Origin of the sequence: Sulfitobacter sp. R86518, from assembly GCF_042466275.1 — a bacterium.
GTDB classification, from domain to species: domain Bacteria; phylum Pseudomonadota; class Alphaproteobacteria; order Rhodobacterales; family Rhodobacteraceae; genus Sulfitobacter; species Sulfitobacter pontiacus.
Map to the genome: position 1 here is coordinate 1,075,434 of NZ_JAXHCA010000005.1, position 453,212 is coordinate 1,528,645.

Sequence of the window (453,212 nt, forward strand, 5' to 3'; positions counted from 1 at the left end):
TGGCCTCGACTGGTTCCGCGAGATGATAGAATCCGAGCGGATGTGGAACGCCTTGGGCCGTCAGATCGCCTTTTCGGTGATCATTCTGGCGATTGAAATCCCGTTGGGGATCTTCGTGGCGCTGAACATGCCCAAGAAAGGGTTCTGGGCCTCGCTGTGTCTGGTCCTGATGTCGCTGCCGCTACTGATCCCGTGGAACGTTGTGGGCACCATCTGGCAAATCTTTGGCCGCGTGGACATTGGCCTGTTGGGCTACACGCTGTCGGCCTTGGGCATCGACTATAACTACACCCAGGATTTCTATGCCGCATGGATCACTGTGATCGTGATGGATGTCTGGCACTGGACGTCACTGGTGGCGCTGCTGGCCTATGCCGGTCTACAATCCATCCCCGATGCTTACTATCAGGCGGCCAAGATCGACCAGGCGAGCCGCTGGAAAGTCTTCCGCTATATCGAGCTGCCCAAGATGATGGGCGTTCTGATGATCGCGATCCTGCTGCGGTTTATGGACAGCTTCATGATCTACACCGAACCGTTCGTCGTGACGGGCGGGGGGCCTGGTAACTCTACCACCTTCCTGTCGATCGATCTGGTCAAGATGGCGCTCGGACAGTTTGACCTTGGTCCTGCGGCGGCGTTCTCGATCATGTATTATCTGGTGATCCTGCTGATCTCCTATGTGTTCTACACCGTGATGACGAACCTTGACAAAAGGGATGGCCACTGATGTCCGATCTTGCACAAAAAAGAGGGTTTGCCCTGCCCAAGATCAAGGGCAATGCGATTGTCATGGCGCTCTATCTGCTGTTCTTGCTGCTGCCGATCTACTGGCTGCTGAACATGAGCCTCAAGACCAACACAGAGATCCTCAACAGCTTTACCCTGTGGCCGCGTGATCTGACCTTCGACAACTATATGACGATCCTGACGGATGCGTCATGGTACACGGGCTATCTGAACTCGATGGCTTATGTGGTGATGAATATGGTGATCTCGCTCGCGGTGGCGCTGCCGGCGGCCTATGCCTTCTCGCGCTACAGCTTCATGGGCGACAAGCACCTGTTCTTCTGGTTGCTGACCAACCGGATGGCCCCGCCCGCGGTTTTCGCGCTGCCGTTCTTCCAGCTTTATAGCTCCGTCGGGTTGTTCGACACGCATATTGCTGTGGCGCTGGCACATTGTCTGTTCAACGTGCCGCTGGCGGTGTGGATCCTCGAAGGGTTCATGCGCGGCGTCCCGAAAGAGATCGACGAGACGGCCTATATCGACGGCTACAGCTTCCCGCGCTTCTTCATCCGCATCTTCACGCCGCTGGTCGCCTCGGGGATCGGGGTCACGGCCTTCTTCCTGTTCATGTTCAGCTGGGTTGAGCTGTTGCTGAGCCGGACATTGACCAGCGTTGACGCCAAGCCGATTGCCGCCACCATGACCCGTACTGTCGGCGCCGCCGGGATCGACTGGGGCGTGCTGGCCGCGGCAGGGGTGCTGACCATCGTGCCCGGTGCCCTGGTGATCTATTTCGTGCGCAACTACATCGCCAAAGGCTTTGCCTTGGGCCGCGTTTAACAAAGAAAGACCGGAGGAAACACTATGGACTGGATGGCTTGGACTTGGCCCACCGCCGCTTTCTTTGGGATCATCGCGGTGACGCTGATCACCTTTACGATCCTTGCAATCAAATTCCCCGAAGTGCCGCGCGCCGGTATACTGGGGATGGAAACGACGCGCGGTGACCGGTTGTTCATCACGCTTCTGGGCTCGGCCTTTATCAATCTGGCTTGGCTCGGGCTGCTCAGTGCGCCCCAATGGGGGGCATTGGTCGTCTGCCTTTTCTATGCCATCGCGGTTTTCCGCTGGGTCTAGGACAGGAAAATAAGGGGGGCCGGCCTGCAAGAACCGGACCTCTCAAATGTTCAATTCTAGGGAGGAACATCATGAACTTGCGCTTAAAGGGAACGACTGCGATCGGGCTTGCGGCTTGCATGTTTGCCGCACCTGCGTTCGCCGACATGGAGGCCGCAAAGGCTTTCCTTGATAAGGAAATCGGCGATCTCTCCGCGCTGTCGCGGGAAGACCAGGAAGCCGAACTGCAGTTCTTTATCGACGCTGCAAAACCGTTTGAAGGCATGTCGATCAACGTCGTGTCCGAGACAATCGGCACGCACACCTACGAATCCACCGTTCTGGCCCCCGCTTTCGAAGCGATCACCGGCATCAAGGTCACCCATGACCTGATCGGCGAAGGGGACGTTGTCGAAAAGCTGCAGACGCAAATGCAGTCGGGCGAGAACATCTATGACGCCTATATCAACGATTCCGACCTGATCGGGACGCACTGGCGCTATCAGCAAGCCCGCAACCTGTCCGACTGGATGGAAGGCGAAGGCAAGGCCGTGACCAACCCCGGTCTTGACCTTGAAGACTTCATCGGCCTGTCGTTCACGACCGGCCCCGATGGCAAGATCTACCAGCTGCCCGACCAGCAGTTCGCGAACCTGTATTGGTTCCGCTACGATTGGTTCAACGACGAACAGAACAAGGCTGATTTCAAAGAGAAATATGGCTACGATCTGGGTGTTCCGGTCAACTGGTCCGCATATGAGGACATCGCCGAATTCTTCACCGGTCGCGACCTGTCGCGTCTTGGCGTCGAAGGCGAAGTCTTTGGCAACATGGACTACGGCAAGAAAGACCCGTCGCTTGGCTGGCGCTACACCGATGCGTGGCTGTCGATGGCCGGTGCCGGTGACGTGGGCGAGCCAAACGGTCTGCCCGTCGACGAATGGGGTATCCGCGTCAACGAAAACTCGCAGCCTGTGGGGTCTTGCGTTGCGCGTGGCGGTGCCACAAACGGGCCAGCAGCGGTCTATGCTGTGACCAAAGCGATCGAATGGCTGCAGAAGTATTCGCCTCCGGCGGCTGCGGGCATGACCTTCTCTGAGGCGGGCCCAATTCCGGCGCAGGGCAACGTGGCCCAGCAGATGTTCTGGTACACCGCCTTTACCGCCGCGTCGGTAGAGCCTGACCTGCCCGTGATGAACGAAGATGGCACGCCCAAGTGGCGCATGGCACCTTCGCCCCACGGTGCATATTGGACCGAAGGCACCAAGATCGGGTATCAGGATGCCGGGTCGTGGACGCTGATGAAATCCACGCCGGTGGACCGTGCACAGGCCGCATGGCTCTATGCGCAGTTCGTCACCTCCAAGACTGTGGACGTCAAGAAAAGCCACGTTGGCCTGACCTTCATCCGTGAATCGTCGATCCAGCACGAAAGCTTTACAGAGCGTGCACCGAAACTGGGTGGTCTGGTTGAATTCTACCGTTCGCCCGCGCGCGTTCAGTGGTCCCCAACTGGTACCAATGTGCCTGACTATCCAAAGCTGGCGCAGCTGTGGTGGCAGAACATCGGCGACGCCATGTCCGGTGCGAAGACCCCTCAGGAAGCGCTTGATGCCCTGTGCGCCGATCAGGAAAAAGTCCTGATCCGTCTGGAGCGTGCCGGCGTTCAAGGGGACATTGGCCCCAAGATGAACGAAGAGCGTGACCCAGAGTACTGGCTGTCCCAGCCCGGTTCGCCCAAAGCGAAACTGGAAAGCGAAGACGAAGAGCCACAGACCATCGCCTATGATGAGCTGATCAAATCCTGGCAGTAAGCCACTCTTTCCGGGGCCGGTTCGCTGGCCCCGGAATCTTTGATTTTCCTACAACGCCGACATCCGCCATTGCCCTGACATCTGGTCGGGCCTGCCGACCCTTGCTAGGATACGGCACCATCTGACGGTTGCTACACTTCCAAAGGGACGCGCATGACGTATATCCTTGCCATTGACCAAGGCACCACCTCCACACGGGCCATCGTTTACGATGAAACGATGACGTCGATTGCCAGCGCCCAGGAAGAATTCCCCCAGCATTTCCCCCAGTCCGGCTGGGTTGAACATGATCCCGATGATCTGTGGCGCACCACGCAGGCGACCTGCCGCGGGGCGATCGACAAGGCAGGGATCACGGCGGGCGATATCGCCGCCATTGGCATCACCAACCAGCGCGAGACCGTTGTGGTCTGGGACAAGGAAACCGGCCGCCCGATCTATAACGCCATCGTCTGGCAGGACCGCCGCACCGCCAGCCAGTGCCGCACCCTGCGCGACGCGGGCCACGAAGAGATGTTCACCGACCGCACCGGCCTGTTGCTGGACCCGTATTTCTCAGGCACAAAGCTGGCGTGGATATTGGACAACGTCGAAGGTGCGCGCGACCGTGCCGCCAAGGGCGAGCTGCTGTTCGGCACTGTCGATTGCTTTTTGATCTGGAAGCTGACCGGCGGAGCCTCCCATGCGACGGATGCCACCAACGCCGCGCGCACCATGCTGTATGACATCCGCAAAGGCCGATGGAGCCGTTCGATCTGTGACCTGCTCGACATCCCGATGGAGATGTTGCCAGAGGTCAAGAATTGCGCCGATGATTTCGGCAGCACCGATCCCGATGTTCTGGGCGCTGCCGTGCCGATCCACGGGGTCGCGGGCGACCAGCAGGCGGCCACGGTGGGGCAGGCGTGTTTCGAGCCGGGGATGCTGAAATCCACCTACGGCACGGGCTGTTTCGCGCTGATGAACACGGGCGACACGCCGGTACGGTCGGAAAACCGGCTGCTCACCACCATTGCCTATCAGTTCGATGGCAAGCCGACCTACGCGCTCGAAGGATCGATCTTTGTCGCGGGGGCCGTGGTGCAATGGCTGCGCGACGGGTTGCAGATCATTCAGGATTCGGCCGAGACGCAAGGGCTGGCCGAACAGGCGGACCCGCATCAGAACGTGGTGCTTGTCCCTGCCTTTGTCGGGCTGGGTGCGCCCTATTGGAACCCCGATTGTCGCGGCGCGGTGTTCGGGTTGACCCGTGGCACGGGGCCCGCCGAAATGGCCCGCGCGGCGCTGGAAAGCGTCGGCTACCAGACACGCGACCTGCTTGAAGCGATGTCCGCCGACTGGAAAGCCGATGGCGTGCAGCCCACCTTGCGCGTCGATGGTGGCATGTCTGCCAGCGACTGGACCATGCAATTCCTGTCCGACATTATTGCCGCACCCGTTGACCGGCCCACCGTGCATGAAACCACCGCCCTCGGGGTCGCGTGGCTTGCGGGGATGCACGCGGGCGTTTATCCTGATCATGAACAGTTCGCGAAATCGTGGACACAGGAAACCCAATTCACGCCGAAAATGGACGATGACCAGCGCGACGCGAAATATGCGCTCTGGAAAAAGGCCGTTGACGCGACCCTGAATTTTTAAGGAACTCCCCATGACAGCCCCAACGCTTCGCCGGTATCTGACCCAAAACAGCTTTGACCCCGATCTGGTGTTTCTGCTGGAAGACATCGCATCGGCGTCGCGACTGATCGCCGGTCTCGTGCGTCGCGGTGCCTTCGAGGGCAACCTTGGTGCCGCCGGAGAGATCAACGTGCAGGGCGAAGCGCAAAAGACGCTCGATATCATGGCCAATGACGTGTTCGAGCGTGAGTGTGCCAACAGCCCGCGTGTCGCAGCACTTGTGTCAGAAGAGGTGGAAGAGGTTACTTGGCTGAAAGAGCCGCAAAAGGGCGACTACCTGCTGTATTTCGATCCGCTGGACGGGTCGTCGAACCTTGATGTGAACCTGTCGGTGGGGTCGATCTTCTCGGTCATGCAGGTGCAGGCCGATGGTGACCGCAACGTGCTACACAACGGGCGCAACCAGATTTGCGCGGGCTATGCGATCTACGGTCCCTCGACCATGTTTGTGGTGACCAAGGGCGACGAGGTTGCAGGCTTCAGCAGCGATCCCGACACCGGCGAATTCAGCCTGACGCACCCCAAGATGACTGTGCCCGCCGAGACGTCGGAATATGCGATCAATACCTCGCGCGCACGCTATTGGTATGCGCCCGTCAGCCGCTATGTGGACGAGGCTGTCGCCGGCAAGGAAGGCCCCCGTGGCCGGTCGTTCAACATGCGCTGGACCGCGTCCATGGTCGCGGATGTGCACCGTATCCTCACGCGTGGCGGCGTCTTTCTGTACCCCGCCGACAGCAACAACCAGAAAACCGGCGGCAAGCTGCGTCTGATGTACGAGGCGAACCCGATGGCGATGGTAATCGAAGCGGCAGGCGGTGCTGCATCGACAGGGCAGGGCGCGATTATGGATGTCGCCCCCACGGCACCGCACCAGCGTGTCCCGGTGATCCTTGGCTCGCGCGACGAGGTTGCCGTGCTTGACAGCTACCACAAAGACGCCGCTGACAGCTAAGCCGATGTTCTCGTTCTTCTCTCCGCAAGCGCTGCATTTCGGACGTGGACAGGCCGCGCAGACGGCCACGCTGGCCGCTGGGTTTGGGACGCGTGTGCTGATCGTGCACGGCTCCAATGCAGCGCGCGCGGCTTGGGTGGTCGAGGATTGCCGCGCGGCGGGTCTGTCGGTCACCACACAAATCTGCGGGGCCGAGCCGAGCCTGCCTGCGTTGGAAGCCGCACTCGCCGGTGTGTCAGCAGATCGGCCGGATGTGGTTGTAGCACTTGGCGGCGGATCGGTGATCGACTTTGCCAAGGCGCTCGCGGCGCTGATCCCCTGCGCGGGGGCACCGCTGGACTACCTCGAAGGGGTGGGGGGCGGTAAACCGCTCGATACATCCCCTTTGCCGATGATCGCGCTGCCGACCACGGCGGGCACGGGGGCAGAGGTCACCAAGAACGCAGTGATTGCCGTGCCGGAACATGGGGTCAAGGTCAGCCTGCGCGATGCGCGGATGATTCCCGATATCGCCATCGTGGATGCCGGGCTGATGCAGGGCGCACCGCGCCGCGTCACCCTTGCGGCGGGGCTGGATGCGGTCACGCAGGTGATCGAACCTTATCTGTCCATCAAAGCGACGCCGATGACGGATGCGCTGTGTCAGGCGGCGATCCCCAAGGGGCTGGCCGCCCTGCGCGCCGTGGTTGAACAAGACGCAGCGGAAGCCTGGGACGACATGGCTTGGGTCAGCACCTGCGGTGGCTTGGCCTTGGCGAATGCGGGGCTGGGGGCGGTGCATGGTTTTGCCGGTGTGCTCGGCGGCCAGACCGGTGCCCCCCACGGAGAGATTTGCGGCGCGCTTCTGCCCGCGGTGTTGGCGTCTCACTTCGACAAGGCAGAGGCCGGCACGCAGGTTCACACGCGGTTGATGTGGGTGCTTGGGCTGATCGACAGCGCCTTCGGCGTCGAAAACGGGGCCGGGATCACCGCCCTGCGCGATTGGTCCCGTCAGATGGGGCTGCGGTCATTGACCGAGATGGGGTTGAACCCCGAGGATCACGCAGAGGTGGCGCGCTTGTCCGCCGGTGCATCCTCGATGAAGGGCACGCCCTTCGCGCTGACGCAGGACGAACTGATCGCCATCCTGCGCGCCTGACGCCTGTCGGGGCGGATTACAGCCCCAGCGATTTGCGCAGCATGTTCAGCGCCACGAGGATCAGGAAGACCGCGAACACCCGTTTCAACGGTTTCGGGTCCATCGCATGGGCCAGTCTAACCCCCAGCGGCGCGGTGATCAGCGTCATGGCGATGACAATGGCAAAGGTGGGCAGGTTCACCGCCCCCACCGTCAGGGGCGGGCTGTTGGGCGTGGCATCCACCAGCAGGAACCCGATGACAGAAGGGCACGGCGATCAGCACGCCAAACCCCGCAGCCGTCGCCACGGCACGGTGGATCGGCACGTTGAACAGGCTCATCAGCGGCACGCCGAAACTGCCGCCGCCGATCCCCATCAGCACCGACAGAAACCCGACAGAGGGTGACAGCGCCGCGCGCGCGGCCCCACGGGGCATCGCCTGTCCCAAACGCCAATGCGCCCGCCCAAAGGCCATGTATAGTCCGACGACCAGCGCCAGCCCGCCAAAGATGCCCTGCAAGACGCTCGTGCGCAGCTGTGCCACCACCAGCATCCCGATGATGGCCCCGATCACGATCCCCGGTGCCCATGTCTTGAGGATCGCCCAATCGACCGCGCCCTTTTTATTGTGGCTGTGCACCGACCGCAGCGAGGTTACGATGATCGTCGCCAGCGAGGTCGCCAGGCACATCTGCATGAGCTGCGGGCTGTCATAGCCAAGTGCTTGGAACGCATAGAAAAACGCGGGCACCAAGACGATGCCGCCACCGACACCCAGCAGCCCCGCCAGCACACCGGCAAAGGCACCGATGGCCATGATCATAAGGACAATCTGCAGAAGGAGGGTGGGGTCTTGCATGGGGGCGATCCTGAATGTCGAGTGGTTGCCCCTGTTGCTATACCGCTTCTTGCGCCTCGGCCAGTGTTTGCATAGCGTCCAGCGCCTCTAGCAGCACCTGACGGTCGGCACCGGGGCGGGAGGCTTGCTCGGACAGGGTGCGCCGCCAGACCCGTGCGCCGGTGCGACCGGCAAAGAGCCCCATCATATGGCGGGTGATCTGGTTCAGCTTGCCGCCGCCGTCGATATGCGCGTCGATATAGGGCAGCATCTGCGCCACGACATCCTCGGGTGTGGTGTCTGCGCCGGTGCCGTAAATGCGGCGATCCGCCTGCGCCAGAATATCGGTCGGGTTATGATAGGCGCTGCGCCCGATCATCACGCCATCCAAACCGGCGTCCAGAAACGCCTCTGCCTGATCAAGCGAGGTGATACCCCCGTTGATCGAAATATGCAGGTTCGGGAACAGCCCCTTCATCCGGTGCACCAGCTCGTAGTCCAAGGGGGGAATGTCGCGGTTTTCCTTGGGGCTGAGCCCTTGCAGCCAAGCCTTGCGCGCGTGGATTGTCACCCGTTCACAACCCGCGCCGACGATCTGCGCCAGAAACTCGGGCAGCACCTCGGCGGGGTTCTGGTCATCCACGCCGATCCGGCATTTGACGGTCACGTCCACATCCACCGCGCGGCGCATCGCCGCGACGGATTTCGCCACCAGCGCCGGTTGCTCCATCAGCACCGCGCCAAAACAGCCCGATTGCACGCGATCCGACGGGCAGCCGACGTTCAGGTTGATCTCGTCATACCCCGCCTGCGCCCCGATCCGCGCCGCCTCGGCCAGCTCGTCCGGGTCAGACCCGCCAAGCTGCAAGGCCACGGGATGCTCCGAGGTATCGTGATCCAGCAAATGCAACGCGCCGCCGCGTACCAAGGCAGGCGAGGTCACCATTTCGGTATAAAGCAACGTCTGCTTTGAAAACAGCCGGTGCATGTAGCGACAATGCCGGTCGGTCCAGTCCATCATAGGGGCGACCGAAAGCCGTGCGGCGCGGGTGAGATCGGATCTATGTCCCATGATGGTCTAAGCCTTATCGTCTATCGAGCTGGAAATATGGGGGTTCGGGAGGGTCAATGCTATAGCGGGGCGGGCATGGCAAGGGGCAGGGGGCCGATATCACGCGCCCGTTGTTTGCCTAAATCCGCGGCATTGGGCCGGAATGTGCAGGGCCTGATACGTTTATTACCCTGATTTTGCCCAAATACTGCCATATCTTAACACTTATATCACACTGTCGGAGCCAAACTACCGACAGGCGACCGAGAATCGAATCGACCGGCGCACAAATTGAACGACCCGAGAGATGGCAGAGATGGACATGACAGATACAGCGCAAGACCCGCAGACCAATATCCTTCGCTTCGTGCCCGCAGCGGCGACCTGGCAATGCGTGACCGTGGCGCAGCATTTTGGGGCGACCCCCGTGGTGCCAGCGGCGAATGACAATTACGCCCCGCAAGATCACGAAGGGGCCCAGACCAGCAGCGAAATGCTTGATTTTCTGTACCGCGTGGCCCGCTAAATCCTCTTCAACGGTCCAGACGGTTCGCCAGATCAGCCGGTGCTGTCACGCTTGAGCCGCGCAGAACGGCCCCCCCGCCGCTTCGTCAACGCACCCGCTCGCGATGGTAGCGCTGCCATGATGCTGCGACGCTCTTCGGGCGTCATACGCGACCACGCGCCGATCTCGTCAATGGATCGGTAACAGCCTGTGCACAGGCGCGTCTCGGGGTGCACCACGCAAAGTTTCACGCAGGGGCTTTCGACTTCGTTCCGCTTCCAGATCTCGTCACTCATCGCTTTATCCTCGCGCTGTCGCGCTTATGTGGCCTCAGGCCGACGCGCCCTGCGCCTTGATCACACGCAAACGGTCCAGCACCCCTTGCAGAATATAGCCCGCGGCCACGTGGTCGATCACCTCGGCGCGGCGGCGACGCGATGTATCGGCCTCCAGCAGCGCACGTTCCGCGGCGACCGTGCTCAGCCGTTCGTCCCAGAACCCGATGGGAATATCTCCCAGCCGGTCAAAGTTCCGCGCAAAGGCCCGTGTCGACTGACAGCGCGCCCCTTCCGATCCGTCCATATTGCGCGGCAGGCCCAGCACCACCCCGCCGATCCCGCGGGCGGCAATGATCTCTGACAGGCGGGCGGCATCAACCCCGAATTTCTTGCGGCGCACGGTTTCCAGCGGAGTGGCGATCGACAGAAAACTGTCGCTGACCGCAACGCCGATGGTCTTTTCTCCAAGGTCCAACCCGATCAACGCCTGCATCGGGGGCAGGGCGGCGGCAAAATCTGATATGTCGTCATAGATCATTCGGTTACCCCGGCGCGTTCGCCCGCGCGTTGAATATCATCCATCGCGGCGGGGTCATCGGCAAAGACCTCTACCGCATTCTCGTAAATAGCCCGCGCCCTTGCCGTTTCCCCAAGAACGCCAAGCGATGTGATCAACCGCGCCCAATCCTCGACCGGCCCGCCCTGGCTGGCAAGCCGCGACGACAGGCTTTCGACCATGCCGCCGATCATCTCCATCCGTTCGGCAGGGGTCATATCCTGCGCCGCGTCGATATCTTCGGCCGAGGGGCCGCGCAGCGCGCCGCTGCCAATCTCGGGCACGGTATAGTCCACACCGGCCATCGTGGCGATAGGGGTGATCTGCGCCAGGATAGGCGCGATCCACGGGGCATCTTCGGGGCCGCGGCGCAGCAACCCGTCCCACATGCGGAACGCCAGATCAGGGCGCCCGGTTTGCACCAGCATCAGCCCCCAATAATACCGCGCCGTGCCGTTTTCGACATCACGGGTCAGCACCGCGCGCAACACCGCCTCGGCTTCGGGCGAGACATAGCCCCCCGCCGCCATCACCAGCAGCTCCGCATAGCCCGACACGTCGTCAATCGAGGCCTCCGCCCCCTTGAGGCGCACAACCTTGCCCTGCGCGGCGGCTGCGGCGGCATAGTTGCCAACGCGCGCCTCGTTCTGGGCCAGCAGGACATGGCCCTGCACATCATCGGGCCGCGCGGCAACCGTTTCGCGCAGGCGGGTCAGCAGCGCTTCATATTCGGGGCTGAGCTCGGGCGGCAAATCGGCGTCGGGCAGCTCTGCCTCGGCGGTGGCCTGATCGGGTCGGTTCCGGCGCATGTCTTCGGCCCGCGCGATACGGTCCTGCAACGCCAGATCCCCATAGCCCGGCGCACCCAACTGCCAGTAGAGCCCAAGGCTGCCGCCCAGCAAGACCAGCGCGATCACCGCGATGACGATAGGCGACGGCGTGCCACTTGCGGCGGGCGTATTTTGTCCGGCAGCATCCGCGGCCAGAATACGGCGCGAGATTTCGGTGCGCACGCGGATGGCGTCGGCTTCGGGCAACACCCCGCGCGCGACATCGCGTTCAACCTCGGCCAGCTGGTCGCGATAAACCTGCACGTCATGGGCGGCACCGGTTTCGGAAGGCGCGCTGGCCCCACGGGTCAGGGCACGCGCCAGCAACACGGTCACAAGGGCGGCTCCGGCGGCGGCGATGATCCAGAAACTCATAAAGATGCGGTCCAGTAATTATAGGTGCTGCACACCTAACCGCTGCGGCGACGTGACAAAAGAGGCCATATTGCTGCACCTTGTCGCGGCGGCGGCTAGGTTTTTGCCAGATTGCGGCGGATGTCGTAAAACTGTTAAGGAATGCCGCGCCGGGTATCCTCTTTTTCGCCCGAAGACCCAGAAAGAAGCCAAGCCTACGCCACGGCGTACGAATCTTTGCCGGAGACCGCTTTCATGAAGAAATACTCAGCCTTTGCCGTCGCCCGCGAAGCCCTGCGCCATCATATCGGCTGGCAGCGGGCCTGGCGCGATGCACAGCCGAAGAAACGCTATGACGTGATCATCGTCGGGGCCGGGGGGCATGGTCTGGCGACGGCCTATTACCTGGGTAAAAACTTCGGCATCACCAATGTCGCCATTCTGGAGAAAGGCTGGCTCGGGGGCGGCAACACGGGCCGCAACACCACGATCATCCGGTCCAACTACCTGCAAGACCCCTCCGCCGCGATCTATGAAAAGGCGCGCTCGCTCTACGAGACCATGAGCCAGGATCTGAACTATAACGTGATGTTCAGCCCGCGCGGCGTGATCATGCTGGCGCAGACCCATCACGAAGTGCGCGGCTACCAGCGCACGGCCCATGCCAACGCGCTGCAGGGGGTGCAGACCGAATTCATCGGGCCCGAAAAGGTCAAGGAACTGGTGCCGATCATCAATATTGACGGGCCACGTTATCCGGTTCTGGGCGGGCTCTGGCAGCGCCGTGGCGGCACGGCACGGCATGATGCGGTGGCCTGGGGCTATGCGCGGGCCTGTTCCGATATGGGCATGGACGTGATCCAGAAATGCGAGGTCACCGGCATCCGTCAGGAAAACGGCAAGGTGACGGGCGTGTCGACCAACCGTGGCGATATCGACTGTGACAAGCTGGGCATGGTGGTCGCCGGCCACTCTGGTCATCTGGCTGATATGGCGGGCTTCCGGCTCCCGATCGAATCCGTCGCCCTGCAAGCGCTGGTGTCAGAGCCGATCAAACCCTGCATGGATGTCGTGGTCATGGCCAATACGGTGCATGGCTACATGAGCCAATCCGACAAGGGTGAGATGGTGATCGGCGGCGGCACGGATGGCTATAACAACTACACCCAACGCGGCTCTTTCCACCATATCGAGGAAACGGTCCGCGCCTTGGTCGAGACCTTCCCGATGGTGTCCCGTCTCAAGATGTTGCGCCAATGGGGCGGTATTGTGGATGTGACGGGGGACCGCTCTCCGATCCTGTCTAAAACGCCGGTCGAGGGCGTGTTCGTCAACTGTGGCTGGGGCACCGGCGGGTTCAAGGCGATCCCCGGCTCGGGCTGGGCCATGGCCGAGCTGATGGCCAAGGGGCGGTCGCCGCTGACGGATGCTTTTGGCCTGAACCGGTTCCAGGAAGGGCGGTTCATCGACGAATCCGTGGCCGCCGGGGTGGCGCATTGATCGGCGCGCGGAAACCTGCCCGCCCAATGGGGCTGTGGAACTTTTTGCCTGTGAACGGGGTTTGCACTTCATATCAAGTTTATGAAGGACCATTCCCATGGCTACGCCTGACAACAACCAAGCGCCACACACCACCGTCAACAAAACCAGCGGCACCGGATCGGGGATCGTCATCGGCGTTCTCGTCGTTCTGGTCCTTGGCTTCGGCTTTTACTTCTTCGCCGGTGGCAACCCGATGGACAACTCTGGCGACATCAACGTCAATGTCGAAGGCGCGGCTGATGGTGCTGCCGATGCCGTTGAAGGCGCGGCCGAGGAAGCAACCGGCAACTAAGCCGCTTTCCACTCTATCCAATATGATCAAGGCTGGCCCTCGCGCGGGGGCTGGCCTTTTTGCGTTTCAACCGACCCTAGAAAGGAGCGCCCCATGCTGACCCTGACATGCCCCAACTGCGGCATCACCGCCGAGGAAACCGAATTCCACGCAGGCGGCGAGGCGCATCTGAAACGTTTTGGTCCGGGGTCCTCTGACAGCGACTTCGAAAAATACCTGTTCATGCGGGAAAACCCCAAGGGCGTGCATTTTGAACGCTGGCGGCATGTCTATGGCTGTGGCAAATGGTTCCACGCCGCGCGCGATACCATGACGCTCGAAGTCTTCGGCACCTATACCGCCCAGACCAGCACGGTCCCGCAAGAGATCATCGACAAGATACAGGACCGTCGCCCCGATTGGCAGGCCGCCGCCGCCCCATGACCGCTGCCGTTCTTCATTTTGCCAAGAAAACTCCCGCCGGAGGCGCCCGCGCTTTCGCCCCACACCAAGGTTTGACTTCATGAGCACCAGAATTGCCACAGGCGGCCGCCTGCTGAACAAATCAAATGCTGTCAGTTTTTCGTTCAACGGAAAGCAGCTGCGCGGCTTCGAGGGCGATACCCTGGCCTCGGCCTTGCTGGCGAATGACCAGATGCTGGTGGGGCGGTCGTTCAAATACCACCGTCCGCGCGGCATCGTGGCGGCGGGCCCGGAAGAACCCAACGCGCTGGTGAACCTCGGGCAGGGCGACCGGTTTGAACCCAACCAACGCGCCACGACCACCGATCTTTTCGACGGGCTCAAGGCGGAAAGCCAAAACCATTGGCCCAGCCTCGAATTCGACGTTGGCGCGATCAACAAACACCTGAGCCGCTTTCTGCCCGCGGGCTTCTACTACAAGATGTTCATCCACCCGCGCCCCTTCTGGAAGCATGTCTACGAGCCGATCATCCGCCACTCTGCCGGTCTGGGCAAAGCGCCCAAGGAGACCGATGGCGATACCTATGAGCATTTCCACGCCTTTTGCGATGTGCTGATCATCGGCGGCGGTGTCGCAGGGCTAGAGGCCGCGCGCACCGCGGCCCTGTCCGGTGCCAAGGTCATCGTGCTGGAACAGACCGCCCATTGGGGCGGCCGCGCGCCCGTGGATGGCGGCACGGTCGATGGCACACCTGTCGCCGATTTCATCGACGCGCTGGTGGCAGAGCTGTCGGGGATGGAAAACGTCACCCTGCGCACCCGTGTCATGGGGGCGGGAGTTTATGACCACGGCTACGTGCTGGGCTATGAACGGCTGACGGACCACGCGCCCGAGACTGCCGGACCGCGCCACCGGCTCTGGCGCATTCGCGCCGGTCATATCGTGACCGCCACCGGCGCGATTGAACGGCCTTTGTCCTTTGCTGGCAATGACATCCCCGGCGTGATGCTGGCCGCCTCTGTGCGGGATTATCTGGTGAACTATGGCGTGTCGGTCGGGGATCGCACGGTGGTGGTCACCAATAATGACGACGCCTACCGCACCGCCATCGCCTTGACCGAGGCCGGTCTGACCGTGCCCGCCATTCTGGATGCCCGTGTGCTGCCGCAGGATTCCGCGCTGATGACGCACGCTAAAGATCTGGGCATTCGCGTGATGATGGGTCATGCCGTGGCGCGGGTCACAGGCGGGAAACGCGTGACCGGCGTAGAGGTGTGCAGCCAAGCGGGCGAGGGTGCGGTGCTTGAAACCTTCCCCTGTGACGCCGTGGCCATGTCGGGCGGCTGGTCGCCGGTGGTGCATCTGTGGTCCCATTGCGGCGGCAAGCTGACCTGGGATACTGCGGGGGCCATGTTCCGCCCCGATGTGAACAATCCGCCGCTGGGGGCGGACGGGCATGGTTTTGTCACCGCTGCCGGTGCCGCGGGCGGGTTCTTTGCGCTGGATGATATCTTGCACGACGCCCATGCCGCCGCCGATGGGGTGGTCACGACACTGGGGTTCAAGCTGCCCGCCGATGCTGTCTCGCCGAATGCCGACCGGCAAGAGGAAGCGCCGCTCGCTTCCGTCTGGATGATGCCGCAAGGCGCAAATGTGAAGCTGCGCGAGAAGACGTGGCTGGATTATCAGAACGATGTCAAAGTGTCAGACGTGCGGCTCGCCGCGCAAGAAGGCTTTGTCAGCGTCGAACACGCCAAACGCTATACCACGCTCGGCATGGCAACGGATCAAGGGAAGCTCAGCAATATCAACGGGCTGGCAACGCTGGCGGGCGCGATGGATGCGGATATTCCCGCCGTTGGGACCACCACCTTCCGCCCGCCGTACCACCCGATTTCGATGGGCGCGATCGCGGGCGAGGCGCGTGGCGATGTCTTCCAGCCGATCCGCCGCACCCCGCTGCATGACTGGCACGACGCGAACGGTGCCGAATGGGAACCCGTCGGCCAATGGCGACGCCCCTATGCCTATCCGCGCAAGGGCGAAACCACCCATGACGCGGTGATGCGCGAGGTCACCAACACGCGCAGCAAACTGGGGATGCTGGATGCCTCCACCCTTGGCAAGATCATCGTCAAGGGACCGGACGCGGGGCGCTTCCTCGACATGCTTTACACCAATATGATGAGCACGCTGAAACCGGGTAAATGCCGCTATGGCCTGATGTGCTCGGAAAACGGGTTCCTGATCGACGATGGTGTCGTTGCGAGGATCGATGACGACACCTTCCTGTGCCATACAACGACGGGCGGCGCGGAAAGCATCCACCAGCATATGGAAGAATGGCTCCAGACCGAGTGGTGGGATTTCAACGTCTATGTCGCCAATGTCACCGAGCAATATGCGCAGATCGCCGTGGTCGGCCCCAATGCACGCAAATGTCTGGAAAAGCTGGGCGGCATGGATGTCAGCAAGGAAGCGCTGGCCTTTATGGAGTGGGCGGACGGCACGCTGGGGGGCTTCAAGTGCCGCGTTTACCGGATCTCTTTCTCGGGCGAGCTGAGCTACGAGATCGCGGTGGATGCAGGGCAAGGACAGGCCTTCTGGGATGCGCTGATGGTGGCGGGCAATGATCTGGGCGTGATGCCCTATGGCACGGAATGTCTGCACATCCTGCGCGCCGAAAAGGGCTTTATCATGATCGGGGACGAAACCGACGGCACTGTGATCCCGCAGGATCTGGGGCTGAACTGGGCGATCTCGAAAAAGAAAGACGACTACTTGGGCAAGCGCGCGCAGCAGCGGTCCCATATGGTGGACCCGACGCGTTGGAAACTGGTGGGGCTGGAAACAACCGACGGCAGCACCCTGCCGGACGGGGCCTATGCCGTGGGCGAGGGCGAGAACGAGAACGGCCAGCGCAATATGATCGGGCGTGTCACCTCGACCTATCATTCGCCGACCTTGGGTAAGGGGATCGCTATGGGGCTGGTCCTGAACGGGCCGGAGCGCATGGGCGAGGTGATCGACTTCCCCGGGACCGACGGCAAGACCTATCAGGCGAAAATCGTCGATCCGGTGTTCTATGACAAAGAAGGGGCCAAGCAAAATGTCTGAGGCGGTAAGCGCATTGAAAGCGGCGGAATTCACCGGCGGCATTGCCGAGGTGACCCTGATGGACCCGATTGGCATGATCTCTGTCCGCGGGGATCTGGGGGCGGGCTATATGAAGAAGGCGCTGAAAAAGGCCGTTGGCCTGGGCCTTCCCGATACCCGCAGTGTCCAGATCAACGGGGATCGCGGTGTCGCGTGGATGTCACCGGACGAGCTGTTGTTGCTTTGCCCCTACGATCAGGTCAGCGACACCATCGACATGCTGACCAAATGCTTTGGCAGCAATCACACGTTGGCGGTCAATGTATCCGATGCGCGGGCGGTGTTTCGCATCAGCGGGACGCACAGCCGCGATGTGCTGGCCAAGCTCGCCCCGGTGGATCTGTCGCCAGACAGTTTTACCCCCGGCATGATCCGCCGCACGCGGCTGGCGCAGGTGCCGGCGGCGTTCTGGATCGAGGACGGCGACAGCTTCCGTCTGGTCTGCTTCCGCTCGGTCGCGCAATATGTGTTTGATCTGCTCAAAACCGCGGCACAGGCCGGGTCCGCCCCCGAATATTATAGCACCGCGCGGTAAGCCGCTGGTCAGGGGCAGGGCGGCAGACTGGCGGGAACATTCGCCCCAGCCAGCCGTTTTACCCTTAAGCGGGTGACGATAGAAGCGCCCCGTCGGCTGTGCCGGTTTCCCCCTTGCGGGTCGATCAGCACTTGACCTTATGACGGGACGGGCTTCATGTGACCCAGACGCAATTCAATAACGGAGGCTTTTCTCATGGCTTTTACTCTTCCTGATCTTCCCTATGCCCACGATGCGCTTGCATCCAAAGGTATGTCCAAGGAAACGCTGGAATATCACCACGATAAGCACCACAACGCCTATGTCACCAACGGCAACAAAGCCATTGAAGGCACCGAGTGGGAAGGCAAGACCCTCGAGGAAATCATCAAGGGCACCTACAACCCTGATGCGGTTGCGCAAAGCGGTATCTTCAACAACATCAGCCAGCTGTGGAACCACAACCAGTTCTGGGAAATGATGTCCCCCGAAGACAGCAAAATGCCGTCCGAGCTGGAAAAAGCGATCACCGAAAGCTTTGGCTCCGTCGATAAGTTCAAGGATGAATTCAAAGCAGCCGGCGGCGGTCAGTTCGGCTCCGGTTGGGCATGGCTGGTCAAGGACACCGACGGTGGCCTGAAAGTGACCAAGACCGAAAACGGCGTGAACCCCGTCTGTTTCGGCCAGACCGCACTGCTGGGCTGCGACGTTTGGGAACACTCCTACTACATCGATTTCCGCAACGCGCGCCCCGACTACCTGTCGAACTTCCTCGACAATCTGGTCAACTGGGACAACGTCGCATCGCGCATGTAATCGCGATATGATGGGTTAAGGCATCGCGCCAACCTGTTGAAATATTTATGTGAAAGGCCCTGCAGCATTCCGCTGTGGGGCCTTTTCTTGTGGAACCGCGGGCGTGATTGGGGCGTTTTACCCATGAACCCACAAGATGAGAAGGAGACCACGATGGCAGAGCGTCACAGATCGCAGGACGGCGTCAAGGAAACCGACAAATACATCAGCGAAGCCGATGATGTTGACCATCAGGGCCGCTCGGGTGGCGGGCTGCAACGCGATGTCGGCACACAGGACGAACAGAAACAGGTGGTCGACAAACCCGGCGCTGACACCCGCGTCACTGGCGAAGACAAACGCAACCACGGAGAAGACGCATGACCAAGATTGAAAATGGCACTTGGGTGCTGATCGCAGACGGTGAAAAAGCGCTGTTCATGGTGAATGAAACCGACGGAGAGGATCCGTTCCTGCAGGTCTTCCGTGAGGAAGAGCAGGAAAACCCGCCCAACCGCGATCAGGCCGCCAATCGTCGTGGACGCTTCAACGATGGCCCGTCTGTGCACCGCTCGGCTGTGGACGACACCGACTGGCACCAGCTGTCCAAGGACCGCTTTGCCAGCGAACTGGCGGATATTCTGTACAAACAGGCGCATAAGGGCAAGTTCGACAAGATCATTCTGGTCGCACCGCCGAACACTCTGGGCGAGTTGCGTCACGAGATGCACAAAGAAGTCGCAGACAAAGTCGTGGGCGAAATCCCCAAGACGCTGACGAACCACCCCATCGAAGAGATCGAGAATATCGTGAAATCGACGCTTGAAACAGCGTGATGATGTGGCCGCATAGCAACAGTCGAACTCTGGCTATGCGGCCGGATCAATAGGTATTCGGGTTGCCGCAGGGCGGTGATTTGAAAGGGCATCCAGACGTGGGTGCCCTTTGCTGTATCGCGCGTGCTCGCGGCGAACAGGGAGTATGGCGTTGGCCGCTTTAACTTACCGCCCATAACACTCCTGATCCTGCTTCGCCGCCGATCAACCCGTTGCCGCGCAGGCGCTTTCTGCACTGCCGCGCGAGCTGACGCGCGTACCTCTACGCGGTCAGGCTGCGGCGCAGAACGTCCAGCGCGCCGTCAACGTCATCGACCGTATCCACATAGCCAAGCAGGCTTTCTTCGGCAAAGCCGCGGGCGACGACATGATCCAGAAGCGCTGTGAGAGGATCCCAGTAACCATTTGTATTCAATAGGATTACCGGCTTCTGATGTAGCCCCAACTGGCGCCAGGTCAGCACTTCGAACAGCTCGTCCAGTGATCCGGCACCGCCGGGCAGGACCACCACGGCATCGCAATTCATGAACATCACCTTTTTGCGTTCATGCATGGTTTCGGTCACGACATAGGTGGTCAGATCGGTCTTTCCGACCTCCCATTTCACCAGATGATCGGGGATCACGCCAAAGGTCGTGCCGCCCGCCGTTTGCGCCGCGCGTGCAACGGTGCCCATCAGCCCCACGTCCCCCGCGCCATAGACCAGCCGCCAGTCGTTCTGCGCCAAAGCGCGCCCCAAAGCGTCGGCTTGTGCGGTATATTCGGGGTCATCACCGGGGCGCGAGCCGCAGTAAACACATACGGATTTCTGGATCATAAACGGGGGTCCTTTTTGCGAATATGCACATGGCATGCAGCTGCATTTTGACCCGTGATAGCCTGCTTGGTACAAGTCCTCAATGTGGGGAAGTTCAAAGGGATGAACGGGATGTGGGTGTTTCAAACGCGGGGTGCTCAGTTTGCGGGCGCCGCGCTGGTCGTGGCGGTTGCCGTTGCGGGATATATCTGGTCGCAAGATGCGGGTCCCGTCGTGCCGGACACGAGGAAAGACACCGCCGCCCAGCCGAAACCCGCGGCCCAGCCCCCCGCGCAGACCGCCACCGCACCCCAAGACACCAAGGCCGCCGCCACCGTTCCCCCTGGGCCGCAAACGCCTGACCTTGCCGCATCGCCCGCCACCCCCAGCTTTGACGAGGTGCGCCGCGAGGGAGACGGGATGACCGTGATCGCAGGCCGCGCAGCACCAGGGGCCCGCGTCAGCGTCATCAGCAACGGGGCAGAGGTCGCCAGCGCGCAGGCCGATCGCTCTGGCAAATTCGCCACGCTTGCCATTTTGCCGCCCGATGGCAGCGGCAAGATCCTGAGCCTGAGCGCGGATGCCGAAACAGGCCCTGTCGCCTCGGTCGAGGAAGTCATCTTGGCCCCGATCACTGCACCTGCCGTGGCGCAGGTGGCACTGGCGGATACATCAGACGTATCCATAGACACCACATCAGTTGCCACGCCAGAGACCACGCCCGACGACACGGCCCCTGAAACAGCCTCCGCTCCGGTCGCGGAACCGCTGGGGGAAGCACCCGATGACAGCGCCCCCGAGATGACCGAGGTCGCCGCCGTGACGCCGCAGCCCGATCCCGCGCCCCCGTCTGCTGATACCCCCGTCGCCGTGTTGAAATCCGACGCCGACGGTGTGGAATTACTGCCCGGCACCGCGCCCGAGGTGACAGACCGCATCGCGCTCGACACGATCACCTATTCCGATGAGGGCGAGGTCCGGCTGGCGGGGCGCGCACAGGCGCAGGCGTCTTCCGTGCGGGTCTATCTGGACAACCGCAGCGTCGGTGCGCTTGAGGTGGACCCCCAAGGCCGTTGGCGCGGCGATATCGAGGATATCAAGACCGGCATCTACACCCTGCGCGTGGATGAGCTGGATCAGGGCGGCGACGTGATCAGCCGCGTGGAAACCCCGTTCAAACGTGAATCCCCCGAGGTGCTGGCCCGTGCCACCGCAGACAACGACGGCCCGATCAAGGCGGTGACCGTGCAGGAAGGGGCCACGCTTTGGGCCATCGCGCGCGAACGCTACGGCGACCCGACGCTCTATGTGCGCGTCTTTGCCGCCAACCGCTCATCAATCCGCGATCCCGATCTGATCTACCCCGGTCAGGTCTTTGATCTGCCCGATTGACGAGCGGCTATGCAGACAGATGAAACTGCTGCACTGGCATGATCCGGCTGACGGCCCTATGTAAGGGGCAACCACACAGGATCGTTCATGTCAGCCGATAGCCCGCGCACTGCCAGCCAGCCCAAACCCGCCACCCGATATCCCATGACAGAAGAGGAGATCGCCCAAGCTGCAGAGCGGCAGTCGAACTTGCTTGTCCTGCGCAAGGTGGCCCCGTACCTGTGGCCCGACGATATGCCATGGGTCAAGAAACGGGTGGTCTGGGCGCTGATCTTCTTGGTGGTGTCCAAGCTGATTTCTGTTGTTATTCCCGTACTTTACAAAGACGCGGTGGATGCTCTCGCGAATGAGGGCGTGCCGTTTCTGGCGCTTGGCGCGGTGGGGCTGACGATCGCCTATGGTATGGCCCGCGCGATGAACGTGGGCTTTCAACAGCTGCGCGACGCGGTCTTTGCCCGTGTCGGCCAGCGCGCCCTGCGGATGCTTGCGCTGGAGACGTTCGAGCATATCCACAAGCTGTCGATGCGCTATCACATCACGCGCAAGACCGGCGGGCTGAGCCGGATCATCGAACGCGGGGTCAAGGGGGTGGAATTCCTGCTGCGCTTCTTGCTCTTCTCGATCGGGCCGTTGATTCTGGAGCTGCTGCTGGTCGGCATCATCCTGACCGTGCTGTTTGACGCATGGTATCTGCTGATCGTGACAGTCACCATCGGGCTTTACGTCTGGTTTACCTTCGCGGTGACCGAGTGGCGCGTGAAGCTGCGCCGCCAGATGAACGACCGCGACACAGACGCCAACCAAAAGGCCATCGACAGTCTGCTGAACTATGAAACCGTCAAGTATTTCGTCGCCGAACAGCGCGAGGCGCAGCGCTATGACGCGGCGATGGCGGGCTATGAAGAGGCGGCGATCAAGACGAACTACTCGCTTGCCTTCCTGAACTTCGGCCAGTCGTTGCTGATCACCTGCGGGTTGGTCGGCGTGATGATCCTGGCCGCCATCGGGGTGCAGAACGGTGATCTTACCGTGGGGGATTTCGTCATGGTCAACGCTTATATGGTGCAGTTGACCGTGCCGCTGAACTTCCTTGGCACCGTCTATCGCGAAATCCGGCAGGCGCTGGTCGATATGGGGCAGATGTTCACGCTGCTTGATCAACCGGCCGAAATCTCGGACAAGCCTGATGCCCCTGCGCTGCAAGTCTCCGGCGGGCGTGTCACGCTGGACAATGTGCGCTTTGGCTATGACGACGACCGACAGATCCTCAAGGGCGTGTCGATCGAAGCCGCCCCGGGCGAGATGGTGGCGATTGTCGGCTCTACCGGATCGGGGAAATCCACCATCGGGCGTTTGCTGTTCCGGTTCTATGATGTGCAGGGCGGTGCCGTGCGTGTGGACGGGCAAGATGTGCGCGATGTGACCCAAGACAGCCTGCACCGCGCGATTGGCGTGGTGCCTCAGGATACCGTGCTGTTCAACGACACCATCGGCTATAACATCGCCTATGGCCGCGATAACGCCACGCAAGAAGACATCGAAGCGGCGGCGAAATCGGCGCAGATCCACGACTTTATCCAGCGTTTGCCCCACGGGTATGAAACCGCTGTGGGTGAACGCGGGCTGAAACTGTCGGGGGGGGAAAAGCAGCGTGTCGGTATCGCGCGGACCCTGCTGAAAAACCCGCCGATCCTGCTGCTGGACGAAGCAACAAGCGCGCTGGATAGCGAGACGGAGCACGAGATTCAGGATGCCCTGCGTCAGGCGGGCAAGGGGCGCACGGTGCTGACCATCGCGCACCGCCTGTCCACCGTGGCCGAGGCCGACCGTATCGTCGTGCTGGAGCAGGGCGAGGTGGTAGAACAGGGCACCCATGACGATCTGCTGGCACGCAACGGGCGCTATGCGCAACTGTGGCAACGCCAGCAATCCGAGGGCGAATAGCTGGCGTTACAAAGGTTTGGTCGGCGCGGGGGTTATTCCTCCGCGATGGCCTTATCGGTGAGCTTGTCCAGCGCGCCGGTCATTTTGGTCAGATATTCCGCGTCATCGGGCAACCCGTGGTCTGCGGCCAATGTGGCGGGGTCGTGGTAGCTGACATGCACCATGCCGCTGTCATCGGCATAGGCCAGCACGCGCATGGGCAGGTCTAGACCAGCGGTCTGACCGTCCAGCATCGCAGGCGTGCCCAGCTTGGGGTTGCCAAAGATCAGCAGTGTGGTCGGGCGCAGCTCCATATCCACTTTGGTCGCGCCTTCGGCGTGGTCCACGCGGGCAAAGACCGTGGCACCGGCTTCGGTCACGGCAGTTTCCAGACGGTCGATTGTGTCGGGAACGGAATGGGGGCTCATCTTGGTGATAATATCGGCGCCGGCTGGTAGGGCGGCCAGCGCCGTGAGGGCGAGCGTTGTCGCGGCGAGTGTCTTGCGGATCATGTGGTCTCTCCTTCGGTTTGCGCGGCCCGCGGGGCCACGGCTTCCCGCTGGAACCTAGTACGTCTTGCCCCCATGAACGAGCAAAATTCGATCAACAAGCAGTGAATTGCCGGCATATGCATACAAACAACATGGTGCATTCTTGCCGTCGGGTGCATATGTGCTAGCTCAGCGCTGGCCGAGCGCCACGACGCGCGGCACCCCCACAGCCTTGCCCATAAATTTGAAGGACTACCCATGCCTGCCGGAATGTTCCGTACCGCCCTTATTCTTGGCTCTATCTGTGTGACAGGTCCTTTTGCCATCGACATGTATCTGCCTGCCTTGCCCGCGATCGAAGAGGCGCTGGATGTCTCTGTCTCGGCGGCCCAGATTACGCTGGTCGCCTATTTCCTCGCCTACGGCGTGTCGCAGCTGGTCTATGGGCCGCTGTCCGACCAGATCGGGCGCAAAAAGACCCTTGCCATCGGGATGAGCATTTTCTGCGTCGGCGCGGTGATCTGTGCTGTGGCCCCCGACATCGAGACGCTGGTGCTGGGGCGTCTGGTGCAGGGCATCGGGGGGGCGACGGTGATGGTCATTCCCCGTGCCATCGTGCGCGATATGTACACCGGTGCGCAGGCGACGCGGTTGATGTCGTCGATCATGCTGGTGATCTCGGTCTCGCCCATGCTGGCCCCCTTGGCGGGTAGCGCGGTGGTCAGTTTCGGCAGCTGGCGCGAGATTTTCCTCGCCCTTGCTATCCTTGCGGCGGCGACGTTGACGATGGCGCAAATCGCGCTGCCCGAGACGCTGACCGCAGACAAACGCCGCAAGGTCAATCTGCGCGAGCTGTCGCGCAGTTGTGGTATCCTGTTCCGCGATCCGGTGTTCGTCGGCCTGACCTTCATCGCGGGTTTCGGCATGGCGAGCTTCTTCTTGTTCATCTCCAGCGCGTCCTTCGTCTACACCGGTCAATTCGGGCTGACCCCGACCGAGTTCTCGCTGGCCTTCGCCTTTAACGCGGTGGGGTTCTTTATCGCCACGCAGGCGGCCGGGCGTCTTGCTGATATGTGGGGGCTTGCCACGCTGATCGGGCGCGGTGTCACCGGCTTTGCCGTCTGCTCTGCGCTGTTGACGGGCGTTGTGCTGGCCGGTTTCGGCACGCTGCCGGTGCTGTTGATCGGGCTGTTTCTGGCCTATTCCTTTCTGGGGGTCGTTGTGCCTTCGGCCATGGTCGCGGCACTTGATGCGCATGGGCGGCGCGCGGGTATGGCGTCCTCGCTCAGCGGAAGCCTGACAATGCTGACGGGGGCCTTTTGCATCGCTGCGACGACGCCGTTCTTTGACGGCACCGCTGTGCCCATGGTGGTGAGCATCGCGCTTTGTGGTGTGGCCGCATTGGGGCTGGTGATCTTTACCATGCCCAAGCTGCGCCAGCAGCAGGATGCCGCGGCGGCCGACCAGATGCCCGCCGCGGCCTAAGGGTCATTCCGCCGGTGGGGTATGGGCCGGCGGTCCGGTGTCCTCCCACTGGATCACGGTTGTTTGCAGCCTGCGTGCGTCGCGCGCCAGCGCCCAGTCCTGCGCGGATTTGCTGGCGCGCCCCAGCGACATCTTGGCCAGCAGCCGCGCGATCCAGCGGGCGTAGGTGGTGGCCCACACGCGGATCGCCAGCATGGACGGGGTGACCAGCAGCGTCAGCACCGTCGCAATGCCAAGACCAAAGACCACCGCCGTTGCCAGCTGTTTCCACCACAGCGCTGTGGGGCTGTCGATGGTGTAGCCGCCATTGGCAAAGTCGAGGCTAAGCCCGAACATCATCGGCGCAAGCCCTGCCATCGTGGTGATGGTGGTCAGCAGTACGGGGCGGATACGGGCCTGCGCCGTGCGAATGATCGCCTCGATCCGCGGCATGTACTGGCTGAACTCCTGATAGGTATCGATCAGGATGATGTTATTGTTCACCACGATCCCCGCCAGCGCCACGATCCCCGTGCCCGTCATGATGATCGAAAACGTCTGATCCATCACCAACATGCCAATCAACACGCCCGTGGTCGATAGCACCACCGCCAGCAGCACCAGCACCGAGTTGTAGATGCTGTTGAACTGCGCCAGCAGGATGATGAACATCAACCCCAGTGCCGCGGTAAAGGCCGAGGACAAGAACGCCTGACTTTCGGCCTGATCCTCTTGGTCGCCGGTCCATTCATAGCTGACGCCCGCGGGCAGGGGCCGGGTTTCCAGCCATTTGGTCAGCTCCGCAATCCGTTCGTTGGCATTGATCGGGATCATGCGCAGGGTGCCATTGTCCAGCTCTTGTTGCAGATCGACGCCTTGGGCGGCATTGGTCCGGTTGGTGATCTTGAAGGCCGCGCCCTCGGGCCCCGTGATATCGCCCGCGTCCCCCGCAGGGCGCATCGTAGCGAGGGTGATTGTCGTCTCGCCCGCCTGTGCCGTGCCCGTCTGTGCCGTGCCCGTTTGCGCGGCGGCCTGGGAGGCATCCACCGTGCGCACCAGTTTGACCAGCCCGGGGAAGACATCGGCCTTCACATCAAGATAGCGTTTCTGGTCGATCCGGTTGATCTCTGCCAGCTTAGGCACGGGGGTCCGGGTGATGAAGTTCGACAGCGGCACCAGCCCATCCACCGTGCGCACCTTCAGCGTGTCCAGCGTGCTGAGCACACGATCTTCTTGCGGCAGGCGCACCCTGATCTCGATCTCTTCGTCCGAACTGTCGACCCGCATCGTGTCCAGCAGCAGCCCGCGGGTGACCAGCTGTACCATTGCGCCGACGGTGACCACATCAGCCCCGTATTGCCCCGCCTTGGCGACATCCACGTCGATCTGCCAGTCGATGCCGGGCAGGGGGCGGGTGTCTTCGATCAGGGTCAGGCCGGGGGTTTTCTCGAAGGTGTCACGGGCCTGTGCCGTCGCGGCGATCAGGTCCGTGAAACTGTCGGATTTCAGACGCAGATGCACCGGCTTGCCCGACGCAGGGCCGCGCGCCTGTGCGAGGATTTCGATCTTGATGCCGGGGATCGCGCTCAGCGCTTCGGTGAGCTCTGCGATCACGATGTCGCCGTCCAGTTCCGGGCGCAGGGCGCGGTCTTCCCACGGGATGGTTTCAAGCTGCACCTGACCGATGCTGTCCTTGGGGGCCTGCGCCCCGCCGGTATTGCTGTCGAGCCCGCCCTCACCGGCAAAGGCAAAGGCGGTAGAGACACCGGGATGCGCCAGCACGATCGCCTCCGCCTGCTGCATGATCGCGTCTTTTTCCGCCAGCGACAGGTTGCCCCTTGCCAGCACATAGACGATCGCCTGCTCGGGTTCGGATTCAACAAAGAATTCCACGCCTTTGCTGTTGTTGCCAAAGAAGATCATCGTGGTGCCGACAAAGACAAAGACGACCCCCGCGACCACCAGCGGCATCACCGGATTGCCCGCGATAAAGGCAATGACCCGCCCGAAGGCTGATCGACGGTAGCCCGCCTTGATCACGGTGGGCTCTTTGCGGAACAGCCGTGATGTGACCCAGCGGCCCCCGCGGCCCATGCGGGTGAACAGTGCGAAAAAGCTGGTCAGCCCCAAAAGCACGCCCGATATCGCCACCGCCACCAGCGCGCAGAGCACGGCGATGCAGATAAAGACCACGGCAAAGACCGGAATGACCGAGCCAAGGATATCCAGCCCGTCCATGCCCGCGAACTGCGCCGAGATCACGGCAAACAGCGGCTGCATCAGCGCCAGCGGCAGGGCGATCATCGCGGCGACAATAGGAAACAGCAGCAGATGCAGATAGAACCGCAGTTTGGCGATGGCAGTCATATTCTGCGCCATCCAGCGTTCCAGCCGTCCGGTGACACCGCCCATGACGGGCAGATAGATCAGCGCCACCACCAGCGAGGCGGAGAGCACAAAGATCAGCGTGACCGGCAACATGCCCATGAACTCCCCCGGGACGCCGGGCCAGAACAACATGGGCAGGAACGCGCAAAGCGTGGTCGCGGTGGACGAGATGATGGGCCAGAACATGCGTTTGGCGGCCTCGACATAGGCGGCCATGGGGCCTTCGCCCTGTTGCTGGCGCGCGTCGGCATATTCCACCACAACAATCGCGCCATCCACCAGCATCCCCACCGCAAGGATCAGCCCGAACATTACGATGTTCGAGATGGAGATCCCCATCAGCGCGAGAAAGGCAAAACACAGCAGGAACGACGTGGGAATCGCAAAGCCCACCAACAGGGCCGCACGGATCCCCAGGGCGGCAAGCACCACGATCATCACCAGCGCAATAGCGGTAAAGACCGACCCCAGAAGCTGCTGCACCATACTGTCGACAATGCGGCTTTGGTCGTTCGAGGTGCCAAGCGTGACAGCGGCTTTCAGCCCTTCTGGCCAGGCGGCGCTTTGGGCGGCGACGATCTCTTTCACCTGGGTGGAGGTGTCGATCAGGTTATAGCCCTTGCGTTTGACCACCTGCAGCGCCAGCGTCTTTTCCCCGTTGAACCGAGCGGTGCCTTCGCGGTCTTCAAAGGTCAGGTTGATGGTTGCCAGATCGCCCAATGTCACCACGCGGTCGCCGTTGGTTTTGACCGGCAGCGCATAGACATCGCGCGGTTCATCAAAGGAGGACGGGATCTTGACCGAGAAACTGCCCTGATCCGATTGCACTTCGCCCGCGGCAATCAGCTGGTTGTTATTCTGCACCACATTGATCAGCTCGCCCGCGGTCACGTCATAGGCTTCCAGCCGCAAGGGATCGATCAGCACCTCAAGCATCTCGTCACGGTCGCCCGCCAACCCTGCTTCAAGCACCGCATCCACGCCTTCCAGCGCGTCCTGCAGATCACGCGCGACGCGGGCCATGGTGCGTTCGGGCACGGGGCCGGTCAGGTTGACGATGATGATGGGAAATTCGGAAAAGTTGATCTCTGTGATCGAATATTTCTCGTAGCCTTCGGGGAATTTGGATTCCGCCGTGCTCATCGCGTCGCGCACATCGGCCATGATCTTGGACTTGTCCCAGCCGAATTCGAATTCCAGCGCGACACCGGCGTAGTTTTCGGCGGCGGTGCCGGTCATGGTCTTCAGGCCGTCCAGATCGGAAAGCTCCGTCTCCATCGGTTTGACCAGCAGGGTTTCGCTATCCGCGGCAGAGATGCCCGGAAACTGGACCGAGACGAAAAGCGCCGGGATCTCGATGTCGGGCTCGCCCTCTTTGGGCAGGGTGGAATAGGCATAGCCCCCCACCACAAGGCTCAGCAGGATAAACGCCATGACCATGCGGGCACGGCCCGCGGCCCAATCGACCATGCCGCTCATTCCGGGGCCTCGTCGCGGAAGGTCGGGGTCACGGTCACGCCAGCGGTGACATATTCCTGTCCCAGCACGATGACATCTGCCTGTTCAGGCAGGCCGGTGACCCAGATGCCTTCGGGCGTGTCGCGCACGAGCGTGACTGCGGCGAAACTTACGGTATTCTCGGCGTCGATCAGACGCACGCCAAGGGTGCCGTCATCATTCAGCGTCAGGGCCGATTGCGGCAGCAGATGCGCCTCGACCCCGGCCGAGGCGATGGCGATTTCGGCGGTCTGGCCGTCACGGATGCTCAGATCGGGGTTGGGCACCTCGATTTCCACCTGAAAGGTGCGCGTCGTCGGATCGGAGGCGCGCGAGATAAAGGTGACGGTGCCTGCGATCTCGCGGTCGCCCGCGGCCAGCCGCGCCTGCGCCTGCGCGCCCAGGCTGACGCGGTCAACCTCGGTCTCGGGGACAAAGCCCACCAGTTTGATCGGATCAAGCTGGATCACCTGCGCACAAAGCGATCCGGTTTGCAGCAGGCTGCCAAGCTCTGCGGTGTCGCTTTCCAGCAGCCCTTCGAACGGCGCGGTGAGGGTCAGCCGGTCAATCTCGGCCTGGGTGCTGGCGACGGCGGCCTCCGCCCCCTCAATGCCGGAATGGGCCGCATTCAGCCCCGCCTCGGCAGAGCTGAGTGCGGCGCGCGCGGCGGCGACAGCAGCTTCGGCGGTGGCCAGCGTGGTCTGCGACGAAAACCCGCCTTCGCCCAGTTTTTGTGCCGCGTTCAATTTGATCAGTGTTTCATCCAGACGGGCCTGCGCCTCGGCCACGCGGGCCTGTGCCTCCGGGACGCGGGATTGTGCTTCGTTGCGGCGGGCTTGCGCCTCTGCCTGTTGCGCGCCACGAGTGCCGGGGTCCAGCTCGCACAGCACATCGCCCGCGTTCACGGTCGCGCCCTTGCGCAGCGGGGCCGATACCACAACGGCAGAGGTTTCCGCCTTGACCGCCACCTGCCGCGCCGCCGTGGTCTGACCGCGCACGATCACGGCAGAGGCGAGCGGTGCCTCCGCGCTGCGCTGCACCACGACCTTCACCCGCGCGGGCTCTGCCACATCGGACGGGGACGCGGTATCGGCGCTGTCGGCATCCACCGCAGGCGCCGGAGGTTGCGCGGCCCCCTGTGCCAGCCCCAACAGGGCGTCACGTTCGAAAATTGCCATATACATCAGGGCGGAAACGGCGATGGCCGCCAGTAGGGGGAAGATGCGCATTCGGGCCTCGGTTCAGTGAAACGCGGGCGTTGCGGCACCGCAATATGTCGTATGCTATAGGGCCAAATGCTTAAGCGAATAAAACTGAACTGCATAGTTCACTATTGAAAAAAACTTGCGACATGCGACCTTGTGAACAACGCGTGGGTCACTTGCTGTGCAGCCAAGCCCTTGGCAGCCCCGCAGCCGCAGGTTAAGAGGGGCGTTAAATCAGGCGGGACGGGTACCACATGAGCGATACAGACAGTTTCATCGACGAAGTAAACGAAGAGGTCCGCCGCGACCGGTTCTACTTTATGCTCAAGCGCTATGGCTGGATTGCGGTGCTGGCCGTGATCCTGCTGGTCGGTGGGGCCGCGTGGAACGAATACCAAAAAGCGCAGGCCCGCGCAGAGGCGGAAACCCTTGGCGACGCGATGTTTGCGGCACTTTCCGCCGAGGATACAGCCGCCCGCGCTGCCGCCTTTGAAAAAATCGAGGCCACAAACGCCCGCGCCGGTGCCATGCTGGGCCTGCTGACCGCCGCCGAACAAGCCCAAGCAGGCGAGACCGACGCCGCCGTCGCCACCTTGAACGGCATCGGGCTGGATGCGGATGTGCCCGCGATCTATCGCGAAATCGCCCAGTTCAAGGCGATTACCCTGCAAGGATCGGATATGCCCGCCAATGAACGCCGTCTGGCGTTGGAAAATCTGGCGCAGCCGGGCAGCAGCCTGCGCTTGCTGGCGCAAGAACAACTGGCCATGATCGACATCGAAGAAGACGCCCCCGAGGCGGCAATCGAACGCTATCAGGGTATCCTGAACGACGCGGATGTGACCTCGGACTTGCAACAACGCGCCCTTCAGGTGATTGTCGCCTTGGGGGGGGATCCGCAAATGGGTACCGCAGCCCCCGCGCCGCAAACGGACACCGTGCCGGCGCTGGATGCAGACAATAACTAATCCTGCCTGAACCCTTCAGGTGACACGGACTTAAAGAGCAAAGCGAGCAGGGCCATGACCATTCTCCACAGCATCTCCTTGAAACCCACGTCGACGCGCCGTGCCTCACTTGGGATGGGGGCGGTGGTGGCATCGCTGCTGCTGTCGGCCTGCGCCGAACCAGAGGTGATCCTGCCCGGCGTGCGCGAGGATGTGCGATCGGTCCTGCAAGGCAGCGATGGCTTTGCGGCCCCCGCCGATGCGCCGGTGCCAGCCAATACAACACGCGCGATTTCACTGCCCGCAGCGACCACAAACGCGAGCTGGTCGCAAAGCCCCGGCACGCCAAGCACCCGCGTCAGCCACCCCGCGCTTGGTGCGGCACCGCAGCTTGCGTGGTCCGCCTCTATCGGGAAGGGCGACAGCCGCAAGCAGCGCATCACCGCGACGCCTGTCGTGTCGGGCGGGCGTGTGTTCACCATCGATTCCGGCGCGACGGTCACCGCGACCTCTGCCACATCGGGGGCGACATTATGGACCCGTGACCTGACGCCGCAAAGCGACGGGCAGGGCGATGCGACGGGCGGCGGCTTGGCCGTCGATGGCAACACAGTCTATGTCTCGCTCGGCTTCGGGTCGGTCACGGCGCTGGATGTCGACAGTGGCGGCACGCGCTGGACGCAGGATATCGACGGCACCGGATCGGGGGCCCCGACAGTCTTTGGCGATATGGTCTATTTCACCTCCGGCGACGATACCGGTTGGGCGCTGGATAAATCCAATGGCCGCGTGCAATGGCAGACCGGATCGACCAGCAGCATCAACAATGTGCTTGGCGCACCGGCCCCCGCCGTGGGGTCGCAGATCGCCGTGCTGGCCTTTGGCTCGGGCGAGGTGCAAGGGCTCTTCCGTCAGGGCGGGCTGGATCGTTGGAACACGTCTGTCGTGGGCAAACGCCCGGGGCGCGCGCTGGCCAATATCTCTGACGTGACAAGCGCGCCGGTGATCTCTGGCGATACCGTTTACGTGGGCAACCAGTCGGGCCGTCTGGCGGCGCTGAGCCTTGGCGGCGGCGAACGCCAGTGGACCGCGCGCGAAGGCGCGATTGGCCCCGTTTGGCCCGCAGGCGACAGCGTCTTTGTTGTGACCGACCTGAACGAGCTGGTGCGTCTGGATGCCAGCACCGGCACCCGCATCTGGGGCACACCGCTGCCGAATTTCGTCAAGGACAAGCCCAAGCGCCAGTCCGAGGTCTTTGGCAACTACGGCCCCATCCTTGCCGGTGGCCGCGTGATCGTGGCCTCTAGCGATGGCACGCTGCGCAGCTTTGACCCCACCAATGGCGCGCTGGTTGCACAGGTGACGATCCCCGGCGGGGCGACCACTGCGCCGGTCGTGGCGGGGGGCGTTCTGTACGTCGTATCCGCGAAAGGGCAATTGCACGCTTTCCGTTAGGCCGCAAATAGGCTAAGCGGCGGGCTTGACCTAGTCTTCGGAGCCGTTCCATGTCTTTCACCCTCGCCATTGTGGGCCGTCCCAACGTCGGGAAATCCACGCTGTTCAACCGTCTGGTCGGTAAAAAGCTGGCGTTGGTCGATGATCAGCCCGGTGTGACGCGCGATCTGCGCGAAGGCGCGGCGCGGCTTGCCGACCTGCGATTCACTGTGGTGGATACCGCCGGACTTGAAGAAGTCACCGACGACAGTTTGCAGGGCCGGATGCGCCGCCTGACAGAACGTGCCGTGGATATGGCGGACATCTGCCTGTTCATGATCGACGCCCGCGTCGGTGTCACGCCGTCCGATCTGGTCTTTGCCGATATCCTGCGCAAGAAATCCGCCCATGTCATTCTGGCCGCCAACAAGGCCGAGGGCAAAGCCGCCGACGCCGGTGTGATCGAGGCCTACAGCCTTGGCCTTGGCGAACCGATCCGCCTGTCTGCCGAACACGGCGAGGGGCTGAACGATCTTTACACCCATCTGATGCCAATCGCCGACGGTTTCGCCGAGCGGGCGCAAACCGATGCGCCGGAAACAGATGTGGACCTGACCGAGGAAGAAGCCGAACTGGGCGACGAAGAGGCACCCGTGCCCGTCCCCACCAAGAGCAAGCCCTTGCAGGTGGCCGTCGTAGGGCGTCCGAACGCGGGTAAATCCACCCTGATCAACCAGATTATGGGTGAGGATCGTCTGCTCACCGGACCAGAGGCGGGGATCACCCGTGATGCGATTTCGCTGCAAACCGACTGGTTCGACGTGCCCATGCGGATCTTTGACACCGCCGGGATGCGCAAACGCGCCAAGGTGCAGGAAAAGCTCGAAAAGCTGAGCGTCAGCGACGGTTTGCGTGCGGTGAAATTCGCCGAGGTTGTGGTGGTTCTGCTCGATGCGGACATCCCCTTTGAACAGCAAGACCTGCGCATCGCCGATCTGGCCGAACGCGAAGGCCGTGCCGTTGTGGTTGCGGTGAACAAATGGGACCTTGAGACCGACAAACAGGGCAAGTTGAAAGACCTGCGCGAAAGCTTTGAACGGCTTCTGCCGCAGCTCAAGGGCGCGCCTTTGGTGACCGTTTCGGCCAAGACCGGGCGCGGGATGGACCGCTTGCACAACGCGATCATGCGCGCCTATGAGGTCTGGAACCGCCGTGTCACCACCGCACAGCTCAACCGCTGGCTGTCCGGCATGATGGAGGCGCACCCGCCCCCCGCGCCGCAGGGCAAGCGTATCAAGCTGCGCTATATGACCCAAGCCAAGACCCGCCCGCCGGGGTTCGTGGTCATGTGTAGCCACCCCGATAAGGTGCCGGAAAGCTATAACCGCTATCTTGTCAACGGGTTACGGCTGGACTTTGACATGCCGGGCACGCCGATCCGCCTGTGGATGCGCGGCCAGTCGGACGCCAACCCCTATAAGGGGCGCAAAAAAGCGAAACCGTCGAAGCTGCGCAAACATACCGACGGGCACCGCAAGGACCGCTAGGGACTGTAGAAATCGGGACCGGAGTTTTCAGAACTCCGGTTCTTTGCGTTTAACCGCGCCGCCATGACCGGTAGGTGGGCAGGATCAACGCAATGGTGCCCCCCGCGGCCAGCGCCGCAACGGTCGGGGCTGTCGCGACATTCGCCACCACCACAGCGACCAGCGCCCAGATCACCCCGATCCCATAGGTCGGCGCGCGCATCAGTGACGATTGCACCCCCGCTGCAATCACAATCGCCAGCCCGACAAAGACCAGCCCCGCGGTTGGCCCGCTCATCCAGCCATAGCCGGCCGCCAGCAGCCCCAAAGACACGCAGGAGGCAGCGCTCAGCCAGCCCGCATAAAGCCCCACGGGCAGGGCGGCAAAGCCGCGATCCTCACGCGGGGCGCGGAACAACGCGTAAAGCGCGGCCACCAGCATCACCCAGATCAGCACCGACGCCCAGATCGGGCTTGCCACGGCCACGGCAAGCCAGAAACAGCCCACAAACAGCGATAGCGCCAGCGGCAGACGCATGTCGTGCCAAAGGAAATCCTCGCGGCGTTTCCACAGGCCCCAGCCCATGCCGACGATCAGCCAGACATAGATCAGCCCCCAGATCGAGAACGCATAGCCCGCAGGCTGCACTGGCGGGTTGTCTTGGGGAATGGGGAACTGGTCCGGCGAAAAGCCGTTGAAGCCGGAGACAAAAAAAGGCGACACGGCAAAGCCGATCGCCAGCAGAAAGGTCAGAAGGGCAATAAGAGAACGGGACATCGGGCTACCTTGCGAAAAGTGGTTCTCGCCTCAGATAGCCCGATGATCCCAGCGTTCAATCAGCTGAGCGTGCCGTCGACGGACAAAGTGGTCTTGCCGCCCAGATAGGGGGCCAGCACCTCGGGCAGTTTGACCGACCCATCAGCCTGCTGGCCGTTTTCCAGCACCGCGATCAGGCAGCGCCCGACGGCCAGACCGGACCCGTTCAACGTGTGCACGAACTGCGGTTTGCCGCCATCTGCGGGTTTGAACCGTGCGTTCATCCGCCGCGCCTGAAAATCCCCCGTGGTCGAGACAGAGCTGATCTCGCGGTAGGCGTTCTGACCGGGGAGCCAGGCCTCGATGTCAAAGGTCCGGCGCGCGCCAAATCCCATGTCACCGGTGCACAGGATCACGGTGCGGTAAGGCACGCCCAGACGTTCCAGCATGTCTTCGGCACAGCGCAGCATACGCTTTTGTTCGTCGTCCGATTGATCGGGGTGGGTGACCGATACCATCTCGACTTTCTCGAACTGGTGCTGGCGCAGCATGCCCGAGGTGTCGCGGCCCGCGCTGCCCGCTTCAGAGCGGAAGCAAAGGGTGTGGGCGGTCATCCGGCGGGGCAGGGCGGCTTCTTCCAGCACGTCACCGGCGACCGAATAGGTCAGCGTCACCTCGGAGGTGGGGATCAGCCACCAGCCGTTGGTGGTCTGATAGCTGTCGTCGCCGAATTTGGGCAGCTTGTCGGTGCCATACATCGCCTCGTCGCGCACCAGCACGGGGGTCATATGTTCGGTCAGCCCGTTTTCATCGACATGGGTGTCGATCATGAACTGCGCCAGCGCACGGTGAATCCGCGCCACGGCCCCTTTAAGCATCACAAAGCGCGCGCCGGAGGTTTTGGCGGCGGTTTCGAAATCCATTGACGCCGCGACGCTGGCGATCTCGAAATGCTCTTTCGCCTTGAAATCAAACGTTGGTACATCGCCCCAGCGGTTCACTTCGACATTGTCAGCCTCGTCCGCGCCGTCGGGGGCATCATCGGCGGGCAGGTTGGGGATGCGCGCCAGCATGTCAGTCAACTGCGCGTCCAGATCCTTGGCCTCTGCCTGCATGGCGGTGACTTCGGCCTTCTTGTCGCTGACCAATGTGCGCAGACGTTCGAATTCTGCCTCGTCGCCCTTGGCCTTGGCCGCGCCCACCAGTTTGGAGGCTTTGTTCTGCTCGGCCTGCGCCGTTTCCGCTGCTGAAATCTTGGCCCGCCGTGCCTCGTCCAGTGCCAGTACCTGCGCGCTCACAGGGGTGTCGCCGCGCCGTGCGAGGGCCGCGTCGAAAGCATCGGGGTTTTCACGGATGGCTTTGATGTCGTGCATGGGCTGTTCCTTTGTCGTCCGAGTCGCATGATCTGCGTTGCGCGCGTTATGCCCGATTGTGGATCGCGGTGCCAGATGTGGTTGCGCCGCGGGGGGATCGCGCCCTTGGATGCTTGCGCAAACAGCTTATTGCAGGCTGCGACACCGGGCAGCGCCATTTCCCCCCGGAACCCACCTTGCAAAGCCCCGCGTCTGACCATAGGTTCCGCCAAACTTAGACGGCAGGCCGTTTGCGGCATGCGCCCAACACAAAGGACGACCTCCATGGAAGCCATTCAGCAATTTGTACCCCTGATCCTGATCTTCGCGATCATGTATTTTCTGCTTATCCGCCCTCAGCAAAAGAAGGTGAAAGAGCATAAGGCAATGGTGGACGGTCTGCGTCGTGGTGATCAAGTGGTCACCGCTGGCGGTCTGATCGGCAAAGTCGTCAAAGTCAAAGATGACGGCGAGCTGGAAGTCGAACTGGCCGACAACGTCAAAGTGCGCGTTGTGCAATCGACCATCGCCACCGTCGTCTCCAAGACCGAACCAGCCAAGTAAGCGCCCCTTCGGGCGTGTCGAGAAAAGGGCAGTACCATGCTTCAGATTGATCTGTGGAAACGGGTGTTGATCATCCTCACCTGTGCCGCTGGCCTGTGGCTGGCGCTGCCCAATGCGTTTTACGGTCCCGTCGAACAGCATAATGATGCGGTCAAGGCGATCAGCGTTGCTGGCTCCACCCCCGAGCTTGAGGCGCAAAAGGCGCTTTGGCCCGAGTGGATGCCGGAACGTCTGGTCAACCTTGGCCTCGATCTGCGCGGCGGGGCCCATTTGCTGGCCGAAGTGAATGTCGAAGATGTTTACGCCAACCGGATGGAAGCCGCCTGGCCCGAGGTCCGCGATGCGTTGCGCTCGATCACGCCGGTCCGCCGTGTTGACGCCCCCAAAGGCGAGCTGCGCGTGCGCATCAACGATGCCTCTGTCATGACACAAGCTTTAGAGGCGACCCGTGCCTTGGCCCGCCCCGTGCAGTCGCTGACGGGCACAGGGCAAAACGACATCGTGGTGAACGGTGCCAATGACATCATCACCATCACGCTGACCGATGCCGAGAAACAGGCCACGGACGAGCGCACGATGCAGCAGTCGCTGGAAATCATCCGCCGCCGCATCGACGAGGTGGGCACACGCGAACCCACGATCCAGCGTCAGGGCGCGGACCGTATCCTTATTCAGGTGCCCGGCATCGGGTCGGCCGCAGAGCTGAAAGCGATCATCGGGACCACCGCGCAGCTGACGTTCAACCCCGTGGTGAACCGTGGCGCCAATGAAAACGCGGCACCGGGTCTGGGCAATTCGCTTTTGCCCGACGCCGAAGCGCCCGGTGTCTTCTACATCATCGAAACCGCGCCCGTCGTGACCGGCGAACAGCTGGTCGATGCGCAGCCCAGCTTTGACCAGAACGGCCGCCCCGCTGTCAGCTTCCGCTTTGACACCACCGGCGCGCGCAAGTTCGGCACCTACACGGCAGAGAACATCGGCGCGCCTTTCGCCATTGTGCTGGATGACGAGGTCATCAGCGCCCCCACCATCCAAAGCGCGATTCCCGGCGGGTCGGGCATCATCACCGGCAACTTCACGGTCGAGGAATCCACCAATCTGGCCGTCTTGCTGCGGGCAGGGGCCTTGCCCGCGGGGCTGACCTTTGTCGAGGAACGCACCATCGGGCCGGAACTGGGCCAAGACAGCATTGACGCGGGCAAGATCGCAACCAGCGTCGCCTTTGGCGCGGTACTGTTCTTTATGTGGGCCAGCTACGGGCTGTTCGGGCTGTTTGCCAATATCGCGCTGATCATCAACGTCGGCATGATCTTTGGTTTGCTAAGCCTGATTGGTGCCACGCTGACCCTGCCCGGTATCGCGGGGATCGTTCTGACAGTGGGTATGGCGGTGGACGCCAACGTGCTGATCTTTGAACGCATCCGCGAAGAGCTCAAGACTGCCAAGGGACCGGCCCGCGCCATCAGCCTTGGCTATGAACGCGCGCTTAGCGCCATTCTGGACGCCAACATCACCACCTTCATCATTGCGACGATCCTCTTTGTGCTGGGCTCCGGCCCTGTGCGCGGGTTCGCGGTGACGCTGGCACTTGGCATCGTCACGTCGGTCTTTACGGCGTATTTCGTCACACGTCTGATCGTGGTGTTCTGGTTTGAACGCCGCCGTCCCAAGACAATCACGGTATAGGAACGCGCACCATGCGGCTGAGACTGATCCCCGACGATACGAATATCGACTTCTTCAAACACGCCAAACTGACCTTTGGGGCGTCCTGTGTGGCGGTGCTGCTGGCCTTGGCCGTGTGGTTCACTATGGGCCTGAACTACGGCATCGACTTCCGCGGCGGCACGACCCTGCGCACGCAAAGTGACGCAGCCGTGGACGTGGCGGCCTACCGCACGGCGCTGGATCCGCTGGAGCTTGGCGATGTGTCCATCTCAGAGGTGTTTGACCCTGCCAGCGACAGCACCAAACATGTCGCGATGGTGCGCATCCAGGCCCAGGAGGGCGAAGAGGCCGCATCCCCCGAGATGATCCAGAATGTCGAGGAAGCGTTGAAAACCGTTGCCCCGAACATCGTCTTCACCTCGGTCGAATTTGTTGGCCCCAAAGTGTCGGGCGAGCTGATCCAGACCGCGTTTCTGGCGGTTGCTGCCTCCCTCGGGGCGATCCTGATCTACATCTGGCTCAGGTTCGAATGGCAGTTCTCTGTCGGAGCGGTCGCGGCGCTGTTCCACGATGTGGTGTTGACCATCGGCGTCTTCTCGGCGTTGCAGATCCGCTTCGATCTGGCGGTGATCGCGGCAATCCTGACCATCATCGGCTACTCGATCAACGACACCGTGGTGATCTTTGACCGCCTGCGTGAAAACCTGCGCAAATACAAGAAACGCGACCTGCGCGAGATCATGAACCTCAGCGTTAACGAGACTCTGAGCCGGACCTTGATGACATCGGGCACCACCTTGCTCGCGCTCATCGCGCTGCTGGTTCTGGGCGGCGATGTGATCCGTGGCTTTGTCTTCGCGATTACATGGGGCGTTGTTGTGGGCACCTATTCCTCGGTCTATGTGGCCAAGAACGTCGTGCTGTTTCTGGGCGTCAAACGCGACTGGTCCAAGAAAGACAACAACAATACCGGCCAATACGCCAACATCGACGCGTAATATATTTCGCTGCCAGCAGGGCACCCCTTGCTGGCAGCACCGTTCCGCGCCCGCATCCGGCGTGACGCTTGGCCCCTAGGGCCGCCCCATTTCACCGCCAGTTGATCTGTATTGTCCGCGCGTGATCCGCTATGATCGCGCAGCCCCCGCGAGAAGGAGAACATCATGCGTTTGAACGAGGTCGTGTATTCGGATGCCAAACCCGTCGAAGGCTATGGCCCCGGTTTCTTCCGTATTGGCGGCACTGTGTTCGAAGGGCCGGTGATCGCAGGCACTTCTGGGGTTTCTGCGTGGCAGGGCTTCGACGATCACGCACCGTTGCTGGCGCTGGCGGGCAAGATCGACATCCTGTTCATCGGCACCGGGGCCGAGATTGCGCATATCCCGGCCGACCTGCGCAGCACGCTGGAAGATGCGGGCATCGGGGTTGATGTCATGTCGTCCCCCGCGGCGGCGCGGACGTATAACGTCCTGCTCAGCGAAGGCCGTCGCATCGCTTTGGCGATGATCCCCGTCTGATATGACCCTGCGTGTCACCGACCTTGCCGTCGCGCGCGGCGGTGTGCCCGTGCTGGACGGGGTGTCCTTTGCGATCGAACCGGGGGCTGCCTTGATCCTGCGAGGGCCGAACGGGGCGGGCAAGACCACGCTGCTGCGCAGCATCGCGGGGCTGCAACCGCCCTTGTCGGGGCAGATCGACGGGGCAGAGGAAACCATCGCCTACGCCGGGCACGCCGACGGGCTGAAAGCGATGCTGAGCGTGCGCGAAAACCTCAGATTCTGGGCACAGGTCTTCGGGCAACGCGATATCTCTGACGCATTGACCGCCTATGACCTCGAGCCGCTGCAAGACCGGCTGGCAGGCACCTTGTCGGCGGGGCAAAAGCGACGCTTGGGGCTGGCGCGGTTGATGGTCACGGGGCGGCCCATCTGGGTGCTGGACGAGCCGACCGTGTCGCTGGACGCCGCCGCCGTTGGGCTTTTCGCCGCGGCGGTGACGGCGCATCTGGGGGCCGGCGGCACGGCGCTGATCGCGACCCATATCGACCTTGGCCTGAAGGCGGATAGCTTTGACATCACCCCGTTTCGCGCCAAACCATCACAGCGCAGCGGTGCCAGTGACGAGGCTTTCCTGTGATCGCCCTGCTGCGCCGTGACCTGATGCTTGCCTTTCGGGCGGGCGGGGGCTTTGGCCTCGGACTGGCGTTCTTCTTGATTGTGACCGTACTGGTGCCCTTCTCGGTCGGGCCGCACCCCGATCTGTTGGGGACCATCGCGCCCGGTGTGCTTTGGCTGGGGGCGCTGCTGGCCTGCCTGCTCTCGCTCGACCGGTTGCTTGCGCTGGATTACGAGGATGGCACGCTGGACCTGCTGGCCACGGCACCGCTGCCGCTTGAGGCGGCGTTGAGCGTCAAGGCGCTGTCCCACTGGGTGACGACAGGGCTGCCGCTGGTGCTTGCGGCGCCTGTGTTGGGGGTGATGCTGAACCTCGCGCCTTCGGGGTATCTGTGGCTGGTGGCCTCGCTGGGTCTGGGCACGCCCGCGCTGTCGGTGATCGGCACCTTTGGCGCGGCGCTGACCGTGGGCATCAAACGCGGCGGGCTGCTGATGTCGCTGCTGGTGCTGCCGCTGTACGTGCCGACGCTGATCTTCGGGGCAGAGGCCGCGCGCCGCGGCGCAATGGGGCTGGATGCCACGACCCCGCTGACCCTGCTGGCTGGCATCACCTTTGGCACCATCGCGCTCATGCCCTTCGCCTCTGCCGCGGTGCTGCGGATGACCTTAAGGTGAGTGCGCGCTTTTGACCATTGAGTGCCAGGAAACGGAGCGATAGAACCCCGCCATGTCTTTATGGGAATACGCCAATCCGGTGAAATTTTTAGGCCTCTCGGCCCGCGTACAACCCTATGTCTGGGGGGGGGCGGCGCTGTGTCTGATCGTCGGTCTGGGCTGGGGTTTTTTCGGTACGCCGGATGATTACCGTCAGGGATCGACGGTCAAGATCATCTACCTGCATGTGCCCGCGGCGCTGATGGCGATCAACGCATGGTTCATGATGCTGGTGGCCTCGCTGGTCTGGCTGATCCGCCGGCATCACGTCAGCGCCCTCGCGGCCAAGGCGGCGGCCCCTGTGGGCGTCACCATGACAGTGATCGCGCTGATCACCGGTGCGATCTGGGGGCAACCGATGTGGGGCACCTGGTGGGCATGGGATCCGCGGCTGACGTCCTTTCTGATCCTGTTTCTGTTCTACCTCGGCTATATCGCCCTGTGGGAAGCGGTCGAGGACCCCGATACCGCTGCAGACCTGACCTCGGTCCTGTGTCTGGTGGGCTCGGTCTTTGCGGTGCTGTCGCGCTATGCGGTCAAGTTCTGGAATCAGGGGCTGCATCAAGGCACCTCTGTCCCGCTGGCCACCGGTGGGCGTACCGTGTCGGATGTGTTTTTCTACCCGCTGCTGATCAGTATGGTCGGCTTTGGCCTGCTGTTTCTGGCGCTGGTATTGTACCGCACAGGGACCGAAATCCGCCTGCGCCGCGCCCGCGCGCTGCTGGCGCGCAGCGAAAGGGGCGCATGATGCCGGACCTTGGGAAATACGCCGCCGAGGTGCTGGCCGCCTATGGGGTGTCGCTGCTGCTGCTGGCGGGGCTGGTGGGGCTGAGCCTGAACAAAGGGCGCAAGGCCCGCGCCACACTTGCTGATATAGAGGCCCGTAAAGATGGCTAAAATCTCTCCGCTCATGATCGCGCCACCGTTGGTCTTCGCCGGTTTCGTGGCACTTGCCGCCTTTGGCATGTTCCGCCCCGATCCCGAAGGGCTGCCTTCGACGCTGGTGGGGCAGATGGCCCCCGCGCTGCCGGAAAAACCGCTGGAAGGGTTTCCCGCCGCGGCACCGGATGTGTTGACCAATGGCGAGGTGACGCTGGTCAACTTCTGGGCCAGCTGGTGCCCGCCCTGCCGCGCCGAACATCCGCAGCTGCTTGATATGCAGGCGCAGGGGCTGTCGATCATCGGGGTCAACTTCAAAGACACGGTCGGCCCCGCAACCAGCTACCTGACCAATGATGGCAACCCCTTCGAAGGCGTCGCCTTTGACCCGCAGGGGCGCACGGCCATCAACTGGGGCGTCACCGCCCCGCCAGAGACGTTCATCATCGCAGGCGACGGCACGGTTTTGTTCCGCTATGCTGGTCCGCTGGTCGGCAGTGACTACGAACAACGCTTCCTGCCGGCGCTGCAAGACGCTCTGAAGAACTGACAGCCGCTTCCAAATGGCCCTAAATCCTCGCCGAAGGCATGGCCCGTAGCAGGCTGCGCCCCGGCAGCGGGCCTGTGCGCCACGCCGCCGGTTTCGCACCGGCTTCGCACCCGGCTGGCCCTCATCCGCTGACCAAATAGGAGACCTCATGCCCGTGATATTGCAAACCAGACTACCGGACGCGCAAACCGGCACGCCCGGATTGCCGGGCACGGGGCCTTGCGGGGCGGAGGACTGGCTGCTGATGGACGAAGCCTACGCGCCGCAGATGGTCTACCGCGAAGCGCTGCTGGCGGAACGACCCGAGGCTGTTTTCTACCAAAGCGAGGCCGCCAGACCCGCCGCGGCAGAGCTGCTGTCCGAGGCGCTGACCCTTCTGCCGCGTTTCGGTTTCACCCTCGGGGCTGATGCGGTGGTTTGTCCTGACGGGCGCAAGGTCACGCTGGACCGGTCGCAACCGCTGTGGACGTTGGCGCATCTGGTGCAAGAAGACCTCTGCATCCTGCAAAAACGTGGCGATGAACATGTGCTGACCGCTGCGGCACTGTGCTTTCCGGCGAACTGGCGTCTGGCGGATAAGATCGAGCAACCCCTGACGGGCATTCACACCCCGGTCGAGGAATATGACGCCGATATCGCGCGGCGTGTGCAACGTCTGTTTGACGGCGTGCGGGCAGGGCGGCCCCTGTGGCGGTTCAACAAGCTGCGCTATGCGGATGCGGATCTGCACCAGCCGCGGCGGCGCGAGACAGGCAGCGACATGCCCTTTATCCGGTCAGAGCGGCAGTGCATCCTGCGTCTGCCCGAAAGCGACGCGGTGGTCTTTACGATCCACACCTATGTGGTGCGCGACGGAGATGCGCCTGCCTGAGCGGACCCAGACAGGCGCGATGCTTCGGGATTGATGGCGCTAGGTCAGAACCAGATGCGGCTGCCCGTCAGAGGTCTTGCGCGGGGAGACCCCCTGCGCATCGACCACCGCATTGATCTGCCGCCGCATATTGCTGAACAGGGGCGAGGTCACAACGTCAATGGCCGTGTTAAAGCGCAGGGTCAGCGACCACATGCCACTGCCCGATAGCCGCGCCGCCTTGACCACGCCAGTAAAAGGATGCCCTAGATAGCGGCCTTGCACGCGGTCCCCGGGCGTCCAGCCCTGCGCAGGGGCCGCGGCCTGGGCGCTCAGCGTGTTCCAGTCGCGCGCGCCCCATTGGTGGGCCACCATTTCCAGCGTCGCCGCATGGGACAGTGCTGTGCCTTGGGCTGCAAGGTCCGCGCGTAGCCGTTTGGCTTGGGATTTCAGCACATCAGCCGAAGGTACGGCGGTGGGATGGTTTTGGGTTGTCATCATAACACTCCTGCTCTCGCAAAAGTCGAAGGGGGTCCGCGTTGCCCGTCAATCCGCGAGATTGAAGGTGTGTTCTTGGTCAAGGACTTCACCGATATGCGGACGGCAGGGGCCTTTCCCTATTGGCGCTATATGGCGCTTGGGTGCTGCAATTGCAATGGGGCGGTGCGGGTGGCACGGGGCGGATGCCTTCGGCGAGGATTTTCAGCCATTTGGAAGCAAAACGCGCGCGCCGCAGGACCGGCGCGCGCGTGGCGGTTGTTTTTACTTTCGAGGGGGTTAGCCGTCGATGCGGGCGGCCATGATGGCGATGGCTTTCTGGTACACGCCGGCAGCGTTCCACTGTTTGATCACATTGAAGTTGGTTTGCCCCTCCTGATAGCCGGCACCGGGTTGCCAGCCTTTCTGACGCAGGAAGTTCGCGGTCGAGGCCAGCGCATCGGTCTGGTTGTAGAAATCAACGCGGCCGTCGCCGTTACCGTCCACCCCATAGCGCAGGGCATTGCCGGGCAGGAATTGGGTGTGGCCAAGCTCGCCATGTTTTGCGCCTTTGGTGCCGCCGTTGATCGCGCCGGTATCAACCAGTTTCAGCGCGCCGATGGCGTGGGGGGCAAAGAAATCGGAGCGGCGGCAGTCATAGGTCAGCGTTGTGATCGCAGAGACCACCGAGGTATCGCCCATGAAGCCACCAAAGGCAGTTTCCATCCCGTGGATCGCGATGATCACCCCCGCTGGCACGCCGTAGCGCGCTTCGAGTGACTGGTAGAAGCTTGCATTGCGGGCTTTGCGCTTGCGGCCTTGGGCGACGATCGTATCGGCACCGCGCACCTGCATGAATTTATCAAGCGAATAGTTGAAGGATTTCTGGTTGCGGTCGGCGGCGATGGTGCTGCTGGCATAGCGCGCGTTGGCCAGTGCATCGAGCCCCCGTTGACCGACACCCGCGGCGGCGGCCTCTTTCGCGAAGGCGGGTTTCCAGGCGTCGAAGCCTCCCGCGTTGTTGCCACATTGGGCCGCTGCAACTGGGGCGGCGAAGCCCAAAGAAAGCATAAGTGCCGTGGCAAGACGTTTGGTGGGGCGCATGAAATAACCTCTGACTCTATTAAACTTCGGCTGACTCTAGCTCAGCTGTTTCGAACTTCAAATAGCAAGACGCATTCCAAGCGAAAGGGCGCCCCGATAGGGACGCCCTTTGCTGTTGGTCTGGCCACCCGTCCGGGTGGAGACCGCGTTTAGCAGCTGTAGTACATGCCGAATTCAACAGGGTGGGGGGTGTGCTCGTATTTGTGCACTTCTTCCATCTTGAGTTCGATATAGCCTTCGATCTGGTCTTTGGTGAATACGTCACCGGCCAGCAGGTAATCCATATCCGACTGCAGCTCTTCCAGCGCTTCGCGCAGGGAACCGGAAACGGTCGGGATATCGGCCAGTTCTTCGGCGGGCAGATCATACAGGTTCTTATCCATGGCTTCGCCCGGATCGATCTTGTTCTTGATCCCGTCAAGGCCGGCCATCAGCAGCGCGGCAAAGCACAGGTAGGGGTTTGCCGCCGGATCGGGGAAGCGGGCCTCTACGCGTTTTGCCTTGGGGGATTCGGTCCATGGGATACGGACACAGCCCGAGCGGTTGCGTGCGGAATAGGCGCGCAGAACGGGGGCTTCGAAACCGGGGATCAGACGCTTGTAGCTGTTGGTCGCCGGGTTGGTGAAGGCGTTCAGCGATTTCGCGTGGGACAGGATACCGCCGATGAAATACAGCGCTTCCTGGCTCAGGTCGGCGTATTTGTCGCCTGCGAACAGGGGGTTGCCGTCTTTCCAGATCGACATGTTCACGTGCATGCCGGAGCCGTTGTCGCCATAGATCGGCTTGGGCATGAAGGTTGCGGATTTACCATAGGCGTGCGCCACGTTGTGGATCACGTATTTGTATTTCTGCAGCTCGTCCGCCTGTTCGGTCAGCGTGCCGAAGATCAGGCCCAGTTCGTGCTGGCAGGACGCCACTTCGTGGTGGTGTTTGTCGACCTTCATGCCAAGACGTTTCATGGTCGACAGCATTTCGGCGCGCAGGTCCTGTGCTTCGTCCGTGGGGTTCACGGGGAAGTAGCCGCCCTTGAGGCCCGGGCGGTGGCCCATGTTGCCCATTTCATAGTCGGTGTCGGTGTTCCAGGACGCGTCGGACGCATCAACTTCGTAGGATACCTTGTTGATCGAGTTCGAGAATTTGACGTTATCGAACAGGAAGAATTCGGCTTCCGGACCCATATAGGCCACATCACCGATACCGGAGGCTTTCAGATAGGCTTCGGCTTTTTGCGCGGTGCCACGGGGGTCACGCTCATAGGCTTCGCCTGTGTCGGGCTCTACAACAGAGCAGTGCACGCAGATGGTTTTTTCGGCATAGAACGGATCAACATAAGCGGTGTCCGTGTCGAGCATCAGCTTCATGTCGGAGGCTTCGATGCTTTTCCAACCCGCGATGGAGGAGCCGTCAAACATGAACCCTTCTTCGACAAAATCTTCGTCAACAAGATCGGAGACGATTGTCACGTGCTGCAGTTTACCGCGTGTATCGGTGAAACGTACATCAACGTATTCGATGTCCTCGTCCTTGATCTTCTTCAGGAAGTCCTTGGTGCTCATTGGATGATATCCTTTTCTTGAATCTCGTAAATTCGATTAAAGCGCGTCTGACCCGGTCTCGCCGGTACGGATGCGGATTGTTTGTTCGATGGGGCTGACGAAGATTTTGCCGTCGCCGATCTTTTCGGTCTTCGCCGCCGATACGATCGCCTCGATGGCGGCGTCTACCTGATCGTCGTCCAACACGATTTCGATTTTTACCTTGGGCAGAAAATCCACGACATATTCAGCGCCACGGTACAATTCTGTATGGCCCTTTTGACGCCCGAAGCCTTTGACTTCGATAACGCTAAGGCCCTGAACGCCAACCTCTTGGAGCGCCTCCTTGACTTCATCAAGCTTGAACGGCTTGATTACAGCTTCGATCTTTTTCATCTGAGGCCTCCCTGCCAGACGGGTGATTTTCGGTCTACATCGGTGTCATCTCACCGTGCGGGCCGACGGTCTACCAGACGCGCGATGGAGTCCACCGAAAGAGGCGAAAATTTGTGCGCATCGGCTGTTTTATGTGCGTTGCGATTAAAATCTGTGCAGTTTGAAAATCCATGTGCTGGCAGGCTTGGCTATCGCTTGGGCAGGTGGTTTATCTTTGGGCAAAAGACGGACCAGAAAGGGGCTGCCATGCAACCGAGTGCCATCACAGCAGACACGCTGGACTTTGATCAATTGACCAAGGGGCAGGGGCATAAGTTCGATCACGGGCATGCGATTGTCGTGACCGGTGGGGCCGGGCGCACGGGTGCTGCGCGGCTGTCCGGGCGTGCGGCGTTGCGGATGGGGGCGGGGCTGGTCACACTGGCCGTACCGCCCGCCGCGCAGATGGAGGTGGCGATGCAGATCACCGCCCTGATGCTGTCGCGCGTCACAGGCCCCAAGGATTTGGCAGAGCTGGCCGGTGACAAACGCGTGCGGGCGCTGTGCATCGGGCCAGGCTTGGGGCTGAAACCGGCCCATGTGGCGCTGGTGCAGGCAGTGCTTGAACGCGGTAAGCCCTGCGTGCTGGACGCCGATGCGCTGACCCTGATCGCGCAGGAGCCCACCCTGTGGGAGCGCCTTGGCCCACACTGCGTGCTGACCCCGCATGGCGGAGAGTTCGCGCGCCTTTTCAAGGAGATATCCGAGGGTGACGCCGATAAGGCGCAGGTCTGTCTGATGGCGGCACAAAAGGCGGGGGCGGTTGTTCTGTATAAGGGGGCGACCACCCTGATCGCGCATCCCGACGGTCGCGTCGCGGCGCATCACGGCACGGGCGATCGCGCGGCCCCGTGGCTTGCCACCGCAGGCGCGGGGGATGTGCTGTCGGGCATGATCACCGGTCTGCTGGCCCGCGGCATCGCGCCTTTCGAGGCGGCGCAATACGCCACGTGGCTTCATGTAGAGGCAGCACGTCAGTTCGGACCGGGGCTGATCGCCGAAGATCTGGTCGAAGAAATCCCCCGCATCTTCAAGGCGCTGGACCTCTAGCGGCCGTCGGGTGCAGGCACGCGTGGCAGGTGAGAAAAACTATACGTCATGCGCGTTTTTCCCCCTCGCCACTGGGAAATTTCTTTGATAGTGAACGCGCAATGCGGGTGTGGCGGAATTGGTAGACGCACCAGATTTAGGTTCTGGCGCCTATGGCGTGGGGGTTCGAGTCCCTTCACCCGCACCACTTCAACTTATTGATAATCATACATAATTCGCGCGCTGTAGCGCCTGCGTTTTGATGTCTGTCTTGGTTGTGAACCATGCGCCGCGCCCGAAGGGTGTTCGGGCGCGGCGGGGCTGCGTGGGTTACGCGGCGGCTTTGAGCGCTTTGTCGGCCTTGTCGGCGACGGGCTCAGCGGCGGATTTGGCCGTTGATGCGGCCTCTGTTGGCGCGTTCGATTTCAGCAGGGCCGACAGGTAGGATTTGCTGGCCTGCTGGGGCGAGCTGCTGACCGGCGCGATCGAGTCGATCAGGCTGCGGGCCTGTGCGGCTTCGATCCGGGCTTCGGCTGCGGCGCGGGCTTGCGCCTCGCTCATGCCGCTGTCTTCGGCGTCCGAGGTGGCAACCGGGGTTGGGGCGACGGGGGCCGGAGCCTCCGCAGCGGGGGCTTGCGCTTTCTGCGCAGGGGCGGCGGCCTGAGACGACTGCGCAGGGGCAGTTTCAGCGGTGGGCTGCGTCTCTTGCGCTGCCGGCTGTTCGTCTTTGGCTTTGGCGGTGTTCTTTTCGGTGTTACCGGTCTCGGACTTATCTTTCTGTTTCTCGGCCCCTTTGGGCTGAGACTGCTGGCTGCCGCCAGAGAAAAGTGAACTTATTAACATAGATGTGCCTTTTCAGTTGGTTACCTACATGACTGAAGCAACTGCCTGACCGGTGTGGCGAAAAAATGGTCCAATTAAGGTTAATGCAAAGCTGAAATACCCGCGCAGATAGTATGCTGCGCGGGTGGGTGTGGTCTGATCACTCCTCCGGCGGGCGCAGAGCGATAACATGGATGCCATCGCCGCCCTTGAACTCCTCGTTCTTGCGCATGAACTTGATCTCGCCGCTGGTGGTGATCTGGGCGAGCAGCCGCGCCTCGGGGCTTTCGGCGCGCCAGTCTTCCAGCGTGAACTCCTCGGACAGACGCGTGCTGCGGAAGCGCCAGCCTTGGGCGATCAGATCACGCAGTTCGGCATGGGTCGCCTCTAGCCCCAAGGGCCGGCCGCCAAGGGTGCGGGGCAGTTGGTGGCGGCTGCTTTCGGATTTCTCGCGCATCACCTGAAACACATTCTCGCGGCCAAATTCCGGCGCCAGGTCGGTGGTAACCAGCGTGTTGTAAGCGTCGTTATCCGTGGCAGCGATCAGCGTGGCGTAGCTGACGAGTTCCACGCGCTGCTCTGCCGCCTCTGACAGAATGTCGCCCGAAAATGTATCGATCCCCGCCGCACGCGCCTTGCGCAGGCGGATGAAGTTGGGGTCGGTCATCAGCACCGGAATCTTCGCTTTCTTCAGCACTTCGGCCAGCTGCGTTGTCCAGTCCGAGCCGCCGATGATCACCACGCCGGGCGTGTCGGCACCGGTCAGCCCCAAAAGCCGTGCAAAGGGGGCGAGGGTGAAGCCGTTGACCACCACGGTCACCGCCACAAGCGCAAAGGCAAGCGGCGCGATCAGGGCGGCGTCCTCGAAGCCGAGGCTGAGCAGGCGTTCGCCAAACAGACCCGCGACCGCGACCAGCACGACGCCGCGCGGTCCGGTCAGGGCCACCAGCAATTTTTCGCGAAACGGGATGCCCGACCCGATGAGCGAGATAAACACCGTCACAGGCCGTGCGACCAGCACCACCACAGCGACAAAGGCCGCCGCGCGCCAGTCAAGATTGCCAAGCGCCTCGACATCCAGCCCTGCGGCCAGCAGGATGAACACGCCCGACACCAGCAGCACGGTGGCATGTTCCTTGAAGCGGCGCATTTCCTCGTAGCTGGGCAGTTTGGAGTTCGCGATCACGATCCCCATGATGGTCACCGCCAGCAGCCCGCTTTCATGCAGCACGGCATCGGAGGCGGCAAAGACCCCCAGCAGCAGGGCAAAGAGCACGGGCACCTTCATATACTCGGGCACCCAGCCGCGTTTGAAGGCGCGCGACAGGCCGATCCCCGCAGCGACACCAGCGGCAGTGGCGACGGCGGCACCGATAAACAGCTCCAGCATCGCCTCGGACGCGGTGGTGGCGGTGTTCAGGGCGATCACGACCTCGAAGGCCAGCACGGCGGCCAGCGCGCCGATGGGGTCGTTCAGGATCGCCTCCCATTGCAGCAGGGTGGCAGGGCGGCGCGACAGCCGCGCGGTGCGCAACAGCGGCGCGATCACCGTGGGGCCGGTCACGATCATAATCCCGCCAAAGACGGCAGAGCTGGACCAGCTGAGCCCCGCCACATAATGCAGCGACAGCGCCGACATCAGCCAACCAAGCGGCGCGCCGATATAGACCAGCCGCCGGACACCGCCGACCGCGTCCTGCAGCGTGTGAAAGTTCAGCGACAGACCGCCCTCGAACAGGATAATCGCCACGGCGATAGAGATCATCGGCCCCATCAATGGCCCGATATCCCGTGCGGGGTCGAAGATGCCCAGAACCGGCCCGATCAGGATACCGGCCACCAGCATCAGCACGATCGCGGGCATGCGCAGCCGCCATGCGATCCATTGAGACCCCACCCCGATCGCGCCGACCAATGCGATCGCAGTTACAGGATTTAGCGCGCCGAGTGTTTCTGTTGCCACAATGTGAACCCTTTATAATCAAAGCGATGACGTAACGCGGACCATCCCGCTGACAATGGCCGGTGTGAAATTTTAGGGGGTTTCCCTGTCGCAAGCCAGCGATCTGTCGTGTTCAACGACAAAAGGCCCCGACGTCAGGGGCCTTTTACGCGAGGGTATGGGGCAGGGCGCGTGGCCCCGCGGGGTCAGTCGTCGACGCGGCTGTCGGCCAGCGTGCTAAAGGCGAGGTTCTTGAAGATCAGCCGCAGCGGCCCACGATTGGCGGGCGACTGGATCATCAGCAGCGCGATCATATCTTCGGCAGGGTCCGCGTGATAGCCGGTGCCCGCTGCACCGCCCCAGTTGTATTCACCGGCGGAGCCCATTGACGGGGCGTTGCCGGTTTCAAGTCGCACACCGTACCCCAGACCAAAGCCGTAGCCGGGGCCGGGCAGGTAGTATTTACCGGGTTTGATGCCTTCAAGGTGGTTCGAGGTCATCAGCTGCACCGACTTAGGCGACAGCAGCCGCGTACCGTTCAACTCTCCGCCATTCAGCATCATCTGCGCGAATTTGGCGTAGTCATGCACGGTGGACATCAGCCCGCCGCCGCCCGACTGGTTCGGCTTGCGCACGCGCGGGTCAAAAACATCGCGGCTGCCCAGTTTGGCCTGATCGGCGAAGGGTTCGGCGATCCGCGGGAAATCCGCAGCGTCATCGATGTAGAAGGCCGTATCCTCCATCCCCAGCGGATCGAAAATACGCGCCTTCATGAATACTTCAAGCGTCTGGCCTGACGCAACCTCTACCACCGCGCCCAGAACATCCGTCGCGCGGGAGTATTCCCATGTGGTGCCGGGGTCATGCTCCAGCGGCAGGGACGCCAGCAGATTGGCCTGTTCGATCGCCGTGTTCTCGGGCGAGGCGACCCCGGCCGCGTTATAGGCCTCGCGCGCGGGACCGGCCCCGAAGAAGCCATAGGTCAGCCCCGAGGTATGGCGCATCAGGTCGCGGACGGTCATCACGCCTTTGGCGGGGCGGGTCACGGGCTTGCCCTCGGCGTCTTTCTCGCCGGTGACCACACTCAGGGTCTTATAGGCGGGCAGATAGGTCGAGACGGGCGCGTTGAGCAGCAGTTTGCCTTCTTCGACCAGCATCATCGCGGCGACGGATGTGATGGGTTTGGTCATGGAGTAGATGCGGAACAGCGTGTCTTCGGTCATCGGCTCCCCGTCGGGGGTGCGTCTGCCCATGGTGGACAGATGCGCGATCTGACCGTCGCGGATCAGCATCAGCACGGCCCCCGGCGTCATCCCCTTGTCCACAAGCGCGCCAAAGGTGGCATCCATTCGCGCCAGTCGGTCTGGGTCGAACCCCAAGGCGGTCGCATCGCCGCGGGGCAGCTCTTGGGCCCATGCGGGGGTTAGGGTGGCAAAGGCGGTACCAAGGGCCAGCGCCCCGGCAACCAGACCTGATCTGAAATGTCTCATTATATCTCCTCCCGGTTGTTGTGATCCGGTGGGACCACGACCCGAGGTTAGGAGTGTGCACGCCGCTGTGGCAACCTGCCTGACGGCTGTCAGGGCGGCGGTGCGGCTTTGTGACGTGGGGTAACTTGTGCCGCGATGCAGCGTACGCGGGGGCGGGGCAAGGGGGTTGTCGCCCTAGGCAGGAAAGACCGTAGGCGCGTCGCCCTCTGCCCATTGCGGGTATTTATCCATCACGGCGGTGAAGGCCTGCGCGGTCAGGAACCGCTCCAACCACGTCTGCAACTGCGGCCAGGGCTGCGCGTCGAACCAGGGTTTGTCGATGAAGGCGAACTGCCGCACGAAGGGGGCAATCGCCATGTCGGCAAGGCTGGGGGTGTCGAAAATATAGGTGCCAATTTGCGCGTCCAGCGCCGCCAGATGGGCGGCGGCTTTGGCCCGCTCTGCCTCCGGATCGGCGTCGGGGTAGCGGGTGGCGTATTTCGTGCGGTCCAGTGCGTGTTTGAACGGCCCGTCGCAGCGGTTGATCCAGTCCCATCCCGCGTCAGGCATTTGCAGCAGCCCTTCGGGATCGTGTCGGCGCAGGGCCCAGATCATGATGTCGAGGCTTTCGTCAATGACCTCGCCCGTATCCAGCGCCAGACAGGGCACTGTCCCACTGGGCGAGGTCGCCAGAAAGGCGGCGGGCTTGTCGCGTAGCACGACCTCGCGCAGCTGCACCTGCTGGCGGGCCGACCGCAGCGCCAGCCGCGCGCGCATGGCATAGGGGCAGCGCCGGAAAGAATAGAGCACGGGCCTCATGGCAGCACGCTGAGCCAGAGCCACGCGGTTAGCACCGACCCCACCGTCGCCACCAGCACCGAGCTTGCCGCGACCCGCCGCGCGCGGCCATACATATTGGCGAAGATATAGGCGTTGAACCCCGGTGCCATCGCTGCCGTCAGCACGCCCGAGCGGAACAGATCCTGCGGCAGGCCAAAGCCGCCGCCCATGAACCAGACAATCGCGGGATGCACGATCAGTGACAAAAGGCAGACCATGGCGATGGTCTTGCTGTCGCCCTCGGGGCGGTACTGGATCAACACGCCGCCCAAGGCGAACAAGGCCGCGGGCAGGGCGGCGCGCACGACCAGCGACAGCGCGTCGTCGATCACACCGGGGATTGCCAGCCCGCTAAAGTTCACCGCAAAGCCCGCGAGGATGCCCAGAACCAGCGGGTTGTGGAACATCGCCCGCGCCACATTGCGCGCAAAGGCCGGACCGGATTGGCCCCGGTTGCGCACGAACTCCATCACCGTGATCCCCAGCCCGTAGCAAAACGGCGAGTGGATGGCGATGATCGCAAAGTTCCCGATCAGCGCCTCGGGCCCATAGGCGCGTTCGGTGATCGGCAGCCCCAGCAGGACCGAGTTGGAAAAAAGGCTGCAGAACCCGATGGCCACACAGTCTTCCCAGTCGCGTTTGAACAGGATGCGCGCGCCGAACAGACCCAGCGTGAAGCAGACCGCCGCGCCGGTGTAGAAGCTGAACAGCAGTCGCGGGTCGAAAGAGGCCGAGATATCCAGATGCGCGATCGATTGGAACAGCAGGCAGGGGATCGCGAAGCTTTGCGCGAACCGCATGACCCCGTCGATGCCCGAGACCGGAAAATAGCCTCGCCAGACAGAGACATAGCCAAAGCCGATGACAAGGAAGACGGGCAGGATGACTTCGAGAAGCGTTTGCACGAGAGATATGGCCTTGGGTGCGGGTGGCGCTGTCGGAGTGGGGGTTTCACACCCCCACGCCCCCGTGGAGTTTATAGAGCAAAATGAAGTCCGGACCCCGCGGGCGGGGGCTAGACCGGAAAGCTCAGGGTCATGCCATCAAAGGCGGGTTCGATATGGTCGGGGGTTTCCGCGGCCAGCGTGTCATAGTCGAGGTCGTTGTGCATATTGGTCAGCACAGCGGTTTGCGGTGCCATCTGTTCGATCCAGTCCAGGGTCTGAGCCAGGTGGCTGTGGGTTGGATGCGGGTCGCGGCGCAGCGCGTCGACGATCCAGCAGCGCAGGCCCTTGAGGTGGGGCCAGATGTCATCGGGGATCTGCGCCACATCGGGCAGATAGGCCACATCATTGACGCGGAAGCCAAGCGCATCCATCCCGCCGTGGTTCACCAGAAAGGGCGTGAAGCAGAGCGTGCCACCGGGCCCGTCGATCGTCACGTCGCCGTCAATATGGTTCATCTCGAGGATCGGCGGGTAGGACGATCCGGGGTGCTGGATGAACACGTAGCCGAAACGGTCCAGCAGCGCATCGCGCGTGGGCGTGTCGGCCCAGACCGGCAGACGTTGGCGCATGTTGATCACGATCATCCGCAGGTCATCCAGCCCGTGCACATGATCGGCGTGGGAGTGGGTATAAAGCACCGCGTCCAGCCGTCCGACGCCCGCATCCAGCAGCTGGCTGCGCATATCGGGGGAGGTGTCGATCAGCACCGATGTCGTGCCAGCATCCGTGATCCGCTCGACCAGGATGGAGCATCTGCGTCTGGCGTTCTTGGGGTTGGCCGGATCGCAGGCCCCCCAGTGCCCGCCAAGGCGCGGCACCCCGCCAGACGAGCCGCAGCCCAGGATGGTGATCTTCATCTCGGCCATCAGGCGGCGTCCTGATATTGGGCGGCCTTGGTAAACAGCCGGTCGAAATTCGCCTGCGTCTGCGCGGCAAAGCTGGCATAATCGATGCCGAAGGTTTCGGCCCCACGCCGCGCCGTATGGGCGGTAAAGGCCGGTTCGTTGCGTTTGCCGCGATGGGGCGGCGGGGCCAGATAGGGGCTGTCGGTTTCGACCAATATCCGGTCCAGGGGCGCGTCGGCAAAGATGTCGCGCAGGTCCTGGGATTTGGGGAAGGCGGTGATGCCCGACATCGACAGGTAGAACCCCAGATCCAGTGCCGCACGGCCAAGCGCCTGTGTCGAGGAGAAGCAGTGCATCACGCAAGGGTAGGCCCCGTTGGCATGTTCCTCTCTGAGGATGCGGGCCATATCATCATCGGCGTCGCGGGCGTGGATGATCAGGGGCAGGCCGCTGTCACGGGACGCGGCGATATGGGTGCGCAGGCTGGCTTGCTGCGCCTCGGCGCTGTCAGCGGTGTAGTGGTAATCCAGCCCCGTTTCGCCGATGCCCACCATCTTGGGGTGTTTGGTCAGCGCCATAAGGTCGTCATAGCTGGCCATCGGCTCTGTCGCGACGCTCATCGGGTGGGTGCCGGCGGCATAGAAAACCGGGGCATGCGCCTCGGCAATGGCGCGCACGGCGGGTTCGTTCTTGAGCTTGGTGCAGATGGTGACCATGCGTGTCACTCCTGCGGCTTGGGCGCGGGCGATCACATCGGGCAGTTCACCGTCGAAATCGGGAAAGTCCAGGTGGCAGTGACTGTCGGTGATCGGGTGAATGTCGCGGGTGCTGTCTGTCATGCCTGGGGTCCTGCCTGTTCGTCTTGCGTGGGCTAGCGCGGTGCGGCGTCGCCCATCTTGAACAGGGTATCTAGGACCAGTGCGGCAGGGTCAAGGTTGACCGCCATCCCGTGGCGCGCGCGGGTGCCGATGTCTTGCGCGGTCTCGGCCCAGACCCGTCCTTGGGCGGGGGTGGGCGACAGGCGGGTCAGCACCGCGGCCTCGTTCTGGGCGGCGGCGGTTTCGGGTGGGCCGCCAAGGGCACCGGTGCGGGCCAATCGCAGCATCAGCAGATCCACCAGCGTGAACAGCAGCGACAGTTTTTCTTCGGCCCCGCGGGCGGCTGCGGCCTCTGCCAGTTTGAGCGCGCGGGCGCGGTCCAGCCGCGGCATCGTATCTAGCAGGGCGACCAGTTCGCCATACATCGCGAGCCCGCCCATCAGCGACAGGGATAGCGCGCCGCCGACAGACCCGCCGGAAAGCGCCGCGAGCGCTGCGGGATCGCCCTGAATATCCACCTCGGACTGCCCGAGCGCCTGCGCCATATCGTCCGGCGTCAGGGTGCCAAGCCGCAGGGTCCGGCAGCGCGAGCGGATGGTGGGCAGCAGGCCGGAGGGGCGGTGGCTGATCAGCAGCATGATTGCGCGGGCGGGCGGCTCTTCCAGCATCTTGAGCAGCGCGTTCGCGGCATTTGGGTTCATCAGGTCGGCGTCATCGACGATCACGACACGGCGCCCGCCATCGGCAGCGGACATCTGGAAGAACCCGTTCAGTTTACGGATGTCATCCACAACGATCTGCTTGCGCAGCCGTTTGGTTTTCTCGTCAACAGAGCGCGTGATCGCCTTCAGCGCGCCTTCGCCCCCGGCCGCGATACGGCGGGCGACGGGGTGGTCGGGATCGATATCAAGGCTGGTGGGGGCGGGGGTGTCGAACACGCCGCCGTCCTCTGCATCGGGGGTGGCCAGCAAAAACCGCGCAATACGCCACGCCAATGTGGCCTTGCCCACCCCACGCGGGCCGGTCAGCAGCCAGCCGTGATGCAGCTTGCCCGAGTTGAAAGCATCGAGAAACGCCGCCTCTGCCGCCGACTGGCCGAAAAGCTGCGGCGTGTCGCGCGGGTGGCGCGCGCCGTCGATACGGTCGGGCTGGGGGGCGTCATCACTCATGTCACGTGGTCTAGCAGATTGCGGCGGCAGGAAAAGGGGTCAGCGCGCATCAAGACGCGGGCGCACCTGCGCAAACACATCCGCCGCAACCGCATCGATGGATTGTGCGCCGTTGATGGTGACGAAACGGTCGGGGAATTCAGCGGCAAGCGACAGGAAACCGGCGCGCATGGCGACCTGCAGGCTTTCGCCGAAATCCTCGAACCGTTCCTCGACCGTGTTGCGCGACAAGGCGCGGCTGAGCCCTTCGCCAGGGTCCATATCGATCAGGACGGTGACATCGGGTTCGACGCCGATCATCAGGCTGTGCAACTGGTCCACGGCACCGCGCAGGTCACCCCGGCTGAGCCCCTGATACATGCGGGTGGAATTGGCAAAGCGGTCGCAGATCACGATCTTGCCCGCCTCGAGCGCAGGCAGGATCGTGCGTTCAAGGTGATCCCGACGGGCGGCGGTGAAAAGCAGGATCTCGGTTCGGGCGGACCAGCGGTCGGGGTCGCCCTGCAAGACCAATGCGCGAATTTCCTCGGCCCCGGGGGAGCCGCCGGGTTCGCGGGTTAGCACGACCTGATGCCCGTCGGCCTCAAGCCGGTCTTTCAGTAATTTGGTCTGGGTCGATTTGCCCGAGCCGTCGATACCTTCGAAGCTGATGAACAGGCCCTTGGCCGCGGTGCTCACGAAGCGGCCTCTGGCCCTTCGTTCAACCGGGTCAGCAGATGGCGGGCCGCGGCTTCAAGTTTGACCATGAACCCCCCTGCGGCAACGCTGTCGCGGGCAACCAGCGGGGCACGTACCTCTGGCAGATCACCACGGGTCAGTACCAGTTCGCCGATGTTCTGGCCCTTGGTGATGGGCGCGCGCAGCGGGCCGGTATAAACCACCTCGGCCGAGACATCGCTGCCGCCGGACACAGGCACCAGCACCGACAGATCGCTCTCCAGTTCAAGGCCAACGGCACCCTGCGCCCCAAGCGCCACGGGGGCTTCGGCAATCATGGTGCCGGCTTTGCCCATGGACCGTTGCGAGAATTGGCGAAAGGCCCAGTTCACAATCGATTCCGATTCCTGCGCGCGGGCCGCGGCGCTTTCGAGACCGGACAGAACAAACACAACGCGGCGGTCGCCCTGTTTGGCAGAGCCGACAAGCCCGTAGCCCGCTTCTTCGGTGTGGCCGGTTTTCAGCCCGTCCGCGCCAATGCCAAGCCCCAGCAGCGGGTTGCGGTTGGTCTTGTTCTGCGGTGCGCGCCCGTCAAACAGGAATTCGCGCTGCGAGAACATCGGGTAATACTGCGGGTAATCCTCGATCAGGCGGGTGGCCAGCAGCCCCAGATCGCGCAGCGACATGCGGTGACCGGCGGCAGGCCAGCCGTTGGAGTTCGCGAAGGTCGAGTTGGTCATGCCCATCTGCTGCGCCCGCTGGGTCATCAGGCGGGCAAAACCGGCCTCTGACCCATCGGGGCTCAGCGCTTCGGCGATGACGGCGCAGGCGTCATTGCCAGACAGCACGATAATGCCGCGCAGCAGGTCTTCGACCTTTACGCGGTCGGTGGTGTCCAGAAACATGGTCGACCCGCCGTAGGACATGGCGTGCTGCGACACGGGCAGCTCCTCTGTCAGATCCAGCCCGCCATTGCTTTTGCCCCGCTCGATCGCCTCGAACGCCATATACAGCGTCATCAGTTTCGACATGGAGGCCGGCGGCAGCGGTTCATCCGCGTTCTTGGTCAGCAGCACGGTGCCGGTGGTCTGGTCGACCACATAGGCCGCGCGGGCCTGTGTCTCGAACGCCTGCGCTGGCAGGGCCAACAGAAGGGTCGCAATCGTGGCTGCAAAAATACGGATCATGGCAGTTTCCTTTGGCGGTGGGTCAGTTCGACACGGCGTAGGCGTCAGAGAACCCTTCGGTCTTGATGGATTTCAGCAAATTGGTCAGTTCGGATTTCGTAGCGGCAGGGCCGACGACCACGCGCCAGAACGGCTTGTCGTTGATCTCGCTGCGTTTGACGGTGGGCAACATGCCCGCGCTGCGCATCTGGTTGGCCGCGCGTTCGGCATTTGCCTCTACGCTGAAAATGCCGATCTGGACAAAGGGTTTGGCCAGCGAAGACGCAGGTTTGGGGGCTGCGGGTTTCGGGGCCGTAGGGGCTGCGGGTTTCGCCGCAGCGGGGGCGGCATCAATCGCGGCACCTGCCGTGACAGCGACCGGATCAAGCGTGGTTTCTGTCACTTCCGACGGTGTTTCGATCGTGCCTTCGGGGGCTGCGTCGGGGGCAGGGGTGTCGTCGACCTCCTGACGGCGCAGGGCAGTGACGTTCAATGGCGCAGGGGCACCCGCCAGAATACCAAGGGCCGCCGCCGCATCAGAAGACATCTGCAGTTTGGGCCCGGGCAGATCGCGTTCACGGCGGAACAACGCGCCGATGACGAATTTGCCATTGGCCTCGTTGCGGATGATCACCCGTTCGGGATCGGTGACATCGGGATGCGCGACCCAGACACCGCCAAGGCTGGGGCGTCCGTCCCAAAGCCCCTGATCACTGACCGAGAAAACCTCGGGCGCTTCGACGTCACGCTCCACCAGCTTGGTCGAGCTGGACGGTGCCGCAGCAGAGCCTTTCTGACCGCCGGTCAGATTGCCGACCGCATCGCAGCCCGCCAAAGTCGTCATCATCAGCAAAACCCCTACCGTGCACCGCAGCGGCCGGTTGCCAGAAAAAGGGTGTAGCCTGAGGCTGTTCATGTCCGTCGTCCTTGCCTGCTGGCGCGGCGTTGTCCGCCGCCGCCTGATCGCGCCGTCAATACGGCATGTTTGATGCCCCATTGCCGGGGTCTTTGCGCTACACTAACGCGGGTACAGGGGTTTTGGAAAGGCTGACAGGACGGCATCGGCAAATTTCCCCACCCGGTCGGAACCCGCCCAACACGGGCTGCCGCTGTCTTGCGTTACGGTGCCACAGTGCGCGTCATTTCCAGGTTTGCAGAATTGCTGACACCCCTCTATGCGGTGCTTGCTGCGGAGGAGTGGCAGAGTGGTCGAATGCACTGGTCTTGAAAACCAGCGTGCGTGAGAGCGTACCGTGGGTTCGAATCCCACCTCCTCCGCCAGTGGAATATTAATTATAGAGTAAAATCAATATCTTGGTGTGTATTGATTTTCTTTTGTCCCCCAATTTGACCGCCAATTTGATTTAGCATGGCTAGCTTTTTTGTATGCATTTTGACGGTGTGCAGACTTGGCGAATGGATGCGGTCTCGTACTCACTGAGGATGCCTCCTAACCCGCCCCGTCTGTACGCCAAGGTTTCCCCAACGTTGGATCACTCAAAGGCTTAGCTATCTGCTTGAAGATAGACGGGTTCACCTTCCACCCAAAAACGGATGACCTAGTTTCGACTTCCTGACCTGCCCCCAGGGCTCCCTCATTCATATCGAGAGTTTGCGGCCATCACTCAGTTGGATCTGGTGCTTCTTTACGCAAACCTAGTGTAGTTGCATTCTGGGGTGAAAATTTAGTGACTGAATCTAACATCTTCTTTTGAAAGATAATCTCTCTTTCAAAGTGCTCTTGGTACTTTGAAGTTAGAACGGGAAAGGATTTGCGCGGTTCCCATTGAGCCACATAGCCACGTCCATCCTTTGAAGAGCTTTTTTGAAATAAGCTACGGTAGCGGACGGGGGTTATTCCGACAAACTGCTCAAAAACGACTAGCCCATTCTTCTTGGTTACAGGGTCAATCAATATTGAATCTGGGTAAAGATAATCTGCAAAGCTTTTGGGGTAAGGTTCAAGGTAGACCACCTTTGAAACACCGGATGCGACGATGTGTTTTGAGCAATTGTGGCAGGGGAACGTAGTGCAATAAAGGGTCGAACCTAATGTTGAGATCCCCAGCCTTGCTGCTGTAGAAAGAGCCGCCATTTCAGCATGGACCGCACGCCCAAATTCGAGAGTATCCATAATCTGGCTATCTTGGAGGGGAGCATTTTCGTCATCCAGATATTTCTTAGAAATCTCAGCATCGGTGATTTCATTGTCTGAGAGTTCATTTCTTTCGCGAAGAATCTGGACTACTTCGGTCACCATTTGACGCTTGCGAATGGTATTCAGATCCATCCCTAGCGCTACATCACGGGCGTCAAAACCATCATTTGACCAGTATGTGCCGCCACCTGCCTTTGGTGCTTCATTATAACCAGTTGCCGCTATGTCACCTTGTCGTTCGATTGCTGCACCGACTTGCCGCGCTGTGTCGCAAGACGTTAGTGCAACGTTCATTGCAATGTTCTGAAAAAATTCTGGTCGTGTCGGGGAAACTGTCGGATTGCCGAATAGGGCTTCAAAAAACCGTTTCAGGGTATGCTTTGAACCAGTTTCTGATGAGCAGTCGATAATCATATCGGCCAAATGGAAGACCTTACCAACCCGCTGACCGAAGTCCTTTGAAGCTTCTGAATTATCAATGTCGATAAGATGTTTTGCCGCTGAGGCCCATGTGTCTGGCTTAGGTTTCCCTGCATGGCCGCCAGCGATCTTTCCAGCTAAAGAAGAGATGCGCTCTTCCATTGGAGTGTGGCAAGACACCAAAATAAACTGCTCGCCATAAACCTCACGTAGCGCTTTGGCTTCCTCGGGTCGCTTTATCTGATCTATAATATAGGCTTGGCGGGTGGGGCCATCTGTAGAAGGTGTTACGTTCTCGCGAGTGCTTGTGATGCCGCTAATTGCGACGGAAGCGAAGAAGTCTTTTCGGTTGGCGAGTTCACGCACCTTGTTGCATGCGTCAATTCTCGTCTCATAGCGCTGTTCAATCGGTTCATCTACAAGTGTCACACCGACGTCTACCTCCGCCAGATAGTCTGTCAGTTTTATCACATGTGACCGGTAGTGTAAGGAATGCAATGTCGCATCAATCCACTTAGCTGCTGTGACGGTATCAACCCCCATGCGACCAACGATGCCAATAATGAGCTCAGGATAGACGTCGGACATTATAGCGCACTCTCTGTTCATTTTCTACGTTTCAATTTTCGCGAAGCTGTGTTCAAACAAGATAACAGGGGAGAAAAACCATGCAGTCAAAACAACAAAAAAAACCAATCAACTTCTCAAATTCTTTCGAAAAAACAGTAGCCCACTTCGATACGCTAAGCGAATCCAAAAAGCGCGATGTCGATCTTTCAGAGCGTCTTCAAGCTATGCAAAATGCCGATAGGGACCAGGCTGTTCTGGTTGAGTGAGGGATTTTCGTTACGTTCTAAAGCCCTCACGATCACAGGGTCGACAACGTGGGGCAAATAGGTTCACTTTCCTTTCCACTTATCAGGCGGCTAAATTTCCCTCAAACTCCAGCGGTATTCATTATCGTAACACCTGAGAAGTTGAGCTGCTTTCTATAATATGTTGTTTGCAGCGTGCTCTTGGATTAGGTGAAACTCCGGACACCTTGGTGGGTTAGTTACCCATCGAAAGGCTGTGTTGTTCGCCCAATTCAACATGTTGACTTAGTGCGGATTTGGCGCGCTGGCTTTATTCGACTACGTGTCACCTCAGAAGTTAGACCATACCTTGATTTTTACTCTTTCGGCGAACGAGTATTCCCGATCTTTCAAAAGATCTTCGGCCACCTTCCATGGTGAAATTTTCCGCAAAGCCGCGCATTGAGACCCTCCCTGGCGAGGAGACTTCACTACAGCATCAAACGCGCTGTCTAGCTGTGCCTCAGGTGCGCTCAGCGCCTCAGACAACCAAAACAGCATGGGTGCGCACTGGATGCGGTTATATGCATAGGAAGCACCTCTGAGCACTTTGGTTTCACGCCTATACGCGCCGAGACCATCATATTCAGATAGCCATCCAATCCAGTGCTCTTTTTGAGACCTATACCAAGCACCAGAAAACCCAACGCCAACTCCGATTGCTTTTTCAAGTTCTGTGCAGCGGGTGCAACTGTACGGCAGGGGGCGGATATGCGCCAACAGGCCCATGGGTGAAAGCTCTTTCAATCTAGCCTTCCCTCAAATCTCGCGCGCGGTTGATAAGTTCACGGAAGACTTCCTCATGAGTTTTCAAATCCTTGTCGGTGACACGAATTCTATAGTTCCCCCAACGGGCGCTGTATTCAAGGGTCTCAACGCCTGCATCTGCTAGCAGTGCATCCACCTCACCCGTTTGGGGCAGTTTAGGCTCGAAAATCATAAAGGATTTTTTCGGACGGAAGGCGACATAGTTGTTTGCTCTGCCATCTTTGATGAGGCCTACATAAAACTTATTGTATTTAAGCTCGCAAATTGGATCACCTTCCTGCACGATTTTGAACATTCGATCCATCAGTGCGACTGTCTTTGGAGTTCCTTTTTCTTTCTCCCAGTAAGAACGGTCGGTTGGGGCGCTTATGGCATCTTCATCTTCATCGACCAGACCAAGCCGCATCTCGTCCAGCACTTTCGTGAACACAAGCGTCACGTGTTCGCCCACCTCAAAAGCCTGCATTTGAATGGCAACGACTGGCATTGCACCGTTGAACAGAGATATAACGTTCAGGAAGCGGCTGGTGATGTTTTCGGCAACGATGACAGCGCAGTGCTCATATTGAGGGTAGCGTTTCCGTTCAATATCCCAGTACTCAATGGTCCGGATGATGTGGGTTTCGTCAGTAGATCCAAGCTGCAATTCGACCTCATAGCGTTTGTAGGTCTCCGGGTCTTGCATCAGCAGATCCAACCGCCCGGCACGTGGATGAATGCGTTCACGGTCACGCAGAACGATTTCACCCAAACCAAGGATGGACGGATCATCTGCAATGATGTCCTGAACCCAGTTTTCGGAATAGACAGGGTGGTTCTTGAGAGAAATTGGTTTTGGGCGGGTGAAATTGATCATTTTTTTGATTTGGCCTTTGCTTTGGACTTTGAGGGCTTCTTGGTGGTTGCTTTGCCCTCAGCCGCTGCGCGCTCTTGGTTCAGCTTGAATAGGCGGGACAGGATTTCGTCTTCTGTCAGCAAGCCAGCGCGCCAGTGGTCGCCCCAGCTGTAGGCCTCCGCCACCGCTTCATCGAGCGCCTTATGGGCGTGGTCGAGCCATGCGGGGCGGGCATTGTAGAGGTTGGTCAGGGTGCGTTTCTTGAGTTTCTTGGCGGCGGCTTCGTCTTTGGGCAGGATGCGGTCGGGGTAGCCCGGCGCCACCTCTGGCACGCGGTCCACCAGATCAGCGGGGTTGAGCCAGTTCTCGCGTAATTCGTTCAGACGGGCGGCGGCGGACGCGATTTTGACGGCGCGCGGGTCGTCGGCATAGTCGGCGGCGGGTATGTTGGGGGTGAGGCCTTCGGGGAAGGGGAAAGTTTCGAATGTGGTTGAGGGGGTGTAGCGGGGGTCGTTTCCTTTGCCTAGGAATGTACCCATGCGCAGGGACCAGAGTTCGTGGAAGGAGGAATGTAGTATGCCAAACGTAGTGTCGTCGTCGCGGGCGATTGCAACTACTGCTGAGTCTGGCACGACATCCGAGGATGCCCAGACAAAAATACGATATTTTGCAACGCGTGGACTGAATATCGCTCGGGTGCAGTTTGTAGTAGCCTTTTTGAAGCCTGGAACTGTTTCGCCGTGCTGCCACCAAAATTTCTTACGTCGTTCGCGTCGGTTCTTGTCTCTGAGCGGTTTCACTTCTCGAAGTGTATACTCAAAAGGTGCTTCAAACAGGCATGCCTCTGTTTCAGGCAAAACACCAAAATCTACTATCCAACGTCCAGATGGCCGTCTTGTAATGTCAGCTCCATTCAAAAGCGGTTTCACGACAGCGATGTTCGACTGGCCATTTGGGTTTTGAGGGCCTTTGATCCAAGTTCGGGCCAAATCACCGTTTATGTCAAAGGGGCCAATTTTCACAGGTCCTTGAAAAGCAGAACTCTTGTTTTCTAACAGACGAACCGAATCTGTTAGGTCGAAGTCACCAACTTTCGCCGTAAGGTCCGAAAAAACCTGCTCGACATCGCTTCCATTCAATTTCGTTTTTTCAGCCTTCAATCCATCGAAGCAGATTAAGGAGACCCTGACTGCGGCTCCATCAACGGTCCATTCCTCATCTGCCCATGCCTCGAATATCTGCCCACCTTCCACAATGGGTTTCAAAACCTCTCTATTGGCACCGCCACGAATTGAATTTGTGCAAACTAGGCCTGAGCGAGTTAAGTCTCCTGATTGAATTTGTGCCCACGCCTTCACAAACCAATAGGCTACCAGATCAACACCGCCTGACGCTTCCGAAAATGCCTTTCTTAGCTCCTGAGTGTAGTCCTCGCCAAGCTCTGCAATCATTCGCTTGTTGCCCAAAAACGGCGGGTTCCCAATCACCACATCCGCCTTGGGCCACTCCGCCCGCGTCCCGTCTGGCGCAAGCACGGCGTCCCTGTTCTCAATCGTATTCAGAGTGCGCAAAATCGGATTCTTGGCCGCTTCAAACCCGTTGCGCCGCATCCACTGGATTTCACCAATCCAGACAGACACCCGCGCCAGCTCCGCCGCATAGGAGGACAGCTCGATCCCCAGCACCACCTCCGGCCCCAGTTGGGGAAAGCCGCGCGGCAGGCCCAGCGCCTTTGCCTCCAGATTGACGCGATGCTCGATGTTTTTGAGTTCCAGCAAAGCGATATAAAGAAAGTTGCCAGAGCCGCAGGCAGGGTCCAGCGCGCGAAACGCCTTCAGCCGTGCGATAAAGCCAAGATGTAGTTTTTCCGCCTTGTCGAGTGCGCGGGTTCGGGCGGCAAGCTCTTTGTCTCGCAAAAGTTTAGCCTTGGTCTCTTTCGGCGCTTTATCTAGGAGAACTTCAATCTGCGCTTTTACCTCTGCCCATTCGGCCAACAATGGTTCGACAATCACGGGATTGACGATTTGCATGATTTTATCGCGGTCGGTGTAATGCGCGCCAAGTTGACTACGTTTCGCCGGGTCCAGCCCACGTTCAAACAAGGTGCCAAGTATCGAGGGGTCAATGTCGGACCAATCCAGCGCAGAGGCGCGTATCAGGTCGTCTAGGTCTTCCCATTCCAGTGGCAGCACGTGGTCACTGTCAAACAGACCGCCGTTGAACCATTCGACGGTTTCAAATCCGACCAGCCCGCCGACTTTCATGGCACCGAATAGCGCCTTGGCATGGATGGCAAAGGTTTCGGGTTTCGGGCGTGCAGTCTTTATCATCCGCTCAAACATTTTGTTGGGCAGCAGGTCCACGTCTTCGGCGAACATACAGAACACAAGGCGGTTGACGAAATGCGCGACCTCTTGCGGCTCATGGCCGCGTTCACGCAGGCGCTGGGCAAGGTTAGCAAAATTCTTTGCGGCCTGTTCGGTCAGCAGTTGTCGGGTTTTGACAGGTTTCAGCTTTTCGGGATCAAGAAAGGCATTGCGCAGCAAGTCACGGTTGGCGGCGTCCGTTAGGTCTTCTAGGGCAATTTTGTGGACGTTCTGGACAGTGTTGGTCCAGTTGGTGTGGATGCGTATCACATCCATGTCCGACACAATCAGTAGGGGAGGGTTTTCCAGTGCAATTGCGTATTGCAGCAGTTGGTCAAACGCCCTGTCGAGGTTGGCGCGCTTGCCTTTGTATTCCCATGCAAAGCAATCTTTGCGCCAGACGTCTGCCCAGCCTTCGCCGCCGCTTGTTTTGGAAGCGCCTTTTTCGAATGTGAACCAGTCGCCTTTTTTATCAGATGATACTGGGTCTTCGACCCCCAACAAGCCGCACAGGTCGTTGAAATGTGATTGTGAAGCGGTGCGTTCTTTCAGCTCAACGTTGCGCCATTTTTTGATAAATTCTTGCGGCGTCATTATTATTCCCACGAATACCAATACGTTCCACTAGACGGTGCGTAGTTTGCAACGTCAACCAGAGGTCGTGTGAAAAATGCTATTTGGTGTCCGGCCGTAAAAACATCTCACGTTCCTCAGCGCTGAGAAGGTGGTCAAATTTGCTGAGAAAATGATAGTCCGCTTGGCTCTCGTAGCGCTCAATCTTGGAACGCTTTTTTCGATACGTCTGTTGCCACATGCCCTTTGGTCTTGGGGGAATGCTTTTGGCCATCCCCGGCTCACCACCTAGCGATGCGCGGATTTTGCTTGCTTGGCGTAACTTGCGCTCATGACTGGGTTTTGTTTGGCTTGTGTAAGTGACGTTTGCACAGTGGCGGCAAAAAAAATACTTGTCGACTGAGTAAAGCCTACCAACGCGGCGGCCGCAAGGAATGCGGTTTTTGACGCTTGGGCAGATGAAGTAGGGACGCGTTCCACCAAAATGGCAGCGGGTTCGAGCAATTGCGATGATTAGAGTGACATGCTCCCAATCGCCCCCGTTTTTTCGCGCTTTGTATTCTAAGATAAAGCGGTCAAACTCAGCCCTGTAACCCACTCGGCTAACTTCTATGCCATTTACAAAATATGACCAGCAGCCCCCACTACCGGGGCGCAAGCGGCCTGATCGGTGAACATCCTCTATACTTAATGAGATGCAATCCTCAGCCTTCTGTTTCCTTGGACGGTGTACTGTACCAACTCTGCTCATCAATGCTCCTGATACCTGCCGAAATCATTAGTGGATTTCTTGGTTTTTTGTGAAAAAGTGCTCCAAGTCTTGGATAGTTAAAGTCTGTTTCGGCAGACTCCATTCATAGGATATCTCGTTCCTGAGAGTGGTTAGTATTAGTGTCCCACCTGAGTACCCAGCCGCGACTGTGAAATGGTCCTGACGGGTTCTTTAATGGACCCAGAGGCGGGCTATGGGTATCGAGGTGGTCCCATCGGCGAAGGTGCCGGGTACTCAGGTGGACCGTCTTTTGTTTTTGCGCGCCACTTCTGCCAATCGTTTGTCGCCACTTGAATGCCCTTGGAAGTCTGCATCCGCTTGGTGGTGAGCCGCCATTCATGCGCTTTTCGGTGATACCAGTTCCCAGGGTTTTGCAGGGCAATGAACCCCTTTTCCTCAAGTTCGACAAAAGCGCGCTGGGCGGTGCCTTTGGATATGCCCAGCGCCTTAACCGCCTCATTCATAGACAGCCTCACATTACCGTTGTTGCCGCCGTTAAAACGAGTGTGCAGTTCCAGCCAAACCTTGATAGCGGCCCCCGAAAGAGACCGCCATGCTTCAGACTTTAGCTGCGCATAGGGCAAGGTGGTGTATTGTTCTTTGTCAGTCTTGCGCTGGCTTTTGCCCATTAGCGATGCCCCCCGCGTAGTTCGTTGTAGGTGCGCGCCCAACGGTCTGGCAGTCTGCGCTTGTGCATAAGGTGGCGCTCAAATGGGGTGACAGGGGGCAGAGGCGGTGTGGTGGGTTCGGTTCTCATGTTAGCACCTCAGACCCTAGCAATTGCACCTGAGCGCTACAGGACAGGACGTATCTGGCGTGAGCGCCGGGATAGTTGCCTTCGTGCGGTTCCATGATGGTTTCTATCGGGATGCCAAGTTCCCTCAGGCTAAAGACGTAGCTGGACCAACGCGGCGCAGGGTGCGTAAAAGGGGTGACGCCTTTTGCGCCAGCTTCAACAAGCTTTGTTGTTGCCCAGCCTAAACGGCCATCAAGTTCAAACGTGCGGGGTTGCTCGCTCAGGAGCGTTACTCGGATTTTCATTTACTGAATCCTTGTTTTGTGGATTGCAGCGCGGTAATTGGAAGGTGTCTAGACTACCCAGCGCCCGCGCCAGTTTTGTTACAGCGTGGGCGTTGCTTATTTGTTGGCCCCATGGGACGTAGGCCGATTCGCCAACCAATCAGTTATGTCTCTTTCTGACCAAGCCACGGCGCGTTTGCCGATGCGGATAGGTCTAGGAAACTCACCCTTTTTCATCATGTCATAGATTGAGCTACGGCTAAGTCCTGTGGTCGCTTCAACTTGCGGGCGGCGCAGATGTCTTTTGGTCATTTCTTATTTCTCCGGTATTGTTGATACCGCTTTGAAATGACTTGGAATGTCACTTCGAAATAGCCAGCAGGATTTAACTTTTGTTTCGATACTCTGTCACGATATGGTTCGGGCAGGCTTTCGACCGGGTTTTGATATGTCAGGACGATGTAACCTTGCCATGTTCCAAGCGAACCTGAATTGACGAACGCTCATTTCCTTGCCTAGTTGGTCCTTTGCGTCATCAAATTTACTAAGCTCGCCATTATCAAAGAGCTGAATGATACCCTCTGAGACCGCTTTAGGTGAGAGGTTCGGAGCAGGAGAGAGGTTCTGAACTGAACTAACAGAAACCGTATCTGGATCGTTGGAACTTCGCGACGTTCCTTGTAGTTGTTCACAGAATTCCGTGAAGCTAGCTTCCAAGAAAATGACTGGCAGATGCAGAAATGGTCCATAGCGGTTTTTTAATTCAAATTCTGACAGTGGTTTCGTTGATTGCTTCGCTGCATGAGCGGAACCTATTGTCCCCACAATCAGGTCAATATGATCGTTTGCACTAAGGCTAGGATCTGATGTGTGTAATAGCATTCTGGACGCTGGAAGTGCTTCACCGCTCGGAAGGCAAACTGCAATCTCATCTGTTTCCAGCGTAAACAACCAAACTAACTCAAAGATATCTTCGCCATCATAATCGATCAGACCGTAGTATAAGTCTTCAGCAATTATCCATTTGAGTTGGCTAACGATGTCATTAAGGCTTATCCAGCCCACTGGAGCAAACACTAAGAAATCCTCACGATAGAGTTTTTGAGACCGTTCAAATATGCATGCCAGCGTTCCATCAGATTTCTACGCTTGTCAAAGAAATCCGACCGCGCATATGCGGCCTCTGCCTTGTCCTTTACCGTATGGGCAAGTGCGGCCTCTGATACATCGCGGGGCGTGTTGGTGCGCTCTTGGGTCCATGTCTTGAATGAGGTACGAAACCCGTGCACGTCAACGTCATACCCCAGCGCCTTGGTCAGCTTTGATAGTGTCATGTCAGACAGTGGCTTGCCATATTTGGTACCGGGAAACACCAGACCATCGCTAGGCCCCAGTTTGCGTGCCTGTGACAGCACCTCAAGTGCGCGGGGCGATAAGGGGACCCGATGCTCTTTCTTCGACTTCATGCGGTGCGCTGGGCGCGTCCAGATGGCTTGGTCCAGATCAAACTCCGACCATTCCGCCAAACGCACCTCGCCAGACCGTGACGCCGTTAAAATAACCAGTTCTAACGCCAGCTTGGTGGCGTCCCCTGCATCAGACGCTTTGAGAGCGTCGAGAAATTCAGGCACCTTGTCATAGTGCAGGGCTTTGCGGTGAGCTTGGGTCTTGTCCTGTTTAGGCAGGGCTTGGGCGATGGCGTCCGCTGGGTTGTCTTGCCGCCATCCGTTTGCCACGGCCCATTTCATGACGGTGCCGATGCGTTGACGTACCCGCCGCGCCGTTTCTGGCTTTTCCAACCAGATGGGTTGCAGCACTGCCAAGACGTCCGCCGTGGTTACCTCTGAGACTTTCAAATTGCCGATGCGGGGGAAGGTGTAGGTTTCCAGCGTCGATATGAATTGCGCAGCGTGTTTCTTGTTGCGCCATGTTGGTTCGTGGATCTTGTGAACTTTGCGCGATGCTTCCTCAAACGTCAGCAAAGCCTCTGAGGCGCGTTTGGATTGTAGTGGGTCACCACCCGAACGCGCCAGCTTGCGATTCTGCAGGGCGGCTTCCCGCGCCTCTGCCAAGGTGACAAGCGATGCGCTGCCCATGCCTATCTCTGTCCGCTTGCCGCGTATCATGATGCGCTGCACCCAACGCTTTGCACCAGACGCATCGACCTTTAGAAGCAGCCCGTGGCCATCGGTGTATTTGCCGGGGGCGGTGACGCTACGCACGAATGCAGCGGACAGCACCTTTTCTGCCCGCTTGCTTGGTTCGGTTCGTTCGATTGCTGGTTTCTCGTCCGCCATTCCGTCCCCCATTATTATCTGGAATATGGGGGGCGGCGCTGGAACAATCAAGACTTATATTGTTGTTAAGTTATTGAATTTAGTAATTTACTGGAATTTAGTGGAATGTTGAAAGGCGGACACCTCCTCCGCCATTATCCCACCTATCCATCGCGCCTCTCCCCAATTCCGCGCCTGTCGTGGAACCGTCACCTTTGCGTTACGCGGCTGTTACCAGAATCGCGCATCAGGGGCCGTCTTTAACGGAGAGCCCTAATGAAACACCCTATTGTTCCTCTTGCCTTGTCCCTTCTGGCCGTCCCTGCTGCCGCGCAAGAGACGTTTGACGCCACGCTTGCGGGCCATGCCTACCTGCCTGCGCTGAGCCTTGTCGCGCCGCCTGCGGATGCGCCGAAGGATGCGTGGATCAGTGGTAAATTCACTGGTGGCGCGCGCAATGGCGTGCCGATGTCGGTGCCGGGCGATACGGGCGGGCTACATGGTAAACGGTTGACGGGGCTGAACCTGCCCTTCATTGGCCAGCCGTTGCAGGGGTTTTCCGGTTTCGCGATGAACCGTGCCGAGGATGGGTCGGTCTATGTACTGACGGACAACGGCTTTGGCTCCAAGGCGAACAGCCCCGATACACTGTTGTTCTTCAGCCGGATGGACGCTGATTTCGACACAGGTGAGGTCGAGATCAAGGAAACGGTTTTTCTGCATGATCCCGATTTCAAAGTGCCCTTCCGCATTTCCTATGGCGGGACAGACAGCCGCTATCTGACCGGCGCGGATTTCGATCTCGAAAGCATCCAGCGCGTCGGCGACAGCATCTGGATCGGCGAGGAGTTCGGCCCCTATCTGATCGAGGCCACATTGGACGGGCGGATCAAGGGCGTCTATCCGACGATGGTGGATGGTGTTCAACTGAAAGGGCCGGACACGCCCGGTATCTCGGCCACATCGGTGAAGGGGACGGATTGGACCGTGCCACGCTCGGGCGGGTACGAGGGCATGGCGCTGCAGCCTGAAACGGGTTTGCTGTGGGCCATGCTTGAGAAACCTCTGCTGGCCGCGAGCGGCGAGAACGAAGGTGATTTCCTGCGCGTCATGGCCTTTGACCCCGAGGCACGCGACTGGACGGGCGAGGGCTTTAAGTTCAAGCTGGCCGAAGGGGCCACGGCGATCGGTGACTTCAACTTCATCGACGAGACCCGCGCGCTGGTGATCGAGCGTGACAATGGCGAGGGCGAGCCTTCGTTGAAATGCGCTGGTGACCCGCAGGCGGATTGTTTCCCGAACCCCGCGATGGTCAAGCATGTGGTTCTGATCGATACTGCCGATGTGGATGCCGAGGGCTATGTGCGCCGCATTGGTCAGATCGACCTGATGAACATCGCCGACCCCGAGGGTAAGGCCCGCATCGAAACCGATGGCGGCGAGGCAGGGCGGTTCAGCCTGCCGTTCTTCACCATCGAGGACGTGATGCGGGTGGACGAGACGCATATCATGGTCGCCGTGGACAACAACCTGCCGTTCTCATCCGGGCGCAAGCTGGATGCCGCTGCGGATAACGAAGTGGTGCTGCTGAGCGTGCCCGACCTGCTGGCCGCGCAGTAACCTGACGCGCCCCTGTCGCAAAGGATGCCGAAGGGGGCGTTTCACACCCTAGACACACCCTAGGCCCCGCCATTGCCCGCGCATCCCAACCTTTGGGAGGATGCCGGTTGATGTGCGGGGCTTTGCCGTGTCAGAAAAAGCGAACGCCCGCCTGCTGGCATCAATGGGCCCTGACCCCCGCGCCTTGGGTTAGGGCACAGGGGTGGTACGGTGGGCCTTGGTAAAAGGATCTCCCCCCATGACGTTTCAGATCGGCATTGGCCCGAATAATCGCAAATCCGCCTATTTCGACGCGACTGTCGCAGAGGGTGTGGCTTGTTTCTCGGTCTATAATCACATGTTCATACCAGCGCATTACGGCGACCCCGAGGGGGAATATGACGCGCTGATGAACGGTGTGGCCATGTGGGATGTCGCGGCGCAACGGCAGGTCGAGCTGTCCGGGCCGGATGCGGCGCGGCTGATCCAGTATCTGACCACGCGCGATATGTCGAAAACCCGGATCGGGCAGGGGCGCTATGTGCCCATGTGCGACCATCAGGGGCGGCTTATCAACGACCCCGTGCTGCTCATGCTGGCGCAGGATCGATATTGGCTGTCGATTGCGGACAGTGACATCGCCTTATGGGCCAGCGCCATCGCGGCGGAGCGCGGGTGGGACGTGACCGTGGCTGAGCCAGACGTCTCCCCGCTGGCGGTTCAGGGCCCCAAGGCCGAGGCGGTGATCACCGCGCTGTTCGGCGACTGGGTGCGCGATCTGAGGTATTTCGGGTTCAAGCAAACGCAGTTGGGGGATATCCCGCTGGTGCTGGCGCGGTCGGGCTGGTCGAAACAGGGCGGCTTCGAGATGTATCTCCAGGACAGCAGCCGCGGGGGCGAACTATGGGCAATGGTAAAGGCCGCAGGCGCGCCCTTTGGCATCCGCCCCGGTGCGCCCAATGACGTTGAACGGATCGAAAGCGGGCTGGTGTCCTATGGTGCGGATGGTCGTCTTCAGACCAACCCTTGCACCCCGTATGACATCGGTCTGGGCAAGCTGGTCGATCTCGAGACCCCCGAGGATTTTATCGGCAAAGAGGCGCTGCGCCGCATTGCGGATGAAGGCGCACAACGGGAAAGGTCAGGCTTTGTCATCGCGGGCGCGCCACTGACGGGGGCGGCACATTCGATTCCCGTGCTGGACGATAAAGGCCAGCCGCGCGGCGTGCTTAGCGACTACGTCTATTCCAAACGTTTCAAGGCCAATATCGGCGTCGGGATGATCGCATCGGATGCAAAGCAAGCGTCGCTCCACGTGGTCATTGCGGACGAGGCCCGCAAGGTAACCCTGCGCAGCCTGCCATTTGAAAGCTGACCTTAGACGGTGGTCCCGCCGTTATGGCAGGATCACCCGCACGCCGGGAATTTCCTGAATGCGCGCAACGTCTTCGTCGTAAACCTCGGTCATCTCTTCGACCAGCTCTTCGGTCCAGCTGGGCATGTCCAGCTCTTCCTCAAGCGCGTCGTCGATCACGTATTTGTCCAGAAACGCCGCGATCACGCGCGGGTGCTCTGCCGTCGTCATCTCGGGGTGGGAGGCGAGATAGGATTTGAACCGTTTCATGCCTTCGGGGCGCATGATCGTTTCCAGCAGGTCGAATTCGCCGTCCAAGGGTGCCATCGTGGGCAGGCCCGCCATCTCGCGCATGATCTGGCCCCAGATCAGGGGGGCGTCTTCGTTGCACCATACGGTCACGGGAATCTCGGGCGCGGAATCACGTAGCAGCGCCAGCGTGTCGGACCAGCGCACATCCAGCGGATCCTTGTCGCCCCAGAACTGCGGCGGAGATTTATCGGCCGACACATCATACAGCACCGGCAGCAGGGTCGCGGGATTGCGGATGCCCATGAAAATCTGCAGTTCATCCTCAGGGAAAAGCTGCGCCATGCGCATCATCCGGACGGGGGCAGCGGGATAAAGCATCCCTTCAACAACCGCCGTCGCAGGGGTGCGAAAGAAGTTCGCGTCGGAAAAGATCACCCGATCCGCGTCGGAATCTCCCATGACCGCGTCCAGCAAGACATCCCGCGCCCCGTCCGAGGCGGATGTTTTATACATCGCATTCAACGTATCGCGAAACAGACCACGATAGGTCGCGGGGCTCGGCACATGGGTGCCCGCTTGCGTCAAAAGATCGTGGTTCGACTGGAGGCTTTTCAGCAGCCTGTCTTCTTCGGTGTAATGGGCACCTGTGTGCAAAATCAACTGCATGAACGTCTTCTCACCCTTACTGATACCGGCTTTCCAATAGCCTTTCCTGCGACTTGTGTAAAACTGCAAAAAATTGACATTTCCCCTCTTGCACGGCTCGCAGCAATCTCTTAAACGCTCCCTCAGTGCCCCTATAGCTCAGCTGGTAGAGCAACTGATTTGTAATCAGTAGGTCCGCGGTTCGAGTCCGTGTGGGGGCACCATCGTCATAAAATGCGTTAAGATGCAGTCAGTAGATACCATATTTGGTGCGTGATTGTTATTTCTGGCCTATATATTGACATCTTCGCCCATAAGATTTTTATCCATCCCGACAATCACTAATGTTGTGCGTTAATTGTTTTAGCAGCGTCGCCACCGATTTTCATCCGATATCGCTTCGGGTGCAGTAATCATCGTCCGGTGTTCATCGAGGCCAGTTAGCGGTGGTCAATGGCATGATCTACCAACATCTTGGAATGCTGCGCGGAATGTCGCGCCGTGCTGGGTGCTTAGGCAGCTAAAGATCACAGAAGAAGTATACTTCCGGGATGCATTGAAAAGTTTCGGTTTGTCGAAATATTCGTACACCATGTGAGAATATGTCCCACTGGGCCTCATGTAGGCGTGCAGGATACACGAAAACGACAAGCTCGAGGTAGCATTGACGTTAGCTGTGTACCTCGGTGATCCCTTTGGTGCAGCGCGCCAATCACGTGCCAGTAGGGAGCAATGTCTATCCCAAACAGACGTTGCGAGGCGTGACCTCAAAATGTTGCAACATCCCGCACCGGCCATCAATAGCCGAGCCGTTTGACCTTCGCTTGCACAATCTGACAGTCCAAGGATAGGTGCGTTGGAGTGAGCGCGCTGTGAAACAATCAGTGTCCCTGATGTTTTATACCTGACAGGGTCGGAGGCAATAAAGTTGCGGAGCGCAGATTGCGCTGGAATGGCTGAGGCAGATTGCAGCTCCATATCGCATCGATACACAAATCCGCAGCATGCCCTCATCGTAAAGGTTGGCTGTCCGAATAGACACATCCGTTCCGATCTTCGCGAACTTCAAAAACTGGTTGGCACAGGGAAGGGGGCAGGTCTCAGCTCAATCCCCCCTTCTGGCGCGATCCTCAAACACATTGCAAAACAGTGGGGTGTGGTGATCCTGTTTCTAACCGACGGAACGATTGAGAAGGACCACAACAAAGTCGAACGCACCATCCGGCCCATTGCCATCTGTCGTCAATACAAGATCTTTGCCGGTGACCAAGCCGGGGTGCAAAACTGGTTCATCCAAGCCTCTCTCATAGAACCCTGCCAAGTAAATGGGATTGAGCCGCATGGCTACATGACCTGGAGGATCACCGCTTTCGCGAACGGGTATAGGTTAACCCAGATCAGCAAGCTCCTGAAATCGGACCGCAACCTGACCGTGTGTTCGGAACTTCGCTTCCGAAGCGCTTGTTGCCAAGGCAGCTTCTATCATTAAACATGGATGCCGATTGCGTGGTAATCCAGGTAGCGCAATTTTGAGCTGCAGCCCACTCCGGACAAGGCGTCATACATTCCTTTATCAATAGCAATCCGCGAGGCGTGGCCTTTTGGGGCTTCCTCGTTCCCAGTATCTGGCCAGTTTTTGAGTGGCTGTTCTTACATAGGTAGAGGTTCGGAGATTTCCGCCTCAAAGGAAGTCAAAATGGCATCCGCATCTGTCGCCAACCGATCGCAGGGCCGTGCATCACCGAGGTTGCGGTTGGGCAGGGTGAGCCAATGTAAGAGCGCCATCTGACCACCCCAGTCTTCTGGGCGCATCTTCATTACCTCTATAAGTGCCGGATAGACGCGTAGCTTGGCTACGTCGAACTGGAACAATGGATAGGCCGGATGCCCATCAATGTTGAAGCGAAAGATCTTAAATCTGACTTGTCGACGAAACAATATGTCAGAGGGGTCCGGTTCCGATAACCCCAGCAAAACGGCAGCTTTATCTTGATCTACCATTTGGACCGAGGCCATGATTTCATCTCGCACTTCCGCGACACGCCGCATTCGCTCAAAGAATTCTTCTTCTCTGGGGCCGGGTTCTTCCATTTTTTTGGCGAACCAATCAGACCACCCTGGGTCCGATTGGTTCGGCTTTGTATCGTCCATCACAGCGTTCTCCCTCCGCTTAACCAACTCTACCACAATATTTGCTTTAAGAATAAGCGATACGCACACAGCGCGATCAAGGCCTCGGCCATAGCGCGGTAGCACGGCTTATCGTTGTGGTTGTGAATGAGATTCAGTGTATTTGGCTACACCACGATGACGATGGTGCGCCGTCTGGGGGCCTGCGATCACTGTTGCAAATAGTGTATTACTTACACGTCCATAGAGCCAGAACGCCCGGCGTTTCATCTTTAGAAACCGAACGCTTCGTCACTGCCCCTCAAGAGTTGAAATTCCTATTGTCAAACACCCTCAAAATGCCTATGACTACAACCATGACACGCAGCATCCTCATATCATTCAACGTTTGATATACCCCTTACGGGGCTTTGCGGAACTGCGCATACATTTTCCAAGCTACAGTCCTGCGAAGCTCCATCTGTCTATTTTTTCGGATGGCCTGCATGAAATCGAAAATCCCCTTCCTTACTCGTCTCCGCTACTTCTCCGTAGAGAATGAATCCGTCGTGGATCGCCTGACCGGCCATCTGCTGCGCCTTCGGGCCTCGAATGGCGATCAAATCGATATTGACCTAAGTTCGAAGGACGAGGCAAAAATTAGACGGCGGGCAAAACTTATTTGGGACATCCGGGAAGGCTATGTTTCATCTCGGACTCTGAAACGCGAAGATCGAGAAAGGCTGAAGAGTGCATCTACGGGGGTAACACTTCGCGGTCCAGCCACTGAGCACGAGGTTGATCTCATCGGAGCAGCCCTTCACGATGAAATGCCTTGGATGCGGCCTGTAACCGAAAAGATTTGGCTTGATATGCGCAGCCATCTCCAGTCTGGCGGAGTTGGGGTGAAGTTCTCGCCCACCCTGATCGTCGGTCCGCCAGGGATTGGCAAATCGCATCTTGCCCGACGCTTAGGAGAATTGAGCAAATCCCCATCTATGGCTATTGACGTTTCGGCTACTACGGAAGGTTTTAGTGTAGTAGGCAGTCAGCGAACTTGGGGCAGCTCCACTCCGGGTCGGCCGGTACAAGCCATTCTTGAGACGGGAGTTGGTAACCCCATCGTCGTAATCGATGAGATTTGCAAAGCAAGGATTGTAACTTCATCCAATGGCGCAAATACGTCTGTATTGCACGGCCTCTTGGGCCTTTTAGAGCCGGTTAGCGCTCGGAACTGGGATTGCCCCTACCACCAGACCAGCTTCGACATGAGCCATGTCAACTGGATCCTGACTGCGAACCTCAACGATCGGCTGCCTGATGCCCTCCGCTCTCGCATGCGCATTGTATCGGTGCCCCCCTTAACGACAGATCACCTCGTACAGTTTGCCGAGAAGGAGGTACTCAAACGCGGCTTGTCGAACGAAATCGTTGAAGACATTCTGCGGCTCCTCTCCGCTTATCCGGATCAGCATCCGTTGAGAAACCTCCGTACCGTGACAAAGCATCTCAATGACATTGAGGCTTTGTGCAAAATGCCAATCTTGGTGTGAAGGATTACCATCAATGACAAACTGGTACACCGCCGACCTCCACTTTAATCACGCCAACATTATTCGGCATTGCACACGCCCGTTCGCATCAGCCGAGGAAATGGATAAGGAGATTTTGCAACGGCTGCAGTGCGTAGGCGAGGACGAGGACCTATGGATCTTGGGAGATTTTGCATTTGCAAAGAATGCCGAAAGCAGACGTTATGTCGCGGAACTCTTCGAAGCCATTCCCGGCCGCAAACATCTTGTTCGAGGAAATCACGACCACAAGAGCACGCGAAATCTCCCGTGGGCATCAGTACAGGATTTGGTTGAGATCAGGGATCAAGAGCAAGATTTAGTCTTGTGTCATTACCCTCTGATCACTTGGAATAAGGCGAGATATGGGGCCCTGCATCTGTTTGGTCACGTACACGATGACTTCACAGGGTATCACGGCGCACTAAACGTCGGGGTAGATTGCTGGGGCTTCAGGCCAGTTAGATTGCGCGAAATCCAATCTCGAGCAGCGCGGTTTGAAGCTCAACCACCAATCGGGATTGATGCAAACGGCAACGTAGAGAAGCTAAGCAAATGAGTTACCCCCTATTTATCGACGACGAACGGGATCCACCTGCGGACCGCCAACAATGGCGTACCGCTCGTAACCTGAGAGAAGTCGCCTTGATCATCAAGGAACTCGGGCCACCCAACTTCATTAGCTTTGATCACGATCTTGGAGAGAATGAACCAACCGGCTACGACATTGCGAAGAAACTCGTCGCAGGAGACCTTGGCGAACTTGGAGGCAAAGAGTTTGAACGGGGATTACCCACCGATTTCTCGTTTTACGTCCACAGCCAGAACCCGGTCGGTGCGGGAAACATTCGGACTCTGCTGGTCAACTACCTTACGTTCCGTAATAGGCAGGGGTAGCCAGCAATGTTGATATCGAAGGGCTTTCTCAAAAAATGTGGGTGCCAGCGCATTTTCGCTTCCGAGCATGCGAACGGTAAGAACTGGGAGGCGCGCGAACCATATCAAGTGATGCGCGGTCACAACACATCGAGCACTAATTGGGTGCGCTATAGCACCATAGTTCAATTTTTCCCTGCGTTTCTTTAAGCGTTTGCTCCTGAGTAAAACGGCAGGATATCAAAAACTATGATTAAGTGGATATATCGCAAAATTAGGCCAAGTGCCCCATTCGCTGTATTTACTTTTTTTATAATACTTTGGGTGCTGTTTGGCATATTGCCCGGCGGCTGTGAAAGCGAGATTGCCGAATGTCTACCCGACGGGGAGTCTGGAACATTAATTCGTGCTATTACCAAATTTAAAAAAGCCGAGTTTGGTCCATTCGAAGCTTTAATGGCTGCCCTCGCATTTGCTGGGCTTATTCTCACCCTGGTAATGCAGCAGCATGAGCTTCGCCTCGCGCGGGCGCAGACAGAAGAGCAAACAGAGATCTTTAATCTACAGAGCTTTGAAACAAGCTACTATCAAGCGGTCGATCAATTCAGAACATTTCACTCTGAAATCGCAACGGAAATCGACCCCGCGACTTAAAAAATTGCGGAGCTGTACCAAATCGGGGCTCTTCTCGATAATACCCAAAAGCCCGTTCGAGAGGGTAGCGGAATAGAGATCTTAAACGGAAAAGTTCGTGCAGTTGTGCTTGCGCATCTGGTTGTGAACTTCTGTGATGGAGTAATTGAAAAATTGGGGGATGAGGACCCAGTCTCGCCCGAGGATGTTGAAGTGGGAAAACATAACCATTTGCGAGGCAAAAAACTCTGCGATCTTGAGATAGCACTTGAAAACGAAGTAAAGAGCCCATCTGACTTTGAAAATATTGGAAAGACGGTAATTTGGTACGGGGGACTCTCTACCCGCTTATCAAAAGAGTAAGAGGCATACTCAAGATCCTACATGCCCAACCGCTACAAAGACGACTGCAGTATATTGATTTCCTCCAAGTAGAACTGAAGCCGATGGAAATGGGACTGATTGCACTCTGCGCACTACATCAAGCACCGTATGGCAAGGTGAAGAGTGCGAACACTCCAAGCTTTCGGGAACTGGTACGGGAAAGTGGGCTACTGAATGATTTTCCAGCCGGCACTGCAAAATTATTACGGTCCATGTTGTCTCAAGACGACTGGCGCACTCTTGTGAATAAGTGCGGCCTGAGCGTTGCTACAACTGAAGGTATCGATGCGACATAAGTGTCGGGAAAACCGAACATGTCTTCGGCCTTGCGCCTCTCAGCAGCTATCGATCTATTTGGATTGACGTCGACAGAGACTGGGCGCGTTAATCGACATTTGACACGATGGCGTATGATGGTTTGTGGAAGCCCCTCAGGCGGTCATCTCGTGGGCATAACTTACCTTGGCCAAAGACATCGAAAATCTTGACGCCGCTCGGCCTGGCGCAAGAAAACCGGATGCCTCAGTTGAAGTACGACCAATCCACGTCCGCGGCAATAGGATTTTGTCAACGGCGGAGTAAAATTCGGCCATTGTGGCGGAGCAAAAGTCGGCCAGTTTGGGGCGAGCGCCTTGGAGCGTGCGGCCCTCATATAGCAAGCCCGGTCCAAGGCGCATTGGCCGTCAGGCCAATTCTGTGAGGTTCATTTGTTAGCGGCGGCGAGGCAGGCGCGGCTTTGATTGAGGCGGTAGCTTTCGCCGTTCATCTCGAGGATGTTGACGTGGTGTGTCAGCCGGTCCAGCAGCGCGCCGGTCAGGCGTTCGGTGCCGAAGGTTTCGGTCCACTCCTCGAAGGGCAGGTTGCTTGTGATCAGGGTCGACCCTCGCTCGTAGCGCTGTGAGATCAGCTCGAACAGAAGCTCGGCGCCGGTTTTGCTCAAGGGGACGAATCCCAGCTCGTCGATGATCAGCAGTTTGACCTTGGCGAGTTTGCGCTGGAGTTGCAGGAGGCGTTTTTCGTCGCGGGCCTCCATCATCTCGTGCACGAGGGCTGCGGCGGTCACGAAGGCGACAGGCAATCCTTTCTGGCAGGCAGCCAGTCCCAGCCCGAGGGCGACATGGGTCTTGCCGGTGCCGGAGGGACCGAGCGCGATCACATTCTCCTTGCGTTCGATCCATTCGCAGCGCGCCAGCTCCAGCACCATCATCTTGTTGAGCGACGGGATCGCCTTGAAGTCGAAGCTGTCCAGGCTTTTGATGGTCGGGAACTTTGCGGCCTTGATCCGGCGTTCCACCATGCGCCGTTCCCGGTCGATCAGTTCCAGCTCGGTCAGCCGGGCCAGGTAACGCACGTGATCTACGCCTTCAGCGGCGCAGATACGGGCCTGCTTGTCATGTTCACGCAAGAACGTGGGCAGCCGAAGCGTTTTGAGATGGTGGGCCAGCAGCAGTTCGGGTGCATCCGTCATGCCCCACCTCCTGCCAGCAGGCTCATGTAGGATGCGGCGGAGGTGGTGGTGATGTTGGTTCTGGGCAGGAAGGGATAGACATCCAGATCCAGCCTCGGAGGCCTTTGCTCGACCCTGCACAAGATCAGGTGCTTGATTGCATCGAAGCTGACCGCTCCCATTCGCAGGGCATCTTTGACGGCAAGATGCAGCACGTCAATCTCGAAGCGCTCCAGAAGGCGCAGGACCTGCACATACTCGCGCTTGCCGGCCTTTCCCTGCCGGGCTTCCAGCAGTCGGCGCAGGGTTTTGAACGCTTCGGGCAACTCCCAGCCCTGCAGAGGCGCGGCCTGATCGAAGGACATGATCTTGCGTTCGATCAGCGCCAGGTAATGCAGTGGATCAAACACCATGTCGCCGGTGTCGTAGGAGCGCGAATGCTCAGCGATCACCTCGGCGCCGCAGCCGATAACAACCCGGGTCACGAAGCCCTTGATCCAGACCGCACGGTGGCCGTAGGCAACCGGCACCGAGTAATCATTGCCGCGATAACGCACCACCGATGTCGATGTGACCTGGCCACTTTGCAACTCACAGGCCTCAAAGGGGGTGCCGGGCAAATCCCGCATCGCCGCGAGATCGGCCTTCAGCCGTTCCCCGATGCTGACCTTGTGGCCACGCAGAACATCACCCTGGCGCTTGCGGCACTGCTCTTCCAGGTGAGCGTTGAACGCGTGCCAGTCCGGAAAGGACGGGATCGGCACCATGAAGTTGCGACGTCCGTAGCCGACCAGCCCCTCCACGGCCCCTTTGTCATTGCCCTTGCCGGGACGGCCATAGCGGTCCCGGATCACGTAATGCGACAACATCGCGCTGAACCGCTGGGTTCTTTGCCGGGAGCCATCCGGCAGAATCCGGGCTACCAGGCAGCGGTCATTGTCATAAAGAACCGACTGGGGAACCGCGCCGAAGAACGCAAAGGCATGGACATGGCCGTCAAGCCACGCCTCGGTATTGGCCGCAGGATAGGCCCGGATGAAGCATGCGTCGCTGTGCGGCAGATCGAGGGCAAAGAAGTGTGCCTTCTGCTCGACGCCGCCGATCACGACAAGCGCTTCACCAAAATCGGCCTGTGCATGACCGGGCGGATGGCTCAGCGGCACGAACATCTCCTTGCCGGTCCGCTTACGGTCTCGAACGTAATCCTTGACGATGGTGTAGCTGCCATCAAAACCGCACTCGTCCCGCAACCGCTCGAAAATACGCTTGGCGGTGTGACGCTGCTTGCGAGGGCGGCTCCTGTCTTCAGCAAGCCATTGGTCCATCTGGCTGGTGAACGCATCCAGCTTCGGGCGCCTGATCGGCGCTGTCCGCCGATATCCCGGCGGTTCCGAATAGGCCAACATCTTCGCAACACTGTCCCGGCTGATCCCAAAATCCCGGGCAATCTGACGCCCGCTCAATCCATCCTGGAAATGAGCGTGACGCACCTTCAAATACAAGTCCACGGTGTATATCCCCAAGCCCTCCCGAAATCCGAAAGGGCAAAAGTGGACGACTTTTACGCCGCCCGCGACAACACTATGCCGTCGCTACCGTGGCCGAGTATTGCTCCGCCGTTCACAGCTGGAGGCGTCGCTGAAACGCGCGCCCCGTCCGGTGCTGGTGGGCAATCCCGATCTGGTGGCACCGCGTGAAACGGGCCTCTCGCGGGAACCGGGCTGGTTTGCGCACCGGCTGGCCGATCGCACCGGTGTGATGCCTGTGTTTCTGGGCAAGCCGTTCGGGCAGGTCTTTGACATCGCCCTCGGCCGGTTCAATCGCGCCCTTGCTCCCGAACGGGTGCTGATGGTCGGCGATACGCTGCATACCGATATTTTGGGCGGCGCGCAGGCGGGCTTTGCCACGGCGCTGGTCACGGGCTATGGCTCGCTCACGGGGCTGGATGTGACGGATGCCATCGCGCAGGCCGGTCTGTCGCCCGATTTCATCGTGCCCAACATCTGACGCCCGCGCATCGGCGGATCGGCGGATGATGACCCCTTGCGCGATATCACGGTTTATTTTGTGGCCCCCACAGGCTACCACCGAACCCGAGGCTATCAGAACAAGGGCAAGAAAAATGCGCAAAGCAGTGACCGCCGCCGTATCGGCAATCGTGATCGCGACCACCTTGGGGGCCACCCCCGCCACCGCAGGATCGCTGGGCCGTTTCGAGGTAACGGGCGTGGATGAGGATGACATGCTCAAGATGCGGGCAGGGCCGGGGACGGGGTTCATCGTGCTGCTTGGTCTGCCCAACGGCACCATTTTGCAGGTGCACGATTGTCAGCAAACCGGCGGCACGCGCTGGTGCGACGTCTCGCTTGATCAGGCCCGCCGCGTGCGCGGTCACGTGTCCTGGGCCTATCTGCGCAAGCTTCGGTAACGCGGGCGGCGCAGACTACCTTTGCGGTTTGTCGCCGGCGCATGCATTCCTGAATAGTTGATTGTTAAAGTCAGGATTGCGCCTTGTCGTGATCTTTGCTAGGCACGGCGCAATCGCGCTGTGCCAAAAGGGCTGTTTGCCCGCTGCGCCGCGCCAGAGCCAAAGGTACCCATAGCGCCTTAGCCAAAAATCTCATCGTTTCATCCCACGGTCAGGAGGTCCCATGTCCCGTTTCCGTACCGCTATTCTGTCGCTGCCCTTTGTGATCGCAGCCCCGCTGGTCGCCGCGCAAGAGACCGATATCAAGGATCAAATCTCGGTCGAGCTGAACGCGGCAGAGACCACCGAAGATGCCTGCAAGCTGACCTTCATGATCACCAATGGCTTGGAGACGCCGGTCGACAAGATCATCTACGAGGCGGTGCTGTTTGACACCGAAGGGCAGGTGGACCGGCTGACGCTGTTTGATTTCGGCACCCTGCCACCGGCCCGCCCGCGCGTGCGCCAGTTCGTCGTGCCGCAAACCACCTGCGAAGGGCTGGGCCGCATCCTGTTCAATGGGGCCAACGCCTGCGAGACCGGCGGCAGCGCCAGCGGCATCTGTGACACCGGCCTGCTGCCCACATCGCGCACGTCAATCGAGGTTCTGGGCTGATGGATATGTTCTCTGCACTGATCGCATCGTTCCGCCAGATCGCTGAAACCGGCGGACCGGTTGTTGTTGTCCTGATGGGCGTCGCCGTGCTGACGTTGGCGGTGGCGATCTATAAGGTCTGGCAGTTCTGGCGCTCTGCCGTGGGGCGGCACAAGGCGCTGACCGAAGCGGTAGAGGCATGGGACCGTGGCGACAAACCCGCCGCCCGCGAGGCTTTGGGCCGGTCGAAAAGCTACCTCGCCCCCGTGATCAAGATGGCGATGGTGTCGAACGGCAAGGGCAGCGGCGCAGGCGTAGAGCGTTTGCAAGCCGAGGCAGAGACGCGTTTTGCCAAGCTCGAAACCGGTTTCCGCCTGCTCGATTCCGTGGCGCAGCTGGCCCCCTTGTTGGGCCTGTTCGGTACGGTTCTGGGCATGATCGAGGCTTTCCGGTCGCTGCAAGCCGCCGGTTCGCAGGTCGATCCGTCGATCCTTGCGGGCGGTATCTGGGTGGCGCTGCTGACCACGGCTGTCGGTCTGGTGGTGGCGATGCCCACGGCACTGATCCTCAGCTGGCTGGAACAGCGGATGGAGGCAGAGCGGGTGATCGCGGATAAGGCGATCCTCACGGTGCTGAACCCGTCCAACGACGTGCCAGCCCCTGCCGCCGCCACGCCAGCGCCGACGCCAGAAATGGTCGCCGCACATGGCTAGGCCGCGCACGCGCAGACGGCGGCTGTCGATGACCTCCCTGATTGATGTCATCTTTCTGCTGCTGCTGTTCTTTATGCTGACCTCGACGTTCTCGAAGTTCTCCGAGGTGCCGCTGGCCGCTGCCGGTTCGGGCGCGGTCGCGCAGGCCAGCGATGCCAAGCCGGTGTTCTTGCAGCTTGGCCCCGATACCCTGCGTCTGAATGGCGACGAAATCGCACTGGACGCGCTGGCCGGATCATCCTTGGCCGAGGCCGAGACAGGCACCGTGCTGCTGGTCTCGCTCGGGGCGGATGTGGATGCGCAGCGGTTGACGGATGTGCTGGTCAAACTGCGCGAGATGCCTGCCTTGCAGGTGTCGGTATTGGGGGGCTGACAGATGCGCCGATTTGCCAAATCCAAACCGCAGCGCGAACCGACCATCGCGTTGATCAATATCGTCTTTCTGATGCTCGTCTTCTTCATGGTCGCGGGCACGCTGGCGCAGCCGCTGGACCCCGATCTGAAACTGGTCGAGACCCGCGCGCTTGAGGGGCAGGCCCCGCCGGACGCTTTGGTGATCTACCCCGACGGGCGGTTGACTTACCAAGGCGCGGCGCAGGTGGATGCCGCGTCCTATGTCGCCAGCCTGTCTGACGAAGACCGCGAGATCATACGCCTTGTGCCGGATCGCGCCTTGCCTGCCGAGACGCTGGTCGCGCTGACCCGCGACTTGCGTGCGGCGGGGGCGCAGAAGGTGATGCTCGTCACGCAAAGGGCACTGCAATGATATCGCATTCTCCTACAGCCAAAGTGGTCTCTTTCGCGTTGGCGGTCGGGATCGTCGCGGGGGCTGTCACCATCGGTCTGCCGCAAGAAGAGATCGCGATCGAAGGGGGCGGTGCGCCGGTCGAGGCGATGATGGGCAGCAGTTTCGAGGATATGGCCGTGGGCACGCTCACGCCGGAACCGGCAGCACCGGCAGAGACGCCCGTGGCCGAGGTGCCCACCGCCGCAGAACCCCTGCGCCCCACTACAGCAGAACAAACCCCGCCCGAGCAGGCCGAGCCGGTCACCCCGCCCGAACAAGCGCAGCCCGTGACCCCGCCCGATGTGGCAGCGGTGACGCCTGCGGCCCCCGCAGCATCCGCCGCCTTGGTGCCCGCGCCGCTGGCCGTGCCCCCCTCCGAGAGCGCGCAAGTCGCGCCGCCGCCTGAAACCCTGCAGGCGCAAGACCCCGACAGCGACGCCCCCGTCCTGTCGCGCCGCCCCATGCGCAAGAACCCTGAAACCGCTGCCAAGATCGCTGAGGCCCGCGCCAAGCAAGAGCAGGCAGAGCGTGAACGCCGTCAGGCAGAGCAGCAAGCCGCCAAGAAGAAAGCAACGCAGCAAGCCGCCGCACGTGGCAATGCGCAGCGCAATGCGACCAAGGGGTCTTCGTCGGGTCAAAGCACATCGGCCAAATCCACGAACACCGGCAAACGCCAAGCCGCCGCATCGGCGCAAGGCAATGCCGCCGCCAGCAACTACCCCGGTCAGGTCATGCGCCGCATCTCGCGGGCGGGCAAGCCGCGCGTTCGCACCACGGGCACCGCGACGATCGCTTTTGCCATCGCCAGCAATGGCGGGTTGGCCTCTGTGTCCGTGGCACGGGGGTCCGGCTCTGCCGCGCTGGACCGGGCGGCGGTATCGGTGATCCGCAAGGCCGCCCCTTTCCCGCGTCCCCCCGCTGGCGCGCGGCGGCAGTATTCCATCAAGATCAAAGGGCAATAGGCGGGGCGTTCAGCCCCCTACGCCTTGCTTGAAGTGCAGCCGTCGCGGCGGCATCAGCCCTTAAATACTGGCCATTTCCGCCGGATTGGTACCCTGCAAGCTGTTGTTTCCCATGATAAAAAAGACCGAAAATTTTTCTTGGTTACCACCAGTATAACGTAAACACGCCTCAAATCTGCCGTTTTCTCCGCCGATTAACTGTCCGGTAATCAACAGGTAGAGTGCGCCGACATGTTCAAAGTAGCCCATACGATCCATCATGATCACGACCTTGGTCTCGTGCTTCTGGCCGGGCTGCTTTGCGCCTTTGGCTGCTGGGTGGTGTCGCGTTTGTATCAGCACGCCTTAGGGCGCCCGCGCAGACAGGCGCTGATCTGGTACTTCCTCACGGCGATCACGGCGGGCGTTGCGGTCTGGTGTACGCATTTTATCGCAATCCTCGCGTATCAGCCTTCGGCACCGGTAACGTTTAACTTGCAACTGACCTTTGTCTCGCTGTTGATCGCGATTGCAGGGTCGACCGTGGGCATCATGGTGGCGGGCATGTTCCGGTCGCTCGCGAGCACGATCATCGGCGGCACGATCTTTGGCGTTGCGGTATCGGCGATGCACTACACCGGCATGGTGGCCTACCGCGTCGAAGGCGTGGTGACCTGGGACCGTGGCTACCTCATCGGGTCTGTTATTCTGGCGGTGGTCCTGTCGACTGCCGCGCTGTATCTGGGCAGCCGCAGCGCCCGGTGGAGCGGGCTGCAAATGACCGGCGTCTTGACGCTCGCCATCATCGGGCTGCATTTCACCGGCATGGCCGCGTTCAGCGTGGACTGCATCGGGCTGAAACCCGGCTATACCAACCCCGAAGAATACAAGCTGCTCGCACTGGTGATCGCGGGCACGGCGACGACAATCACCCTTGGCGGCCTGTTCACCTATTTCATCGAAAACCGGACCCGCATGGAAAGCATCGAGGAGTTGCGCAAAGCCCGCGACGCTGCCGAAGGGGCGAGCCGCGCGAAATCCGAATTCATGAGCGTTCTCAGCCACGAACTGCGCACGCCGCTGACCATCGTGATCGGCTATGCGGGCTTCTTGACCAAGCTCAAGACCACGACCACGGCCAAACTGTCGCCGGGTGAGCCGATCACCGAAAAACACTATAATATCATCGGGGATCAGGCAGAGCTTTATGGCCAGCGCGTCAAATTCGCGGGCAACCACCTGCTGACGATCATCAACGATATTCTCGACTATACCAGCATCGAGCTGAACGACATCAAACTGGCCAAGACGACATTCCCCACACGTGCGCTGCTGGCGCAGGTCGAGGACCAGTTTCAGGGCATGGCGCAGGGCAAGGATGTGACCCTGCATATCCCCGACGGCAGCCTTGACGTGATCGCTGACCGTGGCCGCTGCTTGCAGATCCTGATCAATCTGGTGGGCAATGCGCTCAAGTTTTCCAAGGGCAAGGATATCTTCCTGCGGGCCGAAGTGGACGGCGGCGGCTTCCGCTTCGAGGTCGAAGACAATGGTGTCGGGATGGAGCAGAAAGATCTGGAATCGATCTTTCAGGCCTTCACGCAGATCGAAAGCGCCGACAACCGGTCAGAAGGCGGTACAGGGCTCGGGCTGGCGATCTGTAAGAAACTGGCGCTGGCGCATGGGGGCGATATCTCGGTCTCCAGCACGGTGGGCAAGGGCACCAAATTCTCGGTCTTCTTCCCGCATAGTCTGGTGAGCACCGGGCGTCCGTCGCAGTCTTTCGCGGCAGCCGCTTGATCGAATAGGGTCACCCCCGAAACAGCAAGGGCCGCAGCGTGATGCTGCGGCCCTTGCTGTGTGTGCAGATCAGCGCCTAGCGTTTCAGCAACGGGGCCACGCCGAGAGGACAACATGAAAAGCACCGCCGCGACGCTGACGATGCTGGGCCCCGTCGGCGTGTCGAGCGTGAAGGACGCGGCCAGCCCGCCCAAGGCGGCGATCATCCCGATGATGCAGGCCGCCATGGCCATGACTTCGGGCGTGCGGGCAAAGGGGCGGGCGGCGGCGGCGGGGATGATCAGCATCGCCGCGATCAGCAGCGCGCCGACCACCTTGATCGCGACCGCAACCGTTACCGCAAGCGCCAGCGTCAATATCAGCTGTTCACGGCGCGGATTGACCCCGCTGGCGGTCGCCAGATCGGGGTTCAGCGTGGACGACAGCAATGCCTGCCAGCGCCAGACCAGCAGCGCGATCGACAGGACGGCGCCGCTCCAGATGATCGCAAGGTCGGCCTTGGTCACGGCCAGAATCTCTCCGAACAGATAGGCGCTGAGGTCGACACGCTGGTTCGGCAGCAGCGACACCGCCACAAGACCGATGGCCAAGGCCCCGTGGGCCAGCACCCCCAGCAGCGTATCCGTGCCCAGGCTGCGCCCGTTCAGGGCCGTCACGATCAGCGCCATCGACAGGGCCACCAACAGCACCCCCGCGAAAATCGGCAGCTCGAACGCCAAGGCCAGCGCGACCCCCAGCAAAGCCGCGTGCGAGGTTGCATCGCCAAAATAGGCCATGCGCCGCCAGACGACGAAACAGCCCAAAGGCGCGGCTGCAAAGGCCACACCGATACCGGCAAGCCCGGCACGTATCAAAAAGTCATCAAGCATCTTGGTCCCCATGGGCGTGGTTGCAGCCGGCACCATGGGTATGGCCCTGCGCATGGTCGTGGTCGTGGGTGTGGCCATGATCATGTGCATGATCATGCGAATGCGAATGTTCGTGCCGGTAAAGCGCCAGCGCCCCTTGGGTGCCGGTGCCGAACAACGCGCGGTATTCCGGCGCATCGGCGACGATCTCGGGGGTGCCTTCACAACAGACATGACCGTTCAGGCACAGCACCCGGTCCGAAGCCGCCATCACCACATGCAGATCGTGGCTGACCATCAAGACGGCACAGCCCATGTCGCGGCGTACCTCTTCGATCTGGCGGTAAAACGCGGCAGAGCCGGGTTGATCCAGCCCCTGCGTCGCCTCGTCGAGGATCAGGATATGGGGTTTGTTCAGCAGGGCCCGCGCCAGCAACACGCGCTGGAACTGGCCGCCCGACAGGTCGGTCATCTGCTTTTTCGCCAGATCCGTGACCCCCGCCTGTAGCAGCGCCTGCGCGATGGTCTCGCGGGGCTGGCGGCGGGGCAGGTTCAAAAAGCCATGCACCGTCAGCGGCAGCGTCGCGTCGATTTGCAGCTTCTGCGGGACATAGCCGATGCGCAAATCCGCGGCACGGGTGATCGTGCCTGACGCGGGTTTCAGCGCGCCGATCAACGCCCGCAGCAAGCTCGACTTGCCCGACCCGTTGGGGCCGACGATGGTCACGATCTCGCCGCGCTCAACGGCGATATCAACGTCGCGCAGCACCGTTTGCCCGCCAATGCGCAGGGTCAGATTCCGGGTGGCGATCAGGCTCATGCGGTGGCTCCGTCCTGACAGGAGGGGCAGAGGCCCTGCGCCTCGATCACCGTGCGTTCAATCTGGAACCCCGCCGCGCGGGCCGCATCGCCCAAACGCCCTTGGGTCAGCGCCGTGTCGCTTTCGGCAACCGATTGGCAACTGCGGCAGATCAGGAAGGCCGGCGTGTGATCGGCACCGACGTGGCTGCAGGCGATATAGGCGTTCAACGCCTCGATCCGATGGGCAAGCCCCGCTTTCACCAGAAAGTCCAGCGCGCGATAGGCGACGGGCGGCTGCGCCCCGAGCCCTTCGGCAGAGAGATGCCCCAGAATATCATAGGCCCCCAAGGCGCGGTGTTCGGCCAGCAGCAATTCCAGCACGCGGCGACGTATCGGTGTCAGCCGAAGGTCCGAGGCCGCGCAACGCGCCTCTGCGGCGGCCATCGCGTCGTCGACGCAGGCCCCGTGATCATGCGTTTCAAATCCAATGGTCGACATATTTCGCCTCCGTAGCAGGGTTCGGTATTGATATGTTATAACGTGTGATCTATCAAGGTTATAGTATAACATTAATAGGAGCCCGCCAATGCGCCGCCTGCTTTGCACAACCCTACTTTTCTCTGCCGGTCTGGCCCATGCAGAGGTGCCCCGTGTCGCCACCGATATCGCGCCGGTACATTCGTTGGTTTCTATGGTCATGCAGGGTGCAGGCAGCCCCGATCTGATCATCCCGCCCGGCGCGTCTCCCCACAGCTATGCCATGCGCCCCAGCGAGGCGCGCGCGGTGGCCAAGGCCGATCTGGTGGTCTGGGTCGGTCCGTCACTGGCTCCGTGGCTTGAAGAGCCGATGAGCAGTCTGGCGCAGGGGGCCGAACGTCTGACCTTGCAAGACGTAGAGGGTATCCGCCTGCTGACCAACCGCAGCGGCGTTGCGTTCGAAGCCCATGATCACGGAGATCACGAAGGTCATGATGATCACGACGGTCATGATGATCACGCGGGGCACGTTGATCACGAAGGGCACGACCATTCGGCTCACGAAGGTCATGGCGACCACGAGGATCACAAAGATCACGACGGTCATGACGACCACGCGGGGCACGATGATCACGGGGATCATGAAGGGCACGACCACGCCGATCACGAAGGCCATGATGACCACAAAGGTCACGATGACCACGCAGATCACGATGGCCACGACCATGAGGCACATGAAGAGGCAGACGCCCACGAAGGGCACAATCATGCACCCGGCGCGCTGGACCCGCATATCTGGCTAGATCCGCAGAACGCAATCGTCTGGCTGGATGCTATTGCTGTAAGATTGTCCGCGCAAGACCCTGAAAACGCAGAGCTTTACGCAGATAACGCTGCGCGGGCCCAAGCGCAGCTGGTAGATCTTCAAGCCGGTATCCAGGCCGAGCTGACGCCGCTTCGGGGGCAGAAGTTTGTCGTCTTCCACGACGCCTATCACTATTTCGAAGCCCGCTTTGATGTCGAGGCAAGTGCTGCGATCTCGCTGAGCGATGGGGCCGCCCCCAGTGCCGCGCGTCTGGCCGAGGTACGCGATGTGGTAAAGGACACGCAGGCCGCCTGCGTCTTTACGGAGCCCCAGTTCAACGCCGGTCTGGTCGAGGCGCTGCAAGACGGCACGGCGCTGAAATCCGCCTCGCTTGATCCGATTGGCGCCGCGCTTGAGCCGGGGGTGGACATGTACCCCGCTTTGCTGCGCGATCTGGCAGCAGCTTTTACCAGCTGTCTGGCAGAATAAGCCCCGCTTCGGGCGTCACAGCGACGCCCAAAGTTGAAACAGCAGCCCCGAGGCAAATGACCCTGTCAGTGCGATCCCGATATACAGCGCGAAGACAGGGCGTTTGACCAAGGCCCAGACGGCGATGGCCGCGGGCAGGGAGGTCACCCCGCCCGCGACCAGAAACGACAAACCTGCACCGGGGGCCATGCCCTGTCCGATCAGCCCGCCCACCAGCGGCAGCGCGGCATAGCCGTTCAGATAGGCCGGCACCCCCACCAAGGTCGCGATCCCGATCGGGGCCAGCCCGCTGCCGCCAAGGGCGCGGGTCACCAGCTCTGCGGGAATCCATGCCAGCATGAGGCTTTCCAGCAGGAACGCCAGCGTCAGCCATTTGGTCAGGAAGATCGTGGTCTTGGCGGCCTCGCGCAGAAATTTGGCGGATCGCGTCTTGTCGTGCCAGAAGGCCCAAACCACGGGGTGCGATGTGCGGACCTTCGACGCGCCACAGCCGCCATTGCCCACGCCGTCGCGCAGCGGGTCGGCCAGCGCACCCGCGCGGGACAGCAGATGTACAATGATCCCGCCAAACACCCCGAGCCCGACGGCCGCGATGGTCTTGGCCACCGCGAACTCCACCCCAAGAACGCCGGTGGTCAGCACGAACATCGATGGGTCCATGACGGGCGACGCCAGCCAGAAGGCCATGACGGCGGACAGGGGCACCCCCATCGCCAGCAGCGCCGCGATCAAGGGGATCACCCCGCATGAACAGAAGGGCGAGACGCCACCGGCCAGTGCTGCAATGGCGATCATCACGGCGGGTGATCCGGTAAAGGCCCGCGCGATCAGCCCGTCGGCTCCCGTGGCTCCCGCGTAGGCGGCAACCGCGATGGACAGGATCAGAAACGGCGCGACATCCAGCAGGTTGGTCGCGGTAAATTGCGCGCTGGTCACGGCAAGCGGCGCATCAAGGGCTGCGACAGCGGCCAGCACCGCGATACAGACCAGCCACACGCGTTCTTGCGTCCAGATGTGATGGGCCAGCGACCTGAGCGGGCTGCGCGCGGGGTGGGGCAGGTCGGTCATGCGGCGGACTCCTTCTTGAGCGAAACGCCGGTGCAGCATTCGGAGGTGAGAAATGAAAGCGTCGCCCGCATCACGTCGAAATCGACGCGGTTGACGATGTTGCGCCCGTCACGGCGCTGGATGATCAACCCCGCATCGACCAACGCCCCAAGGTGATGGGCAAGGGTGGAGGGGGCCGCGTTCAGATGGGCACCGATCTCCCCCACGGTCAGCGCGTCTTCACCGGCGCGGACAAGCAGGCGAAAGATCGCGAGGCGGGTATCATGGCCAAGGGCGGCGAGGGCGCGGGCAGTTGTTTGATGTTCTGTCATAGCATCAAACAAAACTATAAAACTAGTTTTGTAAAGATGATTCGCATTTACCGGAGCGACAAAGAAATTGCGCCCAAGGGGGGGAACCCTTGGGCGCAGAGATTTTGAAATGAATTTGGTTGGAATAGGGTCGGGGCGTCAGACGGCGATCTTGCCGCCGCCCTGTTTGGTGACCACAACCACCGCAGGGCGCGGGGGCATCTTGGGATCAAAATCGGGCCAGCGGGTGGCGGGATCTTCAAAGGTGCTTTCACGCTCGAACCCGGGGATGTTCTTGGTCCCGTCCGTGCCGGGGTGCTGCACGGCGACAAACAGCGTCTCGCCGTCGTCGGTAAAGTAGGGGCCGCACATCTCTCCGCCGACGGGGCAGCGGAAGAACAGCTTGGACGTGCCGCGCGCCTCGCCTTCGGTTTCGACCGCATAAAGCCCGTCCGACTTGCCCGTCTTGGCCCAGTTGCTGCCCTGATCCGTGCTGACCCACAGGCGGCCATCTGCGTCGATGGCGCAGTTGTCGGGGCTGCCGAACCACCCGTTGTCGGAGGTTTCAGGGTTCCATTGTGCGCCCACGTCCGACACCGACGGATCACCGCATTTCACAAGGATCGACCAGCGTCCTTTCGTCGCCGCGTGGTTGCCGCCGTCTTCCTTGATCTCGATGATGTGGCCAAAGCTGCTGTCGGCACGCGGGTTGGCGGCGTTCACCTCATCCTCTTTGCGTTTTGTGTTGTTTGTCAGCATGATATAGGCCGTGCCGTCACCACGGGGCTGCGCGTCTTCGGGGCGGTCCATCGGGGTCGCGCCCAGCAGATCGGCGGCGATCCGCGTGTCGATCATCACGTCGCCTTGGTCATTGAAACCGTTTTCAGCCGTCAGCGGACCGGTGCCGTGGGTCAGGGGCAGCCAGGTCACCGTGCCATCTTCGTCAAAGCGCGCGACATAAAGCGTGCCATCGCTCAGCAGTTTGGCGTTGGCCGCCCGGTCGTCCGAGACCTTGCCCCCCGAGACGTATTTATACTGGTAATCAAAGCGGTTGTCGTCGCCCATATAGATCACCAGACGCCCGTCACTGCTGACCGTGGTTTCCGCACCTTCGTGGCGGAAGCGGCCCAAAGCGGTGTGTTTGACGGGGGTAGAGGTCGGGTCCATCGGGTCCACCTCGACCACCCAGCCGAATTTATTGGGGGCGAGAGGCTCTTTATCGATGTTGAAACGGTCGTATTGCGCGCCCCAGGCGTACCACATGCCCGGCACGCCATAGCGTTTGTAGGACGCGGCTTCGGGATGGTCATCGGCGATCACTGGTTTGCCTTCGGCGTCCAGCTGGTCGCTCCAGAAATAGCCGTGGAAGTTCTCTTCGGCCATGAGCCACGTCCCCCAAGGGGTCAGCCCGCCGGCGCAGTTGTTCAGCGTGCCGATCACATTCACCCCGTCGGGGTCGTCGTTGGTCTTCATCCGCGCATGGCCCGCGGCGGGGCCGTCGATGGTCATCGCGGTGTCCAGCGGGGTGATGCGGCGGTTCATCTTGCCGTCGCGCACCACCTGCCAGACCCCGGCGTCGTCCTTGGCGATCTCGACCACCGAACCACCGTGGGCGGCCATTTCAATGTCGATCAGCGCGGGCGTCATGCCGGAAAACTGCGCGCGGTCCTGACGGCCAAGACCGGGGAACATCACCTCTTCGTTGGTGTATTCGTGGTTCACACAAAGCAACCCGCGGCTGCCATCGTCATTCAGCGGGACAAAGCCCACGTAGTCGTTGTTATAGCCGAACTGCTTGAGCTGCGCCGCCGCGGTCTGGTTCATCACGTCGAATTCGGGCGCGTCGGCGGTGATCGGATCGCCCCACCGCAGCAGCACATTGGCGTCATAGCCGTCGGCCACATGATGGGTTTCGTCATTGCCCCATGCCAGTTCGTCAAAGACATAGCGGCTGTCGGCGGTGGCGGCACTTGCCTGACGCGGCGCGACCATTGCCGAGGTCCCGAACAATGCGGTTGTCGCCGTGACCCCCAGCATGCCGCGCAAGATGTCGCGGCGTCCGTAGCGCGCGTTGATCACATCGCCGATGGTGCGCTGCAGATTGGGGTTGGTGGGGATGTCGTCGAAGGCTTCAAAGGCTTCGGCCTTGTTGCCGATTTCGGGATCATCGAGGATTTGGCGACGTGTCATGGCTATTCCTTTATTGTGTCGGGCAGTGCGTCTGGCGAGGTGACTCGCGGTTGCGCCTTATGTCGTCGCGATGTGCTACAAATGTGTTCCGCTTTCATGACAGTTCTGTGACAGGGCGCGCGGCGGTGGGCCGTACTGCGCGCCACCCTAGCGCAGGAACGGGCGGGATGTGGGCGAAAATTGGCTGCCGGTATCCGCGGCACAGATCAGCGGGGCAGGGCGGTGGCGCAGGGCCAAATCCAAAGCCAAGGGGATGATCGGTCCTGCCCCCCTTGAACCCCCTAGGTGGCGCGATTAATCTTAAGCCAAGGTTTCGCGGGTATGGTCCGGCGAACGGCAATATCAGGCAGGCTTTATGAACGATCCACATGATACATATATGAACACGCTGGTCCCTATGGTGGTTGAACAAACCAGCCGGGGCGAACGTGCGTACGACATCTTCTCGCGTCTGCTGAAAGAGCGGATCATTTTCCTCAACGGGCCTGTGCATGACGGCATGTCGTCGCTGATCGTGGCACAGCTTCTGCACCTCGAGGCAGAGAACCCCTCCAAGGAAATTTCCATGTATATCAACAGCCCCGGCGGCGTTGTGACCTCTGGCCTGTCGATCTACGACACGATGCAGTACATCAAACCAAAGGTGTCCACGCTGGTCATCGGGCAGGCGGCATCCATGGGGTCGCTGTTGCTGCAAGCGGGCGAAAAAGGCATGCGATTCTCGCTGCCCAACAGCCGCGTTATGGTCCACCAGCCCTCCGGCGGGTATCAGGGTCAGGCGACGGACATCATGATTCACGCGCAGGAAACGCAAAAGCTGAAAACGCGCCTGAACGAGATCTATGTCAAACACACCGGCCAGCCGCTGGAAAAAGTCGAAGCAGCGCTTGAGCGTGACAACTTCATGTCGCCCGAAGAAGCCAAAGACTGGGGCCTGATCGACGAGATCGTCGAGAACCGCGGCAAGATGGATGATCCTGATGCGCCTAAAGATGGCGACAAAAAAGGCAAGTAAATAAGGCGTGCGTGGCCCGTTATTTTGCGATTGTGGACCACGCACCGCTGGCCTAAGCTGGCACCGAGCAAAAAAATATATAGATGGCTGCCCTATGGCGGACACGATCAAACGACAGACCTGAAAGGGTTGAAATGGCTAATACTTCGAGCGGCGACAGCAAGAACACACTTTATTGCAGCTTTTGTGGCAAAAGTCAGCATGAGGTGCGCAAGCTGATTGCAGGTCCGACTGTCTTCATTTGTGACGAATGTGTCGAACTTTGCATGGATATCATCCGCGAGGAAACCAAAGCCTCGGGGCTGAAAGCCACCGATGGTGTGCCGACCCCGAAAGACATCTGTGATGTTCTGGACGATTACGTGATCGGGCAGGCGATGGCCAAACGGGTGCTGTCGGTTGCCGTGCACAACCACTATAAACGTCTCAACCACGCCCAGAAGGGTGGGGACATCGAGCTGGCGAAATCCAACATCCTGCTGATCGGGCCCACGGGCTGCGGTAAGACGCTGCTAGCGCAAACGCTGGCGCGTATTCTGGATGTGCCCTTTACCATGGCCGATGCGACGACACTGACCGAAGCGGGCTATGTCGGGGAAGATGTTGAAAACATTATCCTCAAGCTGTTGCAGGCGTCTGAATACAATGTCGAGCGTGCACAGCGCGGCATCGTCTATATCGACGAAGTTGATAAAATCACGCGCAAATCCGAAAACCCCAGCATCACCCGTGATGTGAGCGGCGAAGGCGTGCAGCAAGCCTTGCTGAAACTGATGGAAGGCACCGTGGCCTCTGTCCCGCCGCAGGGCGGGCGCAAGCATCCGCAGCAGGAATTCCTGCAGGTGGATACCACGAACATCCTGTTCATCTGCGGCGGTGCTTTCGCCGGTCTGGACCGGATCATTGCCGCGCGCGGTAAAGGGTCCGCTATGGGCTTTGGTGCCGATGTGCGCGATCAGGATGCCCGCGGCATTGGCGAGATTTTCACCGACCTCGAACCGGAAGATCTGCTGAAGTTCGGCCTCATCCCTGAATTCGTAGGCCGTCTGCCGGTTCTGGCGACGCTTGAGGATCTGGACGAGGACGCGCTGGTCACCATCCTGACCGAACCGAAAAACGCGTTGGTCAAACAGTATCAGCGCTTGTTCGAGATCGAGGATACGCAGCTGACCTTTACCGATGACGCGCTGTTGGCGATCGCGAAACGCGCCATCGAACGCAAAACCGGTGCCCGTGGTCTGCGCTCTATCCTCGAAGACATCTTGCTGAACACGATGTTCGATCTGCCCGGCATGGACAGCGTCACCGAGGTGGTCGTGAACGAAGAGGCGGTGACCTCTGACGCGGCACCGCTGATGATCCACGCCGACGCCGAGAAAGAGCCTGCAACCGCCGGCTAGGCATCGCATGCATGTTATCTGATCAAGGCGCGCCAGCGATGGTGCGCCTTTTTCGTATCTGGCAGGGGGCCGCCGCTTTGTCGCTTGACCTTAGCAAGGGCAGGCGCTTTGACAGGGTCAGGCATGACAGACAAGAGGCGCATCATGACAAGACGTATTTTTTCCGGCGGTGAATTCGAAGCCAAGATCGGCTACTGCCGCGCCGTTGTGGCGGGGGGCTTTGTCCATGTGGCGGGCACCGTGGGGCAAGGCGACACCGTGACCGACCAGTGCCGCGCCGCCCTTGCGACCATCGAAGGGGCCCTGCGCGAGGCAGGCTGCACCATGGCGGATGTGGTGCGCGTGAATTATTATCTGCCCGACCGCGCAGAGTTCGAACCCTGCTGGCCGATCCTGTCCGAGGTCTTTGGCGACGCGCCGCCCGCCGCGACAATGATCGAATGCGGGCTGATCGACGACAAATACCGCATCGAAATCGAAGTCACCGCCTGCCTACCCGGCTGAAAACCGCGGCTATGTGCCCCGAAGCCCGCTAGACCTTTGCGCGGCCTTGGTGCATATATCCATCAAAGCTTCAGGAGACCTCTATGGGCATTCTCAACTCTCTTTTGCGCGGCGTGACGTGGTGGAACGGCCAGACGCTGAACACGCAACTGTTCACGTGGCGCAAGGGCATCAAGGTCGGCGAAGACGCCGAAGGCAATGTGTACTACCGCAACGCGGACAGCAGCAAACGTTGGGTGATCTTCAACGGCGAGATCGAGGCGACGCGCGTCAACGCGGATTGGCACGGCTGGCTGCACCATTCGTGGGATGAAACCCCCGAGGCGCGTCCGCTGGCGCATAAGACCTGGGAAAAGCCCCACCAAGAGAACCTGACCGGCACCGCCCTGGCCTATGCGCCCGCAGGATCGATCCGCCGCGAAAAGCCTGCGGACCGCGGTGACTACGAGGCGTGGCAGCCCGAATAAACGCCACGCACGCGCCCCGTGATCGGGCGCGCGCTACTGCGGCAGCCCGGCTGTGCTGGCAACGCCCTTTGACGTTCAAGGAACCCATGTGATGCGCAAGATATTGATGATGCTCGCCATATTGGCCGCACCGGTGCAGGCACAGCAGGTGGCCAGCGCTGAAGGCGGAGTTTTGCGGGCGCTCGACAAGGTATCGGGTGTGTCGCGTGACGTTGAAATGCGCCGTGGCGAAACGGCGCGCGTGGGCAATCTGAATGTGACGATGAACGAATGTCGCTATCCGTCGGGCAACCCTGCGGGCGACGCCTATGCCGAGCTCGAGATCGTCGAGACGGGCGACGAGAACCGGCTTTTCGCAGGCTGGATGATCGCCTCTGCCCCCGCGTTGTCGGCGCTGGAGCATCCGCGCTATGACATCTGGGTCATCCGCTGCACTACGTCCTGAGGGCTGGCCGCAGCGGGCGCTGTGAAATCTGCCGTTTTCATCAACGCCATCTCTAGCCGTGCGTGATAGGCCGCGCGGGTGATCTCTTGCGCGCCAAGGGACGCCAGATGCGGGGTCAGGAACTGTGTGTCAAACAGGGTAAACCCGCCGCGGTTCAGCCGGTCTACCAGACAGGCCAGCGCGATCTTGGACGCGTTGTCGCGCCTTGAAAACATGCTTTCGCCAAAGAACGCACCCCCCAGCGTGACGCCATAGACCCCGCCCACCAGCATGTCATCCTCCCAGACCTCAAGGGCGTGGGCATGACCAAGCGCGTGTAGCTGGGCATAAAGGCTAAAAATCTCGGCGTTGATCCAAGTGTCGGCGCGGTCAGCGCAGCCGGTGACAACGTCGTTGAACGCGGTGTTGGTGGTGATGGTAAAGCGCGTGCGCCGCATCGCGCGCGACAGGGACCGCGAGATATGGAACCCGTCGAGGGGAAAGACGCCCCGACGCCGCGGATCGACCCAGAAAATCTCTGGGTCGTCGCGGTGTTCGGCCATGGGGAAAATCCCGATGGAATAGCCGTGTAATAACAGCTCGGGCGTGAGGTCAGGCATTGCCCAGGTTGGTTTCAAGCCAATGCTCTAGCCAGTGGATGTTGTAATCCCCTGTCAGCACGTCCTGTTCGTCCAGCAGCGCGTGGAACAGCGGCACCGTGGTATCGACCCCATCCACGATCAGCTCGCCCAAGGCGCGACGCAGACGCGCCAGCGCTTCGGGGCGGTCGCGCCCGTGGACGATGAGCTTGCCGATCAGGCTGTCGTAATAGGGCGGAATTTTATAGCCGTCATACAGCGCGCTATCCATCCGCACACCAAGCCCACCTGGGGCGTGATACTGCGTGATCTTGCCCGGGCAGGGCGAGAAGTTCGGCAGTTTCTCGGCGTTGATCCGGACCTCGATCGCGTGGCCGTTGATCTGCAGGTCTCCTTGCGTAAAGGACATTTCCAAACCGGCAGCAACGCGGATCTGTTCACGCACCAGATCGACCCCGAAGATGCCTTCGGTCACAGGGTGTTCCACCTGCAAACGTGTGTTCATCTCGATGAAGTAGAATTCGCCGTTTTCATAGAGGAATTCGATCGTGCCGGCACCGATGTAGTTGATGTTGGCCATCGCATCGGCACAGACTTTACCGATCCGCGCGCGTTCTTCGGCGGTGATCGACGGGCCGGGGGCCTCTTCGAAAACCTTCTGGTGACGGCGTTGCAGCGAACAGTCACGCTCGCCCAGGTGGACAGCACGGCCCTTGCCGTCGCCAAAGACCTGAATCTCGATGTGGCGCGGTGTGGTCAGGTATTTCTCGATATAGACTTCGTCATTGCCGAAGTTCGATTTACCCTCGGCGCGGGCGGTCATGAAGGCACGTTCCATTTCAGCGGCGGATTGCGCCACTTTCATGCCCTTGCCACCCCCACCGGCGGTCGCCTTGATGATCACCGGATAGCCGATTTCCTCGCCGATACGCTTGGCGTCGGCCAATGTGGGCACGCCGCCGTCAGAACCGGGAACGCAGGGCACGCCAAGCTCTTTCATGGTGTCTTTGGCGGTGATCTTGTCGCCCATGATGCGGATGTGTTCCGCTGTGGGGCCGATGAAGGTCAGGTCGTGGTCTTCGACGATCTGCACAAAGCCCGCGTTCTCCGACAAGAAACCGTATCCGGGGTGGATCGCTTCGGCACCGGTGATCTCGCAGGCGGCGATGATCGACGGGATCGACAGATAGGATTGCTGCGAAGAGGGCGGGCCGATGCAGACAGATTCGTCTGCCATGCGTACATGCATCGCATCGCTGTCAGCCGTCGAATGGACGGCGACAGACCCGATGCCCATCTCGCGGGCCGCACGGATCACGCGCAACGCGATCTCGCCGCGGTTTGCGACTAGGATTTTTTTGAACATGGGTTTCGCCTTATTCCAGGATCACCAAAGGCGCGCCGAATTCAACGGCGGCGCCGTCTTCTACCAAGATCCGCTTGACCGTGCCGGAGCGTGGCGCAGGAATGTGGTTCATGGTTTTCATTGCTTCGACGATCAACAGCGTGTCGCCTTCGGAAACGCTTGTCCCGCCAGAGATAAAGGCGGGCGCGCCGGGTTCGGCTTGCATATAGACGGTGCCCACCATCGGAGAGACGACTGCGCCGGGGTGATCCGCCGGGTCGCTGTTGTCTGCGGCAGGGGCTGCTGCCGCTGCTGGGGCGGAGGCCGCGGGGGCAGGCGCTGCATAGTGTGCAGGGGCCGACTGCGCCTGTTGCGGCGCGACGATTTGTTGTGGGGGTTTACGGCTAACGCGCACATTCAGGCTGTCATCCTCGGCGTAATCCCGCTTGACCTGCAATTCGGTCAGATCGTTTTCATTCAGCAACTCGGCGAGCGCCTGGATAAAAGCCACATCGGCGTCATGGGTGTTTTTTGTCATATTTTCCTCAGCCAGTCTAAGTCGATCGGGCGCTGCCTGTGCCCTTGAATTGCTGCCTTATAGGGCATGGGCGCAGCCATGAAAAGCAAGCAGTTGCCTAACGTAAGCTTGGCCGCGCAAAGCGCGGGATCGGGCAGCGGATCGGGGCGAGGGATATGGGGGATGTGACAGGGGGACGCGGGCGCGGGAAAATGCCGGTGTGAAACATATGTTTCGTCTAGTTTTCCCGCGCGCGTCGAGGCTTGGCCGTCAGATTGCCAGATATTCGGCACGCAGTTCGGCGTTGTTCAGCACCTCTTCGGCGGTGCCGTCAAACACCACGCCACCGGTATCAAGGATCACCGCACGATCCGCGAGTTTAAGCGCACGCACCGCGTTTTGTTCGACCAGAATGGTGGTGATGCCTTGGGATTTGATCAGCGACAGGGTCTTTTCGATCTCGTCCACAATGACGGGGGCAAGCCCTTCATAGGGTTCATCCAGCAGCAGCACCTTGATGTCACGGGCCAGCGCACGGGCAATCGCCAGCATCTGTTGTTCGCCGCCCGACAGGGTCACGCCCTCTTGCTTGCGGCGTTCCTTGAGGCGGGGAAACAATTCGTAGATGCGGTCAAGCGACCAGCCGATGGGCGGGGCGATCTGCGCCAGTTGCAGGTTTTCCTCGACCGTGAGACCCGCGATGATGCGGCGGTCTTCGGGGACCAGCGCCAGACCGTTGGCGGCGGCCTCGTGGCTGGCCATCTTGTGCAGCGGCTGGTGGTCGAGCCAGACCTCGCCTTTGCGCAACTCGGGGTCGCCGATCTGCGCGATGGCCCGCAGGGTCGAGGTTTTCCCCGCCCCGTTGCGGCCCAGAAGCGCCAGGATCTCACCTTCGTGCACGTTAAAGCTGACGCCCTGCACGATGTAGCTTTCGCCGTAATAGGCGTGGATGTCCCAGACCGAAAGATAGGCGGGGGCGGTAGCGGCGTGGTTGGCGCTGTTCGAGAAATCGGGTTTCGTGTTCATAGTCTTGTCCTTGCAAAGCCTCTGGTGCGGGGCGACGCGGGAGGGGGAGCCCCCACGCGTCAGGCGGCGTCCTGGGATTCGCCCAAATACGCCTCGCGCACCTTGGGGTGGCCTTTGATGTTGTCGGGGGTGTCTTCGACCAGCGGGGTGCCTTGGGCCAACACGGTGATCCGTTCCGCCAGCGAGAACACCACATGCATGTCGTGTTCGATGATGGCGATAGTAATGTCGCGTTCGTCCTTGATCTGTTTCAGCAGGTCGATGGTATTGTTGGTATCGGCCCGCGCCATGCCCGCTGTGGGTTCATCCAGCAGCAGCAGGCGCGGATCTTGCGACAGGCACATCGCGATTTCCAACCGACGTTTGTCGCCGCGCGACATAGAGGCCGCGTGCATGTGGCGTTTGTCGGCGAGCTTCATCTCGACCAGCATCTCCTCGGCTTTTTCGATCACGTCACGTTGGCTCGACATGGCGGTGAGCGCGTTCATCTGGAACGCCCCGTCACGTTTGGCAAAGCAGGGGATCATCATGTTCTCCTGCACGCTGAGATCACCAAAGATCTCGGGCGTCTGGAATACGCGGGAAATCCCCATCTGGTTGATCTCGTAGGGTTTGCGCCCCAGCACCGACTGCCCGTCGAACATGACCGATCCGGTATCGGGGATCAGCTTGCCCACCAGACAGTTCAGCAGCGTGGATTTGCCCGCCCCGTTCGGCCCGATGATCGCATGGACCGAGTTTTCCGCGACGCTGAGGTTCACGTCGCTCAGCGCTTGCAACCCGCCGAAACGTTTGCCGACATTTTTGACTTCGAGAATGGCCATCTGTTCAGCTCCTTCTTATTCGGCTGGGGGTGTGTTGCGTTGTGCGGCGGCGTCTGCCTCGACCGATCCGGCGTTCCGGTCCTTGCGGCGGAACACGCGACCGATACGTTGACCGCCTTCGACCAGACCACCGGGCAGGAAGATCACGACCAGCATGAACAGCAGGCCCAGCGTCAGGTGCCAGCCCTTGCCCACAAAGGGGTGGATCAGCGTGATCAGCGTGTCTTCCAGCCCGTCGGGCATAAAGGCGAACCAACCGTGCAGGACGTTATCGTTAATCTTGGAAAAGATGTTTTCGAAGTACTTGATAAAGCCCGCGCCCAGAACCGGCCCCAGAAGGGTGCCCGCACCACCAAGGATGGTCATCAGAACCACCTCGCCCGAGGCCGTCCACTGCATCCGTTCAGCACCGGCAAGCGGGTCCATCGCGGCCAGCAGGCCACCGGCCAGACCGGCATACATGCCAGAGATGACAAAGGCCGCCAGCGTGTAGGGTTTGGTGTTCAGGCCGGTGTAGTTCATCCGTTGCTGGTTCGATTTCACCGCCCGCAGCATCATGCCGAAAGGCGACCGGAAGACGCGGATCGAGATATAGAACGCCAGCAGCATGATCACGGCACAAAGGTAATACCCGACCGAGAAGGTGAAGGACCAGGCCCCGAAATCCAGCGTCGTCGCCGCATTCATTTGCGCCCCGAACAGATTGGGGTAGCTGGGTGCATTCGCCCCATCAAGGATACGCGGATCGCTCAGCGCGATTTGCAGGCCGGTTTCGCCATTGGTGATCGGCGTCAGCACCGAATAGGCAAGGTTGAACGACATCTGCGCAAAGGCGAGCGTCAGGATCGAAAAGTAGATCCCCGATCGGCGTAGCGAGACAAAGCCGATCACGACAGAGAAGAGCCCCGCCACGATCACCGACAAAAGGATCGCGGGGATCACGTTCATCGACAAGAGCTTCATCATCCACACGGCAGAGTAGGAACCGACCCCCAGAAAGGCCGCGTGACCAAAAGAGAGATATCCGGTCAGTCCGAACAGAATGTTGAACCCGATGGCAAAGATGCCAAAGATCACAAAGCGTTGCATCAGGTCGGGGTAGCCCGCGTTGAACTGCGCCAGCCCTGATCCGGCGGGGAAGGGGTTGAGGATGATAGGGGCTGCCATGGTCAGGAATGCCACCACCAACAGCAGGAGAAAGTCTTTTTTCGTGAGTGAGTGCATGGGTTATTCCTCCATCACGCCTTTGCGGCCCATCAGGCCACGGGGGCGTGTCAGCAAGATGAGTATCGCGACAACGTAAATGATGATCTGGTCAATACCGGGCAGGATGTTCTTGACCTCGTTCATAGAGGCAAAGCTTTCCAGAATGCCCAGCAAGAACCCCGCCAGCACGGCACCGGGCAGCGACCCCATGCCGCCGACCACGACGACCACAAAGCTCAGCACCAGAAAATCCATACCCATGTGGTAGTTGGGCGAATTGATCGGCGCGTACATGACACCGGCCAGACCGGCGACCGCGGCGGCGATGCCGAACATGATGGTGAAACGTTTGTCGATGTTGATGCCCAGCAGACCGACGGTCTCGCGGTCGGCCATACCGGCGCGCACAACCATCCCAAAGGTGGTGAACTGCAAGAAGGCAAAAACGCCGCCGATGATCACGGCCGAGAAAGCGAAATAGATCAGGCGCCAGTAGGGGTAGATGATCGCATTGGGATCAAAGCCCAGCATCACGCCAAAGTCGAACGACCCGCGAAACGCCTCCGGGGCGGAGGTAGGGATCGGGTTCGCGCCGTAGAAATACTTGATCACCTCTTGCAGCACGATCGCCAGACCGAAGGTCACCAGAATCTGGTCGGCATGGGGGCGCTTGTAGAAATGTTTGATCAACCCGCGCTCCATGACAAAGCCGATGGCCAGCATGATCGGCACGGCAAAGAGGATCGACAGGGGAACGGACCAATCCAGCATCCAGGCACCGGCGGTCTCTCCGAACCAGTCCTTGATATAGAGAATGTCCTCGTATTTCGGCTTGCCCAGAAAATCGACGCCGGAGGGTTCCGATGCCTTATGGCTGAGCGTGAAAATCTTGCTTAGCGTGACGGCGCAGAAGGCACCGATCATGAACAGCGCCCCATGGGCAAAGTTCACGACACCCAGCGTGCCGAAAATCAACGTCAGACCAAGCGCGATGAGCGCATAGGCTGAACCTTTGTCCAACCCGTTAAGAAGTTGCAAAAGAATGGCGTCCATCGCGGTGCCCTCGAATTTTTAAGAAGTGAAAGGCGGAAAAGCCCGCCGGCAAGGTAAGGCAGGGGTCGCCCCCTGCCTTAGACTTGATTTACGCGCCGGGGTTGCAGTCGCCCAACTCGCCGCCCGCAAACATCGGGTGGTCAGGTGCATAGGTGACCTGATCGGCTGGGGTGACTTCGACGATTTCCACGAGATCGAATTCATTCTCGGGGTTCTCTTTGCCGCGCACGACCACAACGTCCTTGAAGCACTGGTGGTCATCGGCACGGTACAGCGTCGGGCCGTTGCCCAGACCGTCGAATTCGAACCCGGCAAGGGCTTCGCCGACGGCGCAGGGGTTGAACGATCCGGCACGGGCCACCGCATCCGCATACAGCAGCGTCTGCGCATAGCAGGTCTGAGCCGCCTGGCTGGGGGGGAAGCCGTATTTTTCGCCGAAGGACTGAACGAAAGCGTTGGTCCCTTTGTAGCGGTCGCCCATCTGGTTCTCGAGCTTCCAGTCCCAGTTCTGCGAACCGACGATACCGGTGATATTCTCACCCGCACCACGGGCCATCAGCTCTGAATAGAGCGGCACGACGATCTCGAAGTTCTTGCCGTTCACCTGCTTTTCGCGCAGGCCGAACTGCACGGCGTTGGTCAGCGAGTTGACCATGTTTCCGCCGTAGTGGTTGAGCACCAGAACATCCGCACCGGAGTTCAGGACAGGCGCGATATAGGACGAGAAATCGGTCGCGGCGAGCGGCGTGCGCACGTCGTTGATGGTTTCCCAACCCATGGCTTCGGTCGCGGCCTGAATGGATTCCTGTTGCGTCCAGCCCCATGTGTAGTCGGCTGTCAGGCTGTAGACCTTGCGATCATCGCCGTAGAGGTTTTTCAGCACCGGTGCCAAAGCGGCAGCGGACATATAGGCGTTGAAGAAGTGACGGAAGCCATTGGCTTTCTTGTCTTTACCCGTGGTGTCATTCGAGTGTGTCAGACCCGACATAAAGATCACGCCGGCCTCTTGGCACAGGCCCTGCACTGCAACCGCCACGCCCGAGCTTGAGCCGCCCGAGATCATGATCGCGCCGTCTTTCTGGATCATCGACTGCGCCGATGCGCGGGCCGCGTCCGATTTGGTCTGCGTGTCGCCGGTCACGAACTGGACTTTCTTGCCCATGATCCCGTTACCTTCCAGCGCCTTCGAGCTGAAGGTGTTCAGCATTCCGCCGTCGCCCTGACCGTTCAGGTGCTCGACCGCCAGCTCGAACGCGCGCAGCTCGTCTGCGCCTTCGTCCGCGTAGGGGCCTGATTGGGGTACGTTAAAACCAAGCGTCACCGTGTCGCCCGTTGGCGCGTTGGTAAAGCCGGAATGCGCGGCCGCGCTTAGATACGTCGGCAGCGCCAGACCGGCCCCGGCAGCAGCGCCGGTTTTGATCACGCCACGACGCGTCAAGTTAGAAAATGACATGTATTTCCTCCCAAATGTTGAAATCACGGCCCGATTATTTTTCCGGGTCCATGATGCACAGAGGTGCAAATATGATATGAGAGGAAAACTGAAAACCGATCAACAAGCCCCTTGATAAAAACAACTATTCTGTAAATATATTCGCACAGGTTGAGGGGGAGTTGTAAATTTAATGATATTGCAGCGCAGAAAGCCGTTGATAACGCGATATAATTCGCGCGGGGGTGCCGCGTGACCCGTGATGCGCTGACCGGCAGCCGCATCCGTGAACGTCGGGTGATGGCGGGGCAGAAACAGGCGGACCTTGCCAAGCGCATCGGCATCTCGGCCAGCTATCTGAATCTTATCGAACACAACCGTCGCAGAATCGGCGGGAAACTGCTTCTTAACATCGCCGCCGCCCTTGGGGTGGAGCCGACGGCGTTGACCGAAGGGGCGGAGGCTGCGCTGATCGCCACCCTGCGCGAGGCGGCGGATGATGCGCGGCTCAGCGGGCCGGAGGCGACCCGCGCCGATGAATTCGCCGGACGGTTCCCGGGCTGGGCCGATGTGCTGGCCAACGCGCAGCGCCGGATCGCCACGTTGGAGCGTACGGTCGAAACCCTGACCGACCGGCTGGCCCATGACCCGCATCTGGCCGCCTCTATGCACGAACTGCTGACAACCGCTGCCGCGATCCGGTCCACCGCGTCGATTTTGGCCGATACCAAAACGCTAGAACCCGAATGGCGCGACCGGTTTCACATCAACATTGATCAGGACAGCCGTCGCCTTGCCGATAGCGCGCAGGCGCTTGTGGGCTATCTTGAGGCCGACCCTGAAATCACCCCCGCCGCCGATTCACCGCAAGAGGAGGTAGAGGCGTTTCTGGCCGCACATCGCTATCGTTTTGCTACGCTCGAGGTCACCGAAGGGGATGCGGATGCCATCGACAAGCTGATCCAGACCGCCCCGGAGTTGCAAAGCGTGGCCGCGCGTCACATCGCGCGCGATGTGTTGCAGCAGATCGCCATTGATGCCGAAGCCCTGCCGATCACACGGCTGACACAGGCGCTTGACCGGCTTGGACCCGACCCCGTGGCGCTTGGTGCAGAGCTGCGCCAGCCCGTGGCCCGCGTCTTGCGGCGCATGGCGACGGTGCCGGAACTGGGGGCAGGGCTGGTGATCTGCGACCGGTCGGGCACGTTGATCTTTCGCAAATCCATCGACGGTTTCGTCGTGCCGCGCTTTGGGGCCTGTTGCCCGCTTTGGCCGCTGTTCGCCGTTCTGGGCAGCCCGGGCATGGTACAGAAACAACGGGTCGCGCAACTGGGGCGGGGCCACTCTGCCTTTGACTGCTTTGCCACCTGCGAGACACAGAATGTGCGCGATTACAACGCGGTACCCTTGCTTCATTCGGTGATGTTGATCCTGCCCGCGGGGCCAGACAGCGCGCCCGCGCTTGATGTGGGGGCCACCTGTCGCGTCTGCCCGCGCGCGGCCTGTCCGGCGCGGCGCGAACCGTCGATCCTGAACGACGGGGTCTAGCGCGGGGCAACAGGCTTTTGACAGGGCAGGGTTTTCCGTGCATCTTGCCGCTCGGCCTACCGAGATCGCGGCACAAGCGACCAGGGCCACAGGGAGGGATTTTGCCAATGGGCAAGCATGTGGTGCTCGTGGAAGACGAGACGAACATCGCCGAGGCGATACGATTTTTACTCGGCCGTGAGGGCTGGCGCGTCGAAACGCTGGCCAATGGCGCGACAGCCGTGGAGGTGATCCGCAACGCCAGCCCCGATCTGGTGATGCTGGATGTGATGCTGCCGGGCAAAAGCGGTTTCGAAATCCTGAAGGAACTGCGGGCGGATGCCGCGCTGGCCGATCTGCCGATCCTGATGCTGACCGCCCGCGGTCAGACCCGCGACCGCGAAATCGCACTAGAGGCCGGGGTCAGCCGGTTTATGACCAAACCGTTTTCCAACGCCGATATGCTTGCAGCCGTGCGCGACCTGACCGCCGCAGGCACCGCAAAAGCATGAGCAAGCCCCCCGGCTCGCCGCTGTTTCTGGAACGGCGCAGCTACCGGTTTCGCCGCATGATGGATGCCGTCCGGCTGCTGCCCTTGCTGGTGCTGGCCTTCTGGATGGTGCCGCTGCTCTGGCCCGTGCAGGATGCCCCCGTCGGCGCGGCCGTGCCCATGTCGCACGCGCTGCGCTATGTCTTTGGCGTCTGGCTGGCGGGCATCGTCTTGTGCTTTCTGCTCTGGCGGCGCACGGCGCGGCAGATTGCTCAGGAAGCTCAAGACTGATGGTGTCGCTGAACCAGTTGGTCGCGGTCTGTCTGCTTTATGTGGTCGGGCTCTTTGCCGTGGCCTTCGCGGCAGAGCGTGCGGCGGCACGGGGGCGGGGCGACTGGCTGTTGCGCTCTCCGCTGGTCTATACGCTGTCGCTGTCGATCTATTGCACCGCCTGGACCTTTTACGGTGCCGTTGGCTATGCCGCGCGGTCGGGGTTGGAGTTTGTGACGATCTACCTTGGCCCGTCGCTGGTGATGATCGGCTGGTGGTGGGTGCTGCGGCGGTTGGTGCGCATCGGGCGGTCGCATCGGGTGACCTCTGTCGCGGATCTGATTTCCTCGCGCTATGGCAAATCGAACCTGCTGGCGATCTTGGTCACCATCATGGCGGTGATCGGGGTGACGCCCTATATCGCGCTGCAACTTCAATCGGTTACCCTGTCCCTGTCGATCTTTGCCAGCGCCGAGCCGGGGGTGACACCGGGCAGCGATCCGCTGAATTCCGCACAGGCGGCCTTTTGGGTCGCGGTGGGGCTGGCGCTATTCACCGTGCTCTTCGGCACCCGCAATCTCAACGTGAACGAACGCCACCACGGCGTGGTCATCGCCATCGCTGTCGAGGCGGTGGTCAAGCTGCTGGCCCTACTGGCCGTCGGCGTTTTCGTGGTTTGGGGGCTGGCAGGCGGCGTCGATCAGGCGCTGGCGCAGATCGACCGGTCGGCCCTTGGTCAATGGCAGGTCGAGGGCGGCCGTTGGGCCGCGCTGACGCTGCTGGCCGCAGCCGCCTTCATCTGCCTGCCGCGGATGTTTCAGGTGCTGGTGGTGGAGAATGACGACGAACGTCACCTGCAAACCGCCAGCTGGGCCTTCCCGCTGTATCTCATGCTGATGAGCCTGTTTGTCGTGCCGATTGCCGTGGTCGGGCTGGACCTGCTGCCCGAAGGGTCGAACCCCGATCTCTTCGTGCTGAGCCTGCCGCTCAGCCAAGGGCAGAACAGCCTTGCGATGTTTGCCTTTCTGGGGGGCTTTTCCTCGGCCACGTCGATGGTGATCGTGGCGACTCTGGCGCTGTCGACAATGGTGAGCAACCATATCGTCATGCCGATCTGGCTGACCTACGGGCAGAACACGGTGCAGCAATCGGGCGATGTGCGTCATGTGGTGATCCTGTCGCGGCGGCTGTCGATCCTGCTGATCATCTCACTGGGGTATTTCTATTACCGGCTGTCGGGCGGCGGCGGTGCGTTGGCGGCGATCGGGACGATCTCTTTCGGGGGGGTCGCGCAGTTCCTGCCGGTGTTGCTGGGCGGTATCTTCTGGCGCGGGGCCACGCGCACGGGGGCCGTCTGCGGGCTAAGCGTGGGCTTCGCGATCTGGGTCTATACGATGCTCTTGCCCAGCTTTGGCGCAGGCGCGGCGCTATCGGTTGCGACCTTTCAGGACGGGCTGTTCGGTATGATCTGGATGCGCCCCGAAGCCTTGTTTGGAATCAACGGTTTGGACCCCACTGTTCACGCAGTGATCTGGAGCCTTTCGCTCAATGCGCTGGTCTTTGTCGCCGTGTCCCTGTTCAGCTTTCCCGCCCCTGTCGAGCGGCTGCAAGGCGCGCAATTTGTCAATATCTTCGACCATTCCACCGCCGCCCGCGGGTGGAGCGCGTCCGTCGCGGCCAGCGAGGATCTGATGATCATGGCGCAGCGGATTTTGGGCCCCGCCGAGGCGCAGGGATTTTTCCGCGCGCAAGCCCAGTTGCAGGAAAAATCGGATGGTTTGCCAGAGCCAACGCCGCGTTTTGTTCAGGCGCTGGAGCGTGAATTGGCGGCCTCGGTCGGGGCGGCGACGGCCCATGCGATGGTGTCGCAGCTGGTCGGCGGTGCCTCTGTCTCGGTGCAGGATCTGCTGGCGGTGGCGGACGAATCGGCGCAGATGCTGGAGTATTCAAGCCAGCTTGAAATCAAATCGCGCGAGCTGACCGATACCGCCGCGAAGCTGCGCCGCGCCAATGACAAGCTGACGCAACTGTCGCATCAGAAAGACAGTTTTCTGAGCCAGATCAGCCATGAACTGCGCACGCCCATGACCTCTATCCGGTCGTTCTCCGAGATTCTGCGCGACGCCCAAGGGCTCGGGCCCGAAGAAAAGACGCGCTATGCCTCGATCATCCACTCCGAAACCATCCGGCTGACGCGGTTGCTGGACGATCTGCTGGACCTGTCTGTGCTGGAAAACGGCGAGGTGTCGTTGAACCGTCAGCGCGGGTCGCTGCGCGATGTGCTGGATCAGGCCGTGACCACAGCGCGCGCCGCCAATACCCGCGCGATCACCATCGACCGCGATCTGGCGGGCGAGGAGGTGATGCTGGAGACGGATCTGGACCGGCTGGTGCAGGTTTTCATCAACCTTATCACAAATGCGCAGAAATATTGCGTTGCCGACGAGCCGAAGCTGTCGATCCGCGCCCACCAGCGGGGGCCCCGCATCATTGTGGACCTGATCGACAATGGCGCGGGGATCGATGCAGCCTCTCAGGAACTGATTTTCGAAAAGTTTAGTCGTTTGCCCGGGCAGGGCGGCGAGGGGGCCGGTCTAGGCTTGGCGATATGCCGCGAGATTATCAAACGTTTACAGGGGGATATCTCGTATCTCACCGAGGTGTCGGGCACCGGTTTCCGGGTTGAGCTGCCGTTGGCGCAGTACGGGGCCTAGCGATTTTTTCGGTTCTCTAAAGGGAATCGTAACTTTTCTGCGTCATTTCATAGGGTGAAATGGCAGTGAAGGAGGCGTGCGATGGGGTAAGGGATGTGAGTTTCGTCAAATGATGCCGGTGACATCAGTCGCGGGGGGACAGCGCCGTTTTGGCGCTATCCGTTGGTATGGCTTCCGCAACGGCGCGGTTGGCCTGATCCTTGGCGGATCGACCCGTGGGGCGTTGACCGGTGGCGCGTTGCGGTTACGCGTAGGGGGCGCTGAGCACGCCGCGCATGTGGCTTAGGTCGTAGCCACCGGCCCGTGCGGCCTCAATCAGCGCGTCTGCCGGTTGTTCGCCTGCCTGACCCAAGGCCCAAGCGATGGTCGACCGTGTGCCCGAGGCGCAATAGGCCAGAACAACCTCGTCCTGCGCCACGCCGATCTCGCGGTTACGGGCAATGACATCTGGGGTCATCGTTTGGTGCGTCAGCTCTTGCACCGCAAAGCGCAAGCCAGCCGCCTCTGCCGCGGCCTGGATGGCGGCATGCTGATGGCTGGGGGGCACTTCCGCGTCGGGACGGTTGCACAGGATCAAGGTAACGCCAGCCTCTTTGATCGCCTCCATATCGGAGGGGTCGATCTGAGGGGCAGCAAAGAAGCGGGGGGTGATTTGACGAATATCCATAGTTTGACTTATCCAGCCGCCCGCGTTGTGTCTAGTATCCGCCGCGCTTTGGGGGCGATCATCATACCCGCCAGCATGGTGATCAGAAAAATCAGGCCCCCCAAGCCGCCAAACCCAAGCGACGCCAGCGCAGGCCCCGGGCACAGCCCGACCAGCCCCCAGCCCGCGCCAAAGAGCACGGCCCCCACGATCAGCTTGCGGTCCAGCCGCGGGTCGGGGCGTTCGGGGAAATCACCGCCCACCACGGGCCGCCGCCCACGGGTCAGCGCCCAAGCGACCGCCATCGGCAAAATGGCCCCGCCCATGACAAAGGCGAGCGTCGGATCCCAATCCCCGAAGAAATCCAGAAACCCCTGGACCTTTCGGGTGTCGGTCATGCCCGACAGATATAGCCCGGTGCCAAACAAGGCCCCGGCGAGGGCGGCAAGCATATTGCGCATCTCAGACCCCTCCGACCAGGGCGCGCAGGGCGACAACCATCAACGCGCCTGCCGCGATATAAACCAGCGTCGCAACGATACCGCGTGGGCTCAGCCGCGAAATGCCGCAGACCCCGTGACCCGAGGTACAGCCATTGCCGATGCGCGTGCCCAGCCCGACCAGAAGACCGGCCGCGCCGACCAGCCACAGGTTCTCTGTCAGGTTGGTGGTCGCAGGGACGGGGGCAAAGAATGCGATCACCGCAGGGAAGATGATCAGCGCCGCGAGAAAGCTGCCGCGTTCGGCCCAAGCGCCGCGCGCCGATCCGTCCACCAGCCCGCCGATAATGCCGCTGGCCCCCATGATGCGGCCGTTCCCCAACAGGTAGACCGCAGCGCCGCCGCCAATCATCAGCCCGCCAATCAGGCCCCAAATCCAATCTGCTTCAATCATATGCTATATAGCCCTTTCGTACCGCCGTAAGCGGCGGGTGTCGGGAAAACATATAATGAATGTTGAATGTGTGGCAAGCCGCAAGCGCGAGGTTGACGCTGTGTCGGTCTCGGGGCGCTTGTTATCTATAGAGACAGGGGCAGAAAGTGGCCGTCACCTGCCTTAGCCGAGGATGATACCGACCACGACCATCATCAGCCCGATCACCGACAGCAGCAATGCGCCAAGGTTCATCGGCAGCACTTTTTGCAGGACGATCCGCATCTCTTCTTCGGGCAGGGCGGCGCGTTTGGCACGGGCCACGCGCAGGATACACCAGACAAGCCCGACCAACCCTACAAAGGAGATCGCCGCGCCCGCCCAGATCAAGACGTCAAAGAGTGAAAGAGATGCATTTTCCATAGGCCGCGAGCTATCCGAATTCCGCCCAATGGGCAAGAGTGGCTTGCGGCAGCGCAGGCACGCGGGTAGTCAATGCGCTGACCCATTCAAGACATAGGACGCCCCAGATGAGCGACAGTGCCACCAATCCCGAATCCCAAGACGCCATCGGTGATGCCACATATCGCGTGACCGCGAATGAGCTGCGCCAGTTCGTAGAGCGGATCGAACGGCTGGATGCCGAGAAGAAAGACCTCGCCGAACAGCAAAAAGAGGTCATGGCCGAAGCGAAATCCCGCGGTTACGACACCAAGGTGCTGCGCAAGATAATCGCTCTGCGCAAGCGTGAAGCCGATGATATCGCCGAAGAAGAAGCCGTGCTTGAGATGTATAAAGAAGCGCTTGGCATGTCCTGAGCCGGATGCGGTGCCTCGGGGCTGATTATGCGCCCACTGGACGCCGCGCGAGACGTTTAATGCCATCGGTACGCGGGGGCAGGGGGCAATTCGCCCCGTCCCACGGGACCCCGCCGCCAAATCCGCTTGCGCCCAAGCGCAGGCCCCAATAGAAGAGCGGAAATTTTTCCGCCCGCGCCCCGCAATGCGCGGCCTTACCCTATGGAGCAAACATGCAGGTCAACGAGACGCTGAACGAAGGTCTGAAACGCGGCTATGCCATCACTGTGACAGCAGCTGAGCTGGAGGCCAAGGTCAACGAAAAGCTGGCCGAAGCGCAGCCCGAAGTCGAGATGAAGGGTTTCCGCAAAGGTAAAGTCCCAATGGCGCTGCTGAAAAAGCAGTTCGGCCAAAAGGTTATGGGCGAAGCAATGCAGGAAAGCATTGATGGCGCCATGCAGGAGCATTTTGAAAAGTCCGGCGATCGCCCTGCGATGCAGCCCGACGTCAAAATGGCGAATGAAGACTGGAAAGAAGGCGACGACGTCGAGGTCACCATGACCTACGAAGCACTGCCCGAGATCCCAGAAGTAGACCTGTCGTCCATCACGCTGGAAAAAATGGTTGTCAAAGCCGATGACGCCGCCGTTGAAGAGGCGCTGGCCAACCTGGCAGAGACCGCACAGGACTTTGAAGCCCGCGAAGAGGGTGCCAAGGCAGAAGACGGCGACCAGATCACATTCGATTTCCTCGGCAAAGTAGACGGCGAAGCCTTTGAAGGCGGCGCGGCGGAAGATTACCCGCTGGTGCTAGGCTCCAACTCCTTTATCCCCGGTTTTGAAGAGCAGCTGGTCGGTGTTGTGGCAGGCGACGAGAAAGACGTAACGGTTTCCTTCCCGGAAGATTACCAGGCACCTCACCTCGCCGGCAAAGAAGCCGTGTTCGAGTGCAAGGTTAAAGAAGTGAAAAAGCCTGTTGCCGCGAAAGTGGACGACGAGCTGGCCAAGAAATTCGGTGCAGAAGATCTGGCTGCGCTGAAATCCCAGATCGCAGAGCGTCTGGAAGCGGAATATGCCGGTGCGTCGCGCGCTGTCATGAAACGCGGTCTGCTGGACGAGCTGGACAAGCTGGTCAGCTTTGACCTGCCGCCGTCGCTGGTCGAAGCCGAAGCAGGCCAGATCGCGCACCAGCTGTGGCACGAAGACAACCCTGACGTTCAGGGTCATGACCACCCGGAAATCGAAACAACAGACGAGCACAAGAAGCTCGCCGAGCGCCGCGTGCGTCTTGGCCTGCTGCTGGCCGAGCTGGGTCAGAAAGCCGAAGTTCAGGTCACCGACGCGGAAATGACGCAAGCGATCATGAACCAGGCACGTCAGTACCCGGGTCAGGAACGTCAGTTCTTTGAATTCGTTCAGCAAAACCAGCAGATGCAACAGCAGATGCGCGCTCCTTTGTTCGAAGACAAAGTCGTTGATCACGTGTTTGAGCAGGCGACATTGAACGAGAAAGAAGTGTCGAAAGAAGACCTGCAGAAAGCCGTGGAAGAGCTGGAAGACGAATAAGTCTTCCCCTTTTTCGGTATCACAAAGATCAAAGCCGTCCCGATTGGGGCGGCTTTTTTCGTTAGACGGCTGGGGAGTTATCCGTTTTAGTGCAGCAAAATGCGGCAGTTCCGGTCAAGGGGAGGGTGGTAGACACATGTCAGATCAAGCCAGCAACAGGGCGCGCCGCGCCGCGCGAGCAAAAACACCCCTGACCGAGGAGGAGCGCAAAGCCCGCCGGCGTGCGAAGCGGAACCTGCGTCAGGCCGAGGCTATGGGCTTTCTCAAGGGGGTAACGGCGATGCTGAAGCCTGGCGATCTGGCAATGGATTGCGGGGCCAATGTGGGTGTCGTGACCCGTTTGTTGGCCGACACAGGCGCCGAGGTGATCAGCTATGAACCCGATCCCTACGCGTTTGAACAGCTCACGACGGCTGTGAAAGACCGCGCGAACGTGCGTCTTGTCAACGCGGCGGTTGGGGCCAGCTCGGGCACTGTGCGGCTGATGCGGGCCGCGAACTTTGACGACAATATGAAGGGGGCATCGGTCAAAAGCACAATCGTCGACGGCGGGCGTACGATTGACGCAGACAATTATGTCGATGTCGCATTGCTCAATTTTCTGGAAATCATCAGGGCTGAAATCGATAAACGCGGCGAGATCGCTTTTGTGAAGATGGACATCGAAGGCGCGGAGCTTGATCTGCTTGAGGCGATGGATGCAGCGGATTTGATTAAGGGGATCAGGTGCTTGGTGGTGGAAACCCATGAGCGCAAGTTCGCGGATCTCAGACCGAGGTTCCGCGCGCTGCGCGAAACCTTTGCTGCGAAATACCCTGCGCGACAGGTGAACCTCGACTGGATCTGAGAGAGGCACGCCTGCGCCCATGGGGCAGCGCGGCGCGCCTTAGGGGGCTCAGCCTTTGCGCAGGCCGGTTTCAACCAGCATACCGCGCCGTTTGGCCTCGTAGTAATAGCCGCGGGCGTACCATTTGATTGCTGTGGCGTGATCGCCATCAGACAGCAGCCAAGCGCCGCGCAGGTATTTGACGCCGTATTTCAAGTTTACATCAGGATCGAGAAGATCGCCGGCATCGCCGCGAAACCCCATGCCGCGTGCGGTGGCGGGCAGGATTTGCAGCAGGCCGAAATAGGGCCCATTGCGGGCCTCTGGACGGTGGGTGCTTTCACGGATGGCAAGACGGTGGACCAACGGGCGGGGGACTTCGTAGTGGTCGGCCCATTTGTTGATCAGCCCGCGCAGCTCGGGCGTCTCGTTGGGATAGAGCGGCAGCTTGCGGGGCGCGGGGGCGGGCTCTGGTGCGGTACTGGCGCAGGCAGAGAGGGCAGGTGTGCAAAGCAACATCTGGCAAAGGGAACGACGTGTGAGGGCGATCATGCGGGTGACTCGCATCGTTGACGGGAGCCAAATGCTTACAACGCCGGGGGCACCGTGCAACAAGGCCAGCGCCGGATGGGCAGAGGGTCGCTTAGCACAGGGCGGCATATTGCCGATCGCGCAATGAAAAACGCCGCCGCTGAGAGGTCAGCGGCGGCGTTTCATTTGGAATCAGATCGGAAGGCTTAGGCTTGCGCTTCGTCTTCGTCTGTTTTCTCGACAGCTTCTGCCAGATCGTCGTCGTCGGACGCGGCGGAGCCGATATCGTCGAACAGTTCAGAGATTTCGAATTCGGCTGCAGCTTCTTCTTCTGCGGCCAGTTCCTGGATCGACTTGCCTGCGGCCTGAAGCTCGGCCTCTTCAGGGGAACGTGCAACGTTCAGCTGAATGGTGGCTTCGACTTCGGGGTGCAGGATGACGGTCACGTCATGCAGGCCCAGGTCTTTGATCGGGCTGCCCAGAACGACCTGTTTGCGGTCGATGGTAAAGCCTTCGGCTGTGGCAACGTCTGCCGCGTCACGGGTCGTAACCGAACCGTAAAGCGCACCCGAATCGGAGGCGGAGCGGATGACGATGAACTGCTGACCGTTAAGCTTGTCGGACAGTGCTTCGGCTTCTTTTTTGGTCTCGAGGTTTTGTGCCTCAAGCTGGGCTTTCTGACCTTCAAAGGCTTCGATGTTGGCCTTGGAAGCCGACAGCGCTTTGCCTTGGGGCAGCAGGAAGTTGCGTGCGTAGCCGGGCTTTACGTCCACGACTTCGCCCATTTGGCCCAGTTTGGCCACACGTTCCAGAAGGATAACTTGCATGTGCTTTCTCCTTACTTAACGGCGTAGGGCAGCAGGGCGAGGAAGCGGGCGCGTTTGATGGCACGGGCCAATTCACGCTGCTTTTTCGCGGAGACTGCGGTGATGCGGGAAGGAACGATTTTGCCGCGCTCAGAGATGTAGCGCTGCAGAAGACGTGTGTCTTTGTAATCGATTGCCGGTGCGTTGTCGCCCGAGAAGGGGCAGACCTTACGACGGCGGAAAAATGGTTTAGCGGCCATGGTTTATGTCCTTTATTGCAAGCTGATGATCAACGACGTTCGCGGCGTTCGCCACGCTCGGGGCGTTCGTCACGTTTCTGCATCTGAACCGATGGCAGCTCTTTGTGCTCATCAACTTTGATGGTCAGAACGCGCATCACGTCATCATGCAAACGCATCAGGCGTTCCATTTCCTGTACGGCGGTCGCTGGTGCGTCCGAACGCAGGAAGGCATAGTGGCCCTTGCGGTTTTTGTTGATCTTGTAGGCCATCGTTTTGACGCCCCAGTATTCGCTGTCGACGAGCTTGCCGTCGTTGTCAGCCAAAACTGTGCCAAAATGTTCGATAAGGCCTTCTGCTTGCGTGTTGGACAAGTCCTGACGCGCAATCATAACATGCTCATAAAGCGGCATGTGCACTCCTATTTATATCAAGGCGCATTTCATAGGCAGGGCATTTGCGTTTTGCGGCCCCACCACGAGAGTCTGCGCGGTTCAAAAGATGATGCAAAACGAAGGGCCGATATACACGGTTTTGCAGGCAGGGCAAGGGTGCGTTGGCGCGATGGCACGGGCGTCTATCGATTTGGGGCGGATGATCCTTTGAAAAGTACCACTTCGATCACGGTCGCGCCTCTTTTTCGTCATGAACCCATACGAGAACTGAAGGGGAGATCACACGGTTAAGCAAGGTTTATCAGAGCAATGGGCGCAGTTACGAATTTCTCGGCGGATAGTCTTCAGTTTTCGGCACAGGCCGGGATGGTAGATGGCTCTCGGGCGGTGGTGCGCAGCGTCCAGCGGTTGTTGGGGGCGGCCTTGGTACTGGCGGCGTCGGGGTTGTGGCTGACGCCGGGGTCGAACTTTGGGTCAGATGTGATGCTGTTCAAGGTCGGGCTGTCGGCGTTGTCTGTGATGTTGGGGGCAAGCCTTTTGCTGTCGGGGCAAAAGCCCGCGCTGCCCGAGATCCAGATCGACACGCTGCGGCGCGAGCTGCGTCTGGTGCGTCCGCGCACGGTGGGGGCGCAACGGGTGCTGCAACGCTGCAGTTTTGGCGACCTGGGGCGGGTGGAGCGTGTGGGCCGCAACTTTCACTTCTGGGACGGGCGCGGCAATTTCATCGTTGATGTCCATATCGCAGAGCGCCGCGTGGTCGATAACCTGACCTTTAGCCTGCGCGACTCCGGTCAGGCGATCTGATCGTAGCTTGATCGATATGTGCGTGTTTATCGCATGTCTGACGCGCGACTGTTCGCCAATGCGCACTAACTGTTGAACACTGCTGGGTTGCTGAAACGCTGAAATGCTTCATGTATGGTGCAGACAAACGCCAACAGGAGTATTCCAATGACCATGAAGTCTGTCCTTCTTGCCACCGCCCTGACACTGGGTGCCACCTCTGCTTTCGCCGCCGAGAAATATGTGCTGGACGCAAGCCACAGCCAGATCGTTTTCACCTATAACCACCTTGGGTTCTCGACCACCACGTCGATGTTCAGCGGTTTTGACGGTGAAATCATGCTGGACGAGGCAGAGCCCTCGAACTCCTCTGTCTCCGTATCTTTCCCGGTCAAAGATATGATCACCGGCTGGCAGCCCCGCACCGAACACTTCATGACCGAGGAATTCTTTGGCGCTGAAGACGGCGACATGGTGACGTTTGAATCGACGGGTATCGAGGTCACAGGCGAAAAGACCGCGTTGATCACCGGTGATCTGACCATGAACGACGTAACCAAATCCGTAGTGCTGGATGCCAAGCTGAACCAGATGGGCGAGCATCCAATGGCCAAGAAGGCTTGGGCCGGTTTCGACGCGACGACCACGGTCACACGCACCGATTTCAACCTTGGTCAGTTCGCGCCTTTCGTAAGCGACGAAGTGCAAGTGAACATCTCTATCGAAGCGATGAAGGCTGAGTAAGCTTTTCACCGTATATTAAGAAACGAGAACGCCGGGGCAGGACCCCGGCGTTTTTGCGTTTATGGGGGGCGGGATTACTGCCCGCGTGTGGCGGTGAGGTCGATATTCACCGTGACGCTAAAGCCCAGCGTGCTTTCGTCCGTCACCGTTTCCCCGATGCCGAAGTTGCGGCGGTCCAGCGTGGTGGAGCCTGTCATCCGGGCAGTGTCTCCCTCCAACGTCAGGGTGAAAGGCAGGTCGATCGGCATCGTCTGATCTTTGATCGTCAGGCTGCCCGCTGCGACATAGCCGTCGGCGGTGGCATTGATATCGGCCTGAAACGTCGCGGTGGGGAAGGCCTCGCTGTTGAAGAAATCGGCCCCCATCGCCTGATCCGTCACCGACCCGAGGCTCAGCGACGGGATCGCGACCGTGGTCGTTACATCGCCCGCTTTGCCGGATTGTACGGTGTCGTCAAATGTGATCGCGGATGTCCAATCGGCAAAGCTGCCAGCCACGACGGACCCGAACTGCGTGACCTCCAGCGCGATGGTCCCATCCTGCACTTGCCAGTCAGAGGCGACGTCCTCTAGCGCGGCGGTTTCGGTCGGGGCGGGTTGATCGCTTTGTTGGCCCAAGCCAAGGCCCAACCCCAGCCCAACCGCAATCGCGGCGACCCAGACGACGGTGGCGGTGATCACCGGCGCGGCAGTGTGGTGCTGCGCAGGCAGCGGGCCGACGACGGCTTCGCCCGGCAGCATCCGCCGCAGGGTCGAATTGCGGTCCACAACGTGGTGCTTCACCGCGCCGGCGATATGCAGGATCAACGCGCCGATCAGCAGTTTTCCCGAGATGACGTGCAGCGCGCCAAAGGCGTGCTCTACAGTTGTGTTCTTGGGGATAAACGGCAGCGACTGCCCCAGCGGCCACCAGATTGGCGCAAAGCCAGAGGCGGCGGCGTGGTTGATCCAGCCGGCCAGCGGGACGATCACCAGCGACCCATAGAGCACCCAATGCACCGTTTCCGCCAGCCAGCTTTCAAGACGGTGATCCGCATTCAGCAGCCCCGGTTTGGGTTGGGTAAAGGCCCAGACGATGCGGGCAAGCGCGACAAAGAAGACCGTCACGCCCAGTGTTTTGTGCAGCGAGAACAGCCACGCTTTGCGGGTCAGCTCCGCTTGCGTATCGTGGGGCAGATCGCTGGCATAAAGGCCAAGGGCGATCAGGGTGAGGATCAGCAGCGCGGTGAGCCAGTGAAAGAACTTGGTCACCCCGCCGTAGCGGATTGAGGTATTGGTTAAGGCCATCTGGGTGCTCCGTCGCGAAATGGGGTGGTTTCTCCATACTGCAACGGGGCTTGGGGACCAATGCGGATCAGCGCACAGTCGCCGTGCAGGCTTGTTTGACGGCCACCCACGCGCTAAAGCGCTGGAAACGCAAATTCGGGGGACTTTATGACCATTGCATTCGTATATCCGGGCCAAGGCGCGCAAACCATCGGTATGGGCCGCGATCTGGCCGACGCCTATCCGGCGGCAAAGGCCGTGTTTGACGAGGTGGACGAAGCCTTGGGCGAAAAGCTGTCGACGCTGATCTGGGAAGGCGAGGCGGACGAGCTGACGCTGACACAGAACGCGCAGCCCGCCTTGATGGCGACATCAATGGCGGCGATGGCGGCGTTGAAGGCCGAAGGCGTTACCGTCGATAAGGCGGCCTATGTCGCGGGCCATTCGCTGGGTGAATATGCGGCACTATGCGCGGCGGGGACATTCTCGCTTGCCGATACGGCGCGGTTGCTGCGCATCCGGGGGCGGGCGATGCAGGCGGCTGTGCCCGTGGGGCAGGGCGCTATGGCCGCCCTTCTGGGGCTGAGCTTTGATCAGGCCGAGGCCGTCGCCGCAGAGGCCGCACAGGGCGAGGTCTGTCAGGTCGCCAACCAGAACGATCCGGCGCAGAATGTCGTTTCGGGCAGCAAGGCGGCCGTGGAACGCGCGATTGATCTGGCGAAAGCGGCTGGCGCCAAGCGCGCGCTGCTTTTGCCTGTGTCTGCCCCGTTCCACTGTGCCCTGATGGCCCCCGCCGCAGAAGAGATGGCCGGTGCGTTGGCGGATGTGACAATGAACGCCCCTGCCGTGCCCGTGGTGGCGAATGTGGTGGCCGAGGCGGTCACCGATCCCGAACAGATCCGCAAGCTGCTGATCGAGCAGGTCACCGGTCAGGTGCGCTGGATGTCGTCGGTTGAATGGATGGGCGCGCAGGGCGTGACCGAGGTCTGGGAAATCGGCGCGGGCAAGGCGCTGTCCGGCATGATCCGCCGTATCAACAAGGAAATCACCTGCGTGAACATTGGCACCGCTGCCGATGCCGCTGCCGTGAAAACGGCCTGAGACAGGCTGCGAAAGGAATTACATATGTTTGATCTTACTGGAAAAAATGCGCTGGTCACTGGCGCTTCGGGTGGTATCGGCGCGGAAATCGCGCGCAGCCTGCATGCCCGTGGCGCGACCGTGGGCCTGTCCGGCACCCGCACCGAACCTCTTGAGGCGCTGGCCGCCGAACTGGGCGAGCGCGCCCATGTGCTGCCCTGTAACCTGAGCGATATGGACGCCGTTGACGCGCTGCCCAAACAGGCGGCCGAAGCGATGGGATCGGTTGATATTCTGGTCAATAACGCCGGCATCACCCGCGACAACCTGTTCATGCGCATGTCGGATGATGAATGGAATTCGGTCCTGAACGTCAACCTGACCGCGACATTCAAGCTGTGCAAAGGCGTGATGCGCGGCATGATGAAGGCGCGTTGGGGCCGGATCGTGAATATCTCGAGCGTGGTCGGGGCCACCGGTAACCCCGGTCAGGCGAACTATGCCGCGTCCAAGGCCGGTATGGTGGGCATGTCCAAATCGCTTGCCTATGAGGTTGCCAGCCGCGGGATCACCGTGAACGCTGTCGCCCCCGGTTTCATTACCACGGCAATGACGGACAAGCTGACCGACGACCAAAAGGCGGGAATCATGGGGCAAATCCCTGCGGGCCGTATGGGCGAAGCATCCGAAATCGCGTCGGCTGTTGTTTATCTGGCGAGTGCGGAAGCCGCCTATGTTACCGGAACCACCTTGCATGTGAACGGCGGCATGGCCATGTTGTGACCCTGCGCTGCAAAGCGTTTGCCAAATCTGCGTCTTGTGCTAAATGGGGCGCAGAATCCATCATAGGGAGGCTTGATTGCCCCCCTTACCTTGTGACAACAAGGGCCATAGCCGCCCCTCGGGGCACGATCCATACGGACCACATAAGGTTCTGACGGAAACAGAAGAGGGCAGGATTGCCCGAATGAATGAGGACTGAATATGAGCGACGTCGCAGACCGCGTAAAGAAGATCGTTGTAGAGCACCTGGGTGTTGAAGAAGACAAAGTTGTTGAGAACGCATCGTTCATCGACGATCTTGGCGCAGACAGCCTCGACACTGTTGAGCTGGTTATGGCGTTCGAAGAAGAGTTCGGCATCGAGATTCCCGATGACGCAGCCGAGAACATCCAGACCTTCGGCGACGCGGTCAAGTTCATCAAAGAAGCGTCCTAAGACGTTTTCGCCAGCCGCAGCCCCATAGGCGTCGCGGCGGCACGAGATTTAGAGAACGGCGTTCTTCCTAGCGGAAGGGCGCCGTTTTTGCTTGGGGGGACCGCGCGTCACTTGCCTTGCGCGGGCTGCGGCGTGACACTGCCGGTGACAGAAATTCAAGCGTGAAGGTAATTCACCACATGTCGCGATCAGTACCGACCATCAATACCGCCCGTCTCACCCTGCGCGCCATGCGGGCCGAAGACTTCCCCCGTTATGCTGACATCTGGGCGACGCCCGCCGTGGTGACCCATATTACCGGCAAGCCCAAACCCAAGGCCGAAAGCTGGGATGCGTTTCTGCGCAATGCGGGCCATTGGCAGATTGTCGGGTTTGGTCAATGGGCGATCCAGTCGCGCGGCACCCGCGAGATGGAAGGTCAGGTCGGGTTTTTCTTTGGTTCCCGCGGGTTTGGCGACGATTTCGATCCCTTTCCCGAGGCCGGCTGGGTGCTGGCCCCTGAAGCGCAGGGCACGGGGCTGGGGCTGGAAGCCGCGCGTGCGGCGCATGACTGGTTCGACCGCGTGGTGATGGGGCGCACGGTGTGCATGATCGCCGTGGCGAATGCATCGTCGCTGCGGCTGGCCGAGACCCTGGGATATACCGCGCTGCGCGACATAGAGCTTGACGGCGACAAGATACGTCTGATGACGCGCAAAGGCCCGCCGGTCTGACCGTGGCTTGGGCGCTTCGCGTCTTGAAATTTACGGTCTCGGCAAGGTATAGCCGGTCAACGCAAAGAAACACCAAGGGGCTTGGATATGCGCAGAGTAGTAGTGACAGGTTTGGGATTGGTAACTCCGTTGGCCGATGGCGTGGAGGCCAGCTGGTCCAGAATTTTGGATGGTCAGTCCGGGGCGGGCAAGATCACGGGCTTCGATCCCAGCAAGCTGGTCACTCAATACGCCTGCGAAGTGCCGCTTGGCGACGGTACGGATGGTACCTTTAACGGCGACAAGTATATGGAGCCGAAAGAACAGCGCAAAGTGGATACCTTTATCCTGTTCGGCATGGCCGCAGCACAGCAAGCGGTCGAGGATTCCGGCTGGATGCCCACGGACCGCGAAGATCTGGAACGCACCGGCGTCTTGATCGGGTCGGGCATCGGGGGCCTGAACTCTATCGCGAACACGGCCGTGATGATGCACGAGAAAGGCCCGCGCCGCGTGAGCCCGTTCTTTGTGCCCGGCGCGCTGATCAACCTGATCTCGGGTCAGGTATCGATTCGCTATGGATTCCGCGGCCCGAACCATTCGGTTGTGACCGCCTGTTCCACCGGTGCCCATGCGATTGGTGACGCAAGCCGTCTGATCCAGCATGGCGACGCGGATGTGATGATTGCCGGCGGGGCCGAGGCCGCGATTTGCGAGATCGGCATGGCGGGCTTCAACGCCTGTAAAGCGCTGTCCACCAAGCGGGGCGACGACCCCACCAAGGCAAGCCGCCCCTATGACGCGGATCGTGACGGTTTCGTCATGGGCGAGGGCGCGGGTATTGTCGTGCTGGAAGAATACGAACACGCCAAGGCCCGTGGGGCCAAGATCTATGCCGAGGTGCTGGGCTATGGTCTGTCGGGCGATGCCTATCACATCACGGCCCCTGCCGAGGATGGCGACGGGGCCGAACGGTCCATGCGCAACGCCCTGCGTGGTGCCGGGCTGGAGCCAAAAGACATCGACTATATCAACGCGCATGGCACATCGACCATGGCTGATGTGATCGAACTGGGCGCGGTCGAGCGGATGCTGGGCGACGCGGTTGAGACGGTCACCATGTCGTCGACGAAATCCGCGACCGGTCACCTGTTGGGGGCTGCTGGCGCGATCGAGGCGATCTTCTCTATCCTTGCGATCCGCGATCAGGTGGCCCCGCCGACCATCAACCTCGACAATCCTGCGGTTGAAACCAAGATCGATCTGGCCCCGAACAAGAAGGTCGAGCGCAAGATTGATGTCGCGCTGAGCAACTCTTTCGGCTTTGGTGGCACCAACGCGAGCGTGATCTTCGGGAAAGCATCCTAATGTGGCGTCATATCGCGTCTAACGCTGTTACGTTTCTGATTTTAGGCTTGTTTTTGTTAGGCGGGATTATCCTGTGGGGGCGGGGGCAGTATGATGCCCCCGGTCCGCTGTCGCAGGCGATCTGCCTGCAGGTGGAGCGCGGGTCGAACATGCGTGCCGTGGGCGATGATCTTGCTACGCAAGAGGCCGTAAGCTCGGCTGCGATTTTCCGTCTTGGGGCGGAGTATGAGGAAAAGACCCGCGACCTGAAGGCGGGGAGCTTTCTGATCCAGCCCGAAGCCTCGATGAAAGAGATCGTGGACACGGTTACACGCGGCGGGGCAAGCACCTGCGGTACCGAAGTTGTCTACCGCATCGGTGTGAACCGCATCAGCACGCAGGTGCGTGAGCTGGACCCCGCAACAAGCCGCTTCGTCGAGCGTGCCGAATTCACCCCCGGTGAGGATGAGGTGCCAGAGGTCTATACCCAGACCAAGGCGAAGGCCGACACGCGGTTCCGCATCGCGATGGCAGAGGGCGTGACAAGCTGGCAGGTGGCCGAGGCGTTGAAAGCCATTGATCTGCTGTCTGGCGAGATCGCTGCGGTACCTGCGGAGGGATCTTTGGCCCCCGACAGCTATGAGGTCTCGGAAGGGGACGACCGTGCCGAAATCCTGACGCGTATGGCCGCGGCACAAGAACAGCGTCTGGCCGAAGCCTGGGAGGCTCGCGATCCGGGGCTGCCCGTCGAGACGCCTGAGGAACTGTTGATCCTTGCCTCTATCGTCGAGAAGGAAACCGGCGTACCGGAAGAGCGCGAACAGGTGGCGAGCGTTTTCGTCAACCGTTTGAACCAAGGCATGCGTCTGCAGACGGACCCGACCGTGATCTACGGGATCACCAACGGGCAGGGCGTCTTGGGGCGTGGTCTGCGCCGCAGCGAGCTGCGCAAGGAGACTCCGTTCAACACCTACGTCATCGACGCGCTGCCACCGACGCCGATTGCAAACCCCGGACGTGCGAGCCTGATGGCAGCGGCACAACCGGCCAGCGAGGACTATGTTTTCTTTGTTGCCGATGGCACCGGCGGTCACGCTTTTGCCGAGACATTGGAAGAGCATAACGCCAATGTCGCGCGCTGGCGCCAGATCGAGGCGGAGCGTGGCGCGGAAGCGGCGGGCAATGCGTCGACGGGCGGAAACTAAGCGTCAGAGCGGGGGTAAGTTAGGAATTTGTTAACCATCGTAAGGGCTTGTAAGGTTTCGGTAACCTTGTTTTCCTTGACTTTGCGTCCGCTCTGACATAGAAATACGTCCATGCTAGAAGACATGGGCAAACGGCCCCGGATTAAGTTCCGGTGGCCGTTTTTTCGTGTCTGCTCGGGTTGGAGGTCCAAAACGAGAGGTAAGAGCAAAATGACGATGAATACCCCGGAACAGGAAATTGCTGCCAGCGAAGAGCAGCTTCAGGCGTTGCAGGTCGCGATCCGCGATTTGCGCCGCGAGATAGAGAGCCTGCGCGAACAGGCCCGATCCGGGGAGGAAGTAAACGAAACAGCAGCGTCGAAGGCATTGGGTAAGGCCAGTGGCATGGTGGCGACCTGCGTCAAGGTGGAGACCTATCTGAATGAGTGCAGAAACAGACAAGCGGGCATTGCCCGAGGGGGATACGCGCTGGACATGGAAAGGGCGCGGGCTGACATCGGGTGCAAGCTGGATCGGCTCCGCCGATGTTGCGGTGCAAGCCCGGTTCCTGAATGATCTGGAGGAGGGAGAGCTTTTGGCTCTCCCTTTTTTGTTCGAGTTCTGGGCCATGCCGCATCAGCTGCCCCCCGACGGCGACTGGCGGTCCTGGGTGATCATGGGCGGGCGCGGTGCGGGCAAGACGCGCGCGGGGGCGGAATGGGTGCGCGCGCAGGTCGAGGGGTCGCGGCCCTTGGATGCGGGGCGCTGTCGCCGTGTGGCGCTGGTGGGAGAGACGATCGAGCAGGTGCGCGAGGTGATGATCTTTGGCGACAGCGGGATATTGGCGTGCTCGCCCGCGGACCGGCGACCGGATTGGGAGGCGACGCGCAAGCGGTTGGTCTGGCCCAACGGGGCGGTGGCGACGGTGCATACGGCGCATGACCCAGAGGGGCTGCGCGGGCCGCAGTTTGACGCGGCCTGGGTGGATGAGCTGGCCAAGTGGAAGAAGGCCGAAGAGACGTGGGACCAGTTGCAGTTCGCCTTGCGGCTGGGGGAGGATCCGCGGGTCTGTGTGACCACGACTCCGCGCAATGTCGGCGTGTTGAAAAACCTGCTGGCGTCGCCGTCGACCGTGACCACCCATGCCCCGACAGAGGCGAATGCCGCGAACCTTGCGGGCTCTTTCCTGGAGGAGGTGCGGGCGCGCTATCGCGGGACGCGGTTGGGCCGACAGGAACTGGACGGTGTGTTGCTGGCTGATGCGGAAGGGGCGCTGTGGACATCCGAGCGGATCGAGGCCGGGCGGGTGCGGGATGTGCCCTTGTTGGACCGGATCGTCGTGGGGTTGGACCCTGCCACCACCGCCGGCGCGGGGTCGGATGAATGCGGGATCGTGGTGGTGGGTGCCCAGACCCAAGGCCCGCCGCAGGATTGGCGCGCCGTCGTGCTGGCCGATTGCACGGTGCAGGGGGCGACCCCGTCGGGGTGGGCGCGCGCGGCGATCAGCGCGATGGAGCAGTACGGCGCAGACCGCCTTGTCGCCGAGGTCAATCAGGGCGGGCAGATGGTGGCGGAGGTCTTGCGTCAGGTCGACCCATTGGTGCCGGTCAAATCGGTCCATGCCAGCCGTGGCAAGGTCGCGCGGGCGGAGCCTGTGGCGGCGCTTTATGAGCAGGGGCGCGTGGGGCATGTGGCGGGGCTGGACGCGCTGGAGGACCAGATGTGCCGGATGACAGCGCGGGGCTATGAGGGCGGCGGATCGCCGGACCGCGTCGATGCGCTGGTCTGGGCGCTGCATGAGCTGATGATCGAGCCTGCGGCGCAGTGGCGGATGCCCGGGGTGCGTGGATTATGAGCGCGTTGCGGAGGAGAGCGGCCCTTCGGGGAGAGTTTAACGGGCAAAATGAAGCGCTGTTGCGGGCGGGGCGTGCGCTCTGGTCGGGCGACGTTAAGGGATTGGTGAGATTTTCATGGGGCGGTCAATCAGCAGGGAGAGCAGCGGCATGGTTTTTGATTTTCTCAAACGGGGGGCGGTTGAGGTGGTTGCGGAGAAGAAAGCCTCTGCCACCGGGCCTGTCGTTGCGGTTCAGACCAGCGGGCGCGTGGCCTGGAGCCCGCGCGATGTGGTCAGCCTGACGCGCAGCGGGTTTTGCGGCAACCCTGTGGGGTTTCGGTCGGTGAAGCTGATTGCGGAGGCCGCGGCGGCCCTGCCGCTGGTGTTGCAGGATGCCGCGCAACGGTTCGAGGCGCATCCGCTGCTGGATCTGGTGGCACGGCCCAATGGGGCGCAGGGGCGTGCGGAGCTGCTGGAGGCGCTTTATGCGCAGCTGTTGTTGACGGGCAACGGCTATATCGAGGCGGTTGGCGCCGGGCCGGTGCCGATGGAGCTGCATGTCTTGCGGTCGGATCGCATGTCGGTGGTGCCGGGGGCGGATGGCTGGCCGGTGGCCTATGAATATGCCGTCGGCGGGCGCAAGCATCGGTTTGACGTGGCCGGGGATACGGCCGCGATCTGTCACATCAAGAATTTCCACCCGCAGGATGACCACTATGGGTTCAGCCCGTTGCAGGCGGCGGCGATGGCCTTGGATGTGCATGGCGCGGCCTCGCGCTGGAGCAAGGCCTTGCTGGATAATGCGGCGCGGCCATCGGGGGCGATTGTCTACCGCGGGGCCGAGGGGCAGGGCAAGCTGAGCGATGATCAGTACGACCGTTTGGTCAGCGAGATGGAGAGTCACCATCAAGGCGCGCGCAATGCGGGGCGGCCGATGCTGCTGGAAGGTGGGTTGGATTGGAAACCGATGGGGTTTTCGCCCTCGGACATGGAGTTTCACCGCACCAAGGAGGCGGCGGCGCGGGAAGTGGCGCTGGCTTTTGGGGTGCCGCCGATGCTGTTGGGGATCGCGGGGGATGCGACCTATGCCAATTATCAGGAGGCGCATCGAGCGTTCTACCGGCTGACGGTCCTGCCTTTGGCCACGCGGGTTGCCGCGGCGCTTGGCGCGTGGCTGGCGGGGTTCACGCATGAGGCGGTGACGTTGAAGCCCGATCTGGATCAGGTGCCCGCCCTGGCGCAGGAGCGTGACGCGCAATGGGCGCGGGTGGCGGGGGCGGATTTTCTGACGCAGGCGGAAAAGCGGTCTTTGTTGGGGCTGCCAGCGGTGGCGGCGGATGGTTGAGGAGATGGGATATGACCGGTTTGAATGTGCGCCGGGGTTGCGGTTGCAGGCGCATGAGAGGGTGAGCGCGATCCACCACGAGAATCTTTTGCAGCGGCTCGACCGGCTGGAGGAGATGATGGAGCGGCTGGAGCGGCGGTTGTGGTTGACCGTCTATGGTGTGGTCGCGGTGATTTTGGCGCAGGCGGTACAGTCGTTTCTGGTGGTCGCGCCGTAGCAATTTGAACGCAAGGGAGGGTGTCATGGAAGATGGCATGCGCTTCGGCCTCGGGTCGGAGAACGGAAGAGGTTTGCCCCATATGGGCGCTGGGTTGGAGCATAAGTTCGCGCGTTTCGACGAGGGGCTTGTGGTGGAGGGCGGCACCGAGATCAGCGGCTATGCCAGCCTGTTCGGGCGGGTCGATCAGGGTGGTGATCTGGTGGCACGGGGGGCTTATGGCACCTCGCTGGCGGCGGCGGAGGCCGCGGGGCGTCGGATCAAGATGCTGTGGCAGCATGATCCGGCACAGCCCATCGGCGTGTGGGACGAGCTGCGCGAGGATGCGCGGGGGCTGTGGGTCAAGGGGCGGCTGCTGGAGAGTGTGGCGCGGGGCCGCGAGGCGGCGGCCTTGATCGAGGCAGGGGCGATTGATGGCCTCAGCATCGGCTATCGCACGCAGCGGGCGGCCAAGAATGACGCGGGCCAGCGGGTGCTGCAGACCCTGGACCTGTGGGAGGTGTCGCTGGTGACCTTTCCCATGCTCCCCACGGCGCGGATCGCGGCCAAAGGGGATTTTATCTCCATCGGAGACGTCTTGCGCGGCATGGCCGGTGTCTTTGACGAGGCGCGGCGGAATTTGAAACGGAACGGAGGGTAAGCGGATGGAACGACACGAGGATGACATGGGCACCGAGCCCCGAGGCGCGGTCGAGGAGATGCGCCGCGCGGTGGGTGGATTTGTGCAGGATTTCAAAGGGTTTCAGGACGAGATGACGACCAAGTTGCAACAAACAGAAGAGCGAATGACTATGTTGGATCGAAAGATGACTTTGCCTGCGCGCACACCATTGGCGGGGGTTGTGGACAGCGGTGCGCCGCATCAGAAGGCGCTGCATGCCTATATCCGCAACGGCGACGACGACGGGTTGCGCGGGCTTGAGCTGGAGAGCAAGGCGCTGTCGGCGGCGGTGAATTCGGATGGTGGCTATCTGGTGGACCCGCAGACCTCGGATCGGGTGAAGTCGGTGTTGAATGCCACGGCCTCTATCCGGGCGATTGCGTCGGTGGTGCAGGTCGAGGCGACCTCTTACGACGTGCTGGTGGATCATGCGGATGTGGGGGCCGGTTGGGCAACAGAAACGGGGGCCGTGTCCGAGACCGATACGCCGCAGATCGACCGGATCACCATCCCGCTGCACGAGCTGAGCGCGCTGCCCAAAGCCTCGCAGCGGTTGCTGGATGACAGTGCCTTCGACATCGAGGCCTGGTTGGCGGGGCGGATCGCCGACAAATTCTCGCGGGCCGAGGCCGCGGCCTTTATCCACGGGGACGGGATCGACAAGCCCAAGGGGTTTCTGGCCCATGCCACGGTTGACAATGTGATCTGGGAGTGGGGCAATCTGGGCTATGTGCCCACCGGTGTCGCAGGCGAGATCACGGCGGATGCGGTGGTCGATCTGGTCTATGCGCTTGGGGCGCAGTACCGCGCGCAGGCGAGTTTTGTGATGAGCTCGAAGACCGCGGGCATTGTGCGCAAGCTCAAGGATCTGGACGGGCGGTTCCTGTGGTCTGACGGGATGACGCAGGGCCAGCCCGCGCGGCTGATGGGCTATCCGGTGCTGGTGGCCGAGGATATGCCCGATGTGGCGGCGGATTCATTCTCGGTCGCCTTCGGTGATTTTGCCGCCGGTTACACCGTAGCAGAGCGGCCCGACCTGCGGATCCTGCGCGATCCCTTCAGCGCCAAGCCGCATGTGCTGTTCTATGCCACAAAACGGGTGGGCGGCGACGTGAGCGACTTTGCCGCGATCAAGCTGCTGAAATTCGGCACCGCCTAAGGCGCGGGGTCGAATAGGGGGGCTGGCGGTGGCTGGCCCCATCCCCCGGGCGCGCCGTGATGCGCCGGGTGCATTGCCTAGCTGCTGCCTCCGACCGAGCGATGCAGTCGGGGTGTGCGTTCGGGGGGCTTTGGCGGGCTAGATTTGGAGCGATGAGATGTTGATCGAAGAGACTGGGGTGGCGGAGGCCGATCTGCCGCTGGAGCCGTTCAAGGCGCATTTGCGGATGGGCAGCGGTTTTGGCACCGAAACCGTACAAGAGCCCGTTTTGGCGAGCTTTCTGCGTGCCGCCATTGCCGCGATTGAGGCGCGCACGTCCAAGGCGCTGATCTCGCGGTTGTTTACCATGACCGTGCAAGAGTGGGCGGACCCGCAGGCGCAGGCTTTGCCCGTGGGGCCGGTCCGGCAGATCGTGAGCGTCACCGTGGTGTCGCGGGATGCGATGGAGACGGTGATCGAGCCGCAGCGCTATTGGCTGGTGCGCGATATGCAGGCGCCGTTGCTGAAGCCATCAGGGGCGATGCTGCCGTTCATTCCGCCGCAAGGGTCGGTGCAGGTCGTGTTCGAGGCGGGGCTTGGGGAAAGCTGGGGCGCTGTGCCCGCGGATTTGCAGCAGGCCGTGCTGATGCTGGCGGCGCATTACTATGAATACCGCCACGAGACCCGCCTTGGGGATGGCTGCATGCCCTTTGGGGTGAGCAGCCTGATCGAGCGCTACCGCCCGCTGCGGATCGGCTTGGGGGCACGCGCATGAGCCGACTGTCGTTGAACCGCCGCTTGGTGTTGGAGGCGCAGGTGCCTCAGCCTGATGGCGCGGGCGGAGAGAGCCGGAGCTGGGTGCGTGTGGGGGATCTCTGGGCGGATGTCACGGCGCGGCGGGGCCGGCGTTTGGGGCGTGGCGCCATTGCGGTGAGCCGCGGGGTCTATGTGGTGACGGTACGCGGTGCGCCAGTGGGCGATCCCGCGCGCCCCTTGCCGCAGCAGCGCTTTCGCGAGGGCACACGGGTTTATCAGATCCAGTCGGTGGCAGAGCAGGACGCACAAGGACGGTATCTGGCCTGCCTGACCCATGAGGAGGTGGCGGTATGAGCTATGGCATGGGGTTTGCCCTGCAACAGGCGGTCTTTGGCGTGTTGAGCACAGATCAGGAGATCACGGCGCTGGTGGGGGATGCGGTTTTTGATGCGGCTCCTGCAGGGGAGGTGCCGGCGCTTTATGTGCAGTTGGGGTCCGAAGCGGTGCGCGATGCCTCTGACAGGACGGGCGGCGGGGCGGAGCATCGGTTCACGGTTCTTGTCGTCACGCATCATGCGGGGTTCGCCCCCGCGAAACATGTGGCCGCTGCGGTGAGTGATGCGCTGGTCGGTGGGCAGTTTGGCCTGAGCCGCGGGCGGCTGGTGAGCTTGCGGTTCGAGCGGGCCGTCGCACGACAGGTCGGGGCGGATGCGCGCCGCCAGATAGAGATGCGGTTCAGGGCGCGGGTTCAGGACGGCTGAGCCGAGGTTTCAGGAAATTAACAGGAGAGTGGATATGGCTGTTCAAGCGGGCAAAGATCTTTTGGTCAAGGTGGACATGACGAGCGATGGTCAGTTCGAAACGATCGCGGGGCTGCGTGCCACGCGGGTGAGCTTTAACGCGGAGCCGGTTGAGGTGACCTCGCTTGACAGTGATGGGGGCTGGCGGGAGCTGCTGGCGGGCGCAGGCGTCCGATCTGCCGCAATCAGCGGGTCGGGGGTGTTTCGCGATGCGGGCACCGATGAACGCGCACGGCAGTTGTTTTTTGACGGGCTGACGCCGGATTTTCAGATCGTGATCCCCAGCTTCGGTATTATCGAGGGGCCGTTCCAGGTGGCGGCCATTGAATATGGCGGGTCGCTGAATGGGGAGGCGACCTATGAGCTGAGCCTGCAATCCGCGGGGCAGCTGAGCTTTACCGCGGATACGGCAGACGCGCCCGAGGGCGGGGTCTGATCATGGTGAACCGGTGGCGAGGGGATGTGGCGCTGGTGGTGAATGGTCAGCGACGCGTGGCACGGCTGACCCTGGGGGCTTTAGCCGAGCTGGAGGACGCGCTGGAGGAGCCGTCGCTGGTGGCGTTGGTCGAGCGGTTCGAGGGTCATCGGTTCAGCAGTCGGGATGTGCTGTTGCTGTTGGCCGCGGGCCTGCGTGCAGGGGGGACTGAGGTAAGTGCCGAGACGCTTGCGCAAGCCGAGATCGAGGGCGGGCCGGTGGCCGCATCTCAGGCCGCCGCAGAGCTTTTGGCGCGTGCCTTTGTCGTGCCCGTATGAGCGTGCCACCCAAGAGGACCACGACAGAGACCGCGCTGGGGATGGACTGGGCCGCGCTACTGCGGGCGGGGCTGAGGGGATTGTCGCTGACGCCCGATGCATTCTGGGCGCTCACCCCGGCAGAGCTGCAACTGATGCTTGGGAGCGAGGCGGGGCGGGCTCCGCTGTTGGGGGATGGATTGGCAGCCTTGATGGCGGCTTATCCCGATAGGCAGAGAGAGGAAGACTGATGGCACAGGATGATACATTCGAGGGGCTCGAGGATGGCGCAGAGCGGTTGAATGAGACGCTTGGCGCGACGGCCACGCTGGTGGCTGGTTTCGATGCCGAACTTCGCCGTATGCGCAGCGCATTGGCCGCCACAGGCAAGGATGTCGCGACGTTAGAGAAGGGGCTGAGCCGTGGATTGCGCAGGGCATTTGATGGTGTCGCGTTTGACGGGATGAAACTGTCAGATGCCCTGTCCACCGTGGCGCGGTCGATGGTGAACACGACCTACAACGCGGCGATGAAGCCGGTGACCGATCACGTCGGCGGGCTGATCAGTCAGGGCGTGGGATCACTGGTGCAGGGAATCCTCCCCTTTGCCGATGGGGCACCGTTTTCTCAGGGACGTGTGATGCCCTTTGCTCAAGGGGGGATTGTCAGCACCGCCACTGGCTTTGGCATGCGCGGGGGGATGGGGCTGATGGGCGAGGCCGGACCGGAGGCGATCATGCCCTTGGCACGGGGGCCGGACGGTAAGCTGGGTGTCAAAGGGGGCGCGAGCGGCGGGACGACCGTGGTCATGAACATCACCACCCCTGATGTGCAGGGATTCCAACGCAGTCAAAGCCAGGTCGCCGCGCAGCTGAGCCGCGCGCTGAACGCTGGCAACCGTAACCGCTAGGGGAGCAAGCCGATGAATTTTCACGATGTCAGATTTCCACCTAGCCTGAGCTTTGGATCTCTCGGGGGGCCGCAACGCCGTACCGATGTGGTGACGCTCGCCAACGGGTATGAGGAGCGCAACACCCCCTGGGCCCATTCACGCCGTGTGTATGATGCGGGGCTGGGAATGCGCTCTATCGACGATATCCAAGCGCTCACGGGGTTCTTCGAGGCGCGTATGGGGCAGATGTACGGGTTTCGCTGGAAGGATTGGGCGGATTTCAAATCCTGCGCCTCTTCGGTCGGGGTCACGTTCGAGGATCAGAGCCTTGGCTTCGGGGATGGTGTTCGGACGGACTATCAACTGGTCAAGACCTATAGCTCGGGTGGACATAGCTACGTCAGGCCGATCACCAAGCCGGTTGCCGGAACCGTGTGCGTGGGGATAGAGCAGGACGCCCTGCAAGAGGGGAGCGACTATGAGGTTGATCTGAGCACGGGCATCATCCGTTTCGCCCAAGCGCCGGACCCCGAAATGCAGGTGTCGGCGGGGTTTGAATTCGACGTGCCTGTCCGCTTTGACACGGATCGCATTCTGGTCAGCGTTGCCAGTTTTCAGGCGGGGCAGGTGCCGGATGTGCCTGTGATCGAGGTGCGGGTATGAGCGGGGCAGGCAAGGACGCATTGTTGGCGCATGCGCGAAGGGGGCTGACGACGCTGTGCACGGCCTGGGCAATCCGGCGGCGGGACGGGGTGACGCTGGCGTTTACCGACCATGATCAGCCGCTCGACTTCGATGGGCTGGCGTTTCGTGCGGATAGCGGGCTGAGTGCGCGGGCCTTGGCGCAGAGTACGGGGTTGTCGGTGGATAACACAGAGGCGCTGGGCGCGCTGAGCGATGACGCGATCCGCGAGGACGAGATCGAGCAGGGGCGCTTTGACGGGGCGGAGGTGTGCTGCTGGCGGGTGAACTGGGCCGATGTGGCCGCCCGCTGCATGATCTTTCGCGGCACGATTGCCGAGATGCAGCGCGCGGGTGGTGCCTTTCGCGCAGAACTGCGCGGGTTGACCGAGGCGTTGAACCGGCCCTTGGGGCGGGTGTTTCAGAAGCCCTGCACCGCGGTGCTGGGGGATGCGGCCTGCGGGTTTGATCTGGCGACGGCGGGCTATGCCGTGACACTCGCCGCGCAGGAGCACGAGGACGGGCGGGTGTTCCGTTGGCAGGGGATCAACGGGTTTGACGACGCATGGTTCGCGCGGGGGCGGCATGAGGTGCTGGACGGCCCTGCGGCGGGGCTTTGGGGTATGATCAAACACGACCGGGTGCTGGAGAGTCGGCGCGAGGTCGAGCTGTGGGAGCCGATCCGCGGTGCAATCACCGCCGGGCAACGGCTGAGACTGGTGGCAGGCTGCGACAAACGCCACACCACCTGTCGGCTGAAGTTCAACAACCTGCTGAACTTTCAGGGCTTTCCTGATGTGCCGAGCGCGGATTGGATGATGGCGGTGCCGAAATCCTCGGGCAGCAATACCGGCGGGTCGCTGAGATGAGCGCGCGCGGGACCGCCGTGGTGGCTGCGGCGCGGGGATGGATCGGCACGCCTTACGTGCATCAGGCGGCGCGCAAGGGGGCGGGCTGTGACTGCCTTGGCCTGTTGCGCGGTATCTGGCGCGAGGTGGTGGGGGAGGAGCCGGAGGCGATCCCTTCCTATTCAATGGACTGGTCAGAACCACAGGGGGACGAGCGGCTTTGGCGTGCTGCGCTGCGTCACCTCTCGCCCAAGGTCCTGATCGATGAGGCCCCCGGTGACGTGCTGTTGTTCCGCATGCGCAGCGGGGCGGTGGCGAAACATCTGGGCGTGGCGGCAGAGGTCGGCGCGCAGGCGAGCTTTATCCACGGCTACAGCGGGCATGGGGTGACGGAAAGCCCGCTGAGCCTGCCGTGGCGCAGGCGCATTGTGGCGCGTTTTGAATTCCCGGCGGAGGCGATCTGATGGCGACGATACTTCTTTCAACCGCAGGTGCGGCGATTGGCGGCTCTGTCGGGGGCACATTGGCGGGCTTGTCTTCGGTCGCCATTGGGCGTGCCGTGGGGGCGACCCTTGGCCGTGTGATCGACCAGCGGCTGCTGGGGCAAGGGGCGCAGGCGGTCGAGACCGGCAAGGTTGACCGCTTTCGTTTGACCCAGGCGGGCGAGGGCGCGGCGATTGCGCAGGTCTATGGCCGGATGCGTGTCGGGGGACAGGTGATCTGGGCCTCGGACTTTGCCGAGACCACGACAGTGACGGGCGGCGGCGGTGGCAAGGGCGCGCCCTCGACCCCGCAGACGACGGAATACAGTTATAGCGTCAGCCTCGCCATCGCCCTGTGCGAAGGGGAGATCACCAGCATTGGCCGGATCTGGGCGGATGGGGAGGAAATCTCGGCCCACGCGCTGAATATGGCGGTCTATCGCGGGACGCGCGATCAACTGCCCGACCCAACGATTGCCGCGATCGAGGGGGCGGACGCGGTGCCGGCCTATCGTGGCACGGCCTATGTGGTGATGGAGAACCTCGGGCTGGGGCCCTTTGGCAACCGCGTGCCGCAGTTTTCCTTCGAGGTGCTGCGTGCAGAGGAACCGGATGCGCCTGCGGCCGACATAAGTGTCACCCATGGGGTCAAAGGTGTCGCGCTGATTCCCGGCACAGGGGAATACGCGTTAGCGACGACTCCGGTGCATTATACCGACGGACAGGGTGGCCGGTGGAGCGCTAATGTCTCTACCCCCGATGGGCGCAGTGATTTCACCGCCGCGCTGGAGGATGCCACGCAGGACCTGCCGCAGCTGGCTGCCGCGTCGCTGGTCGTCTCGTGGTTCGGCGATGATCTGCGGTGCGGCGAATGCCGCCTGCGCCCCAAGGTGGAAAGCGCCGAGGACGAGGGCGAAAACATGCCGTGGCAGGTGGCAGGTCTGACCCGCGGCACCGCCGAGGTGATCGCCCGCGAGGACGACCGACCGGTCTATGGTGGCACCCCCGCAGATGCCGCGGTGATCGAGGCGATCCATGCCATTCAGGCGGCCGGCAAGGCGGTGATGTTCTACCCGTTCATCCTGATGGACCAGCTAGAAGGGAATACCTTGCCCGATCCCTATAGCGATGCGGGCACCCAGCCCAAGCTGCCTTGGCGGGGGCGGATCACGCTGGCGAAAGCGCCGGGTCAGGCGGGCAGCTCTGACGGGACGCTGAACGCGCATAACGAGGTAGCGGCGTTCTTTGGCACGGTCACGGCGGCGGATTTTACCGTTGCGGGCGGGCAGGTGGTCTATTCCGGTCCACAGGAATGGTCGATGTCGCGGTTCATCCTGCATTATGCCGCCCTGTGCAAAGCCGCAGGCGGGGTAGAGGCCTTTTGCATCGGCACCGAGATGCGCGGGCTGACGCAGATCCGCGGGGCGGGGAACAGCTTTGTCGCGGTGCAGGCGTTTCGCGCGCTGGCCGCAGAGGTGCGGCTGCTTTTGGGCGCGGGCACCAAGATCAGCTATGCCGCGGATTGGTCCGAATATTTCGGCTATCACCCGCAAGATGGCAGCGGCGATGTGTTCTTTCACCTTGATCCGCTGTGGGCCGACGACACTATCGATTTCATCGGCATCGACAATTATATGCCGCTGTCCGATTGGCGCGACGGTACAGATCATCTGGACGCGCAGCAAAGCGACAGCATTTATGCGTTGGACTATCTGGCGGGTAATGTTGCGGGGGGCGAAGGGTTTGACTGGTATTACCATTCGCCCGAGGCGCGCGCGGCGCAACTCCGTACGCCGATCACCGATGGGGCCTATGGGGAGCCTTGGGTTTACCGCTACAAGGATCTACGCGGCTGGTGGGAGAACCTGCACCACAATCGTATCGGCGGTGCGCGCGCAGCGGAGCCGACGGGCTGGCAGCCAAGGTCCAAGCCCATCTGGTTCACAGAATACGGCTGCGCGGCGGTGGACAAGGGGACCAACCAGCCGAACAAGTTTCTTGACCTCAAAAGCTCTGAAAGCAGTTTGCCGCGCTATTCATCGGGCGCGCGGGATGAGTTGATGCAAATGCAATATCTGCGTGCCGTGGCGGATCATTGGCGGGATCCGGCGCATAATCCGGTCTCGGCGGCCTATGGCGGGCCGATGGTGGATATGACCCGCGCCTTTGTTTGGGCCTGGGACACGCGGCCCTATCCTTTCTTTCCCAATAATCGCGCGCTGTGGAGCGATGGTCGAAATTACGCCCGTGGGCATTGGCTAAACGGGCGCAGTGCGGCGCTGCCCTTGTCCGAGCTCGTGGCGGCGATCTGCCGTCGTGCAGACGTTAACGATTTCGATACCTCTGGGCTGTATGGCTATGTCCGCGGCTATGTGGTGGACGAGGTGGCCGATGCGCGCGCGGCGTTGCAGCCGTTGATGCTGCGCTATGGCTTTGATGCGGTGGAACGCGACGGGGTGTTGCGTTTCATCATGCGGGACGGATTGGATGCCGTGCCGCTGAACAGAGAGACGTTGGCTGTTTCGAGTGATCTGGAGGCACCGTTGGAACAGTCCCGTGAGGCAGAGGCGGAACTTTCGGGGCGTCTGCGCTTGCGTTTTGTGCAGGCGGATGGCGACTACGAGGTGATCTCGGAAGAGGCGATCTTGCCTGACGACGCCACCCATGCCGTGGCGATGTCAGAGTTCAATATGGCGCTCACCCGGGCGGAGGGGCACCAGACAGCTGAACGCTGGCTGACAGAGGCGCGTGTGGCACGCGAAGGGGTACGTCTGGCGTTGCCGCCGTCGATGATGGATGTCGGCGCGGGCGATGTGATTGCCTTGCCGCCAGACGATGGCGAGGGGGAGGCGCTGTACCGTGTGGATCGGGTCGAGATGGGGGAGATGTCCTTGATCGAGGCCGTGCGGATCGAGCCCGAGGTCTATGACCCCGCGCCCTTCGATGACGAATTGGTCGCGTTGAAACCCTTTGTCGCGCCCGTACCGGTGAACGCGCTGTTTCTGGACCTGCCGCTGCTGCGCGGTGACGAGGTGCCCCATGCGCCGCATATTGCGGCCAGCGCACGGCAATGGCCGGGCAATGTCGCGGTCTATGCCTCTGGCGGGGAAGCGAATTTCAGGTTGAACACCCTGATGCCCCTGCGCGCGACAATGGGGGGCACGCAAAACGACATGGCCCATGCGCGCCCCGGTGTGGTGGATCGCGGGCAGGCGCTGCAGGTCACGCTGACCAGCGGCGTGTTAGAGAGTGTTGATGAGGCCGATCTGCTGGGCGGGGCCAATCTGGCAGCGATCGGCGACGGCTCTGCCGACCGGTGGGAGGTGTTCCAGTTCGCGCGGGCCGATCTGATCGCCCCGCAAACCTATCTTCTGCGCGACCGGCTGCGCGGGCAAGCGGGGTCGGATGGGGTGATGCCGGATGTCTGGCCGGCGGGATCGCAGTTTGTGCTGCTTAACTCTGTCCCTCGCCAGATCGAGCTGAGCCCGAACCTGTTGCGGATCGCGCAGACCTATCGCATCGGGCCTGCGGGCCGCCCGCTAAACGACCCAAGCTACGTTCAAAAAACGGAGAGCTTTGACGGCAACGGGCTGCGCCCCTATCGGCCCTGCCACCTGCGAACAGAAGAAGAGGCGGGGGCGTTGCGGTTTAGCTGGATACGCCGGACGCGGATCAATGGCGACCAATGGACGGATTTCGATGTGCCGCTGGCTGAGGAAAGCGAACAATATCAGCTGCGCATCCTGCAAAACGGTGTTGTCCTGCGCGAAGAGATCGTGGACCGCGCAAGCTGGACCTATACCGCCCAAATGCGCACGAGTGACGGGGCGGCGGGGCCTGCGTTGATCAGTGCTGCGCAGGTTTCTGCGCTATACGGGGCGGGGCCCGCGCTGTTTGGCGAGATCAATTTGTGATAAACTGCGCGTGTGAACCCTTGGCTTTGCGTTTGGCACTTGGGCGGAACCTGCTATATCGTGGGGACAAAGAAGGATGGTCTTATGGCAAATGCACGCACGAATATCGCCACGGTGGATCCGGTTTGGGATCAGATCCAGACGGAAGCACAGAATGCTGTCCGCGATGAGCCGCTGATTGGCGGTTTTGTCCACGCCACGATTCTGCATCATAAATCCATCGAGAAAGCGCTGTCCTACCGTATCGCGGCGAAGCTGGCCTCGAATGAAATGTCGATGATGGTGGTCCATGAGATGGTGGAGGAGGCCTTTGCCAGTGATCCCGACCTGATCAAGGCGGCACGTGCCGATCTGGTGGCGATTTACGAGCGTGACCCCGCTTGCCACCGGCTGTTGCAACCGATCCTGTATTTCAAAGGCTATCAGGCCGTGCAGGCCTACCGTGTGGGCCATCACCTGTGGAAACAAGGTAAACGGGATCTGGCCTATTTCGTGCAGATGCGGGTGAGCGAGATTTTTGGCGTCGATATCCACCCCGCCGCGGCGATCGGCAAGGGAATCATGATCGACCACGCCCATTCCGTCGTGATTGGCGAAACCGCGGTCGTAGGCGACAACGTGTCGATGCTGCACTCGGTCACTTTGGGCGGGACGGGCAAGGAAGAGCAGGACCGTCACCCGAAGATTGGCAACGGCGTGCTGATCGGCGCGGGGGCGAAAGTGTTGGGTAATATTTCTATCGGGCATTGCTCGCGCATTGCGGCGGGGTCTGTTGTGCTGGAATCCGTGCCGCCCTGCAAGACCGTCGCGGGCATCCCTGCGCGGGTCGTGGGGGAGGCGGGCTGCGATCAGCCGTCGGTCCTGATGGACCACATGCTGGGGCCGCAGGGCGACATTAATATGTAATGCTAGGGGATTGAGGCCGCGCGCCTTCGTCGAGATGTGAAAAGGCCGGACCCGTCATTGGGGCCGGCCTTTTTTTTGTGGATAGGCGGGGGGCTGTCTGCCCCCCGACCCCCGAGGATTTAGACCCATTTGGAAGCGGGGTTACGCCAGCATCATCATGGGGTTTTCGAGATTGTCCTTGATGGCGCTGAGCAGCTGCGCGCCCAAGGCTCCGTCGATGACGCGGTGATCGACCGACAGAGTGACCGACATGACTGTGGCGACGGCGAGCTCCCCGTCCTTGCCGACGACGGGTTTCTTGACCCCTGCGCCGACGGCCAAAATCGCGCCATGGGGTGGGTTGATGACCGCATCGAAGTTGTCGATCCCGAACATGCCGAGATTCGAGACGGCAAAGCTGCCGCCCTGATATTCATGCGGCGCAAGCTTGCGGTCGCGTGCACGGGCGGCGAGGTCTTTCATCTCTGCCGAGAGGGTCGAGAGCGATTTCATCTCGGCGTCTTTCAGCACTGGCGTGAACAGGCCGCCCTCGATGGCCACGGCGACGGCCACATCCGAGGGCTTGAGTTTCAGGATGCGGTCACCGGCCCAGACGGCATTGGCGTCAGACACGGTTTGCAGCGCCAGCGCACAGGCCTTGATGATGAAGTCATTGACCGAGAGCTTCACGTCGCGGGCTTCGAGTTGTTTGTTCAGCTCACCGCGGAACTTCAGCAGCGCGTCGAGTTCGATATCGCGGCGCAGGTAGAAATGCGGGATCGACTGTTTGGCTTCGGTCAGGCGCGCGGCGATGGTCTTGCGCATGCCGTTGAGGGAGATTTCCTCGAACGCGCGGCCTTCGTAGATTTTCATCACGGCGTCGGCGGAAGGGCCAGCGGCAGGGGCCGCTGTGGTCGCGGGTGCGCTGGCGGTTTGCGTGCTTTCGGCCGGTTTGGCTTTGGTGCTACCGGCGGACGCTGCCTCAACATCTGCTTTGATGATGCGACCATGCGGGCCAGAGCCGGAGAGTTCGGTCAGGTCCACGCCTTTGTCTGCCGCGATGCGACGGGCCAGCGGTGTCACAAACAGCCGTTTGCCGTCACTGCCCTTGGGCGCGGCGGGGGCGGACTTGCCTGTGTCGTTGGCGTCGCTTTCGCCGCGGCCGTAGCCTTTTTCAGGGGCCGCGTCCTGGTCGGGGGCATCTTCCTTGGCGCTGTCCTTGGCAGCCGGAGCAGGGGCGCTGTCAATGTCCGACGCCTCTTCGCCCTCTTCCAGCAGCACGGCGATGGGGGTGTTCACCTTGACGCCTTCGCTGCCGTCACCGATCAGGATCTTCCCGATGGTGCCTTCGTCGACGGCTTCGAATTCCATCGTCGCCTTGTCGGTTTCAATCTCGCACAGGATATCACCGGAGGAGACGCTATCCCCTTCGGAGACAAGCCATTTCGCCAGCGTGCCTTCTTCCATCGTGGGGCTGAGGGCGGGCATGAGGATTTCTATGGGCATGTGGACCGCTCCTTACTTGTAGGTGACTTTTTTGACCGCCGCGATAACCTCGTCCGTGGTGACAAGCGCCAGTTTTTCGAGGTTTGCGGCATAGGGCATGGGCACATCTTTGCCGGTGCAGTTGATCACCGGCGCATCCAGATAGTCAAAGGCTTCCTGCATGATCACGCTTGAGATGTAGTTCCCGACGGAGCCTTGTGGCCAGCCCTCTTCGACGGTGACAAGGCGGTTGGTCTTCATCACCGACTTGATGATGCTGGCGGTGTCCATCGGGCGCAGGGTGCGCAGGTCGATGACTTCGGCGTCGATGCCTTCTTCGGCCAGCTTTTCAGCGGCTTCCAGCGCATAGGTCATGCCGATGCCAAAGCTGACGATCGTGACATCCGTGCCCTCGCGCCAGATGCGGGCCTTGCCGAAGGGGACGGTATAATCCTCGACATCGGGCACATCGAAGGATTTGCCGTACATGATTTCATTTTCAAGGAAAACGACGGGGTTGGGGTCGCGGATCGCGGTTTTCATCAAGCCTTTCGCATCGGAGGCAGAGTAGGGCATCGCCACCTTGAGGCCGGGGATCTGCATATACCACGCGGCGTAATCCTGGCTGTGCTGCGCGCCGACGCGGGCCGCGGCACCGTTTGGCCCGCGGAAGACCATTGGCGCGCCCATCTGACCGCCGGACATATAGAGCGTTTTCGCGGCGGAGTTCAGGATGTGGTCGATCGCCTGCATGGCAAAGTTCCAAGTCATGAATTCGACGATGGGGCGCAGCCCGCCAAAGGCAGCACCCACACCGATACCGGCAAACCCGTGTTCGGTAATCGGCGTGTCGATGATCCGCTTGGCCCCGAATTCGTCCAGCAAGCCTTGGGAAATTTTATAGGCACCTTCGTATTCGGCAACTTCCTCGCCCATCAGGAACACGTCTTCGTCACGGCGCATTTCTTCGGCCATGGCGTCGCGCAGGGCCTCGCGTACGGTCTGCTGTTTCAGCTTGGTGCCTTCGGGCCAGTCTGGGGTGGTGTCGGTTTCTGGGGCTTTCGGGGCTTCGGCATCGGGCTTGGCGGCGGCGGGCGCTTTGTCGGATTTGGCGGCGTCGCTGTCGTCGGCTTTGGTCTGTTCCGCCGGTGCGGCGCTGGAGGCGCTGTCGATGTCAGAGGCGTCTTCGCCTTCTTCCAGCAGCACGGCAATGGGGGTGTTGACCTTGACGCCTTCGGTGCCGGCGTCGATCAGGATCTTGCCGATGGTGCCTTCGTCGACGGCTTCGAATTCCATCGTGGCCTTGTCGGTTTCGATCTCGGCCATGATGTCACCCGAGGACACGGTGTCGCCCTCTTTGACCAGCCATTTGGCAAGCGTGCCTTCTTCCATTGTGGGGCTCAGTGCGGGCATGAGAATTTCGATTGCCATGGTTCAAGCCTCCTGTGGGACTTCGGTTGCGTAGATATCTGTCCAAAGCTCTTCCGCCGCGGGTTCGGGGCTTTCTTTGGCAAACTCCGCGCTTGCGTTAACGATTTCCTTAATCTCTTTGTCGATCGCTTTCAGATCGTCCTCGCTGGCGTGTTTATGTTCCAGAAGGATGTTGCGCACCTGTTCGATGGGGTCGCGTTCGTCGCGCATTTTCTGCACTTCTTCGCGGGTCCGGTATTTGGCCGGGTCCGACATGGAATGCCCGCGATAGCGGTATGTCTTGATTTCCAGAATATAGGGGCCGTCGCCCGAGCGGCAGTGTTTCACCGCGCGTTCGCCCGCGTCCTTTACCGCCAGCACATCCATGCCGTCCACTGCTTCGCCGGGGATGCCGAAAGCCTTGCCGCGTTCCCAGATTTCAGCGCTGGAGGTAGAGCGCTGCTGCGAGGTGCCCATGGCATATTGGTTGTTCTCGATGATGAAAATCACCGGCAGTTTCCACAGGGCGGCCATGTTGAACGTCTCGTAGACCTGACCCTGGTTCGCGGCACCATCCCCGAAATAGGTAAAGGTAACGTTGTCGTTGCCCTTATACTTGTCCGCAAAGGCGATGCCCGCGCCAAGGGGCACGTTTGCGCCCACGATGCCGTGGCCGCCATAGAATTTCTTTTCCTTAGAGAACATATGCATGGACCCGCCCTTGCCGCGGGAATAGCCGCCTTCGCGGCCGGTGAGTTCGGCCATCACCCCGTCGGGGTTCATGCCGCAGGCCAGCATATGTCCGTGGTCGCGGTAGGTGGTGATGCGGCTGTCGCCGTCCTTGGCCGTGGCTTCAAGCCCGACAACCACCGCTTCTTGTCCGATATAAAGGTGGCAAAAACCACCGATCAGCCCCATGCCGTAGAGCTGGCCGGCTTTTTCCTCGAACCGCCGGATCAGCAGCATATCGCGGTAATAGGCCTTGAGCTCTTCGGCGCTGGCGTTTGTCTTTTTCGTCGGTTTCTGGGCAGCCATGGGGCAATTCCTCCGTAGTTTGTCCCGCGCACGCGCAAAATAGTTTAGCGTTAAACTATCTCTTATCGGATTCGAGCAATGATGGCGAGAGGCATTTACAGGTCACGCGATACCCTGCTGGCGGGACGTGAATTTTTTATGACGCTGCGGGGGATTATGCCGGATGATACGCGGGTATCAGCGGATCACGATTTCGTCGGCGCGGATCATCCCCAGCACCTTGCGGGTCTGTTCGTCCAGCAGGTCGAGATCAAGATATTCGTCAGACAGACGATGGGTCAGGTTCTCCATCCGCGCCACATCGATCTGCACCTGTGCAAGCTGTACCCGCAGATCCTGCGCTTCGGCCACGATCTCGGCGCGGCGGAACAGGCCGTAGTTCCCCTGAATCGCCGCAAAGGCGAAATAGAGGCTCAGCGCGAAGGCGATCGCGAAAAACAAGAGAGTGCCAAAAGCGGGTTTGCTGCTGCGGTTCATGTATCTGCCTTTAATCGTCTCTTAGTGGACGTTCCCCCAGTATGACACAGGTGATTCGCGAAGGGAATCCCCCGTCTTGCGATTGGCAAGAAAATGTTCATCTTTTTAGGGGGTTGGGCAAGGATGTCGCATATCTTTCCCGCCAGTCGCATCGCAGCGCCGCGACTGGCGGGGGATAAGGTCAGGCGTCCAGCGCGGCGACGCCGGGGAGGGTCTTGCCTTCCATCCATTCAAGAAAGGCACCGCCCGCGGTGGAGATATAGGTGAAATCCTCCGCCGCACCCGCCTGGTTCAACGCGGCCACGGTGTCGCCACCGCCCGCCACCGAGATCAGCGCGCCGTCGCGTGTCAGCGCGGCCGCTGCCTTGGCCGCGGCGACTGTCGCGGTGTCGAAGGGGGCGATCTCGAACGCGCCCATGGGGCCGTTCCAGATCAGGGTTTTCAGGCCGTCAAACGCGTCTTTGACCAGTTCAACCGTCTTCGGGCCTGCGTCCAGTACCATCTGGTCCGCTGCCAGTACGGTATCGGCCCCAAGGGCTGCGACCTCATGCGCGGCATGGGCGGCGAATTCCCGCGCGACAAGCCCATCTACGGGCAGCAAGACGCGGCAGCCGGCCTTTTCCGCCTGTGCCAGAATATCCTTGGCGGTGTCGTAAAAATCGGGTTCAGACAGGGACTTGCCCAGATCAGCGCCCTGCGCGCCCAGAAACGTATTGGCCATGCCGCCCCCGATCACCAACAGATCCAGCCGGTTCACGAGGTTTTCCAACAGCTCGATCTTGGTCGATACTTTGGCACCGCCCACCACCGCGCCCACGGGGCGTTTCGGTGTGGCCAGCGCGGCCTCAAGCGCCGAAAGCTCGGCCTGCATCAAACGGCCCGCACAAGAGGGCAAAAGCCGCGCGACCCCTTCGGTCGACGCATGGGCGCGGTGCGCGGCAGAGAAGGCATCATTGCAATAGATGTCGCCCAAACCGGCCAGACGTTTGGCAAAATCGGGGTCGTTCTCGGTCTCGCCCGGATAGAAACGGATGTTTTCAAGCAGCAATACATCGGCGGCGTTGATCTCTTCGGTGCCCGCCTCGGCGGCCTCGAGCGTTTCGGCCAGCACGACTTTGCGGCCCAAGGCATCCTCCAGCGCGGGGAGGACGACACGCAGGCTCAGATCCTGCACGCGCTTCCCCTTGGGGCGGCCAAAATGCGCCAGCAGCACAGGGGTGCCACCCTGTTCCAGAATGTCGCGCAGGGTGGGGATGATCCGCTGGATGCGGGTGTCGTCCGTAACCTTGCCGTTTTCAACCGGCACGTTGATATCCACGCGCACCAGAACCCGCTTGCCGCGCAGGTCCATGTCATCCAATGCTTTCCAGCCCATCTTGTCCCTCGTGTAAAACCACAATTCCCGTCGTGTTTTGCCGTTATTGCCGTCAGGGTCAATGGACCCGCTTGGCAATTGCGCTTGCACGTCCTAGGTAATTGCCAACGAAATTCTTAAAGGAGACCGGCATGGCCGAGATCAAAGACCCCGAAAACACGATCCTGATGGAACTGAAGGGCGGCACTGTCACCATCCAGCTGTTGCCAGATGTGGCCCCCAAACACGTAGAGCGTATGAAGGAGCTGGCCCGCGCCGGTAAATACGACAACGTGGCCTTTCACCGCGTGATCGAAGGGTTCATGGCGCAGACGGGCGACGTGGCCAACGGCAACATGGAAGACAATTTCAACCTGCGCGCCGCGGGGACCGGTGGGTCGGACATGCCGAACCTGCCAGCCGAATTCTCCAAAGTGCCACACGCCCGTGGCAGCATCGGTGCCGCGCGTTCCGCCAACCCCGATAGCGCGAACAGCCAGTTCTTCATCAACTTCAAAGACAACGACTTCTTGAACGGTCAGTACACCGTTTACGGTCAGGTCATCTCGGGGATGGAGCATGTGGACGCGATCACCCGTGGCGAGCCGCCAGCGAACCCTGATCGCATGATCAGCGTCAAGGTTGCCGCTGATGCGTAATCTAATTGCAGCAGGCGTTGCCTCTGCCATGATGGCAGGGGCGGCTTTCGCGGATGGTCTGGCGATCACCGTGGATGGCGAAGCGCAAGGCACCATCAAGATCGATCTGGCCGAAGACGTGGCCCCCGCGCATGTGGCACGGCTGAAAGAGCTGGCCGAAGCAGGGGCCTACGATGGCGTGGTGTTTCACCGCGTGATCGACGGGTTCATGGCGCAGACCGGTGACGTCGAATTTGGCAAGGCCGGTGGGGACACAGGCCGCGCGGGCATGGGCGGTTCCGACCTGCCTGACCTGCCTGCCGAATTCTCGGACATCCCCTTTGACCGCGGTGTCGTCGGCATGGCTCGCAGCCAGAGCCCGGATTCCGCGAACTCGCAGTTCTTTATCATGTTTGACCAGGGGCACTTCCTGAACGGGCAATATACCGTTGTGGGCAAAGTGACCGAAGGGCTGGACGTGCTGGACGCGATCAAGCGTGGGACCGGCGGGAACGGCGCTGTCACCGGCACGCCCGACCGTATGGTCGAGGTCAAGGTGACCGAATAATCATCGCGTAGGGCAGGGGCGCTTGCGCCTTTGCCCCGCCTTGGTCGCGCAGCACTTCGCGGTCGAAAATTTTGATATCACAACGAAAAAGGGCGTCGCAACAGTGCGACGCCCTTTCACATTCATCACCCTTGTCCGATCAGGACGCCGGGTTCGGCTTTTGCGCAGGGGCGGATTTCGCGCCGGGGTTCAGCGGGTCGTCCTGACGCTGAACGGAGCCTTCGAAATGCGCACCGGATTCGATGGCGATGGTTTTGTGGATGATGTCGCCTTCGACGCGTGCGGTCGATGTCAGGCGGACTTTCAGACCGCGCACGCGGCCCACGATACGGCCGTTGATCACAACGTCATCGGCGATCACTTCGCCTTTGATGGTCGCGGTTTCGCCGATGGTCAGCAGGTGGGCGCGAATGTCGCCTTCCACGGTGCCTTCAACCTGGATGTCGCCGGTTGTTTTCAGGTTGCCGGTGATGTGCAGATCGGAGGACAGCACGGAGGCAGGTGGTTTTGCCTTGGGCGCGCTGGCCTTGAATTCGCTTTGCTTGGGCGCAGCCGGTGCAGAGGATGACGGTGCAGCGGTGCTGGACGTGTCTGCGTCGGACTTAGGAGCGGGATCATTGATTTTGCTTTTAGAAAACATCGTTTGCAGCCTTGATAAAGATCATTGGATTTACAGCCTTGCCACCGACACGGACTTCGTAATGCAGGTGGACACCAGTAGACCGTCCTGATGTTCCCATATCACCTATCCGCTGTCCGCGCGATACCCTTTGGCCGACTTTTACGCGCAATTTAGACATGTGTGCGTAACGTGTCTCGACCCCGAATTCATGTTGGATTTTAACCAGTCGCCCGTAGCCAGAGCTCCAGCCCGCGTGGGTCACAACCCCTTCGGCGGTGGAGTGGATGGGCGTGCCCATACCGGCGGCGAAATCTGTCCCGCTGTGCATCCGGCGGCCCCCCGTCTTGGGATCGCGGCGGTAGCCGAACGGGCTGCTGAAGCGGAAAGAGGATTTCAGCGGGTTCGCAAAGGGCGCTTTTTGCGCGGCAATGCGGTACATGTTCAGCTTGTCCATCTGGCCAAGCAGACGGTTGGCACGCAGGGTGTCCGGGGAAGGAGCTTCCCCCCGTGTGGAAAAGCTTAACGGCATCAGCGGGCCACCCTGACCGGAATAACCGCGGCGCACGGTGGCCAGCATCCGGTCGGTCGGCATGCCCGCGCTGCGGAACATTTTATCAAGCGGGGCAACAGAAACGGTCATCGCCTCTTCAAGCTGGCGGAAAATCGCGTCGTTCTGTTCGCGCATCAAGGCCAGCTTCTGGTTCAGTTCATCCGCCTGGATCAGCGCGTCTTGCGCATCAATCACCACCTGATCGCGTTCGGCGGCGGTACGCTCAAGCGCCTCTGCCAGCAGGGAAATCGGGGCGGAGGATCCATTGGCGGCGCGTGTCGCTTTACCTTCGCCGGCGGCGGCCCCTTCCAGTTCGGCGACCTGGGTGCGCGCAGCTTCGCGGTCTTTCATCGTGTCGCGCAGGGTGGTTTGAATAACTTCGATGCCGGTCTCAAGCTCGCGGCGGCGCGTCTCGGATTGCAGTAGCTCGGACTGCATGACCGAAATCTGCTTCAGCGCGGCGTTAAACCGTTCCTGCGCGGCGACGGCCTCTTCCGCGCGCCCATTGCGCTGCGCTGAAAGATCGCTCAAACGGGCCTGATAGGTGCGTTGGTCGCGTTTGGCTTGTTCGCGAAAATTGCCCGACCCGATGCTGTCCATCAGGATCACGGCGGTGGCGACGATCGACCAGGCCACAAACAAAGAGGCCCCGGTGAAAACGAAAAGCTGGGTAACGGGGCGCAGGCGGATAAAGCGTGTGTCGGTATCGGATTTCAGGAAAACGCGGCGTTCGGGAAAAAACCGTTCAAGCGCCGAATGAATTTTGATCGCAAACCTTGTCCGCACGCGTGGTATCCTTGTTCCGTCCCTGTCATAGCACGCAAGGCCCCCACCGCGCGCTGATTGTCACCCGCCGTGCTTAGCCAGTGGGGGTCCGTCGGGCAACCCTTCAGACTTTCCCACCGGCGGTTAATGAAAGTTTAACGACAAATTTGGCAATAAATTGCCGATTCAACGGTTTGGAGGGCAAATATTTTAAACACTCTCGGTCAACGGCCAGTAAAAATCCGGTGGAATCCCGGCCTCTGCCCGCTTCTCTTCGTTGAACGGGGGCTTGAGAACACCGTGAAAGTAGGTGCGCACCAGATCGTGGAACGCCTCTTTCGGGTCAAGCTCGTGGCGCCCGCACAGGAAGTGAAACCACTTTGACCCATAGGCCACATGCGCGACCTCTTCGGTGTAAATCACCTCAAGCGCGTCGACGGCCTGCGTGGCCTTGGCGCTTTTGAACACCTGAATCATATTGGGCGTCACATCCAGCCCGCGCGCCTCAAGCACCATAGGCACAACGGCGAGGCGACCCATGAAATCATCCACCGTATCCTCGGCAGCGCGCCACATACCGGCATGGGCGGGCAAGGCCCCGTAGTGGCTGCCCAAAGCTTCAAGACAATCGCACATCAGATTGAAATGTTTGGATTCATCGTCGGCGGCGCTGACCCAATCATCGTAAAATCCCATGGGCATTTTGACATCGGTAAAGCGCGCGATAATGTCCCAGTGTAGATCAACCGCGTTCAATTCGATATGGGCCACGGCGTGCAGCAAGGCGATGCGCCCTTCGGGCGATCCGGGCTTGCGGTGGGGCACATCGCGGGGCGATAAAAGTTCTGGCTTGTCGGGGCGGGCGGGGCGCAACGGCGGGTTTGACGTGCCGATTTCCGGTGTCTCGCCTGCGGCGCGGGCAGCCCGCCACTCGGCTGCGTACTTGTGAGAAAGCGCAGTTTTTTCACGGCCATCCGCAGTGCGCAGCACGTCTTCCGCCATTTGGGCCAGCGCGATCATAGCGCGCGCACCGCGTCCAGTACCTCTTCCACGTGACCGGCGACTTTCACCTTGCGCCAGATGCGGGCGATATTGCCGCTCGCATCGATCAGATAGGTGGCGCGTTCGATCCCCATGGATTTTTTGCCGTACATATTCTTTTCGACCCAGACGCCATAGGCTTCGGTCACGGCCCCATCGATATCGGCCAGCAGGGGAACCGTCAGGGTATGTTTGGCCGCAAAACGGTCATGTTTTGCCATTGTGTCGCGGGACACGCCAAAAACCACGGCACCGGCGTCGGCAAATGCTTCAAGATGTTCGGAGAACCCCACGGCTTCCTTGGTGCAGCCCGGCGTGTCGTCACGGGGGTAGAAATACAAAACCACAGCCTTGCCCCGCAGATCGGAGAGCGAAATTTCGCCACCCCCCGTCACAGGAAGCTTAAAGTCTGGTGCAGGTTGGGAAATCTCTGGCATGGGTCACTTTCTTATGTATTGGAAGCCGTTGTCTGCACTGTCATACTAGTCGGGCTTGGCGAAACTTAAACCCCAAGCCGCCCTAAAAACCGGACGCCCATGCCCAACACCAGCGCAGCCCCCCGCAGCCCCAAGCGGAGACGACTTTGGCAAGCCACCAAATGGTCGCTGCTGGTTATTTCGCTGATTGTTGCCACCATCGCGGGGGCTGCCATCTATATGATCCGCAGCCCCATTGTCGTGCCGGAATGGCTCGAGACGCGCATCGAAGAGCGGTTTGCCAAAGATATGCCGCTTGCTCGGATCGGCTTTGGAGAGATGGTGCTGATCGTGGACGAAGGGTGGCGGCCGCGCGTTCGGCTGCGCGACGTGAATATCACCAACCCCCAAGGGGTTAGCTTTGCCGCCTTCCGCGAAGTGCGGGCCAGTTTTTCCATTCAGGGCCTGCTGACGGGCGATGTGCAGCCGCGCGATATTGCGATGTCCGGGGTGGTGGCCAATCTGCGGCGCGATAAGGATGGCCGCGTCGCGCTGAGCGCGGCAAGCGGGACTGCCCCGGCAGAGCGGCGGGCGGCCACGATGCCGCAGTTGATCGGCCAGCTTGATACGGTGTTCGAGACGAAGGCGCTGTCGCGGCTGCGGTCGATAGAGCTGCGCGCCCTGACTTTGCGCTACACCGATCTGCAGTCCGACAGGATGTGGACGGTGGATGGCGGTCGGTTGTTGCTGGACCGCGAAGGCGATAACCTGCGGATGACGGCCGAGCTCGCCGTTTTGGGTGGAGGGGCGGATGTGGCCACGCTTTCTGCCAACTACAGCAGCAAAATCGGCGATACCGCGTCGCAGTTCGGCGTGAATTTCGATGGCGTGAGCGCGGGTGACATCGCGGTCCAGAACCCAGCGTTTGCTTGGTTGAAAGTGCTGCGCGCGTCTATCTCCGGTTCGGTGCGCAGCAGCCTTGACGAGGACGGCACCTTCGAGCCGCTGAACGCGACGCTGCAGATCGGGGCCGGGGTGGTTCAGCCTAACGAACGTGCTACGCCGATCCCCTTTGACGGGGCCCGCAGCTATTTCAGCTATGACCCAGATAAGCGTCTGCTGCGTTTTGACGAGCTTTCGGTCGAAAGCAAATGGGTGTCGGGCCGGATCGAGGGGGCCGCAAGTCTGGGTATTGATGACAGTGGCAAACTGGACGCGCTGGTCGCACAGGTCCGTCTGCGCGATCTGGTGGCTGACCCTGCCGATATTTATGACGCCCCGGTTTCGATTGAGGGTGCCGACCTGGATGCCAAAATCACGTTCAACCCGTTTCACATGTCCGTCGGCCGTATGGATATCGTTGACGGGGGGACGACGTTGAACCTGTCGGGGGATTTGCGGGCGGGGCCGCAGGGGTGGCAAGTTGCGCTGGATGCGGGGTTGAACGCGTTGAAACCAGCGCGCCTGCTTGAGCTTTGGCCAGAAAATGTCAAACCAAAGACCCGCAAGTGGATAGACGAAAATATCTACGCCGGCGCGTTGAGCGATGTTGACCTTGCCTTTCGTTTGAAGCCGGGCGCGGCACCGCAAGCATACCTCGACTTTGATTTTCAGGGTGCCGAGGTTCGATTCTTGCGCACCATGCCGAGTATCACCGACGGCAGCGGTCATGCGAGCCTTTCGCGCAACCGCTTTGTTGTCAGCGTGGATACCGGGGTGATCACACCGCCCGACGAGACGCCGGTGTCGGTCAACGGGTCGTCGTTCATCATGCCGGATGTCACGGTCAAGGACGGCCCGCCCGGCATCGTTCGGTTGCGCGCCGATGCGGACATCACATCGGTCCTGGCGCTGTTGAACCGGCCCCCGTTGCAGGCGATGGACAAGGCCAATCTGCCGGTTGACGTCGTCGATGCACGGGCCCAGTTGGCGGGCACTTTGTCCTTTCCGATGAAAAAAGGCTCTGATCCGAAGCTGACGATCTTCGACATCAACGGAACGCTGGCGGAATTCCAAAGCGACCGTCTGGTCAAAGATCGCGCGCTGCGCGCCGACCAGCTGACATTGAACGCGTCCAACAGCGGCCTGACGATCAAGGGCGAGGGCGAGCTGGACGGCGTTCCCTTTGACGGCGAATGGTCCCAACCCTTCGGGAAGCCGGGCGCTGCGAGCAGTGTCAGGGCGGATATTGCGCTGAACGCCAAAACGCTCGAGACTTTCAAGATCGCGCTGCCCCCTGATACGATAGCAGGTGAAGGGCGCGCGTGGTTCGCGATGGATCTGGTTAAAGGCCAGCCCCCAGATTTTTCTGTCACATCGGACCTGCGGGGTTTGAGCATCACCGTTCCACAGATCGGCTGGACCAAAGCGCGATCCCAGACGGGCACGTTGGAGATATCGGGGCGGCTTGGACCGGTTCCAGACGTCGATACCTTGAAGATCAGCGCCGCGGGGCTGTCGGCGCAGGGAGATGTCACATTGCATCCAAGTGGTGCGTTGAACAGATTGCAATTTCACCGATTGCAGGTCGGGAACTGGCTGGATGTGCCTGTGGATCTGATCGGGCAGGGGGCAGGTCGCCCGGTGCAGGTGGTGGTGAAAGGCGGCCGTCTTGATTTGCGCACGGCGGAGCTCGGAAAAAGCAAGCCCAGCGGGGTCGCGAGCCCGCCGATGTTGTTGTCGCTGGATCGATTGCAGGTCACTGACAAGATTGCCCTGACAGGAATGCAGGGCGAATTTAACGTCGCGCGTGGCCTGGATGGACGGTTCACGGCAGCCTTGAACGGGGGTGCGCCGGTTTCGGGTCGCGTCGTACCCAAGGATGGCCGTAGCGCGGTGCAATTGACGGCAACCGATGCTGGTGACGTTTTGAGGTCTGCCAACATTGCACAACAAGTCCACGGCGGCGCGCTTTCGTTGACCCTGGTACCCGCCGGGTCGGGCGGTGCTTTCGACGGTCATGCAGAGATTAAAGACGTTCGTATCAAGGACGCCCCGACGATTGCAGCGCTGGTGAACGCGGTTTCCGTAGTCGGGCTGATCAACGAGCTGAACGGGGACGGGATATATTTTGACACGGTCGAAGCTGATTTTCGCCTGTCTTCCAATCGCGTCAACCTGACCCAAGCCAGCGCGACGGGGGCGTCGCTTGGGATTTCTATGGATGGGGTTTTTGCCACTGACACCGGCCAGATGGCGCTGCAGGGTGTGATCTCTCCTGTATATATGTTGAACGGAATAGCCAGTTTTCTGACCCGCAAGGGCGAGGGGCTTTTGGGCTTCAACTACTCTATCGGCGGTACGGTGCAGAGCCCGTCTGTCTCGGTGAACCCGCTGTCGGGGTTTGTGCCCGGTGCGATGCGGGATATTTTTCGCAGCACCCCACGCACGACGCCCACGCAGGACGGGGGGGCTGCCACCCCCGCGCCGCAAAAACCTGTTGCTCAACGCTTTGAGGGGCGCTAACGGGCGCGTATGAAACTCAGTGACTTCGATTTTGAACTGCCCGAGCGTTTGATCGCGACGCGCCCTGCCGTCCCCCGTACGTCGGCCAAGATGCTGGTTGCGCAGGGGGATCATATTACTGACACGACTGTCGCCAATATCAGCGATTGGTTGCGTCCAGGGGATCGGCTGGTGCTGAATGACACAAGGGTCATTCCAGCGCGGTTGTCGGGGCTTCGCCGCCGGGACAGCGCACAGGGGCCGGTACAGGCGCGTATCGAAGTAACCTTGCTGGAGCCACGGGGCGATGCGGATTGGACTGCACTGATCAAGCCGTTGAAAAAGCTCAAGATTGACGAGACTGTCGTCTTCAGCGCCGATCTTTCTGCCCGTTTGGTTGGCGTCGAGGATGGGCAGGGTCGACTGCGGTTCAACTGCAGCGGCGAGGATTTTGACGCCGCGCTGAATGATGCCGGTGCGATGCCATTGCCGCCCTATATTGCGGGCAAGCGTCCGGCAGACGCGCAGGACATGACGGATTATCAAACCGTTTTTGCCAAGAATGCGGGCGCGGTGGCCGCGCCTACGGCGTCGCTCCACTTTGATCAGCCGCTTCTGGATCAGCTCGCGGCGATAGGCGTGTGCTTTAGCCACGTCACCTTGCATGTGGGCGCGGGGACGTTTCTTCCCGTGAAGGTCGATGACATTGCTGACCATAAAATGCACAGCGAGTGGGGGCAGGTGAGCGCGCAGGCAGCTGCCGAAATCTCCGCCACCAAAGCTGCTGGTGGGCGGGTCATACCCGTTGGGACCACTGCCTTGCGGCTGGTCGAGACCGCTGCGCGGTCCGGGAATATCCAACCCTGGGAAGGGGATACCGATATTTTCATTACCCCCGGTTTTGAATTCAATGTCGCAGACGCGTTGATGACGAATTTCCATCTTCCGAAATCGACCCTCATGATGCTCGTTTCGGCATTGATGGGGCAGAAAACTATACAAAAGATTTACAATCACGCGATTGAATCGAATTATCGGTTTTTCTCCTATGGCGATGCGTCGCTGCTCTTTCCAAAGACGCAAATAAACGCCTGAATGTCGTTCGGGGGGGTGACACCTCTTGGGATCGCCGTCAGGGAGGGGGCTGATCGCGTTAAAGGATTCGTAAGATGTTTCAGGTACTGAGCAGCGCATGGGCGCTTTTGTTGGGCATGTGTTTGCTGATGGTGGGCAACGGCATGCAAGGCACGCTCTTGGGGATTCGCGGCGGGATCGAGGCATTTTCGACCTTCGAAATGTCGATCGTGATGTCGGCATATTTCGTGGGCTTTTTGGGCGGCTCGCGTATGGCACCGGGTATGATCCGGCGCGTCGGTCACGTGCGGGTCTTTGCGGCGCTGGCGTCGATGATCTCGGCTGTCATGATCCTGTATCCGACCTTCCCGAACGTCGCTGTCTGGTCGGTGGGCCGCGTATTGATCGGCTTTTGTTTTTCCGCGGTTTACGTGACCGCGGAGAGCTGGCTCAACAACGCCGCGACGAACGAAAACCGGGGGCAGGCGCTGTCATTGTATATGATCGTGCAAACCTTTGGCATCGTTATTGCGCAAGCGCTTTTGCTTACCGCGGATCCTTCAGGCTTTGTCCTGTTCGTTATTCCGTCGGTATTGGTCAGTGTGGCGGTGACGCCAATTTTGCTGTCGATCAGCCCGACGCCTGCGTTTGACACCACCAAACCGATGAGCTTGCGCGAATTGGCCGGCTTCTCGCCCTTGGGGTGTGTCGGCATGTTCTTGTTGGGCGGGGTCTTTTCGGCGCAGTTCGGGATGGCCTCGGTTTACGGTGCCGAAGCCGGGCTGACCGTGGCGCAGATTTCGATCTTCGTTGCGACGTTTTTCGTTGGTTCGGTGGTTTTGCAATATCCAATCGGCTGGGTTTCGGACCGGATGGACCGCCGTCTTCTGATTGTCATCACGTCCATCATTGGGGGTATCGGGTCTGTCATCGGCATGCTGCTGGGGCATAACTTTAGCGTGTTGCTGCTGACCGCCTTTGTCGTGGGTGGCATGTCCAACCCACTGTATTCGCTCCTTATTGCGCACACGAACGACTTCCTTGAACCCGAGGATATGGCAGCAGCCTCCGGCGGGATGATCTTTATTAACGGGTTGGGCGCTATTCTGGGTCCGGTGATCACCGGCTGGATGATGGGCACTGCGCTTGGGCCGGGCGGATTCTACCTTTTCACGGCGGTTCTGTTCTTTGCTTTGGCGGTCTACGCGTCCTACCGCGCGACGGTACGCCCGGCCATTCCTGCGGATGAAACGGGTAACTACATCCCGATTTACCCCGCTGCGACGACCGTCGCGGTCGAACTGGCGCAAGAATACGCGATCGAGAGCGAACAAACCGCGGAAGCGGAGCCGACCTAGACGTTTTGCTAATTCGTTACATCTTGTGTCTAATGAAACTAGAAAAGTTTGATCTTTTCTATGGTCAAAGGAGGCAAGGCTATGAAAACGCCTGAGGACGTACGTCGGTTCTGGCTGGAGGAAACTGGGCCTGCGGGATGGTATGCGGTGGATGACGACCTCGATTCCGCGATCCGGTCACAGTTTCTGGACACCTGGTCGCTCATCGGGACCCATCGGTTGGACCATTGGCTGACCGATGCGAAAGGCACTTTGGCCTATCTCATTCTAGCGGATCAGTTTCCGCGCAATATGTTTCGCGGGCAGGGGAAGGCGTTTTCGACCGATCTGCGGGCCTTGCGGGCGGCTCAAACCGCTGTGCGCAACGAATGGGATAGACTTATTGCGCCGCCTGAACGGCAGTTTTTTTACCTTCCGTTCATGCATTCAGAAAGTCTGACCGATCAGGATCACTGCGTGCGGCTGGTCTGTGACCGTATGCCCGAGGCCGAGGAGACGCTGCGGCATGCGCGCGCGCATCGAAAGGTGATCCGGCAATTCGGCAGATTTCCGTATCGCAACAACGCCTTAGGTCGGCGAAGCACCGCCGCGGAAACCGCTTATCTTGACGACGGGGGGTATGCCTATACCCTGCGGACACTCACGTAAGTGCGGGTCAGGCAGTTTGATCCTGGATCGGAATTCTCCGAGTTGCTGACGCTCGCGAGATAGTTTACCACTAAACTAAATTTCAATACGTGCTGCGAGGTTGCATAATGGCTGCGAAATCCTTTGATCTGATCGTGATTGGTGCGGGGCCGGGGGGCTATGTTGCGGCCATCCGGGGGGCGCAGCTGGGGCTTTCGGTCGCCATTGTAGAGCGTGAGCATCTAGGCGGCATTTGTCTTAACTGGGGCTGTATCCCGACCAAAGCGCTTTTGCGGTCGTCGGAAGTCTTCCACCTGATGCAGCGCGCAAGCGAGTTTGGCCTGAAGGCAGACAATATCGGCTATGATCTGGAGGCAGTTGTCAAACGTTCGCGCAAAGTTGCGGGGCAGTTGTCCGGCGGTATCGGGCATTTGATGAAAAAGAACAAAGTCTCGGTCTTCATGGGCGCGGCGACGTTAGCGGGCAAAGGTAAAGTGTCGGTTAAGTCGAAAGACGGGGAAGAGACGCTGACCGCCAAGAATATCGTACTGGCGACAGGTGCGCGGGCACGCAACCTGCCTGGGCTGGAAGCAGACGGAAAACGCGTCTGGATGTACAAGGATGCCTTGCAGCCGCCCCATATGCCGAAAAAGCTGCTGGTGATCGGGTCTGGCGCGATCGGTATCGAATTCGCAAGCTTTTACAATACCTTGGGCGCAGACACGACTGTTGTCGAGGTGATGGATCGTATCCTTCCTGTCGAGGATGAAGAGATCAGCAAATTCGCGAAAAAGCAGTTCGAAAATCAGGGCATGAAGATCATGCAGAAGGCCGTTGTCAAACAACTGGACCGCGCTGACGACAAGGTAACGGCCCATATCGAAACGGGCGGCAAGGTGACCAAGCATGAGTTTGACACGGTGATCTCCGCCGTGGGTATCGTTGGCAATGTCGAGGATCTTGGGCTGGAGGATCTGGGCGTGAAAATTGATCGGACCCATGTTGTGACCGATGAATATTGCCGGACCGGCGTCGAAGGGCTGTATGCCATCGGTGACATCGCCGGTGCCCCTTGGTTGGCGCATAAAGCCTCGCACGAGGGGGTGATGGTCGCCGAACTGATCGCGGGTCAACACACGCACCCGGTCAAACCGGAATCCATCGCCGGCTGCACCTATTGTCACCCGCAGGTCGCGTCCGTCGGGTATACGGAAGCCAAGGCGAAAGAGCTTGGCTTTGACGTCAAGGTGGGTCGCTTCCCCTTCATCGGGAATGGCAAGGCGATTGCCCTTGGCGAGCCCGAGGGGATGATCAAAACCGTCTTTGACGCTAAAACAGGCGAATTGCTTGGCGCGCATATGGTGGGTGCCGAGGTGACCGAGCTGATCCAGGGCTATGTCGTGGGGCGTCAGCTTGAGACCACCGAAGAAGACCTGATGAACACCGTCTTCCCGCACCCGACCTTGTCAGAAATGATGCATGAATTGGTGCTGGATGCTTACGGACGCGTTATCCATATGTAGCGCTTTGCCCGCGCATAGCGGGGTCCTGATCTTTGCAACGCCCGGTGACATATTCAATGTTGCCGGGCGTTTGCCGTCGTAATGGTAGCCCAAAATGCGCCGCGATAGTGTCGTTCCCCTTGTGTTCTTATTTTTTCGTTGGAGAATCCGTAGCACGCACCTATGTACTAAGCGTTAACGGGGGTCCGATATGGCTGAGCTAAAGAACATCGAAGTGCGCGGCGCGCGCGAACACAATCTAAAGAACATCGACGTGGACATTCCGCGCGACAAGCTGGTTGTGATTACCGGGCTTTCCGGGTCGGGTAAATCGAGCCTCGCGTTCGATACGATCTATGCCGAAGGGCAGCGGCGCTATGTGGAATCGCTCAGCGCCTATGCGCGGCAATTCCTTGATATGATGCAGAAACCCGATGTGGATCACATCAGCGGCCTGTCGCCAGCGATTTCGATTGAACAGAAGACCACGTCGAAAAACCCCCGCTCTACCGTGGGGACGGTCACCGAGATTTATGACTATATGCGCCTGCTTTTTGCGCGCGTCGGCACGCCCTATTCCCCCGCGACCGGCAAGCCGATCGAGGCGCAGCAGGTGCAGGATATGGTTGATCGCGTGATGACCATGCCCGAAGGCACGCGCGCCTATCTGCTGGCCCCGATCATTCGTGACCGGAAGGGCGAGTACCGCAAAGAGTTCCTTGAGCTGCGCAAGCAGGGCTTTCAGCGGGTAAAAGTGAACGGCGACTTCTACGAATTGGACGAGCCGCCCACGCTGGACAAGAAGTTCCGCCATGACATCGACGTGGTTGTCGACCGTATCGTGGTCCGCGAGGGGCTAGAGACGCGTTTGGCGGATTCCTTGCGCACAGCGCTTGATCTGGCTGATGGGATCGCCGTGCTGGAAACCGCCCCGACCGAGGGCGAGCCCGAGCGTCATACCTTCAGCGAAAAATTCGCCTGTCCTGTCAGCGGCTTCACGATCCCCGAGATCGAGCCGCGTCTGTTTTCATTCAACGCTCCTTTCGGTGCCTGTCCGTCCTGTGATGGTCTGGGCAAAGAGTTGTTTTTTGATGAACGCCTTGTGGTGCCCGACCAGAATCTCAAGGTCTATGACGGTGCGCTGGCCCCGTGGCGCAAAGGTAAGTCCCCGTATTTCAAGCAAACGATCGAAGCCATCGCAAAACACTATCAATTTAGTGAAAATACGCGATGGAAAGACCTGCCCGAGAAGGTGCAGCAGGTGTTCCTGCATGGCTCCGGCAAGGAAGAGATCAAGTTCCGCTATGACGAAGGCGGCCGTGTGTACGAGGTCAGCCGCGTGTTCGAAGGGGTGATCCCCAATATGGAGCGCCGCTACCGCGAGACGGATAGCAACTGGATCCGCGAAGAATTCGAACGCTACCAGAACAACCGCCCCTGTGGCACCTGCAACGGCTACCGCCTGCGACCAGAAGCACTTGCTGTCAAGATCGGCCCGTCGGATGGCGATAGCGATACGCTGCTGCATGCCGGACAAGTCGTTGAAATGTCGATCCGCGAAGCTTTTGACTGGTGCACCAAGGTGCCCGATTATCTAACCGTTCAGAAGAACGAAATCGCGCGCGCGATCCTCAAGGAAATTCGCGAACGTCTGGGATTCCTCAACAATGTCGGGTTGGAGTATCTGACGCTGGCACGCTCTAGCGGGACGCTCAGCGGGGGGGAAAGCCAACGTATTCGGCTTGCGTCGCAGATCGGGTCGGGGCTGACGGGGGTGCTTTACGTGCTTGACGAACCCTCGATCGGGTTGCACCAGCGCGATAATGACCGCTTGCTCCAGACCCTGAAAAACCTGCGGGATCAGGGCAATACGGTCATCGTCGTTGAACACGACGAAGAAGCGATCCGGGAGGCGGATTATGTTTTTGATATCGGGCCGGGGGCCGGTGTGCACGGCGGGCAGGTGGTCAGCCACGGGACATCGCAAGAGGTCGCCAATGATCCGAATTCGCTGACAGGGCAATACCTTACCGGCAAACGCGAGATCGCGGTGCCCGCCAAACGGCGCAAGGGGAACAAAAAGAAAATCCGTGTGGTCAAGGCGACGGGGAACAACCTCCAGAATGTCACGGTCGACTATCCATTGGGCAAATTCGTCTGCGTGACGGGTGTGTCAGGCGGTGGCAAATCGACCCTGACGATCGAGACCTTGTTCAAGACCGCGTCGATGAACCTGAACGGGGCCCGCCAGACGCCCGCGCCGTGCGAGACGATCAAGGGGCTGGAGCATCTGGACAAGGTGATCGACATTGACCAGCGCGCCATCGGGCGCACGCCGCGGTCGAATCCGGCGACCTATACCGGTGCCTTCACCCCGATCCGCGATTGGTTCGCCGGTCTGCCCGAAGCCAAGGCGCGCGGGTACAAGCCCGGACGTTTCAGTTTTAACGTCAAGGGCGGCCGCTGCGAGGCCTGTCAGGGCGACGGTGTGATCAAGATCGAGATGCACTTCCTGCCGGATGTCTATGTCGAATGTGAAACCTGCAAAGGCCAGCGCTATAACCGCGAAACGCTTGAGGTGAAGTTCAAGGGCAAATCCATCGCTGACGTGCTGGATATGACTGTCGAGGACGCGCAGAGCTTCTTTCAGGCGGTCCCCAGCATCCGCGAAAAAATGGATGCGCTGATGCGTGTGGGCCTAGGCTACATCAAGGTGGGTCAGCAGGCGACGACGCTGTCGGGCGGGGAGGCGCAGCGCGTCAAACTGTCGAAAGAGCTCAGCAAACGCTCTACAGGCCGGACGCTGTATATCCTGGATGAACCGACCACGGGTTTGCACTTTGAAGACGTGCGCAAGCTTCTAGAGGTGCTGCACGAGCTGGTGGATCAGGGCAATACTGTGGTCGTCATTGAACACAACCTCGATGTCATCAAGACCGCGGACCATATCATCGACATTGGTCCAGAAGGCGGCGATGGCGGCGGGCAGGTGGTCGCGACCGGCACGCCTGAACAGGTTGCCGAGGTCGAGGGGAGCTATACCGGCCACTACCTCAAACCAATGCTCGCCCCGCGTAAGGTTGCTGCCGAATAGCATTGCCGCCACTGCGGTAGACACAAAAATGCCCCGTCCTAATCAGGCGGGGCATTTTTCAAGAAATCTTAGGGTTTCGCGGCGCAGTTTAGTTTAGGAGGCGCGATGCCAGACCGATCAGCGCCAGCACATCATTGGTTTGCGGGTCCACGGCATAGACATAGCCGTCGTCCTGAACGTAGCGGTTGTAGCGGGTCAGCCCATGCCGGTGGGGCTGTTCGATCACGACGTAGCGCGTCAGCTTGTCGCCTTTGGCGTGGTGGTGCTTGTCATGCCCTTTGGCAAGATGACGCCCGTTGTCGCTGTGCTGCTTCTCGTGTTTCTTGATCGCCTTTTTGTATTCTTTAACAGCTTTCTTGTGCTGCTTTTGATGCTTTTTGTCATCGTGCTTATCATGCTTGGCCAAGATCACCTGTGGTGCCGCGACATCGTAATGCCCCGACGCGCCATAGGAGGCAGAGGCCGCCTGTACGGCCGGGCTGAAGGCCAGCACGGCGAAGGCGCTTGCGGCGAGGGTAAGGGTTTTCATGCTCGTTCTCCGTTACAGTGTCGATACAGTAACAAACGAACGGCGCGCGGGTTTCCGTCGCTGGGAGGAGACGGCGGGAACCCGCTTGCTTTTCCGTGTCAGCCGTTGCGGCCGCGGGTTTCGAAACGGGGCAGCATGGCAGAGAAATCCTTGCCGTTTCCGTCTTCGTTCTCGACGAATTGCGCATAGAGCGCGCGGGCCAGCTCTCCCATCGGGGTGTCTGCATCTGCCATCTCTGCTGCCTGCTGCGACAGCCCAAGATCCTTGAGCATCAGCTCCGCCGCGAAGCCCGGGGTGTAGCCATTGTCTGCGGGCGATGTGGGGCCAACACCGGGGGCAGGGCAATAGGCGTTCATCGACCAGCTATAGCCCGACGAGGTGCTGACCACGTCGAACATCTTCTGCCGGTCCAGCCCCAGTTTATCGGCCAGCGCAAAGGCCTCGCAGGTGGCGATCATGGTGACGCCGAGGATCATGTTGTTGCAAATCTTCGCCGCTTGCCCCGCACCGGCATCGCCGCAATGCACCGCCTTTTGCCCCATGATGTCGAACAGGGGCTTGGCCTTGGCAAAGGCCTGCGTCGACCCGCCGGCCATAAAGGTCAGCGTGCCGCCAGATGCCCCGCCGATACCGCCAGACACGGGGGCGTCAACGGCCATTATGCCTGCATCTTCAGCGGCTTGCGCGGTGTTCTTCGCGCTTTCCACATCCACGGTGGAACAGTCGATGAACAGCGTGCCCTGCGCCATATGGGGGATCGCCTGCGCCGCCACTTGCCGCAGGATCGACCCGTTGGGCAGCATCGTGATCACCGCGTCCATGCCCGCCACGGCGGCTTCAAGGCTGTCTGCAACGCGCACGCCCTCTGCCGTGGTGCCCGCCACGTCAAAGCCCGCCACGTCGTGGCCCGCTTTGGCGAGGTTGGTCGCCATAGGCGCGCCCATGTTGCCCAGTCCGATAAATCCGATCTTCATGCTCATGTGGTTCTCTCCAGTGTCAGGGCGTCCTCGGCCAGCGGGCGCAGCATCTTGGCTGTCGCGGCAAGGGGGACGTTCATATCGGCATATTGCCAGTTGGGGTTGCGGTCCTTGTCGATGATCGCCGCGCGGATCCCTTCAAGGAAGTCGCCATGCTCCATCGCGCGGAAGGTAAAGCGGTATTCCATATCCAACGCCTTCTCGATGCTCAGCGAGGGGCCGCGCAGACGGTGGATGATCTCGATCGTGCAGGCCATCGCCAACGGGCTGCTGCGCTGCATCTTCTTGAGCGTGTCTGCAGCGAATTCGCTGTCGGATGCGCGCAGGGCGTTGAGGATATCCGCCAGCGTTTCGCCGCCGAACATACTGTCAATCTCGGCCGCCTGCGCCTCTAGTGCAGAGGCGGGCGGCGTGGTGCTTGCGGTTTCCAGAATGGCCACATCGCCTGAATTCTCAAGCGCGGCTATCACGTCGGGCCAGTTTAACTCTGCGATGTAAGTATCCGCAAAACCGGCGTAAATTGCATCTTCACCCTTCATACGTGACGCGGTTGTGCCCAGATATTCGCCCACCCGTCCGGGGGCCAGCGCCAGCATCAGGCTGCCGCCCACATCGGGCACCAGACCGATGCCACATTCCGGCATCGCGATCTGGCTGCTTTCCCCCACCACGCGGTGCGAGCCGTGACAGCCGATGCCTACGCCGCCGCCCATGGTGAACCCCTGCAGGAAGGAGACGACGGGCTTGGTATAGGCGAAGATCTTGGCGTTGAGCCGGTATTCATCCGCCCAGAACTTGCGCCCGTAGGCGTAGTTGCCCTTGGTGCCCGTGGCGTAAAGTTCGGCGATGTCACCGCCCGAGCAAAAGGCACGATCCCCTTCGGCGTCAAGGATGATCAGATCGACGTTCGGGTCATGCTGCCAAGCGTCAAAGGCGTCTTCGATGGCCAGACACATGTCGTAGGTCATGGCGTTCAGCGCTTGGGGGCGGGTGAGGGTGATCCGACCCGCGCGCCCTGAAATACGGATGGAGATATCGGTCATCGGTTCTTCAGCATATCCCGCGCCACGATGACGCGCATGATTTCATTGGTGCCTTCAAGGATCTGGTGGACGCGGAGGTCACGCACCAGCTTTTCGATGCCGTAATCCGCCAGATAGCCATAGCCGCCGTGCAGTTGCAGACATTGATCGACGACCTTGCTGCCTGCCTCTGTCACGAACTTCTTCGCCATGGCGCAGAACTTGGTGGCATCCGGCGCGCCCGTGTCCAGCTTCCACGCGGCTTGTCGCAGGAAGACGCGGGCGGCTTGCAGTTCGATCTCCATCTCGGCAAGGCGGAATTGCAGACCCTGAAACTGGTCGATGGGTTTGCCGAATGCTTTACGCTCGCCCATGTAGGTGAGCGTGGCGTTCAGCGCGGTCTGTGCGGCACCCAAGGAACAGGCGGCGATGTTCAAACGGCCGCCATCCAGCCCCATCATCGCATATTTGAAACCTTTTCCCTCTTCACCCACCAGATTTCCGGCAGGAATGTTGCAATCGTCAAACTGCACCTGGGACGTGGGTTGGCTGCGCCAGCCCATTTTATCCTCTAGCCCGCCAAAGGAAAGCCCCGCCGTCCCGTCTTCGACATAGACGGTGGAAACGCCCGCGGCCCCCTCATCCGAGGTGCGCACCATCGCGACATAGGCGTCGGAATAGCCGCCGCCCGAGATGAACGCCTTGGTGCCGTTCAGGGTATAGCCTTCGTTCGTGCGGGTGCATTTTGTCTTGAGCGCCGCCGCGTCAGAGCCCGATCCGGGCTCTGTCAGACAATAGCTGAGCACGGTGTTCATGCTCAGGATGTCGGGCATGATCCGCGCCTTGAGGTCGTCACTGGCAAAGCTGTCCAGCATCTTGGCGCACATGTTATGGATCGACAGAAAGGCCGCGACCGACGGGCAAGCCATGCTAAGCGCTTCGAACACCAGCGTCGCATCAAGCCGCGTCAGGCCGGATCCGCCCGCATCCTCGGACACGTAAAGCCCGCCAAAGCCCAGCTCTGCAATCTTGGGCCAAAGGTCTTTGGGGATTGTTTCGTCTTTCTCCCACTTCTGGGCGAAAGGGGCGATATGTTCCTGGCCAAAGCCATAGGCCATGTCGAAAATCGCGGTTTGCTCTTCTGAAAGTGCGAAATCCATAAACGGTGATCCCTCCCAAGACCGATCGAATTGAACGTGTGTTTAATTGTAAGCATGCACGTGGGCGTCGCGCAAGCACCCTCCGGCGGGGAAGCCGCCGAAGGGCGAGGATGGGGCTTATTCCATCGGCTTGAAGTTGAACTCGCCACCTTCTTTGATGCCCGAGGGCCAGCGCGAGGTCACGGTTTTGGTGCGTGTGTAGAATTTGAACGCATCCGGCCCGTGCTGGTTCAGGTCGCCAAAGACCGATTTCTTCCAGCCGCCAAAGGTGTGATAGGCGAGCGGCACGGGGATCGGCACGTTGATCCCGATCATGCCGACGTTGACGCGCGCCGCAAAGTCACGCGCCGCATCGCCATCACGGGTAAAGATCGCGGTGCCGTTGCCCATTTCGTGATCCATCGCAAGGCCAAGTGCCTCTTCATAGGTTTTGGCGCGGACGGTGGACAGCACCGGCCCGAAGATCTCGTGCTTGTAGATGTCCATATCGGGGGTGACGTTGTCAAAGAGGTGCGGGCCGACAAAGAAGCCTTCCTCGTAGCCTTGCAGCTTAAAGTCGCGCCCGTCGACAACCAGCGTGGCCCCCTGATCGACGCCGGTCTGTACCAGCCGTTCGATGTTTGCCTTCGCGGCTGCGGTGACCACGGGGCCGTAATCGACGTCATTGCCCGAGGTATATGGCCCGACTTTCAGCTTCTCGATGCGCGGCACCAGCTTTTCGATCAGACGGTCGGCGGTTTCCTCGCCCACAGGCACAGCGACCGAGATCGCCATGCAGCGTTCGCCCGCTGCGCCATAGCCCGCGCCGATCAGCGCGTCCGCGGCCTGGTCCAGATCGGCGTCCGGCATGATGATCATGTGGTTCTTGGCACCGCCAAAGCATTGGACACGTTTGCCATTCGCGCAGCCCGTGCCGTAGATATATTCGGCGATGGGGGTTGAGCCGACAAAGCCCACCGATTGAATGACAGGGTGATGCAGGATCGCGTCAACCGCTTCCTTGTCGCCATTGACGACCTGAATGATACCTTTGGGCAGGCCCGCTTCTTCCAGCAGTTCGGCCAGCATCAGGGGCACGGATGGATCTCGCTCGGACGGTTTGAGGATGAAGGCGTTGCCGCAGACGATGGCGGGGGCGAACATCCACATGGGGATCATGGCGGGGAAGTTGAACGGCGTGATGCCTGCGGACACGCCAAGGGGCTGACGCATGGAATACATGTCGATGCCGGGGCCCGCGCTGTCGGTGAAATCGCCTTTCAGCAACTCGGGTGCACCGATGCAGTATTCCACCACTTCCAGACCGCGCTGCACGTCACCGGCGGCGTCGGGCAGGGTCTTGCCGTGCTCGCGGCTCAGCGCTTCGGCGAGCTTGTCCATATCGCGGTTCAGCAGGTCCACGAACTTCATCATGACCCGCGCCCGACGCTGGGGGTTCACCGCGGCCCATGCGGGTTGCGCGGCCATGGCGTATTTTACGGCCTGATCCAGCTCTGCCTCGCCAGCCAGCGGGACTTTCGCCTGCACTTCGCCGGTTGCGGGGTTGTACACGTCGGCAAAGCGGCCTGACGTGCCTTTGACGTGGGCACCGTTCAGGTAATGGGTCAACTCTTGCATGGAATGCTCCTTCTGTGCGTTTGGCGGCAGGTTAGGCTTGCAAAAAACAAAGCAAAAGAGGCATGGCGTCAAAATCGTTTTGCATTATTGCAAAGCCTTGCGCGGGCTGAAAGGGTAGGGTGGGGCGCTGCCCCCGTCCTTCGGACGTCCCCGGAGTTTACGGGCAAAATGAAGTCTGTGCAGAAAACGAAACGTGAAAGGTGCCGTGGCCGATGATGGGAAACTGGGACGACCTGCGGCTGTTTCTGGCCGTCGCGCGCGAGCAGAGCCTATCGGGCGCAGGGAAGCTGTTGCGATTGGACCCCGCGACCTTGGGGCGACGCATGGCGCGGCTGGAAAAGACCATGCAGGCGGTATTATTCGTGAAATCGCCCTCGGGCTACGCGCTGACCGAGGCGGGCGTGCAGTTGCTGTCGCGCGCCGAAGCCGCAGAGCAGGCGATGCGGCAGGCCACGGCGGATGTGGTCGTGCCGTCGGATCAATTGGCAGGGCAGATCAGGATCGGGGCACCGGACGGCTGCGCCAATTATCTGCTGCCACAGGTCTGCGCCCGTTTGGTGGCGGATAATCCGGGGCTCGATATCCAGATTGTCGCCCTGCCGCGGGTGTTCAACCTGTCGCGGCGCGAGGCGGATATGGCGATCGGGGTCAGCGCACCTACGGCGGGACGGCTGGTTGTGCAGAAAATCGCCGACTACCAGCTGCATCTTGCCGCCGCTGACAGCTATCTTGCCGCGCGTCCCGCGATCCGGACCGTTGCAGACCTGCAGGGGCACCGGTTGGTGGGGTATATCCCCGACATGATCTTTGATCGCGAGCTTGATTATCTGGCTGAGCTTGGCATGACGCGGGTGCCTCTGGCCTCTAATTCCGTGTCCGTTCAGGTGAATATGATCCGGCAAGGGGGCGGCGTCGGGATTGTGCATGATTTCTCGCTCCCTGCGACGCCAGGGGTGACGCGCATCCTGACCGGTGACGTGCATCTGAGCCGCGCCTTTTATTTGATTCGCCACGAAGACGACCGGCGCAATCTGCGTCTGAGCCGCTTTGCGGAAGCTCTGGCGCAGGGCGTCCGCGCCGAAGTGGCGAAACTGGAGGCAATTGCTTGACACGCAACAGTATTAAAGGGAACCTGACCTATAGGTAATATTCTTGCGAAGGGGCCGACCATGCTAGTTTCCCAAATCCTGAAAACCAAAGCGGATGACAGTGTTACGACGGTAAAACCGGGCACGCGTATCTCGCAGGCGGCGGCGATGTTGTCGGAAAAGCGGATCGGGACCCTAGTCGTGTCAGCGGACGGCAAAACGCCCGATGGTATCCTGTCGGAGCGTGACATCGTGCGCACCCTTGGCCGCGAGGGCGGCGGCTGTCTGGACGACACCGTAGAGGCGCTGATGACGCGCGATCTGATCACCTGCGCCAAGGATGAAACCGCGGATGATATCCTTGCCAAGATGACGCAAGGCCGCTTTCGCCACATGCCTGTTTTGGAGGATGGGGTTCTGATCGGCCTGATCTCTTTGGGGGATGTGGTCAAGGCCCGCCTGATGGAGCTTTCGATGGAGAAAGACGCCCTGGAGGGAATGATCAGGGGCCACTAGCCCACCGAAATTGGCGTTGCATCTTCGCGGTGTAAATGCTTGCTTGCACTTCGAATAACGACTTGAAATGACTGGACTCTCCCATGCGCGTAGGCCTTTACCCCGGCACCTTCGACCCTATTACTTTGGGGCACATCGACATCATCCGGCGGGCGGCGACGCTTGTTGATAAACTGGTGATCGGTGTCGCGATCAACCGCGACAAGGGGCCATTGTTCGAGCTGGAAGAGCGTGTCGCCCAGATCGAAGAGGAATGCCGCAAGCTGAACCAGGAGACCGGGACAGAGATCGTGGTGCATCCCTTCGAGAACCTGTTGATCGATTGCGCCCATGATGTGGGGGCACAGATGATCATCCGCGGGCTGCGGGCCGTGGCGGATTTCGAATATGAGTATCAGATGGTGGGGATGAACCGTAAGCTGGATGATAGCGTCGAGACGGTCTTCTTGATGGCAGAGGCCGAGCATCAGGCGATTGCCAGCCGTTTGGTCAAGGAAATCGCCCGGCTTGGCGGGGACGTCAGCAAATTTGTGACGCCCGCCGTCAATGCCGAGCTGTTAAAGCGTTTCTCGCAATAACGATCAGAGGGTTTTCGCAACCTCGCGCGAGGTGTCGAGCATACGGTTCGAGAACCCCCATTCGTTGTCATACCAGCCCAGAACCCGCAGCTGTGTCCCGCTTTGGACAGAGGTCTGATCAAGGGCCACGACACAGGAATGTGAATCGTGGTTCAGGTCGATCGACACCAGAGGACGTTCAACCAGACCAAGGATGCCTTTCAGCGGGCCTTCGGCGGCGGTGCGCAGGGTGGCGTTGACCTCCTCCACCGTGGCTTCTTTCGACAGTTCGACCACCAGATCGACACAGGATACATTCGGTGTGGGCACGCGGATCGCGGTGCCGCCGATCAGCCCGTCAAGCTCGGGCAGCACTTTACCCAGTGTCTTGGCCGCACCGGTGGTGGTGGGGATCATCGACAGCGCCGCGGCGCGGGCACGGTACAGGTCGCTGTGCGCCGTGTCATGCACCGGCTGGTCGCCGGTGTAGCTGTGGATTGTGGTCATATGGCCGTGCTTGATGCCGAAGGCGTCATGCAGGGTCTTGGCCAGCGGTGCCATGCAGTTGGTGGTGCAGGAGGCGTTGCTCAGCACCGTGTCTTCGGCGGTGATCAGATCGTGGTTCACACCGTAGACGATTGTTTTCATGTCGTCTTTACCGGGGGCAGAGATGACGACCCGCTTCGATCCATTCGCCAGATGCTTGGCCGCCGCCTCGCGCGTGGTGAAGATGCCGGTGCATTCCAGCACGATCTCCACATCGCCCCACGGCAGGGCAGCGGGGTCGCGTTCTGCGGTCACGCGGATCGGGCCTTGGCCCACATCCATCGTGTTGTCGCCCAGGGTGACCGGACGGCCAAAGCGCCCGTGGACCGAGTCGAATTCGAACAGATGTGCGTTGGTTTCCAGCGGGGCGAGATCGTTGATCGCCACCACCTGCAAATCATCGTCGCCACGCTCCATCAGCGCGCGCAAAACATTACGACCGATACGGCCAAAGCCATTGATTGCCAATTTGGTAGCCATGGGGCGTCCTCCTGAATTTGATAGCGCTAACATCGACATTTATGACAAAGAGTCAACCTGTGCAGGGCAATATTGCGCCGGAAGCGATCGGAGGGAAGGGGCCGACTGTCGGATCAGCGCCAGAACGCCACCCATTCGATCAGGTCGACAAATTTCTTGGTCAGGAAAATCAGATGTTCGCTGCCATAGATCAGCGCATCAATCCCCAGTGCGGTCAGCAATACAGCAGCGAGAGAGACAGCGATGGGGGTGTCCATGGGGGCGGTGGTCCTTGCCTGCGGGTGGCCCAGATATGACAGGGCAACCCGCGCGTCGCAAGTCTTAGCCCAGTTTGCCCATGGCAACGGCGACATCGGCCATACGGACAGAGAAGGCCCACTCGTTGTCATACCACGCCAGGACACGCACCAGACGGTTGCCAACGACCTTGGTCTGGTCGGGCGCGAAGATCGACGAATGTTCGGTGTGGTTGAAATCGACCGACACTTTCTGTTCCGCATCATAGGCAAAGACCCGCGACATCGGGCCGTTTGCAGCGGCGCGCATGGCCTCGTTGACCTCTTCAACCGTGACATCACGGCCTGCCATAAAGGTCAGGTCAACTGCGCTGACGTTTGGCGTTGGAACGCGCATGGCGGTACCATCCAGCTTGCCTTTGAGCGCGGGCAGCACTTCACCCAAGGCTTTCGCCGCACCGGTAGAGGTCGGGATGATCGCCATCGCAGCGGCACGCGCGCGGTACAGGTCTTCGTGGCGGCGGTCCAGCGTCGGCTGGTCGCCGGTATAGCTGTGCACGGTGGTCATGATGCCGCTTTCGATGCCGAACGCATCATGCAGCGCCTTGGCCATCGGGGCCAGACAGTTGGTGGTGCAAGACCCGTTCGATACCATCGTGTCCGAGGCCTGCAATTCACCGTCGTTCACGCCGTAGACAACCGTGCGGTCGACGTTCTTGCCCGGTGCCGACAGCAACACGCGTTTCGCGCCCTGATCCAGATGCACCTTTGCCAGCAGCCCGTCGTTGAACTTGCCCGTGCATTCCAGCACGACGTCGCACCCTTCCCAGTTCAGCTCATTCATCTGGTAGGTCGACATGACCTCCATCTCTCCGCGTCCCAGATCCAGCGTGCCGTTGCCGACTTTGACGTCATTGGGAAAACGCCCGTGGACGGAATCGTATTTGATCAGATGTGCCGCAGTCTCCAGCGGGCCGGTCGCGTTGATGCGCACCACCTCGATGTCATCCCGGCCCGACGCCGCGATATGAGACAGGGTGCAGCGGCCGATGCGGCCAAATCCGTTGATACCGACTTTGATGGTCATGGGGGCGTCCTTTGGCAAAGATCTGGAACTTTGCCGGTTCTATATCTGGTGGTCGTGAACAGGGGAAAGGGCTAAAACCCCCTAATTTCCGTATGTTAGCGATAAATATTCGTGTTAGCGATAACCCTCAGATCGGCTTTGCCTTCTGCCTGCGCTGCGCTACCCTTACGCCAACAAATATGGAGAGACTGAATGAGCGGCCTATTAGCCCTGTTGGATGATGTAGCAGCGATTGCAAAAGTGGCCGCGGCCAGCGTGGATGATGTGTTCGGTCAGGCCGCCAAGGCCAGTGCCAAAGCCGCGGGTGCTGTCATCGACGACGCCGCCGTGACCCCGAAATACGTCAGCGGCTTCGAGGCCAACCGCGAGCTGCCGATCATCTGGCGCATCACCAAAGGGTCGCTGAAGAACAAGCTGGTCTTCTTGTTGCCCGCCGGTTTGCTGCTGTCGAATTTCGCGCCATGGTTGATCGCGCCCTTGTTGATGTTGGGTGGGGCCTACTTGTGTTTTGAAGGCGCTGAGAAGATCGTACATGCGCTTGGGGTTGGGGGAAAAGGCCACGATGATCATCCGCCCGGTGCCGATGAAAAGGTGATCAAGGACCCTGCCAAGCTGGAAGAGCAAAAGGCCAAAGGTGCGATCAAGACCGACTTTATCCTCTCGGCCGAGATCATGACCATCGTGCTGTCAAACCTCGAGGTGTCAAATTTCTGGATGGAGGCAGGCGCTTTGGCCGCCGCCGCCGTGATCATCACGGTCGCGGTCTATGGCTCCGTCGCGCTGATCGTAAAGATGGATGATGTGGGGCTTTATATGGCCAAGAACGGCAATCTCGGCCTGACCCGTGGTCTGGGTCGCGGGATCGTGCGCGGCATGCCGTGGTTCCTCAAGGCGCTGACCATCATCGGGACGGCGGCCATGCTCTGGGTCGGCGGATCGATCATCGTGCACGGTATGGAAGAGCTTGGCTTCGGCGCGCTTGGCCACCTGATCCACGACTACGCCGTCGCTTTCGGCCATATGGTGCCGGTCGCGTATGAAGGTGCCGCCGAATGGATCGCCAAAGCCGCGATGGACGGTGTCTTTGGTCTGGCCCTTGGATTGGTGCTGATCCCCGTCGGCGAAAAGATCATCACCCCGCTGTGGCGCGCGGTCTTCAACCGCAAGGATGCCGGCGCACACGCGTAAACGGGGCGGGTATGAGAAACGGAAGGGGGCGCAGGTTGCGCCCCTTTTTTGTGTGCGCGCGCTCAGCTTGCCTAAAGACCGCGGGGCAGAATTTACCGCTTCGTCGTCTATATTACGCCTAAATTGCAAGCTAGCGGTGTTAGAGACGGCACAGGGAACCCATTTTTGTTTCACACCTCGTTTAGATATTTTCTCGCAGCGACGTCGGCTGCGATGCTGGTCTACTTGGGCTTGACCCTAGACCCGTCGATCCGCGCGGAAAACGAACGCTTCGCGGCGTGCAAAAACGATACTTCGTCTCAATGCCTCTCCAGCTTGGGCGTAGAGCAGGCGATGGATGCGCGCTTCGTTCCGCCACACATGCCTGAAGTGAGCATGTTGGCCCAAATGGGTCGCATCGACGACGCTTTTGCCTTGGCGCTACGTGCTGAAAGCGAAAATGAGCCGCTGCCAGAGGACGTTGAGGCGACCGTCAACAGGATGCTTGCTAGCCACCGTCTTACAAGGGCGCTTCGCGAGGGCAAGAGCCTGCAGGAAGCGATGGAAATGACACCGGGCGTTGGTGCTGGCACCCTTTGGATCACTGCGCTAGATTTCCTTGGCCGCAGGCCCTACGGGCTGTCTGCGCGCGACGGAAGCACTGCGGACGCAATCCCGCGTGACGTAGTATCAGAGATCGCGCAGCGCATCGTCGATATTGCACAAAACGAACCCGTCAGGCCGCGCATTAGCCACCTAGTGGAAGCGGCTGAGTTGCACGCAGCTTTAGGGAACCGAGACAAAGCATTAAAGGTGCTTCAATCCTTGCCGCGAACGGACAACGCCTCCATCGACCCAAGTGCAAACCTTATGCGGCTCATTGGGCCGTCAACATTTCTGCAGCTCTATCGCGAGGCAGGCGGTACGCATCTTTCCATACTTTTGACCGCCGCGGCGACAGAGCCGGATATGACCCTCGCAGCCACGTATCTGGAAGAGGCCTTTACCGCGTTCTCGACAAAAAAGCCCTTTCCGGAATATGTCTGGATGGAGCGCATTATTGAACGCGCCGTCGACCTTGGCTTGCAGCCACTTGCCCTTGAGTTGGCACGCGCCTTCGAGGAGCGAGCTGACACCGAACCCGCGATCTTCCCCGTCTTTGCACATATTGAAGCTGCGCGTGTTTTGTTACTTGCTGGTGCCGACGAGGGGGAAGTTCAGGCGCGGCTTGACGTGGCGCTTAGCACGTTTCGCACGAAGGATGGGAAAACTGCAAGTGACGCTTCTGAGATCGGGAGTATTCGGTGGGGCACTCGTCGGCTGGATGCGCAGGCACGGCGTGAAATGGCGACGCTAAAGGCGCGGCTCGGAGAAACTGAAACAGCCATCGCCTATATGGCAGGGTTGGAACAACCATTGTTTTCTTGGATGAGCATGCTGACCTCGGAGATTGCGGTTCAGGACGTGGATCTGCTTTTGCTAGCGGCGCGTGGTGCCCTTTCCGAAGAAGAGCTCGCCTATGCAAAGCTGCAGCATGCGCAACAGCTGTTGCTAAGTGACACGGGCGAAGGGCAACGTGTTTGGGCGCAAGCGAAAGCGGCAGAGCTAGCAAAATCCGACACGCTGAGTGGGGAGCACGCGGTTCGCGCCTACAGTATGCTGTCTAGAATTGGGGCGCTTGTCGAAGACCAAAGACTTGAACGGTTAGGGTTGGAACAAATGGCTGAAGCCGCCCTGAAATCTCGCCGCTACCAAGATTTGTTGATGGCTGGCTTTTGGTGGAACCGATCACAGCAAATGCCATGATTTCCACTCAGTGTGTCTGCCTCTGAGCCACCGCAAATCTGCAAAATGCGTCGATCAGATAGCCCTGTGTCGACTGCTATGGTCGTCGGATCGAACGTTTCCTGCGCCCCCCACAAACCAAAAAGGGGGAGCAAAATGCTCCCCCCATTCTCGTCTCGCTAAACAGCTCAGATCATAGCAGCGCTTTGGCCTTGTCGGCGACGTTCTGCGGGGTGATGTCGAACTTTTCGAACAGCTCTTCCGCGGGGGCGGAGGCACCGAAGCGGTCCATGCCGACGAAATCGGCCTTGTTCCACTTGCCACGCTCGCCGGTGAGCCAGCGGTCCCAGCCTTGGCGTACGGCGGCTTCGACGCCGACGCGGACGGGGCCGGCGGGGAGGACGCGGCGGCGGTAGGCTTCGTCTTGGGCGGCGAACAGTTCCATGCAGGGCATGGATACGACGCGGGTGCCGATGCCTTCGGCTTGCAGCAGGTCACGGGCTTTCAGCGCGATCTCGACTTCAGAGCCGGTGGCGATCAGGATGACCTGACGTTTGCCTTCGGCGTCCGCCAGAACATAGGCCCCCTGTTCGGTGAGGTTCTTGTTCTTGTGCTCAAGCCGCACGGTGGGCAGGCCCTGACGGGTCAGCGACAGCACGGACGGTGTCTTCTTGCTGCTCAGCGCGATTTCCCAGGCCTCTGCGGTTTCAACCGTGTCAGCGGGGCGGAACACATAGGTGTTGGGTGTCGCGCGGCTGATGGCCAGATGCTCGACGGGTTGGTGTGTCGGGCCGTCTTCGCCCAGACCGATGCTGTCGTGGGTCATGACGAACACGCTTGGCACCTGCATCAGCGCGGCGAGGCGCATGGCGGGGCGGGCGTAGTCGGTGAAGCACATGAATGTGCCGCCGTAGGGGCGGATACCGCCGTGCAGCGCCATGCCGTTCATCGCGGCGGCCATGCCGTGTTCACGGATCCCCCAGTACACATAACGCCCACCACGGTTGTCCACGTCAAACACGCCCAGATCAGCGGTCTTTGTGTTGTTCGAACCGGTCAGGTCAGCCGAGCCGCCCACGGTTTCGGTATAGAGCGGGTTCAACACCTCGAGCGTCTTTTCGCTGCTGGCGCGCGTGGCCAGTTTCGGCGCGTTTTCCGACGTCTGCTTTTTGAACGCCTTGATCGTCGCGCTCAGCTTCTTGGGGGCGTCTCCGGCCAGCGCGCGGTTGAACTCTTCACGCTTTGTGCGAGACATGGCGTCGAAACGCTCTTCCCAGGCGCGGCGGTCGTCTGCGCCGCGTTTGCCGATTTCTTCCCAGGCGGATTTCACGTCGGCGGGGACTTCGAACGGGCCGGTTGTCCAGCCATAGGCGGCTTTGGCGGCGGCCATCTGGTCCGCGTCGGTCAGCGCGCCGTGACCTTTCGAGGTATCCTGCGCGGCGTGACCAAGCGCGATGTGCGTTTTGCAGGCGATCATCGTGGGCAGATCGGATTTGCGCGCCTCGGTCAGGGCAGCGTCGATCTCGTCGGGGTTGTGGCCGTCGATTTCGATGACGTGCCAGTCAGCCGCCTTGAACCGCGCGACCTGATCCACTTTGTCGGACAGCGAGACGGGGCCGTCGATGGTGATGTCGTTGTTGTCCCACATCACGATCAGTTTGCTCAGCTTGTGGCGACCGGCAAGGGCAATCGCCTCGTGGCTGATGCCTTCCATCAGGCAGCCGTCACCCGCGATCACATAGGTGAAGTGGTCAACGATCTTCTTGCCGTATTGCGCGCGCTGGATTTCCTCGGCCATGGCAAACCCGACAGAGTTCGCGATCCCCTGACCCAGCGGGCCGGTGGTGGTTTCAATCGCGTCGGCCAGGAAGTTTTCAGGGTGGCCCGCGGTGCGTGCGCCCATCTGGCGGAAGTTCTTGATCTCTTCGAGGGGGAATTGCTCGTAGCCGGTCAGGTGCAACAGCGAATAAATCAGCATGGACCCGTGGCCGGCCGACAGGATGAAACGGTCGCGGTCAGGCCACAGCGGGTTGGACGCGTCGAACTTCAGGTGCTTTTCAAACAAGACAGTGGCGACATCCGCCATGCCCATCGGCATGCCCGAGTGGCCGGAATTGGCGGCGGCGACAGCGTCCAGCGTCAGGGCGCGAATGGCGGTCGCTTTGGACCAATGGGCGGGATGGGCTTTGGCGAGGGCGTTCAGATCCACGGTGCAAGCTTCCTTATAAGGGGGAAAAGGGATTGCGCGGATCAATACCAGCCACCCCGCAAAGATCAAGGCCCAGAGGGCATCGCCCGCAGCAGAGCTTTTCCGCCGGGCCAAGGCATTGTTCTTAAAGGGGCAGTATTCCGCCTTTGGTTTCGGTAGGATCAGCGGAAACCACGTTGACCAGCGATTCGATGGTTGGCAAACTGCATTTTACGACTGACATACGACGTTTTACGAGGAACCCTGCGATGAGCGACATAGAACACTTGCAAGGCCGTATTTTGGCGGCGCTTGAAAGGGCATCGCGCGGAGCTGACAAACTGGCCGTCGCCAAGGCGGAGGTCCCCGATCTTTCGGAAGAACTGGCGCAGGAGCGCGCTGTCAACGCAGAGCTTTCTGAACAGGTCACTGCCCTGAAAAAGCGGCTGGAAGATGAAACCGCCCATCTGCGGGCTGAGCTGGCCACAGCACAGGCGCGCAACAACAGTGCGTCCGCGGCACAGGCCCAGACCGAAAAGCTTGATCTGGAAATCCAGCGGGTGCGCCGCGCCAATGCGCAGCTGGCCGATGCCTGCGCTGCGCTGCGCGAAGCCAATGCCGAAGGGGTGGGGGACGCCGATCTGATCAATGCCGCCTTGCAGGCAGAGCTTGACGCGCTGCATGCCGCCCGTCGCGCCGATGTGGCAGAGGCGGACGCGATCCTCTCTGTTCTTACCCCGCTTGTTCCCACTGCCGAGGAGTCTGCCTGATGCCCGAAGTTTCCATCTCTATCGGCGGTCGCCAATTCGAAGTTTCCTGCCAGGAGGGCGAGGAAGACTACCTGCACGCCGCAGCCAAGATGCTCGACGATGAAGCGCAGGTGTTGTCGGATCAGGTGGGCCGGATGCCCGAAGCGCGGATGTTGTTGATGGCGGGCCTGCTGCTTGCCGATAAAACCGCCAGCGTCGAGGATAAGATCAAGGAAGCCCGCGCCGAACTGGCAGAGCGTGACGCGGAACTTGCAAGCCTGCGCAATGTCGTGGTGGAGCCCGAGCGGATCGAGGTGCCTGTCATCCCGCAAAGCGTCACCGACAGCCTTGCCGAAATGGCCGCCCGCGCCGAAGCCTTGGCGAGCGAGATCGAAGACAAAGCTCAAGACAGGGCCCGAGACAAGGCCCAAGACGGGGCCCAGTGACCCTGCCGCACGCCATCGCATTCGGGGCCGCGACGGCGTGGTGGCTCGGGGTAGGCGGCAGCGCTTTGGCGCAGGCCATGCCGGTCACTGCCACCTATATCTGCGAGCGCGGGGTCGAGGTGCCGGTTTCCTATACCACCCCAGAACAGGGGGAGGCGACGGCTGTGCTTTATGTGGAAAACCGCATGGTTACGCTGGTCCGGACCCGCGCGGCATCAGGGGCGCGCTATGCATGGCCCTCGGACGGTTCTGGCTATGTCTGGTGGGCCAAGGGGGACGCCGCGACGCTATTCTGGCATGATGCGGCGGCGGAGGAAGATATCACGCTCTATGCGGCGTGTCAGGCGCGGTGACGCGTTCTATGCAGGGCGCGCGCCGATTTGCGTAGCGCGGTTCGGGTGCCCCTTGATCCAAGGCGCACCCGTTTTTTTGTCAGCCGACCGTTAGCCGTTAGCCGTTGGCTTCGCGGATCTTGTCAGCTGCGTCCTTGTCGAAGGCGACGCCGTTGTCTTCCAGCAGCGTGTCCAACTCGCCCGACAACATCATTTCGGTGATGATGTCACAGCCGCCGACGAATTCGCCTTTGACGTAAAGCTGCGGGATGGTGGGCCAGTCAGAGAAATCCTTGATCCCCTGACGCAGCTCTTCGTCGGCCAATACGTTCACGTCGGTGTAGTCGACATTCATATAGTTCAACACGCCCGCCACACGGGACGAGAACCCGCACTGCGGCATCGTCTTGTTGCCCTTCATGAACAGCACAACATTATTGGCGGTGATGGTTTCGTGGATTTGCGTCTTTACGTCGGTCATTTCGATTTGTCCCTTGGTATAAAGCGTTTCGCGTATTCTTGAGGGTCGCGGGGGATGCGGTAGTTGGTCTGATGCCCGCCGCCACCGCCACCCGAATGATAGGTCGCGTCAATTTCGTGATAGCCCTTGCCCGGCTTTGATCCGCGTTCGGTGTCGCGTGTGTGCTTCAGCGCCTGTAGGCCGCGCAGAACCGCCACGATCAGCACCAAGACGCTGAGGATCAGGACCAGGATCGGGTCCACCGGATCAATCCGGCGCTTTGGTTGTCAGCGCCAGCGCGTGCAAATCGCCGTTCGATCCATCCATCCGGCCCTTGAGCGCGGCATAGACGGCACGTTGCTGTTGCACACGGTTCTGGCCACGGAAACTTTCGTCGATGATCATCGCGGCCATATGCACGCCGTCATTGCCTTCGACGGTGATCTTGGCGTTTGGAAAGGTCTCGCGCAGCAGGTCTTCGATTTCGCGGGCTTGCATGGGCATGTGTGGGGCGCTCCGTCTGGCATGTCATTGCCCAAGATGTAGTAGTGTGCAGGGCGGCGTGCAAGTTATCTCCCCGTTATCTCATTGAGCGGGGGCATGGGACGCCCTACATAAGAACAGTCGCCGCCGCGACAAGGTAAGGAGACCACCCGCCATGGAGATTTTCGAGAACGCACCAGAACGCGCCTATGCATGGGCGCAAGCGGGCCGCGGGGCCGCGCTGGCCACGGTGGTGGAGACATGGGGCTCTGCCCCGCGACGGGTTGGCGCGCAGCTGGCCATCGCCGCAGATGGCGAGATGCAGGGCTCTGTCTCGGGCGGGTGTGTCGAGGGGGCCGTGGTGGTCGAAGCGCTTGAGGCGATCGAGGACGGCACGCCGCGGTTGCTGGAATATGGCGTCAGCGATGGTGACGCCTTTGCCGTGGGGCTGGCCTGCGGCGGGAAGATTTGCGTGTTGGTCGAACCTGTGGGCGAAAAGGCGATGCCGTTTGACGTTCTGGGCGACCTCGTCCGCGCCCGCGCCGCGCGCCAGCCTGTGGCCTATCAGGTGCCCCTGTCGGGCGGGGTGGGGCGCTTGGTCACGGGCGGCTATGCAGACCGCTTTCGCATGGACCGTTCCGGCGTTGAAGAGGATGGCGATACATTTGTCGCGATCCACAACCCGCCGCTGCGGCTGCTGATCGTCGGGGCGGTCCACATCGCGCAAGCCTTGGTGCCCATGGCGCAGGTCGCGGGCTTTGACGCCGTGGTCATCGACCCGCGCGAGGCGTTTGGATCGCAAGCGCGGTTCCCAGATGCACAGGTCGTCAACGACTGGCCGGACACGGCGATGGACACCGTCGGCGTTGATACCCGCAGCGCCGTTGTGCTGCTGACCCACGACCCCAAACTGGACGATCCCGCGCTGCATATCGCACTCCGGTCCGACGCCTTCTATATCGGGGCGCTCGGATCGAAACGCACCCATTCCTCCCGCGTGGCACGGCTAGAAGAGGCGGGCTTTACCGCTGCCGACATCGCGCGCATCAACGGCCCCGTCGGGCTGGACATCGGGGCCGCCAGCCCGCCCGAGATCGCGGTGTCGATCCTGTCGCAGATGATCCAAGCCCTGAGAAAACCGTGAAGTTCGGCCCCATCGACACGGCGCAGGCCGAGGGTGCCGTGCTGGCTCATTCCATCGCATTGCCCTCGGGCCGTTTGCGCAAGGGGTTACGGCTAGAGCCCGCCCATCTGGCCGCGCTTCGGGCAGAGGGCATCGACCGTATCATTGTGGCGCAGCTCGCGTCAGGGGATGTGGATGAAAACACCGCCGCGGCACAAGTGGCGCAGGCCGTTCTGGCGGCGCATCCCCATCTGACGATGACGCGCGCCTTTACCGGTCGCGTGAACCTGCTGGCCGATGGGCCGGGGGTGGCGCAGCTGGATGTGGGCGCGCTTGAAGCGTTGAACGCCGTGCACCCGATGATCACGCTGGCCACGGTCCCGCCGTTCCAGCAGATGGCAGCGGGGGGCATGGTGGCGACCATCAAGATTATCTCTTACGCCGTCGCGCAAAGCGATCTTGCTGCCGCCTGTGATGCCGGACGCGGCGCGATCCGGCTGGTGCCACCGCAAATCAAGGACGCGACGCTGATCATCACCGAGATTGACGGCGGCGCGGGCGACAAGGGGAAAAAGGCCATCGCAGACCGGCTTTCTGCGCTGAATGTGGATCTGAAAAAAGTCGTTATGGTCCCGCATGAGGTCACCGCTTTGCGCGATGCCATTGCGGCGGCGGATACGGCGCTGACGCTGATCCTCACCGGCTCTGCCACCTCTGACATTGATGACGTGGCCCCGCAGGCCCTGCGCGCCGCGGGCGGAGAGGTCTCGCGCTTTGGCATGCCGGTTGATCCGGGCAATCTGCTGTTTCTGGGGCAGATGGGCGATACGCCGGTGATCGGCCTGCCGGGCTGCGCGCGCTCTCCTGCGTTGAATGGGGCGGATTGGGTGCTGTCGCGGGTGATCTGCGGCATAGAGGTATCCCCGCGCGATATCGCCCGCATGGGGGTGGGCGGCCTGCTGAAAGAGATCGCCACCCGCCCGCAACCAAGACGCGGCTGACCGACCCTGACGCAAGGCCCGTCGCCGCGCCGCGCCCGCGAAGTTCAACCCATGCGAAAAATTTCTGTTCTCAACGCCCCTTTGGCGTGCTTAACTCGACCCAACACATGACATAAAACGGGAGGAACATCATGACCGAGGTCAAAATGACCGTGAACGGCAAACCTGCATCCGGTGCCGTCGAAGGGCGCACGTTGCTGGCGTCATTCCTGCGCGAAAACCTGAGCCTGACCGGCACGCATATCGGCTGTGACACCAGCCAGTGCGGGGCCTGCGTGGTTCATGTCAACGGCGAGGCGGTCAAGGCCTGCACCATGCTCGCGGTCGAAGCGGACGGGGCCGAGGTCAAGACGATCGAATCCATGGCCAACCCGGATGGATCGCTGACAGTGATCCAACAGGCGTTTCAGGACCACCACGGGCTGCAATGCGGCTTTTGTACACCGGGCATGATCATGTCGGCCTCGGCGCTGCTGAAAGACAACCCCAAGCCGACCGAGGCAGAGGTGCGGCACTATCTGGACGGCAATATCTGCCGCTGCACCGGTTACCATAACATCGTCAAGGCGATCATGGCCGCATCCGGTCAGGACGTCAGCGCGCTGGCTGCCGAATAACCACCGTGCGACGTGCGGCCCTGTTGATGCGGGGTCGGGAGGACACGGCGCACCCATCCTGAAAACCGCGCTTTCCCATGCAAACGGGGAACCGCAGCAACCCATAGATTGACGACACAAGAATAAAGCCAAACGCAAAAGCCACATACGACGGTACGGACCCGATCCGTGCCCCATAGGGAGGAATTGACCATGCCAAAGGACGGCGGAATTGGTGCCAGCAGCAAGCGGCGCGAGGATATCCGGTTTTTGACCGGTGAGGGGAATTATACCGACGATATCAACCTGCACGGACAGGCGCATGTGTTCTTTCTGCGCTCGGATATCGCCCATGGCGTGCTGAATTCGGTCGATACCTCCGCGGCAGAGGGGATGCCGGGGGTCGTGAAGATCTTTACCGGTGCCGATTTCGCCGAGGTCGGGTCGATCCCCTGCGGCTGGCAGGTCACGGACAAGCATGGCGAGCCCATGCAAGAGCCGCGCCACCCCGTGCTGGCCGAAGGCAAGGTCCGCCACGTAGGCGAACCGATTGCGGCTGTCGTGGCGGAAACCCTGTCGCAGGCCCGTGACGCGGCAGAGGCGATCGTCGTCGACATCACCGATCTACCCGCCGTCGTCGATATGAAGCAGGCCGTGCAGGAAGGCGCGCCCAAGGTTCATGACGATCTGACCTCGAACCTCTGCTACGATTGGGGCTTTGTCGAAGAGAATAAGGCAGCCGTGGACAAGGCCTTTGACGACGCGGCCCATGTCACTACGCTGGAACTGGTCAACAACCGTTTGGTCGCCAACCCGATGGAGCCGCGCGTCGCCGTCGGCGACTATGCACGCGGGACAGGCGATCATACGCTTTACACCACCAGCCAGAACCCCCATGTGATCCGCCTGCTGATGGGGGCCTTTGTTCTGGGCATCCCCGAACACAAGCTGCGCGTCGTGGCCCCCGATGTGGGCGGCGGCTTTGGCACCAAGATTTTCCACTATCAGGAAGAGGCGTTCTGCACCTTTGCCGCCAAAGCCTGTAACCGTCCGGTGAAATGGACCTCCAGCCGGTCCGAGGCCTTCATGTCCGACGCCCACGGGCGTGACCATGTGACCAAGATCCAGATGGCGCTGGACGCAGACAATAACTTTACCGCGCTGCGCACGGACACTTACGCGAATATGGGGGCTTATCTGTCGACCTTCGCACCGTCGGTGCCCACATGGCTGCACGGCACCTTGATGGCGGGCAACTACAAGACGCCGCTGATCTATGTGAACGTAAAGGCCGTGTTTACCAATACCGTGCCCGTCGATGCCTATCGCGGCGCGGGCCGGCCGGAGGCAACCTATCAGCTGGAACGGCTGGTGGATAAATGCGCCCATGAGCTTGGGGTCGACCCGATTGCCTTGCGGCGACAGAATTTCATCACCGAATTCCCCTATGCCACGCCGGTCGCGGTGGAATATGACACGGGCGATTATGTGGCCACGATGGACAAGCTTGAAGAGATCGCCGATTTCGCCGGTTTCGACGCGCGCCGCAAGGAAAGCGAGGCCAAGGGCAAGCTGCGTGGGTTCGGCGTGAACTGCTATATCGAGGCGTGCGGCATCGCGCCCTCGAACCTTGTGGGACAGCTTGGCGCGCGGGCGGGTCTGTATGAATCCGCCACCGTGCGGGTCAATGCCACGGGCGGTCTGGTCGTGATGACCGGCAGCCACAGCCACGGGCAGGGGCATGAAACCGCCTTCCCGCAGGTGATCGCCGAGATGATCGGTATCCCCGAAGAGATGGTCGAGATCGTGCATGGCGACACGGCCAACACCCCGATGGGGATGGGCACCTACGGCTCGCGCTCCCTTGCGGTTGGCGGGTCGGCCATGGTCCGCGCCACAGAAAAGATTATCGCCAAGGCCACCAAGATCGCGTCGCACCTGCTGGAAGCCTCGGAAGGGGATATCGAGCTGAAGGACGGGGCCTTTACCGTGGCGGGGACGGATAAATCCGTTGCTTGGGGGGATGTGACGCTGGCCGCCTATGTGCCGCATAACTACCCGCTGGAGGATATCGAGCCCGGTCTGGAAGAGACGGCTTTCTACGATCCGTCGAACTTTACCTATCCGTCCGGTGCCTATGCCTGCGAGGTCGAGTTGGACCCCGAAACCGGCCATGTCACCATTGACCGTTTCGCGGCGGCGGATGACTTTGGCAATATCGTCAACCCGATGATCGTCAGCGGTCAGGTCCACGGCGGGATCGCGCAAGGCATCGGGCAAGCGCTGATGGAGAATTGCGCCTATGACAGCGACGGTCAGTTGCTCACCGCGTCCTACATGGATTACGCGATGCCACGGGCCAGCGATCTGCCGTTCTATACCGTTGACCATTCGTGCCAGACGCCCTGTACGCACAACCCCCTGGGCGTGAAAGGCTGCGGTGAGGCAGGGGCCATCGGGTCGCCGCCTGCGGTGGTGAATGCAGTGTTGGACGCCATGCGATCGGGCGGTAAGGATGTCGGGCATATCGACATGCCTGTCACACCGGCGCGGGTTTGGGCGGCGATGAACGGTTAAGACGGTTGGGGCAGGTGCGGGGTTCAGCCCCCTATGTGCCTCAGACGCAGAAAATAAGGGAAAGCGGGGGCCAGCCCCCGCGCCCCCGGAGTTTATTGGCAAAATGAAGAGAGGCGTTTGGGGCCGCGGCCCGCTCTCTGACTGGAAGGACGCAAGATGTATGATTTTGATGTAGTGAAACCCGCGACAGTGGCCGAGGCGGTCTCGGCATTGGGGCAGGACGAGGCGCAACCGCTGAGCGGCGGGCAAACGCTGATCCCCACACTGAAGGCGCGCTTGGCGATGCCGTCGGTTCTGGTGTCGCTGAGCGGGATCGAGGACATGCGCGATGTGCGTATGGGCGATGACGGTCGCCTGTGTATCGGTGGGGGTACCGTACATGCGACCGTCGCCAAAGAGGCAGAGGCGCATTACCCCGGGCTGGCCAGTCTGGCCGCGCGGATCGGAGATCCGGCCGTGCGCAACCGTGGCACCATCGGCGGATCGGTCGCGAATAACGACCCCTCGGCCTGTTATCCGGCAGGGGTGCTTGCCAGCGGTGCGACGATTGTGACCAACGCGCGCGAGATCGCGGCGGATGATTTCTTTGAGGGGATGTTCGCCACCGCGCTGGACGAGGGCGAGATCATCACCGAAGTGCGTTTCCCGATCCCCGAGAAGGCGCATTACGAGAAATTCATCCAACCTGCCTCGCGCTTCCCGCTGGTGGCCGTGTTTGTGGCAAAATTCGCGGACGGTGTGCGGGTCGCGGTGACGGGTGCGTCGGAGGATGGCGTCTTCCGGTGGAGCGATGCAGAAGCCGCGCTGAGCGGGAGTTTTGCCGTGGATGCCCTGTCGGGGGTGAGCTTGCCCGGTGACGGCATGATCAGCGATCTACACGGCAGTGGTGACTACCGTGCGCATCTGGTTGCTGTGATGACAAAACGGGCTGTTGCCGCGCTGACCTAAACCACTCGATACTTCAATGAAAACCGTCCCTTGGGAAACCTTGGGGCGGTTTTTTGCTGTCTGGATGATTATCACTTGCGCAGGGTTGGGAACGATTTTGCAGCACCGGTGTTGTGCCGTAACGCTGCCCGAACGGCGTCCATAACCCCGTGAGGATTAGGAATGTATAAACTTTTGAAATCGACGACCTCTTTGACCATGTGTTTGGCGCTGGCTTTGCCCACAGGTGGTTTTGCCCAGACGACAGAAAGCTGCGTGGCCGAAGGGGAGCAAACCGTGTTCCCATGCGTGCTGCCTGACGGCAGTGTCGTGGCGGATGCGGATCAGATGATGACTTTGCGTGCCGATGGCGATTTGGCGCAGGCTCTTGGTCTTGAGGCGGAAGCCCAGGCCGACGCGCAAGCCGAGCCAGATGCAGAAGCCGCCGCTGAAACCGTAGACGCCGCTGAAGAGCAGGCTGCCGCCGCTGCCGAAGCCGAAGCCGCTGCCACCGCAGAAGCCCAAGCCGCCGCGGAAGAGCAAGCCGCTGCCGACGCAGAGGCCGCCGCCGCTGCCGCTGAAGCAGAAGCTGCTGAGGCGCAAGCTGCAGCCGATGCAGAAGCCGCCGCCGCCGCGCAGGCCGCTGAACAAGAGGCCGCCGAAGCTCAGGCCGCTGCAGACGCACAAGCCGCCGAGGCCGAGGAAGCTGCTGCCGCCGAAGCGCAGGCCGAAGCAGAGCGTGAGGATGCGGTCGCTGCACAGATCGCCGCAGACGCTGAAGCCAAGGCTGCAGCCGAAGCCGAGGCAGAGCAAGACGCCGCTGCGGCTGCCGAAACCTCGGAAAGCCCTGAAGCGCAGTTTGCCGAGACACAGGCAGATGCTCCTGCCGCTGAAAGCGATGCTGGCGTAGAGGCAGAGGCGCAAGCTCAGACCGAGCCGGCAGAGACTGAGTCGACCGAAGAAACCCAAGCCGAGACCGACGTGCCGGCAGACAGCTCTTCCGACACTGAAACGCAGGCGGAGGCCGAAACCCAGCAGCAAACGGAAGAGCAGATCGCCGCTGATCTTGCCGCCGAACAGGCTGCGGAAGAAGCCCGTCAGGAACAGCGCGCCGCTGATGCAGCCGCTGCTGCCGAAGCCGCCGCCGCTGCTGACAGCGGTGAAGCCAAGGCCGATGTTGTGGTAGAAGAGATCACCGAAGAAGACACGCGCGCCTCGAACGAAGAATTTTCGACGGCCGTCACCGGTGACACCTCTGCCGAAGCCAATACGCAAGCCAAAAAGGATGACGACGACGGGCTGAGCAAGTTCGAGAAAGCCCTGCTTGTCGGCATCGGCGCAGTGGCTGTCGGGTCGATCCTGAACAATGGCTCGAAGGTCGTGAGCAACTCGGGTGACCGTCTGGTTGTTGAAGATCCGAATGGGGATCTGCGCGTTTTGAAAGACGATGATGCGCTTGTGCGTCAGGCCGGTGACGAAGTCCGCCGCGAGACGTTCAACGACGGTTCTTCGCGCACCACTGTGATTAAGCCTAACGGCAGCAAGATCGTGACCATTCTGGGTCGGGACGGCACCGTATTGCGCCGGATCAACGTTGATCCACAGGGCAATGAATATGTGCTGTTCGATGACACCCAAGCCGAAGAGCGTATCGTGGTGAACGAGCTGCCCCAGGTCCGTCCGCAGGCCAATACGCTGGCAAGCCAGCAGAACGAGGAAGCGCTGCGTGCTGCGTTGCAAACGCAGTTGCGTGGCGATCAGGCCCAGCGGTATTCGCTGCGTCAGGTGCGTGATGTCCGTCAGGTCCGTGCCCTGGCACCAGAGATCGAGCTGGACGCTGTGCGTTTTGCCACAGGGTCGGCTGCAATCCAGCCTGAACAGGCCCGTGCGCTGTCCAAGATCGGGACCGCGATCAGCAATGCCATCAAGGATGATCCGCGCACTGTGATCCTTGTGGAAGGGCACACCGATGCGGTTGGCAATGCGGGCTACAACCTTGCGCTGTCTGACCGTCGTGCCGAGACCGTTGCATTGGCCCTGACCGAGTATTTTGACGTGCCGCCAGCCAACCTGATCACCCAAGGCTACGGTGAAAGCGCGTTGAAAGTACCGACCGAGACCGCCGAACCCGCCAACCGTCGTGCGGTTGTGCGCAACATCACAGGTCTGCTGCGTCAGTAACCGCGACGTTCAAGACATAGAAAAGCCCCCGCAGGAAACTGCGGGGGCTTTTTGCGTCTCGGGACTGAAAGACCCGGAATTATTTGCTTGGCAGCGGCCCGATGAGCATGACCATCTGGCGGCCTTCCATCTTCGGGAAGTTTTCAACGCGGCCAACTTCTTTGGTGTCTTCGGCAACACGTTCAAGCAGCTCGCGGCCAAGGTTCTGGTGGGCCATCTCACGGCCGCGGAACCGCAGCGTGATCTTTACCTTGTCCCCATTGTCGAGGAACTTGAACACGTTACGCATCTTGACGTCATAGTCATTGGTATCGGTGTTCGGGCGGAACTTGACCTCTTTGATCTCGATGATCTTTTGCTTCTTGCGCGCTTCGGCTTCACGCTTTTGCGTCTCATACTTGAATTTGCCAAAGTCCATGATCTTGCACACGGGCGGGTTGGCATTGGGCGAAATCTCGACCAGATCAAGTCCGGCATCAACAGCCATTTCCATGGCGCGATCCGGTGTCACGACGCCGACGTTTTCCCCATCCGCACCGATCAGGCGGATTTCGTTGGCGCGGATGTTTTCGTTGATGCGCGGGCCGGTGTCTCTTTGCGGCGGCGCGTTATGCGGTCTGCGAGCGATGATGGTCGTCCTTTGATTGTTGTACTGATGTCGAGCACGGAAGGTAAACCTGCTCATGGTCTTCTTCAAGTCGCAAAATGGCGCATATACAGGGTAAAACCGCGTATTTTTGGGGGATTTACCCAAGGCGAAGCAGCGTATCGCGCATTTGACGCTATGTGTCGGCATATAGTATGTGCAGCAGGGGATTAACAAAGTTCAAAGGAACCACAGCATCATGAAAAACCTCATCTGGATTGTCATCGCAGGGGTGATCGCGCTTGGCGCGTACATGTTGTATTCGGGCCGTTCGGTCCAGGAGATTGCGACCGATGCGTCGGATGCCGTCAATGCTCCCGCCGCGCTGGAAAGTGCGACCGAAGCTGTGGGCGACGCTGTTGAGGCGACAGAGGGCGCAGTGACCGAGGCGGTAGAAGCCACCACTGAGGCCGCGAATACCGCAGCCGACGCGCTGTCGGAAGCGGCCGAGGATGTGGCCGACGCCGCGGCAGAGGCGGGCGAGGATGCCATGAACGCGGGCAAGCAGATCGCCGAGGATGCAACGCAAGCGGCGAATGATACCGCAGAAGGCAACGCGGAGGTTTCTACCAGCGCAGAGGCCGATGCCATGGCTGCCAGCGATTCAGAGGCAAGCGATGCCGCCAGCACCACACAAGCGGGCACGGCACCCGCCGCTGACCCGCAAGCCGAAGCAGACGCCGCAGCGGTTCAAGAGGAAGAAGCCGCCGCCGTCGCCGCGACAGATGCACAGGCCAGCGCAGATGCGGGGGCTGCAGCCGATACAGAAGTTCAGGCCGACGTCACCGCCGATGCTGACACGCCAGAGCAGTTAACCACCGTCGATGGCTTTGATCTGGAGAAGGTGCAAACCATGATCGACACCTTCTGATCTGCCCGCCACGCAAAAAGCGCTGCTGAAGCAAGGGCTGGTCACCGCCGGTGAAAACCCCGATGCCCTGCGCGCGATCCTCGCACGGATCCGCGAGGCCCTGGCGCTTTAAGCGCGGCCCACGCAAAGCCGATCCGCCAGACATGAAAAAGCCGCGCCTCAAAAGAGAGCGCGGCTTTTGTTTTATCTGTGGTGCCCCATGCAAGGGCACCGCTGCGTCGGATCAGCCGACAAAGGCCTTTTCAACGACGTAGTGTTTGGGGTCGGAGTTCGCCCCTTCCTCGAGCCCGAAACCTTCAAGCACGTCCTTGATATCCTTGTTGAATTCAAGGCTCCCGCAGACCATGCCGCGATCGGTGTCGGCGCTGATCCCGTCGATGCCGAGGTCTTTGAACACCGTGCCGTCCTGCAGCAGATTGGTGATGCGGCCCATCTTGGGGCTTTGTTCACGGGTGGTGGTGGGGTAATAGACCAGCTTGTCGCCGATCATCTCGCCGATCAGCGGATCATCGGCAAGGCTCTCGACCAGCGTGCGGCCATAGTCAAGCTCGGCCACATCGCGGGTGGTGTGGGTCATGATGATCTGGTCGAATTTCTCGTAGGTCTCCGGTTCGCGCAGCAGCGAGGCAAAGGGCGCAAAGCCTGTGCCGGTGGCGAAAAGCCACAGACGTTTGCCGGGCAGCAGCGCGTCATGCACCAGCGTGCCGACGGGCTTGGGCCGCAGGATGATCTGGTCGCCGGGCTGGATGTGTTGCAGCTTCGAGGTCAGCGGGCCGTCCTGCACCTTGATCGAATAGAACTCCAGCTCTTCGTCCCAGGAGGGGGAGGCGATGGAATAGGCACGCAGCAGCGGCTTTTGCTTGCCGGTCTCGGGGTGCGGGTCGCCCATCAGGCCGATCATCACAAACTCGCCCGAGCGAAAGCGCAAGGACGCAGGGCGGGTCACGCGGAAGGAAAACAGCCGGTCCGTCCAGTGTTTGACAGAAGTCACGGTCTGCGCGTCAGGCAACGTGGGTACGGGTTTGGCGTCGGTTTGGGTCACTACATTCTGCTCGGTCATAATTTCATCTACGCGCGGATCGCGGCACGCAGCCTTTCTCTAGGGGAAGGGAGGGGGCAGGGAAAGCATCTTGGGGCGAAAACCCCGATCAGCCGCGCAGACGCGCCTGATAATTATGCTCTTGCCAGTTTGCACGGGCCAGCCATTGGTCCTGCGGTTGACGCGCGGCCAGATCATCGGGGATCTCGACCTCGTCAAAGCCCGACCGGCGCGCCATGGCGTATTGGTCTGCAATCACATGCCCATGTGCGCGCAGCCGTCCGGTGTAGCCGCGCGACCGCAGTTGGCGCGCGATGGTAAAGCCACGCCCGTCGGCTGAGCTGGGGAAGGCCACGCGGATCATCGAGATCGCACCATCAACAGGGATCGTTTCCGGCTGCACGTCAGAGGGGACGTCAAGGGCGGTCGCACCGGCTTCTGCGCCTTCAGCAGCATCGAAGGGGGCGTAGGGCGTGGCGAAATCATCCGCCACAAACCCCTGATCATTGATCAACTGTGTCATGTCTTTGCTCCTGTGCGGACCATCTTGCCATCGACAAAATGGATGCCGCATTCTTCTTTTTCAATGTTTCTCCAGCGTCCGGCGCGGGGGTCTTCGCCCGGTTTCACCTTGGTGGTGCAGGGGGCGCACCCGATGCTGGGGTAGCCTTGGGCCACCAGCGGGTGCCGGGGCAGGCGGTTCTCGTCGATATAATCCGACACGTCTGAGGCCTGCCAATGGGCCAGCGGGTTCACCTTGATCCGCGCAGGCGCATCGGCGGGGGTTTCGACCTCGAAGAACGGCAGGCTGGCGCGGGTCCCCGACTGGAACCGCTTGCGCCCCGTGATCCAACCGTCGAACCCCTCTAGTGCGTGCTGCAGGGGCACGGTTTTGCGGAAGGCACAGCAGGCGTCCGGGTCGCGCAGATGCAGCGTCCCGTCGGGGTCTTTCTCTGCCACGTCCTGCGCCCGGATCGTCTGCACATTGCGCAGCCCCAACCGTTCGCTCAGCTCTTGCTGATAGACCAGCGTCTCGGCAAAGAGCATCTCTGTGTCGATAAACAACACCGGCAGATCGCGTTTCACCATAGAGGCAAGGTGCAACAGGGCGACGGATTCCGCCCCGAAGCTTGAGACAAGCGCCAGATTGGGCACATTGTCGATCGCGGCACGCAGCACGTCGGTGGCGCTGTGATGGCGTAGGCCATCGTTCAGCTTTTCCACCTGACGGGTCAGCGCTGCGACGCGGTCCGGCCCTTCGGGGAGGATTTTCTCCCCATTTGGAAGTATCAGTTGATCACGCGGCATTGGCTTGTGCTTCCGGGTAGAGGACGGCCTTGAACGGGGCAAGACCGAGGCGACGATAGGTTTGCAAGAAGGTCTCGCCCGCATCGCTGCGCAGGTCGAGGTAGCCTTTTACCAACCGTTCAATCGCCGGAATAATGTCGTCGGCGGAAAAGCCCGGACCGGCGCGCTCACCGATGGCGGCGTTTTCGGTGCCGTCACCGCCCAGAGTGATCTGGTAGTTTTCGACACCGGCGCGGTCGAGCCCGAGAATCCCGATGTGGCCCACGTGGTGGTGGCCGCAGGCATTGATGCAGCCCGAGATCTTGATCTTGAGCGGACCGACGTCATGCTCCAGTTTCAGCTCGTCAAAGCGGGTCGCGATTTCTTGGGCAATCGGGATCGAGCGGGCTGTGGCCAGCGCGCAGTAGTCCATGCCGGGGCAGGCGATGATATCGCTGATCAGGCCGATATTGGCCGTGGCAAGGCCGACCTCTTTCAACGCCGCGTGCAGCGCAGGCAGGTCGCCGCGGTGCACATGGGGCAGGATCACGTTCTGCTCGTGGCTGATGCGCAGTTCGTCATGGCCGTATTCGGCCGCCAGCTCGGCCATACGGTGCATTTGTTCGGCGGTGGCGTCGCCCGGGGTCTTGCCATGGGCCTTGAGGCTGATCGATACGATCGCGTAGGACGGATCGCGGTGGTCGGTCAGGTTGGTGTCGGCCCAACTTTTGAACACGGGATCGCTGTCATAGGCAGCAGTATAGGCGTCCGTCGGGGCGGTCTTGAACGTCGGGCTGGCGAAATCCGCCTCGATCCGCGACAGCATCTGCTGGTCGACGCCGGTGAACTGCGGACGGATCAGCGCATAGCGGGCGTCCACCCGTGCGCGGATGTCGTCGATGCCGTTCTCATGCACGGTGATCTTGATCCGCGCTTTGTATTTATTGTCGCGGCGGCCCAACAGGTTATAGACCGAGACAATGGCCTCGAGCGTGGGCAGCAGGTCTTCAGAGCTGACGAAGTCATAAAGCACCTTGCCGATCATCGGGGTCCGGCCAAGGCCGCCACCGACGATGACTTGATAGCCGATCTCGCCGTCTTTCTCGACGATCTGCAGGCCGATATCATGGGCCTTGATCACCGCACGGTCATGGGGCGCGCCAGAGACAGCGACCTTGAACTTGCGTGGCAGGAACTGGAATTCGGGGTGGTCGGTGGACCACTGGCGGATCAGTTCGGCCACAGGGCGCGGATCGGCGATTTCATCCGCGGCGGCACCGGCGAAATGGTCGGCTGTCACGTTGCGGATGGTGTTGCCGCTGGTCTGAATGGCGTGCATGTTCACTTCGGCCAGCGCGTCCAGCATATCGGGGACATCACGCAGCTGGGGCCAGTTGTACTGGATGTTCTGGCGCGTGGTAAAATGGCCGTAGCCCTTATCCCATTTGGCAGCGATATCGGCCAGCTTGTGCATCTGCCGGCTGCTGAGCGTGCCATAGGGGATCGCGACCCGCAGCATATAGGCGTGCAGCTGCAGATAGAGCCCGTTCATCAGGCGCAGGGGCTTGAATTCATCCTCGGTCAGGGAACCGTCGATGCGGCGTTCGACCTGTGCGCGGAACTGTGCGTTGCGTTCGGCGATGAAGGCATCGTCAAATTCGGTGTAGCTGTACATTATTGAACCTCCTGCTTGCCGTGGGTGTAGTTGCTTGGACCCTTGGCGCGGAATGCTTCGCGGAAATGCGATGGCTTGGGTGTGTCTGTGCTGGTGTCGACATCGGCCAGATAGGCCCCGACGGTCAGATCGGCTTGCTGGATCGCATCGATAAGACGCACATCGGCGACGGCCTCGTCGGTCAGGACTTCGGCCTCTTCCAGTTTACGGGTCCAGCCGGTGGCGGTCTGGTAGATCACGTCGCCTTCCAACAAGGCATTGGCGGTGACGACTTTGGGGGTGAAGGGCTTGGCCATTATGCCATCTCCTCTTGAAACAATTCGGTGGTGGCGCGGGCGGCGGCACGGGGTGCCAGCCCATAGAAGGTCAGGGCGGGGCCGGTCAGATTGGCCGCGTTCAGGTCGGTGGGCAGACGGTCCAGCGTGGTCTCGACAATCCGCTGATCCGCGCGCGAGGCGTTCTCGACCAGCGTGACAGGCGTGGCACGATCGGCCCCGTGCATCAGCAGGCGGCCTTGAATGAACCGCGCGGATTTCTTGCCCATATAGATCGCGGCGACCTCGCCCGGGCGGGCCAAAGCGGCCCAATCATGATCGGCGAACCCTTTCATGTCATGGCCGGTCAGGAACCGGACAGAGGCGTTGCGCCCGCGTTTCGTCAGGCTTTGCCCGATGGTTGCGACGGCGGCAGAGGCGGAGGTGATCCCCGGCACGATGTGCCAGCCGATGCCATGGGTGTCCACGGCGTCGATCTCTTCGTCCAGGCGGCCAAAGATGGTGGCGTCGCCGGATTTCAGACGGACCACCTGGGCCCCCGCCTGCGCGTGTTCGACCAGCAGATCGTTGATGGTTTCCTGCGCGGTAGAGGGGCCGAAGCCTTCCTTGCCCACGTCGATCATCAGCGCCTCGCGGCGGGCGAGTTCGAGGATCTCGGGGCTGATCAGCCGGTCGTAGATCACCACATCGGCCTCGTCCAAAGCGCGGCGCGCCTTGAGGGTCAGCAGTTCGGGGTCACCGGGGCCGCCACCGACAAAAGCAATGTGACCGGCGCGTGCGGCGCGGGTCTGGTGGTCGGCCAGCAGCGTGTTCAGCGCGTTTTCGACGGCGGCCTTGCCATCCGCTACGGCGCGGGGGCCGGCGGCAAAGTAATAGTCACGCCAGAAATCGCGGCGCGGACGGCCAAAGGGCAGGGCGTCGGCCATCTTGCGGAACCCCTTGCCGATCCGCGCCAGTGTTCCCAGCGTGGTGGGCAGGCGCTCTTCCAGATCGGCCTTGATCGCACGGGCCAGCACGGGGGCCGCGCCTTCGGTGCCGATGGCGATGGTCACGGGGTCACGGTCCACGATGGCGGGGGTGATAAAGGCGCTGTCGTGCAGATTGTCGACGATATTGACCAAGGCCCCTTCGGCACGCGCAATCGCGGCGGTGCGGGCGTCTTCGGTTTCGTCTTCATCGGCAGCGTAGAAGAGTTTCGCACACAGCACATCGCCGTGGCGCAGGGCGCGGGTGTGCAGCGTCAGACGACCCGCATCGGCCCATGCCGCGATCTCGGGCGCGGGGGTCGGGGCGAAGACGCTGATCTTGGCTTCGGTCTTGAGCAACAGGCGCAGCTTGGCCAAAGCCGCTTCGCCACCGCCTGACAAGACGATGCGCTGGCCCTTGGTGGACAGGTAGATTGGGAAATGATCCATGTGGTTCGGTCCTTGCGCTTAGCTTGAGCTCTATATAGGAAATAATTCCAATAAGGCGCTAGGTGTCTGGGGATATAAGGACGTACGTTCCATTCAGCCTCGCAAACAGAACAACAGACCACAGAGTGAAGGAAAAGCAGAATGGACGTTCGGATCGATGACGTGGACCGGAAAATTCTAGCGCAGTTACAACGCGATGCCAGCCAGTCATTGGACGATATCGCGCGCGAGGTCGGCAGTTCCAAGACCCCTGTGTGGAACCGGATTTGTAAACTGCGCGAGGCAGGGGTGATCGGGCAGCATACGGTTGTGCTGGATGCAGAGGCGCTTGGCTTCGAGGCGTGTTTCTTCGTGTTGATCCGCACGTCGTCCCACGAGGCCGACTGGCAGGCGGCGTTCCTCAAGGCGTTGAAAAACCGTCCCGAAGTGCAAGAGGCGCACCGGTTGGCGGGGGACATCGACTATATCCTGAAGGTCCGCGTCAAGAACGCCCGCGCCTATGATGCCTTTTATCAGGCGCTGATTTCAGAGGTCCGCGTGCACAACGTCACAGCGCTGCTGTCGATGGAAGAGATCAAATCTACCACGATGCTGCCGCTGTAACGCCGTGGCGCGGGGAGGCGCGACTTAGATCGTCACCATCAACCGTTCCAGCTTGTGAAAGTGGTAGGTATTGGCAAAGCGCGGTGCTTCGGCCAGTTGCAGGTTCGGCGCATGGTCAAAAAGCGCACGTAACGCGATCTGCATTTCCAGCCGAGCCAGCGGCGCGCCGACGCAGAAATGCAAACCACCGCCAAAGGCCGCGTGGGCCTTGGCCGGACGGGTCGGGTCGAATACATCGGGCTGGTCGTAAAGCGCGGGATCGCGACCCGCGGCCCCCAGCACCAGCGCAATTTTGCGGCCCTTTTCCAGCGTGACGTCGCCCAGTTCGATATCCTCGTAGGCGAAACGTTCAAAGACATGCAGGGGCGGGTCGTAGCGCAGGATCTCTTCAACGGTGGCGTTGATCGCATCGGGCGCGAGGGCGCTGGCCGGCGTGTTATTTTCCAGCAAGCAGGCGATCCCGTTGCCAAGCGCGTGGACCGTCGCCTCGTGCCCTGCGTTCAGCAGCAGGATGCACGTGCCGATCAGCGCATCCGTGCTCAGTTTTTCGCCGTCTTCTTCGGCGGCGATCAACTGGGTGATCAGGTCGTCACGCGGGTCTTGGCGACGCTCATTGACATAGCGGCGCAGGAAGCCGGTGAAATCTGCGGCGGCGGTATTGGCGGCCTCTTCGGTCGCGCGGGTCCGGCCGATCTGGTAGACGGCGACCATATCATTGGACCATTGCAGCAGGTCGGGCCACATATCCTCGGGGACGCCAAGCAGCCGCGCGATGATGCGCACGGGCAATTGGGTGCAAAAAGCGGGGATCAGGTCAAAGGCCTCGCCCTTGGGCAGGTCGGCCAGCAGGGCTTGGGCGATCTCTTCGATCTCGGGGGCGAGGCCGGCAATCCGGCGCGAGGTAAAGGCGCGCAACACCAACCCGCGCAGACGGGTGTGGGTTGGCGGCTCAAGCTCGAGCATCGATTGGTCTTCCACCGCATAGAAGTCGCGCATGTGATCGGGCGTGGGCTTGCGCTGGTCGGCAGGGGTCTCGCGGCCCAAACGGCGGTCACGCAGCAAGGCCTGCACCGTCGCCGCATCAAAAGCGGCCATCATCCCGTAGTCCTGCCAGAACAGCACGGGGCCCTGCGCACGTGCGCGCGTGTAGGCAGCATAGGGGTTTTGGACGAAGTCGGGATCAAGCGGGGAAAGGTTCAGTGTTTTCATGGGGCCTAGCAATAGCTGCGGCTCTGGTCTTTGCAAGCGGGTCTGTGCCAAATAACGCCATGACCTCCGGAATGCGCCGCCGCGTCGCGACCTTTGTGCTGTTTCTGATCACCGTGTCGGTCCTCTCCGGCGGGGTCTGGCGCTATGCCTATCTGCAAGGGCTGGACCAGCTGCGCGCGCGGGGGCGGGCGGATCTGTCGCTGGTCAGCGACCGTCTGGTCGGACAGTTGCAGCGGTACCGTGATCTTGCGGTGTTTCTGGCGGATCACCCGCAGGTGGCGCAGGTGCTGGACCGGCGTCCGGCGGTCGAGGCACAGGCGTTTTTGCAAGAGGTAGCGGATAAGACCACGGCGCTGGATGTGCAGGTGCTTGACCGATCCGGCGATGTGATCGTCGCGGCACTTGGCGCGGAAGCAGTGCGGGTGCCACGCGCGGATCAACGCTTTGTCCAGCGGGCCTTGCGCGGTGCGCTTGGCTGGGGGCATGGCCCCGCCGCGCCCTTGACCGACCGCGCCTATTTCCACGCCGCCCCTGTCTTCGCGCCCGATGGGCAGGTGCGCGGTGCTGTTGTGGTGTCGACTGATCTGAACGGCATCGATTATGACTGGCGCGGCAGCAATCCGGCGGCGTTCTTCACCGACACCGACGGGGTCGTCCAGATCGCCAACCGGTCAGAGCTGCTGTTCTGGGCGCGTCCCCGTGCGGCGCAGGGGCTGGTGCCGCCAGATGGTGCGGCGTTGGATTTCGCGGTGTCTGACGTGCGTGGCCACGAGATCTGGCATATGGGCTGGGGGCCGTATCTGCCCGACGCCGCCTTGCATCTGACCCGCGCCTTGCCGGTGGTGGGGATGACGGGCGAGGTGCTGCTGGATATCGAGGGCGCGCAACGTTTGGCACGGGCACAGGCGGCGGCGGTGGCAGCGCTTTGCCTTGCCTTTGGCGCGCTGCTGTTTCTCGCGACCGAGCGCCGCCGCGCCCTGTCAGAGGCGAACGCGGCGCTTGAGCGGCAGGTCGCCAAACGCACCGCCGCGCTGAACGCCAGCAATACCGAATTGCGCCGCGAAGCGACCGAGCGGGAAGAGGCGCAGGCCGCCCTGCGCCGCGCACAGGCGGATCTGGTGCAGGCGGGCAAGCTGTCGGCGCTTGGCCAGATGTCGGCGGGCATCAGCCACGAGCTGAACCAGCCGCTGATGGCGATCCGGTCCTTTGCGGAGAACGCGGTGCAGTTCCTTGAGCGTGACCGCCCCGACAGGACGGCTGAAAACCTGACCCGCATCTCGCAGATGGCCGACCGGATGGCGCGGATCATCCAGAATCTGAGGGCCTTTGCGCGGCAAGAAAGCGTGCCGCAAACCCGCGTCGATGTGACCCGCGTGGTCGCCAGCGCGGTGGAGCTGACCCAAAGCTATCTGCGCGACGCGGGCGTGACCCTCGACTACCAGCCCGCCAATGCCCCCGTCTGGGTGCGCGGCGGCGAGGTGCGCTTGGGGCAGGTCTTTGTCAACCTCATCACCAACGCCGTCGATGCCATGAGCAGTAGCGACACCAAACGGCTGAGCATCACCATCGATCCCGCCGACCCCGTGCGGGTGCAGTTCCGCGACACCGGACCGGGGATCGAGATGCCGGACAAGGTGTTCGACCCGTTCTACACGACCAAATCCGTGGGGGGCGGTGTCGAGGGTGCGATGGGGGGCATGGGGCTGGGGCTGTCGATCAGCTATGGGATTGTGCAAAGCTTTGGCGGGGGGATCCGTGGCACCAACCTTGACGCGGGCGGTGCGATGTTCTCTGTCACGCTGGAACGCGCCGATACGGGCGAGGAGGGGCAGGCATGAGCAGAACCGTTCTTTTGGTCGATGACGATGCCTCTGTCCGCGAGGCGCTGGCGCAGACGCTGGAGCTTGCCGATATTGATGTTGTCGCCGCGGGGTCGTTCGTGGCTGCCAAGGATAGGATTACCGAACGGTTCGATGGCATCATCCTGTCGGACATGCGCATGCCCGGGCGCGACGGGTTTCACCTGCTGGCCTATGCCCATGAACAGGATCCCGATCTGCCGGTGATCCTGCTGACAGGCGAAGGCGACATCCCCATGGCCGTGCGCGCGATGGAGGCAGGGGCCTTTGATTTCCTTGAAAAACCCTGCGCCCCCGCCGCGCTGGTCACTGTGATCGAACGCGCACTGAAAACCCGCGCGCTGGTGCTGGAAAACCGTCGGCTGCTGCATATCGTGGAAACTGGCGATCCGGCGGCGCGGATGATTTTCGGGTCGTCGGATCTGTCAGAACGGCTGCGCGACAAGGTGCGGCGCGTGGCGCAGGCCAATGCCGAGGTGCTGGTCACTGGCCCGTCGGGGTCTGGTATTTCGAAGGTGGCAGAGGTGATCCACCTGTCCTCGCGCCGCTCCAAAGGGCCCTTTGTCAAACGTGCTGCCGCGGGGCTTAGTCCCGATGATGTGAGCGATGCGCTGCACGCCGCCTCGGGCGGGTGCCTGTTCCTGGACGAGGTCGCGCAGCTTCCCGCGCAGACCCAGCTGAGCTTGATCGAAGCGCTTGAGCAGGTGCCCGATGTGCGTCTCATTGCGGGCAGTGCGCGGGAGCTACAGTCTTTGGTGGCCGAGGGGCAGTTCCACGCGGATCTCTATTACCGGCTCGAGGTCATGACCGTGCGCATCCCGTCGCTGGCCGAACGCCCCGAGGATATTGCCACGATGTTCCGCCGCTACGTCGATCAGGCGGCAGAGCAGTCGGGCGTGCAGCCGCCCGAGGTGACGCCGCAAATGATCGCGGGGCTGATGGCGCGGGACTGGCCCGGCAACGCGCGCGCGCTGATGTCAGAGGCGATGCGCTTTGTCATGGGGGTCTCGGACGAGGTGACGCCGGATGCGAACCTCGGGCTGGCGGACCAGATGGCGCAGGTGGAACAATCCCTGCTGCGCGCGGCCTTGCGCCGTGCCGAGGGGCAGGCGAGTGCGGCGGCGCAGGCGCTGAAACTGCCGCGCAAGACCTTCTATGACAAGCTGGCCCGCTACGGGATTCGGCCCGAGGACTTTCGCAGCTAGCCTGTGCGGATTTTCGCACAACTGCGCTGCACGCTGTGCGGTTATCCGCACAGGCAGCATGCAGCGCGTTAGTATATAACCTTAACTGTGTGGTATAACGCTCTGAGAAATAATATGTTTAAAGCGATCCGCATCTTTCAACCTCTCTTCCTTGTGAGGTCGGCGAAATAACGCTCTAGTAACGCCACCGCATTTGGAACGACCGGATGCCGAGACTTGAAAAACAGTTCTCTGGGAGGAGACATCACATGAAATTCCTGACAACCACTCTGGTGGCTATGACCCTTTCCGTAAGCGCCGGTGCTGTTGCCGCGGCGTGCGACGATGGCGAAGTCGTCATCAAGCTGAGCCACGTGACCAACACAGACCGTCACCCCAAAGGCATCGCCGCGTCCTTGCTGGAACAGCGCGTCAATGACGAGATGAACGGCAAAGCCTGCATGGAAGTGTTCCCGAACTCCACGCTGTACAACGATGACCAGGTTCTTGAGGCGCTGCTGCAAGGCGACGTTCAGATGGCCGCGCCGTCGCTGTCGAAGTTCGAGCAGTTCACCAAGCAATTCCGCATTTTCGATCTGCCCTTCATGTTCAAGGACATCAACGCTGTAGACGAGTTCCAGAACTCCGAAACCGGTGTTGCGATGAAAGAATCCATGACGCGCCGTGGCCTGCTGGGTCTGGCGTTCTGGCACAATGGCATGAAGCAGATGTCGGCGAACAAGCCGCTTAACGTGCCGTCGGATGCCAATGGTCTGAAATTCCGCGTCCAGAACTCTGACGTGCTGAAGGCCCAGATGGCGGCAATGGGCGCATCGCCCCAGCCGATGGCCTTCTCGGAAGTTTACGGCGCGCTGCAAACCGGCGTTGTCGACGGTCAGGAAAACACCTGGTCCAACATCTATGGCCAGAAGTTCTTTGAGGTGCAGGACGGGACAACCGAAACCAACCACGGTGTTCTGGACTACATGCTCGTGACCTCCACCGACTGGTGGGACAGCCTGGACGCCGATGTGCGTGACCAACTGGCGACCATCGTTCAAGAAGTGACCGACACCCGCAACGCGGAATCGTCCAAAGTGAACGCCGAAGCCAAACAGGCGATCATCGATGCCGGTGGTGTGGTCCGTGAACTGGACGACGCGCAGCGCGAAGCCTGGGTCACCGCGATGAAGCCCGTCTGGGAAGAGTTCACCGCAGACGTTGGTCAGGAAAACATCGACGAAGCCCAAGCGATCAACGCCAAGCACTAAACCCTGTTCTGCCCCGTCTGGCGACGGACGGGGCATATCACTTGCGTCAGGCCCCGACATGCCCCGCGGCGTGCGGGCCTGATCCACTCTCCTCTCACAGCGGAGCATTCCCATGTCACATGGTGTTCAATCTCATTCTGCGCTCGGGCGCATTGTCAACGAGCTTGAGGAAACGGCGATTGCCATCATCCTTGGAATGATGACGCTTATAACCTTTATCAACGTCGTCCTGCGCTATGGTTTCAACACCGGCATCATCTGGGGGCTTGAAGCGGTGACGTTCCTTTTCGCCTGGCTGGTGCTGTTTGGCATGAGCTATGCGGTCAAGGTCACGGCGCATCTGGGGGTGGACGCGGTCGTGAACCTGTTTTCGCTGCCCAAACGTCGGGTGCTCGCGCTGGTTGCGGCAGTGATCTGCGTGGTCTACGGGGCCTTGCTGATGAAAGGCGCGTGGGATTACTGGGCCCCCTTCGCGGGTCTCGACGCCACCACGGGCCGCTGGTTCCCTACAGGCTTTGCCGATAGCCGCGATCAGGCGTGGTATGAAACCGTCGATATCCCCATGCCGGATTGGCTGCGCTTTATCGAGCCGATCATGAACGAGGGCGAAACCTACGGCAAACTGCCACGGTTCATCCCGTATTTCATGCTGCCCTTCGGCATGGCGCTGCTGTTGTTCCGTTTCATCCAGGCCGGTGTGCGTGTCTTTACCGGACAGGCCACAGCACTGATCGTCAGTCACGAGGCCGAAGATGATATCGAAGCCGTCAAACACATGAACGCGGAGTCCTGAGCGCATGGAAGTCCTTATCCTATTTACCATGATCGTCGGGCTGATGTTGCTGGGCGTTCCGATTGCCGTCAGCCTTGGCTTCTCGTCGATCGTCTTTCTGCTGGTGCTGTCCGACAGCTCGCTTGCGTCCATCGCGCAGACCTTCTTTCAGGCGATGGCGGGGCACTATACGCTGCTGGCGATCCCGTTCTTCGTGCTGGCGTCGTCCTTCATGTCGACGGGCGGTGTGGCCAAGCGGATCATCCGTTTCTCTATCGCGCTGGTCGGGCATTTTCCGGGTGGTCTGGCGATTGCGGGCGTCTTTGCCTGTATGCTGTTCGCCGCCCTGTCGGGATCATCGCCCGCCACGGTGGTTGCCATCGGGTCCATCGTGATCGCGGGGATGCGGGAAACCGGCTACACCAAGGAATTCGCCGCCGGTGTCATCGCCAACGCGGGCACCTTGGGCATCCTGATTCCGCCGTCCATCGTGATGGTTGTCTATGCCTCTGCCACGGATGTCTCTGTGGGCCGGATGTTCCTAGCGGGCGTTATCCCCGGTCTGATGGCGGGCACCATGCTGATGCTGACCATCTACATCATGGCGCGGGTCAAGAAGCTGCCACAGGGCGAATGGCGCGGCTGGGGCGAGGTCTTTGCCTCGGGGCGTGAAGCGGGCTGGGGGTTGATGCTGATCGTGATCATCCTTGGCGGTATCTATGGCGGTATCTTTACCCCGACCGAAGCCGCCGCGGTGGCTGCTGTCTATGCCTTCTTCATTGCGGCCTTCGTCTATCGCGATATGGGCCCGCTGCACGTCGAAGGCGAGGGGCGCAACCTGTCGCTGATGCGCAAGCCCTTGGCGCTGGTCACTGTCTTTTTCCACCGCGATACCCGCGATACGCTGTTCGAGGCCGGCAAGCTGACCGTCACCCTGATGTTCATCATCGCCAACGCGCTGATCCTCAAGCACGTGCTGACCGACGAGCAGATCCCGCAGCAGATCTCCGCCGCGATGCTAAGCGCCGGTTTCGGGCCGATCATGTTCTTGGTCATCGTCAACGTGATCTTGCTGATTGGCGGGCAGTTCATGGAGCCGTCGGGCCTGTTGATCATCGTCGCCCCGCTGGTCTTCCCCATCGCGATTGAACTGGGCATCGACCCGATCCATCTGGGGATCATCATGGTGGTGAACATGGAAATCGGGATGATCACCCCGCCGGTGGGTCTGAACCTCTTTGTGACCTCGGGCGTGGCGAATATGCCGATGATGAATGTGGTCAAGGCTGCGCTGCCCTTCACCGTGGTGCTGTTCATCTTCCTGCTGATGGTGACCTATATCCCGGTCATCTCGACCTGGCTGCCGACCCTGATGATGGGGCCGGAGATCATCACCCGCTAGGGCGAGACATTACGAGAGAAACGAAAAAGGCGGCGCACCCCATCGGATGCGCCGCCTTTTTATGTGTGTCATGCCATGAGTTTATTTGGCAAAATGAAGATCACGCGGCAGAGAGCGCCTGAAGGATCGGGACGAAATCAGCGGGTGTAAGGCTCGCCCCGCCGATCAGGGCACCGTCCACGTTATCGACCTTGAAGATCTCTGCCGCGTTGTCCGGTTTGACCGAGCCGCCGTACAGCAGCCGCAGCGCGTCGCTGACATCCGTGCCAAAGCGTTCGGCCAGTGTTGCGCGGATGAAGTCATGCACCTCGACGATCTGGTCAAGGGTCGGGATTTTACCGGTGCCGATCGCCCAGATGGGTTCATACGCGAGGACGGTATTCTCGCCGGTGCAGCCGTCGGGCAGGGAGCCTGCAAGCTGTTCGGCGATGACATCCAGGGTGGTGCCCGCGCTGCGATCCGCCTCGCTTTCGCCGATGCAGATGATGGCGGTCAGCCCCGCGTCCCAAGCGGCCTGCGCCTTGGCCGAGACATCAGCATCCGTTTCGCCATAGGCATCGCGGCGCTCGGAATGGCCGAGGATCACATAGGTCGCGCCGACCTCCTTGATCATCGAGGCAGAGATATCGCCAGTGAAGGCACCTTTCGGCTTTGCGTGGCAATCCTGCGCGCCGATGCCGACGGGGGTGCCTTGGGCCTTGGTGACCGCTGGCAGAAGGTAGGGGGCGGGCGGGCAGATCACCGCCTCTGCACGGGTGCTGTCCATTGCAGCGGCCACATCGGCCAGCATGTCGAGACCGGCCAGCGTGCCGTTCATCTTCCAGTTTCCAGCGGCAAGCTTGCGGCGCATATGCAAATCCTTCACGTGGTTTTTCAAAGGGATACCAGCGCCACCCCGACAGGGCAACGGCAAGCTGCGATCACGCCCCGCCAGCGCGGCGCGATACCGTTAGCCGAATTTGATGGATTCGCCGCAGCCGCAGGCTTCGGTCACATTGGGATTGCGGAACTTGAAGCCGGATTCCAGCAGCGAGGTTTCATAATCGATCTCGGTGCCGAAAAGGAACATCTGCGCCATCGGCGCAATCATCACGCGCGCGCCGTCCTGTTCGACGACCTCGTCATTGGCGTCGGCCTCGTTCACATACTCCATCGTATATTCCATGCCGGCGCAGCCACCCTTCTTGATGCCGATGCGCAGACCGGCGTGGCCGGCGGACGTCATCAGCTTGGTGATCTGATTGGCGGCTTTGGGGGTGATGGTGACGGCTTGCTTGCCTGGGATTGCGAACATGCTGAATACTCCTGTTACCGACAAGATAAGGGCTTTGGCGGGGTTTCTCAAGCGGGGGGATGCACAATAGCAAAAGGCCGCCCCCGAAGGGACGGCCCATGTCGTCACGCGCGATTGCGCCGGATCAAACGCCGTAGGTTACAGACCCATGCAGTTGGCATAGTAGGTGACGGTCGCGGGCCAGTCAGAGAAGACCCCCTTGACGCCAGCGTCCTGTGCCAGCACGTCCAGCGCGACCAGATAGTCGCTGTCGTCGGTGATGATGTCGCCAACGGATTGGAAATACCAGCCACCGCCCGTGGACAGCGGACCGGAGCGTTCGAGCGTCCAGGCGATCAGGTTCAAACCGGCTTCGCTGGCTTTCTTGGCATAGTCAGAGGCGGCCAGAGCGCCGTCTTTGTTGGTCAGCAGCATGTTCAGCGATGGGGCCAGGTACTGCACGCCTTGCTCTTTCAACTGGGCGAAATCCTGTGTCCAGGTGCTGGGGTCCTGTTCGTCGAACCCTTCGCTCCATTCCACGAGATAGACGGCCTGTTTGCCGAACTCGGGCTCTGCCTTGATCCAGTAAAGCACGTCATCCAGGTTGAACGACTGCGCCCAAACGTCCGAGGCAGGGATGCCCGCGGCTTTGTATTCGTCGATCATCTTCTGCGCATAGTCTTCCTGGCTGAAGCCGTCATGGGGCATCTCGACCGAAGGGGACTTGAGCTCGGGGGTGAATTTCGCGCCGAGGGATTTGAACAGCTCGATCAATTCCGCGTGGGTCATCAGATCGGCACCGTCGCTGTACAGCTGGGTGCGGAAGCTGGCCACGCCGCCCTGATAGTCTTCGGCGGTGGTGGCGGTGGCGTCGGCGCTGTCCATCTTGGGCGTCAGGGTGCGGAACTCTGCCAAGGTGATGTCCGAGGTGCGGCATTCCGCGCTGGCACCTTCTTCGCCCGCAGCCGCGGTGAAGCCGGTGGTGCATTTCTCGGCCAGATCGGAGACCAGGATATTGGTGGTGGTGTGCAGATCGTTCTGCGCGTGACGGCAGACCAGTTCGTGATCGGCGGTAAAGGTCACGTCGCATTCCAGAATGCCTGCACCCTGGCGGGCGGCGGCAACGTTGGACTGAACGGTATGCTCGGGGAACATCAGCGGCGCGCCGCGGTGCCCGATGGAGAAATCGGATTTGGACGCGGTCTGGCCCATGCAAGACGCCAGCTTGTCCTTGAGGTCACCATCGGGAAGCTTGTCCACCAGATAGGCAGGACGGGCACCGTATTCGACAGGGACGGGGGTGCTGTGGGCGTCGGCCAGCAGCGCGGTGGGGGCCAAAGCCAAAGCTGTAAGGGCAGTAGTTAGTCGCATGATCGCTCCAAATAAAATCATCTGGCAGCGGTGTGGCTACCCTATGTTACAATGATGCGACCATTGCGTGAAACTCATGTAAAATCAACCGGGACGTGAAATGCGCCCCGGTTTCAGCCTATCGGTTACATGAAGCCCAGTTCAAGACGGGCTTCGTCAGACATCATATCCATGCCCCATGGTGGCTCCCAGACCAGTTCCACGTCGACGGTTTTCACGCCGGGCAGGGGTTCGACCGCATCGGCGACCCAGCCGGGCATCTCGCCTGCGACGGGGCAGCCGGGCGCGGTGAGGGACATCTTGATGTTGACCTCGTTTTCCGCGTTGATGTCGATCGTGTAGATCAACCCCAGCTCATAGATATTCACTGGAATCTCAGGGTCATAGACAGTGCGGCAGGCTTCGGTGATCTGCTCGTACAGCGGATGATCCGTTGACGAGGGCGCAATCAGAAGGGGTGCCTTCAAGAGGTTGTGTGCTGTCAGTCATCAGGGCCTCGCTCCTTTTTCTTATCGTTTATATAGGGATTGCAGCGGGCACCGTCCAGAGGGCGGACCCGCGATCCAATGCGGAACTTAAGCTTTGCGCTTGCGTACCGGCTGCGGCTTTACCCGCGCTTCGATCATATCATAGACCATGCCGACGATATCCTTGCCGGTGGCTTTCTCGATCCCTTCGAACCCGGGAGAGCTGTTGACCTCAAGCACCTTTGGCCCGCTGTCCGACCGCAGCAGATCCACACCGGCAGTGCCCAGACCAAAGGCCCGTGCCGCACGCAGGGCGGTATCGCGTTCAACCTTGGTGATGCGCACGACCTGAGCGGTGCCGCCACGGTGCAGGTTGGAGCGGAAATCGCCATCCGCGCCGGTGCGCTTCATCGCAGCCACGACCTTGCCATCCACCACAAGACAGCGCAGATCCTCGCCCGCGGCTTCCTTGACGAAATCTTGAACAAGAAAGTTCGCCTTGAGCCCGCGGAAGGCATCAATCACGGATTCCGCCGCCTTCTTAGTCTCGGCCAGCACCACACCTTTGCCTTGGGTGGATTCCAGCAGTTTCACGATCAGCGGCGCGGTGCCCACCAGCGCCATGAGGTTCGACGTGTCCTTGGGCGAAGCAGCAAAAGCGGTGGTCGGCATGCCGATTTTCTTCGACGCCAAGACCTGATGCGCATGCAGCTTGTCGCGGCTCGACAAGATACCGGCAGAGCCGTTGACGCAGTAGGTCCCGATGGTTTCGAACTGCCGGATCACCGCGCAGCCATAGGGCGTGACCGAGGCACCGATCCGCGGGATCACCGCGTCATAGCGCGGCAGACGTTTGCCATCGTAATGCACTTCGGGAGCCATGGCGTTGATCGCCATATAGCAACGGGTGGTATCGATCACTTCGACAGTATGGCCACGGGCCTCGCCGACTTCGACCAGACGCGAGGTGGAATAGTTGCTGGCTTCACGGCTCAGCACGGCAACACGCAACGCGCGTTTGGGCGCGCGGTGGCGCACAGCGGCGGTATGGTAGACGTCATAGCTCAGATCCGGTTGCAACCGTTTCTCGGTGGGCGAGATGGTGATGTGATCTGTCAGCGCCTGACGGCCCAGCAACATGCGGCTGGTCATGCCCGCACGGTTGGTCAGGGTCACGTCAATGGGCCAGCTTTGCCCTGCGACATCCATCTTGGTCGAGATGACATAGCGCAGCTCTGCCTCGCCATTCGACGAGGTGACCTCGCGCCGGTCAATAATGGGCGCGGAGCAGGTGATGGTGATGTCTTCGTTGCCGGCCACAGGATGCACGTTGAACCGGACCTTGGGCTTGGAGGCGGGGCCGAAGACTTCGATGTCATGGGCATGCAGCGCCGATGTGCGCGCGCCGGTGTCGATCTTTGCCTTGATCGCGGGAAGCCCCAATTCGGGAAGGGCGACCCATTCTTCCCAGCCAAACGTCAATTCTTGCATGTCACGCACTCCGGCACAGCTAAATCATCCCGCCGCCTAGCAGGTCGCCTGCGTCTACTCAAGTCACGACACGGGCTTCCAAATGGCATAAATCCCGGGGTCCGGGGCAGCGCCCCGGCGGTCCTGGCTGGACATAGCGCAGATTTACGGTGCTTCCATGACAGCCTTGTGGAACGCGCGGCTAAACTGCGCGATTGCGCCTATGCGGGGGACATCTTATAGCCGCAGTCATGAAAAAATTCTCGTTCGATCTTCAGGCCCGCGATGGTGCGGCGCGTACCGGTGTCATCTCTACCCCGCGGGGCGATATTCGCACGCCGGCCTTCATGCCTGTGGGCACGGCTGCCACGGTCAAGGCGATGATGCCCGAAAGCGTCGCCGCGACCGGTGCGGACATCCTGCTGGGCAATACCTATCACCTGATGCTGCGCCCCACTGCCGAACGGATCGACCGTTTGGGCGGGCTGCACAAGTTCATGAACTGGGACAAGCCGATCCTCACCGATTCCGGCGGGTTTCAGGTGATGAGCCTGTCGGGGCTGCGCAAGCTGACGGAAAAGGGCGTGACCTTCAAAAGCCATGTGGACGGGTCGAAACACGAATTGACCCCCGAACGGTCGATGGAGATTCAAAAGCTGCTCGGCTCCGATATCGTCATGTGCTTTGACGAATGTCCCGCGCTGCCTGCGGATCGCGCGCGGATCGCGGAGTCGATGCGGATGTCGATGCGGTGGGCCAAGCGCAGCCGCGAAGCCTTTGGCGACCGTCCGGGTCATGCTCTCTTTGGTATCCAGCAGGGCGGGCTGGAACGTGACTTCCGCGAGGAAAGTGCCAAGGCGCTGATCGACGTGGGCTTTGACGGCTACGCTGTCGGCGGCCTTGCCGTGGGCGAGGGGCAAGAGGCGATGTTCGGCTGTCTCGACTTCGCCACCGATATGCTGCCCGTGGATCGGCCGCGCTATCTGATGGGGGTGGGCAAGCCGGATGATATCGTCGGGGCCGTGGCCCGCGGGATCGATATGATGGACTGCGTTTTGCCATCACGCTCTGGCCGGACGGGGCAGGTGTTCACGCGTCACGGCGTTGTGAACATCAAGAACGCACGCCACGCCGATGACCCGCGTCCGCTGGACGAAGCCTGCACATGCCCGGCGTGTTCAAACTACAGTCGGGCCTATCTGCATCATGTGTTCCGTAGTCAGGAAATGATCTCGGGGATGCTGCTGACATGGCATAACCTGCATTATTTCCAGGAAATCATGGCGGGTATGCGCGACGCGATTGCGGCGGGGACATTTGACGCCTGGCAGGCTGACTTTCATAGCCAGCGTGCCCAAGGCGACATCGAGCCGCTTTAGAAAAACCCTCGCGTGAATGGAATAAACCTTCCGCCCCGTCCTTGCGATGACGGGGCGGAAGGTTAGGTGCTGTAGACAAGAAACAACACCGCAAAGGAGTTTTCCATGACCGAGGCATTATTCACCCCCCTGAAGGTCGGTGGCATCGAGGCCGCGAACCGCATTGTGATGGCCCCGCTGACCCGCAGCCGCGCCAATGACGACAGTGGCGAAGTCGGCGACATGCACGTCGAATACTACGCACAGCGCGCCGGTGCCGGGATCATCATCACCGAAGCGTCCCAGATTAGCGCCGAAGGCAAAGGCTACATCAAGACCCCCGGCATCTACACCGAAGGGCAGGTTGCTGCCTGGAAAAAGGTGACGGACGCGGTGCACGCCAAGGGCGGCAAGATCGTGATCCAGCTGTGGCACGTGGGCCGGATCAGCCATGTGGACATCCAGCCTGACGGACAAAAGCCCGTCGCCCCCTCGGCCATCGCGGCAGAGGTGAAGACCTTTACCAAAGACGGTATGACCCCGACATCTGAACCGCGCGCGTTGGAGTTGGACGAGATGCCGCGCATTGTCGCCGATTATGTCCACGCAACCAAGATGGCGCGCAAGGCAGGCTTTGACGGGGTCGAGGTCCACGGGGCGAACGGCTATCTGCTGGACCAATTCCTCAAGACCTCAAGCAACAAACGCGAAGACGCCTATGGCGGGTCGGTCGAGAACCGCGCGCGGCTGCTGTTCGAAGTGCTGGACGGTGTTGTAAACGCATGGGATGGCGATCACGTCGGCCTGCGCCTGTCGCCTTTCTCGCCTGCGAACGGCATCGCGGATAATGACCCGCAAGAGACGTTCACCTACGTCGTGGATGCGCTGAACAAATACAATCTGGCCTATCTGCACATGGTCGAAGGCTCGACCGGCCAGTCGCGCGATCTGGACAGCGGCGAAGATCTTGGCAAGCTGCGGTCGCTGTTCAACGGCGTCTACATGGCAAATAACCTTTATGACCGCGACATGGCGATCGATGCCGTGGCCAGCGGCAAGGCTGATCTGGTGGCCTTTGGCCGGCCCTATATCGCCAACCCCGATCTGGCAAAACGGCTCGAACTTAACGCACCGCTGAACGAGGGGGATACGAAAACCTTCTATGCCGGTGGCGAAGAGGGCTATACCGATTATCCCTTCCTCGAAGAGGTCGCGGCAGAGTAAGCTCGTTAAACGCGAAAAAGCACATATCCGGCCCGTTTTCTGTCATTCGGGCCGGTTAACCATGGTTCTTGGCGGTTTTCGCGGATAATCATGCGATCCGCGCTTGTCTGTCCGCCGGTGGCGGTTCATTCTAGGGCGACCCTCACGCCAGATGGCCCGCATACGAACGGATCACAGCATCATGGGGATTGAAACAGGCGGGTAGGGTCCCCAGATATCCTACTCAGAACAGGAGATGAACGAACGGTCGCCTAAGATAGGGGCCAGTGTCATCTTGCAGTATAAGGAAAAGAGCATGTTAGAGCCTCTGAACGCGTCCTACCCGGTATTGCCTTTGCGCGATATTGTGGTGTTCCCCCACATGATTGTACCGCTTTTCGTGGGCCGCGATAAATCTGTTCGCGCCCTCGAAGAAGTCATGGCCGATGACAAGCAGATCCTGCTGTCGAGCCAGATTGACCCCGGCGTGGATGACCCCGATTCCGATGGTATTTTCAACACCGGCGTCCTGGCGAATGTCTTGCAACTGCTGAAGCTGCCCGACGGCACCGTAAAGGTTTTGGTCGAGGGTCAGGCGCGGGTGCGCATCACGGAATACCTCGAAAACGATAGCTTCTTTGAAGCCTCTGCCGAATATCTGACGGAAGAGCCCGGTGACGAGACCACCACTCAGGCGCTGTTGAAATCCGTCGCCGAAGAGTTTGAGCGTTATTCCAAGGTCAAGAAGAACGTCCCCGAAGAAGCGCTGTCGGCGGTGACCGAAGCGTCCGAGCCTGCACGTCTGGCCGATCTGGTCGCGGGGCACCTCGGCATCGAGGTCGAGCAGAAACAAGACCTGCTTGAAACCCTGTCCGTCTCCGAGCGGCTCGAGAAAGTATACGGGCTGATGCAGGGCGAAATGTCCGTTCTGCAGGTCGAGAAAAAGATCAAGACCCGCGTCAAATCCCAGATGGAGAAGACGCAGCGCGAGTACTACCTGAACGAGCAGATGAAGGCCATTCAGAACGAGCTTGGCGATGGTGAGGATGGCAAGAATGAAGTCGCGGAACTGGAAGCCCGCATCGCGGACACCAAGCTGAGCAAAGAGGCCAAGGAAAAGGTCGACGCCGAGCTGAAGAAGCTCAAGAACATGTCGCCGATGTCTGCCGAGGCCACCGTGGTGCGCAACTACCTCGACTGGATCCTGTCGATCCCGTGGGGCGTGAAATCGCGCACCAAAAAAGACCTCGCCAAGGCGCAGCAGGTGCTGGATGATGATCACTATGGCCTTGAAAAGGTTAAAGAACGCATCGTCGAATATCTTGCGGTGCAACAACGCTCCAGCAAGCTGAAAGGCCCGATCATGTGCCTTGTCGGCCCTCCCGGTGTGGGTAAAACCTCGCTTGGGAAGTCTGTTGCCAAGGCGACGGGGCGCGAATTTATTCGCATCTCGCTGGGTGGCGTGCGTGACGAATCCGAGATCCGCGGTCACCGCCGGACCTACATCGGCTCCATGCCCGGCAAGATCATTCAGGCGCTGAAAAAGGCGAAAACCACGAACCCGCTTATCTTGCTCGACGAAATCGACAAGATGGGTCAGGATTTCCGTGGCGACCCTGCGTCGGCCATGCTCGAGGTGCTTGATCCGGAACAGAACGGCACATTCGTCGACCACTACTTGGAAGTGGAATACGATCTGTCGAATGTCATGTTCCTGACCACGTCGAACAGCTACAACATGCCCGGGCCTTTGCTTGACCGGATGGAGATTATCCCCCTGTCGGGCTATACCGAGGATGAGAAGCGCGAGATCGCGAAACAGCACCTTGTGGCCAAGCAGGTCAAGAACCACGGTTTGAAGGCAAAGGAATTTGCCATCGAAGACAGTGCGTTGACCAGCATGATCCGCTACTACACCCGCGAGGCCGGCGTGCGGAACCTTGAGCGCGAGATCGCCAAGGTTGCGCGGAAATCGCTGACCAAGATCGTCAAGAAGGAAGCCGACGAGATCACCGTGACGGGCGACAACATCGAGGATTTCCTCGGCGTGAAAAAGCACCGCTACGGCTTGGCCGAGCTTGAGGATCAGATCGGCGTCGTGACCGGATTGGCCTATACTTCGGTTGGGGGCGAATTGTTGCAGATCGAAGCCCTGCGCCTGCCGGGTAAAGGTCGGATGAAAACCACCGGTAAGCTCGGCGATGTGATGAAGGAATCCATCGACGCGGCCAGCAGCTATGTGCGGTCGATCAGCCCCAAGATCGGGGTGAAGCCGCCCAAGTTCGACACGCTGGATATCCACGTCCACGTGCCCGATGGTGCGACGCCGAAAGATGGCCCCTCTGCCGGTCTGGCGATGGTGACATCGATCGTGTCGGTGCTGACCCAGATCCCCGTGCGCCGCGATATCGCGATGACGGGGGAGGTGTCCTTGCGCGGGAATGCGATGCCAATCGGCGGCTTGAAGGAAAAGCTGTTGGCGGCGCTGCGTGGTGGGATCACAACGGTTCTCATCCCGACCGAGAACGAAAAGGACCTGCCGGATATCCCGGATAACGTGAAAGAAGGGTTGACCATCATTCCCGTCAAACACGTGTCCGAGGTGCTGAAACATGCGCTGGTCCGCGAGCCCGAAGCGATCGAATGGGATCAGGAGGCAGAAGATGCCGCCGCAGCCGCCGCGCTGGCCCGTCGCAATGCTGCAGGGGATAGCGCGACAGCGCATTAAGCAACGATCAAACCGACATCAGGCCGCCCTTCGGGGCGGCCTTTTTCGTGGGCACGTCCCCGATTTTCGCGCAGGACTGCGTCAGCCCCAAGCACCGCTGGATTTCCCCCGGTGGCCCCGCTAGGGTTTGGTGAAACCTCCCCAACGGACGAGACGTCAAATGGCCACGCCCAAGAAAACCACAACGCCTAAAACAGCCGCACCCGACACCGCCGCAGCACCCGCTGTGGTCGAAGCACCGCGCCCTGTGATCCTCGGCCCTGTGATGCGCAAGAAAGAGCTGATCGACACAGTGGTCGAAAGGTCGGGCGTGAAGAAGCGCGATGCGAAACCCGTCGTTGATGCCATGCTCGCCGTATTGGGCGAAGCACTGTCGGACAGTCGCGAGCTGAACTTGCTGCCGTTCGGCAAGCTGAAAGTGATCAACGAGAAAGAGCTGAAAAACGGCAAGATGATCCGCGTCAAAGTGCGGCAGGTGACACAGGGGCAGGGCGGCGGCGATACCGCTGATCAACCCGACGACTGAGGGCGAAAATCGCTCAAGATCTCTGGCGCAAAGCTACGACGCCCGCAGCGGCCCTTCACCTTGGTGAGGGGTTTTGTCGTATCAAGGGCTGCACCTTGTTGATGCCACAGGCTGCGCAGGCAATCCCTTGACATCAAACGCATAAAACCCCGTCGCCGTCGGCGCAGGTTGCGTTGGTAGAACTGAATTGTGGTGGTGGAGTGGTGGGTCGTGAGAGGCTCGAACTCCCGACATCTTCGGTGTAAACGAAGCGCTCTACCAACTGAGCTAACGACCCGGTAGCGCTCTACTACCCCAAGGTTCAGCCGGGGTTCAACCCCATTTTTGCCGCCCCGGTGATTATTTTCGATTTTTTTCTGACGACGCCCCAAATCAGCGGCGATTCACACGGTAACAGTGCGTTTTCAAACGGTTTTGCCGCCTCCGGCAGATTGCGACGGGGCGAATCCCTGCGGTTCCGTTACCCTTGGGGAAGTCACCGCGCTGAAATCGGCGGATGACCGATAGACGGGCTGTGTTTGGCGCGCTACTCAAGGCACAGTCACGTAAAAGGTGGGAGAGCCTTTTGCATATATTCAGCAAGCCCTTGCAGCAGCAAGGCACCGGGGCCGACCACAATTGCCGGCCCCATAGGAGGAGGAATTCATATGGCCGTTCAGATTGATCCGACCAGCTACCGTAACCTGGACATCAAGGCGCATGACGATGGCGTCTGGGTGGTGACCCTGAACCGTCCCACGAAACGGAATGCCCTGGACATCGACACGATCGAAGAGCTGGTCACCTTCTTTTCCGCCGCACCGCGCGCTGGTGTGCGTGCAGTGGTACTGGCGGGCGCGGGGGATCACTTTTGTGCCGGGCTTGATCTGATCGAACACCATGACGAAGACCGCAGCCCTGCCGATTTCATGCACGTCTGTTTGCGGTGGCACGAGGCGTTCAACAAGATGGAATACGGTGGCGTGCCCGTGATTGCTGCATTGCAAGGGGCCGTTGTCGGCGGCGGGCTAGAGCTTGCCAGCTCTGCCCATGTGCGGGTGATGGACCAAAGCGCGTATTTCGCGCTTCCCGAAGGCCAGCGCGGGCTGTTCACCGGCGGGGGGGCTACGATCCGTGTGACCGATCTGGTCGGGAAGGCGCGGATGATCGACATGATGCTGACCGGGCGCGTCTATCAGGGGCAAGAGGCCGTCGATCTGGGCCTCGCGCAGTATATCGTCGAAGGGTCCAGCATGGACAAGGCGATGGAACTGGCGCGCAAGGCGGCGCAGAACCTGCCGCTGTCGAACTTTGCGATCTGTAGCGCGGTGAGCCATATGCAGAACATGTCGGCGATGGATGCCGCCTATGCCGAAGCTGTGGTCGCCGGTGTGGTCAATACGCAGCCTGACGCACGCGCGCGCCTTGCGGCCTTTGCTGACAAAAGCGGCGCGCGGGTGCGGCCGAACGCGGAATAGCAAGTCGTATGGATCACGCGCGGGTGCTGCGCGTGATCCCGCTTTCGCTGCGCCCTTCGGCATAGCGGGTCAGTCGTTGCGCCAGCAGCCCGACAGAGAGATGCAACAGCACTGTCAAACAGGCGAGCATGATCAACGCGGCGAACATCAGGTCGATCTTGGCACGGCCATTGGCCAGCAGCATCAGGTAGCCCAGCCCCTTTGACGCGCCGACCCATTCGCCAATCACCGCGCCGATCGGCGCATAGACCGCCGCCAGCCGCAGCCCCGTCGCAAGGCTTGGCAGCGCGTGAGGGATTTGCACGTAGCGCATGAACCGCAACGGCCGCGTCCCCATCGATTGCGCCAGATCGCGGTAGCCATCAGGCACGCGGGTCAGCCCGTCGTGAAAGGCCGATGTCACTGGGAAATAGATGATCAACACCGCCATCACGATCTTGGACCCCATGCCATAGCCGAACCACAGCGTCAGCAACGGGGCCAGCGCGAAAACCGGCACGGCTTGGGTAAAGACCAGCAGCGGCAGCAGCAAACGCTCTGCCGTTTTGGACAGCGCCAGATGGATCGCGGTAACAGCCCCCAAGGCGGTGCCGATCAGCAGCCCCAGCAGCACCTCGACGGTGGTGACCCATGCGTTCTCGATCAGCGTCTCACGGGCGCGATAGGCCGCCTGCGCCACGCGCCACGGCGAGGGCAGGATATAGTGCGGCGCGTCGGTCAGCAGCACCGCGCCCTGCCAAAGACCAAGCCCCAGCAGGATCGCAAGCAGTATGTCGTATCGCCTCATGCAGGCACCCCCCGCAGATGGGACAGCAGCGCGCTTTGGCAGGCCCAAACCTCGGGCGCGGTGACGGGGCGCGGCGCGGGAAGCGCGGGGACGGGCCAGCTTTGCGCGCCCGTGGCAGAGAGGATCAGGATGTGGTCGGCCAGCCGCGCCGCCTCGGCCGGATCATGGGTGACCAGCAGCACGGTCCGCCCGTGCAACAGCTCTGCCGCGAGCTCTTGCATCGCGGCGCGGGTGCCCGCGTCCAGCGCCGAGAACGGCTCGTCCAGAAAGACCACCGTGCGATCCTCCAGCAAGGTCCGCGCCAGCGCTGCCCGCTGCCGCATCCCGCCCGACAAGGCGGCGGGTTTCTTATGGGCATGATCCTGCAGACCGACCCGCGCAAGCATGGCGGAGGCACGGTCCCTGTCAGGCGTGGTCCCCCGCAGCCGGTCGCCGATCATGATGTTTTCGATCACCGTAAGCCAGGGTAACAGCAGGTCGGATTGCGCCATATAGCTGATCCGCCCCGCCAGTGGTTGCCCGTCAGAGGCGGTGATCGTGCCGTCAAATGCGCCGCCCGTCTCAAGCCCCAGCAGCAGCCGCAACACCGTGGATTTGCCCACCCCCGACGGGCCGAGCAAGCAGGTCCACGCCCCCGCGGCGAGGGTCATATCCATGTCAAACAGGGGGCGCGCGTCAATCCGGTGTTGTCCCGCCAGACGCAGCGCGGGCGGCGGGGTCATGGCAGGTCCAGCCCCATCTGCCAAAAGCCGACCTCTAGCCGTGTGGCCGTGGAAAAGCGGTTCTGCAGTGCCGCGCGACGGGGGGCGGTTTCAAGGTCACCGATCCGCCGCGCAACCGCCGCGTCGACCATCGCGCCCACCGTCTGGGACAGCGCCTGATAGTCGGGGTCGGCGTAGGTCTCGATCCACTCGGCATAGGGCGTGTCGGCGCTGCGGGTCTGGGCCAGGCGCTGCCCGATCTCCCCATAGCCCATGACGCATGGCAGCAGCGCCGCCATCAGATCAAGGAAATCCCCCTGCATCCCGGCATCCAGCACATAGCGCGTATAGGCGAGGTTGGCGGGGGCTTCCGTCGCGGTGAAAAGCGCCGCTTCGTCGATACCCGCCGCAGCACAGGTGCGGATATGCAGCGCCATCTCGTGATTGACCAGCGCATCCACCGTGGCGGCGCAGGTCTTCATCTCTTCCATCGTTTCCGATTTGACCACCGCCATCGACCAAGCGCGAGAGAAATGCACAAGGAAAACATAATCTTGGATCAGATAGTTCACAAAGCAACGGCGCGGCAAGCTGCCGTCGCGCAACCCTTCGACAAAAGCATGGTGGGTATAGTCTTGCCAATCCGCCGCCGCAGCAGCGCGCCAAATCGCGAAGCTGCGGCCATAGTCCGGCGCGCTCATCGGGCGGTCACATCAATGGCGATGGTCGACACAGGAGAGATGTCGGGGATCAGACCCGCGTCATGCAAGAACGTCTCGAATGTGGCGTAGCGTCCGGCATCCATCGCCGTGGGGCGCAGGGCGAAACGGGGCAGCGTGTCTTTCCACGCGCGGGCATTCAGCTCGTCCTGCAGATCGGCAGAGGTGGCGGCGAAAACCTCCCAGCTTTCTTCGGGGTGGTTCACGATATATTGCGTCGCTTTCTCGGTCGCGGCCAGAAACCGCGCGATCATGTCCTTGTCCATCGTGTCGCGGTTGGCGACGTAGATCAACTCGTCATACGGCGGCAGACCCTCTTCCTCGACGTAGAAACAGGTGCCATCGACGCCTTCGATATCCATCTGGTTCAGCTCGAAATTGCGGAAGGCCCCGATGACCGCATCCACCTGACCGGACATCAACGACGGTGACAGCGACCAGTTGACGTTTACCAGCTCCACATCATCCAGCGACAGCCCGTGATGGGTCAGGATCGCGCCAAGCACGGCCTCTTCGACACCGCCGACAGAGAATCCGACCTTTTTGCCCGCCAGATCCGCAGGAGAAGCGATGGGTCCATCGGTCAGCGCCAGCAGGCAGTTCAGCGGCGTGGCCACTAGCGTGCCGACCCGTTGCAAGGGCAGACCTTCGTGGATTTGCAGGTGCAACTGCGGCTGATAGGAAATCGCAAGATCTGCCTTGCCTGCGGCGACCAGCTTGGGCGGGTCGGAAGGATCGGCGGGTGCGATGACCTCTACGCTCAAGTCCTGTTCGGCGAAGTATCCTTTTTCCTGCGCCACGATGATCGGCCCGTGGTCGGGGTTCACGAACCAGTCCAGCAGCAAGACCATTTCGTCCTGCGCCAGCGCCGGGCCAGAGGTCAGCGCCAGCGCGGCCAGAATGTTACGAAGTTTCATCGGTTTGTCCTTTCAACGGGGAAGGCTCGCCCATGGCGAGCAGGGTAATGGGGCCATGCCAGTAGCTGGCCAGATGGGTCGCCGCCTGCCACGCGCGCAGGCCCGAACGGCAGGCGATCACCGCGCGGGGCTGATGTGTCGGGCGGGGAGCGTTGCGGAGGAAATCGGGCAGGGTGATGCGCCGCGCTGTGGGTGTCGCGGCTGTGGGAGCCTCATCCGGCCCGCGCAGATCGACGACCCAATCGCTTGCGCGGATCTGCGAGGGCGCGACAAATCCGAAACCGTGGTCAGGCTCCGGCGCGGTATCAAAGCGGAAGCCGCCAAAACGATAGGAGGCAAGATCAAAGCTGATCAATTGCCCCAGAGGGGACGGCGACAGTCCAAGCAGGCAAGCCAGCGCCATCTGTGCTTGTGCGGCACCGATCGTGGCGACAACCGGCCCCATCACTCCCGCCGTGTCGCAGCTCGCCGCGCGGTCCGGCAGATCGGGGAAGACCGCCCGCAGCGACGGCGCGCCGCCGCAGAACCCGCCGACATAGCCGCCAAACCCAAGGGCCGAGGCGCTGATCAAGGGCAGACCCGCGTTCAGGCAGTGATCCGATAGCACATAGCTTGCTGCGAAGCTGTCGGCGCAATCCAGCACGAGCATCGCATCATGGCACAGCTTTGCCACGGTATCCGGCCCAAGGGTCACGGGGTGGGCCACCACGGTGCACGCGCTGTTGCGCGCGGTTAGGGCGCGGGCGGCAGCGGTGACCTTGGGCGTGCCGATATCGGCCTCGGTAAACAGGGTCTGGCGGTGCAGGTTTGACAGGGCCACGTCATCACCGTCCACCAGCGTGATATGCCCCACACCGGCCCCCGCCAGCAGGGGCAGTACCGGTGCCGCCAGCCCGCCCGCGCCGACCACCACCACCCGTGCCGCCGCCAGCGCCTCTTGGCCCGATGGGCCGACCTGCGGCAGGATCATCTGGCGGGCATAGCGGGTCATCGAGTTGCCCCCAGCCATGCGGTGATGCGATCTTCGGGCGAGGGGTTCAGTGTGATGTCGGTCACCGCCGCGACGCAATCGGCACCGGCATCAAAAGCACCCGCCGCGCGGTCGACCGACATGCCACCGATGGCCACAAGCGGGGTCTGCCCCACCCGCTCACGCCAGTCGCGCAGACGGTCCAGCCCCTGCGCGTGCCACTTCATCTGCTTCAGGATCGTCGGGTAGATCGGGCCGAGGGCGATATAATCGGGCCGCAGGTCCAGGGCGCGGGTCAGTTCGGCCTTGTCGTGGGTACTAATGCCCAAACGTGCACCCGCATTGCGGATGGCGGTGAGGTCGGCGCTGTCCAGATCCTCTTGTCCCAGATGGATAAAATCACACCCCTCGTCGAGCGCGATACGCCAGTGATCGTTGATCACGAGGGTACAGTCGTGTTTGGCGCAGATCGCCTTGGCCTGCCGGATGTCGCGCCGCAAGGCAGGGTCGGGCGCATCCTTGATCCGCAGTTGCACCAGTTTGATGCCAAGGGGCACCAGCCGTTCCAGCCAGGCGGCGCTGTCGAAGATCGGGTAGAAACGGTCAAGGGTCATTCCAGAAACGCCTTTCCGATCAGGGGGGTAGAGGGCGCGGCCATATCGCGGGGCGGCATCGGGTCCGCATCGGCGGCAAGCTGTCCGGCGCGGATCGCGGTGGCAAAGGCCTCGGCCATGGCGGCGGGGTCACCGGCTTTGGCGACAGCGGTGTTCAGCAACACCGCGTCAAAGCCCAGCTCCATCGCTTGTGCGGCGTGCGAGGGCAGGCCGATGCCCGCGTCGATCACCAGCGGCACGTCCGGAAAATGCGCCCGCATGGCGCGCAGCCCGAAAAGGTTGTTCAGCCCCATCCCCGACCCGATGGGCGCGCCCCAGGGCATCAGCACCTCGCAGCCCGCCCGCAGCAATCTATCCGCGACCACAAGGTCTTCGGTGGTGTAGGGAAAGACCTGAAACCCGTCCTCGCTCAGGATGCGGGCGGCCTCGACCAGACCGAAGACATCGGGCTGCAACGTGTCCTCCTCGCCGATGACCTCGAGCTTGATCCAGCGTGTGTCGAACACCTCGCGGGCCATATGGGCGGTGGTGACGGCCTCTTTGACGCTGTGACATCCGGCGGTGTTGGGCAGCACATGGACGTCAAGCGCGCGGATCAGTTCCCAGAAGTCCTGACCGGCGCGATCCCGTCCGCTTTCGCGCCGCAGCGATACGGTCGCCACCGCCGCCCCGCTGCGCGCAAAGGCTTCTGACAGCACCTTGGGCGAGGGGTATTGCGCGGTGCCCAGCATCAGACCATTGGCAAGGGTTTCTCCGTAAAAGGGGCGCATCTTAGCCTCCTTGCATGGGGGCGAGCACTTCGATGCTGTCGCCGGAGGACAAGTGGTGGCTGGCCCGCAGGCTGGCGGGGATAAAGCTGCCATTGACGGCGGTAGCGACTTTCGCGCCGCCAAATCCTTCGGACTCTAGCAGGGCGGCAAGCGTGGGCGCCTCATTGTCGAGCGGGGCACCGTTAAGCTGTAGTTTCATGGAAAATCTCCGGTGTTTTGGCTTCAAGGATCAGGTCAGCCACCATGGTCGCCAGCGCGGGGGCGAGCAGGAAACCGTGGCGATACAGACCGTTGGCGCGGATCAGATTGCCCTGCCGTTCGATGCGCGGCAGGTTGTCGGGGAAGGCGGGGCGGCTGTCGACGCCGATCTCTAGGATCTCGGCCTCGCCAAAGGCGGGGGACAGTGCGTAGGCTGCGCTCAGCAGTTCAAGCACGGACCGCACGCTGGCATGGGCACCGGCGCGGCCTTCGACCATTGTGGCCCCGAGCATGTAAATCCCGTCACCGCGCGGTACGAGGTAGATCGGCACACGTGGGTGCAGCACGCGGATGGGGCGGGTGATCGCGATATCGGGGCAGGACAGCAGCGCCATTTCCCCTTTCACGCCGCGCAACTCAGGCAGATCGGCGCGCGCGTGATAGCCGCGGCAATCAACGACGAGGCCGCCTTGCGCCAGCGCTTCGGGGGCGGCCTCGCCCTGTTCGAAACTGGCCCCATCGGCCACCAGCCCGCGCCACAGCTCTGCCAGCGCAATGCGGGGCGACAGGTGGGCCTCGGTCTGGAAATAGAGCCCTTTGGCAAAGCGGTCGCCAAGGTCGGGTTCAAGCGCCGCAATCTCTGCACCCGTCAGGGTTTGGTGGCTTGTCGTGCGGCGCGCAAAGCGGGTCAGATCGCTGCTGTCCCGCGCCGGAGAGATCACAAGTGACCCGCGTCGGTGCAGCGATGTGGTGTGTTGGTCCCACCAATCCGCCGCCCTTTGGCCCAGCCGGATCACCGGTTCCTCGGCGCTTTCACCTTCGCAAAACGGGGCGAGCATGCCGCCAGCCCACCAAGAACACCCTTGCGGACCGGGCTGGCGGGCTCGGTCGATCAGATGCACGCGCATCCCGCGATCCAGCAAGACACGCGCGATACACAGCCCCGCGACGCCCGCGCCGATGATGGTGACCTGCGTCATGACCAGACCGCGTGGAAGTGATGCACTGGCCCGTGGCCCGTGCCGATATCGAGTTGATCCGCGGCGATGATGGCGCGGTGCAGATAGTCATGGGCGGCCTGTACCGCCGCGCCAAGGGGTTTGCCGTGGGCCAGCCCCGCAGCGATGGCCGCGGCGTAGGTGCATCCCGTCCCGTGGGTATTGCGCGTGTCGATGCGCGGCGCGCTGAGCCATGTGACACGCTCTGCGGTGACCAGTGCGTCGCTACAGATATTGCCCGCGCTATGGCCGCCCTTCATCAGCACCGCCTTCGGCCCCATCTTTAGCAACGCGCGGGCCTGCGTGACCATCTGGTCGGCGCTGTCAGCCTCGGGCTGGTTCAACAGGCGGGCGGCTTCGGGCAGGTTGGGGGTCAGCAGATCGGCGCGCGGCAGGATATCCGCGACCAACGCTGCGACGGCGTCTTCTTGCAACAGCGCATCGCCGGATTTTGCGATCATCACCGGATCAACCACGACGGCCCCCCGAAACGCGGAGAGCGCAGCGGCCACCGCCTGAATAATCTGCGGAGAAAACAACATGCCCAGTTTGATCGACTGCACCGAAAGATCGGACAGCACCGCATCGATCTGGGCCGCGACGATGGGGGCGGGGATCTCGTGTACCGCGCTGACGCTGCGCGTGTTCTGCGCGGTCACGGCGGTGATCACGCTGGCGGCATAGACACCATTGGCCGACATCGCCTTGATATCGGCCTGAATACCGGCACCGCCGCCGCTGTCGGAACCGGCGATGGTCAGGGAAATGGGGGTCGTCTTAGTCACATGCTCGCCTTTCGGTGGTGGGCAAGCAGACGCAAGAATGAGCTTTGTGGCGTGGACCCAAGGCCGTTGCACAAAGATACCCGTTCCCTACGCCGGTATTGCCCGGATCAGGTTCGACGGGTCGGTGCACGCACCTCTCAGCCCCCTAGGGCACCCCGACGGATAGATGTTGGAACTGCGGCCCCCGTGGGGGCGTGCAGCGTCGTTGCCTTAGGCGTAGCCAAGTTCGGCAAACGGTGCAAGCCGCAAAATATTCAACCAAGGGTGGCGATATTTTGGGCAAAACGGGCGCGGTTTGGACAGCCCTCCTGACGCTTGTCAGCCGAAACAACGCCTCGTAACCCAAAGCAACGTAACGTCACATTTCCCATATTCTGGGGCGTTAACCCTTTGGCATCAGCAAACTAGGGGTGATCGCGCAAAGACCCCGCGCGGCTGCGGTATCAAGTTCTGTTCTGCGGTATTGGCATCGAAATATCTTGCCCCTAGGCTGATTGACAGATTGAGTCGGATACCCTCGGGAGGAGGGGGCCGACACTCGGGAGGATGCGTTTTCTGGCCCGTTTTACGGGTCATTCCGGACGCGTCGCGACAAGCATTGGGAGGTGCTGCGTGACATCTGCAAAGATCACATCTGCGTCCTGCGCATGGGCATCCGTAGTTTTTGCGGTGCCTGTGATCCTGCGATCCCGAACAATCCAAAGATGTACAACAGGGAGAGAGACCACATGAAGAATATGACACGTTTTGCCAAGGCCGCTGTCGGGTCCTTTGCGGTATCCATGGCGCTTTCGGGCGTCGCGATGGCGCAGGAGTATGAGTGGCCGCGCATGCTCGTGATTGCCACGCCGGGCACGTCGACAGGCAGCTTTGCCTCGACCAACGGTTGGGGGCCTGCGTTGCAAAAAGAAACCGGCACCACCGTGCGGATCGTTCCCGAAGACAGCGAGCCCATGCGCTACAAACGTTTGACCGACCGCGAAGACATCGCGATCGCGTCGGTTTCCGCGTCGGAAATGGCGTTGCAAGCGGAAGGGGTCGGCGGCTACGCCTCGGCGAAACCCATGCCGCAGCGGATCTTGTGGCACCACAACGACACCCCTTGGGGCTTTGTTGTGGCTGGCGATTCCGAGCTTCAAAGCCTTGAAGACATCGGCAAAGGCGGCGTGCGCGTCACCTCGGGCGTGTTCTCGCCCGCGATTGTCTCTGCGATCACCCAGGCCCTGCCTGCCTTTATCGGCATGACGCCCGAAGAAGCACAGGAAAAGATCGAATTCGTCCCGGCCTCCAGCTACGGTGAAAACTGTCGTTCGGTTGTCGAGGGGAAGTCCGATGTGGCCTATTGCTCGCCGATCTCTTCCGTTCTGTCCGAAATGGAAGGCGCGCCGGGCAGCATTCGCTGGCTGCCGATGGATCCCGCCAACACAGAAGGTTGGGACGGCTACCTCAGCTACCGCCCCATGACGATCCCCTCGACCATCTCTATGGGGGTGAGCACCGCCAAGGGTGTCGAGTCCATGACGTCGAACTTCGTCTATGCCGTGCCGGTCACCGCAGAAGAGGATTTCGTCTATAACATGGCGAAGTGGATGAATGAATCCCACGACAACTACAAAGGATCGCACGCGCTGGCGACCCGCATGTCGCTGGAGCATTTCCGCAACTTCCTGGATGCAAACCCGATCCCTGTGCACGAAGGCACGGTGAAATACCTGCGTGAAATCGGGGCGTGGACCGAAGAAGACGATGCCTGGAACAACGAGGCCATCGAGAAGATGGACGCGTGGATCGCGGCACGCAACGCCGGCATGAAAGAGGCGATGGAGCAGGGCGTCGAGATGAATTTCGAGAACCAGGAGTATCTCGACATTCTGGCCAAGCACACCGACGGGCTGGAGCCGTTCCGCTCGCGTCTGTAACGCCGCGCCGGACCGTCATCGACGGCAAAAGACAGGGCGGAGCACAGCGTGCTCCGTCCTCCTAAGACACTGCCACAGCGCCCTTATTTTCAGGATCATCCATGTCAGCAACACAACACTCTCCGGCGGCTGAAACGGCTGTCGAACCCTCGTCCGAGACGACGCGACTGGGGGGATTATTCTCGTTCACCAGCATCGCTTTTGTGCTGCTGTGTACCTTTGGCCTCGGGATGGGGCTGGCCTATGTATTCGGCGTTCCCATCGGCGGGCGGCGTCTGATCGAGGGGCAGTATTACTGGGTCTTCATCGGCACCTTCCTTGCGGCGGCGTTCATCGCGCTGCCAGCGGTGAAATCGCACACCCATGTGCCGATCTATGACATCGTGGCGGCCGCCGTGGGCTTTGGCATCTGCATGTGGTTTTCCATGTATGCATGGGAGATCGTGCAGGCGGGCTGGACCAATTTCTACGCGGGCGTCGTGCTTTGGCTGCTGATGCTTGAAATCGCGCGCCGGTCGGGGGGCATCCCCTTCTTGCTCGTGGTGCTGGTGCTGGGGCTTTACCCGCTGGTGGCCGATTACTTCCCCGGTTTGCTGATGGGCATCCCTTATACGTTTGAACGCATGATCGAGGCGCATGTCTTCCGCACCGAAGGGTTGATGGGCATTACCACCAAGATCGTGGCCGAGATCGTGCTGGGCTTTCTGGTCTTTGCGGGCGTGCTGATCGCCACGGGGGCGGGGCAGTTCTTTATCGATCTGGCCAATGCGGGCTTTGGCAAGTACCGCGGCGGTCCAGCGAAAGTATCGATCGTGGCCAGCGCCTTTTTCGGGTCGCTGTCGGGGTCGATTTTCTCGAACATCGCGGGCACCGGGTCGATCACCATTCCGACTATGAAAAAAGTCGGCTACCCGCCCCATTACGCTGGCGCGATCGAGGCCTGCGCCTCGACCGGCGGGGTGGTGATGCCGCCGGTGATGGGGGCGATTGCCTTTGTCATGGCGATCACCATCGGTGTGGATTACGCGACCGTGATGGTGGCCGCGATCCTGCCGTCGGTGTTGTTCTACTTTGGCCTGATCCTGCAAGTCGACGCCTATGCCGCGCGCAAGGGGCTGGTGGGGATGAAACCCGAAAACCTGCCCTCGGCCCGCGAGGTGATGAAGCGCGGCTGGCCCTTCTTGCTGGTCATGATCTTTCTGGTCTGGGGCCTGCTGTATATGCGGTGGGAGTATTACGCCCCGTGGTACGCCAGTGCGCTGATGATCGCGCTGAGCTTCCTGCAACGCGAGACCATGATGACGCCTGCGCGCATCTTTGAAACCCTGCGTCAGGTGGGTACGCTGGTCACACAGACCGCAGCGATCATCCTGCCGATTGCCTTTGTGGTCAGCGCCTTGACCATCACCGGTGTGACAGGGTCGATGACCTCTGGGCTGGTCGCTTTGGGCGGGGATAACGTCTATCTCGTGATCGCGCTTGGGGTTTTGGCCTGCTTTGTCATGGGCATGGCGGGGCTTGCGATTGTGGCCTACATCTTCCTTGCGGTGACGCTGGCGCCCGCGATCATCGAAATCGGCGGGTTGAACACGGTCGCGGTGCACTTTTTCATCGTCTACTACGCGATGCTGTCGGTGATCACGCCTCCGGTGGGGGCTGCGGCGTTTCTGGCGGCGACGATTGCGGGGGCCAAGCCGATGCTGACCTCCTTCACTGCGATGCGGTTGGGGGTGGTGATCTACTTTGTGCCGCTGTTCTTCCTGTTCCAGCCTGCGCTGGTGCTGCAGGGCGATCTGACGCCGCTGATCTATGTGCTGCCGTCGATCATCATCGGCATCACGCTGCTGTCCGGCGGGCTTGAGGGCTATCTGCTGGGCGTCGGTATGGTGCGGCCCTGGTTGCGTCTGCCGCTGGGGATCGCGGGCTTTGCCTTCAGCTTTCCGGGGCTGACGACGACGCTGATCGCGGGGGTCGCCTCGGCGGTGCTTGTCGCGGTGATCTGGCGGGACAACCGCAACGGCGTGGTTGCGGTCCCTTAAGATTTGGCGCGCGGGGACATCCCCGCGCGCCGCAGTTCATGACGTTTGCGAAGGGCGCAGCTGTGCCGTCCCCAAGGCGCTCAGCGCCAGCATCAGCGCCGCCGTGCCAAGACACAGCGCCAGCCCCCCCAGTTGATAGGTGAAGCCTGACAAAAGCGTGCCTACCAACCGACCGGCCGCGTTGGACATATAGTAGAACCCCACATCCATCGTGACCCGCTTTGCATCCGTAAAGCTGAGGATCAGATAGGAATGAAGCGCCGAATTCACCGCGAAAATCGCACCGAATACCAGCAAACCGATGACAATCGTGACCGTCAGCGCGGGGGATGGCGCAGGCGTGATCCAGACCAGCGCGGCCAGCAGGGCAGGCACGACGACCAGCGCAAGGTTCCAGTGGCGGGCCTGTGCGAGCGTGTCGCCCTCGGTCCGGCCTGTGGCCCGCAGTATCTTGGGGGCCCAGCCTTGCACGGCCCCATAAAGGATCGTCCACACCGCCATAAAGCTGCCGATCATAAAGAAAGCCTCCCGCTTGCTTTCGACGCTGCCATCGGAGAGCACGGCGTAGAAATAGATCGGGATGCCCACGACAAACCACACGTCGCGCGCCCCGAAGAGGAACAGCCGCGCGGCGCTGAGCCAGTTGATATTGCGGTTCTTGGACAGGACTTCGGTGAACTTGGCATCCTTGCGTCCCACGGGCAGGCCCGCGGGCATACCGATGATGACGCCGATCAGGATCACAAACAGGATCGCCGCCATCACCAGCGTCGACGGCACAAACCCCAGCAGCGCCAGCATCCCCGCACCCAGCAGAAAGCCAGCGCCCTTGACCGCGTTCTTCGATCCGGTGAGCAGTGCGACCCAGCGGAACAAGCCGCCCCCTGTGGTGGGGGCCAGCAGCTTGACCGCGGATTTAGAGCTCATCTTGGCCAGATCCTTGGCCACACCCGACAGCCCTTGCACCAGCATGACAAAGACGACAGAGGCGGCGACGCTCCAGGCCGGATCAAGCTGTGTCAACGCCAGCAGCGCGACCACTTGCAACGACAGCCCCGCATAAAGCGTCGAGGTCAGCCCGAAGCGCGCCGCGATCCAGCCCGCCGACAGGTTGGTGACCACGCCCGCGATCTCGTAGAGCACAAACAGATAGGCCAGCTGTACCGGAGAGAACCCGAGCGTGTGAAAATGCAGCAGCACCAGCATCCGCAGCGCGCCGTCGGTCAGCATAAAGGCCCAATAGGCGGCGGTGACAGTGATATAGGCGGTAAAACCGGCAGGGCGTGTCACAGCTTGCCGCCCACCATCAGCGCCACATCCACCAGTCGGTGCGCATAGCCCATTTCATTGTCATACCACGCATAAATTTTGACCTGCGTGCCATTCACCACCATCGTCGATGGCGCATCCACGATCCCGCTGCGGGTGTCATTGGTGTAATCCGACGACACAAGCGGGCGTTCCTCAAAGCCCAGAATACCCTTTAGCGGCCCCTCGGCGGCGGTTTTGAACAGGGCGTTGACCTCTTCCACACTCGTCTCACGCTCCAGCTCGAACACGCAGTCGGTGATCGACGCATTCAGCAGGGGCACCCGCACGGCGTGGCCGTTCAGCTTGCCGGTCAGCTCCGGATAGATCAGCGTGATCGCCGTGGCGGACCCCGTGGTGGTAGGGATCAGGTTGGTCAGCGCCGATCGGGCGCGGCGCATATCCTTGGCGGGGCGGTCCACGATGGTTTGCGTGTTGGTCACGTCATGGATCGTGGTGATCGACCCGTGTTTGATCCCGATCCCTTCCAGCAGCACTTTGACAACGGGGGCGAGGCAGTTGGTGGTGCAGCTCGCCGCGGTGACGATGCTGTGCTTGGCTGGATCATAGGTGTCGTCGTTCACGCCATAGACGATATTCGCCGTCGGCCCGTCCTTGACGGGGGCAGAGACAACAACCTTTTTCACGCCCGCCTCGAAATAGGGGGCAAGCTTGGCCTCTGTCTTGAACGCACCGGTGCAGTCGATCACCACATCCACCCCCTCCAGCGGCAGGTCTGTGATCGATTTGGTGCTGGTCACGGGGATACGCGTGCCATCGATGGTGATCGCATGTTCCTCTGCGCTGAAGGTCGCAGGCCAGCGCCCGTGGACGGAATCAAACTCCAGCAGATGGGCGTGCATCTCGGGGTCGCCAACCGCGTCGTTGATAAAGGCGATCTTGGCCCCCTGTTCCAGCAAGGGCCGCAGGGCGAGTTTTCCGATGCGGCCAAGGCCGTTCAAAGCATAGGTTGTCATCGTGGTTTATCCTGTGGTCACTGGGTCGGCCCCGATGGCATCGACCCGTTTTTGCAAGGCAGCGCGATCCAGCGCTTCGAAAGGCAGGGCGGTGAAGGCCAGAAGCCGGTTGTGCAGCGCGCCATATGTCTGTTGAAAGGCCAGCCGGCGTTCCGCTTCTGTCCCTTCGGCTTTGACGGGATCGGGCATGCCCCAATGCCCCGACACGGGCTGGCCGGGCCAGGTGGGACATTCCTCGTTTGCGGCGTGGTCACAGACGGTAAAGACGAAATCCATCTGCGGCGCATCGGCGGTCTGGAATTCAGAGATATGTTTGGACCGCAGCGCGTCGATGCTGTGGCCCTTGGCTTGCAGCATCTCGACCGCAAGGGGGTTAAGCTCGGACCGGGGCAGGGTGCCCGCGGAATAGGCGGTGAACCGGTCGCCCGCCATGTCCCGCAGGATCGTCTCTGCAAAGATGGAGCGGGCGGAATTGCCGGTACATACGAAAAGCACGTTGAATTTTGTCTGGGTCATCATCTGCGTCCTGTTAATGAGGTCAGAGAACGGGGGCGGGCAGAGATCAGCGCGCCCCCGACAACAATCCACGAACAACCCCGATACGACCTCGCCCGCCGCATCAAGGTTGATGGTGTACAAGAGCCGCGTCCCGTCGCGCCGCTGCGAGATCAGCCCGACTTGCGTCAGCGCCGACAGATATACCGACGCCGTGCTGGATTTCAGCGCCAGTACCTGCGCGATTTCCCCCGCAGGCAAAGCATCCGGATAGCGCCGCATCAGCAGGCGAAACACGGCCAGCCGCTGCGGGTGGCTCAGGGTGGCGAGTTCGATCTGTGAGTAGTGTTTCCATATTTCATGGATATGTGAAATATAGATTGGGCGTCAACACCTCTATTCGATCCTGCCAAAGGTTTTTTGCCGCGGGGGTGCGTGTTGGGTGACGTGGCGTTTCAGGGGCAGGGTGTCTTGCGCGCCCTTGGCTTTGCGGGCATCGATTGGGAAACAGCGCGCCCGCGCGCGGTGACAGACGCATAAAGGACCCGACATGACAGATGTGACCCTGGCCGAGGTATTGGCGACAGCAGAGCAGGATGGCACCGCGCCGCGCTATCAGGTGCCAGAGAACTGGGCGCAGGGGCGTACGGCCTTTGGCGGATTTACCGGTGCCTTGCTGGTCAATGCGGCCCGTCGGGACCGCCCCGATCTGCCCGCGCTGCGGTCGGCGCTGATTAACTTTACCGCACCCGTGTCGCAGCCGCCCACGATCCATGCCGAAGTGCTGCGCGAAGGGCGCAACATCACCACCATCGCCACCCGCGCTGAAATCGACGGCAAGGTCGCGGCAACGGGCACGTTTTCTTTCGGCCATGCGCAGGAAAGTCAATTGAGCGTGGGCCATACCGCGCCCGCCGCCCCCCAAGGGCCGGACGACACGCCCTCTTACTTCCCGCCCGCATTGAAACGCCCGCCGGTGCGGTTCTTTGTCAACTTCGAGGTCAAGCTGATCGAGGGCAGCCTGCCGTTTTCAGGGTCCGATCGCGGCTATGTCCGGATTTGGGCGCGGCACCGTGATCCGGCGATGTGGGGGACGCTTGAAGGGCTGATCGCGATTGGCGACGTGCTGCCCCCCGCCGCTTTCCCGATGATGACGCGGCCGGGGCCGAATTCGTCGATGAACTGGATCATCAACCTGTTGTCCGATCACGCCAACACCCGCGACGGCTGGTATATGATGGAGACACAGCTGACCGCCGGTAACGGCGGCTATAGCTCTCAGGTCATGCGGGTCTGGAATACGGATGGGGATATGGTCGCAGACGGCATGCAGTCGGTGATCATCTTCGCCTGACGCCACGCTGTCGCCCGATAGGATAAGCCCGGCCCGAGGATATCAGGCCGGGCTTTTGCACGTGTCAGGGGCGGATCTACTGCGCCGCGATCTTGGCCGATCTGGACGCGGGCTTGGCCGGTGCCACATGCATGCCGAGCCGTTGCAGAAGGTCGTTGTCTTTCCACGTGGCCGGGTTTTCGGTGGTCAGCAACTGGTTGCCCACAAAGATCGAATTCGCCCCCGCCAGAAAGCACAGCGATTGCAGCTCGTCGCTCATCCCGGTGCGGCCTGCGGAGAGACGCACGACCGAGGCGGGCATCAGGATACGCGCCAAGGCCACCAGCCGGACCAGCGCAAAAGGGTCGACCTTTTCGGATTTTCCCTGCACTGGCACGCCTTTGACCGCGTTCCACAGGTTCACCGGCACGCTGTCTGGGTGGCTGGGCAGCGTGGCGAGGGTGACCAGCATGCTGATCCGGTCCGCCTCTGCCTCTCCCATCCCAAGGATACCGCCGCAGCAGACCTTGATCCCGCCCTTGCGCACATGTTCCACCGTCTCAAGGCGGTCTTCCATCGTGCGTGTTGACGCGATCTCGGCGTAATACTCGGGCGAGGTATCGATGTTGTGGTTGTAGAAATCGAGCCCGGCATCCTTGAGCTTGGTCACCTGCTCGGGCGACAGCATCCCCAGCGTCATGCAGGTCTCTAGCCCCAGATCGGCCACGCCGCGCACCATATCGGTCAGCTTGTCCATGTCGCGGTCCTTGGGGCTGCGCCATGCAGCCCCCATGCAGAACCGCTGCGCGCCCGCATCCTTGGCGCGTTTGGCGGCGGCGATGACCTCCTGTGCGCCCATCAGTTTGGTCGCTTTGACGCCGGTGTCGTAATGCGCCGATTGCGAACAATAGCCGCAATCCTCGGGGCAGCCGCCGGTCTTGATGCTCAGCAAGCTGGCGGTTTCGATCGCCGTGGGGTCGAAATGCGCGCGGTGCAGCGTTTGCGCCTGATGGATCAGGTCGGGGAAGGGCAGCGCGTGGATCGCTGCCGCTTCGTCGAGGGTCCAGTCTGTACGGATCATTGATCACGCCCTTTCAGCCGCGACAGGCCAGACAGCAGTGTCGCCACCAGCAGCACCTTGACCACATCACCCAGCAGGAAAGGGGTCAGCCCTGCGGCCAGCAGCTTGGATGCGGGCACGAACAGCGACAGCCACGCCAGACCACCGGCATAGACCACGGTCAGCCCCGCCAGCATCGCCAGCACGCGCCCGATCCAGCCGCGCCCCATCGCCAGCCAGCCGGTCAGACCCGCCGCCACAAGGTAACCCAGCAGATAGCCGCCCGTCGGCCCGACCATATAGCTAAGCCCGATGCCGCGTTCAGGCGTGCCGGAGAACACCGGAAGCCCCGCTGCACCAGCGCCAAGATAGGCCGCCATGGCCGCCAGCCCCAGACGCGGGCCAAGGGTGAGGGCGACAAGAAAGACCGATAGCGTGTGCAGCGTCATGGGCACCGGCCAGAACGGGATCTGGACCTTGGCCCCCAGCGTGATCAGCGCGGCACCGGCCAGCGCGAGGCCAAGGCCCTGCGCGAAGGACGGGTTACGGGGTAGGGATGTAATCGCAAGTGCCATCTGGTTTCCTCCGAGTGATAGCTTTCAAGGTCTATCCCAGTAGGACGAAGGACGCGCCTTCTGACAATTCAGATTATAGATAATTATCTGAAAAACTCGGAAGTGCCTGACCCAGTTTGATTTTTTAGGGTGCGACTGCGCTTGCCGATCCACCCCACGTGGCGCGAGAGCGTGGTACAGGCCAGATCCACCTGACCTTTACGCAGCGCGTCGAGGATCAGACGGTGATCGTGATCGGTGCGGGCTTCCCAATTTGTCCGCCACGCCCGCAGAATGAACCGCGCGCTTGCCGCTTGCAGGTCGTCAATCGACCGCATCAGACGCGGCATCTGGCAGGGTTCAAGAATTAATCTGTGAAAACAGCGGTTTGCCTCTTCCCATTCATGTACATTCTGGGCGCTGTCGCCTTGCAGGTTGGCCTTTTGCGCCTTGGCAAGGATATCGGGCGTCAGGTTGGGTGCGGCGTGCCGCAGGGCGAGCGCTTCGAGGCTGGCGCGCATTTCAGCGACTTCCCGCAGCTCTGCCATATCGAAGAAAGTGACGCGAAATCCGCGTCTTGGCAGGCTTTCTGCAAGTGATTGTGTCTCTAGCAAACGAAAGGCTTCGCGCACAGGCACATGGCTTGCGCCGAATTCCTGCGCGATGTGGTCTTGCCGCAACCGCGCGCCCGGGGCCAACTGCCCCGAGATGATGCGGTCGGCTAATATGCGCGCAATCCGGGCGGAGTGGGTCTCTGATCTAGGTTGGGTCATGGATTATAGATAGTTTTGACCGTCCCCCTTGTCGAGCGGGTAAACTCAGACCGTCCGCAGCAGCAATCCCCCCGCCAACAGGGCGACACCAAGCCCGGCGGCAAGCTCGATCAGGGCGGCGATCTGGGCTGCACGGGGGGCACTGGCCCACCCGGCGAGCACCCCGCCGCGCAACGCACCGGCACCAAGACCCACGGCGATGGTGATGGTCCCGGTGCCAAAGGCCATCGCGAAAGCACCGGCAATCCCGACGCCCGCGATCCCCATCTGAAGCGTGATGATCAACACGAACAACGCCCCCGTGCAGGGCCGCACCGCGATAGATCCGATCAGCAGCAGCGTCTCGCGCAGGGTGGTCGCCTGTCGAACCTGTTCAGCGGTGGGGCCATGCGCATGGCCACAGGTGGCGCAGATACCGTCATGGTCGTGCTGGTGGTGATTGTGGTGATGATCTCGCGGCGAGGGAAGCGTCGCGCGGAAATGGCGCAGGCCCCGCCAGAACAGCCACAGCCCGACACAGGCAATCGCGCCATAGCTGACGGGGGCCATAATCGCCTCTGTCAGCGAGATCATACGCTCGCGCCCCAAGTGCAACAGGCTCACGCCGGTATAGACCAGAGCCACCGCCGTCACGGCCTGACCCAGCGACGACAGCAGCGCGATCACCGACAGTCGCAGCATCGGCACAGCCTTGGCCGCGCCATAGCCGCCGATCAACACCTTGCCGTGACCGGGGCCTGCGGCATGAACCACGCCATAGGCGAAACAGGCGGAAAGCAGGGCGGTTATCGCCTCTGGCTGGCCCGCACGCACGGCGCGCAGCGAGAGGGCGATGCTGTTTTGAAACGCGCGTTGATGCGCCGCAGCCCATTGCGCCAGCCGGTCAAAGCCGCCGGTCCACCACAGCGCGGCAAGGGCGATGACCACGCCCAAGGCGATCACGGTCAGGGCGCGGCGCATGTCACATTCACCGTCGGGGCCATTTGCGCGCCGATATCCGGCAGACCCGCGTCGGAAGGATCGGTCTGGGCATCAAGCTGGGCGAGCTGTTGTTGCAGCGCCTCCATCGTGGCGGTGACATCGGGCATGGCGACGCGGGCGCGACAGGTCGGTGCGCGCGTGGTGTCTATTGCAGTCGTGATATCGTAGGCGGTGTAATAGGTCGCATCATAGGGTTTGATCGTGATTGCTGTCCCTGCGGGTACTGCGGTTTCCAGCGCGCGGGTGTGCATCGTGGTGATCTGTCCGTTGTCAAACTGCGTCGCAATCTCGGTCGGGCCGGACAGCGCGATATTGCTCGCCTCGGCGCTGAGGACCAGATCGCCGTTGAACCCGTCGACCCACTGCATGTCAAAGCCGTTCAGCGTCGCAAGCTCCGTTTCCGTGAGCGCCCCGTCGCCGTCGGCATCAAGGCCCATATCCTCGGTCACCAGCAAGGAATAGAGCGCGTCATACTGCCAGGTCACCCGCACATGGGTCAGTTGCCCTTGATCGTCGGCGACAAGCGAGAGCTGCGTGTCGATAAACACATGGGGGTGCGCGGCCAGCGGCGCGGCCCAGAGGGTGAGGACAAAAGGGGCAAGCTGTCGGATCATAGCGGTGTGATACAAGTCTTGGACAGGGGGCGCAATTGCGCGGGCGGCGGATAGGCGCGCTTCCACTCGGCGCGGTTTATCCACCCATGCGACGGCTCAGGTAACGTTCAAGCTGGGCCATACCGTCATAGATAAGCACCGCAAAAAGCCCCACGATCAAACCGCCTTGCAGCACATAGGCGGTGTTATTGGTCAGCAGCCCGGCGATGATGACTTCGCCCAGGGTGCGCGCGGCAACGGTGGAGCCGATGGTGGCGGTGCCAAGGGCGATGACGACGGACAGGCGGATCCCGGTCAGGATCACGGGCAGGGCGAGGGGAAGCTCCACCCGCCACAGGCGTTGCCAGCGGTTCAGCCCCATGCCGCGTGCGGCCTCCATCGTGGCGGGGGGCAGGGTTGATAGGGCGGTGATCGCGTTCTCGAAGATCGGGAGCAGCCCATAAAGAAACAGCGCCACCAGCGTCGGCCCCGCCCCGAAGCCCAAGGCAGGCACGGCAAGCGCCAGCACCGCGACGGGGGGGAAGGTCTGACCGATGTTGGTGATCGTGCGCGACAGCGGCAGGAAGGACGCGCCCACAGGACGGGTGACAAAGATCGCCAGTGTCACCGCCACCAGCGTCGCCGCAACAGAGGCAAGGGCCACTAGCCCAAGATGGCTGAGCGAGAGCGACAGCAAAGAGCTGCGCGCGTAAATGACCGGTCCGCCCGCCGGGGCCAGCGGCGCAAAGAGCGGCGCGAACCAATCGGGCCGTAGCACCAGAGCGAGCAACAGCGCCAGCAAGCAGGCGCGTAGCAGGTTGCCCGCTGTCATGCGTGCACCTCGGCGCGGGCGCGGATCGCGTCTAGCGTCACGCGGCCGATGATCTTGCCCTTATCGGTGATCGGCACGGCGCTGCGCCCTGTCCACAGGCAGGCCGACAGCGCGTCGCGCAGATTTGCCTCGCGGGGCAGGGGCGCGCCGTTGGCGGGACCGTCCTCCATCACCTCAGCCAGCGGGGTGAGGGAAAGCAGCCGCAGCGGGCGTTCGACATCGCCCACCATATCAGCCACAAAATCTGTTGCGGGGTGGGTGATGATCTCTGCCGGGGTGGCATGTTGCACCAGCTTGCCGCCATCCATCACCGCCACGCGGTCGCCCAGACGAATGGCTTCCTCCATATCATGGGTCACGAGGATGATGGTGGAGCCGAGCGCCTGCTGGATGCGGCGCAGATCCTCTTGCGCGCGGGTGCGGATGATCGGGTCGAGCGCGCCAAAGGGTTCATCCATGAGGATCAGATCAGGGCGCGAGGCAAGGGCCCGTGCCACGCCGACCCGTTGTTGCTGCCCGCCCGACAGTTCAGAGGGGTAGCGGTGGCGGAACTCTTGCGGTGCCATCGAGAAAAGATCAAGCAGTTCGTCCACGCGGGCGTCGATCTTGTCGTGGGTCCAGCCCAGCAGTTGCGGCACCGCGCCAATATTGCGCGCGACCGTGTGATGCGGGAACAACCCGTGCCCTTGAATGGCATATCCGATCCGCCGCCGCAGGATATGCGGTTTGACGTCGAGGGTTGATTGCCCGTTGATCCGCACCTCTCCCGAGGTGGGCTCTTCCAGCCGGTTGATCAGCCGCAAAAGGGTTGTCTTGCCCGAACCGGATGTGCCCACAATTACGGTGATCGTGCCGGTATCAATGGTCATCGACACGCCATCGACGGCGCGGGCGCTGTCGTAGATTTTGGTGATATTGTCGATCTCTATCATGGGGTCTCCTTGGGGAGGCGGCGGGTCAGGTCGACCAGAATATCCATCACGATAGCCGCCGTCAGGGCCAGCGCGACCGTGGGCAGCGCGCCCAACAGGATCAGGTCTGTCGCGGTCTGGTTCAGCCCCTGGAACACGAATGTGCCAAAGCCGCCGCCGCCGATTAGCCCCGCGATGACCGCCAGCCCGATGTTCTGGACCAGCACGATGCGCAGGCCGGTGAGGATCACGGGGAGGCCGATGGGCAGTTCCACGCGCCACAGGCGTTGCGCCGCTGTCATGCCTACTCCGCGCGCGGCGTTCAGGGCTTGCGGCGGCGTGGCGGCCAGACCGGCCACGGTGTTTCCCACGACGGGCAGCAGCGAATAGAGTACCAGTGCGACAAAGGCCGGTGCGAATCCGATGCCCGCGATGCCAATGCTGCGCGCACCGGGTACGGTGGCACCGACCCAGCCCAGCAGGGGGATCATCAGCCCGAACATGGCGAGCGAGGGGATGGTTTGCAGAAAGCTCAGCACCGGCAGGATCGCGCTGCGTAGCGCGGGCTTGCGGTGGCTCAGAACACCGATGGGAAAGCCGATCAGCCCCGCCATGCCAAGCGACCCGAAGGCCAGCCAAAGGTGACGCGTCGCCTCGGACGCGAAGGCGTCACGGCGCGCGGCAAGTTCCTGCATCACCGACAGCGGTGCCAGCGCACCAGAGCCAAGCACGACGGACAGAGCACCCAGCACCAACGCGAGCAGTGATGCGCGCTGAAAGGGCCCCGGTTTCATCGCGGTGATCGCATCGGCCATGAGCAGGGCAAAGATCACCAGCAAGCACCAGAACCCCGCCGCCGGAGACACCCTTGCGTAATCGCCCGCGCCCTCCAGCAGTGCTGGCGCGCCCTGGACGAGAAGCCACAGCAACCCCGCCAGCCCCACAAGCGGCCCCGCCAGACGCAGTCCCACGTGTCTTGCAGGCAGGCCCAACGCCAACCCCGCCACGATCGCTGCCAATCCGGGGATCGTCTGCGATACGGGGACCACCGCCCAGATCGGCACCGCGTCCCCCGCCACGATGCGGTTTGCGGCCAGCGTCATAAAGGGGGCCAGCATCGCTGCGGCCCCCAGAACGGCAAATAGAACCCCCGGCGCGGATAGCTGCGCCCGAGGGGTCTGCAAGGACATCGTGCCCCGGATCAGTCCAGCACCCCGGCTTGGGTGAGGTAATCACGCGCCACGGCCTCTGCCGGTTCACCGCCAACCTGAATCCGCCCGTTGAGCTTTTGCAGCGTCGCCATGTCCAACCCCTCGAAAATGGGGTTCAGCACCTCGGGGATCGACGGGTATTCGGCCAGTACCTCGGCGCGGACGATGGGGGCGGGCTCGTAGACGGGCTGCACGCCTTTGTCATCCTCCATCACCACCAGACCTGTGGCACCGACACCGCCGTCGGTGCCATAGACCATCGCGGCGTTCACACCCGATGTGCCCCGTGCGGCGGCCTGGATCGTGGCTGCTGTATCGCCGCCGGACAGGATCACCGTCTGGTCCGCGTCCAGTTCAAATCCGTAGGTGTCCTGCATCGCGGGCAGCACCGCGGGGGAGGACACAAACTCGGTCGAGGCCGCGAGCTTGACCGTGCCGCCCTGCGCGACCCATGCGCCGAAATCGGACATGGTGGTCAGGTTGTTGTCTTGCGCCACGGGGCCGGTCACCGCGATGGCCCATGTGTTATTGGCAGGGGCCGAGGTCAGCCATGTGACATCGTTTTGCGTGGAGTCGAGCTCGGCCGCGCGGGCGTGTGCGGCTTCGGCGTCTTTCCACACGTCGCTGTCTGCTTCGTTAAAGAAGAAGGCCGCGTTGCCGGTGTATTCGGGGTAAATGTCGATCTGGCCGGACAGCAGCGCCTCGCGGACAACCTGCGTGCCGCCCAGTTGCAGGCGGCGTTCGACAGGCAGGCCCGCGTCCTCTAGCGCAAGGGCGATGACATTGCCCAACAGCCCGCCTTCTGTGTCGATCTTGGACGATACGGTGATGTCGGCGGCCGCTGCCGAGGCCAGTGCCGCGGTAAGGGTGGCGGCGGATACGGTGATACGAAGGGAATTTTTCATGAGATGCAGGCTCCTTGGCGTAAAAAGTGACTGGTTTGCACAACTTGGGGATCAAGGTAGCGGGCAAAGCCGGGAAGCCAAGGGAAATTACTGTGAAAGCTGCAAGCGGCGGGGCGCGCACCGGTTCGTCCGCGCATTTTCGCATTTGTGCGTTGAGGCCGTGCCGCTTAATGACGTCGGCAACACCCATGAATAGGTCGAAGCAGATATGAAATCCCCCAACCTCGCGCTGGCAGTCGTGCTGTCGGTCCCCTTTACTTTTCCCGCGTCGTTGTTCGCACAAGGCGCAACGAGCGAGCAGATTGTCGATATCGCAGGTGCCAGCTTTGCGCCGGTAATCGAGCAGTATCAAATCCCCGGATTGGTCGTGGGTATCACCTGGCAGGGGCAGCATAGCTTCCATGCGACGGGTGTGGCGGCGCGCAAAGGAAATGTCGCGGCGACGCCGGATACGATCTTTGAACTCGGGTCGATCAGCAAGATTTTCACCGCGACGTTAGCCGCATTGGCTGAAGACCGCGGTATGCTTGATCTGGATGCGCCTGTGTCGGACAGCATACCCCAGCTTGAGGGGGCCGCTTTCGGCGCGATAAGGCTGGTTGATCTGTCCCCCCATGTCACCGGTGGCTTGCCGCTTCAGGTTCCCGGCGAGGTGGGCAATGTGCCCGAGCTGATCCGCTGGCTAGAGGGCTGGCAACCGCCGCAACCGGGGACACGCAGCTATTCCAACGTCAGCATCGGCTTGCTGGGGCATATCACGGCACAGACCATGGGTATGTCCTTTGCCCAAGCGGCTGAGGATGTGCTGTTTCCCGCGATGGGGCTTGGCAGCACCTATGTTGACGTGCCGGATGACGCGATGGATCGCTATGCCTTTGGCTATGACCGCAAGACGGATGCGCCCATTCGCGTTAACCCCGGCGTGTTGGCAGATGAGGCCTATGGGGTGAAATCGACCGCCCGCGATATGCTGCGCCTGCTGGATCTGGAGCTGGGCCGCGGCGGGGCAGATCCCGCGCTGACCGCAGCGCTTGAACGCACACGGCAGGGGCAGGCAGAGACGGCCTATTACACCCAAGACATGATATGGGAGCAGTACCCTTGGCCTGTCGATGTCGCCAGGATGGAGGCGGGCAACGGCTATGACTTTATCCTGTCGCCCCAGCCCGCGACCCGCCTGACCCCACCGTTGCCACCGCAGCGCGATGTGATCCTGAACAAGACCGGCGCGACCAACGGGTTCGGCGGGTATGTCGCGCTGCTACCGGGGCAAGACCTTGGGATCGTTGTGCTTGCCAACCGCAACTACCCGAACGAGGCGCGGGTCCGTGCGACCCATGCGCTGATCACCGATTTGCTGGCGACGCAGGACTAGCGGGCTTGGGCGGCGCGTTCAGAAGGGGGCGGGTTACGCCGTCCCCAGAAGATCTCGGGCGATGCGGTCGAAGATCCCGCTGCCGATGGGGATAAGGTCATCGGGGAAGTCATAGTCGGGGTTGTGCAGGGCCGCGTGATCCTCCCCCGGTCCGAGACACAGCATCGCGGCTTTGGCCCCCCAGCCGAATACGCCGAAATCCTCCGAAGCGCGCATGGGTACGTTTTCCTCGCCAAAAGGCACGCCGATCGCCTCCATCGCTTTGGTTGCTACGGCATAGGCGTCTGCGTCGTTGATCGAAGCGGCGAAATGGTCATGCACCTCGAAAGAGACGCCAAGACCGTATTCAGCGGCAATCGTTGATGCGAGATCGCGCGCGGCGGTCTCAAGGCTTTCCAGCCCCGCATCGCCGGCGGTGCGCAGAGTGGCAAACACCTCTGCCGCGCCCGGCGCGATGCCGAAAGTCGGCTCTCCTATAGTGGCGTGGGTGACGGTGACCAGCCGGAAGTCGTCGTTGCGCGGGCCGCCGTCGCCGTGGCCCAGATCATCCAGCGCGGGGATAAGCCGTGCCACCGCGAGCGCGGGCGATACCCCGTCTTGCGGGTCGGCGGCATGGGCAGTTTTCCCGCTGAGCTTGACCTTGAGCCCCATCGACGCGCAGTTGATCAGCCCCACGCGGGTGGAGACAAAGCCGAACGGACTGCCCGGTTCATTGTGGATCGCAAAGGCCCAATCCGGTTTGATCGCGTCGAATGCGGGATCGCTGACCACCGCTTTGGCCCCGCTGCCGTCCTCTTCCGCGGGTTGGAACATCAGCACCACGCGCCCCGTGGCAACCGGTTTGCGCGCGATCATGCGCCCCAAAGCCAGCAGCATCGTCATATGACCATCGTGCCCGCACACGTGGCTTTTGCCCGCAACCTCGGACAGCCAGTCGATATCGCTGTTGCGTTCTTCTATCGGCAGGGCGTCAAGCTCGGCGCGGAACAGGACCGTCGGGCCAGCCGTGCCGCTGTCGAACACCGCCGCGACGCCATGCCCTCCAAGACCTGTCAGGATGCGGGTGGGCGACAGGGGCTTTAGCGCGCCAACGATGGTTTTTGCGGTCTCTACCTCTTCGCCAGAGACTTCGGGATGGCGATGCAGCGCGCGGCGAAATTCGGTCAGTTCCACAAGATCACTATTGGTCAACATAAAACGCGACGCCTTCTGCTTCGGGGTTTTCTGGTATGCTACGTCAAAACCCTAACAAACGCGACGGGTGCAGTGTAGCCGCGTTTGTGCGGGCGGTGCGGGAAACCCAGCGTAGGGGGCGGGGCTAGGTGGCAGCCCCGAACCTTTCGCGATACCGGATCGGAGGAACGCCCATCATTTTGCGGAAATCGCGGCGAAAACTCTCGGCCGAGCCGAAGCCGCAGACGTCTGATATATCGGCCAGCGGGATGGCGCTATTTTCCAGCAGTTCAGCGGCGCGGGACACCCGTTCAAGCTTGAGCCAGTTGAGGGGGGTGTCGCCTGTCTCTTCGCGGAACCGGCGGGCAAGCGTGCGCCCGCTGGTCGCGGCGGTTTGTGCCATACGCGCCATCGGCCAGTCCTCGTCGAGTGTGGCGCGGATCATATCCTGTAGCGCTGCAAGATCCGACCCCATCCGCGCCTTGGGCTCGGGGCGGGGCACGAACTGACGTTGCCCGCCGTCGCGTTGTGCGGGAAGGACAAGCCGTCGGGCAACAGACGCAGCGACCTGCGCGCCGTGATCCTGCCGAATGATATGCAGCCCCAGATCCAGCCCCGCCGCCGATCCGGCCGAGGTGAAAATCCTGTCGTCTTCCACGAATAGCACATCAGGGTCCACGGATATGTCAGGGTAGCGCGCGGCCAACTGATCGGTGTATCGCCAATGGGTTGTGGCGCTTTTGCCTGTCAGCAGCCCCGCCGCAGCCAAGACAAAGACACCTGAACAGATCGACGCGATCCGCGCGCCTTGGGCATAGGCGTCTTGCAAGGCGGCGCATAGCGCGGGCGGGATAGGGGCATCGGCACCGCGCCAGCCGGGCACGATGATCAGGCTGGCTTGCCGCAGCAGATCAAGATCCTCCTGCGCCTCGATCGTGATGCCGCCCGTGGCGCGGATCGGACCGGGTTCGGCCTTAACCGTCGCATAGCGGTACCAATCCGCGAACTCGGGTCGGGGCAGGGCGAAAAGCTCTACCGCGATGCCGAATTCGAAGGTGCACAGCCCGTCATAGGCAAGCGCACAGACCAAGGGGGCGTTTCGGGGTGCAATTTGGGACATTTTGGCAGAATCCGACCGAAGGTTGTCAATATAGCCAGTATCGCGGGTTTCGCAGAAATGGCAATCTTGGATCAGCACCACATACCGGAGGTTTGACATGACCATGCACCCTGAACTGCTGAGCGCGATAGAGACCTATTTTGACGCAATACACGAGTGTGACACCGACAAGTTGAATGCCGTGTTCCACCCGAGCTCAAGCCTGTTTGACGGCGACAATGGGACGGTCTTTGTAGAGCCGATCGACAGTTTCAGCCGCGATGTCGGGGCCCGCGTCTCTCCTGCCAGCATCGGGCAACCGCGCGAGGCAGAGGTGTTGATGATCGACATGCTGTCGCCGCTGAGTGCAACGGTGAAAATCCGCATCCGCGCCCATGACAATGTCTTCGTCGATCACCTTGGTTTCGTGAAGGGCGCGCAGGGCTGGCAGATTGTATCGAAGATCTGGCATCTTGAGCGGCGCATTGACGCGTCCAATGCGGTCTGAGCGGCGGGGCAATTCGATTTTACGACAACACCAAACACTTGAAAGGGATAGGAAATGACCAAGATGAATGCCGTAGGATGGTTCGATATCTATGTGGACGACCTTGATCGGGCGGTCGGCTTCTACGAAGCCATGCTCGACACCAAGCTGGAGCCGATGCCAGACCCGAGCGGTGAGATGCAGATGATGAGCTTCCCGACCGAGATGACAGCCTATGGCGCGGGGGGCGCGCTGACCAAAGCGCCTTATGCGGGGCCAGGGGTCGGGGGCACGATTGTCTATTTCATGGTCGAGGATTGCGCCACCCAAGAGGAACGCGCGACCAGCGCGGGCGGCAGCGTCGCGCAGCCGAAAACATCCATCGGTGAGTTTGGCTGGATCCTCGTGTGTCAGGATACGGAGGGCAATATGGTCGGCTTCCACTCCATGCAGTAGCGGCACAAGTTTCGCTTAAATGCGCGCTGGCGAGGGGTCACCCCCGACGCCAGTGGCGCTTCAGCCCGCGTCTTTCCACGTCTGGGGCGTCAGGTAGACGACGCTGTCATCGACGCTGACCATAACGTCACCGTCCTGAATATGCACGCCAAGCTTCATCGCGCGGCTGGCCAGCTTTGCCAGCGCCGCGGTGTCATGCTCTGCCAGATTGACGACCTCGAGCTTGTCGAAACGGGCGGTGCTGCTGCGGACCTTGTCCCACCAGACCTCTGCCGTTTTGCCGCCATAAGGATAGATCACGACCCGCGCGGATTTGTTGCACGACTGCCGGATGATCTTTTCACTTGGCAGGCCGAGAGCCACCCAAACGTCGATCTCGTCGCTCAGACTTTTTTGCCAGATATCGGGTTCATCGTCGGTCGACAGGCCCTTTGTCATCTCAAGATGCTCATGCGCGTTCAGGGCAAAGGCCAGCAGGCGCACCATCAGACGTTCATCGGTTTCCGACGGGTGTTTGGCCACGGTCAGCTTGTGCGTCTCGTAGTAGTGGCGATCCATGTCCGAGACCGAAAGCTCGACTTTGTAAATCAGAGAATTTTGCGCCATGACGTTGCCGGACCCTTGATGACCGGACTGTCCTATACAGTCTGGTGATGGGGGGCAGTACCTGCCGGTGACTGGATAAACAAGGCGAGACTGCGCTGTGGAAAATCATGCGTGTGTGAGTGGTGGCGAAATATTCTTTCGCCAAGCGTGCTTTCCGTGTAAGATCGTCAAACGCGTATCGCGCACGGACGTCTGACAATCCCGTGATCATCTTGGTCCAGACCTGTCAAAGGGTGCCATGAAACCTATGTTGACCAGTTCGAAACCACGCTGTTATACGCGCCCTCCGCCCTAGGCAAAAATTACCCAAGGACAACGACTTAATGATTGAATTCGAATTGAACGGACGGCAGGTCTCTGTCGACGCTGAGCCGGATACGCCCCTATTGTGGGCGATCCGTGACGAGATCGGACTGACCGGCACCAAGTTCGGCTGTGGCATCGGCGCCTGTGGCGCATGTACCGTGCATATCGACGGGACGGCCACACGGTCCTGCATCACCTATCTTTCGGATGTCGAAGGGATGAAGGTCACCACCATCGAAGGGCTGGACGAAAACGGCAACCACCCTGTGCAAGAAGCGTGGCGGAACCTGCGCGTGCCCCAGTGCGGCTATTGCCAGTCGGGTCAGATCATGCAGGCAGCGTCGCTGCTGAAAGACACGCCCAACCCCAGCGATGACGACATCGACGCGGTGATGACCGGCAACCTGTGCCGCTGCATGACATATCCCCGAATCCGTCAAGCCGTGCGCGACGCCGCCACCGCTATGGGAGGCTCCGACAATGGCTAATTTGATTTCCCGCCTCACAGGCGCAGAGACGCAACCCCAGATGACCCGCCGTGGGTTCCTTGTCTCCATGACGGCCGTTGGCGTTGCATTCGGCTTCCCTCAGGTGTCGAACGCCGCAATGAACCCTGCGGTGCCGGATGGCACGCCGGTCACGCCCAATGGCGACACGTTCGAGCCGTCGATGTGGTACTGGATCGACGCCGACGGTCAGGTCAACGTCAACATCATCCGCGCCGAGATGGGCCAACACGTCGGCACCGCCATCGCGCGTATTCTGGCGGACGAGCTGGAAGTCGCATGGGAAAACGTACACATCACCCATGTCGATACAGCCGAGAAATGGGGCCTGATGGTCACCGGCGGCAGCTGGTCGATCTGGCAAAGCTGGCCTGTCTACCGTCAAGCAGGGGCCGCTGGCCGGACCGCCTTGATCGAAGCCGCCGCGGCCAAATGGGGCGTTGATGCCTCGGGTCTGACCGCACGCGACGGTGCGGTGACCGATGGCACGCAAACCATCAGCTATGGTGATCTGGTGGCCGAGGGGCTTGACCGCAGCTTCACCGAAGAAGAGCTGGCAGCCCTGCCGCTGAAACCCCACGCTGACCTGCGCCTTGTGGGCCAGGACGTGCATCCGCTTGATCTGGATACGAAAACCACGGGTCAGGCGATCTATGGTCTGGATGCCAAAGTTGACGGGATGGTGTACGGCGTGCCGATGCTGCCCCCGACGCGCTATGGCTCCAAGGTGAATGCCGTGGACGATAGCGGTGCCAAGGACATCAAGGGCTACCTTGAAACCGTGGTGATCGACGACCCGTCGGGCACTGTGCCAGGCTGGGTTGTGGTGCTGGGCAAAACGCTGCACGCCGCGCGCACGGCGACCTACGAGATCAGCGTCGACTGGACCTCGGGCGAGACGGCGAATGTCTCGGAAGAGGATATCCAGGCGCGCTCGCGCGAGCTGATCCAGGGCGAGGAAGGGTCGATCCTGCACACAGAGCAGCCCGACACGACCGCTGCCTTTGATGCCGCCGCCGATATGCTCGAAGCCGAATACACCACGCAATCCGTACTGCACTTCCAGATGGAGCCGGTGAACGCCACGGTTTTCCAGAACGCCGATGGTGTTTGGGAAACTCACGCGGGCAACCAGTGGCAATCGCTGATCCTGCCCACGCTGGCCGCCGCTTTGGAAGTACCCGCCGATAAGATCGTGATGCGCAGCTATATGCTGGGTGGGGGCTTTGGCCGTCGCCTGAACGGCGACTATATCGTGCCCGCAGCGCTCGCCTCGAAAGCGGTTGGCAAGCCGGTCAAGCTGGTGTTCTCGCGCGAGGAAGACGCGCAGTTCGACAGCATCCGGTCGCCGTCCGTGCAAAAACTGCGCATGGCGTTCGACGATGCCAAATCGGTCACGGGTATGGAACACCACGCCGCAGCCGGTTGGCCGACGCAGGTGATGGCACCGGGTTTCATGCCCAAAGGTGTCAACGAAGAACCCTATGACCCCTTTGCCATTGACGGCGCCGATCACTGGTACACGGTGGGTGCGCATCAGGTGCGGGCGATCTCGAACGATCTGGCGAATGCGACCTTCCGTCCCGGCTGGCTGCGGTCTGTCGGACCGGGCTGGACCAACTTTGCCGTGGAAAGCTTCATGGATGAAGCGGCGCATAAAGTCGGTGCGGATCCGTTGCAGTTCCGTCTGGATCACCTAAAGGCCGAAGGCATCAACGCGGGCTCTGCGCCCAATGCGGTTGGTGGGGCATCGCGTCAGGCCGCTGTTTTGCAGCGCGTGGCAGAGATGTCGGGTTATGGCAGTGCAGAGCTGCCCGAGGGCACCGCAATCGGTATTGCCACCACCTATGGCCAGTCGCGCAGCATGCCGACCTGGACAGCGGCGGCGGTCAAGCTGGCGGTTGATCCTGAAACGGGCGCGGTCGATGTCCAGAAGATGTGGCTGGCGTTTGACTGCGGCACCGTGGTGGACCCCGACGGGGCGCGCGCACAATGCGAAGGTGCGGCGCTTTGGGGACTGTCTTTGGCGCTGCATGAAGGCACCCGGATCGAGAACGGCAACGTTATCGACCTGAACCTCGGGGCCTATACGCCACTGCGTCTGGCCGATGTGCCCGAGCTTGAAATCGACTTTGTCGAAAGCACCGAAGTACCCGTTGGTCTGGGCGAGCCCGGCACCACCGTGATCGCACCCGCGATTGCCAACGCGATCTTCAACGCGACTGGCGCGCGCGTGCGTCATCTGCCGATCACCGGCGATGCTGTGCTTGCCGCGATGAAGTCCTAAAAACAGATCGGGCGGGCGCAGTCATCGCGCCCGCCCGATCCGACAAACCAAGTGCCCGCGGCTGATTCACATCCGTTTGGCACCGTTGCCCATATTTCCCGAAATTTGTTCCTTTTCCCACCGCGCCGCGCCCCTGCGCATCGCGCCGTTCTGCGCAGCGTTTCGCGTGAGGGAGGCACCCCATCAGCTAAAACGCAAAGGATGTGCCACGCAGGCCCCCAGAACGCGAAAAGCGCCCCCGAAGGAGCGCTTTTTCGTTTACCGCCAACCACCTAAGGGGAAGTTGGCTCCGACGGTAGGGATCGAACCTACGACCAATTGATTAACAGTCAAATTATTAACCGTATCACTACCTAACGAACCATATCCTTGATAACATAAATATTCCATATTTTGCTTGATGTTATATGATTTTTTTGTATCTATATCTAACATGATCTAACGACCACTATTGGTTCAAAATGTTACCCCAGTGTTACCCCAAAGGACCAATTGACTATGGCAAAGGCACTCACGACCAAAGCTGTCGACGCGATGAAACCCAACCTGGTACGGAGACTTGAAGTGCCTGACCCGGCGCTGTCTGGGCTGTATCTGGTAATCCAGCCGAGTGGTGCAAAGTCATGGGCCCTTCGGTATCGCTGGGCGGGAAAACCTGCAAAGCTCACGCTTGGGCGTTGGCCCGTTCTTGGCGTCGCTGATGCGCGTGCAGTTGCGTCCGATGCAATTGACAAAATTGAACGTGGCCAAAATCCTGCGGCTGAGAAAAAGGCGACCAAGGCTGCACGGCTGGAAGCTCAGCTATCTGAACGCGATAAGGTGAAGACGCTGATTGAGCAATTCGACCGGCGCCATTTGTCTGGCCTGAAAAGCGGTCATACGGTCAAACGCGAATTGGATAGGCACGTTGTATCGGAGTGGGGCGGGCGCGACATCCATGATATTGCCAAGCGTGACGTCATTGACCTGCTGGACAGCATAGTCGATTCTGGGCGGATTGTGACAGCTAATAGAGTGCGGTCCTATCTGAATAAGTTTCTCAATTGGTGTGTGGAACGGGACATAATTGCGTTCAGTCCAGCAACCGGGATCAAGCCGGTGGCGAAAGAGGTCAGCCGGGACCGCGTTTTGTCTGATGATGAGGTTCGATGGTTCTGGATGGCCTGTCAGGCGATCAAGCAACCTTGGGGACCGTTGGGAGAGCTGTTGTTGTTGACCGGCCAGAGATTGAATGAAGTCGCCTGCATGACTGATAAAGAGGTCACAGGCACCAATTGGCATCTATCGGCGGTCCGCACAAAGAATGGGCGGGCGCATGACATACCTTTGTCAGATGCCGCAATAAGTGTTCTTTGCCGTATAGATATGATCGAAGGCGATAAGGGGTATTACCACACCACGACTGGCGGAACGCCATTAAGTGGATTCCACAAAGGTCGTCAGCACCTTGCTGACCAAATGGTTGCGATTGCTAGCGAAGAGCGCGGCTTGGAAGTGACTATCCCACATTGGACATTCCACGACCTGCGAAGGACCGCCGCAACGGGTATGGCCCGCCTCGGGATACCTGTGCGTGTGACAGAGGCGGTTCTCAACCATGTCAGTGGAACGGGTGGCGGCATCGTGGCAGTGTATCAACGGCACGACTATGCAGACGAAAAGAGGAGAGCGTTGGAAGCATGGGCCGGCCTCGTTGCGCAGATAGTATCCGGCAATTCCGACAACGTAGTGCGTATTGGGGAGTCTAAGTAGTGATGAATTCGAAAGGGCAGGGAATTACACACCACGAATTTCTGTTTGCCGTCGGTGGGGAGATCGTGATCGAGGCCGACTTGTGGGAGTTTATGCAGTTGAAACCTGAGGACCGACCAAATTGGCCCGATGTGCATATTCTCGCATACCTGGATATACTCTTTCGCATTGACCAACACGCAATAGCCGGAACGCTTGACGAGTTTCGAAATGCCCTGCGCATACGAGGAGAGTTCGTGCTTACGGACGAAGAAACGCAGCGAAAAATGCGGATTGAAGGCCCTTGGATCCGCGAATGGGTAAACCTCTACCGGGTATTAAATGGACCAGACAACGTGACGAAAAGAAAAGTGTCAGGCGTTGCCGAGCGGTTCCTTGGATTAGAGAAGCCGCACCAAAGTGGGACCATATCAATGACTGCCTTTGGTAAACATCCACGAACAGAAATGGAATTATTGGAGACGCTTCCACGTCATAAGAAGCCGCGCGGCGGTGGCAATAAGCTGGCAGTTCCATGGGGTTCTGAAACCTGGATACAGCCAATGAACCAAATGAGATTACTTGTTCTCCGAGATGAGCTTTCCAGAAATGCCGCAGCCAAGCAGGTTGCCGGGATTTCAGAAAAGGCAAGACATTCAGACTATTACAATGATATCCTGCAGCGGTTTAGAGAGAAGATGCGCATCCGAAAATGGGGGGTGAAAGCAATCGAAGATATCCTTTCCCGCTCCTCGTAATCCCCTTATTTTGTCAGTGATTGCCTACGTTTTTTATAGCGAGGCTTATCATGGACAAGAAACTCATATCCGCTGCGACCGTGCGCGAACTGTGTGGCGGCATATCTGACATGAGCCTGTGGCGTTGGCTCCATGACACAGACCTCAATTTCCCCAAACCTATATATATTTCCCGCCGTCGTTACTGGCGGCAGGCTGATGTCTTGGCGTGGGTAGAGACGCAAGTTGAGGCGGCCTGATGAGTGACTTGCCGTTTGCTAAGGTAAAGCTGCAGCATCTGCGCGACTTGGCGTCCGACCGTGAAGTGTCCGACCGTGCATTTCGCCTTGCGGCATATCTTGCACTCAATCACGCAGATCATGTGACAGGCGAGTCTCGCCCTTCTGATGCATTCGTGGCGAAGGCGATGGGGGTTTCGGAAAAAACGGTCAGCCGAGCCGCTCGTGACCTTTTGGGGTCCGGGCACTACACGGTCGAGCGAGGTGTGAACCGCGGCAGAGCCACAAGGTATTTGCCGACTGAGGCGACACTTAACCGGGCAGTGGAAGTCAAAAAAAAGGCTGACAAGGTTGTCAGCCTTTCGACGGTAAAAGCCCGACAGGACTGTCCAGAAAGCACGACAGATGTGTCCGAGAAAGCCAGACAGGTTTGGGGGGCGAACAGAGAAAAGGAACTTAGAAAAGAACACGCGCGAGCTAGGGCTTTGCCAAATGATGGGCAAGCCGACGCAGCCGCTTATTGGGCATCGCAAGTGAAGGCCGGTGCCTTCATTCCACAGACTGCGATTAGCCCATCGCTAGCTCGTGAGATATTGAGCCGTGGCCTTTTAGAAGCCGACGAACTCAGAGCTGTCGGGGTGGCGGCATGACGTTTGATCTGGTCCCAATGGCGGCTTTTGCATCCGGGCAGGGGGCCGGGGGTCTGGGTTATGCGTTCGCGCTGTGCGGATTAGTTGGCTTCACTAGAGGTTCTGTCGCGCATTGCCTCAATACCGAATGGTTGACGGCTAAGCCATTCGGCTCTGGCATCGGCCTGACGGCGCAAAAGCATATCCGTACGGCTAACTTTCTCAAAACACTGCAAACGTTCGATATCGCTTTCTATTTCGCGGCATTCGCAAAGGGAAGCTGCAAGGCGATCTGTTTCCATCCAACGGCATTGGTCACTCTGAGCGAACGCCGGAACACCGAAAAGCACGGATACGAACACACCGCCTATTTTATTCAGCATCAATACCTCCTGTGTTGCAACAACTGGAGGCTGGCATGAAAGCATCCACCAAAGCAATCCGGTTCCTTGAAACGCTGGCAATCCCCGAGGGGCCAAAGGCAGGCGAACTGGTCAAGCTTGCCCCATTCCAAAAGCGATTTGTTAAAGGCGCGTTGGCTGGCGATGTTAACGTGGCGGTTTTGTCCATCGGGCGCGGGAACGCTAAGACGGCGCTGTCGGCTGGCATCGCTCTGGGATCGTGCATGGGCAAGTGGGATGGTCAGCCTCGGCGCGAAATCTTGATTGCCGCAAGAACGCGGGACCAAGCCCGCATCGCTTTTGACTTTGTGGTCGGGTTCATGCGGTCTTTACCTGAAGACGAACAAAAGCTGTTCACAGTCCGGCGTTCCCCGCGTCTTGAAATCGAATATGAGGGTGGCGGCGGCGGGCATTTCATCCGGGCGATTGCGGCTGATGGCAAGTCTGCGCTTGGCTCTGCCCCTACGTTGATCTTGATGGATGAACGGGGCCATTGGGCGGCTGATCAAGGTGACGCTCTGGAACATGCGCTGTTGTCCGGTATGGGCAAGCGTGGCGGGCGGGCGTTAATCATTTCAACCTCTGCACCTGATGATGCCCACCCCTTTTCAATCTGGCTCGACGAGGACGCACCGGGCATCTATCGGCAAGAACATCGACCGTCACCGGGCTTGCCTGCGGATGATCTGGAAAGCCTCAAAGAAGCAAACCCCGGCGCTGTTGCTGGCATTGGTTCTTCTTTGGAGTGGTTGCAAGGTCAGGCACGGCGGGCAATTGAGCGGGGCGGCTCAACGCTGACCACGTTCCGGCTCTATAACCGGAATGAGCGTGTAAGCGGCGAAACCCGGGATGTGCTGTTGACCGTAGATGAGTGGCTTGCCTGTGAAGTATCTGAGGTTCCGGCACGGCAAGGGCAATGCGTGATCGGGATCGACCTTGGCGGCTCTGCGTCTATGACGGCGGCGTCTTTTTACTGGCCGGAAACGGGCCGTCTTGAAAGCCTTGGCACCTTCCCAAGAAAACCGAACCTTGCTGACCGTGGCGCAAATGATGGCGTTCAAGGGCGCTATGTTGAAATGCAGGATCGGGGCGAGTTGTCCACAATTGGCGATCAAACCGTGCCGATTGCACCTTGGCTGATCGAGGTGATGAAACATATCGAGGGCGAACCCGTCGCAGCGCTAGTCGCGGATCGGTACAAGCAATCCGAACTTGGAGAAGCGATTGACCGGGCGGGCATCCGTTCGCCTGTGATCTGGCGCGGCTTTGGGTTCAAAGACGGGAACGAGGATTGCGAGCGGTTCCGGCGGGCGGCGTTTGACGGAAAGGTGCTGACAAACCCGTCCTTGTTGCTGCGTTCTGCGTTCGCTGATGCGGTTACTCTGCGCGATCCATCCAACAATCTGAAACTGGCAAAGGCGCGTTCTACGGGCCGGATTGATGCGGCGTCTGCCACGGTTATCGCCGTTGCTGAGGGCGCTCGGATCATGGGCCGGCCAATACAGAAAGGAGGGCGCATCGCATGGGGATGAGGCAAGATTACAAACGCCACTCAGGTAAGGTTACACGCGGCCCCCGCTGGAAGGCCCTGCGGATGCAGGCGCTGGACCGTGACGGCTGGCAATGTGTCCAATGTGGCGAACGGCGGCGGTTGGAATGTGACCACATTCTACCCGTCCGAACGCACCCCGAACTTTCCTATTCTCTGAGCAATTTGCAGATGCTTTGCGGCCCCTGCCATGCCCGGAAAACCCGAATTGAGGTTGGGCACAAGCCTCTGACCCCAAAGCGCCAAGAATGGCGCGACCTGCTGCGAGATATGCAGCGCAATCCCGTTGAGCATGAAAGGAAATCAAATGCTTGATTCACTAAGAATCACCCGGCGTCAGTCGGAAATCCGTCAACAGCTTGCCGACTTGGTAGGCAAACCCGAACCGTCTGAGGACGAAACGCGGTCTATGGAAACGCTGGATGCTGAGTATCGCACCAACGAAACGCGGTTCCGTGCGGCTTTGACAGCTGAGGACGATGAGCGCAAAGAAGCGGGGGCCGAACTGGAAAGCCGCTCTGAGACAGAATGGGGCGAACTTGCGGGCCGTTTTGAATTGCGCCAAGTCGCCCTGGCACTTGATGAAGGCCGCAAGCTGGACGGTGCAACCGCTGAAATGGTGGAAGAATTGCGCAGCGCGGGCGGGTTCCAAGGTATCCCTGTTCCCCTTGAGGCGCTGGAAACCCGTGCTGGTGAAACGCTTGCGGGCGGTGTTCCTGACCCAATCCGCACAATGCCAACGATTGAGCGCCTGTTCGCGGGTTCCTCTGCAACGGCGATGGGTTGCCGGATGATCAACGTGGGCGTGGGGGAAATCGAATACCCCGTTGCCACGGGTGGCGCACAACCGGGCTGGGCTGGCTCTGAGACTGGTGACGTGCCGGGGCCGCAAGCTTACACGACGACCGATGTGCCGATGAAGCCTGATCAGACACTGGGTGTTCAAATGAAGATCACCCGCAAGGCGTTAAAACAGGCGGGTGCAGGTCTGGAGCAAGCGGTACGGCGCGATATGTCGGCGGCAATCCAGCAAGAGACTGATCGTGCCATTTTCCTCGGCTCTGGTTCCGGTGGTGAGCCTTTGGGCGTTTTCCCCGGTGCATCCGCCTACGGCATCACAGAAACGGCCATCGATGCGGCGGCGTCCTATGCCGCGTTCCGTGCTGCGGTCGTGCGGTTTATGACGGCGAACGCGGCAAGCGGCCCCGGTGCGGTTAACCTACTGTTGCGTCCTGAGGTCTTTGACAGCATGGACGAACTGATTAGCGGTCTGGCAATCTCTGAGTGGGACCGTTTGGTGGCAAAGATGGGCAAGACCGTCCTGACCACCAACGGCATCGCGGCCCCGGCTGGTGATCCGGCTGAAAGCATGGCGCTCCTGTCCACATCCACAAACGGGGTGGCTCCGGTGTTCTGCGGCATGTGGGGGGCGGTGGATCTGATCCGCGATCCGTTCAGTGATGCAAAGTCTGGGCAATTGCGCCTGACGGCACTGACCACAATGGATGTTACGGTTGCGCGTGGTGTGCAACTCGAAATCCTGACTGGTATTCAGTGATGCTAGAAGGCTTTGCAGGCGGCGGTCTGGAACTACGCAAAAGGGCATCCGGTGCGTTGGCATTGCAAGGCTCTTTTCCCTACGGCAAACGGGCGGTCCTCAGTGATGGGGGCCGTTCCGGCAGGCCAAAGAAAGAGGCAATTGCGCCCGGTGCTTTTGCCTATCGGATCAACACCCCGTCTGAGCATGGCGGGGCAAAGGACATTCACCTGTTGTCTGGTCACGACTTTGGCAAACCTTTGGCATCGGTTCGGTCTGGCACTTTGGACATTAAAGACAGTCCTGAGGGGCTCTGTTGCACAAATAGGGGTTTGAGCGGACTGCCCCTTTCCCCAGACGGACTTATCCTACGGGCTCTGTGATGGGTATGCCAAGGGCCGTGTAGCGATTGAGCACCGCGATCCGGACTTGGAGCTCCGCAACCTGCCGATCGAAGTCTCGCGCCATGAGACCTTGGCCGAGGAGTTTGACGCAGTTCATCTTCGTCTCTGCGCGGCTTCGGCGGTGATAGCCGGTCAATTTTCTCCATAAGGCGCGACCGAGATATTTGCAGGCCCTCACGGCTTCGTTTCGCGCGATAGCGCCCGCTGTCGTTGGCTGCCAAAGCTGCGCATTCTTGCGCGGCGGGATGACGGCGGCAGCTCCGCGAGCGGCAATCGCATTGTGGCATCTGCGCGTGTCATAGGCCCCATCGGCAGTGATCGTGGCGATCTCTTGATCCGGTGGGATTTGTTCCAGCAGGTCGGGCAGCATCGGGGCATCGCCGACATTGCTTGTGGTGACCCCGACCGCGCGGATCTCCAGTGTTTCCTCATCCATTCCGAGGTGAAGCTTGCGCCACAGGCGCTTCCTTGGACCGCCATGTTTGCGTGCGTTCCACTCTCCTTCACCCTCGGCCTTGATCCCGGTGGCATCGATCAGCAGGTGGAGAGGTCCCGATCCGCCACGGTAAGGGATGGCGACGCTCAGCGTCTTCTGACGGCGGCACAGGGTGCTGAAGTCCGGGACTTTCCAGTCCAGCCCGGCCAGACGAAGGAGGCTTTCGACGAACCCGGTGGTTTGCCGAAGGGGCATGCCAAACAGCACCTTCATTGTGAGACAAACCTGGATCGCGGCGTCGCTGAACTCGGGCTGACGCCCCCGCTTGCCTGTCGGCGGCGCATGCCACGACATCTCAGGATCAAACCAGATTGATAGCGAACCGCGCTGCTTCAGCGCCGTGTTGTACGAAGGCCAGTTCCTGGTCTTGTACTTGGTAGGGGACCAACTGCTCATGCTCGCCAGCTACCACGCTGGATTCACACAGGGAATCCCTCACCCCATTTGTGCAACAAAGCCGTCCTGAGGCAGTGACGTTCACGGCAACCATTTCTGAGGAAATGCAAGAGGTCAGCTATGTTAAAGACGTTCTTGCGGCGGTGTCTGCCGGGTTGGCAATCGGCATATCGCCGGGGTTTCGCCTCCCACCAAAGCGGCGGGTTCCTTATCCTGAGACGATTGAAGATGAAGGGATGGACCCAGAAAACGGTGCGTTCAATGCGGTCATTCGCACGGTGTTGCAAGCCTTGCTTTACGAAATGTCGATTGTGACAAGACCCGCTTATCCAGAAACCCAGATCGAAGCGCGAAATTGGAAGCCTGACGGGCTATTGCAATCGGATGGGCTTGGGATTGGCCTGCATCGCACTTTGAACAGATGGAGGGCCTAAACATGGCAGAAACGATCAAGCAAGTTGAAGCTATTCCGGCTTCATATCCAGATATTGGGCAAAGCGAACTTGGCTTTGCGCCCACAGATGATTCTTGGCAGCGGATCGAAAGCTATATCGCGCACCGGTTCACTCCGCGAGAAGTGATCTGGACCGTGGAGGGGGAAGGCGACTGGACGCCACCCTTGAAACCGGTAACGGCTCTTTCTGCCGAAAAATGGGAAAACGGCTGGGTCGAGGTCACGTTGCCTGAGGGGCCATATGGATATTGCCTGCCCGGTGATGGCCCGTATCGGATCACGGCAACCGTGGGGCCTGAGGGTGTCGAAGTGGACGGCGTGACGACTTATGCCGTTCCGACTGTGGTGGCGAAGGCCGCGCACAGGCTAACGCAATACTGCCTAATTCAAGTTGATAAGGACGACTACGGCAGATTTACTCGATTGCCTGAATTTGCGGCTACGTCTGTCCGATATTCGGGCGAGGGTGAAAATGCTGCGGAAACAGAACTAGAACGACCTTCCACATGGATTGCAAAAGCAATGCAAAATAGCGGTGCGGCTGATCTGCTGCGTCCATATCGGAGGGCTTGATATGTGGCCATTCAAACGGAAAGAACCTGAGAACGAAACGCGGTCCACTGGCAACGGATACACAACGCAGGTGATGCAAGCGCGGACGGATTACATCGGCGGCGTTGATGGCGTTGCCGAACTCACTGGCACGGTGCAAGGCTGTGTGAGCCTCTGGGAAGGCGGTCTGAGCCTATCCGATGTGGAAGGCACCGACATGCTGACCCCGATGATGCTGGCGTTGGCTGGTCGCGCTCTGGCGTTGCGCGGGGAATGTGTGTTCGTGATCCGCGAGGACGGGTTGTTGCCGTGTTCGGATTGGGATTTGACCACACGTTATTCCAAGCCCACGGCCTACCGTGTTGGCGTCTCTGACACGGGCGGCGGCAAGTCTATGACGGTGCTGGCGGGCGAGGTGCTGCACCTGCGCGTTGGTGCTGATGTGGGTATGCCGTATGTCGGACAATCCCCGTTGCGGCGGGCGCGGCTTACGGCGAGTTTGTTGCAAACGCTGGAATTGGCCCTGTCCGAGGTCTACGCAAACGCGCCACTGGGTTCGTCTGTCATTCCGTTCCCTGAGGCACCTGACCAAGATATGAGCGATCTGGCGCGCGGGTTCCGTGGGTTTCGCGGCAAGGTGCTAATACGTGAGTCCGTCAACGTTACGGCGGCGGGTGGTCCTGCGCCTCAGACTGATTTGAAGCCGTCCGATGTGTCGCCTGACCTATCCAAAGCTATGACAAAGGAAACGCTGGTGTCGGCACGGTCCAGCATTGAAATGGTCTATGGGGTTCTACCCGCTCTAAGCAATATCAGCACAACGGGGCCAATGGTCAGAGAGGCGCAACGCCACCTTGCCCAATGGGGTCTTATGCCTATCGCAGCGATGATCGGGCAAGAGGCATCCGAAAAGCTGGGAAATACGGTAAAGCTGGATGTAATGCGACCATTGCAGGCGTTTGATGCCGGTGGCCGCGCGAGGGCGCTTACGGCGGTTGTGGCAGCAATGGCAGCGGCCAAGGAAACAGACATTGATCCGGCAATGGCCCTCAAACTGGTGGATTGGAAGCATGAGGCTGAAAATGAATGAGAAGACTTGGAGCCAGCACCCTTCTAAGAATTGGTGCTGATTAAATTCAGCAGGCAGAAGCTCAACTCGCAGCAGTTTTCATCTTAAGTACCTTCATATTTCCCGTGACAAACCTAATACTAGTCTTGGCAAAATCACCATCATGAGAGACAAGTACAAATTTGCCAGAAGCGCATTCGCTTACTAGCGCGGCGTCGGTCAAATCGAGTTCTCCATCGACTACCAAACTTAGATTAGTTTCCAGGCAATCTTGCTGCAGGTTTGATTGCTGATATGTGCAGTCACTTAATATCTCTAAACAAATATCCTTTACAGTCGAAACCCTCGACTTGAAGTTGTTGTCAGTTTTTCGGAGTCGTTTATAGTCTCTCCATCTTGCTCGTCCAAATAGTGACTCAAATTCCATTTTGCAAAATCTATTAAAAAACTCGGAAATCACCTGCTCATTTACTATCACAGTATTCCCAGCCTCGAGAACGCTAGCATAAAAGTCACTATAGACCTGCTTTTCAGGCCTTGGATCATTTCCGTAGATAGCAAGCCAAACGTTTGTGTCGAACAACACGAACTCGTTTTCGAATTTGCAATCGGCATGTGCACTGATGATCTCACTCATCGGCGTCGCCTTTCCCATCGTCAAACAGTTCTTCTACAGCGTTTGCGTCCGCGAAAAAAACCTTAGCTCTTTCCACTACCATCTTAAGTCGATCTAAGTGCCAATCTTGATAGTCAACTGGAGCCGCTAGGTGCTTTCTTATAGTATCTTCAGGTAGTTCACCATACAATTGTCCCACGGCTGCATTGAGAAACGCTGTCGTCATCCTCGTGACGCCAAAGAAAGAAAGCTCTGCACGGTTTCCGCTTGTAATTATCTTATGGATTTCGTTGTGTACCTTCTTCCCGTCTGACGCCGCGACACAGATACCTCCTCCAACTATCGACGATACTGATATCCTAATTGTTTTCATGTGATCACCAAATTTCATGCGGATTGACTGCGGATTTCATGTGATAGGATTTTGAATCTGAAGTGTCGATCTCCAAGGAAACCACCGTTCCCGGATATTGATATGCGATGCGTTGTTTTTTCAATGTTCCGTTTCTGTACTCCCAATAGCCGCCATGCGAGCATACAAGCAGGCAACCACCATTCAAACCGATGAATTCCTTAAGAATACCTAAACCCAGTCCCCCTGGAATATCCCCAACACGCGCACTGTTGTTCATTTCCATGGCCCAATCTATTGCATCTTCTGGCGCAGCGAAGTTCTTCCCTGCAGCTGATAGTGACCCATGAATGCCTCTACCCCCATCAGAAATCACAAACGCCAACCTATCCAAACGTGGAAAGTACTGCCCGCCGGCAAAAACGGAGATCGGAGAATTGGCCCAGAGGGAGCTATTCGCAAACAGTTCATCGATTCCTTCAAAAAACTTCTTTACAAGGCCGTCACTCATTTTAGGCATCTCTCGCCGCATCAATCGAGCTTTGCTGAACTGAGAGAACTCTACGGCGCTGTTCGTGTCAAAACCTGTGATAGGTATTGTCGTTCCATGGACGTCGGCCGCTCCGCCGGAAAGAGTCTTATTTTTCTTCAGGATAGTTTGTATCCGAGGTGTTATATTGTAAAAAAGAATTTCATTTCCGGCTTTGCGAGCGTGATTCACAATAGTTAGCAAACATGCCCCTAGCTGAGCATCGATCCAAGTTAATCGCTTGCAATCTATTCCGAGGCTGGCGTTCTGCTGTTTTGATAGGTTGCTATGAAGTCTCGATAGAGCTTCAAACCCAAGAGAGTTGGCACGGATTTCATATGCCTCAAGGTCAATCATTAAGTTGTCGCTCAAATTGACCTCACCATTCTGAACTAAGCTGCAGAATATGCACTCGACAGGTATCTAAGCATTTTACTTGCAACTGTCACTTACCTTGCGAAGTGAGATGCTAAATTTGCAGGATGCCGTCCCTTGTCTTGTTACCCCAACTGTTACCCCAAAAGATTTTCGGCAAAAGAGTAAAAATCAAAAAAGCCACCAAGTCACTGAACTTGGTGGCTTTTTATGGCTCCGACGGTAGGGATCGAACCTACGACCAATTGATTAACAGTCAACTGCTCTACCGCTGAGCTACGTCGGAACGGTCTGCACCGTATAGCTATGGTAATTTCCGGCGTCCAGAGGGTTTTGCCACTTTTTTCCAGATTTTTTCAAAAGATTTTCAGACCCGGCGAAAGGTGGCTGTCGCAGAGAGGGATTTAACCGGGGCGACGCGGTTTTTGCCTGTAAGGTCAATCAGATGCGCAAGGACGTTGCGGGTCGCGGCACCCAGTAGCGCAGGCGGGGTTTCGGTGTAGATCGCAGCAGCAAGTTGGGCGGCTGTGGCGGGGGCTTGGCCGAGGGCGCGCAGGATATCAGCCTCGCGCGAGAGGCGGTGCGACACCAGCCAGTCGAGCCGTGCCGCAGGGTCGGTCACCGCAGCGCCATGACCCGGATAGAACACCCGCCAGTCGTTTTGTTGCAGTTCGGCACAGGAGGCCATGAAATCGGTCAGATCCCCATCCGGCGGCGACACCAGCGAGCTGGCCCAGCCCATGACGTGATCCGCGGTGAAACAGGCGTCATTCCAGCCAAGGCTGATGTGGTTACCAATATGGCCGGGGGTGTGAATCACGCTCAGCGTCCAGTCGTCGCCGGCGATGGTCTCTCCGTGACTTAGGGGGCGATCGGGGATGAACTCTGCATCAATGCCTTCGCCGCCGCCAATATCGGACACGGCGGCCAGTTGTTGCATCACCGCAGAGCGGCCGGAAAACGCGTCGCCAAAGGCCAGTATCGGCGCGCCGCAGGCACGGGCGAGGTCGCGCGCTAGGGGCGAATGGTCCAGATGCGTATGGGTTACGATGATGTGGCTGATGTGCTGTTCGGGTCCGATGGCATCGCGTATCGCTTGCAGGTGCCGCGGCGACGCGGGGCCGGGGTCGATCACGGCGATGCCGCGCGTGCCCAGCAGATAGGTATTCGTGCCACGGTAGGTCATGGGCGAGGGGTTGTCAGCCACGATGCGGCGCAGGCCCGGTTCCAAGATCTCGGCAATACCGATGGCGGGGTCGAAGTCGTCAGGGGGCAGCATGGTTTGGCCTTTCGCTGGGGCAGGGGGCTGGCTAAGGTCTATCCCATGTTCTTCGTCTGGCTCAAACGATATATGCCCCGTGGCATCTACGGGCGCGCTGCCCTGATCCTGCTTTTGCCGGTGGTGATCTTGCAGCTTGTGATGACCGTGATCTTTGCACAGCGGAACTATGAGGGGGTCACCAACCAGATGACCGACACTGTCCTGCGCGAGGTCGAACTGGTCATGCAGGTGGTCGATGATGCCCCCTCCACCGCTGCCGTTCCCGCCACGGTGCAAGATCGGCTGGCCGCGCTGGACATGGGGGTAACGCCTGTGTCAGCCAGCGAGGTGCCGACGCGCAACCGGATGTCGTGGTATGATTATTCCGGTCGGGTGATGGTGGCGCGGTTCGATGAGTATTTGCCATCCTTCCTGAGCCTTGATCTGACGCGGCCCACGGGGGTGCATCTTTATGTGCAGTCGCGCTTTGGCCCGCTTGATCTCCAGTTCGAGAGGCGCAGGATCTCGGCGCAGAACCCGCATCAGCTGTTTGTGTATACCTTCAGCTTCGGCTTTGTCATGACGTTGATATCCTTCGTTTACCTGCGCAACCAGCTGCGCCCGATCAAGCGGCTGGCCCGCGCGGCCGAAGCCTTTGGCCGCGGGCGTCACGTGCCATATACCCCGACAGGCGCTGTCGAGGTGCGTGCGGCGGGGGCGGCCTTTGTCGATATGCGCGCACGGATCGAGCGGCAGATTGAACAGCGCACCTTGATGTTGTCGGGGGTCAGCCATGACCTGCGCACGCCCCTGACGCGGATGCGGCTTGGCCTGTCGATGATCGACGAGGACGATGTGGAGCCACTGTTGCAGGACGTCGATGATATGCAAGGCATGTTGGATGCCTTCCTTGATTTCGCCAAAGGCACCGCAGAGGGAGACGCCGAACCCCTGGACCCGCACGCGCTGATGCAGACCGCGGTCGAGGATGCGCAACGCGCTGGTCGCAATGTGACCTTGCTCCCACCCGAGGGCGACGGCACCGGCACCGTCCGGCTGCGCCGCATGGCGATTTTGCGCGCGGTGGATAACCTGATCTCGAACGGGGTGCGCTATGGGGCGCGGGCCGAGGTATCTGTGCTGCTGACGGATAAAACCCTGCGGATCAGGGTGGAGGACGACGGCCCCGGCATCCCCGAGGATCGCCGCATCGAGGCCGTGCGCCCGTTCTCGCGGCTTGACCCCGCGCGCAATCAGAACAGTGGCAGCGGCGGCGTGGGCCTTGGCCTTGCTATCGCGACCGACATTGCCCGCGCGCATGGCGGGGTGCTACGGTTGGGCAGTTCGGACACTCTGGGCGGTCTGCGCGCGGATATCGTCATCGCACGGTAATGCGCCAAAGGATCGGTGGTGTCAGCGTGCGGTGGCGTAGTCTTGCAACTGCTCAATGCGCGATCGCGTCAGGTCAATCCGGCAGCTCAGCGTCACATTGATCGCGGCCGTTCCCCCCAACGACAAACGCTCGGGAAACGCGCAGTGATATTTGCGGTATTCTTCAAATGCGATCTGAGAGCTTTGCAGCAACGCGCTCGCCGAGGCATCGGCCTTTCGCGAAAACGCCTGATCAAACGCAGCCAGCGCCGCTTGGGCATCGAGATAGGCGCGCACCATGTCACGCTCCACCTGATCGCCCATTGCAAAGAGACATTGATGCACGGCGTCCGGATCTGTCTGCGGCGCGGTGCAGTCAGACAAAAGTTCTGATGCAGGGGGTAGTTTTTCAGCGGTAGCCATCGTCGGGATCAACAGCAGCCAAAAGAACATATATTTCAACATCTGGCGTATCCTTTCGGGCGACATGGCAAAGCTACGAAAGAGATACTGCCGCAAAGCACGGCGGAATGCTACCGGTGGGGACAAGGGCGATGATCGACAAACGGCCCTTAGCGGCGAGACATGTCGCGATCCCCGAAAAGGATTGATGTGAATTTGAGGGAATGTTGGAGCGGGTAACGAGAATCGAACTCGTAACTAAAGCTTGGGAAGCTGCCGTGATACCTTTTCACCATACCCGCGCGCCGTGAGGTGACTTAATCCGATGTGGCGGGTGCGTCAAGCGGGGTTTTTGCCTGACGCGCCCTTTGCCGATGGTTGCGGGCAGACCTTAGCGGCGGCGGCGGCGGCGGGTGCCGCCGGAGCTGTCGCCGCCGGTGTTGAAGGTCTCGGTCGGGAGCGTGACGATGCTGTTGAGGATCGGGAAGGGCTCTACCGCGTTGGGGATGGCAGAGGCGTTGACGAAATGCTCTTGAAAGCGGGGTTCGATGGCGGTCTCGATCTTGTGGATGTTGCGGACGGTCTCTTCGATCTCGGCGCGGCTGGAGGTGTTGAGCAGGGCAATGCGCGCGCCGGTGCCTGCGGCGTTCCCGGCGGATGTCACCTTGTCGAGCGGGGCGTCGGGGATCATGCCTAGGATCATCGCGTGCTTGGGGCTGATATGGGCGCCAAAGGCACCGGCCAGCACAACGCGGTCCACGTGATCGACCCCGAATTTATCCATCAGCAACCGCGCGCCGGAATAAAGTGCTGCCTTGGCCATCTGGATTTCTCGGATGTCGCGGTTGGTCACGGTGATGCGCGGTCCGCCGTCGGCAGTGCCATCATAGACCAGATAGGAATTGGTGCGCCCGTCGGCAAAGACATTGGCCGATCCGGTTTGTTCAGCCGTGCCGATCAGGCCGGGGGCGTCAACGATCCCGTGGATGCGCATTTCAGCGACCATTTCGATGATGCCCGAGCCGCAGATACCGGTCACACCGCTGGCACCGATCTGAGATAGGAAAGCGGGGTCGTCGGACCACAGGTCGCTGCCAATCACCTTGAACCGGGCGATCTTGGTAACGGGGTCAATCTCTACCCGTTCGATCGCGCCGGGGGCGGCGCGCTGGCCGCTGCTGATCTGCGCCCCCTCGAAGGCGGGACCGGTGGGGGACGAGCAGGCGAGCACTTTATCGCGGTTGCCCAGCAGGATTTCGGCGTTGGTGCCCACATCGACCACCAGCACCAGATCGTCGGATTTATCTGGGGCTTCCGACAGGGCAACGGCGGCGGCATCCGCGCCCACATGGCCCGCAATGCAGGGCAGCAGATAGACGCGGGCAGAGGGGTGGATGTTCAGGTCCAGGTCCATGGCGCGCAGGCGCAGCGCGTTTGATGTGGCCAGCGCAAAGGGCGCTTGCCCCAGCTCGAACGGGTCGATGCCCAGAAACAGGTGGTGCATGACCGGATTGCAGACAAACACCGCATCCACGATCATGCCCTTGTCGATGCCGCCCTCGGTGCTGATTTCATCGAACAATGTGTTCATACCGGCACGGACCGCGCGGGTCATCTCTGCCGCGCCGCCTTCGTTCATCATCGAATAGCTGACGCGGCTCATCAGGTCTTCGCCAAAGCGGATCTGCGGGTTCATCACGCCCGATGAGGCCACGACCTCTCCGGTTTGCAGGTCGCACAGATGCGCCGCGATGGTGGTGGAGCCCAGATCGACCGCGAGCCCGTAAAGCGACCCTTCGTAGAAACCGGGCCAAAGATGCATGATGCGGGCCGGGTTCTCATCATCGCCCAAATGCACGGCCACGGTGACTTTCCATGCGCCCTTGCGCAGGGCAGGTTGAAGCGTTTGCAGGATTTGCAGATCGGCGGTGACATTTTCAAGCTGCCACTGATCGCGCAGGGCGTCGCAGAGCCTCTCCAGATCGCCCGAGGGGTCGTGCATGTCGGGTTCCTGCACCTCGACGTAAAAGAGCTTGGTCGACGGGTTGAGAACGATATCGCGCGCCTCGGCCCGTTTGCGGACCACCTGTTTGTGTACCTGGCTTTCGGCGGGCACATCGATCACCACGTCGCCCATGATCTGCGCCTGACAGCCCAGACGGCGGCCATCAATCAGACCGCGCTTGTCCTTGTAGCGTTGTTCGACGCTGTTCCATTCGGACAGCGCATCCGGCGCCACGGTGACCCCGTGCTTAGAGAACTGCCCATATCCGGGCGAGACCTGACATTTCGAACAGATGCCACGCCCGCCGCAGACGGAATCCAGATCAACGCCCAACTGCCGCGCCGCCGTGAGCACCGGCGTGCCCTTGGCAAAGTGACCGCGTTTGCCCGAAGGCGTGAATACCACAAGGGGATCGTTGCTCATCTATCTTTATCCTCAACACTTTGGCGCACCATAGCGTAGCAGGCGGCAGGTGAAAGCCGCGATGCGGCATAATTCCTGCCATCTGCGCCTGTCTGTGCCCCTGTACCCCCACTACAGCGGCTGCGCGGATCACGTATGCGCGTCGAGCAATGCAGTTAGCGTGCAAATGGGTCTTTCCAATCAAACCCATCCATGAAATATGAAACCGCCAAATGAACCCATGCAAGCCGAGGTGCAAAATGGAGATTCGTGAGGCTCTGACCTTTGATGATGTACTACTGGTGCCTGCGGCATCCAACGTGTTGCCGTCTACGGCTGACACGCGGACCCGCGTTACCAAATCGATCGCGCTGAACATTCCGCTGCTCAGCTCCGCGATGGATACGGTCACCGAAAGCCGCATGGCGATTGCCATGGCGCAGGCGGGGGGCATGGGGGTCATTCACCGCAACCTCACGATCGACGAACAGTCCAAGGAAGTGCGCCGCGTCAAACGGTTTGAATCCGGTATCGTCTACAACCCGATCACCCTGCGCCCTGACCAGACCCTGGCCGACGCCAAAGCGCTACAGGAACGCTACCGTGTCACGGGCTTCCCCGTTGTTGATGAAGCAGGCCGCGTTGTGGGCATTGTGACGAACCGCGATATGCGCTTTGCCTCTGATGATGCCACGCCGGTGCGCTTGATGATGTCCTCCGACAATCTGGCGCTGCTGCAAGAGCCTGCCGACCGCGACGAGGCGATCAGCCTGATGAAGGCGCGCCGGATCGAGAAGCTATTGGTGACCGACGCCAAGGGCAAGCTGACGGGTCTGCTGACGTTGAAAGACACCGAACAGGCCGTGCTGAACCCCACCGCTTGCAAAGACAACCTTGGCCGTCTGCGCGTTGCTGCGGCAACGACCGTTGGCGACGCGGGCTATGAGCGTTCGCAAGCATTGGTTGAAGCCGGTGTCGACATGATCGTGATCGACACCGCGCATGGCCACTCTGCCGGCGTCGCAGAGGCGGTGCGCCGTGCCCGTGAATTGTCGAGCGACGTGCAGATTGTAGCCGGCAACGTCGCGACAGGGGACGCGACCCGTGCGTTGATCGATGCGGGGGCGGATGCCGTCAAGGTTGGCATCGGGCCCGGGTCGATCTGCACAACGCGGATGGTGGCTGGCGTCGGCGTGCCGCAGCTGACGGCGATCATGGATTGCGCCAAAGCCGCGGGCGATGTGCCGATCATCGCTGACGGCGGGATCAAGTTCTCGGGCGATTTCGCCAAGGCGATTGCGGCAGGCGCGTCCTGCGCGATGGTCGGCAGCATGATTGCGGGCACCGATGAATCCCCCGGCGAGGTGATCCTGTACCAGGGCCGCAGCTTCAAAAGCTACCGCGGCATGGGCAGCCTTGGCGCCATGGCGCGCGGCTCTGCCGACCGGTATTTCCAGAAAGACGCCGCATCGGACAAGCTGGTGCCAGAGGGGATCGAAGGTCAGGTGCCGTATAAAGGCTCTGCCAATGCCGTTGTGCACCAATTGGTCGGCGGTCTGCGTGCGGCCATGGGCTATACCGGCTGCGCCACGGTCGAAGAGATGCGCAAGAACTGCACTTTCGTCAAGATCACCAACGCGGGTCTGTCTGAAAGCCATGTGCATGATGTCCAGATCACCCGCGAGTCGCCCAACTACCGCATCGGGTAACTCCCTTAAATCAAAGGCGTAATCTACGTGACCCAAGCATGACCCCCGGCGCGCGCATCTCTGCTGCCATCGAGATTTTGAACACAATGGCGGACGGTGTCCCGGCGGAGCAAGCCTTGACCCGTTGGGCCCGTGGCAGCCGCTACGCAGGGTCCAAGGACCGTGCTGCGGTGCGCGATCATGTGTTCGATGTCTTGCGGCAGCGGCGGCTGGCCGCGCACCTTGGGGGTGGTGACACGGGGCGGGCGTTGATGATTGGCGTTTTGCGGGCGCAGGGCATCGATCTTGCGCCGCTGTTCAACGGGCAAGGTCACGCGCCACTGCCGTTGTCGGACGCAGAGGCCACGCCCCCCGACGCGCAAAGTGATATGGCGACCCTGTGGAACCTGCCGGACTGGATCATACCGCTGTTTCAGGCGTCGCTCGGGGCAGACGCCGAAGCTGTCGCGCAGGCTCTGCAATCGCGGGCACCGATCTCGGTCCGGGTGAATACGGCACAGGCAACGGTCGCGGATGTGGCAGAGGGACTGGCCGAAGCCGGCATCGAAACACGCAGGAATGACCTTTGCGCGACCGCCCTGACGGTGACAGAGGGGGAGCGGAAACTTCGCAACTCTGACAGTTACTTACACGGTGATGTTGAGCTTCAGGATGCGGCCAGCCAAGCGGTTGTGGCGGCGCTTCCCGAAGCTGAGCGGATGCTTGATTATTGCGCAGGTGGCGGTGGCAAGGCGCTGGCAATGGCCGCGCTGCGCGATGCGACTGTCTTCGCCCACGACATCGATCCGCGCCGGATGGTCGACCTGCCCACGCGCGCAGACCGCGCTGGTGTAACCGTCAGACAGGTGACAACCGATGAACTGGACGGGGCCGGCCCCTTTGACGTCGTATTATGTGATGCTCCCTGTTCAGGGAGCGGGTCGTGGCGCCGGTCGCCCGAAGGTAAGTGGACGTTTACAGCCGGTCGTCTGGAAGAATTGACACAAATTCAGGATAAAATCCTGGATCACGCTGCCATGCTGACCACCAAAAACGGGACGCTGGCCTATGCGACATGCTCGGTTCTGCAATCTGAAAACGAAGATCGGGCCGCGGCGTTTCTGTCGCGGAACCCGGACTGGACGCAGGTATTTACCAAGCGTTTCCATGTAGATGCGCAGGGTGACGGATTTTTCACGGCACATTTTAAACGTCGTTGAAGGATCTTTGAAACAACTTGAAGATGTTATTTCCTTTGACCTGATACGAAATTAACAGCACATTAACCCTCCTAAGTCTAAATGAACTCGGTTTCATGATTTAGGGGGAAAGTGTTGGCTCAAGAAAGTGCGGCTCGTCAGATCGTCTTTGGTAAGCGTTGGCTGGTTCTATCAGCCTTTGTTATCTTCGCCGCCATCCTTGGTTCAATCGCTCCAGCGCGCTCTTTGGCCATCGTTCTACAGGCCGCCAGCGCCACTGTCGGCCTTGCTGTCTTGGTTAGCTTTGTGGTCGCGCTGCGCCGCCGGCGCGTGCAACGCGCGCAGCGTGCGGCGGCAAAAACCACGATGGCTGATGATCCGAACCCCTGTGTGCTTACCACCAAGGAAGGCGATATCGTTGCGCAGAACAACGTCGCGTTAACCACCTTTCTGCGTCCGGCACAGCCCACAATCGCCGACCTGCTCGCGCCGCTTTTCGCGGACCCTGAGGCGCTGTCGTCTCGGCTCGCGGCCAAGGCGACGGAAGGGGGCGCTGCGAAAGAAGACATCAACACCCGTGACGGCACCATGCGCCTGTCCGCGCACCGCGTGGGGGAAGATCTATTTTGGCGGCTCGAAACCTTGTGGGACGCGTCCGAAAACGGCGCTGGTACAAGCGACCACGGGTTGCCAATGGTCATGGCCAGCAACTCCAATGTCATTTTGTTCATGAACGCCGCGGCCCGGAGCCTTGTCGGCAGGCGCGTGACGGCGTTGAACCAGATCATCGGCGATATCCCCATCGCTTCGGGGGAAATGGTCACCGTGCAGACTGCCAAAGGCCCCATATGCATGACCGTCGCCGAGATCGGAGCCTCGGCCAACCGCCGCGCATTGTATTTTCTGCCCCATGCAAACGACCGGTTTCAGGACGCAGGATGGTCCGCGCTTCAAAACCTGCCGATCCCGCTCATCAAAGTCGCCCCGAGCGGCGAGGTTTTGTCCTTCAACGCGCCGGCAGAGCAGTTGGTGGGCGCGGAATTGACGGAAGGCGTGTCGCTTGCCGACGTGATGGAGGGGCTGGGGCGGTCAATCTCGGACTGGTTGCAAGATACGCTGGAAGGAAGATTGCTGCAAAAGCCCGAGTTCCTCAGGCTCAAACGCAGCGATCGGGAAGTGTTTGTGCAGATAAGGTTAAGCCTGATTTCCGAAGGCGGCACGCCCACTCTGATCGCCGTGCTACATGACGCGACCGAGCTTAAATCGTTGGAAGCGCAGTTTACCCAAAGTCAAAAAATGCAGGCTATCGGGCAGCTTGCCGGGGGCGTTGCCCATGATTTTAACAATCTGCTCACCGCTATTTCCGGCCACTGTGACCTGCTCCTTCTGCGCCATGACCCGGGCGATCGTGATTACAGCGATCTGGTACAGATCGACCAGAATGCCAACCGCGCTGCGGCTTTGGTGGGGCAGTTGCTCGCCTTTTCACGCAAGCAGACGCTCCGCCCCGAGACGGTCAATATGCGCGACACGCTTGCCGACCTGACCCATTTGCTTAATCGTCTGGTTGGTGAAACGGTGACCCTGACGCTCAGCCATGACCCGATCCTGCAACCCATCCGCGCAGATAAACGGCAGTTGGAACAGGTGTTGATGAACCTGATCGTGAACGCGCGCGATGCGATGCCCATGGGCGGGGAAATCAAGGTCACGACAGAAAATACCCAGCTGGCTGAACCACTTACACGTGATCGGGTGACCGTGCCCGTCGGGGAATACGTAACGGTTGAGGTCACCGACGAGGGCGAAGGTATCCCGCGGGACCGGTTGCAAAAAGTGTTTGAACCCTTCTACACCACCAAACGGACCGGGGAGGGGACGGGGCTGGGGCTCTCCACCGCCTACGGTATTGTCAAACAGTCGGGGGGCTATATTTTCGTCGATAGCACGATCGGGGAAGGCACCACCTTCACCCTGTATTTCCCGTGCCATAGCAAGGGCGCGGAGGCATCAGCTCCGATGAAACTAACCGCTTCCCCGACCGGATCGAAAAGAGAGGACGGGACCGTTTTGCTGGTCGAAGACGAAGCACCGGTGCGTGCATTTGCCAGCCGCGCGCTGCGCATGCGCGGCTATACCGTTCTAGAAGCCGACTCGGCCGAGATGGCACTAAAAACCCTTGAGGACCAAGCGCTTAATATTGATGTCTTTGTGACCGATGTGATCATGCCGGGGATGGATGGCCCCACCTGGGTACGCGAGGCGCTGAAAGCACGACCGGGGGTGCCTGTGGTCTTTGTCTCTGGCTATGCCGAGGACAGTTTCGGCGATGCCCAGATGACAATTCCCAATTCTGTTTTCCTGCCTAAACCGTTTTCGCTGACGGAGCTGACGAACACTGTGAACAGTCAGATCCAATAGGCTGGCTGGTCGCTACTCGATCGAGTCGTAAAGCGCGAATTCATCTGCGAATTTGCGTTTGAAACGTTGCTCTATCTCCGGGGAAAGATGCAGGTCCATTTGGGGGGACACGTTCTCTTGTTTCAGATCAAGCGTCACGTCGAGCCTTTGTTCAAGAAAACCTTTTAACCGATCCTGATTCTCGTATCGAAAATAATGGGTTATGCCCGTTCCGTTCGGTTGCGCTGCCATAAAGTTGAGCTGGCTGCCCACGTCGGCAAATCCCGGTTTTTTCCCCTTCATATAGGCAAGAATGAATTCATCAAAACTCACATCAAAGGTGGCATTGGGCTTGCCTTGCATAAAGGGCCGCTGGCGATAACGATACCAACTGCCCAGCCAACTGATCGGTTCGCGCATGACGGCCATCAATTCAAGCTCCGTGTCACAGACTTTCAGAAACATCGGGCGAATAAACCGGTTGTAGCGATAGACCGGCGCATGTTTCAGCATGGGCGGTTCAGAAATGACCATATCCGCCCGGGGGGCCAAAGCGGTTTCATATGCGGTGGTGCCGGTTTTTGGAACCGACAAAAACGCAAGGCGTTCCTTAAAGAAAACAAGCACTTGAAAGAAAACCTTTCGTCAGTCGAATAGTAATTTTCGCGTATCAACCGAATGTTAATCAGTTCAATAAATAGATGAAAGGGCAAACAAATACATTGTAATGTTCTCATTTTGATCTCATATGGAACATAGAAAGAACATCAAGATGGTCGGGGCATGATGATTGCGGCTTGCAGACCACTGTGACAGTAAGAGGATAACCTATCATGGCAACGGCAGATCTTTTGACTATGGACAACAAGAAACAAGCTGAGAAGCAAAAGGCCCTGGACAGCGCGCTGGCACAGATTGAACGCCAGTTCGGCAAAGGGTCTATCATGAAGCTGGGGGCCGAAGGGGCCATTCAGGACATCAAGGCAAGCTCGACCGGTTCGTTGGGGCTGGATATCGCGCTTGGTATCGGCGGTCTGCCCATGGGGCGGATCATCGAGATTTACGGCCCGGAATCCTCGGGTAAGACCACATTGACCCTGCATTGTGTTGCGGAGCAGCAGAAAAACGGCGGCGTTTGTGCGTTTGTCGACGCGGAACACGCGCTTGACCCGCAATACGCGCGCAAACTGGGCGTTGATATTGACGAGCTGCTGATTTCCCAGCCTGACACCGGCGAACAAGCGCTTGAAATTACGGATACGTTGGTCCGCTCCGGTGCGGTGAATATGGTGGTGGTCGACTCCGTCGCGGCTTTGACGCCAAAGTCCGAGCTGGAAGGCGATATGGGCGACAGCTCTGTCGGGGTGCAGGCCCGTCTGATGAGCCAGGCAATGCGGAAACTGACAGGCTCGATCTCGCGGTCGAACTGCATGGTGATTTTCATCAACCAGATCCGGATGAAAATCGGCGTTATGTTCGGGTCGCCCGAAACGACGACCGGTGGGAACGCGCTGAAATTCTATTCTTCCGTGCGTCTGGACATCCGCCGCATTGGCGCGCTCAAGGATCGTGACGAGGTGGTCGGCAACGCCACACGGGTCAAGATCGTCAAGAACAAGGTGGCCGCACCGTTCAAGCAGGTCGAATTCGACATCATGTATGGGGAAGGGATCTCCAAGATGGGCGAGCTGCTGGATCTAGGGGTCAAGGCTGGCGTGGTTGATAAATCGGGATCGTGGTTCAGCTATGGCGATGAACGGATCGGGCAGGGGCGTGAAAACGCCAAGACCTTCCTGAAAGAAAACACCGCCATGGCAAATGAGATCGAAGACAAGATCCGCGCGGCCCATGGGCTGGACTTCGACGGCTCCGACAGCGACGACGCGGATATTCTCGAAGCGTAAAGGCTTGCACCGCAAGTGGTTAGAAAAGGCGTGCCCCCAGGGCGCGCCTTTTTTCATGGGGGCTGCCTGTGGACAGTGCTCTGTCGCGAGGGTATTCGAAGGTAATTGTTTTTGCCCCTCGAAAGGCCCCGCATATGAAGACGCTCAACGATATCCGATCAACCTTCCTTGGTTATTTTGAAAAGCAGGGTCACTCGATCCAGCCGTCCAGCCCGCTGGTGCCGCGAAACGACCCCACGCTGATGTTCGCGAACTCTGGCATGGTGCAGTTCAAGAACCTGTTTACTGGCGTCGAAACCCGCGATTATTCGCGTGCGACAACAGCGCAGAAATGCGTGCGCGCCGGGGGCAAACATAACGACCTCGACAATGTGGGCTATACAGCGCGGCACCATACCTTCTTTGAAATGCTGGGGAATTTCAGCTTTGGCGACTATTTCAAGGCCGAGGCCATCGCCTTTTCATGGGAGCTGATTACCAAAGAACTGGGCATTGATCCCAACCGTCTTTACGTGACCGTTTACCATACCGACGACGAGGCTGCGGACATCTGGAAGAAGGTCGCCGGGCTGCCGGACGACCGGATCATTCGCATCGCGACAGATGACAACTTCTGGATGATGGGGCCGACCGGCCCTTGCGGCCCATGCTCCGAGATTTTTTACGACCACGGAGATCACATCTGGGGCGGCCCTCCCGGATCGCCAGAGGAAGACGGCGACCGGTTTGTCGAGATCTGGAACCTTGTTTTCATGCAGTATGAACAGTTTGAGGACGGCAGCCGCACCGCACTGCCGAACCAATCGATCGACACTGGCATGGGGATCGAGCGGGTCGCGGCGCTGCTGCAGGGCACGAACGACAACTATGCCACCGACCTGATGCGCAACCTGATCGAGGCGAGCGCCCATGCCTCCAGCACCGATCCGGATGGCCCGGGCAAGACGCACCACCGCGTGATCGCCGACCACCTGCGGTCGACCTCCTTTCTGATCGCGGACGGGGTGATGCCGTCGAACGACGGGCGGGGTTATGTGCTGCGGCGGATCATGCGCCGGGCCATGCGTCATGCGCATTTGCTGGGGCTGAAAGACCCGTTGATGCACCGCCTTGTGCCCGAACTGGTGCGTCAGATGGGCGGGGCCTACCCCGAACTTGGGCAGGCGCAGTCACTGATTACAGAGACACTGCTGCTGGAAGAAACGCGCTTCAAACAAACGTTGGACCGCGGTCTGAAGCTGCTGGATGACGAACTTAAGGGCCTGCCAGCCGGTGCCGATCTGCCGGGCGAGGCTGCGTTCAAACTCTATGACACCTACGGCTTCCCGGTCGATCTGACCCAAGATGCCTTGCGCGAACAGGACCGCAAGGTTGACCTTGAAGGCTTCAACGCCGCGATGGATGCGCAAAAGGCCAAGGCGCGTGCCGCATGGTCCGGTTCGGGCGAAGCGGCGGATGCGACCATTTGGTTCGATGTGGCCGAAAAGTCCGGCACCACCGATTTTCTGGGCTATGACACCGAAACGGCCGAGGGGCAGATCGTTGCGCTGATCCAGGACGGGGCGCAGGTGGCCGAGGTGAAACAGGGCGACAGCGTTCAGATCGCGCTGAACCAGACACCGTTTTACGCCGAAAGCGGCGGTCAGGTCGGGGACACCGGCACGATCAAGACCGACAGCGGCGTGGTCACGGTGACCGACACGCGCAAGACCGCGGGCGTCTTCATCCATATCGGCGAGGTGACAGAGGGCACAGTCAAGACCTCTCAGGCCGCGGTCTTGGATGTGGACCACGCGCGGCGGACCTCGATCCGAGCGAACCACTCTGCCACACACCTGCTGAACGAGGCGCTGCGCAAGACCTTGGGGGATCACGTGATGCAGCGTGGCTCTTTGAATGCGGCGGATCGTTTGCGTTTTGATTATAGCCATAACCACCCGATGACGGCCGACCAACTGGCCGCGGTCGAGGAAGAGGTGAACAGCTACATCCGCCAGAACACCGCCGTGGAAACCCGGATCATGACCCCGGATGACGCGCGCGAGATGGGGGCGCAGGCGCTCTTTGGCGAGAAGTATGGCGACGAGGTGCGGGTTGTTTCTATGGGCCGCGAGGCCGGTTCGGGCAAGGGCGCGGACAAGCAGACCTATTCGCTGGAACTCTGCGGTGGTACCCACGTGCGCCAGACCGGTGACATCGGGGCCTTTGTGTTGTTGGGCGACAGCTCCAGCAGCTCCGGCATACGCCGGATCGAGGCGCTGACCGGCACCGAAGCCCTCAAGTGGCTGCGCACGCAGGAAACCGCGCTGACACGCGTCGCGGCAGAGCTCAAGACCTCGACCGCGGATGTGCCCGATCGCGTCCGTGCCTTGCTGGACGAACGCCGCGCCTTGGCTAACGAAGTCGCTCAGCTGCGCCGTGAGCTGGCCATGTCGGGCGGTGGCGATGCCGGTGCCGCGGCCCCGCGCGAGGTGAACGGGATCAAGTTCATCGCGCAGGTGGTCAACGGTGTGACCGGCAAGGATCTTCCCGCGCTGATCGACGAACATAAGGCCAAGCTCGGGTCCGGTGCGGTGCTGCTGATCGCTGATGCAGACGGCAAAGCAGCGGTCGCGGCGGGTGTCACCGCCGATCTGGCCGCCACGATCTCGGCGGTTGATATCGTCAAGACAGTCGTTGCCGAACTGGGCGGCAAGGGCGGCGGTGGCCGTCCTGAAATGGCCCAGGGCGGTGCCAAAGATGTCGCAAACGCCGAGGCCGCGATTGCCGCAGCCGAAAATGTTCTGAAAGGATAAACGATGCCCGCTTTGTGGATTGCACATGTCACGGTGACTGACGAGGACGCCTATGGTAAATACGCCAAGCTTGCTGGCCCCGCCATCGCGGCGCATGGGGGCAGCTTTCTGGCCCGTGGTGGCCGCTTCGTGCAGCTTGAAGGCAAGGAACGCCCGCGCAATGTTGTGGCCCGTTTCGCCTCTGTCGAGGATGCGGTCGATTGCTACAACTCCGACGCCTACCAAGAGGCGCTGAGCCACGCCAAAGACGCGTCAGAACGCGAGCTGATGGTCGTAGAGATCGACGGCTAAGCCCAGCTGGCTAAGCCCGCACCCAAGCTCTTGTCAGCGGCCAAGCAAGGCCGCTGACCGCACCAAACCTCCCCCCCCCCACACATCGCCAGACATAAAAAAAGCAGGGCAAAACCGGCCCCGCTTTCCAAATGGTATAAAATCCTGGGGTCCGGGGCAAAGCCCCGGTCCAGCGTCGCTTTGTTTACGCCGACTTTGCCATCCGTTTCCGCTCGTGCGGGTCCAGATAGCGCTTGCGCAGACGGACCGCGTTTGGCGTCACTTCAACCAGTTCGTCATCATCGATATAGGCGATGGCTTCTTCCAGGCTCAGTGTCATGGGCGTGGTCAGACGGACGGCCTCGTCGGTGCCCGAGGCGCGGACGTTGGTCAGCTTTTTGCCCTTCAGCGGGTTCACCTCAAGATCGTTCTCACGGCTGTGCTCGCCGATGATCATGCCGGTATAGACGTCAGCCTGTGCGCCGATCATCATCTTGCCGCGTTCTTCAAGGTTCCACAGGGCGAAGGCCACCGAGGTGCCGTTCTCCATCGAGATCAGGACGCCCGCGCGACGGCCGGGAATCGTGCCTTTGTGCGGTGCCCAGGAATGGAACACGCGGTTAATGACGCCTGTGCCGCGTGTGTCGGTCAGGAATTCACCGTGGTAGCCGATCAGCCCGCGCGACGGGACATGGGCGATGATGCGGGTTTTGCCGGCGCCGGCAGGTTTCATTTCAACCAACTCGCCCTTACGGGTGCCAGTGATCTTTTCGATGACCGCGCCGGAGTATTCGTCATCCACGTCGATGGTGGCTTCTTCGATGGGCTCGTGACGCACACCGTCGATCTCCTGGAACAGAACCTGCGGGCGCGAGATCGAAAGCTCGAACCCTTCGCGGCGCATGTTCTCGATCAGAACACCCATTTGCAATTCGCCACGACCGGCAACCTCGAAGGCGTCGCCGCCGGGGGTGTCGGAGATTTTGATCGCGACGTTGGATTCGGCTTCCTTCATCAGGCGCTCGCGGATCACGCGGGACTGGACTTTCTTGCCGTCACGACCGGCCAGCGGGCTGTCGTTGATGCCGAAAGTCACGGTGATGGTGGGCGGATCGATCGGCTGGGCAGGGATGGCTTCGTTCACCGATGTATCGGCCAGCGTGTCGGCCACGGTTGCCTTGGACATACCGGCGATGGAAACGATGTCACCTGCTTCGGCCACGTCGATGGCTGTCTGCTCCAGCCCGCGGAAGGCGAGGATCTTGGTGCAGCGGAAGTTTTCAATCAGTTTGCCGTCGCGCGACATCGCCTTGATGCTTTGGCCGGCTTTCAGCGTGCCTGTTTCCACGCGACCCGTCAGCAGACGGCCCAGGAAGGGGTCACCGCCCAATGTGGTTGCCAGCATGGTGAAGGGCTTGTCGGCGTTTTCGATCTGCTTGGGCGCAGGCACATGCTTGAGCACAAGCTCGAACAGCGCGCTAAGGTCTTTGCGCGGGCCGTCCAGCTCTGCATCGGCCCAGCCGGAGCGGCCAGAGGCGTACATATGCGGGAATTCAAGCTGTTCGTCTGTCGCGTCAAGGCTGGCGAAAAGGTCGAAACATTCGTCCAGTGCGCGGTCAGGCTCCGCGTCGGCCTTGTCGACCTTGTTCAGCACGACGATCGGGCGCAGGCCCAGTTTCAGCGCTTTGGAGGTCACGAATTTGGTCTGGGGCATCGGGCCTTCAGCCGCGTCGACCAGCAGGACAACACCGTCGACCATCGACAGGATGCGTTCCACCTCGCCGCCAAAGTCGGCGTGGCCGGGCGTGTCGACGATGTTGATGCGTGTGTTGTTCCAGACGACAGAAGGTCGGCTTGGCAAAGATCGTGATGCCGCGCTCGCGCTCCAGGTCGTTGCTGTCCATCGCGCGTTCGGTTGTGGCCTGGTTTTCGCGGTAGGTGCCGGATTGTTTCAGAAGCTCGTCAACCAGCGTCGTTTTGCCGTGGTCAACGTGAGCGATGATTGCGATGTTACGCATGTCCATTGGGGTATGCCTTTGATACGGGAGGGGGCCGCGCACGCTCTCGCACCGCAGCATTTGCGCAGCGCTTACCGTGCCCGGCATCAGAAAGCTAGCCCTAAAGGCGATTAGCCGCCGGTGCCTGTGTCTTCTGTGCTGTCGCGGCGGTCGTCGATGGGCAGCGGTTCATTAAAGGTCAGCGTGCGATAGGGGAAGGGGATCTCGATGCCCGCATCATCCAGCGCGCGTTTGACGGCGGCCACGACTTTGTCACGGCTGCTGCGGATGTCGATGGGGCGCGAGCCGGTCCACCATGTGACCTCGAAGTTAATCGCGCTATCCGCGAACTCCTGCGCAAAAATCTCGACGTCGCGCACGTCGTCGCGTACCGCATCCACGCCGCGCACCGCATTGGCGATCACGTCGCGCGCGGCATCCACATCCTCGCCGTAGGCCACGCCGCAGATCACCGTGGTCCGGCGCACATCGCGGGCGGTACGGATGGTGACGGGGTTCTTGAAGAACATCGCGTTCGGGGCGACCACAAGCTGCCCGTCGGTCTGGCGCACATGGGTATCGCGGATCGTGATCTCTTCGACCTGACCCTCAAACCCTTCGCATTCGATGTAATCCTCCACCGCAAAGGGCTCGCGGATCAGCAGCAAGATACCGGCGAGGAAGTTTTCGAACACATCCTTGAAAGCGAAACCGATGGCGACACCGCCCACACCCAGGGCGGTCAGCGCCTTGCCGGGGGTGATTGTGGGGAAGGCGATGGTCACCGCGATCAGCACCCCGAAGAGCCACATGCCCACCACGATCAGCATCATGATCACGTCGACAAGCGACCGCCGCATATGGGCGCGGCGCAGGGCGCCGGGCACAACGGCCTGAACGATGCGGATGATGGCCCAGAGAAAACACAGGAAAACGATCGACAGGATAAGCTGCGGCAGGACGCTCCAGAACCCGATGGCGTAGCCTTCTAGCTGATTGCGCAAAGGGTCGGGGAGGGTGCCCCAAACGGAGCTAAGTGAATCTAACATGCGGCACTTTCGGTCGTTGCGTTACACGCTAACGCCTAAAAGCAGCGGCAGGTTCCGAGATAGCGCGCCTTAGTGGGTCGCACTATGGGAAAACAGGTGGATGACCAGCACGCCGCCGATGATCATCGACAGGCCCACCACCGCGGCGAGGTCGAGCTTTTGTCCGAACACGATATAGCCGATGCCCGCGATGCAGACGATGCCAAGGCCCGACCAGATCGCATAGACGATCCCCACGGGCATCACCTTGAGCGTCAGCCCCATCAGGTAGAAAGAAATCGCATAGCAGACAACGACGCCGACGGAGGGCCAAAGCCGCGTAAACTGTTGCGAGGCTTGCAAAGCGCTGGTGCCCAACGTTTCTGTCAGGATCGCGATCATCAACCAAAAGTAATGCATATCCTGACGCCCCCGTTGCTGCTTTCCGGCCCAGTCCTGCGGCGGTCACGGGCCGGTGTCAAGAGCGGGACTGGGTGCTACACGCCTGTGGATCAGGTCGCGATATAGCGGTCGCGGCGGTGGTTGAAGGTGATGATCAGGTTCAGCACCAGTGCGCCAAGCAGCGAATAGCCCACGACAGAGGCTGGAAACAGGAACAATGCGACTGAAAAGATCACGGCGTCGGTGATCAGCTGGACCCATCCGGCTTTGAACCCCGTGGTGTCTTGCACCAGCAGGGCGACCACCCCAAGACCGCCAAGCGAACCGTTGTGTCGGAACATAGCCAGCAGTCCCAGACCCACCAGCGCGCCAAAGATCACCGCCGCGAGGGCAGGGCTGAGCGACTGGATCGCGAAACCATAGGGCAGGAATTCGGTCACGACCGACAGCATGGTCACGGAAATCAGCGATTTGATCGTGAACTCGGCCCCAAGCCGTTTATACGCAAGGAAGTAGAACGGCAGGTTGATGAGGAAGAAGACCGTGCCGAAGGAATAGCCTGTCAGATAGGCGATGATCACCGCCAAGCCCGCCGTCTGTCCGGTGATCAGACCGGCAGAGGTCAGCACGAAAATTCCGATACCGCAAAGAAAGACCCCAAGGCTGAGGCCTTGAACATCATCTAGCGAAGAATGGTGGAGGGGATCAGCATATGTCATATCGCTCAGATAGGGCAGCTATGTTGACCTGTCTAGGGGTGCTGCAGTGCAGAATAATATTTTTCCCCATGACATCACGTCACGCGGGGGATCGTGCACAGAAAAAGGGCCACTCGCTGAGAGTGGCCCTTATTTTAAGCATTCGGCTTACTGCGCGCCAAGCGCTTTGTTCAGGTTCTCGTCCACCTTTTCAAGGAAGCCCATTGTGGTCAGCCAACCTTGGTCAGGGCCGACCAGCAGCGCGAGGTCCTTGGTCATGAAGCCCGATTCCACTGTGTCCACCACGGTTTTCTCGAGCGTCTCGGCAAAGCGTGTCAGCTCGGCGTTGCCATCCAGCTTGCCGCGGTGCTTCAGCCCGCCGGTCCATGCGTAGATCGACGCGATGGAGTTGGTCGAGGTTTCCTCGCCCTTCTGGTGCTGACGATAGTGGCGGGTGACCGTGCCGTGGGCGGCTTCAGCCTCGACCGTCTGGCCATCGGGGGTCATCAGCACGGAGGTCATCAACCCGAGCGAGCCGAACCCCTGCGCAACGGTGTCCGACTGCACGTCGCCGTCATAGTTCTTGCAGGCCCAGACATAGCCGCCGTTCCACTTCATCGCGCAGGCGACCATGTCGTCGATCAGACGGTGTTCATAGGTAATGCCCGCCGCTTTGAATTTATCTTCGAACTCGGTCTCGTAGATATGCTGGAACAGCTCGAGGAAACGGCCGTCATACTGCTTGAGGATCGTGTTCTTGGTGCTCAGATACACCGGCCAGCCGAGGCTCAAACCGTAGTTCAGCGAGGCGCGGGCGAAGTCGATGATGGATTTATCAAGGTTGTACATCCCCATCACGACACCGGCGTCGGGGGCGTCGAAAAGCTCGCGTTCAATCTCTGTCCCGTCCTCGCCGACGAATTTCAGGGCCAGCTTGCCCTTGCCGGGAAATTTGAAATCGGTCGCTTTATACTGGTCGCCATAGGCATGACGGCCCACGACAATCGGCTTGGTCCAACCGGGCACAAGGCGGGGGACGTTCTTGCAAATGATCGGCTGGCGGAAAATCACGCCGCCCAGAATGTTACGGATCGTCCCGTTGGGGGAGCGCCACATCTCTTTCAGGCCGAATTCCTCGACCCGAGCCTCGTCAGGGGTGATGGTCGCGCATTTGACGCCCACGCCGTATTCCTTGATCGCGTGGGCCGCGTCTATGGTGATCTGGTCGTTGGTCTCGTCGCGGACCTCCATCCCCAGATCGTAATATTTCAGATCCACATCGAGATAGGGAAGGATCAGCTTTTTCTTAATGAAATCCCACATGATGCGGGTCATCTCATCACCGTCGAGCTCAACGATCGGGTTTTCCACTTTGATCTTGGTCATCATCTGCGGTCCTTTGAAATGATACTGACACCCGCATAGCCTATTCGGGCAAGAATGCCTAGTCGGTATGCAATGGTATACTGAAAAGAGTTGCGCGGCTTAGCCCATATCATCGCGCTGCGACAGGCGTGTGACACGCGTGGTTGGGGATGATGGGTAGAGGGGGCGGGCAGTTAGCTCCGTGCGGCAAACCATGCAGAGACACGGGCGCGGGCAAACTCCCAAAGACCCGGCGCGCCGGTCTGGATTTTGCGGCCCACTTTTTCCACGAATTGCGCTTCGGTCACTTTATATTCAACCCAGCTGCCGCCGCCCGCCGCGAGGTTCTGCATCGGGGGCTGGAACCGGTCCAGCGATTTCGCAAAGCGGGCTGTGGGGGTCTCATTGGCTTCAAACTCTTCCCAGGTTGCGCGAAGATCATCGCGCAAGTCGTTGGGAAGGAGGCCAAAAATACGATCAGCGGCAAGCTGTTCCTGCGCTTCCATATCGGCAGTGTCGTAGCTGCCGAAAATCGGGTTGTCGCCTGCGTCAATCTCTACCAGATCATGCAGGATCAGCATCTTGATGACGCGGGTGATGTCGACATCGGGGCCCGCGTGATCCGCCAGCACCAGCGCATAAAGCGTCAAGTGCCAGCTATGTTCAGCCGAGTTTTCGGCCCGCGATGCATCGCAAAGCAAGGTCCCGCGTGTGACCGACTTGAGCTTGTCCGCTTCGTTCAGAAAGGCGATCTGCTGCTCAAGTCTGGTGGTCATACGTCAGCTTTCCTTTGCACGGTGCGCGGCAAGCGCCTTGGCCATAAAGTCACGCCCCTGTGCGGCGGCAAGCCGCGTGCGGATCGCCGTAACAAAGGCTTCTTCCATTGTCTGCGACGACGCGCCCAGAACAGCAGCGACTTCCATAAAAAGCCGCTCCTGTCCGGTTTCGCGTTGGACCGCCAGACATTCTTCGGCCATTTGGTTGGCCAGTTCGACGACTGTCGGATCCGCCATTAGCGGGTTGTCTCCGTCAGGCGGCGCTTCACGTAATCTGTGGTAGAGGTGATCAGCGTCTCCATATGCGGCTCTTCAAAGAAGTGGCCGGCACCCTCGATCTCTTGGTGGGTGATGGTGATGCCTTTCTGCTCGTGCAACTTGTTCACGAGGTTCACGGTATCTGCGGGCGGTGCCACACGGTCAGCGGTCCCGTTGATCACCAGACCGGAGGCCGGGCAGGGTGCGAGGAAGCTGAAGTCATACATATTCGCCGGTGGTGCGACAGAGATGAAGCCCGTGATCTCGGGGCGGCGCATCAGCAGCTGCATCCCGATCCATGCGCCAAACGAGAAACCGGCGACCCAGCAGTGCTTGGAGTTGTTGTTCATCGATTGCAGGTAATCCAGCGCCGAGGCCGCATCGGAGAGTTCACCAACCCCCTGATCGTATTCACCCTGGCTCCGGCCCACGCCGCGGAAATTGAAGCGCAGAACGGTGAAACCCATATTGTAGAAGGCATAGTGCATATTATACACAACCTTATGGTTCATCGTCCCGCCGAATTGTGGATGCGGGTGGAGCAGAATGGCGATTGGTGCGTCGCGTTCTTTTTGTGGATGGTAGCGGCCTTCGAGGCGGCCTTCGGGTCCGGGAAAAATAACCTCGGGCATGAGCGTCCCTGCTTGGGGTTCTAAGTGCAGCGGAATAGTTGACGAATTCGCTAGGGCAGTTTAGAACGGTTCTAACTTGTGTGATCCCCGTTTCTGGGGGTCAGACTTTGCGTTTAGGCATTTCAGGCGTCGTCGTCAATCAAACAGGCGCTTATGGGGAAGGGAACACTGCGATGAAGCTGTCAACCAAGGGGCGGTATGCGATGGTCGCTTTGGCCGATATAGCGCTTCAGCCTGCGGATCGTCTGGTCAATCTGGGCGATATCGCGACGCGTCAGTCTATTTCCCTGCCGTACCTAGAGCAGCTTTTCGTCAAGCTGCGCCGGGCCGAGCTGGTGTCGTCGGTGCGTGGTCCGGGCGGCGGCTACCGCTTGGGGCGGCCCGCGTCGGACATTCGCGTTGTCGATATTCTGGCGGCGGTCGATGAAAAGGTCGATGCGATGCATGTGGGGGCAGGTGCCTCTGGCGGGTCATCGGGCAGCCGGGCGCAGTCGCTGACCAACCGCCTGTGGGAGGGGCTGAGCGCACAGGTCTATGTCTTTCTGCACCAGACGCGGCTGTCGGATGTTGTCGCGAACGAGCTTGCCCCCTGTCCGGCGGTGCCGAACCTCTTTGCCATCGTGGACGAGGCGGATGCGGAATGAGGGACGCTGTCCCTCACACTCCCTGGGATTTAGGACCATTTGGAAGCTGATGTGAGAGTATATCTTGATCATAACGCGACCACGCCCCTGCGGGCAGAGGCGCGCGCGGCCATGCTGGCGGCGATGGATGTGGCGGGCAACCCGTCCAGCGTCCATGCCGAAGGGCGTGCGGCCAAGATGATGGTCGAGAAGGCACGCGGGCAGGTGGCAGCTTTGGTCGGCTGCGATGTGTCGGAAGTGATCTTTACCAGCGGTGCCACCGAGGCAATTGCGGGGGTGGTGCAGGACGCGGGCAATGTGGCCGGCGCAGCCGTGGAGCATGAAGCGGTACGCATCTGGTGCCCGGAGGCCGAGCAATTGCCTGTGGATCGCAATGGTCACGTGGATTTGAACGCGCTGCCGGACGGAGCCTTGGCGGGCAAAACACTGTTTTTGCAACGTGCCAATAGCGAGACAGGGGTGTTGCAGCCGGAAAGCCTGTTGGCCGAGCTGGCGCGTTTGGACGCGTCGCCCGCAAGCGTGTTCCGTGACGCGGTGCAAGCGGCGGGTAAGCTGTCGGATCTGGGGCGCTGGCGCTCGGATGTGGGGCGCCATGCGTCTTTGGCTGTCTCGGCGCATAAGCTGGGCGGTTCCAAGGGCATCGGCGCGCTGATCGCGGGGCCGGAATATACGCCCGGATTGATGCAGCCGATGTTGCGCGGGGGCGGACAGGAATTGGGCCGTCGTGCGGGGACAGAGAACGTCATCGGCATCGCCGGTTTTGGGGCTGCGTGTGCTGCCGCAGCCCAGGATTTGGCGGATGGCGTATGGGAACGGGTTGCAGAACTTAGAAATGTTCTAGAGAAGGCTCTTGAGGCTGCGTCAAAGAAGACTATTTTTGTTGGGAAAGACGTGGCGCGTTTGCCGAACACCTCTTGCTTTATCACGCCCGGGTGGCGCGGAGAGACGCAGGTGATGCAGATGGACCTTGCGGGCTTTGCGATCAGCGCGGGGTCTGCGTGCTCTAGCGGTAAGGTGGCGACAAGCCGGGTGTTGACGGCGATGGGGTTTGACGACGCTGAGGCATCCTGTGCCGTGCGCGTATCGCTTGGGCCGGACACCACAGAAGAACAGGTCTTGCGTTTTGCAGACGCCTGGACCGCGAAATTGAAGAAACACGAGGCGCGGGCCGCTTGATGCGCGCCGCCAGTTGAAGGATGAAAAGCATGGATAGCACTTTGGTCAAAGACGACCCGAACACCGGCGTCAAAGAGGGCGTCGATCAGGAAACCGTGGATGCCGTGCGCGAAGTCGGCGGTGCCTATAAATACGGGTGGTCCACAGATATCGAGATGGACTATGCCCCCTTGGGTCTGAACGCCGATATCGTCAAGCTGATCTCGGAGAAGAACGAAGAGCCCGAGTGGATGCTGGAATGGCGTCTGGCCGCCTATGAACGCTGGCTGACCAAGAAAGAGCCGAACTGGGCGATGGTCGACTATCCGGAAATCGACTTTCAGCAGCAGTATTACTATGCGCGTCCGAAATCGATGGCGGAAAAACCAAAGAGCCTGGATGACGTCGATCCCAAGCTGCTGGAGACCTACAAGAAGCTGGGTATCCCGTTGAAAGAGCAGGCGATTCTGGCAGGCGTCGAAGGCGCAGAGAAGATTGGCGACGAGCCCCGCAAGGTGGCTGTGGATGCGGTTTTTGACTCTGTTTCGGTCGGCACCACCTTTCAGGACGAGCTGAAAAAGGCGGGCGTGATCTTCTGCTCTATCTCCGAGGCGATCCGCGAACACCCCGAGTTGGTCAAGAAATACCTTGGTTCGGTCGTGCCGGTGAATGACAATTTCTATGCGACGCTGAACTCGGCCGTCTTCTCTGACGGGTCGTTCGTTTATGTGCCACCGGGCGTGCGCTGTCCGATGGAGCTGTCGACCTATTTCCGTATCAACGCGGAAAACACCGGCCAGTTTGAACGCACGCTGATCATTGCCGACAAGGGGTCCTATGTGTCCTACCTTGAAGGCTGTACCGCGCCGCAGCGCGACGAGAGCCAGTTGCACGCCGCCGTGGTTGAAATCATCATCGAGGAAGACGCCGAGGTGAAATATTCGACCGTACAGAACTGGTACCCCGGTGATGAAGACGGCAAGGGCGGGATCTACAACTTTGTGACCAAGCGTGCAGATTGCCGTGGCGACCGTGCCAAGGTGATGTGGACGCAGGTCGAAACCGGCTCTGCCGTGACGTGGAAGTACCCGTCCTGCATTCTGCGCGGCGACGATAGCCAGGGTGAGTTCTATTCCATCGCCATCGCCAATAACATGCAACAGGCCGACACCGGCACCAAGATGATCCACCTGGGCAAGCGCACCAAATCGCGCATCGTGTCCAAGGGGATTTCGGCGGGCAAGGCGCAGAACACCTATCGCGGCTTGGTGACCATGCACCCCAAAGCCAAGGAATCGCGCAACTATACCCAGTGCGACAGCTTGTTGATCGGCGACAAATGCGGGGCCCACACGGTGCCTTACATCGAGGTCAAGAATAACAGCAGCCGGGTGGAGCATGAGGCGACCACCTCCAAAGTAGACGACGATCAGCTGTTCTACTGCCGTTCGCGCGGCATGGACGAGGAAGAGGCGGTTGCCTTGGTCGTGAACGGGTTTTGTAAAGACGTGCTTCAGGCCTTGCCGATGGAGTTCGCGATGGAAGCACAAGCGCTGGTTGCGATCTCGCTTGAAGGGTCCGTGGGGTAATCACGATGATGCGCAAGCTGACATGGGACGTGACCATTGCCGCGCTCGTTTTCTGGGTGCTGATGGCGCTGTTTCGCGGGGGCGGGCTGACGCTCGTCGCCTTCGAGAACACGTTCTTCCAGATGCTGATCTTTGCGATGATCTACGCTGCAATCCGTGTGGCCCTGTTGGTGCTGCGCAAGGGGGATGGCGAATGATCACCGTAGGGACCAAAGGCGCAGCGCTCTGATGCAGGCATCGGCGGACACCACTCCCTTGCGCCTGCACTGGTGGAAGGCGGTCCCGAATTTCGGGGACGCCCTCAGCCCTGTGGTGCTCGCCCATGTCGCGGGCCGGCCTGTGGAGCATGCCGGTGTGCGCAAGGCGGAGGTCTGGGCCATCGGGTCGCTTTTGCAGGTGGTCAAGCGCAACTTTAGCGAGGCGCAGGACCACCGTCCGGTGATCTGGGGGGCGGGCCTGTTACATCCGGTGCAGGGGACAGGGTTTGTCGATCACGTAGATATCGCTCTGGTCCGTGGGCCGATCACTGCCGCGCTGCTGGGGTTGGAACTGTCGGAGTTTGGCGATCCCGGTCTGTTGATCAACGCCGTGTGGCCGCAGGACCGCGCGCCCAACGGCAAGATCGGCATCGTGCCGCATCATTCGCTGGTGGAGGACCCTGTGTTGCAGGCTCTGATCGCCAGTGACACGCGGTATCAGCTGATCGATCCGCGCGGGGAAGCGCAGGATGTCTGCGCGGCGATTGCCGCGTGTGATCATGTGTTTGCGTCTTCGCTGCACGGGTTGATCGTGGCCGATGCCTATGGTGTGCCCAACAGCTGGCTGGCCCCGATCGGGCAGTCGCGCTTGAAATATCTGGATTACGCGGCCTCGGTCGGCCGGCCTCTGCGGGCACCGATCAACGTCGAGGACATCCCGACGGTGGTTCTGCCCGACCCGCTGTCACCGCTTTCCTATCAGGCGGGCATAGATGCCTGCCGCACCGCTCTTTATGCCCGTTTTCCCAAAGCCTTACAGGCGGGGAGGGCGGCATGAAATCTTACACCGATGACGGCCCCTCGACGGGGTTTTCATTCACTCAATTCACTGTCATTGCAGCGCCAAAGCGCAAGAAAAGGAACCCATCATGCTGAGCATCAAAGGCCTGAAGGTCAAACTGGAAGAAGAAGACAAGCAAATCCTGAAGGGTGTCGATCTGGAAGTCGAAGCCGGTAAGGTCCACGCGATCATGGGGCCGAACGGGTCCGGTAAATCCACGCTGTCCTATGTGCTGTCGGGCAAAGACGGCTACGAGGTCACCGAAGGCTCCGCCCATCTGGGTGACATCGACCTGCTGGACCTTGAGCCAGAAGAGCGTGCCGCCGCTGGCCTTTTCCTCGCCTTTCAATATCCTGTTGAAATCCCCGGCGTTGGCAACATGACTTTCCTGCGCACCGCTGTGAATGCGCAGCGCAAGGCCCGTGGCGAAGAAGAGATGTCTGCCGCGGAATTCCTCAAGGTTGTGCGCGCCCGCGCCAAAGAGCTGAAGATCGACGCTGACATGCTGAAGCGCCCCGTGAACATGGGCTTCTCGGGTGGTGAGAAGAAGCGCAACGAGATCTTGCAGATGGCGATGCTTGAGCCAAAAATGTGCATCCTCGACGAAACGGACTCCGGTCTGGACGTCGATGCAATGAAACTGGTTGCTGATGGCGTGAACGCGCTGCGCACCGAAGGCCGTGGTTTCCTTGTGATCACCCACTACCAGCGTCTGCTGGACCACATCAAACCCGATGTGGTGCACATCATGGCTGATGGCCGCATCATCAAGACCGGCGGCCCCGAGCTGGCGCTGGAAGTCGAGAACAACGGGTATGCCGACATCCTGTCCGAGGTGGCGTAATGGCCGAAGCAGCGACACAACAAACCCCGACCGAGGCGTTGATCGCCACGTTGGACCTGCCCCAAGGGGGCTGGTCCGATGCGGCGCGCAAGGATGCGTTGTCCCGTCTGCAACAGGCAGGTCTGCCCGAGCGTCGTGACGAATACTGGAAATACACCCGCCCCGATACGCTGACCCAGCCGCAGGCGGTCTCTGCCGCGGTGCGCGCGTCCGAAGACGTGGCCCTGTTTGATCAGATCGACCGGCTGAAGCTGGTGTTCGTCGACGGTGTGTTCGATGCCGATGCGTCGGATGATCTGGCGCTTGAAGGCATCACCATCGAACGGCTGGCCCAAGCGGATGCCGATCTGCATTGGGCGCGTGATCTTTATGGGACGCTGGAAAAGAACGGCCAGACGCCTGTGGCACGCCCCTTGGCGGCGCTGAACACGGCTTTTGCCGCCGATGGTGTGTTGATCCATGTGACGGATAAAGTCTCCAAGCCGGTGAATATCGTTTATCGCCGGACCTCCGATACAGCGGATGTCATGCTGCACCACGTCGTCAAGCTGGACGCCGGCGCTGAATTCACGCTGCTGGAGAACGGCCCCGTCGCCGCGCGCTTTAACGGTGTGCTTGAGGTTGAAGTCGCGGATAACGCGTCTTTCCACCACGTGCGCGCCCAAGGCCGCGATCACGAACAACGTGCCGCGACGCATATCTTTACCCGTTTGGGGACTGAATCCGCGTTCAAATCCTTTACCCTGACCGCCAATGGCGTGATGACGCGCAACGATTGCGTGATCGAGCTGACGGGTGACGATGCTGCGGCGCATGTCGCGGGGGCTTGCGTCGGTGATGGCGCGGATTTCCACCACGACGACACGGTGTTCATCACCCATGACGCGGTGAACTGCGAAAGCCGTCAGGTTTTCAAGAAGGTACTGCGCAACGGGGCGACCGGTGTGTTCCAAGGGAAGATCCTGGTCAAGGCCGACGCGCAAAAGACCGATGGCTACCAGATCAGCCAGTCGTTGCTGCTGGACGAAGACAGCCAGTTCCTTGCCAAGCCAGAGCTTGAGATCTACGCCGATGACGTGGCCTGTTCGCACGGCTCCACTTCGGGGGCGATCGACGAGGACGCGCTGTTCTATCTACGCTCGCGCGGTGTGCCGCATAATGTCGCGACGGATCTGCTGACCTTGTCCTTCCTGGCCGAGGCCGTGGAAGAGATCGAGGACGAGACCCTGCGCGAAGAGATCACCGCACGGCTTGCCGCGTGGCTTGAGCGGCACGCAGCCTGATGGCGGCGACACGCGATATCGTGGCCAGCTACCGCAACCCTGCCGCCGTTGTGCGGCGGTTGTTGGGGCAGGGCCCGCGGGAGGATCGCAACCTGGTCTATTTGATGGTCGCGTGTCTCATCTTTTTCGTGGCCCAGACCCCGCGTCTGGCCCGCGAAGCCCACGTCAACGGCACCGAGCTTGACATGCTACTGGGGGCGACCCTGCTGGCATGGCTGTTCATCGCGCCGTTGATTTTCTACATGCTGGCGGCAGGGACGCAGATCATTCTCAAGGTGATGCGCGGCCGGCCCAGCGGCTATAGCACGCGTCTGGCGCTGTTCTGGGCCTTGCTGGCGTCCAGCCCGCTTGTGCTGTTGCACGGGCTGACGGCGGGGTTCGTCGGCAAAGGGATCGAATTGCGCATCGTCGGGCTGATCTGGCTTTGCGTGTTTTTATGGTTCTGGACCAGCGGGTTGCTGGTCGCATATCGGACACGCTCATGAATGCTCCTGATACAAGATCGGTTCTGACCGAGCTGGTCGTGCTCAGCCTGCGTGACCCGCGTGCTGCCGCGAACCAGATCATGGGGTGGCAGCTCGGGCGGGACGTGCTGTGGACCGCGCTGGCGCTGGCGGCGGCGATCAACACGTTGATCTTTTCGTTTAGTCTTGTGCTGCAACCGACACCCGCGATGCCTGCGTTCTTTACCAGCCCGCTGGCGATGTTTGTCCTGCTCTCGGGCGTCCTGGTGATCACGACCCACGGGCTTTACTGGGCCGGGCGTGCGCTTGGGGGCGAAGGCGACCTTGGCGATGTGCTGGCCCTAGTGGTGTTCTTGCAGGTCCTGCGCATTATCGCGCAGGTGGCGATTTTCCTGCTGATGTTCATCTCTCCGGGGGTGTCGGTGCTGGCATCTTTGGCGACGGGCCTTATCGGGCTTTGGATATTGGTCAACTTCGTCGCCGCTGCCTTTAACTTTACCGGACTGGGCAAGGCTGTCGGCGTTTTGCTGATTTCTATGGCGGCCATTGTTCTAGGGCTCAGCCTGCTTCTCTCTATCGTGGGCGTTGCCGCCCAAGGAGTGCTTCTTGATGTATGACGTAAACACCATCCGCAGCGACTTTCCGATCCTGTCGCGCGAGGTGAACGGCAAGCCGCTGGTCTATCTCGACAATGGGGCCTCGGCCCAAAAGCCGCAGGTCGTGATTGATGCGATCAGCCGCTCGTACAGCCATGAATATTCCAATGTTCACCGCGGCTTACACTATCTTTCTAATCTCGCAACCGATCAGTATGAATCCGTGCGCGGCACTGTGGCACGGTTCCTGAATGCCGGAAACGAGGATCACATCGTCTTTACCTCCGGCACGACAGAGGGGATCAATCTGGTCGCTTACGGTTGGGCCATGCCGAACCTGCAGGCGGGGGACGAGATCATCCTGTCGGTGATGGAGCATCACGCCAATATCGTGCCGTGGCATTTCCTGCGCGAGCGTCAAGGCGTCGTGATCAAATGGGTCGATGTGGATGCCTCTGGCGCACTTGATCCGCAAGCCGTGATCGACGCCATCACCCCCAAGACCAAGCTCATTGCCTTGACGCAGGTGTCGAATGTTCTGGGCACGGTGGTGGACGTCAAGGCGATCACCGCAGGGGCTCACGCCAAAGGTGTGCCCGTCTTGGTTGACGGGTCGCAGGCGGCGGTACACATGCCTGTGGACGTGCAGGATATCGGCTGCGATTTCTACGCGATCACGGGTCACAAGCTTTATGGTCCCTCGGGGTCCGGCGCGATCTATATCAACCCCGATCGCATGGCCGAGATGCGTCCGTTTCTAGGCGGCGGCGATATGATCCGCGAGGTCACCAAAGACGGCATCACCTATAACGATGCCCCGATGAAGTTCGAGGCGGGCACCCCCGGCATCGTACAGACCATCGGCATGGGCGTGGCGCTGGATTACATGATGAACATCGGGATGCAGAATATTGCCGCCCATGAGGCATCCTTGCGCGATTATGCCGTGTCGCGTCTGTCGGGTCTGAACTGGGTGCAGGTGCAGGGCACCACGCCGGATAAGGCCGCGATCTTCAGCTTTACACTGGACGGGGCGGCGCATGCGCATGATATCTCTACCATTCTGGATAAAAAGGGCGTGGCGGTACGTGCGGGGCAGCATTGTTGCGGGCCGCTGATGCAGCATCTGGGCCAGACCGCCACCTGCCGCGCGTCCTTCGGGATGTACAACACCAATGCCGAGATCGACACGCTGATCGAGGCGCTTGAACTGGCGCATGATTTGTTTGCGTGACCCAAGGCTGATTTTGTAATTGCAGGGGGCGGGTAGTCTGGCTATACCGCCCCTAGATGGACCCTTAGCTCAGCTGGATAGAGCGCTGCCCTCCGAAGGCAGAGGCCAGAGGTTCGAATCCTCTAGGGTCCGCCATCTTCCGTTGAATTAGATATGCTTATGTGGGGCTTCGCCCTCAGGCCTGCACGGCTTCTGGCGTGTCGCCTGTCGTTGCGGAGGTAGGGGTGTCGTCCGTGTTGTCAGCGGCTGACAGGATCACGGCGGGTTGCTGTGCGGCGACGGTGGTGAATTCCATGTGGAAGGTCGTGCCTTCGCCTACAACGCTGTCGTAGAACAATTTTCCCGACATCTGCCGGGCCAGCTGTTGCGAGATATGGAGCCCCAGACCGGACCCCTGTGTTGCATATTGCCCGCCGTTCTTGACCTGTTCAAAGCGGCCAAAGACCTGCCCCTCCATCCCGTCGGGAATGCCACGGCCGCTGTCCTTGATCGACAGGCGCACATGGCCGTTGCGGATGGAAAGGCTGCCTTCAACGGTGCTGCCTTGTTCGGAGAATTTGATGGCGTTGGACACGAGGTTGTCGATGATCTGGCGGAGGGCAAAGGCGTCACCGGTGATGGTCGCGGTTTGATCACCTTTCGGCAGCACGAGGTCGATCTTCTGCTCGGCGGCGAACATCTTGTTCTCTTCCAGGCTTTCTTTCAGTAGCGCCCCCAGATCGACCGGCAGCGCGTCCAGCGACAGCGCGTCTACGTCGATCTTTTGCGCGAGCAGGATGTTATCGACCAGACGGGACAGACGCATCCCGTTGCGCTGCGCGATTTCGAGGGGGGAGCGGATGCGCGCGTCGATCTCGCCCAAACGCCCGCTAAGCGCCAGCGCCAGCCCCCCCTTGAGCGAGGTAAGCGGTGTGCGCAGCTCGTGGCTGACGACAGAGATAAATTCATCCTTGGCGCGGTTGGCCTCGTCGGCGCGCAGCAGCGCGTCTTCAAGGGCGCGGGTGATGACGATACGGTCGGTGATATCGACCAGGGTGATGCTCCACCCCAGAATGGCGCCGTTCGGGTCCAGCGGGCTTTCGATTTCCTGAATACGCGGGTCATAGATGCGCTGTTCGATGGTCAGGGATGCGTCCGTCGTGCGGGGGCTGCGGGTGTCGATCTTGGCCAAAAGGGCATCGGCTTCGGCTTTGGACAGGTTGCACAAGCCGCTGCGTTTCGCGGCAGAGTTCATCAACGTGACACGGCGGTTGTTGTCGATCAGGATCACCGGTTCGCTGGTCGTGTTGAACAGGATCGACTGCCCGATCGACGCCATATCCATCGTCTTGTTCGTCAGCAGCATGAAGGTAAAGGCCAGGATACCGACGGTGAACATAAACGCCGTGGGGTCCAGCCCGAAGACGGTGAAGCCGAAAATAACGTAAGACGCATTAGCTGACAGCGGTGTGATCGTGACCACCGCCAGCATTGTCAGCAGCGGCCAAGCAGAGCGGCGGGCGCGGGCAAAGGCCTTGATCAGCGCATAGAAGGTCGCTGCGACGAAAGTATACAGCACGGCCGTGATCGCAAAGAACCCCGGCCCGTGGATATAGGTGATCTGCCGGTCACCGGGCAGGATGGCAGTCTCGGCGGTATAGACCAGCTGGTGCATACTATTGGTTGCAGCAAAGACAAAGCAGCCCACGGGCACCAGCACCAGCGCGGCCACCACACGCTTTTTCGACAGCCACTCGGCCTGATGCACATAGGCGAAGACAAAGAAGCACCACGCCACAGGCACCAGCGCATTGCCCAGCCACGCGACGATGGCCATGTCAAACTGGCAGGCAAAGGAGGGGGTGGAGGCTTCGGCCCCGACGGTGATCAGGGTCCAGATCATGGCGATGAAGGTCAGGCCGTAGAACCGCTTGCCGTGGAAGTGCTGATATTTCAGCATGCAGACCATAACGACCGCGGCGACAGCGCTCACGCTTGCGGCAGCCCAGAACACGGGCTGCATAGCTACACCTTCAAAGCACGTTGTCATCAATTCACCCACGGACTGCGTCTTTGCAAAGCAATCTAGGCATACGGATGTGTTGAAACTTTGACAGAAGTTAGACAGCAGGCCTGTGCGTTCGGGGCCGTCGTTCTGTGTCAAAGACAATACAAGGCATAGTATAGCTTTGTGCCGTGATCATGCGTGTGTGGGATGTGGGGTCAAGCGCTGGACGGGTTAAACACTGGCCTGAACGCAAAAGAAATCCCCGCAAAACCGTGGTTTGCGGGGATTTTGACCTTGGCGGTAGGGAGAATCCCCATTACCGGCGGCGGCCACCCTTGCGGCCAGCGCGCCCACGCCCCTCTTGACCGGCCTTGGGCGCGACCTTGTTGAACTTGATCCATTCGGTGCCGTGAGGGTCGCGGTCGAACAGGAAGTTGGCGGCGCGGATCGCCTCCATCTCTTTGCCGGGGGTGGGCTTGGTGGATCCCATCCCGAAGAGCGTCACAAAGGTTTCGTCGTCGATCTCGTCCGGCAGGATGATGCCAGCCGTCACCAGTTCGGCCTTCTTCTCGGCAATCTTGGTCTGGTTCACGGGCAGGGTGATCGGGTTCATGATCGCGGAGGTCATGCCAGCGCCCATTGCCATCGGCAGGAAAGCATTGTTGATGCCGTGACGGTTGGGCAGGCCAAAACTGATGTTGGAGGCACCGCAGGTCGTGTTCACGCCCAGTTCCTCGCGCAGACGGCGCACAAGGGTAAAGACCTGATGCCCCGCGGTCGCCATTGCGCCGATGGGCATGACCAGCGGGTCGACCACGATATCATGGGCTGGAATACCGAAGTCGGCCGCGCGCTCTACGATCTTCTTGGCAACGTCGAAACGCACGTCGGGATCTTCGGAAATACCCGTGTCGTCGTTCGAGATCGCAACCACAGGCACGTTGTATTTCTTGACCAGTGGTAGCACGAGCTCCAGCCGTTCTTCCTCGCCGGTGACCGAGTTCAGCAGCGGGCGGCCCTCGCAGGCCTCAAGACCGGCTTCCAGCGCACCGGGGACCGAGCTGTCGATGCACAGCGGGATGTCGACGACGTTTTGCACGACGCGGATCAGTTCGGGCATCAGCATCGGTTCGACAAAGTTATTATCCGCATAGCGGGGGTCTTCGGCCATCTTGTTCGAGAAAACGGCACCCGAGTTCACGTCCAGAATATTCGCGCCCGCCGCGGCTTGTGCAATGGCGTCGGCCTCGACGCGGCTGAAATCGCCACGCTCCAGCTCTTCGGCGAGGATCTTGCGGCCGGTGGGGTTGATCCGCTCCCCGATCACGCAGAAGGGCTCGTCAAAGCCGATGATCGCTGTTTTTGTTTTGGATTCGACGACAGTTCTGGTCATGGTGTTCAGTCTTTCCTTAGACGGAGTTGGCTGGTTGAGCAGCGGGTCCGCCATTTTCAATGGCCCAGTTGGCATTCGTCTTGATCCCACCCAGCGGGAAGAAATGCACATGGGTAATGTTGAAATCTGGGTTGGCGGCTTTGTGGGCGGCCAGTTCGGTGATCACATCTGTCGGCTCGTAGGGCAACAGCAGTTTGGTGACATCCATCGCGCGCTTTTGCAGCACCTTCAGCGAAGGGCCGACCCCGCAGGCGATGGCGAATTTGATCAGGGTTTGCAGCTTGGCGGGGCCTGCAATGCCGATGTGGATCGGCAGGTCGATGCCCGCGTGTTTCAGGCTATCGGCCCATTCGATGATCGGCTGCGCCTCGAAAGCGAATTGTGTGGCGATGGCCATCTTCGCGTCCGTCCGTTCGGAGAAACCCTGCTTCCAGCGCAGCGCATCATCCACCCGCAGACGTGATCCATCGGTGTCGATGTCGCGGTTGCCTTCGGGGTGGCCCGCGATGTGCAGCCGTTCAAACCCGTGTTTGTCGAACAATCCGGTGTCCATCAACTGCATGGAGTCGCTGAAATCGCCGTGGGGCGTCGTGACGCCACCGGCCAGCAGCAAGGCTTGGCGTACGTCAGCCTCGCCCTGATACATGGCGATCCAGTTTTCCAGCGTGGCACGATCCTTGATGATGCGGGCGGGAAAGTGCGGCATGACCTTGTAGCCGTCCGCATTGAGCCGCGCCGCGGTGGCGACCATGTCTTCGATCGGGGTGCCGTCGATATGCGCGATATAGACCCGTGTCCCCTCGGGCAGCAGATCGCGGAAGTCTTCGACTTTTTCTGCCGTGCGGGGCATCACCTCGATCGAGTAGTCGCGCAAAAAACCCGCGACCTCGGGGGTAGGCAGATCGGACACGGGGGCTTCTTTGCGCCGGAAGTTCAAAAGGGACATGAGCATTTCTTTCATGAAGGGATCAACTTTTGCACCGGCAACAGGCGGTCAGGCCCAGCCGTCATTGGCAATCAGCGTCTTGATGCGGTCACGGTCGAACTCTGCGTCGATGCGCGCGACCTCTGCATCGGCCACGGCGTCGGGTTCGCCGTCGACCGTATAGGGATCGGCCTTGCGCCATTCGGCCAGATAGGCATCGCTGTCATCCGCGCCGATTTTCATCGCGGCACGGTCGATGGCCTGTTCGAACCGTTCGGGCAGCGGACGCTTGGACCCGCGACGGCCTTTGCCGACGATGACCTGCGCAGGAATATCACGCCAATAGACGATGGTAACTTCGGGCATGATTGATTCCTCTGCTGTGCTTGTTTTTCTTAGCGGCTGTTGATCTGTCCCCGTCGCCGTTTTTCGACATTCAGAACGGCGTCTGCGACGTGGTCACACTACAGCGCGCAACCGCGACAGGCGAGGGGGGCGGGGCGTCATAATTCTCAAGATGGTTGTGAGGGCGACTATAAGCTTACGCTGCCGGATCTCTGGTTTCCCGCTTGCCCCTTGCCCGCAGAAACATTACCTTGGGGGTAACTCAATATGAAAGGCGCAATCATGGCGCCACAGCGTCCCAAAGGTGCGGGCGCGCTCGATGTACCGCCGGCTCTGAGCCCCGCGCCAGTTCCGCCCAGATCGACCGAACTTTATGCGGCCCTTGATCTGGGCACAAATAGTTGTCGCATGCTGATCGCACAGCCAAAAGGCAGCGGTTTCCATGTCGTCGATAGCTTCTCGAAGTCTGTCCAGCTTGGGGCAGGGCTTGAGAAAACCGGGCGATTGTCGCGCGGATCGATGACGCGTACCATTCAGGCATTGCGCATTTGCCAGCAAAAGCTGCGCCGTAACAAGGTGCGGCGGATGCGGCTTGTCGCGACCGAGGCGTGCCGCCGTGCCGCCAACGGTGCGGAATTCATGCAGCGTATCCAGCGCGAGACGGGGCTAAAGCTTGATATCATCAAGCCCGAGGAAGAAGCGCAGCTTGCCGTGATTTCCTGCGCGCCGCTGGTGAACCGCAAGACCCACAACCTGCTGGTGGTGGATATCGGCGGCGGTTCGACCGAATTGGTCTGGATCGACATCTCTAAGGTGCCAAAGGCGGATCGTGCGCAATCCATCATGCGGCTGCATGGGGGTTTCCATCAGGCGAAAACAGACGTGCCTGCCGCGCGTGTGGTCGACTGGATCAGCGTGCCTTTGGGCGTGGCAACCCTGCGCGATCAATTCTCTGACGTGGAAGACGACGCCGCACGCTTTGCCTTGATGAGCTGGTTCTTCGAGGAGAACCTGACCGACTTCACCCCCTATCAGTCGATCCAGTCGCAGGACCATTTCCAGATTGTCGGCACCTCGGGCACGGTCACCACTGTTGCTGCCAGCCATTTGGGGCTAAAGCGCTACGACCGAACAAAGGTGGACGGGCTTCGCATGACCTCGGCGCAGATCGACAAGGTGATCCATTCCTATCTTGCGATGGGGCCGGGGGGCCGGCGTGCCGATCCGCGTATCGGGCTGGACCGTCAGGCGTTGATCATGTCAGGGGCCGCGATCTTGCAGGCGTTGATGCGGTGCTGGCCGACGGATAGATTAAGTGTTGCAGACCGTGGTCTGCGCGAGGGGCTGCTATATGCCCAGATGAGCGCGGATGGCGTTTTGGAAGAAGGATTAGGCTGATGGCGAAAACTCCGACAGGCAAGACGCCCACGGGCGGTGCGTCGGGCGGGAAGACCCCCACTGGCAAGAATACATCAGGGCGCGGCCAGCGTGACCTCAAGGTCAAGGTTAAGTCGGCCCGCGGGCGCAAGCTAAGCTCGACCCGTTGGTTGCAGCGCCAGTTGAACGATCCTTATGTCAAACGCGCCAATGCCGAAGGGTATCGCGGGCGCGCGGCTTACAAGATCATGGAGCTCGACGACAAATACCGCTTTCTGGTGCCCGGTGCGCGGGTGGTCGACCTTGGCGCGGCCCCCGGTGGCTGGTGTCAGGTCGCGGTCAAACGTTGCAATGTTCTGGGCGAGAAAAAGGGCAAGAACGTCGGCACCATTCTGGGGATCGACCTGCAAGAGATGGAGCCGATTGCAGGCTGCGAATTGCACCAGCTTGATTTCATGGAAGACGACGCGGACGAGATCGTCAAAGGCTGGCTGGGGGGCAAGGCCGATGTCGTGATGTCCGACATGGCTGCGTCCAGCTCGGGCCACAAGCAGACCGACCACAACCGGATCATCGCGCTGTGCGAAGCTGCGGCCTATTTTGCTTTTGACGTGCTTGAGGATGGCGGCACGTTTGTCGCGAAAGTGCTGGCCGGCGGGGCGGAGGGCGACTTGCAACAGCTCCTCAAACGTCGGTTTACCAAGGTCGCCAATATCAAGCCCCCCGCCAGCCGGTCCGACAGTTCCGAGAAATTCGTGGTCGCCACCGGTTTCAAAGGGGCGCTACCCGAAGACCAAGAGAATCTGTAGACCCCGCACCGCCCCAAGGCGCGCGGAATTATCAAATGTGATGCGGCAGTTAGACGACTGCCGCATTTTTTTGTGCGGTGGATGCGGTTGCTCTCTTACATATTCGTGAAATGGACCTAAATTGGATCATCGCGCCGCGGCAAAGTTCAATTGCTGCGACAAGAAGCCCTCATAAATCCGTATTTTTCCATCGCAATTTGCGAAAAGAGGGCTGGTCGTTTTGGCGTGGCTCATGACATAGTTGCGGCCATGTCTTTGTTCCTGATTATAGCCCTCCCGTTTCTTGGCGCCTTGCTGCCCGGCCTGATGTATCAGGCAGGCCGTCAAAGCTGCTTTTTGGTGACTTTTCTGGTGACGGCCTGCGCCGCGATCGGCCTTGCGACACATGCACCGGCCGTTCTTGCAGGCGAGGTCGTGACCGCCAGCCTCTCGTGGCTGCCGCAGCTGGGGTTGAACGTGAACCTGTTCCTCGACCCGCTAGGGTTGATGTTCGCGGGTCTGATCCTTGGCATCGGGATGCTGATCATCCTTTATGCGCGGTTCTATCTGTCGCGTGACGACAATATGGGCGCGTTCTTTACCTATCTGCTGCTGTTCCAAGGTGCGATGGTCGGGATTGTTCTGTCGGATAACATACTGATGTTGCTCATTTTCTGGGAGCTGACGTCGCTGTCGTCCTTCCTGCTGATCGGGTTCTGGAAGCATCTGCCCGAAGGACGTCAAGGTGCGCGGATGGCGTTGACCGTGACGGGTATGGGCGGTCTGGCGATGATCGGTGGCATGCTGCTGCTGGGGCAGATCGTGGGCAGCTATGACCTGACCGTGATCCTTGAGAACCGCGAGCTGATCCAAGCGTCGCCGTTGTATCTGCCTGCGCTGATCCTAATCCTGCTGGGCTGTTTCACCAAATCCGCGCAGTTCCCTTTCCACTTCTGGTTGCCGCACGCGATGGCGGCCCCGACGCCGGTGTCGGCCTATCTGCACTCTGCCACGATGGTGAAGGCGGGGCTGTTCCTGATGGCGCGCATGTGGCCGGTGCTGTCGGGCACCGAAATCTGGATCGTGCTGGTCTGCTCTGCCGGGTTGATCACGATGGTGCTTGGCGCGCTGATCGCGATTTTCAAAAACGACCTCAAGGCGCTGCTGGCGTTTTCGACCGTGTCGCATCTGGGGCTGATCACCTTCCTGCTGGGCACGGGCACCTCCTTTGGGGCGATGGCGGCGGTGTTCCACATTCTGAACCATGCGAGCTTTAAGGCCGCCTTGTTCATGAGCGCTGGCATCGTGGATCACGCGGTGCACACACGCGATATGACCCGACTGGGGGGCTTGCGCCGTCTGATGCCGATCACCTTCGCGATTGCCACGTTGGCCGCATTGTCGATGGCGGGTATTCCACTGCTCAACGGGTTCCTGTCCAAAGAGATGATGCTGGAAGAGGCGCTGCACACCACGCTGTTCGGCTCGCCCTATCTGGTGGCGGCAGTGGCAACGCTCGGCGCGCTTTTCTCGGCCGCGTATAGCTTCCGGTTTATTGCGCATACCTTCCTGGGCAAAGAGCGGAACGATTACCCCGCCAAACCCCACGACCCCGAGTTTGGCCTGTGGATTTCCCCGGCTTTGCTGATCATCCCCGTGATCGTCATCGGTGTGGCACCGTTCCTGGCGGAACCCTTTGTGCGCACCGTGACCCAAGCGGTCATCGGCTCTGCCGCCGAGATGCCAAGCGCGCATATCAAGCTGTGGCACGGCTTCGTGCCCGCGCTCGGCATGTCGGCGATTGCTGTGGTGGGTGGTTTGTTGCTGCTCGCCGCCTTCGGCCCGCTGGCGCGTCTTTGGGCCGCCACACGCCGCCCCGAGGCCAAGGACATCTTTGACCGTATCATCGCCGCGGCCGTGGGTCTTGCCGGTCTGGTATCGGAGCGTCTGCATAACGGGTCCTTTACCCGCTACGCCGCCGTCTTCGTGACCGCCGTCGTCGCCATCGGGGCGCATGCGTGGTTTACCGGCACCGATGGCGCCCCCGCGCGCGAGATGCTGCCCATCACGCCCGTCGGCTTTGCCGGTTGGCTGATGCTGATGATTGCGACGGGATTCCTTGTGACGGTGCACCGCAACCGTCTGGCGGTCCTGATCCTGATGGGGATCATCGGCTTGATGGTATCGGTCGGGTTCAACTATTTCTCGGCCCCCGATCTGGCGCTCACGCAGATCTCGGTCGAGGTGGTGACGATTGTCCTGTTGTTGCTGGCGCTCAACTTCATGCCCAACAGCACCCCTAAGGAAAGCACCATTCTGCACCGCAGCCGCGATATCGTGGTATCGGTTGTGGCAGGGCTGGCGGCAGCAGGCCTGATCTATTCGATCCTGATGTCGGATTTCCCGATTGCCTCTATCGCTGACTACCACCTTGCCAATTCCTACAAAGGCGGCGGCGGCACCAATGTGGTCAACGTGATCCTCGTGGATTTCCGTGGCTTCGACACCTTTGGCGAGATCATCGTTCTTGGGATCGCCGCGCTGGTCATCTATGCCCTGACAGAGGCGCTGATGTCCGGCCCTGTGCGCGCGCGTCTGCTGAACCGTGGCTATGAGGAAGAGCGCGCGGGCGATGCCCATCCGCTGATGATGGTGGTGCTGACACGCGTGTTGATGCCTGTCGTTCTGCTGGTCGGTGTCTATATCTTCCTGCGCGGTCACAACGAACCGGGCGGTGGTTTTGTCGCCGGTCTGGTGGTCGCGATCGCGGTCGTAATGCAATATATGGCCAGCGGCTTTGCCTGGGCGGACAAGCGCCAGCGCTATCATTACCACGGGATCATCGGGGCAGGGGTGCTTTGCGCTGGTCTGACCGGTATCGGTGCGTGGTTTGCCGGTGCGCCGTTCCTGTCCTCTGCCTTTGGCTACTTCCGCATCCCCCCGATGGAGAAATTCGAGCTCGCCACCGCTATGGGCTTTGACCTTGGGGTCTTCCTCGCCGTTGTCGGCGCGGTGATGCTGTCGCTTGAAAGTTTCTCGCGCTTGGGCCGTCGCGCCGGCATCGAGGAAAGCGAACATGCTATGGATATCGACCCGTCACGGGATGAACCGAAAACCGAGACGGAGACCTGATATGGAGCTTTTAGTCGCGTCCGCCATTGGCGTTCTCACCGCTGCCGGGATCTATCTGATCCTGCGTCTGCGTACCTTTCCCGTGATCATCGGCACATCGCTGATCAGCTATGCGGTCAATGTATTCCTGTTCGCCTCGGGGCGGCTGGCGTTGAACGCCCCGCCGATCCTGCGCGACGGGGTCGAGGTCTATACCGATCCGCTGCCCCAAGCACTGGTGCTGACGGCGATCGTGATCTCCTTTGGGATGACAGCCGTGGTCGTGATGATCGCGGTCGGGTCCTACCTCAGCGCGGGCGATGATCTGGTCAACGAACCCGACACGCTGGCCGGAGCCGATACCGCAGAACCCTCCCCACGCGGAGGAGGCCCGGCATGACCCATTGGCTTATTCTTCCGATCGTTCTGCCAGCCATGCTGGCGGCGTTCATGGTGCTGGCCGCGCGTTATCACCTGCTGATCCAACGGGTGCTGTCCCTTACGGGCACGCTGGGGTTGCTGGCACTGGCGCTTGGGCTGTTCTGGCAGGCCTCTGACGGGACGGTCAGCTTGTACCAGCTTGGCAACTGGGCGGCACCTTTCGGTATCGTACTGGTCGCGGATCGTCTGTCGACGCTGATGGTCCTGCTGACCTGTGTGCTGGCGCTGCCGGTGCTGCTTTATGCGATCGGGTCGGGCTGGGATAACCGTGGGCGGCATTTCCATCCGCTGTTCCAATTCCAACTTATGGGCATTCTCGGGGCCTTCCTGACCGGTGACGCCTTCAACCTGTTCGTTTTCTTCGAAGTGTTGTTGATCGCCTCTTACGGGTTGATGATCCACGCGGGCGGGCAACGGCGTCTGCGCGCGGGGACGCAATATGTGCTGTATAACCTGCTGGGCTCGACCCTGTTCCTCTTTGCCCTTGGCACGATCTATGCCGAGACAGGCACGCTGAACATGGCCGATCTGGCGATGCGTGTGGCGACGCTTGATGCGGGTGATGGTGCGGGTATCCGCGTTGCTGCCGTGCTGTTGCTGCTGGTCTTTGCGGTCAAGGCCGCGATCCTGCCGCTGCATTTCTGGCTGCCCGCCAGCTATAGCGAGGCACCGGCCCCCGTGGCGGCGCTGTTCGCGATCATGACCAAGGTCGGGGCCTATTGTATCATCCGTTTCTACACGCTGGTTTTCCCCCCCGATCTTGAGATCACGCAGGGGCTGTTTGATGTCTGGCTGATGCCCGCCGCGCTGCTGACCGTCGCCCTTGGTATGGCGGGCGTGTTGGGGGCCAAAAGGGCCGACCGCATGGTCGCGTTCTCGGTGATCGGGTCTATGGGCATGCTGCTGGCTGCCGTGTCGGTCTTTACCCCCGCCGGGATTTCCGCCGCCCTTTATTATGCGATCCATTCCACCTTTGCCGCCGCAGCGCTGTTCTTGCTGATCGACGTGATCCGCAGCCGTCGCGGCGCGGCCGAGGTGTCCTTTGTCGATGCGCCGCCGCTGGCGGGTGGGGCGCTTGTCGCGGGTATGTTCTTTGTCGCGGCGATTGCCATGACCGGTCTGCCGCCGCTCTCGGGCTTTCTGGGCAAATTGCTGATCCTTGACGCGGCACGCAGCGCTGACCTGATGTGGTGGGTCTGGGGTGTGATCCTTGTCGGGTCGCTGATCGCGGTGGTCGGTTTCTCCCGCGCGGGGAGCCAGATTTTCTGGAAAGCGCACCAGTCCGCCCCAGAGCCTGCCGAGGGTGATGAGGCGCCGGTTGTTGCCGAGGGGCAGGGCGTCTTGCCGATGGTGGCCATTGGCGGGCTGCTGGCCCTGCTTGTCGCGCTGACCGTTGCGGCGGGGCCCATGACCCGCGTGCTGAATGCGACGGCTGCCCAGCTGTTTAACCCTGAACGCTATCTTGCGGTGGTCCTGACCACGCCGGGTAAAGAGATCACGGACCATCACGCAGAGGATGACCACGGCGATGCCGAGGGATCAGCCGATGCGACAGAGGACCACGGCGCAGAGGATGCCGCCGCACCAGAAAAGGATCACTGATATGTTGTCCCGACTGCTTCCGCACCCGATGCTGACAGCGATCCTCGCGATTGCCTGGTGTCTGCTGGTCAATGAAATCAAGCTTGGCACCGTTGTCTTTGGTGTCATTCTGGGGCTGCTGATCCCGATTGCCACCGCGGCCTATTGGCCTGACCGCCCGCCGGTCGCGAAACCGGTCAAGCTTCTGGGCTATCTGATCATGGTCATGTGGGATATTCTGGTCGCCAACGTCGTGGTTGCGATGATCGTCCTGTTCAAGTCCAACAAGAACATGCGCCCCGCCTGGGTCGTGATCCCGCTAGAACTGCGCACCCCCGAGGCGATCACCATGCTGGCGGGGACAATCACCCTGACGCCCGGTACGGTGTCGGCGGATGTGTCTGAAGACGGGAAAGCTTTGCTGGTCCATGCGCTGGATGCTGAAAACCCTGACGCGGTGCGTGACGATATCAAACAGCGCTACGAGCGTCGCCTGAAGGAGATTTTCGAATGATTCTGATTGCATTGAATATCGCCTTTGTCGCTGTCGCGGTCTCGCAGCTTCTGGCGATGCTGCGGTTGTTGAAAGGCCCCAATACCGGCGACCGTATCCTGTCGCTGGATACGATGGTCGTGAACGCGATTGCCCTGATCATCCTGCTGGGGATGCGTTTGGGCACCGACATCTATTTTGAAAGTGCGATGATCTTTGCCATGCTTGGCTTTGTGTCGACCGTGGCCATCGCGCGCTTTGTACTGCGAGGTGATATCATTGAGTGATCTACCCCTAATCCCCGAAATCATCATCTCGGCCCTGCTGATCGTGGGCGGGTTCTTTACCCTTGTCGGTTCCATCGGCCTGATCAAGCTGGACAACTGCATGTCCCGTCTGCACGCGCCGACCAAAGCATCGACACTGGGCGTGGGATCGCTGCTGATGGCGGCGATGATCTATTCCTTCGCGTCCGGCACCGGGTCCCTGCACGAGATTCTGGTAATGGCGTTCTTGTTCGTCACAGCCCCTATCACCGGCAATTTCATCGCCAAGGTGAATTTGCACCGGCTGCATCAGACCAAGGATATGCCGCCAGCGCCCAGTGATCACGTCTGGGGCACATACTCCGACAAGTAAGCCAAGCCCGCGCCCCAAAGCGCGGGTTTTTTCTTGGGCGCAAGGTAGGTCGGGCAGGGCCTCTGACGGCGGATCAAAGAAAATTTCAATTTTCCTGCCGATCCATGCAAAACCCCGCTTGACGCCATCGCGAGCAAACCCTATCACCACCAAACGCTTCGACGGCAACGACGAAGTACGCAGTGGGCGGTTGTAGCTCAGTTGGTTAGAGTACCGGCCTGTCACGCCGGGGGTCGCGGGTTCGAGCCCCGTCAACCGCGCCACCGCTGCATTTTATCAGATATTTTGATAACAAGCACACGCCCTTCGGGGCGTGGTTTGCTTGTGCGTTCAGCCCCCTGATTTCCGCCTAGGGCAGAGGATTTCGGGTGCTGATTCATGCGCAAAATGCGGCGATGAAAATTTCCAAAATTCTTTGTAGTTTTCTGCGGTTAATCGCTTGACGCTCTGCGCTGGTTATCTTATTCCGCCCTTACTGCGCGGTTGTAGCTCAGCTGGTTAGAGTACCGGCCTGTCACGCCGGGGGTCGCGGGTTCGAGCCCCGTCAACCGCGCCACTTCTCCCTTTTTAGATTTCTGATTTACCTCGTCCTAAAAAGGGAAAAGCGGGCCGTTAGGCCCGCCCGTTTGCTTACGTCATCGCATCCAGAATACGTGCCCAGCTTCGGATACCCTTGTGGAAGCTTTCGAGGTCGTATTTTTCGTTCGGGGAGTGGATGGCGTCGTCGTCTTTGCCGAATCCGATCAGCACCGGCGTGGTATCCAGAATTTTCTGGAAATGCCCCGCAATGGGAATCGATCCGCCACAGCCGACATAGGCAGCGGGAACATTCCATTCATCGGTCAGCGCTTTGCGTGCATCTTCGAATGCGGGCGCAGTGGTCTCAAAGACCGATCCTTGGCTCGACCCGTGGGCGTGGAACGTCGCTTCGCAGTCCTCGGGCATCATGTCTGTCACCATCTTGCGAAAGCTTTCGCGGATGACGTGCGGGTCCTGGGTGCCCACCAGACGGAAGCTGATCTTGGCGTGGGCCTGCGAGGGCAGCACGGTCTTGAAGCCGGCACCTGTGTATCCGCTCCACATGCCGTTGACCTCGCAAGTGGGGCGCGACCAGATCATCTCGATCGGCATGCGGTCCTGTTCGCCGGCGGGTTTCGACAGGCCCACATCGCCAAGGAAACTGTCGTGATCAAAGGCAAGCCCCTGCCACTGCGCCTGAATATCGTCGGGCAGTTCTGGCACCCCGTCATAGAAACCGGGCACCGTGATGCGGCCCGTGTCGTCGTGCAGGGAGGCGATGACCTTGGACAGGACGCGCGCGGGGTTCATCGACACGCCGCCATACATGCCAGAGTGCAGGTCAAGATCAGGGCCGGTGATGGTGACCTCTTCGCCCATCAAGCCACGCAGCATCGTCACGATCGACGGCACCTTGGACTGGAACATGCCCGTATCGCAGATCATCGCATAGTCGGCGCGTAGCTCGTCGGCATTCTCTTCCATAAAGGGCACCAGCGACGGGGAGCCTGATTCTTCCTCGCCCTCAAAGAAGAAGGTCATGCGGCAGGGAAAATCGCCATTGACCGCTTTCCACGCGCGCAGCGCCTCGACAAAGGTCATCAGCTGGCCCTTGTCATCTGCGGCACCGCGTCCGCGGATCACGCGGCCTTTTGCCGTGTCCTCGACCGCGGGATCAAAGGGATCGCGGTGCCACAGGTTCAGCGGATCGACAGGCTGGACGTCATAGTGACCGTAGAACAGGATATGCGGCTTGTCGGCGGGGCCGTCCACATGGCCCACCACCATCGGGTGACCGGGGGTGGGGCGTTTGGTGGTCTTGATGCCGATGCTGTTCAGATCTTCGACCAGCCAATCGGCGGCGCGGTCGCAGTCTTCCTTGAACGCGGGGTCAGTCGAGATGGAGGGGATGCGCAGCAGATCGAGCAGCCGGTCGGTGGCCGCATCCAGATCATGATCGATCCGTGCCAATACGTCGGGTAGGGACATGGGGGTAAACCTTTCTGTCAGGGTGAAGATTGCCGCGACCGTATCAGCGCGCTTGGCCGTGTCCAGTGGTCCGCCCGAGGTGGCCGCAGCTTGCGCGCCATACAGCGTGAGAATCGCTTGAAAAACATGCCTTTGACCCAAGCGGGACAGCGTGCAGGTTTCCGATGCGCGACATCCGACTGCGATGCGACGCGCCCCGGGGCGGCACCTGCGACAATCGGTTCCTATTAAGGCATTGAATTGAATGGCTCTAAACTATATTCATTCTAAAGCACGAATATGGCGAATGATCCGGTTGCCTTTGCTGGTCCCGCCACCGACGAAGGAGCAAGGCGCAATGGACTATACCAAACAGCTTGATCAGGCGATTGACCGGCTGCACGAGGAAGGTCGCTACCGCACCTTCATCGACATTGAACGCCGCAATGGTCAATTCCCCCACGCTGTCTGGACCCAACCCGATGGGCAAGAGAAGAATATCACCGTCTGGTGCGGGAATGATTACCTCGGGATGGGGCAAAACCCTGTCGTTCTGGCCGCGATGCACGAAGCACTTGATGCGACGGGTGCAGGGTCGGGCGGGACGCGTAATATCTCGGGCACCACGATTTACCACAAACGTCTTGAGGAAGAGCTGTCGGACCTGCACGGCAAAGAAGCCGCCTTGCTGTTCACCAGCGCGTATATCGCCAATGACGCGACGCTCAGCACGCTGCCCAAGCTGTTTCCCGGTCTGATCATCTATTCCGACGAGCTGAACCATGCGTCGATGATCGAAGGGGTCCGCCGCAATGGCGGGGCCAAGCGTATCTTCCGCCATAACGATGTGGAGCACCTGCGCGCGCTTATGGCCGCCGATGATCCCGCCGCACCCAAGCTGATCGCCTTTGAATCGATTTACTCGATGGATGGCGATTTCGGCCCGATCGAGGCGATTTGCGACATTGCCGATGAATTCGGCGCGCTGACCTATATCGACGAGGTCCACGCCGTGGGGATGTACGGCCCGCGTGGGGCAGGGGTCGCCGAGCGTGATCGCCTGATGCACCGGCTGGATATCATCAACGGAACGCTGGCCAAGGCCTACGGCGTGATGGGTGGCTATATCGCGGCCTCGGCCAAGATGTGCGACGCCATCCGGTCTTACGCGCCGGGGTTCATCTTTACCACGTCCCTGCCGCCAGCGGTTGCCGCCGGTGCTGCGGCTTCGGTCGCCTACCTCAAGACCGCGCCCGAACTGCGCGAGAAGCACCAGCAGCAGGCCAAAGTGCTGAAACTGCGGCTCAAGGGATTGGGTCTGCCGATCATTGATCACGGCAGCCATATCGTCCCTGTGATTGTCGGAAACCCCGTACACACCAAGATTCTGTCGGATCGCCTGCTAGAGGATCACGGCATCTATGTGCAGCCGATCAACTTCCCCACCGTGCCCCGCGGGACAGAGCGTTTGCGCTTTACCCCGTCGCCCGTACATGGCCCGCTGGAAATCGAAGGGCTGGTCCACGCGATGGACGCTTTGTGGTCCCATTGTGCGCTGAATCGTGCCGAAATGGCGGGGTGACCCCGAATATTTCGTATAGTCCGTTGATTTATGCTACCGATATCGAAAGAAAAGCTTAATCTCGAATCAACATGTTGTTTCGATTAAGGGCAGCGGGCATAGCTACGGGACATTTTTATGATTGGGCGGTGGTCTTCCAAGTCGGCAGATAACGAGCAAGTTGAAGCCAAAGGTTTCGACGCGTTCGACCTGCGCCTTGGTGACCTGATGCGCGGTGAACGCGCGACGCTTGGTAAATCACTGCTGGATGTCCAACGCGAGCTTCGCATCAAGGCCTCCTACATTGCCGCGATCGAAAACGCCGACCCGGAAGCCTTTGATACACCTGGATTTATTGCCGGTTACGTGCGGTCTTATGCGCGCTATCTGAACATGGATCCAGACAAGGCGTTCGCGGCCTTCTGCGCTGAATCGGGTTTTGCCGTGGCGCATGGCATGTCCTCTAAAGCGTCGGTTGTTAAAAAGCCGACCCGCGAAGAGCGTATGACCCGCAATGGCGAGAGCGATATTTTCGCCCGCCCTGCGACGCCCTTTACCCCCGTCGGTGATTCCCTTCTGGCGCGCATAGAGCCCGGTGCTTTGGGCTCGCTGCTGGTGCTCGTCGCTTTGATCGGCGGGATCGGCTATGGCGGGTGGAGCGTTCTGAAAGAAGTGCAGCGCGTGCAGGTCTCTCCGGTGGATGAAACCCCTGTTGTGCTGTCTGATCTTGATCCGCTGCAAGGCGCGCTTGCCTCCGCTCCCGAAACGACAGAAGACCCCGATGCGCCGACCGCGATGGCTGTGCCACGTTCGGACGCGCTGGACCGGCTTTATCGTCCTGCCGCACTGGATGTGCCTGTTCTGGTCGCGCGGGATGCGCCGATTTCCTCGATTGATCCGCGCAGTATCGGCAGCTTTGCCTCGACCTCGCCTTCGCCTTCCGTCGGGGATGCGCTGCGCACCGCTGAAAACACCGTGGTCCAACGGGATACGCCCGATGTGTTGCCGGGTGCCGTGCCGCAGGTGGTCGAAGGGCCCGCGCCGCAGCTGCGTATGGTTGCAGCCTATCCATCCTGGGTGCGTGTACGCGCCGCAGATGGCAAGGTTATCTTTGAAGGCATCATGAACAAGGGCGACAGCTGGGATATCCCCGCCACCGAAGAGCCCCCGACGCTGCGCACCGGCGAATCCGGCGCGCTGTATTTCGCGATGGACGGGCAGTACTTTGGGCCTGTTGGCGATCGTGGGGCTGTGACGTCCAACCTGCCGCTGCACCGTCAGGCGCTGGCGGAGCTTTACGAGCCAGCCGTACTGGAAGAGAATTCCGCGCTCGCGACAATGGTGGCCGAGCTGAAGAATGCGGCGACTTCGCCGACGGAATAAGCCGGATACCATTGCAACAACGCGACGGGCTGAATAGGTGTAGGGCGAACCGAACTTGACAGACCCTTCGACTGTTTCATTGCCAAAGGTAGCTTTGCATGTCCCTCAATCACATTCGCCCGTGGCGCAACATTTACCGCCGGAAGTCCCGTCAGATCATGGTGGGGAATGTGCCGGTCGGGGGCGATGCGCCGATCACAGTGCAGACGATGACGAATACGCTGACGACGGATGTCAAAGCGACCATTGCGCAGATTTAGGCCGCCGCCGATGTGGGGGCCGATATCGTGCGTGTGTCGGTGCCGGATGTCGAAAGCTCCAAGGCACTGAAAGAGATCGTGCGCGAGGTATCGGTGCCGATCGTGGCGGATATCCATTTCCACTACAAACGCGGAATCGAAGCCGCCGAGGCGGGGGCCGCCTGTCTGCGGATCAATCCGGGCAATATCGGCGATGAAAAGCGCGTCAAAGAGGTGATCAAGGCCGCGCGGGACAACAATTGTTCGATCCGGATCGGCGTGAATGCTGGATCGCTGGAACGTCACCTGCTTGAGAAATACGGCGAGCCATGCCCCGATGCGATGGTCGAAAGCGGGATGGATCACATCAAGATCCTGCAAGACAATGATTTCCACGAATTCAAGATCAGCTGCAAAGCTTCTGACGTCTTTATGGCCGCCGCTGCCTACCAGCAGTTGGCCGAGGCGACGGATGCGCCGATCCACCTTGGCATCACCGAGGCGGGGGGGCTGACCTCCGGCACGATCAAATCGGCCATTGGCCTGGGCAATCTATTGTGGATGGGTATCGGTGACACGATCCGTGTGTCCCTGTCTGCGGACCCTGTGGAAGAGGTCAAGGTCGGCTACGAGATCCTGAAATCCCTTGGTCTGCGTCACCGTGGTGTGAATATCATCAGCTGCCCCAGCTGCGCGCGTCAGGGCTTTGACGTGATCAAGACCGTCGAGGCGCTGGAACAACGGCTGGAGCATATCAAAACCCCGATGAGCCTGAGCATCATCGGCTGCGTCGTCAATGGCCCCGGTGAGGCGCTGATGACGGATGTGGGCTTTACCGGCGGGGGCAACGGGTCGGGCATGGTCTATCTTGCGGGCAAACAAAGCCACAAGCTGGGCAATGACGCGATGATCGATCACATTGTCGAACAGGTCGAAGCCCGCGCCGCCGTCATCGAAGCAGAGACCCAAGCGGCAGAGCAAGCAGCCGAGTGACTTTGCCCCAAGCGGCGCATTTGCCATCGACAGATATTTGCGTATTCCATATCAATAGATATGCCTGATCACGCCGCCAAGACCCCGACGTACGCCGAGTTTTTCTGCGGCGGTGGCATGGTGCGCGCGGCATTGCAGGACCGCTGGGATTGCGTGCTGGCCAATGATATCGACGCGATGAAATGCAAGGTCTATGCCCAGAATTGGGGGCAGGCGGCATTGCATCAGGGCGATATCGCGGCCATGCCCGATGACCTTCTGACGCGTCAGATCGATATGTATTGGGCGTCGAGCCCTTGTCAGGATTTCAGCCTTGCGGGCAAGGGGCGGGGCTTGGGCGGCGCGCGCAGCGGTGTCTTTGCCCATTGGGCCGACAAGATTGCCACGGCCATAAAAGCAGGCTTTGCGCCGCGTATTATCGCCTTTGAAAACGTCGTCGGGTTGGTGTCGCGCAATGGTGGGGCGGATATGAACACCGTACTCGCGACCTTTGTGCGGCTTGGCTATAAGGTCGGCGCGCTCGAGATCGACGCGCGGCGTTTCCTGCCGCAAAGCCGACCGCGGCTGTTCGTTGTGTGCGTGCGCGAGGATATCGACATCTCGGGGCTGACGGTGCCAAAACCGTCCCATGTCTTTCACGGCAAAAAGTTGCAAAAATTTCTCGCCTCCGCCGCACGGCCGGTCCGATCCAACTGGGTCTGGTGGAAATTGGGGGATGCCCCTGCCGACGAACAGGCGCTTGAGGGTGTGCTGGAACGGCGTGCCACCATGCCGTGGTTCAGTGCCGCGGATACCGACCGTCTGCTGACGCTGATGTCGCCTCCCAGCCTTGAACGGCTGCGCGTGGCGCGTAAGGCGGGGCGCACCGTGGTAGGCACAATCTATAAACGCGGGCGCCCCGATGCGGATGGGAATGTGCGCCAACGGGCAGAGCTGCGCACCGACGGGATCGCGGGCTGCTTGCGGACCCCTGCGGGCGGGTCCTCGCGGCAGATCCTGATGTTTATCAAGGGCAACCAGACCAAGGCCCGGCTTGTCTCCTCGCGCGAGGTGGCGCGGCTGATGGGGTTGCCGGACAGCTACAAGATGCCCGATACCTACAACAACGCCTACCGCGTGGCGGGGGATGGGGTCGCCGTGCCCGTCGTACGCTATCTCGACGAGGTGTTGTTCGCGCCCCTGCTTGAGCGTCAGTCACTGGGGGCCGTCGCGTGAACGCGGCGCAGGCGTTTCGGGGCGAGGCACTGGCGGCGCTGACCAATCAGATCGGCGTCTATGCGCTGTGCGATCTGGACGGCAACCCGATTTATGTGGGCCAGTCGGTTGATGGTATCCGCACGCGGGTGCGCCGGCATCTGACATCGGCGCGGTCCGATGTGATTGCCAACCGTCAGATCGACGTGTGGGAGATCGCCTTTGTCTGGGCCTGGCCGGTGGCGACGAAGGCAGAGGTCGAACCGCTGGAGCGCGCGATCTTTGCTCATTACGACGCTGAATTGCCGCTGATGAACGGCAAGGCGATGGTGGCGGATGCACCGCTGTTCGACTGGCCGGAAAAGCAGGTGGTGCAGGTCATCGACGAAGAGGAACGACAGTCGCGTCTGACCCCGTCAAACCGGCTGCCGCGCCAGATCAAGCAGTATGACTTGCTGGTCGATTATATCCTCAACGTGAAAGAGGCCCCGCATCTCAAGCGGTCGCTTGATGCGCATTTCAAACGCATGGTGCGCTATCATCAGCGGTTTCTCTAAGCGCTACGGGGCCAGATACCGCCGCAGCACGATGTCGGGCATATGGCCACGCAAGATGCGGTCTTCCATGACGTAGAAGGGAGGATCGGTCATGCCAAGCTGTGCCGCAAGGGCGGCGCTGGCAGGATCAGACATCATGTGATGCGTGAAGGTGGTTCTATATGTATCTGTTATCACTTCCAATTCCGCCAGTGCGCGATCGCAGCCTGCGCAGTCGTCGCCGGTAAACAACGCAATCGGCGCTCCGGCCAATACTTGATCTGTCAGGGATGCGATAAGCGCGAGATCCGCCTGCGCCTTCTCTTGATAGGCTTCGGCAGCATAGTTGCGGGGGGCCACAGCGGGTGCTGCAAGCTCGGGCTCTGCCAGAAGCAACGCCCGCACTTCTTCCCCCAAGGCGCGCCGTTCTGCATGGGTCAGCGCGCCAAAGTCGGTCTGCGCGGCCACCGGAAAGGCCGCCACGCAACAGGCTAGTGCCAGTCGCATTCTAGCCGCGTTTTTCTTCCAGAATGGCTTTCATCTGGTCGTAAGGCAGATAGCCGCGCAGCAGTTCGTCCTGCATCACAAAGGTCGGTGTGCCGGAAATCTGCAGCGTCTGTGCCAGTGCGCGGGTCTTTTCGATCTCGGCGGTGACTTCGGCACTGTCCATCTTTTCCTGAATGGCCTCGGCATCCAGATCAAAGCTGCTGGCCAAGCGTCCCAGCGACGTCGGGGTGATGTCACCGTTAAAGCTCATCAAGGCGTCATGTACGGATTTATAGGCCTCGTCCCCCGCAACGATCTTGGTCGCGATGGCAAAGCGTGAGGCGACCATGGATTGTTCGCCCAGAATCGGCAGTTCTTTCACGATAAAGCGGATGTTGCCGTCGCCATTGACCAGCTTTTCAACCTCGGAGAACGCTTTTTTGCAGTAGCCGCAGCGGTAGTCCATGAACTCTACGATGGTCATGTCGCCTTCGGGATTGCCACCGACATAGGAATAGCCGTCGTCAAAGATCGCGGCCGCATTGTCGGATACCAGCGTGAAATCCGCTTGCGCCTGTGCTTCGGCCTGACGGGCCTGCAGCTGGTTCACCGCTTCCATGATCACTTCGGGGTTTTCCATCAGATAGGCGCGGACCTCGGCGCGGAATTGCGCGCGTTCTGCATCGGTCAGTTCGGTCAGGTCCATCGCATGGGCGGGGGCTGTCAGGGAAAGGGCCACTAGGGCGGGGGCGATCAGCTTTTTCATCAGGGTCACTCGCTTGTTGTTGCGCGGGCGGTGCAGGCACCGGTTGCAAGGGTGGTGCGCGATTTTGCCAGCGCGCACAAGGGTTGACGGCACCGGCGGGGTGCGGTGAAAGGTTCGGGCTCAACAGTAGGATCAAGCCCATGCGCATTTCAACCCGATCTCAGGTCGATCCCTTTATCGTGATGGATGTGATGCAGGCCGCCGCCGCCGCCGAGGCGGAGGGCCGCCACATCATCCATATGGAGGTCGGCCAACCCGGCACGGGCGCGCCCAAAGGGGCCAGCACCGCATTGACCGCCGCGATGGAGCAGGGCGCGCTTGGCTATACCGTCGCATTGGGGCTGCCTGCGCTGCGCCAGCGGATCGCGCGGATGTACGGGGAGTGGTACAATGTCGATCTGGACCCGAACCGCGTGGTCATCACCTCTGGCTCTTCGGGCGGGTTCATCCTGACGTTTACCTCGCTTTTTGACACCGGGGACCGCGTTGGCATCGGGGCACCGGGGTATCCCAGCTACCGCCAGATCCTCAAGGCGCTGGACCTTGCCCCCGTCGATCTGCCCACCTCGCTTGACAACCGCTTGCAGCCGGTGCCTGCGGAATTCGCGGGCATGGACCTGCAGGGGTTGTTGGTGGCGTCTCCGGGCAACCCGACGGGCACGATGCTGGATCACGCTGCCATGTCCGCGCTGATCGACGCGACGCAAGCGCAGGGGGCATCCTTCATCTCGGACGAGATTTACCACGGCATCGAATACGAGAAAAAGGCCGTTACCGCGCTTGAGGTCACCGATGATGTCTATGTCATCAATTCGTTTTCCAAGTATTTCTCTATGACCGGTTGGCGTGTCGGCTGGATGGTTGTGCCAGAGGACCACGTGCGCGTGGTCGAACGGATCGCGCAAAACATGTTCATCTGCGCCCCCCACGCCAGTCAGGTCGCCGCGCTTGCCGCGATGGATTGCACCGATGAGCTTGAGGCGAATATGGATGTCTACCGCGCCAACCGCGCGATGATGATCACCGGCCTGCGCGAGGCGGGATTCACCCGTTTCGCGCCCCCCGACGGGGCCTTCTATGTCTACGCCGATGTGTCCGAGCTGACGGATGACAGCCGCGCATTGGCGCGGGATATTCTGGACAAGGCGGGTGTGGCCGTGACCCCGGGGCTCGATTTCGATCCGGTGCGCGGGCATCACTGGCTGCGGTTTTCCTATGCGCGCAGCACCCAGGATATTGCCGAGGGGCTGGGGCGGCTCAAGACCTATATGGCGGCCCGCTGAAAGGCTGGCTCGGGTTGCGGCGGGGTGCTATACCTGCCGCAACCACCCCGAGCAGAACGGTGACAGGCATGCGTATTCTTCCCATTATCGCAACGGTTTGCGCGCTGTCCTTGCCAGCGTCCGCGCAGGATCTGACCGCGCTGGCGCGGGTGGACCCTGCCAAAAGCGCCATCTCGGATGGTTGGTTCGGGGGCACGACGCTGACGCTTGGGCTCAGCCAAGGGGTGCCGTTTCGGGTGTTCTTGCTGGATGATCCTGCGCGGCTGGTGGTCGATTTCCGCGAGGCCGACTGGAGCGGCGTGAACACCGCAGACCTGCTGCCTGAACCCGGACGGATTACCGGTCTGCGCTTTGGCCCGTTCCAGCCGGGTTGGTCGCGGCTTGTTGCGGATCTGGCCGAACCGATGATCCCGCGCGAGATCGGGATGCCGGTCAACAAGGGCTCCGGTCACGCCACGCTTGAGATCGCGTTGACATCCGCCACCCCCGAGGAATTCGCCGCCGCCGCCGGTGCGCCCGTTGATCCGGCGTGGACCATGGCGCTGGCCGCACCGCCCAAGGCGGCTGCCGACCTGAAAGAGGTGCCGTTTCGCGTGGTGCTGGACCCCGGTCACGGGGGCGTTGATCCGGGGGCAGAGACAGATGGTATCCTGGAGAAAGACCTGATGCTGTCCTTTGCCCAAGCGCTGCGCGACACATTAGTCCGCGATGGGGTCGATGTGGTGATGACCCGAGACACGGATCATTTTGTCGCGCTTGAAACCCGCGTCGCCATTGCGCATCAGGCCGAAGGCGATCTGTTTATCTCTCTCCATGCGGACAGTTTGCAACACGGCGGGGCAAAGGGGGCGACGGTCTATACGCTGTCGGATGACGCCAGCGATACTGCCACTGACCATCTGGCCGCACGCCACAACCGTGCCGATATTATCGCGGGGGCCGATCTGACCGGATCGGATGACGAGGTCGCCAGCGTGTTGCTTGATCTTGCCCGCCAAGAGACAGAGCCACGGTCGGTCGCCGCCGCAAAAACGTTGGTTGAAGGTATGAAAGCCGCCGGCGGTCCGATGAACCGCCACCCGCTGCGCAATGCGGGCTTTTCGGTGTTGAAATCGGCTGACATCCCGTCGGTCCTGATCGAAATCGGGTTCCTCAGCTCGAAGCGTGATCTTGCCAATCTGCGAGACCCGATCTGGCGGGCGGTCATGGTGTCGGCGATTGCGGATTCCATCGCCAAATGGCGCGACGCGGATGCCGCGCTCAAGCCCTTGATTCGCCAGTAAACCGCACCCGAACGCCCCTCTAGGTGTTGCGCGGGTTACCGCACAGGGCCACTGCATCGTGTTTTGACGATTCCCGCAGGGTTGCGTATAGACGGGTCACCAACCCTCCTTGCAAGGAATTGCCAGCCGTGTTTCGTTTGATCCTGTCTTTCTTCGGGGGTATTTTTACCACCCTCACCATGAGCATCGGTATGGTCGCGCTGACCATCGGCGCGGTGTTCTGGATGTATGGCCGCGATCTGCCCAGCCACGAATCCCTTGCGCAATACACGCCCCCGACGATCAGCCGGATTTATTCGGGGCAGGGGCGGCTGATTGATGAATTCGCCAAGGAACGTCGCCTGTTCGCGCCGGCCAACACGATTCCGCCGCTGATCAAACAGGCCTTCATCTCGGCCGAGGACAAGAACTTTTATACCCACGAAGGCTATGACCTGCGCGGCATCGGGGCGGCGGCTGTAGACGCGGTGCGCACAAGGGGCAAGGACGTACGCGGTGCATCGACCATCACGCAGCAGGTGATGAAGAACTTTCTTCTGTCCGGCGACCGTCGGGCTGAACGGAAGATCAAGGAAATCATCCTCGCCGCACGGCTTGAGGAAACGCTGCCCAAGGAAAAGATCCTTGAACTTTATCTGAACGAGATCTTCTTGGGTCAGAACTCCTACGGTGTGGCCGCCGCGTCGCAGACCTATTTCAACAAGACATTGGGGGAGCTGGCCCCGCATGAGGCTGCGTTCCTTGCCTCGCTGCCCAAAGCGCCGTCCGATTATCATCCCGTGCGCCGCAAGGACCGGTTGCTGGCACGCCGGAACTTCGTGCTGCGCGAGATGAAGGAAAACGGCTATATTACCCCCGCCGTCTACGAGACCGAGGTCGCACAGCCCTTGCGCTCGGTGCAGAACGGGGACTTTGAAAGCTTCAAGGCCGAACTGCCGCCGCGCGATTACTTTACCGATGAAATCCGCCGCCAGCTGTCCGAGAACTTCGGCGAGGGCGAATTCTTTACCGGCGGTCTGACCGTGCGTGCCACCATCGACAACGAGATGCAGCCCATTGCCGCACAATCCTTGCAGCAGCAGCTTGAGGAATATGACCGCGGTATCGGTATCTACCGCGGCACCGGCAAGAAGATCGCGCCCGAAAAGCTGACCACCGAGGCGGATTGGCGCGAAGCCCTGTCGAACACCCGTGTGCCACGTGACGTTGATCTGGAAAACCCGTGGTATCCCGCCGTGGTGCTGAGCCTGACCAATGACGCCGCCCGCATCGGGATCGAAGGCGTGGACGAGGACGCAGACGGTCATTTCATCCCCGCCAAGGATGTCCAATGGGCGCGCAAACGTCTTGAGAATGGCAAGCTCGGCAACCGCGCCCAAGTGCCCGCTGACCTGCTTGAGGTCGGCGACGTGGTGCTGGTGCGCCGCATGACCGCGGATAGTGACGGGTCGTTCATCCGCTGGACCCTGCGTCAGATCCCGGAAGTGCAGGGCGGCTTTGTCGCGATGGACGTGAACACAGGGCGCGTGATCGCGATGCAGGGCGGTTTCTCCTATCAGGCGTCGGTGTTCAACCGTGCGACACAGGCGAAACGCCAGCCGGGGTCGAGCTTCAAGCCCTTTGTCTATGCGGCGGCATTGGACAGCGGCTATACCCCTGCGACCATCGTTGTGGATGCCCCGATCGAGATCAACACACCCCAAGGCATGTGGCGGCCACGAAACTCGTCGAACAAGTTTTACGGGCCGACGCCCCTGCGGACGGGTATCGAACAGTCGCGGAACCTCATGACCATCCGTCTGGCGCAAGAGGTCGGAATGAACACCGTTGGCGACTATGCCGAACGGTTCGGGGTCTATGACAACCTCTCGCCGGTACTGGCCAACGCGCTTGGCTCGCAGGAAACCACGCTGTACCAGATGGTGTCGGCCTATGCGATGTTCGCCAATGGTGGCGAACGGGTGCAGCCGACGCTGGTGGACCGTGTGCAGGACCGCTATGGCCGCACTGTCTACAAACACGACCAACGCATCTGTAACGATTGCCAGCTTGAAACGCTGGCCCCCGGTGTGGGGCCGCGCATCATCTCGAACCGCGAACGGGTGATGGACCCGATCACGGCCTACCAGCTGACATCGATGATGAAGGGCGTCGTGGATCGCGGTACGGCGCGTGGGGCGGTGAACCTGCCCGTGCCAATCGCGGGCAAGACCGGCACCACCAACGACGCCAAAGACGTCTGGTTCGTCGGCTTCTCAAGCAACATCGTGGCGGGCTGCTATATCGGTTTCGACAATCCGCGCTCGCTGGGGCGTCGTGCCTATGGGGCGGGGATGTGTGGCCCTGTGTTCCAGCGGTTCATGAGCGAAGCGATCAAGAAATACGGCGGCGGCCCCTTCGAAGTGCCCACCGGCGGTCACTTCATCAAGATCGACCGCTTCACCGGTGCGCGTCTGTCTGACAGCGCCGCAGGTCCCAACGTTGTGGCCGAATACTTCCGTGACGGCGAAGAGCCGCTGTTCGGGATCACCTTTGATGGAGGCTTTGCGATGGGGGCGGATCTGCCTCTGGTCGAAGAAGCCGGCGGCGGCGCGCGCGAGGTCACAACCTCTACCGGTAAGAAGGCGCGTGTCGGGCCCAAGGCAAGCTTTGGCAGCATCAGCTCCGGCGGGTTGTACTAGGCCCGGCCCCATTCTACAGCGCTTGCCCATGTTGCGGCGCTGGTCTATTTGAAACGCGGCCCCGGCTATTCGGGGCCGCGATCTATTTAAAGGCAGGATATCATGCGCGCAGATGCACAAAACACAGCGGATAAGATCAGCAAGTCGCTGGAGCTGTTGGCACAGCGTCTGGACGTCGAAACCGCGCCATACCGTCTGGAAGAATTCAATGCCCGTGTCGAAGACCCCAATCTGTGGGATGATCCCGATGCGGCACAAAAACTGATGCGCGACCGTCAGGCGCTGGTCGATTCCATCGCCACCTACGAGGGCATCAAACAAGAGTTGGCCGATAACATCGAACTGATCGAACTGGGCGAGATGGAAGGCGACGACGAAGTCATCGCAGAGGCCGAGACCGCGTTGAAAAAGCTGGCCGAGACAGCCGCCCAGAAAGAGCTGGAAGCGCTGTTGAACGGCGAGGCCGACGGGAATGACACCTTCCTTGAAATCAACGCAGGGGCAGGCGGCACCGAAAGCTGTGACTGGGCCAATATCCTGTCGCGCATGTATGTCCGGTGGGCCGAGAAAAAGGGCTATAAGGTCGAGCTACAGTCCGAAAGCCCCGGCGAAGAGGCGGGGATCAAATCGGCGACTTACAAGATCAGCGGCCCGAATGCCTATGGCTGGCTCAAGTCGGAATCCGGTGTGCACCGTCTGGTGCGGATCAGCCCCTTTGACAGCGCCGCCAAACGGCACACGTCCTTTACCTCTATCTGGGTGTATCCGGTGGTGGACGACAACATTGAAATCGACATCAACCCCAGCGACATCCGCATCGACACCTATCGGTCCTCGGGGGCCGGTGGTCAGCACGTAAACACCACCGACTCGGCCGTGCGGATCACGCACCATCCTACCGGCATCGTGGTTACCAGCTCCGAGAAATCGCAGCACCAGAACCGCGACATCGCGATGAAGGCGCTGAAATCGAGACTGTATCAGATGGAGCTGGACCGCCGCAACGCGGCCATCAACGAAGCCCATGAAAACAAGGGCGACGCGGGTTGGGGCAACCAGATCCGGTCCTACGTCTTGCAGCCGTACCAGATGGTCAAAGACCTGCGCACCAACTTTGAAACCTCGGATACCAAAGGGGTGCTGGATGGCGACCTTGACGGGTTGATGGGGGCCGCGCTGGCGCTTGCCGTGTCGGGCAAGACCCGCGCCGAGGCGCAAGAAGGCTAAGGCCAAATATCAGGCAACGACGCGCGGGCGGCCTTGTCTCGTGCAGCACTTTTGCCGGCACCCCTTGCATCCCGCGGCGGCCTTCCGTTCTATGATCCCGAACGGAGGGCTCGGCCATGAACATACTAGACATCGGGGCCTTGGCCCAATCGGAGGCTTTGGCGAACGGCAGTCTGACGGCGCGCGCTTTGATGGAGGCCACGCTAGAGCGCATCGATGCCGTGAACGGCGACGTCAACGCCATCGTCGCGCTGCGCCCGCGCGCGGAGCTTCTGGCCGAAGCCGATAGGGCGGATGCCACACTTCGGGTCGGATGGCTGCACGGTATTCCCATTGCGATCAAGGATTTATCCGATGCCGAAGGCTTGCCAACCGCCAAGGGATCACCGCTGTTTGCCGGTACGATTGCCCAGAAGGACAGCGTCTTTGTCGCCCGCATCCGCGCGGCGGGGGCGATCATCATTGGCAAGACGAACACGCCTGAATTCGGGTTGGGCAGCCATACGTTCAACCCCGTCTATGGCCCGACGCGGAACCCCTATGATCACACACGTTCGGCTGGCGGGTCTTCGGGCGGGGCGGCGGCTGCCTTGGCAACGGGGATGCTGAGCATCGCGGACGGGTCCGACATGATGGGCAGCCTGCGCAACCCCGCGGGCTGGAACAACGTCTACGGCATGCGCCCCAGCTGGGGCACAGTACCGGCAGAGCCAGAGGGCGATATGTTCCTGCATCAGCTGAGCATGGCAGGCCCGATGGCGCGCTGCCCCCGCGATCTGGCGGCCTTGCTGGACACGATGACCGGAGAGGACCCCAAACAACCCCTCGGCCTGTCACCCGCGCCGAGCTTGCCGCAGATGGACACCCCGTCGCCCGCGCGTCGCATCGGGTGGCTGGGCGATTGGGGCGGGGCCTTTGCCTATGAAGACGGGATCGAGGACGTGAGCAAAGCGGCCCTGGATCAACTGGCCGCTCTGGGGCATCAGGTGACCGCTGTGCCAGCCCCCTTTGACGCGGACGCGATGTGGGACAGCTGGACCACGTTGCGGTCTTTTGCCGTTGCTGCTGGTTTGGGCGCGCTCTACCGCGATCCGGAAACCCGCGACAAGCTCAAGCCCGCCGCCCAATGGGAGATCGAGCGCGGGCTCGGGTTCACGGGGCAGGAGGTGCAGCAAGCCAGCCTGACGCGGTCGGACTGGTATCGCCGTGTCACCGCGCTGTTTGACGAGGTTGACGTGCTGGTGCTGCCTTCGGCGCAGCTTTGGCCCTTTGACGTGGATCAGGTGCATCCGACACAGATCGCCGGACGGGACATGGACACCTATCACCGCTGGATGCAGGTCGTGGTGCCCGCCGGTCTGGTGGGGCTGCCGGTTGTCAACATCCCCGCCGGTTTCGGGGCAGAGGGGCTGCCTGCGGGGCTACAGATGATCGGACCGCGGGGCAGCGATACGGCGCTGCTTCAACTGGCGCAGCAGTGGCACGCGGCAACACAGTGGCCCCAGATGCGCCCGCCGCCGCTGGCGTAGCGGTCACTCAAAGGCGAATTCGGTGCGCAGAAGGTGGCGGTGAAAGGGTTCAAGATCGTTTGCCTCGCACAGCCCCTTCAAGCGGGCGGCCTGCAACACGGCCGACGGTGTTTGCGGCAGGTATTCATAGACCAGCCGCGTCGCCCGCAACCCGATCGAATTTTCCGGCACGGTCCGGGTGATGTATCCGACCCAGAAATTATTGTTGAACGACGCGATCCGCCCCAGATAGTTGAACGAAGAGGTCATCGCGCCGCGCCGCGAGGCGATAATGGCGATGCCTTCTTCCTGCTGCAGCACCACCCCGCGATACTCGCGCAATTCCGAATGAGTGGGCAGGCTTTGGATGCGCATGGCGTGAGGGGCCTCGTAGCCGCGCAGATAGGTATGCCGGCCACTGCGAAACACCATAACCAATCCCAAGGCGAATTTCTCGGGGTAAAGAAAACTGCGACGCGAGAAGCGGTAGAAACCACTGGGAAATGTGGCTTCGGGCAGGTCCAGCGCGCCCGAAACGATGAAGTCGCCCATGAAATCCGGGGGGAGGGGTCGATCTTCTTGATCTCTTCCAAGGGCTCCAGAAGGACACGCGCATCAACGTCGAAAAACTTGCACATCCGGTCCAGAATATCGGGGCGCGGAAAGCTTTCCCCCGATAGATATCGATTGAACTGCGTGCGATTGATCCCCAGTTCCTGCGCGAGGTAGGTGATGGAGGGGTAACCTACTGAAAGTTTTTTTAAATTTGAACCGAAAATTGTCCTGATATCGGCGGGGTTCGTCATGAAATCAGTCCGTTAAAATTAATTGAACTAAACTTCACAACCTTTGAACGAATTTGCAAGGGGATTTGCAATATAGGGCTGTTTAATGACGCTATTCAGCGTCAAATTCCGGTGCGCGCGACACAAATTGATTTCGTAAAAAAATCGACAATTTGTAAAAATGACATGATTATCTCTCATGTCTGCAAGCATCTGGAAGGAACAGTTAAATGTACGGTGTGGTACTTTGGAGCGATGCCCGATCCAACAAAGCTGTGTTCTGGTGCGAGGATCACGGCGACCTTGCATATTTCCAGGGTGACCCCGCGACAGTGAACCAGACGACAAGCGGTTTCGACGCTGGTGATCTGGTCCAGTTCGAGGTCTACCACGAGGCCAAGTTGCGCAAGGCGCTTAACCCCAAGGTCGTACGATCCAAGGCGGACGCTGATTTGCCGAACAAACTGCTGCGCCATTCCGCCGGCATTACGCGAAAGCAAACCGGCGGCGAGGTGCTTCCATTCCGCCCAAAAGCCGTCCCGCCGGTAGAGTTCCGCCACCGCGGTCAGGCTTAGTCCGGCCGGAGCCGGCCAGACCTCAACCTGCCACTTTAGCGTATCAGTCGCCGCGCGACAGGGCTGCCACGCCCGTCCGTGCCACGGACACCAGCCCCAAGGGGCGCATCAATTCGGCAAATGCGTCAATCTTCTCGGGCGCGCCGGTGATCTCGAACACGAATGTCTCCAAGGTGCTATCGACAACGTTGGCGCGGAAGATATCCGCCAGACGCAGGGCTTCTACCCGTTTTTCGCCGGTGCCATTCACCTTGAACATCGCAAGCTCACGCTCGACCACGGGGCCTTCGACGGTCAGGTCATGCACCTCGTGTACCGGCACAATCCGCCCCAGCTGCGCCTTGATCTGCTCGATCACCTGCGGCGTGCCCGAGGTGACGATGGTGATGCGGCTAAGGTGGCCTGTGTGGTCAACCTCTGCCACGGTAAGGCTGTCGATGTTGTATCCACGGCCCGAAAACAGACCGATGACGCGCGCCAGCACACCGGGTTCGTTCTCGACCAGTACGGCCAGCGTGTGGCGTTCGATCACATCCGAGAAATTGGGACGTAGGTTATAGGCGGAATGGCTGTTGGAGCCTTTTTTGATCTTTAGGGCTGACATGAAACTGTCCTTCTAAGATTTGTTCAATCTCGGCGCGCGACCCCGCGCCGATGTGTTTCCTTGTGCCGTTGGCGGCTTAGACCAAGACCGATCCTTTGGCGTCGATCACACCTTGTGTATCGACACCGGCCAGCATCATGTCGTTATGCGCTTTGCCCGACGGGATCATCGGGAAACAGTTTTCGTGTTTTTCCACCAGACAGTCAAAGATCACCGGACCGTCATAATCGAGCATCTCCATGATCGCGTCGTCCAGATCGTCGGGGTCCGAACAGATGATCCCCTTGGCCCCGAAGGCTTCGGCCAGCTTGACGAAATCGGGCAGGGATTCAGACCAGCTTTGGGAATAGCGCTCGCCGTGCAGCAGCTCTTGCCACTGGCGGACCATCCCGAGGCGTTCGTTGTTCAGGATGAACTGTTTTACCGGCAGGCCGTATTGCATCGCGGTGCCCATTTCCTGCATGTTCATCAGCCAAGAAGCTTCGCCGGCGACGTTGATGACCAGCGCCTCAGGATGCGCCATCTGCACGCCGATGGAGGCAGGGAAACCATAGCCCATCGTCCCCAACCCACCAGAGGTCATCCAGCGGTTCGGATCCTCGAAACCAAGATATTGCGCGGCCCACATCTGGTGCTGGCCCACTTCGGTGGTGACATAGCGGTCACGCCCTTTGGTCAGCGCCTCAAGTCGCGAGAGCGCGTATTGCGGTTTGATGATCTTGCCTTTTTGCTCGAACTTGAGGCAGTCAACGTTGCGCCATTCCTCGATCTTCTTCCACCATTTGCCAACGGCTTCGGTGTTTGTCTTGCGGCCGCGCGATTTCCAGACCTTCAGCAGGTCTTCCAGCACATGGCCCACGTCGCCGACGATAGGGATGTCCACGCGGATGATCTTGTTGATCGACGAGGGGTCGATGTCGATATGCGCTTTCTTGGATTTCGGGCTGAACATGTCGACAACGCCGGTGATCCGGTCGTCGAAGCGCGCGCCGATGTTGATCATCAGATCGCAGTCGTGCATCGCCATGTTGGCCTCGTAAAGACCATGCATGCCGAGCATCCCCAACCATTTGTCACCCGACGCCGGATAGCTGCCAAGCCCCATCAAGGTAGAGGTGATGGGAAAGCCTGTTGCCTCGACCAATTCGCGCAGCAGTTGCGACGCCCCAGGGCCGGAGTTGATGACGCCGCCGCCGGTATAGAAAATCGGGCGCTTGGCGGTCTCGATGGCGGCCACCAGTTCGGTGATCTCGGTCATGTCGCCTTTGACGGGCGGCTGGTAATGCGAGGTGGACGGCTTCTTGGGCGTGTATTCCCCCGTGGCGAATTGCACGTCTTTCGGGATGTCGACCAGAACGGGGCCGGGGCGCCCGCTGGTGGCCACGTGGAAAGCCTCGTGCAGGACGCCGCCCAGCTTGTCGGTCTCTTTCACCAGCCAGTTGTGCTTGGTGCAGGGGCGGGTGATGCCCACGGTATCGGCCTCTTGAAACGCGTCAGAGCCGATCATGAAGGTCGGCACCTGACCTGTCAGGACCACCAGCGGAATGGAATCGAGCAAGGCATCCGTCAGGCCGGTCACCGCATTGGTGGCACCGGGGCCCGAGGTTACAAGAACAACACCCGGTTTTCCGGTCGAGCGCGCATAGCCTTCGGCGGCATGCACCGCCCCTTGTTCGTGACGCACCAGCACGTGTTTGATGCTGTTTTGTTGGAACACCTCGTCATAGATCGGTAGGACAGCGCCGCCGGGATAGCCAAATACGGTATCGACACCCTGATCAATCAGGGCTTGAACGATCATTTTCGCTCCGGTCATTTTACGTGTCATCTTGGTGCTCCGTCAGGCGGTGGTTTATCAAAAAATACGTTGCGCAAAAAAAAGCCCCCGATTTTGACGGGGGCGCATGGTGACTATTATGGTCTGCCGTTACCGGCCCATGCGCGTGTGTCTTAGAATGACGACGATATCTGTCAAAGCTAGATCTGTCATAGCCAAAGGCCCCTCATTGCGTGCATGGACATTATGAGCGCCATAAAGGGGCGTCAATGCTCTATTGTCGATAAAAGTGTCGCTGCGTGCAAAAAATCTTTTCATTTATTGCGCGAAATCCTGAATTTTCTAATTTTTGCAAAATCGGGGGCATTTCTCGGGCAGATATCAGCTAAAGTCGCACTCCGGTTCCCTGCAGCACGCCGTGTTCCATCGCGTAGCGCGTCAGCCCTGCGGTGGAAGAGATGCCAAGCTTGCGTTTGATATTCTTGCGGTGGGTTTCGACGGTGCGCACAGAGATATCCAAGGTCAGCGCGACCTCTTTGTTGGATTTCCCCTGTGCCAGTTGCAACAGGATCGTCTGTTCGCGTTCGGTCAGGGATTCACGTGCGGCATCCTTGGGTTCAAGCGACCCTTGCGCGCCGGTGCATAGATACCGTTCGCCGCGCATCACCGTATCGATCGCCAGCTTGATCTCGTCTGTCGGCACGTCCTTGAGGATATACCCCATGGCGCCGTGGCTCAGCGCCGAAGAGATATATTCGGGGTTATCATGCATCGACAGGATCACGATGCGGGTGTCGGGCTGGCGTTCCAGCAAGATCTCGGTCGCGGACAGCCCGCCGATCTCTGGCATGTTGAGGTCCATGAGGATCACATCGGGGTCCAGTTCCGCGACGCTGTCGATCGCGGCGCGGCCATTGGGCAGACAGCCGACCACATTGATATCGTCATAGCTTTCAAGAATGGATTGGATGCCCTCGGCGACCATCGGGTGATCGTCAACGATCATTACTTTTATCAACGCGGGCGGCTGGGTGTCTGAAAGGGTCATGGGGCAGCTTTCGGGAAGGGGCATATCAGGGCTTAGGGCAGGGCGGTCGGCGGCGGACGCAGCATATGGGTCAGCGGGACGGTGGCGGTAATCTCGGTGCCGCCTTGGGCAGAGCTTTGCATGGTCAGCGTGCCATCTAGCTGTTCGATCCGCTCTTGCATATTGCGCAGGCCCAACCCTCCGGCGGTGGAGCGTGTCTTGGCCAGCCCCAGCCCGTTGTCAGAGATCGACAGCGTCGCGCCCTGTCGGTGACCGCGCAGATCGACGATGACTTCGGTGGCGCGGGCGTGGCGTTCGATATTGGTCAGCGCCTCTTGCGCGATCCGGTAAAGCGCGATCTTGGCCTCGTCGTCCAAGCGGTTGCGGAATACCACGGTGTCAAAGCGGCACTGAATACCGGTGCGGAGCGCGAATTGTTCGACCAGCGTTTTCAGCGCGGGACCAAGGCCGAGATCATCCAGAATACTGGGGCGCAGGTCACGGCTGATACGGCGCACTTCGGCGATGGCCTGTGCAAGGCTGTCGATCCCCTTTGCCAAAGGCTCTGCCGCGCGGGCGTCGCCCCTTTCCAGCCGGCGTCGTGCGTTGTCGAGCGCATAGCGCACCCCCACCAGGATCTGGCTGATGCCGTCATGCAGTTCGCGCGCCACGCGGCCGCGCTCTTCCTCTTGGGCGTCAAATACCCGCTGCGTCAGCTTTTTGAGCTTCGCATCCGCAAGCCGCCGTTCACGCAGGTTGACCAGCATGCCCGTGCCAAACACCAGCAGCAGGGCGGTCACCGTAATAACGCCGATATAGAAGAACGTACGCTGCACCCGCGCCTGCACATCGGATCGCGCCGCGGCCCCGCTGGCAAGCACATCGTCGATGAACACACCCGTCCCCACGGCCCACTGCCAACTGGGGAAAGAGGTGACATAGGTGATCATCTGCGCATCCTCTCCGGTAGAGGGTTTGGGCCACATATAGGTGTGATACCCGCCGCCACTGCGTGCGATGCGGATCAGCTCGTCCACCACGGGCGTGCCGTCGCTGTCCGTCTCGCCGGCAAAGTTGCGGTTGATCCGGTCGGTCTGGCGCGGGCTGACAAGGGCGGTGCCGTCGTAGTCATAGACAAAGAACTGACCTTCCTCGCCATAGATCATCGCTGCGAGGATCTGCGCCACCTGCGATTTCGCCGCCCCGTCATCAGGAGAGGCGGACCCGTAGACGAAGTAAAAGCCGTTGCGCGCCTGTGTCACATAATTGCGCAGCTCTACTTTCTTGGCGTCCAGCAACTGCTGCTCGAGCGTTGAAATCTCGCGGTCGGCCACCGCGCGTGCCTGCAGTGCCACGACAAAGGCAATCGCCGTCACCGCCAGCACCAGCGGCACAGAGGCGATGAGCGTCAGCTTTTGGGCGTAGGTGGGGGCGATCATGAAAGACGGGCGGCGCATGCAGCGCTGATACTGGGAAATCCACGCGAATCAAAGTGCTAGATGCAGTCACAAATCACCCGCTATACGCGTGTATGCACAACATATGGCAGGTCCGGCGGAACATTTGCCGCATATTTGGGCGGTAAATCTGCACCCTCTACGCAGTAGTTGGTATTTTCAACCATTCGCTTTTGCGTAGAGTGAACGACACTTGAAATGACCCGCGCGCATATAATGAAGCGCGGGCACCCTCATATAACTCGGGAGGAGTATCCAATATGGACCGTCGTTCATTTCTGAAGACATCCGCGCTTGGCGGGTCTGCCGCCGCTGCATCGACACTGGCCGCACCGCTGTACGCCCAAGGCAAACGCACGCTGACCATGGTCACCGCATGGCCCCGTGGCTTTGCCGTGCTTGATGACGCCGCGACCTACCTCAACAACATGGTTAACGAGATGTCTGACGGCACGTTGACCATCGAAAAGAAAGCCCCGGGCGAGCTGGTCGGCGCGTTCGAGGTCTTTGACGCCGTTTCCTCCGGTCAGGCGGATATGTATCACGCGGCTGACTACTACTTCATCGGCCAGCACCCCGGTCTGGCGTATTTCACCGCCGTGCCTTTCGGTGCCACAGCACAAGAGCTGACCAACTGGTATCTGCACGGTGGCGGCCATGACCTGCACAACCAGATCGGTGAAATCTTCAACATGAAGATGTTCCTCGCCGGTAACTCCGGTTCGCAGTCCGGTGGCTGGTTCCGCAAGGAAATCAACTCTGCCGCGGACTTCAACGGCCTGAAATTCCGTATGCCCGGTCTGGGTGGAAAGGTGCTGGGTAAACTGGGCGCGTCTGTTCAGAACATCCCCGGTGGCGAACTGTATCAGGCGCTGTCCTCGGGCGCGCTTGACGGGCTCGAGTGGGTTGGCCCCTTCGCGGATGAGCGCGCCGGCTTCCAGGAAGTCGCCAAGATCTACTATACCGCTGGTTTCCACGAGCCAGGATCGGGCCTTACTGCATCGGTCAACCTTGATGTCTTCAACGACCTGACACCGGCGCAGCAGAAGATCATCGAATATGCATCGATGGCGACCACGCACACCGGTCTGGCCGAAACACTGGCCAACAACGGTGCCGCATTGGCACGTCTGCAGCAGCAGGGTGTGAAAACCATGCAGTTCCCCGATGATGTCTGGGATGCATTCGGTGCGGCCTCCAAAGAGGTTATGGACGAGAACATGGACGACTCCCTGTTCGCCGACATCCGCAACAGCTTTGAATCCTCGCTGTCCGCATCGGCTGAATGGCTGTCCAAATCCGACGCCTACTATGTCGAACAGCGCCAGCGCGTTCTGGGCAAAATGTAAGCCATCCCCACGGGATGACAGGGGGGCTGCCTTTGGGCGGCCCCACACGCGACTTTGCGATCCGGAAAACGGGCGCGCAAAGCGAGGATAATTTTCGCACCAAGCCCACACTGAAACCGGGCGGGCGAAGGGGGGATATCAATGGCAGAAGATGCAGTATGCGCTGGATTTTTCCGCGCGGCGGAAGGGGCCAAGATCAGCTGCTTGGACCAGTTCCAAGAGGGCAACCTGATCAGCTTCATTCTGGGCAACCTACTTGAAGCGTTCTACAATTTCTTTGCAGCGGTGCTGAACCCGTCCATGTGGCTGGACTGGTCCAACAGCGAAGCCTTGATGCGGTTCATCTATTACGGTGCCTCGGTAGAGCTGTTCTTTGTCTTGCTCGTCGGGCTGCTGATTGTCACGGCTGTCGGCATCTGGAAACGCAGCTTTATGTGGGGCTGTGTGCGCGGGCTTGAAGGCTTCGCAAATGTCACCGGGCGTTTCTTTGCTTGGGCCGGGCTTTTGATGGTGCTGCAACAGATCATCATCGTCTTCATGCAACGTATTTTCACCCGGCCTGATATCTCTATCGGCTTTGGTATTCCGCTGCAGTTCGACATCAGCTGGTTTGCGGAAGAGTTGAAACTTTTCAATGCGTTGGTCGTCTGTCTTTGTGTGTCCTACACCTTTGTACAAGGCGGGCATGTGCGCGTTGACCTGTTCTATGCCGGCGCAAAATTCCGCACCAAGCGCGTGATCGACATGTTCGGCGCGCTGTTCTTCATGATCCCCTTTGCGATTGTCACATGGCTTTATGGCTGGTTCTTCCTGTGGCGCCATCTGGTGACACCGAACCCATCGGCCTCTGACCGGTTGGAGCTGCTGCTGCGCAAGGCGCGCTTGCTTAAGTGGAACGTGGAAACCATCGGCTTTTCGCCCAATGGGTTCAACGGCTACTTCTTGTTCAAGATCCTGCTGTGCGCCTTCTGCGCAATGGTGATCTTGCAAGCAATATCAGTGTTTTATCGCGCTTTGTTAGAGTTCCGTGAAGGGCCTGAAAGCGAAGATAAATATCTCGACCGCGATACGTTGGGCGAGGGCGAAGAAGCCTATGAGGGCACACATTAATTCAAGGGGCGTCCCATGCTATTTGGTCTCGACGGGGTCGAAATTGGCCTGATCATTGTTTTTGCCTGCCTCTTTGGCGGCATCCTGTCCGGTTTCCCGGTGGCCTTTGCCATCGGCGGTGCTGGCATCATCTCTTTCGGTATCATCGCCGCACTCGATAGTGCGGGTCTGATGGTGCATCAGGCGATTGACCAATCGTCGCAAGCCTATCGCGATCTGGTGAACTCGGGCGTTCCCAATGACGCGGTATCGAAATTCCGCTATCCGGATTTGCCGCTGATCGGTGAATCTGTATTCCCCCAAGGCTGGGAAGTCGCGCTGGACCGGAACGTCAGCTTTATCGTGAACCGTATGAACGAACGCGTTCTGGCGGGGCAGTCGATCGAGACGTTGCTGGCGGTTCTGATGTTCGTTCTGATGGGCATCACGCTTGAACGGTCCAAGATTGCGAACGACCTGTTGACCACGATGGCGCGCGTCTTTGGCCCGCTGCCCGGTGGTTTGGCGGTGTCGATTGTGGTTGTGGGCGCGTTTCTTGCGGCCTCCACCGGGATCGTGGGCGCGACGGTTGTCACCATGGGGCTGCTGGCGCTGCCGACCATGTTGCGCAACAACTATTCGCCTGAAATCGCGACAGGTGTCATCGCAGCCTCCGGTACTTTGGGCCAGATCATTCCGCCGTCTATCGTTATCGTTCTTCTGGGCACTTTGGCGGGCGATCTATACTCCGCCGCCCAGGAAGCGCGCGCCACCGCCGTAGGCTGTACCGATGCGCTGACCTACTTGGGCCAGCCCGCGGTTGTGTCTGTGGGGACGCTGTTTCAGGCCGCGTTGCTGCCGGGGATCATGCTGGCGCTGCTTTATGCGCTTTACGCCTTTGTCTATGCGCTGCTGAACCCTGAAAAGGCTCCCGCCGTGCCGATGGGGGCGACCAATGCCGAACCCATCACGCGGGGCGAAGGCTTTACCTGGTTCCTTGGCATGCCAGCCCTGCTGATCGTGGGCACGATTGTTCTGGGCAACCTTGGCATCGTGGGCAGCCAGTCGACTGTTGTGTCCAGCTTTAGCGACATCGGGCAGGGTGCAAGCCTGCGCACCAATGTAGGCGAGGCCTGTCAGGCTGCGATGATCGAACTGCATGGGCAAAGCGCATGGGATCAAGCGGTGACCGAGCAAGCCGCGATCGAGGCGGCGGGCGGTCAACAGGCCAGCGAAAAACTGACCGAAGAAGCGCTGGCCGCCAAGCAGGCTGAAAAGATCGCCAATGCCGCCCCCATCGGGACCGGTGTTGCGATCATCCTGATCCTGCTGGCGCTGGTCATGACCACCGGTCGCGGTGTCGCACCATCGGCGGACAAACGGCCGCTGATCATCGGTGGCATCGGTCTGGTGCTGACACTGTTGGTCGATATCCTGCTGGTCGGTCCGGCCACGTCCTCGGGCACGATGGTGCTGCTGATGGCGCTGCCTTTCGTGGCTGTCATGTATGGCGTGGTCTATGCGCTGAAGCTTTGCGCCGGTAACGAGCTGATCCGCGTGGTCTTCCCGCCGCTGGTCCTGATCGTTGCGGTACTGGGGTCGATCCTTGGCGGGATCACCAACCCGACGCCCGCTGCGGCCTTGGGGGCAGGTGGCGCGATCATGCTGGCCGCCTATCGCAAGCTCAAGGATATGGACCGGTCGCCCAAGGTGATCATCTGGTCCACCCTGGCCATCCTGATCGCGATCCTTGTTGGCGTGAACTTTGACCTGCGCATCAACCAAGAGGGCGTGAGCGTCGAAAGCTGGTTTGCCTTCTTCGTCGCCTATGGCGCGTATCTATACGCGGTGTTCGGTCTGCTGTTCTCGTGCTGGATCCTCTATACTTCGGGCGTACTAAGCCCCGTGGTCCGCGAGACGGCCAAGGTGACCTCGATGGTGTTTACCATCCTGATCGGGTCGCAGTTGCTGAACCTTGTGGTGATCTCCTTTGGTGGCGAGCACTACATCCAGCAGTGGCTGAAAAGCTTCGACAACGAGCTGACGGTCTTCCTGATCGTGATGCTGGTGCTCTTTGTGCTGGGCTTCGTGCTCGACTTCCTCGAGATCATCTACATCGTGATCCCGATTGTCGGGCCGGTGATCTACGGCGGCACCTTCGACCCGAAGTGGGTGACGATCATGATTGCGGTGAACCTGCAAACGTCGTTCCTGACACCGCCCTTCGGCTTCGCGCTCTTCTACCTGCGCGGCGTGGCCCCGGCGAGCGTCACCACTTCGCATATCTATCGCGGGATCATTCCTTTCGTCTTGATCCAGGTCGGAGCACTGGCGCTGTTGTGGATGTTCCCGGTCATCGTGACCATCGTGCCGGACCTGATCCCCAATTGATCTGGGGTCAGGCCACCACAAAAACAAAAGGCACCCTGCGGGGTGCCTTTTTCGTTTCAGCGGGTGACAGCGGTCGAATATGCCGCAGCGGTACGATTTACCCTTTGGTGGGGCTCAGATCGGGGAGGGCGATATTGGCCACCTGTTCGGCAATCGGGTCGGTGTTCAGCGGATGCTGTTCGGGTTCGAAATCATCGGGGTTGCGCATCTTCTGCCACGCGCCGCCCATATAGACCTCAAGCCCCGAGAACTTGGCCTTGTAGCCCATCTTGGGGCTGCCGGGCACCCAATAGCCCAGATATACATAAGGCAGACCCGCCGCACGGGCGATTTCGATGTGGTCAAGGATGATGTAATTTCCCAACCCGTCACGGGGCCGGTCAGGGCTGTAGAACGAATAGACCATGCTCACCCCGTCATCGAGCACATCTGTCAGGCAGACGCCAATCAGCTCGCGGGTTTGGGTATCGGTATATTCGATCACACGGCTGCGGATCGGGGTTTCCTCGATCATCGCGGCGAATTCGAAGACATCCATATCGGCCATGCCACCGTCTGCGTGGCGACTGTCAAGATAGGTGCGGAAGAGGTCGTATTGCTCTTCCGTGGCCCAAGGCGACGTCGCCCGCCGCGTCAGCCCCGCGTTGCGCTTGATCGTGCGCTTCTGGCTTTTGCTGGGGGTGAAGTCGGCCACGTTGATGCGCGCCGACAGACAGGCCGCGCAATCCGTGCAAGACGGGCGATACAGTACATTCTGCGACCGTCGGAAGCCTTGCCCCGACAGGCTGTTGTTCAGCTTGGTCGCGGAGTCGCCCTGCAGCGCGGTGAACAGTTTACGTTCCATCCGGCCGTCCAGATACGGGCAGGGCTGTGGCGCAGTCACATAGAACTGCGGAGCGATGGGAAGTGTATGGCGCATGAAAATCCGTTGTTGTTCGGAGGAAATTCTAACAACTGGTCCAAAGCGCGCCAAGCACAAGTTTGGGTCAGTTCACGCTTTCGACACGACGGTTCAGCGGGACTGTGCCGAGGATCACGTCGCTCAGGCTCTGATGGCGCGAGGTGGCGCAGATGAGAATGATCGAAATCACCTGCAAAGGCATCATGGCAACGCTGACCGTATAGCCCGAGGTATGCAAGAACGCCGAGGCCAGATCCAGCGGTTCATCGCGCGCCGTGCGCAATTCCATGCCGAACAGGCGCATGCCCCAGGTGGCCGACCCGCTGGCAAGCGTCGCGACACGGTAGGTAAAGCCCACCATCAGCATCAGCAGCGGGAAAAAGAACAGGCCGGTGAAGGCGGTGAACGGCAGGATCAACACGCTGGCGATCAACACCAGCAGGGCGTCAACAACCCAAGCCATGAACCGCTTGGTCGGAATACCGCTATAGAATTCAGGCTGGTCGAATGGATCGGGGGTGGTGGGGGTCATCATGTCCTGTCCCTTGAGAAAATCGGCCCCCCCGCCAAGGCGGAGGGGTGTTGATTGAACGCGCAGGCTTTAGGCCTTTTGCGCATCATCGTCGTTTTTGGAGCCTTCGGCCATGAACTGGTCGAACTCTGCCTTGTCCTTGGCTTCGCGCAGACGGCTCAGGAAGGCTTCAAAATTGGTTTGCTCTTCCTCCAGACGGGCCAGGGTGTCGGCCTTATAGGCATCAAAGGCGGCGTTTCCGGTTGAACGCCCGGTGATAGACCCACGGCGGGCGCGTTTGCTGCAAGACGAAGATTTAAACATGCGTTTGCTCCAGATCATATAGGCAAGAAGGGCAAGGCCAAGCGGCCAGAAAAGAATGAAACCGACAACCATGGCGGCGATCCAGGCACCTTTGCCCTTGTCGTCAAGAAAGTCCTCGGTACGGCCCAGCCAACTGCGTTGTGCGGTGTAGGTGGGTGCATAGGTCTGTGTCATCAAGTTCCCTTTCGGTCAGAGTGTGGTGGCCCTGAACGCTGCGGGCCGGTGCGGTGGCGGGCAATGTAAATGCCTTTCACATTACAATAGATCGGGGTGCGCCCTGTGGTTTGCAAGGGATAATGTAAATCTTTTTTACATTATTTGGATTTGCACGTGTTTGTTGGGGGTTAGCAGGTGTCACGGCGCCATTGACGACGGGCATAGAACCAGCGAATGCTGGGCGTATGAGAACACTTGCCAGTCAGATCACCCGCTGTCCCCGCATCTTTACGGCCGATCAGGCGCAGGATGCGCGCGCGCTCTTTCCCGATGCGCCGCCCGAAATTGCCGCGCTTGTGGCGGGGGCGGGATCGACGTCGCCCTATCTTCTGGGGTTGATGCAAAAGGAAACCGCCTGGTGTCGTGCGGCTTTCGATGATCCCGCAGGGGCGGTGCAGCAGGTGATCGACAGCGCGGGCGCGGTGCCCTCGGACCAGTTGTCCAGTCATCTACGGCAGGGCAAGCGGCGCGTGGCGCTGATGACGGGGCTGGCTGATCTGGCGGGGGCTTGGTCGCTGGAGGAGGTGACCGGCGCGCTGACCGATTTCGCCGACGCCGCCGCCCAAGCCGCGCTGACCGCAGGGCTGAAAGCGCAGATCAAACGCGGCAAGCTGCCCGGCATGACGGAAGAAGACGCCGACAGCGGCGCAGGCATGGTCGTGCTGGCTATGGGCAAGATGGGCGCGCGCGAGCTGAATTATTCGTCCGATATCGATCTGATCTGCCTGTTCGACGAAACACGCTTTGACGCCAGCGATTTTCACGACGCCCGCACCGCCTTTGTCCGCGCCACCCGCGCGATGAGCGGGACGCTCAATGATCTCACGGGCGAGGGCTATGTCTTTCGCACAGACCTGCGGTTGCGGCCTGATTCCGGTGTGACGCCCGTGTGCATCGCGATGGAAGCGGCAGAACGGTATTACGAAAGTCTGGGCCGCACATGGGAGCGTGCCGCCTATATCAAGGCACGCCCTGCGGCGGGCGATCTGGCGGCGGGTGATCAGTTCCTCTCGGTGCTGCGGCCCTTCGTCTGGCGCAAGCATCTGGATTTTGCCGCGATTCAGGACGCTCATGACATGCGCCTTGCGATCCGCGAGCACAAAGGGTTGGGGGGCAGTGTCTCGCTTTCGGGGCACAATATGAAGCTGGGACGCGGCGGTATCCGCGAGATTGAATTTTTCACCCAGACCCGTCAGTTGATCGCCGGTGGGCGCGACGCTGATCTGCGCGTGCGCGGCACCTGCGAAGGCATGGCCGTGCTGGCGGAAAAGGAATGGATCCCCTCAGAAGTGGCCGAGACGCTGTGCGATCACTACCGCGCGCATCGCACCGTGGAACACCGCGTCCAGATGATCCGTGACGCCCAGACCCATACATTGCCCCAAACGGAAGAGGGGTTCGACCGGCTGGCCGCGATGATGGATATGGATGTCCCCGCGCTGCGCAGTGACCTTGAACGGCGGCTGGATGAGGTTCACCAACTGACCGAAGGGTTCTTTGCGGGCTCGACCTCACGCCCTGAAGCGGCTGCCGCGCCCGAGGAACATGTCTTTGACGCCGCGATCGTGGACCGTTGGCTGAACTACCCCGCCTTGCGTAGCGCCCGGGGGGCGGAGCTATTTGCAGAGCTGAAACCCGGATTGCTGGCGCGTCTCGCACGGGCCACCAAACCGGACGAGGCATTGCTGGCCTTTGACGGCTTTCTTGGTGGGCTGCCCGCGGGGGTGCAGTTGTTTTCTTTGTTGAAGATCAACCCGCAACTATCTGATTTGCTTGTTGATATCGTCAGCGCGTCACCTGCGCTCGCTGCCTATCTGTCGCGTAATGCGCAGGTGTTCGACGCGGTGATAGGCGGGGATTTCTTCAGCGAATGGCCGGCAGAGGACGCTTTGGTCGACAGTCTGACAGAGGTGCTGGAGGCCGAAGAGGATTATGAGGCGCGGCTGGATACCTGTCGTCGATGGGCCAAGGAATGGCATTTCCGGATCGGGGTGCATCACCTGCGCGGGCTGATTGATGCCGCGACGGTGGGGGCGCAATATGCCGATCTGGCGCGGGCGGTGTTGCGCGGGCTCTGGCCGGTGGTGATCGACGAATTTTCGCGCCGTCACGGGCCGCCGCCGGGGCGCGGTGCGGTGCTGGTCGGGATGGGATCGCTTGGCGCGCGTAGCCTGACCGCTGCCTCTGATCTGGATATGATCGTGGTTTACGATTCCGCTGGCGTCGAAAGCTCTGACGGCAAGCGGCCGCTGGCGTCGCGGTTGTATTATGCACGGTTGACGCAGGCGATGATCACCGCGATGACCGCGCCGATGGCCCAAGGCAAGCTCTACGAAGTGGACATGCGCTTGCGCCCGTCGGGGACGCAGGGGCCTGTGGCGACCAGTTTAGCGAGTTTTGAAAGCTATCAGATGGGGCAGGCCTGGGTGTGGGAGCATCTGGCACTGACCCGCGCCGATTGTGTGACCGGCCCCGATGATCTGATGCAGGATGTTGCGCGCCTGTGCGACAGGGTGCTCGCCCGTTCGCGCGACCGTGCCGATACCCTGCACGAGGTCGCGGCGATGCGCGCACGTCTGGCAACAGCCAAGGTGGCCGGCGGCATCTGGGATGCCAAGAACGGGCCGGGGCGCTTGCAGGATATCGAGTTGCTGGCGCAGGCCGGGGCCTTGCTGGCGGGCACCACGGCGCGGGATATCACCTCTGCGCTTGGGGATGCGGAGGCGCAGAACGTCATCACCGCCGATCAGGCAGAGGTGCTGCGTCGCGTCTACCGCACCTGTTGGGCGCTGCAATCCGCGACGCGGTTGCTGTCATCCTCTGTTCTGCGCGAGGATTCTCTGGGTCAGGCGGGTTTGCGGTTTCTATGCCGCTCCCTCGATGTGGACACGCCCGAAGAATTGCACGCACATCTCGCGCAAAGCTACGATCAGGCCGCGACGATCATCGCCGATGCATTGGCGGCTTACGTGGCCAAGGCGGACGGGGGCGCGACATGAGCAAAGGGGACCCCAACGATCCCAAAGGGCTGATCTTTGAATCCTACCGCATAGAGGGGATCACCCAGGCGGAGTGTCGATCAATCTTCCTGGATTGGGCGCTCAGCCTGCCAGCGGAAGCGGATACCAAAGCCGCCCTGCGCGCCTTGTTGGGCAGCGTGGCAGCAGAGAACCAAGACCATCCCATGACCCAAGTGATGCAAGAGGGGTTGATCGACATGGCCACGCCCCGGCGGCGCGGCGGCTGGCGCACCCGACCGCGCAGCTAGACAGGCCGATATTAAGGCGCAAACGTGCCGAAATACCCTAATGATGCCTTAGGTTTTGAACATTCTCGCCCCATTTCTGCCTTAATTGAGCAGCATTACCGTTACATGGCTGCACAATCCGTATCGTCAGCAGCTTTTGGAGGGGTAAATGAAACATCATAAACTGTTGATCGCTTTGGCCTGTGCCGCTGCCGTGTCCGGTTGTGCACCGGCGGATATTGCCAGCCGGAATGCGATGTATGACACATCCTCGACCCGCATGTCCTTGCTGGACAATCTGAACGCCTACCAGCCCGATACGTTGCTGGACGCGGTGCATATCCAGCACACCAACGTCTCTGTGCCCGATCACCTGCGGGTCGCACAAGCGCCAAGCCTGCTGCAATCGGCTGACATCGTCTGGCATGGCGAAGCAGACACTGACCGCCGCGATCAGGTTCGCGCGATCTTCGAGGCCGCGATCCGCCAGGGGGCAGTGACCGCCTATGGTCCCGTGCCCGCCGCGCTGGAGGTCGAGGTCTTGCGGTTCTACAACCCCGCCTCAGAAGCCCCGTCGGCAGAGTTTATCCTGACCGTCGTCGATGCGCGCAATGGCAACCCGTTGGCCGAACCCCGTCAGGTCGCGGTAGAGCTGAGCAGCTTTGCGCCCCCCGTCGCAGAGGCGCAGCCGGACAATGCGGTGATGATCCATGATCTGGCCCGTGCGATTGAACAGCAGCTCGCCACGCCGGGCAGCTATAAACGCACGAAACTTGCCGCCTATTAAGGCAGCAATCGAACTCTGCGCTTCCCCAAACGCGCGGAACCGACTAATGGGGGCGGTATGACAACGCCCCTTTCCCCTCCCGCTTCGACCGACCCTTCCGATTTGCCCGTGGTGCGCCTGCTGCCCAAGGCGAATGCCCGCGCCATCCGGCACGGGTTTCCTTGGGTCTATGCCAATGAAATGGTCACCGACCGACGCACCAAGGCGCTTGCGCCCGGCAGTCTCGCGCTGCTGGAAGACAGCGCCCGTCAGGTGATGGGGGTGGTCGCGGTGAACCCGGCCTCCAAGATCTTCTGCCGGATGCTGGACCAGAACGCCGAAGCCGTGGTGAACCAGAACTGGTTCGAGGCCCATATCAATCGCGCCGTGCAACTGCGTGACCAGATGTATGACGCGCCCTATTACCGGTTGATCCACGCCGAAGCCGATGGGTTGCCCGGTGTGGTCATCGACCGCTTTGGCGATACGGCCGTCATTCAGGCCAATGCCGCATGGGCCGATGTGCATATCGATGCGCTGACAGCAGCGCTGGTGGAACAAACCGGCGTGCGCCACGTGCTCAAGAACGCGTCGGGCCGGACCCGCAGCCTTGAAGGGCTGGATGACGTAAGCGGAGTGTTGCACGGCGAGGCACCAAGCGCGCCTGTGCAAGTGCCGATGAACGGTGCTATCTATATGGCTGACCTCACCGGCGGCCAGAAAACCGGCCTGTTCTACGACCAACGCCCGAACCACGCCTTCGCGGCGAACCTGTCCAAAGGCAAACGCGTGCTGGATGTCTTCGCCCATGTTGGCGGGTTCTCACTCGCCGCGCTGGCAAATGGCGCGTCTTCTGCGGTTGCGGTCGACGGATCGGCACCCGCGCTTGAGCTGGCGCAGCAGGGCGCGGAGGCTATGGGCGTCACGGACCGTTTTGCCACGCGCCAGGGCGATGCCTTTGACATCCTGACCGCACTGCGGGCCGAGGGCGAAGAGTTTGACGTGGTGATCTGCGATCCGCCCGCCTTTGCCCCCGGTAAACCCGCGCTTGAAGCCGGTCTGCGCGCCTATGAACGTGTGGCGCGTCTGGCGGCGCAACTGGTGACCGAAAACGGCGTGCTGGGTCTGTGTTCCTGTTCCCATGCGGCGGATCTGACGCAGTTCCGCACCGCATCCGTGCGCGGTATCGGTCGTGCGGGGCGGCGCGCGGCGCTGCTGCATACCGGTTTCGCCGGACCTGACCACCCTCAGCTGCCGCAACTGGCCGAGACGGGATACCTCAAGTCGTTGTTCTTCCGCCTGTAATGGCGCTGCGCATCCTGATCGACGCTTGCGTGCTCTATCCAACCGTCATGCGCGAGATGGTGATGGGCGCGGCGCGGGCGGGGGTGTTTGAACCGCTGTGGTCCGCGCGCCTGTTGGAAGAATGGGCGCGCGCCGCGATCAAGCTTGGCCCCGAGGGCGAGGCACAGGCCCGCGCAGAGATCGCCTTGCTGCGCGCCGCCTGGCCCAAGGCGGAAGTGCCCCCGAGCCCCGGTGTGGCGGCACGGCTGTACCTGCCGGATGAAAACGACGTGCACGTGCTGGCCGCCGCGATCACCGGCCACGCCGATATTATCATGACACTGAATGCCAAGGATTTCCCCCGTGGCACCCTGGCTGAAGAAGGGTTGGCGCGGGTCGATCCCGACAGCTATCTGCACGGCGTCTGGCTGGCGCAGCCGCAGGTGATGGAAGCTGTAGCCGCCCATGTTCTGGAAGAGGCACGCCGCCTGTCAGGCCACCCGTGGGAGATGCGACCGTTGCTGAAGAAAGCACGGCTGCCGCGGCTGGCAAAGGCGCTTGGTTAACGGTCCCAGGCGGATTGCAGCGCCGTGAGCGCGCCGATCCTGTCTGCGGTCTTCGGGTGGCTCAGCAGCCAGGCGGGGGCGGTGCCGTGGTTGCTTTGGGTCAGCGCCTCCAGCTTCTCGAACAAGGAAATCTGTGGCGCGATGCCGATACCCGCTTTGGTCAGCAGGGCAGCAGCATAGGCGTCTGCCTCGTATTCGTCGCTGCGCGACAGCCGCGCGGCCAGGAGCGTCGCCAGCATATTGGCGATCCAGATGCCGACACCGGGGAGGATACGCCCCAAGATCATCCCAAGCGCCGCGCGCATGGCGTTCTGCCCAGAAAAATCGATCATCCGTCTTCGTGAATGCCCCAAGGCCACATGGCCGAGCTCATGTGCAATCACGCTCGCGAGCTCCTCGGCGGTGACGGCACCGGATTTGAATTTCTCGTAAAAACCGCGGGTAATGAAGATCCGCCCATCGGGGGCGGCAAGACCATTGACGGGGGCGACTTCGTAGATATGGACCTTGATCCGCGGCAGATCGAGGGCGCTGGCCAGTTTCGATGTCATCTCGCGCAGGGCAGGGTCGAGCAGTTCAGTCGATTTGTCATCCAGCTCCTTCGCGGTGCGCCAAGCAGAAAACCGATACATGGCAAGCCCGTAGAGCACGGCGAGAAGTATGGGGAGGATGCGGATCATCCACCCAATATGGACGCCGGTACGCGGGGTGCAAGGGTGGAATGAGTATTTGGGAAAAGGGTGAAGGGGTCGTGTTAGGGGCCGCGGGCGGGCGCGGCCCCTGGGGTAGGGTCAGGACAGTTTTGCGTCCATCGTGATTTCGGCAGTCATCAGTTTGGAGATGGGGCAGTTCTCCTTGGCGGTTTTGGTCGCCTCTTCGAACTGCTCTTGTGTGGCATTGGGGATGACACATTCTACATCAAGGTGAATCTTCGGCACATGGAAGCCGCCGTCTTTTTGTTCAAGGAAGACCGTGGCCTTGGTTTCGATGCTATCGGCGACCAGATCGTAGTCTTCAAGGATCATCGACAGCGCCATAGAGAAACAGGACGCATGGGCCGCGCCGATCAGCTCTTCGGGGTTGGTACCGTCTTTGCCTTCGAAACGGGTGTTAAAGCCGTAGGGCTGGTCGCTGATCACGCCGGTCTGGGTGGAGACATGGCCGTTGCCCTCTTTGAGGTTGCCTGTCCATTTTGCGGAGCCTGATTTCTTGATCATGGGAATTCCTTTCACCATTTGGGTTCATGATGAAAACGCGGGGCGCGGTGGAATGTTCCGATCTGTGGTGGGGTGGCGGCTGATTACCGGGTCAGGGTCTTCATCCCGCGGCTCAGCCCCTCGAGGGTCATAGGCACCATTGCCTCTGCGCCGAAGATTTCCTGCACCATTTTGATGGATTGTGTGTAGGGCCAGTATTTCTCGGGGATCGGGTTGATCCAGAGGTTGCTGTTCCATTGTTCGCGCGCCCGAGAGAGCCAGACCGATCCGGCCTCGGCGTTCCAGTGTTCATTGGCGCCACCGGGGTAGGCGATTTCGTAAGGGGACATGGACGCGTCGCCCACGAAAATGCATTTGTAATCCGGGCCGTAGGTGCGCAGCACTTCCATCGTGTCCAGCTGTTCCGTCCAGCGGCGGCGGTTGTCGCGCCAGACGCCTTCATACAGGCAGTTGTGGAAGTAGAAGTGTTCGAGGTGTTTGAATTCGGACTTGGCGGCGCTGAACAATTCTTCGACGGTTTTGATATGCGGGTCCATAGAGCCACCCACATCCAGGAACAGCAGCACCTTGACCGCGTTGCGCCGCTCGGGGCGGGTTTTGACATCGAGGTAGCCGTGTTCGGCGGTCGCACGGATGGTGCCGCCCAGATCAAGTTCGTCATTCGCGCCGTCACGGGCCCACCGGCGCAGACGTTTCAGCGCGACCTTGATGTTGCGGGTGCCCAGTTCGACCGTATCGTCGAGGTTCTTGAATTCGCGTTTGTCCCAGACCTTGACCGCGCGCTGGTGACGCGATTCATTCTGGCCGATGCGCACGCCTTCGGGGTTGTAGCCATAGGCACCGAAGGGCGAGGTGCCTGCGGTGCCAACCCATTTATTGCCCCCCTGATGGCGGCCTTTCTGTTCCTCGAGCCGTTTGCGCAGCGTCTCCATCAGCTTGTCAAAACCGCCCGCGGCCTCGATCTCGGCCTTTTCCTCGGGGGTGAGGTGCTTTTCGGCCATTTTTTCCAGCCACTCGTGCGGGATGTCCACGGCCTCCATCACATCGTCGAGGCTGATATTTTCGAGGCCCGAGAAGGCAGCCGCAAAGGCGCGGTCGAACTTGTCGATGTTGCGTTCGTCTTTGACCATGCTGGTGCGCGCGAGATAGTAGAAGGCATCGACATCATAGGTCGCGAGCCCGGCTGCCATCCCGTCGAGAAAGGCGAGAAACTCGCGCATGGACACCGGCACCTTGTGCTGGCGCAGTTGGTCAAAGAACGGCAGAAACATGAATTACGCTCCGGTTAGGACTCGGTCCAGAACGACTGTAAGGATCATGCCGACGATGATAAAGGCCATCGCAAACCCGGCCGCGTATTGTGCGATATCCTTGCGGTTGCCGTTGCGTTTACGGGCGGTCAGCCCCCCGATAACAGCGCCGATCACGGCGAGAAGTATGACGATCATTTTAACCCGTTTCGCTAGTTATTTGAGCGGGTTAAGCGACGCGATCTCGCGCATTTTGGCCCGCACAGCCCAGTCAGAGCCAAATCCGTACCGTGCCCAGCCCAAACTGTCCACCCTGACGGCCTGTGCCTCGGCCGCGCGGTTCTCAAGCTCGAGCGCTTCGGCACGCAGCAACAGCAGGGTGCTGAGCAGGGCGGCGTTCTCGCGGCGACGTGCGGTGTCGATATGCGGCGCGATCAGACGTAGCGCTTCGGCACCCTGACCCTTGGAGACCGAATAGGCCCCCAGTTGCGTCGCCACATAGGCGCGGTGCAGATCAGTGCCGGGGGTGCGGGCGTAGAAGAGGTCGGACATCTTGTATTGTTCATGCGCGGCTTCAGCATCACCCGATTGTAACGCGCGCCCCATGGCGTAATGGGCAAACGCGCGGCGGTGATCCTGCCAGCCCAGGCTTTGTGCGATCTTGATGGCGCTATAGGCCGCGTCCTGGCGTTGCCCGCTGGAGCGTCCGGGCCCGAGTGCGCCCTGAACGGCGGCATTCCAGGCGCGGGGGGTGCGGGTCAGAAAGCGTGCTTTGGTCGATGTGCCACCCGGATTGATCCGTGCCAGAATACCCGGCAGGGCGTTTGCCACCTGGCCCCGTGTCATGCCCGACCGCAGCGCCGGATCGTAGTAGGCGCGCAGGATCATCATATCAAATCCGGTCAGCACCGTATGCACGTTGTCGTCGTTAAAGACAGAATCCGGCAGGCGATACAGATCGTTGAGCGGACCAAGCGCTTGGGCCAGTTCTTCGTGCAGACAATCGCGGACCTCTTGCGGGCTGGCGTCATTCGGGATGAAGATCGACACGCGGCTGCGGGTTTTGAGCAAGGACCAGTTGGTCTGCGCGGTGCGGCGGACTTTCTTGTATTCATCAAGGCTGCTGACATTCGGGGCCACAAAACATGCGGCTTGGGGTAGCACCTTGCTGATGGTGCGACGGCTGACAGCTTCGACGGTGATATTGGCATTCGGGCCGCTGGTGGGGCTGATGTCGATCCGGGCCTCTTGCCGCAAGCGATTGAGCAGCGCGGTCAGATCGGGGCCAAGGGTCGGAGGCGGTGCACCGATGACGCGTACGGTGACCGGACCTTCGAAACGGGTGAAAACGGGGAGCTCCTTGCCGCTTTCCATGCGGAACGACAGTTCGATGAAATCGAGGCTGAGGTCGTTGTTGGAGCGCGGTGCCGGCAGCGATTGATGCACGGTGAACCGTTTCATCGCGGGCAAAGAAGAGGTTGAGGCGGGTTCCATCGCGGCGCGGGTCACCACACCGGGATGCGAGGCCGGAACGCAGGCGCTGATCGCCAGCATCAAGGGCAGCAAAAGGTATTTCTTCATGGATGCGACCCCGTTGTGGCAGGTGCAGGGACCGCGAGGACAACTTTAACAGTCTCCAACACGCGGCGCACGAACGGTGCAAAAATCATATCCATCATCTACCTGACTGCCCTTTTGAGCTAATTACAGGTGTTTTTCGCCCGCCATCCAGACCATTCTAGGGAGCAACCATGTCAAAACAGAGAAAAATGTTAACAAATAAGGCAGGCTTATGACCATCGTTGCTTAGACGTCACAAATAGGACATGCGCGTTTGCAGCCGTGAAATAACGCGCGGGCGGTTGGATGTTCGCTTTATGCGGGATCGGGGCGCGGCGCACCGCGCCCCTTGGGGGTCACTTTTGCGCGCGTGCCATAAAGGCAAGCCGTTCGAACAGATGCACGTCCTGTTCGTTTTTCAGCAGCGCACCGTGCAACTTTGGCAGGGCCGACTTGCCGTCTTTTTTCAGATCGGCGGCATCCATATCTTCGGCCAGCAACAGCTTGAGCCAATCCAGCACTTCCGACGTGGACGGTTTTTTCTTCAGCCCTTGCTGTTCGCGAATTTCGTAGAATTGGGTCAGCGCCGTGGTCAACAGGGATTCCTTGATGCCGGGGTGGTGGACCTCGACGATCTTGCGCAGTGTGTCCATCTCGGGGAACTGGATGTAGTGGAAGAAGCAGCGGCGCAAAAAAGCGTCGGGCAGCTCTTTTTCGTTGTTCGAGGTGATGATGACGATGGGGCGGTTTTCGGCTTTGATCGTCTCGCCTGTCTCGTAGACGAAGAACTCCATCTTATCGAGCTCTTGCAAAAGGTCGTTGGGAAATTCGATGTCGGCCTTGTCGATCTCGTCGATCAGCAACACGGTTTTGCCTTCGGCCTCAAACGCCTGCCACAGCTTGCCCTTGCGGATGTAGTTTTTCACATCATGCACACGCTCTTCGCCAAGCTGGCTGTCGCGCAGGCGGCTGACGGCGTCATATTCGTATAGACCCTGTTGCGCACGGGTGGTCGATTTGATGTTCCATTCGATCATGGGCAGGCCAAGGGCGGCTGACACTTGTCGGGCAAGTTCCGTTTTACCTGTGCCGGGCTCACCTTTTACAAGCAGAGGTCGTTCCAGCGTTACAGCTGCATTCACCGCAATCGTGAGGTCATCTGTGGCGACGTAATCTTGAGTACCTTGGAATTTCATCTTGTTTTCAACCTTCTTCAACGCGCTATTCTTGGTCCTTAAACCAACAAACATAAGCATTGTGTAGTGACAATCCGCTAACGCTGCGTTAGATGCACGCCACGGGAGTGATGTCGGGAGACGCGCCTTCATGACAGGATTTAAGACCGCGATGGGGAATGATATGAAGCAGGAAGTTTTTTTGGCGGATGGTTATACACCTGCCGAAGACGAGCCGTTCATGAATGATCGGCAAGTCGAATACTTCAGACGCAAACTATTGAACTGGAAAGCCGAGCTGCTGGCGGGAAGCCGAGACACGATCGAGGGCTTGCAAGACGGGACACGCAACATCCCCGATGTGAACGATCGCGCCTCCGAGGAAACGGACCGCGCGCTGGAACTGCGCACACGGGACCGCGCCCGCAAATTGGTCAGCAAGATCGACGGAGCGCTGCGCCGCATCGATGAGGGTGAATTCGGCTACTGCTCTGTCACCGGAGAGCCGATTTCGCTGAAACGTCTGGATGCGCGTCCAATCGCCACGATGAGCCTTGAGGCGCAAGAGCGTCACGAGCGCCGCGAGAAAGTCCACCGCGACGATTGATCGTCCGGTAACGGGCCGCAAATGACGGCATTTGCGCGAGAATGATAATGAAAGCGCCGCGGTGAGAGCCCGGCGCTTTTGTGTATGAAGCTGGCAAGACAGGCTAAAGCAAAATGGGCATCGGCAACGCAATCGTTATTGGTGGGGGTATCGGCGGCTTGGCCGCCGCAGCGGCTTTGTCGCGCCGCGGTATGGCTGTCACGCTGCTGGAGCAGGCTCCGGCGATCACCGAGGTCGGCGCCGGTCTCCAGATCAGCCCTAACGGTATCGCGGTGTTGCGGGCCATGGGGCTTGAGGCGAAGCTGACCGAACGCGCGGCGGTGCGCGGGCAGGCGGTGGTCTTGCAGGATTACAAGGCCGGCGCGCGGGTGGCGCGGTTGGACCTGATGCGCGGGCAGGGCGCATATCCCTATATGTTCGTGCATCGCGCCGATCTGGTGGACATCCTGCTGGGCGCGGCCAAACGGGGCAATGTGACGGTAGAGCTCGGGGCCGAGGTGGCAGAGGTGACCCCCGGTGCCACACCGCAACTGCGCCTGACCGATGGGTCGCGCCGACGGGCAGAGCTGATCGTTGATGCCAGCGGGATACACAGCCGCGCGCGAGCGGTGTTGAATGGCACGGATCAGGCAAAGTTCACCGGTCAGGTCGCGTGGCGCGCGGTTGTGCGCAATGATTTCAACCACCCAGACGAGGCCCATGTCACCATGGGGCCGGGCCGGCATCTGGTCAGCTACCCTTTGCGGGGCGGGCGGCTGGTCAATCTGGTCGCGGTGGAAGAGCGTGAAAGCTGGGCCGCCGAAGGCTGGAACCATGCGGACGATCCGGCAAACCTGCGAAACGCCTTTGTGGGTTTTGGCGGGCGGGCTGCCGCGATGATCAATGCGGCTGAGGCCTGCACGCTTTGGGGGCTCCACCTGCATCCGGTTGCGCAGACGTGGCATCAGGGCGGGGTTGTCTTGCTGGGGGATGCCGCGCATCCGACACTGCCGTTCCTAGCGCAGGGCGCCAATATGGCGCTTGAAGATGCATGGGTGCTGGCCGACAGCGTGCTGAACCACCCCGCAGAACAGGCGCTCGCCCGTTATCAAAGCCTGCGTCAACCCCGTGTTACCCGCGTCGTCAAAGCGGCGGCAGGCAATGCCGCGCGCTATCACTTGCGACCCGGGCCTTTGCGGTCGGCCGCGCATTTGGGGCTAAAGCTGGGCAGCACCCTTGCACCCTGGGCGATGGTCGGCGCGTTCAACTGGCTGTACCACCATGATGTGACCGCGCCGAAATAGGCTGACTTCGTCTTTACTTCGCCGTTACTTGGCCCGTTGCAACATGCCGAACAGATCCCGCGGGTCTTCGGGGTCGGCCAGCAGGTCAAGCGGGTCGAACAGATCGGTCGCTTTGATCTGGTCGCGCACATAGCGCAGCGCCGAGAAATCCTCGATCGCAAAGCCGACGCTGTCGAACAGGGTGATCTGCTTGTCATCGGTGCGCCCCTGCGCCTGACCGGTCAACACCTGCCAGATTTCGGTCACAGGGTGATCCGGTTCAAGCTGCTGTATCTCTCCCTCGATCCGGGTCTGTTCGGGGTATTCCACAAAAATCCCTGCGCGGTGCAGGATCGCGGGGGCCAGTTCGGTCTTGCCCGGACAGTCGCCGCCGATGGCGTTGATGTGGATGCCGCTGCCGACCATATTATCCGTCAGGATGGTGGCATATTGCTTGTCCGCCGTGCATGTGGTGACGATCTGCGCGCCCAGCATCGCTTCTTCCGCGGTGTCGCAGGGCACGACCTTGATGCCCAGACCTTGCAGGTTGGCGGCGCATTTGGCGGTGGCATCTTTGTCGATGTCGTACAGACGCACCTCGTCGATGCCGACGATGGCCTTCATGGCGAGGGTCTGGAATTCGGATTGCGCCCCGTTGCCGATCATCGCCATGACATGCGCGCCCTTGGGGGCCAGCAACCGCGCCACCACGGCAGAGGTCGCCGCCGTGCGCAGCGCCGTCAGCATCGTCATCTCGGATAGCAGCACAGGATAACCGTTGGCCACATTCGCCAGCAGGCCAAAGGCGGTCACGGTCTGCAACCCCTCCGCCGTGTTCGAGGGGTGGCCATTCACGTATTTGAACCCGTAGACCTCGCCGTCCGAAGTCGGCATCAGCTCGATCACGCCCTGTTCCGAATGGCTGGCCACGCGCGGGGTCTTGTCAAACAGCTCCCACCGTTTGAAATCCGCCTCGATATACTCCCCAAGCCCGATCAGCATGGGTTCAATCCCGATGTGGTGGATCAGCTTCATCATATTGTCGACGGAAACGAAGGGCACCAGCGCCTTGTCAGAGGGGGTCAGATTGGTCATGGTCGTGGTCCTTTACTCAAATCAATAGGCGCGGGTGGGGCGGTCGAATACGCGGCGGCCAAAGGCAGAGGCGGCCAGATCGACCATCAGCTGCGCGGTGCGGCCCCGTTCATCCAGGAAGGGGTTCAGCTCTACCAAATCAAGCGAGGTCATCAGCCCGCTGTCATGCAGCATTTCCATCACCAGATGGCCTTCGCGCACGGTCGCACCGCCAGGGACAGTCGTGCCAACCGCGGGGGCAACGGACGGATCAAGGAAATCCACATCGAGCGAGACATGCAGCATCCCGTTCGCCGCAGCGACCTTTTCAAGGAAGGTGTTCAGCGGCGTGGCGATGCCCGTCTCGTCGATCTCGCGCATGTCGACGCGCTGGATGGTGGTTTCCTGCAGGGCTGCACGCTCTGCCGCGTCGACGGAGCGCAGGCCGATGATGGCGATATTATCGTGCGGCAGCGGGTAGGGAAGATCGGGGAAGGCATCAAAGCCTTCGCGCCCTGTCACATAGCCCAAAGGGGTGCCATGCAAGTTGCCGCTGTCGGTGCTTTCGGGCGTGTGGAAATCGCTATGCGCGTCCAGCCACAGCACAAACAGGGGGCGTTCCTGCGCCTGCGCATGGCGCATCGCGCCCAGGACGGTGCCGGAGGCAAGCGCATGATCGCCGCCCATGATGATCGGGGTACCGTCCTGCAAGGCGGCTTGGGTGGCCTCGGCCAGACTGTGAGTCCAGGCGATGGTTTCCTCAAGCGCGTGCAGTTTCGGGTGCTGGCCGGGCGTGAAGGGCGCGGGCGCGACATTGCCACGGTCTGTAACGCTATGGCCCAGATCGGTCAGCGCGCCCGCCAACCCTGCGGTACGATAGGCATCGGGGCCCATCACACAGCCCAACCGGCGCTTGCCGCTATCCAGCGGGGCCCCAAGAAGAATACAGTTTTGTCCAGACATGGGTGAGATCCTTTCGTCAACGTTTCCAAGACGATATCTAGCTGGTCTGGTCAGAAACAATCATCTAAAGTGACCAAATCGGAGATAATTTGACCAAACTGGACAGCCAAAATGGACACAACGGACGAAGCAATTCTGGCAGCGCTGCGCGACGACGCGCGGGCGTCTCTGTCTGATCTGGCAGCGGCCTTGCGGCTGTCACGTACCACCGTGCGTGCGCGTCTCGCCCGTTTGCAACAAAGCGGAGAGATCTTGGGCTTTACCGTCGTGACGCGCTCGGACGTGCGTGCCGATCCGGTGCGCGGATTGATGATGATCGAGATCGAGGGCCGCGGCGCTGACCGCATCACCCGCACGCTGGCCGGTATGGCGGCGTTGCGTGCCGTGCATTCGACCAATGGCAGATGGGATGTGATCGTCGAGATCGGCACCAAAACGCTTGAGGAGTTCGACGAGGTTCTGGCCCGCATCCGCAAGCTCGACGGGGTGGTCGCGAGCGAGACGAGCCTTTTGCTCAAGACGCGCAAGGCAGGGCAGGCCGCCTCCTAGAGCGGCCTGCAAGATGGTTCAGCGCGGCGTGCGCGCGGCAGAGACCCAGAACGCCAGCAGGATGGCGCAAATGACCGCGTTCCAACCCGCCATGGACAGACCGAAAAGCTGCCAAACGATGTCATCACACATAACCAGACCGGACGGCGCGCTGGTGGACAGAAGATCGCTGCCGCTCATCGCGCCAAGATCCATGCCGCCGCCTGTGCAGGACGACGGACCGGGCCAGAATTTCCATTCCACCCCCGCATGATAAACCCCGATCAGCCCCGTGATCGCCACCGACAGCGCGCCCAGCCAGATCAACGCCCGCGGGGCACCAAAGAGCACGATCACCCCGATGGCAATCGCCGCCGCATGGGGCCACCGCTGCCATAGGCACATTTTGCAAGGCGCATAGCCGCCGATGTGTTGGAACCCAAAGGCCCCCAACAGCAGCGCAGCAGACCCCAGCGTAGCGATCAGGACATAGGTGTTTCGCGTCATCACAGATACCTCAGCAAGAAGAAGCTGCCGAACAGCAGCACGACAAAGACCGTAAATACCAAAGGCAGACGGCGTTCAATAAAGTCGCGGATAGGTGCGCCAAATTTCCACAGCAACGCCGCCACGATGAAGAACCGCAGCGCGCGCGCAAGGATCGAAGTCACGATAAAGGTCGCCAGCGGCATCCCCGTCCACCCCGACATGATCGTGATCACCTTGTAGGGGAAGGGGGTGACGCCTGCGGTCAGCACAGCCCAGAAGCCGACGCCGTTGAACCGGTCCGAGAATGCCGCCATCGCGTCGCCTTTGCCAAGGCTGGCAAGGATCGGTTGGCCCAGTTGTTCAAATGCCAGCGCACCGATGGCGTATCCCAGCAGGCCCCCCAAGACCGAGGCGACCAGCGCGATCCCCGCGATGAGCCATGCGCGGTTCGGGCGCGCAAGGATCATCGGGATCATCAGCACATCCGGCGGAATGGGAAAAACAGAGCTTTCAAGGAATGCCACAACCGCAAGGGCCCAAAGCGCGTGCGGGTGGTTTGCCAGGCCCAGAACCCAGTCATATAGCCGTCGGATCATACTGCGGTCTCCGGTATTGTTTTCTGTTCAATGGCAACACCAGAACAATCGGACGGGGTCAAGCAAAAGCGGTAAAATTGCTCTTGCCGTGGGGCGCGTGGCACGGTAACAGACCCCCATTGTGCCCAAGTGGCGGAATGGTAGACGCAGGGGATTCAAAATCCCCCGCCGCGAGGCGTGCCGGTTCGAGTCCGGCCTTGGGTACCACCTTGTTCTTGCAAGGCTTTCCGTAAAATTCAGTTTCGATCGTCGATAGGTGTAAAGGTTGCTTTTGCAGCTTTGGCGATGTCGCGTCCTCTTGTTCGTTGCATATCAAAAGCCGCGCAGGGAATTGCTGCGCGGCTTTGCGAAAGGGATCGTCTGGGGGTGTGGTTGGCGTTAAAGCTCGTTCGCCCAAGGCGGGTTGGCACCGGCGCGTGACACTGTGATGGCGGCGACGCGGGCACCATAAGTCATCGCGTCGCGCAAAGCGTCGGGATCAAGCGTGCCAAGGGCTGCGGGCGTCAGCAGGTCCAGTTCGGACAGCTTCGCCAGAAATCCCGCATTGAACGTATCACCGGCACCGATTGTATCGACGACGTTGGTCTTTACCGCGGGCACCGTGATGGATGTGCCGTCTGCAAGCGTTGCGATGGCACCCTCGGCCCCTTGGGTGACAATCACGACCGACGGGCCGGTGTCGAGCATTGCGCTGATCTTTTCGGCCTGCGTCAACGGGGCGGGGTTCAGCCAGTTAAGATCCTCGTCCGAGACTTTGACGATATCCGCCTGGCTGATCATCGCCGCCATCCGGCGGCGGTAGCCGTCCGCGTCAGTGATAAACAGTGGGCGGATGTTGGGGTCGATCATCACCGCCCGCGGCCCGCCCTGACGTTCCAGCAAGGCTGCATATGCGCTGGCACTGGGATCGCTGGCAAGGCTGATACCGCCAAAGAAAAGCGCGGTGATATCGCTTGGCAGCGCTGGCATATCCTCGGCGCGGATCATCCGACCGGCGGAGTTTTCGTCGAAGAATGAATAGCTTGCCTGCCCATCTTCAAGTTTCACAAAAGCCAATGTGCTAGGACGATCAGAGCGGATGATATGCGTGGTGTCCACGTCACTGGCCTTCAGCGCATCGGCGAGCTGATCGCCGAACATATCGCGCGACAATCCGGTCAGCATGCCCGCGCGGGCCCCCAAGCGGCCAAGCGCGATGGCGGTGTTAAAGACCGCGCCGCCCGAATGGGGCACAAACCCGTCCGGCCCGTCGAGCGACGGGGCCGCGACCATATCGATCAATGCCTCCCCGCAACACAGGATCATTGCCCGATCCCCGCGCGGTCACCGGCCAATGCGGCGGCCACATCCGGCTGATCGGTATAGACCGCAAGCGCGGCCTCGCAGCCTTCTGCCCAGATGAGCGAGAGCCAGTGCTCAAACGCCTCGGCAAAGGCCTGATGCTCGGCCAAATCGCCATAGATATGACGCTGCGCAAGCCAGAGCTGCGGCGCTTCGCGCGCGGCCAGGGCCACAGCGTTGAGGCGCGCCCACTGCGGGTCGTTCGGCTCGATCTCTGTCCCGTCCATGCGGGTGCCTGCACACATACGGGCCCATAGCGCCTCTACCAGGGCCAGACCGGAGCAACTGCCCTTTGCCGCCAAGGCGTCGCGCAGGACCGGCAGGACAAATCCGGGATGCCGTGATGACCCGTCAAAGGCCACGCGCCGTGTGGTGTCGCGGATCGCGGGGTTGGCGAAACGTTTGGCAATCAGTTCGACATAGGCCGCCGGGTCTTGACCGGGCACGGCGGCGACGTAGGGGGCAATTTCCTCGGCCTCGATCTTGCGGAACATGGCAGAGGTCAACGGGTGCGCCATGCAATCGGCGATGGTTTCCAGGCCCAGCAACTCTCCGGCGTTGGCCAAGACCTGATGTCCTGCGTTGAGGATGCGGATTTTCATCGCCTCGTAGTCATGCACCGCGTCGGTAAAGATCGCCCCCGCCTTGTCCCAGTCGGGGCGTCCGGCGCAGAAGTCGTCTTCGATCACCCATTGGCGGTAGTTCTCGTGGGTCACCGGTGCCGCGTCATCGACGCCAAGGCTTTGCGCCAGCGCGATTTCGTCAGGGCCGGTGGCGGGCACGATGCAATCCACCATAGAGTTCGGGAAGCTGCAGTTTTGATCGATCCACTGGGCAAGCGCCGTGTCACTTTGGCCGGCGAGGGTCACGACGGCCTGGCGCGTGGCGGTGCCATTGCCGCGCAGGTTGTCGCAGCTTTGGACCGTGAACGGACCGTGGCCCGCATCGCGCCGCAGCTTGAGCGCGGCAATGATCGCCCCGAAAACCGTCTTGGGCTGATCGGGCTGCGCGCGGTCATGCTGGATATCGGCGTGGGTCAGATCAAGCCCGCCGGTTTCGGGGTCGATGAAATAGCCGCCCTTTGTCACGGTCAGCGACACGATGCGGATCGCGGGATCCGCCATCGCGGCAATCAGCGGCGCGTTATCTTCGGCGATAGGGGTGTAGTCGATCATCGAGCCGACGACCTCTGCCGTGACACGGCCGGGGGCAAGCTCGATCAAGGTGGTCAGATAGTCCTGCACTTTAAGCTTCTCGCGCATCGCGCTGTCATAGGCCCGCACACCGGCGCCGATCAGCGCCCAATCCTGCGCCAGACCCTGTTGCATCAGCTTGTGCAGATACCACGCCTGATGGGCGCGGTGGAAATTGCCCAGCCCGATGTGGATGATCCCCGCCGTGAGCGCGGCGCGATCGTAGTCGGGCGTGCCGATACGGGCGGGCAGGTCACCAAGGCGGTCCAGGGACAGCGGCACCGGAGGCGGCGCGTCGGTGTTTGTTATGGTCGGTTCATTCATGAGACCGCTTTCGTAGGAAGCAAAGTTAAAGGGCAGGGGCACGCGGCGCTTCATGCGATGCGTAGGCCGTTGGCGTCGAAACGGTGAAGCGAGTCCTCGCGCGGGGTCAGGAACACTCGGTCACCGTGGCGCAAGCCCACTTCGCCGCGGGCGCGGACGGTCATCATCTCGGTCAGGCCCGTGTCATAGACGTGTAAGAACGTGTCCGACCCCAGATGCTCCGACACTTTGACGACGCCGCTCCAGGTGCCTTCGGTTGTCGATACGTCGATGTGTTCAGGGCGGATGCCGATGGTATGCGCACCGTGTTTGGCCGCCTCGGGGCCCGAGATCAGGTTCATCTTGGGCGAGCCGATAAAGCCCGCGACAAAGGTGTTGCGGGGTGTGTGGTAAAGCTCAAGCGGGGAGCCGACCTGTTCGATCACACCGGCCTGAAGCACCACGATCTTGTCGGCCATGGTCATCGCTTCGACCTGATCATGGGTGACGTAGATCATCGTCGTCTCAAGCCGTTTATGCAGCTCAGAGATTTCAAGCCGCATGCCCACGCGCAAGGCCGCATCAAGGTTGGACAGCGGTTCGTCGAACAGGAAGGCCGCGGGTTCACGGACAATTGCCCGACCAATCGCCACACGCTGGCGTTGCCCGCCCGACAGCTGGCCGGGTTTGCGGTCCAGATAGGCGGTCAGGTTCAGCGCTTTCGCCGCGGCATCAATGCGGCGGTTCTGTTCGTCCACGGGGATACCCGCCATGCGCATCGGAAAGGCGATGTTCTTGCGCACGGACATATGCGGATACAGCGCGTAGGACTGGAACACCATTGCCAGACCACGCTTGGCGGGGGGCACATGGGTGGCGTCCTGTTTGTCGATGCGGATTTGCCCGCCCGAGGTATCTTCGAGCCCCGCAATCAAGCGCAGCAGGGTGGATTTGCCACAGCCCGAGGGGCCGACAAAGACGGTGAATTCGCCGTCTTCGATGGTCAGGTCCAGCGGCGGGATGACTTCGACGTCACCGAAGCGCTTGGAAACCTTGTCTAATGTGATGCGTCCCATGGTGTTGTTTCCTTATTTCACTGCGCCAAAGGTCAGGCCGCTGACAAGTTGTTTCTGGCTGAACCAGCCAAGGATGAGGATCGGCGCGATGGCCATGGTCGAGGCCGCGCTGAGCTTGGCGTAGAACAACCCCTCGGGGCTGGAATAGCTGGCGATAAAGGCCGTCAGAGGGGCAGCCTTGGCGGCGGCGAGGTTGAGGGTCCAGAAGGCTTCGTTCCAGGCGAGGATCACGTTCAGGAGCAGCGTGGAGGCGATGCCGGGGATCGCCATCGGCGTGAGGATATACAGCACCTCTTCGCGCAGGCTGGCACCATCCATACGGGCTGCCTCAAGGATCTCTCCGGGGATTTCCTTGAAGTAGGTGTAGAGCATCCAGATGATGATCGGCAGGTTGATCAGCATCAGCACCACGACCAACCCCAGCTTGCTGTCCAGCAGACCCATTTTGATAAAGATGAGGTAGATCGGATACAGCACCCCGACCGCTGGCAGCATCTTTGTGGACAACATCCACAGCAGGATATCTTTGGTCCGGTTGGAGGGGACAAAGGCCATTGACCAGGCGGCGGGAACGGCGATCAGGATGCCCAGAAGGGTAGAGCCCCCCGCGATCACCACCGAATTCCACAAGAACCGGCCGTAGTTCGAGCGTTCCTGCACCGCGGCATAGTTCTCTAGTGTCCAGTCAAAGAACAGGAACACCGGCGGGTCTGCAATCGCCTGGGCTTCGGTCTTGAAGCTGGTCAGGATGGTCCAGAGGATCGGGAAGAAAATCAGCAGCCCGACGCCCCATGCGAGTGCGGTGTTCAGAGCCTTGCGTTGTGTGGTCGTTGCACGTGCCATGACGGGCTCCTTATGCGTCGAGGTTCTTGCCAACCATGCGCATCAGGAAGATGGCAACGATATTGGCGAGGATGATGGCATAGACACCGCCGGCAGAGCCGAGCCCGATGTTCTGGCTTTCCAGCACGCGCTGGAAGATCAGATAGGTCAGGGTTTTGGTGCCAAAGGCGCCTTGGGTGGTCACGAAAATTTCGGCGAAGATAGAGAGCAAAAAGATCGTCTGGATCAGCACCACCACCGTGATCGCCCGCGACAGGTGGGGCAGGGTGATGAAACCAAAGCGTTTGACCGGCGATGCGCCGTCCATCTCGGCGGCCTCCAGTTGTTCACTGTCCAGCGACTGGATCGCGGTCAGCAGGATCAGCGTCGCAAAGGGCAGCCACTGCCAGCTGACAATCAGAATGATGGATTGGGTCGAGGCTTCGGTCAGCCACACCAGCGGTTCAGCCCCGAACAGGCCCCACAGGTGGGCGAGCAGCCCGTTGACCGGATCCATGAACATGTTTTTCCAGACCAGCGCCGATACGGTCGGCATCACGAAGAACGGGGCAATCACGAGGATCCGAACGATCCCTTGACCCCACATCGGCTGGTTCAGCAAGACGGCCAGCAACACACCCAGAACGACGGTGATGAACAGGACGCCGCCCACGATCACCAGTGTCGCCTGAACCGACGGCCAGAAGGCGCTGGACGATACGAAGCGGACGTAGTTGTCAAAGCCGACCCACCCCAGATCACCGCCGCGCAGGGGCAGGTATTTGCGAAAGGAAAAATACAGCGTCATCGTCAGGGGGACGAGCATCCATCCCAGAAGCAGCACGACAGCGGGGGCCATCATCAGACGGGCGGCCGATCGTGAGTGTTGCGTTGCCATTGAATATACCTCCTCCGTTGACGGGCTAGGGCCGTCCCGGACGATCATGCACGTGTTGGAAAAAAGGGGCCAGTCAGCAAGGGGGAGCTTTGCTGACTGACCCCGAGGGCGATCAGATCAGTAGCCGGCGGCTTCCATCTCATCGGTGGTCAACGCTTGTGCGTTGGCCAGGGCTTCATCGACGGACTGTTGTCCTGCCAGCGCGGCAGAGAACTCTTGTCCGACCTGTGTGGCGATGCCTGCAAACTCCGGGATAGCTGCAAACTGCACACCGACGTAGGGCACCGGATCCACGGTTGGCGCGGTGGGATCAGCCGACAGGATGCTGTCCAGTGTCATCTGCGCGAAAGGCACCTTTTTGTATTCGGCGTTTTCGTACAGCGATGTCCGCGTGCCGGGAGGAACATTTGCCCAACCGTCTTTCTCGGCGACCAGTTCAAGATACTCTTTGGACGTGGCCCATTCGATGAATTCTTTCGCGGCGGCTTCGTTATCGGTGCCGGCAGGGATGCCAAGCGCCCAAGCCCACAGCCAGTTGCCGCGTTTGCCTTTGCCGGTGTCAGGTGCCAGCGCAAAGCCGACCTGATCCGCGACGGTGGAATCTGTCGGGTTGGTCACAAAGGACGCCGCAACAGTCGCGTCGATCCACATGCCGCATTTGCCCTGTTGGAACAGCGACAGGTTTTCGTTGAACCCGTTGTTCGCCGCACCCGGAGGGCCCGCGTCGTTCATCAGGTTCACATAGAACTCAAGCGTTTCTTTCCATGCGGGCTGGTCAAACTGCGCAGTCCAGCTTTCGTCGAACCAGCGTGCCCCAAAGGCGTTTGCTGTCGCGGTGAGGAACGCCATATTCTCGCCCCAACCGGCCTTGCCACGTAGGCAGATGCCGTTGATGCCGGCGTCACGGTCGGTCATGGCGCGGGCGGCCTCAGCGACGAATTCCCATGTGGGCGCGTCGGGCATCTCCAGTCCGGCTTTCTCCATCAGGTCCTTACGGTACATGATCATGGAGCTTTCGCCATAGAAAGGGGCCGCATAAAGCGTACCGTCGACGCTCAGACCGCCGCGCATTGCGGGCAGGATGTCGTCGGTGTCATAGTCTGCAGACAGATCGTCCAGCGGCACCAGCCAGCCTTGCTTGCCCCAGATCGGGGTCTCGTACATGCCGATGGTCATGATGTCGAACTGCCCACCTTTAGTGGTGATGTCCGTGGTCACACGTTGACGCAGGACGTTCTCCTCCAGCGTGACCCATTCGACTTCGTGGCCGGTTTTGGCAGTAAAATCATCGGTAAAACCCTGCATCCGGATCATATCGCCGTTGTTGACTGTAGCGATTGTGATCGTATCCGCAGAAGCAGCGGCTGCCGTCAAAAGTGAAATGGCGGTCGCCGTTCGAAACGCGTTCAAAACAAACATCTTCTACCTCCCTGATGAGATGTTATCGACAAGCTTACGGCTATTGGTGAACTCGCGTCAATTTGAATTTTACGCGCGTCTAGTTTTGCGATTTAGACGGGTGTTTTCAATAATCTAGGCAGAGCCCCTGAGCACGAGCTTTCCGTCAAACAGCGTCTCTGTACGCGAATCAAGAGAATCATCCGCCTCGATCAGCGCCAGCAGGGTGGTCGCGCTTTTCTCGGCAATGGCTTCGTAGTCTTGGGACACGGTGGTCAGGCGCGGGCAGGTGAAGCGCGAGAAAGGATGGTCGTCATGGCCCGCGACGCGGAAGTCGTGGCCTGCCTCGATCCCGACGCTCATCCCCGCCTCGAAAATGGCGGACAACAGCCCGATGGCCAAACGGTCGTTGCTGCACAGTATTGTTTTCGACGGCAGGCTCCGGTCGCGGATCACGCGGGTGCCTTCGCGAAACCCGATCTCTTCGAACTCCCATCCCTCGCCACCGACCTGGATCAGATGCGGCGTTTGGCCCAGACGTTCCATCGCCCTGACATAGGCCGCCCGCCGTTTGTAGGCGTTGGGGTTCATCGGGTCTTTCATCTCGAAAAAGGCAGGCGGCTCGCCCGTGCGGCACAGGTAGTCGACGATCAGATCAACGCTTTGTTCATTGTTGGAGCCTATGAACGCCTTGCCGACCTTATCGATGTTCGCATCGAACAGGACGGTAGGGACCTCTTCGGTAAAGGTCTGGATCTGCGCGTGGTCAGAGCTGCGCCCGAAAGCGGCCAGCAATACGCCCGCGGGTTTCAACATGCGCAGGTTTTCGAGGTTCTCCAGCTCCATCTCGGGGCTGCCGTGCGACCCGAGCAGAACGGGCCGGAAGCCCTGCCGCAAGATGTGCTCTTCGATCGTGCGGGCAATCTTGGCAAAGAAAGGGTCGGCCAGATGCGGCACCACGACGCCGATGTTCTTGGTCAAACGGCGGTTCTGGTTCATGGCGTAAAGATTGGGCCGATAGTCATATCGGTCCAGCGCTGCCTCAACCCGTTTGCGGGTGCTGCTACGCACGCTGGTGGGGTCGTTGAAGAACTTGGAAAGCGTCGGACGGGAGATCCCGCTAACGGCGGCAAACTCTTCCATATTCTTGATTTTCCGACTGCTCATCAAACGCTTCTTCTGGTGGTGGCAGAGGCCAAGTGACGATGCCATGTTCCTGTATCTGTTGGATCAGCATACTTGTCGCGCGGTAAATATCACCCCCTAACATCATGAGACAGTGGGATTTTGCTGCGAATTTGACCAAAATACCCTGTTGCGGTTGTAGCGGCAGATGTTCGCTCAAACGCATGTCCTCGTGTCAAACTTGTGGTGTCGGACCTAAATAATCGGCATATGGCACCCCACTTGGGGTGCCGAAGACTATCCTTTAGGTGGTATTGCGATTCGGTTTCGCGCTGGCAAACTGGCGGCGTTTTCGAAAAAATGGGCGCGGTCGCAAACTATTGGTTCCAAATCGCGAATTTACGCCCCGCCACAGTCCCGCCACGCCGAATTTAATCGCAAAGATGGTTTATTGTGTCTGCCTACGAAACAGTGTCGAAGGTTGGGTTTGGGAAATCATTAAAATTAAGTGAAAAACCCCAAAAATCATTCTCTCCATCGAAATTCGCACCCTAAAATGGGAAACAATTCGCTACCTATGCGTGCATATTCCGCGCCGCCGTCGTGTCAAAAAAGGCGGAAAAGAGGCGCGTCTGCGAATTCTTGCCATTTTTTCCTTCCAGCAACGTCAACGGGTAGGTAATAAGAACGTGCCCAACTGGGGGGCAAAGTTTTTTAGGTTTCGGGGGCGACCGCATCGAACGCACATGTTGTGCGGGGAAGATGTGTTCGCTTGGCTCTCAAGAGCCGATGAATATACCACTGCCGGTTGCGCGGCAGCGGGCAGCTGTCTGCGGCTGATCCTCCCTTCAGGACGGTAGAGTTCTTTGTGTGTCGTCTGTGACCGCGGAGCTTTGTTAGGGGTATTGTGCGCCGTTTTTTAACGGCCCGCCACGTTGGCGGAAGGAGGAGAAACTGATGGGAAACTGTATCTACAGACCACTACTGCCGGACCGTTCGGTTATGGGTGATGTTGCAACTCTGCGTTGCTCCGCCGCTGCCGACACCGTCTTGATTTCTTCCCCGAAGCGCCGTTTTCGGATCACATCAAGAACACAAATGACCCGTATCCAAACGGCTGCAGATTTGGGCGTGTCACGCGATGCACCCGTCCGCGCGCCGTATGTCTCATTGCAGCAGCGTCGCGGGCAGGGCGTTGCTTTGTCCCGCCTTAGTACCCCGGCACAGAATTGGTGCCATGTGAATTAATTAGCTTCGCCCATGACTGGGCACCCTCGTTTTACGGCTGACGGTACAACCGTAGCGTGCCTGACCTGATTTTGGAGACGACCGATATGACCATCTTTTTGAATAAACTGTGGCTCTTTGGAAAAACCTCGACCGCCGAGGCCGAGAAAACCGCGACCGAGGCTCCGGCCGACGGGCCGAACGGGATCGTGGACGGTAACCAGCAGGGCAACAAGATCGACGCCAGCTATAATGATGACCCAAGCGGAGACCGTGTTGACGGTAACGACGCGGTCTTCGGCAACGTCGGGTCCAATGATGACATCATCCTCGCACGTGGCGGCAATGATACGGTCAACGCGGGTTTGGGGAACGATACGGTCGTCGCAGGGTCGGGCAATGATTATGTCGACGGTGGCAAGGGCAACGACATCCTGATCGGTGATGGCGCGACCAAGGGCAACTACGGCGACACCCGCGAAAGCTTTGAATGGTCCAAGGCACCCGACCCATCGGGCGACGGTTCCGCGATCGACGACAATGACAACCTCAAGGGCGGGTTCACCCAGAATACCGGCACCGTCAACGTCACATTCGAGCTCAAGAGCTTTTCGCCGAAGAACAATGCGGACCAGGAATTCAGCGATAGCAAACAGTTCACCGGAAATGTCGAGGGCGATGCCCACGGCGTGAACGATAACAGCTCCTTTGAATTGCTGGCCAACTGCACCGGCGAAACAAAGTTCGAACTGCGGTTTGACGAGGCCGTTGGCAATGTGTCGTTCAATGTGAACGACATCGACAACAGAGGCGCTGTGAAAGTGCTGGCCTATGATGCATCCGGCAAGATGATCGACGTCGATATGATCGCCAACAGCAGCTCCGGCAAAGTGAAGCTGACGGACAGTGACGGCAAGTTCGGCGTGGACACGGCCACCAGCGAGGGCGGCGACGATTCCCCCTCGTCGAGCAAGTATTCCGTTAACGTGTCCATCGACGGTCCCGTATCGCGGATCGAGTTCATCCACACCGGTGCCACAAGCGGCAACTCGGGCGTCAACGTAACAGACGTGTTCTTTGACAACCCCGCGGCTTTGCTGGCGGATGACGACGGCACTGTCGGCAACGACACGCTGCACGGCGGCGAAGGCGATGACATCATCTTTGGCGATAGCGCCGGCCTGACCAAAGCGCAGCCCGTCTCGAAGACTGTTGAGCCTGTGTCGGGTGCGGATCATACCGTTCTGACGTGGGATCTGGCGAATGTGACGGTGGCTGGAGGTTCAAGCCCCTTCCAGAACAGCGATGTGGGCTCCGGCGATCTGTCTGGCAAGTCGTTCACCATCAACGAAAATTCAGCACCTGTTGCGGTTGGCATCAATGATGACGACGATAAGTTGAATGATAACGACAACTCGCAAACCTTGGCGAAAACCACCAAATTGGATGGCAACACCGAATACGCCGGCGACAAGATCATCCCCGAGTATTCCTATATTGTGCGTCCCGAAGGCGCGGTGGATTCCTCGCAGGATGTGACAGTCTACGTCGTGAACTTTGACGGCAACGATGCCGTCGGTTTCGTGACAGACAAACCGCTGGAAGTCGGCAAATCCTACGATTTCGTCAGCCACAACTCTAATTTGCCGTCGATCAAATACGATCATATCGCCAAAACCTATACCGTGAGCGAAGACAGCACGTCCCCAACCGATGGCACCGTTGGTGGTGACGATGTGCTGACCGGCGGGAATGGCAACGACACGATCTTTGGTGAAGGCGGCAACGACAGTATCGAAGGCAACGCGGGCCACGATTCGATCGAGGGCAACCACGGCGATGACACCATTTCCGGTGGCACCGGCAATGACACGATCTATGGCGACAACAACACCGGCGGCACCTCTACGCCCGGCGGCACGACAGAGCGTGAGAGCTTTGAGTGGGACAAGGCACCAGACCCCCATGACAACTCGGCTGTCGATAATAACGACAATCTGGGCGGTGGCTTTGTTCAGGACACGGGCAACGTCAATGTGACCTTCTCGGTCACCGGCAGCAGCAAAACGCCCGAGACGACATTCTCCACTGACCAGCAGAAGGTGCATTCGATCACCGGCGACGGTCAGGCGACCAATGCGAACAGCTCTTTAGCGTCTCTGGCGAACCAGGATGGCGAAAGCGCGACCTATCGCCTGGACTTCTCGAAGGATGTGACCAACATCAGCTTCCGCATCAATGACATTGATAACGCGTCGAAAGTTGTGATCGTGGCCGTTGGCCCCGATGGCGCACGCACGCCGATCAACGTCAGCACAGGTGGCGGCATTCAGGCGCAGAACCAGGACGGCGTTGGCGGGAATGAAACGCTGATCAGCCGCGGTGCCGATGGCCCGGATACAGATCCGAGCCACTCTGCGCTGGTGAACATCTCGGGTCCGGTGGACTATCTCGAAATCACCCACACGATGGATCAAAGCCTGTCGCCAGGGAACCACGCGGGCATCAATATCACCGACGTCTATTTCGACGCGCCCGTGGGCGGCGTTGACGGGGGTGCCGGCAATGACCTGCTAATGGGCGACGAGGGCGATGATCTGATCGACGGCGGCGCAGGCAATGACACGCTGTTTGGCGGCAATGATGACGATACGCTGATCGGCGGCGACGGTGATGACCAGCTCACTGGCGGCGAAGGAAAAGACAACATCAGCGGCGGCGCGGGCAAGGATACCATCTTTGGCGGCACCGATGGCGATACGGTTGACGGTGGTGCCGGCGGCTTCAATGCCGACCCTGCGCTGAACACCGACGATGACACGCTGGACCTGACCGGTTTGAACTTCCGCCTGCGCGATCTGGAACCAGACAGCAACGGCAATGGTCAGAACGGTACTGTTGACCTTTATAACGACGACGGCACATCCGCGGGCTCGTTCAAATTCACCGAGATCGAAAACATCATCGGCGAAGAGATGGCCGGTCCGGTTGATGGTCTGGACTCTGGCGAGGATATGGCCCCGGGCTACACCGATGCCCAGGGCGACCAGATCGACGGCACCGACGGGATCAACGATACGATCTTTGGCAACGGTGGCGACGACACGATCGACAGCGGGTTGGGCGACGATACCGTTGACGGCGGCGCGGGCGACGACACGTTCACGCTGACCGATGGCGTCGATAATGACGTTATCATCGGCGGCGAAAGCGGCGAAACCGACGGCGATGTCATCGACAGTACGGCCGTGGATGATGATCTGACGGTCACTTTCACCGCGCCGGAAGAGGGCACGTTGACCGACGGCACCGTCACCACCAAGTTCACCGAGATCGAGAACCTTGAACTTGGCGGTGGCAACGACACGGTCACAGGCTCGGACGGGAATGAAAATGTCCTGACTGGCGGCGGCGATGACGTTGTCGAAGCGGGCGGCGGCCATGACGAGATCGACGGGCAAGGCGGCAATGACACCATCGACGGTGGCACCGGCGACGACACGCTGACCGGCGGTCAGGGGAACGACTCCCTCGTCGGTGGTGAGGGTGACGACGTACTGACCGGCAACAAGCCCGGTGCGATCGGTGTGCCCGACACAGACGTTCCACTGGTCTCCACACCCTTTGATCAGGATACCAACCCCAACGACGACAAAGACACGCTGATCGGCGGCGCGGGGAATGATACGATCGATGGCGGCGATGATGCCGACTATATCGACGGTGGCGACGATGATGATGTCATCGAAGGCGGCATCGACAACGACACCATCTATGGCGGCAGCGGCAACGACACCATCACCGATGTCCAAGGTGCGGACGAAATCTATGGCGGTGACGGTGACGATCTGATCGAAGCGGGTATCGACACCTTCTCTGATTATGCGAATGATCAGCCGACCGTCGGTGGACGACCCAACCCATTCTTCAACTCCGGCGATCCGAACAAGGACGATGGTCGTGATTTCGTCGATGGCGGCAGCGGAAACGATACGATCCGCACCGGCGACGACTCTGACACCATCTACGGCGGTACGGGCGACGATTCGATCAACGCGGGTATCGATGACGATGAGGTCTACGGCGACGACGGCGACGACAGCATCATCGGCAGCCACGGGTCCGACAGCCTGTATGGCGGCGAAGGCAATGACACCATCTATGGTGGCTTTGGTAACGAACCGATCGCCGGCTACGAGGGCGAGGAAGTCGACGCCACCGATCCGCAGCCGAACAACGGCAAGGACTATATCGAAGGCGGTGCCGGCAATGACGTGCTGTACGGTGAAGACGACAACGACACCATCCTGGGTGGTGCCGATGACGACTACATCGACGGTGGCATTGACGACGACAGCCTGGATGGCGGTCAGGGCGATGATACGATCTTGGGTGGTCAAGGCAACGACACCATCCGCGGCGCACAGGGCCATGATGAGATCGATGGGGGGGACGGTGACGACTCCATCCTCGCGGGCAATGGCGACGACGACGTTAAAGGCGGTGCCGGTAACGACACCATCGACGGCGGTCAGGGCAACGACACCATCGACGGCGGTGACGGCGATGACTCCATCCTCGGGGGCTTTGGCGATGACTCCATCCTCGGGGGTGCCGGAAACGACACGATCATCGCGGCCGGTGACAATGATACCGTAGACGGTGGGACCGGTGACAACTCCATCAGCGGTGTGCGCGGCGACGACATCTTGTTCGGTGGCGAGGGTGACGACACCATCGACGGCGGTGAGGACAACGACAGCATCGACGGTGGCGTCGGCGACGACAGCCTGCTGGGTGGCTTTGGCAACGACACCATCGAAGGCGGTGAAGGCGACGATACCATCAGCGCAGGTGGCGGCGACGACATCATCAGCGGTGGCGCGGGCAATGACAGCCTGCAAGGTAACGACGGGCGCGATACCTTCACCAACGTCAACGGTGGCGACACCATCGACGGCGGTGCCGGCACAGATGCCTCTGACTACGACGTCATCGATCTGAGAGGCGCGCTGAGCCCCGGCGGCGGTTATCGTCTTGAAAACGTCACACCGGATAATGATGCCGGTGACACCATCGACGGCGACAGCCCCAACGATGGCATCGACGGTACGATCGTCTTTACGGATGCGTCCGGCACTGAAACCGGTCGTCTCGACTTCACCAACATCGAAGAGATCATTCCCTGCTTCACGCCGGGCACCTTGATCGCTACGCCGAAAGGGGAACGTCGGGTCGAAGATCTGGTGGTGGGCGACCGTGTCATCACCCGTGACAACGGTATCCAGGAAATCCGCTGGGTCGGTGCCCGCGAGATGACCGGACAAGAGCTGGCGCATAAGGCGCATCTGCTGCCGGTTCTGATCCGTCAGGGCGCTTTGGGCAACAATCTGCCCGAGCGTGACATGCTGGTCAGCCCCAACCACCGCGTTCTGGTGGCCAACGACAAGACAGCGCTCTACTTCGAAGAGCGCGAGGTTCTGGTCGCGGCGAAACACCTGACCGGTCTGGAAGGTGTTGACATCGTTGAAACCTCTGGCACGACCTACATCCACGTGATGTTCGACCAGCACGAGGTGATCCTGTCTGACGGCACATGGACCGAAAGCTTCCAGCCGGGCGATATGAGCCTTGCAGGCGTCGGCAACGCGCAACGCAACGAGATCCTGGAGCTTTTCCCGGAACTGGCAACGCGCGAAGGGGTGGACGGCTATGTCGCCGCGCGCCGCACGCTGAAAAAGCACGAGGCGAAACTTCTGACGAAGTAAGCGCCACATTATATGCAGCAACAGGCCTGCATCCCCTTGGGGGTGCGGGGCGAAGAACGGGGCAGGCGGCTGTCCCGTTCTTCGTGTTCAGGGGTACGTGGTCAGGGGCCGGTCAGCGCGCCGCGCGCCATGCGGCCCATGCTTCGGGCGTATCAAGGTCCAGTCGTGCGCGGTTCTTCGGCAGGGGGATCAGCAGCGTCTCGTCCTGGGCCTGAGCGATGATCTCTTTCCCGCCGGTGTCACCTTGAATTTGGCCAAAATGATCAAAATGGCAGGCGGCAAAAACTGTCGGGTGACCCGGCTTTCCATCCGCCGTCGTACCGCGCCATATCGTGTAATTTGATTTAATATCAACGGCGCGAAAGACGGTGTTCAAGTCATCTTCAGTCAGTTCTGGCAGGTCGGCAAGCAGCACCATCGCGGCAGGCGTACCGGCGGGAAGGGCCGCAAACCCCGCGCGGAGCGAGGCGTTCATCCCCTCTGCCGCATCGGGAACGGGGAGCGCTTCAACCTCCATATCAGCCACAAGCGCGTAGCGCGGGTGGGGCGCAGGTGGCAGCGCCACAATGACGGCGCGTCGCGTCGCCGCCCGCGCGATCCGTGCCTGTCGGCGCAGTAGGGGTTCGCCCTCCACAACTTCTAGCAGTTTGTCGCGCCCCCGCATCCGCGAGGATTGCCCCGCGGCCAGCAGGATGATGGGGATGTTATGGCTCATACACCGACCATAGCCATAATTCTCAACCACCGTAAGAGCATAGCATCAGTTCCGCCCGCTGATTTAGCCCTGCGTTTTTGAACCATCGGGCGGCATAGGGCGTTGGGCTTGTAAGCCAGGTGATCTCCGCGCAAGCTTGTTGAACATGGCACTTCATGACGCGGACATACCCTATGAACTTTGACTTCCTTTTGCCATCGACGCTGCTCCGCAAGGGCCGTGAATACAGCCGCAAGCTGTGGGTGCGGGTGCTGATCATGGGGTTGTTGGCGGTCTTGTCGCTGCTGCTGAGCATGTTGATCGAACGCTGGATCCCGCAATCGCTCGCGACCTATCTGACCGGCAGTGCGGCGGACCGGTTGTTGTCGATTATTGCCAACGCGATGCTTGCGGTCACCACCTTTTCGCTTAGCGTCATGGTCACGGTATATCGCAGCACCTCGACCCAATGGACGCCGCGCATTCACCGCTTGATCGTGCAGGACCGCACCACCCAGAATACGCTGGCCGTCTTTATCGGGGCCTATGTCTATGCGCTGATCGCCATCATCCTGCGCGAGCTTGGGGTGTTCGACGACAAGCGGTCTTTCGTGTTGTTCGTGATGACGGTGATCGTATTGACGGTGATCGTGTTCAGCCTGATCCGCTGGGTGCTGCATTTGCAGACCTTTGGCAGCCTGATCGATACCTCGCGACAGGTGGAGGATCAGACACGCCGCACCTTCAAGGAACGCCTGCATAATCCCTGCCTCGGGGCCAATCCGCTGACAGGTGATATCCCCGACAGTGCAAAGCCGTTCACAGCGGATGAAAACGGCTATATCCAGCATATCTATCCCGAAGCGTTGAATACCGTGGCGGAAAACCACGGGGTGAAGATCTATCTCAAGCGCAACATCGGCAGCTTTGTTTTCGTCAACGAACCTTTGATGATGATCGACCGCGTGGGGCAGCCCAAGGATGATGAACACACCGATGAAACGCTGCATGCAGGGATCAATGCCAGTATCACCATCGGCGATCTGCGTACCTATGACCAAGATCCGCGCTTTGGCCTCATCGTGATGGGAGAGGTCGCGTCAAAGGCGCTGTCGCCGGGGGTCAACGACCCCGGCACCGCGATCGACGTGATCACCCGCATTGGTCGCATCCTAAGCTTTTACGAGGACGAGACCGAAAGGGACCGCGACGAGGTGCTGGACCACATCTATGTCGCACCACTGGACCCGTCCGACCTGATGCAGGACGCCTTTGGCGCGTTGGCGCGGGACGGGTGTACGGTGGTCGAGGTGCAGCAGCGGCTTCAAGCCACGCTGACCGGCCTGATGCGGCACCCTGACGAGGGGCTACGCATCGCCGCGCGCAGGGCTGCCGAACGTCACCTCAGACGCGCGCTTGCCAAGATCGACTTTGAACCCGACCGGGCGCAGTTGATGGAAAGCGCCAGCCAAGACGTGCGCGATGCGGTCCGTGACGCGGTAAAGCACAGTGATACCGAGGATGACGCGCCAAAGATGGACAATGACACAGACACCACCTGAGGGCGACTTTTACAGGGGGCGGATTTTCAGCTGTGTGATCCGGTTGCCATCGCGGGCGATGACCTCGAACCGGAACCCGTGGAAAGAGAACACCTGATTGGGCGTCGGGATCATCTGCGCTTCGTGGATCACCAGACCGGCGACGGTATTGGCTTCTTCGTCGGGCAAGTCCCACTCCGTGGCGCGGTTGAGGTCGCGGATCGTCATGGCCCCATCGACGAAATATTGCCCGTCCTCGGCCTTGGTCACGCCGTGGTCCGCATCTGGGTCGAATTCATCGGTGATCTCGCCAACGATTTCTTCAAGGATATCCTCGAGCGTGATCAACCCCTGAAGCGAGCCATATTCATCCACCACCAGCGCAAAATGGGTGCGGCGCCGTAGGAACTGGCGCATCTGTTCGTCCAGCGTGGATGTCTCGGGCACGAAATAGGGTTTCATCGCGATATCGGCGATTTTGAACGTCTTGAACGGTTTGTCATCCTCGGCACCGCTGATGTGCTTGTACATGGCACGCAGCAGGTCTTTGGCATGGATCACACCGATGATGTTCTCGGGATCATCGCGGTAGACGGGCAGGCGGGTGTGGTTGCTTTCAAGGATCTGTTCAAGGATCTGCGAAGGGTCATTGGCGGCATCGATCATCTCGATCCCTGACCGGTGGAGCATCACCTCTTCCACCATACGTTCGCGCAGATCAAGGGCACCAAGAATACGGTCGCGGTCTTCCTTCTCTACCACCCCTTCGGAGCGGCCGATTTGCAGCGCCCCCGCGATTTCCTCGCGTACGGCAAGGATGTTGCTGTCAGGGTCGATGGTCACGCCGAAAAGGCGCAGGATGCCGCGGACCAGAAACCGCACGGCTGACACCACGGGGCTGAAGATCAGCACCACCAGCGCAATGGGCCGCGACACGGCTGCGGCGGCGGTTTCAGCATTGGTGATCGCATAGGTCTTGGGCAGAACCTCGGCAAAGATCAAAACCAGCAGCGTCATCACCAGCGTCGCCAGCGCCACACCGGATTCGCCAAAGACCCGCGTGAACAGCGCCGTCGCAAGCGAGGCTGCAAGAATGTTCACAAGATTGTTGCCCAGCAGGACAGAGCCGATCAGCCGCTCGTTATCCTCGGTGATCTTGAGCGCACGTTCCGCCCCCTTGGACCCTTTATCCGCCTGACCCCGCAGCTTGCCCCGCGATGCCGCCGTCAGCGCCGTTTCAGACCCCGAGAAGAAGCCGGAAAGCACCAGAAGAAACAGGATGATACCGCTGCTGATCCAAAATGCGCCGTCTAGGATTGCGGGGGCCGTGTCCATTTGTGAGTATACCTTATCCGTTTGCTCATAGGGTTATGGGCGTGTGTGCGGTTTCATTCAAGGGATGAGCAGGGTGAACCATCAAGATTTGGGACAATTGAACGGGCCAATTGTGCTGTTCGGCGGTCCGTATTCCAACCTGCATGCGCTTGACGCGTTGTTTGACCGCGCGCGGGCCTTAGGGCTGGGGCCGGACTGGATGATTTGCACCGGCGACGTCGTGGCCTATTGCGCCGATGCCCATGCCGTCAGCGACAGGATGCAAGACAGTGGCATCGCGGTGGTGGCGGGGAATTGTGAAAAGCAGCTTGCCGCAGGTGCGATGGACTGCGGCTGCGGGTTCGAGGATGGCAGCGCCTGTGATCTACTGTCGGTCGGCTGGTACGGCTACGCCAGCGCGCAGATCACCCAAGCGCAGCGGGACTGGATGGGGCAGGTGCCGGACATCCTCAGCTTTCACCACGCCGGAAAGCGCTATGCCGTGATCCACGGGGGGCACCATGATATCGCCCGCTTTATCTGGCCCGTCTCGCCCGAGGCCGTGTTTGACGCGGAATGGCAGGCGGTGGAGCGGAGCATCGGTCCGTTGGACGGGATCATTGCAGGGCACTGCGGGGTGGCGTTTGAACGGCAGACAGCGCGGGGGATGTGGATCAACGCCGGTGTCATCGGCATGCCGCCCAACGACGGCGCACCGCAGACCCGTTTTGCGGTGCTTGATGCGGGGCAGGTGTCGTTTCACCGGCTTGACTATGACCATGCCGCCGCCGCCCGCGCGATGGTGCAGGCGGGGCTGACCCAAGGCTACCACAAAGCGCTAGAGACCGGTTACTGGCCGTCAGAGGATGTCTTGCCGCCGGAACTGCGCCGCCCCGCCTTGGCCAGCGGATGATTTTCCAGCACCAGCTCGGACAGGCGTGCCTCTAGCACATGGGTGTAGATCTCGGTCGTCGCGACATCGGCGTGTCCCAGCATCGTCTGGATCGCCCGCAGATCGGCACCATTGGCCAGCAGGTGCGTGGCAAAGGCGTGGCGTAGGGTGTGGGGTGTAACCTTGGACGGATCAACACCGGCGGTCAGGGCGAATTCCTTGATCAGCAAATAGAAGCGGTGGCGCGTCAGATATCCGGCGCTGCCGCGGCTGGGGAACAGGTAGATCGACGCGGGTTTGCCCTTGGCCTGTGCGGCCTCATCCATGTTATCGCGATGCACAAGCCATGCCGCCAGCGCCTCGCGTGCAGGGTCTGACAGGGGCACCAGACGCTCCTTGCCGCCTTTGCCCATGATCAACAGCAAGCGCGGGTCGCCGCGTGCCGCGCTGACCTTAAGGCTCACCAGCTCGCTCACCCGCATGCCGGTGGCGTAGAGCAGCTCCATCAAACAGGTGTTGCGGAGCTGGTCCGAGGTGTTGCGCCCCGAGTGGCGCGCCGCGTCGAGCAGCTGGTCGACCTCGTCTTCTGACAGCACCTTGGGCAGACGTTTATCCTGCCCTGGACCGGCAATCTGGATCGCGGGGTTATCGGTGCGCCACCCTTCTTCAAAGGCGAAACGGTACAGCTGTTTGATCGCCGACAGCCGCCGTGCGCGGGTGGATTTGGCAAGCCCCTGCGCGTCGCACCAGACCAGATAGGCCTCGATATCCTTGCGACCGACCGTGACGAAATCCAATGCGCGGCGGGCGAGGAAACTGTCAAAATCCTTCAGGTCGCGCCCATAGGCGAGTTGCGTGTTCGTGGCGGCGCCCAGTTCCGCCGCCTGCGCCTCTAGGAAGGTTGAAATCCAGTGCAGCAACTCGGTCTGCATCAGTCACGCTCCAGCAAAGACGTCTGCAGGGCAGCCCGCCGCGCAGCATCTTCCAGCCCCAGGGCCCGCAGGGTAGAGATTGCATCGCGCAGGGCAGCCGTGTCGCCGCGGGCGCCGTCCTCTAGCAGGGCAATTGTATGCAGGATGGCGCTGCCCAGCTGACCGTTTTGCGCCATTTCAACCAGCCCCTCACGTGGTGTTGGCGTCGTGAACGCGCTGGAAATCCCCTGTGCGTGGGGGATGTCGGGCGTGGTTTTCGGGGCCTCCCCGCGCGCGATCTGCGACAGGAATGTAATCTCTGCCGGTGTCGTATCGGCGCTGGCGACCTGCTCGTAGAGCGGTGACAGCAGCAGGATACGGTCGCGCAGGGCCGCGCTGGCACCTGTAAGGTCGGTGCCCTGCAAATCCTCGGCATAGAGGGTGGCGAAGGTCACTTCGGTCTCGGCCTGCTGCATGGCGCGCCACGCGGGGCGCAGGGCTTTGGCGATTGCCTCTGCATTGCCGCTGGACATGGCCGTGTCGAACCGCTGGAGCGCTTCGACACGGTCCCACACCCCGCCAGAGGCCGCAGGCTCACGGTCGGTATAAATGCCCAGAAAACGGTTGTCGGGCAGGGCACCGATACGGGTCAGACGCTCCGCCGCATCTAGCTGCGCTTTCCAGCCCGCGATATCGCGCAGATCGGCCACAGCATAGGCAGCGGGCAGGTTCCGCGTGGGCTGCGGCTCTCCGATCGCTTCGAGCAGCCGGAACTTGAGCGGCGTCATCTCGCGCGGGCCGGGCAGGGGCGCGGCCCCTTCGTAAAGGTCAGGGTTGAGGAACCGGTCCAGCAGCGACAGATCGCTTTCGGGCAGCAGCGCCAGCGCTTGGGCAGACCCCAACGTCAGCGCCGCCGTGTCCCACTCCCCCGACCGCGCAGCGCACAGGATGCGCACGCCGTAATCCGTTGTCAGGAAGGGCTTGTCCTTCAGCCGCAGGCAGGCACGATCTTCTGTGCCCAAAAGCAGGCTCACCTGCATCCATAGGCCAAAGTGATCCGGCGAGGTCTCGACACCCGCCTGTTCGATCAGCGACATCGCAGGGTCAAGTGCCGCAGCCTCCATCAAGGTGCGCACACGGGCGAGGGCAAGCACATCGCCCTGTTTCGCATCCCCCTGCGGCGCGGTTGCTTGCGCCAGCAGCAGGGTGAACAGCAGCGAATGGGCTACGGGCAGGTGAAGCTCTGGCAGACGGTCAAGCTGATGGGCGATGTCTTCCGCGGTGCTGCCCGTCCATAGATCCTGCGGTAGCCCTGTCACCTTGGTTGGCACCAACCCGATGGCGCGCGGCCCGCCTTTGCCCAAGGGGGCCACGGTCACGACAGGGGGCAGCGCGGTCCGCGCCACGGGGGCCTCGTCCGGCTTTACGGGGGCCTTGCGCGTCGGTTGCGGCGTCTTGGGACGTTCGCCGAGCCAGTCGATTACCGACAAAGGCGCGTTCCGGTCATTCTGCGCCGCGGTTTGCGCGGCGACACCAAGGGGGAGGGCAATCAGGCAAAAAACGCTTAGCTGCCTGACAAATCGGATCATTGCTGCTCCAACGTCACGGATTCGCGGATTTCGACCTGGGGTGGTGCAAAGTCCGCCCCGAAGAACGGCCCCACATAGGCATAGACCGCAAGGCCGATGAACCCGATAATTGCGAGGTAAATCAGAAACTTGATCAACTTGCCCATGGAATCCGCCTGCTTTCTTCTGCATCTTTTGACTATTCTATATATGGCCTTTTGGGCAAGATCACGTCATTCACACAAGAATGAGCGAAATTCAGCAATCCCCAGCCGATACGGCCCAAAACACCCCTCGGTACCATCTTAAGAAGACGGTTGTCATGGTGGGTATGATGGGCGCAGGTAAAACCGCCGTGGGCCGCGCTTTGGCCGCGAAACTCGGTGTGCCCTTTGTGGACAGCGACCACGAGATAGAGGCCGCTGCCAATCTGACCGTGCCCGAAATCTTTGAGCGCGACGGCGAGCCCTTCTTTCGCAAGCGCGAGACCGAAGTGATCTCGCGTCTGCTGGATAAAGAGCCCGGCATCCTGTCGACCGGCGGCGGTGCCTTTCTGGCGGAAGCCAACCGCGAGAATATCTCGGCCCGCGGGGTGTCGGTGTGGCTGGATGCGGATCTTGACCTGCTGTGGAACCGTGTGCGGTACAAGACCTCGCGCCCGTTGCTGCGCACTGCTGACCCGCGCGGCACCCTGACCGAGCTTTACGAAAAACGTGTGCCGATCTACCGGCTTGCGGATATGACGGTTGCCAGCACGCCGGCACTGTCGATTGACGCGATGGCGCAGCGCGTGGTGGATGCGCTGGCGGATCGTCCAGATGTACTTGAGGTGCTGTGATGCGAGAAACGGTTCATGTCGGTCTTGAGGGCCGCGCCTATGATGTGGTGATCGGCCCCGATCTGTTGGCGCAAGCAGGCGCGTTGATTGCCCCGCTGTTGCGCCGCAAACGTGTTGTGGTAGTCAGTGATGAAACGGTTGCGGCGCACCATCTGGACAGTTTGCGCGCCGGACTGGACGCCGCTGACATCAGCGTCGAGGCGCTGGCATTGCCGCCGGGCGAGGCAACAAAATGTTGGGCAGAGCTGACCCGCACGGTCGATTGGCTGATGGATCAGAAGGTCGAACGCAACGATGTCGTGATTGCCTTTGGCGGCGGCGTCATCGGTGATCTGGTGGGCTTTGCCGCCGCGATCCTGCGCCGTGGTGTACGCTTTGTGCAAATCCCGACCTCGCTTCTGGCACAGGTCGACAGCTCGGTCGGGGGCAAGACGGGGATCAACGTATCACAGGGCAAGAACCTTGTCGGCGCGTTTCATCAGCCGTCCCTTGTATTGGCCGATACGGCCGTTCTTGGCACATTGCAGGCGCGTGATTTCCTCGCCGGATATGGCGAGGTCGTCAAATACGGACTGCTGGGGGATGCGGCCTTCTTTGATTGGCTTGAAGTGAACGCCCCCGCGATGGCCGCTGGCGATATGGCGCTGCGCGTAGAGGCGGTGCGCCGGTCTGTCCAGATGAAGGCCGATATCGTGCTGCGCGACGAAAAGGAACACGGCGACCGCGCGCTGTTGAACCTTGGCCATACCTTCTGCCACGCGCTTGAGGCGGCGACGGGCTATTCCGACCGTTTGCTGCATGGCGAAGGTGTGGCGATCGGCTGTGCGATGGCGTTCGAATTGTCCGCCCGTTTGGGGCTTTGCGCGCAAGAGGACCCCAGCCGCGTCCGCGCGCATCTGCGGGCCATGGGGATGAAAACCGACCTGCGCGACATCGACGGAGATCTGCCGGACGCCGCCTATCTGCTTGATCTGATGGGGCAGGATAAAAAGGTCATCGACGGCAAGCTGCGCTTTATTCTGGCCCGTAGCATTGGCGATGCTTTTGTCACCGCCGATGTCCCCAAGGACGCGGTGCTGCAGCTGCTGGACGACGCGCTGGCCGAACGCCACTAGGGCGCGACGCCCACCCGTCTTAAGTCACGACAAAGAAAAAGGCGGGGAATTCCCCGCCTTAGCTATGTTTGGTATCCAATTGATATCAAAATGGAATTTCATCATCCAGATCGCGCGAGGAACCGCGACCACCGTCGTTGCCGCCGCCCGAGGGGCCACTGTCATAGCCGCCGCCGTAGCCGCCTTGATCCGATGGGCCGCTGTCGTAGCCGCCACCGCCGCCGCCGTAGTTGCCACCACCACCGGAACCACCACCGTCGCGGCCATCGAGCATGGTCAGCGTGCCGCCAAAGCCCTGCAGGACAACTTCGGTGCTGTATTTGTCTTGACCGGACTGGTCTTGCCATTTGCGGGTTTGCAACTGGCCTTCGATATATACTTTGGAACCCTTCTTCAGGTACTGCTCTGCAATGCGCACAAGCCCTTCCTGAAAGATCGCCACCGAATGCCATTCGGTCTTTTCGCGGCGCTCGCCGGTGTTGCGGTCTTTCCATGTCTCGGATGTCGCGATGCGCAGGTTGCACACTTTGCCGCCGTTCTGGAACGAACGCACTTCGGGATCGCGCCCCAGATTCCCGATTAGGATCACTTTATTCACTGAGCCGGCCATGATGCCCCCATTTGCTGCAAGTTTACGGGCCACGCGCGAATCCCGCACGCACCTTGGATTGGCCGACGTTATACCCAGCAGGGATTGCGATAAACAGGGGGGAGGCGGGATTATCGCCGTTGCGACCCACGCAGATGTGACAGGGGGCAATAAAGGGTGGCACCAACGGGTCAGTTTGATATGGTCTGCGGGAATTGAGACTGCGTGGGGCAGGGACAATATGCGATTTTTACTAACGGCGGCGCTGTGCTGCCTTTCTGTGGGCGCAGCACCGGTTGCCGCTGATGTGTTTTCATCCAAGAACCGGACCAAGCTTTTTGCGTCCCAGACCAAGATTCTGGATACACGGGCGTCAAAACAATATGCGGCCTCTGTCCGGTTGCAGCCACAACGCGTGGTCACCCCGACAAAATGGGACACCCCCAAATATCGCGGCAAGTACAAGGGCGTCTACCTTGGCATGGCGCGCGAAGCCGCGATGCGCCACGGCATTCCGGCGGATCTCTTCTTGCGTCTCGTGCAGCAGGAAAGCGGCTGGAACCCTGCGGCGCGGTCGCACAAAGGCGCGCTTGGTCTGGCGCAGCTTATGCCGGAAACGGCGCGGATCCTGCGCGTGGACCCGACCGACCCCTACGAGAACCTTGATGGCGGTGCACGATACCTCAAGCGTCAATATCAGGCGTTCGGCTCATGGAACCTCGCGCTTGCGGCCTATAACGCGGGGCCGGGGGCGGTGAAGAAATACGGTGGCATCCCGCCCTATGCCGAAACCAAGAACTACGTGAAGGTGATCGCGGGTCTGTGATATGCGGCGATAAGTGGCTCTGAATAAAGTATATTTCGCCGCTTGATGCTGATTTCCGCTTGCCGTTTTTCGCGGCGATGGAACCATATCGCCACGGCTGATGTTCCCTTTCCACAGCGTCAGCAGGTCGTCTTCTACGGTCTGCGCGCATCAGAAAGATAAGGAGCATTCGCATGTTCAACTCAGTTAAATCAATCGCCTTGGCCACAGGTGTAAGCTTGGCCGCATTGTCCACTGCCGCATTTGCGGACGAGAAAGTCGCCTTCTCTGCGATTGACGTAAGCTCGTCAATCAACGCTGCGCAGGACGCCAATGCAATGGAATACTACCCCCAGATCACCGAGGACCTGAAAGCCGCCGTGGCCGCCCGCGTCTTGGGTAGCGATGACGCCAGCGATCCGACGATCAACATCGACATCCGCAAAATCTCGCTGGATGGGGATACGATGCTGAGCGATAGTCAGGAATTTAACGAGATCGAAGGTGTAGTCGATATTACGTCACCCAATGAATCGATCGGCGCACGCAGCTTCCCTGTGAATGTCGCCGCCTATTCGGTCGATCAGGTCGTGCCCGAGGGCTATGTCGCCGTGGCCCCGTCCGAGGGTGTTTTCTACGAAGTCATGATCAACGGTTTTGCCGATGAGGTGGCCGAACAGGTCGGCAATCTGAACACCGCTGGTAGCGGCGTCAGCAAATAAGCCACCCTGCCTCGATCAGGCAGAAGCGGCCATCGCACATGCGGTGGCCGTTTTTTGATGCGTAGCGAAGGGTTCAGCGCGCCGTAACGTCCATCTCGATCACGGGCTCCATCGCCGCAAGCTGCGTGTCATCCAGATGACATTTCACCGTATGCCCCGCCGCCAGCGCCCGCAGCTCTGGCACCTGCGTCTCGCACAGATTTCCCGGCACCCGAGATTTCCATCGGCAGCGCGTCTGAAAGGGGCAACCGGGCGGCGGGTTCATCGCCGAGGGGACATCGCCTTCCAGTACAATATGTTTTTTCTTCACCCGCGTGTCGGCGATCGGCACCGCCGAAAGCAGCGCTTCGGTATAGGGATGATAGGGCGGAGAGAACACCTGATCCGTCGTGCCCAACTCGACCACATGGCCCAGATACATCACCATCACCCGGTCGCTGAGGTATCGCACGATGCTCAGGTCATGGCTGATGAACAAAAGGCAGGTCTGTTGCGCCTGCTGGATCTCCATCAAAAGATCCGTCACCGCCGCCTGAACCGAGACATCGAGCGCCGAGACGGGTTCATCCGCCACCACGATCCGCGCGTCTCCGGCAAAGGCACGGGCAATCCCCACGCGCTGTTTCTGCCCGCCCGACAGTTGGCGCGGCATGCGGCTGGCGAATTCCCGCGGCAGTTTGACCAGATCCAGCAGCTCCAGCATACGCGCCTTACGGTCACGCGCGGAGGTGCCCACGCCAAACACTTCAAGCGCGCGGATGATCTGGCGGCCCACGGTCATTGACGGGTTCAATGTGTCGAAAGGGTTCTGGAACACCATCTGGATATCAGCGACGGTCTGTGTCCCCCGATCCTCGATCGCGGTGGTGCCGATATCACGGCCATCCAGCAGCAGGTGACCGGCTGTGGCCGTCTCCAGCCCCATAAGTACCTTGGCAAAAGTGGACTTGCCGCAACCGGATTCCCCAACGATGGCAAGAGTTTCACCCGCACGCGCTTCAAAGCTCAGCTCTTCGTTTGCTTTAACCACTTTGGTACCAGTGCCGCCAAACATGGAATGCGCCGCCACCTGATAGTATTTCTTGAGCTTGTCCATTTTCAGAACGACGTCGCCAACCTCGCCCTTCGATTTGGTCGCCGAATGCGCCATCGGCGCGGCCCAGTCGATGTCATCGTGGCGGATACAGCGGGTCGCGTGGCGCGTGTTTTCGGGCACGTCCAGCATCGGAATGGCACCCTGATCACAGCGCCCTGCGACAAAGTAATCACAGCGCGGGCCAAAGTTGCAGCCCTCGGGGCGTTCATGGGGCAGGGGGAAATTGCCGGGGATAGCGACCAGCGGGCGCGCGGTCTTGTCGGCACCGGGCAGCGGGATCGACCGGAACAGAGCCTGTGTATAGGGATGACGCATGCCGTCGAACACATCCGCAATCGACCCGCGCTCGACCGCCTCGCCTGAGTACATGACACAGATGCGATCGCAGGTGTCCAGCACCAGCCCGAGGTTGTGGCTGATGAACAGCATAGAGGTGCCGTATTTGCGCCCCAGATCTTTGACCAGATCAATGATCGCCGCCTCGACCGTGACATCCAATGCTGTGGTGGGCTCGTCCAGGATCAGCAAGGACGGCTCTGACATCAGGGCCATAGCGATGACGATGCGCTGCTGTTGCCCGCCTGACAGTTGATGCGGATAGGCCTTGAGGATACGTTCGGGGTCCGGCAGCTTGACGTCGGTCACCAGTTGCAAGGCGCGGGCATGGGCCTCGCGTTTCGACATGCCACCGTGGATCATCGGCACTTCCATCAACTGCTGCCCGATCCGCATGGCGGGGTTCAAAGAGGCCATAGGCTCTTGATAGATCATCGCGATCTCGCTGCCCCTGATCTGACGCAACTCAGCGGCGCTCATCCGGGACAGATCGCGCCCCTTAAACTTGATGGACCCGCCCACGACACGCCCGTTCACCCCAAGGTCCTGCATCACGCCCAAGGCGACCGTTGATTTACCACAACCGGATTCACCAACCAGCCCCACAGCCTCGCCCGGTTTGACCGAGACCGAAAAATCCATCACCGCCGGAATTTCGCGCAGCCGTGTGAAGAAAGAGATCGACAGCCCGTCGATCTCCAGAATTGGCCCGTCATATGCCTCGCCCATGTCCAACTCCCTTACCTTCAACCGCAACCATATACTTCATTTTGCCAAGTAAACTCCGGGGGTGCGGGGGCTGGCCCCCGCGGCGGCCATCCCAGATCAATCCCGCAAACTCTCTTCGCGCAGCCCATCCGCGAGCAGGTTCAACCCCAGCACAAGGCTCAGCAAGGCCAGCGCCGGCGCGATTGCCGCATGGGGGTAGAGCGCCAGCAGGCGCCGCCCTGCGTTGATCGTGGTGCCCCAATCGGGGCTTTCGGATTCCAGTCCCAGCCCAAAGAACCCCAGCGTGCCAAGTAGGATCGTGGTATAGCCGATGCGCAGGCAGAAATCGACGATCAGGGGGCCGCGGGCATTGGGCAGGATCTCCCATAGCATGATGTACCACGGTCCTTCGCCGCGGGTCTGCGCGGCCGCCACGTAGTCGCGTGTCTTGATGTCCAGTGCGAGCCCGCGCACGATCCGGAATACTGTGGGCGCGTTGACGAAAACCACCGCGACAAAGACCACCAGCAACCCCGGCCCGATGTCGAGGAAATCCAGAAACGCAGGCAGGCCCGGGATCTCGTAGGTCTGGGTCCGCACCAACGCCCCATCGTCCGAGATCATCGCGAGGTAAAGCCAGCCCACCAGCCCCAGTACCACGACCAGCATCGGCGTGCGGGTGCTTGGCTGCGTGCGCAGACGTGTGTTGAGCAGCACCCCAAGGAACACCAGCGGAAAGATGAACAGCACAATTGCCATGTAATTCGGCAGTCCGGTCAGCACGATCTCGGGGGTGACCAGAAGATAAAAGATCAAGATCACAGGAAAGGCGAGGATCAGATTGGCTAGAAAACTCAGGAATACGTCCAGTTTACCGCCATAGTAGCCCGCAGGCAGCCCCAGCGTGATCCCCACCATAAAGGCAAAGACCGTCGCCATCGGCGCGATCTGGATCACAACCCAGGCACCCTTGATCAGGCGGCTGAACACATCGCGGGCAAGGTTATCGCCGCCCAGCAAGAACCACGGGTAGTCGCCGTCCTCGGCACGGGCCAGCGGTGTGCCGGGAAGCTTGTTCTTCATGCCCGAGGTCTGGCTGAGGCTGTCATGGGTCACGATCATGTCAAACACCCCGCCGAACAGCCCCGTATAGACCCAGAACATCACCAGCCCAAAGCCGATCATGCCAACGGTGCTGTCAAACAATTTGCCATAAAGCCCCAGCCGGCGTTTGAAGGCGATCGACAGGGCAAAGGTCACGATCAGGGCAACCCAGACCGGCAGCAGACGTTGCGCCATGCCGCCAAAGATGCCGGCCTCGGCGCCCATGAAAATGCCCCCGACGACATAGACCATCAGCACCGCCGCCGCCGCCGCGATCCCCGCCGTGGTGAGCTGCCCCAATCGGCGCGTTCCCGCAGGGGAAGTCGGCAGCAGGGGCCAGACCATCTGCATCGCGATACCAAGCAGCACGACCAACACCGCGCCCCCCAGTAATGGGTTCACCCAGTCCAGCGCACCTGTCCATGTCAAGGGGTCCATCTGCATTGTCTCCTTAGGTGATCCGGATGCGCGGGTTCAGCACGACATAGCCGATGTCCGAGATCAGCTGCGTTGTCAGCACCACGATCACCGACACGACCGACACGGCCAGCAACAGCTCGATGTCATTATTCGACGCGGCGCGGACCAGCAGCCAGCCGAAGCCCTTGTAGTTAAAGAGGGTCTCGACGATGACGACTCCGTTCAGAAGCCACGGGATTTGCAGCATGATCACCGTGAACGGCGCGATCAGTGCGTTGCGCAGGGCGTGTTTCAGGACGATGTTGCCAAAGCTCACCCCCTTCAGCCGCGCCGTGCGGATGTACTGCGCGGTCATCACCTCGGTCATCGAAGCACGGGTCATGCGCGCGATATAACCCATCCCGTAAAGCGAGATGGTCAGCACCGGCAAAAAGAAATTCCAGAAGGTCGCGTCTTTCATCGCACTGGCGGCGGAGCCCAGAAACAGCGTCTTGCTGTCGATCCAGCCCCAGTCGGCCAGCAGGGGCGACAGCCCAAACCGAGAGGAGGCGAGCAGGGCGATGAACACGACACCAGAGACATATTCAGGCGTCGCGGTTGTCAGGATTGAAAAGGTCGACAGGGTCCGGTCCGTCCGCGACCCTTCGCGCATCCCCGCCAGCACGCCCACGATCAGTGCCATCGGCACCATCAGCAGGATCACGCAGCCCATCAACTTGCCCGTCAGCGCCAACCGGGTCAGGACAGTGGGGCCGACATCCTCTTGGAAAACAGTCGAAAATCCCCAATCCCCTTGCAAGATACCGCAAAAGCGGCGGCGGTCGCCCTCGGGCGTGTCCTTGGTAAAGCACCGCCCGAAACGGGTGCCGTCATCCTCTTGCGTCACCCATCCGGGCATGACGCCCAGCCATTGGCCAAATTTGACCGGCAGCGGGTCAAGATAGCCGCGATCTCCCAGATAGCTTGCGACCGCTTCGTCGGACATGCGGAAGTTGCCTTGGGTCTTGGCGAGCTTTTCGAGGTTCGGATAGAGGTTGGTCAGCCAGAACACGATAAAGGTCAGGCATAGCGCTGTTACCACCATCACGCCCAAACGGCGCAATATGAAAATACCCATGTAATGACCCTGTTGCGCGGCGATACGGCGACACCTTGAAGGCACGCGGCTGCGTTTGAATTTGTCGCAGCGCGGTCCGGCTTTTGCCGATACGTTGCGCGCTGCGCGGCTCCCTTATTGTCCGCTTTCGGCCATGACATGGGCGGTGCGGATGTGTTTTTCTTGAATGCCAGTCAGCCACAGGTGGCGGTGGCAGGTCAACTCGGTACTTTGGAAAAGGGCGCTTCCCACAGCGTCCTTGCAGCCACCGGCCCTGACGCGTCAGGCCGCCGTTGCCCGCAGACGCGAGGGTGTGAGGCCCGTGTGTTGCTGCATGAACCGTGTGAAATAGGCGGCAGAGCCAAAGCCAAGGTGGCGCGCGATATCCTGTGCGGAATGCTCTGTCGTGCCAAGCAGATGCCGTGCCTCATGCACCACCCGTTCGGTCAGGATATCCGCTGCAGTCTTGCCGGTGGCGGATTTTACGGCCCGTGACAGATGCGTCGGCGTGACCTCCAGGCTTTCGGCGTATTGCGCCATCGGCGCGCCGCTGCTGTAGTGTTCACAGACCATCTGGCAGAACCGCGCGCTGAGCCGTGCGGCGGCGTTGCGCCGGTTGGGCACATGTTCGTCCTGCATGATCTGGCGCCGCAGCCAGACCGACATCAGCGCCGCGTGCCCCTCTAACGCGTCATGATACAGCGGGCGCTTGGCCTGTTGTTCGCGCTGCGCGGCTTCGATCAGGCCGGTCAGTTCGGTCTGGGCCTGCACATCCCGAATACGCAGGTGGCGCGGCATTTGGGGCAGGCGCAGCTCGGTGCCGTCGGGGATCACCACCGCTTGCCCGATGCCCTGCCGCCCCATATCAAGGGCAAAGAGCGCACGGGCAGGGATAAACACCGCGTTATGCGCCCCCAAGCCGCGCCGCTGGCCGTCAAGCTGCAGCAATCCCTGACCGCGGGTGATCCAGATCAGCATATGCACAGGCCGGTCATGACAAAGCTGCACGCGCCAGTCCTGCCCTTGCGACAGTTGCGCCAGCGTCAGCAATTCGATCGTGTTCTCTGTCATTGCATGACCCTATCAGCAAAAGACAAGTAAACACTATCGTTATACAGAGATACGGAAAGATAAAGGCAGTAAAAGATAATTTCGCCGTTTTGGCAGCCGCGTGCTACCTCGGCACATATTGCAGCCAATCGGCGGTGTTCTTGCGCATCCACGTGCGCTGCCGTTTGGCATACTGCCGTGTCGCGATGATGGCATCCTGTCGCGCCACGTCAAGCGGTGTTGCGCCGTCAAGGTAGCGCATCAGCTCGGGCACGCCGATGGCACGGTGCGCGGGCAGGGCGGGGTCATAATCGGGGCGCACGGCGGCGACTTCGTCCAGCGCGCCTTGGTCCAGCATCTGGTCAAAGCGACGGATGATCCTGTCGTTCAGCCAGTCCTTTGACGCGGCAACGGCGACAGGCTGACAGCGTTCCATCGGCAGGATGGGGGGCGGCGTATCATCTTGCCACGCGGCCAGCCCGCGCCCTGTCGCTTGCTGTACCTCCCACGCACGCTGGACGCGCATGGGGTTATAAAGATCGATGCGGCGCGCCGTCTCTGCGTCAAGTGCGTCGATCATCGCCGCGCGGGTCATGGTGTTGCCCGCGGCGCGTACCGCATCGGGGGTCGGGGGAATGTCCACCAGCCCCTTGGTCAGCGCCGCGAAATAAAGCCCCGTGCCACCGACAATGATCGGGCGTGCGGGCTGGCGCAGCACCTCGGTCACCTCGCGCAGCCAGTGGCCGACCGAATAGGGGGCGTGTGCGGCGACATGGCCATACAGCAGATGCGGTGCCAAGGCCTCTTCCTCGGCCGGGGGGCGGGCCGAGATCACGCGCCAGCAGCCGTAGACCTGACTGGCATCCGCGTTCACAATCACCCCGCCCTGAGCCTGCGCAATCGCCAGCGCCAGCGCCGATTTACCCGAGGCCGTGGGCCCCGCAATCAGGACAGGCGCAGTAGGGTCGATAGAGGAAACCACGTCAGAGACGCGGGACAGCGGGGCATCTGGCATTTCTTTGCGTGAACCTCTGACGGAGCATTGAATGTTTGCGCTATTTGCGACATTTTACGGCGCAATGAAAACCCCTCCCACACCCTGAAAGGTGCGCCCATGCCCGAGAGCCAGTCAAAAGTAACATTCAACCGGGTCATGCTGAAGATTTCAGGCGAAGCATTGATGGGCGATCAGGGGTTCGGGCTGAACCCGCCAACCGTGCAACGCATCGCGAACGAGGTCAAATCGGTGCATGATCTTGGCGTCGAAATCTGCATGGTCATCGGGGGCGGCAATATCTTCCGTGGGCTGCAAGGGTCGGCTCAGGGGATGGAACGCACCACCGCCGATTATATGGGGATGCTGGCCACCGTGATGAACGCGCTGGCGATGCAATCCGCGCTGGAGGAACTGGGCATCCACACGCGGGTGATCTCAGCGATCACGATGAACGAGGTCGCCGAACCCTACATCCGCCGCCGCGCCGTGCGCCACCTTGAGAAAAAGCGCGTGTGCATCTTTGCCGCGGGCACCGGCAACCCGTATTTCACCACTGATACCGCCGCGACGCTGCGCGCCAATGAAATGGCTTGCGAAGCGATCTTCAAGGGCACCAAGGTCGATGGTGTCTATGACAAAGACCCCGCCAAATTCGACGATGCGGTCCGCTATGATGACGTGAGCTATGACGATGTGCTGCAAAAGCGCTTGGGGGTCATGGATGCCTCTGCCATCGCCTTGGCGCGCGACAACAACCTGCCGATCATCGTCTTCTCTCTGGACGAGCCGGGCGGCTTCAAGGGGATTCTCGCGGGCGAGGGCACATACACACGGGTTCAGGGCTAGGCCCCAACCTGCGATAGATGCGGGGCTCCCTATACAAGGGGGGCTTGATCGCGTTATATCGGTTCAAATCTAGATAGTTACAAAACCACCGGGGACATCATGTCAGACGATTTTATGCTGGACACAGACGATCTTGAGCGGCGCATGAACGGCGCAATCGCATCGTTGCGCACCGAATTTGCCTCTTTGCGCACAGGCCGCGCGTCCGCCTCTATGCTGGAGCCTGTGATGGTCGACGCCTATGGCAGCAGCACGCCGATCAACCAGGTGGGCACCGTCAACGTGCCCGAGCCACGCATGGTCACCATCAACGTCTGGGACAAGGCGCTGGTCGGCAAGGTCGAAAAGGCGATCCGTGAATCCGGCCTGGGTATCAACCCGCAGCTGAACGGCACGATCATCATGCTGCCGATCCCCGAGCTGAACGAGGAACGCCGCACCCAGCTGACCAAGGTCGCGGGGCAATATGCCGAAAGCGCCCGTGTATCGATCCGCAACGTGCGCCGCGACGGTATGGACCAGATCAAGAAAGCCAAGGCCGACGGCATGTCGGAAGACGATCAGAAAGTCTGGGAGGGTGAGGTTCAGGACATGACCAACAAGTTCATCGCCCAGATCGACGAGCAGCTTGAAAGCAAACAAGCCGAGATCATGCAGGTTTAAGTACCTTATTCGGTGCGCGCGACCCCAAGGTCCGCGCATCGGCCTGCAGTTCGATAAGGATAGATGATGCCTGCTGCGACCGACCAGACCTTCCAGCTTGTCCCAGGGGCACCGCGCCATGTTGCGATCATCATGGACGGAAACGGCCGTTGGGCGACCCAGCGGGGGCGTCCGCGTCTGTTCGGGCATCATGCCGGTGCCAAACGCGTGCGCGAGATCGTCGAGGCATGCCCCGATTTCGGCGTCGAATATCTGACAATCTTTGCCTTCTCGACCGAGAACTGGAAACGTACTCAGGTCGAGGTGGCGGGGCTCATGAGCCTGTTCCGCCGCTATATCACCAAAGAGACCAAGGCGCTGAAAGCCAAGGGCGTGCGCGTCCGGTTCATTGGTGACCGTGTCCGGCTGGATGCGAAACTGGTCAAGCTGATGAATGTGCTAGAGGCAGAGACGGCAGAAAACACCCGTACCCATCTGACGATTGCGCTGAACTACGGCGGTCGCGACGAGGTCGCCCGCGCGACGCAGCGGCTGGCACAGGACGTTGCAGCGGGTCTGCTCAGCCCTGAGGACGTCGACGAAGAAACCCTGCCGCGCTATCTGGATACCCATGTTTTGCCGGACCCCGATCTGGTGATCCGCACCAGTGGCGAGGCGCGGATATCGAACTTTCTGCTGTGGCAATCAGCCTATGCCGAATATGAATTCATTGATACGCTCTGGCCCGACTTCACCAAGGCCGAGTTTGGCAATCTTTGTGCGGCCTTTGGCAATCGCGACCGGCGCTTTGGTGCCGTGTCCTCCTGATCGTACGACGAAAGGAAAGCACTATGACACCTTCTTCGGAACGCTGGTCCGACCTCACGGCGCGCGTCGGTTCGGCGCTGGCGATGATCGTGGTCGGTCTGGGCGGTATCTATCTGGGCGGGCCCGTGTTCCACGTTCTTGTCGCGATCATTTGCGGCGTCATGGCGTGGGAACTGGTGGGGATGTTGAACCCGTCAAACCGTGGTGCACGGATGCAGATGGGCTTGCTGGTGGGCGCGGCGACGCTCGCCGCGATCTACCTGCCCGTGGGCTTTGCCCTGCCGGTGCTGCTGGCCCCCGCGTTGGTGGGCTTTGGCCAGTTGGAAAAGCACCGCACCATATTCATGTGTTTCACCGTGATGATCATGCTGGCCGGTTTCGGGCTGACGCAGGTGCGCGATGATTTCGGCTTTGGCTGGCTGATGTGGCTGGTGCTGGTTGTGGTCATCACCGATGTCGTTGGCTATTTCGCCGGACGTGCCATCGGGGGGCCAAAGTTTTGGCCCAAGGTCAGCCCCAAGAAAACATGGTCCGGCACGGCGGCGGGCTGGATCGGGGCCGCGGCTGTCGGTTTCCTGTTCTCGATCAACACCGGTGTAGGCTTGCAGCTGGTCGGTGTCTCTGTCGCCATGTCGATGGCGTCGCAGATGGGGGATATGGCGGAATCCGGGATGAAGCGTCGCTTGGGGGTCAAGGACAGCTCTAACCTGATCCCCGGTCATGGTGGTTTGCTGGATCGGTTCGACGGTATGCTGGGGGCGGCGCTGTTCCTGCTGATCATTGGTCGTTTCCTGACCATCACCCCCGCGCTAAGCTGATCTTCACCCCATGAAGAAAGTCAGTATTTTCGGGGCCACGGGCTCTATCGGGCAGAACACCATTGATCTGATCGCGCGCGCACCCGACGCCTATGATGTCGTCGCGCTGACCGGTGCCAGCAATATTGCGCAGCTGGCAGAGGATGCGCAGCGGTTGAACGCGCAGCTTGCCGTCACGGCCCATGAGCATCTGCTGGACGACCTGCGCGACGCGCTATCAGGCACGGGGGTAGAGGCCGCCGCCGGACCCCAAGCCATCAACGAAGCCGCCGCACGCCCCGCCGATTGGGTCATGTCCGCCATCATCGGGGCCGCGGGTCTGGCACCGGGGGTGGAGGCGTTGAAACAAGGCGCGACGCTTGCCCTTGCCAATAAGGAGTCGCTGGTCTGCGCCGGTCAGCTGATGCTGGATACGGCCATGGCACATGGGGCCACCATGCTGCCGGTCGATAGCGAACATTCCGCCGTGTTTCAGGCCCTGATCGGCGAGGATATCTCTGCGGTGGAACGGATCATTATCACCGCCAGCGGCGGGGCGTTTCGGGATTGGCCGCTGGAAAAGCTCGCCGATGCCACGCTAGAGCAGGCGTCGAGCCATCCGAACTGGGACATGGGCCAGCGCATCACCATCGACAGCGCGTCGATGTTCAACAAGGCGATGGAAGTCATTGAAACGCGTGAATATTTTCGCGTGGACCCCGACCAGATCGAGGTGTTGGTGCATCCGCAATCGATGATCCATGCGCTGGTGGGCTTCAATGACGGTGCCTTGATGGCGCATATCGGCCCGCCTGACATGCGCCACGCCATCGGCTTTGCCCTGCATCACCCCAACCGAACGCATTTGCCGGTAGAGCGGCTGGATCTGGCGAAGATCGGCAGCTTTGACTTCCGCGCGCCCGATGACATCCGTTGGCCCGCGCTGCGCCTCGCGCGCGAGGTGATGGCGCGTGGTGGCATGGCCGGTGCGGTGTTCAACGCCGCAAAAGAGGTCGCGCTGGACGGGTTTATCGGCGGCAAGCTGCGCTTTCCCCAGATGGCCGAGATCGTCGAAGACACGATGGAAGCGCTTTTCCCTGACAATGGGGTGATCGATGCGGCCATCACACTTGATAACGTCGCACAGGTGGACCATCTGGCAAGGCAGGCCGCATGGGCCGCAATAACAAAGAGGGCAGGGTAGAGTTTTGGATATAATGGCATTGATCCCGCAGTTTGGCGGGCTGATCTGGACGCTTCTGGCTTTTGTGGTTGCCCTGTCGGTGATCGTCGCGATCCATGAATACGGTCATTATATCGTCGGACGCTGGTCCGGCATCCATGCCGATGTTTTCTCTCTCGGGTTTGGCCCTGTGATCTACAGCCGCTACGACAAACGCGGCACCAAGTGGCAGATCGCGGCGCTGCCCTTTGGCGGCTACGTGAAATTCGCGGGCGATGCGGATGCGGCCTCGGGCAAGGATGTGGCCGCAATGGAAGCGGCCGAGGCGGACCCCAAGCGGTTGCGTGCCACCATGCATGGGGCACCGCTATGGGCGCGTGCGGCCACGGTCGCTGCGGGGCCGGTGTTCAACTTTGCGCTGTCCATTCTGGTTTTCGCGGCCATCGGCCTGTCGGTCGGCGTTCCGCGTGATCCGATGACAGTCGGGGAAATGCACCCGCTGCCGTTTGAACAGAATGAACTGGTGGAAGGGGACGAGATCGTCTCTATCGGCGGGGTGACCCTGCCGCCGGTGTCCGATGCAGCCGCCTATGCCGACGCCTTCGCCAGCATCCCGCTGGACCAGCCGCTGCTCTATGAGGTGAACCGTGGCGGGGACGTCGTGACCGTGGATGGGCCTTACGTCATGCCATCGCTGGTCAAGCAGGTGATGCCGCAATCGGCGGCCTATGAGGCCGGACTGAAAAGCGGCGATGTGATCACCTCGGTTGACGGGGCAGAGATTTTCGCCTTCCGCCAGTTGAAGACCGCTGTTGAAGCCTCTGAAGGCACGCCGCTTGAACTTGATATCTGGCGCGACGGGCAAATGCTGGACATCACCCTGCGCCCCAAAGTGACGGACGAACCGCAGCCAGACGGCAGCTTCAAGTCGCAGATGCGCATTGGCATCGTGGGCGGCACCGCCTTTGACACCGCCACCACGAACCCTGGCGTGCTGACAGCGCTCTGGGGCGGGGTAGAGAACACAGGCCGGATCATCAGCGGGTCGCTGTCGGGTCTCAAGCATATGATCGTCGGCAATATCAGCACCTGTAACCTGAGCGGTCCGGTGGGGATCGCGCAAACCTCTGGCGCGATGGCGTCGCAGGGCGCGCAAAGCTTCATCTACTTTATCGCGGTGCTGTCGACGGCGGTCGGTCTGCTGAACCTCTTCCCGATTCCGGCGTTGGATGGCGGGCATCTGGTGTTCTACGCCTATGAAGCCGTGACCGGCAAACCACCCAGCGATGGCGCGTTGCGCATTCTGATGACCATTGGTCTGACCTTGGTACTGGGGTTAATGGTCTTTGCCTTGGGTAACGATTTATTCTGCCCTTAGGCGATATTTTGCCGCCTAAAAGGGGGTAAAAAGTTACAAAAGTCTTATTGCTGCCTTAATTGGTCAAACGAGCGCCGCAATCGCCTGCGATATTCGATCCAAGTTACAAAGGATACGAGTATGCAGACGTTCAAGACAAGTTATCGCGGTTTGAGCCTTTTGGTTGATCTGAACTGGGACCGCGCTTTGTACTTCGGCTTCCTGATCATCGCGCTGACCGCCGGCGCGTGGATCGGCGCATAACGCCGCTCTCTCTCTCCCTATCCCTGTGCCCTCCCGCACTCTATCGTGATCCAACTGGCCGTCATACACACTATATAGGTGTATGGCGGTCTCTTCGTTTTGACAAAGGCCGCTAACCTGTCTAGTCAGGACGAAAGAGTTTTTTGACAGCGGGTAGGGCAAATGATGCACAACGACAGGTGGAATAAGCCCACCGAAACAGCGGTTTTCACTCCTTTTGCGAAATCCTTGCGCAGCGCTTCTTTTTGCGTAATGTTATCAGTCGCTTGGCTGGTTCCAGCGCCACATGCTGACGCGCAAAGCTATCAGTTCAACACAGTTCAGATCGACGGCAACGAACGGATCGGCGACAGCGCCATCCTAAGCCGCGCAGGAATCGCACGCGGTCGGGCGATCAGCGCGGGCGAATTGAATGATGCTTACCAGAACCTTCAGGCGTCCGGCCTGTTTGAAAGCGTCGCGCTTGAACCGCGCGGCGGGACATTGGTGATCACGGTCGTAGAATTCCCCACGATCAACCGCATCAGCTTTGAAGGCAACGCGCGCATCGACGACGAAGCGCTGGCGTCGGTCGTTGATTCAGACGAACGCCGCGTCTTTAACCCGACCCAAGCCGAAAAAGACGCCAATGCCATCGCGCAGGCCTATAGCAACGACGGCCGTATCGCCGCCCGCGTCCAGCCCAAGGTCATCCGCCGCGACCAGAACCGCGTTGATCTGGTGTTTGAAGTTTTCGAAGGCGACAACGTCGAGATTGAACGCCTGAGCTTTGTCGGCAACCGCGAATATTCGGACCGTCGTCTGCGCCGCGTGCTGGGAACCAAGCAAGCGGGCCTGTTCCGCCGACTGATCAAACGCGACACTTTTGTGCCCGAACGCATCGAGGCCGACCAGCAGATGCTGCGCGATTTCTACCTGTCGCGCGGCTATGTCGACATGCGCATTTCGGCGGCGAACGCTCAGCTGACCGAAGAACGCGACGGCTATTTTGTGCAGTTCAACGTGCAAGAGGGGCAACAGTTCAAGTTCGGCGAACTGACCGTGACCTCGACCATCAACGGGGTGAACGCGGAAGATTATCGTGGCGTGATCAAGACCAAATCCGGTGCCGTCTATTCACCGTCGCTGGTCGAGACGGATATCGCCCGGATGGAACGCAAAGCCATCCGTGACGGCGTAGACTTTCTGCGGGTCGAACCGGTTGTCACGCGCAATGATCGCGACCTGACGCTGAACGTCGAATATCGCATCTCTCGTGGTCCACGTGTGTTTGTCGAACGGATCGACATCGAAGGTAACACCACCACGCTTGACCGCGTTGTGCGCCGCCAGTTCGACAGCGTAGAGGGTGACCCGTTCAACCCGCGCGAGATCCGTGAAAGCGCCGAGCGTATCCGCGCCCTTGGTTATTTTGAAAGCGCCGAAGTCAACGCCCGCGAGGGGTCTTCCCCCGAGCAGGTCGTCGTTGACGTGAATGTTGTGGAACAGCCGACAGGCTCGCTCAACTTCGGTGGGTCGTTCTCGTCCAGTGACGGGATCGGCGTCGCGGTCAGCTTCGCCGAGGATAACTTCCTGGGACGCGGCCAGAAGCTCAAGCTGACCGTCAGCACGGCTGAAGATGCACAGCGCTATGGCTTCAACTTTATCGAGCCGAGCCTCTTGGGGCGTGATGTGGCGTTCGGGCTGAACCTTGATTACGCCGAAACAAGCTCGTCCTTTAACTCCTTCGACACCGAACGTATCGTCTTCCAGCCGACCCTGTCGTTCCCTGTCAGCGAAAACGGGCGGTTGAGCCTCAACTATACCTATGACGATCTTGAGATGTCAGAGCGGGACGATACCACTACCGGTTTCGTCGTCGCCAATGACATCGCCGCGGGCCGTCAGGTGACCTCTTCGATCGGGTATAACTACAGCTACGACACCCGTCGCGCCGGCCTTGACCCGACTTCGGGTGTGCTGCTGCAATTCGGGCAGGATTTCGCAGGTCTAGGGGGCGACACCAAGTTCGTGAAAACCACCGCCAAAGCCATCGGCGAAAAGCGTATCTTCAACGAGGAAGTCACCCTGCGTGCCACCTTGCAAGGTGGGGCATTGGCATGGAGCGAAGGCAACAACCGCGTTTCCGACCGCTTCTTGATCGGCCCATCGATCATGCGCGGCTTTGAAACCGGCGGCATCGGCCCGCGCGATCAAAGCAACGGGTCTGACGACTCCCTTGGGGGTAACCTCTTTGTGGTTGGTAGTCTTGAGGCGGAATTCCCGCTGGGCCTGCCCGAAGAATACGGCATCAGCGGCGGCGTCTTCTATGATGTCGGCAACGTCTGGAACCTCGACGATGTAGAGATCCCCACGGGCTCGTCTATCGTTGGTGAATCCGGTTCGTTCCGCCACGTGATCGGTGTCTCGCTCTTCTGGGATACGCCTGTTGGTCCCTTGCAGTTCAACGTCTCTAAGGCCTTGAAAAAAGAGGACTTTGACGAAGAGCAGAAGTTCGAAGTGACCCTGCGGACCGATTTCTGAGGCCGTTATGAAACTGCGGGCACTCTTGATTTGCCTTCTGCCGGTACTGCCCCTCGCGGCGGTGCCGGTTTTTGCACAACAGCAGTCTGAACGGCGCGTGGTTCAAAGCCCGATCCTGACCATCGATTCAGATCGTGTGTTCAATGAAAGCGCCTTTGGTCTGCGGGTGGCGGATGATGTGGAAACCCAAAGCGCTGAAATCTCTGCCGAAAACCGTCTGATCGAAGCGGATTTGAAGGCCGAGGAGCGCAAGCTCACCGATCAGCGCAGCAAGCTCAGCCCCGATGCCTTCAGCGGGCTGGCGGATGCCTTTGACGAAAAGGTGCAGAAAACCCGCGCGGCGCAAACGGCAAAGGGGCGGGCGCTGAACGAATTGGTCGAGAAAGAGCGCCAGGTGTTTCTGGCCGCTGCGGGCCCTGTGTTGGAACAGATGATGCGTGAAGCCGGGGCGGCCGTGATCCTTGAACGCCGGTCGGTCTTCGTCAGCGCCAACGCCATCGACATCACCGACGAAGCCATTGAACGGCTTGATGCATCGGTCGGCAGCGGCAAGAACTGATCCCCCCGCTTGCCCATGGCGGCCAGAATTGGTAGCCAGCATACAGCTTTTAACAGACAGGACATGCAATGACTGACACCCTGCCAAGTGCCGATATCCAGATGATCCAGCGGATCATTCCGCACCGCTATCCCTTTTTGCTGGTCGATAAAGTGGTCGATATCCAGGGCACGCAAAGCGCTGTCGGGATCAAGAATGTCACGATGAACGAGCCGCATTTTCAGGGGCATTTCCCCGGCATGCCGATTATGCCCGGCGTCACCATCGTAGAGGCGATGGCGCAGACCGCTGCGGTGATGGTTGGTGTCACGCTGGAAATGGCGGATAAGGACATGAAGGTCTATTTCATGGCCATCGACAAATGCAAATTCCGCCGCAAGGTCGTTCCCGGTGACGTCGTCCGGATGGAGCTGAACACCCTGCGCGGCAAACCCGGCGGTAAAGTCTGGAAATTCGGCGGCGTCGCGTCGGTCGAAGGTGAAATGGCGGCCGAGGTTGAATTCACTGCGATGATGGACCTGTCCTGATGGGCAACATCCACCCAAGCGCCGTGATCGAGGAAGGGGCGCAGATCGCGGCCTCTGCCAAGGTCGGTCCGTTCTGCGTCATCGGCCCTCGGGTCGTGCTGCATGACAACGTTGAGGTGAAGTCCCACGCCATCGTCACCGGCGACACCGAAGTCGGCGAAGGCACGGTGATCTTTTCCTTCGCGGTGATCGGTGAAATCCCCCAAGACCTTAAGTTCAAAGGGGAATCCAGCCGCCTCGAGATCGGCAAACGCAACCGTATCCGCGAACATGTCACCATGAACGGCGGCACCGAAGGCGGTGGCGGCGTGACCAGGATCGGCGATGACGGGCTGTTTATGGCGGGCTGTCACATCGCCCATGATGCGATCCTTGGCGATCGGGTGATTGTTGTGAACAACGCCGCCGTCGCGGGCCACTGCATCATTGAAGACGATGTTCTGATCGGCGGGCTGGCCGGTATCCACCAATTCGTGCGCATCGGTCGCGGGGCCATCATCGGCGCTGTGACGATGGTAACAAATGACGTGATCCCCTACGGTCTGGTGCAAGCGCCCCGTGGGGTCTTGGACGGGCTTAACCTTGTCGGGCTGAAGCGTCGCGGTGTCACCCGCGCCGACATCACGGCCCTTCGCGCGGCGTTCCAGATGCTGGCGCAGGGCGAGGGAACCTTCCACGACCGCGCTCGTCGTTTGGGCGAGGAAACCGGCAGCGATTACGTCCGCGAGATCGTCGATTTCGTGCTGGCCGACACGGGCCGTCATTTTCTGACACCGGGTTGATGCTGGCGCTGATCGCAGGGGGCGGCGGACTGCCTCAACGGGTGGCCGGCGCGCTGGCCGATGCGCCTTTGATCTGCGCCTACGAGGGGACGACACCCGTCGGGCTGGTGCCGGATCTGGTGTTCCGGCTTGAAACGCTTGGCACGTTGCTGGCCGAGCTGACCGCGCGCGGCGTGACGCAGGTGTGTTTCTGCGGTGCCGTGGCTCGGCCGCCCTTCGATCCGTCCAAGCTGGATGCGGCAACGCTGCCCTTGGTGCCGGTCTTCCAGAAAGCCCTTGCCGCGGGGGACGACGGTGCCCTGCGCGCCTTGGTCGATATTTTCCAGACAGCGGGGCTGACCGTCGTTGCCGCGCATGACCTCGCGCCGGACTTGATGGCGCGCGAAGGCGTGCTTAGCCAGCGTCAGCCGGATGCGCAGATGCGCGATGACGCCGCGCGGGGTGCTGCCCTGGTGCGCTGCCTTGCGCCGATGGATGTGGGGCAATGCTGCGTCGTTGGGCAAGGGCAGGTCATGGGCATCGAGGCGATTGGCGGCACGGATCACCTGCTGTCGACCCTGCCTGATCGTGCGCGCTCGGCCAGCGCGGTGCTGTTTAAGGGTCCGAAACCCGGCCAAAGCCATCTTGTCGATATGCCCACTATCGGGCCCGACACCCTGCGCCGCGCCCATGAGGCAGGGCTGGCGGGTGTCGTGATCGAGGCGGGGTCTGTCATTCTGCTGGCACCAGACGCCTGTGTCGCCTTGGCGGATGAACTAGACCTCGTGCTATGGGCAAAGGCTGCGACATGAAGGTGTTCATCATCGCGGGCGAACCTTCGGGTGACCGATTAGGGGGCGCGCTGATGGCAGGGCTGAAATCCCTGCGCCCCGACATCACCTTTGACGGGATCGGCGGGACAGATATGGCGGCCGAGGGGCTGAGCAGCCGCTTTGATATGTCCGAACTGTCTGTCATGGGCATCGCCGAGATCCTGCCGAAATACAAATCCCTGATGGCGCGGATCAACGAGACGGCGCAGGCCGTCATTGATGCCAAGCCCGATGTGATGATCACCATCGACAGCCCCGATTTCTCGCTCCGCGTGGCCAAGCGGGTCAAGGCGGCGTCGGATATTCGCACGGTGCATTATGTCGCGCCCACAGTCTGGGCCTGGCGTCCCGGGCGCGCGAAAAAGATGGCGCGGTATATCGATCACGTGCTTGCGCTTTTCCCCTTCGAGCCGCCCCTGATGGAGGCCGAGGGCATGGCCTGCGATTTCGTCGGCCATCCCGTGGTCGGAGAGAAAATCGCTACACACCGCGAAGCCGCTGCCTTTCGTCAAGCCCATGAGATCGGCGACGCCCCCCTGATGCTCGTCCTGCCCGGATCGCGGCGGTCAGAAGTGACGCGTCTGTCGGATGTGTTCGGCGATGCAGTGGCCCGTTTTGCCCGGACACATCCTGATCTGCGCGTGGTCATTCCCGCCGCTGGCCCTGTGGCAGATGCGGTCATCGCGCAGACCCAAGGCTGGACGGTGCGCCCCATCGTGCTGGACCCGCGTGCCGGCAGCAGGGAGGAAGGTGCCGCGATGAAACGGGCGGCGTTTGCCGCCGCGGACGTGGCACTTGCGGCCTCTGGCACCGTGTCGCTGGAACTGGCCGCCGCATCGCTGCCGATGGTGATCGCCTACCGGATGAACTGGCTCAGCTTCCGTTTGATCAAGGCGATGGCGCTGATTGATACGGTGACTTTGGTGAACCTTGTGTCCGACACACGCGTCGTGCCGGAGTTTCTGGGCCCCGATTGCACCGCCGATAAGATCGCTGGCGGTTTGGCGCATGTCTTTGCGCATCCCGAGGATCAAAAGGACGCGATGGCGCTGACGATGGAGAGGCTCGGCAAGGGGGGCGAGAGCCCGGGCCTGCGCGCGGCGCGGGCGGTATTGGCAAAGCTATAGGTCTTTAGGCTGGCTATAGAGTGAAATGAGGGGCGCTGCCTCTCAAACTCACGACCCCATATGAGGGGCGCTGCCCCTCAAACTCACGACCCCATATGAGGGGCGCTGCCCCTCAAACTCCCCGGGATTTCAAACCATTTGGAAGGGGTTAGCCTTTGTGGATCCAGCCACCGCCGAAGATGCGGGTGCTTTCGGGGTCGTAGAAGACGCAGGCTTGGCCCGGCGAGATCCCTTCCTCGGGGGTGAGCAGCTCTACCGTCGCTTCGGTATCCGAGATCGGACGCAGGATCGCGTCTGTCGGAGGGCGGGTAGAGCGTACGCGCACAGCAATGGGCCATTCGCTTTGCGACATGAGCGGGGTGTCACCAAGCCAGTTAATCTCTTTCACGGGCACAGTACGGGTGGCCAGCATTGATTTCGGCCCTACGACGACCTGCGCATTATCCGCATCAAGTTTCACCACATAGAGCGGGTCGGCCAAGCCGCCGATGCCAAGGCCACGGCGCTGCCCGATGGTGTAGTTGATCACCCCGTCATGCTGGGCCAGCACATTGCCGTCGGTGTCGACGATATTGCCGGGATTGGCGGCTTCGGGGCGCAGTTTGCGGATCACCGAGGCGTAGTCGCCATTCGGGACAAAGCAGATATCCTGACTGTCGGGCTTGTCCGCCACGCTCAGCCCGTATTTCGCCGCCAGCGCCCGGGTGTCGTTTTTTGACGGCAGGTGGCCAAGGGGGAAACGCAGGTAGTCCAGTTGTTCGGGCGTGGTCGAGAACAAAAAGTAGCTTTGATCGCGATTGGCATCGGCGGCGCAATGCAGTTCGGCCCCGTCGGGACCCATCTTGCGCTGGATATAGTGACCGGTCGCCATGCAATCGGCATCCAGATCCTTGGCCGTTTCCAGCAGATCTTTGAACTTCACCCGTTCGTTACAGCGGATGCAGGGAACCGGCGTGGCCCCGCCCAGATAGCTATCGGCGAATTCGTCAATCACGGCGTCCTTGAACACGTTTTCATAATCCAAAACGTAATGCGGGAACCCCATGGATTCCGCGACACGCCGCGCATCATGGATATCGATGCCCGCACAGCAGGCCCCTTTGCGCGCCAGTGCCGCACCGTGGTCGTACAGCTGCAGGGTGACGCCGACGACGTCATAGCCTTCCTCGGCCAGCATGGCGGCGACCACGGAACTGTCGACACCGCCCGACATCGCCACAACGACGCGGGTGTCGGCAGGTGCTTTGGCAAAGCCCAACGAATTGAGCGGCGGGGTGCGATCAAGCGGCATGAGAATACTCCGGGAGGTTTGAGGCTTAATATAGGAAAATTAGCGGTACTCTCAAGGGGCGACTTCACGGGTCGTTAACATGCGGCGACCTAGCCTGCACCGGATCAAGAACGGGCCGTGAACAGTGGGCGCGCGTCTTATGTGTAAGGGGTGAAAAGGGGGAAAAAAGTGTATTTGAAAAAGGTCGAACGACCCAGGGCGGTGACCTTGCCCGACGGGTCCAGCTTTAGCCTTGCGGATCTGCCGGATCGCAATACCCGCCGGTGGGTCGCATCGCGCAAGGCTGCGGTGGTGCGTGGCGTGCTATACGGGCTGATCACTGAGGCGGAAGCGGAAGAACGCTATGGTGTGGGGCGGGCGGAATTTGTCGAATGGGTGCGCGCTGTCTCTGAACATGGGGAGGCGGCTTTGCGGGCCACAGCGCTACAAAAGTATAGACAACTTTAAGTTGCTCGCCTAACAACTTGAGCACTATTAACGAGTGGTTAAACTATTTTGTTCACGGTGCCTTTTATACCAAATCCATTTGAGCGGAGTGAGACACATGCGAATACTGTTGGTCGAAGATGACCCAACCACCTCCAAAAGCATCGAACTGATGCTGACCCATGCTAACCTGAACACCTATACCACCGATTTGGGGGAAGAGGGCATCGATCTGGCAAAGCTCTATGACTACGATCTGATCCTGCTGGATCTGGATCTGCCGGATATGAACGGGCATGACGTCTTGCGCCAATTACGGCTGAGCAAGATCCAGACGCCGATCCTGATCCTCTCCGGCTCTGACGACACAGAAAACAAGATCAAGGGGTTCGGCTTTGGTGCCGATGATTATCTGACCAAACCTTTCCACCGCGAAGAACTGGTAGCGCGCATCCATGCGATCATTCGGCGGTCCAAGGGCCATTCGCAATCGGTGATCAACGTCGGGCGCGTGTCGGTCAATCTGGACGCCAAATCGGTGACCGTGGGGGATAAGCCCGTGCACCTGACCGGGAAGGAATACCAGATGTTCGAACTGCTGAGCCTGCGCAAAGGGTCGACCCTGACGAAAGAGATGTTTCTGAACCATCTTTACGGCGGCATGGATGAACCCGAGCTCAAGATTATCGATGTTTTCATCTGCAAATTGCGTAAAAAGCTTAGCAATGCCACGGGTGGCGAGAATTACATCGAGACGGTCTGGGGCAGGGGCTATGTGCTGCGCGATCCGGCCACCATGGGCTACCCCGAACAGGAAAGATTGGCCGTCGGCGGCTAGCCACAAAGGAGAGGGAAATATTCTAGACGCGGGGGAGTTCCCTGCGTATCTAGACCCCAGTTGAAATAGCAGGCTGGGGCTTACCGTGACTGAGAAAACCGCACTTCAGGAGCTTTCCGAGGAGGAGGGCAAAGCCGAATTGGCGCGGTTGGCTGACCTGTTGGGGCGGGCGAATGCGGCCTATCACACGCAGGACGCGCCCGACCTATCAGACGCGGAATATGATCGCCTGAAACGTCGCAATCAGGCGATCGAGGAACGGTTTCCCGGCCTCAAACGCGCTGACAGCCCCAGCGACAAGGTCGGTGCCGCGCCGGCGGAAGGGTTCGGCAAGGTCCGGCATGACGTGGCGATGCTGTCTTTGGGCAATGCCTTCAAGGATGAGGATGTTGTCGATTTCGATGCGCGCATCCGCAAATATCTGGGACTCCCCGGCGGGACGCCACTGGCCTTCACCGCAGAGCCCAAGATTGACGGGCTGTCGCTGTCGCTGCGCTATGAAAACGGGGATCTGGTACAGGCCGCGACCCGTGGGGATGGTGCCGTCGGGGAAAACGTCACCGCCAATGCGCGCACGATTGATACCATTCCGACACGGATCAAGGGCGCACCGGCGCTGCTTGAGGTGCGCGGCGAAGTCTATATGCGCCACGACGATTTTGATGCGCTGAACGCCCGACAGACGGCCAACGGGGGCAAGACCTTTGCCAATCCGCGCAACGCCGCCGCCGGATCCTTGCGCCAGTTGGACGCCGAGATTACCCGCGCAAGGCCGCTGGCGTTTTTCGCCTATGCCTGGGGGGCCTTGTCCGCGCCGCTGGCCGAAACGCAGTTTCAAGCGATAGAGCGGCTTAAGGCATTCGGGTTTGACACCAACCCGTTGACGACGCTCTGCGATGGCCCGCAAGAGATGATCGCGCATTACCGCAAGATCGAAGAGCAACGCGCGACGCTTGGCTATGACATCGACGGCGTCGTCTACAAGGTGAACGATCTGGCGTTGCAAGACCGGCTTGGCTTTCGCTCAACCACCCCCCGTTGGGCAATTGCGCATAAATTCCCTGCAGAACTGGCCTGGACCCGGCTGGAGGATATCACCATTCAGGTCGGCCGCACTGGCGCCCTGTCGCCTGTAGCGCGGTTGAAGCCGGTGACCGTGGGCGGCGTCGTTGTCTCGAATGCGACGCTCCATAACGAGGATTATATCAAAGGGCTCGACAGTAAGGGGGCCCGTATCCGCGAGGGCAAGGATATCCGCGTCGGCGACTGGGTGCAGGTCTACCGTGCGGGGGACGTGATCCCCAAGATCGCGGATGTGGACCTTGGCAAGCGACCCGAGGACGCTAGAGCCTATGTCTATCCAACGACCTGCCCGGAATGTGGCAGCGATGCCATCCGCGAGGAAGGCGATGCGGTGCGTCGCTGTACGGGTGGTTTGATCTGCCCGGCCCAAGCGGTTGAAAAACTGAAACATTTCGTATCACGCGCGGCTTTTGATATTGACGGTCTGGGCGCGAAACAGGTCGAGCAATTCTATGCCGATGGCTGGATCGCGGAACCGGCGGATATCTTCACGCTCAAGGCGCGATATGGCAGCGGCATGCAGCAGCTCAAGAACCGCGAAGGCTGGGGCGAGAAATCTGCCGATAAACTGTTTCAGGCCATTGAGGATAAACGCAAAATTCCCCTGTCGCGGCTGATCTTTGCGCTTGGCATCCGCCATGTGGGCGAAGCGGCGTCGAACCTGATCGCGCAGCATTACGGCAGCTGGACTGCCTTCGAGGCCGCGATGGGGCATGCAAAATCCGGGGATGGCCCAGCCTGGGACGATCTGATCGGAGTGGACGGCGTCGGTCAGGTCATGGCGCAAAGCTTGGTAAGCACCTTTGCCCAAGAGGCCGAGCGTGCCTCGATCGACCGGCTGGTGGCGGAACTGTCGGTGCAGAATGTGGCGCGCCCCGATACCGAAGGCTCCCCCGTGGCAGGAAAAACCGTAGTCTTCACCGGCACGCTTGAAAAAATGACCCGCGCCGAGGCGAAGGCGCGCGCCGAACGTTTGGGGGCCAAGGTCTCTGGCTCGGTCAGTGCGAAAACCGATATTCTGGTCGCGGGGCCGGGGGCTGGCTCCAAGGCCAAGAAAGCGGCGGATCTGGGCATTCAGACATTGGACGAGGACGGCTGGCTTGCGCTGATCGACGGCGCATGACCGGCCGGCCCGAGGCGCTTTTCCCCCTCTTTGCCAAGCTCGAAACGTTGGAAGGGGTCGGGCCGAAGACCGCGCAGAACTTTGCCCAGCTTGGGGTGATGGCCCCGCGGGACCTGTTGTTTACGCTGCCGTATTCCGGCATCGACCGACGGCTGCAGCCCAGTGTCAAGGATGCGATCCTGCCCGCCACTGTTACTGTGGCGGTCACCGTTGGCGCGCATCGGGCCCCTGCAAACAAGGGCGGGGCCTACCGTATTCATGTCGAAGACAGCGCCACCGCCTTTCAGCTGGTCTTCTTTCACGCGCGCGGGGATTACTGGAAACGGCAGATGCCCGAAGGGTCACAGCGCGTGGTGTCGGGGCGGGTAGAGCTTTTTGACGGCATCCCCCAGATGGTGCACCCGGATTTCGTCGTGCCCGAGGCCGAGGCGGGCGATATCCCGACGTTTGAACCGGTCTATCCGCTGACCAGCGGGATCACGCAAAAGCTGATGTATAAGGCCACGCGGGCCGCATTGTCGCGGGTGCCAGAGGTCGGCGAATGGATTGATCCCAATCAAAAAGACCAAGAGAACTGGCCAGATTTTCCCGATGCGCTGCAACAGGCGCACGCCCCGAACGACATGGCTGACCTTTCTGCCGCGGCACCAGCGCGGGCGCGGCTGGCTTATGATGAATTGCTCGCCCATCAACTGACGCTTGCCCTTGCGCGCGCCAAGGACCGGCGGAAGGCGGGGCGCAAGACGGTTGGGGATGGCCACCTGCAGCAGCGCGTGCTTGGCGCATTGCCCTACGCGCCCACCGGTGCACAGACCCGCGCCATCGCCGAGATTGCAAAGGACATGGCCAGCGGCGCGCGGATGAACCGCTTGCTGCAGGGGGATGTGGGCGCGGGCAAAACGCTGGTCGCCTTCATGGCATTGTTGCGGGCGGTCGAGGCAGGCGGGCAGGGCGTGCTGATGGCCCCGACAGAAATCCTTGCGCGTCAACACCTTGAGGGCTTGCGCCCCCTGGCCGAACAGGCGGGTGTGGTGCTTGAGCTCTTGACCGGACGCGACAAAGGGCCCGAACGGCGCGCCAAGCTGAGCGCGCTGGAAAGCGGCGCGATCCAGATCCTTGTGGGCACCCATGCGGTGTTTCAGGCCGATGTCGCCTTTGGCGATCTGCGCCTTGCGGTGGTGGATGAACAGCACCGTTTTGGGGTGCGCCAGCGGCTTGAGCTTGGCAAAAAAGGGCAGGCCGTCGATGTTTTGGTCATGACCGCGACGCCGATCCCGCGGTCGCTGGCCCTCGCGCAATATGGCGATATGGACGTGTCTGTGCTGGATGAAAAGCCGCCCGGGCGCAAACCCATCCGCACCGCCCTGATTGCCACCGACCGGATGGAGGAGGTCGTGACCCGCTTGCGCGCCGCCATCAGCGAAGGGCGGCAATGCTATTGGGTGTGCCCGCTGGTCGAAGAAAGCGAGGTCAGCGATCTGATCGCCGCAGAAGCGCGGTTCAAACACCTGCGTGCGGCATTGGGCGAAGGCGTGGTCGGGCTGGTCCATGGGCAGATGCCGCCCGCCGACAAGGACGCGGCCATGCGTGCCTTTCAGCAAGGGCAGACCAAGCTGCTGGTCGCCACCACGGTGATCGAGGTGGGCGTCGACGTGCCGAACGCCAGCATCATCGTGATCGAGCGCGCCGAAAGTTTCGGGCTGGCACAGCTGCACCAGCTGCGCGGGCGCGTGGGACGGGGGCAGGCGGCCTCTACCTGCTTGCTGATGTATCAAGCCCCGCTCAGCGAAAGCGGCCGCCAGCGGCTTGAGGTTTTGCGCGAAAGCGAGGATGGTTTTGTGATCGCCGAGACGGACCTGAAGATGCGCGGGACCGGTGATCTGATCGGCACGGCACAATCCGGCGTACCGCGGTTTCGGGTGGCGGATCTGGAGAAACAGGCGGCTTTGATGCAGGTCGCCCAATCGGATGCGCGCGCCTTGCTGACTGTGGACCCTGATCTGACTACACCGCGCGGCAAAGCCGCCCGGCTGCTGTTATGGCTGATGCGCCAGGACGAGGCGATCCGTTTGATATCAGTGGGTTAGCAATTTAATCTTATTTTGTTCCCTTGTGTTCTCATAAAGTTCTTTACACAGGGGTTTGAAAATGAGAACAAATAGGCAACGGAAACGGGAGAACGCAAATGACCACGATCCTTACAGTCAAAGCCATTGCCAAACGGTCGAAAGACACGCTGTTGCAAGATGCCGCAGGGGCGGCTGCCTTGGTTGTCATCCTCGTGGTCGGCCTGCACCTTCCCGCCTTCGTTTGACTTCTGCCTGCGTAAACCGTGTTGTTTTGATCTAGCCCGCGCATCTGTCCCAAACTCTATGCGTTGGCGAAGTCCGCAATACCTTCGTCCCTGTGCCCGAGTTGTCCCCTCTGTCACGGATCAAAACGAGCCTTCACGGTCACCGCACCCTTACGCCGCCATCCTGCCCGGATGTGCGGCGTTTTTTTGTGTAGGCGTTCGGTGGGGGGCGTTCGCTGATAGGGCGGCATCGCTGCCGCGGCGCTATTTGCGCAGGTGGCCGCGGAACGGGCCTAGCCGTTTTGCGCGACCTCTTGGGTCTGTTCCATCGCTTCGGCCAACGCCTCTATCGTCAGCAGGATGGACGCATGACGGTTTTTATAGGCCACCGCGGGGGTCAGCACCTCGAACCCGTCAAAGGGGGCGTCGGGCACGGGGCCTTGGCCTTTCAACATCGCTTTCAACTGATCCCGCGCCGTCTGGATCTGATCCAACGTGGCACCAACTGCCGCCGCACCGGCCACAGCGGCAGAAGCCTGACCCAAGGCGCAGGCCTTCACATCCTGACCCATCTGCGCCAGCTTGCCATCTTCGACCACGACATCGACCGTGACGGTGGACCCACATAGGGGCGAGCGCCGCGTGACGCTGGCATCGGGATTTTTCAAGCGCCCCAGATGTGGGATGTCAGCCGCAAGCCCCAAAATCCGCGCCGAGTATAGCTTGATCAGGTCTGTCTCGTCACTCATGGCTGTTCCTCTGTGTCGTTAACCCTTACATAAGCCTTCACGCGGATGATGCAAAAACAAACTGAAGGCACGGCGATGGACTTTGACACCAGCACATTGAAATTCAACGAAGCAGGGCTGATCCCCGCGATTGCACAGGATGCGACCACGGGCGAGGTGTTGATGATGGCGTGGATGAACGCGCAGGCCGTCACCCAAACGCTGGAAACCGGCCGCGTCACCTATTGGAGCCGCTCGCGTCAGTCATTCTGGATCAAGGGCGACACCAGCGGCCACGTGCAAGAGCTGGTCGAGCTGCGCATCGACTGTGACCGCGATTGTCTGCTGGTGAAGGTGAACCAGACGGGGGCGGCCTGTCACACAGGACGGCGAAGCTGCTTTTATACGCTGGTCGAAGACGGTGTCGAACGCATCACGCTTGACGTAATGGATGATGAATAGGCGCTAAAGCCCTATCATTGCACGAATATCTTGTGGTGACGCGCCTTCGCTCCGGTACAGGGAAATTGCGCGCGCGTCGTCGCGTTTTGCCAGCCGTTTGCCATTTTCATCACGGATCAAATCGTGGTGGAAATAGCGCGGAGGTTTGTGGCCCAGCAGATCCAGCAGCAACACTTGCACCTGAGTGAAGTCAAACAGATCCACGCCGCGCACCACATGGGTGATCCCCTCGCGGATATCGTCGATGGCAGACGCAAGGAAGTAGGCGGCGGTCTGGATGTCTTTGCGCCCCACCACGATATCACCGATCTCTGTCAAAAGGGCCGCGTGATCAAGGGGATGGAGGCCAGCGTGTAGCGGCCCGTTCTCTATGAACCCCAACCCGTCTGACGCCTGCTCAAGCGCGCGGTCCATATGCAGGCGGATGGCGTCATTCGGTCCGCGGTCGTCCATGCTGCGCGTTTTGCAGGTCTGCGGATAGACGCTATGCGGTGCCCCTTCCTGCGGCGCGGCGAGTGCGGCAGCAATATCTTTGCGGCTACAGCGGCAGGGATAGGTCAATCCACGTGAAGAAAGCGCCTCAACACTTTGATTATACACATCAAGGTTTTCGGATTGCATCAGAGGTGGTGCATCCCATGTGATGCCCAGCCACGCCAGATCGTCCAACGCTTGGCGCATGTACTCGGGCTTTGATCGCTCCAGATCCGTGTCCTCGAACCGCAGCAAAAAGCTGCCACCTTGCGCGCGCGCCATATCATGGGCCACCAGCGCCGAATAGGCGTGCCCCAGATGCAGCGGCCCGGTGGGCGACGGCGCGAACCGGGTGCGAAAGCTCATGCTGCGGGCGTGGTGCCGTCCAACCAGCCCTGCCAGTTTGTCTTGGCGCGGTCGGTGTAGGCTTTATAGCGATCCTTGCGGCCGCGACGGCCGGATTTCAGCCCCTCGACCGGTGGGAACAGACCAAAGTTGACGTTCATCGGCTGGAAGGTTTTCGCATCCGCGCCGCCAGTGATATGGGTAATCAAGGCGCCGGTCGCAGTGGTCGGCGGGGGTGGTGCGGCCGCTTCGCCCTTGATTTCGGCCACGGCCAGACGCCCGGCAAGCAGACCCATCGCAGCGCTTTCCACATAGCCTTCGACACCGGTGATCTGCCCTGCAAACCGTACGTTCGGCTGGCTGCGCAGGCGCATCTGGTCGTCCAACAGCGTGGGCGAGTTCAGGAAAGTATTGCGGTGGATACCGCCGAGCCGCGCGAAGGAGGCATTTTCAAGCCCCGGAATCATCCGCAGCACCTTCTGTCTGGGCCCCGTATTTCATCTTGGTCTGGAAGCCGACGATATTATACAACGTGCCCAGCTTGTTATCGCGGCGCAGTTGCACCACGGCATAGGGTTTATTGTCGGGATCATGGGGATTGGTCAGGCCGACGGGCTTCATCGGGCCAAAGCGCAGCGTTTCGCGTCCGCGTTCGGCCATCACCTCGATCGGGAGGCAGCCGTCGAAATAGCCCGCCGTCTCGCCTTCCTTGAATTCGGTTTTATCCGCGGCCAGCAGCGCGTCGATGAACGCTTCGTATTGGTCTTTGGTCATCGGGCAGTTGAGGTAGGCTGTACGCTCTTCCTCGGTCTCGCCCTTGTCATAGCGCGATTGCATCCACGCTTTGCTCATATCGATGCTGTCGTGGTAGATGATCGGCGCGATCGCGTCGAAAAAGGCCAGTGCTTCGGCACCGGTTTCGGCAGCAATGGACTGCGCCAGATCGCCCGAGGTCAGCGGGCCGGTCGCGATGATCCAGTGACCCTCGCGCGGCAGATCGGTGATCTCGCCATATTCGACAGAGATATTCGGGTGCGCCATCAGCGCGTCTGTCACCGATTGCGCGAAGGGATCACGGTCCACCGCCAAGGCACCGCCGGCGGGCAGGCGGTGTTTCTCGGCGGTCGCCATGATCAGCCCGTTGGCGGCACGCATCTCCCAATGCAGCAGCCCCACGGCGTTCTGTTCGTTATCATCCGAACGGAAGGAGTTGGAGCAGACCATTTCCCCCAGCAGCCCCGTCTGATGCGCGAAGGTGCCGACCTTGGGCCGCATTTCATGGAGCACAACCTGAATGCCCGCGTTCGCCGCCTGCCAGGCGGCCTCTGATCCGGCCATGCCGCCGCCGATGATATGGAGTGTATGTGTCATGCCAGCGATGTAGGGCAGGGGCTGTCGCGGTGCAATAGCCAGCGGTGCCTGTCGCGAAACGCGTGCCCGCGGCCCTTAGGGCCGTCAAACATGTCGATTGAATGTGAAGGGGGATTTTTGGGGTCGCCGCTGCGGGAACGGTCGGTCAGTGAGAGGCTGACCTGGAGGGACCTTCCGCCGGCGGCGACCCAAAATCATCAAGGCATCTGCCTTGTCTTATTTGTGCCACAAAAGCGCCCGAATTGAAAGCACGAATTCGTGATCTGTGCGGCACCATCGGAAACAGTCTGTTTCCGGCTTACTGATCCCACTCAGGGGTGCGCTTTTCCAAGAAGGCCGCAATACCCTCCGCTGTGTCGGGGTTGAGCATGTTTTCCACCATCACGTCGCCCGTGTAGACATAAGCTTGCGCGACCGGCATGGCGAGCTGCGCATAGAAGGCCTGTTTGCCGATCTTGACCGCTGTGCCCAGCTTGTCCGCGATCTGCTGCGCCAGCGCTGTCGTCTGCGTCGCAAGCTCATCTGGTGGGGCAATACGGTTGATCAACCCCAGCTCGCGGGCGCGGGCTGCATCGATAAACTCGCCCGTGGTCAGCATCTCGAACGCCTGTTTGCGCGGGATATTGCGGCTGAGCGCGACCATCGGGGTCGAACAGAACAGGCCGATATTCACCCCGTTCACGCCAAAGCGCGTATCCTCGGCCGCGACCGCAAGATCGCAGGTCGCGACCAACTGACATCCCGCGGCAGTGGCGATGCCGTGGACTTGCGCGATCACGGGCTGGGGCAGGGACTGGATGCGCGCCATCAGACGGGCGCAGCGTTCGAACAGGTCTTGGAAGCCGGCGACACCCCCATCCTTGGCGTCGCGCAACGCCGTCATCTGCTTCAGATCATGCCCGGCGCAGAACGCCTTGCCTGCCCCGGCAAGGATGACGACCCGTATATCGGGACGATGCGCGATCTCGTCCAGACGCGCCTGCAACGCGGCCAGCATCTCGTCCGACAGCGCGTTCAACCGGTCCGGCGCGTTCATCGTCAACCGGACTACCGCACCGTCACATGCCATTTCGACCATTGTCATCTTGAACCCCTCCCGCTTTTCCCAGAGCCTAGCCGCGACATATGAGGGAGGACAAGTATGCCAATTATGATGGATGCCGACGCGCTCGCGGTTTTTATGAAAGACGTGTTCAAGCAGGTCGCCGATGATTTCGCCATCGACCATGTCGGAGAGACGGATCTGACCACACGTTTGCTCACCGCGGACCGGCACCTGCGCCCCGGCGGCACCGTGTCCGGCCCGTCGATCTTCGCGCTGGCCGATGTCAGCGCCTATCTGATGACCTTGGCGCGAATCGGGCCCAAAGCTCTGGCGGTGACCACAAACTGTTCGATCGATTTCATGCGCAAGCCAGCGGCCAATACCGATCTGATCGCCAAGACGCGGTTGCTCAAGCTTGGCAAACTTCTGTCGATTTGTGATGTGCTGGTCTATTCCGAAGGGCTGGACGACCCTGTCGCGCGGGCATCGCTGACCTATGCCATTCCGCCACGCTGATTGTACCCCACACTGACGGGTACAATCGAAAAAAGGGCCGGTATTTACCGGCCCGAGTGAAGAGGTCTGGACTGCGCCACAGGGACGTTACGCCTTCCAGAACACCCGAATAGACTCATCATGAGCCTGTCGCGGTGTGAGTCCCACGTCTGCCAACTGCCAAGGCTCAAGCTGTGCGAGCGCTTTGCGTGTCCGGCGACGCGATGCCATCTTCGTGACGCAGACCGCAAATTTGACCGCAAGAACAGCGGCAAACGGTGTGCTGCGCTGGTTCAGGATTGCCACGGTTTCGTGGTTGAGGGTCAGGGTCTGTGTCATGAGAATCTCCTATTTCTGAATTGTATTGACACAATGTTACGTTTTGCCGTATCAAAGGGGTACAAAATGCGATACATTTTGAAAAGGAAAACATTGTAATGGGTACAATTTGGCAACCTGATCAAATTGACGGGCCTGGCCCTAAATACAAAGCCGTTGTTACAATGATACGAAACGGTATCTCGAACGGCGCTTTATCGGCGGGGGAAAAACTGCCACCGGTGCGAGAACTGGCATGGAAGCTTGGCGTCACGCCGGGGACCGTGGCACGGGCCTATACGATGCTGACCGAAAGCGGGTCGTTGCAGGCCGAGGTCGGGCGCGGCACCTTTGTCGCGCTGCCACCCACGACCCCCGATCGCAACAGCCCGATCGAGATGGATGTGATCGCCCACCACGTGCATCAAGGGACCAAGAATTACCCCGCGGATACCTATGCCGTGAACATGTTCTCGCCGCACCTCCCATCGGCGGGGCAGGCGACGCTGATCCGCAATCTGATTGCCGAGGTCGCTCAGGATCCGGCGTCAGGTGTGATGCATTATCCCAGCCGTACCGGGGCGCGCCCCGCACGCGAAGCCGTGGTCAAATGGCTGGCCGGCACGCCGCTGGGATCCTTTACCGAAGCCGATGTGATCCTGTCTCACGGCGGGCAAAATGGTTTGTCTCTCGTGTTCCAGTCCATCCTGCAAGGCCGACGCCCCGCCATCGCGATTGAAGAGCTGTCGTACCCCGGTTTCCGCCGCGCGGGCGAGCTGCTGCGCGCCGATGTCATTCCGGTGGCCATGGATAAAGACGGCGTGATCCCCGAAGCGCTGGACGAGGTGGCGCGGAACCATGATCTTCAGATATTCTGCACCTCGCCCGAAGTGCATAACCCGACCGCCGGTTTCACACCTGTGGCACGCCGCGAGGCGCTGGTTGAGGTGGCGCGCAAACATGACTTTCAAATTGTCGAGGACGATTGTTATCGCATGCGCGTAGAGCGTGCGCCGACCTACCGGATGCTTGCCCCCGAACGCGGCTGGTATGTCTCTTCGCTGGCTAAGACCCTGACCCCTGCGCTGCGCATCGGCTTCGCCATCGGCCCCCGCCAGCGCACACCCGATCTGCGTCGCGTGGCCGAATATAATTGCTTCGGTCTTGCGACCCCGCTGATCGACCTTTGTGCCAAGCTGCTGGTACATCCAGATATCGACGCCATCGCCGAAGGCACGCGTCAGGGCTTTAACGCCTATGTCCAAAGCGCGGTGAATATACTGGGCGGATATGATGTGGCGTGGCGCACCAACGTGCCGTTTTTATGGCTGAGCCTGCCGGTTGGCTGGCGGGCGGGTGCGTTCTGTCAGGCTGCTGAAGGGCAGGGTGTGCAAATCCGCTCGGCCGAGGAATTCGTCTGCCGCGATGCCCGCGCGCCCCATGCAGTGCGGCTTGCGATCAACGCAGGCGTGGCGCTGCACAGTTTTGAGGATGCGATCATGCGCCTGCGACATCTGCTGGACTCTCCACCCGAGCAGTTGAGCGTGTGATTTTTGTGGGGTATAATAATACCTAATTTGCAAGCTATTGTTTTTGTGTGAAAAAATAGGGAATGTGGCGCTTGACGTGGCGAAGAGCGTGTTTATAACCCAGCCATCAGATAGCGGGGTTCGGTTTCGGACCCTTTCACCAAAGTAACGGGAATTCCCTCCATGAAAACCTTTTCTGCAACACCGGCAGATATCGACAAGAAATGGATCATCGTCGACGCTGAAGGCGTCGTCCTTGGCCGTCTTGCGTCGATCATTGCCATGCGTCTGCGCGGCAAGCACAAGCCTTCCTACACACCTCACATGGATTGCGGCGACAACGTCATCGTGATCAATGCCGAGAAAATCCAGATGACCGGCAAGAAGCGTGAAGAAAACTTCTACTGGCACACTGGCCACCCCGGCGGGATCAAAGAGCGTACCAAAGCTCAGATCCTTGAAGGTGCGCACCCCGAGCGTGTTGTGACCCAAGCGGTCAAGCGCATGCTGCCCGGCAACCGCCTGAGCCGCCAGATCATGACCAACCTGCGCGTTTACGCCGGTTCCGAACACCCCCACGAGGCGCAAAGCCCCGAGGTTCTGGACGTGAAATCCATGAACTCTAAAAACACGCGGAGTGCATAAGCATGGCTGATGAAATCAAAACACTCGAAGGCCTCGAAGCGGCCGTAACCGAGAACATCGGTGGCGTTCAGGGGACAGAAGTTGAAATGACCCCACGCGAGCCCGTGCGTGACGCGCAAGGCCGCGCCTATGCAACCGGTAAGCGTAAAGATGCGGTTGCGCGCGTCTGGATCAAACCAGGTTCCGGTAAAGTCATCGTAAACGGCAAAGCGCAAAACGAATATTTTGCACGCCCCGTTCTGCAGATGATCCTGGCACAGCCATTCACCATCACAGGCACCGACGGTCAGTTCGACGTTGTTGCAACTGTGAAAGGTGGCGGTCTGTCCGGTCAGGCGGGCGCGGTGAAGCACGGTGTTTCCAAAGCACTGCAGCTGTACGATCCCTCCCTGCGCGGCGCGCTGAAAGCGGCAGGCTTCCTGACGCGCGACAGCCGCGTTGTTGAGCGTAAGAAGTACGGTCGTGCGAAAGCGCGTAAGAGCTTCCAGTTCTCCAAGCGTTAAGCTTTACTTTACAGTTTTTGGAAAAGGCCGCTCCTGCTGGGGCGGCCTTTTTCGTATGCGCCTGAGGCCAGCCGACCCTTCGGGGAGAGTTTATTTCGCAAAATGAAGCCGGCGGGGTGGTTTTGTTTTCAATGCTGCGTGCTTAGGTAAAGGATGCGTTAAAAACGGAGCCGCCCCATGCGATATTCAGTCCTTGATCTTTCCCCCGTGCCCGAAGGGTCAGATGCCCGCCAGGCCATTGCGAATACGATTGATCTGGCAAAGCGGACCGAGGCGGCGGGATATTATCGCTACTGGATGGCAGAGCATCACAACATGCCGGGGATCGCCTCTGCCGCGACATCGGTGTTGATCGGGCATGTGGCGGATCACACCTCTCGCATCCGTGTGGGCGCGGGGGGCATCATGTTGCCGAACCACGCGCCGCTGGCGATTGCAGAGCAGTTTGGCACGCTTGCCACGATTCACGGAAACCGGATTGATCTGGGCCTTGGCCGCGCGCCCGGTGGGGATCAGGCCGTGTACCACGCCTTGCGGCGCGGGATGCAAGGGGGCGACCGTTTCCCCGAAGATGTGGCCGAGCTGATCGGCTATCTTGGCGAGGCCCCTGTGGGGGCGCGTGTGATGGCGCATCCGGGGCAGGGCACGCATGTGCCGGTGTGGATATTGGGCTCTTCGCTTTATGGCGCGCAGTTGGCGGCGCATTTCGGGCTGCCCTATGCCTTTGCCTCGCATTTCGCCCCCGATGCGTTGGAAGACGCCGTGGCGATTTACCGTCGCGATTTCAAACCCTCGGCGCAGTGGGAGAATCCGCATTTCATGTTGGCGGCGAATGTTTTCGCGGCGGATACCGATGAAGAGGGGGCCTACCTTCGGACCTCCATGCAGCAGGCTTTTGTGCGATTGCGCACCGGCAAACCGGGCAAGCTACCGCGTCCCGTGCGCGATATTGATGCCGAGGTTGGCGTTCAGATGCGTCAGGCCGTCGATCAGGCCCTGCGGGTCACGGCCGTGGGCAGCCCCGAGCGCGTCGCGCGGCAACTGTCGCAGATGATTGAGACATATCAACCGGATGAATTGATCCTGACTGGGCAGATCCACGACCACGCCGCGCGGGTCAAATCCTTCGAGATCGCGGCACAGGCCTTGGCGGAGATCGCCGCCTAGTCGTCCGGTCCCACCAGACCAAGGCCGCGCAGGTAGATGCCAATGCCGCTTTCCAGCAGATCATCTGCGGGAAAGGGCGAGGCCCTGCCGGGGGAATTCCGCGCGAAAAGTTCAACGACCCCGTGGCTCAGCGCCCAGATATGGGCCGAGAACATCGAGGCGGGCGGGCGTTTTTCCAACGGGATATGCTGGCTGAGATCGCTTGCGGCCTGTTCCAGCACCCCATTGGCCCGCGCCGCAGCGGCGGCCAGATCGGGGGTGCGGTTGACGGAAATACCGCTTTCGAACATCGCGATGTAATGACCCGGATAATCGCGGGCGAAGGCAAGATAGGCACGGCCCGTCGCCTCGAACGCCTTGAGCGCGGAAGGCTGGCCGGATTGATATGCGGCTTCCATCAATTCGGCAAAGATATCATAGCCTTGCAACGCGCCTTCGGCGATCAGGTCTTCGCGGCCCTCGAAATGGCGATAGACGGCTGCGGGGGTGACACCCGCCTGTTTCGCCGCCTCTGATAGGGTGAACCCCGTGGGGCCGCGATCCTCGATCAGTTTGAGCGCGCCGTCAATCAGCGCCTGTCGCAGGTTGCCGTGGTGATAGCCGCGTTTAGGCATCCCAGATATCCGGCCCGCCGCAAATCTGGTCATCAATCGCGCCGATCGCCTTGGTATCTTTGCCCGTATATTCAAACGCGTGGAGCACGGTCCGGATCGCTGCCAGCCGCGCGCGACGTTTATCGTCAGAGCGGATCACCGTCCACGGGGTCTGCGGCGTGTGGGACCGCTGCAGGGTGTCCTTGATCGCGGCGCTATAGGTGTCCCATTTCGCCAGCCCTTTGACATCGATGATGCTGAGCTTCCATTGCTTCAGCGGGTCGCCTTCGCGCGCGAGCATCCGCCGCAGCTGTTCGCCGCGGCCTACGTTGAGCCAGAATTTGAACAGGTGCAGCCCATCGTCCACCAGCATCTTTTCCAGCGGGACAACCTGATCGAAGAAGGCTTCACGCTGGGCCTCGGTGCAAAAGCCGAAAACCGGTTCGACGACGCCGCGATTGTACCAGCTGCGATCAAAGAACACCATGTCGCCGGCGGTCGGCAAATGCTTGATATAGCGTTGAAAATACCACTGACCTGCTTCGGTTTCGGTGGGTTTGGGCAGGGCTACCACATGGGCGGAACGCTGGTTCAGGTTCTGACGGAAGCGCGAGATGGTGCCGCCTTTGCCCGCAGCGTCGCGGCCTTCAAAGATCATCGCGATCCGCGTGCCGGTGTCGCGCGCCCATGCTTGCAGCTTGACCAGTTCGATCTGGAGCCGATCCATCTCGCGGTCATATTGCTTGCGCCCCAGACGTTCGGAATGGGGATAGCTGTCGCTTAGGATATCTTCCTTATCGGCGCGTTTGATCGCCTTGTTGATGGGCGCGGGCGCGTCGTTTTCGAAATAGGCGCTGATCGCACCGTCAAAGGGCAGGTCCATGGGGGCCTCCTCAAATATCCTGTTCACCCTAACTTATGGAGCGTTCTGCCCCCTAGCGCAAACCCGCACGTGTCGCTGCGCGGTCAATGGCGGCGATGACGTCGGGTTGGGTCACATGTTGTGGCATATGGCCGATGCCGGGCAGGGTGGTCAGAACCGCGTCGGGCAGTTGCGGCGTTGCGATTGCCGCGTGGACATCCAGCGGGACGATGGTGTCTGCGGTGCCGTGGATCAGCTCGACCGGCATGGTCAGCGTATCATATTTCGGGACCATCTTCTTGATCTCGGGCAGCAGCGTGTTCACCTGTTGCGCATTGGCGCGCATGGACATCCGGCGCAGAGACAGGCCGGTGCCGATGTGGTCACTATAGCCGTCAGGCGTGGCTTGCGGGGCAAAGATCGCGCCGACGCTGGCGCGTACAAATCCCTGCGGCACAAAGGCGGTGACCAGCGGGATCACAATACCCGACCCGAAGGCAGAACCGGTGATCTTGTACTGCCATCCAAGGTCACCTTCCCACGGCTCGGACACGCCGGATACGAGCACCAGCGCCGCCGTGTCATCGGGCCGCGACAGCCCCCACGCCAGCGCCACCGCGCCGCCATAGCTGTGCCCCAGCACGATCGGAGTGTTCACTCCAAGCCTGTCCGCTGCCTTTTGCAACAGCGCGGCCTGTTCATGGGGTGTGGCCGCCGTGGCATTCCATGCGCCCGCGTGCTGGGGCAAATTGTCGGTCCACCCGAGCCCCGGACGGTCGAACAGGATAACGCGGTAGCGGTCGGCAAGCTGGTCCACCATGTCAAAGGTGAAATCCCGCATATTCCCTGACGCCCCGTGGATCAGCACCAGATCCGGCCCGCTGCCCTGCACCTTGGCATGGACCTTGACGCCGTCGATATCGATCAGCTCGCCAATCGGCGGGTAGGCGGCGTTGGCCGCAGCCTCGCGGGTGCTGGCCCGCCAGTGCACCACGATCACCAAGCCCACGGCGACCAGCGTCAGGATCAACAGCATGCTACGTCCCAAAATTGCTGCGACCGATGTCGTTCAGATCGTAGTGGGTGGTCTGGTAGATCTCGTTGATCCAGTTGCCGTAGAGCAGATGCGCATGGCTACGCCAGCGGTTCAGCGGCACCTGCGCGGGGTCATCATCGGGGTAATAGTTGCAGGGCACGTTGATCGGCGTGCCTTGGGCGACATCGCGGTCATATTCGTCCTTCAATGTGTCGCGGTCATATTCAAGGTGATTGAAGATATAGAGCGCCCGATGCCCTGCATCCTCGACCAGACAGGGGCCGACCTCCTTGCTGCCGAGCAGGGTGGTGAGGCTGGGCACGGCGGCGACCTCTGCCGCGCGCATTTCGGTCCAACGGCTGACCGGCACCACCAGATCATCCGAGAACCCGCGCAAATAGGGCGACGACGGTTCAAGGTTGCTGTGGCGGAAGCAGCCGAATGCTTTTTCTTCCAACAGATGCTTTTTGATACCGTGGAAGTAATTGATCATCGCCATGCCACCCCAGCACACGCCGAAGGTCGAATGGACATTGGTCTGGGTCCAGTCAAAGACGCGGGTAAGCTCTTCCCAATAGGTGACGTCATCAAAGTCCAGATGCTCTATCGGGGCACCGGTGATGATCAGCCCATCGAATTTCTCGTGGGTCACTTCCTCGAACGGGCGGTAAAAGCTTTCAAGGTGATCTGCGGCCGTATTGCGCGACTGGTGGTCGGACATGCGGATCAGGCTGAATTCGATCTGCAAGGGCGTGGCCCCGATCAACCGCGCGAACTGGTTCTCTGTCTGGATCTTTTTCGGCATCAGGTTCAGCAAGGCAATGCGCAAAGGCCGAATGTCCTGACGCGCCGCCATTTCCTCGTCCAGCACCATGACACCTTCGCGCGTCAGCACGTCATAGGCAGGCAGGTCGGAAGGCAGTTTAATCGGCATGTCGGTATTCCACGTCTAGGGGCTCAGGTCTTGCATCATCTGCGCCGGATTTAGATAAGCGCCCGCGCAGAGGGCGCCAAGGGTCACGCGCTTAACGTCCCCGCGATCAGGTCGTTGAAATCATCCTCGGATTTGAGCCCGGCCACCTGATCCGCGGTCACGGTCACGCCCCATCGCGACATCGCCTCGTAGCGCGGCTGTCGGTGGGCAAGCGCTTGGGCGTAGGTCCAGCGGATAAAGGCATCCGGATCGACATCATCCTCTTGGCAGTTGTTTTCGCTCAGATATTCCTGCCACACCCGCAGCAGGAACTCGGGCTGGTAGGCCATCGGCTTGGGGGCTTTGTCAAAGCGGCGGATCAGCTCTTGGGTGTGAGCATCGTCGCCCTTGATCCAGACCGGCAGACATTCCGCCGACAGGGTTTGCATCAGCGGATCATTGTCGTCATCGGGGTCCACCCATTCACAGATCGAGCCGCCGGTGTCACAGATGAAATGCGGATACCCATAAAGCGTCTGCGCACGGCGCGCGAAATGGCCGGTGTCGCGCAGGGCTGCGATCTCTGCCTGTTTGAACGCTTCCTGTCGGGACGCATATTCCGCCATCGGCAAGCCCCCCTTGGCCGCATCGCCGGGCTTGCCCAGCCAGGTCGCCACGGGCGAGAGATTATCAAAGGTGATGTTTGACCCGATGTAGATGCTGTCGCTCAGCAGAAGATCCCGCAGGAAGGGCACCTTCATCGCTTCGGCCTTGGCGTTGTCGGCGATGGTTTCACCCAGGTATCGCGTGCCGATCCGGTAGTCGATGGAGTAGTGGAACCACCCCCCCGATTGCCGTAGCAGATGCGCCATATGCGTCTTGCCCAGACCCGACATGCCAAAGACCAGCACATGTTTATGCGGCGCGGCACGCCACGCATCGGCAGAGGGGTAGAGCATGGGTCGTCATCCTTGGAACGTCTTGTTTCGCAATGAGTAGCCTAGCCTGTGCCCAGACACCAGACGCGAGCCATCGGCCACGAGACGTCAGACATCGCGCCCCCATGAAAAAGCCCGCCACATTGCTGGGGCGGGCTGATAGAGCGTTGCTGTGGTAGGGCTCAGAAGTTGTAGCCGAACTTAACCCCGACAGAGACTGCAGAGTTGTCTTCGAAGTTTGCCTGCGGCGTATTCTGTGTGGTTGCCCGCGCATCGCCAAGCTCGGTATAGCGCACGCCCAAGCTCACATCGAACTGGCTTGTCGCCTGATATTTAGCGCCCAAGGACACATACCGTGCACCATCGGTTGGCGCGAGCGGAGAGACTTGATCGTCACCGTTCGCACGCTGGTATCCGATCGCAATCGAGCCAGACCACTGGTCGTTGAAGCGACGGCCGACGCCAATTTCGTAATCGGTGGAATCTTCGATATTCGTCAAACTAAGCCCATTAGTCTGAGCATTGAAGACATCGGGAGATACAATTGTATCAGAGTAACGAGCATAGCGGATTGAGCCAAATACCAAGGTATCAGCCGCGACCCCGGTTTGAAATTCTAGGTTGAGACTTTCGGGCGTCTCGACTTCGGTGTCTGTGCGTCCTGCTGGGTTGATGGGGGCGCCGTTTCTGGTTTCTAACGTCGACAAATCATGTGTAATTTTCGAGTTATACGTCAGCGCAACGCGCATCGCGATGTCCGGCTTTTCAAAGGCCGCACCGATTACATATCCGACGGCGCCGTCAGAATCGAAGTCAGCACGATATCCGCTGAGCGGCCCGTATCCTAAACCTTGCAGCGCAACAGTCGCATCGACTTCTTGATAGCGCAGACCGCCGTGCATGCTGAAAGAATCGTTAAACTTGTACCGCGCCAGTGCGGTAATCGCGAAGCTGTCCACAGTCGCCTGGGTTCCACCATAGGACGTGGAACTTGGTACTGCAGGGTACACAACGTCGGACCCGAATGGTTCATCAACGACAACAGCAAAGGACAGCTGATCGGAATACTGATACTTAAGGCCGCCGCCAATGACATTGAAATCTTGGGCAATATTGCCTGTATCGCCACCACCGCGCACATCGGTGCCGTCAATAGAAGGCGAGACGCGGCCAAAGCTGAATTCGAAACGGTTGCCATCTTCGAACAGAATGCCGATGTCTTGGCCAGAACGATCCAACCCCCCCGCGTGCAACGTGGATGCGCTGCCCAACAGGGCCGCCATTGCGATTACTCGATACGTCATCTCTAAATACTCCTCCCCAGAAGCGATGCAGCCACAACACGCAGCCACAGTTTATACAGCAACTGAAGAGCAGGGTGCGTCAATCTGTCAATTCTTGACCAAGGGGAAGTCTGCGCCCCTATGCCAGAACTGTTGCAATTTCGTTACGAAACGCGGCGGGATTCGATCCAGAGGTTCATGTAATTGCCAGCAAAGATTATCGAGCCGCCGATGAAAACCCAGATATCCAAGGCCTCGGCATAGACCAGCATTCCGATGACGGCGATCAGGGGCAGGCGGACAAAGTCGATCGGAACGACCACTGTCGCAGGCGCAATGGACAAGGCGTTGGTCAGACAGAAATGTGCCATAAGCCCTGCGACACCGATCAGCAACAATAGCGGAATTTGTGCCATCTCGGGCACCGCGATATCCCCGTCGTAACCGGCCATGATCACGCCAAAAACCAGTTGCGTCACGGTCAGGTAGAACAGGATACAGGTGATCGTCTGGCTGCGCGTCAGCCGCTTGGTCAGCATGATCGTCAGTGCAAAGAAGATCGCCGAGGACGCCGCCGTGATCACGCCGGCATTCAGCCCGGCAATCGTCGGACGGGCAACACAAAGGATGCCGATGAACCCAAGAACCGCCGCCAAAGCCCGCACCTTGGTAAGCCGTTCGCCCAAAATCAGCGGCGACAAGACAATCACCCAAAGCGGAGAAGTGAATTCAAGCGCAAAGACCTGCGCGAGCGGGATCACGGTAACCGCGTAGAACCACAGATTCTGTCCGGTGAAATGCGCCAGATTGCGCCCGATCTGCGTGCCGAAATCGCGCCGGTTGATCTGCCCCCAGGTCCCGTAAACGGTCGCGAGCGTAAACACAGCGATCACGCCCACCAGTGACCGGTACATCATGATCTCGAACGTATCGAGGCTGCCGCCAAGCTCGCGCCCGGCAACGGCCATCGCAGAGAAAGACGTGATCGACCCCATCATCCACAAAGCCGCCCTTAGCGTCGGGGTCATGGTCTCTCTTCCAAATGGAAAAAAATCCCCGCCGGAGGCATCTTTGTCATGCGGCCGATCACAGCCATTCAAATCATTCCCATTCAATGGTGCCGGGAGGTTTCGATGTGATGTCGTAGGTCACCCGGTTGATGCCCGGGATCTCGTTGATGATACGCGTCGCGGTCTCGCCCAGGAATTCATGGGTGAACGGATAGTAATCCGCCGTCATCCCATCGACCGAGGTGACGGCCCGCAGGGCACAGGCGAAATCATAGGTCCGCCCGTCGCCCATCACCCCCACGGTGCGGACAGGCAGGATCGCCACAAAGGCTTGCCAGATTTCATCGTAAAGCCCGTGCTTGCGGATCTGGTCGATATAAACCGCATCCGCCTCGCGCAGGATGTCGAGCTTTTCGCGGGTGATCTCGCCGGGGCAGCGGATGGCGAGGCCGGGGCCGGGGAAGGGGTGGCGGCCGATAAACGACGGCGGCAGACCCAGCTCGCGGCCAAGCTCGCGCACCTCGTCCTTGAAAAGTTCGCGCAGCGGCTCGACCAGCTTGAGGCCCATCTTTTCGGGCAAGCCGCCCACATTATGATGCGATTTGATTGTCACCGACGGCCCGCCGGAAAAGGACACCGATTTAATGACATCGGGGTACAGTGTGCCCTGTGCGAGGAAGGTGGCATCGCCGACTTCCTTGGCGTGTTTCTGGAACACGTCGATGAACAGTTTGCCGATGATCTTGCGCTTGGTTTCGGGGTCGGACACGCCATCCAGCTCGCCCAGGAACCGTTCCTGTTCGTCGGCGTGGATCAGCGGCATGTTGTAGTTGTCACGGAACATGGTGACAACCTCTTCGGCCTCGCCCTTGCGCAGCAGACCGTGGTCGACAAAGACGCAAGTGAGCTGGTCCCCAATCGCTTCGTGGATCAGCACGGCCGCGACCGAGGAATTGACCCCGCCGGACAGACCGCAGATGACCTTTTGATCGCCGACCTGTTCGCGGATCGCGGCGATGGCCTCGTCGCGGTAGGCGCTCATTGTCCAGTCGCCCTTGAAACCCGCGAGACGCACAAAGTTTTCATACAGGCGCGCGCCATTGGGGGTGTGATGCACTTCGGGATGGAACTGTACGGCATAGAAATTGCGCGACACATCGCCGGTGACCGCGAAAGGCGCGTGAGGCGAGGTGCCGTAGACTTCGAAACCAGGCGCGATGGCGCTGACGTGATCGCCGTGGCTCATCCAGACTTGCTCTTTCTCGGTGAGGAACCAGCCTTCCAACAGCTCAAGACGGGCCTCGGAGGGGGTCACATAGGCGCGTCCGAATTCAGCGGTGCCGTGACCGCGTTCAACCTTGCCGCCCAAGCAATGCATCATGACCTGTTGGCCGTAGCAGATGCCAAGGATCGGAACCCCAAGCTCGAACACCGATTGCGGTGGCATGGGCGCACCTTCGGCGAAGACCGAGGACGGCCCCCCCGACAGGATCACCGCCTTGGGCGCAAAATCCTTGAGAAAGGCATCATCCACCGTGTTGAACGGGTGGATTTCGCAGAACACATTAAGTTCACGCAAACGGCGGGCGATCAGCTGGGTGACCTGGCTGCCGAAGTCGATGATGAGAAGGCGGTCATGGGAGATATCTGTCATGCAGACTGATTATGGGCGGATGGCCTGCGTGGCAAGAGTGGAGTGGGGGCCAGCCCCCAGACCCCCGGAGTTTATTTTGGCAAAATGAAGGGGTCGGCGGAGCATGATGTCGGTTTTTGACCTCTAAGGCCGTAAACCGCGTAAAGCCTGCTGCGTGAATGGGGTAGCTAGGCGTCAGTTTTGGCGGAAAGGAAGACCTCATGGCGGAATCAGCAAGACGCGGGCGCGGTGGTGGCGGTGCGGCACGTCGGGCGGCACGCTCGGCTGTGTCCTTCGAGACAGCGAAATACATCGAACGCAACATTCCCAACTACGAGGTGTTGACCGAAGAGGCGCTGCAGATCATCGAGTATAACGCCGATACGGTGCTGGAAGAGATCGGCGTGAACTTTCCCGACAATCCCGAGGCACTGGCGCTGTGGCGCGCGGCCGGGGCGGATGTGACCGGCGACCGCGTGCGTATCCCCCGCGGGCTGGCACGCGAGCTGTGCAAGACCGCGCCGTCGCAGTTCACCCAGCACGCGCGCAACCCCGCGCGCAACGTCGAGATCGGCGGGCGCAATCTGGTGTTGGCCCCGGTCTATGGCCCGCCCTTCGTGCGTGACACCGCCGGGGGCCGTCGCTATGCCACGATGGAAGATTTCAACAAATTCGTGAAGCTTGGCTATATGTCCAAGTGGTTGCACCATTCCGGCGGCACGGTCTGTGAGCCCACCGATGTGCCCGTCAACAAGCGCCATCTGGACATGCTCCATGCGCATATGACGCTGAGCGATAAACCCTTCATGGGATCCGTCACGGAACCGAGCCGCGCGCAGGATTCGGTGGACATGTGCAAGATTCTGTTCGGGGCGGATTTCGTCGATCAGAACACGGTGATGACGTCGCTGGTGAACATCAACTCGCCCATGACGTTTGATGATGTGATGATGGGGGCGCTGAAGGTCTTTGCCGAGAACAATCAGGCGTCGATCATTTCGCCGTTTATCGTTGGCGGCGCGATGGCACCGGTATCCGTGGCAGGGACATTGACGCAGGTTCTGGCCGAGGTCATGGCCGGCATCGCCTATAGCCAGCTGATCCGCAAGGGCGCGCCGGTGATTTTCGGTGCCTTTGTGACCTCGATCGACATGAACTCGGGTGCGCCGACCTTTGGCACGCCGGAGGCCGCGCATATCACCTATGGGGCGGGACAGTTGGCGCGGCGGATGAACCTGCCATTCCGGTCCTCGGGCTCGTTCTGCGGGTCAAAACTGCCCGACGCGCAAGCAGCCTATGAGACGGCGAACAGTCTGAACATGGGGCTTTTGTCGGGGGTGAACTTTATGCTTCACGCCTGTGGCTGGCTGGAAGGGGGGCTGGTCGCCTCGTTCGAGAAATTCGTGATGGATGCCGATCAACTGGGCGCGTTGCACCATTTGGCGCGCGGTGTAGAGATTGACGAAAACGCGCAAGCGCTGGATGCGATCCGCGAAGTTGGTCCGGGCGGGCATTATCTGGGATGCGCACACACCCAGGCCAACTTTAAGGAAGCCTTCTGGAAATCCGATCTGCTGGACTACAAGCCATTTGAAACATGGTCAGATGAGGGTGCGCGCGATACCCAGTCGCTGGCGGCGGCGCGGGTCGAAAAGCTGTTGGGCGACTATGTGCAACCGCCCATGGACCCCGAGACGCGTGCGGCGCTTGATGCCTTTGTCGCGGAACGCAAAGCGGCGGAACCCGACAGCTTTATGTGACCGCATCCCGAAAGGTTTCGCGCAAGATCGCGGCCTCGGCAATGAGGGCGATCATCACCTCTATATGACGGACCAGGTTATAGCCTGCGTCCGTCTTTTTACGTCTGGCGTTCAGGTCTGCCTCTATATCGATCAGCTGCACCAGCACCACGGCGCTGCGCGGTGGGGGCGCTTTCCCCAGTATCCGTCGCAGGGCCGGGCCGCGGCGATAGCTGCGGGCCCCGATGGTGCCTGCCTGCACCAATATGGCGGGACGGTGGATACCGCTGAGGCGCGCTAGAATATCTTGCATAAAATCAAATCCTTGCTGGCTGCGGCTGCATGCCATTGCATGGCCGCTCACGGGCAGGATTTCACGCAGGACACTGGTGTTGCTCGCGTGGCTGGGTCAGCGTGCGTCGCGGTTACGACTGTTTACCGTTTGGAAACAATTATGGGTTGTATCGGTAAATATTAACAAATCCATAACCAATTAACCTTTTGGTATTGTGGATAAGGCTGTGGATAACCGCGCCGCCTGAAGAAAGGAGACCGCATGACCCAAGTTTTGAATACGCCGCCGGACCGACGTGGATTGCCCGGATGGGTGCCGGATGCCGCGCGGCATTATGTGTCGCATGTGGAGATGGGCCAGCCGATCCGGGCGCTGGCGCGATCGGCTGAGTGTCACGCCTCTACCATCCTGCGCCAGATCCGGCGGCTGGAAACGCGGCGCGATGATCCGCTGGTGGACGACGCCCTTGATCTGCTGGGGCAGGTCAGCCGTTTTGAAACCCACCCCATGCAGGAGCCCGCCGCGATGAATGACACCTCACCCCCCATGATGCCCGATGATGAAACGCTGAAAAGCGAGGCGCAGCGCATTTTGCGGCGCTTGTGCGAAACCGGTGCGCTGCTGGCGGTCGCAGCCGAGATGGACAAAGCCGTTGTCGTGCGCAGTGGTCCGGATGGCGCACAGACGCGGACTGCCGTGGTGGACCGCTGTGTCGCGCAGGCGATGGCGCTTAACGGCTGGATCGCAACCGATGGCGAGGGGCGCGTCCTGCGCTATCACATCACCGCGGCCGGACGGCATGCGCTGGAAGAGATGCTGGGTCAGGGGGCACAGGACGGTTTTGCCGAAGCCCAAAGCAGCTTTGCTCCTGCGCCGCCGCTACCAGAGGGGGCGCGGCAGAAAACAGCGCGGCGCTTGCGCTACACTCTGGCAGAAAGCCCGTTGGCCGCGCTCGCGCGCAGACGCGACGCAAAAGGCGCGCCGTTCCTGTCCGACAGTCTCGTCCAAGCCGGAGAGCGCCTGCGCGAGGATTTTGAACTGGCGCAAATGGGCGAGACGGTGACGCAGAACTGGGACCGGTTTCTGGCACCGGGCGGGCAGGGCGACAGCGTCAGCTTTGAAGGCAGCGCACCTTCTGCAGCCCGGGCACGGGTGGGATCGGCGCTGGCGGATCTGGGACCGGGTCTGTCGGATATTGTGCTGCGGTGCTGCTGCTATCTGGAAGGGCTGGAAACCACGGAAAAGCGCCTTGGCTGGTCGGCGCGGTCGGGAAAGATCGTTCTGCGTATCGCCCTGATGCGGCTGCGCAAACACTATGCGGAAACGCTTGGCCCCGGGAGCGCGATGATCGGCTAGGCGGCGAATCCGGATCGGCGCGCACCGCATGGCTGCCCCGCAGATGACAACTGCCTCTTTCATGCGCCGCGCGAACCGACTACATAAGGGGCGTATTCCAAACGGAGCCTGATCATGCGAGACCTGAAAATCCCCGAGCAGCGCCACCCTGAAAAGGCCCGACGCCCCGACAATCCACAGCCGAAAAAGCCGTCGTGGATCCGGGTGAAGGCGCCGGGTGGCAAAGGCTATGCGGATACCGCAAAGATCATGCGCGAGAACAAGCTGGTGACTGTCTGCGAAGAAGCGGGCTGCCCGAATGTGGGCGAATGCTGGTCGCAGGGCCATGCCACCATGATGATCATGGGCGAGGTCTGTACCCGTGCCTGTACCTTCTGCAACATCGCAACAGGGCGCCCGCCGGAAGCGCTGGATATCTTTGAACCCGGGCGTGTGGCCGATGCGGTGTCCAAACTGGGGCTGAACCACGTGGTGATCACCAGCGTGGACCGCGACGACATCGAAGACGGCGGGGCAGAACATTTTGCCCAGACCATCCGCGCCGTCCGCAAACGGTCCCCGGGCACCACGATCGAGATCCTGACCCCCGATTTCATCCGCTGTGATCCCAAAGTGCTGGAAACCGTGGTCGAGGCGCGCCCGGATGTGTTTAACCACAATCTGGAAACAGTGCCCGGCCTCTACCCCGAGGTCCGCCCCGGGGCGCGGTATTTTCATTCGCTGCGTCTGTTGCAGCGGGTCAAAGAGCTTGACCCGACGATGTTTACCAAATCCGGCATCATGGTCGGTCTGGGCGAGGATCGTCAGTCCGTTATGCAGGTCATGGAAGACATGCGCGCGGCGGACATCGATTTTCTCACCATCGGGCAATATCTGCAGCCGACACCAAAGCACCACGCGGTGGACCGCTTTGTGCACCCCGATGAATTCGCCGCCTATGAAAAATCGGCCTATGGCAAGGGGTTCTTGATGGTCTCTGCGACGCCTCTGACGCGGTCGAGCTACCACGCAGGGGATGACTTTGCGCGGCTGCAGGCGGCGCGGTTGGCCAAGCTGGGGTAACTGCGAAGCATTGAGTTTGAGGGGTGCTGCCCCTCAAACTCACGCGATATAATTAGGGGCGCTGCCCCTCAAACTCACGGGGTACAATGAGGGGCGCTGCCCCTCAAACTCCCCGGGATTTACATCCATTTGGAAAGGTTAGAACGGGTTTTTGATCCGTTGGGTCGTGGCCCATTCGGGCCAGTAGCCAAAGTATTCTGCGGCAAAGATCAGCGCGCCGGCCAGGACCACAGCAAAGACGAATTTGACGCGGCCCGCCGATGGCGGGTGCTGCACCCACCGTTTCATCCGCATCAGCCAAGTGACGTTCATGTAAAACGGACCTTGCCGATAAAGGGCTGGTTGCGGTCGCGCTGTGCGAAATCGATGCCGTAGCCCACAACAAATTCATCCGGAATTTCAAACCCGATCCAATCGGCCTTCATGTCCACCTCGCGGCGGCTGGGTTTGTCGAGCAGGGCAATGGTTTTCAGCCGTGCGGGTTCGCGCGACATCAGCAGGTTGCGCACGTGATGCAGGGTGTGGCCCGTATCGACGATATCTTCGACGACCAGCACATCGCGCCCTTCTATTGCGCCGCGCAAGTCTTTGAGGATACGTACTTCTCTGCTGCTTTCCATGCCATCGCCGTAGCTGGAGGCCTCGAGGAAATCGACCTCGATCGGGAGGTCAAGCTCGCGCACCAGATCGGCGATAAACACGAAAGATCCGCGCAGCAGCCCCACCACTGTCAGCTTTTCGGTGCCGGCGAATTCGCTTTGGATTTCGCGGCAAAGGGTTTCGATCCGCGCGGCGATTGCCTTGGCCGAGATCATTTCATCGATGACATAAGGTCGCGTCGTCATGGGTTTTACCTTGAAAAAGGGGGAGATAGGATTTCATAAGGGCTAACTTCATGACAGATGGAAATCAATGCCTACCCATTCAGAGACCCGCGAACTGCCCTACACCGCCCAACAGATGTATGATCTGGTGGCCGATGTGGCGTCATACCCAGATTTCTTGCCCTGGACCGCCGCCGCGCGGATCAAAAGCCGTGAGGATAAGGGGGATCACGAGGTGATGGACGCCGATCTTGTCATCAGTTTCAAGGTGTTTCGCGAAAGTTTCACCAGCCGCGTGGTGTTGTGGCCAGAGGCCAAGAAGATCGACACCGAATATCTGGATGGCCCGTTCAAATACATGAAATCGAACTGGGCGTTCGAGGATAATGGCGACGGCAGCTGCAAGGTGCATTTCTTCGTCGATTTCGAATTCAAGAACGCGATTTTGCAAAAGATCATCGGCGTCGTCTTTAACGAGGCGATGCAGCGGGTGGTGCGGGCCTTTGAAAAACGCGCGGCCGCCCTCTATGGGGCCGGGGCCTAGAAAAAACAAAGGCCCCGATGCGGGGCCTTTGTGTGGGTCTGCGTTTTCCGGATCAGCTGCTTAGGTCATAGGCCCGTTCACCGTGGACGGACAGATCAAGCCCGTTGACCTCGACCTCTTTGCTGACACGCAGCGGGGTGATCGCCTTGCAGACCAGCACCAGCACGACGGTCACCACCGTGGTATAGACACCGACAATCGCCAGCGACCCCAGTTGTGCGGCCCAGGACCCCGCCCCGAGGGCCGCGATCATGATGGTGCCGAAGATACCACCCACGCCGTGAACCGCGAATACATCAAGCGTGTCGTCGATCTTGGCCTTGTTGCGGATCAAGACGACCGCTTCCTGGCACAAGATCCCGGCAACCGCGCCGATCAGCAGCGCCGCCCAAGGTCCGACGAAGCCCGACGCAGGGGTGATGGAGGCCAGCCCCGCGATGGTGCCTGTGACGATGCCGACCAGGGAGGCCTTGCCGAATTTGATCCGCTCCCACAGCGCCCAGGTGAGCGAGGCGGTGGCGGCAGAGATATGGGTCACCGTGATCGCCATCGCCGCACCTCCGTCTGCGGCCAGTTGCGAGCCGCCGTTAAAGCCGAACCAGCCGACCCAGAGCATCGCCGCCCCGATCATCACAAAGCCCGGGTTATGTGGCGGGGTATTGTGGTTGAGGCGTGGACCAAGGAAGACCGCGAGGATCAGCGCCGCGAGGCCGGCTGTTTCATGCACCACAATTCCGCCCGCGAAATCGCGCACGCCGACCTCGCCAAAGATGCCACCATCGGCCAGAAAACCGCCGCCCCAGACCCAATGCACCACGGGCGCGTAGCACAGCAGCATCCAGAGACCCGAGAAGAGCATTACAAAGCCAAAGCCGATACGCTCCACATAGGCACCGACGATCAGCGCAGGCGTGATCACTGCGAATGTCATCTGGAAGGCGAAGAACAGGATCTCGGGCAGGGTGCCTGACAGGCTGTCAGCAGTGACCCCCGACAGGCCGATCTTGCCCAAGCCGCCCCAGAGGCCCGATGCGTCGGGACCAAAGGCGATGGAGTATCCGGCGAAGAACCACAGCACGCTCATCAGACAGGCGACGCCGTAGGTATGCATGAAAACGCTCAGCACGTTGCGGCTGCGCACCAGCCCGCCATAGAAGAGCGCGAGCCCCGGTAATGTCATGAACAGGACCAAGGCCGTGGCGGTCATGATCCAGGCCGTATCAGCTGCGTTCATCTTGGTTTCCTCCCGAAAGGTTTTTGATTGCAGACGGGTGAAACGGATGTGCGCGCGTGACAAAAGTTAAAATGTGGGCAAAGCCGGTGATTAAACGAGCATTTCTACATTCGCCACATATTTAGGCAGCAATTTGGCCATGCCGCCTGTTTTGCGGGCGTTATGTAATCGCCTCAAAAATCAGCCCCAAGGCGAAATCGCGGGCAGCGCGGCGGACTTTATCGCGGCCCAATGCGCCGAACTCTTGCGTTTGGGTGGTGATACCGGACGCCGTGGCGAGGCCGAAACAGACGCGGCCTTCGGGCTTATGCTCTGACCCGCCAGGGCCTGCGATGCCGGTGATCGACACGGCGATCTGCGCGCCGGATCGTGCCAAGGCACCGCGCGCCATTTCAAGGGCGACCTGCTCGGATACCGCGCCGTGGGCGGTGAGTGTGTCTGGGCTGACGCCAAGCAGGTCGATCTTGGAGGCATTGGTATAGGTGACAAACCCACGGTCAAAGATCGCGGAGGATCCGGGGAGGTCCGTCAGGGCGGCGGCGACCATGCCGCCCGTGCAGCTTTCGGCGCAGGCGATCATGACCTCGCGCGCGCGGGCGCGGTCCAGAAGGGCGTGCAAATCAGGCAAAGAGATACACGTGATACAGCACGGCCAGTGCGATCACCCCCAGCAGGGCGAAAATGCCTGCAAAGATATCATCCAGCATCACGCCAAGCGCATCGCCGCGCCGGTCGGCCCAGCCGATGATCAGCGGCTTCCAGATGTCGAACAGACGGAACAGGGCAAAAGCCGCGATCCAGCCGGGCCACATCACAAGGATGTTCATATCCATCGTCCAGCTGGCATAGCTGAGCGGCAGCAGCGCGACCCATTGGCCCGCAACCTCGTCGATCACAATTTCAGACGGATCATGATCAGCGCTTCCGGCGGTCATGCGTGCGGTGGCCCACCAACCTGCAGCAAAGGTAAGCACGATGCCTGCGATCAACAGCGGCAGCCCCCCGATGACATGGAGCAGCCAGGCCCAGGGCAGCGCCACCAGCGACCCCCAGGTGCCCGAAGCAGGGCGGATGTAACCCACCCCCAGAACGGTCGCGATCAGCTTTGCCAAAGTCATAGTTTCACCAATGTTGCTGTGGCCATGCAGGCGATGCCTTCGCTGCGGCCGGTAAATCCCAAACGTTCCGAGGTCGTCGCCTTGACCGACACACGGCTTTCCTCAATGGACAGGATATCCGCCATCACGCGGCGCATCTCTGCGGCATGAGGCCCCACTTTGGGGTATTCGCAGATCAGCGTGCAATCGACATGGGTCAGGGTGAACCCTTCGCTGCGCGCCAGATCGGCGGCATGGCGCAGAAAGATATGGCTTTGCGCCCCTTTCCACTGCGGGTCGGACGGGGGGAAATGCTGGCCGATGTCGCCCATAGCCAGCGCGCCATAGATCGCATCGGTGACCGTATGCATACCGACATCGGCGTCGGAATGGCCGACCAGCCCCTGATCATGCAGGATATCAACGCCGCAAAGTGTGACATGATCCCCCGGACCGAAAGCATGTACATCAAACCCGTTGCCGGTGCGAATATCCATCGAAGACTCCAATATGCGAGCGGCGCGGGTCAAATCGCCCGGCACCGTGATTTTCAGGTTATCGACGCTGCCGGGGGTGATGGCAACCGCAACACCGGCGGCGCGGGCGACCTCTACATCATCGGCGGCGATGCCTTCAAAGGCGGCATGAGCGGCGCGGATGGTGGCGGCGTCAAAGCCTTGGGGGGTTTGTGCGGCATAAAGCGCGGTGCGGTCCTGCGTGCCTGCGACGGCTCCGTCTTCGGCCACCCAAAGCGCGTCGGTAACAGGTAGGCCGGGGGCGGCTGCGGCATCTGTGGCCAGCGCGTCGATCACACCGTCGATGATCTGCGGCGTGACACAGGGGCGGGCGGCATCATGGATCAGCACCAGATCCGCATCCCCCAGCAGCGCCAGACCGTTGCGCACCGATGCTGCACGATCCGCGCCCCCTTCGGCGACAAGACAGCCTTGCGCGGTGAACCCGTCCGCCTGCGCCATGTCACTGGCGTTCAATACGATGATGATCCGGTCCACCTGCGGATGCCGCTGGAAAGCCGCAAGCGTGTGGTCGATCACGCGTTTCCCGCACAGCGGCTGCCATTGTTTGGGCACGGCTCCGCCCGCACGGGTGCCCCGTCCGGCCGCCACGATGAGCGCTGCGATTTTCGGTCTCGACGCCATCGCGCGCCCCCTTTGATAAACTCGCCCCGTTCTAAGCCTGCAAAGCGGCCTGTGCAATCGCCCGCGCCCTATGCCTAAATTTTAGGCAACAGGTCAGTTTCTCACCAGCAAAAGCTTTTGGTTTGATTGAGTTTCGGCCCACCCCTCGGTAAACCAAAGGCAATTGCACAAGGATTAAGCGTTTGGATCTCTCGGATCTGCCCTTCAAACTCGACCCGCCCGTTTTGCTGGCTCCGATGGCGGGGATCACTGATCTGCCGTTCCGCACATTGGTGGCGTCTTTTGGCGCAGGGTTGGTGGTGTCAGAGATGGTTGCCAGCGTCGACATGATCAACGCCCGCCCCGGGACGCTGGAAAAGGCCGAACTGGGGCTTGGCGTCGAAGGCACTGCGGTACAGCTGGCAGGACGCGAGGCCGCCCCCATGGCCGAGGCCGCGCGGATGGTCGAAGGGCAGGGCGCGCGGGTGATCGACATCAATATGGGCTGCCCCGCCAAGAAGGTGACCCAAGGCTATTCCGGCTCTGCGCTGATGAAAACGCCCGACCACGCGCTTCGGCTGATCGAGGCGGTGGTGAACGCGGTGAACGTGCCCGTCACGCTCAAGACGCGGCTGGGGTGGGACGACAATATGCTGAACGCGCCACAGATCGCCGCGCGGGCCGAAGCGGCGGGGATCACGATGATCACCATCCACGGGCGCACGCGCTGCCAGTTCTATAAGGGCTCCGCCGATTGGGCCGCGATTGCGGGTGTCAAACAGGCGGTCTCTGTTCCCGTCATTGCCAATGGCGATATCATCAGCACCGATGCCGCGCGGCAGGCGCTGGCGCAGTCGGGGGCGGATGGTGTGATGATCGGGCGCGGTGCCCAAGGTAAACCGTGGCTGCTGGCTCAGGTGGCCCATGATCTGTTCGGCGCGCCCGCACCGGTCATCCCGCAGGGCGCCGATTTCGCGCGCATGGTGTCCGACCACTACGAGGCGATCATCCGGTTCTATGGCGAGGTGATCGGCCTGCGCGTCGCGCGCAAACATCTGGGGTGGTACATGGACACCAGCAACACCCCCGCTGATCTGCGCCGCGCGGTACTGACCGCTGCCAGCCCCGCCGAGGTGCACCGTCTTATCCCGTCCGCCTGTCTGCCGGACCACCAGTTGGAGGCCGCTTGATGTCGCTGGATACTGTTTTCGCATCGCTGCCCGTGCCCGCCATTCTGATCGATACAGACGACACGATCGCCGAGCTGAACTCGGAAGCCGAAGGGTTTCTGAACGCCTCTGCAAAATCCGTGCGCGGTGTGCCGGTGTGGGACATGATTGCCGTCGATGCCCCGCTGGAAGAGGCGTTCACCCGCGCCCGCGACAATGGCACGCCCTTGTTCGTCAACGATGTGGATGTCGGCAGCGGCCAACGCCCGCCGGTGCAATGTGCGTTGCACTTCGCGCCGCTGATCGATGCGGCGGGGCAGATGATCCTGATGATCACCCCCCGCGAGATGGCCGGTCGGATGACGCAGAATAATTCAGTCAAATCCGCCGCCAAATCCGCCATCGGCATGGCCGAGATGCTCGCCCATGAGATCAAGAACCCGCTGGCAGGAATTACGGGCGCCGCGCAACTGCTCAGCATGAATCTCAGCACCGAGGATCTGGAGCTGACAGACCTGATCGTCGCGGAATCGCGCCGGATCGTGAAGCTGCTGGAACAGGTCGAACAATTCGGCAACCTGATGCCGCCGGAACGCAAGGCGGTGAACCTGCATGACGCGCTGGACCGCGCGCGCCGGTCTGCGCTGCTGGGGTTTGGCGCGCGCATGAAGATCATCGAGGATTACGACCCCTCGCTGCCGCCGGCCTTGGGCGACAAGGACCAGCTGTTGCAAGTGGTGCTGAACCTGATCAAGAACGCGTCAGAGGCGGCGGGCCCCTCGGGCGGGACGATCCGGTTGCACAGCTATTATGAACATTCATTCCGCATGCGCCGATCCGACGGCACGGCGCAATCGTTGCCCTTGCAGATCGAAGTCATCGACGACGGCCCCGGTCTACCAGAGGCGATCCGCGCTGACGTGTTCGAACCCTTCGTATCCGGGCGCGAGAACGGCACCGGGCTGGGGCTGGCGCTGGTGAGCAAGATCATTTCCGACCACGGCGGCTGGATCACGGTGGAGTCTGTGCCCGGCAAGACCGTGTTCCGCATCTCACTGCCGCGGGCCGATAAGACCCAAATTGAAAATACCGCTTCCGATCAGGAGAATTAACGATGGATGGCACCGTTCTGGTCGCTGATGACGACCGCACAATCCGCACCGTTCTGACACAGGCACTGACCCGCGCGGGCTGCAAGGTGCACGCGACATCCAGCCTGACCACCCTGATGCGTTGGGTGGGCGAGGGCAAAGGTGACGTTGTGATCTCGGATGTGGTGATGCCCGACGGCAATGGGCTCGAGATGCTGCCCAAGATCGCGCAGGACCGACCCGGTTTGCCCGTCATCGTGATCTCGGCGCAGAACACGATCATGACCGCGATCAAGGCGGCAGAGGCGGAGGCATATGACTACCTGCCCAAGCCTTTCGACCTGCCTGACCTGATGAAACGCACCGCCCGCGCGCTAGAGCGCAGCGGGCCGGCGCGCCGTCCGGCGCAGACCAGCTCTGACAGCGATGGGGACCGCGATGATCTGCCGCTGGTGGGGCGCACGCCGGTAATGCAAGCGCTCTACCGCGTGGTGGCGCGGGTGATGAACACGGATCTGCCGGTGTTGATCTGGGGCAAATCCGGCACGGGCAAATCGCTGATCGGCAAGGCGATCCACGATTTTTCGGACCGGCGGAACCTGCCCTTTGTCACCGTCACCTCGGCCGAATTGCAAGACCTTGAAGGCCCGACACGTGTCTTGGCGAGGGTCCGCGGCGGGACGCTGCTGATTGACGAGATCGGTGATTTCTCGGAAGAGATTCAGGCCCGTATCGCCCGCATGATGGACACCCCCGGTGAACATGCGCCGCGCTTCCTTGCCACCAGCCAATCGGATCTGGCCGCCGCGATGAAGGCGGGGACCCTGCGGCGCGATCTGTATTATCGTCTCTCGGGGGCGACGCTGCATGTGCCCGCGCTGCGCGACCGCGTGGATGATATTGCCTTGCTTGCCGCGCATTTCCTTGAACGGTCCGAAACCGGCAATACCGCGCCGCGCGCCCTGTCCGAAGGGGCGGCGAAAGTCTTTGCCAACTATCAATGGCCCGGCAATGTGCGACAGTTGGAACATGCAATGCGGCAGTTGGCGCTGACCAGCCGCGCGCCCGAAATCACTCAATCCGAGGCAGAGCATGTGCTGGGGGCGCAACCCGACCCCGAACCGCTGCGCGCGCAGGCCAATACCGAAAAGCTTGGCGCGTCGGTCGAACGTCACCTACAGCGATACTTTGACCAGCACGGATCCATGCTGCCGCCCCCCGGGCTATACGCCCGTATCCTGCGCGAGATCGAAGCCCCGTTGATCGAGATCGCCCTTGCCGCAACCGCTGGTAATCAGGCGAAATGTGCAGACCTTCTGGGAATCAACCGCAATACGCTGAGAAAAAAGATCACGGACCTCGATATTGAGGTGACACGCGGTCGAAAAATGATGTAAAAGCGCCACATAACCGTGGCCATCTAGCCTCAACGCCGGATCAGGACCACAAAAATGGGCGGTTGATGCATAGGTGCATCACATCATCGGTGAGGATAGCGGGTGCTTACCCGGTCACGCAGCTATTATCTTATGCGGCTTGAGCGCCTGCGCCGGATCAGGCGCGTGCGCAATCTGGCGACCTTGGGGCTTGTGGTTCTGGGGCCGGTGCTGGCGCTTGTCACCTATCTGGTGCTCGGCCCGCTTGAACAGGGCGGAAACACCCCCAGCCTGCGCATCATTCTGCTGATCGATCTGGTCTACATCCTGCTCGTCGCCGCCCTTGTGCTGAGCGAGGTCGCGCGGCTGGTGGCGGCGCGGCGGGCGAAGTCGGCGGGTTCCCGGTTGCACCTGCGTCTGACGGGGGTGTTCGCGCTGATGGCGCTGATCCCGACGGTGAGTGTTGCGATCTTCGCGGGGCTGACGATCAACGTCGGGCTTGAAGGCTGGTTCTCGGATCGGGTGCGGTCCGTGGTGGGCAATTCGCTGGCCGCCGCCGAAGCCTATGAGAACGAGCAAAGCGACGATCTGCGCGAAGATGCCATCGCCTTGGCCCGCGCGATTGATCAAGCGCGCACGCAGGGCGTTGATGTGCCGGACACCCAGCTTTTGGCGGACGGGCAACGCCTGATCCAGCGCGGCTTGCGCGAGGCCTATATGATCGACGGCACCGGCCAGATCCGCGCGCGCGGCGACCGGTCCTATCTGTTCGATTTCGAAGAACCGACACCCGAACAGATCCGCGAGGCACAAGAGCTCGACGGCGCGCCGCTGGTGATCGAGGATTGGGACAACAACGAATTCCGCGCGCTGGTGCTGATGGAAGCCTTTGTCGATCGCTATCTTTACGTCAGCCGCGATGTGGACGGAAAAATCCTGTCGCTGCTGGACGACACCAAGGAAACGGTGCGGCTGTACCAACAGCTTGAAAACGAGCGCGGCAAGCTGCTGTTCGAATTCGGGCTGCTTTATGTAGGCTTTGCGGTGATCCTGATTCTCGCAGCGGTCTGGCTGGGGCTGTGGTTTGCCGAACGTCTGTCAGGGCCGGTGGGTCGCCTAACCGGCGCGGCGCAGCAGGTCGGTGCCGGTGATCTTGAGGTTCAGGTCCGCGAGGAAGAGGGCGATGACGAGATCGCCATGCTTGGCCGCTACTTCAACCAGATGACCAAACAGTTGAAAGGCCAGCGCGAGACGTTGCTGGATAACACCCGTCAGATCGAACGCCGTCGCCGCCTGTTCGATTCGGTGCTTAGCTCCGTCACCTCGGGCGTCGTGGGGCTGGACCCCGAAGGGCGGGTGACCTTCGTCAACCGCTCTGCCGCGCGGCTGCTGGACTGGAGCGAGGACCAGCAATCGCTGGCGCTCTCTGTCGCGGTGCCGGAGTTCGGCCCGTTGTTCAATACGGTCGTCAAAGGGCAGAACGAGGTCGCGCAGGGCGAGATCAAGGTTTCGCGTCAGGGGCAGATGGAAAATCTGCTGGTGCGCGTCGCCACACGGCGCAGCGAAGACGGGCGGCTAGAGGGCTATGTTGTCGCCTTTGACGATGTGACCGATCTGGTGAGCGCGCAGCGCATGGCCGCATGGGGCGACGTGGCGCGGCGCATTGCCCACGAGATCAAGAACCCTCTCACCCCGATCCAGCTGAGCGCCGAGCGGATCAAACGCAAGTTCGGCCCCAAGCTGCCCGACGACGCCGCAAGCCTTGACCAGATGACCGGCGTGATCATCCGTCAGACCGGCGACCTGCGCCGTATCGTCGATGAATTCTCCAAGTTCGCGCGCATGCCAGAGCCTGAGACCTCTGTGCAGAATGTCGTTCAGGTGTTGCAGGATGCGGTCGTGTTGCAGCAGTCGGGCCAGCCCGACGTGACCATCAGCGCCAATCTGCCGACACAAGAGATACTGGCGCGCGTGGACCAGACAATGCTGTCGCAAGCCTTAACAAATCTGATTAAGAACGCGGGCGAAGCCATTGAAAGCCGTAAGCAAAATGACCCCGAGGCCGATATAGACCCGCGCATCGAGGTGCAGTTGACCACAACCCAAACGGCGCTACAAATCAGCATAGCGGATAATGGTATCGGATTGCCGGAAGACCGCGCGCGACTGTTCGAGCCATATGTCACCACCCGATCCGAAGGGACTGGCCTTGGCCTGCCCATCGTGAAAAAGATCATCGAAGAACACGGCGGGACGTTGTCGTTGGAAAACGCGCCGGTCTTCGCGGGCGAAACACATTTCGGCGCAATGGCGGTGATCACGCTACCCCTTGCTGCCCCCACCGGAACCCCAGAACTGGAGACCCATAATGAGTGACATCCTGATCGTTGACGACGAACGCGACATCCGCGAGTTGATTTCGGACATTCTGGAAGACGAGGGCTTTGTCACGCGGTTGGCCGGCAATTCGGACGAGGCGATCTCGGCCATCAACGCGGAACCGCCGGCGCTGATGATCCTTGATATCTGGTTGAAAGACAGCCGGATGGACGGGATCGACATTCTGAAAACGGTAAAGCGGGACAATCCGGATGTGCCTGTTGTCATCATCTCGGGGCATGGGAACATCGAAATCGCGGTCGCGGCGATCAAGCAGGGTGCCTATGACTTCATCGAAAAACCCTTTAATATCGACCAGTTGATGGTGGTGATCCGCCGCGCGATGGAAACCTCGCGCCTGCGTCGCGAGAACCACAGCCTCAAACGGCGCGAGGTCGCCAGCACCGATATGATCGGCAGCTCGACCGCCTTCAAAACGCTGATGGGGCAGCTTGACAAGGTCACGAAATCGAACGGTCGGGTGATGCTGCGCGGCCCTGCGGGGGCGGGCAAAGAGATCGCCGCGCGCTATATCCATGCCAATTCCAACCGGGCCTCGGCCCCCTTCGTAACGGTCAACTGCGCCAGCGTGGCACCGGACCGCATGGAAGAAGTGTTGTTTGGCCGCGAAACCCCTGACCGTGGGGTAGAGCCCGGCCTGCTGGAACAGGCGCATGGCGGGGTGATCTTCTTTGACGAGGTGGCTGATCTGCCGCTGGGGACACAATCGAAAATCCTCCGTGTACTGGTGGACCAGCAATTCACCCGCGTCGGGGGCAACGACAAGGTGCGTGTGGATCTGCGCGTGATATCCAGCACAAACAAAGACTTGGACGCCGCGATTAAAGCGGACACCTTCCGGCAGGAACTATTTCACCGGCTCAACGTCGTGCCGATCTCTGTCCCGTCGCTAGAGGACCGCCGCGAGGATATCCCCGTCTTGGCGCGCCACTTTATCGCGGACTTCAACGCCTCGCAGGGGTTGCCGCTGCGCGAATTCTCGGGCGATGCAGAGGCGTTGTTGCAGACGATGGTCTGGCCGGGCAACGTGCGGCAGCTCAAGAACCTGGTGGAACGTGTGCTGATCCTTGGCGACGGCACCGGCCCGATCGAAGCGCGCGAGCTGCCGGGCGAGGAAGAAACCACCGACGAAGAGGGCCGCGTGGTGCTGTCCGGTGCCTTGGCGACCTTGCCCCTGCGCGAGGCCCGCGAGGCGTTTGAACGCGAATACCTGCTGACCCAGATCAACCGCTTCGGCGGCAACATCAGCCGCACCGCGAATTTCGTCGGCATGGAACGGTCGGCGCTGCACCGGAAGCTCAAAAGTCTCGGGGTGGTGACCTCGGCCAAGTCGGGCACGCGTGTGGCGCATGTGGATGATGACGGGGCAGCCGATAGCTGACCCCGTTCGCTACCCCCGCGTCACGATCTGGAAACTACCATCGTCATTGCGGATCACGCAGGCGTTTTCAGTCAGCGCGGGCAGGGCGGTCGTGCGCCCCTGCGGCGCGGCCTTGGCGATGCCGGCGGGGCATTGCGGGATCGACACCGGCGCAAAGCCGGCATCGGCCATACATTGCGTTTCAACCCTTTTGCGCAGATCGGCATTGGGATCGACCGTATAGGTCTGCCCGGGCTCGAAATATCCCGCACGAGAAGTGCAACGGCCGTCGGACCGGCAGACGCGGCGCGGCGGGATGAAACGGGGCGGGGTGCGCACGGTTTGAAGCGTCACGGGCACTTGCGCCAAGGCATCGACCTGACATTGCGTGGTCTGCCGTTCGACCATCGCGACAGTGGCACCGGGTTTGTAGTAGGTGTTCAACGGTGCGCAGGCTGCCAGTGCCACGCCACCCCAGATGATCAATGCCGTTTTCCGCATATACGTCCCCCGTCTTGCTATGGAAGCAAGTCTGACATTTGAATTGACCCTTGCATAGCCATCTGTCATTCAAATCACTGGCATATCACGGGTCACGCGGGCACGCCCCAGCTGGTGACGCAAGGCAAGGCTTCACGCCAAAGGAACCCCATTTATGAAAGTGATCATTTGCGGCGCAGGGCAGGTCGGGTGGCAGATTGCCCGCCATCTTTCGGGCGAACGCAACGACGTCACAATCGTTGACAGCAACGCCGATCTGGTGCGCCGCGCCACCGATACGCTGGATGTGCAAGGGATCGCCGGCTTTGCAAGCTACCCCGACGTGCTGGACCGCGCCGGTGCCCGCGATGCCGAGATGATCATTGCCGCCACCCATTCGGACGAGGTGAACATGGTCACCTGTCAGGTGGCCCACTCGGTCTTTGGCATCAACCGCAAGATCGCGCGGCTGCGCAGCCAATCCTATCTGACGGCAATCTATTCCGATCTTTATCGTCGCGATCACATGCCGATCGACGTTGTGATCTCGCCTGAGAAAGAGGTGGCGAATGCGGCGTTGCAGCGGCTTTCGGCCCCGGCGGCCTTTGATACAGAGACGTTCATGGACGGGATGGCCCATCTGATCGGCATCCAGATCGACGAAGACTGCCCGGTCGTGAACACGCCGCTGCGACAGTTGACCGATCTATTCTCGACGCTGCGCGCTGTTGTCGTCGGGGTGCGCCGCGACGGGACGCTGTTTGCGCCGGAATCCAAGGACCAGCTGTTTGTTGGTGACGCCTGCTATGTCTTTTGCCACCGCGATGACATCCCCCGCACGCTCGAGATTTTTGGCAAGACCACCAGCAAGCTTGAACGTGTCGTGCTTGTGGGCGGGGGGAATGTCGGGCTGGCCGTGGCCCAGAACCTCGAGGCGCGCGGCAAGCGGGTGCGCACCAAGATGATCGAGAAGAACCGCCGCATCGCGGAACGCGCCGCCGAGGCGTTGGAGCGGACGATCGTGCTCAACGGTGACGGGCTGGACGCGTCCTTGCTGGCCGAAGCGGGCATTGGCCGCGCCGATGCGATGATGGCGATCACCGATGACGACAAGACCAATATGCTGGCCTGCGTGCGCGCCAAATCCGAAGGCTGCCCCTATGTCATAGCGCTGATCAATGACCCCACGCTGGTCCCGCTGATGGAGCCCTTGGGCATCGACGCCTATATCAACCCGCGTTCCACCACCGTCAGCTCTATCCTGCGGCACATCCGTCACGGGCGGGTGCGGTCGGTCTATTCCATCGGCGACGCCGAGGCAGAGGTGATCGAGGCCGAGGTGCTGTCGACCTCTCCGATTGCGGGCAAACGCGTGTCCGACATTGATTTCCCCGAAGGGGCATTGATGGGCATGGTTCGCAAGGGGGACGAGGTCATGCGCCCCCTAGGCACCACACGCATCGAAGAAGGTGACGTCATCGCTGTGTTCTGTCTGGCCAAAGACGTGCCGCAGGTCGAACAGCTGATGCAGGTCTCCATCGACTTTTTCTGATGGTGCCTGCGTCCAAATTACCGGAGCGCCGCACGTGAGACGCAAATCCTATATCCGCCGCGAGATCCTTGAACTGCCGCTGTTCTTGCTGATTTTCGGTGTGTTCAGCGCCTCGACAATCTTTCCGGCAATCTTTGCGCTGACCACCCAAGACCATCTGGCATCGCGGGCGTTTTTCTATTCGGGGCTGCTGGGGGTGATTATCTTTACCCTGATTGCGGTCGCCCATGCCGGACGGCGCGCGCGGCACGGGGCTTTGGGGCCGTTGATGTCGCTGTTTTCCAGCTTTGTCTTTTTGCCCGCGCTGCTGGCGATCCCGTTTCTTGAGGCCCTGCCGACCACGCGGTTCCTGCACGCCTATTTCGATATGGTCAGCGCGATCACCACGACCGGCGCGACGCTGTTCGATGATCCCGGGCGGATCAGTGACACGCTACATCTGTGGCGCGCGCAGGTCGCTTGGATGGGCGGCCTGCTGATGTGGATCGCGGCCTCGGCCATTCTGGCCCCCTTGCACCTTGGCGGATTCGAGGTGACCTCGCAGGCCGAACCCGGCAACCCGGACGAACGCCGCAGCAATATGGGCCAGATCGACCCGCGCCAACGGTTGCTCAGGTCGGCGGCGGCGCTGACGCCGACCTATCTGGCGCTAACGCTGATGCTGTGGCTGCTGCTGCTGGCCAACGGAGATCGATCGCTGGTCGCGCTGTGCCATGCGATGTCGGTGCTGGCGACCTCGGGCATCTCGCCACTTGGGGGGACGCATGACACCGGTGTCGGCTTTGGGGCCGAGGCGATGATGATGCTGTTCATGCTGTTCGCGCTGTCGCGGCTGACCTTTTCCAAAGACACGGTAACGGCGACGCAAGGGGGGCTTTTTACCGATCCGGAGTTCCGCATGGGGCTGGCGCTGATCCTCGGCGTGCCTGTGGTGCTGTTCGTGCGTCATTTCCTTGGCGCTTTCGATGTAGATGCCAGCGCCGAAGCGCTTGAGACCGGCAGCGCCTTCTGGGGGGCCATGTTCACGGTCACCTCCTTTCTGACCACCACCGGATTTGTCAGCGCGTCCTGGGCCGAAGCCCAAAGCTGGTCGGGGCTCGAGACACCAGGGCTTATCCTCATGGGGCTGGCGCTGATCGGTGGCGGGGTGGCGACCACGGCGGGCGGGGTCAAGCTGCTGCGGGTCTTTGCACTGTATCGCAACGGCGTCCGCGAGATGGAACGGCTGGTCCATCCACACTCTGTCTCGGGAGCGGGTCAAGCGGGGCGGCGGCTGCAAAGCAACGGGGCGTTCATCGCCTGGATCTTCTTTATGCTGTTCGCGCTGTCGCTGGCGGGGGTGACCCTGCTGCTGACCTTCGTCGGCGCGCCCTTTGCCGATGCGCTGGTGATGTCGGTGGCCACACTGGCGACAACCGGCCCGTTGATGGAGTTTGCCGCCGATGCCCCCATCGCGTTGATCCAGCTCGGCGACGGGGCCAAGATGATCCTATGTGCGGCAATGGTGCTGGGGCGGCTGGAAACTTTGGCGATTATTGCGCTGCTCACCCCTGATCTGTGGCGCGCGTGACACGGGATGCGGCTTTGCGCGCAACAGTTCTGACATTTTGGGGTGGAAACTCTGTGCGCGGGTCTTCATAGTCTTCCGAAGGGGTAAACCGATCCGCGGTTGCCAGCAAGAACAACAGCAAGAATAAGAGCGAGACCAACAATGGCGGCTGACCGACAAAACCTGCAAGACGCATTCCTGAACCATGTGCGCAAGACAAAGGTGCCGGTAACGATTTTCCTGATCAACGGTGTGAAGCTGCAAGGCGTCATCACATGGTTTGACAATTTCTGTGTTCTTCTGCGCCGTGATGGCCAATCGCAGCTTGTGTACAAACATGCGATTTCCACGATCATGCCAAGCACGCCGATCTCGCTATACGAGGGTGAAGACGCTAATTGAGCCGTCCTCCGTTTCAAATTGATGACACCGCAGGCCCGAAGCGTACCCGGGCTTGGGTGATTCACCCTGACATCAAGTCAGACAATGACCGCCGCATCGCGGAGCCCGCCTTGGCGGAAGCCGTTGCATTGGCCCGTGCCCTCCCGCATCTGGACGTGGAAGGGGCCAATATCGTGCCCCTGCGCACCGTCAGTGCGGGGATGCTGTTCGGCTCTGGCAAGATCGAGGAGCTTCGGCTTGTCTTTGAAGAGGCCGAGGTTGAACTGGTGCTGGTCGATGGACCAGTGACACCGGTCCAGCAGCGCAACCTTGAAAAAGCATGGGGCGTCAAACTGCTTGACCGTACCGGTCTGATCCTCGAGATTTTCAGCGACCGCGCCGCCACCCGCGAAGGGGTGCTACAGGTCGAAATGGCTGCGCTGAACTACCAGCGCACGCGTCTGGTCCGTGCCTGGACCCACCTTGAACGTCAAAGGGGTGGATTGGGCTTTGTCGGGGGCCCCGGCGAAACCCAGATTGAATCGGACCGCCGCGCCATTGACGAACAGCTGGTGCGCTTGCGCCGGCAGTTGGACAAGGTCGTCAAGACTCGCGCCTTGCACCGCGCCGCGCGTGCCAAGGTACCGTTCCCCATCGTGGCGCTGGTGGGCTATACCAACGCAGGCAAATCGACGTTGTTCAACAGGATGACCGGCGCCGATGTTATGGCGAAAGACATGTTGTTTGCGACGCTGGACCCGACCATGCGCAGCCTTGTGCTACCCGACGGGCCAGAGATCATTCTAAGCGACACCGTGGGCTTCATCTCTGACCTGCCGACTGAACTGGTCGCCGCGTTCCGCGCGACACTAGAAGAGGTTCTGGCCGCCGATATCATCTGCCACGTGCGCGATATCTCTCATGCAGAGACGGAAAGTCAGGCACGCAATGTGCGCGATATCCTGACATCCTTGGGCGTGCCCAAGGATACGCGCAGCTTCGAGGTCTGGAACAAACTCGACCAGTTGGATGACGACCGTGCCGCCGCCGTACGCGCCCGTGCTCAGCGCGACGACAGTGTTCTTGCCATCTCTGCCATCACGGGTGAGGGGTTGGACGAGTTGCAAGCGGTCATCGCCGAAGCGCTGCAAGGTGCGGTGCGTGAAGCCGAGCTGACGCTGGCCTTTGCCGACGGCAAGAAACGCGCCTGGCTGTTCGAACAGGACGTCGTGATCGAGGAAACCCAAACCGAGGACGGGTTTAATCTGGTCGTGCGTTGGTCGGCACAGCAAGAAGCGCAATACCAGCGGCTGTAAGGCCGGCGGCTTTCGGGACCATTCGAATGAGACAAAAAACGCCCGGAAAACTCGCATTTTCCGGGCGCTGCTGCATATGATTGGGGAGCGTTGATTTTTTAGGAGCCCCCGATGACTTTGATTATTCTTTATGTACTGACATTCGTGATCTTTCTGGGGCTCGACTTTCTGGGGCTGAGCTATCTGATCAAACCGGTTTTCAGCCGCGATATCGGCCCCTTGCTGCTGGACCAGTTCCGGCTTTTGCCCGCCTTTGTCTTCTATGCCTTCTATATTGCTGTGCTGCTGTATTTCGTAAGCTGGCCCGCGATTGCACAGGATAAATCCTTGCTGTGGGTCTTTGGCAATGCGGCGCTGATCGGGGCCTTGGGCTATGGCACGTATGAGTTCACCAACCTCGCGACGTTGAAAGACTGGACACCGCAGATGGTGGCGACGGATTTCTCTTGGGGGGTGGTGTTGACCGGGACCTCTGCCACGTTGGGGGTCTGGGGCACGCGGGTGTTTTCCTGACGGTTCAGGCGTCGGGGAAAAGGGGGGCCAGCCCCCCGGCCTTTGGCCGCCCCCCGGGATTTTGGGCCATTTGGAATTAGCGGCCAAGCTCGGACGAGAAGCGCCATGCGCCGGGTTGGAGCTTGTGCAGTTCCCAGTCGCCGACGCGCGCGCGGATCAGGCGGAGTGTCGGCAGGCCGACATGGGCCGTCATGCGCCGCACCTGACGGTTGCGACCTTCGGTGATCGTGATCTCGAGCCAGGCATCAGGGACGGATTTGCGAAACCGCACCGGCGGGTCGCGGTCCCACAGAAGGCTCGGGCGGGTCCATCAGCCGCGCCTTGGCGGGGGCGGTCTTGCCGTCTTTGAGCGTGACACCGCTGCGCAAAGCGGCGAGGTCTTGTTCATCCGGCATGCCCTCGACCTGCACCCAATAGGTTTTGGCCAGTTTATACTTCGGATGCGAGATACGCGCTTGCAGCGGGCCGCTGTCAGTCAGCACCATCAGCCCTTCGCTGTCGCGGTCCAGCCGTCCGGCGGGGTAGAAGCCTTTTTCATCGATATAGGCCGACAGGGTCGGGCGCGGCGAGCCTTCGGTGCCCTTGTCGGTGAATTGGGACAAGACGCCAAAGGGTTTGTTGAAAAGGATCACGCGGTTCATTCTGCCTCCGGTACCAGCTTGGTGATGCCGACGGGGGCGGCGCGGGCGAGCTCTTCGTCCAGCGACATGGGAATGTATTCGCCGCGCCGCCAGAGCTGTGCCAGATCGTCGTAGTGATGCGACAGGAAGTGGCCCGATTGACCCGTCGAGGTAATGAACACCGATGAATCCGGGTCAGCAAAGTCATAAACTCCGCGAAAGCCTGCGCCGTGGACATTGGCGAAAGGGTCCGGCCCCGTGCCGCGGGTGCGGCCGCGCAGCAGGGTGTTGTCACCGCCCGAGGTCGATTGGCGGATATTCATGAAGTAGCGCAACACGGGAACTTCGCCCAAGGTCTGGTGGTCGTGGGTGGCTTGGTGTGCGTCGCCCCACCGCAGGGATTCCAGCTGGGTGCCCCATGTCTCGTTGATCCAGATCAGCGCATCGTCCAGCGCCATGCGGGCCATGTCGGGGCAGGTCTCTTTCGGGGCGGATTGCAGCACGTCGCACCATGCGGCCGCACCGTCCACATCGCGGAAAACACGTTCGATGAACAGCGGATCGACATGATCGAATTCCTCCGCCAAGGCCCCAAGTTCGTCCTGGATCAGCCGTTGCTGCAAGGCGCGCAGCCAGGCGGCATAGATCAACGGTTCGGGCAGATGTTCGTTCATCTCGCCCGACCAGCCGGCAAGCAGGGTCAGCGCCCGTTGGCGTTGGCGCTCAGACGTGCCTTCGGGCGCGGTTTCGCCGGTGAACCACAGCTCGGCCCCGATCAGCGGTAGCAGAGAGCGCGCGGTGAAGCTGACCGTATCCAGCTGCGCCTCGATAAAGCTGTCGCGCGTGTGCACCTGACGGCGCTGCATCAGATTGCGCCACCGCTGGATGCGTTGCGTATCGCCCCAAAGGAAGGACACGTGGTTGGGGAAGGGGCGGTCCACCGTCTTGTTGTTGGTATTGCCGATGATCCCGCCACGGGGCGAGAGGAATTCGGGGTTTGCGCCATAGGGCAGGCGGCCCTGCCAGCGGTTCGCGGCGATCCAGCCCGGTGTGGGCATGCGCCCCTGGCTTTGATGCGCGGCGTCGCGGGCGGGCAGCGCGCCGATGGTTTTCATCGCGATGGTATTCACATCCACCAGCGTCAGGTTTTGCGACGGCGCGATATAGGCCTCGCCCGCGGTGATCCCTTCCTCGACGGTCTTGGCCTCCATCAGCCGCATGGCCGCGGCGATCGAGGTATCGGCGGGGTCAAGCGCGGTCCAGTTCAGCGCGGCGACATGACCGGGCGGGGTGATCGCAGCGAGGTTATAGTGGCTGCCGGGAAGCACCGGCCCATTGTCGGTCCAGCGCAGGGTCAGCGTGATCGGATCGGCATCCTTGACCGTGATGATCGACGCGCGTTTGGCGAATTTCTTGAACCCGTCGGGGGTGCGGTATTCCTCGCTGTTGTCGGGGTTCAGCTCTTCGATATAGACATCCTGATCGTCGGCATAGGATGAGGTGATCCCCCAGCCAAGCGCGCTGCTGCGCCCTGTCAGCACCACGGGGATACCGGGGATCGTGCCGCCGATGACACCGCCCGATTGCAACTCGAGCCGCGCGAGGTACCAGATGGTCGGCGCGGTGAAGCCCAGATGGGGGTCATTGGCGATCAGCGTCCCGCCCGAGGCAGAGCGATCCCGTGCGGCAGCCCAGGCATTGGAGGCACCCGCCAGATCAAAGGATTTGAACGGTGACAGCGGAGAGGGATCGAGGGGGATATTGGCGGCGAACTGCGGCAGGCCGGGGGCCAGCTGCGCATATTCGGGCAGGGCGGCGATGCCACTGCCGGGGGCGTCAGGCAGGATATCGGACAGGCGCTTTTGGTCGGGCAGCGCCAGCGAGGTGCGGGCGCGCTTGACCTCGGCATCCAGATGCCCCGACAGCTGCAAGGCCATCAGCTTGACCAGCGCGACGGAATCCGCTGCGCGCCAGGGAGCGACAGGGGCATCAAACAGCAGCATCTCGGGGGCACCGCGACCCAGGGCTTCGGTGTTGATCTGATCCAACCGGGCATTCACCCCGGCGGCATAGGCATCCAGCGCTGCGCGGGTCTTGGGGTCGAGCGCCTGAAGCGATTGCACCGACAAGGTATAAAGATCAAAGCGGCGCAGCAGGCGGTCGATACGGACGGTGGTGGTGCCGAAAACCTCGGACAAGCGGCCTTGGACCGTGCGGCGCATTGTGATCATCTGCCACAGACGGTCCTGCGCATGGGCAAAGCCCAGCCCGTAGAACACATCTTGGTCACTTTCCCCGAAGATATGCGGCACATTGGCGTTGTCGCGCACGATCTCCACCTCGGCCCCGAGGTTGGGCACGCGGACCGTATCGTCGTAGTCTGGCAGCGACCGCGAGGCCAGCCAATAGGCACCGCCGACACCAATCACCGCCAGCACCACCAAGAGCGTTGCAATTCGCATCAGCCACCGAAAAACCACTGCCATGTCATGCTCCTGGGTATATCTACGCGCGATTGACCAATGCGCGCAGGGTGATAGGTTCCTCTCAGGCAATAGCGCAACTGAATGACAAGGAAAAGACGATGGCAAAGCTCGCATTTTTGGGATTGGGCGTGATGGGCGCGCCAATGGCCGCGCATCTGCAAAAAGCGGGGCATGACGTGACCGTGTACAACCGCACCACAGAGAAGGCGCGCGCTTGGGCAGAAACCCACGGTGGCAAGATGGCAGAGACGCCCAAAGCCGCCGCTGAAGGGGCAGAGATCGTTTTTTCCTGCGTCGGCAATGATGACGATCTGCGCTCCGTCTGCGTTGGCGACGACGGCGCTTTTGCCGGCATGGGCGAGGGCACGATTTTTGTCGATCACACCACGGTTTCGGCCGCGGTGACGCGCGAGTTGCACGCGGCGGCGGATGCGCGCCAGATCAGCTTTGTCGATGCGCCGATTTCCGGCGGACAGGCGGGTGCCGAGAATGGCCAGCTGTCTATCATGTGCGGTGGCGATTCCGGTGCCTTTGATCGTGCGCTGCCCGTGATGGAGGTTTACGCCAAGATCTGCCGTCGCCTTGGCGACAGTGGTGCCGGCCAGATGACCAAGATGTGCAACCAGATTGCCATTGCCGGTCTGGTGCAGGGCCTGAGCGAGGCGCTGCATTTCGCCCAGAAGGCCGGATTGGACGGGCGCGATGTGGTCGAGGTGATCAGCCAGGGTGCCGCAGGCAGCTGGCAGATGGCCAACCGCTACGAGACAATGCTGGATGATAAATTCGACCACGGGTTTGCCGTGGACTGGATGCGCAAGGATCTGGGGATTTGTCTGGACACCGGCAACGAGATCGACGCGAGCCTGCCTGTCACGGCGCTGGTCGATCAATTCTATAAGGATGTGCAGAAAATGGGGGGCGGACGTTGGGACACGTCGGCGCTGTTCAAACGTCTGAACGCCTTGGGTTAAGCCCAACGCTGCCCGATCCGCGATGCTGCGGATCGGGCGTTTTGCTTAGGGAATGATGCGCGAATATTTCGTGCCTTCAAGCGTGGCACCGATACGCAGACCGGCGCGGCCAAAGACGGCGGCCAGCACGGGGGCAAGCACGGTTGTGGTATCCGCTTCGACGCTTTCACCGCGATCCGAGATGACATATTCAAGATCGGCACCCGCAGCCCAACCGGGGGAGCGGCGGAAATCGCTGAGCGCGGCTTCGGTCATGAAGAACAGCACATGCGCGTATTGCTGCGCCCCGATCTGCAAGCCGCCCGTCGCCTTGGTGACCGAGTAATAGTCGACAGTCACGTTATTCACCCGCAGCGCACCACGACCATAGGCACCGCCAAAGCCAAGGCCAGCCTCGGTCACCAGCGGCATGATCAGCATACCGTTGGATTTTTCCGCCAGTTGCCGCGTGTTGGGGAAGCTGCGGTACATCGCGTTGAGCGTCGCATCGACGCGGGCGTCGATCATCCCGCTGCCACGGCTGCCGACACCGTTGCCACATGCCGCAACGGCACCCGCGCTCGCAATCGCACCCAAAGCGAAAGCCCGGCGCGAGAAAGTGTTGTTTGTCATAGTCTTCTGCCTGTAATTGCCTGTGCCGGTTCATCCGGTTTCTGCGCGATCTTATGCTCAAAACCCGCGGGTGTCACGAATTTAGGGCTTGAATCGGCGGTGATTTGCCACAAGTGGCGTGCTATTTGCGCATCGAAGCCGCGTTATCCGTTCATCAACCGCGCCACGGCGGGGGCAAAATAGGTCAAGACCCCGTCACAGCCCGCACGTTTGAACCCCATCAGGCTTTCCATCATCACGCCGTCTTCGTCGATCCAGCCATTCTGGGCGGCGGCTTTCACCATGCTGTATTCACCCGAGACCTGATAGGCAAAGGTCGGTGCCCCGAAGCTGGATTTGACGCGGTGGCAGATATCAAGATACGGCATGCCGGGTTTGACCATGACCATATCGGCCCCTTCGCGCAGATCACGCTCGATCAGGCGGATCGCCTCGTTGCTGTTGGCGTAATCCATCTGATAGGTCTTCTTGTCGCCGGTCAGCGCCCCCGAGGCCCCGACAGCATCGCGGAACGGGCCATAGAAGGCCGAGGCGTATTTCGCCGCGTAGCTCATGATCATCACATCCGAATGGCGCGCCCCTTCAAGGCCCGCGCGGATCGCGGCGATGCGCCCGTCCATCATATCGGACGGCCCGATGATATCCGCCCCCGCGTCGGCCTGTGCCAGCGCCATCTTGACCAATGCCTCGACCGTACGATCGTTGACGATGATCCCGTCTTCGACAAAGCCGTCATGGCCGTTGATATTATAGGTATCCAGCGCGACATCGGTCATGAGGACCATATCGGGCACCGCCTCGCGGATCGCGCGAATGGCGCGGTTGGCGTTGTTTTCAGGATCCCAGGCACCGGCGCAATCCTCTGTCCGGTCCTCGATACCGGTATAGGGGAAGATACACATCGCCCCGATCCCAAGATCAGAAGCCTCGCGCGCGGCATCGACCAGCTTGTCAACGCTGCGCCGATAGACGCCGGGCATGGAGGGGACGGGCTCTTCCACGCCCTCACCGCTGCGCACGAACACCGGCCAGATCAGATCCCCCAAAGACAGCGCATTTTCACGGACCAATGCGCGGACGCCCTCGGATTGACGGGTGCGGCGCAGGCGGGTGGCGGGAAAGGGGGCTTGTTGGGGTCTCATGCAAAAATACCTCAGATGCTATCGGGCAAGGCTTGCCACGTATTTTTGCACGGCTCAAGGCTAGGAATTTCGCGAACGCGCCGCTATGACAGGCAGACGATTGTAGGGCAGCACGTCTGAACACAATGATTTCACTTCAAAGATGAGCGCACCTTGACCCTCTATCAGACAATTTTCGAAGTCATCGACATGCGGTCTTTTTCCAACCTGTGGTACTGGATCGCCGTTGCTGTGATCTGGTCTTCTGCCAGCCATTGGGTCTTGGGCGTGCCCTTTGATATGGTGCTGCGCGCGCGGCGCAACGGTGAACAGGCGCTGGTCGACCTGGAGGATATGGCACGCATCAACGTGAACCGTATTCTATATATCACCCAAGTGTCCGGCATCTGGATTTTGGGGTTCACCTGCTTTTTCATGACGATGCTCTTTACGCTGGCAGTTTTCTATCGGTTCGAATTCGCCCAGGCCGTGCTGTTGCTGGCCTTTCCGCTGTGTCTGGTAGGGGTGCTGAGCGTGTCGACCGCGCAGCAGATCCGCGAGGATTCCGGCACCGGAGACCGCCTGATCAAAAGGCTGAACCGTCACCGTCTTTATACCCAGATCATCGGGATGATTTCGATTTTCATCACATCGATGTGGGGCATGTACCAAAACCTTTATACAGGTCCGTTTGGCGGTTGAAAAAACCGCGATCGGATACAGGTAGCTGCTGATGTCAGAGAAATCCCAAATCACGCTGTCCGGCGTTCCCGAAGGTTTTGACGCACAGGCGGTGCTGAACGAACTGGGCAAAAACGGCACACCGGTGTTGCATATTGCCCGCGATGACAAACGCATGGCGGCAATGCAGGCGGCGCTGCGCTTTTTCGCGCCGGATGTGCCTGTGGTCGTCTTCCCCGGATGGGATTGCCTGCCCTATGACCGCGTGTCGCCCAATGCCGATATCTCGGCGCAGCGGATGGCGACGCTGGCGGGACTGGTGCATGGAATGCCGGACCGTTTTATCCTGCTGACCACGCTGAACGCCGCGACCCAGCGGGTGCCTGCGCGCGATGTGCTGCGCGATGCCGCGTTTTCGGCCCGTGTGGGCGACCGGATAGACGAGGCGGCTTTGCGCGGATTCCTTGTCCGCATGGGCTTTGTCCAGAGCCCGACGGTGACCGAGCCGGGCGACTACGCGATCCGCGGCGGCATCATCGACATTTTCCCACCCGGTGATCTTGGCCCTGTGCGGCTGGACCTCTTTGGCGATACGCTGGACGGGGCGCGCCGCTTTGATCCGATGACACAGCGCACCACAGAAAAGCTGGAGCTCGTGGAGCTTGCCCCCGTCAGCGAAGTCATCCTTGACGAAAGTGCTATCACCCGTTTCCGCCAGAACTACCGGATCGAATTCGGGGCCGCGGGCACCGATGATCCGCTATACGAAGCGATCAGCGCAGGGCGCAAGCATCAGGGCGCGGAACACTGGATGTCGTTCTTTCACGAGACGCTTGAGACCTTGTTCGACTATGTGCCACGGGCGACGATCACGCTGGACGACCAACTGACCGCGCAACGTCTGTCGCGGTGGGAGAGTATCGCGGATCAATACGAAACCCGCAGGCTGGCGATGGCGAACCGGTCGAAAATGGACAGCGTCTACAAGCCCGCCCCGCCCGAGGGGCTGTACCTGACCGACACCGCGTGGGAAACCGCGCTGATCGGCAAACGCGTGATCAGTTTCAAGCCGCTCCCCCAGCCGACGGGTCCGAATGTGCTGGATGCGGGCGGACGCTTGGGGCGCAACTTCGCCCCCGAACGGCAACAGGAAACCGTAAGTCTTTTCGGTGCCTTGGCCGCGCATATTAAAGCAAAACTTCAAGAAGGGCCGGTGGTCATCGCCAGCTATTCCGACGGTGCGCGCGAACGGTTGACCGGCTTAATCGAAGACGAAGGCATGGGCGAGACCATCGCCATCAAGAACGGCACCCGCATCGGCAAACGCGGTCTGCATCTGGCGGTTTGGGCGTTGGAACACGGGTTCGAAGCCCCGTGGGAAAGCGGCAGCAGCGCGTCGAAACTGACCGTCATCTCTGAACAAGACATCCTTGGCGACCGCTTGATCCGCGCGCCGAAACGTAAACGGCGGGCCGAGAACTTCCTGAC

General features: G+C 60.7%; 436 protein-coding genes, 10 tRNA genes, 9 pseudogenes and 1 riboswitch (2 of these 456 cut by a window edge). Of the genes and pseudogenes, 243 read left to right on the top strand and 212 right to left on the bottom strand.

The window, feature by feature from the left end; genetic code table 11:
• The 7 genes from SJY36_RS06100 to SJY36_RS06130 all read left to right on the top strand — a co-directional run.
• Positions 1–730, top strand: the 3' portion of a protein-coding gene (locus SJY36_RS06100) for a carbohydrate ABC transporter permease (protein ID WP_037943909.1). 143 nt of this gene lie to the left of the window's left edge; the window shows 730 of its 873 coding nt (coding positions 144–873); its start codon lies off the left edge, out of view; it ends in the stop codon at positions 728–730.
• On the top strand, positions 730–1,569 hold the full coding sequence (locus tag SJY36_RS06105) for a carbohydrate ABC transporter permease (RefSeq protein WP_009826627.1): 840 nt from the start codon (positions 730–732) through the stop codon (positions 1,567–1,569). Before SJY36_RS06100 ends, SJY36_RS06105 begins: the two co-directional genes overlap by 1 nt.
• A 24-nt stretch (positions 1,570–1,593) precedes the next feature.
• A complete protein-coding gene (locus SJY36_RS06110) occupies positions 1,594–1,866 on the top strand; it encodes a DUF2160 domain-containing protein (protein ID WP_005852584.1) in 273 nt (90 codons plus the stop codon).
• Between the two features lie 71 nt (positions 1,867–1,937).
• On the top strand, positions 1,938–3,659 hold the full coding sequence (locus tag SJY36_RS06115; protein ID WP_037943910.1) for an ABC transporter substrate-binding protein: 1,722 nt from the start codon (positions 1,938–1,940) through the stop codon (positions 3,657–3,659).
• Between the two features lie 153 nt (positions 3,660–3,812).
• Complete coding sequence (gene glpK, locus SJY36_RS06120) at positions 3,813–5,300, top strand: glycerol kinase GlpK (RefSeq protein ID WP_386173660.1); 1,488 nt, start codon at positions 3,813–3,815, stop codon at positions 5,298–5,300.
• Between the two features lie 10 nt (positions 5,301–5,310).
• On the top strand, positions 5,311–6,294 hold the full coding sequence (locus tag SJY36_RS06125) for a class 1 fructose-bisphosphatase (protein ID WP_009826630.1): 984 nt from the start codon (positions 5,311–5,313) through the stop codon (positions 6,292–6,294).
• A gap of 4 nt (positions 6,295–6,298) precedes the next feature.
• Complete coding sequence (locus SJY36_RS06130) at positions 6,299–7,432, top strand: iron-containing alcohol dehydrogenase (RefSeq protein WP_386176462.1); 1,134 nt, start codon at positions 6,299–6,301, stop codon at positions 7,430–7,432.
• 16 nt (positions 7,433–7,448) lie between these two features.
• Here SJY36_RS06130 and SJY36_RS06135 read toward each other — a convergent pair.
• Together SJY36_RS06135 and dusA are read right to left on the bottom strand one after the other, a co-directional pair.
• A pseudogene (locus SJY36_RS06135) lies at positions 7,449–8,271 on the bottom strand (sulfite exporter TauE/SafE family protein).
• Between the two features lie 37 nt (positions 8,272–8,308).
• Entirely contained in the window at positions 8,309–9,322 is a 1,014-nt protein-coding gene (gene dusA / locus SJY36_RS06140) for a tRNA dihydrouridine(20/20a) synthase DusA (RefSeq protein WP_009826633.1), read from the bottom strand.
• 286 nt (positions 9,323–9,608) lie between these two features.
• On the opposite strand from dusA, the gene SJY36_RS06145 reads away from it, so the two are divergent.
• The gene (locus tag SJY36_RS06145; RefSeq protein ID WP_243251739.1) at positions 9,609–9,827 is read left to right on the top strand and encodes a hypothetical protein; all 219 of its coding nucleotides are present in this window, start codon (positions 9,609–9,611) and stop codon (positions 9,825–9,827) included.
• A 32-nt stretch (positions 9,828–9,859) separates the two neighbouring features.
• Here SJY36_RS06145 and SJY36_RS06150 read toward each other — a convergent pair whose 3' ends face one another.
• From SJY36_RS06150 to ccmI, 3 genes are read right to left on the bottom strand one after another with little or no spacing between them, the layout of a single operon-like run.
• Positions 9,860–10,102 (bottom strand): DUF1289 domain-containing protein, encoded by a 243-nt coding sequence (locus SJY36_RS06150; RefSeq protein WP_386173662.1) that lies wholly within the window; start codon positions 10,100–10,102, stop codon positions 9,860–9,862.
• Between the two features lie 34 nt (positions 10,103–10,136).
• Complete coding sequence (gene ruvX / locus SJY36_RS06155) at positions 10,137–10,622, bottom strand: Holliday junction resolvase RuvX (RefSeq protein ID WP_037943920.1); 486 nt, start codon at positions 10,620–10,622, stop codon at positions 10,137–10,139.
• Positions 10,619–11,845 (bottom strand): c-type cytochrome biogenesis protein CcmI, encoded by a 1,227-nt coding sequence (gene ccmI, locus SJY36_RS06160; RefSeq protein ID WP_386173664.1) that lies wholly within the window; start codon positions 11,843–11,845, stop codon positions 10,619–10,621. The genes ruvX and ccmI overlap by 4 nt, the downstream gene beginning before the upstream one ends.
• Before the next feature lie 234 nt (positions 11,846–12,079).
• Between ccmI and SJY36_RS06165 the strand changes: the two genes are divergently transcribed.
• From SJY36_RS06165 to SJY36_RS06200, 8 genes are all read left to right on the top strand, one after another.
• Positions 12,080–13,324, top strand: a complete 1,245-nt coding sequence (locus SJY36_RS06165; RefSeq protein WP_386173666.1) for a sarcosine oxidase subunit beta family protein — start codon at positions 12,080–12,082, stop codon at positions 13,322–13,324.
• Positions 13,325–13,421: 97 nt separating this feature from the next.
• Positions 13,422–13,658, top strand: coding sequence for a hypothetical protein (locus SJY36_RS06170; protein WP_386173668.1), 237 nt, complete (start codon positions 13,422–13,424; stop codon positions 13,656–13,658).
• Between the two features lie 93 nt (positions 13,659–13,751).
• Complete coding sequence (locus SJY36_RS06175) at positions 13,752–14,081, top strand: sarcosine oxidase subunit delta (RefSeq protein ID WP_074635171.1); 330 nt, start codon at positions 13,752–13,754, stop codon at positions 14,079–14,081.
• A gap of 79 nt (positions 14,082–14,160) precedes the next feature.
• Positions 14,161–17,178: a sarcosine oxidase subunit alpha family protein gene (locus SJY36_RS06180; RefSeq protein WP_386173670.1), complete on the top strand. Its 3,018-nt coding sequence runs from the start codon at positions 14,161–14,163 to the stop codon at positions 17,176–17,178.
• Entirely contained in the window at positions 17,171–17,752 is a 582-nt protein-coding gene (locus SJY36_RS06185; RefSeq protein ID WP_037962910.1) for a sarcosine oxidase subunit gamma, read from the top strand. The genes SJY36_RS06180 and SJY36_RS06185 overlap by 8 nt, the downstream gene beginning before the upstream one ends.
• A 195-nt stretch (positions 17,753–17,947) precedes the next feature.
• Positions 17,948–18,547 (top strand): superoxide dismutase, encoded by a 600-nt coding sequence (locus SJY36_RS06190; RefSeq protein ID WP_005852611.1) that lies wholly within the window; start codon positions 17,948–17,950, stop codon positions 18,545–18,547.
• Positions 18,548–18,670: 123 nt separating this feature from the next.
• Positions 18,671–18,910, top strand: a complete 240-nt coding sequence (locus SJY36_RS06195; protein ID WP_386173672.1) for a hypothetical protein — start codon at positions 18,671–18,673, stop codon at positions 18,908–18,910.
• The gene (locus tag SJY36_RS06200; RefSeq protein ID WP_037962902.1) at positions 18,907–19,362 is read left to right on the top strand and encodes a host attachment family protein; all 456 of its coding nucleotides are present in this window, start codon (positions 18,907–18,909) and stop codon (positions 19,360–19,362) included. Before SJY36_RS06195 ends, SJY36_RS06200 begins: the two co-directional genes overlap by 4 nt.
• A 262-nt stretch (positions 19,363–19,624) precedes the next feature.
• Here SJY36_RS06200 and SJY36_RS06205 read toward each other — a convergent pair whose 3' ends face one another.
• On the bottom strand, positions 19,625–20,179 hold the full coding sequence (locus SJY36_RS06205) for a TIGR00730 family Rossman fold protein (protein ID WP_005852616.1): 555 nt from the start codon (positions 20,177–20,179) through the stop codon (positions 19,625–19,627).
• Positions 20,180–20,245: 66 nt separating this feature from the next.
• Here SJY36_RS06205 and SJY36_RS06210 point away from each other — a divergent pair, with 66 nt between their 5' ends.
• Both SJY36_RS06210 and SJY36_RS06215 read left to right on the top strand, forming a co-directional pair.
• The gene (locus SJY36_RS06210; RefSeq protein WP_386173675.1) at positions 20,246–21,550 is read left to right on the top strand and encodes a peptigoglycan-binding protein LysM; all 1,305 of its coding nucleotides are present in this window, start codon (positions 20,246–20,248) and stop codon (positions 21,548–21,550) included.
• Between the two features lie 144 nt (positions 21,551–21,694).
• Positions 21,695–23,494, top strand: a complete 1,800-nt coding sequence (locus SJY36_RS06215; protein ID WP_243251801.1) for an ABC transporter ATP-binding protein/permease — start codon at positions 21,695–21,697, stop codon at positions 23,492–23,494.
• Positions 23,495–23,526: 32 nt separating this feature from the next.
• Here SJY36_RS06215 and SJY36_RS06220 read toward each other — a convergent pair whose 3' ends face one another.
• Complete coding sequence (locus tag SJY36_RS06220) at positions 23,527–23,985, bottom strand: DUF302 domain-containing protein (protein WP_386173677.1); 459 nt, start codon at positions 23,983–23,985, stop codon at positions 23,527–23,529.
• Positions 23,986–24,222: 237 nt separating this feature from the next.
• On the opposite strand from SJY36_RS06220, the gene SJY36_RS06225 reads away from it, so the two are divergent.
• Positions 24,223–25,449: a multidrug effflux MFS transporter gene (locus SJY36_RS06225; RefSeq protein WP_237271864.1), complete on the top strand. Its 1,227-nt coding sequence runs from the start codon at positions 24,223–24,225 to the stop codon at positions 25,447–25,449.
• A 3-nt stretch (positions 25,450–25,452) separates the two neighbouring features.
• On the opposite strand, the gene SJY36_RS06230 is transcribed toward SJY36_RS06225, so the two are convergent.
• A complete protein-coding gene (locus SJY36_RS06230; protein ID WP_386173679.1) occupies positions 25,453–29,295 on the bottom strand; it encodes an efflux RND transporter permease subunit in 3,843 nt (1,280 codons plus the stop codon).
• The gene (locus SJY36_RS06235; protein ID WP_386173681.1) at positions 29,292–30,542 is read right to left on the bottom strand and encodes an efflux RND transporter periplasmic adaptor subunit; all 1,251 of its coding nucleotides are present in this window, start codon (positions 30,540–30,542) and stop codon (positions 29,292–29,294) included. Before SJY36_RS06235 ends, SJY36_RS06230 begins: the two co-directional genes overlap by 4 nt.
• A gap of 230 nt (positions 30,543–30,772) precedes the next feature.
• Here SJY36_RS06235 and SJY36_RS06240 point away from each other — a divergent pair, with 230 nt between their 5' ends.
• From SJY36_RS06240 to der, 3 genes are read left to right on the top strand one after another with little or no spacing between them, the layout of a single operon-like run.
• The gene (locus tag SJY36_RS06240; protein WP_386173683.1) at positions 30,773–31,486 is read left to right on the top strand and encodes a tetratricopeptide repeat protein; all 714 of its coding nucleotides are present in this window, start codon (positions 30,773–30,775) and stop codon (positions 31,484–31,486) included.
• Between the two features lie 54 nt (positions 31,487–31,540).
• Positions 31,541–32,920: a PQQ-like beta-propeller repeat protein gene (locus SJY36_RS06245; RefSeq protein WP_037943936.1), complete on the top strand. Its 1,380-nt coding sequence runs from the start codon at positions 31,541–31,543 to the stop codon at positions 32,918–32,920.
• Between the two features lie 50 nt (positions 32,921–32,970).
• The gene (der, locus tag SJY36_RS06250; RefSeq protein ID WP_386173685.1) at positions 32,971–34,446 is read left to right on the top strand and encodes a ribosome biogenesis GTPase Der; all 1,476 of its coding nucleotides are present in this window, start codon (positions 32,971–32,973) and stop codon (positions 34,444–34,446) included.
• Between the two features lie 49 nt (positions 34,447–34,495).
• Here the strand turns inward: der and SJY36_RS06255 are convergent, their stop codons facing one another.
• Both SJY36_RS06255 and serS read right to left on the bottom strand, forming a co-directional pair.
• Positions 34,496–35,203, bottom strand: a complete 708-nt coding sequence (locus SJY36_RS06255; protein ID WP_386173687.1) for a hypothetical protein — start codon at positions 35,201–35,203, stop codon at positions 34,496–34,498.
• A gap of 59 nt (positions 35,204–35,262) precedes the next feature.
• Positions 35,263–36,555 (bottom strand): serine--tRNA ligase, encoded by a 1,293-nt coding sequence (gene serS, locus SJY36_RS06260; RefSeq protein ID WP_386173689.1) that lies wholly within the window; start codon positions 36,553–36,555, stop codon positions 35,263–35,265.
• Positions 36,556–36,819: 264 nt separating this feature from the next.
• Between serS and yajC the strand changes: the two genes are divergently transcribed.
• The 10 genes from yajC to SJY36_RS06310 all read left to right on the top strand — a co-directional run bounded on the left by yajC (position 36,820) and on the right by SJY36_RS06310 (position 43,894).
• Complete coding sequence (gene yajC / locus SJY36_RS06265; protein ID WP_005852640.1) at positions 36,820–37,098, top strand: preprotein translocase subunit YajC; 279 nt, start codon at positions 36,820–36,822, stop codon at positions 37,096–37,098.
• A 36-nt stretch (positions 37,099–37,134) separates the two neighbouring features.
• A complete protein-coding gene (gene secD, locus SJY36_RS06270) occupies positions 37,135–38,784 on the top strand; it encodes a protein translocase subunit SecD (RefSeq protein WP_386173692.1) in 1,650 nt (549 codons plus the stop codon).
• Between the two features lie 11 nt (positions 38,785–38,795).
• Entirely contained in the window at positions 38,796–39,764 is a 969-nt protein-coding gene (secF, locus tag SJY36_RS06275) for a protein translocase subunit SecF (RefSeq protein ID WP_386173694.1), read from the top strand.
• A gap of 165 nt (positions 39,765–39,929) precedes the next feature.
• On the top strand, positions 39,930–40,283 hold the full coding sequence (locus tag SJY36_RS06280; protein ID WP_005852646.1) for an Mth938-like domain-containing protein: 354 nt from the start codon (positions 39,930–39,932) through the stop codon (positions 40,281–40,283).
• A 1-nt stretch (position 40,284) separates the two neighbouring features.
• Entirely contained in the window at positions 40,285–40,902 is a 618-nt protein-coding gene (ccmA, locus tag SJY36_RS06285) for a heme ABC exporter ATP-binding protein CcmA (RefSeq protein ID WP_386173696.1), read from the top strand.
• Positions 40,899–41,555, top strand: coding sequence for a heme exporter protein CcmB (gene ccmB, locus SJY36_RS06290; protein ID WP_180827469.1), 657 nt, complete (start codon positions 40,899–40,901; stop codon positions 41,553–41,555). The genes ccmA and ccmB overlap by 4 nt, the downstream gene beginning before the upstream one ends.
• 52 nt (positions 41,556–41,607) lie before the next feature.
• Positions 41,608–42,342, top strand: coding sequence for a heme ABC transporter permease (locus SJY36_RS06295; RefSeq protein WP_005852651.1), 735 nt, complete (start codon positions 41,608–41,610; stop codon positions 42,340–42,342).
• Positions 42,342–42,491 carry a heme exporter protein CcmD gene (ccmD, locus tag SJY36_RS06300; RefSeq protein WP_386173699.1) on the top strand — a complete coding sequence of 50 codons (150 nt, stop codon included), beginning with the start codon at positions 42,342–42,344 and terminating at the stop codon, positions 42,489–42,491. The genes SJY36_RS06295 and ccmD overlap by 1 nt, the downstream gene beginning before the upstream one ends.
• The gene (locus tag SJY36_RS06305; protein ID WP_037943946.1) at positions 42,484–43,023 is read left to right on the top strand and encodes a DsbE family thiol:disulfide interchange protein; all 540 of its coding nucleotides are present in this window, start codon (positions 42,484–42,486) and stop codon (positions 43,021–43,023) included. Before ccmD ends, SJY36_RS06305 begins: the two co-directional genes overlap by 8 nt.
• Before the next feature lie 148 nt (positions 43,024–43,171).
• Positions 43,172–43,894, top strand: coding sequence for a DUF3445 domain-containing protein (locus SJY36_RS06310; protein WP_288960882.1), 723 nt, complete (start codon positions 43,172–43,174; stop codon positions 43,892–43,894).
• A gap of 39 nt (positions 43,895–43,933) precedes the next feature.
• On the opposite strand, the gene SJY36_RS06315 is transcribed toward SJY36_RS06310, so the two are convergent.
• The 4 genes from SJY36_RS06315 to SJY36_RS06330 all read right to left on the bottom strand — a co-directional run bounded on the left by SJY36_RS06315 (position 43,934) and on the right by SJY36_RS06330 (position 47,385).
• The gene (locus SJY36_RS06315; RefSeq protein ID WP_386173702.1) at positions 43,934–44,371 is read right to left on the bottom strand and encodes a glyoxalase superfamily protein; all 438 of its coding nucleotides are present in this window, start codon (positions 44,369–44,371) and stop codon (positions 43,934–43,936) included.
• A 279-nt stretch (positions 44,372–44,650) separates the two neighbouring features.
• Positions 44,651–45,454: a lytic transglycosylase domain-containing protein gene (locus SJY36_RS06320; RefSeq protein WP_005852656.1), complete on the bottom strand. Its 804-nt coding sequence runs from the start codon at positions 45,452–45,454 to the stop codon at positions 44,651–44,653.
• Positions 45,455–45,603: 149 nt separating this feature from the next.
• Entirely contained in the window at positions 45,604–47,010 is a 1,407-nt protein-coding gene (gene glnA / locus SJY36_RS06325; RefSeq protein ID WP_386173705.1) for a type I glutamate--ammonia ligase, read from the bottom strand.
• Between the two features lie 36 nt (positions 47,011–47,046).
• Positions 47,047–47,385 (bottom strand): P-II family nitrogen regulator, encoded by a 339-nt coding sequence (locus SJY36_RS06330; protein ID WP_005852659.1) that lies wholly within the window; start codon positions 47,383–47,385, stop codon positions 47,047–47,049.
• Positions 47,386–47,631: 246 nt separating this feature from the next.
• Between SJY36_RS06330 and SJY36_RS06335 the strand changes: the two genes are divergently transcribed.
• Both SJY36_RS06335 and SJY36_RS06340 read left to right on the top strand, forming a co-directional pair.
• Positions 47,632–48,474 carry an NAD(P)H-hydrate dehydratase gene (locus SJY36_RS06335; protein ID WP_386173707.1) on the top strand — a complete coding sequence of 281 codons (843 nt, stop codon included), beginning with the start codon at positions 47,632–47,634 and terminating at the stop codon, positions 48,472–48,474.
• Positions 48,475–48,577: 103 nt separating this feature from the next.
• Positions 48,578–48,661: transfer RNA gene (locus SJY36_RS06340), tRNA-Leu, on the top strand.
• Between the two features lie 122 nt (positions 48,662–48,783).
• Here the strand turns inward: SJY36_RS06340 and SJY36_RS06345 are convergent.
• From SJY36_RS06345 to SJY36_RS06395, 11 genes are all read right to left on the bottom strand, one after another.
• Positions 48,784–49,296, bottom strand: a complete 513-nt coding sequence (locus SJY36_RS06345; protein WP_340250619.1) for a hypothetical protein — start codon at positions 49,294–49,296, stop codon at positions 48,784–48,786.
• A 139-nt stretch (positions 49,297–49,435) separates the two neighbouring features.
• Positions 49,436–51,238, bottom strand: a complete 1,803-nt coding sequence (locus SJY36_RS06350; protein WP_317937969.1) for a sodium:proton antiporter — start codon at positions 51,236–51,238, stop codon at positions 49,436–49,438.
• A 185-nt stretch (positions 51,239–51,423) separates the two neighbouring features.
• The gene (locus tag SJY36_RS06355; protein WP_386173710.1) at positions 51,424–52,707 is read right to left on the bottom strand and encodes a serine hydrolase domain-containing protein; all 1,284 of its coding nucleotides are present in this window, start codon (positions 52,705–52,707) and stop codon (positions 51,424–51,426) included.
• A gap of 174 nt (positions 52,708–52,881) precedes the next feature.
• On the bottom strand, positions 52,882–53,505 hold the full coding sequence (locus SJY36_RS06360; RefSeq protein WP_386173712.1) for a glutathione S-transferase: 624 nt from the start codon (positions 53,503–53,505) through the stop codon (positions 52,882–52,884).
• Positions 53,502–54,431 carry an AEC family transporter gene (locus tag SJY36_RS06365; protein WP_386173714.1) on the bottom strand — a complete coding sequence of 310 codons (930 nt, stop codon included), beginning with the start codon at positions 54,429–54,431 and terminating at the stop codon, positions 53,502–53,504. Before SJY36_RS06365 ends, SJY36_RS06360 begins: the two co-directional genes overlap by 4 nt.
• Positions 54,432–54,541: 110 nt before the next feature.
• Positions 54,542–55,339 (bottom strand): MBL fold metallo-hydrolase, encoded by a 798-nt coding sequence (locus SJY36_RS06370; protein ID WP_386173716.1) that lies wholly within the window; start codon positions 55,337–55,339, stop codon positions 54,542–54,544.
• Positions 55,339–56,157, bottom strand: a complete 819-nt coding sequence (locus SJY36_RS06375; RefSeq protein ID WP_009826687.1) for a TatD family hydrolase — start codon at positions 56,155–56,157, stop codon at positions 55,339–55,341. The genes SJY36_RS06370 and SJY36_RS06375 overlap by 1 nt, the downstream gene beginning before the upstream one ends.
• Positions 56,158–56,189: 32 nt before the next feature.
• Positions 56,190–57,305 (bottom strand): DNA polymerase III subunit delta', encoded by a 1,116-nt coding sequence (locus SJY36_RS06380; protein ID WP_386173719.1) that lies wholly within the window; start codon positions 57,303–57,305, stop codon positions 56,190–56,192.
• A gap of 39 nt (positions 57,306–57,344) precedes the next feature.
• Positions 57,345–57,983 carry a dTMP kinase gene (gene tmk / locus SJY36_RS06385; protein WP_386173721.1) on the bottom strand — a complete coding sequence of 213 codons (639 nt, stop codon included), beginning with the start codon at positions 57,981–57,983 and terminating at the stop codon, positions 57,345–57,347.
• On the bottom strand, positions 57,980–59,149 hold the full coding sequence (locus SJY36_RS06390) for a D-alanyl-D-alanine carboxypeptidase family protein (protein ID WP_005852693.1): 1,170 nt from the start codon (positions 59,147–59,149) through the stop codon (positions 57,980–57,982). Before SJY36_RS06390 ends, tmk begins: the two co-directional genes overlap by 4 nt.
• A 22-nt stretch (positions 59,150–59,171) precedes the next feature.
• Positions 59,172–59,975 carry an SPOR domain-containing protein gene (locus SJY36_RS06395; RefSeq protein WP_009826690.1) on the bottom strand — a complete coding sequence of 268 codons (804 nt, stop codon included), beginning with the start codon at positions 59,973–59,975 and terminating at the stop codon, positions 59,172–59,174.
• 344 nt (positions 59,976–60,319) lie between these two features.
• On the opposite strand from SJY36_RS06395, the gene SJY36_RS06400 reads away from it, so the two are divergent.
• Positions 60,320–60,409, top strand: a tRNA-Ser gene (locus SJY36_RS06400).
• Positions 60,410–60,749: 340 nt separating this feature from the next.
• Here SJY36_RS06400 and SJY36_RS06405 read toward each other — a convergent pair.
• A complete protein-coding gene (locus SJY36_RS06405; RefSeq protein ID WP_386173723.1) occupies positions 60,750–62,294 on the bottom strand; it encodes an anti-phage dCTP deaminase in 1,545 nt (514 codons plus the stop codon).
• Positions 62,295–62,374: 80 nt separating this feature from the next.
• On the opposite strand from SJY36_RS06405, the gene SJY36_RS06410 reads away from it, so the two are divergent.
• Positions 62,375–62,542, top strand: coding sequence for a hypothetical protein (locus tag SJY36_RS06410; RefSeq protein ID WP_386173726.1), 168 nt, complete (start codon positions 62,375–62,377; stop codon positions 62,540–62,542).
• A gap of 309 nt (positions 62,543–62,851) precedes the next feature.
• Here SJY36_RS06410 and SJY36_RS06415 read toward each other — a convergent pair whose 3' ends face one another.
• The 9 genes from SJY36_RS06415 to SJY36_RS06455 all read right to left on the bottom strand — a co-directional run bounded on the left by SJY36_RS06415 (position 62,852) and on the right by SJY36_RS06455 (position 71,191).
• Positions 62,852–63,307 carry a hypothetical protein gene (locus SJY36_RS06415; RefSeq protein WP_386173728.1) on the bottom strand — a complete coding sequence of 152 codons (456 nt, stop codon included), beginning with the start codon at positions 63,305–63,307 and terminating at the stop codon, positions 62,852–62,854.
• Between the two features lies 1 nt (position 63,308).
• Entirely contained in the window at positions 63,309–64,184 is an 876-nt protein-coding gene (locus SJY36_RS06420) for a hypothetical protein (protein ID WP_138923652.1), read from the bottom strand.
• The gene (locus SJY36_RS06425) at positions 64,181–67,123 is read right to left on the bottom strand and encodes a class I SAM-dependent DNA methyltransferase (RefSeq protein ID WP_386173730.1); all 2,943 of its coding nucleotides are present in this window, start codon (positions 67,121–67,123) and stop codon (positions 64,181–64,183) included. Before SJY36_RS06425 ends, SJY36_RS06420 begins: the two co-directional genes overlap by 4 nt.
• Positions 67,124–67,202: 79 nt before the next feature.
• Entirely contained in the window at positions 67,203–67,853 is a 651-nt protein-coding gene (locus tag SJY36_RS06430) for a hypothetical protein (RefSeq protein WP_386173732.1), read from the bottom strand.
• 212 nt (positions 67,854–68,065) lie between these two features.
• Positions 68,066–68,503, bottom strand: a complete 438-nt coding sequence (locus SJY36_RS06435) for a helix-turn-helix domain-containing protein (RefSeq protein ID WP_386173734.1) — start codon at positions 68,501–68,503, stop codon at positions 68,066–68,068.
• 124 nt (positions 68,504–68,627) lie between these two features.
• Positions 68,628–68,915 carry a hypothetical protein gene (locus tag SJY36_RS06440; protein ID WP_386173736.1) on the bottom strand — a complete coding sequence of 96 codons (288 nt, stop codon included), beginning with the start codon at positions 68,913–68,915 and terminating at the stop codon, positions 68,628–68,630.
• A 96-nt stretch (positions 68,916–69,011) separates the two neighbouring features.
• Complete coding sequence (locus SJY36_RS06445; RefSeq protein WP_386173738.1) at positions 69,012–69,206, bottom strand: helix-turn-helix transcriptional regulator; 195 nt, start codon at positions 69,204–69,206, stop codon at positions 69,012–69,014.
• Positions 69,207–69,302: 96 nt separating this feature from the next.
• Positions 69,303–69,971, bottom strand: a complete 669-nt coding sequence (locus SJY36_RS06450; protein WP_386173740.1) for a hypothetical protein — start codon at positions 69,969–69,971, stop codon at positions 69,303–69,305.
• On the bottom strand, positions 69,971–71,191 hold the full coding sequence (locus SJY36_RS06455) for a tyrosine-type recombinase/integrase (RefSeq protein WP_386173742.1): 1,221 nt from the start codon (positions 71,189–71,191) through the stop codon (positions 69,971–69,973). The genes SJY36_RS06450 and SJY36_RS06455 overlap by 1 nt, the downstream gene beginning before the upstream one ends.
• Before the next feature lie 255 nt (positions 71,192–71,446).
• Here SJY36_RS06455 and SJY36_RS06460 point away from each other — a divergent pair, with 255 nt between their 5' ends.
• Complete coding sequence (locus SJY36_RS06460; protein WP_386173744.1) at positions 71,447–72,790, top strand: esterase-like activity of phytase family protein; 1,344 nt, start codon at positions 71,447–71,449, stop codon at positions 72,788–72,790.
• Between the two features lie 238 nt (positions 72,791–73,028).
• Complete coding sequence (locus tag SJY36_RS06465; protein WP_386173746.1) at positions 73,029–74,144, top strand: glycine cleavage system protein T; 1,116 nt, start codon at positions 73,029–73,031, stop codon at positions 74,142–74,144.
• Positions 74,145–74,165: 21 nt separating this feature from the next.
• Here the strand turns inward: SJY36_RS06465 and SJY36_RS06470 are convergent, their stop codons facing one another.
• Positions 74,166–75,041 (bottom strand): hypothetical protein, encoded by an 876-nt coding sequence (locus SJY36_RS06470; RefSeq protein WP_005852722.1) that lies wholly within the window; start codon positions 75,039–75,041, stop codon positions 74,166–74,168.
• A 127-nt stretch (positions 75,042–75,168) separates the two neighbouring features.
• Here SJY36_RS06470 and SJY36_RS06475 point away from each other — a divergent pair.
• A tRNA-Thr gene (locus SJY36_RS06475) sits at positions 75,169–75,244 on the top strand.
• A gap of 728 nt (positions 75,245–75,972) precedes the next feature.
• Positions 75,973–76,509: a transposase gene (locus SJY36_RS06480; protein ID WP_386173748.1), complete on the top strand. Its 537-nt coding sequence runs from the start codon at positions 75,973–75,975 to the stop codon at positions 76,507–76,509.
• Between the two features lie 161 nt (positions 76,510–76,670).
• Here the strand turns inward: SJY36_RS06480 and SJY36_RS06485 are convergent, their stop codons facing one another.
• Positions 76,671–77,171: a hypothetical protein gene (locus SJY36_RS06485; RefSeq protein ID WP_386173750.1), complete on the bottom strand. Its 501-nt coding sequence runs from the start codon at positions 77,169–77,171 to the stop codon at positions 76,671–76,673.
• A gap of 464 nt (positions 77,172–77,635) precedes the next feature.
• On the opposite strand from SJY36_RS06485, the gene SJY36_RS06490 reads away from it, so the two are divergent.
• From SJY36_RS06490 to SJY36_RS06505, 4 genes are all read left to right on the top strand, one after another.
• Entirely contained in the window at positions 77,636–78,682 is a 1,047-nt protein-coding gene (locus tag SJY36_RS06490; RefSeq protein WP_386173752.1) for an AAA family ATPase, read from the top strand.
• 13 nt (positions 78,683–78,695) lie between these two features.
• Complete coding sequence (locus SJY36_RS06495; RefSeq protein WP_386173754.1) at positions 78,696–79,259, top strand: metallophosphoesterase; 564 nt, start codon at positions 78,696–78,698, stop codon at positions 79,257–79,259.
• The gene (locus SJY36_RS06500; RefSeq protein ID WP_386173756.1) at positions 79,256–79,597 is read left to right on the top strand and encodes a cyclic-phosphate processing receiver domain-containing protein; all 342 of its coding nucleotides are present in this window, start codon (positions 79,256–79,258) and stop codon (positions 79,595–79,597) included. Before SJY36_RS06495 ends, SJY36_RS06500 begins: the two co-directional genes overlap by 4 nt.
• Positions 79,598–79,825: 228 nt before the next feature.
• Complete coding sequence (locus tag SJY36_RS06505; RefSeq protein WP_386173758.1) at positions 79,826–80,230, top strand: hypothetical protein; 405 nt, start codon at positions 79,826–79,828, stop codon at positions 80,228–80,230.
• Positions 80,231–81,296: 1,066 nt separating this feature from the next.
• On the opposite strand, the gene istB is transcribed toward SJY36_RS06505, so the two are convergent.
• Together istB and istA are read right to left on the bottom strand one after the other, a co-directional pair.
• Positions 81,297–82,061, bottom strand: coding sequence for an IS21-like element helper ATPase IstB (gene istB, locus SJY36_RS06510; RefSeq protein WP_386173760.1), 765 nt, complete (start codon positions 82,059–82,061; stop codon positions 81,297–81,299).
• Entirely contained in the window at positions 82,058–83,557 is a 1,500-nt protein-coding gene (gene istA / locus SJY36_RS06515; protein ID WP_386176464.1) for an IS21 family transposase, read from the bottom strand. Before istA ends, istB begins: the two co-directional genes overlap by 4 nt.
• A gap of 97 nt (positions 83,558–83,654) precedes the next feature.
• Here istA and SJY36_RS06520 point away from each other — a divergent pair.
• The 7 genes and pseudogenes from SJY36_RS06520 to SJY36_RS06550 all read left to right on the top strand — a co-directional run.
• Positions 83,655–84,047, top strand: a pseudogene (locus SJY36_RS06520) (HAD hydrolase-like protein); the annotation flags it as partial.
• Between the two features lie 115 nt (positions 84,048–84,162).
• On the top strand, positions 84,163–84,468 hold the full coding sequence (locus tag SJY36_RS06525) for an SH3 domain-containing protein (RefSeq protein ID WP_168592639.1): 306 nt from the start codon (positions 84,163–84,165) through the stop codon (positions 84,466–84,468).
• Between the two features lie 223 nt (positions 84,469–84,691).
• Positions 84,692–85,123: a hypothetical protein gene (locus SJY36_RS06530; RefSeq protein WP_386173763.1), complete on the top strand. Its 432-nt coding sequence runs from the start codon at positions 84,692–84,694 to the stop codon at positions 85,121–85,123.
• The gene (locus SJY36_RS06535; protein ID WP_386173765.1) at positions 85,123–85,815 is read left to right on the top strand and encodes a MotA/TolQ/ExbB proton channel family protein; all 693 of its coding nucleotides are present in this window, start codon (positions 85,123–85,125) and stop codon (positions 85,813–85,815) included. The genes SJY36_RS06530 and SJY36_RS06535 overlap by 1 nt, the downstream gene beginning before the upstream one ends.
• Positions 85,816–85,843: 28 nt before the next feature.
• Entirely contained in the window at positions 85,844–86,188 is a 345-nt protein-coding gene (locus tag SJY36_RS06540) for a biopolymer transporter ExbD (protein ID WP_289082131.1), read from the top strand.
• Between the two features lie 3 nt (positions 86,189–86,191).
• Positions 86,192–86,581, top strand: a complete 390-nt coding sequence (locus SJY36_RS06545) for a biopolymer transporter ExbD (RefSeq protein WP_037943971.1) — start codon at positions 86,192–86,194, stop codon at positions 86,579–86,581.
• Complete coding sequence (locus tag SJY36_RS06550) at positions 86,578–87,564, top strand: TonB family protein (protein ID WP_386173767.1); 987 nt, start codon at positions 86,578–86,580, stop codon at positions 87,562–87,564. The genes SJY36_RS06545 and SJY36_RS06550 overlap by 4 nt, the downstream gene beginning before the upstream one ends.
• A 60-nt stretch (positions 87,565–87,624) precedes the next feature.
• Here SJY36_RS06550 and SJY36_RS06555 read toward each other — a convergent pair whose 3' ends face one another.
• Positions 87,625–87,825, bottom strand: a complete 201-nt coding sequence (locus SJY36_RS06555; RefSeq protein ID WP_386173769.1) for a hypothetical protein — start codon at positions 87,823–87,825, stop codon at positions 87,625–87,627.
• On the opposite strand from SJY36_RS06555, the gene SJY36_RS06560 reads away from it, so the two are divergent.
• On the top strand, positions 87,796–89,343 hold the full coding sequence (locus SJY36_RS06560) for an MHYT domain-containing protein (protein ID WP_009826708.1): 1,548 nt from the start codon (positions 87,796–87,798) through the stop codon (positions 89,341–89,343). The genes SJY36_RS06555 and SJY36_RS06560 overlap by 30 nt on opposite strands.
• Positions 89,344–89,447: 104 nt before the next feature.
• Here SJY36_RS06560 and SJY36_RS06565 read toward each other — a convergent pair.
• From SJY36_RS06565 to SJY36_RS06575, 3 genes and pseudogenes are all read right to left on the bottom strand, one after another.
• Positions 89,448–90,212 (bottom strand): annotated as a pseudogene (locus SJY36_RS06565) (iron chelate uptake ABC transporter family permease subunit); the annotation flags it as partial.
• Complete coding sequence (locus tag SJY36_RS06570) at positions 90,205–91,011, bottom strand: metal ABC transporter ATP-binding protein (RefSeq protein WP_386173771.1); 807 nt, start codon at positions 91,009–91,011, stop codon at positions 90,205–90,207. The pseudogene SJY36_RS06565 and the gene SJY36_RS06570, both read right to left, overlap by 8 nt.
• Positions 91,008–91,490, bottom strand: a complete 483-nt coding sequence (locus SJY36_RS06575) for a Fur family transcriptional regulator (RefSeq protein ID WP_386173773.1) — start codon at positions 91,488–91,490, stop codon at positions 91,008–91,010. The genes SJY36_RS06570 and SJY36_RS06575 overlap by 4 nt, the downstream gene beginning before the upstream one ends.
• An 88-nt stretch (positions 91,491–91,578) precedes the next feature.
• Here SJY36_RS06575 and SJY36_RS06580 point away from each other — a divergent pair, with 88 nt between their 5' ends.
• Positions 91,579–92,763 (top strand): zinc ABC transporter substrate-binding protein, encoded by a 1,185-nt coding sequence (locus SJY36_RS06580; protein ID WP_386173775.1) that lies wholly within the window; start codon positions 91,579–91,581, stop codon positions 92,761–92,763.
• Positions 92,764–92,778: 15 nt separating this feature from the next.
• Here the strand turns inward: SJY36_RS06580 and SJY36_RS06585 are convergent, their stop codons facing one another.
• The 3 genes from SJY36_RS06585 to SJY36_RS06595 all read right to left on the bottom strand — a co-directional run bounded on the left by SJY36_RS06585 (position 92,779) and on the right by SJY36_RS06595 (position 96,311).
• Complete coding sequence (locus SJY36_RS06585) at positions 92,779–93,831, bottom strand: permease (protein ID WP_386173777.1); 1,053 nt, start codon at positions 93,829–93,831, stop codon at positions 92,779–92,781.
• Entirely contained in the window at positions 93,828–94,142 is a 315-nt protein-coding gene (locus SJY36_RS06590; RefSeq protein ID WP_132996782.1) for a helix-turn-helix transcriptional regulator, read from the bottom strand. Before SJY36_RS06590 ends, SJY36_RS06585 begins: the two co-directional genes overlap by 4 nt.
• A gap of 138 nt (positions 94,143–94,280) precedes the next feature.
• Positions 94,281–96,311 carry a PhoX family protein gene (locus SJY36_RS06595; RefSeq protein ID WP_386173779.1) on the bottom strand — a complete coding sequence of 677 codons (2,031 nt, stop codon included), beginning with the start codon at positions 96,309–96,311 and terminating at the stop codon, positions 94,281–94,283.
• Between the two features lie 355 nt (positions 96,312–96,666).
• Here SJY36_RS06595 and SJY36_RS06600 point away from each other — a divergent pair, with 355 nt between their 5' ends.
• From SJY36_RS06600 to SJY36_RS06620, 5 genes are all read left to right on the top strand, one after another.
• Entirely contained in the window at positions 96,667–97,326 is a 660-nt protein-coding gene (locus SJY36_RS06600; RefSeq protein WP_009826714.1) for an ATP-dependent Clp protease proteolytic subunit, read from the top strand.
• A 134-nt stretch (positions 97,327–97,460) separates the two neighbouring features.
• A complete protein-coding gene (clpX, locus tag SJY36_RS06605) occupies positions 97,461–98,726 on the top strand; it encodes an ATP-dependent Clp protease ATP-binding subunit ClpX (RefSeq protein WP_005852783.1) in 1,266 nt (421 codons plus the stop codon).
• Between the two features lie 144 nt (positions 98,727–98,870).
• Entirely contained in the window at positions 98,871–99,230 is a 360-nt protein-coding gene (locus SJY36_RS06610) for a RidA family protein (protein WP_005852785.1), read from the top strand.
• 83 nt (positions 99,231–99,313) lie between these two features.
• Positions 99,314–99,697, top strand: coding sequence for an NADH:ubiquinone oxidoreductase subunit NDUFA12 (locus tag SJY36_RS06615; protein ID WP_005852787.1), 384 nt, complete (start codon positions 99,314–99,316; stop codon positions 99,695–99,697).
• A gap of 91 nt (positions 99,698–99,788) precedes the next feature.
• Positions 99,789–100,142: a DUF2155 domain-containing protein gene (locus SJY36_RS06620; RefSeq protein ID WP_386173781.1), complete on the top strand. Its 354-nt coding sequence runs from the start codon at positions 99,789–99,791 to the stop codon at positions 100,140–100,142.
• Here SJY36_RS06620 and aat read toward each other — a convergent pair.
• From aat to SJY36_RS06660, 8 genes are all read right to left on the bottom strand, one after another.
• Positions 100,106–100,741, bottom strand: a complete 636-nt coding sequence (gene aat, locus SJY36_RS06625) for a leucyl/phenylalanyl-tRNA--protein transferase (protein WP_386173783.1) — start codon at positions 100,739–100,741, stop codon at positions 100,106–100,108. The two genes, SJY36_RS06620 and aat, sit on opposite strands and share 37 nt — an antisense overlap.
• A complete protein-coding gene (gene accC, locus SJY36_RS06630; protein WP_386173785.1) occupies positions 100,734–102,086 on the bottom strand; it encodes an acetyl-CoA carboxylase biotin carboxylase subunit in 1,353 nt (450 codons plus the stop codon). Before accC ends, aat begins: the two co-directional genes overlap by 8 nt.
• Positions 102,087–102,096: 10 nt before the next feature.
• The gene (gene accB / locus SJY36_RS06635; protein WP_386173787.1) at positions 102,097–102,603 is read right to left on the bottom strand and encodes an acetyl-CoA carboxylase biotin carboxyl carrier protein; all 507 of its coding nucleotides are present in this window, start codon (positions 102,601–102,603) and stop codon (positions 102,097–102,099) included.
• Between the two features lie 249 nt (positions 102,604–102,852).
• The gene (locus tag SJY36_RS06640) at positions 102,853–103,608 is read right to left on the bottom strand and encodes an ABC transporter ATP-binding protein (protein WP_005852792.1); all 756 of its coding nucleotides are present in this window, start codon (positions 103,606–103,608) and stop codon (positions 102,853–102,855) included.
• 59 nt (positions 103,609–103,667) lie between these two features.
• Positions 103,668–104,432, bottom strand: a complete 765-nt coding sequence (locus SJY36_RS06645) for an ABC transporter ATP-binding protein (RefSeq protein ID WP_005852793.1) — start codon at positions 104,430–104,432, stop codon at positions 103,668–103,670.
• Positions 104,433–104,447: 15 nt separating this feature from the next.
• On the bottom strand, positions 104,448–105,656 hold the full coding sequence (locus tag SJY36_RS06650; RefSeq protein WP_005852794.1) for a branched-chain amino acid ABC transporter permease: 1,209 nt from the start codon (positions 105,654–105,656) through the stop codon (positions 104,448–104,450).
• Positions 105,657–105,659: 3 nt separating this feature from the next.
• Entirely contained in the window at positions 105,660–106,691 is a 1,032-nt protein-coding gene (locus tag SJY36_RS06655; protein WP_009826721.1) for a branched-chain amino acid ABC transporter permease, read from the bottom strand.
• Between the two features lie 88 nt (positions 106,692–106,779).
• On the bottom strand, positions 106,780–108,144 hold the full coding sequence (locus tag SJY36_RS06660) for a substrate-binding protein (protein ID WP_005852796.1): 1,365 nt from the start codon (positions 108,142–108,144) through the stop codon (positions 106,780–106,782).
• Positions 108,145–108,375: 231 nt separating this feature from the next.
• Here SJY36_RS06660 and SJY36_RS06665 point away from each other — a divergent pair, with 231 nt between their 5' ends.
• From SJY36_RS06665 to SJY36_RS06680, 4 genes are all read left to right on the top strand, one after another.
• Entirely contained in the window at positions 108,376–109,671 is a 1,296-nt protein-coding gene (locus SJY36_RS06665; protein WP_037943986.1) for a helix-turn-helix transcriptional regulator, read from the top strand.
• A 107-nt stretch (positions 109,672–109,778) separates the two neighbouring features.
• Entirely contained in the window at positions 109,779–110,162 is a 384-nt protein-coding gene (locus SJY36_RS06670; RefSeq protein WP_005852799.1) for a response regulator transcription factor, read from the top strand.
• Positions 110,159–110,431: a hypothetical protein gene (locus SJY36_RS06675; RefSeq protein ID WP_009826724.1), complete on the top strand. Its 273-nt coding sequence runs from the start codon at positions 110,159–110,161 to the stop codon at positions 110,429–110,431. Before SJY36_RS06670 ends, SJY36_RS06675 begins: the two co-directional genes overlap by 4 nt.
• Positions 110,431–113,124, top strand: a complete 2,694-nt coding sequence (locus SJY36_RS06680; protein WP_386173790.1) for an ATP-binding protein — start codon at positions 110,431–110,433, stop codon at positions 113,122–113,124. Before SJY36_RS06675 ends, SJY36_RS06680 begins: the two co-directional genes overlap by 1 nt.
• A gap of 244 nt (positions 113,125–113,368) precedes the next feature.
• Here the strand turns inward: SJY36_RS06680 and SJY36_RS06685 are convergent, their stop codons facing one another.
• The 4 genes from SJY36_RS06685 to SJY36_RS06700 all read right to left on the bottom strand — a co-directional run bounded on the left by SJY36_RS06685 (position 113,369) and on the right by SJY36_RS06700 (position 115,066).
• Positions 113,369–113,791: a TIGR01244 family sulfur transferase gene (locus SJY36_RS06685; RefSeq protein ID WP_005852802.1), complete on the bottom strand. Its 423-nt coding sequence runs from the start codon at positions 113,789–113,791 to the stop codon at positions 113,369–113,371.
• An 8-nt stretch (positions 113,792–113,799) separates the two neighbouring features.
• Positions 113,800–114,231 (bottom strand): DUF6691 family protein, encoded by a 432-nt coding sequence (locus SJY36_RS06690; RefSeq protein ID WP_341205417.1) that lies wholly within the window; start codon positions 114,229–114,231, stop codon positions 113,800–113,802.
• A gap of 1 nt (position 114,232) precedes the next feature.
• On the bottom strand, positions 114,233–114,664 hold the full coding sequence (locus tag SJY36_RS06695; protein WP_180827540.1) for a YeeE/YedE family protein: 432 nt from the start codon (positions 114,662–114,664) through the stop codon (positions 114,233–114,235).
• Between the two features lie 162 nt (positions 114,665–114,826).
• A complete protein-coding gene (locus SJY36_RS06700) occupies positions 114,827–115,066 on the bottom strand; it encodes a hypothetical protein (RefSeq protein WP_005852805.1) in 240 nt (79 codons plus the stop codon).
• A 107-nt stretch (positions 115,067–115,173) separates the two neighbouring features.
• On the opposite strand from SJY36_RS06700, the gene SJY36_RS06705 reads away from it, so the two are divergent.
• The 3 genes from SJY36_RS06705 (at position 115,174) to SJY36_RS06715 (ending at position 117,852) form a co-directional block, all read left to right on the top strand.
• A complete protein-coding gene (locus tag SJY36_RS06705) occupies positions 115,174–115,461 on the top strand; it encodes a DUF2312 domain-containing protein (protein ID WP_009826729.1) in 288 nt (95 codons plus the stop codon).
• Between the two features lie 212 nt (positions 115,462–115,673).
• Entirely contained in the window at positions 115,674–117,005 is a 1,332-nt protein-coding gene (gene tig, locus SJY36_RS06710) for a trigger factor (RefSeq protein WP_037943993.1), read from the top strand.
• A gap of 136 nt (positions 117,006–117,141) precedes the next feature.
• The gene (locus tag SJY36_RS06715; protein ID WP_037943994.1) at positions 117,142–117,852 is read left to right on the top strand and encodes an FkbM family methyltransferase; all 711 of its coding nucleotides are present in this window, start codon (positions 117,142–117,144) and stop codon (positions 117,850–117,852) included.
• A 48-nt stretch (positions 117,853–117,900) separates the two neighbouring features.
• Here SJY36_RS06715 and SJY36_RS06720 read toward each other — a convergent pair whose 3' ends face one another.
• From SJY36_RS06720 to rpsF, 4 genes are all read right to left on the bottom strand, one after another.
• Positions 117,901–118,350 (bottom strand): transglycosylase SLT domain-containing protein, encoded by a 450-nt coding sequence (locus SJY36_RS06720; protein WP_005852857.1) that lies wholly within the window; start codon positions 118,348–118,350, stop codon positions 117,901–117,903.
• A gap of 218 nt (positions 118,351–118,568) precedes the next feature.
• Entirely contained in the window at positions 118,569–119,189 is a 621-nt protein-coding gene (gene rplI / locus SJY36_RS06725; RefSeq protein ID WP_037943995.1) for a 50S ribosomal protein L9, read from the bottom strand.
• 11 nt (positions 119,190–119,200) lie between these two features.
• A complete protein-coding gene (gene rpsR / locus SJY36_RS06730) occupies positions 119,201–119,428 on the bottom strand; it encodes a 30S ribosomal protein S18 (protein WP_005852865.1) in 228 nt (75 codons plus the stop codon).
• Positions 119,429–119,457: 29 nt separating this feature from the next.
• On the bottom strand, positions 119,458–119,820 hold the full coding sequence (gene rpsF, locus SJY36_RS06735) for a 30S ribosomal protein S6 (protein ID WP_005852867.1): 363 nt from the start codon (positions 119,818–119,820) through the stop codon (positions 119,458–119,460).
• Between the two features lie 291 nt (positions 119,821–120,111).
• Here rpsF and SJY36_RS06740 point away from each other — a divergent pair, with 291 nt between their 5' ends.
• Both SJY36_RS06740 and SJY36_RS06745 read left to right on the top strand, forming a co-directional pair.
• On the top strand, positions 120,112–120,606 hold the full coding sequence (locus tag SJY36_RS06740) for a hypothetical protein (RefSeq protein WP_386173794.1): 495 nt from the start codon (positions 120,112–120,114) through the stop codon (positions 120,604–120,606).
• A gap of 153 nt (positions 120,607–120,759) precedes the next feature.
• Positions 120,760–121,329: a YceI family protein gene (locus SJY36_RS06745; protein ID WP_386176467.1), complete on the top strand. Its 570-nt coding sequence runs from the start codon at positions 120,760–120,762 to the stop codon at positions 121,327–121,329.
• A 74-nt stretch (positions 121,330–121,403) separates the two neighbouring features.
• Here the strand turns inward: SJY36_RS06745 and SJY36_RS06750 are convergent, their stop codons facing one another.
• Positions 121,404–122,615, bottom strand: coding sequence for a cytochrome b/b6 domain-containing protein (locus tag SJY36_RS06750; protein WP_386173796.1), 1,212 nt, complete (start codon positions 122,613–122,615; stop codon positions 121,404–121,406).
• A gap of 147 nt (positions 122,616–122,762) precedes the next feature.
• Between SJY36_RS06750 and fabD the strand changes: the two genes are divergently transcribed.
• From fabD to cysE, 24 genes are all read left to right on the top strand, one after another.
• Complete coding sequence (gene fabD, locus SJY36_RS06755) at positions 122,763–123,695, top strand: ACP S-malonyltransferase (RefSeq protein WP_278424456.1); 933 nt, start codon at positions 122,763–122,765, stop codon at positions 123,693–123,695.
• A gap of 24 nt (positions 123,696–123,719) precedes the next feature.
• A complete protein-coding gene (fabG, locus tag SJY36_RS06760; protein WP_005852879.1) occupies positions 123,720–124,457 on the top strand; it encodes a 3-oxoacyl-[acyl-carrier-protein] reductase in 738 nt (245 codons plus the stop codon).
• Between the two features lie 201 nt (positions 124,458–124,658).
• On the top strand, positions 124,659–124,892 hold the full coding sequence (locus SJY36_RS06765) for an acyl carrier protein (RefSeq protein WP_005852881.1): 234 nt from the start codon (positions 124,659–124,661) through the stop codon (positions 124,890–124,892).
• A 179-nt stretch (positions 124,893–125,071) separates the two neighbouring features.
• A complete protein-coding gene (locus SJY36_RS06770) occupies positions 125,072–125,605 on the top strand; it encodes a GNAT family N-acetyltransferase (protein WP_386173799.1) in 534 nt (177 codons plus the stop codon).
• Between the two features lie 87 nt (positions 125,606–125,692).
• Complete coding sequence (gene fabF / locus SJY36_RS06775; protein WP_074635104.1) at positions 125,693–126,952, top strand: beta-ketoacyl-ACP synthase II; 1,260 nt, start codon at positions 125,693–125,695, stop codon at positions 126,950–126,952.
• Positions 126,952–128,136: an endolytic transglycosylase MltG gene (mltG, locus tag SJY36_RS06780; RefSeq protein WP_184582353.1), complete on the top strand. Its 1,185-nt coding sequence runs from the start codon at positions 126,952–126,954 to the stop codon at positions 128,134–128,136. Before fabF ends, mltG begins: the two co-directional genes overlap by 1 nt.
• Before the next feature lie 210 nt (positions 128,137–128,346).
• Complete coding sequence (locus SJY36_RS06785; protein ID WP_286779764.1) at positions 128,347–128,691, top strand: hypothetical protein; 345 nt, start codon at positions 128,347–128,349, stop codon at positions 128,689–128,691.
• Between the two features lie 52 nt (positions 128,692–128,743).
• Complete coding sequence (locus SJY36_RS06790; RefSeq protein ID WP_386176469.1) at positions 128,744–129,970, top strand: DNA-packaging protein; 1,227 nt, start codon at positions 128,744–128,746, stop codon at positions 129,968–129,970.
• Between the two features lie 148 nt (positions 129,971–130,118).
• Entirely contained in the window at positions 130,119–131,294 is a 1,176-nt protein-coding gene (locus tag SJY36_RS06795; RefSeq protein ID WP_386173802.1) for a phage portal protein, read from the top strand.
• On the top strand, positions 131,287–131,511 hold the full coding sequence (locus SJY36_RS06800; protein WP_005852894.1) for a hypothetical protein: 225 nt from the start codon (positions 131,287–131,289) through the stop codon (positions 131,509–131,511). Before SJY36_RS06795 ends, SJY36_RS06800 begins: the two co-directional genes overlap by 8 nt.
• Positions 131,512–131,536: 25 nt before the next feature.
• Complete coding sequence (locus tag SJY36_RS06805; RefSeq protein ID WP_386173804.1) at positions 131,537–132,151, top strand: HK97 family phage prohead protease; 615 nt, start codon at positions 131,537–131,539, stop codon at positions 132,149–132,151.
• 4 nt (positions 132,152–132,155) lie between these two features.
• Entirely contained in the window at positions 132,156–133,331 is a 1,176-nt protein-coding gene (locus tag SJY36_RS06810; protein ID WP_386173806.1) for a phage major capsid protein, read from the top strand.
• Positions 133,332–133,488: 157 nt separating this feature from the next.
• Positions 133,489–134,085, top strand: a complete 597-nt coding sequence (locus SJY36_RS06815; protein WP_132996764.1) for a head-tail connector protein — start codon at positions 133,489–133,491, stop codon at positions 134,083–134,085.
• A complete protein-coding gene (locus SJY36_RS06820; RefSeq protein ID WP_386173809.1) occupies positions 134,082–134,420 on the top strand; it encodes a head-tail adaptor protein in 339 nt (112 codons plus the stop codon). The genes SJY36_RS06815 and SJY36_RS06820 overlap by 4 nt, the downstream gene beginning before the upstream one ends.
• The gene (locus SJY36_RS06825; RefSeq protein ID WP_386173811.1) at positions 134,417–134,827 is read left to right on the top strand and encodes a DUF3168 domain-containing protein; all 411 of its coding nucleotides are present in this window, start codon (positions 134,417–134,419) and stop codon (positions 134,825–134,827) included. The genes SJY36_RS06820 and SJY36_RS06825 overlap by 4 nt, the downstream gene beginning before the upstream one ends.
• 34 nt (positions 134,828–134,861) lie before the next feature.
• Complete coding sequence (locus SJY36_RS06830) at positions 134,862–135,302, top strand: phage major tail protein, TP901-1 family (protein ID WP_386173813.1); 441 nt, start codon at positions 134,862–134,864, stop codon at positions 135,300–135,302.
• 2 nt (positions 135,303–135,304) lie between these two features.
• Entirely contained in the window at positions 135,305–135,619 is a 315-nt protein-coding gene (locus tag SJY36_RS06835; RefSeq protein ID WP_009826749.1) for a gene transfer agent family protein, read from the top strand.
• Positions 135,616–135,849, top strand: a complete 234-nt coding sequence (locus tag SJY36_RS06840) for a rcc01693 family protein (RefSeq protein WP_386173815.1) — start codon at positions 135,616–135,618, stop codon at positions 135,847–135,849. Before SJY36_RS06835 ends, SJY36_RS06840 begins: the two co-directional genes overlap by 4 nt.
• Positions 135,849–136,508 (top strand): phage tail tape measure protein, encoded by a 660-nt coding sequence (locus SJY36_RS06845; protein ID WP_386173817.1) that lies wholly within the window; start codon positions 135,849–135,851, stop codon positions 136,506–136,508. The genes SJY36_RS06840 and SJY36_RS06845 overlap by 1 nt, the downstream gene beginning before the upstream one ends.
• Positions 136,509–136,520: 12 nt before the next feature.
• Positions 136,521–137,153: a TIGR02217 family protein gene (locus SJY36_RS06850; protein ID WP_386173819.1), complete on the top strand. Its 633-nt coding sequence runs from the start codon at positions 136,521–136,523 to the stop codon at positions 137,151–137,153.
• Positions 137,150–138,040 carry a DUF2163 domain-containing protein gene (locus SJY36_RS06855; RefSeq protein ID WP_386173821.1) on the top strand — a complete coding sequence of 297 codons (891 nt, stop codon included), beginning with the start codon at positions 137,150–137,152 and terminating at the stop codon, positions 138,038–138,040. The genes SJY36_RS06850 and SJY36_RS06855 overlap by 4 nt, the downstream gene beginning before the upstream one ends.
• Complete coding sequence (locus SJY36_RS06860; RefSeq protein WP_260001992.1) at positions 138,037–138,483, top strand: peptidase; 447 nt, start codon at positions 138,037–138,039, stop codon at positions 138,481–138,483. The genes SJY36_RS06855 and SJY36_RS06860 overlap by 4 nt, the downstream gene beginning before the upstream one ends.
• Complete coding sequence (locus tag SJY36_RS06865; protein WP_386173823.1) at positions 138,483–142,415, top strand: glycoside hydrolase/phage tail family protein; 3,933 nt, start codon at positions 138,483–138,485, stop codon at positions 142,413–142,415. Before SJY36_RS06860 ends, SJY36_RS06865 begins: the two co-directional genes overlap by 1 nt.
• A gap of 84 nt (positions 142,416–142,499) precedes the next feature.
• Positions 142,500–143,321: a serine O-acetyltransferase gene (cysE, locus tag SJY36_RS06870; protein ID WP_386173825.1), complete on the top strand. Its 822-nt coding sequence runs from the start codon at positions 142,500–142,502 to the stop codon at positions 143,319–143,321.
• A 141-nt stretch (positions 143,322–143,462) separates the two neighbouring features.
• Here the strand turns inward: cysE and SJY36_RS06875 are convergent, their stop codons facing one another.
• From SJY36_RS06875 to SJY36_RS06895, 5 genes are all read right to left on the bottom strand, one after another.
• Positions 143,463–144,806: a pyruvate dehydrogenase complex dihydrolipoamide acetyltransferase gene (locus SJY36_RS06875; RefSeq protein WP_386173827.1), complete on the bottom strand. Its 1,344-nt coding sequence runs from the start codon at positions 144,804–144,806 to the stop codon at positions 143,463–143,465.
• 12 nt (positions 144,807–144,818) lie between these two features.
• Positions 144,819–146,216: a pyruvate dehydrogenase complex E1 component subunit beta gene (locus SJY36_RS06880; RefSeq protein ID WP_386173829.1), complete on the bottom strand. Its 1,398-nt coding sequence runs from the start codon at positions 146,214–146,216 to the stop codon at positions 144,819–144,821.
• Between the two features lie 3 nt (positions 146,217–146,219).
• Positions 146,220–147,230 carry a pyruvate dehydrogenase (acetyl-transferring) E1 component subunit alpha gene (pdhA, locus tag SJY36_RS06885; RefSeq protein WP_005852939.1) on the bottom strand — a complete coding sequence of 337 codons (1,011 nt, stop codon included), beginning with the start codon at positions 147,228–147,230 and terminating at the stop codon, positions 146,220–146,222.
• Positions 147,231–147,407: 177 nt separating this feature from the next.
• Positions 147,408–147,707, bottom strand: coding sequence for a septum formation initiator family protein (locus tag SJY36_RS06890; protein ID WP_005852941.1), 300 nt, complete (start codon positions 147,705–147,707; stop codon positions 147,408–147,410).
• A 181-nt stretch (positions 147,708–147,888) separates the two neighbouring features.
• The gene (locus tag SJY36_RS06895) at positions 147,889–149,082 is read right to left on the bottom strand and encodes a phosphoglycerate kinase (RefSeq protein WP_168592228.1); all 1,194 of its coding nucleotides are present in this window, start codon (positions 149,080–149,082) and stop codon (positions 147,889–147,891) included.
• 131 nt (positions 149,083–149,213) lie between these two features.
• Here SJY36_RS06895 and SJY36_RS06900 point away from each other — a divergent pair, with 131 nt between their 5' ends.
• Both SJY36_RS06900 and SJY36_RS06905 read left to right on the top strand, forming a co-directional pair.
• Positions 149,214–149,720 carry a peptidylprolyl isomerase gene (locus SJY36_RS06900; RefSeq protein ID WP_009826761.1) on the top strand — a complete coding sequence of 169 codons (507 nt, stop codon included), beginning with the start codon at positions 149,214–149,216 and terminating at the stop codon, positions 149,718–149,720.
• Complete coding sequence (locus SJY36_RS06905) at positions 149,713–150,267, top strand: peptidylprolyl isomerase (RefSeq protein ID WP_386167005.1); 555 nt, start codon at positions 149,713–149,715, stop codon at positions 150,265–150,267. Before SJY36_RS06900 ends, SJY36_RS06905 begins: the two co-directional genes overlap by 8 nt.
• Before the next feature lie 139 nt (positions 150,268–150,406).
• On the opposite strand, the gene SJY36_RS06910 is transcribed toward SJY36_RS06905, so the two are convergent.
• The 4 genes from SJY36_RS06910 to SJY36_RS06925 form a co-directional block, all read right to left on the bottom strand.
• Positions 150,407–150,907: a polymer-forming cytoskeletal protein gene (locus tag SJY36_RS06910; RefSeq protein ID WP_005852949.1), complete on the bottom strand. Its 501-nt coding sequence runs from the start codon at positions 150,905–150,907 to the stop codon at positions 150,407–150,409.
• Positions 150,897–152,225 carry a M23 family metallopeptidase gene (locus tag SJY36_RS06915; RefSeq protein ID WP_184582330.1) on the bottom strand — a complete coding sequence of 443 codons (1,329 nt, stop codon included), beginning with the start codon at positions 152,223–152,225 and terminating at the stop codon, positions 150,897–150,899. The genes SJY36_RS06910 and SJY36_RS06915 overlap by 11 nt, the downstream gene beginning before the upstream one ends.
• 189 nt (positions 152,226–152,414) lie before the next feature.
• Positions 152,415–153,224 carry a ferritin-like domain-containing protein gene (locus tag SJY36_RS06920; RefSeq protein WP_386173832.1) on the bottom strand — a complete coding sequence of 270 codons (810 nt, stop codon included), beginning with the start codon at positions 153,222–153,224 and terminating at the stop codon, positions 152,415–152,417.
• Positions 153,221–153,682, bottom strand: coding sequence for a peroxiredoxin (locus SJY36_RS06925; protein WP_386173834.1), 462 nt, complete (start codon positions 153,680–153,682; stop codon positions 153,221–153,223). Before SJY36_RS06925 ends, SJY36_RS06920 begins: the two co-directional genes overlap by 4 nt.
• Positions 153,683–153,781: 99 nt before the next feature.
• Here SJY36_RS06925 and SJY36_RS06930 point away from each other — a divergent pair, with 99 nt between their 5' ends.
• The 6 genes from SJY36_RS06930 (at position 153,782) to uvrA (ending at position 164,760) form a co-directional block, all read left to right on the top strand.
• The gene (locus tag SJY36_RS06930; protein ID WP_386173836.1) at positions 153,782–157,126 is read left to right on the top strand and encodes a DUF3971 domain-containing protein; all 3,345 of its coding nucleotides are present in this window, start codon (positions 153,782–153,784) and stop codon (positions 157,124–157,126) included.
• 9 nt (positions 157,127–157,135) lie between these two features.
• The gene (queA, locus tag SJY36_RS06935; RefSeq protein ID WP_386173838.1) at positions 157,136–158,200 is read left to right on the top strand and encodes a tRNA preQ1(34) S-adenosylmethionine ribosyltransferase-isomerase QueA; all 1,065 of its coding nucleotides are present in this window, start codon (positions 157,136–157,138) and stop codon (positions 158,198–158,200) included.
• 74 nt (positions 158,201–158,274) lie between these two features.
• Positions 158,275–159,537 carry an MFS transporter gene (locus SJY36_RS06940; protein ID WP_005852959.1) on the top strand — a complete coding sequence of 421 codons (1,263 nt, stop codon included), beginning with the start codon at positions 158,275–158,277 and terminating at the stop codon, positions 159,535–159,537.
• 81 nt (positions 159,538–159,618) lie between these two features.
• Entirely contained in the window at positions 159,619–160,185 is a 567-nt protein-coding gene (locus tag SJY36_RS06945) for a DUF924 family protein (RefSeq protein ID WP_386173840.1), read from the top strand.
• A 107-nt stretch (positions 160,186–160,292) separates the two neighbouring features.
• Complete coding sequence (lpdA, locus tag SJY36_RS06950) at positions 160,293–161,687, top strand: dihydrolipoyl dehydrogenase (RefSeq protein ID WP_386173842.1); 1,395 nt, start codon at positions 160,293–160,295, stop codon at positions 161,685–161,687.
• A gap of 190 nt (positions 161,688–161,877) precedes the next feature.
• The gene (gene uvrA, locus SJY36_RS06955; protein ID WP_037944026.1) at positions 161,878–164,760 is read left to right on the top strand and encodes an excinuclease ABC subunit UvrA; all 2,883 of its coding nucleotides are present in this window, start codon (positions 161,878–161,880) and stop codon (positions 164,758–164,760) included.
• Positions 164,761–164,848: 88 nt separating this feature from the next.
• Here uvrA and SJY36_RS06960 read toward each other — a convergent pair whose 3' ends face one another.
• The 5 genes from SJY36_RS06960 to SJY36_RS06980 all read right to left on the bottom strand — a co-directional run bounded on the left by SJY36_RS06960 (position 164,849) and on the right by SJY36_RS06980 (position 170,065).
• The gene (locus SJY36_RS06960; protein WP_005852967.1) at positions 164,849–165,289 is read right to left on the bottom strand and encodes a hypothetical protein; all 441 of its coding nucleotides are present in this window, start codon (positions 165,287–165,289) and stop codon (positions 164,849–164,851) included.
• 98 nt (positions 165,290–165,387) lie between these two features.
• The gene (gene mmsB / locus SJY36_RS06965; RefSeq protein WP_289083055.1) at positions 165,388–166,263 is read right to left on the bottom strand and encodes a 3-hydroxyisobutyrate dehydrogenase; all 876 of its coding nucleotides are present in this window, start codon (positions 166,261–166,263) and stop codon (positions 165,388–165,390) included.
• A gap of 2 nt (positions 166,264–166,265) precedes the next feature.
• Entirely contained in the window at positions 166,266–167,309 is a 1,044-nt protein-coding gene (locus SJY36_RS06970; RefSeq protein ID WP_386173845.1) for an enoyl-CoA hydratase/isomerase family protein, read from the bottom strand.
• Entirely contained in the window at positions 167,306–168,448 is a 1,143-nt protein-coding gene (locus SJY36_RS06975; RefSeq protein ID WP_386173847.1) for an acyl-CoA dehydrogenase family protein, read from the bottom strand. Before SJY36_RS06975 ends, SJY36_RS06970 begins: the two co-directional genes overlap by 4 nt.
• Positions 168,449–168,565: 117 nt before the next feature.
• The gene (locus SJY36_RS06980) at positions 168,566–170,065 is read right to left on the bottom strand and encodes a CoA-acylating methylmalonate-semialdehyde dehydrogenase (RefSeq protein WP_132996742.1); all 1,500 of its coding nucleotides are present in this window, start codon (positions 170,063–170,065) and stop codon (positions 168,566–168,568) included.
• Between the two features lie 212 nt (positions 170,066–170,277).
• Here SJY36_RS06980 and SJY36_RS06985 point away from each other — a divergent pair, with 212 nt between their 5' ends.
• The 3 genes from SJY36_RS06985 to coaD all read left to right on the top strand — a co-directional run bounded on the left by SJY36_RS06985 (position 170,278) and on the right by coaD (position 172,247).
• A complete protein-coding gene (locus tag SJY36_RS06985) occupies positions 170,278–171,174 on the top strand; it encodes a LysR family transcriptional regulator (RefSeq protein WP_009826775.1) in 897 nt (298 codons plus the stop codon).
• A gap of 60 nt (positions 171,175–171,234) precedes the next feature.
• On the top strand, positions 171,235–171,669 hold the full coding sequence (locus tag SJY36_RS06990) for a CBS domain-containing protein (RefSeq protein WP_005852978.1): 435 nt from the start codon (positions 171,235–171,237) through the stop codon (positions 171,667–171,669).
• A gap of 83 nt (positions 171,670–171,752) precedes the next feature.
• Positions 171,753–172,247, top strand: coding sequence for a pantetheine-phosphate adenylyltransferase (gene coaD, locus SJY36_RS06995; RefSeq protein ID WP_005852979.1), 495 nt, complete (start codon positions 171,753–171,755; stop codon positions 172,245–172,247).
• A 3-nt stretch (positions 172,248–172,250) separates the two neighbouring features.
• Here coaD and gap (SJY36_RS07000) read toward each other — a convergent pair whose 3' ends face one another.
• From gap (SJY36_RS07000) to gap (SJY36_RS07010), 3 genes are all read right to left on the bottom strand, one after another.
• Positions 172,251–173,252, bottom strand: a complete 1,002-nt coding sequence (gene gap / locus SJY36_RS07000; RefSeq protein ID WP_386173850.1) for a type I glyceraldehyde-3-phosphate dehydrogenase — start codon at positions 173,250–173,252, stop codon at positions 172,251–172,253.
• A gap of 113 nt (positions 173,253–173,365) precedes the next feature.
• Positions 173,366–173,509 carry a hypothetical protein gene (locus SJY36_RS07005; protein WP_005852981.1) on the bottom strand — a complete coding sequence of 48 codons (144 nt, stop codon included), beginning with the start codon at positions 173,507–173,509 and terminating at the stop codon, positions 173,366–173,368.
• A gap of 64 nt (positions 173,510–173,573) precedes the next feature.
• Positions 173,574–174,575 carry a type I glyceraldehyde-3-phosphate dehydrogenase gene (gap, locus tag SJY36_RS07010; RefSeq protein ID WP_037944033.1) on the bottom strand — a complete coding sequence of 334 codons (1,002 nt, stop codon included), beginning with the start codon at positions 174,573–174,575 and terminating at the stop codon, positions 173,574–173,576.
• 192 nt (positions 174,576–174,767) lie between these two features.
• On the opposite strand from gap (SJY36_RS07010), the gene SJY36_RS07015 reads away from it, so the two are divergent.
• Positions 174,768–175,763, top strand: coding sequence for a DUF808 domain-containing protein (locus SJY36_RS07015; protein WP_386173853.1), 996 nt, complete (start codon positions 174,768–174,770; stop codon positions 175,761–175,763).
• A gap of 165 nt (positions 175,764–175,928) precedes the next feature.
• Positions 175,929–177,548 carry a hypothetical protein gene (locus SJY36_RS07020; RefSeq protein ID WP_386173855.1) on the top strand — a complete coding sequence of 540 codons (1,620 nt, stop codon included), beginning with the start codon at positions 175,929–175,931 and terminating at the stop codon, positions 177,546–177,548.
• 172 nt (positions 177,549–177,720) lie between these two features.
• Here the strand turns inward: SJY36_RS07020 and tkt are convergent, their stop codons facing one another.
• Positions 177,721–179,736: a transketolase gene (gene tkt, locus SJY36_RS07025; RefSeq protein WP_037944997.1), complete on the bottom strand. Its 2,016-nt coding sequence runs from the start codon at positions 179,734–179,736 to the stop codon at positions 177,721–177,723.
• A gap of 248 nt (positions 179,737–179,984) precedes the next feature.
• Between tkt and SJY36_RS07030 the strand changes: the two genes are divergently transcribed.
• From SJY36_RS07030 to SJY36_RS07040, 3 genes are read left to right on the top strand one after another with little or no spacing between them, the layout of a single operon-like run.
• Positions 179,985–180,485, top strand: coding sequence for a hypothetical protein (locus SJY36_RS07030; protein ID WP_132996737.1), 501 nt, complete (start codon positions 179,985–179,987; stop codon positions 180,483–180,485).
• A complete protein-coding gene (locus tag SJY36_RS07035) occupies positions 180,485–180,910 on the top strand; it encodes a cell division protein ZapA (protein ID WP_386173857.1) in 426 nt (141 codons plus the stop codon). Before SJY36_RS07030 ends, SJY36_RS07035 begins: the two co-directional genes overlap by 1 nt.
• Positions 180,907–181,263, top strand: coding sequence for an MliC family protein (locus SJY36_RS07040; RefSeq protein ID WP_386173859.1), 357 nt, complete (start codon positions 180,907–180,909; stop codon positions 181,261–181,263). The genes SJY36_RS07035 and SJY36_RS07040 overlap by 4 nt, the downstream gene beginning before the upstream one ends.
• Positions 181,264–181,360: 97 nt before the next feature.
• Here SJY36_RS07040 and grxD read toward each other — a convergent pair whose 3' ends face one another.
• The 3 genes from grxD to SJY36_RS07055 are packed head-to-tail and all read right to left on the bottom strand — an operon-like array spanning position 181,361 to position 182,206.
• On the bottom strand, positions 181,361–181,723 hold the full coding sequence (gene grxD / locus SJY36_RS07045) for a Grx4 family monothiol glutaredoxin (RefSeq protein ID WP_386173861.1): 363 nt from the start codon (positions 181,721–181,723) through the stop codon (positions 181,361–181,363).
• Entirely contained in the window at positions 181,720–181,965 is a 246-nt protein-coding gene (locus SJY36_RS07050) for a hypothetical protein (protein WP_386173863.1), read from the bottom strand. The genes grxD and SJY36_RS07050 overlap by 4 nt, the downstream gene beginning before the upstream one ends.
• Before the next feature lie 4 nt (positions 181,966–181,969).
• Positions 181,970–182,206, bottom strand: coding sequence for a BolA/IbaG family iron-sulfur metabolism protein (locus SJY36_RS07055; RefSeq protein WP_005853000.1), 237 nt, complete (start codon positions 182,204–182,206; stop codon positions 181,970–181,972).
• A gap of 154 nt (positions 182,207–182,360) precedes the next feature.
• On the opposite strand from SJY36_RS07055, the gene SJY36_RS07060 reads away from it, so the two are divergent.
• The 6 genes from SJY36_RS07060 to SJY36_RS07085 all read left to right on the top strand — a co-directional run bounded on the left by SJY36_RS07060 (position 182,361) and on the right by SJY36_RS07085 (position 190,590).
• The gene (locus SJY36_RS07060; protein ID WP_386173865.1) at positions 182,361–183,329 is read left to right on the top strand and encodes an XdhC family protein; all 969 of its coding nucleotides are present in this window, start codon (positions 182,361–182,363) and stop codon (positions 183,327–183,329) included.
• Positions 183,326–184,309 (top strand): molybdopterin-binding protein, encoded by a 984-nt coding sequence (locus tag SJY36_RS07065; RefSeq protein ID WP_386173867.1) that lies wholly within the window; start codon positions 183,326–183,328, stop codon positions 184,307–184,309. Before SJY36_RS07060 ends, SJY36_RS07065 begins: the two co-directional genes overlap by 4 nt.
• 131 nt (positions 184,310–184,440) lie before the next feature.
• Positions 184,441–184,926 (top strand): (2Fe-2S)-binding protein, encoded by a 486-nt coding sequence (locus SJY36_RS07070; protein WP_005853005.1) that lies wholly within the window; start codon positions 184,441–184,443, stop codon positions 184,924–184,926.
• Between the two features lie 192 nt (positions 184,927–185,118).
• Positions 185,119–187,482 carry a xanthine dehydrogenase family protein molybdopterin-binding subunit gene (locus tag SJY36_RS07075; RefSeq protein ID WP_386173869.1) on the top strand — a complete coding sequence of 788 codons (2,364 nt, stop codon included), beginning with the start codon at positions 185,119–185,121 and terminating at the stop codon, positions 187,480–187,482.
• Between the two features lie 156 nt (positions 187,483–187,638).
• Entirely contained in the window at positions 187,639–188,430 is a 792-nt protein-coding gene (locus SJY36_RS07080) for an FAD binding domain-containing protein (protein ID WP_386173871.1), read from the top strand.
• A 162-nt stretch (positions 188,431–188,592) separates the two neighbouring features.
• A complete protein-coding gene (locus SJY36_RS07085; protein ID WP_386173873.1) occupies positions 188,593–190,590 on the top strand; it encodes an OmpA family protein in 1,998 nt (665 codons plus the stop codon).
• A gap of 79 nt (positions 190,591–190,669) precedes the next feature.
• On the opposite strand, the gene infC is transcribed toward SJY36_RS07085, so the two are convergent.
• Positions 190,670–191,218 (bottom strand): translation initiation factor IF-3, encoded by a 549-nt coding sequence (gene infC, locus SJY36_RS07090; protein WP_037944998.1) that lies wholly within the window; start codon positions 191,216–191,218, stop codon positions 190,670–190,672.
• 217 nt (positions 191,219–191,435) lie between these two features.
• Between infC and SJY36_RS07095 the strand changes: the two genes are divergently transcribed.
• Positions 191,436–192,107: a hypothetical protein gene (locus SJY36_RS07095; RefSeq protein ID WP_386173875.1), complete on the top strand. Its 672-nt coding sequence runs from the start codon at positions 191,436–191,438 to the stop codon at positions 192,105–192,107.
• 223 nt (positions 192,108–192,330) lie between these two features.
• Here the strand turns inward: SJY36_RS07095 and SJY36_RS07100 are convergent, their stop codons facing one another.
• The 6 genes from SJY36_RS07100 to cysG form a co-directional block, all read right to left on the bottom strand.
• Positions 192,331–193,167 carry a ferredoxin--NADP reductase gene (locus SJY36_RS07100; protein WP_005853016.1) on the bottom strand — a complete coding sequence of 279 codons (837 nt, stop codon included), beginning with the start codon at positions 193,165–193,167 and terminating at the stop codon, positions 192,331–192,333.
• 88 nt (positions 193,168–193,255) lie between these two features.
• A complete protein-coding gene (locus SJY36_RS07105) occupies positions 193,256–193,669 on the bottom strand; it encodes a DUF934 domain-containing protein (protein WP_386173877.1) in 414 nt (137 codons plus the stop codon).
• Positions 193,666–194,454: a phosphoadenylyl-sulfate reductase gene (locus SJY36_RS07110; protein WP_386173879.1), complete on the bottom strand. Its 789-nt coding sequence runs from the start codon at positions 194,452–194,454 to the stop codon at positions 193,666–193,668. The genes SJY36_RS07105 and SJY36_RS07110 overlap by 4 nt, the downstream gene beginning before the upstream one ends.
• Positions 194,444–196,108: a nitrite/sulfite reductase gene (locus tag SJY36_RS07115; protein ID WP_037944050.1), complete on the bottom strand. Its 1,665-nt coding sequence runs from the start codon at positions 196,106–196,108 to the stop codon at positions 194,444–194,446. Before SJY36_RS07115 ends, SJY36_RS07110 begins: the two co-directional genes overlap by 11 nt.
• Positions 196,108–196,404: a DUF2849 domain-containing protein gene (locus SJY36_RS07120; RefSeq protein WP_005853022.1), complete on the bottom strand. Its 297-nt coding sequence runs from the start codon at positions 196,402–196,404 to the stop codon at positions 196,108–196,110. The genes SJY36_RS07115 and SJY36_RS07120 overlap by 1 nt, the downstream gene beginning before the upstream one ends.
• Positions 196,404–197,798, bottom strand: a complete 1,395-nt coding sequence (gene cysG, locus SJY36_RS07125) for a siroheme synthase CysG (RefSeq protein WP_386173882.1) — start codon at positions 197,796–197,798, stop codon at positions 196,404–196,406. The genes SJY36_RS07120 and cysG overlap by 1 nt, the downstream gene beginning before the upstream one ends.
• 141 nt (positions 197,799–197,939) lie before the next feature.
• On the opposite strand from cysG, the gene SJY36_RS07130 reads away from it, so the two are divergent.
• The gene (locus SJY36_RS07130) at positions 197,940–198,401 is read left to right on the top strand and encodes an Lrp/AsnC family transcriptional regulator (RefSeq protein WP_386173884.1); all 462 of its coding nucleotides are present in this window, start codon (positions 197,940–197,942) and stop codon (positions 198,399–198,401) included.
• 24 nt (positions 198,402–198,425) lie between these two features.
• Here SJY36_RS07130 and SJY36_RS07135 read toward each other — a convergent pair whose 3' ends face one another.
• Positions 198,426–199,610 carry a cytochrome P450 gene (locus tag SJY36_RS07135; protein WP_386173886.1) on the bottom strand — a complete coding sequence of 395 codons (1,185 nt, stop codon included), beginning with the start codon at positions 199,608–199,610 and terminating at the stop codon, positions 198,426–198,428.
• Positions 199,611–199,681: 71 nt separating this feature from the next.
• Here SJY36_RS07135 and SJY36_RS07140 point away from each other — a divergent pair, with 71 nt between their 5' ends.
• From SJY36_RS07140 to SJY36_RS07160, 5 genes are all read left to right on the top strand, one after another.
• The gene (locus tag SJY36_RS07140; protein WP_386176471.1) at positions 199,682–201,448 is read left to right on the top strand and encodes an ATP-binding protein; all 1,767 of its coding nucleotides are present in this window, start codon (positions 199,682–199,684) and stop codon (positions 201,446–201,448) included.
• The gene (locus tag SJY36_RS07145; RefSeq protein WP_132996728.1) at positions 201,445–202,674 is read left to right on the top strand and encodes a sigma-54 dependent transcriptional regulator; all 1,230 of its coding nucleotides are present in this window, start codon (positions 201,445–201,447) and stop codon (positions 202,672–202,674) included. Before SJY36_RS07140 ends, SJY36_RS07145 begins: the two co-directional genes overlap by 4 nt.
• 248 nt (positions 202,675–202,922) lie before the next feature.
• Positions 202,923–203,924 carry a DctP family TRAP transporter solute-binding subunit gene (locus SJY36_RS07150; RefSeq protein ID WP_005853033.1) on the top strand — a complete coding sequence of 334 codons (1,002 nt, stop codon included), beginning with the start codon at positions 202,923–202,925 and terminating at the stop codon, positions 203,922–203,924.
• Positions 203,925–204,036: 112 nt separating this feature from the next.
• Positions 204,037–204,717 (top strand): TRAP transporter small permease, encoded by a 681-nt coding sequence (locus SJY36_RS07155; protein WP_386173889.1) that lies wholly within the window; start codon positions 204,037–204,039, stop codon positions 204,715–204,717.
• A 4-nt stretch (positions 204,718–204,721) separates the two neighbouring features.
• Positions 204,722–206,098 (top strand): TRAP transporter large permease, encoded by a 1,377-nt coding sequence (locus tag SJY36_RS07160; protein ID WP_009826801.1) that lies wholly within the window; start codon positions 204,722–204,724, stop codon positions 206,096–206,098.
• 100 nt (positions 206,099–206,198) lie between these two features.
• On the opposite strand, the gene tpiA is transcribed toward SJY36_RS07160, so the two are convergent.
• From tpiA to rimK, 5 genes and pseudogenes are all read right to left on the bottom strand, one after another.
• The gene (tpiA, locus tag SJY36_RS07165; RefSeq protein WP_386173891.1) at positions 206,199–206,948 is read right to left on the bottom strand and encodes a triose-phosphate isomerase; all 750 of its coding nucleotides are present in this window, start codon (positions 206,946–206,948) and stop codon (positions 206,199–206,201) included.
• A gap of 99 nt (positions 206,949–207,047) precedes the next feature.
• Entirely contained in the window at positions 207,048–207,392 is a 345-nt protein-coding gene (locus SJY36_RS07170) for an iron-sulfur cluster assembly accessory protein (protein ID WP_005853040.1), read from the bottom strand.
• 138 nt (positions 207,393–207,530) lie between these two features.
• A complete protein-coding gene (locus SJY36_RS07175) occupies positions 207,531–208,742 on the bottom strand; it encodes a glycerophosphodiester phosphodiesterase family protein (protein ID WP_386173893.1) in 1,212 nt (403 codons plus the stop codon).
• Positions 208,743–208,867: 125 nt separating this feature from the next.
• Positions 208,868–209,231 (bottom strand): annotated as a pseudogene (locus tag SJY36_RS07180) (SUF system Fe-S cluster assembly protein).
• Positions 209,232–209,317: 86 nt separating this feature from the next.
• Positions 209,318–210,700, bottom strand: coding sequence for a 30S ribosomal protein S6--L-glutamate ligase (gene rimK, locus SJY36_RS07185; protein ID WP_005853045.1), 1,383 nt, complete (start codon positions 210,698–210,700; stop codon positions 209,318–209,320).
• A 230-nt stretch (positions 210,701–210,930) separates the two neighbouring features.
• Here rimK and tgt point away from each other — a divergent pair, with 230 nt between their 5' ends.
• The 4 genes from tgt (at position 210,931) to SJY36_RS07205 (ending at position 216,494) form a co-directional block, all read left to right on the top strand.
• Positions 210,931–212,058: a tRNA guanosine(34) transglycosylase Tgt gene (gene tgt, locus SJY36_RS07190; RefSeq protein ID WP_386173895.1), complete on the top strand. Its 1,128-nt coding sequence runs from the start codon at positions 210,931–210,933 to the stop codon at positions 212,056–212,058.
• Positions 212,059–212,163: 105 nt separating this feature from the next.
• Entirely contained in the window at positions 212,164–213,261 is a 1,098-nt protein-coding gene (locus tag SJY36_RS07195) for an alkene reductase (protein ID WP_386173897.1), read from the top strand.
• 295 nt (positions 213,262–213,556) lie between these two features.
• Positions 213,557–215,968 carry an endopeptidase La gene (gene lon, locus SJY36_RS07200; protein WP_005853049.1) on the top strand — a complete coding sequence of 804 codons (2,412 nt, stop codon included), beginning with the start codon at positions 213,557–213,559 and terminating at the stop codon, positions 215,966–215,968.
• Between the two features lie 160 nt (positions 215,969–216,128).
• Positions 216,129–216,494 (top strand): HU family DNA-binding protein, encoded by a 366-nt coding sequence (locus tag SJY36_RS07205; protein WP_386173899.1) that lies wholly within the window; start codon positions 216,129–216,131, stop codon positions 216,492–216,494.
• 201 nt (positions 216,495–216,695) lie between these two features.
• Here the strand turns inward: SJY36_RS07205 and SJY36_RS07210 are convergent.
• Positions 216,696–216,771: transfer RNA gene (locus SJY36_RS07210), tRNA-Val, on the bottom strand.
• A gap of 370 nt (positions 216,772–217,141) precedes the next feature.
• On the opposite strand from SJY36_RS07210, the gene SJY36_RS07215 reads away from it, so the two are divergent.
• Positions 217,142–217,951 (top strand): crotonase/enoyl-CoA hydratase family protein, encoded by an 810-nt coding sequence (locus tag SJY36_RS07215; protein ID WP_009826810.1) that lies wholly within the window; start codon positions 217,142–217,144, stop codon positions 217,949–217,951.
• 13 nt (positions 217,952–217,964) lie between these two features.
• On the opposite strand, the gene SJY36_RS07220 is transcribed toward SJY36_RS07215, so the two are convergent.
• Genes SJY36_RS07220 through thiD form a run of 10 tightly spaced genes read right to left on the bottom strand, consistent with a single transcriptional unit; the run spans position 217,965 to position 225,410 of the window.
• Positions 217,965–218,738, bottom strand: coding sequence for an ABC transporter permease (locus SJY36_RS07220; RefSeq protein WP_386173902.1), 774 nt, complete (start codon positions 218,736–218,738; stop codon positions 217,965–217,967).
• On the bottom strand, positions 218,735–219,460 hold the full coding sequence (locus SJY36_RS07225; RefSeq protein ID WP_386173904.1) for an ABC transporter ATP-binding protein: 726 nt from the start codon (positions 219,458–219,460) through the stop codon (positions 218,735–218,737). Before SJY36_RS07225 ends, SJY36_RS07220 begins: the two co-directional genes overlap by 4 nt.
• On the bottom strand, positions 219,457–220,140 hold the full coding sequence (gene tenA, locus SJY36_RS07230) for a thiaminase II (protein ID WP_386173906.1): 684 nt from the start codon (positions 220,138–220,140) through the stop codon (positions 219,457–219,459). The genes SJY36_RS07225 and tenA overlap by 4 nt, the downstream gene beginning before the upstream one ends.
• The gene (locus tag SJY36_RS07235; protein ID WP_005853063.1) at positions 220,137–221,075 is read right to left on the bottom strand and encodes an ABC transporter substrate-binding protein; all 939 of its coding nucleotides are present in this window, start codon (positions 221,073–221,075) and stop codon (positions 220,137–220,139) included. Before SJY36_RS07235 ends, tenA begins: the two co-directional genes overlap by 4 nt.
• Positions 221,062–222,084: a ThiF family adenylyltransferase gene (locus SJY36_RS07240; RefSeq protein WP_386173908.1), complete on the bottom strand. Its 1,023-nt coding sequence runs from the start codon at positions 222,082–222,084 to the stop codon at positions 221,062–221,064. Before SJY36_RS07240 ends, SJY36_RS07235 begins: the two co-directional genes overlap by 14 nt.
• Positions 222,063–222,659, bottom strand: a complete 597-nt coding sequence (locus tag SJY36_RS07245) for a thiamine phosphate synthase (protein WP_386173910.1) — start codon at positions 222,657–222,659, stop codon at positions 222,063–222,065. The genes SJY36_RS07240 and SJY36_RS07245 overlap by 22 nt, the downstream gene beginning before the upstream one ends.
• On the bottom strand, positions 222,656–223,429 hold the full coding sequence (locus tag SJY36_RS07250; RefSeq protein WP_340241058.1) for a thiazole synthase: 774 nt from the start codon (positions 223,427–223,429) through the stop codon (positions 222,656–222,658). Before SJY36_RS07250 ends, SJY36_RS07245 begins: the two co-directional genes overlap by 4 nt.
• A gap of 1 nt (position 223,430) precedes the next feature.
• On the bottom strand, positions 223,431–223,628 hold the full coding sequence (gene thiS, locus SJY36_RS07255) for a sulfur carrier protein ThiS (protein ID WP_386173913.1): 198 nt from the start codon (positions 223,626–223,628) through the stop codon (positions 223,431–223,433).
• A complete protein-coding gene (locus SJY36_RS07260; RefSeq protein ID WP_386173915.1) occupies positions 223,612–224,607 on the bottom strand; it encodes an FAD-dependent oxidoreductase in 996 nt (331 codons plus the stop codon). The genes thiS and SJY36_RS07260 overlap by 17 nt, the downstream gene beginning before the upstream one ends.
• The gene (gene thiD / locus SJY36_RS07265; RefSeq protein ID WP_386173917.1) at positions 224,604–225,410 is read right to left on the bottom strand and encodes a bifunctional hydroxymethylpyrimidine kinase/phosphomethylpyrimidine kinase; all 807 of its coding nucleotides are present in this window, start codon (positions 225,408–225,410) and stop codon (positions 224,604–224,606) included. Before thiD ends, SJY36_RS07260 begins: the two co-directional genes overlap by 4 nt.
• Before the next feature lie 67 nt (positions 225,411–225,477).
• Positions 225,478–225,578: riboswitch (TPP riboswitch) on the bottom strand.
• Between the two features lie 560 nt (positions 225,579–226,138).
• On the opposite strand from thiD, the gene SJY36_RS07270 reads away from it, so the two are divergent.
• Both SJY36_RS07270 and SJY36_RS07275 read left to right on the top strand, forming a co-directional pair.
• Complete coding sequence (locus tag SJY36_RS07270; RefSeq protein ID WP_386173919.1) at positions 226,139–227,329, top strand: TAXI family TRAP transporter solute-binding subunit; 1,191 nt, start codon at positions 226,139–226,141, stop codon at positions 227,327–227,329.
• A 101-nt stretch (positions 227,330–227,430) separates the two neighbouring features.
• Positions 227,431–229,368: a TRAP transporter permease gene (locus SJY36_RS07275; RefSeq protein ID WP_386173921.1), complete on the top strand. Its 1,938-nt coding sequence runs from the start codon at positions 227,431–227,433 to the stop codon at positions 229,366–229,368.
• A gap of 36 nt (positions 229,369–229,404) precedes the next feature.
• Here SJY36_RS07275 and arsJ read toward each other — a convergent pair whose 3' ends face one another.
• Genes arsJ through SJY36_RS07290 form a run of 3 tightly spaced genes read right to left on the bottom strand, consistent with a single transcriptional unit; the run spans position 229,405 to position 232,430 of the window.
• Positions 229,405–230,658 carry an organoarsenical effux MFS transporter ArsJ gene (arsJ, locus tag SJY36_RS07280; RefSeq protein ID WP_064215795.1) on the bottom strand — a complete coding sequence of 418 codons (1,254 nt, stop codon included), beginning with the start codon at positions 230,656–230,658 and terminating at the stop codon, positions 229,405–229,407.
• Entirely contained in the window at positions 230,655–231,653 is a 999-nt protein-coding gene (locus SJY36_RS07285) for an ArsJ-associated glyceraldehyde-3-phosphate dehydrogenase (protein ID WP_386173923.1), read from the bottom strand. The genes arsJ and SJY36_RS07285 overlap by 4 nt, the downstream gene beginning before the upstream one ends.
• Positions 231,654–231,659: 6 nt before the next feature.
• Entirely contained in the window at positions 231,660–232,430 is a 771-nt protein-coding gene (locus SJY36_RS07290) for an ArsR family transcriptional regulator (protein ID WP_386173925.1), read from the bottom strand.
• A 268-nt stretch (positions 232,431–232,698) separates the two neighbouring features.
• On the opposite strand from SJY36_RS07290, the gene SJY36_RS07295 reads away from it, so the two are divergent.
• Positions 232,699–233,502, top strand: coding sequence for a thioesterase family protein (locus tag SJY36_RS07295; protein WP_386173927.1), 804 nt, complete (start codon positions 232,699–232,701; stop codon positions 233,500–233,502).
• Positions 233,503–233,578: 76 nt separating this feature from the next.
• On the opposite strand, the gene bioB is transcribed toward SJY36_RS07295, so the two are convergent.
• From bioB to SJY36_RS07340, 9 genes are all read right to left on the bottom strand, one after another.
• Complete coding sequence (gene bioB, locus SJY36_RS07300) at positions 233,579–234,562, bottom strand: biotin synthase BioB (RefSeq protein WP_180827595.1); 984 nt, start codon at positions 234,560–234,562, stop codon at positions 233,579–233,581.
• Positions 234,559–235,116: a biotin transporter BioY gene (locus SJY36_RS07305; protein ID WP_386173929.1), complete on the bottom strand. Its 558-nt coding sequence runs from the start codon at positions 235,114–235,116 to the stop codon at positions 234,559–234,561. Before SJY36_RS07305 ends, bioB begins: the two co-directional genes overlap by 4 nt.
• Positions 235,117–235,199: 83 nt before the next feature.
• Entirely contained in the window at positions 235,200–235,868 is a 669-nt protein-coding gene (locus SJY36_RS07310; RefSeq protein ID WP_180827596.1) for a GntR family transcriptional regulator, read from the bottom strand.
• Between the two features lie 45 nt (positions 235,869–235,913).
• Positions 235,914–236,828 carry a nickel/cobalt transporter gene (locus SJY36_RS07315; RefSeq protein WP_386173932.1) on the bottom strand — a complete coding sequence of 305 codons (915 nt, stop codon included), beginning with the start codon at positions 236,826–236,828 and terminating at the stop codon, positions 235,914–235,916.
• Positions 236,813–237,463, bottom strand: a complete 651-nt coding sequence (locus SJY36_RS07320; RefSeq protein ID WP_386173934.1) for a DUF1007 family protein — start codon at positions 237,461–237,463, stop codon at positions 236,813–236,815. The genes SJY36_RS07315 and SJY36_RS07320 overlap by 16 nt, the downstream gene beginning before the upstream one ends.
• Before the next feature lie 76 nt (positions 237,464–237,539).
• Positions 237,540–238,274 (bottom strand): ABC transporter permease, encoded by a 735-nt coding sequence (locus SJY36_RS07325; RefSeq protein ID WP_386173936.1) that lies wholly within the window; start codon positions 238,272–238,274, stop codon positions 237,540–237,542.
• Entirely contained in the window at positions 238,271–239,206 is a 936-nt protein-coding gene (locus tag SJY36_RS07330; protein WP_386173938.1) for an ABC transporter ATP-binding protein, read from the bottom strand. The genes SJY36_RS07325 and SJY36_RS07330 overlap by 4 nt, the downstream gene beginning before the upstream one ends.
• Entirely contained in the window at positions 239,203–240,375 is a 1,173-nt protein-coding gene (locus tag SJY36_RS07335) for an ABC transporter permease (RefSeq protein ID WP_386173940.1), read from the bottom strand. The genes SJY36_RS07330 and SJY36_RS07335 overlap by 4 nt, the downstream gene beginning before the upstream one ends.
• Positions 240,376–240,386: 11 nt before the next feature.
• Positions 240,387–241,301 carry an ABC transporter substrate-binding protein gene (locus tag SJY36_RS07340; RefSeq protein WP_386173943.1) on the bottom strand — a complete coding sequence of 305 codons (915 nt, stop codon included), beginning with the start codon at positions 241,299–241,301 and terminating at the stop codon, positions 240,387–240,389.
• Positions 241,302–241,509: 208 nt separating this feature from the next.
• Here SJY36_RS07340 and ampC point away from each other — a divergent pair, with 208 nt between their 5' ends.
• Positions 241,510–242,676: a class C beta-lactamase gene (ampC, locus tag SJY36_RS07345; RefSeq protein ID WP_386173946.1), complete on the top strand. Its 1,167-nt coding sequence runs from the start codon at positions 241,510–241,512 to the stop codon at positions 242,674–242,676.
• 33 nt (positions 242,677–242,709) lie between these two features.
• Here ampC and SJY36_RS07350 read toward each other — a convergent pair whose 3' ends face one another.
• Together SJY36_RS07350 and ftrA are read right to left on the bottom strand one after the other, a co-directional pair.
• Entirely contained in the window at positions 242,710–243,870 is a 1,161-nt protein-coding gene (locus SJY36_RS07350; RefSeq protein ID WP_386173948.1) for an amidohydrolase, read from the bottom strand.
• 124 nt (positions 243,871–243,994) lie between these two features.
• Positions 243,995–244,969 (bottom strand): transcriptional regulator FtrA, encoded by a 975-nt coding sequence (ftrA, locus tag SJY36_RS07355; RefSeq protein WP_386173951.1) that lies wholly within the window; start codon positions 244,967–244,969, stop codon positions 243,995–243,997.
• A gap of 97 nt (positions 244,970–245,066) precedes the next feature.
• On the opposite strand from ftrA, the gene SJY36_RS07360 reads away from it, so the two are divergent.
• Complete coding sequence (locus SJY36_RS07360; RefSeq protein ID WP_386173954.1) at positions 245,067–245,456, top strand: nuclear transport factor 2 family protein; 390 nt, start codon at positions 245,067–245,069, stop codon at positions 245,454–245,456.
• A 54-nt stretch (positions 245,457–245,510) separates the two neighbouring features.
• Positions 245,511–245,891 carry a VOC family protein gene (locus SJY36_RS07365; RefSeq protein WP_037944097.1) on the top strand — a complete coding sequence of 127 codons (381 nt, stop codon included), beginning with the start codon at positions 245,511–245,513 and terminating at the stop codon, positions 245,889–245,891.
• 60 nt (positions 245,892–245,951) lie between these two features.
• Here SJY36_RS07365 and SJY36_RS07370 read toward each other — a convergent pair whose 3' ends face one another.
• Positions 245,952–246,497: a YaeQ family protein gene (locus SJY36_RS07370; RefSeq protein ID WP_289091902.1), complete on the bottom strand. Its 546-nt coding sequence runs from the start codon at positions 246,495–246,497 to the stop codon at positions 245,952–245,954.
• A 323-nt stretch (positions 246,498–246,820) separates the two neighbouring features.
• On the opposite strand from SJY36_RS07370, the gene SJY36_RS07375 reads away from it, so the two are divergent.
• The 10 genes from SJY36_RS07375 to SJY36_RS07420 all read left to right on the top strand — a co-directional run bounded on the left by SJY36_RS07375 (position 246,821) and on the right by SJY36_RS07420 (position 256,440).
• The gene (locus SJY36_RS07375) at positions 246,821–247,291 is read left to right on the top strand and encodes a (2Fe-2S)-binding protein (protein WP_005853119.1); all 471 of its coding nucleotides are present in this window, start codon (positions 246,821–246,823) and stop codon (positions 247,289–247,291) included.
• The gene (locus SJY36_RS07380; protein WP_386173960.1) at positions 247,284–249,596 is read left to right on the top strand and encodes a molybdopterin cofactor-binding domain-containing protein; all 2,313 of its coding nucleotides are present in this window, start codon (positions 247,284–247,286) and stop codon (positions 249,594–249,596) included. The genes SJY36_RS07375 and SJY36_RS07380 overlap by 8 nt, the downstream gene beginning before the upstream one ends.
• Positions 249,597–250,094: 498 nt before the next feature.
• Entirely contained in the window at positions 250,095–251,348 is a 1,254-nt protein-coding gene (locus SJY36_RS07385) for a tyrosine-type recombinase/integrase (RefSeq protein ID WP_386173962.1), read from the top strand.
• Positions 251,348–252,085, top strand: a complete 738-nt coding sequence (locus SJY36_RS07390; protein WP_386173964.1) for a hypothetical protein — start codon at positions 251,348–251,350, stop codon at positions 252,083–252,085. Before SJY36_RS07385 ends, SJY36_RS07390 begins: the two co-directional genes overlap by 1 nt.
• Before the next feature lie 50 nt (positions 252,086–252,135).
• Positions 252,136–252,324 carry a helix-turn-helix transcriptional regulator gene (locus SJY36_RS07395; RefSeq protein WP_386173966.1) on the top strand — a complete coding sequence of 63 codons (189 nt, stop codon included), beginning with the start codon at positions 252,136–252,138 and terminating at the stop codon, positions 252,322–252,324.
• Positions 252,324–252,953: a helix-turn-helix domain-containing protein gene (locus SJY36_RS07400; RefSeq protein WP_237279064.1), complete on the top strand. Its 630-nt coding sequence runs from the start codon at positions 252,324–252,326 to the stop codon at positions 252,951–252,953. Before SJY36_RS07395 ends, SJY36_RS07400 begins: the two co-directional genes overlap by 1 nt.
• Positions 252,950–253,354 carry a hypothetical protein gene (locus tag SJY36_RS07405; RefSeq protein ID WP_386173968.1) on the top strand — a complete coding sequence of 135 codons (405 nt, stop codon included), beginning with the start codon at positions 252,950–252,952 and terminating at the stop codon, positions 253,352–253,354. Before SJY36_RS07400 ends, SJY36_RS07405 begins: the two co-directional genes overlap by 4 nt.
• Positions 253,351–254,865, top strand: coding sequence for a terminase large subunit domain-containing protein (locus tag SJY36_RS07410; RefSeq protein ID WP_386173971.1), 1,515 nt, complete (start codon positions 253,351–253,353; stop codon positions 254,863–254,865). The genes SJY36_RS07405 and SJY36_RS07410 overlap by 4 nt, the downstream gene beginning before the upstream one ends.
• Before the next feature lie 134 nt (positions 254,866–254,999).
• Positions 255,000–255,197 carry a hypothetical protein gene (locus tag SJY36_RS07415; RefSeq protein WP_386176473.1) on the top strand — a complete coding sequence of 66 codons (198 nt, stop codon included), beginning with the start codon at positions 255,000–255,002 and terminating at the stop codon, positions 255,195–255,197.
• On the top strand, positions 255,190–256,440 hold the full coding sequence (locus SJY36_RS07420; RefSeq protein ID WP_386173974.1) for a phage major capsid protein: 1,251 nt from the start codon (positions 255,190–255,192) through the stop codon (positions 256,438–256,440). Before SJY36_RS07415 ends, SJY36_RS07420 begins: the two co-directional genes overlap by 8 nt.
• A gap of 342 nt (positions 256,441–256,782) precedes the next feature.
• On the opposite strand, the gene SJY36_RS07425 is transcribed toward SJY36_RS07420, so the two are convergent.
• Complete coding sequence (locus SJY36_RS07425; RefSeq protein ID WP_386172423.1) at positions 256,783–257,715, bottom strand: IS5 family transposase; 933 nt, start codon at positions 257,713–257,715, stop codon at positions 256,783–256,785.
• A gap of 104 nt (positions 257,716–257,819) precedes the next feature.
• Here SJY36_RS07425 and SJY36_RS07430 point away from each other — a divergent pair, with 104 nt between their 5' ends.
• From SJY36_RS07430 to SJY36_RS07440, 3 genes are read left to right on the top strand one after another with little or no spacing between them, the layout of a single operon-like run.
• The gene (locus tag SJY36_RS07430; RefSeq protein WP_386173977.1) at positions 257,820–258,149 is read left to right on the top strand and encodes an HK97 family phage prohead protease; all 330 of its coding nucleotides are present in this window, start codon (positions 257,820–257,822) and stop codon (positions 258,147–258,149) included.
• 2 nt (positions 258,150–258,151) lie between these two features.
• Positions 258,152–258,742 carry a hypothetical protein gene (locus SJY36_RS07435; RefSeq protein ID WP_386173980.1) on the top strand — a complete coding sequence of 197 codons (591 nt, stop codon included), beginning with the start codon at positions 258,152–258,154 and terminating at the stop codon, positions 258,740–258,742.
• 1 nt (position 258,743) lies between these two features.
• A complete protein-coding gene (locus SJY36_RS07440; RefSeq protein WP_237279070.1) occupies positions 258,744–259,811 on the top strand; it encodes a phage portal protein in 1,068 nt (355 codons plus the stop codon).
• Between the two features lie 61 nt (positions 259,812–259,872).
• Here SJY36_RS07440 and SJY36_RS07445 read toward each other — a convergent pair whose 3' ends face one another.
• The 5 genes from SJY36_RS07445 to SJY36_RS07465 all read right to left on the bottom strand — a co-directional run bounded on the left by SJY36_RS07445 (position 259,873) and on the right by SJY36_RS07465 (position 262,941).
• Positions 259,873–260,427 carry a PIN domain-containing protein gene (locus tag SJY36_RS07445; protein WP_237279071.1) on the bottom strand — a complete coding sequence of 185 codons (555 nt, stop codon included), beginning with the start codon at positions 260,425–260,427 and terminating at the stop codon, positions 259,873–259,875.
• Positions 260,420–260,797 carry an STAS-like domain-containing protein gene (locus tag SJY36_RS07450; RefSeq protein WP_237279072.1) on the bottom strand — a complete coding sequence of 126 codons (378 nt, stop codon included), beginning with the start codon at positions 260,795–260,797 and terminating at the stop codon, positions 260,420–260,422. Before SJY36_RS07450 ends, SJY36_RS07445 begins: the two co-directional genes overlap by 8 nt.
• The gene (locus SJY36_RS07455) at positions 260,784–261,659 is read right to left on the bottom strand and encodes a hypothetical protein (RefSeq protein ID WP_237279073.1); all 876 of its coding nucleotides are present in this window, start codon (positions 261,657–261,659) and stop codon (positions 260,784–260,786) included. The genes SJY36_RS07450 and SJY36_RS07455 overlap by 14 nt, the downstream gene beginning before the upstream one ends.
• A 214-nt stretch (positions 261,660–261,873) precedes the next feature.
• Positions 261,874–261,948 (bottom strand) — tRNA-Asn (locus SJY36_RS07460).
• An 81-nt stretch (positions 261,949–262,029) separates the two neighbouring features.
• Positions 262,030–262,941, bottom strand: coding sequence for an MBL fold metallo-hydrolase (locus SJY36_RS07465; RefSeq protein ID WP_386173986.1), 912 nt, complete (start codon positions 262,939–262,941; stop codon positions 262,030–262,032).
• 45 nt (positions 262,942–262,986) lie between these two features.
• Between SJY36_RS07465 and SJY36_RS07470 the strand changes: the two genes are divergently transcribed.
• Entirely contained in the window at positions 262,987–264,315 is a 1,329-nt protein-coding gene (locus SJY36_RS07470; protein ID WP_386173989.1) for an ATP-binding protein, read from the top strand.
• 21 nt (positions 264,316–264,336) lie between these two features.
• Here the strand turns inward: SJY36_RS07470 and SJY36_RS07475 are convergent, their stop codons facing one another.
• The 3 genes from SJY36_RS07475 to SJY36_RS07485 all read right to left on the bottom strand — a co-directional run bounded on the left by SJY36_RS07475 (position 264,337) and on the right by SJY36_RS07485 (position 267,124).
• Positions 264,337–264,759: a lysozyme inhibitor LprI family protein gene (locus tag SJY36_RS07475; protein ID WP_386173992.1), complete on the bottom strand. Its 423-nt coding sequence runs from the start codon at positions 264,757–264,759 to the stop codon at positions 264,337–264,339.
• A gap of 165 nt (positions 264,760–264,924) precedes the next feature.
• Positions 264,925–264,998 (bottom strand) — tRNA-Gly (locus SJY36_RS07480).
• A gap of 89 nt (positions 264,999–265,087) precedes the next feature.
• A complete protein-coding gene (locus SJY36_RS07485; protein WP_037962505.1) occupies positions 265,088–267,124 on the bottom strand; it encodes an ASKHA domain-containing protein in 2,037 nt (678 codons plus the stop codon).
• Between the two features lie 239 nt (positions 267,125–267,363).
• On the opposite strand from SJY36_RS07485, the gene guaB reads away from it, so the two are divergent.
• From guaB to SJY36_RS07500, 3 genes are all read left to right on the top strand, one after another.
• Entirely contained in the window at positions 267,364–268,812 is a 1,449-nt protein-coding gene (guaB, locus tag SJY36_RS07490; RefSeq protein WP_289082161.1) for an IMP dehydrogenase, read from the top strand.
• A 38-nt stretch (positions 268,813–268,850) separates the two neighbouring features.
• Positions 268,851–270,011: an RsmB/NOP family class I SAM-dependent RNA methyltransferase gene (locus SJY36_RS07495; RefSeq protein ID WP_386173997.1), complete on the top strand. Its 1,161-nt coding sequence runs from the start codon at positions 268,851–268,853 to the stop codon at positions 270,009–270,011.
• Between the two features lie 114 nt (positions 270,012–270,125).
• Positions 270,126–272,411, top strand: coding sequence for an ATP-binding protein (locus SJY36_RS07500; protein ID WP_386174000.1), 2,286 nt, complete (start codon positions 270,126–270,128; stop codon positions 272,409–272,411).
• 12 nt (positions 272,412–272,423) lie between these two features.
• Here SJY36_RS07500 and SJY36_RS07505 read toward each other — a convergent pair whose 3' ends face one another.
• The gene (locus SJY36_RS07505) at positions 272,424–273,017 is read right to left on the bottom strand and encodes a hypothetical protein (protein WP_009826904.1); all 594 of its coding nucleotides are present in this window, start codon (positions 273,015–273,017) and stop codon (positions 272,424–272,426) included.
• A 206-nt stretch (positions 273,018–273,223) separates the two neighbouring features.
• Between SJY36_RS07505 and recA the strand changes: the two genes are divergently transcribed.
• The 3 genes from recA (at position 273,224) to SJY36_RS07520 (ending at position 277,380) form a co-directional block, all read left to right on the top strand.
• Positions 273,224–274,294: a recombinase RecA gene (gene recA / locus SJY36_RS07510; protein WP_005853202.1), complete on the top strand. Its 1,071-nt coding sequence runs from the start codon at positions 273,224–273,226 to the stop codon at positions 274,292–274,294.
• Between the two features lie 134 nt (positions 274,295–274,428).
• Positions 274,429–277,089, top strand: a complete 2,661-nt coding sequence (gene alaS, locus SJY36_RS07515) for an alanine--tRNA ligase (RefSeq protein WP_386174004.1) — start codon at positions 274,429–274,431, stop codon at positions 277,087–277,089.
• Between the two features lie 3 nt (positions 277,090–277,092).
• Entirely contained in the window at positions 277,093–277,380 is a 288-nt protein-coding gene (locus SJY36_RS07520; RefSeq protein ID WP_009826907.1) for a DUF1330 domain-containing protein, read from the top strand.
• Between the two features lie 184 nt (positions 277,381–277,564).
• On the opposite strand, the pseudogene typA reads toward SJY36_RS07520, so the two are convergent.
• From typA to SJY36_RS07560, 8 genes and pseudogenes are all read right to left on the bottom strand, one after another.
• Positions 277,565–279,464 (bottom strand): annotated as a pseudogene (gene typA / locus SJY36_RS07525) (translational GTPase TypA).
• Positions 279,465–279,487: 23 nt separating this feature from the next.
• On the bottom strand, positions 279,488–280,360 hold the full coding sequence (locus SJY36_RS07530; protein WP_037944141.1) for a mechanosensitive ion channel family protein: 873 nt from the start codon (positions 280,358–280,360) through the stop codon (positions 279,488–279,490).
• A 114-nt stretch (positions 280,361–280,474) separates the two neighbouring features.
• Positions 280,475–280,804, bottom strand: a complete 330-nt coding sequence (locus tag SJY36_RS07535; RefSeq protein ID WP_005853213.1) for a multidrug efflux SMR transporter — start codon at positions 280,802–280,804, stop codon at positions 280,475–280,477.
• 92 nt (positions 280,805–280,896) lie between these two features.
• The gene (locus tag SJY36_RS07540; RefSeq protein ID WP_005853215.1) at positions 280,897–281,505 is read right to left on the bottom strand and encodes a YitT family protein; all 609 of its coding nucleotides are present in this window, start codon (positions 281,503–281,505) and stop codon (positions 280,897–280,899) included.
• Positions 281,506–281,652: 147 nt separating this feature from the next.
• On the bottom strand, positions 281,653–282,870 hold the full coding sequence (locus tag SJY36_RS07545; RefSeq protein ID WP_386174008.1) for an NADP-dependent isocitrate dehydrogenase: 1,218 nt from the start codon (positions 282,868–282,870) through the stop codon (positions 281,653–281,655).
• A 173-nt stretch (positions 282,871–283,043) separates the two neighbouring features.
• On the bottom strand, positions 283,044–283,625 hold the full coding sequence (locus SJY36_RS07550; protein WP_386174011.1) for an HD family hydrolase: 582 nt from the start codon (positions 283,623–283,625) through the stop codon (positions 283,044–283,046).
• 3 nt (positions 283,626–283,628) lie between these two features.
• Positions 283,629–283,862 carry a hypothetical protein gene (locus tag SJY36_RS07555; RefSeq protein ID WP_005853222.1) on the bottom strand — a complete coding sequence of 78 codons (234 nt, stop codon included), beginning with the start codon at positions 283,860–283,862 and terminating at the stop codon, positions 283,629–283,631.
• On the bottom strand, positions 283,862–284,515 hold the full coding sequence (locus SJY36_RS07560; protein ID WP_005853224.1) for an alpha/beta hydrolase: 654 nt from the start codon (positions 284,513–284,515) through the stop codon (positions 283,862–283,864). Before SJY36_RS07560 ends, SJY36_RS07555 begins: the two co-directional genes overlap by 1 nt.
• Positions 284,516–284,688: 173 nt before the next feature.
• Between SJY36_RS07560 and SJY36_RS07565 the strand changes: the two genes are divergently transcribed.
• From SJY36_RS07565 to SJY36_RS07615, 11 genes are all read left to right on the top strand, one after another.
• Positions 284,689–285,159, top strand: a complete 471-nt coding sequence (locus tag SJY36_RS07565) for an Rrf2 family transcriptional regulator (RefSeq protein WP_132996685.1) — start codon at positions 284,689–284,691, stop codon at positions 285,157–285,159.
• Positions 285,160–285,210: 51 nt separating this feature from the next.
• Positions 285,211–286,335 (top strand): cysteine desulfurase family protein, encoded by a 1,125-nt coding sequence (locus SJY36_RS07570; RefSeq protein ID WP_386174016.1) that lies wholly within the window; start codon positions 285,211–285,213, stop codon positions 286,333–286,335.
• 29 nt (positions 286,336–286,364) lie between these two features.
• Positions 286,365–287,903 (top strand): Fe-S cluster assembly protein SufB, encoded by a 1,539-nt coding sequence (gene sufB / locus SJY36_RS07575; RefSeq protein ID WP_005853229.1) that lies wholly within the window; start codon positions 286,365–286,367, stop codon positions 287,901–287,903.
• A gap of 5 nt (positions 287,904–287,908) precedes the next feature.
• Positions 287,909–288,100 (top strand): hypothetical protein, encoded by a 192-nt coding sequence (locus SJY36_RS07580; protein ID WP_005853232.1) that lies wholly within the window; start codon positions 287,909–287,911, stop codon positions 288,098–288,100.
• 31 nt (positions 288,101–288,131) lie between these two features.
• Positions 288,132–288,938 carry a polysaccharide pyruvyl transferase family protein gene (locus tag SJY36_RS07585; protein WP_386174019.1) on the top strand — a complete coding sequence of 269 codons (807 nt, stop codon included), beginning with the start codon at positions 288,132–288,134 and terminating at the stop codon, positions 288,936–288,938.
• Between the two features lie 91 nt (positions 288,939–289,029).
• Positions 289,030–289,785 carry a Fe-S cluster assembly ATPase SufC gene (sufC, locus tag SJY36_RS07590; RefSeq protein ID WP_005853235.1) on the top strand — a complete coding sequence of 252 codons (756 nt, stop codon included), beginning with the start codon at positions 289,030–289,032 and terminating at the stop codon, positions 289,783–289,785.
• Complete coding sequence (locus SJY36_RS07595) at positions 289,785–291,068, top strand: SufD family Fe-S cluster assembly protein (protein WP_386174022.1); 1,284 nt, start codon at positions 289,785–289,787, stop codon at positions 291,066–291,068. The genes sufC and SJY36_RS07595 overlap by 1 nt, the downstream gene beginning before the upstream one ends.
• Positions 291,068–291,553: a YIP1 family protein gene (locus tag SJY36_RS07600; protein WP_386174025.1), complete on the top strand. Its 486-nt coding sequence runs from the start codon at positions 291,068–291,070 to the stop codon at positions 291,551–291,553. Before SJY36_RS07595 ends, SJY36_RS07600 begins: the two co-directional genes overlap by 1 nt.
• On the top strand, positions 291,550–292,149 hold the full coding sequence (locus SJY36_RS07605; RefSeq protein ID WP_386174028.1) for a Yip1 family protein: 600 nt from the start codon (positions 291,550–291,552) through the stop codon (positions 292,147–292,149). The genes SJY36_RS07600 and SJY36_RS07605 overlap by 4 nt, the downstream gene beginning before the upstream one ends.
• Positions 292,142–293,362: a cysteine desulfurase gene (locus SJY36_RS07610; protein ID WP_386174031.1), complete on the top strand. Its 1,221-nt coding sequence runs from the start codon at positions 292,142–292,144 to the stop codon at positions 293,360–293,362. Before SJY36_RS07605 ends, SJY36_RS07610 begins: the two co-directional genes overlap by 8 nt.
• Before the next feature lie 58 nt (positions 293,363–293,420).
• Positions 293,421–293,497, top strand: a tRNA-Arg gene (locus SJY36_RS07615).
• Positions 293,498–293,537: 40 nt separating this feature from the next.
• Here SJY36_RS07615 and SJY36_RS07620 read toward each other — a convergent pair.
• The 4 genes from SJY36_RS07620 to SJY36_RS07635 form a co-directional block, all read right to left on the bottom strand.
• Positions 293,538–295,364 carry a histidine kinase N-terminal 7TM domain-containing protein gene (locus tag SJY36_RS07620; protein WP_386174034.1) on the bottom strand — a complete coding sequence of 609 codons (1,827 nt, stop codon included), beginning with the start codon at positions 295,362–295,364 and terminating at the stop codon, positions 293,538–293,540.
• Between the two features lie 301 nt (positions 295,365–295,665).
• Positions 295,666–296,742, bottom strand: a complete 1,077-nt coding sequence (locus SJY36_RS07625; protein ID WP_005853246.1) for a methyltetrahydrofolate--corrinoid methyltransferase — start codon at positions 296,740–296,742, stop codon at positions 295,666–295,668.
• 16 nt (positions 296,743–296,758) lie between these two features.
• Complete coding sequence (locus tag SJY36_RS07630) at positions 296,759–297,688, bottom strand: methylenetetrahydrofolate reductase (RefSeq protein ID WP_340247389.1); 930 nt, start codon at positions 297,686–297,688, stop codon at positions 296,759–296,761.
• Between the two features lie 48 nt (positions 297,689–297,736).
• Positions 297,737–298,033 carry a virulence factor gene (locus SJY36_RS07635; RefSeq protein ID WP_005853250.1) on the bottom strand — a complete coding sequence of 99 codons (297 nt, stop codon included), beginning with the start codon at positions 298,031–298,033 and terminating at the stop codon, positions 297,737–297,739.
• A gap of 261 nt (positions 298,034–298,294) precedes the next feature.
• Here SJY36_RS07635 and SJY36_RS07640 point away from each other — a divergent pair, with 261 nt between their 5' ends.
• The 10 genes from SJY36_RS07640 to SJY36_RS07685 all read left to right on the top strand — a co-directional run bounded on the left by SJY36_RS07640 (position 298,295) and on the right by SJY36_RS07685 (position 306,998).
• Complete coding sequence (locus SJY36_RS07640) at positions 298,295–299,410, top strand: Ppx/GppA phosphatase family protein (RefSeq protein WP_005853251.1); 1,116 nt, start codon at positions 298,295–298,297, stop codon at positions 299,408–299,410.
• Positions 299,410–300,198 (top strand): RlmE family RNA methyltransferase, encoded by a 789-nt coding sequence (locus SJY36_RS07645; RefSeq protein WP_005853253.1) that lies wholly within the window; start codon positions 299,410–299,412, stop codon positions 300,196–300,198. The genes SJY36_RS07640 and SJY36_RS07645 overlap by 1 nt, the downstream gene beginning before the upstream one ends.
• Before the next feature lie 249 nt (positions 300,199–300,447).
• A complete protein-coding gene (locus SJY36_RS07650; RefSeq protein ID WP_386174039.1) occupies positions 300,448–303,309 on the top strand; it encodes a monovalent cation/H+ antiporter subunit A in 2,862 nt (953 codons plus the stop codon).
• A 1-nt stretch (position 303,310) separates the two neighbouring features.
• Entirely contained in the window at positions 303,311–303,688 is a 378-nt protein-coding gene (locus tag SJY36_RS07655; RefSeq protein ID WP_005853256.1) for a Na+/H+ antiporter subunit C, read from the top strand.
• On the top strand, positions 303,685–305,331 hold the full coding sequence (locus SJY36_RS07660) for a monovalent cation/H+ antiporter subunit D (protein WP_386174042.1): 1,647 nt from the start codon (positions 303,685–303,687) through the stop codon (positions 305,329–305,331). The genes SJY36_RS07655 and SJY36_RS07660 overlap by 4 nt, the downstream gene beginning before the upstream one ends.
• A gap of 1 nt (position 305,332) precedes the next feature.
• Positions 305,333–305,824 (top strand): Na+/H+ antiporter subunit E, encoded by a 492-nt coding sequence (locus SJY36_RS07665; RefSeq protein ID WP_037966473.1) that lies wholly within the window; start codon positions 305,333–305,335, stop codon positions 305,822–305,824.
• Positions 305,821–306,090, top strand: a complete 270-nt coding sequence (locus tag SJY36_RS07670) for a K+/H+ antiporter subunit F (RefSeq protein WP_005853262.1) — start codon at positions 305,821–305,823, stop codon at positions 306,088–306,090. Before SJY36_RS07665 ends, SJY36_RS07670 begins: the two co-directional genes overlap by 4 nt.
• A complete protein-coding gene (locus tag SJY36_RS07675; RefSeq protein ID WP_064215750.1) occupies positions 306,083–306,442 on the top strand; it encodes a Na+/H+ antiporter subunit G in 360 nt (119 codons plus the stop codon). The genes SJY36_RS07670 and SJY36_RS07675 overlap by 8 nt, the downstream gene beginning before the upstream one ends.
• Before the next feature lie 186 nt (positions 306,443–306,628).
• Positions 306,629–306,705 (top strand) — tRNA-Asp (locus SJY36_RS07680).
• A 216-nt stretch (positions 306,706–306,921) separates the two neighbouring features.
• Positions 306,922–306,998, top strand: a tRNA-Asp gene (locus tag SJY36_RS07685).
• A 74-nt stretch (positions 306,999–307,072) separates the two neighbouring features.
• Here SJY36_RS07685 and SJY36_RS07690 read toward each other — a convergent pair.
• On the bottom strand, positions 307,073–308,449 hold the full coding sequence (locus SJY36_RS07690; protein WP_037944162.1) for a M20/M25/M40 family metallo-hydrolase: 1,377 nt from the start codon (positions 308,447–308,449) through the stop codon (positions 307,073–307,075).
• A gap of 337 nt (positions 308,450–308,786) precedes the next feature.
• Here SJY36_RS07690 and hemA point away from each other — a divergent pair, with 337 nt between their 5' ends.
• From hemA to SJY36_RS07715, 5 genes and pseudogenes are all read left to right on the top strand, one after another.
• Positions 308,787–310,010, top strand: a complete 1,224-nt coding sequence (hemA, locus tag SJY36_RS07695) for a 5-aminolevulinate synthase (RefSeq protein ID WP_005853267.1) — start codon at positions 308,787–308,789, stop codon at positions 310,008–310,010.
• A 117-nt stretch (positions 310,011–310,127) separates the two neighbouring features.
• Positions 310,128–311,372 (top strand): helix-turn-helix domain-containing protein, encoded by a 1,245-nt coding sequence (locus SJY36_RS07700; RefSeq protein ID WP_074635004.1) that lies wholly within the window; start codon positions 310,128–310,130, stop codon positions 311,370–311,372.
• Between the two features lie 98 nt (positions 311,373–311,470).
• A pseudogene (ispG, locus tag SJY36_RS07705) lies at positions 311,471–312,604 on the top strand (flavodoxin-dependent (E)-4-hydroxy-3-methylbut-2-enyl-diphosphate synthase).
• A gap of 60 nt (positions 312,605–312,664) precedes the next feature.
• Entirely contained in the window at positions 312,665–313,819 is a 1,155-nt protein-coding gene (locus SJY36_RS07710) for a DNA cytosine methyltransferase (protein WP_386174048.1), read from the top strand.
• A complete protein-coding gene (locus SJY36_RS07715; protein ID WP_386174051.1) occupies positions 313,816–314,355 on the top strand; it encodes a GIY-YIG nuclease family protein in 540 nt (179 codons plus the stop codon). The genes SJY36_RS07710 and SJY36_RS07715 overlap by 4 nt, the downstream gene beginning before the upstream one ends.
• Before the next feature lie 3 nt (positions 314,356–314,358).
• On the opposite strand, the gene SJY36_RS07720 is transcribed toward SJY36_RS07715, so the two are convergent.
• Positions 314,359–314,841: a disulfide bond formation protein DsbA gene (locus SJY36_RS07720; protein ID WP_386174054.1), complete on the bottom strand. Its 483-nt coding sequence runs from the start codon at positions 314,839–314,841 to the stop codon at positions 314,359–314,361.
• 1 nt (position 314,842) lies between these two features.
• Entirely contained in the window at positions 314,843–315,586 is a 744-nt protein-coding gene (locus SJY36_RS07725) for a DsbA family protein (RefSeq protein WP_009826938.1), read from the bottom strand.
• A gap of 140 nt (positions 315,587–315,726) precedes the next feature.
• Between SJY36_RS07725 and SJY36_RS07730 the strand changes: the two genes are divergently transcribed.
• The 5 genes from SJY36_RS07730 to SJY36_RS07750 all read left to right on the top strand — a co-directional run bounded on the left by SJY36_RS07730 (position 315,727) and on the right by SJY36_RS07750 (position 323,589).
• Complete coding sequence (locus tag SJY36_RS07730; RefSeq protein ID WP_386174057.1) at positions 315,727–316,869, top strand: pyridoxal phosphate-dependent aminotransferase; 1,143 nt, start codon at positions 315,727–315,729, stop codon at positions 316,867–316,869.
• 68 nt (positions 316,870–316,937) lie between these two features.
• Positions 316,938–318,152, top strand: coding sequence for an N-acetylmuramoyl-L-alanine amidase (locus SJY36_RS07735; RefSeq protein WP_386174060.1), 1,215 nt, complete (start codon positions 316,938–316,940; stop codon positions 318,150–318,152).
• 128 nt (positions 318,153–318,280) lie between these two features.
• Positions 318,281–320,833, top strand: a complete 2,553-nt coding sequence (locus SJY36_RS07740) for a penicillin-binding protein 1A (protein ID WP_386174063.1) — start codon at positions 318,281–318,283, stop codon at positions 320,831–320,833.
• A 102-nt stretch (positions 320,834–320,935) separates the two neighbouring features.
• Positions 320,936–322,060: a peptide chain release factor 2 gene (prfB, locus tag SJY36_RS07745; protein ID WP_009826942.1), complete on the top strand. Its 1,125-nt coding sequence runs from the start codon at positions 320,936–320,938 to the stop codon at positions 322,058–322,060.
• A 116-nt stretch (positions 322,061–322,176) separates the two neighbouring features.
• Positions 322,177–323,589: an amidase gene (locus SJY36_RS07750; protein ID WP_386174067.1), complete on the top strand. Its 1,413-nt coding sequence runs from the start codon at positions 322,177–322,179 to the stop codon at positions 323,587–323,589.
• Positions 323,590–323,592: 3 nt separating this feature from the next.
• On the opposite strand, the pseudogene SJY36_RS07755 reads toward SJY36_RS07750, so the two are convergent.
• A pseudogene (locus SJY36_RS07755) lies at positions 323,593–324,374 on the bottom strand (helix-turn-helix domain-containing protein).
• 209 nt (positions 324,375–324,583) lie between these two features.
• Here SJY36_RS07755 and SJY36_RS07760 point away from each other — a divergent pair.
• A complete protein-coding gene (locus SJY36_RS07760) occupies positions 324,584–324,928 on the top strand; it encodes a hypothetical protein (RefSeq protein WP_386174070.1) in 345 nt (114 codons plus the stop codon).
• A gap of 43 nt (positions 324,929–324,971) precedes the next feature.
• Here the strand turns inward: SJY36_RS07760 and ilvN are convergent, their stop codons facing one another.
• From ilvN to SJY36_RS07780, 4 genes are all read right to left on the bottom strand, one after another.
• On the bottom strand, positions 324,972–325,532 hold the full coding sequence (gene ilvN / locus SJY36_RS07765; RefSeq protein WP_386174072.1) for an acetolactate synthase small subunit: 561 nt from the start codon (positions 325,530–325,532) through the stop codon (positions 324,972–324,974).
• A 76-nt stretch (positions 325,533–325,608) separates the two neighbouring features.
• Positions 325,609–327,360 (bottom strand): acetolactate synthase 3 large subunit, encoded by a 1,752-nt coding sequence (locus SJY36_RS07770; protein WP_386174075.1) that lies wholly within the window; start codon positions 327,358–327,360, stop codon positions 325,609–325,611.
• Positions 327,361–327,694: 334 nt separating this feature from the next.
• The gene (locus SJY36_RS07775) at positions 327,695–328,357 is read right to left on the bottom strand and encodes a response regulator (protein WP_340236684.1); all 663 of its coding nucleotides are present in this window, start codon (positions 328,355–328,357) and stop codon (positions 327,695–327,697) included.
• A gap of 32 nt (positions 328,358–328,389) precedes the next feature.
• On the bottom strand, positions 328,390–329,793 hold the full coding sequence (locus tag SJY36_RS07780; protein WP_386174079.1) for a cache domain-containing protein: 1,404 nt from the start codon (positions 329,791–329,793) through the stop codon (positions 328,390–328,392).
• A gap of 260 nt (positions 329,794–330,053) precedes the next feature.
• Here SJY36_RS07780 and SJY36_RS07785 point away from each other — a divergent pair, with 260 nt between their 5' ends.
• From SJY36_RS07785 to SJY36_RS07795, 3 genes are all read left to right on the top strand, one after another.
• Positions 330,054–331,142 (top strand): TRAP transporter substrate-binding protein, encoded by a 1,089-nt coding sequence (locus SJY36_RS07785; protein WP_005853304.1) that lies wholly within the window; start codon positions 330,054–330,056, stop codon positions 331,140–331,142.
• Positions 331,143–331,283: 141 nt separating this feature from the next.
• Positions 331,284–332,252 (top strand): TRAP transporter small permease subunit, encoded by a 969-nt coding sequence (locus tag SJY36_RS07790; protein ID WP_005853306.1) that lies wholly within the window; start codon positions 331,284–331,286, stop codon positions 332,250–332,252.
• 15 nt (positions 332,253–332,267) lie between these two features.
• Entirely contained in the window at positions 332,268–334,622 is a 2,355-nt protein-coding gene (locus tag SJY36_RS07795) for a TRAP transporter large permease subunit (protein ID WP_037944179.1), read from the top strand.
• A 97-nt stretch (positions 334,623–334,719) separates the two neighbouring features.
• Here SJY36_RS07795 and SJY36_RS07800 read toward each other — a convergent pair whose 3' ends face one another.
• The 3 genes from SJY36_RS07800 to SJY36_RS07810 all read right to left on the bottom strand — a co-directional run bounded on the left by SJY36_RS07800 (position 334,720) and on the right by SJY36_RS07810 (position 336,532).
• Positions 334,720–335,541, bottom strand: a complete 822-nt coding sequence (locus SJY36_RS07800) for an arginyltransferase (RefSeq protein ID WP_005853310.1) — start codon at positions 335,539–335,541, stop codon at positions 334,720–334,722.
• Between the two features lie 67 nt (positions 335,542–335,608).
• Positions 335,609–336,055, bottom strand: a complete 447-nt coding sequence (locus SJY36_RS07805) for an RDD family protein (RefSeq protein WP_005853312.1) — start codon at positions 336,053–336,055, stop codon at positions 335,609–335,611.
• Between the two features lie 69 nt (positions 336,056–336,124).
• Positions 336,125–336,532, bottom strand: a complete 408-nt coding sequence (locus SJY36_RS07810; protein WP_009826953.1) for a DUF2852 domain-containing protein — start codon at positions 336,530–336,532, stop codon at positions 336,125–336,127.
• 227 nt (positions 336,533–336,759) lie between these two features.
• On the opposite strand from SJY36_RS07810, the gene SJY36_RS07815 reads away from it, so the two are divergent.
• The 5 genes from SJY36_RS07815 to SJY36_RS07835 all read left to right on the top strand — a co-directional run bounded on the left by SJY36_RS07815 (position 336,760) and on the right by SJY36_RS07835 (position 342,437).
• A complete protein-coding gene (locus SJY36_RS07815; RefSeq protein ID WP_386174083.1) occupies positions 336,760–339,573 on the top strand; it encodes a bifunctional [glutamine synthetase] adenylyltransferase/[glutamine synthetase]-adenylyl-L-tyrosine phosphorylase in 2,814 nt (937 codons plus the stop codon).
• The gene (locus SJY36_RS07820; RefSeq protein WP_386167336.1) at positions 339,570–339,842 is read left to right on the top strand and encodes a hypothetical protein; all 273 of its coding nucleotides are present in this window, start codon (positions 339,570–339,572) and stop codon (positions 339,840–339,842) included. Before SJY36_RS07815 ends, SJY36_RS07820 begins: the two co-directional genes overlap by 4 nt.
• Positions 339,843–339,990: 148 nt before the next feature.
• Complete coding sequence (locus tag SJY36_RS07825) at positions 339,991–340,608, top strand: DUF6778 family protein (RefSeq protein WP_005853320.1); 618 nt, start codon at positions 339,991–339,993, stop codon at positions 340,606–340,608.
• A 57-nt stretch (positions 340,609–340,665) separates the two neighbouring features.
• Positions 340,666–341,892: an RSP_2647 family RNA methyltransferase gene (locus SJY36_RS07830; RefSeq protein WP_386174086.1), complete on the top strand. Its 1,227-nt coding sequence runs from the start codon at positions 340,666–340,668 to the stop codon at positions 341,890–341,892.
• Positions 341,892–342,437 (top strand): RSP_2648 family PIN domain-containing protein, encoded by a 546-nt coding sequence (locus SJY36_RS07835; protein WP_037944182.1) that lies wholly within the window; start codon positions 341,892–341,894, stop codon positions 342,435–342,437. Before SJY36_RS07830 ends, SJY36_RS07835 begins: the two co-directional genes overlap by 1 nt.
• On the opposite strand, the gene SJY36_RS07840 is transcribed toward SJY36_RS07835, so the two are convergent.
• From SJY36_RS07840 to SJY36_RS07865, 6 genes are all read right to left on the bottom strand, one after another.
• Entirely contained in the window at positions 342,434–343,117 is a 684-nt protein-coding gene (locus SJY36_RS07840) for a M48 family metalloprotease (protein ID WP_180827641.1), read from the bottom strand. The two genes, SJY36_RS07835 and SJY36_RS07840, sit on opposite strands and share 4 nt — an antisense overlap.
• Positions 343,118–343,228: 111 nt before the next feature.
• Positions 343,229–343,654 carry an OsmC family protein gene (locus tag SJY36_RS07845; RefSeq protein WP_386174091.1) on the bottom strand — a complete coding sequence of 142 codons (426 nt, stop codon included), beginning with the start codon at positions 343,652–343,654 and terminating at the stop codon, positions 343,229–343,231.
• 83 nt (positions 343,655–343,737) lie between these two features.
• The gene (locus tag SJY36_RS07850) at positions 343,738–344,925 is read right to left on the bottom strand and encodes a VWA domain-containing protein (RefSeq protein ID WP_009826960.1); all 1,188 of its coding nucleotides are present in this window, start codon (positions 344,923–344,925) and stop codon (positions 343,738–343,740) included.
• 3 nt (positions 344,926–344,928) lie between these two features.
• The gene (locus SJY36_RS07855) at positions 344,929–345,102 is read right to left on the bottom strand and encodes a hypothetical protein (RefSeq protein WP_005853331.1); all 174 of its coding nucleotides are present in this window, start codon (positions 345,100–345,102) and stop codon (positions 344,929–344,931) included.
• An 18-nt stretch (positions 345,103–345,120) separates the two neighbouring features.
• On the bottom strand, positions 345,121–346,485 hold the full coding sequence (locus SJY36_RS07860) for a DUF2927 domain-containing protein (RefSeq protein WP_132996657.1): 1,365 nt from the start codon (positions 346,483–346,485) through the stop codon (positions 345,121–345,123).
• A gap of 335 nt (positions 346,486–346,820) precedes the next feature.
• Complete coding sequence (locus tag SJY36_RS07865; RefSeq protein ID WP_037945011.1) at positions 346,821–347,660, bottom strand: MoxR family ATPase; 840 nt, start codon at positions 347,658–347,660, stop codon at positions 346,821–346,823.
• A 163-nt stretch (positions 347,661–347,823) separates the two neighbouring features.
• Between SJY36_RS07865 and dksA the strand changes: the two genes are divergently transcribed.
• Positions 347,824–348,246, top strand: coding sequence for an RNA polymerase-binding protein DksA (gene dksA, locus SJY36_RS07870; protein WP_037945012.1), 423 nt, complete (start codon positions 347,824–347,826; stop codon positions 348,244–348,246).
• A 113-nt stretch (positions 348,247–348,359) separates the two neighbouring features.
• Positions 348,360–349,529 carry an FAD-dependent monooxygenase gene (locus SJY36_RS07875; protein WP_386174096.1) on the top strand — a complete coding sequence of 390 codons (1,170 nt, stop codon included), beginning with the start codon at positions 348,360–348,362 and terminating at the stop codon, positions 349,527–349,529.
• A 24-nt stretch (positions 349,530–349,553) separates the two neighbouring features.
• Here SJY36_RS07875 and SJY36_RS07880 read toward each other — a convergent pair whose 3' ends face one another.
• Both SJY36_RS07880 and rocF read right to left on the bottom strand, forming a co-directional pair.
• Entirely contained in the window at positions 349,554–350,603 is a 1,050-nt protein-coding gene (locus SJY36_RS07880; protein ID WP_184582176.1) for an ornithine cyclodeaminase, read from the bottom strand.
• A 21-nt stretch (positions 350,604–350,624) separates the two neighbouring features.
• A complete protein-coding gene (gene rocF, locus SJY36_RS07885) occupies positions 350,625–351,545 on the bottom strand; it encodes an arginase (RefSeq protein WP_386174100.1) in 921 nt (306 codons plus the stop codon).
• A 111-nt stretch (positions 351,546–351,656) separates the two neighbouring features.
• Here rocF and SJY36_RS07890 point away from each other — a divergent pair, with 111 nt between their 5' ends.
• Positions 351,657–352,094, top strand: a complete 438-nt coding sequence (locus SJY36_RS07890; RefSeq protein WP_037944188.1) for an Lrp/AsnC family transcriptional regulator — start codon at positions 351,657–351,659, stop codon at positions 352,092–352,094.
• A gap of 18 nt (positions 352,095–352,112) precedes the next feature.
• On the opposite strand, the gene SJY36_RS07895 is transcribed toward SJY36_RS07890, so the two are convergent.
• Together SJY36_RS07895 and SJY36_RS07900 are read right to left on the bottom strand one after the other, a co-directional pair.
• Entirely contained in the window at positions 352,113–352,580 is a 468-nt protein-coding gene (locus SJY36_RS07895; RefSeq protein WP_353627860.1) for a disulfide bond formation protein B, read from the bottom strand.
• Positions 352,580–353,158 carry a YqaA family protein gene (locus SJY36_RS07900; RefSeq protein WP_009826966.1) on the bottom strand — a complete coding sequence of 193 codons (579 nt, stop codon included), beginning with the start codon at positions 353,156–353,158 and terminating at the stop codon, positions 352,580–352,582. The genes SJY36_RS07895 and SJY36_RS07900 overlap by 1 nt, the downstream gene beginning before the upstream one ends.
• Before the next feature lie 123 nt (positions 353,159–353,281).
• Here SJY36_RS07900 and SJY36_RS07905 point away from each other — a divergent pair.
• Positions 353,282–353,365: transfer RNA gene (locus SJY36_RS07905), tRNA-Leu, on the top strand.
• 171 nt (positions 353,366–353,536) lie between these two features.
• On the opposite strand, the gene SJY36_RS07910 is transcribed toward SJY36_RS07905, so the two are convergent.
• The 8 genes from SJY36_RS07910 to SJY36_RS07945 form a co-directional block, all read right to left on the bottom strand.
• Positions 353,537–354,463, bottom strand: coding sequence for a carbohydrate kinase (locus tag SJY36_RS07910; protein ID WP_386174105.1), 927 nt, complete (start codon positions 354,461–354,463; stop codon positions 353,537–353,539).
• Positions 354,460–356,016 carry a mannitol dehydrogenase family protein gene (locus SJY36_RS07915; protein WP_386174108.1) on the bottom strand — a complete coding sequence of 519 codons (1,557 nt, stop codon included), beginning with the start codon at positions 356,014–356,016 and terminating at the stop codon, positions 354,460–354,462. Before SJY36_RS07915 ends, SJY36_RS07910 begins: the two co-directional genes overlap by 4 nt.
• 50 nt (positions 356,017–356,066) lie before the next feature.
• Entirely contained in the window at positions 356,067–357,071 is a 1,005-nt protein-coding gene (locus SJY36_RS07920; protein WP_386174111.1) for an ABC transporter ATP-binding protein, read from the bottom strand.
• Positions 357,072–357,083: 12 nt separating this feature from the next.
• On the bottom strand, positions 357,084–357,914 hold the full coding sequence (locus SJY36_RS07925) for a carbohydrate ABC transporter permease (protein WP_005853358.1): 831 nt from the start codon (positions 357,912–357,914) through the stop codon (positions 357,084–357,086).
• A gap of 10 nt (positions 357,915–357,924) precedes the next feature.
• Positions 357,925–358,791, bottom strand: a complete 867-nt coding sequence (locus SJY36_RS07930; protein WP_005853360.1) for a carbohydrate ABC transporter permease — start codon at positions 358,789–358,791, stop codon at positions 357,925–357,927.
• A gap of 117 nt (positions 358,792–358,908) precedes the next feature.
• Positions 358,909–360,210, bottom strand: a complete 1,302-nt coding sequence (locus SJY36_RS07935) for a sugar ABC transporter substrate-binding protein (protein ID WP_005853363.1) — start codon at positions 360,208–360,210, stop codon at positions 358,909–358,911.
• Between the two features lie 114 nt (positions 360,211–360,324).
• Positions 360,325–361,356 (bottom strand): LacI family DNA-binding transcriptional regulator, encoded by a 1,032-nt coding sequence (locus tag SJY36_RS07940; protein WP_037944213.1) that lies wholly within the window; start codon positions 361,354–361,356, stop codon positions 360,325–360,327.
• Positions 361,310–361,534 (bottom strand): hypothetical protein, encoded by a 225-nt coding sequence (locus SJY36_RS07945; protein ID WP_386174116.1) that lies wholly within the window; start codon positions 361,532–361,534, stop codon positions 361,310–361,312. The genes SJY36_RS07940 and SJY36_RS07945 overlap by 47 nt, the downstream gene beginning before the upstream one ends.
• A gap of 1,084 nt (positions 361,535–362,618) precedes the next feature.
• On the opposite strand from SJY36_RS07945, the gene SJY36_RS07950 reads away from it, so the two are divergent.
• Complete coding sequence (locus SJY36_RS07950) at positions 362,619–368,309, top strand: Hint domain-containing protein (RefSeq protein ID WP_386174118.1); 5,691 nt, start codon at positions 362,619–362,621, stop codon at positions 368,307–368,309.
• Between the two features lie 112 nt (positions 368,310–368,421).
• Here SJY36_RS07950 and SJY36_RS07955 read toward each other — a convergent pair whose 3' ends face one another.
• Entirely contained in the window at positions 368,422–369,024 is a 603-nt protein-coding gene (locus SJY36_RS07955) for an NTP transferase domain-containing protein (protein WP_386174121.1), read from the bottom strand.
• Positions 369,025–369,197: 173 nt separating this feature from the next.
• Here SJY36_RS07955 and SJY36_RS07960 point away from each other — a divergent pair, with 173 nt between their 5' ends.
• Positions 369,198–370,565: a DUF2254 domain-containing protein gene (locus SJY36_RS07960; RefSeq protein ID WP_037966411.1), complete on the top strand. Its 1,368-nt coding sequence runs from the start codon at positions 369,198–369,200 to the stop codon at positions 370,563–370,565.
• Positions 370,566–370,574: 9 nt separating this feature from the next.
• Here the strand turns inward: SJY36_RS07960 and SJY36_RS07965 are convergent, their stop codons facing one another.
• Positions 370,575–371,879, bottom strand: coding sequence for an HlyC/CorC family transporter (locus tag SJY36_RS07965; protein WP_005853373.1), 1,305 nt, complete (start codon positions 371,877–371,879; stop codon positions 370,575–370,577).
• Positions 371,880–371,943: 64 nt separating this feature from the next.
• On the opposite strand from SJY36_RS07965, the gene SJY36_RS07970 reads away from it, so the two are divergent.
• On the top strand, positions 371,944–372,771 hold the full coding sequence (locus SJY36_RS07970; RefSeq protein WP_386174126.1) for a metallophosphoesterase family protein: 828 nt from the start codon (positions 371,944–371,946) through the stop codon (positions 372,769–372,771).
• Here the strand turns inward: SJY36_RS07970 and SJY36_RS07975 are convergent.
• The 3 genes from SJY36_RS07975 to SJY36_RS07985 are packed head-to-tail and all read right to left on the bottom strand — an operon-like array spanning position 372,708 to position 375,396.
• Positions 372,708–373,682: a site-specific tyrosine recombinase XerD gene (locus SJY36_RS07975; protein ID WP_386174129.1), complete on the bottom strand. Its 975-nt coding sequence runs from the start codon at positions 373,680–373,682 to the stop codon at positions 372,708–372,710. The genes SJY36_RS07970 and SJY36_RS07975 overlap by 64 nt on opposite strands.
• The gene (locus tag SJY36_RS07980; RefSeq protein ID WP_386174131.1) at positions 373,682–375,250 is read right to left on the bottom strand and encodes a hypothetical protein; all 1,569 of its coding nucleotides are present in this window, start codon (positions 375,248–375,250) and stop codon (positions 373,682–373,684) included. Before SJY36_RS07980 ends, SJY36_RS07975 begins: the two co-directional genes overlap by 1 nt.
• Positions 375,247–375,396 carry a hypothetical protein gene (locus tag SJY36_RS07985; protein ID WP_005853380.1) on the bottom strand — a complete coding sequence of 50 codons (150 nt, stop codon included), beginning with the start codon at positions 375,394–375,396 and terminating at the stop codon, positions 375,247–375,249. The genes SJY36_RS07980 and SJY36_RS07985 overlap by 4 nt, the downstream gene beginning before the upstream one ends.
• An 80-nt stretch (positions 375,397–375,476) precedes the next feature.
• On the opposite strand from SJY36_RS07985, the gene SJY36_RS07990 reads away from it, so the two are divergent.
• Both SJY36_RS07990 and aroB read left to right on the top strand, forming a co-directional pair.
• Positions 375,477–376,067: a shikimate kinase gene (locus tag SJY36_RS07990; protein WP_009826981.1), complete on the top strand. Its 591-nt coding sequence runs from the start codon at positions 375,477–375,479 to the stop codon at positions 376,065–376,067.
• On the top strand, positions 376,067–377,182 hold the full coding sequence (gene aroB / locus SJY36_RS07995) for a 3-dehydroquinate synthase (RefSeq protein WP_340262618.1): 1,116 nt from the start codon (positions 376,067–376,069) through the stop codon (positions 377,180–377,182). Before SJY36_RS07990 ends, aroB begins: the two co-directional genes overlap by 1 nt.
• 85 nt (positions 377,183–377,267) lie before the next feature.
• Here aroB and SJY36_RS08000 read toward each other — a convergent pair whose 3' ends face one another.
• Positions 377,268–377,792 carry a single-stranded DNA-binding protein gene (locus SJY36_RS08000; RefSeq protein ID WP_005853386.1) on the bottom strand — a complete coding sequence of 175 codons (525 nt, stop codon included), beginning with the start codon at positions 377,790–377,792 and terminating at the stop codon, positions 377,268–377,270.
• A gap of 220 nt (positions 377,793–378,012) precedes the next feature.
• Here SJY36_RS08000 and SJY36_RS08005 point away from each other — a divergent pair, with 220 nt between their 5' ends.
• Together SJY36_RS08005 and SJY36_RS08010 are read left to right on the top strand one after the other, a co-directional pair.
• A complete protein-coding gene (locus tag SJY36_RS08005; protein ID WP_051577617.1) occupies positions 378,013–378,597 on the top strand; it encodes a lytic transglycosylase domain-containing protein in 585 nt (194 codons plus the stop codon).
• Between the two features lie 173 nt (positions 378,598–378,770).
• The gene (locus tag SJY36_RS08010) at positions 378,771–379,298 is read left to right on the top strand and encodes a hypothetical protein (protein WP_386174135.1); all 528 of its coding nucleotides are present in this window, start codon (positions 378,771–378,773) and stop codon (positions 379,296–379,298) included.
• Between the two features lie 73 nt (positions 379,299–379,371).
• Here SJY36_RS08010 and SJY36_RS08015 read toward each other — a convergent pair whose 3' ends face one another.
• The 5 genes from SJY36_RS08015 to miaA form a co-directional block, all read right to left on the bottom strand.
• Positions 379,372–381,459 carry a dipeptide ABC transporter ATP-binding protein gene (locus SJY36_RS08015; protein ID WP_386174138.1) on the bottom strand — a complete coding sequence of 696 codons (2,088 nt, stop codon included), beginning with the start codon at positions 381,457–381,459 and terminating at the stop codon, positions 379,372–379,374.
• Between the two features lie 96 nt (positions 381,460–381,555).
• Complete coding sequence (locus SJY36_RS08020) at positions 381,556–382,980, bottom strand: ABC transporter permease (protein WP_386174141.1); 1,425 nt, start codon at positions 382,978–382,980, stop codon at positions 381,556–381,558.
• Between the two features lie 13 nt (positions 382,981–382,993).
• Positions 382,994–384,079, bottom strand: a complete 1,086-nt coding sequence (locus SJY36_RS08025) for an ABC transporter permease (RefSeq protein WP_074634964.1) — start codon at positions 384,077–384,079, stop codon at positions 382,994–382,996.
• A 261-nt stretch (positions 384,080–384,340) separates the two neighbouring features.
• Complete coding sequence (locus tag SJY36_RS08030) at positions 384,341–385,129, bottom strand: AraC family transcriptional regulator (protein ID WP_037944226.1); 789 nt, start codon at positions 385,127–385,129, stop codon at positions 384,341–384,343.
• Between the two features lie 103 nt (positions 385,130–385,232).
• Complete coding sequence (miaA, locus tag SJY36_RS08035) at positions 385,233–386,123, bottom strand: tRNA (adenosine(37)-N6)-dimethylallyltransferase MiaA (RefSeq protein ID WP_386174146.1); 891 nt, start codon at positions 386,121–386,123, stop codon at positions 385,233–385,235.
• A 99-nt stretch (positions 386,124–386,222) separates the two neighbouring features.
• Here miaA and pyrH point away from each other — a divergent pair, with 99 nt between their 5' ends.
• The 13 genes from pyrH (at position 386,223) to lpxB (ending at position 398,352) form a co-directional block, all read left to right on the top strand.
• The gene (gene pyrH, locus SJY36_RS08040) at positions 386,223–386,951 is read left to right on the top strand and encodes a UMP kinase (protein WP_074634962.1); all 729 of its coding nucleotides are present in this window, start codon (positions 386,223–386,225) and stop codon (positions 386,949–386,951) included.
• A 99-nt stretch (positions 386,952–387,050) separates the two neighbouring features.
• A complete protein-coding gene (gene frr / locus SJY36_RS08045) occupies positions 387,051–387,614 on the top strand; it encodes a ribosome recycling factor (protein ID WP_005853404.1) in 564 nt (187 codons plus the stop codon).
• A gap of 63 nt (positions 387,615–387,677) precedes the next feature.
• Positions 387,678–388,421, top strand: coding sequence for a polyprenyl diphosphate synthase (gene uppS / locus SJY36_RS08050; protein ID WP_005853406.1), 744 nt, complete (start codon positions 387,678–387,680; stop codon positions 388,419–388,421).
• A 23-nt stretch (positions 388,422–388,444) separates the two neighbouring features.
• Entirely contained in the window at positions 388,445–389,239 is a 795-nt protein-coding gene (locus SJY36_RS08055) for a phosphatidate cytidylyltransferase (RefSeq protein ID WP_005853409.1), read from the top strand.
• Positions 389,240–389,249: 10 nt separating this feature from the next.
• A complete protein-coding gene (dxr, locus tag SJY36_RS08060; RefSeq protein WP_386174150.1) occupies positions 389,250–390,422 on the top strand; it encodes a 1-deoxy-D-xylulose-5-phosphate reductoisomerase in 1,173 nt (390 codons plus the stop codon).
• Positions 390,423–390,435: 13 nt separating this feature from the next.
• The gene (gene rseP, locus SJY36_RS08065) at positions 390,436–391,779 is read left to right on the top strand and encodes an RIP metalloprotease RseP (RefSeq protein ID WP_386174153.1); all 1,344 of its coding nucleotides are present in this window, start codon (positions 390,436–390,438) and stop codon (positions 391,777–391,779) included.
• A gap of 120 nt (positions 391,780–391,899) precedes the next feature.
• A complete protein-coding gene (locus SJY36_RS08070) occupies positions 391,900–392,022 on the top strand; it encodes a hypothetical protein (protein WP_005853414.1) in 123 nt (40 codons plus the stop codon).
• A 252-nt stretch (positions 392,023–392,274) separates the two neighbouring features.
• Positions 392,275–394,545, top strand: a complete 2,271-nt coding sequence (gene bamA, locus SJY36_RS08075; RefSeq protein ID WP_386174156.1) for an outer membrane protein assembly factor BamA — start codon at positions 392,275–392,277, stop codon at positions 394,543–394,545.
• A 7-nt stretch (positions 394,546–394,552) separates the two neighbouring features.
• Positions 394,553–395,104 (top strand): OmpH family outer membrane protein, encoded by a 552-nt coding sequence (locus SJY36_RS08080; protein WP_386174159.1) that lies wholly within the window; start codon positions 394,553–394,555, stop codon positions 395,102–395,104.
• A 68-nt stretch (positions 395,105–395,172) separates the two neighbouring features.
• Positions 395,173–395,631 (top strand): 3-hydroxyacyl-ACP dehydratase FabZ, encoded by a 459-nt coding sequence (fabZ, locus tag SJY36_RS08085; RefSeq protein WP_005853421.1) that lies wholly within the window; start codon positions 395,173–395,175, stop codon positions 395,629–395,631.
• Complete coding sequence (lpxA, locus tag SJY36_RS08090) at positions 395,631–396,413, top strand: acyl-ACP--UDP-N-acetylglucosamine O-acyltransferase (RefSeq protein WP_005853423.1); 783 nt, start codon at positions 395,631–395,633, stop codon at positions 396,411–396,413. Before fabZ ends, lpxA begins: the two co-directional genes overlap by 1 nt.
• Entirely contained in the window at positions 396,413–397,204 is a 792-nt protein-coding gene (locus SJY36_RS08095) for an LpxI family protein (RefSeq protein ID WP_386174162.1), read from the top strand. The genes lpxA and SJY36_RS08095 overlap by 1 nt, the downstream gene beginning before the upstream one ends.
• Positions 397,201–398,352, top strand: coding sequence for a lipid-A-disaccharide synthase (gene lpxB / locus SJY36_RS08100; protein ID WP_386174165.1), 1,152 nt, complete (start codon positions 397,201–397,203; stop codon positions 398,350–398,352). The genes SJY36_RS08095 and lpxB overlap by 4 nt, the downstream gene beginning before the upstream one ends.
• 148 nt (positions 398,353–398,500) lie before the next feature.
• Here lpxB and mnmA read toward each other — a convergent pair whose 3' ends face one another.
• Complete coding sequence (mnmA, locus tag SJY36_RS08105) at positions 398,501–399,643, bottom strand: tRNA 2-thiouridine(34) synthase MnmA (RefSeq protein WP_005853429.1); 1,143 nt, start codon at positions 399,641–399,643, stop codon at positions 398,501–398,503.
• Between the two features lie 168 nt (positions 399,644–399,811).
• Between mnmA and SJY36_RS08110 the strand changes: the two genes are divergently transcribed.
• The 5 genes from SJY36_RS08110 (at position 399,812) to SJY36_RS08130 (ending at position 405,427) form a co-directional block, all read left to right on the top strand.
• Positions 399,812–400,090: a DUF1153 domain-containing protein gene (locus SJY36_RS08110; RefSeq protein ID WP_005853430.1), complete on the top strand. Its 279-nt coding sequence runs from the start codon at positions 399,812–399,814 to the stop codon at positions 400,088–400,090.
• 97 nt (positions 400,091–400,187) lie between these two features.
• On the top strand, positions 400,188–400,907 hold the full coding sequence (gene ctrA, locus SJY36_RS08115; protein WP_005853432.1) for a response regulator transcription factor CtrA: 720 nt from the start codon (positions 400,188–400,190) through the stop codon (positions 400,905–400,907).
• Positions 400,908–400,992: 85 nt separating this feature from the next.
• A complete protein-coding gene (gene ligA, locus SJY36_RS08120) occupies positions 400,993–403,113 on the top strand; it encodes an NAD-dependent DNA ligase LigA (protein WP_386174169.1) in 2,121 nt (706 codons plus the stop codon).
• Complete coding sequence (gene recG / locus SJY36_RS08125) at positions 403,110–405,200, top strand: ATP-dependent DNA helicase RecG (RefSeq protein ID WP_386174172.1); 2,091 nt, start codon at positions 403,110–403,112, stop codon at positions 405,198–405,200. Before ligA ends, recG begins: the two co-directional genes overlap by 4 nt.
• 98 nt (positions 405,201–405,298) lie before the next feature.
• Positions 405,299–405,427 carry a hypothetical protein gene (locus tag SJY36_RS08130; RefSeq protein ID WP_005853439.1) on the top strand — a complete coding sequence of 43 codons (129 nt, stop codon included), beginning with the start codon at positions 405,299–405,301 and terminating at the stop codon, positions 405,425–405,427.
• A gap of 272 nt (positions 405,428–405,699) precedes the next feature.
• Here SJY36_RS08130 and SJY36_RS08135 read toward each other — a convergent pair whose 3' ends face one another.
• Positions 405,700–406,155, bottom strand: a complete 456-nt coding sequence (locus SJY36_RS08135) for an iron-sulfur cluster assembly scaffold protein (protein WP_386174175.1) — start codon at positions 406,153–406,155, stop codon at positions 405,700–405,702.
• A 75-nt stretch (positions 406,156–406,230) separates the two neighbouring features.
• On the opposite strand from SJY36_RS08135, the gene hisI reads away from it, so the two are divergent.
• The gene (gene hisI, locus SJY36_RS08140) at positions 406,231–406,596 is read left to right on the top strand and encodes a phosphoribosyl-AMP cyclohydrolase (protein ID WP_200867202.1); all 366 of its coding nucleotides are present in this window, start codon (positions 406,231–406,233) and stop codon (positions 406,594–406,596) included.
• 3 nt (positions 406,597–406,599) lie between these two features.
• Here hisI and gluQRS read toward each other — a convergent pair whose 3' ends face one another.
• The 3 genes and pseudogenes from gluQRS to SJY36_RS08155 form a co-directional block, all read right to left on the bottom strand.
• On the bottom strand, positions 406,600–407,436 hold the full coding sequence (gluQRS, locus tag SJY36_RS08145; RefSeq protein ID WP_386174178.1) for a tRNA glutamyl-Q(34) synthetase GluQRS: 837 nt from the start codon (positions 407,434–407,436) through the stop codon (positions 406,600–406,602).
• Positions 407,433–408,786, bottom strand: a pseudogene (gene trmFO / locus SJY36_RS08150) (methylenetetrahydrofolate--tRNA-(uracil(54)-C(5))-methyltransferase (FADH(2)-oxidizing) TrmFO). Before trmFO ends, gluQRS begins: the two are co-directional and overlap by 4 nt.
• A gap of 298 nt (positions 408,787–409,084) precedes the next feature.
• Positions 409,085–409,864, bottom strand: a complete 780-nt coding sequence (locus tag SJY36_RS08155) for an enoyl-CoA hydratase (RefSeq protein WP_009824570.1) — start codon at positions 409,862–409,864, stop codon at positions 409,085–409,087.
• A gap of 63 nt (positions 409,865–409,927) precedes the next feature.
• Here SJY36_RS08155 and SJY36_RS08160 point away from each other — a divergent pair, with 63 nt between their 5' ends.
• Entirely contained in the window at positions 409,928–410,347 is a 420-nt protein-coding gene (locus SJY36_RS08160; RefSeq protein WP_005853451.1) for a PaaI family thioesterase, read from the top strand.
• Between the two features lie 87 nt (positions 410,348–410,434).
• Here SJY36_RS08160 and SJY36_RS08165 read toward each other — a convergent pair whose 3' ends face one another.
• On the bottom strand, positions 410,435–410,665 hold the full coding sequence (locus SJY36_RS08165; RefSeq protein ID WP_005853453.1) for a DUF1127 domain-containing protein: 231 nt from the start codon (positions 410,663–410,665) through the stop codon (positions 410,435–410,437).
• A 98-nt stretch (positions 410,666–410,763) separates the two neighbouring features.
• Between SJY36_RS08165 and SJY36_RS08170 the strand changes: the two genes are divergently transcribed.
• The 4 genes from SJY36_RS08170 (at position 410,764) to SJY36_RS08185 (ending at position 414,488) form a co-directional block, all read left to right on the top strand.
• Complete coding sequence (locus SJY36_RS08170; protein WP_386174181.1) at positions 410,764–412,194, top strand: PLP-dependent aminotransferase family protein; 1,431 nt, start codon at positions 410,764–410,766, stop codon at positions 412,192–412,194.
• A gap of 162 nt (positions 412,195–412,356) precedes the next feature.
• Positions 412,357–412,818, top strand: a complete 462-nt coding sequence (gene rplM, locus SJY36_RS08175) for a 50S ribosomal protein L13 (RefSeq protein WP_005853457.1) — start codon at positions 412,357–412,359, stop codon at positions 412,816–412,818.
• Positions 412,819–412,820: 2 nt separating this feature from the next.
• The gene (rpsI, locus tag SJY36_RS08180) at positions 412,821–413,321 is read left to right on the top strand and encodes a 30S ribosomal protein S9 (RefSeq protein ID WP_005853459.1); all 501 of its coding nucleotides are present in this window, start codon (positions 412,821–412,823) and stop codon (positions 413,319–413,321) included.
• Positions 413,322–413,498: 177 nt separating this feature from the next.
• A complete protein-coding gene (locus tag SJY36_RS08185) occupies positions 413,499–414,488 on the top strand; it encodes an LLM class flavin-dependent oxidoreductase (RefSeq protein WP_386174184.1) in 990 nt (329 codons plus the stop codon).
• Here the strand turns inward: SJY36_RS08185 and SJY36_RS08190 are convergent.
• From SJY36_RS08190 to guaA, 8 genes are all read right to left on the bottom strand, one after another.
• Complete coding sequence (locus SJY36_RS08190; protein ID WP_005853462.1) at positions 414,485–415,102, bottom strand: TetR/AcrR family transcriptional regulator; 618 nt, start codon at positions 415,100–415,102, stop codon at positions 414,485–414,487. The two genes, SJY36_RS08185 and SJY36_RS08190, sit on opposite strands and share 4 nt — an antisense overlap.
• The gene (gene ppk2, locus SJY36_RS08195) at positions 415,095–415,964 is read right to left on the bottom strand and encodes a polyphosphate kinase 2 (protein WP_386174187.1); all 870 of its coding nucleotides are present in this window, start codon (positions 415,962–415,964) and stop codon (positions 415,095–415,097) included. The genes SJY36_RS08190 and ppk2 overlap by 8 nt, the downstream gene beginning before the upstream one ends.
• A gap of 52 nt (positions 415,965–416,016) precedes the next feature.
• On the bottom strand, positions 416,017–416,979 hold the full coding sequence (locus tag SJY36_RS08200; protein ID WP_386174190.1) for an alpha/beta fold hydrolase: 963 nt from the start codon (positions 416,977–416,979) through the stop codon (positions 416,017–416,019).
• Position 416,980: 1 nt separating this feature from the next.
• Positions 416,981–417,913, bottom strand: coding sequence for a homoserine O-succinyltransferase (gene metA, locus SJY36_RS08205; protein ID WP_386174193.1), 933 nt, complete (start codon positions 417,911–417,913; stop codon positions 416,981–416,983).
• An 83-nt stretch (positions 417,914–417,996) separates the two neighbouring features.
• Complete coding sequence (locus tag SJY36_RS08210; RefSeq protein WP_132996623.1) at positions 417,997–418,851, bottom strand: ATPase; 855 nt, start codon at positions 418,849–418,851, stop codon at positions 417,997–417,999.
• 161 nt (positions 418,852–419,012) lie between these two features.
• Entirely contained in the window at positions 419,013–420,134 is a 1,122-nt protein-coding gene (locus SJY36_RS08215) for an OmpP1/FadL family transporter (protein WP_386174197.1), read from the bottom strand.
• A gap of 143 nt (positions 420,135–420,277) precedes the next feature.
• Positions 420,278–421,141 carry a DMT family transporter gene (locus SJY36_RS08220; RefSeq protein WP_386174200.1) on the bottom strand — a complete coding sequence of 288 codons (864 nt, stop codon included), beginning with the start codon at positions 421,139–421,141 and terminating at the stop codon, positions 420,278–420,280.
• A 73-nt stretch (positions 421,142–421,214) separates the two neighbouring features.
• Positions 421,215–422,777: a glutamine-hydrolyzing GMP synthase gene (guaA, locus tag SJY36_RS08225; protein WP_386174203.1), complete on the bottom strand. Its 1,563-nt coding sequence runs from the start codon at positions 422,775–422,777 to the stop codon at positions 421,215–421,217.
• A gap of 200 nt (positions 422,778–422,977) precedes the next feature.
• Between guaA and SJY36_RS08230 the strand changes: the two genes are divergently transcribed.
• A complete protein-coding gene (locus SJY36_RS08230; protein WP_037944248.1) occupies positions 422,978–424,516 on the top strand; it encodes a trimethylamine methyltransferase family protein in 1,539 nt (512 codons plus the stop codon).
• Here the strand turns inward: SJY36_RS08230 and SJY36_RS08235 are convergent.
• Positions 424,509–424,808, bottom strand: a complete 300-nt coding sequence (locus tag SJY36_RS08235) for a DUF6477 family protein (protein ID WP_386174206.1) — start codon at positions 424,806–424,808, stop codon at positions 424,509–424,511. The two genes, SJY36_RS08230 and SJY36_RS08235, sit on opposite strands and share 8 nt — an antisense overlap.
• 243 nt (positions 424,809–425,051) lie before the next feature.
• Between SJY36_RS08235 and SJY36_RS08240 the strand changes: the two genes are divergently transcribed.
• Both SJY36_RS08240 and lipA read left to right on the top strand, forming a co-directional pair.
• Positions 425,052–426,146: a DUF6456 domain-containing protein gene (locus tag SJY36_RS08240; protein WP_386174209.1), complete on the top strand. Its 1,095-nt coding sequence runs from the start codon at positions 425,052–425,054 to the stop codon at positions 426,144–426,146.
• Between the two features lie 114 nt (positions 426,147–426,260).
• Positions 426,261–427,208 (top strand): lipoyl synthase, encoded by a 948-nt coding sequence (gene lipA, locus SJY36_RS08245; RefSeq protein ID WP_005853478.1) that lies wholly within the window; start codon positions 426,261–426,263, stop codon positions 427,206–427,208.
• Positions 427,209–427,346: 138 nt separating this feature from the next.
• Here the strand turns inward: lipA and SJY36_RS08250 are convergent, their stop codons facing one another.
• Entirely contained in the window at positions 427,347–427,520 is a 174-nt protein-coding gene (locus tag SJY36_RS08250; protein WP_184582110.1) for a hypothetical protein, read from the bottom strand.
• Positions 427,517–428,053: a hypoxanthine phosphoribosyltransferase gene (gene hpt / locus SJY36_RS08255; RefSeq protein ID WP_005853480.1), complete on the bottom strand. Its 537-nt coding sequence runs from the start codon at positions 428,051–428,053 to the stop codon at positions 427,517–427,519. Before hpt ends, SJY36_RS08250 begins: the two co-directional genes overlap by 4 nt.
• 67 nt (positions 428,054–428,120) lie before the next feature.
• On the opposite strand from hpt, the gene SJY36_RS08260 reads away from it, so the two are divergent.
• Positions 428,121–428,576 (top strand): type II toxin-antitoxin system RatA family toxin, encoded by a 456-nt coding sequence (locus tag SJY36_RS08260; RefSeq protein WP_386174214.1) that lies wholly within the window; start codon positions 428,121–428,123, stop codon positions 428,574–428,576.
• A 52-nt stretch (positions 428,577–428,628) separates the two neighbouring features.
• On the opposite strand, the gene SJY36_RS08265 is transcribed toward SJY36_RS08260, so the two are convergent.
• From SJY36_RS08265 to SJY36_RS08280, 4 genes are all read right to left on the bottom strand, one after another.
• A complete protein-coding gene (locus SJY36_RS08265) occupies positions 428,629–429,810 on the bottom strand; it encodes an ammonium transporter (RefSeq protein ID WP_386174217.1) in 1,182 nt (393 codons plus the stop codon).
• 160 nt (positions 429,811–429,970) lie between these two features.
• Positions 429,971–430,438, bottom strand: a complete 468-nt coding sequence (locus SJY36_RS08270) for a CinA family protein (protein WP_386174220.1) — start codon at positions 430,436–430,438, stop codon at positions 429,971–429,973.
• Positions 430,431–430,928 carry a phosphatidylglycerophosphatase A gene (locus tag SJY36_RS08275; RefSeq protein ID WP_005853484.1) on the bottom strand — a complete coding sequence of 166 codons (498 nt, stop codon included), beginning with the start codon at positions 430,926–430,928 and terminating at the stop codon, positions 430,431–430,433. Before SJY36_RS08275 ends, SJY36_RS08270 begins: the two co-directional genes overlap by 8 nt.
• On the bottom strand, positions 430,925–432,067 hold the full coding sequence (locus SJY36_RS08280) for a bifunctional 2-C-methyl-D-erythritol 4-phosphate cytidylyltransferase/2-C-methyl-D-erythritol 2,4-cyclodiphosphate synthase (RefSeq protein WP_386174223.1): 1,143 nt from the start codon (positions 432,065–432,067) through the stop codon (positions 430,925–430,927). Before SJY36_RS08280 ends, SJY36_RS08275 begins: the two co-directional genes overlap by 4 nt.
• Positions 432,068–432,249: 182 nt before the next feature.
• Between SJY36_RS08280 and dusB the strand changes: the two genes are divergently transcribed.
• The 5 genes from dusB (at position 432,250) to SJY36_RS08305 (ending at position 439,463) form a co-directional block, all read left to right on the top strand.
• The gene (dusB, locus tag SJY36_RS08285) at positions 432,250–433,236 is read left to right on the top strand and encodes a tRNA dihydrouridine synthase DusB (RefSeq protein ID WP_009824588.1); all 987 of its coding nucleotides are present in this window, start codon (positions 432,250–432,252) and stop codon (positions 433,234–433,236) included.
• Positions 433,236–434,327 carry a nitrogen regulation protein NR(II) gene (locus tag SJY36_RS08290; protein WP_005853487.1) on the top strand — a complete coding sequence of 364 codons (1,092 nt, stop codon included), beginning with the start codon at positions 433,236–433,238 and terminating at the stop codon, positions 434,325–434,327. The genes dusB and SJY36_RS08290 overlap by 1 nt, the downstream gene beginning before the upstream one ends.
• Before the next feature lie 2 nt (positions 434,328–434,329).
• Positions 434,330–435,703 (top strand): response regulator, encoded by a 1,374-nt coding sequence (locus SJY36_RS08295; RefSeq protein WP_386174227.1) that lies wholly within the window; start codon positions 434,330–434,332, stop codon positions 435,701–435,703.
• 132 nt (positions 435,704–435,835) lie between these two features.
• Positions 435,836–438,058 carry an ATP-binding protein gene (locus SJY36_RS08300; RefSeq protein WP_386176476.1) on the top strand — a complete coding sequence of 741 codons (2,223 nt, stop codon included), beginning with the start codon at positions 435,836–435,838 and terminating at the stop codon, positions 438,056–438,058.
• Entirely contained in the window at positions 438,051–439,463 is a 1,413-nt protein-coding gene (locus SJY36_RS08305; RefSeq protein ID WP_037966344.1) for a sigma-54 dependent transcriptional regulator, read from the top strand. The genes SJY36_RS08300 and SJY36_RS08305 overlap by 8 nt, the downstream gene beginning before the upstream one ends.
• Before the next feature lie 9 nt (positions 439,464–439,472).
• Here SJY36_RS08305 and SJY36_RS08310 read toward each other — a convergent pair whose 3' ends face one another.
• Positions 439,473–439,943 carry a hypothetical protein gene (locus SJY36_RS08310; RefSeq protein ID WP_386174230.1) on the bottom strand — a complete coding sequence of 157 codons (471 nt, stop codon included), beginning with the start codon at positions 439,941–439,943 and terminating at the stop codon, positions 439,473–439,475.
• A 154-nt stretch (positions 439,944–440,097) separates the two neighbouring features.
• Between SJY36_RS08310 and trkA the strand changes: the two genes are divergently transcribed.
• The 5 genes from trkA (at position 440,098) to SJY36_RS08335 (ending at position 445,233) form a co-directional block, all read left to right on the top strand.
• A complete protein-coding gene (gene trkA / locus SJY36_RS08315) occupies positions 440,098–441,474 on the top strand; it encodes a Trk system potassium transporter TrkA (RefSeq protein WP_005853494.1) in 1,377 nt (458 codons plus the stop codon).
• Positions 441,475–441,508: 34 nt separating this feature from the next.
• Entirely contained in the window at positions 441,509–443,044 is a 1,536-nt protein-coding gene (locus SJY36_RS08320; protein WP_005853496.1) for a TrkH family potassium uptake protein, read from the top strand.
• A 141-nt stretch (positions 443,045–443,185) separates the two neighbouring features.
• Positions 443,186–443,425 carry an RNA chaperone Hfq gene (hfq, locus tag SJY36_RS08325; protein WP_005853497.1) on the top strand — a complete coding sequence of 80 codons (240 nt, stop codon included), beginning with the start codon at positions 443,186–443,188 and terminating at the stop codon, positions 443,423–443,425.
• Between the two features lie 56 nt (positions 443,426–443,481).
• Positions 443,482–444,720 carry a GTPase HflX gene (gene hflX / locus SJY36_RS08330; RefSeq protein WP_005853499.1) on the top strand — a complete coding sequence of 413 codons (1,239 nt, stop codon included), beginning with the start codon at positions 443,482–443,484 and terminating at the stop codon, positions 444,718–444,720.
• A gap of 111 nt (positions 444,721–444,831) precedes the next feature.
• Positions 444,832–445,233 (top strand): DUF2177 family protein, encoded by a 402-nt coding sequence (locus tag SJY36_RS08335; protein ID WP_064216540.1) that lies wholly within the window; start codon positions 444,832–444,834, stop codon positions 445,231–445,233.
• Positions 445,234–445,309: 76 nt separating this feature from the next.
• Here SJY36_RS08335 and SJY36_RS08340 read toward each other — a convergent pair.
• Together SJY36_RS08340 and SJY36_RS08345 are read right to left on the bottom strand one after the other, a co-directional pair.
• Positions 445,310–445,874, bottom strand: a pseudogene (locus SJY36_RS08340) (pseudouridine synthase).
• Positions 445,871–448,339 carry a penicillin acylase family protein gene (locus SJY36_RS08345; RefSeq protein ID WP_386174234.1) on the bottom strand — a complete coding sequence of 823 codons (2,469 nt, stop codon included), beginning with the start codon at positions 448,337–448,339 and terminating at the stop codon, positions 445,871–445,873. Before SJY36_RS08345 ends, SJY36_RS08340 begins: the two are co-directional and overlap by 4 nt.
• A gap of 98 nt (positions 448,340–448,437) precedes the next feature.
• Between SJY36_RS08345 and SJY36_RS08350 the strand changes: the two genes are divergently transcribed.
• Positions 448,438–449,310, top strand: coding sequence for an NAD(P)-dependent oxidoreductase (locus SJY36_RS08350; RefSeq protein WP_037944263.1), 873 nt, complete (start codon positions 448,438–448,440; stop codon positions 449,308–449,310).
• A gap of 45 nt (positions 449,311–449,355) precedes the next feature.
• On the opposite strand, the gene SJY36_RS08355 is transcribed toward SJY36_RS08350, so the two are convergent.
• Positions 449,356–449,922: a YSC84-related protein gene (locus SJY36_RS08355; RefSeq protein WP_005853509.1), complete on the bottom strand. Its 567-nt coding sequence runs from the start codon at positions 449,920–449,922 to the stop codon at positions 449,356–449,358.
• A gap of 143 nt (positions 449,923–450,065) precedes the next feature.
• Complete coding sequence (gene hemB, locus SJY36_RS08360; protein WP_386174237.1) at positions 450,066–451,064, bottom strand: porphobilinogen synthase; 999 nt, start codon at positions 451,062–451,064, stop codon at positions 450,066–450,068.
• Between the two features lie 153 nt (positions 451,065–451,217).
• Here hemB and SJY36_RS08365 point away from each other — a divergent pair, with 153 nt between their 5' ends.
• Positions 451,218–451,745: a hypothetical protein gene (locus SJY36_RS08365; protein WP_005853514.1), complete on the top strand. Its 528-nt coding sequence runs from the start codon at positions 451,218–451,220 to the stop codon at positions 451,743–451,745.
• 31 nt (positions 451,746–451,776) lie between these two features.
• Positions 451,777–453,212, top strand: partial view of a transcription-repair coupling factor gene (gene mfd, locus SJY36_RS08370; protein WP_386174240.1) — the 5' portion only. 2,053 nt of this gene lie beyond the right edge of the window; 1,436 of the gene's 3,489 nt are visible here — the first part of the coding sequence; the start codon lies at positions 451,777–451,779; its stop codon lies beyond the right edge, outside the window.

Excerpts from the sequence above, each read along its gene's own strand:
- SJY36_RS06105 (WP_009826627.1), top strand. The coding sequence starts at position 730 with ATGTCCGATCTTGCACAAAAAAGAGGGTTTGCCCTGCCCAAGATCAAG.
- SJY36_RS06110 (WP_005852584.1), top strand. The coding sequence starts at position 1,594 with ATGGACTGGATGGCTTGGACTTGGCCCACCGCCGCTTTCTTTGGGATC.
- SJY36_RS06115 (WP_037943910.1), top strand. The coding sequence starts at position 1,938 with ATGAACTTGCGCTTAAAGGGAACGACTGCGATCGGGCTTGCGGCTTGC.
- glpK (WP_386173660.1), top strand. The coding sequence starts at position 3,813 with ATGACGTATATCCTTGCCATTGACCAAGGCACCACCTCCACACGGGCC.
- SJY36_RS06125 (WP_009826630.1), top strand. The coding sequence starts at position 5,311 with ATGACAGCCCCAACGCTTCGCCGGTATCTGACCCAAAACAGCTTTGAC.
- SJY36_RS06130 (WP_386176462.1), top strand. The coding sequence starts at position 6,299 with ATGTTCTCGTTCTTCTCTCCGCAAGCGCTGCATTTCGGACGTGGACAG.
- dusA (WP_009826633.1), bottom strand. The coding sequence starts at position 9,322 with ATGGGACATAGATCCGATCTCACCCGCGCCGCACGGCTTTCGGTCGCC.
- SJY36_RS06145 (WP_243251739.1), top strand. The coding sequence starts at position 9,609 with ATGGCAGAGATGGACATGACAGATACAGCGCAAGACCCGCAGACCAAT.
- SJY36_RS06150 (WP_386173662.1), bottom strand. The coding sequence starts at position 10,102 with ATGAGTGACGAGATCTGGAAGCGGAACGAAGTCGAAAGCCCCTGCGTG.
- ruvX (WP_037943920.1), bottom strand. The coding sequence starts at position 10,622 with ATGATCTATGACGACATATCAGATTTTGCCGCCGCCCTGCCCCCGATG.
- ccmI (WP_386173664.1), bottom strand. The coding sequence starts at position 11,845 with ATGAGTTTCTGGATCATCGCCGCCGCCGGAGCCGCCCTTGTGACCGTG.
- SJY36_RS06165 (WP_386173666.1), top strand. The coding sequence starts at position 12,080 with ATGAAGAAATACTCAGCCTTTGCCGTCGCCCGCGAAGCCCTGCGCCAT.
- SJY36_RS06170 (WP_386173668.1), top strand. The coding sequence starts at position 13,422 with ATGGCTACGCCTGACAACAACCAAGCGCCACACACCACCGTCAACAAA.
- SJY36_RS06175 (WP_074635171.1), top strand. The coding sequence starts at position 13,752 with ATGCTGACCCTGACATGCCCCAACTGCGGCATCACCGCCGAGGAAACC.
- SJY36_RS06180 (WP_386173670.1), top strand. The coding sequence starts at position 14,161 with ATGAGCACCAGAATTGCCACAGGCGGCCGCCTGCTGAACAAATCAAAT.
- SJY36_RS06185 (WP_037962910.1), top strand. The coding sequence starts at position 17,171 with ATGTCTGAGGCGGTAAGCGCATTGAAAGCGGCGGAATTCACCGGCGGC.
- SJY36_RS06190 (WP_005852611.1), top strand. The coding sequence starts at position 17,948 with ATGGCTTTTACTCTTCCTGATCTTCCCTATGCCCACGATGCGCTTGCA.
- SJY36_RS06195 (WP_386173672.1), top strand. The coding sequence starts at position 18,671 with ATGAACCCACAAGATGAGAAGGAGACCACGATGGCAGAGCGTCACAGA.
- SJY36_RS06200 (WP_037962902.1), top strand. The coding sequence starts at position 18,907 with ATGACCAAGATTGAAAATGGCACTTGGGTGCTGATCGCAGACGGTGAA.
- SJY36_RS06205 (WP_005852616.1), bottom strand. The coding sequence starts at position 20,179 with ATGATCCAGAAATCCGTATGTGTTTACTGCGGCTCGCGCCCCGGTGAT.
- SJY36_RS06215 (WP_243251801.1), top strand. The coding sequence starts at position 21,695 with ATGACAGAAGAGGAGATCGCCCAAGCTGCAGAGCGGCAGTCGAACTTG.
- SJY36_RS06220 (WP_386173677.1), bottom strand. The coding sequence starts at position 23,985 with ATGATCCGCAAGACACTCGCCGCGACAACGCTCGCCCTCACGGCGCTG.
- SJY36_RS06225 (WP_237271864.1), top strand. The coding sequence starts at position 24,223 with ATGCCTGCCGGAATGTTCCGTACCGCCCTTATTCTTGGCTCTATCTGT.
- SJY36_RS06230 (WP_386173679.1), bottom strand. The coding sequence starts at position 29,295 with ATGAGCGGCATGGTCGATTGGGCCGCGGGCCGTGCCCGCATGGTCATG.
- SJY36_RS06235 (WP_386173681.1), bottom strand. The coding sequence starts at position 30,542 with ATGCGCATCTTCCCCCTACTGGCGGCCATCGCCGTTTCCGCCCTGATG.
- SJY36_RS06240 (WP_386173683.1), top strand. The coding sequence starts at position 30,773 with ATGAGCGATACAGACAGTTTCATCGACGAAGTAAACGAAGAGGTCCGC.
- SJY36_RS06245 (WP_037943936.1), top strand. The coding sequence starts at position 31,541 with ATGACCATTCTCCACAGCATCTCCTTGAAACCCACGTCGACGCGCCGT.
- der (WP_386173685.1), top strand. The coding sequence starts at position 32,971 with ATGTCTTTCACCCTCGCCATTGTGGGCCGTCCCAACGTCGGGAAATCC.
- SJY36_RS06255 (WP_386173687.1), bottom strand. The coding sequence starts at position 35,203 with ATGTCCCGTTCTCTTATTGCCCTTCTGACCTTTCTGCTGGCGATCGGC.
- serS (WP_386173689.1), bottom strand. The coding sequence starts at position 36,555 with ATGCACGACATCAAAGCCATCCGTGAAAACCCCGATGCTTTCGACGCG.
- yajC (WP_005852640.1), top strand. The coding sequence starts at position 36,820 with ATGGAAGCCATTCAGCAATTTGTACCCCTGATCCTGATCTTCGCGATC.
- secD (WP_386173692.1), top strand. The coding sequence starts at position 37,135 with ATGCTTCAGATTGATCTGTGGAAACGGGTGTTGATCATCCTCACCTGT.
- secF (WP_386173694.1), top strand. The coding sequence starts at position 38,796 with ATGCGGCTGAGACTGATCCCCGACGATACGAATATCGACTTCTTCAAA.
- SJY36_RS06280 (WP_005852646.1), top strand. The coding sequence starts at position 39,930 with ATGCGTTTGAACGAGGTCGTGTATTCGGATGCCAAACCCGTCGAAGGC.
- ccmA (WP_386173696.1), top strand. The coding sequence starts at position 40,285 with ATGACCCTGCGTGTCACCGACCTTGCCGTCGCGCGCGGCGGTGTGCCC.
- SJY36_RS06295 (WP_005852651.1), top strand. The coding sequence starts at position 41,608 with ATGTCTTTATGGGAATACGCCAATCCGGTGAAATTTTTAGGCCTCTCG.
- ccmD (WP_386173699.1), top strand. The coding sequence starts at position 42,342 with ATGCCGGACCTTGGGAAATACGCCGCCGAGGTGCTGGCCGCCTATGGG.
- SJY36_RS06305 (WP_037943946.1), top strand. The coding sequence starts at position 42,484 with ATGGCTAAAATCTCTCCGCTCATGATCGCGCCACCGTTGGTCTTCGCC.
- SJY36_RS06310 (WP_288960882.1), top strand. The coding sequence starts at position 43,172 with ATGCCCGTGATATTGCAAACCAGACTACCGGACGCGCAAACCGGCACG.
- SJY36_RS06315 (WP_386173702.1), bottom strand. The coding sequence starts at position 44,371 with ATGACAACCCAAAACCATCCCACCGCCGTACCTTCGGCTGATGTGCTG.
- SJY36_RS06320 (WP_005852656.1), bottom strand. The coding sequence starts at position 45,454 with ATGCGCCCCACCAAACGTCTTGCCACGGCACTTATGCTTTCTTTGGGC.
- glnA (WP_386173705.1), bottom strand. The coding sequence starts at position 47,010 with ATGAGCACCAAGGACTTCCTGAAGAAGATCAAGGACGAGGACATCGAA.
- SJY36_RS06330 (WP_005852659.1), bottom strand. The coding sequence starts at position 47,385 with ATGAAAAAGATCGAAGCTGTAATCAAGCCGTTCAAGCTTGATGAAGTC.
- SJY36_RS06335 (WP_386173707.1), top strand. The coding sequence starts at position 47,632 with ATGCAACCGAGTGCCATCACAGCAGACACGCTGGACTTTGATCAATTG.
- SJY36_RS06345 (WP_340250619.1), bottom strand. The coding sequence starts at position 49,296 with ATGTTAATAAGTTCACTTTTCTCTGGCGGCAGCCAGCAGTCTCAGCCC.
- SJY36_RS06355 (WP_386173710.1), bottom strand. The coding sequence starts at position 52,707 with ATGAGACATTTCAGATCAGGTCTGGTTGCCGGGGCGCTGGCCCTTGGT.
- SJY36_RS06360 (WP_386173712.1), bottom strand. The coding sequence starts at position 53,505 with ATGAGGCCCGTGCTCTATTCTTTCCGGCGCTGCCCCTATGCCATGCGC.
- SJY36_RS06370 (WP_386173716.1), bottom strand. The coding sequence starts at position 55,339 with ATGGCCGAGATGAAGATCACCATCCTGGGCTGCGGCTCGTCTGGCGGG.
- SJY36_RS06375 (WP_009826687.1), bottom strand. The coding sequence starts at position 56,157 with ATGACAGACAGCACCCGCGACATTCACCCGATCACCGACAGTCACTGC.
- SJY36_RS06380 (WP_386173719.1), bottom strand. The coding sequence starts at position 57,305 with ATGAGTGATGACGCCCCCCAGCCCGACCGTATCGACGGCGCGCGCCAC.
- SJY36_RS06390 (WP_005852693.1), bottom strand. The coding sequence starts at position 59,149 with ATGATCCGTATTTTTGCAGCCACGATTGCGACCCTTCTGTTGGCCCTG.
- SJY36_RS06395 (WP_009826690.1), bottom strand. The coding sequence starts at position 59,975 with ATGATGACGACTTTGGCGGGCTGCGATGCGGTCGGCAATCTGACCGGC.
- SJY36_RS06405 (WP_386173723.1), bottom strand. The coding sequence starts at position 62,294 with ATGTCCGACGTCTATCCTGAGCTCATTATTGGCATCGTTGGTCGCATG.
- SJY36_RS06410 (WP_386173726.1), top strand. The coding sequence starts at position 62,375 with ATGCAGTCAAAACAACAAAAAAAACCAATCAACTTCTCAAATTCTTTC.
- SJY36_RS06420 (WP_138923652.1), bottom strand. The coding sequence starts at position 64,184 with ATGATCAATTTCACCCGCCCAAAACCAATTTCTCTCAAGAACCACCCT.
- SJY36_RS06425 (WP_386173730.1), bottom strand. The coding sequence starts at position 67,123 with ATGACGCCGCAAGAATTTATCAAAAAATGGCGCAACGTTGAGCTGAAA.
- SJY36_RS06430 (WP_386173732.1), bottom strand. The coding sequence starts at position 67,853 with ATGAGCAGAGTTGGTACAGTACACCGTCCAAGGAAACAGAAGGCTGAG.
- SJY36_RS06435 (WP_386173734.1), bottom strand. The coding sequence starts at position 68,503 with ATGGGCAAAAGCCAGCGCAAGACTGACAAAGAACAATACACCACCTTG.
- SJY36_RS06440 (WP_386173736.1), bottom strand. The coding sequence starts at position 68,915 with ATGAAAATCCGAGTAACGCTCCTGAGCGAGCAACCCCGCACGTTTGAA.
- SJY36_RS06445 (WP_386173738.1), bottom strand. The coding sequence starts at position 69,206 with ATGACCAAAAGACATCTGCGCCGCCCGCAAGTTGAAGCGACCACAGGA.
- SJY36_RS06455 (WP_386173742.1), bottom strand. The coding sequence starts at position 71,191 with ATGGCGGACGAGAAACCAGCAATCGAACGAACCGAACCAAGCAAGCGG.
- SJY36_RS06460 (WP_386173744.1), top strand. The coding sequence starts at position 71,447 with ATGAAACACCCTATTGTTCCTCTTGCCTTGTCCCTTCTGGCCGTCCCT.
- SJY36_RS06465 (WP_386173746.1), top strand. The coding sequence starts at position 73,029 with ATGACGTTTCAGATCGGCATTGGCCCGAATAATCGCAAATCCGCCTAT.
- SJY36_RS06470 (WP_005852722.1), bottom strand. The coding sequence starts at position 75,041 with ATGCAGTTGATTTTGCACACAGGTGCCCATTACACCGAAGAAGACAGG.
- SJY36_RS06480 (WP_386173748.1), top strand. The coding sequence starts at position 75,973 with ATGGCTGAGGCAGATTGCAGCTCCATATCGCATCGATACACAAATCCG.
- SJY36_RS06485 (WP_386173750.1), bottom strand. The coding sequence starts at position 77,171 with ATGGACGATACAAAGCCGAACCAATCGGACCCAGGGTGGTCTGATTGG.
- SJY36_RS06490 (WP_386173752.1), top strand. The coding sequence starts at position 77,636 with ATGAAATCGAAAATCCCCTTCCTTACTCGTCTCCGCTACTTCTCCGTA.
- SJY36_RS06495 (WP_386173754.1), top strand. The coding sequence starts at position 78,696 with ATGACAAACTGGTACACCGCCGACCTCCACTTTAATCACGCCAACATT.
- SJY36_RS06500 (WP_386173756.1), top strand. The coding sequence starts at position 79,256 with ATGAGTTACCCCCTATTTATCGACGACGAACGGGATCCACCTGCGGAC.
- SJY36_RS06505 (WP_386173758.1), top strand. The coding sequence starts at position 79,826 with ATGATTAAGTGGATATATCGCAAAATTAGGCCAAGTGCCCCATTCGCT.
- istB (WP_386173760.1), bottom strand. The coding sequence starts at position 82,061 with ATGACGGATGCACCCGAACTGCTGCTGGCCCACCATCTCAAAACGCTT.
- SJY36_RS06525 (WP_168592639.1), top strand. The coding sequence starts at position 84,163 with ATGCGCAAAGCAGTGACCGCCGCCGTATCGGCAATCGTGATCGCGACC.
- SJY36_RS06530 (WP_386173763.1), top strand. The coding sequence starts at position 84,692 with ATGTCCCGTTTCCGTACCGCTATTCTGTCGCTGCCCTTTGTGATCGCA.
- SJY36_RS06535 (WP_386173765.1), top strand. The coding sequence starts at position 85,123 with ATGGATATGTTCTCTGCACTGATCGCATCGTTCCGCCAGATCGCTGAA.
- SJY36_RS06540 (WP_289082131.1), top strand. The coding sequence starts at position 85,844 with ATGACCTCCCTGATTGATGTCATCTTTCTGCTGCTGCTGTTCTTTATG.
- SJY36_RS06545 (WP_037943971.1), top strand. The coding sequence starts at position 86,192 with ATGCGCCGATTTGCCAAATCCAAACCGCAGCGCGAACCGACCATCGCG.
- SJY36_RS06550 (WP_386173767.1), top strand. The coding sequence starts at position 86,578 with ATGATATCGCATTCTCCTACAGCCAAAGTGGTCTCTTTCGCGTTGGCG.
- SJY36_RS06560 (WP_009826708.1), top strand. The coding sequence starts at position 87,796 with ATGTTCAAAGTAGCCCATACGATCCATCATGATCACGACCTTGGTCTC.
- SJY36_RS06555 (WP_386173769.1), bottom strand. The coding sequence starts at position 87,825 with ATGATGGATCGTATGGGCTACTTTGAACATGTCGGCGCACTCTACCTG.
- SJY36_RS06570 (WP_386173771.1), bottom strand. The coding sequence starts at position 91,011 with ATGAGCCTGATCGCCACCCGGAATCTGACCCTGCGCATTGGCGGGCAA.
- SJY36_RS06575 (WP_386173773.1), bottom strand. The coding sequence starts at position 91,490 with ATGTCGACCATTGGATTTGAAACGCATGATCACGGGGCCTGCGTCGAC.
- SJY36_RS06580 (WP_386173775.1), top strand. The coding sequence starts at position 91,579 with ATGCGCCGCCTGCTTTGCACAACCCTACTTTTCTCTGCCGGTCTGGCC.
- SJY36_RS06585 (WP_386173777.1), bottom strand. The coding sequence starts at position 93,831 with ATGACCGACCTGCCCCACCCCGCGCGCAGCCCGCTCAGGTCGCTGGCC.
- SJY36_RS06590 (WP_132996782.1), bottom strand. The coding sequence starts at position 94,142 with ATGACAGAACATCAAACAACTGCCCGCGCCCTCGCCGCCCTTGGCCAT.
- SJY36_RS06595 (WP_386173779.1), bottom strand. The coding sequence starts at position 96,311 with ATGACACGTCGCCAAATCCTCGATGATCCCGAAATCGGCAACAAGGCC.
- SJY36_RS06600 (WP_009826714.1), top strand. The coding sequence starts at position 96,667 with ATGAACGATCCACATGATACATATATGAACACGCTGGTCCCTATGGTG.
- clpX (WP_005852783.1), top strand. The coding sequence starts at position 97,461 with ATGGCTAATACTTCGAGCGGCGACAGCAAGAACACACTTTATTGCAGC.
- SJY36_RS06610 (WP_005852785.1), top strand. The coding sequence starts at position 98,871 with ATGACAAGACGTATTTTTTCCGGCGGTGAATTCGAAGCCAAGATCGGC.
- SJY36_RS06615 (WP_005852787.1), top strand. The coding sequence starts at position 99,314 with ATGGGCATTCTCAACTCTCTTTTGCGCGGCGTGACGTGGTGGAACGGC.
- SJY36_RS06620 (WP_386173781.1), top strand. The coding sequence starts at position 99,789 with ATGCGCAAGATATTGATGATGCTCGCCATATTGGCCGCACCGGTGCAG.
- aat (WP_386173783.1), bottom strand. The coding sequence starts at position 100,741 with ATGCCTGACCTCACGCCCGAGCTGTTATTACACGGCTATTCCATCGGG.
- accC (WP_386173785.1), bottom strand. The coding sequence starts at position 102,086 with ATGTTCAAAAAAATCCTAGTCGCAAACCGCGGCGAGATCGCGTTGCGC.
- accB (WP_386173787.1), bottom strand. The coding sequence starts at position 102,603 with ATGACAAAAAACACCCATGACGCCGATGTGGCTTTTATCCAGGCGCTC.
- SJY36_RS06640 (WP_005852792.1), bottom strand. The coding sequence starts at position 103,608 with ATGAACACGAAACCCGATTTCTCGAACAGCGCCAACCACGCCGCTACC.
- SJY36_RS06645 (WP_005852793.1), bottom strand. The coding sequence starts at position 104,432 with ATGGCCATTCTCGAAGTCAAAAATGTCGGCAAACGTTTCGGCGGGTTG.
- SJY36_RS06650 (WP_005852794.1), bottom strand. The coding sequence starts at position 105,656 with ATGCACTCACTCACGAAAAAAGACTTTCTCCTGCTGTTGGTGGTGGCA.
- SJY36_RS06655 (WP_009826721.1), bottom strand. The coding sequence starts at position 106,691 with ATGGACGCCATTCTTTTGCAACTTCTTAACGGGTTGGACAAAGGTTCA.
- SJY36_RS06660 (WP_005852796.1), bottom strand. The coding sequence starts at position 108,144 with ATGTCATTTTCTAACTTGACGCGTCGTGGCGTGATCAAAACCGGCGCT.
- SJY36_RS06670 (WP_005852799.1), top strand. The coding sequence starts at position 109,779 with ATGGGCAAGCATGTGGTGCTCGTGGAAGACGAGACGAACATCGCCGAG.
- SJY36_RS06675 (WP_009826724.1), top strand. The coding sequence starts at position 110,159 with ATGAGCAAGCCCCCCGGCTCGCCGCTGTTTCTGGAACGGCGCAGCTAC.
- SJY36_RS06680 (WP_386173790.1), top strand. The coding sequence starts at position 110,431 with ATGGTGTCGCTGAACCAGTTGGTCGCGGTCTGTCTGCTTTATGTGGTC.
- SJY36_RS06685 (WP_005852802.1), bottom strand. The coding sequence starts at position 113,791 with ATGGATATTCGTCAAATCACCCCCCGCTTCTTTGCTGCCCCTCAGATC.
- SJY36_RS06690 (WP_341205417.1), bottom strand. The coding sequence starts at position 114,231 with ATGCGCAATATGCTTGCCGCCCTCGCCGGGGCCTTGTTTGGCACCGGG.
- SJY36_RS06695 (WP_180827540.1), bottom strand. The coding sequence starts at position 114,664 with ATGATTGAAGCAGATTGGATTTGGGGCCTGATTGGCGGGCTGATGATT.
- SJY36_RS06700 (WP_005852805.1), bottom strand. The coding sequence starts at position 115,066 with ATGGAAAATGCATCTCTTTCACTCTTTGACGTCTTGATCTGGGCGGGC.
- SJY36_RS06705 (WP_009826729.1), top strand. The coding sequence starts at position 115,174 with ATGAGCGACAGTGCCACCAATCCCGAATCCCAAGACGCCATCGGTGAT.
- tig (WP_037943993.1), top strand. The coding sequence starts at position 115,674 with ATGCAGGTCAACGAGACGCTGAACGAAGGTCTGAAACGCGGCTATGCC.
- SJY36_RS06715 (WP_037943994.1), top strand. The coding sequence starts at position 117,142 with ATGTCAGATCAAGCCAGCAACAGGGCGCGCCGCGCCGCGCGAGCAAAA.
- SJY36_RS06720 (WP_005852857.1), bottom strand. The coding sequence starts at position 118,350 with ATGTTGCTTTGCACACCTGCCCTCTCTGCCTGCGCCAGTACCGCACCA.
- rplI (WP_037943995.1), bottom strand. The coding sequence starts at position 119,189 with ATGCAAGTTATCCTTCTGGAACGTGTGGCCAAACTGGGCCAAATGGGC.
- rpsR (WP_005852865.1), bottom strand. The coding sequence starts at position 119,428 with ATGGCCGCTAAACCATTTTTCCGCCGTCGTAAGGTCTGCCCCTTCTCG.
- rpsF (WP_005852867.1), bottom strand. The coding sequence starts at position 119,820 with ATGCCGCTTTATGAGCATGTTATGATTGCGCGTCAGGACTTGTCCAAC.
- SJY36_RS06740 (WP_386173794.1), top strand. The coding sequence starts at position 120,112 with ATGGGCGCAGTTACGAATTTCTCGGCGGATAGTCTTCAGTTTTCGGCA.
- SJY36_RS06745 (WP_386176467.1), top strand. The coding sequence starts at position 120,760 with ATGAAGTCTGTCCTTCTTGCCACCGCCCTGACACTGGGTGCCACCTCT.
- SJY36_RS06750 (WP_386173796.1), bottom strand. The coding sequence starts at position 122,615 with ATGGCCTTAACCAATACCTCAATCCGCTACGGCGGGGTGACCAAGTTC.
- fabD (WP_278424456.1), top strand. The coding sequence starts at position 122,763 with ATGACCATTGCATTCGTATATCCGGGCCAAGGCGCGCAAACCATCGGT.
- fabG (WP_005852879.1), top strand. The coding sequence starts at position 123,720 with ATGTTTGATCTTACTGGAAAAAATGCGCTGGTCACTGGCGCTTCGGGT.
- SJY36_RS06765 (WP_005852881.1), top strand. The coding sequence starts at position 124,659 with ATGAGCGACGTCGCAGACCGCGTAAAGAAGATCGTTGTAGAGCACCTG.
- SJY36_RS06770 (WP_386173799.1), top strand. The coding sequence starts at position 125,072 with ATGTCGCGATCAGTACCGACCATCAATACCGCCCGTCTCACCCTGCGC.
- fabF (WP_074635104.1), top strand. The coding sequence starts at position 125,693 with ATGCGCAGAGTAGTAGTGACAGGTTTGGGATTGGTAACTCCGTTGGCC.
- mltG (WP_184582353.1), top strand. The coding sequence starts at position 126,952 with ATGTGGCGTCATATCGCGTCTAACGCTGTTACGTTTCTGATTTTAGGC.
- SJY36_RS06785 (WP_286779764.1), top strand. The coding sequence starts at position 128,347 with ATGACGATGAATACCCCGGAACAGGAAATTGCTGCCAGCGAAGAGCAG.
- SJY36_RS06790 (WP_386176469.1), top strand. The coding sequence starts at position 128,744 with ATGCCGCATCAGCTGCCCCCCGACGGCGACTGGCGGTCCTGGGTGATC.
- SJY36_RS06795 (WP_386173802.1), top strand. The coding sequence starts at position 130,119 with ATGGTTTTTGATTTTCTCAAACGGGGGGCGGTTGAGGTGGTTGCGGAG.
- SJY36_RS06800 (WP_005852894.1), top strand. The coding sequence starts at position 131,287 with ATGGTTGAGGAGATGGGATATGACCGGTTTGAATGTGCGCCGGGGTTG.
- SJY36_RS06805 (WP_386173804.1), top strand. The coding sequence starts at position 131,537 with ATGGAAGATGGCATGCGCTTCGGCCTCGGGTCGGAGAACGGAAGAGGT.
- SJY36_RS06810 (WP_386173806.1), top strand. The coding sequence starts at position 132,156 with ATGGAACGACACGAGGATGACATGGGCACCGAGCCCCGAGGCGCGGTC.
- SJY36_RS06815 (WP_132996764.1), top strand. The coding sequence starts at position 133,489 with ATGTTGATCGAAGAGACTGGGGTGGCGGAGGCCGATCTGCCGCTGGAG.
- SJY36_RS06820 (WP_386173809.1), top strand. The coding sequence starts at position 134,082 with ATGAGCCGACTGTCGTTGAACCGCCGCTTGGTGTTGGAGGCGCAGGTG.
- SJY36_RS06825 (WP_386173811.1), top strand. The coding sequence starts at position 134,417 with ATGAGCTATGGCATGGGGTTTGCCCTGCAACAGGCGGTCTTTGGCGTG.
- SJY36_RS06830 (WP_386173813.1), top strand. The coding sequence starts at position 134,862 with ATGGCTGTTCAAGCGGGCAAAGATCTTTTGGTCAAGGTGGACATGACG.
- SJY36_RS06835 (WP_009826749.1), top strand. The coding sequence starts at position 135,305 with ATGGTGAACCGGTGGCGAGGGGATGTGGCGCTGGTGGTGAATGGTCAG.
- SJY36_RS06840 (WP_386173815.1), top strand. The coding sequence starts at position 135,616 with ATGAGCGTGCCACCCAAGAGGACCACGACAGAGACCGCGCTGGGGATG.
- SJY36_RS06845 (WP_386173817.1), top strand. The coding sequence starts at position 135,849 with ATGGCACAGGATGATACATTCGAGGGGCTCGAGGATGGCGCAGAGCGG.
- SJY36_RS06850 (WP_386173819.1), top strand. The coding sequence starts at position 136,521 with ATGAATTTTCACGATGTCAGATTTCCACCTAGCCTGAGCTTTGGATCT.
- SJY36_RS06855 (WP_386173821.1), top strand. The coding sequence starts at position 137,150 with ATGAGCGGGGCAGGCAAGGACGCATTGTTGGCGCATGCGCGAAGGGGG.
- SJY36_RS06860 (WP_260001992.1), top strand. The coding sequence starts at position 138,037 with ATGAGCGCGCGCGGGACCGCCGTGGTGGCTGCGGCGCGGGGATGGATC.
- SJY36_RS06865 (WP_386173823.1), top strand. The coding sequence starts at position 138,483 with ATGGCGACGATACTTCTTTCAACCGCAGGTGCGGCGATTGGCGGCTCT.
- cysE (WP_386173825.1), top strand. The coding sequence starts at position 142,500 with ATGGCAAATGCACGCACGAATATCGCCACGGTGGATCCGGTTTGGGAT.
- SJY36_RS06875 (WP_386173827.1), bottom strand. The coding sequence starts at position 144,806 with ATGCCCATAGAAATCCTCATGCCCGCCCTCAGCCCCACGATGGAAGAA.
- SJY36_RS06880 (WP_386173829.1), bottom strand. The coding sequence starts at position 146,216 with ATGGCAATCGAAATTCTCATGCCCGCACTGAGCCCCACAATGGAAGAA.
- pdhA (WP_005852939.1), bottom strand. The coding sequence starts at position 147,230 with ATGGCTGCCCAGAAACCGACGAAAAAGACAAACGCCAGCGCCGAAGAG.
- SJY36_RS06890 (WP_005852941.1), bottom strand. The coding sequence starts at position 147,707 with ATGAACCGCAGCAGCAAACCCGCTTTTGGCACTCTCTTGTTTTTCGCG.
- SJY36_RS06895 (WP_168592228.1), bottom strand. The coding sequence starts at position 149,082 with ATGGGCTGGAAAGCATTGGATGACATGGACCTGCGCGGCAAGCGGGTT.
- SJY36_RS06900 (WP_009826761.1), top strand. The coding sequence starts at position 149,214 with ATGGCCGAGATCAAAGACCCCGAAAACACGATCCTGATGGAACTGAAG.
- SJY36_RS06905 (WP_386167005.1), top strand. The coding sequence starts at position 149,713 with ATGCGTAATCTAATTGCAGCAGGCGTTGCCTCTGCCATGATGGCAGGG.
- SJY36_RS06910 (WP_005852949.1), bottom strand. The coding sequence starts at position 150,907 with ATGTTTTCTAAAAGCAAAATCAATGATCCCGCTCCTAAGTCCGACGCA.
- SJY36_RS06920 (WP_386173832.1), bottom strand. The coding sequence starts at position 153,224 with ATGATCGCGCTGGCCCAAATGGCGGAAGACGTGCTGCGCACTGCGGAT.
- SJY36_RS06925 (WP_386173834.1), bottom strand. The coding sequence starts at position 153,682 with ATGCCAGAGATTTCCCAACCTGCACCAGACTTTAAGCTTCCTGTGACG.
- SJY36_RS06930 (WP_386173836.1), top strand. The coding sequence starts at position 153,782 with ATGCCCAACACCAGCGCAGCCCCCCGCAGCCCCAAGCGGAGACGACTT.
- queA (WP_386173838.1), top strand. The coding sequence starts at position 157,136 with ATGAAACTCAGTGACTTCGATTTTGAACTGCCCGAGCGTTTGATCGCG.
- SJY36_RS06940 (WP_005852959.1), top strand. The coding sequence starts at position 158,275 with ATGTTTCAGGTACTGAGCAGCGCATGGGCGCTTTTGTTGGGCATGTGT.
- SJY36_RS06945 (WP_386173840.1), top strand. The coding sequence starts at position 159,619 with ATGAAAACGCCTGAGGACGTACGTCGGTTCTGGCTGGAGGAAACTGGG.
- lpdA (WP_386173842.1), top strand. The coding sequence starts at position 160,293 with ATGGCTGCGAAATCCTTTGATCTGATCGTGATTGGTGCGGGGCCGGGG.
- uvrA (WP_037944026.1), top strand. The coding sequence starts at position 161,878 with ATGGCTGAGCTAAAGAACATCGAAGTGCGCGGCGCGCGCGAACACAAT.
- SJY36_RS06960 (WP_005852967.1), bottom strand. The coding sequence starts at position 165,289 with ATGAAAACCCTTACCCTCGCCGCAAGCGCCTTCGCCGTGCTGGCCTTC.
- mmsB (WP_289083055.1), bottom strand. The coding sequence starts at position 166,263 with ATGAAGATCGGATTTATCGGACTGGGCAACATGGGCGCGCCTATGGCG.
- SJY36_RS06970 (WP_386173845.1), bottom strand. The coding sequence starts at position 167,309 with ATGACCGATATCTCCATCCGTATTTCAGGGCGCGCGGGTCGGATCACC.
- SJY36_RS06975 (WP_386173847.1), bottom strand. The coding sequence starts at position 168,448 with ATGGATTTCGCACTTTCAGAAGAGCAAACCGCGATTTTCGACATGGCC.
- SJY36_RS06980 (WP_132996742.1), bottom strand. The coding sequence starts at position 170,065 with ATGCAAGAGTTGACCCATTACCTGAACGGTGCCCACGTCAAAGGCACG.
- SJY36_RS06985 (WP_009826775.1), top strand. The coding sequence starts at position 170,278 with ATGATGGGAAACTGGGACGACCTGCGGCTGTTTCTGGCCGTCGCGCGC.
- SJY36_RS06990 (WP_005852978.1), top strand. The coding sequence starts at position 171,235 with ATGCTAGTTTCCCAAATCCTGAAAACCAAAGCGGATGACAGTGTTACG.
- coaD (WP_005852979.1), top strand. The coding sequence starts at position 171,753 with ATGCGCGTAGGCCTTTACCCCGGCACCTTCGACCCTATTACTTTGGGG.
- gap (WP_386173850.1), bottom strand. The coding sequence starts at position 173,252 with ATGGCTACCAAATTGGCAATCAATGGCTTTGGCCGTATCGGTCGTAAT.
- SJY36_RS07005 (WP_005852981.1), bottom strand. The coding sequence starts at position 173,509 with ATGGACACCCCCATCGCTGTCTCTCTCGCTGCTGTATTGCTGACCGCA.
- gap (WP_037944033.1), bottom strand. The coding sequence starts at position 174,575 with ATGACCATCAAAGTCGGTATCAACGGATTTGGCCGCATCGGCCGCTGC.
- SJY36_RS07015 (WP_386173853.1), top strand. The coding sequence starts at position 174,768 with ATGAGCGGCCTATTAGCCCTGTTGGATGATGTAGCAGCGATTGCAAAA.
- SJY36_RS07030 (WP_132996737.1), top strand. The coding sequence starts at position 179,985 with ATGAGCGACATAGAACACTTGCAAGGCCGTATTTTGGCGGCGCTTGAA.
- SJY36_RS07035 (WP_386173857.1), top strand. The coding sequence starts at position 180,485 with ATGCCCGAAGTTTCCATCTCTATCGGCGGTCGCCAATTCGAAGTTTCC.
- grxD (WP_386173861.1), bottom strand. The coding sequence starts at position 181,723 with ATGACCGACGTAAAGACGCAAATCCACGAAACCATCACCGCCAATAAT.
- SJY36_RS07055 (WP_005853000.1), bottom strand. The coding sequence starts at position 182,206 with ATGCCCATGCAAGCCCGCGAAATCGAAGACCTGCTGCGCGAGACCTTT.
- SJY36_RS07060 (WP_386173865.1), top strand. The coding sequence starts at position 182,361 with ATGGAGATTTTCGAGAACGCACCAGAACGCGCCTATGCATGGGCGCAA.
- SJY36_RS07070 (WP_005853005.1), top strand. The coding sequence starts at position 184,441 with ATGACCGAGGTCAAAATGACCGTGAACGGCAAACCTGCATCCGGTGCC.
- SJY36_RS07075 (WP_386173869.1), top strand. The coding sequence starts at position 185,119 with ATGCCAAAGGACGGCGGAATTGGTGCCAGCAGCAAGCGGCGCGAGGAT.
- SJY36_RS07080 (WP_386173871.1), top strand. The coding sequence starts at position 187,639 with ATGTATGATTTTGATGTAGTGAAACCCGCGACAGTGGCCGAGGCGGTC.
- SJY36_RS07085 (WP_386173873.1), top strand. The coding sequence starts at position 188,593 with ATGTATAAACTTTTGAAATCGACGACCTCTTTGACCATGTGTTTGGCG.
- SJY36_RS07095 (WP_386173875.1), top strand. The coding sequence starts at position 191,436 with ATGAAAAACCTCATCTGGATTGTCATCGCAGGGGTGATCGCGCTTGGC.
- SJY36_RS07100 (WP_005853016.1), bottom strand. The coding sequence starts at position 193,167 with ATGACCGAGCAGAATGTAGTGACCCAAACCGACGCCAAACCCGTACCC.
- SJY36_RS07105 (WP_386173877.1), bottom strand. The coding sequence starts at position 193,669 with ATGACACAGTTGATCAATGATCAGGGGTTTGTGGCGGATGATTTCGCC.
- SJY36_RS07110 (WP_386173879.1), bottom strand. The coding sequence starts at position 194,454 with ATGCCGCGTGATCAACTGATACTTCCAAATGGGGAGAAAATCCTCCCC.
- SJY36_RS07115 (WP_037944050.1), bottom strand. The coding sequence starts at position 196,108 with ATGTACAGCTACACCGAATTTGACGATGCCTTCATCGCCGAACGCAAC.
- SJY36_RS07120 (WP_005853022.1), bottom strand. The coding sequence starts at position 196,404 with ATGGCCAAGCCCTTCACCCCCAAAGTCGTCACCGCCAATGCCTTGTTG.
- cysG (WP_386173882.1), bottom strand. The coding sequence starts at position 197,798 with ATGGATCATTTCCCAATCTACCTGTCCACCAAGGGCCAGCGCATCGTC.
- SJY36_RS07130 (WP_386173884.1), top strand. The coding sequence starts at position 197,940 with ATGGACGTTCGGATCGATGACGTGGACCGGAAAATTCTAGCGCAGTTA.
- SJY36_RS07135 (WP_386173886.1), bottom strand. The coding sequence starts at position 199,610 with ATGAAAACACTGAACCTTTCCCCGCTTGATCCCGACTTCGTCCAAAAC.
- SJY36_RS07140 (WP_386176471.1), top strand. The coding sequence starts at position 199,682 with ATGCGCCGCCGCGTCGCGACCTTTGTGCTGTTTCTGATCACCGTGTCG.
- SJY36_RS07145 (WP_132996728.1), top strand. The coding sequence starts at position 201,445 with ATGAGCAGAACCGTTCTTTTGGTCGATGACGATGCCTCTGTCCGCGAG.
- SJY36_RS07150 (WP_005853033.1), top strand. The coding sequence starts at position 202,923 with ATGAAATTCCTGACAACCACTCTGGTGGCTATGACCCTTTCCGTAAGC.
- SJY36_RS07155 (WP_386173889.1), top strand. The coding sequence starts at position 204,037 with ATGTCACATGGTGTTCAATCTCATTCTGCGCTCGGGCGCATTGTCAAC.
- SJY36_RS07160 (WP_009826801.1), top strand. The coding sequence starts at position 204,722 with ATGGAAGTCCTTATCCTATTTACCATGATCGTCGGGCTGATGTTGCTG.
- tpiA (WP_386173891.1), bottom strand. The coding sequence starts at position 206,948 with ATGCGCCGCAAGCTTGCCGCTGGAAACTGGAAGATGAACGGCACGCTG.
- SJY36_RS07170 (WP_005853040.1), bottom strand. The coding sequence starts at position 207,392 with ATGTTCGCAATCCCAGGCAAGCAAGCCGTCACCATCACCCCCAAAGCC.
- SJY36_RS07175 (WP_386173893.1), bottom strand. The coding sequence starts at position 208,742 with ATGCGACTAACTACTGCCCTTACAGCTTTGGCTTTGGCCCCCACCGCG.
- rimK (WP_005853045.1), bottom strand. The coding sequence starts at position 210,700 with ATGCAAGAATTGACGTTTGGCTGGGAAGAATGGGTCGCCCTTCCCGAA.
- tgt (WP_386173895.1), top strand. The coding sequence starts at position 210,931 with ATGAAAAAATTCTCGTTCGATCTTCAGGCCCGCGATGGTGCGGCGCGT.
- SJY36_RS07195 (WP_386173897.1), top strand. The coding sequence starts at position 212,164 with ATGACCGAGGCATTATTCACCCCCCTGAAGGTCGGTGGCATCGAGGCC.
- lon (WP_005853049.1), top strand. The coding sequence starts at position 213,557 with ATGTTAGAGCCTCTGAACGCGTCCTACCCGGTATTGCCTTTGCGCGAT.
- SJY36_RS07205 (WP_386173899.1), top strand. The coding sequence starts at position 216,129 with ATGGCCACGCCCAAGAAAACCACAACGCCTAAAACAGCCGCACCCGAC.
- SJY36_RS07215 (WP_009826810.1), top strand. The coding sequence starts at position 217,142 with ATGGCCGTTCAGATTGATCCGACCAGCTACCGTAACCTGGACATCAAG.
- SJY36_RS07220 (WP_386173902.1), bottom strand. The coding sequence starts at position 218,738 with ATGAGGCGATACGACATACTGCTTGCGATCCTGCTGGGGCTTGGTCTT.
- SJY36_RS07225 (WP_386173904.1), bottom strand. The coding sequence starts at position 219,460 with ATGACCCCGCCGCCCGCGCTGCGTCTGGCGGGACAACACCGGATTGAC.
- tenA (WP_386173906.1), bottom strand. The coding sequence starts at position 220,140 with ATGAGCGCGCCGGACTATGGCCGCAGCTTCGCGATTTGGCGCGCTGCT.
- SJY36_RS07235 (WP_005853063.1), bottom strand. The coding sequence starts at position 221,075 with ATGAAACTTCGTAACATTCTGGCCGCGCTGGCGCTGACCTCTGGCCCG.
- SJY36_RS07240 (WP_386173908.1), bottom strand. The coding sequence starts at position 222,084 with ATGGCTGGGGGCAACTCGATGACCCGCTATGCCCGCCAGATGATCCTG.
- SJY36_RS07245 (WP_386173910.1), bottom strand. The coding sequence starts at position 222,659 with ATGACCCTTGACCGTTTCTACCCGATCTTCGACAGCGCCGCCTGGCTG.
- SJY36_RS07250 (WP_340241058.1), bottom strand. The coding sequence starts at position 223,429 with ATGCGCCCCTTTTACGGAGAAACCCTTGCCAATGGTCTGATGCTGGGC.
- thiS (WP_386173913.1), bottom strand. The coding sequence starts at position 223,628 with ATGAAACTACAGCTTAACGGTGCCCCGCTCGACAATGAGGCGCCCACG.
- SJY36_RS07260 (WP_386173915.1), bottom strand. The coding sequence starts at position 224,607 with ATGACGCAGGTCACCATCATCGGCGCGGGCGTCGCGGGGCTGTGTATC.
- SJY36_RS07270 (WP_386173919.1), top strand. The coding sequence starts at position 226,139 with ATGAAGAATATGACACGTTTTGCCAAGGCCGCTGTCGGGTCCTTTGCG.
- SJY36_RS07275 (WP_386173921.1), top strand. The coding sequence starts at position 227,431 with ATGTCAGCAACACAACACTCTCCGGCGGCTGAAACGGCTGTCGAACCC.
- SJY36_RS07285 (WP_386173923.1), bottom strand. The coding sequence starts at position 231,653 with ATGACAACCTATGCTTTGAACGGCCTTGGCCGCATCGGAAAACTCGCC.
- SJY36_RS07290 (WP_386173925.1), bottom strand. The coding sequence starts at position 232,430 with ATGCGGCGCTATCCGGATGCTTTGCCTGCGGGGGAAATCGCGCAGGTA.
- SJY36_RS07295 (WP_386173927.1), top strand. The coding sequence starts at position 232,699 with ATGACAGATGTGACCCTGGCCGAGGTATTGGCGACAGCAGAGCAGGAT.
- bioB (WP_180827595.1), bottom strand. The coding sequence starts at position 234,562 with ATGATCCGTACAGACTGGACCCTCGACGAAGCGGCAGCGATCCACGCG.
- SJY36_RS07305 (WP_386173929.1), bottom strand. The coding sequence starts at position 235,116 with ATGGCACTTGCGATTACATCCCTACCCCGTAACCCGTCCTTCGCGCAG.
- SJY36_RS07310 (WP_180827596.1), bottom strand. The coding sequence starts at position 235,868 with ATGACCCAACCTAGATCAGAGACCCACTCCGCCCGGATTGCGCGCATA.
- SJY36_RS07315 (WP_386173932.1), bottom strand. The coding sequence starts at position 236,828 with ATGCGCCGCGCCCTGACCGTGATCGCCTTGGGCGTGGTCATCGCCCTT.
- SJY36_RS07320 (WP_386173934.1), bottom strand. The coding sequence starts at position 237,463 with ATGATCCGACAGCTTGCCCCTTTTGTCCTCACCCTCTGGGCCGCGCCG.
- SJY36_RS07325 (WP_386173936.1), bottom strand. The coding sequence starts at position 238,274 with ATGACAGCGGGCAACCTGCTACGCGCCTGCTTGCTGGCGCTGTTGCTC.
- SJY36_RS07330 (WP_386173938.1), bottom strand. The coding sequence starts at position 239,206 with ATGATAGAGATCGACAATATCACCAAAATCTACGACAGCGCCCGCGCC.
- SJY36_RS07335 (WP_386173940.1), bottom strand. The coding sequence starts at position 240,375 with ATGTCCTTGCAGACCCCTCGGGCGCAGCTATCCGCGCCGGGGGTTCTA.
- SJY36_RS07340 (WP_386173943.1), bottom strand. The coding sequence starts at position 241,301 with ATGAAAAATTCCCTTCGTATCACCGTATCCGCCGCCACCCTTACCGCG.
- ampC (WP_386173946.1), top strand. The coding sequence starts at position 241,510 with ATGAAATCCCCCAACCTCGCGCTGGCAGTCGTGCTGTCGGTCCCCTTT.
- SJY36_RS07350 (WP_386173948.1), bottom strand. The coding sequence starts at position 243,870 with ATGTTGACCAATAGTGATCTTGTGGAACTGACCGAATTTCGCCGCGCG.
- ftrA (WP_386173951.1), bottom strand. The coding sequence starts at position 244,969 with ATGTCCCAAATTGCACCCCGAAACGCCCCCTTGGTCTGTGCGCTTGCC.
- SJY36_RS07360 (WP_386173954.1), top strand. The coding sequence starts at position 245,067 with ATGACCATGCACCCTGAACTGCTGAGCGCGATAGAGACCTATTTTGAC.
- SJY36_RS07365 (WP_037944097.1), top strand. The coding sequence starts at position 245,511 with ATGACCAAGATGAATGCCGTAGGATGGTTCGATATCTATGTGGACGAC.
- SJY36_RS07370 (WP_289091902.1), bottom strand. The coding sequence starts at position 246,497 with ATGGCGCAAAATTCTCTGATTTACAAAGTCGAGCTTTCGGTCTCGGAC.
- SJY36_RS07375 (WP_005853119.1), top strand. The coding sequence starts at position 246,821 with ATGATTGAATTCGAATTGAACGGACGGCAGGTCTCTGTCGACGCTGAG.
- SJY36_RS07380 (WP_386173960.1), top strand. The coding sequence starts at position 247,284 with ATGGCTAATTTGATTTCCCGCCTCACAGGCGCAGAGACGCAACCCCAG.
- SJY36_RS07385 (WP_386173962.1), top strand. The coding sequence starts at position 250,095 with ATGGCAAAGGCACTCACGACCAAAGCTGTCGACGCGATGAAACCCAAC.
- SJY36_RS07395 (WP_386173966.1), top strand. The coding sequence starts at position 252,136 with ATGGACAAGAAACTCATATCCGCTGCGACCGTGCGCGAACTGTGTGGC.
- SJY36_RS07400 (WP_237279064.1), top strand. The coding sequence starts at position 252,324 with ATGAGTGACTTGCCGTTTGCTAAGGTAAAGCTGCAGCATCTGCGCGAC.
- SJY36_RS07405 (WP_386173968.1), top strand. The coding sequence starts at position 252,950 with ATGACGTTTGATCTGGTCCCAATGGCGGCTTTTGCATCCGGGCAGGGG.
- SJY36_RS07410 (WP_386173971.1), top strand. The coding sequence starts at position 253,351 with ATGAAAGCATCCACCAAAGCAATCCGGTTCCTTGAAACGCTGGCAATC.
- SJY36_RS07420 (WP_386173974.1), top strand. The coding sequence starts at position 255,190 with ATGCTTGATTCACTAAGAATCACCCGGCGTCAGTCGGAAATCCGTCAA.
- SJY36_RS07425 (WP_386172423.1), bottom strand. The coding sequence starts at position 257,715 with ATGAGCAGTTGGTCCCCTACCAAGTACAAGACCAGGAACTGGCCTTCG.
- SJY36_RS07430 (WP_386173977.1), top strand. The coding sequence starts at position 257,820 with ATGCAAGAGGTCAGCTATGTTAAAGACGTTCTTGCGGCGGTGTCTGCC.
- SJY36_RS07435 (WP_386173980.1), top strand. The coding sequence starts at position 258,152 with ATGGCAGAAACGATCAAGCAAGTTGAAGCTATTCCGGCTTCATATCCA.
- SJY36_RS07440 (WP_237279070.1), top strand. The coding sequence starts at position 258,744 with ATGTGGCCATTCAAACGGAAAGAACCTGAGAACGAAACGCGGTCCACT.
- SJY36_RS07445 (WP_237279071.1), bottom strand. The coding sequence starts at position 260,427 with ATGAGTGAGATCATCAGTGCACATGCCGATTGCAAATTCGAAAACGAG.
- SJY36_RS07450 (WP_237279072.1), bottom strand. The coding sequence starts at position 260,797 with ATGAAATTTGGTGATCACATGAAAACAATTAGGATATCAGTATCGTCG.
- SJY36_RS07465 (WP_386173986.1), bottom strand. The coding sequence starts at position 262,941 with ATGCTGCCCCCTGACGACTTCGACCCCGCCATCGGTATTGCCGAGATC.
- SJY36_RS07470 (WP_386173989.1), top strand. The coding sequence starts at position 262,987 with ATGTTCTTCGTCTGGCTCAAACGATATATGCCCCGTGGCATCTACGGG.
- SJY36_RS07475 (WP_386173992.1), bottom strand. The coding sequence starts at position 264,759 with ATGTTGAAATATATGTTCTTTTGGCTGCTGTTGATCCCGACGATGGCT.
- SJY36_RS07485 (WP_037962505.1), bottom strand. The coding sequence starts at position 267,124 with ATGAGCAACGATCCCCTTGTGGTATTCACGCCTTCGGGCAAACGCGGT.
- guaB (WP_289082161.1), top strand. The coding sequence starts at position 267,364 with ATGGAGATTCGTGAGGCTCTGACCTTTGATGATGTACTACTGGTGCCT.
- SJY36_RS07495 (WP_386173997.1), top strand. The coding sequence starts at position 268,851 with ATGACCCCCGGCGCGCGCATCTCTGCTGCCATCGAGATTTTGAACACA.
- recA (WP_005853202.1), top strand. The coding sequence starts at position 273,224 with ATGGCAACGGCAGATCTTTTGACTATGGACAACAAGAAACAAGCTGAG.
- alaS (WP_386174004.1), top strand. The coding sequence starts at position 274,429 with ATGAAGACGCTCAACGATATCCGATCAACCTTCCTTGGTTATTTTGAA.
- SJY36_RS07520 (WP_009826907.1), top strand. The coding sequence starts at position 277,093 with ATGCCCGCTTTGTGGATTGCACATGTCACGGTGACTGACGAGGACGCC.
- SJY36_RS07535 (WP_005853213.1), bottom strand. The coding sequence starts at position 280,804 with ATGCATTACTTTTGGTTGATGATCGCGATCCTGACAGAAACGTTGGGC.
- SJY36_RS07540 (WP_005853215.1), bottom strand. The coding sequence starts at position 281,505 with ATGACATATGCTGATCCCCTCCACCATTCTTCGCTAGATGATGTTCAA.
- SJY36_RS07545 (WP_386174008.1), bottom strand. The coding sequence starts at position 282,870 with ATGACCAAGATCAAAGTGGAAAACCCGATCGTTGAGCTCGACGGTGAT.
- SJY36_RS07550 (WP_386174011.1), bottom strand. The coding sequence starts at position 283,625 with ATGACCACCAGACTTGAGCAGCAGATCGCCTTTCTGAACGAAGCGGAC.
- SJY36_RS07555 (WP_005853222.1), bottom strand. The coding sequence starts at position 283,862 with ATGGCGGATCCGACAGTCGTCGAACTGGCCAACCAAATGGCCGAAGAA.
- SJY36_RS07560 (WP_005853224.1), bottom strand. The coding sequence starts at position 284,515 with ATGCCCGAGGTTATTTTTCCCGGACCCGAAGGCCGCCTCGAAGGCCGC.
- SJY36_RS07565 (WP_132996685.1), top strand. The coding sequence starts at position 284,689 with ATGAAGCTGTCAACCAAGGGGCGGTATGCGATGGTCGCTTTGGCCGAT.
- sufB (WP_005853229.1), top strand. The coding sequence starts at position 286,365 with ATGGATAGCACTTTGGTCAAAGACGACCCGAACACCGGCGTCAAAGAG.
- SJY36_RS07580 (WP_005853232.1), top strand. The coding sequence starts at position 287,909 with ATGATGCGCAAGCTGACATGGGACGTGACCATTGCCGCGCTCGTTTTC.
- SJY36_RS07585 (WP_386174019.1), top strand. The coding sequence starts at position 288,132 with ATGCAGGCATCGGCGGACACCACTCCCTTGCGCCTGCACTGGTGGAAG.
- sufC (WP_005853235.1), top strand. The coding sequence starts at position 289,030 with ATGCTGAGCATCAAAGGCCTGAAGGTCAAACTGGAAGAAGAAGACAAG.
- SJY36_RS07595 (WP_386174022.1), top strand. The coding sequence starts at position 289,785 with ATGGCCGAAGCAGCGACACAACAAACCCCGACCGAGGCGTTGATCGCC.
- SJY36_RS07600 (WP_386174025.1), top strand. The coding sequence starts at position 291,068 with ATGGCGGCGACACGCGATATCGTGGCCAGCTACCGCAACCCTGCCGCC.
- SJY36_RS07605 (WP_386174028.1), top strand. The coding sequence starts at position 291,550 with ATGAATGCTCCTGATACAAGATCGGTTCTGACCGAGCTGGTCGTGCTC.
- SJY36_RS07610 (WP_386174031.1), top strand. The coding sequence starts at position 292,142 with ATGTATGACGTAAACACCATCCGCAGCGACTTTCCGATCCTGTCGCGC.
- SJY36_RS07620 (WP_386174034.1), bottom strand. The coding sequence starts at position 295,364 with ATGCAGCCCGTGTTCTGGGCTGCCGCAAGCGTGAGCGCTGTCGCCGCG.
- SJY36_RS07625 (WP_005853246.1), bottom strand. The coding sequence starts at position 296,742 with ATGACCAGAACTGTCGTCGAATCCAAAACAAAAACAGCGATCATCGGC.
- SJY36_RS07630 (WP_340247389.1), bottom strand. The coding sequence starts at position 297,688 with ATGTCCCTTTTGAACTTCCGGCGCAAAGAAGCCCCCGTGTCCGATCTG.
- SJY36_RS07635 (WP_005853250.1), bottom strand. The coding sequence starts at position 298,033 with ATGCCCGAAGTTACCATCGTCTATTGGCGTGATATTCCTGCGCAGGTC.
- SJY36_RS07640 (WP_005853251.1), top strand. The coding sequence starts at position 298,295 with ATGGCGCCACAGCGTCCCAAAGGTGCGGGCGCGCTCGATGTACCGCCG.
- SJY36_RS07645 (WP_005853253.1), top strand. The coding sequence starts at position 299,410 with ATGGCGAAAACTCCGACAGGCAAGACGCCCACGGGCGGTGCGTCGGGC.
- SJY36_RS07650 (WP_386174039.1), top strand. The coding sequence starts at position 300,448 with ATGTCTTTGTTCCTGATTATAGCCCTCCCGTTTCTTGGCGCCTTGCTG.
- SJY36_RS07655 (WP_005853256.1), top strand. The coding sequence starts at position 303,311 with ATGGAGCTTTTAGTCGCGTCCGCCATTGGCGTTCTCACCGCTGCCGGG.
- SJY36_RS07660 (WP_386174042.1), top strand. The coding sequence starts at position 303,685 with ATGACCCATTGGCTTATTCTTCCGATCGTTCTGCCAGCCATGCTGGCG.
- SJY36_RS07665 (WP_037966473.1), top strand. The coding sequence starts at position 305,333 with ATGTTGTCCCGACTGCTTCCGCACCCGATGCTGACAGCGATCCTCGCG.
- SJY36_RS07670 (WP_005853262.1), top strand. The coding sequence starts at position 305,821 with ATGATTCTGATTGCATTGAATATCGCCTTTGTCGCTGTCGCGGTCTCG.
- SJY36_RS07690 (WP_037944162.1), bottom strand. The coding sequence starts at position 308,449 with ATGTCCCTACCCGACGTATTGGCACGGATCGATCATGATCTGGATGCG.
- hemA (WP_005853267.1), top strand. The coding sequence starts at position 308,787 with ATGGACTATACCAAACAGCTTGATCAGGCGATTGACCGGCTGCACGAG.
- SJY36_RS07700 (WP_074635004.1), top strand. The coding sequence starts at position 310,128 with ATGATTGGGCGGTGGTCTTCCAAGTCGGCAGATAACGAGCAAGTTGAA.
- SJY36_RS07710 (WP_386174048.1), top strand. The coding sequence starts at position 312,665 with ATGCCTGATCACGCCGCCAAGACCCCGACGTACGCCGAGTTTTTCTGC.
- SJY36_RS07720 (WP_386174054.1), bottom strand. The coding sequence starts at position 314,841 with ATGCGACTGGCACTAGCCTGTTGCGTGGCGGCCTTTCCGGTGGCCGCG.
- SJY36_RS07725 (WP_009826938.1), bottom strand. The coding sequence starts at position 315,586 with ATGAAAAAGCTGATCGCCCCCGCCCTAGTGGCCCTTTCCCTGACAGCC.
- SJY36_RS07730 (WP_386174057.1), top strand. The coding sequence starts at position 315,727 with ATGCGCATTTCAACCCGATCTCAGGTCGATCCCTTTATCGTGATGGAT.
- SJY36_RS07735 (WP_386174060.1), top strand. The coding sequence starts at position 316,938 with ATGCGTATTCTTCCCATTATCGCAACGGTTTGCGCGCTGTCCTTGCCA.
- prfB (WP_009826942.1), top strand. The coding sequence starts at position 320,936 with ATGCGCGCAGATGCACAAAACACAGCGGATAAGATCAGCAAGTCGCTG.
- SJY36_RS07750 (WP_386174067.1), top strand. The coding sequence starts at position 322,177 with ATGAACATACTAGACATCGGGGCCTTGGCCCAATCGGAGGCTTTGGCG.
- SJY36_RS07760 (WP_386174070.1), top strand. The coding sequence starts at position 324,584 with ATGTACGGTGTGGTACTTTGGAGCGATGCCCGATCCAACAAAGCTGTG.
- ilvN (WP_386174072.1), bottom strand. The coding sequence starts at position 325,532 with ATGTCAGCCCTAAAGATCAAAAAAGGCTCCAACAGCCATTCCGCCTAT.
- SJY36_RS07770 (WP_386174075.1), bottom strand. The coding sequence starts at position 327,360 with ATGACACGTAAAATGACCGGAGCGAAAATGATCGTTCAAGCCCTGATT.
- SJY36_RS07775 (WP_340236684.1), bottom strand. The coding sequence starts at position 328,357 with ATGACCCTTTCAGACACCCAGCCGCCCGCGTTGATAAAAGTAATGATC.
- SJY36_RS07780 (WP_386174079.1), bottom strand. The coding sequence starts at position 329,793 with ATGCGCCGCCCGTCTTTCATGATCGCCCCCACCTACGCCCAAAAGCTG.
- SJY36_RS07785 (WP_005853304.1), top strand. The coding sequence starts at position 330,054 with ATGGACCGTCGTTCATTTCTGAAGACATCCGCGCTTGGCGGGTCTGCC.
- SJY36_RS07790 (WP_005853306.1), top strand. The coding sequence starts at position 331,284 with ATGGCAGAAGATGCAGTATGCGCTGGATTTTTCCGCGCGGCGGAAGGG.
- SJY36_RS07795 (WP_037944179.1), top strand. The coding sequence starts at position 332,268 with ATGCTATTTGGTCTCGACGGGGTCGAAATTGGCCTGATCATTGTTTTT.
- SJY36_RS07800 (WP_005853310.1), bottom strand. The coding sequence starts at position 335,541 with ATGCGCCATACACTTCCCATCGCTCCGCAGTTCTATGTGACTGCGCCA.
- SJY36_RS07805 (WP_005853312.1), bottom strand. The coding sequence starts at position 336,055 with ATGACCCCCACCACCCCCGATCCATTCGACCAGCCTGAATTCTATAGC.
- SJY36_RS07810 (WP_009826953.1), bottom strand. The coding sequence starts at position 336,532 with ATGACACAGACCTATGCACCCACCTACACCGCACAACGCAGTTGGCTG.
- SJY36_RS07815 (WP_386174083.1), top strand. The coding sequence starts at position 336,760 with ATGAGAACACTTGCCAGTCAGATCACCCGCTGTCCCCGCATCTTTACG.
- SJY36_RS07820 (WP_386167336.1), top strand. The coding sequence starts at position 339,570 with ATGAGCAAAGGGGACCCCAACGATCCCAAAGGGCTGATCTTTGAATCC.
- SJY36_RS07825 (WP_005853320.1), top strand. The coding sequence starts at position 339,991 with ATGAAACATCATAAACTGTTGATCGCTTTGGCCTGTGCCGCTGCCGTG.
- SJY36_RS07830 (WP_386174086.1), top strand. The coding sequence starts at position 340,666 with ATGACAACGCCCCTTTCCCCTCCCGCTTCGACCGACCCTTCCGATTTG.
- SJY36_RS07835 (WP_037944182.1), top strand. The coding sequence starts at position 341,892 with ATGGCGCTGCGCATCCTGATCGACGCTTGCGTGCTCTATCCAACCGTC.
- SJY36_RS07840 (WP_180827641.1), bottom strand. The coding sequence starts at position 343,117 with ATGATCCGCATCCTCCCCATACTTCTCGCCGTGCTCTACGGGCTTGCC.
- SJY36_RS07845 (WP_386174091.1), bottom strand. The coding sequence starts at position 343,654 with ATGATCAAGAAATCAGGCTCCGCAAAATGGACAGGCAACCTCAAAGAG.
- SJY36_RS07850 (WP_009826960.1), bottom strand. The coding sequence starts at position 344,925 with ATGTTTCTGCCGTTCTTTGACCAACTGCGCCAGCACAAGGTGCCGGTG.
- SJY36_RS07855 (WP_005853331.1), bottom strand. The coding sequence starts at position 345,102 with ATGATCGTCATACTTCTCGCCGTGATCGGCGCTGTTATCGGGGGGCTG.
- SJY36_RS07860 (WP_132996657.1), bottom strand. The coding sequence starts at position 346,485 with ATGAAGAAATACCTTTTGCTGCCCTTGATGCTGGCGATCAGCGCCTGC.
- SJY36_RS07865 (WP_037945011.1), bottom strand. The coding sequence starts at position 347,660 with ATGAAATTCCAAGGTACTCAAGATTACGTCGCCACAGATGACCTCACG.
- dksA (WP_037945012.1), top strand. The coding sequence starts at position 347,824 with ATGAAGCAGGAAGTTTTTTTGGCGGATGGTTATACACCTGCCGAAGAC.
- SJY36_RS07875 (WP_386174096.1), top strand. The coding sequence starts at position 348,360 with ATGGGCATCGGCAACGCAATCGTTATTGGTGGGGGTATCGGCGGCTTG.
- SJY36_RS07880 (WP_184582176.1), bottom strand. The coding sequence starts at position 350,603 with ATGACCAATCTGACCCCCTCTGACAAGGCGCTGGTGCCCTTCGTTTCC.
- rocF (WP_386174100.1), bottom strand. The coding sequence starts at position 351,545 with ATGTCTGGACAAAACTGTATTCTTCTTGGGGCCCCGCTGGATAGCGGC.
- SJY36_RS07890 (WP_037944188.1), top strand. The coding sequence starts at position 351,657 with ATGGACACAACGGACGAAGCAATTCTGGCAGCGCTGCGCGACGACGCG.
- SJY36_RS07895 (WP_353627860.1), bottom strand. The coding sequence starts at position 352,580 with ATGACGCGAAACACCTATGTCCTGATCGCTACGCTGGGGTCTGCTGCG.
- SJY36_RS07900 (WP_009826966.1), bottom strand. The coding sequence starts at position 353,158 with ATGATCCGACGGCTATATGACTGGGTTCTGGGCCTGGCAAACCACCCG.
- SJY36_RS07910 (WP_386174105.1), bottom strand. The coding sequence starts at position 354,463 with ATGATCCTGTGTTGCGGGGAGGCATTGATCGATATGGTCGCGGCCCCG.
- SJY36_RS07915 (WP_386174108.1), bottom strand. The coding sequence starts at position 356,016 with ATGAATGAACCGACCATAACAAACACCGACGCGCCGCCTCCGGTGCCG.
- SJY36_RS07920 (WP_386174111.1), bottom strand. The coding sequence starts at position 357,071 with ATGGGACGCATCACATTAGACAAGGTTTCCAAGCGCTTCGGTGACGTC.
- SJY36_RS07925 (WP_005853358.1), bottom strand. The coding sequence starts at position 357,914 with ATGGCACGTGCAACGACCACACAACGCAAGGCTCTGAACACCGCACTC.
- SJY36_RS07930 (WP_005853360.1), bottom strand. The coding sequence starts at position 358,791 with ATGGCAACGCAACACTCACGATCGGCCGCCCGTCTGATGATGGCCCCC.
- SJY36_RS07935 (WP_005853363.1), bottom strand. The coding sequence starts at position 360,210 with ATGTTTGTTTTGAACGCGTTTCGAACGGCGACCGCCATTTCACTTTTG.
- SJY36_RS07940 (WP_037944213.1), bottom strand. The coding sequence starts at position 361,356 with ATGAGCAGTCGGAAAATCAAGAATATGGAAGAGTTTGCCGCCGTTAGC.
- SJY36_RS07955 (WP_386174121.1), bottom strand. The coding sequence starts at position 369,024 with ATGAGCCATAACATCCCCATCATCCTGCTGGCCGCGGGGCAATCCTCG.
- SJY36_RS07960 (WP_037966411.1), top strand. The coding sequence starts at position 369,198 with ATGAACTTTGACTTCCTTTTGCCATCGACGCTGCTCCGCAAGGGCCGT.
- SJY36_RS07965 (WP_005853373.1), bottom strand. The coding sequence starts at position 371,879 with ATGGACACGGCCCCCGCAATCCTAGACGGCGCATTTTGGATCAGCAGC.
- SJY36_RS07970 (WP_386174126.1), top strand. The coding sequence starts at position 371,944 with ATGAGCAGGGTGAACCATCAAGATTTGGGACAATTGAACGGGCCAATT.
- SJY36_RS07975 (WP_386174129.1), bottom strand. The coding sequence starts at position 373,682 with ATGCAGACCGAGTTGCTGCACTGGATTTCAACCTTCCTAGAGGCGCAG.
- SJY36_RS07980 (WP_386174131.1), bottom strand. The coding sequence starts at position 375,250 with ATGATCCGATTTGTCAGGCAGCTAAGCGTTTTTTGCCTGATTGCCCTC.
- SJY36_RS07985 (WP_005853380.1), bottom strand. The coding sequence starts at position 375,396 with ATGGGCAAGTTGATCAAGTTTCTGATTTACCTCGCAATTATCGGGTTC.
- SJY36_RS07990 (WP_009826981.1), top strand. The coding sequence starts at position 375,477 with ATGAGCGAAATTCAGCAATCCCCAGCCGATACGGCCCAAAACACCCCT.
- aroB (WP_340262618.1), top strand. The coding sequence starts at position 376,067 with ATGCGAGAAACGGTTCATGTCGGTCTTGAGGGCCGCGCCTATGATGTG.
- SJY36_RS08000 (WP_005853386.1), bottom strand. The coding sequence starts at position 377,792 with ATGGCCGGCTCAGTGAATAAAGTGATCCTAATCGGGAATCTGGGGCGC.
- SJY36_RS08005 (WP_051577617.1), top strand. The coding sequence starts at position 378,013 with ATGCGATTTTTACTAACGGCGGCGCTGTGCTGCCTTTCTGTGGGCGCA.
- SJY36_RS08010 (WP_386174135.1), top strand. The coding sequence starts at position 378,771 with ATGTTCAACTCAGTTAAATCAATCGCCTTGGCCACAGGTGTAAGCTTG.
- SJY36_RS08015 (WP_386174138.1), bottom strand. The coding sequence starts at position 381,459 with ATGGGCGAGGCATATGACGGGCCAATTCTGGAGATCGACGGGCTGTCG.
- SJY36_RS08020 (WP_386174141.1), bottom strand. The coding sequence starts at position 382,980 with ATGGACCCCTTGACATGGACAGGTGCGCTGGACTGGGTGAACCCATTA.
- SJY36_RS08025 (WP_074634964.1), bottom strand. The coding sequence starts at position 384,079 with ATGGGTATTTTCATATTGCGCCGTTTGGGCGTGATGGTGGTAACAGCG.
- SJY36_RS08030 (WP_037944226.1), bottom strand. The coding sequence starts at position 385,129 with ATGACAGAGAACACGATCGAATTGCTGACGCTGGCGCAACTGTCGCAA.
- miaA (WP_386174146.1), bottom strand. The coding sequence starts at position 386,123 with ATGCCAGATGCCCCGCTGTCCCGCGTCTCTGACGTGGTTTCCTCTATC.
- pyrH (WP_074634962.1), top strand. The coding sequence starts at position 386,223 with ATGCCCGAGAGCCAGTCAAAAGTAACATTCAACCGGGTCATGCTGAAG.
- frr (WP_005853404.1), top strand. The coding sequence starts at position 387,051 with ATGTCAGACGATTTTATGCTGGACACAGACGATCTTGAGCGGCGCATG.
- uppS (WP_005853406.1), top strand. The coding sequence starts at position 387,678 with ATGATGCCTGCTGCGACCGACCAGACCTTCCAGCTTGTCCCAGGGGCA.
- SJY36_RS08055 (WP_005853409.1), top strand. The coding sequence starts at position 388,445 with ATGACACCTTCTTCGGAACGCTGGTCCGACCTCACGGCGCGCGTCGGT.
- dxr (WP_386174150.1), top strand. The coding sequence starts at position 389,250 with ATGAAGAAAGTCAGTATTTTCGGGGCCACGGGCTCTATCGGGCAGAAC.
- rseP (WP_386174153.1), top strand. The coding sequence starts at position 390,436 with ATGGCATTGATCCCGCAGTTTGGCGGGCTGATCTGGACGCTTCTGGCT.
- SJY36_RS08070 (WP_005853414.1), top strand. The coding sequence starts at position 391,900 with ATGCAGACGTTCAAGACAAGTTATCGCGGTTTGAGCCTTTTGGTTGAT.
- bamA (WP_386174156.1), top strand. The coding sequence starts at position 392,275 with ATGTTATCAGTCGCTTGGCTGGTTCCAGCGCCACATGCTGACGCGCAA.
- SJY36_RS08080 (WP_386174159.1), top strand. The coding sequence starts at position 394,553 with ATGAAACTGCGGGCACTCTTGATTTGCCTTCTGCCGGTACTGCCCCTC.
- fabZ (WP_005853421.1), top strand. The coding sequence starts at position 395,173 with ATGACTGACACCCTGCCAAGTGCCGATATCCAGATGATCCAGCGGATC.
- lpxA (WP_005853423.1), top strand. The coding sequence starts at position 395,631 with ATGGGCAACATCCACCCAAGCGCCGTGATCGAGGAAGGGGCGCAGATC.
- SJY36_RS08095 (WP_386174162.1), top strand. The coding sequence starts at position 396,413 with ATGCTGGCGCTGATCGCAGGGGGCGGCGGACTGCCTCAACGGGTGGCC.
- lpxB (WP_386174165.1), top strand. The coding sequence starts at position 397,201 with ATGAAGGTGTTCATCATCGCGGGCGAACCTTCGGGTGACCGATTAGGG.
- mnmA (WP_005853429.1), bottom strand. The coding sequence starts at position 399,643 with ATGCCGCTTGATCGCACCCCGCCGCTCAATTCGTTGGGCTTTGCCAAA.
- ctrA (WP_005853432.1), top strand. The coding sequence starts at position 400,188 with ATGCGAATACTGTTGGTCGAAGATGACCCAACCACCTCCAAAAGCATC.
- recG (WP_386174172.1), top strand. The coding sequence starts at position 403,110 with ATGACCGGCCGGCCCGAGGCGCTTTTCCCCCTCTTTGCCAAGCTCGAA.
- SJY36_RS08130 (WP_005853439.1), top strand. The coding sequence starts at position 405,299 with ATGACCACGATCCTTACAGTCAAAGCCATTGCCAAACGGTCGAAAGAC.
- SJY36_RS08135 (WP_386174175.1), bottom strand. The coding sequence starts at position 406,155 with ATGAGTGACGAGACAGACCTGATCAAGCTATACTCGGCGCGGATTTTG.
- hisI (WP_200867202.1), top strand. The coding sequence starts at position 406,231 with ATGGACTTTGACACCAGCACATTGAAATTCAACGAAGCAGGGCTGATC.
- gluQRS (WP_386174178.1), bottom strand. The coding sequence starts at position 407,436 with ATGAGCTTTCGCACCCGGTTCGCGCCGTCGCCCACCGGGCCGCTGCAT.
- SJY36_RS08155 (WP_009824570.1), bottom strand. The coding sequence starts at position 409,864 with ATGGTCGAAATGGCATGTGACGGTGCGGTAGTCCGGTTGACGATGAAC.
- SJY36_RS08160 (WP_005853451.1), top strand. The coding sequence starts at position 409,928 with ATGCCAATTATGATGGATGCCGACGCGCTCGCGGTTTTTATGAAAGAC.
- SJY36_RS08165 (WP_005853453.1), bottom strand. The coding sequence starts at position 410,665 with ATGACACAGACCCTGACCCTCAACCACGAAACCGTGGCAATCCTGAAC.
- SJY36_RS08170 (WP_386174181.1), top strand. The coding sequence starts at position 410,764 with ATGGGTACAATTTGGCAACCTGATCAAATTGACGGGCCTGGCCCTAAA.
- rplM (WP_005853457.1), top strand. The coding sequence starts at position 412,357 with ATGAAAACCTTTTCTGCAACACCGGCAGATATCGACAAGAAATGGATC.
- rpsI (WP_005853459.1), top strand. The coding sequence starts at position 412,821 with ATGGCTGATGAAATCAAAACACTCGAAGGCCTCGAAGCGGCCGTAACC.
- SJY36_RS08185 (WP_386174184.1), top strand. The coding sequence starts at position 413,499 with ATGCGATATTCAGTCCTTGATCTTTCCCCCGTGCCCGAAGGGTCAGAT.
- SJY36_RS08190 (WP_005853462.1), bottom strand. The coding sequence starts at position 415,102 with ATGCCTAAACGCGGCTATCACCACGGCAACCTGCGACAGGCGCTGATT.
- ppk2 (WP_386174187.1), bottom strand. The coding sequence starts at position 415,964 with ATGGACCTGCCCTTTGACGGTGCGATCAGCGCCTATTTCGAAAACGAC.
- SJY36_RS08200 (WP_386174190.1), bottom strand. The coding sequence starts at position 416,979 with ATGCTGTTGATCCTGACGCTGGTCGCCGTGGGCTTGGTGATCGTGGTG.
- metA (WP_386174193.1), bottom strand. The coding sequence starts at position 417,913 with ATGCCGATTAAACTGCCTTCCGACCTGCCTGCCTATGACGTGCTGACG.
- SJY36_RS08210 (WP_132996623.1), bottom strand. The coding sequence starts at position 418,851 with ATGCTCTACCCCTCTGCCGATGCGTGGCGTGCCGCGCCGCATAAACAT.
- SJY36_RS08215 (WP_386174197.1), bottom strand. The coding sequence starts at position 420,134 with ATGACGTATCGAGTAATCGCAATGGCGGCCCTGTTGGGCAGCGCATCC.
- SJY36_RS08220 (WP_386174200.1), bottom strand. The coding sequence starts at position 421,141 with ATGACCCCGACGCTAAGGGCGGCTTTGTGGATGATGGGGTCGATCACG.
- guaA (WP_386174203.1), bottom strand. The coding sequence starts at position 422,777 with ATGACAGATATCTCCCATGACCGCCTTCTCATCATCGACTTCGGCAGC.
- SJY36_RS08230 (WP_037944248.1), top strand. The coding sequence starts at position 422,978 with ATGGCGGAATCAGCAAGACGCGGGCGCGGTGGTGGCGGTGCGGCACGT.
- SJY36_RS08235 (WP_386174206.1), bottom strand. The coding sequence starts at position 424,808 with ATGCAAGATATTCTAGCGCGCCTCAGCGGTATCCACCGTCCCGCCATA.
- SJY36_RS08240 (WP_386174209.1), top strand. The coding sequence starts at position 425,052 with ATGACCCAAGTTTTGAATACGCCGCCGGACCGACGTGGATTGCCCGGA.
- lipA (WP_005853478.1), top strand. The coding sequence starts at position 426,261 with ATGCGAGACCTGAAAATCCCCGAGCAGCGCCACCCTGAAAAGGCCCGA.
- SJY36_RS08250 (WP_184582110.1), bottom strand. The coding sequence starts at position 427,520 with ATGAACGTCACTTGGCTGATGCGGATGAAACGGTGGGTGCAGCACCCG.
- hpt (WP_005853480.1), bottom strand. The coding sequence starts at position 428,053 with ATGACGACGCGACCTTATGTCATCGATGAAATGATCTCGGCCAAGGCA.
- SJY36_RS08260 (WP_386174214.1), top strand. The coding sequence starts at position 428,121 with ATGCCTACCCATTCAGAGACCCGCGAACTGCCCTACACCGCCCAACAG.
- SJY36_RS08265 (WP_386174217.1), bottom strand. The coding sequence starts at position 429,810 with ATGAACGCAGCTGATACGGCCTGGATCATGACCGCCACGGCCTTGGTC.
- SJY36_RS08275 (WP_005853484.1), bottom strand. The coding sequence starts at position 430,928 with ATGACTTTGGCAAAGCTGATCGCGACCGTTCTGGGGGTGGGTTACATC.
- SJY36_RS08280 (WP_386174223.1), bottom strand. The coding sequence starts at position 432,067 with ATGGCGTCGAGACCGAAAATCGCAGCGCTCATCGTGGCGGCCGGACGG.
- SJY36_RS08290 (WP_005853487.1), top strand. The coding sequence starts at position 433,236 with ATGTCGCTGGATACTGTTTTCGCATCGCTGCCCGTGCCCGCCATTCTG.
- SJY36_RS08295 (WP_386174227.1), top strand. The coding sequence starts at position 434,330 with ATGGATGGCACCGTTCTGGTCGCTGATGACGACCGCACAATCCGCACC.
- SJY36_RS08300 (WP_386176476.1), top strand. The coding sequence starts at position 435,836 with ATGCGGCTTGAGCGCCTGCGCCGGATCAGGCGCGTGCGCAATCTGGCG.
- SJY36_RS08305 (WP_037966344.1), top strand. The coding sequence starts at position 438,051 with ATGAGTGACATCCTGATCGTTGACGACGAACGCGACATCCGCGAGTTG.
- SJY36_RS08310 (WP_386174230.1), bottom strand. The coding sequence starts at position 439,943 with ATGCGGAAAACGGCATTGATCATCTGGGGTGGCGTGGCACTGGCAGCC.
- trkA (WP_005853494.1), top strand. The coding sequence starts at position 440,098 with ATGAAAGTGATCATTTGCGGCGCAGGGCAGGTCGGGTGGCAGATTGCC.
- hfq (WP_005853497.1), top strand. The coding sequence starts at position 443,186 with ATGGCGGCTGACCGACAAAACCTGCAAGACGCATTCCTGAACCATGTG.
- SJY36_RS08335 (WP_064216540.1), top strand. The coding sequence starts at position 444,832 with ATGACTTTGATTATTCTTTATGTACTGACATTCGTGATCTTTCTGGGG.
- SJY36_RS08345 (WP_386174234.1), bottom strand. The coding sequence starts at position 448,339 with ATGGCAGTGGTTTTTCGGTGGCTGATGCGAATTGCAACGCTCTTGGTG.
- SJY36_RS08350 (WP_037944263.1), top strand. The coding sequence starts at position 448,438 with ATGGCAAAGCTCGCATTTTTGGGATTGGGCGTGATGGGCGCGCCAATG.
- SJY36_RS08355 (WP_005853509.1), bottom strand. The coding sequence starts at position 449,922 with ATGACAAACAACACTTTCTCGCGCCGGGCTTTCGCTTTGGGTGCGATT.
- hemB (WP_386174237.1), bottom strand. The coding sequence starts at position 451,064 with ATGAGACCCCAACAAGCCCCCTTTCCCGCCACCCGCCTGCGCCGCACC.